The organism is Jiangella mangrovi (genome assembly GCF_014204975.1).
Classification (GTDB): domain Bacteria; phylum Actinomycetota; class Actinomycetes; order Jiangellales; family Jiangellaceae; genus Jiangella; species Jiangella mangrovi.
Genome location: NZ_JACHMM010000001.1, coordinates 5,236,407 through 5,692,641, shown reverse-complemented (window position 1 = coordinate 5,692,641; position 456,235 = coordinate 5,236,407). Strand labels below are relative to the sequence as shown.

The 456,235-nt window shown below is 71.6% G+C and carries 421 protein-coding genes, 2 tRNA genes, 12 pseudogenes and 1 riboswitch (2 of these 436 only partly in view); of the genes and pseudogenes, 241 read left to right on the top strand and 194 right to left on the bottom strand.

Annotation, left to right across the window (positions count from 1 at the left end; translation table 11 throughout):
* The 6 genes from HD601_RS26395 to HD601_RS26370 all read left to right on the top strand — a co-directional run.
* Window positions 1–167, top strand: partial view of a GTPase gene (locus HD601_RS26395; RefSeq protein ID WP_184827015.1) — the 3' portion only. 1,483 nt of this gene lie to the left of the window's left edge; the window shows 167 of its 1,650 coding nt (coding positions 1,484–1,650); the start codon falls outside the window, past its left edge; its stop codon occupies window positions 165–167.
* Between the two features lie 554 nt (window positions 168–721).
* On the top strand, window positions 722–1,570 hold the full coding sequence (locus HD601_RS26390) for a single-stranded DNA-binding protein (RefSeq protein WP_184827013.1): 849 nt from the start codon (window positions 722–724) through the stop codon (window positions 1,568–1,570).
* A 303-nt stretch (window positions 1,571–1,873) separates the two neighbouring features.
* Window positions 1,874–3,550, top strand: a complete 1,677-nt coding sequence (ettA, locus tag HD601_RS26385; RefSeq protein ID WP_184827011.1) for an energy-dependent translational throttle protein EttA — start codon at window positions 1,874–1,876, stop codon at window positions 3,548–3,550.
* Window positions 3,551–3,558: 8 nt separating this feature from the next.
* Window positions 3,559–4,011 carry an acyl-CoA thioesterase gene (locus tag HD601_RS34295; protein WP_184827009.1) on the top strand — a complete coding sequence of 151 codons (453 nt, stop codon included), beginning with the start codon at window positions 3,559–3,561 and terminating at the stop codon, window positions 4,009–4,011.
* Window positions 4,008–4,415, top strand: a complete 408-nt coding sequence (locus tag HD601_RS34290) for a thioesterase family protein (protein WP_184827007.1) — start codon at window positions 4,008–4,010, stop codon at window positions 4,413–4,415. Before HD601_RS34295 ends, HD601_RS34290 begins: the two co-directional genes overlap by 4 nt.
* Window positions 4,412–5,056, top strand: a complete 645-nt coding sequence (locus tag HD601_RS26370; protein ID WP_184827005.1) for a DUF8185 domain-containing protein — start codon at window positions 4,412–4,414, stop codon at window positions 5,054–5,056. Before HD601_RS34290 ends, HD601_RS26370 begins: the two co-directional genes overlap by 4 nt.
* 129 nt (window positions 5,057–5,185) lie before the next feature.
* On the opposite strand, the gene HD601_RS26365 is transcribed toward HD601_RS26370, so the two are convergent.
* Together HD601_RS26365 and HD601_RS26360 are read right to left on the bottom strand one after the other, a co-directional pair.
* Complete coding sequence (locus HD601_RS26365; RefSeq protein ID WP_184827003.1) at window positions 5,186–6,832, bottom strand: alpha-amylase family glycosyl hydrolase; 1,647 nt, start codon at window positions 6,830–6,832, stop codon at window positions 5,186–5,188.
* Window positions 6,833–6,843: 11 nt separating this feature from the next.
* Window positions 6,844–7,533 carry a hypothetical protein gene (locus tag HD601_RS26360; protein WP_184827001.1) on the bottom strand — a complete coding sequence of 230 codons (690 nt, stop codon included), beginning with the start codon at window positions 7,531–7,533 and terminating at the stop codon, window positions 6,844–6,846.
* A 35-nt stretch (window positions 7,534–7,568) separates the two neighbouring features.
* Here HD601_RS26360 and HD601_RS26355 point away from each other — a divergent pair, with 35 nt between their 5' ends.
* Window positions 7,569–8,078, top strand: coding sequence for a mycothiol transferase (locus HD601_RS26355; RefSeq protein WP_184826999.1), 510 nt, complete (start codon window positions 7,569–7,571; stop codon window positions 8,076–8,078).
* On the opposite strand, the gene HD601_RS26350 is transcribed toward HD601_RS26355, so the two are convergent.
* Entirely contained in the window at window positions 8,075–8,500 is a 426-nt protein-coding gene (locus HD601_RS26350; RefSeq protein ID WP_425503490.1) for a globin, read from the bottom strand. The two genes, HD601_RS26355 and HD601_RS26350, sit on opposite strands and share 4 nt — an antisense overlap.
* A gap of 80 nt (window positions 8,501–8,580) precedes the next feature.
* Between HD601_RS26350 and HD601_RS26345 the strand changes: the two genes are divergently transcribed.
* Complete coding sequence (locus tag HD601_RS26345) at window positions 8,581–9,012, top strand: OsmC family protein (protein WP_184826997.1); 432 nt, start codon at window positions 8,581–8,583, stop codon at window positions 9,010–9,012.
* 88 nt (window positions 9,013–9,100) lie between these two features.
* On the opposite strand, the gene HD601_RS34285 is transcribed toward HD601_RS26345, so the two are convergent.
* From HD601_RS34285 to HD601_RS26330, 3 genes are read right to left on the bottom strand one after another with little or no spacing between them, the layout of a single operon-like run.
* Window positions 9,101–10,174, bottom strand: a complete 1,074-nt coding sequence (locus HD601_RS34285) for a mechanosensitive ion channel domain-containing protein (RefSeq protein WP_184826995.1) — start codon at window positions 10,172–10,174, stop codon at window positions 9,101–9,103.
* A complete protein-coding gene (locus HD601_RS36045; RefSeq protein WP_184826993.1) occupies window positions 10,171–12,303 on the bottom strand; it encodes a prolyl oligopeptidase family serine peptidase in 2,133 nt (710 codons plus the stop codon). The genes HD601_RS34285 and HD601_RS36045 overlap by 4 nt, the downstream gene beginning before the upstream one ends.
* Before the next feature lie 10 nt (window positions 12,304–12,313).
* Complete coding sequence (locus tag HD601_RS26330) at window positions 12,314–12,922, bottom strand: GNAT family N-acetyltransferase (RefSeq protein WP_184826991.1); 609 nt, start codon at window positions 12,920–12,922, stop codon at window positions 12,314–12,316.
* Window positions 12,923–12,998: 76 nt separating this feature from the next.
* On the opposite strand from HD601_RS26330, the gene HD601_RS26325 reads away from it, so the two are divergent.
* Complete coding sequence (locus HD601_RS26325; RefSeq protein ID WP_184826989.1) at window positions 12,999–13,550, top strand: GNAT family N-acetyltransferase; 552 nt, start codon at window positions 12,999–13,001, stop codon at window positions 13,548–13,550.
* Window positions 13,551–13,968: 418 nt separating this feature from the next.
* Here HD601_RS26325 and HD601_RS26320 read toward each other — a convergent pair whose 3' ends face one another.
* A complete protein-coding gene (locus tag HD601_RS26320) occupies window positions 13,969–14,778 on the bottom strand; it encodes an MBL fold metallo-hydrolase (RefSeq protein ID WP_184826987.1) in 810 nt (269 codons plus the stop codon).
* 116 nt (window positions 14,779–14,894) lie between these two features.
* Between HD601_RS26320 and HD601_RS26315 the strand changes: the two genes are divergently transcribed.
* The 4 genes from HD601_RS26315 to HD601_RS26300 are packed head-to-tail and all read left to right on the top strand — an operon-like array spanning window position 14,895 to window position 22,241.
* The gene (locus tag HD601_RS26315; protein WP_221441320.1) at window positions 14,895–15,542 is read left to right on the top strand and encodes a hypothetical protein; all 648 of its coding nucleotides are present in this window, start codon (window positions 14,895–14,897) and stop codon (window positions 15,540–15,542) included.
* 53 nt (window positions 15,543–15,595) lie between these two features.
* Window positions 15,596–17,104, top strand: a complete 1,509-nt coding sequence (locus HD601_RS26310; protein WP_221441319.1) for a DNA polymerase Y family protein — start codon at window positions 15,596–15,598, stop codon at window positions 17,102–17,104.
* 20 nt (window positions 17,105–17,124) lie between these two features.
* Window positions 17,125–20,547 carry an error-prone DNA polymerase gene (locus tag HD601_RS26305; RefSeq protein ID WP_184826983.1) on the top strand — a complete coding sequence of 1,141 codons (3,423 nt, stop codon included), beginning with the start codon at window positions 17,125–17,127 and terminating at the stop codon, window positions 20,545–20,547.
* Between the two features lie 35 nt (window positions 20,548–20,582).
* Window positions 20,583–22,241: an alpha/beta fold hydrolase gene (locus HD601_RS26300; protein ID WP_221441317.1), complete on the top strand. Its 1,659-nt coding sequence runs from the start codon at window positions 20,583–20,585 to the stop codon at window positions 22,239–22,241.
* 20 nt (window positions 22,242–22,261) lie between these two features.
* On the opposite strand, the gene HD601_RS26295 is transcribed toward HD601_RS26300, so the two are convergent.
* Window positions 22,262–22,582, bottom strand: a complete 321-nt coding sequence (locus HD601_RS26295) for a hypothetical protein (protein WP_184826981.1) — start codon at window positions 22,580–22,582, stop codon at window positions 22,262–22,264.
* Window positions 22,583–22,767: 185 nt separating this feature from the next.
* Here HD601_RS26295 and nucS point away from each other — a divergent pair, with 185 nt between their 5' ends.
* Entirely contained in the window at window positions 22,768–23,472 is a 705-nt protein-coding gene (gene nucS, locus HD601_RS26290) for an endonuclease NucS (RefSeq protein WP_184826979.1), read from the top strand.
* Between the two features lie 6 nt (window positions 23,473–23,478).
* On the opposite strand, the gene HD601_RS26285 is transcribed toward nucS, so the two are convergent.
* Window positions 23,479–25,410, bottom strand: a complete 1,932-nt coding sequence (locus HD601_RS26285; protein WP_184826977.1) for a hypothetical protein — start codon at window positions 25,408–25,410, stop codon at window positions 23,479–23,481.
* Window positions 25,407–25,661 (bottom strand): hypothetical protein, encoded by a 255-nt coding sequence (locus HD601_RS26280; protein ID WP_184826975.1) that lies wholly within the window; start codon window positions 25,659–25,661, stop codon window positions 25,407–25,409. The genes HD601_RS26285 and HD601_RS26280 overlap by 4 nt, the downstream gene beginning before the upstream one ends.
* An 85-nt stretch (window positions 25,662–25,746) precedes the next feature.
* Here HD601_RS26280 and lpdA point away from each other — a divergent pair, with 85 nt between their 5' ends.
* Window positions 25,747–27,147, top strand: coding sequence for a dihydrolipoyl dehydrogenase (gene lpdA / locus HD601_RS26275; protein ID WP_184826973.1), 1,401 nt, complete (start codon window positions 25,747–25,749; stop codon window positions 27,145–27,147).
* A gap of 276 nt (window positions 27,148–27,423) precedes the next feature.
* Here lpdA and HD601_RS26270 read toward each other — a convergent pair whose 3' ends face one another.
* Both HD601_RS26270 and HD601_RS26265 read right to left on the bottom strand, forming a co-directional pair.
* On the bottom strand, window positions 27,424–27,873 hold the full coding sequence (locus HD601_RS26270; RefSeq protein WP_184826971.1) for an SRPBCC family protein: 450 nt from the start codon (window positions 27,871–27,873) through the stop codon (window positions 27,424–27,426).
* A 101-nt stretch (window positions 27,874–27,974) separates the two neighbouring features.
* Window positions 27,975–28,505, bottom strand: coding sequence for a hypothetical protein (locus HD601_RS26265; RefSeq protein WP_184826969.1), 531 nt, complete (start codon window positions 28,503–28,505; stop codon window positions 27,975–27,977).
* 238 nt (window positions 28,506–28,743) lie between these two features.
* Between HD601_RS26265 and HD601_RS26260 the strand changes: the two genes are divergently transcribed.
* Genes HD601_RS26260 through HD601_RS26240 form a run of 5 tightly spaced genes read left to right on the top strand, consistent with a single transcriptional unit; the run spans window position 28,744 to window position 34,925 of the window.
* Window positions 28,744–29,757 (top strand): hypothetical protein, encoded by a 1,014-nt coding sequence (locus HD601_RS26260; RefSeq protein WP_184826967.1) that lies wholly within the window; start codon window positions 28,744–28,746, stop codon window positions 29,755–29,757.
* Window positions 29,758–29,783: 26 nt separating this feature from the next.
* Window positions 29,784–31,847: an outer membrane protein assembly factor BamB family protein gene (locus tag HD601_RS26255; RefSeq protein WP_184826965.1), complete on the top strand. Its 2,064-nt coding sequence runs from the start codon at window positions 29,784–29,786 to the stop codon at window positions 31,845–31,847.
* Window positions 31,848–31,858: 11 nt separating this feature from the next.
* The gene (locus tag HD601_RS26250; RefSeq protein WP_184826963.1) at window positions 31,859–33,112 is read left to right on the top strand and encodes an ABC transporter substrate-binding protein; all 1,254 of its coding nucleotides are present in this window, start codon (window positions 31,859–31,861) and stop codon (window positions 33,110–33,112) included.
* On the top strand, window positions 33,109–34,029 hold the full coding sequence (locus HD601_RS26245) for a carbohydrate ABC transporter permease (protein WP_184826960.1): 921 nt from the start codon (window positions 33,109–33,111) through the stop codon (window positions 34,027–34,029). The genes HD601_RS26250 and HD601_RS26245 overlap by 4 nt, the downstream gene beginning before the upstream one ends.
* Entirely contained in the window at window positions 34,026–34,925 is a 900-nt protein-coding gene (locus HD601_RS26240; RefSeq protein ID WP_184826958.1) for a carbohydrate ABC transporter permease, read from the top strand. The genes HD601_RS26245 and HD601_RS26240 overlap by 4 nt, the downstream gene beginning before the upstream one ends.
* Window positions 34,926–34,932: 7 nt before the next feature.
* On the opposite strand, the gene HD601_RS26235 is transcribed toward HD601_RS26240, so the two are convergent.
* Entirely contained in the window at window positions 34,933–35,703 is a 771-nt protein-coding gene (locus HD601_RS26235; protein ID WP_184826956.1) for a GntR family transcriptional regulator, read from the bottom strand.
* Window positions 35,704–35,865: 162 nt separating this feature from the next.
* Between HD601_RS26235 and HD601_RS26230 the strand changes: the two genes are divergently transcribed.
* The 5 genes from HD601_RS26230 (at window position 35,866) to HD601_RS26210 (ending at window position 40,361) form a co-directional block, all read left to right on the top strand.
* Complete coding sequence (locus HD601_RS26230; RefSeq protein WP_184826953.1) at window positions 35,866–36,549, top strand: response regulator transcription factor; 684 nt, start codon at window positions 35,866–35,868, stop codon at window positions 36,547–36,549.
* 4 nt (window positions 36,550–36,553) lie between these two features.
* Window positions 36,554–37,861 (top strand): ATP-binding protein, encoded by a 1,308-nt coding sequence (locus tag HD601_RS36040; protein WP_184826951.1) that lies wholly within the window; start codon window positions 36,554–36,556, stop codon window positions 37,859–37,861.
* A gap of 73 nt (window positions 37,862–37,934) precedes the next feature.
* Window positions 37,935–38,558, top strand: a complete 624-nt coding sequence (locus HD601_RS26220) for a PepSY domain-containing protein (protein ID WP_184826949.1) — start codon at window positions 37,935–37,937, stop codon at window positions 38,556–38,558.
* 61 nt (window positions 38,559–38,619) lie between these two features.
* Window positions 38,620–39,144: a SigE family RNA polymerase sigma factor gene (locus HD601_RS26215; protein ID WP_184826947.1), complete on the top strand. Its 525-nt coding sequence runs from the start codon at window positions 38,620–38,622 to the stop codon at window positions 39,142–39,144.
* Window positions 39,141–40,361, top strand: coding sequence for a WD40 repeat domain-containing protein (locus HD601_RS26210; protein ID WP_184826945.1), 1,221 nt, complete (start codon window positions 39,141–39,143; stop codon window positions 40,359–40,361). The genes HD601_RS26215 and HD601_RS26210 overlap by 4 nt, the downstream gene beginning before the upstream one ends.
* Before the next feature lie 9 nt (window positions 40,362–40,370).
* On the opposite strand, the gene HD601_RS26205 is transcribed toward HD601_RS26210, so the two are convergent.
* The 5 genes from HD601_RS26205 to HD601_RS26185 are packed head-to-tail and all read right to left on the bottom strand — an operon-like array spanning window position 40,371 to window position 45,723.
* Entirely contained in the window at window positions 40,371–41,255 is an 885-nt protein-coding gene (locus HD601_RS26205; protein ID WP_184826943.1) for an SDR family oxidoreductase, read from the bottom strand.
* A 52-nt stretch (window positions 41,256–41,307) separates the two neighbouring features.
* Window positions 41,308–41,748, bottom strand: coding sequence for a nitroreductase family deazaflavin-dependent oxidoreductase (locus tag HD601_RS26200; protein WP_184826941.1), 441 nt, complete (start codon window positions 41,746–41,748; stop codon window positions 41,308–41,310).
* On the bottom strand, window positions 41,711–43,819 hold the full coding sequence (locus HD601_RS26195) for a Fe(3+)-hydroxamate ABC transporter permease FhuB (protein WP_221441316.1): 2,109 nt from the start codon (window positions 43,817–43,819) through the stop codon (window positions 41,711–41,713). Before HD601_RS26195 ends, HD601_RS26200 begins: the two co-directional genes overlap by 38 nt.
* 20 nt (window positions 43,820–43,839) lie before the next feature.
* Window positions 43,840–44,850, bottom strand: coding sequence for an ABC transporter substrate-binding protein (locus HD601_RS26190; RefSeq protein ID WP_184826939.1), 1,011 nt, complete (start codon window positions 44,848–44,850; stop codon window positions 43,840–43,842).
* A 54-nt stretch (window positions 44,851–44,904) separates the two neighbouring features.
* On the bottom strand, window positions 44,905–45,723 hold the full coding sequence (locus HD601_RS26185; protein WP_184830188.1) for an ABC transporter ATP-binding protein: 819 nt from the start codon (window positions 45,721–45,723) through the stop codon (window positions 44,905–44,907).
* A 492-nt stretch (window positions 45,724–46,215) separates the two neighbouring features.
* On the opposite strand from HD601_RS26185, the gene HD601_RS26180 reads away from it, so the two are divergent.
* From HD601_RS26180 to HD601_RS26160, 5 genes are all read left to right on the top strand, one after another.
* Window positions 46,216–47,772, top strand: coding sequence for a 3-hydroxyacyl-CoA dehydrogenase family protein (locus tag HD601_RS26180; RefSeq protein ID WP_184826937.1), 1,557 nt, complete (start codon window positions 46,216–46,218; stop codon window positions 47,770–47,772).
* Between the two features lie 82 nt (window positions 47,773–47,854).
* On the top strand, window positions 47,855–48,475 hold the full coding sequence (locus HD601_RS26175; RefSeq protein ID WP_184826935.1) for an HNH endonuclease family protein: 621 nt from the start codon (window positions 47,855–47,857) through the stop codon (window positions 48,473–48,475).
* A gap of 78 nt (window positions 48,476–48,553) precedes the next feature.
* A complete protein-coding gene (locus HD601_RS26170) occupies window positions 48,554–49,327 on the top strand; it encodes a hypothetical protein (protein ID WP_184830337.1) in 774 nt (257 codons plus the stop codon).
* Window positions 49,328–49,442: 115 nt separating this feature from the next.
* Window positions 49,443–50,108: a sortase domain-containing protein gene (locus tag HD601_RS26165; protein ID WP_184826933.1), complete on the top strand. Its 666-nt coding sequence runs from the start codon at window positions 49,443–49,445 to the stop codon at window positions 50,106–50,108.
* Window positions 50,109–50,133: 25 nt separating this feature from the next.
* Window positions 50,134–50,367 carry a hypothetical protein gene (locus HD601_RS26160; RefSeq protein ID WP_184826931.1) on the top strand — a complete coding sequence of 78 codons (234 nt, stop codon included), beginning with the start codon at window positions 50,134–50,136 and terminating at the stop codon, window positions 50,365–50,367.
* 16 nt (window positions 50,368–50,383) lie between these two features.
* Here HD601_RS26160 and HD601_RS26155 read toward each other — a convergent pair whose 3' ends face one another.
* The 4 genes from HD601_RS26155 to HD601_RS26140 all read right to left on the bottom strand — a co-directional run bounded on the left by HD601_RS26155 (window position 50,384) and on the right by HD601_RS26140 (window position 54,052).
* Window positions 50,384–51,607 carry an ABC transporter permease gene (locus HD601_RS26155; protein WP_184826929.1) on the bottom strand — a complete coding sequence of 408 codons (1,224 nt, stop codon included), beginning with the start codon at window positions 51,605–51,607 and terminating at the stop codon, window positions 50,384–50,386.
* A gap of 116 nt (window positions 51,608–51,723) precedes the next feature.
* The gene (locus tag HD601_RS26150) at window positions 51,724–52,407 is read right to left on the bottom strand and encodes an ABC transporter ATP-binding protein (protein WP_184826927.1); all 684 of its coding nucleotides are present in this window, start codon (window positions 52,405–52,407) and stop codon (window positions 51,724–51,726) included.
* Window positions 52,404–53,483, bottom strand: coding sequence for a peptidoglycan-binding protein (locus tag HD601_RS26145; protein ID WP_184826925.1), 1,080 nt, complete (start codon window positions 53,481–53,483; stop codon window positions 52,404–52,406). Before HD601_RS26145 ends, HD601_RS26150 begins: the two co-directional genes overlap by 4 nt.
* Window positions 53,480–54,052: a hypothetical protein gene (locus HD601_RS26140; protein WP_184826923.1), complete on the bottom strand. Its 573-nt coding sequence runs from the start codon at window positions 54,050–54,052 to the stop codon at window positions 53,480–53,482. The genes HD601_RS26145 and HD601_RS26140 overlap by 4 nt, the downstream gene beginning before the upstream one ends.
* A 114-nt stretch (window positions 54,053–54,166) precedes the next feature.
* Here HD601_RS26140 and HD601_RS26135 point away from each other — a divergent pair, with 114 nt between their 5' ends.
* From HD601_RS26135 to HD601_RS26125, 3 genes are read left to right on the top strand one after another with little or no spacing between them, the layout of a single operon-like run.
* On the top strand, window positions 54,167–54,832 hold the full coding sequence (locus HD601_RS26135; RefSeq protein WP_184826921.1) for a response regulator: 666 nt from the start codon (window positions 54,167–54,169) through the stop codon (window positions 54,830–54,832).
* Window positions 54,829–55,989 (top strand): sensor histidine kinase, encoded by a 1,161-nt coding sequence (locus HD601_RS26130; RefSeq protein WP_184826919.1) that lies wholly within the window; start codon window positions 54,829–54,831, stop codon window positions 55,987–55,989. Before HD601_RS26135 ends, HD601_RS26130 begins: the two co-directional genes overlap by 4 nt.
* Window positions 55,990–55,998: 9 nt before the next feature.
* Window positions 55,999–56,742, top strand: a complete 744-nt coding sequence (locus tag HD601_RS26125) for an alpha/beta fold hydrolase (protein ID WP_184826917.1) — start codon at window positions 55,999–56,001, stop codon at window positions 56,740–56,742.
* Here the strand turns inward: HD601_RS26125 and HD601_RS26120 are convergent.
* From HD601_RS26120 to HD601_RS34270, 7 genes are all read right to left on the bottom strand, one after another.
* On the bottom strand, window positions 56,732–57,673 hold the full coding sequence (locus HD601_RS26120) for a carbohydrate ABC transporter permease (RefSeq protein WP_184826915.1): 942 nt from the start codon (window positions 57,671–57,673) through the stop codon (window positions 56,732–56,734). The two genes, HD601_RS26125 and HD601_RS26120, sit on opposite strands and share 11 nt — an antisense overlap.
* The gene (locus HD601_RS26115; RefSeq protein WP_184826913.1) at window positions 57,657–58,535 is read right to left on the bottom strand and encodes a carbohydrate ABC transporter permease; all 879 of its coding nucleotides are present in this window, start codon (window positions 58,533–58,535) and stop codon (window positions 57,657–57,659) included. Before HD601_RS26115 ends, HD601_RS26120 begins: the two co-directional genes overlap by 17 nt.
* A gap of 35 nt (window positions 58,536–58,570) precedes the next feature.
* Window positions 58,571–59,914, bottom strand: a complete 1,344-nt coding sequence (locus HD601_RS26110; protein WP_184826911.1) for an ABC transporter substrate-binding protein — start codon at window positions 59,912–59,914, stop codon at window positions 58,571–58,573.
* Window positions 59,915–59,983: 69 nt separating this feature from the next.
* The gene (locus tag HD601_RS26105; protein ID WP_184826909.1) at window positions 59,984–60,955 is read right to left on the bottom strand and encodes a dihydrodipicolinate synthase family protein; all 972 of its coding nucleotides are present in this window, start codon (window positions 60,953–60,955) and stop codon (window positions 59,984–59,986) included.
* A gap of 262 nt (window positions 60,956–61,217) precedes the next feature.
* A complete protein-coding gene (locus tag HD601_RS26100; RefSeq protein ID WP_221441315.1) occupies window positions 61,218–61,949 on the bottom strand; it encodes an amidohydrolase family protein in 732 nt (243 codons plus the stop codon).
* A complete protein-coding gene (locus tag HD601_RS34275) occupies window positions 61,946–62,827 on the bottom strand; it encodes an amidohydrolase family protein (RefSeq protein WP_184826907.1) in 882 nt (293 codons plus the stop codon). The genes HD601_RS26100 and HD601_RS34275 overlap by 4 nt, the downstream gene beginning before the upstream one ends.
* A complete protein-coding gene (locus tag HD601_RS34270; protein WP_246401953.1) occupies window positions 62,824–63,423 on the bottom strand; it encodes a mandelate racemase/muconate lactonizing enzyme family protein in 600 nt (199 codons plus the stop codon). The genes HD601_RS34275 and HD601_RS34270 overlap by 4 nt, the downstream gene beginning before the upstream one ends.
* Here HD601_RS34270 and HD601_RS34265 point away from each other — a divergent pair.
* Window positions 63,388–63,624, top strand: coding sequence for a hypothetical protein (locus HD601_RS34265; protein ID WP_246400407.1), 237 nt, complete (start codon window positions 63,388–63,390; stop codon window positions 63,622–63,624). The two genes, HD601_RS34270 and HD601_RS34265, sit on opposite strands and share 36 nt — an antisense overlap.
* Window positions 63,625–63,667: 43 nt before the next feature.
* On the opposite strand, the pseudogene HD601_RS36035 reads toward HD601_RS34265, so the two are convergent.
* From HD601_RS36035 to HD601_RS26070, 5 genes and pseudogenes are all read right to left on the bottom strand, one after another.
* A pseudogene (locus tag HD601_RS36035) lies at window positions 63,668–63,928 on the bottom strand (mandelate racemase); the annotation flags it as partial.
* Window positions 63,925–64,683, bottom strand: coding sequence for an amidohydrolase family protein (locus HD601_RS26085; protein WP_184826905.1), 759 nt, complete (start codon window positions 64,681–64,683; stop codon window positions 63,925–63,927). The gene HD601_RS26085 and the pseudogene HD601_RS36035, both read right to left, overlap by 4 nt.
* A gap of 7 nt (window positions 64,684–64,690) precedes the next feature.
* A complete protein-coding gene (locus HD601_RS26080; protein WP_184826903.1) occupies window positions 64,691–65,431 on the bottom strand; it encodes a creatininase family protein in 741 nt (246 codons plus the stop codon).
* Window positions 65,428–66,423, bottom strand: a complete 996-nt coding sequence (locus HD601_RS26075) for a Gfo/Idh/MocA family protein (protein WP_184826901.1) — start codon at window positions 66,421–66,423, stop codon at window positions 65,428–65,430. Before HD601_RS26075 ends, HD601_RS26080 begins: the two co-directional genes overlap by 4 nt.
* Before the next feature lie 103 nt (window positions 66,424–66,526).
* Window positions 66,527–67,339, bottom strand: a complete 813-nt coding sequence (locus HD601_RS26070; protein ID WP_184826899.1) for an IclR family transcriptional regulator — start codon at window positions 67,337–67,339, stop codon at window positions 66,527–66,529.
* Between the two features lie 104 nt (window positions 67,340–67,443).
* Between HD601_RS26070 and HD601_RS26065 the strand changes: the two genes are divergently transcribed.
* The 4 genes from HD601_RS26065 to HD601_RS26050 all read left to right on the top strand — a co-directional run bounded on the left by HD601_RS26065 (window position 67,444) and on the right by HD601_RS26050 (window position 74,925).
* Window positions 67,444–67,908 carry a Rid family hydrolase gene (locus HD601_RS26065; RefSeq protein ID WP_184826897.1) on the top strand — a complete coding sequence of 155 codons (465 nt, stop codon included), beginning with the start codon at window positions 67,444–67,446 and terminating at the stop codon, window positions 67,906–67,908.
* A 146-nt stretch (window positions 67,909–68,054) separates the two neighbouring features.
* Complete coding sequence (locus tag HD601_RS26060; protein WP_184826894.1) at window positions 68,055–70,544, top strand: hypothetical protein; 2,490 nt, start codon at window positions 68,055–68,057, stop codon at window positions 70,542–70,544.
* 12 nt (window positions 70,545–70,556) lie between these two features.
* On the top strand, window positions 70,557–72,341 hold the full coding sequence (locus HD601_RS26055; protein ID WP_184826892.1) for an FG-GAP repeat domain-containing protein: 1,785 nt from the start codon (window positions 70,557–70,559) through the stop codon (window positions 72,339–72,341).
* Window positions 72,342–72,699: 358 nt separating this feature from the next.
* On the top strand, window positions 72,700–74,925 hold the full coding sequence (locus tag HD601_RS26050; RefSeq protein WP_184826890.1) for a hypothetical protein: 2,226 nt from the start codon (window positions 72,700–72,702) through the stop codon (window positions 74,923–74,925).
* A 250-nt stretch (window positions 74,926–75,175) separates the two neighbouring features.
* On the opposite strand, the gene HD601_RS26045 is transcribed toward HD601_RS26050, so the two are convergent.
* Window positions 75,176–76,447, bottom strand: a complete 1,272-nt coding sequence (locus HD601_RS26045; protein ID WP_184826888.1) for a coiled-coil domain-containing protein — start codon at window positions 76,445–76,447, stop codon at window positions 75,176–75,178.
* Between the two features lie 351 nt (window positions 76,448–76,798).
* Here HD601_RS26045 and mce point away from each other — a divergent pair, with 351 nt between their 5' ends.
* The 6 genes from mce (at window position 76,799) to HD601_RS26015 (ending at window position 80,872) form a co-directional block, all read left to right on the top strand.
* The gene (mce, locus tag HD601_RS26040; RefSeq protein WP_221441313.1) at window positions 76,799–77,236 is read left to right on the top strand and encodes a methylmalonyl-CoA epimerase; all 438 of its coding nucleotides are present in this window, start codon (window positions 76,799–76,801) and stop codon (window positions 77,234–77,236) included.
* Between the two features lie 49 nt (window positions 77,237–77,285).
* The gene (locus HD601_RS26035; protein ID WP_184826883.1) at window positions 77,286–78,455 is read left to right on the top strand and encodes an acetyl-CoA C-acetyltransferase; all 1,170 of its coding nucleotides are present in this window, start codon (window positions 77,286–77,288) and stop codon (window positions 78,453–78,455) included.
* Complete coding sequence (gene meaB / locus HD601_RS26030; protein WP_184826882.1) at window positions 78,452–79,390, top strand: methylmalonyl Co-A mutase-associated GTPase MeaB; 939 nt, start codon at window positions 78,452–78,454, stop codon at window positions 79,388–79,390. The genes HD601_RS26035 and meaB overlap by 4 nt, the downstream gene beginning before the upstream one ends.
* Window positions 79,391–79,495: 105 nt before the next feature.
* Window positions 79,496–79,648 carry a hypothetical protein gene (locus HD601_RS26025; protein ID WP_169790522.1) on the top strand — a complete coding sequence of 51 codons (153 nt, stop codon included), beginning with the start codon at window positions 79,496–79,498 and terminating at the stop codon, window positions 79,646–79,648.
* Window positions 79,649–79,655: 7 nt separating this feature from the next.
* Window positions 79,656–80,354, top strand: a complete 699-nt coding sequence (locus HD601_RS26020; protein ID WP_184826880.1) for a PH domain-containing protein — start codon at window positions 79,656–79,658, stop codon at window positions 80,352–80,354.
* 11 nt (window positions 80,355–80,365) lie between these two features.
* Window positions 80,366–80,872 (top strand): MarR family winged helix-turn-helix transcriptional regulator, encoded by a 507-nt coding sequence (locus tag HD601_RS26015; RefSeq protein ID WP_184826877.1) that lies wholly within the window; start codon window positions 80,366–80,368, stop codon window positions 80,870–80,872.
* A 6-nt stretch (window positions 80,873–80,878) separates the two neighbouring features.
* Here the strand turns inward: HD601_RS26015 and HD601_RS26010 are convergent, their stop codons facing one another.
* Entirely contained in the window at window positions 80,879–81,469 is a 591-nt protein-coding gene (locus tag HD601_RS26010) for a TetR/AcrR family transcriptional regulator (protein ID WP_184826875.1), read from the bottom strand.
* A 104-nt stretch (window positions 81,470–81,573) separates the two neighbouring features.
* On the opposite strand from HD601_RS26010, the gene HD601_RS26005 reads away from it, so the two are divergent.
* The gene (locus HD601_RS26005) at window positions 81,574–82,569 is read left to right on the top strand and encodes a hypothetical protein (RefSeq protein ID WP_184826873.1); all 996 of its coding nucleotides are present in this window, start codon (window positions 81,574–81,576) and stop codon (window positions 82,567–82,569) included.
* Window positions 82,570–83,004: 435 nt separating this feature from the next.
* Here the strand turns inward: HD601_RS26005 and HD601_RS26000 are convergent, their stop codons facing one another.
* Window positions 83,005–83,460 (bottom strand): Rrf2 family transcriptional regulator, encoded by a 456-nt coding sequence (locus tag HD601_RS26000; RefSeq protein WP_184826871.1) that lies wholly within the window; start codon window positions 83,458–83,460, stop codon window positions 83,005–83,007.
* 87 nt (window positions 83,461–83,547) lie between these two features.
* On the opposite strand from HD601_RS26000, the gene icmA reads away from it, so the two are divergent.
* Window positions 83,548–85,281 (top strand): coenzyme B12-dependent isobutyryl-CoA mutase large subunit, encoded by a 1,734-nt coding sequence (gene icmA / locus HD601_RS25995; protein WP_184830186.1) that lies wholly within the window; start codon window positions 83,548–83,550, stop codon window positions 85,279–85,281.
* A 202-nt stretch (window positions 85,282–85,483) separates the two neighbouring features.
* On the opposite strand, the gene HD601_RS25990 is transcribed toward icmA, so the two are convergent.
* A protein-coding gene (locus HD601_RS25990; RefSeq protein ID WP_425503369.1) for an IS5 family transposase occupies window positions 85,484–86,417 on the bottom strand; the annotation gives its coding sequence in 2 pieces (ribosomal slippage) (window positions 85,484–86,036 and window positions 86,035–86,417; 936 coding nt in all).
* A 301-nt stretch (window positions 86,418–86,718) separates the two neighbouring features.
* On the opposite strand from HD601_RS25990, the gene HD601_RS25985 reads away from it, so the two are divergent.
* Together HD601_RS25985 and HD601_RS25980 are read left to right on the top strand one after the other, a co-directional pair.
* Complete coding sequence (locus tag HD601_RS25985) at window positions 86,719–86,898, top strand: hypothetical protein (protein WP_184826869.1); 180 nt, start codon at window positions 86,719–86,721, stop codon at window positions 86,896–86,898.
* 46 nt (window positions 86,899–86,944) lie between these two features.
* Window positions 86,945–87,877 carry a tetratricopeptide repeat protein gene (locus tag HD601_RS25980; RefSeq protein WP_184826867.1) on the top strand — a complete coding sequence of 311 codons (933 nt, stop codon included), beginning with the start codon at window positions 86,945–86,947 and terminating at the stop codon, window positions 87,875–87,877.
* Window positions 87,878–87,884: 7 nt separating this feature from the next.
* Here the strand turns inward: HD601_RS25980 and HD601_RS25975 are convergent, their stop codons facing one another.
* Window positions 87,885–89,999 (bottom strand): alpha/beta hydrolase-fold protein, encoded by a 2,115-nt coding sequence (locus HD601_RS25975; RefSeq protein WP_184826865.1) that lies wholly within the window; start codon window positions 89,997–89,999, stop codon window positions 87,885–87,887.
* Between the two features lie 292 nt (window positions 90,000–90,291).
* Between HD601_RS25975 and HD601_RS25970 the strand changes: the two genes are divergently transcribed.
* From HD601_RS25970 to HD601_RS25905, 14 genes are all read left to right on the top strand, one after another.
* Window positions 90,292–91,296: a LacI family DNA-binding transcriptional regulator gene (locus HD601_RS25970; protein WP_184826863.1), complete on the top strand. Its 1,005-nt coding sequence runs from the start codon at window positions 90,292–90,294 to the stop codon at window positions 91,294–91,296.
* Window positions 91,293–92,255 carry a carbohydrate ABC transporter permease gene (locus HD601_RS25965; protein ID WP_184826861.1) on the top strand — a complete coding sequence of 321 codons (963 nt, stop codon included), beginning with the start codon at window positions 91,293–91,295 and terminating at the stop codon, window positions 92,253–92,255. The genes HD601_RS25970 and HD601_RS25965 overlap by 4 nt, the downstream gene beginning before the upstream one ends.
* Complete coding sequence (locus HD601_RS25960; protein ID WP_184826860.1) at window positions 92,252–93,088, top strand: carbohydrate ABC transporter permease; 837 nt, start codon at window positions 92,252–92,254, stop codon at window positions 93,086–93,088. The genes HD601_RS25965 and HD601_RS25960 overlap by 4 nt, the downstream gene beginning before the upstream one ends.
* Window positions 93,089–93,116: 28 nt before the next feature.
* Window positions 93,117–94,421, top strand: coding sequence for an ABC transporter substrate-binding protein (locus HD601_RS25955; protein ID WP_184826858.1), 1,305 nt, complete (start codon window positions 93,117–93,119; stop codon window positions 94,419–94,421).
* Window positions 94,421–95,377: an ADP-ribosylglycohydrolase family protein gene (locus tag HD601_RS25950; protein ID WP_184826856.1), complete on the top strand. Its 957-nt coding sequence runs from the start codon at window positions 94,421–94,423 to the stop codon at window positions 95,375–95,377. Before HD601_RS25955 ends, HD601_RS25950 begins: the two co-directional genes overlap by 1 nt.
* Window positions 95,374–95,625 carry a hypothetical protein gene (locus tag HD601_RS25945; protein ID WP_184826854.1) on the top strand — a complete coding sequence of 84 codons (252 nt, stop codon included), beginning with the start codon at window positions 95,374–95,376 and terminating at the stop codon, window positions 95,623–95,625. The genes HD601_RS25950 and HD601_RS25945 overlap by 4 nt, the downstream gene beginning before the upstream one ends.
* Entirely contained in the window at window positions 95,622–96,668 is a 1,047-nt protein-coding gene (locus HD601_RS25940; RefSeq protein ID WP_184826852.1) for an ADP-ribosylglycohydrolase family protein, read from the top strand. Before HD601_RS25945 ends, HD601_RS25940 begins: the two co-directional genes overlap by 4 nt.
* The gene (locus tag HD601_RS25935; RefSeq protein WP_184826850.1) at window positions 96,665–97,810 is read left to right on the top strand and encodes an ADP-ribosylglycohydrolase family protein; all 1,146 of its coding nucleotides are present in this window, start codon (window positions 96,665–96,667) and stop codon (window positions 97,808–97,810) included. The genes HD601_RS25940 and HD601_RS25935 overlap by 4 nt, the downstream gene beginning before the upstream one ends.
* Window positions 97,810–99,150 (top strand): ADP-ribosylglycohydrolase family protein, encoded by a 1,341-nt coding sequence (locus HD601_RS25930; protein WP_184826848.1) that lies wholly within the window; start codon window positions 97,810–97,812, stop codon window positions 99,148–99,150. Before HD601_RS25935 ends, HD601_RS25930 begins: the two co-directional genes overlap by 1 nt.
* 23 nt (window positions 99,151–99,173) lie before the next feature.
* Window positions 99,174–100,034 (top strand): PfkB family carbohydrate kinase, encoded by an 861-nt coding sequence (locus HD601_RS25925; RefSeq protein WP_221441685.1) that lies wholly within the window; start codon window positions 99,174–99,176, stop codon window positions 100,032–100,034.
* Entirely contained in the window at window positions 100,034–101,956 is a 1,923-nt protein-coding gene (locus HD601_RS25920; protein ID WP_184826844.1) for an SUMF1/EgtB/PvdO family nonheme iron enzyme, read from the top strand. Before HD601_RS25925 ends, HD601_RS25920 begins: the two co-directional genes overlap by 1 nt.
* Window positions 101,953–103,140: a CoA transferase gene (locus HD601_RS25915; RefSeq protein WP_184826842.1), complete on the top strand. Its 1,188-nt coding sequence runs from the start codon at window positions 101,953–101,955 to the stop codon at window positions 103,138–103,140. Before HD601_RS25920 ends, HD601_RS25915 begins: the two co-directional genes overlap by 4 nt.
* A complete protein-coding gene (locus tag HD601_RS25910) occupies window positions 103,137–104,015 on the top strand; it encodes an HpcH/HpaI aldolase/citrate lyase family protein (protein WP_184826840.1) in 879 nt (292 codons plus the stop codon). The genes HD601_RS25915 and HD601_RS25910 overlap by 4 nt, the downstream gene beginning before the upstream one ends.
* 93 nt (window positions 104,016–104,108) lie before the next feature.
* Window positions 104,109–104,870: a putative protein N(5)-glutamine methyltransferase gene (locus tag HD601_RS25905; protein WP_184830185.1), complete on the top strand. Its 762-nt coding sequence runs from the start codon at window positions 104,109–104,111 to the stop codon at window positions 104,868–104,870.
* A 63-nt stretch (window positions 104,871–104,933) separates the two neighbouring features.
* On the opposite strand, the gene HD601_RS25900 is transcribed toward HD601_RS25905, so the two are convergent.
* A complete protein-coding gene (locus HD601_RS25900) occupies window positions 104,934–107,465 on the bottom strand; it encodes a M14 family zinc carboxypeptidase (protein ID WP_184826838.1) in 2,532 nt (843 codons plus the stop codon).
* 262 nt (window positions 107,466–107,727) lie between these two features.
* Between HD601_RS25900 and HD601_RS35085 the strand changes: the two genes are divergently transcribed.
* Entirely contained in the window at window positions 107,728–110,481 is a 2,754-nt protein-coding gene (locus tag HD601_RS35085) for a S8 family serine peptidase (RefSeq protein WP_184826836.1), read from the top strand.
* A gap of 82 nt (window positions 110,482–110,563) precedes the next feature.
* On the opposite strand, the gene glgB is transcribed toward HD601_RS35085, so the two are convergent.
* Complete coding sequence (gene glgB / locus HD601_RS25890; RefSeq protein ID WP_184826834.1) at window positions 110,564–112,432, bottom strand: 1,4-alpha-glucan branching protein GlgB; 1,869 nt, start codon at window positions 112,430–112,432, stop codon at window positions 110,564–110,566.
* Window positions 112,433–112,495: 63 nt separating this feature from the next.
* Here glgB and HD601_RS25885 point away from each other — a divergent pair, with 63 nt between their 5' ends.
* Both HD601_RS25885 and HD601_RS25880 read left to right on the top strand, forming a co-directional pair.
* Window positions 112,496–113,524, top strand: coding sequence for a hypothetical protein (locus tag HD601_RS25885; RefSeq protein WP_184826832.1), 1,029 nt, complete (start codon window positions 112,496–112,498; stop codon window positions 113,522–113,524).
* An 83-nt stretch (window positions 113,525–113,607) separates the two neighbouring features.
* A complete protein-coding gene (locus HD601_RS25880; RefSeq protein WP_184826830.1) occupies window positions 113,608–114,012 on the top strand; it encodes a PIN domain-containing protein in 405 nt (134 codons plus the stop codon).
* A gap of 25 nt (window positions 114,013–114,037) precedes the next feature.
* Here HD601_RS25880 and HD601_RS25875 read toward each other — a convergent pair whose 3' ends face one another.
* The 5 genes from HD601_RS25875 to HD601_RS25855 form a co-directional block, all read right to left on the bottom strand.
* Window positions 114,038–114,310 carry a hypothetical protein gene (locus HD601_RS25875; RefSeq protein ID WP_184826828.1) on the bottom strand — a complete coding sequence of 91 codons (273 nt, stop codon included), beginning with the start codon at window positions 114,308–114,310 and terminating at the stop codon, window positions 114,038–114,040.
* Window positions 114,311–114,319: 9 nt separating this feature from the next.
* Window positions 114,320–116,359 carry a hypothetical protein gene (locus HD601_RS25870; protein WP_184826826.1) on the bottom strand — a complete coding sequence of 680 codons (2,040 nt, stop codon included), beginning with the start codon at window positions 116,357–116,359 and terminating at the stop codon, window positions 114,320–114,322.
* Window positions 116,360–116,405: 46 nt separating this feature from the next.
* Window positions 116,406–117,821, bottom strand: a complete 1,416-nt coding sequence (locus HD601_RS25865; RefSeq protein ID WP_184826824.1) for a maltokinase N-terminal cap-like domain-containing protein — start codon at window positions 117,819–117,821, stop codon at window positions 116,406–116,408.
* A complete protein-coding gene (gene treS, locus HD601_RS25860; RefSeq protein WP_184826822.1) occupies window positions 117,818–119,542 on the bottom strand; it encodes a maltose alpha-D-glucosyltransferase in 1,725 nt (574 codons plus the stop codon). Before treS ends, HD601_RS25865 begins: the two co-directional genes overlap by 4 nt.
* A 439-nt stretch (window positions 119,543–119,981) precedes the next feature.
* A complete protein-coding gene (locus HD601_RS25855) occupies window positions 119,982–120,650 on the bottom strand; it encodes a DUF305 domain-containing protein (RefSeq protein WP_184826820.1) in 669 nt (222 codons plus the stop codon).
* 194 nt (window positions 120,651–120,844) lie between these two features.
* On the opposite strand from HD601_RS25855, the gene HD601_RS25850 reads away from it, so the two are divergent.
* Complete coding sequence (locus HD601_RS25850; protein ID WP_184826818.1) at window positions 120,845–122,347, top strand: LVIVD repeat-containing protein; 1,503 nt, start codon at window positions 120,845–120,847, stop codon at window positions 122,345–122,347.
* 120 nt (window positions 122,348–122,467) lie between these two features.
* Window positions 122,468–125,017: an alpha-glucan family phosphorylase gene (gene glgP / locus HD601_RS25845; protein ID WP_184826816.1), complete on the top strand. Its 2,550-nt coding sequence runs from the start codon at window positions 122,468–122,470 to the stop codon at window positions 125,015–125,017.
* A gap of 47 nt (window positions 125,018–125,064) precedes the next feature.
* Here glgP and HD601_RS25840 read toward each other — a convergent pair whose 3' ends face one another.
* From HD601_RS25840 to glgX, 3 genes are all read right to left on the bottom strand, one after another.
* The gene (locus HD601_RS25840) at window positions 125,065–126,144 is read right to left on the bottom strand and encodes an endonuclease domain-containing protein (protein WP_184826814.1); all 1,080 of its coding nucleotides are present in this window, start codon (window positions 126,142–126,144) and stop codon (window positions 125,065–125,067) included.
* Between the two features lie 116 nt (window positions 126,145–126,260).
* A complete protein-coding gene (locus tag HD601_RS25835; protein WP_221441309.1) occupies window positions 126,261–126,746 on the bottom strand; it encodes a COG4315 family predicted lipoprotein in 486 nt (161 codons plus the stop codon).
* An 89-nt stretch (window positions 126,747–126,835) separates the two neighbouring features.
* Window positions 126,836–128,986, bottom strand: coding sequence for a glycogen debranching protein GlgX (gene glgX, locus HD601_RS25830; protein ID WP_184826810.1), 2,151 nt, complete (start codon window positions 128,984–128,986; stop codon window positions 126,836–126,838).
* A 66-nt stretch (window positions 128,987–129,052) separates the two neighbouring features.
* On the opposite strand from glgX, the gene HD601_RS25825 reads away from it, so the two are divergent.
* Together HD601_RS25825 and HD601_RS25820 are read left to right on the top strand one after the other, a co-directional pair.
* Window positions 129,053–129,847: an enoyl-CoA hydratase/isomerase family protein gene (locus HD601_RS25825; protein ID WP_184826808.1), complete on the top strand. Its 795-nt coding sequence runs from the start codon at window positions 129,053–129,055 to the stop codon at window positions 129,845–129,847.
* Window positions 129,847–130,809 carry a class I SAM-dependent methyltransferase gene (locus HD601_RS25820; RefSeq protein WP_184826806.1) on the top strand — a complete coding sequence of 321 codons (963 nt, stop codon included), beginning with the start codon at window positions 129,847–129,849 and terminating at the stop codon, window positions 130,807–130,809. The genes HD601_RS25825 and HD601_RS25820 overlap by 1 nt, the downstream gene beginning before the upstream one ends.
* Window positions 130,810–130,846: 37 nt before the next feature.
* Here the strand turns inward: HD601_RS25820 and HD601_RS25815 are convergent, their stop codons facing one another.
* The gene (locus HD601_RS25815) at window positions 130,847–131,404 is read right to left on the bottom strand and encodes a GNAT family N-acetyltransferase (protein ID WP_184826804.1); all 558 of its coding nucleotides are present in this window, start codon (window positions 131,402–131,404) and stop codon (window positions 130,847–130,849) included.
* A 44-nt stretch (window positions 131,405–131,448) separates the two neighbouring features.
* Between HD601_RS25815 and HD601_RS25810 the strand changes: the two genes are divergently transcribed.
* The 8 genes from HD601_RS25810 (at window position 131,449) to HD601_RS25775 (ending at window position 142,151) form a co-directional block, all read left to right on the top strand.
* Window positions 131,449–132,141, top strand: a complete 693-nt coding sequence (locus tag HD601_RS25810; RefSeq protein WP_184826802.1) for an acyltransferase — start codon at window positions 131,449–131,451, stop codon at window positions 132,139–132,141.
* A 286-nt stretch (window positions 132,142–132,427) separates the two neighbouring features.
* Window positions 132,428–135,055, top strand: a complete 2,628-nt coding sequence (locus tag HD601_RS25805; protein ID WP_184826800.1) for a choice-of-anchor G family protein — start codon at window positions 132,428–132,430, stop codon at window positions 135,053–135,055.
* A 613-nt stretch (window positions 135,056–135,668) separates the two neighbouring features.
* Complete coding sequence (locus HD601_RS25800) at window positions 135,669–137,174, top strand: choice-of-anchor G family protein (RefSeq protein ID WP_184826798.1); 1,506 nt, start codon at window positions 135,669–135,671, stop codon at window positions 137,172–137,174.
* 165 nt (window positions 137,175–137,339) lie between these two features.
* Window positions 137,340–138,104, top strand: coding sequence for a DUF5819 family protein (locus HD601_RS25795; protein ID WP_184826796.1), 765 nt, complete (start codon window positions 137,340–137,342; stop codon window positions 138,102–138,104).
* The gene (locus tag HD601_RS25790) at window positions 138,101–139,228 is read left to right on the top strand and encodes an HTTM domain-containing protein (protein ID WP_184826794.1); all 1,128 of its coding nucleotides are present in this window, start codon (window positions 138,101–138,103) and stop codon (window positions 139,226–139,228) included. Before HD601_RS25795 ends, HD601_RS25790 begins: the two co-directional genes overlap by 4 nt.
* Before the next feature lie 10 nt (window positions 139,229–139,238).
* Entirely contained in the window at window positions 139,239–140,069 is an 831-nt protein-coding gene (locus HD601_RS25785; RefSeq protein ID WP_184826792.1) for a DUF5819 family protein, read from the top strand.
* Window positions 140,066–141,109, top strand: a complete 1,044-nt coding sequence (locus HD601_RS25780) for an HTTM domain-containing protein (protein WP_184826790.1) — start codon at window positions 140,066–140,068, stop codon at window positions 141,107–141,109. Before HD601_RS25785 ends, HD601_RS25780 begins: the two co-directional genes overlap by 4 nt.
* Window positions 141,110–141,176: 67 nt before the next feature.
* Entirely contained in the window at window positions 141,177–142,151 is a 975-nt protein-coding gene (locus tag HD601_RS25775; RefSeq protein ID WP_221441307.1) for a type IV toxin-antitoxin system AbiEi family antitoxin domain-containing protein, read from the top strand.
* Between the two features lie 19 nt (window positions 142,152–142,170).
* Here HD601_RS25775 and HD601_RS25770 read toward each other — a convergent pair whose 3' ends face one another.
* Window positions 142,171–143,460, bottom strand: coding sequence for a glycosyltransferase family 4 protein (locus HD601_RS25770; protein WP_184826788.1), 1,290 nt, complete (start codon window positions 143,458–143,460; stop codon window positions 142,171–142,173).
* Window positions 143,461–143,697: 237 nt separating this feature from the next.
* Between HD601_RS25770 and HD601_RS25765 the strand changes: the two genes are divergently transcribed.
* The 5 genes from HD601_RS25765 to HD601_RS25745 all read left to right on the top strand — a co-directional run bounded on the left by HD601_RS25765 (window position 143,698) and on the right by HD601_RS25745 (window position 148,527).
* Window positions 143,698–144,483, top strand: a complete 786-nt coding sequence (locus HD601_RS25765) for an electron transfer flavoprotein subunit beta/FixA family protein (RefSeq protein WP_184826786.1) — start codon at window positions 143,698–143,700, stop codon at window positions 144,481–144,483.
* 11 nt (window positions 144,484–144,494) lie between these two features.
* Window positions 144,495–145,454, top strand: coding sequence for an electron transfer flavoprotein subunit alpha/FixB family protein (locus HD601_RS25760; RefSeq protein WP_184826784.1), 960 nt, complete (start codon window positions 144,495–144,497; stop codon window positions 145,452–145,454).
* A 75-nt stretch (window positions 145,455–145,529) separates the two neighbouring features.
* Window positions 145,530–146,741 carry a cysteine desulfurase family protein gene (locus HD601_RS25755; protein WP_184826782.1) on the top strand — a complete coding sequence of 404 codons (1,212 nt, stop codon included), beginning with the start codon at window positions 145,530–145,532 and terminating at the stop codon, window positions 146,739–146,741.
* Between the two features lie 2 nt (window positions 146,742–146,743).
* Window positions 146,744–147,835 (top strand): tRNA 2-thiouridine(34) synthase MnmA, encoded by a 1,092-nt coding sequence (gene mnmA / locus HD601_RS25750; protein ID WP_184826780.1) that lies wholly within the window; start codon window positions 146,744–146,746, stop codon window positions 147,833–147,835.
* Between the two features lie 50 nt (window positions 147,836–147,885).
* Entirely contained in the window at window positions 147,886–148,527 is a 642-nt protein-coding gene (locus HD601_RS25745) for an arsenate-mycothiol transferase ArsC (protein WP_184826778.1), read from the top strand.
* Here the strand turns inward: HD601_RS25745 and HD601_RS25740 are convergent.
* The 3 genes from HD601_RS25740 to HD601_RS25730 are packed head-to-tail and all read right to left on the bottom strand — an operon-like array spanning window position 148,517 to window position 150,816.
* The gene (locus HD601_RS25740) at window positions 148,517–149,410 is read right to left on the bottom strand and encodes an alpha/beta fold hydrolase (protein ID WP_184826776.1); all 894 of its coding nucleotides are present in this window, start codon (window positions 149,408–149,410) and stop codon (window positions 148,517–148,519) included. The genes HD601_RS25745 and HD601_RS25740 overlap by 11 nt on opposite strands.
* Before the next feature lie 33 nt (window positions 149,411–149,443).
* Window positions 149,444–150,049, bottom strand: a complete 606-nt coding sequence (locus HD601_RS25735) for a TetR family transcriptional regulator C-terminal domain-containing protein (RefSeq protein WP_184826775.1) — start codon at window positions 150,047–150,049, stop codon at window positions 149,444–149,446.
* Window positions 150,050–150,093: 44 nt separating this feature from the next.
* Window positions 150,094–150,816, bottom strand: a complete 723-nt coding sequence (locus HD601_RS25730; RefSeq protein ID WP_184826773.1) for a VIT1/CCC1 transporter family protein — start codon at window positions 150,814–150,816, stop codon at window positions 150,094–150,096.
* Window positions 150,817–151,021: 205 nt separating this feature from the next.
* Between HD601_RS25730 and HD601_RS25725 the strand changes: the two genes are divergently transcribed.
* The 3 genes from HD601_RS25725 to HD601_RS25715 all read left to right on the top strand — a co-directional run bounded on the left by HD601_RS25725 (window position 151,022) and on the right by HD601_RS25715 (window position 152,996).
* A complete protein-coding gene (locus tag HD601_RS25725) occupies window positions 151,022–151,744 on the top strand; it encodes a GAF domain-containing protein (RefSeq protein WP_184826771.1) in 723 nt (240 codons plus the stop codon).
* Window positions 151,741–152,469, top strand: a complete 729-nt coding sequence (locus HD601_RS25720) for a GAF and ANTAR domain-containing protein (RefSeq protein ID WP_184826769.1) — start codon at window positions 151,741–151,743, stop codon at window positions 152,467–152,469. Before HD601_RS25725 ends, HD601_RS25720 begins: the two co-directional genes overlap by 4 nt.
* 326 nt (window positions 152,470–152,795) lie before the next feature.
* Window positions 152,796–152,996 (top strand): hypothetical protein, encoded by a 201-nt coding sequence (locus HD601_RS25715; protein WP_184826767.1) that lies wholly within the window; start codon window positions 152,796–152,798, stop codon window positions 152,994–152,996.
* A 10-nt stretch (window positions 152,997–153,006) separates the two neighbouring features.
* Here HD601_RS25715 and HD601_RS25710 read toward each other — a convergent pair whose 3' ends face one another.
* From HD601_RS25710 to HD601_RS25695, 4 genes are read right to left on the bottom strand one after another with little or no spacing between them, the layout of a single operon-like run.
* Entirely contained in the window at window positions 153,007–153,843 is an 837-nt protein-coding gene (locus HD601_RS25710; protein WP_184826765.1) for a carbohydrate ABC transporter permease, read from the bottom strand.
* On the bottom strand, window positions 153,840–154,700 hold the full coding sequence (locus tag HD601_RS25705; RefSeq protein ID WP_184826763.1) for a carbohydrate ABC transporter permease: 861 nt from the start codon (window positions 154,698–154,700) through the stop codon (window positions 153,840–153,842). The genes HD601_RS25710 and HD601_RS25705 overlap by 4 nt, the downstream gene beginning before the upstream one ends.
* 19 nt (window positions 154,701–154,719) lie before the next feature.
* Window positions 154,720–156,048, bottom strand: coding sequence for an ABC transporter substrate-binding protein (locus tag HD601_RS25700; protein ID WP_184826761.1), 1,329 nt, complete (start codon window positions 156,046–156,048; stop codon window positions 154,720–154,722).
* A 1-nt stretch (window position 156,049) separates the two neighbouring features.
* Window positions 156,050–156,874, bottom strand: coding sequence for an MBL fold metallo-hydrolase (locus tag HD601_RS25695; RefSeq protein WP_184826759.1), 825 nt, complete (start codon window positions 156,872–156,874; stop codon window positions 156,050–156,052).
* 125 nt (window positions 156,875–156,999) lie between these two features.
* Here HD601_RS25695 and HD601_RS25690 point away from each other — a divergent pair, with 125 nt between their 5' ends.
* On the top strand, window positions 157,000–157,875 hold the full coding sequence (locus tag HD601_RS25690; RefSeq protein ID WP_184826757.1) for a LysR family transcriptional regulator: 876 nt from the start codon (window positions 157,000–157,002) through the stop codon (window positions 157,873–157,875).
* Window positions 157,876–157,887: 12 nt separating this feature from the next.
* The gene (locus HD601_RS25685; RefSeq protein WP_184826755.1) at window positions 157,888–158,916 is read left to right on the top strand and encodes a uroporphyrinogen decarboxylase/cobalamine-independent methonine synthase family protein; all 1,029 of its coding nucleotides are present in this window, start codon (window positions 157,888–157,890) and stop codon (window positions 158,914–158,916) included.
* A gap of 135 nt (window positions 158,917–159,051) precedes the next feature.
* On the opposite strand, the gene HD601_RS25680 is transcribed toward HD601_RS25685, so the two are convergent.
* Together HD601_RS25680 and HD601_RS25675 are read right to left on the bottom strand one after the other, a co-directional pair.
* Window positions 159,052–159,615 (bottom strand): hypothetical protein, encoded by a 564-nt coding sequence (locus tag HD601_RS25680; protein WP_184826753.1) that lies wholly within the window; start codon window positions 159,613–159,615, stop codon window positions 159,052–159,054.
* Window positions 159,612–160,637, bottom strand: coding sequence for a type IV toxin-antitoxin system AbiEi family antitoxin (locus tag HD601_RS25675; RefSeq protein ID WP_184826751.1), 1,026 nt, complete (start codon window positions 160,635–160,637; stop codon window positions 159,612–159,614). The genes HD601_RS25680 and HD601_RS25675 overlap by 4 nt, the downstream gene beginning before the upstream one ends.
* A gap of 68 nt (window positions 160,638–160,705) precedes the next feature.
* On the opposite strand from HD601_RS25675, the gene ligA reads away from it, so the two are divergent.
* The 5 genes from ligA (at window position 160,706) to HD601_RS25650 (ending at window position 170,420) form a co-directional block, all read left to right on the top strand.
* Window positions 160,706–163,000, top strand: a complete 2,295-nt coding sequence (gene ligA / locus HD601_RS25670; RefSeq protein ID WP_184826749.1) for an NAD-dependent DNA ligase LigA — start codon at window positions 160,706–160,708, stop codon at window positions 162,998–163,000.
* 683 nt (window positions 163,001–163,683) lie between these two features.
* On the top strand, window positions 163,684–164,682 hold the full coding sequence (locus tag HD601_RS25665; RefSeq protein ID WP_184826747.1) for a P-loop NTPase family protein: 999 nt from the start codon (window positions 163,684–163,686) through the stop codon (window positions 164,680–164,682).
* Between the two features lie 168 nt (window positions 164,683–164,850).
* On the top strand, window positions 164,851–167,385 hold the full coding sequence (locus tag HD601_RS25660; protein WP_184826745.1) for a ThuA domain-containing protein: 2,535 nt from the start codon (window positions 164,851–164,853) through the stop codon (window positions 167,383–167,385).
* 257 nt (window positions 167,386–167,642) lie between these two features.
* The gene (locus HD601_RS25655) at window positions 167,643–168,056 is read left to right on the top strand and encodes a hypothetical protein (protein ID WP_184826743.1); all 414 of its coding nucleotides are present in this window, start codon (window positions 167,643–167,645) and stop codon (window positions 168,054–168,056) included.
* Between the two features lie 240 nt (window positions 168,057–168,296).
* Entirely contained in the window at window positions 168,297–170,420 is a 2,124-nt protein-coding gene (locus tag HD601_RS25650) for a RecQ family ATP-dependent DNA helicase (protein ID WP_184826741.1), read from the top strand.
* Between the two features lie 429 nt (window positions 170,421–170,849).
* Here HD601_RS25650 and HD601_RS25645 read toward each other — a convergent pair whose 3' ends face one another.
* The 4 genes from HD601_RS25645 to HD601_RS25630 form a co-directional block, all read right to left on the bottom strand.
* Window positions 170,850–171,455, bottom strand: a complete 606-nt coding sequence (locus HD601_RS25645; protein ID WP_184826739.1) for an ACT domain-containing protein — start codon at window positions 171,453–171,455, stop codon at window positions 170,850–170,852.
* A gap of 106 nt (window positions 171,456–171,561) precedes the next feature.
* A complete protein-coding gene (locus HD601_RS36030; protein WP_184826737.1) occupies window positions 171,562–172,209 on the bottom strand; it encodes a response regulator in 648 nt (215 codons plus the stop codon).
* 31 nt (window positions 172,210–172,240) lie between these two features.
* The gene (locus HD601_RS25635) at window positions 172,241–173,965 is read right to left on the bottom strand and encodes an ABC transporter substrate-binding protein (RefSeq protein WP_184826736.1); all 1,725 of its coding nucleotides are present in this window, start codon (window positions 173,963–173,965) and stop codon (window positions 172,241–172,243) included.
* A 144-nt stretch (window positions 173,966–174,109) separates the two neighbouring features.
* Window positions 174,110–174,706, bottom strand: a complete 597-nt coding sequence (locus tag HD601_RS25630) for a helix-turn-helix transcriptional regulator (protein ID WP_184826734.1) — start codon at window positions 174,704–174,706, stop codon at window positions 174,110–174,112.
* Between the two features lie 370 nt (window positions 174,707–175,076).
* Between HD601_RS25630 and HD601_RS25625 the strand changes: the two genes are divergently transcribed.
* The 3 genes from HD601_RS25625 (at window position 175,077) to HD601_RS25615 (ending at window position 177,077) form a co-directional block, all read left to right on the top strand.
* Complete coding sequence (locus HD601_RS25625; protein ID WP_425503489.1) at window positions 175,077–175,736, top strand: ABC transporter ATP-binding protein; 660 nt, start codon at window positions 175,077–175,079, stop codon at window positions 175,734–175,736.
* 188 nt (window positions 175,737–175,924) lie between these two features.
* Complete coding sequence (locus HD601_RS25620) at window positions 175,925–176,110, top strand: hypothetical protein (protein WP_184826730.1); 186 nt, start codon at window positions 175,925–175,927, stop codon at window positions 176,108–176,110.
* A 19-nt stretch (window positions 176,111–176,129) separates the two neighbouring features.
* A complete protein-coding gene (locus HD601_RS25615; RefSeq protein WP_184826728.1) occupies window positions 176,130–177,077 on the top strand; it encodes a MauE/DoxX family redox-associated membrane protein in 948 nt (315 codons plus the stop codon).
* A 280-nt stretch (window positions 177,078–177,357) separates the two neighbouring features.
* Here HD601_RS25615 and HD601_RS25610 read toward each other — a convergent pair whose 3' ends face one another.
* The gene (locus HD601_RS25610; RefSeq protein WP_184826726.1) at window positions 177,358–177,693 is read right to left on the bottom strand and encodes a hypothetical protein; all 336 of its coding nucleotides are present in this window, start codon (window positions 177,691–177,693) and stop codon (window positions 177,358–177,360) included.
* On the opposite strand from HD601_RS25610, the pseudogene HD601_RS36290 reads away from it, so the two are divergent.
* The 16 genes and pseudogenes from HD601_RS36290 to HD601_RS25530 all read left to right on the top strand — a co-directional run bounded on the left by HD601_RS36290 (window position 177,578) and on the right by HD601_RS25530 (window position 202,253).
* Window positions 177,578–178,937, top strand: a pseudogene (locus HD601_RS36290) (ATP-binding cassette domain-containing protein). The gene HD601_RS25610 and the pseudogene HD601_RS36290 overlap by 116 nt on opposite strands.
* Window positions 178,921–181,692 carry an ABC transporter permease gene (locus HD601_RS25600; protein WP_184826722.1) on the top strand — a complete coding sequence of 924 codons (2,772 nt, stop codon included), beginning with the start codon at window positions 178,921–178,923 and terminating at the stop codon, window positions 181,690–181,692. The pseudogene HD601_RS36290 and the gene HD601_RS25600 overlap by 17 nt, the downstream one beginning before the upstream one ends.
* A gap of 109 nt (window positions 181,693–181,801) precedes the next feature.
* A complete protein-coding gene (locus HD601_RS25595; RefSeq protein ID WP_184826720.1) occupies window positions 181,802–183,685 on the top strand; it encodes a LamG-like jellyroll fold domain-containing protein in 1,884 nt (627 codons plus the stop codon).
* 195 nt (window positions 183,686–183,880) lie between these two features.
* Window positions 183,881–184,741, top strand: a complete 861-nt coding sequence (locus tag HD601_RS25590; RefSeq protein WP_184826718.1) for a glycerophosphodiester phosphodiesterase family protein — start codon at window positions 183,881–183,883, stop codon at window positions 184,739–184,741.
* Between the two features lie 216 nt (window positions 184,742–184,957).
* A complete protein-coding gene (gene pstC / locus HD601_RS25585) occupies window positions 184,958–185,983 on the top strand; it encodes a phosphate ABC transporter permease subunit PstC (protein ID WP_184826716.1) in 1,026 nt (341 codons plus the stop codon).
* Between the two features lie 10 nt (window positions 185,984–185,993).
* Window positions 185,994–187,247 carry a phosphate ABC transporter permease PstA gene (pstA, locus tag HD601_RS25580; protein ID WP_184826714.1) on the top strand — a complete coding sequence of 418 codons (1,254 nt, stop codon included), beginning with the start codon at window positions 185,994–185,996 and terminating at the stop codon, window positions 187,245–187,247.
* Window positions 187,244–189,061, top strand: a complete 1,818-nt coding sequence (locus tag HD601_RS25575; protein WP_184826713.1) for a phosphate ABC transporter substrate-binding protein PstS — start codon at window positions 187,244–187,246, stop codon at window positions 189,059–189,061. The genes pstA and HD601_RS25575 overlap by 4 nt, the downstream gene beginning before the upstream one ends.
* Window positions 189,058–191,727, top strand: coding sequence for a hypothetical protein (locus tag HD601_RS25570; RefSeq protein WP_184826711.1), 2,670 nt, complete (start codon window positions 189,058–189,060; stop codon window positions 191,725–191,727). The genes HD601_RS25575 and HD601_RS25570 overlap by 4 nt, the downstream gene beginning before the upstream one ends.
* Window positions 191,728–191,857: 130 nt before the next feature.
* Window positions 191,858–192,940, top strand: a complete 1,083-nt coding sequence (locus tag HD601_RS25565; RefSeq protein WP_184826709.1) for a substrate-binding domain-containing protein — start codon at window positions 191,858–191,860, stop codon at window positions 192,938–192,940.
* Window positions 192,941–193,106: 166 nt separating this feature from the next.
* A complete protein-coding gene (locus HD601_RS25560; RefSeq protein ID WP_184826707.1) occupies window positions 193,107–194,798 on the top strand; it encodes an Ig-like domain repeat protein in 1,692 nt (563 codons plus the stop codon).
* Between the two features lie 401 nt (window positions 194,799–195,199).
* A complete protein-coding gene (locus tag HD601_RS34245; protein ID WP_184826705.1) occupies window positions 195,200–196,111 on the top strand; it encodes a sortase domain-containing protein in 912 nt (303 codons plus the stop codon).
* Window positions 196,112–196,143: 32 nt separating this feature from the next.
* Window positions 196,144–197,007: a phosphate ABC transporter ATP-binding protein PstB gene (gene pstB, locus HD601_RS25550; RefSeq protein ID WP_184826703.1), complete on the top strand. Its 864-nt coding sequence runs from the start codon at window positions 196,144–196,146 to the stop codon at window positions 197,005–197,007.
* The gene (locus HD601_RS35070; protein WP_184826700.1) at window positions 197,004–197,795 is read left to right on the top strand and encodes a lytic murein transglycosylase; all 792 of its coding nucleotides are present in this window, start codon (window positions 197,004–197,006) and stop codon (window positions 197,793–197,795) included. The genes pstB and HD601_RS35070 overlap by 4 nt, the downstream gene beginning before the upstream one ends.
* Window positions 197,796–197,797: 2 nt before the next feature.
* Window positions 197,798–199,729 (top strand): Stk1 family PASTA domain-containing Ser/Thr kinase, encoded by a 1,932-nt coding sequence (pknB, locus tag HD601_RS25540; protein ID WP_184826698.1) that lies wholly within the window; start codon window positions 197,798–197,800, stop codon window positions 199,727–199,729.
* Window positions 199,726–200,979, top strand: a complete 1,254-nt coding sequence (locus HD601_RS25535; protein WP_184830336.1) for a hypothetical protein — start codon at window positions 199,726–199,728, stop codon at window positions 200,977–200,979. The genes pknB and HD601_RS25535 overlap by 4 nt, the downstream gene beginning before the upstream one ends.
* 101 nt (window positions 200,980–201,080) lie before the next feature.
* The gene (locus HD601_RS25530) at window positions 201,081–202,253 is read left to right on the top strand and encodes a lysylphosphatidylglycerol synthase domain-containing protein (protein ID WP_184826696.1); all 1,173 of its coding nucleotides are present in this window, start codon (window positions 201,081–201,083) and stop codon (window positions 202,251–202,253) included.
* A gap of 576 nt (window positions 202,254–202,829) precedes the next feature.
* Here the strand turns inward: HD601_RS25530 and HD601_RS25525 are convergent.
* The 3 genes from HD601_RS25525 to HD601_RS25515 are packed head-to-tail and all read right to left on the bottom strand — an operon-like array spanning window position 202,830 to window position 206,301.
* Window positions 202,830–204,035: a sensor histidine kinase gene (locus HD601_RS25525; protein WP_184826694.1), complete on the bottom strand. Its 1,206-nt coding sequence runs from the start codon at window positions 204,033–204,035 to the stop codon at window positions 202,830–202,832.
* Entirely contained in the window at window positions 204,032–205,333 is a 1,302-nt protein-coding gene (locus HD601_RS25520) for a sensor histidine kinase (RefSeq protein WP_184826692.1), read from the bottom strand. The genes HD601_RS25525 and HD601_RS25520 overlap by 4 nt, the downstream gene beginning before the upstream one ends.
* Entirely contained in the window at window positions 205,330–206,301 is a 972-nt protein-coding gene (locus tag HD601_RS25515; RefSeq protein WP_184826691.1) for a hypothetical protein, read from the bottom strand. The genes HD601_RS25520 and HD601_RS25515 overlap by 4 nt, the downstream gene beginning before the upstream one ends.
* Before the next feature lie 229 nt (window positions 206,302–206,530).
* Here HD601_RS25515 and HD601_RS35065 point away from each other — a divergent pair, with 229 nt between their 5' ends.
* The 12 genes from HD601_RS35065 to HD601_RS25460 all read left to right on the top strand — a co-directional run bounded on the left by HD601_RS35065 (window position 206,531) and on the right by HD601_RS25460 (window position 219,657).
* The gene (locus tag HD601_RS35065) at window positions 206,531–206,665 is read left to right on the top strand and encodes a hypothetical protein (protein WP_281386350.1); all 135 of its coding nucleotides are present in this window, start codon (window positions 206,531–206,533) and stop codon (window positions 206,663–206,665) included.
* Window positions 206,662–206,751, top strand: coding sequence for a K(+)-transporting ATPase subunit F (kdpF, locus tag HD601_RS34235; RefSeq protein WP_046768830.1), 90 nt, complete (start codon window positions 206,662–206,664; stop codon window positions 206,749–206,751). The genes HD601_RS35065 and kdpF overlap by 4 nt, the downstream gene beginning before the upstream one ends.
* Window positions 206,751–208,412, top strand: coding sequence for a potassium-transporting ATPase subunit KdpA (gene kdpA / locus HD601_RS25505; protein ID WP_184826689.1), 1,662 nt, complete (start codon window positions 206,751–206,753; stop codon window positions 208,410–208,412). The genes kdpF and kdpA overlap by 1 nt, the downstream gene beginning before the upstream one ends.
* The gene (gene kdpB / locus HD601_RS25500) at window positions 208,409–210,532 is read left to right on the top strand and encodes a potassium-transporting ATPase subunit KdpB (RefSeq protein ID WP_184826687.1); all 2,124 of its coding nucleotides are present in this window, start codon (window positions 208,409–208,411) and stop codon (window positions 210,530–210,532) included. Before kdpA ends, kdpB begins: the two co-directional genes overlap by 4 nt.
* A 23-nt stretch (window positions 210,533–210,555) precedes the next feature.
* Window positions 210,556–211,128, top strand: a complete 573-nt coding sequence (gene kdpC, locus HD601_RS25495; RefSeq protein ID WP_184826685.1) for a potassium-transporting ATPase subunit KdpC — start codon at window positions 210,556–210,558, stop codon at window positions 211,126–211,128.
* The gene (locus HD601_RS25490) at window positions 211,125–213,635 is read left to right on the top strand and encodes a sensor histidine kinase (RefSeq protein ID WP_184826683.1); all 2,511 of its coding nucleotides are present in this window, start codon (window positions 211,125–211,127) and stop codon (window positions 213,633–213,635) included. Before kdpC ends, HD601_RS25490 begins: the two co-directional genes overlap by 4 nt.
* On the top strand, window positions 213,632–214,324 hold the full coding sequence (locus tag HD601_RS36025) for a response regulator (protein WP_184826681.1): 693 nt from the start codon (window positions 213,632–213,634) through the stop codon (window positions 214,322–214,324). The genes HD601_RS25490 and HD601_RS36025 overlap by 4 nt, the downstream gene beginning before the upstream one ends.
* Window positions 214,325–214,887: 563 nt before the next feature.
* Window positions 214,888–215,187 carry an Asp-tRNA(Asn)/Glu-tRNA(Gln) amidotransferase subunit GatC gene (gene gatC, locus HD601_RS25480; protein ID WP_184826679.1) on the top strand — a complete coding sequence of 100 codons (300 nt, stop codon included), beginning with the start codon at window positions 214,888–214,890 and terminating at the stop codon, window positions 215,185–215,187.
* Window positions 215,184–216,710, top strand: coding sequence for an Asp-tRNA(Asn)/Glu-tRNA(Gln) amidotransferase subunit GatA (gatA, locus tag HD601_RS25475; protein WP_184826678.1), 1,527 nt, complete (start codon window positions 215,184–215,186; stop codon window positions 216,708–216,710). Before gatC ends, gatA begins: the two co-directional genes overlap by 4 nt.
* Window positions 216,710–216,931, top strand: coding sequence for a hypothetical protein (locus HD601_RS25470; protein ID WP_184826676.1), 222 nt, complete (start codon window positions 216,710–216,712; stop codon window positions 216,929–216,931). The genes gatA and HD601_RS25470 overlap by 1 nt, the downstream gene beginning before the upstream one ends.
* The gene (gene gatB / locus HD601_RS25465) at window positions 216,928–218,427 is read left to right on the top strand and encodes an Asp-tRNA(Asn)/Glu-tRNA(Gln) amidotransferase subunit GatB (protein WP_184826673.1); all 1,500 of its coding nucleotides are present in this window, start codon (window positions 216,928–216,930) and stop codon (window positions 218,425–218,427) included. The genes HD601_RS25470 and gatB overlap by 4 nt, the downstream gene beginning before the upstream one ends.
* Window positions 218,428–218,511: 84 nt before the next feature.
* Entirely contained in the window at window positions 218,512–219,657 is a 1,146-nt protein-coding gene (locus HD601_RS25460; protein WP_184826670.1) for a Fic family protein, read from the top strand.
* 10 nt (window positions 219,658–219,667) lie between these two features.
* Here HD601_RS25460 and HD601_RS25455 read toward each other — a convergent pair whose 3' ends face one another.
* Window positions 219,668–220,747, bottom strand: coding sequence for a hypothetical protein (locus tag HD601_RS25455; protein WP_184826668.1), 1,080 nt, complete (start codon window positions 220,745–220,747; stop codon window positions 219,668–219,670).
* A gap of 137 nt (window positions 220,748–220,884) precedes the next feature.
* On the opposite strand from HD601_RS25455, the gene HD601_RS25450 reads away from it, so the two are divergent.
* On the top strand, window positions 220,885–222,279 hold the full coding sequence (locus HD601_RS25450; protein ID WP_184826666.1) for a hypothetical protein: 1,395 nt from the start codon (window positions 220,885–220,887) through the stop codon (window positions 222,277–222,279).
* 12 nt (window positions 222,280–222,291) lie between these two features.
* Window positions 222,292–223,023: a M50 family metallopeptidase gene (locus tag HD601_RS25445; protein ID WP_184826664.1), complete on the top strand. Its 732-nt coding sequence runs from the start codon at window positions 222,292–222,294 to the stop codon at window positions 223,021–223,023.
* A gap of 10 nt (window positions 223,024–223,033) precedes the next feature.
* Here the strand turns inward: HD601_RS25445 and HD601_RS25440 are convergent, their stop codons facing one another.
* Window positions 223,034–224,173, bottom strand: coding sequence for a mandelate racemase/muconate lactonizing enzyme family protein (locus HD601_RS25440; protein ID WP_184826662.1), 1,140 nt, complete (start codon window positions 224,171–224,173; stop codon window positions 223,034–223,036).
* A 169-nt stretch (window positions 224,174–224,342) separates the two neighbouring features.
* Between HD601_RS25440 and HD601_RS25435 the strand changes: the two genes are divergently transcribed.
* The 10 genes from HD601_RS25435 (at window position 224,343) to HD601_RS25390 (ending at window position 238,529) form a co-directional block, all read left to right on the top strand.
* Entirely contained in the window at window positions 224,343–225,350 is a 1,008-nt protein-coding gene (locus HD601_RS25435; protein WP_184826660.1) for a LacI family DNA-binding transcriptional regulator, read from the top strand.
* Window positions 225,351–225,441: 91 nt separating this feature from the next.
* Complete coding sequence (locus HD601_RS25430; RefSeq protein WP_184826658.1) at window positions 225,442–226,842, top strand: ABC transporter substrate-binding protein; 1,401 nt, start codon at window positions 225,442–225,444, stop codon at window positions 226,840–226,842.
* 17 nt (window positions 226,843–226,859) lie between these two features.
* Entirely contained in the window at window positions 226,860–227,807 is a 948-nt protein-coding gene (locus HD601_RS25425; RefSeq protein ID WP_184826656.1) for an ABC transporter permease subunit, read from the top strand.
* Entirely contained in the window at window positions 227,804–228,673 is an 870-nt protein-coding gene (locus tag HD601_RS25420; protein ID WP_184826654.1) for a carbohydrate ABC transporter permease, read from the top strand. Before HD601_RS25425 ends, HD601_RS25420 begins: the two co-directional genes overlap by 4 nt.
* Before the next feature lie 40 nt (window positions 228,674–228,713).
* On the top strand, window positions 228,714–231,029 hold the full coding sequence (locus tag HD601_RS25415; protein ID WP_184826652.1) for a hypothetical protein: 2,316 nt from the start codon (window positions 228,714–228,716) through the stop codon (window positions 231,027–231,029).
* A gap of 14 nt (window positions 231,030–231,043) precedes the next feature.
* Window positions 231,044–233,368 carry a hypothetical protein gene (locus HD601_RS25410; RefSeq protein WP_184826650.1) on the top strand — a complete coding sequence of 775 codons (2,325 nt, stop codon included), beginning with the start codon at window positions 231,044–231,046 and terminating at the stop codon, window positions 233,366–233,368.
* A gap of 5 nt (window positions 233,369–233,373) precedes the next feature.
* Complete coding sequence (locus tag HD601_RS25405; RefSeq protein WP_184826648.1) at window positions 233,374–235,575, top strand: FAD-dependent oxidoreductase; 2,202 nt, start codon at window positions 233,374–233,376, stop codon at window positions 235,573–235,575.
* The gene (locus tag HD601_RS25400; RefSeq protein ID WP_221441304.1) at window positions 235,572–236,435 is read left to right on the top strand and encodes an NAD-dependent epimerase/dehydratase family protein; all 864 of its coding nucleotides are present in this window, start codon (window positions 235,572–235,574) and stop codon (window positions 236,433–236,435) included. The genes HD601_RS25405 and HD601_RS25400 overlap by 4 nt, the downstream gene beginning before the upstream one ends.
* Window positions 236,410–237,498, top strand: coding sequence for an NAD(P)-binding domain-containing protein (locus HD601_RS25395; protein ID WP_184826646.1), 1,089 nt, complete (start codon window positions 236,410–236,412; stop codon window positions 237,496–237,498). Before HD601_RS25400 ends, HD601_RS25395 begins: the two co-directional genes overlap by 26 nt.
* A 194-nt stretch (window positions 237,499–237,692) precedes the next feature.
* Window positions 237,693–238,529 carry a TIGR03560 family F420-dependent LLM class oxidoreductase gene (locus HD601_RS25390; RefSeq protein WP_184826644.1) on the top strand — a complete coding sequence of 279 codons (837 nt, stop codon included), beginning with the start codon at window positions 237,693–237,695 and terminating at the stop codon, window positions 238,527–238,529.
* 222 nt (window positions 238,530–238,751) lie between these two features.
* Here HD601_RS25390 and HD601_RS25385 read toward each other — a convergent pair whose 3' ends face one another.
* Entirely contained in the window at window positions 238,752–240,446 is a 1,695-nt protein-coding gene (locus tag HD601_RS25385; RefSeq protein WP_184826642.1) for a hypothetical protein, read from the bottom strand.
* Window positions 240,447–240,732: 286 nt separating this feature from the next.
* Between HD601_RS25385 and HD601_RS36020 the strand changes: the two genes are divergently transcribed.
* Window positions 240,733–241,639 (top strand): IS5 family transposase gene (locus HD601_RS36020; RefSeq protein ID WP_425503436.1). Its coding sequence is split into 2 segments (ribosomal slippage): window positions 240,733–241,095 and window positions 241,097–241,639, totalling 906 coding nucleotides; the frame shifts between segments, so codons are not numbered across the junction.
* 437 nt (window positions 241,640–242,076) lie between these two features.
* Here the strand turns inward: HD601_RS36020 and HD601_RS25375 are convergent.
* A complete protein-coding gene (locus HD601_RS25375) occupies window positions 242,077–242,682 on the bottom strand; it encodes a hypothetical protein (RefSeq protein ID WP_184826640.1) in 606 nt (201 codons plus the stop codon).
* A gap of 409 nt (window positions 242,683–243,091) precedes the next feature.
* On the opposite strand from HD601_RS25375, the gene HD601_RS25370 reads away from it, so the two are divergent.
* A complete protein-coding gene (locus HD601_RS25370; protein WP_184826638.1) occupies window positions 243,092–243,478 on the top strand; it encodes a hypothetical protein in 387 nt (128 codons plus the stop codon).
* Between the two features lie 104 nt (window positions 243,479–243,582).
* On the opposite strand, the gene HD601_RS25365 is transcribed toward HD601_RS25370, so the two are convergent.
* The 6 genes from HD601_RS25365 to HD601_RS25340 all read right to left on the bottom strand — a co-directional run bounded on the left by HD601_RS25365 (window position 243,583) and on the right by HD601_RS25340 (window position 249,420).
* On the bottom strand, window positions 243,583–245,490 hold the full coding sequence (locus HD601_RS25365; RefSeq protein ID WP_184826636.1) for an ABC transporter permease: 1,908 nt from the start codon (window positions 245,488–245,490) through the stop codon (window positions 243,583–243,585).
* A gap of 5 nt (window positions 245,491–245,495) precedes the next feature.
* A complete protein-coding gene (locus HD601_RS25360) occupies window positions 245,496–246,236 on the bottom strand; it encodes an ABC transporter ATP-binding protein (protein ID WP_343076448.1) in 741 nt (246 codons plus the stop codon).
* Window positions 246,233–246,769, bottom strand: a complete 537-nt coding sequence (locus tag HD601_RS25355) for a PadR family transcriptional regulator (RefSeq protein ID WP_184826633.1) — start codon at window positions 246,767–246,769, stop codon at window positions 246,233–246,235. The genes HD601_RS25360 and HD601_RS25355 overlap by 4 nt, the downstream gene beginning before the upstream one ends.
* Before the next feature lie 101 nt (window positions 246,770–246,870).
* The gene (locus HD601_RS25350) at window positions 246,871–248,448 is read right to left on the bottom strand and encodes a TROVE domain-containing protein (protein WP_184826631.1); all 1,578 of its coding nucleotides are present in this window, start codon (window positions 248,446–248,448) and stop codon (window positions 246,871–246,873) included.
* Window positions 248,449–248,893: 445 nt separating this feature from the next.
* Window positions 248,894–249,178: a hypothetical protein gene (locus tag HD601_RS25345; protein WP_184826629.1), complete on the bottom strand. Its 285-nt coding sequence runs from the start codon at window positions 249,176–249,178 to the stop codon at window positions 248,894–248,896.
* Window positions 249,175–249,420, bottom strand: a complete 246-nt coding sequence (locus tag HD601_RS25340; RefSeq protein ID WP_184826627.1) for a ribbon-helix-helix domain-containing protein — start codon at window positions 249,418–249,420, stop codon at window positions 249,175–249,177. Before HD601_RS25340 ends, HD601_RS25345 begins: the two co-directional genes overlap by 4 nt.
* A 143-nt stretch (window positions 249,421–249,563) precedes the next feature.
* On the opposite strand from HD601_RS25340, the gene HD601_RS25335 reads away from it, so the two are divergent.
* Together HD601_RS25335 and HD601_RS25330 are read left to right on the top strand one after the other, a co-directional pair.
* Window positions 249,564–250,202 carry a hypothetical protein gene (locus tag HD601_RS25335; protein ID WP_184826625.1) on the top strand — a complete coding sequence of 213 codons (639 nt, stop codon included), beginning with the start codon at window positions 249,564–249,566 and terminating at the stop codon, window positions 250,200–250,202.
* 26 nt (window positions 250,203–250,228) lie between these two features.
* Window positions 250,229–251,158 carry a hypothetical protein gene (locus HD601_RS25330; RefSeq protein WP_184826622.1) on the top strand — a complete coding sequence of 310 codons (930 nt, stop codon included), beginning with the start codon at window positions 250,229–250,231 and terminating at the stop codon, window positions 251,156–251,158.
* A gap of 121 nt (window positions 251,159–251,279) precedes the next feature.
* Here the strand turns inward: HD601_RS25330 and HD601_RS25325 are convergent, their stop codons facing one another.
* Both HD601_RS25325 and HD601_RS25320 read right to left on the bottom strand, forming a co-directional pair.
* Entirely contained in the window at window positions 251,280–252,086 is an 807-nt protein-coding gene (locus tag HD601_RS25325; RefSeq protein WP_184826620.1) for a DUF4097 family beta strand repeat-containing protein, read from the bottom strand.
* Window positions 252,087–252,212: 126 nt separating this feature from the next.
* On the bottom strand, window positions 252,213–253,412 hold the full coding sequence (locus tag HD601_RS25320) for a PQQ-dependent sugar dehydrogenase (RefSeq protein ID WP_221441301.1): 1,200 nt from the start codon (window positions 253,410–253,412) through the stop codon (window positions 252,213–252,215).
* Window positions 253,413–253,453: 41 nt separating this feature from the next.
* Between HD601_RS25320 and HD601_RS25315 the strand changes: the two genes are divergently transcribed.
* Window positions 253,454–254,413, top strand: a complete 960-nt coding sequence (locus tag HD601_RS25315; protein WP_184826618.1) for a 2-hydroxyacid dehydrogenase — start codon at window positions 253,454–253,456, stop codon at window positions 254,411–254,413.
* Between the two features lie 48 nt (window positions 254,414–254,461).
* Here the strand turns inward: HD601_RS25315 and HD601_RS25310 are convergent, their stop codons facing one another.
* Window positions 254,462–255,892: an MFS transporter gene (locus HD601_RS25310; protein ID WP_425503488.1), complete on the bottom strand. Its 1,431-nt coding sequence runs from the start codon at window positions 255,890–255,892 to the stop codon at window positions 254,462–254,464.
* Window positions 255,893–255,996: 104 nt separating this feature from the next.
* Complete coding sequence (locus HD601_RS25305; RefSeq protein ID WP_184826614.1) at window positions 255,997–256,524, bottom strand: alpha/beta hydrolase family protein; 528 nt, start codon at window positions 256,522–256,524, stop codon at window positions 255,997–255,999.
* A 108-nt stretch (window positions 256,525–256,632) separates the two neighbouring features.
* On the opposite strand from HD601_RS25305, the gene HD601_RS25300 reads away from it, so the two are divergent.
* Window positions 256,633–257,838 (top strand): alpha/beta hydrolase fold domain-containing protein, encoded by a 1,206-nt coding sequence (locus HD601_RS25300; protein WP_184826612.1) that lies wholly within the window; start codon window positions 256,633–256,635, stop codon window positions 257,836–257,838.
* Here the strand turns inward: HD601_RS25300 and HD601_RS25295 are convergent.
* The 8 genes from HD601_RS25295 to HD601_RS25260 are packed head-to-tail and all read right to left on the bottom strand — an operon-like array spanning window position 257,810 to window position 266,704.
* The gene (locus HD601_RS25295) at window positions 257,810–259,912 is read right to left on the bottom strand and encodes an MGH1-like glycoside hydrolase domain-containing protein (protein WP_184826610.1); all 2,103 of its coding nucleotides are present in this window, start codon (window positions 259,910–259,912) and stop codon (window positions 257,810–257,812) included. The genes HD601_RS25300 and HD601_RS25295 overlap by 29 nt on opposite strands.
* 4 nt (window positions 259,913–259,916) lie before the next feature.
* Window positions 259,917–260,687, bottom strand: coding sequence for an aldolase/citrate lyase family protein (locus tag HD601_RS25290; protein WP_221441300.1), 771 nt, complete (start codon window positions 260,685–260,687; stop codon window positions 259,917–259,919).
* Between the two features lie 19 nt (window positions 260,688–260,706).
* Window positions 260,707–261,624, bottom strand: a complete 918-nt coding sequence (locus HD601_RS25285; protein WP_184830179.1) for an aldo/keto reductase — start codon at window positions 261,622–261,624, stop codon at window positions 260,707–260,709.
* 26 nt (window positions 261,625–261,650) lie between these two features.
* Window positions 261,651–262,481: an ATP-binding cassette domain-containing protein gene (locus tag HD601_RS25280; protein ID WP_184826606.1), complete on the bottom strand. Its 831-nt coding sequence runs from the start codon at window positions 262,479–262,481 to the stop codon at window positions 261,651–261,653.
* Complete coding sequence (locus HD601_RS25275; protein ID WP_184826604.1) at window positions 262,478–263,284, bottom strand: ABC transporter ATP-binding protein; 807 nt, start codon at window positions 263,282–263,284, stop codon at window positions 262,478–262,480. Before HD601_RS25275 ends, HD601_RS25280 begins: the two co-directional genes overlap by 4 nt.
* Complete coding sequence (locus HD601_RS25270) at window positions 263,281–264,189, bottom strand: ABC transporter permease (RefSeq protein ID WP_184826602.1); 909 nt, start codon at window positions 264,187–264,189, stop codon at window positions 263,281–263,283. The genes HD601_RS25275 and HD601_RS25270 overlap by 4 nt, the downstream gene beginning before the upstream one ends.
* Complete coding sequence (locus tag HD601_RS25265) at window positions 264,186–265,121, bottom strand: ABC transporter permease (RefSeq protein WP_184826600.1); 936 nt, start codon at window positions 265,119–265,121, stop codon at window positions 264,186–264,188. The genes HD601_RS25270 and HD601_RS25265 overlap by 4 nt, the downstream gene beginning before the upstream one ends.
* Before the next feature lie 2 nt (window positions 265,122–265,123).
* Window positions 265,124–266,704, bottom strand: a complete 1,581-nt coding sequence (locus HD601_RS25260) for an ABC transporter substrate-binding protein (RefSeq protein ID WP_184826598.1) — start codon at window positions 266,702–266,704, stop codon at window positions 265,124–265,126.
* Between the two features lie 156 nt (window positions 266,705–266,860).
* On the opposite strand from HD601_RS25260, the gene HD601_RS25255 reads away from it, so the two are divergent.
* The 4 genes from HD601_RS25255 to HD601_RS25240 are packed head-to-tail and all read left to right on the top strand — an operon-like array spanning window position 266,861 to window position 270,466.
* Complete coding sequence (locus HD601_RS25255) at window positions 266,861–268,273, top strand: four-carbon acid sugar kinase family protein (RefSeq protein ID WP_184826596.1); 1,413 nt, start codon at window positions 266,861–266,863, stop codon at window positions 268,271–268,273.
* On the top strand, window positions 268,270–269,262 hold the full coding sequence (pdxA, locus tag HD601_RS25250; protein ID WP_184826594.1) for a 4-hydroxythreonine-4-phosphate dehydrogenase PdxA: 993 nt from the start codon (window positions 268,270–268,272) through the stop codon (window positions 269,260–269,262). The genes HD601_RS25255 and pdxA overlap by 4 nt, the downstream gene beginning before the upstream one ends.
* A gap of 15 nt (window positions 269,263–269,277) precedes the next feature.
* The gene (locus tag HD601_RS25245; protein WP_184826592.1) at window positions 269,278–270,072 is read left to right on the top strand and encodes a DeoR/GlpR family DNA-binding transcription regulator; all 795 of its coding nucleotides are present in this window, start codon (window positions 269,278–269,280) and stop codon (window positions 270,070–270,072) included.
* Window positions 270,073–270,088: 16 nt separating this feature from the next.
* Window positions 270,089–270,466 (top strand): cupin domain-containing protein, encoded by a 378-nt coding sequence (locus tag HD601_RS25240; RefSeq protein WP_221441298.1) that lies wholly within the window; start codon window positions 270,089–270,091, stop codon window positions 270,464–270,466.
* Window positions 270,467–270,475: 9 nt separating this feature from the next.
* On the opposite strand, the gene HD601_RS25235 is transcribed toward HD601_RS25240, so the two are convergent.
* From HD601_RS25235 to HD601_RS25210, 6 genes are all read right to left on the bottom strand, one after another.
* Window positions 270,476–270,961 carry a carboxymuconolactone decarboxylase family protein gene (locus tag HD601_RS25235; protein ID WP_184826590.1) on the bottom strand — a complete coding sequence of 162 codons (486 nt, stop codon included), beginning with the start codon at window positions 270,959–270,961 and terminating at the stop codon, window positions 270,476–270,478.
* Between the two features lie 147 nt (window positions 270,962–271,108).
* Complete coding sequence (locus HD601_RS25230; protein WP_221441297.1) at window positions 271,109–272,728, bottom strand: flavin monoamine oxidase family protein; 1,620 nt, start codon at window positions 272,726–272,728, stop codon at window positions 271,109–271,111.
* Between the two features lie 142 nt (window positions 272,729–272,870).
* The gene (locus tag HD601_RS25225) at window positions 272,871–273,911 is read right to left on the bottom strand and encodes a hypothetical protein (protein ID WP_184826586.1); all 1,041 of its coding nucleotides are present in this window, start codon (window positions 273,909–273,911) and stop codon (window positions 272,871–272,873) included.
* 167 nt (window positions 273,912–274,078) lie between these two features.
* On the bottom strand, window positions 274,079–274,774 hold the full coding sequence (locus HD601_RS25220) for an SDR family NAD(P)-dependent oxidoreductase (RefSeq protein WP_184826584.1): 696 nt from the start codon (window positions 274,772–274,774) through the stop codon (window positions 274,079–274,081).
* Window positions 274,771–275,220, bottom strand: coding sequence for a nuclear transport factor 2 family protein (locus HD601_RS25215; RefSeq protein ID WP_184826582.1), 450 nt, complete (start codon window positions 275,218–275,220; stop codon window positions 274,771–274,773). Before HD601_RS25215 ends, HD601_RS25220 begins: the two co-directional genes overlap by 4 nt.
* A complete protein-coding gene (locus HD601_RS25210; RefSeq protein ID WP_184826580.1) occupies window positions 275,217–276,083 on the bottom strand; it encodes a helix-turn-helix transcriptional regulator in 867 nt (288 codons plus the stop codon). Before HD601_RS25210 ends, HD601_RS25215 begins: the two co-directional genes overlap by 4 nt.
* A 73-nt stretch (window positions 276,084–276,156) precedes the next feature.
* Between HD601_RS25210 and ilvD the strand changes: the two genes are divergently transcribed.
* The 4 genes from ilvD to HD601_RS25190 all read left to right on the top strand — a co-directional run bounded on the left by ilvD (window position 276,157) and on the right by HD601_RS25190 (window position 280,775).
* The gene (gene ilvD, locus HD601_RS25205) at window positions 276,157–277,848 is read left to right on the top strand and encodes a dihydroxy-acid dehydratase (RefSeq protein ID WP_184826578.1); all 1,692 of its coding nucleotides are present in this window, start codon (window positions 276,157–276,159) and stop codon (window positions 277,846–277,848) included.
* 200 nt (window positions 277,849–278,048) lie between these two features.
* Window positions 278,049–279,944 carry a S16 family serine protease gene (locus tag HD601_RS25200; RefSeq protein ID WP_184826576.1) on the top strand — a complete coding sequence of 632 codons (1,896 nt, stop codon included), beginning with the start codon at window positions 278,049–278,051 and terminating at the stop codon, window positions 279,942–279,944.
* A gap of 151 nt (window positions 279,945–280,095) precedes the next feature.
* Complete coding sequence (locus HD601_RS25195; protein ID WP_184830177.1) at window positions 280,096–280,350, top strand: type II toxin-antitoxin system prevent-host-death family antitoxin; 255 nt, start codon at window positions 280,096–280,098, stop codon at window positions 280,348–280,350.
* Complete coding sequence (locus tag HD601_RS25190) at window positions 280,347–280,775, top strand: PIN domain-containing protein (protein ID WP_184826574.1); 429 nt, start codon at window positions 280,347–280,349, stop codon at window positions 280,773–280,775. The genes HD601_RS25195 and HD601_RS25190 overlap by 4 nt, the downstream gene beginning before the upstream one ends.
* Window positions 280,776–280,787: 12 nt before the next feature.
* On the opposite strand, the gene HD601_RS25185 is transcribed toward HD601_RS25190, so the two are convergent.
* From HD601_RS25185 to HD601_RS25155, 7 genes are read right to left on the bottom strand one after another with little or no spacing between them, the layout of a single operon-like run.
* Window positions 280,788–281,687, bottom strand: coding sequence for an NAD(P)-binding domain-containing protein (locus HD601_RS25185; protein ID WP_221441295.1), 900 nt, complete (start codon window positions 281,685–281,687; stop codon window positions 280,788–280,790).
* Window positions 281,684–282,379: an SDR family oxidoreductase gene (locus tag HD601_RS25180; protein ID WP_184826572.1), complete on the bottom strand. Its 696-nt coding sequence runs from the start codon at window positions 282,377–282,379 to the stop codon at window positions 281,684–281,686. The genes HD601_RS25185 and HD601_RS25180 overlap by 4 nt, the downstream gene beginning before the upstream one ends.
* Entirely contained in the window at window positions 282,376–283,278 is a 903-nt protein-coding gene (locus HD601_RS25175; RefSeq protein ID WP_184826570.1) for a cupin domain-containing protein, read from the bottom strand. The genes HD601_RS25180 and HD601_RS25175 overlap by 4 nt, the downstream gene beginning before the upstream one ends.
* The gene (locus HD601_RS25170; RefSeq protein WP_184826568.1) at window positions 283,275–284,642 is read right to left on the bottom strand and encodes an amidohydrolase family protein; all 1,368 of its coding nucleotides are present in this window, start codon (window positions 284,640–284,642) and stop codon (window positions 283,275–283,277) included. Before HD601_RS25170 ends, HD601_RS25175 begins: the two co-directional genes overlap by 4 nt.
* A 56-nt stretch (window positions 284,643–284,698) precedes the next feature.
* The gene (locus HD601_RS25165) at window positions 284,699–285,697 is read right to left on the bottom strand and encodes an alpha-ketoacid dehydrogenase subunit beta (protein WP_184826566.1); all 999 of its coding nucleotides are present in this window, start codon (window positions 285,695–285,697) and stop codon (window positions 284,699–284,701) included.
* A complete protein-coding gene (locus HD601_RS25160) occupies window positions 285,685–286,674 on the bottom strand; it encodes a thiamine pyrophosphate-dependent dehydrogenase E1 component subunit alpha (RefSeq protein WP_184826564.1) in 990 nt (329 codons plus the stop codon). The genes HD601_RS25165 and HD601_RS25160 overlap by 13 nt, the downstream gene beginning before the upstream one ends.
* On the bottom strand, window positions 286,671–287,996 hold the full coding sequence (locus tag HD601_RS25155; protein ID WP_184826562.1) for a M24 family metallopeptidase: 1,326 nt from the start codon (window positions 287,994–287,996) through the stop codon (window positions 286,671–286,673). The genes HD601_RS25160 and HD601_RS25155 overlap by 4 nt, the downstream gene beginning before the upstream one ends.
* Window positions 287,997–288,126: 130 nt before the next feature.
* Between HD601_RS25155 and HD601_RS25150 the strand changes: the two genes are divergently transcribed.
* From HD601_RS25150 to HD601_RS25110, 9 genes are all read left to right on the top strand, one after another.
* On the top strand, window positions 288,127–288,888 hold the full coding sequence (locus tag HD601_RS25150) for a cupin domain-containing protein (protein WP_184826560.1): 762 nt from the start codon (window positions 288,127–288,129) through the stop codon (window positions 288,886–288,888).
* Between the two features lie 652 nt (window positions 288,889–289,540).
* Window positions 289,541–291,004 (top strand): amidohydrolase family protein, encoded by a 1,464-nt coding sequence (locus tag HD601_RS25145; RefSeq protein WP_184826558.1) that lies wholly within the window; start codon window positions 289,541–289,543, stop codon window positions 291,002–291,004.
* The gene (locus HD601_RS25140) at window positions 291,001–292,716 is read left to right on the top strand and encodes an amidohydrolase (protein WP_184826556.1); all 1,716 of its coding nucleotides are present in this window, start codon (window positions 291,001–291,003) and stop codon (window positions 292,714–292,716) included. The genes HD601_RS25145 and HD601_RS25140 overlap by 4 nt, the downstream gene beginning before the upstream one ends.
* Before the next feature lie 18 nt (window positions 292,717–292,734).
* A complete protein-coding gene (locus HD601_RS25135; protein ID WP_184826554.1) occupies window positions 292,735–294,054 on the top strand; it encodes an amino acid ABC transporter substrate-binding protein in 1,320 nt (439 codons plus the stop codon).
* A gap of 40 nt (window positions 294,055–294,094) precedes the next feature.
* Window positions 294,095–294,970, top strand: a complete 876-nt coding sequence (locus HD601_RS25130; protein WP_184826552.1) for a branched-chain amino acid ABC transporter permease — start codon at window positions 294,095–294,097, stop codon at window positions 294,968–294,970.
* The gene (locus HD601_RS25125) at window positions 294,967–296,901 is read left to right on the top strand and encodes a branched-chain amino acid ABC transporter ATP-binding protein/permease (RefSeq protein WP_184826550.1); all 1,935 of its coding nucleotides are present in this window, start codon (window positions 294,967–294,969) and stop codon (window positions 296,899–296,901) included. Before HD601_RS25130 ends, HD601_RS25125 begins: the two co-directional genes overlap by 4 nt.
* Window positions 296,885–297,589 carry an ABC transporter ATP-binding protein gene (locus tag HD601_RS25120; RefSeq protein WP_184826548.1) on the top strand — a complete coding sequence of 235 codons (705 nt, stop codon included), beginning with the start codon at window positions 296,885–296,887 and terminating at the stop codon, window positions 297,587–297,589. Before HD601_RS25125 ends, HD601_RS25120 begins: the two co-directional genes overlap by 17 nt.
* Window positions 297,590–297,633: 44 nt before the next feature.
* The gene (locus HD601_RS25115) at window positions 297,634–298,191 is read left to right on the top strand and encodes a pyridoxamine 5'-phosphate oxidase family protein (RefSeq protein ID WP_184826546.1); all 558 of its coding nucleotides are present in this window, start codon (window positions 297,634–297,636) and stop codon (window positions 298,189–298,191) included.
* Between the two features lie 7 nt (window positions 298,192–298,198).
* Window positions 298,199–298,528 (top strand): hypothetical protein, encoded by a 330-nt coding sequence (locus HD601_RS25110; RefSeq protein WP_184826544.1) that lies wholly within the window; start codon window positions 298,199–298,201, stop codon window positions 298,526–298,528.
* A 364-nt stretch (window positions 298,529–298,892) separates the two neighbouring features.
* Here the strand turns inward: HD601_RS25110 and HD601_RS25105 are convergent, their stop codons facing one another.
* The 4 genes from HD601_RS25105 to HD601_RS25090 form a co-directional block, all read right to left on the bottom strand.
* Entirely contained in the window at window positions 298,893–299,078 is a 186-nt protein-coding gene (locus HD601_RS25105; protein WP_184826542.1) for a type II toxin-antitoxin system ParD family antitoxin, read from the bottom strand.
* Between the two features lie 15 nt (window positions 299,079–299,093).
* Window positions 299,094–300,179 (bottom strand): IS630 family transposase, encoded by a 1,086-nt coding sequence (locus HD601_RS25100; protein WP_184820886.1) that lies wholly within the window; start codon window positions 300,177–300,179, stop codon window positions 299,094–299,096.
* A gap of 65 nt (window positions 300,180–300,244) precedes the next feature.
* Window positions 300,245–300,682: a hypothetical protein gene (locus HD601_RS25095; RefSeq protein ID WP_184826533.1), complete on the bottom strand. Its 438-nt coding sequence runs from the start codon at window positions 300,680–300,682 to the stop codon at window positions 300,245–300,247.
* Window positions 300,673–301,236, bottom strand: a complete 564-nt coding sequence (locus HD601_RS25090; RefSeq protein WP_184826531.1) for a sigma-70 family RNA polymerase sigma factor — start codon at window positions 301,234–301,236, stop codon at window positions 300,673–300,675. Before HD601_RS25090 ends, HD601_RS25095 begins: the two co-directional genes overlap by 10 nt.
* 109 nt (window positions 301,237–301,345) lie before the next feature.
* Between HD601_RS25090 and HD601_RS25085 the strand changes: the two genes are divergently transcribed.
* The 11 genes from HD601_RS25085 to HD601_RS25035 all read left to right on the top strand — a co-directional run bounded on the left by HD601_RS25085 (window position 301,346) and on the right by HD601_RS25035 (window position 309,523).
* Window positions 301,346–301,885, top strand: coding sequence for an Asp23/Gls24 family envelope stress response protein (locus HD601_RS25085; protein WP_184826529.1), 540 nt, complete (start codon window positions 301,346–301,348; stop codon window positions 301,883–301,885).
* A 5-nt stretch (window positions 301,886–301,890) separates the two neighbouring features.
* Window positions 301,891–302,217: an Asp23/Gls24 family envelope stress response protein gene (locus HD601_RS25080; RefSeq protein ID WP_184826527.1), complete on the top strand. Its 327-nt coding sequence runs from the start codon at window positions 301,891–301,893 to the stop codon at window positions 302,215–302,217.
* Window positions 302,214–302,393, top strand: coding sequence for a hypothetical protein (locus HD601_RS25075; protein ID WP_184826525.1), 180 nt, complete (start codon window positions 302,214–302,216; stop codon window positions 302,391–302,393). Before HD601_RS25080 ends, HD601_RS25075 begins: the two co-directional genes overlap by 4 nt.
* Before the next feature lies 1 nt (window position 302,394).
* On the top strand, window positions 302,395–303,315 hold the full coding sequence (locus tag HD601_RS25070; protein ID WP_184826523.1) for a DUF6286 domain-containing protein: 921 nt from the start codon (window positions 302,395–302,397) through the stop codon (window positions 303,313–303,315).
* On the top strand, window positions 303,312–303,893 hold the full coding sequence (locus HD601_RS25065; RefSeq protein WP_184826522.1) for a hypothetical protein: 582 nt from the start codon (window positions 303,312–303,314) through the stop codon (window positions 303,891–303,893). Before HD601_RS25070 ends, HD601_RS25065 begins: the two co-directional genes overlap by 4 nt.
* Window positions 303,894–304,086: 193 nt before the next feature.
* Window positions 304,087–305,916: an acetolactate synthase large subunit gene (locus HD601_RS25060; RefSeq protein WP_425503434.1), complete on the top strand. Its 1,830-nt coding sequence runs from the start codon at window positions 304,087–304,089 to the stop codon at window positions 305,914–305,916.
* Entirely contained in the window at window positions 305,916–306,440 is a 525-nt protein-coding gene (gene ilvN, locus HD601_RS25055) for an acetolactate synthase small subunit (RefSeq protein ID WP_184826518.1), read from the top strand. The genes HD601_RS25060 and ilvN overlap by 1 nt, the downstream gene beginning before the upstream one ends.
* A 42-nt stretch (window positions 306,441–306,482) precedes the next feature.
* Window positions 306,483–307,511 (top strand): ketol-acid reductoisomerase, encoded by a 1,029-nt coding sequence (gene ilvC, locus HD601_RS25050; protein WP_343076447.1) that lies wholly within the window; start codon window positions 306,483–306,485, stop codon window positions 307,509–307,511.
* Between the two features lie 31 nt (window positions 307,512–307,542).
* Window positions 307,543–308,178, top strand: a complete 636-nt coding sequence (locus tag HD601_RS25045; RefSeq protein ID WP_184826516.1) for a LysE family translocator — start codon at window positions 307,543–307,545, stop codon at window positions 308,176–308,178.
* Between the two features lie 14 nt (window positions 308,179–308,192).
* Window positions 308,193–309,008 carry a helix-turn-helix domain-containing protein gene (locus HD601_RS25040; protein WP_184826514.1) on the top strand — a complete coding sequence of 272 codons (816 nt, stop codon included), beginning with the start codon at window positions 308,193–308,195 and terminating at the stop codon, window positions 309,006–309,008.
* Window positions 309,009–309,145: 137 nt separating this feature from the next.
* Window positions 309,146–309,523: a VOC family protein gene (locus HD601_RS25035; RefSeq protein WP_184826513.1), complete on the top strand. Its 378-nt coding sequence runs from the start codon at window positions 309,146–309,148 to the stop codon at window positions 309,521–309,523.
* On the opposite strand, the gene HD601_RS25030 is transcribed toward HD601_RS25035, so the two are convergent.
* Window positions 309,489–311,375, bottom strand: coding sequence for an anthranilate synthase family protein (locus HD601_RS25030; RefSeq protein WP_184826511.1), 1,887 nt, complete (start codon window positions 311,373–311,375; stop codon window positions 309,489–309,491). The two genes, HD601_RS25035 and HD601_RS25030, sit on opposite strands and share 35 nt — an antisense overlap.
* A 177-nt stretch (window positions 311,376–311,552) precedes the next feature.
* Window positions 311,553–312,518 (bottom strand): slipin family protein, encoded by a 966-nt coding sequence (locus HD601_RS25025; RefSeq protein WP_184826509.1) that lies wholly within the window; start codon window positions 312,516–312,518, stop codon window positions 311,553–311,555.
* A gap of 419 nt (window positions 312,519–312,937) precedes the next feature.
* Between HD601_RS25025 and HD601_RS25020 the strand changes: the two genes are divergently transcribed.
* The 4 genes from HD601_RS25020 to ppk2 all read left to right on the top strand — a co-directional run bounded on the left by HD601_RS25020 (window position 312,938) and on the right by ppk2 (window position 318,208).
* Window positions 312,938–313,552 (top strand): TetR family transcriptional regulator, encoded by a 615-nt coding sequence (locus HD601_RS25020; protein ID WP_184826507.1) that lies wholly within the window; start codon window positions 312,938–312,940, stop codon window positions 313,550–313,552.
* Between the two features lie 84 nt (window positions 313,553–313,636).
* Window positions 313,637–315,370 (top strand): ABC transporter ATP-binding protein, encoded by a 1,734-nt coding sequence (locus HD601_RS25015; RefSeq protein ID WP_184826505.1) that lies wholly within the window; start codon window positions 313,637–313,639, stop codon window positions 315,368–315,370.
* Complete coding sequence (locus HD601_RS25010) at window positions 315,367–317,364, top strand: ABC transporter ATP-binding protein (RefSeq protein WP_184826503.1); 1,998 nt, start codon at window positions 315,367–315,369, stop codon at window positions 317,362–317,364. Before HD601_RS25015 ends, HD601_RS25010 begins: the two co-directional genes overlap by 4 nt.
* Window positions 317,365–317,374: 10 nt before the next feature.
* The gene (gene ppk2, locus HD601_RS25005; RefSeq protein WP_343076446.1) at window positions 317,375–318,208 is read left to right on the top strand and encodes a polyphosphate kinase 2; all 834 of its coding nucleotides are present in this window, start codon (window positions 317,375–317,377) and stop codon (window positions 318,206–318,208) included.
* On the opposite strand, the gene HD601_RS25000 is transcribed toward ppk2, so the two are convergent.
* Window positions 318,201–319,454, bottom strand: coding sequence for an ankyrin repeat domain-containing protein (locus HD601_RS25000; RefSeq protein WP_184826499.1), 1,254 nt, complete (start codon window positions 319,452–319,454; stop codon window positions 318,201–318,203). The two genes, ppk2 and HD601_RS25000, sit on opposite strands and share 8 nt — an antisense overlap.
* Before the next feature lie 224 nt (window positions 319,455–319,678).
* Between HD601_RS25000 and HD601_RS24995 the strand changes: the two genes are divergently transcribed.
* Complete coding sequence (locus tag HD601_RS24995; RefSeq protein ID WP_184826497.1) at window positions 319,679–320,653, top strand: NAD(P)/FAD-dependent oxidoreductase; 975 nt, start codon at window positions 319,679–319,681, stop codon at window positions 320,651–320,653.
* Here the strand turns inward: HD601_RS24995 and HD601_RS24990 are convergent.
* From HD601_RS24990 to HD601_RS24980, 3 genes are all read right to left on the bottom strand, one after another.
* Window positions 320,605–321,657 carry an ABC transporter substrate-binding protein gene (locus HD601_RS24990; protein ID WP_221441292.1) on the bottom strand — a complete coding sequence of 351 codons (1,053 nt, stop codon included), beginning with the start codon at window positions 321,655–321,657 and terminating at the stop codon, window positions 320,605–320,607. The two genes, HD601_RS24995 and HD601_RS24990, sit on opposite strands and share 49 nt — an antisense overlap.
* 31 nt (window positions 321,658–321,688) lie before the next feature.
* Window positions 321,689–322,387, bottom strand: a complete 699-nt coding sequence (locus HD601_RS24985; RefSeq protein ID WP_221441291.1) for a hypothetical protein — start codon at window positions 322,385–322,387, stop codon at window positions 321,689–321,691.
* A 228-nt stretch (window positions 322,388–322,615) separates the two neighbouring features.
* Window positions 322,616–323,065 (bottom strand): TIGR03667 family PPOX class F420-dependent oxidoreductase, encoded by a 450-nt coding sequence (locus tag HD601_RS24980; protein ID WP_184826492.1) that lies wholly within the window; start codon window positions 323,063–323,065, stop codon window positions 322,616–322,618.
* Between the two features lie 34 nt (window positions 323,066–323,099).
* Here HD601_RS24980 and HD601_RS24975 point away from each other — a divergent pair, with 34 nt between their 5' ends.
* Window positions 323,100–323,549, top strand: coding sequence for a YdeI/OmpD-associated family protein (locus tag HD601_RS24975; protein WP_184826490.1), 450 nt, complete (start codon window positions 323,100–323,102; stop codon window positions 323,547–323,549).
* Window positions 323,550–324,230: 681 nt separating this feature from the next.
* Here the strand turns inward: HD601_RS24975 and HD601_RS24970 are convergent.
* On the bottom strand, window positions 324,231–324,887 hold the full coding sequence (locus tag HD601_RS24970) for a methyltransferase domain-containing protein (RefSeq protein ID WP_184826488.1): 657 nt from the start codon (window positions 324,885–324,887) through the stop codon (window positions 324,231–324,233).
* 85 nt (window positions 324,888–324,972) lie between these two features.
* Here HD601_RS24970 and HD601_RS24965 point away from each other — a divergent pair, with 85 nt between their 5' ends.
* Window positions 324,973–325,197: a hypothetical protein gene (locus HD601_RS24965; protein WP_184826486.1), complete on the top strand. Its 225-nt coding sequence runs from the start codon at window positions 324,973–324,975 to the stop codon at window positions 325,195–325,197.
* Window positions 325,198–325,199: 2 nt separating this feature from the next.
* Complete coding sequence (locus HD601_RS24960) at window positions 325,200–325,802, top strand: Clp protease N-terminal domain-containing protein (RefSeq protein ID WP_184826484.1); 603 nt, start codon at window positions 325,200–325,202, stop codon at window positions 325,800–325,802.
* A 28-nt stretch (window positions 325,803–325,830) separates the two neighbouring features.
* Here HD601_RS24960 and HD601_RS24955 read toward each other — a convergent pair whose 3' ends face one another.
* Window positions 325,831–326,259, bottom strand: a complete 429-nt coding sequence (locus HD601_RS24955; protein WP_184826482.1) for a nitroreductase family deazaflavin-dependent oxidoreductase — start codon at window positions 326,257–326,259, stop codon at window positions 325,831–325,833.
* A gap of 38 nt (window positions 326,260–326,297) precedes the next feature.
* On the opposite strand from HD601_RS24955, the gene HD601_RS24950 reads away from it, so the two are divergent.
* From HD601_RS24950 to HD601_RS24930, 5 genes are all read left to right on the top strand, one after another.
* Window positions 326,298–327,380 (top strand): alpha/beta fold hydrolase, encoded by a 1,083-nt coding sequence (locus HD601_RS24950; protein ID WP_221441290.1) that lies wholly within the window; start codon window positions 326,298–326,300, stop codon window positions 327,378–327,380.
* Window positions 327,381–327,392: 12 nt separating this feature from the next.
* Window positions 327,393–327,485, top strand: a riboswitch (TPP riboswitch).
* A gap of 34 nt (window positions 327,486–327,519) precedes the next feature.
* Window positions 327,520–328,338, top strand: coding sequence for a bifunctional hydroxymethylpyrimidine kinase/phosphomethylpyrimidine kinase (thiD, locus tag HD601_RS24945; protein WP_184826480.1), 819 nt, complete (start codon window positions 327,520–327,522; stop codon window positions 328,336–328,338).
* Window positions 328,335–329,021, top strand: coding sequence for a TenA family protein (locus tag HD601_RS24940; protein WP_184826478.1), 687 nt, complete (start codon window positions 328,335–328,337; stop codon window positions 329,019–329,021). The genes thiD and HD601_RS24940 overlap by 4 nt, the downstream gene beginning before the upstream one ends.
* Before the next feature lie 135 nt (window positions 329,022–329,156).
* Complete coding sequence (serA, locus tag HD601_RS24935) at window positions 329,157–330,746, top strand: phosphoglycerate dehydrogenase (protein ID WP_184826475.1); 1,590 nt, start codon at window positions 329,157–329,159, stop codon at window positions 330,744–330,746.
* Window positions 330,747–331,521: 775 nt separating this feature from the next.
* Window positions 331,522–332,565, top strand: coding sequence for a 3-isopropylmalate dehydrogenase (locus HD601_RS24930; RefSeq protein WP_184826473.1), 1,044 nt, complete (start codon window positions 331,522–331,524; stop codon window positions 332,563–332,565).
* A 41-nt stretch (window positions 332,566–332,606) separates the two neighbouring features.
* On the opposite strand, the gene HD601_RS24925 is transcribed toward HD601_RS24930, so the two are convergent.
* The 3 genes from HD601_RS24925 to HD601_RS24915 form a co-directional block, all read right to left on the bottom strand.
* Window positions 332,607–333,188, bottom strand: a complete 582-nt coding sequence (locus tag HD601_RS24925) for a hypothetical protein (RefSeq protein ID WP_184826471.1) — start codon at window positions 333,186–333,188, stop codon at window positions 332,607–332,609.
* 65 nt (window positions 333,189–333,253) lie between these two features.
* The gene (locus HD601_RS24920; RefSeq protein ID WP_184830172.1) at window positions 333,254–333,859 is read right to left on the bottom strand and encodes a response regulator; all 606 of its coding nucleotides are present in this window, start codon (window positions 333,857–333,859) and stop codon (window positions 333,254–333,256) included.
* 49 nt (window positions 333,860–333,908) lie between these two features.
* The gene (locus HD601_RS24915) at window positions 333,909–335,057 is read right to left on the bottom strand and encodes a sensor histidine kinase (RefSeq protein WP_184826469.1); all 1,149 of its coding nucleotides are present in this window, start codon (window positions 335,055–335,057) and stop codon (window positions 333,909–333,911) included.
* A gap of 246 nt (window positions 335,058–335,303) precedes the next feature.
* Here HD601_RS24915 and HD601_RS24910 point away from each other — a divergent pair, with 246 nt between their 5' ends.
* The 5 genes from HD601_RS24910 to cimA all read left to right on the top strand — a co-directional run bounded on the left by HD601_RS24910 (window position 335,304) and on the right by cimA (window position 343,126).
* On the top strand, window positions 335,304–337,190 hold the full coding sequence (locus HD601_RS24910; RefSeq protein ID WP_184826467.1) for a CocE/NonD family hydrolase: 1,887 nt from the start codon (window positions 335,304–335,306) through the stop codon (window positions 337,188–337,190).
* Between the two features lie 101 nt (window positions 337,191–337,291).
* Complete coding sequence (locus tag HD601_RS24905) at window positions 337,292–339,196, top strand: Xaa-Pro dipeptidyl-peptidase (RefSeq protein ID WP_221441288.1); 1,905 nt, start codon at window positions 337,292–337,294, stop codon at window positions 339,194–339,196.
* Window positions 339,197–339,359: 163 nt separating this feature from the next.
* Entirely contained in the window at window positions 339,360–340,154 is a 795-nt protein-coding gene (locus HD601_RS24900) for a glycerophosphodiester phosphodiesterase family protein (RefSeq protein ID WP_184826465.1), read from the top strand.
* A gap of 46 nt (window positions 340,155–340,200) precedes the next feature.
* Window positions 340,201–341,295, top strand: coding sequence for a branched-chain amino acid aminotransferase (locus tag HD601_RS24895; RefSeq protein WP_184826463.1), 1,095 nt, complete (start codon window positions 340,201–340,203; stop codon window positions 341,293–341,295).
* 238 nt (window positions 341,296–341,533) lie between these two features.
* Window positions 341,534–343,126 (top strand): citramalate synthase, encoded by a 1,593-nt coding sequence (gene cimA / locus HD601_RS24890; RefSeq protein WP_184826461.1) that lies wholly within the window; start codon window positions 341,534–341,536, stop codon window positions 343,124–343,126.
* Here cimA and HD601_RS24885 read toward each other — a convergent pair.
* From HD601_RS24885 to HD601_RS24875, 3 genes are all read right to left on the bottom strand, one after another.
* Window positions 343,119–343,331: a hypothetical protein gene (locus HD601_RS24885; protein WP_184826459.1), complete on the bottom strand. Its 213-nt coding sequence runs from the start codon at window positions 343,329–343,331 to the stop codon at window positions 343,119–343,121. The two genes, cimA and HD601_RS24885, sit on opposite strands and share 8 nt — an antisense overlap.
* A 123-nt stretch (window positions 343,332–343,454) precedes the next feature.
* Window positions 343,455–343,976 (bottom strand): SRPBCC domain-containing protein, encoded by a 522-nt coding sequence (locus tag HD601_RS24880; RefSeq protein ID WP_184826457.1) that lies wholly within the window; start codon window positions 343,974–343,976, stop codon window positions 343,455–343,457.
* Entirely contained in the window at window positions 343,973–344,290 is a 318-nt protein-coding gene (locus HD601_RS24875) for an ArsR/SmtB family transcription factor (protein ID WP_184826455.1), read from the bottom strand. The genes HD601_RS24880 and HD601_RS24875 overlap by 4 nt, the downstream gene beginning before the upstream one ends.
* Before the next feature lie 142 nt (window positions 344,291–344,432).
* Between HD601_RS24875 and HD601_RS24870 the strand changes: the two genes are divergently transcribed.
* From HD601_RS24870 to HD601_RS24860, 3 genes are all read left to right on the top strand, one after another.
* Window positions 344,433–344,753 (top strand): hypothetical protein, encoded by a 321-nt coding sequence (locus HD601_RS24870; protein ID WP_184826453.1) that lies wholly within the window; start codon window positions 344,433–344,435, stop codon window positions 344,751–344,753.
* A 50-nt stretch (window positions 344,754–344,803) separates the two neighbouring features.
* Window positions 344,804–345,880, top strand: a complete 1,077-nt coding sequence (locus HD601_RS24865) for an LGFP repeat-containing protein (RefSeq protein ID WP_184826451.1) — start codon at window positions 344,804–344,806, stop codon at window positions 345,878–345,880.
* A gap of 96 nt (window positions 345,881–345,976) precedes the next feature.
* Window positions 345,977–346,519: a hypothetical protein gene (locus HD601_RS24860; protein WP_184826449.1), complete on the top strand. Its 543-nt coding sequence runs from the start codon at window positions 345,977–345,979 to the stop codon at window positions 346,517–346,519.
* A 25-nt stretch (window positions 346,520–346,544) separates the two neighbouring features.
* Here the strand turns inward: HD601_RS24860 and HD601_RS24855 are convergent, their stop codons facing one another.
* The gene (locus HD601_RS24855) at window positions 346,545–349,061 is read right to left on the bottom strand and encodes a DEAD/DEAH box helicase (RefSeq protein ID WP_184830170.1); all 2,517 of its coding nucleotides are present in this window, start codon (window positions 349,059–349,061) and stop codon (window positions 346,545–346,547) included.
* A complete protein-coding gene (locus HD601_RS24850) occupies window positions 349,036–349,689 on the bottom strand; it encodes a Pr6Pr family membrane protein (RefSeq protein WP_184826447.1) in 654 nt (217 codons plus the stop codon). Before HD601_RS24850 ends, HD601_RS24855 begins: the two co-directional genes overlap by 26 nt.
* Window positions 349,690–349,787: 98 nt before the next feature.
* Here HD601_RS24850 and lplAB point away from each other — a divergent pair, with 98 nt between their 5' ends.
* Complete coding sequence (gene lplAB, locus HD601_RS36015; protein WP_184826445.1) at window positions 349,788–350,837, top strand: lipoate-protein ligase LplAB; 1,050 nt, start codon at window positions 349,788–349,790, stop codon at window positions 350,835–350,837.
* Here the strand turns inward: lplAB and HD601_RS24840 are convergent.
* Window positions 350,821–351,690: a 3-methyladenine DNA glycosylase gene (locus tag HD601_RS24840; protein WP_425503432.1), complete on the bottom strand. Its 870-nt coding sequence runs from the start codon at window positions 351,688–351,690 to the stop codon at window positions 350,821–350,823. The genes lplAB and HD601_RS24840 overlap by 17 nt on opposite strands.
* A gap of 67 nt (window positions 351,691–351,757) precedes the next feature.
* Here HD601_RS24840 and HD601_RS24835 point away from each other — a divergent pair, with 67 nt between their 5' ends.
* A complete protein-coding gene (locus tag HD601_RS24835) occupies window positions 351,758–352,285 on the top strand; it encodes a hypothetical protein (RefSeq protein ID WP_184826443.1) in 528 nt (175 codons plus the stop codon).
* Between the two features lie 121 nt (window positions 352,286–352,406).
* Here the strand turns inward: HD601_RS24835 and HD601_RS24830 are convergent, their stop codons facing one another.
* Entirely contained in the window at window positions 352,407–353,417 is a 1,011-nt protein-coding gene (locus tag HD601_RS24830) for a TAXI family TRAP transporter solute-binding subunit (protein WP_184826441.1), read from the bottom strand.
* Window positions 353,414–355,480: a TRAP transporter permease gene (locus HD601_RS24825; RefSeq protein ID WP_184826439.1), complete on the bottom strand. Its 2,067-nt coding sequence runs from the start codon at window positions 355,478–355,480 to the stop codon at window positions 353,414–353,416. Before HD601_RS24825 ends, HD601_RS24830 begins: the two co-directional genes overlap by 4 nt.
* 81 nt (window positions 355,481–355,561) lie before the next feature.
* Between HD601_RS24825 and HD601_RS24820 the strand changes: the two genes are divergently transcribed.
* From HD601_RS24820 to HD601_RS24805, 4 genes are all read left to right on the top strand, one after another.
* Window positions 355,562–356,344, top strand: coding sequence for a fumarylacetoacetate hydrolase family protein (locus HD601_RS24820; RefSeq protein WP_184826434.1), 783 nt, complete (start codon window positions 355,562–355,564; stop codon window positions 356,342–356,344).
* 67 nt (window positions 356,345–356,411) lie between these two features.
* The gene (gene gltX, locus HD601_RS24815; RefSeq protein WP_343076445.1) at window positions 356,412–357,941 is read left to right on the top strand and encodes a glutamate--tRNA ligase; all 1,530 of its coding nucleotides are present in this window, start codon (window positions 356,412–356,414) and stop codon (window positions 357,939–357,941) included.
* 120 nt (window positions 357,942–358,061) lie between these two features.
* A tRNA-Gln gene (locus tag HD601_RS24810) sits at window positions 358,062–358,133 on the top strand.
* 89 nt (window positions 358,134–358,222) lie between these two features.
* A tRNA-Glu gene (locus HD601_RS24805) sits at window positions 358,223–358,295 on the top strand.
* Window positions 358,296–358,320: 25 nt separating this feature from the next.
* Here the strand turns inward: HD601_RS24805 and HD601_RS24800 are convergent.
* The 4 genes from HD601_RS24800 to HD601_RS24785 form a co-directional block, all read right to left on the bottom strand.
* The gene (locus tag HD601_RS24800; RefSeq protein WP_184826432.1) at window positions 358,321–359,790 is read right to left on the bottom strand and encodes a tyrosine-type recombinase/integrase; all 1,470 of its coding nucleotides are present in this window, start codon (window positions 359,788–359,790) and stop codon (window positions 358,321–358,323) included.
* Entirely contained in the window at window positions 359,787–359,999 is a 213-nt protein-coding gene (locus HD601_RS24795; RefSeq protein WP_184826430.1) for a helix-turn-helix transcriptional regulator, read from the bottom strand. The genes HD601_RS24800 and HD601_RS24795 overlap by 4 nt, the downstream gene beginning before the upstream one ends.
* A gap of 324 nt (window positions 360,000–360,323) precedes the next feature.
* Entirely contained in the window at window positions 360,324–360,734 is a 411-nt protein-coding gene (locus tag HD601_RS24790) for an SgcJ/EcaC family oxidoreductase (protein WP_184826428.1), read from the bottom strand.
* A 196-nt stretch (window positions 360,735–360,930) separates the two neighbouring features.
* A complete protein-coding gene (locus tag HD601_RS24785) occupies window positions 360,931–361,935 on the bottom strand; it encodes a sigma-70 family RNA polymerase sigma factor (RefSeq protein WP_221441286.1) in 1,005 nt (334 codons plus the stop codon).
* A 75-nt stretch (window positions 361,936–362,010) separates the two neighbouring features.
* Between HD601_RS24785 and HD601_RS24780 the strand changes: the two are divergent.
* Window positions 362,011–362,340 (top strand): annotated as a pseudogene (locus tag HD601_RS24780) (transposase); the annotation flags it as partial.
* 255 nt (window positions 362,341–362,595) lie between these two features.
* Here HD601_RS24780 and HD601_RS24775 read toward each other — a convergent pair.
* Window positions 362,596–363,090, bottom strand: a complete 495-nt coding sequence (locus HD601_RS24775; RefSeq protein WP_184826426.1) for a hypothetical protein — start codon at window positions 363,088–363,090, stop codon at window positions 362,596–362,598.
* A gap of 109 nt (window positions 363,091–363,199) precedes the next feature.
* Here HD601_RS24775 and HD601_RS24770 point away from each other — a divergent pair.
* A protein-coding gene (locus HD601_RS24770; RefSeq protein WP_425503369.1) for an IS5 family transposase occupies window positions 363,200–364,133 on the top strand; the annotation gives its coding sequence in 2 pieces (ribosomal slippage) (window positions 363,200–363,582 and window positions 363,581–364,133; 936 coding nt in all).
* A 10-nt stretch (window positions 364,134–364,143) separates the two neighbouring features.
* Here the strand turns inward: HD601_RS24770 and HD601_RS24765 are convergent.
* On the bottom strand, window positions 364,144–365,079 hold the full coding sequence (locus HD601_RS24765) for a cupin domain-containing protein (protein ID WP_184830166.1): 936 nt from the start codon (window positions 365,077–365,079) through the stop codon (window positions 364,144–364,146).
* A 90-nt stretch (window positions 365,080–365,169) separates the two neighbouring features.
* Between HD601_RS24765 and HD601_RS24760 the strand changes: the two genes are divergently transcribed.
* From HD601_RS24760 to HD601_RS24735, 6 genes are all read left to right on the top strand, one after another.
* A complete protein-coding gene (locus tag HD601_RS24760) occupies window positions 365,170–366,171 on the top strand; it encodes an SDR family NAD(P)-dependent oxidoreductase (RefSeq protein ID WP_184826424.1) in 1,002 nt (333 codons plus the stop codon).
* Between the two features lie 74 nt (window positions 366,172–366,245).
* A complete protein-coding gene (locus tag HD601_RS24755; protein WP_221441283.1) occupies window positions 366,246–367,349 on the top strand; it encodes an alpha/beta hydrolase family protein in 1,104 nt (367 codons plus the stop codon).
* 439 nt (window positions 367,350–367,788) lie between these two features.
* Window positions 367,789–369,000, top strand: coding sequence for a betaine/proline/choline family ABC transporter ATP-binding protein (locus HD601_RS24750; RefSeq protein ID WP_184826422.1), 1,212 nt, complete (start codon window positions 367,789–367,791; stop codon window positions 368,998–369,000).
* Window positions 368,997–369,875 carry an ABC transporter permease gene (locus tag HD601_RS24745; protein ID WP_184826420.1) on the top strand — a complete coding sequence of 293 codons (879 nt, stop codon included), beginning with the start codon at window positions 368,997–368,999 and terminating at the stop codon, window positions 369,873–369,875. The genes HD601_RS24750 and HD601_RS24745 overlap by 4 nt, the downstream gene beginning before the upstream one ends.
* A gap of 62 nt (window positions 369,876–369,937) precedes the next feature.
* The gene (locus HD601_RS24740; protein WP_184826418.1) at window positions 369,938–370,948 is read left to right on the top strand and encodes a glycine betaine ABC transporter substrate-binding protein; all 1,011 of its coding nucleotides are present in this window, start codon (window positions 369,938–369,940) and stop codon (window positions 370,946–370,948) included.
* Window positions 370,949–371,070: 122 nt separating this feature from the next.
* Window positions 371,071–371,505 carry a PRC-barrel domain-containing protein gene (locus HD601_RS24735; RefSeq protein WP_184826417.1) on the top strand — a complete coding sequence of 145 codons (435 nt, stop codon included), beginning with the start codon at window positions 371,071–371,073 and terminating at the stop codon, window positions 371,503–371,505.
* Window positions 371,506–371,526: 21 nt separating this feature from the next.
* On the opposite strand, the gene HD601_RS24730 is transcribed toward HD601_RS24735, so the two are convergent.
* The 3 genes from HD601_RS24730 to HD601_RS24720 all read right to left on the bottom strand — a co-directional run bounded on the left by HD601_RS24730 (window position 371,527) and on the right by HD601_RS24720 (window position 373,647).
* Complete coding sequence (locus HD601_RS24730; protein WP_184826415.1) at window positions 371,527–372,849, bottom strand: hypothetical protein; 1,323 nt, start codon at window positions 372,847–372,849, stop codon at window positions 371,527–371,529.
* A 212-nt stretch (window positions 372,850–373,061) separates the two neighbouring features.
* A complete protein-coding gene (locus tag HD601_RS33175; protein WP_221441282.1) occupies window positions 373,062–373,331 on the bottom strand; it encodes a nitroreductase family deazaflavin-dependent oxidoreductase in 270 nt (89 codons plus the stop codon).
* Window positions 373,332–373,338: 7 nt separating this feature from the next.
* A complete protein-coding gene (locus HD601_RS24720; RefSeq protein WP_184830335.1) occupies window positions 373,339–373,647 on the bottom strand; it encodes a hypothetical protein in 309 nt (102 codons plus the stop codon).
* A 106-nt stretch (window positions 373,648–373,753) separates the two neighbouring features.
* On the opposite strand from HD601_RS24720, the gene HD601_RS24715 reads away from it, so the two are divergent.
* Both HD601_RS24715 and HD601_RS24710 read left to right on the top strand, forming a co-directional pair.
* A complete protein-coding gene (locus tag HD601_RS24715) occupies window positions 373,754–374,197 on the top strand; it encodes an ATP-binding protein (protein ID WP_184826413.1) in 444 nt (147 codons plus the stop codon).
* A pseudogene (locus HD601_RS24710) lies at window positions 374,194–374,616 on the top strand (response regulator); the annotation flags it as partial. The gene HD601_RS24715 and the pseudogene HD601_RS24710, both read left to right, overlap by 4 nt.
* Window positions 374,617–374,774: 158 nt before the next feature.
* On the opposite strand, the gene HD601_RS24705 reads toward HD601_RS24710, so the two are convergent.
* The 5 genes and pseudogenes from HD601_RS24705 to HD601_RS24685 all read right to left on the bottom strand — a co-directional run bounded on the left by HD601_RS24705 (window position 374,775) and on the right by HD601_RS24685 (window position 377,395).
* On the bottom strand, window positions 374,775–375,716 hold the full coding sequence (locus HD601_RS24705) for a phosphotransferase family protein (protein WP_221441281.1): 942 nt from the start codon (window positions 375,714–375,716) through the stop codon (window positions 374,775–374,777).
* A 143-nt stretch (window positions 375,717–375,859) separates the two neighbouring features.
* Window positions 375,860–375,997 carry a hypothetical protein gene (locus HD601_RS24700; protein ID WP_184826409.1) on the bottom strand — a complete coding sequence of 46 codons (138 nt, stop codon included), beginning with the start codon at window positions 375,995–375,997 and terminating at the stop codon, window positions 375,860–375,862.
* 35 nt (window positions 375,998–376,032) lie between these two features.
* Window positions 376,033–376,806: pseudogene (gene istB / locus HD601_RS24695) on the bottom strand (IS21-like element helper ATPase IstB).
* 53 nt (window positions 376,807–376,859) lie between these two features.
* On the bottom strand, window positions 376,860–377,183 hold the full coding sequence (locus HD601_RS24690) for a hypothetical protein (RefSeq protein WP_184826406.1): 324 nt from the start codon (window positions 377,181–377,183) through the stop codon (window positions 376,860–376,862).
* A complete protein-coding gene (locus HD601_RS24685; protein WP_184826404.1) occupies window positions 377,132–377,395 on the bottom strand; it encodes a hypothetical protein in 264 nt (87 codons plus the stop codon). Before HD601_RS24685 ends, HD601_RS24690 begins: the two co-directional genes overlap by 52 nt.
* A 421-nt stretch (window positions 377,396–377,816) precedes the next feature.
* On the opposite strand from HD601_RS24685, the pseudogene HD601_RS24675 reads away from it, so the two are divergent.
* The 3 genes and pseudogenes from HD601_RS24675 to HD601_RS24665 all read left to right on the top strand — a co-directional run.
* A pseudogene (locus HD601_RS24675) lies at window positions 377,817–378,041 on the top strand (response regulator transcription factor); the annotation flags it as partial.
* A gap of 40 nt (window positions 378,042–378,081) precedes the next feature.
* Entirely contained in the window at window positions 378,082–380,790 is a 2,709-nt protein-coding gene (locus tag HD601_RS24670) for an AAA family ATPase (protein WP_184826400.1), read from the top strand.
* A 247-nt stretch (window positions 380,791–381,037) separates the two neighbouring features.
* On the top strand, window positions 381,038–381,940 hold the full coding sequence (locus HD601_RS24665) for an SEL1-like repeat protein (RefSeq protein ID WP_184826398.1): 903 nt from the start codon (window positions 381,038–381,040) through the stop codon (window positions 381,938–381,940).
* Here HD601_RS24665 and nhaA read toward each other — a convergent pair.
* The 4 genes and pseudogenes from nhaA to HD601_RS36010 all read right to left on the bottom strand — a co-directional run.
* Window positions 381,910–383,286 (bottom strand): Na+/H+ antiporter NhaA, encoded by a 1,377-nt coding sequence (gene nhaA / locus HD601_RS24660; protein ID WP_184826396.1) that lies wholly within the window; start codon window positions 383,284–383,286, stop codon window positions 381,910–381,912. The genes HD601_RS24665 and nhaA overlap by 31 nt on opposite strands.
* Before the next feature lie 169 nt (window positions 383,287–383,455).
* On the bottom strand, window positions 383,456–384,271 hold the full coding sequence (locus HD601_RS24655; RefSeq protein ID WP_184826394.1) for a DUF4386 domain-containing protein: 816 nt from the start codon (window positions 384,269–384,271) through the stop codon (window positions 383,456–383,458).
* Window positions 384,268–385,236 (bottom strand): NAD(P)-dependent alcohol dehydrogenase, encoded by a 969-nt coding sequence (locus HD601_RS24650; RefSeq protein WP_184826392.1) that lies wholly within the window; start codon window positions 385,234–385,236, stop codon window positions 384,268–384,270. The genes HD601_RS24655 and HD601_RS24650 overlap by 4 nt, the downstream gene beginning before the upstream one ends.
* Before the next feature lie 628 nt (window positions 385,237–385,864).
* A pseudogene (locus HD601_RS36010) lies at window positions 385,865–385,969 on the bottom strand (ArsR family transcriptional regulator); the annotation flags it as partial.
* A 77-nt stretch (window positions 385,970–386,046) separates the two neighbouring features.
* Here HD601_RS36010 and HD601_RS24640 point away from each other — a divergent pair.
* Window positions 386,047–386,412, top strand: a pseudogene (locus tag HD601_RS24640) (CoA-disulfide reductase); the annotation flags it as partial.
* Window positions 386,413–386,461: 49 nt separating this feature from the next.
* On the opposite strand, the gene HD601_RS24635 reads toward HD601_RS24640, so the two are convergent.
* The 7 genes from HD601_RS24635 to HD601_RS24605 all read right to left on the bottom strand — a co-directional run bounded on the left by HD601_RS24635 (window position 386,462) and on the right by HD601_RS24605 (window position 392,508).
* A complete protein-coding gene (locus tag HD601_RS24635) occupies window positions 386,462–388,117 on the bottom strand; it encodes an ABC transporter permease (RefSeq protein ID WP_184826388.1) in 1,656 nt (551 codons plus the stop codon).
* On the bottom strand, window positions 388,114–389,022 hold the full coding sequence (locus HD601_RS24630) for an ABC transporter ATP-binding protein (protein ID WP_184826386.1): 909 nt from the start codon (window positions 389,020–389,022) through the stop codon (window positions 388,114–388,116). The genes HD601_RS24635 and HD601_RS24630 overlap by 4 nt, the downstream gene beginning before the upstream one ends.
* A gap of 93 nt (window positions 389,023–389,115) precedes the next feature.
* Window positions 389,116–389,805, bottom strand: a complete 690-nt coding sequence (locus tag HD601_RS24625) for a TetR/AcrR family transcriptional regulator (RefSeq protein WP_246400400.1) — start codon at window positions 389,803–389,805, stop codon at window positions 389,116–389,118.
* Window positions 389,806–389,883: 78 nt separating this feature from the next.
* Window positions 389,884–390,411, bottom strand: a complete 528-nt coding sequence (locus tag HD601_RS24620; protein ID WP_184826384.1) for a hypothetical protein — start codon at window positions 390,409–390,411, stop codon at window positions 389,884–389,886.
* 51 nt (window positions 390,412–390,462) lie between these two features.
* Window positions 390,463–391,221 (bottom strand): ABC transporter permease, encoded by a 759-nt coding sequence (locus HD601_RS24615; RefSeq protein ID WP_184826382.1) that lies wholly within the window; start codon window positions 391,219–391,221, stop codon window positions 390,463–390,465.
* Complete coding sequence (locus HD601_RS24610) at window positions 391,218–391,931, bottom strand: ABC transporter ATP-binding protein (protein WP_221441279.1); 714 nt, start codon at window positions 391,929–391,931, stop codon at window positions 391,218–391,220. Before HD601_RS24610 ends, HD601_RS24615 begins: the two co-directional genes overlap by 4 nt.
* Before the next feature lie 7 nt (window positions 391,932–391,938).
* Complete coding sequence (locus HD601_RS24605; protein ID WP_184826378.1) at window positions 391,939–392,508, bottom strand: TetR/AcrR family transcriptional regulator; 570 nt, start codon at window positions 392,506–392,508, stop codon at window positions 391,939–391,941.
* A gap of 156 nt (window positions 392,509–392,664) precedes the next feature.
* On the opposite strand from HD601_RS24605, the gene HD601_RS24600 reads away from it, so the two are divergent.
* On the top strand, window positions 392,665–393,123 hold the full coding sequence (locus tag HD601_RS24600) for a hypothetical protein (RefSeq protein WP_184826376.1): 459 nt from the start codon (window positions 392,665–392,667) through the stop codon (window positions 393,121–393,123).
* Window positions 393,124–393,163: 40 nt separating this feature from the next.
* On the opposite strand, the gene HD601_RS24595 is transcribed toward HD601_RS24600, so the two are convergent.
* From HD601_RS24595 to HD601_RS24585, 3 genes are read right to left on the bottom strand one after another with little or no spacing between them, the layout of a single operon-like run.
* On the bottom strand, window positions 393,164–393,631 hold the full coding sequence (locus tag HD601_RS24595; RefSeq protein WP_184826374.1) for an SRPBCC family protein: 468 nt from the start codon (window positions 393,629–393,631) through the stop codon (window positions 393,164–393,166).
* The gene (locus tag HD601_RS36005) at window positions 393,628–394,341 is read right to left on the bottom strand and encodes a class F sortase (RefSeq protein WP_221441278.1); all 714 of its coding nucleotides are present in this window, start codon (window positions 394,339–394,341) and stop codon (window positions 393,628–393,630) included. Before HD601_RS36005 ends, HD601_RS24595 begins: the two co-directional genes overlap by 4 nt.
* Window positions 394,338–395,180, bottom strand: a complete 843-nt coding sequence (locus tag HD601_RS24585) for a hypothetical protein (protein ID WP_184826372.1) — start codon at window positions 395,178–395,180, stop codon at window positions 394,338–394,340. Before HD601_RS24585 ends, HD601_RS36005 begins: the two co-directional genes overlap by 4 nt.
* Before the next feature lie 220 nt (window positions 395,181–395,400).
* Between HD601_RS24585 and HD601_RS24580 the strand changes: the two genes are divergently transcribed.
* Window positions 395,401–396,186 (top strand): class I SAM-dependent methyltransferase, encoded by a 786-nt coding sequence (locus tag HD601_RS24580; protein WP_184826370.1) that lies wholly within the window; start codon window positions 395,401–395,403, stop codon window positions 396,184–396,186.
* Window positions 396,187–396,232: 46 nt separating this feature from the next.
* On the opposite strand, the gene HD601_RS24575 is transcribed toward HD601_RS24580, so the two are convergent.
* The 6 genes from HD601_RS24575 to HD601_RS24550 form a co-directional block, all read right to left on the bottom strand.
* Window positions 396,233–398,968 carry an HAD-IC family P-type ATPase gene (locus HD601_RS24575; protein ID WP_184826369.1) on the bottom strand — a complete coding sequence of 912 codons (2,736 nt, stop codon included), beginning with the start codon at window positions 398,966–398,968 and terminating at the stop codon, window positions 396,233–396,235.
* Window positions 398,965–399,885 carry an NAD-dependent epimerase/dehydratase family protein gene (locus tag HD601_RS24570; protein ID WP_184826367.1) on the bottom strand — a complete coding sequence of 307 codons (921 nt, stop codon included), beginning with the start codon at window positions 399,883–399,885 and terminating at the stop codon, window positions 398,965–398,967. The genes HD601_RS24575 and HD601_RS24570 overlap by 4 nt, the downstream gene beginning before the upstream one ends.
* Window positions 399,882–400,604, bottom strand: coding sequence for an alpha/beta fold hydrolase (locus HD601_RS24565; RefSeq protein WP_184826365.1), 723 nt, complete (start codon window positions 400,602–400,604; stop codon window positions 399,882–399,884). The genes HD601_RS24570 and HD601_RS24565 overlap by 4 nt, the downstream gene beginning before the upstream one ends.
* A 66-nt stretch (window positions 400,605–400,670) precedes the next feature.
* Window positions 400,671–401,300 carry a sigma factor gene (locus tag HD601_RS24560; RefSeq protein WP_184826363.1) on the bottom strand — a complete coding sequence of 210 codons (630 nt, stop codon included), beginning with the start codon at window positions 401,298–401,300 and terminating at the stop codon, window positions 400,671–400,673.
* 84 nt (window positions 401,301–401,384) lie between these two features.
* Window positions 401,385–404,147: a helix-turn-helix transcriptional regulator gene (locus HD601_RS24555; protein ID WP_221441277.1), complete on the bottom strand. Its 2,763-nt coding sequence runs from the start codon at window positions 404,145–404,147 to the stop codon at window positions 401,385–401,387.
* Window positions 404,148–404,276: 129 nt separating this feature from the next.
* Window positions 404,277–405,041, bottom strand: a complete 765-nt coding sequence (locus tag HD601_RS24550) for an NAD(P)H-binding protein (protein WP_184830160.1) — start codon at window positions 405,039–405,041, stop codon at window positions 404,277–404,279.
* Between the two features lie 129 nt (window positions 405,042–405,170).
* On the opposite strand from HD601_RS24550, the gene HD601_RS24545 reads away from it, so the two are divergent.
* Together HD601_RS24545 and HD601_RS24540 are read left to right on the top strand one after the other, a co-directional pair.
* Window positions 405,171–405,938, top strand: coding sequence for an SDR family oxidoreductase (locus tag HD601_RS24545; RefSeq protein WP_184826359.1), 768 nt, complete (start codon window positions 405,171–405,173; stop codon window positions 405,936–405,938).
* On the top strand, window positions 405,935–406,396 hold the full coding sequence (locus HD601_RS24540) for a hypothetical protein (protein ID WP_184826357.1): 462 nt from the start codon (window positions 405,935–405,937) through the stop codon (window positions 406,394–406,396). The genes HD601_RS24545 and HD601_RS24540 overlap by 4 nt, the downstream gene beginning before the upstream one ends.
* Before the next feature lie 535 nt (window positions 406,397–406,931).
* Here the strand turns inward: HD601_RS24540 and HD601_RS24535 are convergent.
* The 3 genes from HD601_RS24535 to HD601_RS24525 form a co-directional block, all read right to left on the bottom strand.
* Window positions 406,932–407,579, bottom strand: coding sequence for a hypothetical protein (locus tag HD601_RS24535; RefSeq protein WP_184826355.1), 648 nt, complete (start codon window positions 407,577–407,579; stop codon window positions 406,932–406,934).
* Between the two features lie 278 nt (window positions 407,580–407,857).
* Window positions 407,858–408,298, bottom strand: coding sequence for a hypothetical protein (locus tag HD601_RS24530; protein WP_184826353.1), 441 nt, complete (start codon window positions 408,296–408,298; stop codon window positions 407,858–407,860).
* Window positions 408,295–408,597 carry an STAS domain-containing protein gene (locus HD601_RS24525; protein WP_184826351.1) on the bottom strand — a complete coding sequence of 101 codons (303 nt, stop codon included), beginning with the start codon at window positions 408,595–408,597 and terminating at the stop codon, window positions 408,295–408,297. Before HD601_RS24525 ends, HD601_RS24530 begins: the two co-directional genes overlap by 4 nt.
* 215 nt (window positions 408,598–408,812) lie before the next feature.
* Here HD601_RS24525 and HD601_RS24520 point away from each other — a divergent pair, with 215 nt between their 5' ends.
* From HD601_RS24520 to HD601_RS24505, 4 genes are all read left to right on the top strand, one after another.
* Window positions 408,813–409,508, top strand: a complete 696-nt coding sequence (locus tag HD601_RS24520) for a winged helix-turn-helix domain-containing protein (RefSeq protein WP_343076444.1) — start codon at window positions 408,813–408,815, stop codon at window positions 409,506–409,508.
* Window positions 409,505–410,908, top strand: a complete 1,404-nt coding sequence (locus tag HD601_RS34215; protein WP_184826347.1) for an ATP-binding protein — start codon at window positions 409,505–409,507, stop codon at window positions 410,906–410,908. Before HD601_RS24520 ends, HD601_RS34215 begins: the two co-directional genes overlap by 4 nt.
* Window positions 410,905–411,615, top strand: a complete 711-nt coding sequence (locus tag HD601_RS24510) for a GerMN domain-containing protein (RefSeq protein ID WP_184826345.1) — start codon at window positions 410,905–410,907, stop codon at window positions 411,613–411,615. The genes HD601_RS34215 and HD601_RS24510 overlap by 4 nt, the downstream gene beginning before the upstream one ends.
* A 134-nt stretch (window positions 411,616–411,749) precedes the next feature.
* Complete coding sequence (locus tag HD601_RS24505) at window positions 411,750–412,160, top strand: gluconokinase (RefSeq protein WP_221441274.1); 411 nt, start codon at window positions 411,750–411,752, stop codon at window positions 412,158–412,160.
* A gap of 891 nt (window positions 412,161–413,051) precedes the next feature.
* On the opposite strand, the gene HD601_RS24500 is transcribed toward HD601_RS24505, so the two are convergent.
* Window positions 413,052–413,738: a response regulator transcription factor gene (locus HD601_RS24500; RefSeq protein WP_184826343.1), complete on the bottom strand. Its 687-nt coding sequence runs from the start codon at window positions 413,736–413,738 to the stop codon at window positions 413,052–413,054.
* 21 nt (window positions 413,739–413,759) lie between these two features.
* On the bottom strand, window positions 413,760–414,395 hold the full coding sequence (locus HD601_RS24495) for a hypothetical protein (protein WP_184826341.1): 636 nt from the start codon (window positions 414,393–414,395) through the stop codon (window positions 413,760–413,762).
* A gap of 109 nt (window positions 414,396–414,504) precedes the next feature.
* On the opposite strand from HD601_RS24495, the gene HD601_RS24490 reads away from it, so the two are divergent.
* On the top strand, window positions 414,505–416,640 hold the full coding sequence (locus tag HD601_RS24490; RefSeq protein WP_184826339.1) for an ATP-binding protein: 2,136 nt from the start codon (window positions 414,505–414,507) through the stop codon (window positions 416,638–416,640).
* A 490-nt stretch (window positions 416,641–417,130) separates the two neighbouring features.
* Here the strand turns inward: HD601_RS24490 and HD601_RS24485 are convergent.
* Window positions 417,131–417,939: pseudogene (locus HD601_RS24485) on the bottom strand (helix-turn-helix domain-containing GNAT family N-acetyltransferase).
* Between HD601_RS24485 and HD601_RS36000 the strand changes: the two are divergent.
* The 3 genes and pseudogenes from HD601_RS36000 to HD601_RS24470 all read left to right on the top strand — a co-directional run.
* Window positions 417,889–418,378: pseudogene (locus HD601_RS36000) on the top strand (flavoprotein); the annotation flags it as partial. The pseudogenes HD601_RS24485 and HD601_RS36000 sit on opposite strands and share 51 nt — an antisense overlap.
* Before the next feature lie 196 nt (window positions 418,379–418,574).
* A complete protein-coding gene (locus tag HD601_RS24475; protein WP_184826337.1) occupies window positions 418,575–418,967 on the top strand; it encodes a DUF5677 domain-containing protein in 393 nt (130 codons plus the stop codon).
* Window positions 418,924–419,235: a hypothetical protein gene (locus HD601_RS24470; RefSeq protein WP_184826335.1), complete on the top strand. Its 312-nt coding sequence runs from the start codon at window positions 418,924–418,926 to the stop codon at window positions 419,233–419,235. The genes HD601_RS24475 and HD601_RS24470 overlap by 44 nt, the downstream gene beginning before the upstream one ends.
* Here the strand turns inward: HD601_RS24470 and HD601_RS24465 are convergent.
* Together HD601_RS24465 and HD601_RS24460 are read right to left on the bottom strand one after the other, a co-directional pair.
* The gene (locus HD601_RS24465; RefSeq protein ID WP_184826332.1) at window positions 419,226–419,897 is read right to left on the bottom strand and encodes an arsenate reductase ArsC; all 672 of its coding nucleotides are present in this window, start codon (window positions 419,895–419,897) and stop codon (window positions 419,226–419,228) included. The two genes, HD601_RS24470 and HD601_RS24465, sit on opposite strands and share 10 nt — an antisense overlap.
* Before the next feature lie 14 nt (window positions 419,898–419,911).
* Complete coding sequence (locus tag HD601_RS24460) at window positions 419,912–420,583, bottom strand: arsenate reductase/protein-tyrosine-phosphatase family protein (RefSeq protein WP_184826330.1); 672 nt, start codon at window positions 420,581–420,583, stop codon at window positions 419,912–419,914.
* A 45-nt stretch (window positions 420,584–420,628) separates the two neighbouring features.
* Between HD601_RS24460 and HD601_RS24455 the strand changes: the two genes are divergently transcribed.
* Both HD601_RS24455 and HD601_RS24450 read left to right on the top strand, forming a co-directional pair.
* Window positions 420,629–421,402 carry an aquaporin gene (locus HD601_RS24455; RefSeq protein WP_184826328.1) on the top strand — a complete coding sequence of 258 codons (774 nt, stop codon included), beginning with the start codon at window positions 420,629–420,631 and terminating at the stop codon, window positions 421,400–421,402.
* An 11-nt stretch (window positions 421,403–421,413) separates the two neighbouring features.
* Window positions 421,414–422,823 (top strand): FAD-dependent oxidoreductase, encoded by a 1,410-nt coding sequence (locus HD601_RS24450; protein ID WP_184826326.1) that lies wholly within the window; start codon window positions 421,414–421,416, stop codon window positions 422,821–422,823.
* A 540-nt stretch (window positions 422,824–423,363) separates the two neighbouring features.
* On the opposite strand, the gene HD601_RS24445 is transcribed toward HD601_RS24450, so the two are convergent.
* Window positions 423,364–424,620, bottom strand: a complete 1,257-nt coding sequence (locus HD601_RS24445) for an MFS transporter (protein WP_184826324.1) — start codon at window positions 424,618–424,620, stop codon at window positions 423,364–423,366.
* Window positions 424,617–425,696 carry a flavin-containing monooxygenase gene (locus tag HD601_RS24440; RefSeq protein WP_184826322.1) on the bottom strand — a complete coding sequence of 360 codons (1,080 nt, stop codon included), beginning with the start codon at window positions 425,694–425,696 and terminating at the stop codon, window positions 424,617–424,619. The genes HD601_RS24445 and HD601_RS24440 overlap by 4 nt, the downstream gene beginning before the upstream one ends.
* 64 nt (window positions 425,697–425,760) lie before the next feature.
* On the opposite strand from HD601_RS24440, the gene HD601_RS35040 reads away from it, so the two are divergent.
* The gene (locus HD601_RS35040; RefSeq protein WP_221441271.1) at window positions 425,761–426,105 is read left to right on the top strand and encodes an ArsR/SmtB family transcription factor; all 345 of its coding nucleotides are present in this window, start codon (window positions 425,761–425,763) and stop codon (window positions 426,103–426,105) included.
* Window positions 426,106–426,292: 187 nt separating this feature from the next.
* Here HD601_RS35040 and HD601_RS24430 read toward each other — a convergent pair whose 3' ends face one another.
* Together HD601_RS24430 and HD601_RS24425 are read right to left on the bottom strand one after the other, a co-directional pair.
* Window positions 426,293–426,457 (bottom strand): hypothetical protein, encoded by a 165-nt coding sequence (locus HD601_RS24430; RefSeq protein WP_184826318.1) that lies wholly within the window; start codon window positions 426,455–426,457, stop codon window positions 426,293–426,295.
* Between the two features lie 52 nt (window positions 426,458–426,509).
* Window positions 426,510–426,875 (bottom strand): ArsR/SmtB family transcription factor, encoded by a 366-nt coding sequence (locus tag HD601_RS24425; protein ID WP_184826316.1) that lies wholly within the window; start codon window positions 426,873–426,875, stop codon window positions 426,510–426,512.
* Between the two features lie 134 nt (window positions 426,876–427,009).
* On the opposite strand from HD601_RS24425, the gene HD601_RS24420 reads away from it, so the two are divergent.
* Together HD601_RS24420 and HD601_RS24415 are read left to right on the top strand one after the other, a co-directional pair.
* Window positions 427,010–427,204, top strand: coding sequence for a hypothetical protein (locus tag HD601_RS24420; protein WP_184826314.1), 195 nt, complete (start codon window positions 427,010–427,012; stop codon window positions 427,202–427,204).
* A 186-nt stretch (window positions 427,205–427,390) separates the two neighbouring features.
* Window positions 427,391–428,212, top strand: coding sequence for a hypothetical protein (locus HD601_RS24415; protein WP_184826312.1), 822 nt, complete (start codon window positions 427,391–427,393; stop codon window positions 428,210–428,212).
* Between the two features lie 592 nt (window positions 428,213–428,804).
* Here HD601_RS24415 and HD601_RS24410 read toward each other — a convergent pair.
* On the bottom strand, window positions 428,805–430,121 hold the full coding sequence (locus tag HD601_RS24410) for an FAD-dependent oxidoreductase (RefSeq protein WP_184826310.1): 1,317 nt from the start codon (window positions 430,119–430,121) through the stop codon (window positions 428,805–428,807).
* A gap of 25 nt (window positions 430,122–430,146) precedes the next feature.
* Window positions 430,147–430,512 (bottom strand): hypothetical protein, encoded by a 366-nt coding sequence (locus HD601_RS24405; protein WP_343076520.1) that lies wholly within the window; start codon window positions 430,510–430,512, stop codon window positions 430,147–430,149.
* 86 nt (window positions 430,513–430,598) lie between these two features.
* On the opposite strand from HD601_RS24405, the gene HD601_RS24400 reads away from it, so the two are divergent.
* The 4 genes from HD601_RS24400 to HD601_RS24385 are packed head-to-tail and all read left to right on the top strand — an operon-like array spanning window position 430,599 to window position 434,423.
* The gene (locus HD601_RS24400) at window positions 430,599–431,051 is read left to right on the top strand and encodes an MBL fold metallo-hydrolase (RefSeq protein ID WP_184826306.1); all 453 of its coding nucleotides are present in this window, start codon (window positions 430,599–430,601) and stop codon (window positions 431,049–431,051) included.
* Window positions 431,048–432,751 carry a gamma-glutamyltransferase gene (locus tag HD601_RS24395; RefSeq protein WP_184826304.1) on the top strand — a complete coding sequence of 568 codons (1,704 nt, stop codon included), beginning with the start codon at window positions 431,048–431,050 and terminating at the stop codon, window positions 432,749–432,751. The genes HD601_RS24400 and HD601_RS24395 overlap by 4 nt, the downstream gene beginning before the upstream one ends.
* A 23-nt stretch (window positions 432,752–432,774) precedes the next feature.
* Window positions 432,775–433,734: a pyridoxal-phosphate dependent enzyme gene (locus HD601_RS24390; protein ID WP_184826302.1), complete on the top strand. Its 960-nt coding sequence runs from the start codon at window positions 432,775–432,777 to the stop codon at window positions 433,732–433,734.
* Window positions 433,731–434,423, top strand: a complete 693-nt coding sequence (locus HD601_RS24385; RefSeq protein ID WP_184826300.1) for an MgtC/SapB family protein — start codon at window positions 433,731–433,733, stop codon at window positions 434,421–434,423. Before HD601_RS24390 ends, HD601_RS24385 begins: the two co-directional genes overlap by 4 nt.
* Here the strand turns inward: HD601_RS24385 and HD601_RS36285 are convergent.
* From HD601_RS36285 to HD601_RS24325, 12 genes and pseudogenes are all read right to left on the bottom strand, one after another.
* Window positions 434,404–434,931, bottom strand: coding sequence for a Fic family protein (locus HD601_RS36285; protein WP_184826298.1), 528 nt, complete (start codon window positions 434,929–434,931; stop codon window positions 434,404–434,406). The genes HD601_RS24385 and HD601_RS36285 overlap by 20 nt on opposite strands.
* 372 nt (window positions 434,932–435,303) lie before the next feature.
* Window positions 435,304–435,750 carry a PIN domain-containing protein gene (locus HD601_RS24375; RefSeq protein WP_184826296.1) on the bottom strand — a complete coding sequence of 149 codons (447 nt, stop codon included), beginning with the start codon at window positions 435,748–435,750 and terminating at the stop codon, window positions 435,304–435,306.
* Window positions 435,747–435,974 carry a FitA-like ribbon-helix-helix domain-containing protein gene (locus HD601_RS24370; protein ID WP_184826294.1) on the bottom strand — a complete coding sequence of 76 codons (228 nt, stop codon included), beginning with the start codon at window positions 435,972–435,974 and terminating at the stop codon, window positions 435,747–435,749. The genes HD601_RS24375 and HD601_RS24370 overlap by 4 nt, the downstream gene beginning before the upstream one ends.
* A gap of 397 nt (window positions 435,975–436,371) precedes the next feature.
* Entirely contained in the window at window positions 436,372–437,529 is a 1,158-nt protein-coding gene (locus HD601_RS24365; protein ID WP_221441269.1) for an MFS transporter, read from the bottom strand.
* 86 nt (window positions 437,530–437,615) lie between these two features.
* Window positions 437,616–438,002: a thioredoxin gene (trxA, locus tag HD601_RS24360; RefSeq protein WP_184830158.1), complete on the bottom strand. Its 387-nt coding sequence runs from the start codon at window positions 438,000–438,002 to the stop codon at window positions 437,616–437,618.
* Between the two features lie 37 nt (window positions 438,003–438,039).
* Window positions 438,040–438,462, bottom strand: coding sequence for a GNAT family N-acetyltransferase (locus tag HD601_RS24355; RefSeq protein ID WP_184826290.1), 423 nt, complete (start codon window positions 438,460–438,462; stop codon window positions 438,040–438,042).
* Between the two features lie 26 nt (window positions 438,463–438,488).
* Window positions 438,489–438,818 carry a hypothetical protein gene (locus tag HD601_RS24350; RefSeq protein WP_221441267.1) on the bottom strand — a complete coding sequence of 110 codons (330 nt, stop codon included), beginning with the start codon at window positions 438,816–438,818 and terminating at the stop codon, window positions 438,489–438,491.
* Between the two features lie 265 nt (window positions 438,819–439,083).
* Entirely contained in the window at window positions 439,084–439,995 is a 912-nt protein-coding gene (locus tag HD601_RS24345) for an NADP-dependent oxidoreductase (RefSeq protein WP_184826288.1), read from the bottom strand.
* A 25-nt stretch (window positions 439,996–440,020) separates the two neighbouring features.
* Complete coding sequence (locus HD601_RS24340; protein ID WP_184826286.1) at window positions 440,021–440,419, bottom strand: MmcQ/YjbR family DNA-binding protein; 399 nt, start codon at window positions 440,417–440,419, stop codon at window positions 440,021–440,023.
* Between the two features lie 46 nt (window positions 440,420–440,465).
* Complete coding sequence (locus tag HD601_RS24335) at window positions 440,466–441,113, bottom strand: nitroreductase family protein (protein WP_184826284.1); 648 nt, start codon at window positions 441,111–441,113, stop codon at window positions 440,466–440,468.
* A 60-nt stretch (window positions 441,114–441,173) separates the two neighbouring features.
* Window positions 441,174–441,995, bottom strand: coding sequence for an isocitrate lyase/phosphoenolpyruvate mutase family protein (locus HD601_RS24330; RefSeq protein WP_184826282.1), 822 nt, complete (start codon window positions 441,993–441,995; stop codon window positions 441,174–441,176).
* Window positions 441,996–442,076: 81 nt separating this feature from the next.
* Window positions 442,077–442,600: pseudogene (locus HD601_RS24325) on the bottom strand (carboxymuconolactone decarboxylase family protein).
* 143 nt (window positions 442,601–442,743) lie between these two features.
* Between HD601_RS24325 and HD601_RS24320 the strand changes: the two are divergent.
* A complete protein-coding gene (locus HD601_RS24320; protein ID WP_184826278.1) occupies window positions 442,744–443,379 on the top strand; it encodes a TetR/AcrR family transcriptional regulator in 636 nt (211 codons plus the stop codon).
* A gap of 39 nt (window positions 443,380–443,418) precedes the next feature.
* Here HD601_RS24320 and msrB read toward each other — a convergent pair whose 3' ends face one another.
* From msrB to HD601_RS24305, 3 genes and pseudogenes are all read right to left on the bottom strand, one after another.
* Window positions 443,419–443,886, bottom strand: a complete 468-nt coding sequence (msrB, locus tag HD601_RS24315) for a peptide-methionine (R)-S-oxide reductase MsrB (protein WP_184826276.1) — start codon at window positions 443,884–443,886, stop codon at window positions 443,419–443,421.
* 71 nt (window positions 443,887–443,957) lie between these two features.
* Window positions 443,958–445,366 (bottom strand): annotated as a pseudogene (locus tag HD601_RS24310) (NAD(P)/FAD-dependent oxidoreductase).
* Window positions 445,367–445,419: 53 nt separating this feature from the next.
* Window positions 445,420–446,193 (bottom strand): SDR family NAD(P)-dependent oxidoreductase, encoded by a 774-nt coding sequence (locus tag HD601_RS24305; RefSeq protein ID WP_184826274.1) that lies wholly within the window; start codon window positions 446,191–446,193, stop codon window positions 445,420–445,422.
* A gap of 444 nt (window positions 446,194–446,637) precedes the next feature.
* On the opposite strand from HD601_RS24305, the gene HD601_RS24300 reads away from it, so the two are divergent.
* Complete coding sequence (locus HD601_RS24300) at window positions 446,638–447,132, top strand: carboxymuconolactone decarboxylase family protein (protein WP_184826272.1); 495 nt, start codon at window positions 446,638–446,640, stop codon at window positions 447,130–447,132.
* Between the two features lie 27 nt (window positions 447,133–447,159).
* On the opposite strand, the gene HD601_RS24295 is transcribed toward HD601_RS24300, so the two are convergent.
* A complete protein-coding gene (locus tag HD601_RS24295) occupies window positions 447,160–448,083 on the bottom strand; it encodes a DUF5996 family protein (RefSeq protein WP_184830156.1) in 924 nt (307 codons plus the stop codon).
* 175 nt (window positions 448,084–448,258) lie between these two features.
* Here HD601_RS24295 and HD601_RS24290 point away from each other — a divergent pair, with 175 nt between their 5' ends.
* Window positions 448,259–448,891: a TetR family transcriptional regulator C-terminal domain-containing protein gene (locus tag HD601_RS24290; protein WP_184826269.1), complete on the top strand. Its 633-nt coding sequence runs from the start codon at window positions 448,259–448,261 to the stop codon at window positions 448,889–448,891.
* Window positions 448,892–448,900: 9 nt separating this feature from the next.
* Here the strand turns inward: HD601_RS24290 and HD601_RS24285 are convergent, their stop codons facing one another.
* Window positions 448,901–449,380 (bottom strand): hypothetical protein, encoded by a 480-nt coding sequence (locus HD601_RS24285; protein ID WP_184826267.1) that lies wholly within the window; start codon window positions 449,378–449,380, stop codon window positions 448,901–448,903.
* Between the two features lie 224 nt (window positions 449,381–449,604).
* On the opposite strand from HD601_RS24285, the gene ctaD reads away from it, so the two are divergent.
* Together ctaD and HD601_RS24275 are read left to right on the top strand one after the other, a co-directional pair.
* Window positions 449,605–451,278 carry an aa3-type cytochrome oxidase subunit I gene (gene ctaD, locus HD601_RS24280; RefSeq protein WP_184826265.1) on the top strand — a complete coding sequence of 558 codons (1,674 nt, stop codon included), beginning with the start codon at window positions 449,605–449,607 and terminating at the stop codon, window positions 451,276–451,278.
* A 76-nt stretch (window positions 451,279–451,354) separates the two neighbouring features.
* Window positions 451,355–451,996: a TetR/AcrR family transcriptional regulator gene (locus HD601_RS24275; protein ID WP_184826263.1), complete on the top strand. Its 642-nt coding sequence runs from the start codon at window positions 451,355–451,357 to the stop codon at window positions 451,994–451,996.
* A 33-nt stretch (window positions 451,997–452,029) separates the two neighbouring features.
* Here the strand turns inward: HD601_RS24275 and HD601_RS24270 are convergent, their stop codons facing one another.
* The 3 genes from HD601_RS24270 to HD601_RS24260 all read right to left on the bottom strand — a co-directional run bounded on the left by HD601_RS24270 (window position 452,030) and on the right by HD601_RS24260 (window position 453,917).
* A complete protein-coding gene (locus HD601_RS24270) occupies window positions 452,030–452,455 on the bottom strand; it encodes a DUF5709 domain-containing protein (RefSeq protein ID WP_184826261.1) in 426 nt (141 codons plus the stop codon).
* Between the two features lie 152 nt (window positions 452,456–452,607).
* On the bottom strand, window positions 452,608–452,970 hold the full coding sequence (locus tag HD601_RS24265; protein ID WP_184826259.1) for a DUF488 domain-containing protein: 363 nt from the start codon (window positions 452,968–452,970) through the stop codon (window positions 452,608–452,610).
* Window positions 452,971–453,539: 569 nt separating this feature from the next.
* On the bottom strand, window positions 453,540–453,917 hold the full coding sequence (locus HD601_RS24260) for a Rid family hydrolase (protein ID WP_184826257.1): 378 nt from the start codon (window positions 453,915–453,917) through the stop codon (window positions 453,540–453,542).
* Window positions 453,918–454,063: 146 nt separating this feature from the next.
* On the opposite strand from HD601_RS24260, the gene HD601_RS24255 reads away from it, so the two are divergent.
* The 5 genes from HD601_RS24255 to HD601_RS24235 form a co-directional block, all read left to right on the top strand.
* A complete protein-coding gene (locus HD601_RS24255) occupies window positions 454,064–454,480 on the top strand; it encodes a hypothetical protein (RefSeq protein WP_184826255.1) in 417 nt (138 codons plus the stop codon).
* The gene (locus HD601_RS24250) at window positions 454,477–454,680 is read left to right on the top strand and encodes a helix-turn-helix transcriptional regulator (protein WP_184826253.1); all 204 of its coding nucleotides are present in this window, start codon (window positions 454,477–454,479) and stop codon (window positions 454,678–454,680) included. The genes HD601_RS24255 and HD601_RS24250 overlap by 4 nt, the downstream gene beginning before the upstream one ends.
* 126 nt (window positions 454,681–454,806) lie before the next feature.
* Window positions 454,807–455,400 carry a molybdopterin-dependent oxidoreductase gene (locus tag HD601_RS24245; RefSeq protein WP_184826251.1) on the top strand — a complete coding sequence of 198 codons (594 nt, stop codon included), beginning with the start codon at window positions 454,807–454,809 and terminating at the stop codon, window positions 455,398–455,400.
* 26 nt (window positions 455,401–455,426) lie between these two features.
* Window positions 455,427–456,155 carry an FAD-binding oxidoreductase gene (locus HD601_RS24240; protein WP_184826248.1) on the top strand — a complete coding sequence of 243 codons (729 nt, stop codon included), beginning with the start codon at window positions 455,427–455,429 and terminating at the stop codon, window positions 456,153–456,155.
* Window positions 456,155–456,235, top strand: the 5' end (the start) of a protein-coding gene (locus tag HD601_RS24235; protein ID WP_184826246.1) for a DUF6510 family protein. 177 nt of this gene lie beyond the right edge of the window; only the first 81 of its 258 coding nucleotides appear in the window; its start codon is at window positions 456,155–456,157; its stop codon lies off the right edge, out of view. The genes HD601_RS24240 and HD601_RS24235 overlap by 1 nt, the downstream gene beginning before the upstream one ends.

Genomic DNA, 456,235 nt, shown 5'->3' with positions numbered 1-456,235 from the left:
GGCTGTGGGCGGCCAGACGGGGGAGCCGGCGGCAGGAGGAACGGGTCCGGCACCAGCTGCGCGACCTGATCGCCTCCGTCACCGACGAGGTCGTCGTCGAGCCGGTCGACGCCGAGCTGGGCAAGTACCGCGCCTTCAAGACCGCCCTGGACCGCGCCCGCTCCTGATCCTGTCGTCCACGATCAGCGGGGGCGCGGCGTCGGGGGTTCTGCCGGGGTTGAGGTTGGCTCCCCGTCCCCCTGCTGCCCAGTGTCTTAACCGCGTGCACACGTCTCAAGTCCGCGCCCGCTGTGGTTGCTTGCCGCTGTGGTTGGGGGCTTGGACTTGACCCGTGCGCCCGCGGCCAAGAACCTGGCAGCTATCAGGGGGACGGGGAGGCCCTGGGCACGCCTCGCGGCGTTCGTTGCGGTGTTCGCCGGGCTGTGGACAGCGATGATCATCAAGGATCCGCTACATCACGAGGCTTACCCGAGCCTCAACACGGTTGCAGGCGTAGTGAGGCTCGGGTAATCGTGGCGGGCGGCCCAGAAAACGCCCGAAATCCCACATCGTGGACGCCCCGTGGGCCCGGATGACCGTTCACCCGTCGCGGCGGTCGTCCACAAGCCCGACCAATTCGCGGAGTTGTCCACATTTCGCGATTTCCGGCTTTCGGGCGGCCTCGCCAGGCGGAAATCTCGTGTTCGTCAACCTCATCGGGAACGAGCACAGGAGACGCCACATGAGCGAGGTCAACATCACGGTCGTCGGGAACGTCGCGACCGAACCCAAGCTGGACAAGAACAAGAACGGCGACGCGTTCGCCCACTTCCGGCTTGCGTGCAACAACGCGCGTTACGACGCCCGATCACGGTCCTGGGTCGACGACGACACGTCGTTCTACACCGTGTACTGCTGGCGCTCGCCTCTGGCCGACAACATCGCGGCCTCGCTGCACAAGGGCGATCCGGTGGTGGTCTACGGCCGGCTGAAGAACCGCGAGTGGCGCGACAAGAACGAGGCCTCGCGCGTGTCGCCGGAGATCACGGCGCGCAGCCTCGGCCACGACCTCTACCGCGGCACCTCGATGTTCACCAAGGTGACCAGGCCCCCGCTCATCCCCGACGAGGACGACGCGGTCGAGAACGTCCGCGAGATGTACGCCTACGGCGCCGACGCCCTCGGCGGTGCCGCGAGCGGCGACACCTACAACGGCATCGGCAACGGGATGCCCGGCGGCAATGGCATCGGCAACGGGATGCCCGGCGGCAACGGGGTCGGGAACGGTCCGCCCGGTGGCGGGCGCCAGCTGCCGGGCGCGAACGGGTTGCCCGGCGGCGGGAATGGGCTGTCCGACGGGAACGGGCTGCCGGGTGGCGGGCTGCGCGTGGAGTCCGGTCCCGATTCCGGGGGCTCACCTGCTGCCGGGGGAGGCCCCAGCAGTGACGGCGGCATGCGCGCTGCCGGCGAGCCGCGCGACGCCGACGTGCCGCGCGACGCCGACGCGCCGGCCGGTCCGCTCGCCAACGTCACTTCGCGCACGCGACCCGCCAGCCGCAGCAGGCGCGAGAAGGCCGAGGCGCCCGCCTGACCCGGGCCCGCCCATGCTGTGTCGCCCTCGTCGCCGAGTCGGGAGGGACTTCTCCTCGCTCTAGCGGGGAGAACTCCCTCCCGGCGGCGACGAGCGGCTCGGATCCCTCGCCGCGGAGCTCGTGCCGCGCTCCGCGGCGAGGCCGGGCGGGCTGACCAGCGTGAACGGCCGTCCGCAACCGGCAGGCCACCAGCGGGGGAGCAGCACGCCCGTCGGCGGCGACCACGGGATCCGTCGCATCAGTCCCACAGAGGGGGACGCGGTCGTCCGCGGAGGGGCCGAGGCCGTACTCTTGGTCTCGTTATGGCGGACTTCATTTACTCCATGCGTAAGGCGCGCAAAGCGCACGGTGACAAGGTCATCCTCGACGATGTCACGTTGTACTTCCTTCCGGGTGCGAAGATCGGCGTGGTGGGCCCGAACGGCGCCGGTAAGTCGAGCATCCTGAAGATCATGGCGGGGCTCGACCAGCCGTCCAACGGTGACGCCCAGCTGGCGCCCGGCGCGACGGTCGGCTACCTCGCCCAGGAGCCGGCGCTCAACGAGGACAAGACCGTGCTCGGCAACGTTCAGGAGGGCGTGGCCGAGACTCTCGAGCTGCTCAACCGGTTCAACGAGATCACCGAGAAGATGGCCGTCGACTACTCCGACGAGCTGCTCGAAGAGATGGGCAAGCTGCAGGAGCAGCTCGACCATCGCAACGCGTGGGAGCTGGACTCCCAGGTCGAGCAGGCCATGGACGCGCTGCGCTGCCCGCCGCCCGACGCCGACGTGTCGGTGCTGTCCGGTGGTGAGCGCCGCCGCGTGGCGCTGTGCAAGCTGCTGCTGCAGCAGCCCGACCTGCTGCTGCTCGACGAGCCCACCAACCACCTCGACGCCGAGAGCGTGCTGTGGCTGGAGCAGCACCTCGAGAAGTACCCCGGCGCCGTCATCGCCGTCACGCACGACCGGTACTTCCTCGACCACGTCGCCCAGTGGATCGCCGAGGTCGACCGCGGCCGCGTCCACGGCTACGAGGGCAACTACACGACGTACCTCGAGACCAAAGAGGCTCGCCTCAAGATCGAGGGCGCGAAGGACGCGAAGCGCCAGCGCCGCCTGCGCGAAGAGCTCGACTGGGTCCGGTCCAACGCCAAGGGCCGCCAGACCAAGCAGCGTGCCCGCCTCGACCGGTACGAGGAGATGGCGGCCGAGGCCGAGAAGACCCGCAAGCTCGACTTCGAAGAGATCCAGATCCCGCCGGGCCCGCGCCTGGGCAGCCTGGTGGTCGAGGCGCAGGGCGTCACCAAGGGCTTCGGCGACCGCACCCTGATCCGCGACCTGTCGTTCTCGCTGCCGCGCAACGGCATCGTCGGTGTCATCGGCCCGAACGGCGTCGGCAAGACCACGCTGTTCAAGATGATCGTGGGCCAGGAGACGGCCGACGAGGGGCAGTTCCGCATCGGCGACACCGTCCGGCTGTCCTACGTCGACCAGTCGCGCGGCGGCATCGACCCGAAGAAGAACGTGTGGCAGGTCGTCTCCGACGAGCTCGACCACATCAAGGTCGGCCAGGTCGAGATGCCCAGCCGCGCCTACGTGTCGGCGTTCGGCTTCAAGGGCCCGGACCAGCAGAAGCCCGCGGGCGTCCTGTCCGGTGGCGAGCGCAACCGCCTGAACCTGGCGCTGACGCTCAAGCTCGGCGGCAACCTGATCCTGCTCGACGAGCCCACCAACGACCTCGACGTCGAGACGCTGCAGTCGCTCGAGAACGCGCTGCTCGAGTTCCCCGGCTGCGCCGTCATCACGTCGCACGACCGGTGGTTCCTCGACCGCGTCGCCACGCACATCCTGGCGTGGGAGGGCGACGACGAGGACCCGGCCAAGTGGTTCTGGTTCGAGGGCAACTTCGAGAGCTACGAGAAGAACAAGATCGAGCGCCTCGGAGCCGACGCCGCCCGCCCGCACCGGGTCACCTACCGCAAGCTCAGCCGCGACTAGGGCCCCGCGTGCCGCGCCACGTGACACACGTGCCCCTGCGCTGGGCCGACATGGACGCCTACGGCCATGTCAACAACGTCGTCTACCTGCGCTATCTGCAGGAGGCACGTGTCGACATGCTGTTCGTCCATGCGCCCAAGCAGGGGGCGGAGCAGCTGGCCGAGGGCGTCGTCGTGGCGCGGCACGAGATCAGCTACCACGCGCCGCTGCACTACCGGGCCGAGCCGGTCCGCGTCGAGACGTGGGTGCGGCGGGTCGGCAACTCGTCGTTCGACCTCGGCTACGAGGTGCTCGACGTCGCCGACGACGGGTCCCGGACGGTGTACGCCGTCGCCTCGTCGGTGCTGGTGCCGTACGACCTCGACGACGCACACCCGCGCCGCGTCGCCCACGAGGAGCGGCTCGTGCTCGAGTCGTTCCTCGAGCTCGACGGGCCCGAGCCGGGGAAGGCGGCGGCGTGAGGCACATCTACGAATGCTCGGTCCGCTTCGACGACCTCGACGCGTTCGGCCACGTCAACAATGTGACGTTCGCCGAGTACCTGCAGGAGGCGCGGGTCGACTTCGCGCACCGGCAGCTCGCCGGCACGGGCAGCTCGCCGCACGAGGGCTCCGTCGTCGTCCACCAGAGCATCGACTACCTCGCGCCGGTCCCGTTCCGCACCGAGCCGCTGCAGGTCGAGGTGTGGGTCACCCGCGTCGGCACGACGTCGTTCGAGGTCGCCTACGAGGTCAAGGACGACACGACGCTGTACGCGCGCGCCACCGGCGTGCTGGTCGCGTTCGACGTCCGCGCGAACACCCCGCGCCCGGTCAGCCCGCCCGAGCGCGAGATCCTCGAACGCTTCCTCGAGCCGCAGCCGTGACCTCGTTCGTCCCCGCCCACCCGGGCGCCGCCGGCGACCTCGCGACGTTCGCCCGCCGGGTCGCCAAGTACGAGCCGGACTCCGTCCTGCGCATCGTCGCCCACGGGACGGTCGCCGGCTGCTTCGCCGAGACCCCGTTCGACGCGCTGGCGCTGCGGGCTGTCGCCCTGGCCGAGCCCGCCGAGCTCGACGTCGTCGTGGAGGCCGGCAACCTCGCCGCCCGGGCGGTCGGCGCGGCCGGCGAGTTCGAGCTGCCGCCGGCACTGCCCGCGCTGCGCTGGGCCAGCAGCCTCCCGCCCCGCTCCGGCTGGACGGAACTCGCCCGCCTCCCGCTGACCGCCGTCGTCGCCGACGTCGACCACGGCGTCGAGGAGTTCCGCACCCGCGCGGTGGGCGTCGCCGACGGCAAGTCGCTGCGGGCCGGCCGCGCCGCGCTCGAGGGCCTGGCGGCGGAGATTTGGGACCGCGAGCTCGCCGCCGGCATGCCGCTGCGCCTCGCCCACGCGGCCTCCTCGTACGGCTTCCTCCACGGGCCCGACGGCGCCGAGGTCGCCTTGCGCACGGTCGGCGCCTGGTGGCGGCTGGACGCGCCGAACGGCTCGGTGCTCGCCCGCACCGGCCTCGCGCTCTTCGCCCTCTGACGAGATCCGCCCGCCGAACGCAGCGGGCGGCCGCTTCCGGCGCCTGTCGATCATGGAGAAGGTCGGCTCCCGAGCGATGCGGAAGCCGACCTACTCCATGATCAACGAGAGGCGCGGGCGGTCAGGTCCTCAGACGGCGAGCCAGACGGCGGTGTCGGCGGGCAGGCGGCCGTCGGCGTCGAGCGGGCCGCTGGACAGCAGCACCTCGCGGTGGGCCGGCAGCTCGACCGCAGCCGCGCCCAGGTTGACCACGCAGGCGAACCCCGGACCACGCTGGAACGCGAGCACGTCACCGTCGTCCGCAGAAGACGGCAGCCAGGACAGCGGCTCGTCGGCCGGGATCGAGCGCCGCAGCCGCAGCGCCGACCGGTACAGCGACAGCATGGACGCGGGGTCGCCGGACTCGGCCTCGACGGACCGCTCGCCCCAGCCCGACGGCTGCGGCAGCCACGCACTTCCGTCGCCGAACCCGTACGACGAGCCGTCGACGGCCCAGGGCAGCGGCACCCGGCAGCCGTCGCGGCCGCGCTCGGTGCGGCCGGAGCGCTCCCAGACCGGGTCCTGCAGCGACTCCTCGGGGAGGTCGAGCACCTCGGGCAGCCCGAGCTCCTGGCCCTGGTAGACGTAGGCCCCGCCGGGCAGCGCCAGCATGAGCAGCGCCGCCGCCCGGGCCCGGTGCGTCCCGAGCTCGACGTCGACCGGGCCGGACACCCGGCCCGCGTGACCCGCGCCTGCCGCCGTCACCCCACGGCCGTAGCGCGTGACCACCCGCTCGACGTCGTGGTTCTCGAGCACCCAGGTGGCCGGCGCGCCGACCGAGGCGAGCACCGTCACCGAGTCGTCGATGGAACGACGCAGGTCGGCGGCGGTCCACGAGGACTTGAGGTAGTCGAAGTTGAACGCGCTGTGCAGCTCGTCGTCGCGCAGGTAGCGGGCCAGCCGCGCGGCCGGCTCGACCCACGCCTCGGCGACGTACAGCTTGGGCGGGTCGTAGGAGTCGGCGACCTCGCGCCAGCCGCGGTAGATCTCGTGCACGCCGTCGCGGTCGAAGAACGGGTGGTCGGCGATGCTCGGGCGGTCGAGCAGGCCGGACTCGTCGTACGGGAGGTCGGGCCCGTTCATGTCCTTGACCATGCCGTGCGCGACGTCGATGCGGAAGCCGTCGACGCCGAGGTCGAACCAGAACCGCAGGATGTCGAGGAACTCGGCCTTGACCTCGGGGTTCTCCCAGTCGAAGTCGGGCTGCGACACATCGAAGATGTGGAAGTACCACTGGCCGGGGGTGCCGTCGGCCTCGGTGACCCGTTCCCAGGCCGGCCCGCCGAAGACGCTGCGCCAGTTGTTCGGCGGCTCGGCGCCATCGGAGCCGCGGCCGTCGCGGAAGACGTAACGCGCCCGCTCGGGCGACCCCGGACCGGCGGCCAGCGCCTCCTTGAACCACTGGTGGTCCCACGAGCTGTGGTTCGGCACGATGTCGAGCAGCACCTTCAGGCCCAGCCCGTGCGCCTCGTCGAGCAGCGCCTTCGCCTGCGCGAGGTCGCCGAACCGCGGGTCGATGTCGCGGAAGTCGGCGACGTCGTAGCCGCCGTCGTTCAGCGGCGACGGGTACCACGGGTTGATCCACAGCGCGTCGATGCCGAGGTCGCGGAGGTACGGGAGCCGGTCGCGGAGGCCGGCGACGTCGCCCTCGCCGTCACCGTTGCCGTCGGCGAAGGACCGGATGTACACCTGGTAGATGACGGCGTCTCTCCACCAGTCACGGGTTGCCTGAGTCACGGGACACCAGCCTAGAACAGCCCTCCGGCCGCTGCGACGGAGTCTCGCTCCGGCCGCAGCAGCACCTCGCTGCCGATCGGCATGAACCCGCAGGCCAGGAACGCGCGCAGCGAGCGGGCATTCCCCGGCGTGACGGCGGCGAACACCGGCTCGCCGGCCGGCACCAGCGCCAGCGCGTCGGCCAGCAGCGACCGGCCGCCCCCGCGCCCCTCCGACCCCGCCGGCACCTCGACCGACAGCTCACGCCGTCCGGCCGGCCCGCGCCCGAGCGTGACCAGCCCGCGCTCGTCGCCGAACACCTCGACCTCCCGGCGCAGCCCGCGCGCCCGGCGCACCCTGGCGTGCTCCTCCAGATCCGTGCGGCGGGGAACGACGGCGTCAGCCTCGGCGCCGCCGTGGTCACCCGCCCCCGACGCCACGAGCAGCAGGTCCAGCTCGCCGATCCAGCCGCCCGGCCCGGCCAGCCAGCGCAGGAAGTCCGGCGCCATCGCCCCGCCGAACCCGTCCGGCCCGCGCCCGAGCACGGAACCCGCCGGCAGCGCCGTCGACACCACCGCGTGCCCGGTGAACGCCGTCGCGCACTCCAGCCCGCCGCCCAGCCCGTCCTCCACCGGCGGCAGCACGTCGACCGCGCCGTCGACCGGCGGGAACCGGCCCGCGGCGGCGTCGAGCAACAGGGCCAGCAGTGGATGTGGTGTCATGGCGGTTGACGCTAACGCCAGAGGAGTGGTGCACCGTGCACGGACCCGACCTGCTGATCGACGCCTTCGGCCGCATCCGCGACCGCGTCAACGCGACGGTCGACGGGCTCACGCCGAGCCAGCTCGCCCACCGCGTCGACCCCGGCGCCAACTCGATCGCCTGGCTGGTCTGGCACCTCACCCGCATCCAGGACGACCACATCGCGCACGTCGCGGGGATCGACCAGGTGTGGACGTCAGGCAACTGGAACGACCGGTTCGGGCTGCCGTTCCCCGACGACGCCACCGGCTACGGGCACACCAGCGAGGACGTCGCCGCGGTGAAGATCGACGACCCCGCGCTGCTGATCGGCTACCACGCCGCCACGCACGAGATCACCGAGGGCTTCCTGCGCGAGCTCGACGACGAGACCCTCGGCCGCGTCGTCGACGAGCGCTACGACCCGCCGGTGACCATGGGCGTCCGGCTGGTCAGCGTCATCGGCGACAACTACCAGCACATCGGCCAGGCGGCCTTCGTGCGCGGCATCGTGCTGCGCGGCTAGTCCTCGAAGGTGTTGAGCATCGAGTGGGCCGCCCGCTCGAGGTAGTCCCACAGGGTGGTGCGGTAGACCGGCGGCAGGTCGAGCTCGTCGACGGCCACGCGCATGTGCGTCAGCCAGGCGTCGCGCGCCGCCGGGCCGACCTTGAACGGGGCGTGACGCATGCGCAGGCGGGGGTGTCCGCGCTGGTCGGAGTACGTGGTCGGGCCGCCCCAGTACTGCTCGAGGAACATCAGCAGCCGCTGCTCCGCCGGGCCGAGGTCCTCTTCGGGGTACATCGGCTTCAGCAGTGGGTCGGTGGCGACGCCCTCGTAGAAGCGGTGCACGAGCTTCACGAACGTCTCGTGCCCGCCGACGGCGTCGTAGAAGTTGTCCAGGCGCGTGGTCACCCCACCATCGTCGTCGTCGAGCGGGCCGAGATGCAAAGTGCCCCTGACCACACGGCGGCGGAGCGGACAGGGAAGGATGGTCGGCGGTCACACACGTCGCATGGGAGGACACGTTCATGGCAACCACCCGTACCGCCACCACGCGCTGGGAAGGCTCGCTGTTCGAGGGGGCCGGCCGCGTCTCGCTCGACTCGTCGGGCATCGGCACCTACGACGTCACGTGGGCCTCGCGCGCGGAGACGCCTGACGGCAAGACGTCGCCCGAGGAGCTCATCGCCGCGGCGCACTCGTCCTGCTTCTCCATGGCGTTCTCCAACGGCCTGGCGAAGGCGGGCACGCCGCCCACCTCGTTGGAGACCTCGGCGGACGTGACGTTCCAGCCCGGCGAGGGCATCACCGGCATCAAGATCACGGTGCGCGGTGTGGTGCCGGGCATCTCGAACGAGGACTTCGTCGCCGCGGCCGAGGACGCCAAGGCCAACTGCCCCGTCAGCAAGGCGCTGACCGGCACGACGATCACGCTCGACGCCGCGCTCGCGGACGCCTGACCGTCTTCTCATCGACGACGGCGGCAGCTTCCTGTTCCCCACGGGGTTCCGGAAGCTGCCGCCGTCGTCGCTGATCAGTAGTCGTCGCTCACAGCTCGTCGGTCGAGGTGGCCGGCGGCGGAGCGGCCGGTGGCGCGGCGGACGTGGCCGGCGGCGGGTTGGTGGGGTCGCTCGCGCCGGTGCCCGGACCTGCCGCGGGCGCCTCGGTGGCGACGGGGAGCGCCAGCCGTTCGGCGTCGAACCGGCTCTTGATGCGTTCGCGCAGCTCGCGCGCGACGCCCCACTGCTCGAGCGGCTTGGTCTTGACGACCACGCGGATGAGGACGCCGTCGGCCGTGAGGTCCTCGACGCCCCAGACCTCGGGCGGCTCGAGGATCAGCTCGCCCCACGTGTCGTCGGCGGCGAGGCCGTCGACCAGCTCCTGCAGCAGCCGGCGGGCCCGGGCGACGTCGACGTCGGCCGGGACGTGGACGTCGAGCAGCGCCCGCGACCAGCCGTAGGACGAGTTGCCGACCCGGACGACCTCGCCGTTGCGGACGTACCAGACGGTGCCGTCGACCGACCGCAGCCGCGTGATGCGCAGGCTGACGGCCTCGACCGTGCCGACGGCGTGACCCATGTCGATGACGTCGCCGACGCCGTACTGGTCCTCGAGCAGCATGGCAGCGCCGGCCAGGAAGTCCTTGACCAGGTTCTGCGCGCCGAAGCCGAGCGCCACGCCCAGGACACCGGCGGACGCCAGCACCGGGCCGACGGCGTAGCCGAGCATCTCGAGTGCCGTGACCGTGGCGATGGCGCTGATGGCGACCGTCGTGATGCTGCGCAGCACCGAGCCGATGGTCTCGGCCCGCAGCGCCCGCCGCTCGGAGTAGGCCCCGGCGCCGCCGAACACGATGCGGGCGGCCCGGGCGGATCCGAGGACGGCCTTGGGCGGCTCCTTCTCGACCGTGCGGCGGACCGTGCGGTTGATGACCTTGTGCGCGAGGTACCGGGCGACGATGGCGATGAGGACGAGCCCGGCCAGCCGCAGCGGCACGTCGAGCAGGACGTCGCGCCACCACTCCGACGAGTACTGCTCGGCTTCGGTGACGTCGGGCGCGGTGACGACCCCGGCCGCGCCGAGGACGCCCGCCGCGCCCAGCAGGCCGATGACAGGGATCACCGAGCCTCCAGACCCAACTGCGCGGCGAGGAACGCGAGCTGGTCGGCGCTGAGGTCGACGGTGCGCGAGACGGCCCGGGCGCCGTGCCCGACGTTGGCCTCGGCGCGCAGCAGGACCGGCCGCGTGGCGGGGTCGCCCGACGTGGCTGCCTGCAGCGCGGCGGCCATCTTGCGCGCGTGCAGCGTGTCGACGCGGCTGTCGCCGTCGAACACCGTGAACAGCACCGACGGGTACTCGACGCCGTCGTCGACGTGGTGGTACGGCGAGTAGCCGAGCAGCCAGCCCAGCTCGACGGGGTCGGCGGCCGTGCCGTACTCGTCATTCCAGGACTCGCCGAGGCCGAACTTCTCGTACCGGACCATGTCGAGCAGCGGGGCGGAGCAGACGACGGCGCGGTACAGCTCGGGTCGCTGCGTCAGCGCCGCGCCGACCAGCAGGCCGCCGTTGGAGCCGCCGAAGATCGCCAGCTGCTCACTGGTGGTCCAGCCCTCGGCAACCAGGTACTCGGCGGCCGCGTGGTAGTCGTCGAACACGTTCTGCTTGTGCTCGCGCATGCCGGCGCGGTGCCACTCCTCGCCCTCTTCGGAGCCACCGCGCAGGTTGGCGACCGCCCACACGCCGCCGGCCTCGACCCAGGCCAGGATGCTGGCGGAGTAGGCCGGGGTGAGCGCGATGTTGAAACCGCCGTAGCCGTAGAGGACGGTGGGCCGCGGGCCTTCAGCCGACCCCGTCGGCGACACGATGACCATGCGGACCTCGGTGCCGTCCTTGGAACGGTAGGTGACCTGCTGGGACCTGACGGCGGGGACGTCGACCATGCCGGGCGCGTCGGCCCAGGTGGACACCGTCCGCGACCGGGCGTCGTAGTGCAGGATGCGCACCGGGACCGTGTGGTCGGTGTAGGCGAACCAGGACTCGTGGCCGCCCTCGGGCCGCTCGGACAGCCCGCCGACGCTGCCGATGCCGGGCAGCTCGAGCGTGTGCAGGGCCTCGCCCGTGGCCAGGGAGTGCGCCGTCACCTCGCTGATGGCGTGCCGCGTGCGGGCCGCCAGCAGCACGGGGGCGTCGAGCTCGGTGCCGTCGAGCAGCGCGAAGTCCTCGAGCACGGCCTCGGGGTCCTCGGGCAGGAGGTCGCGCCAGTGCTCCGGCTGGGGCGTGGTGGGGTCGGTGACGGCGAGCCGGCCGCGCGGCGCGCCGAGGTCGGTCCACACGTACAGCCGGCCGTGGCGGCCCAGGTGCAGGCCGGTCTTGGCATCCTGGCCGACGACGACGGGGTCGAGCCGCGGGGCCGCGGGGTCGGCGCCGTCGAGGTCGGCGAGCCAGACGTCGTTACGCGGCGCCGTGCCCTGGGCGGCGCTGACCGTCAGCCAGCGGCCGTCGCGGCTGACCGAGACGCCGTAGTAGTTCGTCTTCTCCATGCCGTCGCCGAAGATCTCGACGTCGGTGGCGGGGTCGGAGCCGAGCCGGTGCAGGTAGACGCGCCGGTGGAACTGGTCCTCGCCCTCGGGGACGGCGTCCTTGGGCAGCCGGCGGACGTAGTAGAACGCCTCGCCGCCGGGCAGCCAGGCGACGGGGGAGTAGCGCGCGCGGTCGATGGGGCCGTCGACGACCTCGCCCGTGGCGACGTCGATGACCCGCAGCACGGACTCCTCGGTGCCGCCCTCGGAGAGCTGGTAGGCCAGCAGGTCGCCCTCTTTGGACGGCTGCCAGGCGTCGAGCGTGGTGGCGCCGGAGGGATCGACGGCGACGGGGTCGACGAGGACCCGCTCGGTGCCGCCGTCGCCGCCGGGGTCGGTGGTCAGCAGGGCGGCGTGCTCCTGGTCGGCCGTGCGCCGGGTGTGGAACACGCGGTCGCCGCGCCAGACCGGCGTGCCGACGGAGCCGGCCCGCAGCAGCTGGGTCAGCCGGTCGGCGAACGCCGGGCGCGTCGTCCAGCCGGCGCGGACCTCGTCGAACAGGGCGCGCTGCGCCTTGGACCACGTCTGCGTGACGGGGTCGTCCTCGGCCTCGAGCGCGCGGTACGGGTCGGGGACCGTGACGCCGTGCAGCACGTCGGCGTCGTCGCCGCGCGGGGCGGGGGGATATGCCGTCGGGTGCGGCTGCGGGGAGCCGGATGCGTCGAATGCCACGCCTCCGACCTTACTGACCCCCTCGGACCGGTTCTCGCCACATCGCCGTCAGCGAAGGGCCGCCCGGGAGCATGATCTCGCCGGTGGGGCGGAACCCGAACCGCTCGTAGATCTTCACGTTCTCCGGCGCCGACGACTCCAGGTACGCCGGCATCCCCTGCGCGTCGACCCGGGCCAGCCCGTCGCGCAGCAGCGCGCCACCCACACCCCGTCCGGGCACGGCCGCCCCGAGCGTCTGCAGGTACCAGTGCGGCGGCGCCGGCGGATGCGCGTCCTCGATGGCCCGGAACGCCCGCATCGCCTTCGGCAGCCCCCTCCCGAACGCGCGGAACAGGTACGGACTGTGGCGCAGCGTCGCCCAGAACCCGGGCTGGCCGGCGCCCGGCAGTCCCCACAGCGCGGCCCCCGCGATCTCGCCGTCGACGATGTCGACCCACGACCCGTGCGGGCTGAGCAGCGTCTCGAACGCGAACAGCGAGGTCAGCCTGTCCTTGTGGCGGTTACTGGGGACGATGGAGCGCATCATCGGGTCGCCGTCGAACGCCTCGGCCAGCACGCGCGCGACGACGCCGACGTCGGAGCGCAACGCCTGCCGCACGACGTGACGCGAAGCCTGCATCACTTGATCATGCGCCATGACGGGCCGGAGCGTCAGGGGTGGCCGAAGACATGATGGGTTGCGTAGGTTCGGACGCATGTCGGTGCCCGACGGCGGTGAGGTGACGGTGCGCGCGGCGTCGGCGGCCGATGCCGACGCGATCGCCGCGGTGCACGTGGCCGGCTGGCGGCGGGCGTTCGCCGGCGTCGTCGACGCCGGGTTCCTGGCCGAGCTGGACGTGGCGCGGCGGGCGGCCGGGTGGCGGCGCATGCTGTCCGAGCCGGCGCCACGGTCGACGGTGCTGGTCGCGGTCCGGTCGGGGGAGGTGGCCGGATTCTGCGCCGCGGGTGCGTCGCGGGATTCGGATTCGGTCGGGTCTTCGATCGGTTCGGTGGGCGAGGTCTACGCGATCTATGCCGATCCGTCGCAGCTGGGGACCGGCGTGGGGCGGGCGCTGATGACGACGGCGCTGGAGTTCCTCCGGGCCGAGGGGTTCACCCGGGCGACGCTGTGGACGCTGGAGGGGAACGCCCTGGGGCGGGCGTTCTACGACCGGTCCGGCTGGGTCCCGGACGGCGCGCGCCAGGAGGAGCAGGTCGGCCCCGACGTCCTGCCCGAGATCCGCTACGCCCGGACGTTGGTGGGGTGACCCCCCGTCCCCCTGCTGCCCATTCTCTTCGCCGGGGACGGGCGCCTCAAGCGGACTGACGGCGCTTCGCGCGGAGAGGACCGCTTGACCCGCCCGTCCCCGGCCTAAGAACGGGCAGCTATCAGGGGGACGGGGGGAGTCTGGCGACGGGTGGGGCGTCCTGGCGGGCCGGCTGTGGTTGGTCGTCTTCGAAGTCGGGCCGTGGTGCTGTCTGGAGGGACTTTTCCTCGCTATAGCGGGGAGAACTCCCTCCTGACGCGCGTCGTAGTCGCTGTTTCTGGGCCGCCCACCAGGCTTACCCGAGCCTCAACACGCCTGCAATCGTGTTGAGGCTCGGGTAAGCCTCATGATGTGGCCGATCCTTGATGATCATCGCTGTTCGCGATAGCTGCCGGGTTCTTGGCCGCGGGACCGCGGGTCAACCCTTCTGGGCGAGGCTCTGGAGTTGCCCGGTGTGGATCTCGCGCACCCATTCCCAGCCTTCCCTGACCGATGGGCCGATCCGCGGGTCGTCGCCACCGCCGCCGCCACGCAGGGCCTCCACGTAGGCGCGGTCGAGGTCGATCCGGGCGCGGAACTCCTCGGCTCCGCCGACGGACCCGTGACCCGGGACGACGGCGGCGACGCCATCCGCCACGCCCTCGAACAGGTCCAGTGTGGCGAGGTAGTCGCCGATCGGGTCGGCGGTGCTGACGTCGAGCATCGGGACGAAGACGTCGGAGAGCATGTCCCCGGCGGCGAGGACCCCGCTCTCCTCGACCAGCAGTGCCGCGTGGCCCGGGGCATGCGCGTCGTGCTCGATGATCCTGACCGCGGGGCCGTCCCAGGGAACCCGCGTGGTGCCGGCCGGCAGGGCGGTGATGATGCCGTACAGGTCGAGCGGTGTCTCGTCGGCGATCTCCTCCGGCAGCCCCTCGGTGACCCGGGCCCTCCAGTCCACACCCGACCGGACCTCGCGCATGAAGGCCGCGCAGCGCTCGGTGCCATAACGGGGCGCGTCGCCGAGGTCGGGGTGCCAGAGCACGTGGTCCCAGTCGGCGTGCGTCGAGAAGCCTGCCACGACGGGCTGGCCCAGCTCGCGAAGGTCGTTGGCCAGGCACGCCATCTCGGCGCCCGTGATGCCGGCGTCGATGAGCAACACGCCGGCCCGGCCCTGCACGACCACGGCATTGTTCTCGAGCAACTCGCTCTGGTGGTTCAGCACGCCTTCCGCGACCTGCGTCAACACGGCCGGCTCCCTTCTGCTTGTGATTTGCAACCGCTTGGCGGAGACCGTAGTGCCAGGCGGTGTGGATCGCAAGCATCGACTTGACACCTATCGAACACGTGTTCGACGATGAGTGGGTGACGGTTCTGAGGCGCGAGCAGGCCGAAGCGGTGCTGGCCAGAGCGGGCGTCGCCGTCCAGCCGGTCGAGCTGGTCACGGTACTGCCGGCCCTGCGCACGCTGCTCGGCGGACTGCGACGGGGGCAGGTGGTGGCGGTCGACGCCGCCGGTGTGCTGCCGCTGGCGCTCCTGGCCGGGGCGACGGCGGCAGGGTCGTGGTCCGCGGTGGTCGGACTGTCCCAGTTCGGGGTGCTGGCCGCCTCCGACCTCGGTGCCGACCTCGACCGCGTCGTGCTGGTCGAGGACCCCGGCGACCAGTGGGCCGAGGTGGTGGCGGTGCTGCTGACCTCGGTCGAGCTGGTCCTCGTGCAGCCGCCGGTGCAGGTCGGCGGCCAGTTGGCGCGGCGGCTCGTGGCGCTGGCGCGACGGCACGGATCGGCGCTGGTCTGCGTCGGCGACTGGGAGGGCGCCCAGACCCGGCTGCGCATCGCGTCGTCGCTGTGGGTGGGGGCCGGCCAGGGCGACGGTCACCTGCGCGGCCGGCGGGTCAAGGTCGAGGCGTCCGGGCGCGGGTCCGGGGCCCGGCCGCGGTCCGCCTGGTTGTGGTTGCCGGGCCCCGACGGCACGGTGAGTGGTGCGGACCTCGAAGCCTTGGAAGCAGGATGAGCGGGCGGCGGGTGCTGGTCGTGTGGTGTCCGGACTGGCCGGTGGTCGCGGCGATGAGTGACGAGACCGACCCCACCACACCGGTGACCAGCGCGCCCACTGCGGTGTTGGCGGCGAATGCCGTCGTCGCCTGTAATGAGGCGGCCCGGGCCGAGGGGGTCCGCCGGGGCATGCGCCGCCGCGACGCGCAGTCGCGCTGCCCCGAGCTCCGGCTCGTCGAGCACAATCCCGATCGCGATGCCCGGGCGTTCGAGCCGGTGGTGGTCGCGGTCGAGGAGCTGCGGCCGGGCGTCGCGCCGTTGCGGCCGGGGCTGCTGGCGGTGTACGCGCCGGGCCGGTTCTACGGCGGCGAGTCGTCGGCCGGGGCGCTGATCGCCGAACAGCTGGTCCGGGTCGGCGTGTGGGACTGCCGCATCGGCATCGCCGACGACCTCTTCACCGCCGAGCAGGCGGCCCGGCAGGCACACCCGCAGGACACCGTCGTCGTCGAGGCGGGCGGGTCGGCGGCGTTCCTGCGCGAGCTGCCGGTCAGCGTCATCGACGACGCCGAGGTGGCCGGCCTGCTGCGACGGCTGGGGCTGCGCACGCTCGGCGAGTTCGCGCAGCTCGACGGCAGCGACGTCCAGGCAAGGTTCGGCGGCTACGGCGCCAAGGTCCACCGGCTGGCCCGCGGCGAGGACGACGCCCTGCTGGGTGCTCGCCGGCCGCCGCCCGACCTCGAGTGCCAGATCCGGTTCGAGCCGCCGCTCGACACCGCCGAGGCCGTCGGCTTCAGCGTCCGCCAGACCGCCGAGCGGTTCGTCGCCCAGCTCGCCGCGCGTGGCCTGGTCTGCACCGAGGTGCTCATCGAGGCCGAGTGCGACCACGAGATCGCCTCGTCGCGGGTGTGGGCGCACTCGCGCTGGTTCGGCGCCTCCGACCTCGTCGACCGCGTCCACTGGCAGCTCCGGGGACAGCTGCGGAACACCATGGGGGTCGGCAAGCCGGTCGAGCTGGTCCGGTTCGTCCCCGACACCGTCGAGCCGACCGCCGCCCACGCCGCCGGGCTGTGGGGCGGCGGCACCGACGAGCGCGTCGAGCGGGCGGTCGCGCGGGTCCAGGGCATGCTCGGGCACCAGGCGGTCACCGTCCCGGCGGTGCAGGGCGGCCGCGCGCCGGCCGACCGGCAGGCGTTCGTCCCGTGGGGCGAGCGGCCGGTGGGGCTGCGCCCGGCCGAGCTGCCGTGGCCTGGCAGCCTTCCGCCGCCGGCGCCGGCCCGCATCTACACCGAGCCGCGCCCGGTCGCCGTCGTCGACCAGCGGGGGAAGCTCGTGTGGGTCAGCGAGCGCGGCGTCGTCAGCGCGCCTCCCACCCATTTCCGGACGAGCGACGACGGCGGCAACGGCGGCTCCCCCGGGTGGCAGCCCATCTCCGCGTGGGCCGGGCCGTGGCCGGTCGACGAGCTGTGGTGGGAGAACCCCGCCAGCTGGGTGGCCCGCTTCCAGATCGTCGGCGTCGACGGCCGCGCCTGGCTGATGACCTGCGCCGACGACGGCTGGTACATCGAGGCCGCCTATGACTGAGAACGAGGGGGCGTAGAGCAGTGGGCTGGAACAACCCGCCGATGTCCTGGGGCGAGCTGGAGCGCCGGCTCTCCGACCGCCCGACGGTGCCGCCCGAGGACGGCCCGGGGTCGCGCAAGCGCAAGCCGTACAAGCCGAAGGCCGAGGTGCGCCCTCCCGACGGTCCCGTCACGCCGTACGCCGAGCTGCACGCGCACAGCAACTTCAGCTTCCTCGACGGCGCCAGCGGCCCGGACCGCCTGGTCGAGGCCGCCATCGAGCTGGGGCTGCACGGGCTGGCGCTGACCGACCACGACGGCTTCTACGGCGCGCCGCTGTTCGCCGAGATCGCCCAGAAGTACACCGCCGCGAACCTCTCCACCGTCTACGGCGCCGAGCTGTCGCTGGGCCTCGACGCGCCGCAGAACGGCGTGCCCGACCCCCGCGGCAGCCACCTGCTGGTGCTGGCCAGGGGCGTCGAGGGCTACCACCGCTTGGCCGCCGCCATCACCGAGGCGCAGCTGCGCGGCGACGAGAAGGGCAAGCCCGAGTACGACCTCGACGAGCTGGTGGGGTTCGGGCGCGACCACTGGCTGGTGCTCACCGGCTGCCGCAAGGGCGCCGTCCGCGCCGCCCTGGCCGGCGGCGGGACCACGGGCGGACCGGCAGCTGCCGCCGTCGAGCTGGACCGCCTCACCGCGATGTTCGGCGCGGGCAACGTCGCCGTCGAGCTGTACGACCACGGCCATCCCAGCGACGACGACGTCAACCGGGTGCTGGCCGGGCTGGCCGCCGACCGCGGGCTGCCCGTCGTCGCCACCAACAACGTCCACTACGCCGACCCGTCCGACCACCGGCTGGCCGCGGCCATGGCGGCGGTGCGGGCGCGGCGCAGCCTGGCCGAGATGAACGGCTGGCTGCCCGCCTGGGGCGCGGCCGGCCTGCGCACCGGCGAGGAGATGGCCAGAAAGTTCGCCGCCTACCCCGGCGCCGTCGCACGCTCCGTCGAGCTCGCCGACGAGCTGGCGTTCGACCTGCACAAGGCCAGTCCGCGACTTCCGAAGGAGCACATCCCTGACGGCCACACGGCCATGAGCTGGCTGCGGATCCTGGTCGACCGCGGCTTCCAGCACTACTACCGCGACAAGCCGCACGAGCGCGAGGCGCGTGAGCGCGTGGAGTACGAGCTGAAGATCATCGACCAGAAGGACTTCGCCGGCTACTTCGTCATCGTCCACGACATCGTCGCGTTCGCCCACGACGAGGGCATCCTCTGCCAGGGCCGGGGTTCGGCGGCCAGCTCGGCGGTCTGTTACGCGCTCGGCGTCACCGCCATCGACCCCGTCTTCCACCATCTGCCGTTCGAGCGGTTCATCTCCGTCAACCGCGACGAAGAGCCCGACATCGACGTCGACTTCGACTCCGACCGGCGCGAAGAGGTCATCCAGTGGGTCTATCGCCGCTACGGCCGCCGCAACGCCGCCCAGGTCGCCAACGTCATCAGCTACCGCCCCAAGATGGCCGTCCGCGACGCCGCCAAGGCGCTGGGCTACTCACCCGGGCAGCAGGACGCCTGGTCCAAACAGACCGACAGCTGGAGCACCGTGGCCGAGGGCGGCGACGGCGGGCACGACATCCCCGGCCCGGTGGTCGACCTCGCCAACCAGCTCATGCGGGCGCCGCGGCACCTGGGCATCCACTCCGGCGGGATGGTCCTCACCGAGCGGCCCATCGCCGAGGTGTGTCCCATCGAACCGGCCCGCATGGACAAGCGCACCGTCCTGCAGTGGGACAAGGACGCCTGCGAGTCGATGGGCCTGGTCAAGTTCGACCTGCTCGGGCTGGGCATGCTGAGCGCCATCGACCACGCGTTCAGCATGGTGGCCGGGCACCTCGGCGAGGCGTGGCGGCTGCAGAGCGTTCCCGAAGAGGAGCCGGCCGTCTACGACATGCTCTGCCGGGCCGACTCCATCGGCGTCTTCCAGGTCGAGAGCCGGGCCCAGATCGGCACCCTGCCCCGGCTGCGGCCGCGCAAGTTCTACGACCTCGCCATCGAGATCGCGCTGATCCGCCCCGGCCCGATCCAGGGCGGCGCCGTCCACCCCTACATCCGTCGCGCCACCGGTCAGGAGGAGGTCAGCTACGTCCACGACGACCTCATCCCGGTGCTCGAGCGGACCCTGGGTGTCCCGCTGTTCCAGGAGCAGCTCATGCAGATGGCCATCGCCGTCGGCGACTGCACGGCCGACGACGCCGACCTGCTGCGCCGCGCCATGGGCTCCAAGCGCGGCATCGAGCGCATCGAGAGCATCAAGGAGAAGTTGTACGTGGGCATGGCCAAACGGGGCCTCACCGGCGCCGTCGCCGACCAGCTCTACACCAAGATCCTCTCGTTCGCGAACTTCGGGTTCGCCGAGAGCCACGCGCTCAGCTTCGCCAAGCTCGTCTACGTCAGCTCCTGGCTCAAGCTGCACTACCCGGCGGCGTTCCTGGCGGCGCTGCTGCGGGCGCAGCCCATGGGCTTCTACTCCGCGCAGTCGCTGGTCGGCGACTCCCGGCGGCACGGCGTCACCGTCCTGCGCCCCGACATCCAGCACTCGCGCGCCGTCGCCGACCTCGAGCTCGAGCCCGGCGGCGAGCCGCGCGCCACCGGCCGCGACGACTGCCTGCGCCCGCTGCACGCGATCACCGACTGGGTGCCCGGCACGCCCGACCCCACGCCGGAGCACCGCCGCGACACCGGCTACGCCGTCCGGCTCGGCCTCGACTACGTCCGCGGCATCGGCAAGCCCGTCGCCGAGCGCATCGTCGCCGCCCGCGAGGAGCGGCCGTTCACCAGCACCACCGACGTGTCACGGCGGGCCGGCCTCGACGCCCGCCAGATGGAGGCGCTGGCCACGGCGGGCGCGTTCGACGGGTTCGGGCTCACCCGCCGCGAGGCGCTCTGGAACGCCGGCTACACCGAGACCGAGCTGCAGCTCGAGGCCGTCACCGCCGCCCCGGCCCCACCGCCGCTGCCGGGCATGAACGACGTCGAGCTCACCCTGGCCGACCTGTGGGCCACGTCCATCTCGCCGTCGGACCACCCGCTCACCCACCTGCGAGCACTGCTGCGCCGCGAGGGGATCCTGTCCATCGAGGACCTCCAGACCGCGGAGTCCGGCCGCCGGCTCACCGTCGCCGGCCTGGTCACGCACCGGCAGCGGCCCGGCACCGCGGGCGGCGTCACGTTCCTCAACCTCGAGGACGAGACCGGCATGCTCAACGTCGTCTGCGCCGTGGGCCTCTGGCAGCGGCACCGGCGCATCGCCCGCAACGCCGCCTGCATGATCGTCCGCGGCATCCTCGAGCGCAACGACGGCGTCACCAACCTCATCGCCGACAAGCTCGCCTCCCTCGACGACGTCCACCCCGAGGCCGCCCGCGCCCTGCACACCCGGCACCGCTCCCGCGACTTCCATTGACGACGGCGTCAGCTGCGGCCGGGTAGCGTCGTGGGGTGCCGACCTACCGCGCCGACGACGACACGCCCCTGCACTACGAGGAACTGGCCGGACCGGACGCCGTCGGCCCACCGGTCGTCGTCCTGGCGGGAGGGGCGGCGCGGCACCCCGTCTACCTGGGCGATCTGGCCGGGCTGGCCGAGCGGCATCCCCTGGTGGTCCCGCACCTGCGCGGCATCGGCTCGTCACCGGCGCCGGTGGAGCCGGAAGCGGGCTCGTACTGGCGGCAGGCGGACGACCTCGAGGCGCTGCGACGGCACCTCGGGCAGGACCGCCTGATCGTCGCCGGGCACTCGGCCGGCACCCGGCTCGCCGTCGCGTACGCCGTGCGGCACCCGGACCGGGTGGCCGCGCTCGTGCTGGTCACACCGCCGTCCGTCCACCTCGTCGACGCCGCACCGGACGCGGAGCAGATCGCCGGGCGCCTCGGCACGACGGAGCCCGCGTTCGCCGAGGCGTGGGCGGCGCTGGCCGCCGGGCCCGACGTCCTCGACGACGAGGGCTTCAACGACTGGCAGCGCCGGGTCGCGCCGTCCAGCTACGCGCACTGGGGCCCGGCCGAGCGCGAGCACGCGAGCGTCGGCCGGTACGGCCTGCCCGCGAACCGCGCCTACTTCAGCGTCGACCCGCCCGCAGATCTCGCGGACCGCGTGCGTGCCGTGGCCGCGCCCGTCCTCGTGGTCGCCGGCGCCGACGACGCGATGACCGGCCTGGCGCCCGTCGTCGCGCTGGCCGGGCTGTTCCCGGCCGGCCGGGTCGCCGTCGTCGACGACTGCGGGCACTACCCGTGGGTCGAGCAGCCGGCCTCGTTCCGGGCTGCCGTCGACGCCTTCCTGGACGAGGTCGTCGAGGTCCCGCTGCTCGGCGGCGACGTCAGCGAGGGCGTCGTGCGGGTGGGCGCGACCGTCCGCCGCCACCCGGTCGAGGGAGCTGCCGCCGTCCACGCCTACCTACGGCATCTCGAGCGCGCCGGGTTCGAGCACGCGCCCCGCTTCCTCGGCCTCGACGACCGCGGCCGCGAGATCCTCACCTTCCTCGACGGCGAGATGGGCGGCCGGCCGCTCGCGCCGTGGGCGGTCACGGAGGACGCGCTGCGCGAGATCGCCGTCATCCAGCGCCGGCTGCACGACCGCTCCGCAGACGTCTCGCTGCCCGACGGCGTGAGCTGGCCGCCGCCGCTCGAGCTGCCCGGCGTGCCGTCCCTGTTCGGGCCCGGCGACGCCGACATCGTCGGGCACAACGACATCACCTTCGAGAACACGATCTTCGTCGACGGCCGGCCGGTCGGGATCATCGACTTCGACCTCGCCGGACCGACGACCCGGGTGCTCGACGTCGTCACGACGCTGCGGTACTGGGCGCCGCTCACCGCCCCCGCCGACCGCGACCCCGCCCTGCGCGACGCCGACGCGGGCCGGCGGATGCGGATCTTCGCCGACGCCTACGGGCTGGACTCGCGGCAGCGGGGGGAACTGCTCGACGTCGCCGACCGCCGGTTCACCCGTGCCTGGCACGCCATGAAGTACCGCGCCGAGACCGACGGCGGCGGCTGGGCGCGCATGTGGGCCGACGGCGCCGGCGACCTGATCCGGCGCAGCCAGGCCTGGTTCCGGACCGAACGGGCCTCACTGGAGGCGGCACTGACCGGCAGCTGACCCCGTCGCGGCGGGCAGCGTCAGCACAGGACCTCCGCACCGGTGCGGTGCAGGTAGCCGCAGATCAGGGCGAGGTCCCACTCGAGCTGCGTGATCCGCTCGGCGAAGTTCTCCGCCGGCCAGTCCGGGGCATCGAAGCCGAGCTGCGCCTCGATCTCCTCCAGCCGCGTCGCGTCGTCGACGTCGCGCCGGGCCGCGGCGGCCGCCGTCAGCGCCTGCAGCTCCCCGACGGTCGCCTCGAGCTCGTCGATCCGCTCGCCCTGCCGCTGCAGCGCCACCCCGCCCAGGCCGACGACGGCCAGCAGGACGAGCCCCAGCGCGATCAGCGCTATCCGATTCATGGTCGCCCCCCGCGCGTCGGGTGCGTGTGTTCCGCACGCTACGCCCGTTCCGTCGGCCGCCGAATGTTGACCATGGAGAAGGTCGCCTTCCGAGCGCCTGGAGACCAGACCTTCTCCATGATCAACAAGCATCGATCCCGAGTTCGGGATCGGACCACACGCCGTCGCCGTCTAGAGTTCGGGCGGTGAGGATCGTCATCGCCCGTTGCCAGGTCGACTACGCAGGCCGGCTGACCGCCCACCTCCCGCTCGCCACCCGCGTCATCATGGTGAAGGCCGACGGCAGTGTGCTCGTGCACTCCGACGGCGGCTCGTACAAGCCGCTGAACTGGATGAGCCCGCCGTGCACGCTGACGGTGGGCGACCCGGGAACGCCGGCCGACGGCGAGGTGGCCGACGGCGTCACCGCGGTCTGGACGGTCCAGAACGGCAAGACCGACGACCGCCTGGTCATCAGCCTGCACGAGGTCCTGCACGACTCCTCGCACGACCTCGGCGTCGACCCGGGGCTGGTCAAGGACGGCGTCGAGGCGCACCTGCAGGTGCTGCTGGCCGAGCAGGTCGAGACGTTCGGCGCGGGCTGGCGGCTGGTGCGCCGCGAGTACCCGACGCCCATCGGCCCTGTCGACCTGCTGTGCCGCGACGGCGAAGGGGCCGCCGTCGCCGTCGAGGTGAAGCGGCGGGGCGAGATCGACGGCGTCGAGCAGCTCACGCGCTACCTCGACCTGCTCAACCGCGACCCGCTGCTGGCGCCGGTGCGTGGCGTGTTCGCGGCGCAGGAGATCAAGCCGCAGGCCCGCACGCTCGCCGTCGACCGCGGCATCACCTGCGTCACCGTCGACTACGACGCCCTCCGCGGCGTCGACGACCCCACCACGCGCCTGTTCTGAGCGCCGTCAGGTGGCGCCCAAGAAGTTCTCGGCGCCCTGGTAGCCGCTGTTCCACGACTCGTTGCCGGCATCGGCGGGGCCGTTGAGCGCGGGCACCCCGTTGACCCACTCGTAGAAGTCCTTGCGGGTGGCGTCGTCGGCGAAGATGTCCTCGATGGGCCGGAGCCGCCCGTTCTCCAGCAGCGACGACGGCGCCTCCTTCACCTGCTCCGGTGTCAGCACCCCGTTGTCGACCAACTGCTGAACGCTGGCGTACCAGCGCAGGTCGTTGGCCTGCCGCTGCTCGGCCTGGATCTTGGCCTCCTCGCTGTCGGAGTCGGCCTGCCAGGCGCCGAGGCCGAGGTTGATCCCCTTCTGAACGGCCCACCACGTCAGGTGCGGCATGCCCGGGATCAGCCCGAGCCCGTCGGAGACGTAAGTGGACAAGGCCTGCTTCCGGGCCTGCTCCTGGGCGTCGAAGTCCTCGGCGAACTCGCGCCGGGCCTCGTAGTGCAGGGCGCCGAGCGAACCGAACAGCGACAGCAGCGACTGGTACCGCTCGCCGCCGCCGTTCGCCGGGTCGGCCCGGATCGCACCACCGAGCTGCTGGTCCATGTACACGCCCATGGCCTCGTCGAACGGCGCGGAGTACTCGAGCTGGTCCTGGAAGCCGCCGAGGAACCGGTAGACGGCGCGCGGGCTGAGGTAGAAGTCCGGGCTCAGCCCGGTGCCCTGCGGGAAGTCCTGTGGGACGTCGGTCATCGACGAGCCGCGGTCGCCCATCATCTCGCCGCCGTCGATGTAGGAACCGGCCAGCATCTCGTCGACGTAGGCGGCGGCGACCCGGGCTGTGGTGCCCTTGATCGTCGGCGGGATCTCCTCGTGGTCGGCCGAGCCGGTGATGAACTCGAACGCCAGCGCCGCCTGCTCCGGCGTGTGCTCGGTGTTCGGCGGGTCGCCCTGCGAGCCGGTGCCGGCCTCGATGGCCAGGCCGAACGTGTCGGCCAGGTCGGCGCGCTGGGCGGGGTCGCCGGCGGCCGCGTAGACCCGGTGCGTCATCTCCTTGGCGGAGATGTCCTGCTCGGTCAGCACCTTCGTGGCCAGCGTGGGGTAGCGGCTGAGCGTGCCGAAGGCGAGCGCCGCGATGTCGCCTGTCAGCCCGACGGCGGTGTCGCCGTCGCCGAGCGACTGGGCGGAGATGTTGCTGGGGTCGGCCCAGTCCTCGGCGGAGAAGGCGTCGAGTGCCGTCCCGTTCACCGTCTGCTCCACGAACGGCTGCGAGCCGGAGAAGTCGCCGTACTGCAGCAGCGCCAGCCGGCCCCATGCGACCTGCGGATCGTCGGTCGCCTGACCGAACCCGGCGGTCAGCTCGCTCAGGCCGTCGGGCGGCGTCTCGTCCATGAGCGCCGTGCCGAGGCCGACGCTGAGCAGCTCGAGATACTGCTGCGCGTTCTCGCCGACGCCGGCCTCCGGCATGCCCATGGCCGCGGCGAGCCGGGCCGCCATCTCCGGTCCGAGCTCGGCGTAGAAGCCGGCCATCGCGTCCGGGTCGTGCGCGATCTCCGCGAAGTCCTCCATCAGGCCGGAGATGTCGCCGTCGACCCCGCCCGCGTCCTTGAACTGGATCGCGAGGTCGCGGCCCTGCCGCTCGGCGAGCGCGGGGTCCAGCACCATCAGGTCCTCGTCGACCTGGACCATCGGCGCGCCGGGCTGCTGCTGGCTCTGCATCGCCCGGGCCAGGCCGAGGCGGCGCTGGCTCTCCTGCAGCGCGGTGCCGACCCACTCCTGGACGACCTCGAGGTCCTGGAAGCCGGTCGACGACAGGCCGAGCGTGCGCATGTCGGCGCGGACCGAGCGCTCCGCCGTCTGCCCGAGGAAGTCGTCGATCTCGCGGTGGGCGATCTGCAGCTTGGCCACGAGGTCCTCGAGGCCGGTCACCGAGACCGAGGAGAAGCTCATGCCGGCGGCTCCTCGGCCGGGGCGGCGGTCACCGCGGCGTCGATGTCGCCGTCGATGGTGTCGGCGCCGCGCTGCAGGATGCCCTTGTGGATCTCCATCGACGTGCCGAAGCCGTCGGCCCGGGTGCCGGTCCACGCCTCGCCGGACGCCATGATCGACAGCGGTGCGTCGAGGGCGGCCTTGAGGTCGTCGATGATCCTCCCGACCTGGATCTGCAGCCGCTCGAGGTCGGCGCGCGTGGTGTCGTTCACAACCAGGCACTGAACACCGAGGTGGATTCACATCGGCTTCATGACTGTGTCATCGCAGCCGAGCGGGCCATCTAGGCTGTCCATCATGAGTGCGCACTTCGATGTCGTCGTCCTGGGCGCCGGCCCCGGCGGGTACACCGCGGCCGTCCGCGCCGCCCAGCTGGGCAAGTCCGTCGCCGTCGTGGAGTCCAAGTACTGGGGCGGCGTCTGCCTCAACGTGGGCTGCATCCCCAGCAAGGCGCTGCTGCGCAACGCCGAGCTGGCCCACATCGTCAAGAACGAGGCCGACACGTTCGGGCTGGTCTTCGAGGGCGAGGTCAAGGCCGACTACTCGAAGGCGTACCAGCGCAGCCGCACCGTGGCCGACGGCCGCGTCAAGGGCGTGCACTACCTCATGAAGAAGAACAAGGTCACCGAGTTCGACGGTTGGGGCACCTTCACCGACGCGAACACCCTCGACGTCCGGCTGAACGACGGCGGCAGCGAGACGGTGACGTTCGAGCACTGCATCGTCGCCGCCGGCGCGACGACCCGCCTGCTGCCCGGCACCGAGCTGAGCGAGCGCGTCGTCACGTACGAGGAGCAGATCCTCGAGAGCGAGCTGCCGCGGAGCATCATCATCGCGGGCGCCGGCGCCATCGGCGTCGAGTTCGGCTACGTCATGGCCAACTACGGCGTCCAGGTCACCATGGTCGAGTACCTCGAGCGCATGCTCCCGCTCGAGGACCCCGAGGTCTCCAAGGAGCTCGCCCGCCAGTACAAGAAGCTGGGTGTCGACGTCCGCACCTCCACCCGGGTCGACGCCATCGACGACTCCGGCGACGTGGTCCGCGTCACCGTGACCTCCGGTGACAAGCAGGAGGTCCTCGAGGCCGACAAGGTCCTCCAGGCCATCGGCTTCGCCCCCCGCGTCGACGGATACGGCCTCGACAAGACCGGCGTCCGGCTGACCGCACGCGGCGCCATCGAGGTCGACGAGTACCTGCGCACGAACGTCCCCAGCATCTTCGCCATCGGCGACGTCACCGGCAAGCTCCTGCTGGCCCACGCGGCCGAGGCCATGGCCATCGTCGCCGCCGAGACCATCGCGGGCGCCGAGACCATGGCCATCGACTACGACATGATCCCGCGGGCCACCTACTGCCAGCCCCAGGTGGCCAGCTTCGGCTACACCGAGGAGCAGGCCCGCAAGCTCGGCCACGAGGTCAAGGTCTCGAAGTTCCCGTTCATGGCCAACGGCAAGGCCCACGGCCTCGGCGACCCCGTCGGCTTCGTCAAGATCGTCGCCGACGCCGAGCACAACGAGCTGTTGGGGGCCCACCTGATCGGGCCGGACGTGACGGAGATGCTGCCCGAGCTGACGCTCGCTCAGCTCTGGGACCTGACGGCCGACGAGGTCAGCCGCAACATCCACGCCCACCCGACGCTCTCCGAGGCGGTCAAGGAAGCGGTACACGGCATCTCCGGCCACATGATCAACATGTGAGTTCGCAGCTCGCTGATCAGCGCACATGGGTGGACATGCCCTCTCTGAGGGCACATCGGGGCACTCTCGGCCCGCCCTTGAAGAAGAGGCCCACCGCCCCGCGCCCCGTCGGCGGCGTCAGGCATCAGGCGGCTGCAGTCGCGGCTCGTTCGTGATCATCCAGGATCGGTGGGGTCATGACACCACCGATCCTGGATGATCATCAGTTCACGTACCCGCGGCGTGGCGCATCGCAGCGCCTGGGCGCGTAGGTGTTGCGGCGTCTGGGATGGGTCGTCAGTGCCAGTCGCTGATGAGGAGATCGTTCGGGTTGGGGGAGCCCTTGCCGGTCTCGAGCAGCTCCTTGAGGCTCACCAGGAACGTGGCCCACTTGGTGCTGCAGTGGTGCATGAACGGCACCGGCTCCTTCCAGCCCTCGTGCCGGAACATCACGATCGCCCAGTCGCCCTCCTGGGCGAGCTCGAATCGGATATGCGTGCCGAGCCACTCCTCGGGACCCTTGACGACCTCCCAGTGCACGAGCTTCCCCGGCTCGGTCTCGAGGACCTTCATGTCGAACCCGTCCTCGCCCTGGGGCAGGGTGAAGCGAAAGCGGATCACGTCGTCGGCGACGGCGGTGGTGTCCTCGGTCCACCAGCCGGCCAGTCCGTCGATCGTGGTCAGGGCCGCGTAGGCGTCGTCCACGGTGGCGGACTCGGCGCCGATGCGGTGCAGGATGTCGACCATTGTTCCTCCAGAGAACTACAAGCAACCTTTAGTTGCGTATCACTGTAGAACGACTCGGAGGATAAAAGCAACCGTAGGTTGCGCAGAGTGGAGCGGCCGGGTCAGTCGTCGGTCTTCTGCTCGATCTCGGGGGTGACGACGCCGTCGATGCAGCGGAGCCGGACCTCGACCTCGAGGTCGTCGCTCTCGAACTTGATCTGCGGATGGTCGTCGCGTTCGTCGTCGTCGCTGTCGACCTCGTAGCCCTGGGCGGGGGTGGCGGCCACGACGGTCACGGTGCCGTCGGCGTTGCACTGGGCGATGACGGTGCCGGCGCCGTCGGCGGCGATGCTCTGCGGCTGGGGTGCCGGGGGCTCGACCGGGGCCGGCGACGGTGTCGTCGACGGCGTCACCGGCGGTGAGTCCGACGGCGTCTCCGATGGCGTCTCCGACGGCGCTTCAGTCCGAGCGGCGGCGGACGGCGTCGACAGGCGCTGCTCGACCTCGGCGGCGGTGAGCGGGTCCTGGCTGGAGCCGAAGATGTCGCTGCCGATCATCCCGACCGCGGTGATGCCGACCGCCGTCGCGCCGGCGGCGGCCGCAAGCCACAGCAGCGCCACGGTGCCGATCCGCACGATCCTCGACTTCGCCATGCCCCCAGTCTGCCCGGCGCCCGGTTAACGGACTCCTAAGGCTGAGATAGCACCTGGTCAGGGCGTCGTGATCGGCCGTCGGGACAGCGTTCACCGCGGTCGCCGGGCGGCGACCCCGCGCGTCCGTGATCCGAGTCGGCGTCTCTGTCGGGCGGCCCTCCAAGTCCTTGCCAGGTCGGCCGGTCTGAGTCTAGCTTAGCGGTCTAGACCGGAATCCATACCCCCGTTGGAGGCCGTCATGAAGATCCGCACGTTGGCCGCGGCGGCCGTGCTCGCCCTCGCCGCCGGCCTGCCGCATCCCGTCGCCGCACAGTCGGCGACCTTCGTGTCCTTCGCGCCGCGCACGATCCTCGCCCCGGGGCTTCCCGTAGGCGGCGGGGTCGACCAGAACGTGACGCCGGTGGGCACCATCTCGCTGGACATGACGGCGTCGCAGACCGCCTACGTCGTCGCGAAGATGCGCGTGAACAATGCGACCATCCGCAGCCTGTTCGACAACGAGGTCGTCTGCTCCGGTCCGGGGGGCTGGAGCAAGAACATGGTCATCGGCCAGAACGTGTACGACCGGACCTCCGGCTCGAACCAGGACGTGACCCTCTACACCCGGTTCCTCGTCCACCCGGGGGTCGCCGGCACGGTCACCTGCACCGCCAACGTCCGCGGCAACTCGCTGAGCAACACCGACGCGACGTACGACCTCGTGAGCGGGTACCTGCAGTTCGCCGACACGTCGGTCGTCAACGACGCGCTCGACGGCGAGCCGGTGCAGGACAGCGTCAGCGCGGGCGTGCACGGCATCAACGCCGCCAACCCGGTGGTACGGCTGCCCGCGCTCGACTACTTCACCATGCCGTCCAGCGTCACGAACCTGAACGTCGTGGCCGATGCCGAGCTGATGGTCTGCTACCCGAGCACGCCGTGCGACAAGTACGACACCACGCTCGTGAAGTTCACGCTGTTCATCAACCAGTGGAAGTCGGACGGCACGCTGTGCAGGACCGACAGCAGTGTCCAGGTCACGCACGACGTGCCCTACTGGGTGCACCACAAGTACGTGCCGCTGAACAAGGCCGACTTCGCGGTCAGCGACGCGCCGGGCTGCATCCCGCGGTTCAACGCCTACGTCAAGGCCGAATGGCTGGGCGGCCAGACGGCGGGCATCCAGGGCACGGCGCTCGATCTCCCCGACACCCGTGGCTCGAGCAGCACGCACGACTCCGACATGAGCCACGCGTTCGTCCTGCCGTCGTGATCGCCGCAGAGGAAGGTTGCATGCACATGCCCCAACGCAGACGCATCTCATGGCTACTGGTCGTCTCGGCGATGATCGCCGCCCTCGCGCTGACACCAGCAGCAGCAGCGACCGCCGAGCCCACCTATCCGCAGTACACCGACCGCGGCGCCGTGCCGCTGACCGCGACCACCACGTCGGGCGGCGAGACGGCGCGCATGCCCGACGGTACGTACCGGACCTGGCTCGCCGTCACGGGCCTGCCCGCCGCCGGCGTGCCGGCCTACCTGGCCGAGATCGACCCGTTCACCCGCACGGTGGTGCGCAAGTTCCCCATGGAGAACGCATCGGGGGCGTGGGGGGTGTCCGTCGCCGACAACGGTGACGTGTACGTCGCCACCAGCGTCAACGGCGACCTGTTCCGGCTGCCGTGGGGCAGCGCCGACATCGAGAACCTGGGCCGTCCGCTCCCCGATGTGAGCTTCCTCTGGGAGGGCGACACCGACGAGAACGGGACGTACTACATCGGCACCTATCACGGGTACGCGACGGGTGGGCTGCCGCCCGCGCACCTCGTGAGCTGGGACCCCGATACCCGGCAATACCGCGACTACGGCACGTTCGGCGACCGCTACACCTACGTCCGCTCGGTCGAGTACGTCGACGGGCAGCTCTACGTGGGGGTCGGGCCGTTCACCGCGTTCTACCGCGTCGACCCGGTGTCGGGTGCCAAGACGGAGATCCCCCTGCCGCCGGGGGTGTCCGGCGACAAGTACACCTATCAGCTCGACGACGCGGGCGGTTACCTCTACGTGCTGTTCGCCGGCGGCGTCAAGCCGGCGGTCGGCTGGGTCTACGACGTCGGGCGCCAGCAGTGGAGCCGGCACGGCAGCCTGGGCGCGTACGCGGGCCAGTCGGTGACGAGCGCGGCCCGCAACGGCGAGGTGTACATGGTGCGTGGCGGCGAGCTGACGGCGTACCAGCCGCACGGCGGGCGGTTCCGGCCGACCGGGTTCGTGGGCAACGCCGACCTCGGCGGGCTCGGTGCGGCCAAGGGCATCGAGCGGGTGGTCGACCCCGCCACCGGCCACGAGATGATCGTCGGCGGACAGCCCACCGGCGTGATCTTCCAGTACGACGTCGTGACCGGCGAGGGTTCCATCGGCCCCGTCGACGGGCTGACCGGCACACCGACCGCGCCCCGCTCACTCGCCGTCGGCCCGGACGACCGGGTCTACGGTGGCGGCTACTTCTCCGGCGGCCTGGTGGCGTGGGACCCGGACACCGCCGAGTGGTCGGTGTACGAGTTCCACCACCAGATCGAGGGCATGGCCACGCACGACGGCATCCTCTACCTGGGTGTCTACCCGAACGCCGAGATCTACGCCTACGACCCGGCGCTGCCGTTCGGCGACACCAACCCGAAGCTGGTGTTCGACATCAAGGAGTACGGACAGGAACGGCCGTGGACGCTGGTGTCCGCGGGCGACTACCTGGCCATCGGCACGTCGCCGAAGAACAGCGAGACCGAGGGGGCGCTCACCCTCTACGACCCCGAGGACGGCACGCATCGCGTCTTCAAGGGGATCGCCGGACCGCAGGAGATCAGCGCGCTGACCTACCGCGACGGCGTGGTCTACGGCGGGTCGCTGGGCTGCTGCCCGTCGAAGCAGGACGGACGGGTGTTCGCGCTGGACGCGGCGACGGGCGAGAAGCTCTGGGACACCGTCCCGATGCCCGGTGAGCACGGCGTCAACGGGCTCGCGTTCGACGACCAGGGCCGGCTGTTCGGCCTGACCGCCGGCAAGGGCTTCGAGCTCGACCTGGCCACCCGCCAGGTGACCCGGTCGGCCGAGTACGTCGCGTACGACTGGCCGCCGACGGTCGGGTTCCAGCCACGCGCGGTCAACCTCGTCTTCGATCCGCACGACGGCTTCCTCTACGGCACCGTCGCGAGCCGGTTCGTGCGCATCGACCCCGACACGCTGGTCAACACGGCGCCGGGGGTGCGGGCACAGCCGAGCCTGTTCGCCACGTCGCCCACCGGCGTCGGTCCGAAGTACTTCCTCCAAGGCAACAACCGCCTGGTCGAGAGTCTCTGGTACCCATGAAAGGAAGCTCCATGAGAGGCCGAAAGATCGTCGCCGCGACCGCCATCGGGTTGTCCACGGCGCTGCTCGCCGCCTGCGGTGGCGACGACTCCGACGACGCCGCCGACGACGGCACGGTGTCGGGGTCGGTGTCGATGTGGATCTACCCCGTCATCGCCGACGACGCGACGCATCAGGCGTTCTGGGACGAGAAGGTCGCGGCGTTCGCCGAGGAGTTCCCGGACGTCGACGTGTCGGTCGAGATCTTCCCGTGGGCCGAGCGCGATCAGGCGCTGACCACGGCCATCGCCGGCAACAGCGCCCCCGACGTCGTCTACCTGATCCCGGACCAGCTGCCGGGCTATGCCCGCAACCTCGAGCCGGTCGACGACTACCTCAGTGACGAGGCCAAGGACGACTACCTGGACAACGCCGTCGAGTCGGTGAGCATCGACGGGCAGATGATGGGTGCCCCCATCCTGTCCTCGGTCATCCCGCTCGTCTGCAACAAGCAGGTGTTCGACGCCGTCGGCGTCACCGAGTACCCGTCGACGTGGGACGACATCCTCGAGCTCGGGCCCACGTTCAAGGACGCGGGCTACTACGTCACCACCTACGGCGGCGACGTAGCGGGCTCGCTCAACCTCTCCTTCTACCCGCTGCTCTGGCAGGCCGGCGGCGACGTCTACAACGACGACGGCACCGAGGTCGCCTTCAACAGCGACGAGGGCGTGCGGGCGCTGGAGTTCGTGCAGCAGCTGGTCGAGAACGGCTTCGTGCCCGAGGACCGGCTGATCACCGAGCCGCCGATCGAGCAGACGCAGTTCGCGCAGGGCCGCGTCGCGTGCACCATGCACGTCGAGCCGCAGCATCTCACCGCGTTCTGGGGCGAGGAGAACACGGTGGTCCTGCCGCCGCTCACTGAGAGCGAGCAGGTCGCCTACGGCACGGTCGGCTCGCTGTCGATGCTCTCGAGCGCCGAGGACAAGGACGCCGCCGGGGCCTGGATCGAGTTCGCGACGGGCGCCGAGAGCGCCGCCGAGTACGACACGGAGGGGAGCTTCTTCACCACCAAGGAGTCGGTCGGGGCGCTGTACGAGGGCGACCCGATCTTCGGCGAGTCGGAGAAGTACACCGGCCTCGCGACCGTCGGCCCACTCGTCGAGTCCGCGCGCGAGGTCATGGGTGTCCTGGCGCCGGAGATCCAGAGCGTCCTCATCGGCGAGAAGGAGCCGCAGCAGGCTCTGGACGACGCCGCCGAGGCGGCGCAGCCGCTGCTCGGATGACCGTGAGCGGAACCGCGTCGGCCTCCCGCACGGCGCCTCGTCCGGCCTCCCGCCGGGCGACGCGCCGGCGGGAGGCCTCCATCGGGCTGCTGTTCGTCCTGCCGGTCCTGCTGTTCTTCGTCGCCTTCCGGTTCGGGCCGGCGATCGCCGGCGCTCTGCTGGGGTTCACCGACTACCAGCCCGGGGCCGACACCAGCTGGACCGGGCTGGACAACTTCCGGCGGATGACCGAGGACCCGCTGTTCTGGCGGGCGCTGCGCACGACGCTGCTGTACTCGGTGCTCGCGGTGCCGCTGTCGATCCTGGCCGCCCTGGCGATGGCGCTGCTCGTGCGCCGGGCGTTCCGCGGGGTCAAGCTGTTCCGGTCGATCTTCTTCCTGCCGGTCGTGACCAGCCTGGTCCTCGCCGGCATCCTGTTCACCTGGATCTTCTCGGCCGGCGGACCCTGGTCGTCGGTGATGGGAGCGATCGGGCTGCCCGGCCAGGCGTGGCTGTCGGACACGACGCTGGTGATCCCCGCGCTCGTCGTCGTCGCCGTCTGGACGCGGTTCGGCTACGGCATGCTGATCCTGCTCGCGCGGCTGCAGGACATCCCGCGCGAGCTCGAGGAGGCGGCGCTGACCGACGGCGCCAACGCCTGGCAGCGGTTCCGCCACATCGTGCTGCCGGAGCTGCGTCCGGCGCTGTTCTTCCTGGCCGTCATCGAGACGACGGTGTCGTTCCAGGTCTTCGACACCGTCTACGTCATGACCGGAGGCGGCCCGGCCAACGCGAGCTACATGGTCGTCTTCCAGATCTACGACCAGGCGTTCCGGTACTTCGACTTCGGCTACGCCAGCGCGATCGGCGTCGCCCTCTTCGTCATGACGATGGTCGTCGCCGTCATCCAGCGCCTCACCGTGGGGAGGGACCGATGAGCACGACCGTTGCGGAGAAGGCCCGGGCCGCCGCCGGCGGAGACCCGTCGCGGAGCCGGCGCCGCGCCTACGGGACCTTCCGCCCCAGCCGCACCGGGCGGGTCCTGCGCGCCGCCCTGCTGCTGCTCGCCGCGATCGTCACGCTCTTCCCCTTCTACGTGATGGTCGTCCTGTCGCTGAAGCCGATCGGTCCCGTCACGTTCCCCGGGAGCCTCGCGCCCACCGGGCTCACCACCGAGGCCTTCGACCAGATCCTCGGGGCCCGCGACGTGCTGCGATGGGCGCTGAACACGCTCGTCTACGCGGTGGTGTCCGTGGTCGGGGTGCTCTTCCTCGCCTCGCTGGCCGGGTACGCGTTCGCGAAGAAGCGCTTCCCGGGCAAGGAGGTCATGTTCTGGTCGTTCGTCGCGATGCTGATGGTCCCGTACCAGGTGACGCTGATCCCGACGTTCGTCATCGTGTCCCAGGCGGGCGGCGTCGACACGTACTGGGGCCTGATCCTGCCGACGCTGGCCAACGCGCAGGCCGTCTTCCTCATCCGGCAGTTCGTCCGCTCGCTGCCCGACTCGCTGTTCGAGGCGGCGACCATCGACGGCTGCTCGGAGTGGCGCATCTACCGGTCGATCGTGCTGCCGCTCATCAAGCCGATCCTGGCGACGCTCGGCGTCTTCGTCTTCCTCTGGCATTGGAACGACTTCCTCTGGCCGCTGGTCGTCGGCCAGAGCCAGGAGATGCGGACGCTGACCACCGGGCTCGCCTCGCTCAACGCCGAGCAGGTGCCGCTCAGCGTCGTGCTGGCCGGTTCGGTGGTGGCCTTCGTGCCGATCTTCATGGCCTACCTCGTCGGCCAGCGCTACTTCACCGAGGGCGTCACCATGACCGGCCAGAAGGGGTGAGCCGCACTCAGGAGCTCGAGGGGCGGCTGACGTGCATCTGGATGGAGTACCGGTCGCCGCGGTACAGGGACCGGCCGAACTCCACGACGTTGCCCATGTTGTCGACGGCGCGGCGCTCGACGGCGAAGGCGGGTTCGTAGGCGGGGACGTCGAGCCGGCCGGCCTGGACCGGACTGAGCCGGGCGATCGAGACGGTCTGCTCGGCGGACTCGAACCGCACCTTGAAGACGCGGGTCAGGACCTCGTACAGCGACGCGTCCTTGGCCATGACGGCGAGCAGGTTCGGGAACCGCCGCGCGGACAGGTTGGTGCTCTCGAGCGCCATGGGGACGCCGTCGGCGGTGCGGACGCGCTCGATGGAGTGCACGGGGTCGCCCGGCTCGATGCCGAGCTGGGTGGCGACGTCGCGGGGTGCCGGCCGGGTGCGGGCCCGGTAGCGCTGCGAGCTCGGCGTCATGCCCCGGTTGCGCATGTCCTCGGTGAACGAGCGGAAGATCTCGGAGTGCGTGAGGGTCGGGTGCTGCACGAACGTCCCCCGGCCGCCGACCCGGCGCACGAGGCCCTGCGACTCGAGCTCGTTGATGACGCCGCGGACCGTCATGCGCGCGACGCCGAACCGCTCCGATAGCACCCGTTCGGACGGAAGGAGCGAGCCGTCCTTGGACTCACGCACCAGCGAGGTGAGCACGTCCTTGATGTGCTCACCCTTGGGGCGGGTGTCGTCGGCCACGAACACGCCGGCCGTGGCATCCGCGGGCTGATGGCGCCGCCTCGGCATTCGTCGACTCCCTCGGTGGTCGGGCCATGGCCATCCTAGTGAGGAACGGGCCGCGATCGGGGTCCGTGAGAACGCCGACATTCGGTATAGACCAGTATAGCCCGCGCGGCGAGGTGCGACGGTGGCCCGGCGTCCCGGCCCCCAACCCGTACCCTCGACCGCATGGCACAGGTACTCGTCGTCGAGGACGACGCGACCATCAGGTCCGCGCTGATCCGCGGGCTGACCGAGCGCGGGCACGCGGTCCGGTCGGCGCCGACGGCCATGGCGGGACTCGAGCAGGCGGTCGGCGAGCGCCCGGACGTCGTCGTGCTCGATCTGGGGCTGCCGGACCTCGACGGCACCGCCATGCTGCGCATGCTCCGCGGCGTCAGCGACGTGCCGGTCATCGTCGCCACCGCGCGCGACGACGAGACCGAGGTCGTCGCCGTCCTCGATGCCGGCGCCGACGACTACGTGACCAAGCCGTTCGGCGTCGCCCAGCTCGACGCGCGGATCCGCGCCGTGCTCAGGCGCGGCGGCGAGGATCAGCGCGACCAGGCGGTCACCGTCGGCGGCCTGCGCATCGACCCGCGCTCGCGCCAGGCCACGCTCGACGACGACGCGCTGGACCTCACGCCGCGCGAGTTCGACCTGCTGCACTACCTGGCCGCGCGGGCCGGCGAGGTCGTCGGCAAGCGCGAGCTGCTGACCGAGGTCTGGCAGCTGCCGTACGGCGGCGCCGACAAGACCGTCGACGTGCACCTGTCCTGGCTGCGCCGCAAGCTCGGCGAGACCGCGCAGCAGCCGCGCTACCTGCACGCAGTCCGCGGCGTCGGGGTGCGTCTGACCGCGCCGGAGGCGTGAGCGCGTGCGCCGCAGGCTGCTCGTCCTCGTCGCCGCCACGACGACGCTCGTCCTGGTCGCGTTCCTGCTGCCGCTCGCGCTGCTGGTCCGCGACGTCGCCGCCGACCGCGCGGTGCAGGCGGCCACCGTCGAGGCGCAGGCCCTGACGTCGCTGGTCGCGACGACGGACCAGGCGACGCTCGCGCTCGCGGTCGCCCAGCTCGACGCCAACTCCGCGTCGGAGGTGACGGTGTTCCTGCCCGGCGGCGAGCGACTCGGCGCTGACGCGGACCGGTCCCCGCTGGTCGAGCTGGGCGAGCGGGGATCCAGCGCGTCCGCCGAGGTCGACGGCGGTCGCGAGATCGTCTTCGCGGTCGGTGAGTCCGCGAACAGCGCCGGCGTCATCCGCACCTTCGTCCCGGACGAGCAGCTCGCCCGGGGCGTCGCCCGGGCCTGGCTGCTGCTGGCCGGGCTGGGTGTGGCGTTGCTGCTGGTCAGCCTCGTGGTGGCGGACCGGCTCGGCCGGCGCCTGGTGCGGGGGGCGACGGATCTGGCGGCGGTCTCGCATCGGCTCGGCCGCGGCGAGCTCGACGCCCGCGCGGACACGTCGGCGCCGGGCGAGCTGGGCGTCGTCGCGACGGCGCTCAACGGGCTGGCCGGGCGGATCACCGACCTGCTGCGCGAGGAGCGCGAGACCATCGCCGACCTCTCGCACCGGGTCCGCACGCCGCTGACGACGCTGCGCATGGACGCCGAGGCGCTGCCCGGCGGTGAGCAGTCCGAGCGGATCGTCGCCGGGGTCGACGCCGTCGACCGCGCCGTCACCGACGTCATCCAGCAGGCGCGACGGCGTGGCGCCGTCCCCGAGCGGGTGTCGGCCGACGCCGCCGACGCGGTCCGCGAGCGGGTCGCGTTCTGGGCGGTGCTCGCCGAGGACACCGACCGCGAGCTGACGGTCGACGTCGCGCCCGGCCCGCTGCCGGTCGCGCTCGCCCGTGGCGATCTGGAGGCGTGCGTCGACGCGCTGCTCGGCAACGTCTTCGCCCACACCCCGCACGGGACGGCGTTCACCGTCCGGCTGGAGCCGCGGCCCGGCGGGGGCGCCCGGCTGGTCGTCGCCGACCAGGGCCCGGGCCTGGCGGACGGCCAGCACACGGGGGCGCTGCGTCGTGGGGTCAGTGGCTCCGGGTCCAGCGGGCTGGGGCTCGACATCGTCCGTCGGACGGCCGAGCAGTCCGGCGGAGGCGTCGACCTGCAGACCCCGGCGGGCGGCGGGCTCACCGTCGTCGTCGACCTCGGCGGACCGGCCGGTTCGGCCTTAGCCGCGCCTTAACCGTCGCCCAGCGCGGCGCTAGGGCGGCCGGCGGGAACGTGGTGGCAACGCACCAGTCAGGAAGGAAGCCACCATGAACCGCAACCGTCTCGTCTCCGCCGCGGCCGCCGCGGCCGCACTGCTCGTCACCGGCGGCGTCGCGTACGCCGTCACGACCTCCGACGACGGCGGCCAGGCCCCGCAGTCCTCGATCACCTCGTCGCCCACGCCGGACGACAACCCGTCGCAGAGCGATCTGCTGCCCGACGACTCGCCGGACGACTCGCCGTCGCCGTCGGACGCACCGTCGCCCGACGACAGCCCGAGCGCGTCGCCGTCTCCGAGCGACTCGCCCAGCGCGGCGCCGATTCCGGACGAGGGCATGGGCAGCGGCGAGGCCGAGCAGATCGCCCTCGCCCACGTCGGCGGCGGCACCGTCACCGAGGTCGAGCGCGAGTGGGAGCACGGCCGGCTGGAGTGGAAGGTCGAGATCCACCTCGACGGCGTCGAGCACGACGTCCGCGTGGACGCGATGAGCGGCGAGATCACCCGCGTCGACGTCGACGACGACCGCGACCACGACCGCGACGACCGTGATGACCGCGACGACGACAAGCACGACGACGACCGGCACGACGACGACCGGCACGACGACGACCACGACGACCGCGACGACAACAGCGGTCACGGCTCGGACGATGACCACGACGACGACTGACATAGTGAGTCCGGCCTCGTGCGTCTGTGAGTGAGGAAGCAGCGCCGACGAGAGGGATCGGATGGACACCCGTGCAGAGAGCGAGTTCCGGGAGTTCGTCGAGTCCCGATCGCCGGCGCTGCGTCGTTCCGCCTACGCCCTGACCGGCGACCCGCACACGGCCGAGGACCTCGTCCAGGGCGCGCTGGTCAAGCTGGTGCGCCGCTGGCACAAGGTCGACAACCCAGAGGCCTACGTCCGCCGGACGATGTACCACGACTTCGCCGGCCGCTGGCGACGGCGCAAGGCCGTCCGCGAGGACTCCGTCGCCGTCCTGCCCGACCGCCCAGTCACCGATGCGGCCGACGACGTTCCGCATCGGCTGGACCTGCGCCAGGCACTGCTCCGGCTGACGCCGCGGCAGCGGGCCGTCCTGGTGCTGCGCTACTACGAGGACCTGCCCGAGCGCGAGGTCGCCGAGATCCTCGGCTGCTCCGTCGGCACGGTCCGCAGCCAGACCGCACGGTCGCTGGCCCGGGTGCGTGCCCTCGCCCCGGAGCTGGCCGCCGGTACCGTCCCGCCCACTCCCGAGGAGGCCTCGGCATGACACTCGAAGACCAGGTGCGCGACACACTCGACGATCTCGCCGCCCGCGTCCCACCCCGGACCGGCCTGGCCGACGTCGTCCTCCGCGAGGCGCGCCGACGGCGAACCAGGGTGCGGCTGGTCGCGTCGGGCGGCACCGCGGTCGCCGTCGCCGCCGGGACATTGTTCGTCGTCGCCGACCCGCTGGCGCTCGACCGGCCGAGCCTGGGGTCCGCGGACCCAGCGGCCGACGAGACGCCGCCCCCGGTCGCGCCGACGCCCGTCGGCACGGTCACCATCGACGTCGCCACCCTTCCGGAGGGCCCCGAACCGGACGTGGAGTGGTACGCGAACGGCGAACTGCGCGCCGGCGGAACCGCGGTGCCGTACGACGGTCCTCAGGGCGGTGTGTACTCCATCGAGGCGGTGGCCGGCGGCAGGATCGCCCTCCTCGCGGTCAACGCCGAACGCACCGCCGTGGAGCTGTCGCTCGTGGACGCGACCGGTGTCCGCACCGTCCTGAGTGCCGACGGCGTGGGCGGCATGGCCGCGTCGCCGGACGGTGCGTACCTGGCCTGGGCTCAGCCGGGCTCGGGCCCGACCACCCTGTACGTCACCGACGTGTCGAGCGGCGAGGTGGTACACGAGCTGGTGCGCTCCGGGGCGGACGCCGACGTCGGCATCGTGAAGGGCTTCCTCGGCGGGGACCGGGTCCTCCTGGACAGCGTGAGGTCGCAGTCCAGTGGGGTCTGGGACCTGGACGCGGGGACCGTCGGTCCCTGGGCCGGGCCGCCCGGGACCTCCGCCGTCTCGCCCGACGGGGCGCTCGCCGCCGCCGGTTGGGAGCCAGCCGTCTCACGAGGTTCCACCTCGGAAGGCTCGGTCGTCATCGACACAGCGACCGGTGAGCAGCTGTGGACCGCTGAGGGCGGCTACGTCGGCCCGCGGTCGTTCTCGCCCGACAGCCGCTTCGTGGCGTTCCGGTCCACGAGCGGCCGGGCGGGCGTGACTGTCGCCGACGCGCGCACCGGCGACGTGCAGGTGCGGTTCGAGGGAGTGGACGCGAGTCGCGTGGCCTGGGAGCCGGACGGCGGCCTCGTCCTCGAGGTGTGGCCCAGCCAGACGTCGATCGTGGTGCTGCGCTGCGGACTCGACGGGCAGTGCGAGGTGGCCGCCCCGCTCGTGCACATGGAGGCCATCGACGGGTCGATGCCGTACGTCCTCGGCGGCGTGCTCTAGCCGAAGCGGTCAGAACACCGGCTTGCCGCCGGTGACGCCGAGGACGGTGCCGGAGACGTAGCTCGCGTCCCGCGGGGAGGCGAGGAACACGAACGCCGGCGCCACCTCGGCGGGCTGGCCGGCCCGGCCGAGCGGGGTGTCCTGGCCGAACTTCTCCACCTTCTCGGGCGGCTGGGTGGCCGGCTGCAGTGGCGTCCAGATGGGTCCGGGCGCGACGGCGTTGACGCGGATGCCGCGCGGCCCCAGCTCGGCGGCGAGGTTGACGGTGGCGTTGTTGATCGCGGCCTTCGTGCTGGCGTAGTCGAGCAGCGACACCGACGGGTCGTAGGCCTGGATCGAGGAGTTGTTGATGATGCAGCCGCCGCGCTTCAGGTGCTTGACCGCCTCCTGTGTCATCCAGAACAGCGCGTAGAGGTTGGTCTTCATGACCCGGTCCAGCCGCTCGGGGTCGATGCTCTCGATGCCGCCGTCGCGGGCCATCTGGAAGCCGGCGTTATTGACCAGGACGTCCAGCCCGCCCAGCTCGGCGACGGCCCGGGTGACGACCTCGACGCAGACGTCGTGCGAGCGCAGGTCCGCGGCGTAGGCGAGGCCGCGGCGGCCGGCGTCGGCGACGTGCCCCATGGTGGCGTCGGCGTCGGCCTGCTCCTCGGGCAGGTACGTGATGGCGACGTCGGCGCCCTCGCGGGCGAACGCCAGGGCGACGGCGCGGCCGATGCCGGAGTCGCCGCCGGTGATGAGGGCGCGCAGCCCCGTCAGCTTCCCGGAGCCCTGGTACGTCGCCTCACCGTGGTCCGGCGCCGGGTCCATGGCCGTCGTGGTGCCGGGCGGCTCCTGCTGCTGGCGCGGGAAGGAGGTCGGGCGGGCGGCCTGATCGCTGGCGTGCGTCGTCATGCGCGGCCTCTACCCGCCCGACCGTCAGACAAACGCCGTCGTCGGCCGACCGTCAGTCGACCAGGCGGGTCAGCACGAAGACGGGGAGCACGCGGGTGGTCTTGGTCTGGTAGTTCGCGTAGTCGGGCCAGGCGTCGACGGCGCGCTTCCACCAGAGCTCGCGCTCCTCGCCGGTGACCTCGCGGGCGAGGTAGTCGTGCCTGGCGGTGGCGTCCTGCAGCTCGACGTGCGGGTTGGCCTTGAGGTTGTGGTACCAGACGGGGTGCTTCGGCGCGCCGCCGAGCGAGGCGACCACCGCGTACTCACCGTCGTGCTCGACGCGCATGAGGGCGGTCTTGCGCAGCTTGCCGGTCCTGGCGCCGACCGACGTCAGCACGATGACCGGCCGGCCTCGCAGGGTGAGGGCCGACGTGCCGCCGGACTCCTCGTACTTCTCCGCCTGCTTGCGGGCCCAGTCAGACGTGCTCGGTTCGTACTCTCCGGTGAGGGGCATGTCGACGGAAACTCAGCCGCCGCGGTGCCGTATTCCCCTGGACGCGCGTGCGGTAGAGCAGCCATACGAAGTACGGCGCGCCGATGATCGCGGTGACCAGACCGGCCGGCAGCTGGGCCGGGGCGATCACCGTCCGGCCCAGGGCGTCGGCGGCGCAGACCAGGGTCGCGCCGAGCAGCGCGGCCACCGGCAGCACTCGTGAGTGCCGGCGCCCGACCAGCGCCCGGGCGGCGTGCGGCGCGACCAGCCCGACGAACACGATGACCCCGACGCCGGCGACGGCGGCCCCCGTCAGCACGACGGCGCAGGCGAGCAGGATCAGGCGGGCGTGCGGCACGTGGACGCCGAGCACCCGCGGCGTGTGGTCGTCGACGGAGAGCAGGTCCAGCGTGTGCCGCATGCCGAAGAGCAGCGGGATCGCGATGAGGATCGCCAGCGACATCGGCACCAGGTGCTCGAACGAGCGCCCGTACGTCGACCCGGCCAGCCAGGTCAGCGCCTTGACCTCGTTCCACGGGTCGGTGAGCGTGATGAGCACGACGATGAGCGACTGCGCGGCCGCCGACACCGCGACGCCGATGAGTACCAGCCGCTCGCTGGCGAACCCGCCCTTGGCGGCCAGCGCGAACACGAGCCCGGCGGCCAGCCCCGCGCCGAGGCCGGCGACCCCGACGAGTGCCCAGAAGCCCGCCATGGGCACCAGCGTGATCATCGTGATGGCGCCGACGCCCGCGCCACCGGCGACGCCGATGATGCCGGGCTCGGCCAGCGGGTTGCGGGCGACGGCCTGGATGAGCGCGCCGGCCAGCGCCAGCGACGCCCCGGCCAGCAGCCCGGCGGCGACGCGGGGGAGCCGGGTGTCCATGACGGTGCTGACGATCGGCCCGGCCTGCCCGCCCAGCCAGTTGACAACGTCGCCGAGGAGCAGCACGGAGTCGCCGAGCAGCGTGGCGCCGGCGGTGACCGCCACCGTCACGACGATGAGGGTGCCGAGGACGACGCCGTAGCGCCGCCCGGTCACGCCGCCGCGCACCCCCGCGGCCGGCGGTTCGCCGACGGTGTCCGCGCCACGGATCCTGCGTGCCAGCGCCACGATGAAGACCGCGCCGACGATCGTCGTGATGACGCCGGTGGGCACCTCGAGTGCACCCTGCGACCCGATGGCGGCGCGCAGCCCGACGTCGGAGATCAGCAGCATGAACACGCCCATGGCCGCCGAGATCGGCAGCAGCGCGATGTGCTTGTGCAGGCCCGGCACGTACGGGGTGGCCAGCCGGACGACGGCGGGCGCGGCCAGGCCGACGAAGCCGATGGGTCCGGCCAGCGTGACGGCGCCCGCGGCCAGCAGGACGGCGAGCACGATGGCGCCGCCGCGGACCCGGCGCACGTTGACGCCGAGCATGCGGGCGTGGTCGTCGCCGAGGTAGACGAGGTCGAGCTTGCGGCCGAGCAGCAGCAGCGCGGCCAGCGTGACGGCGACCAGCGGCGCGAGGGTGCGGACGCCGTCGAGCCCGTTCTGGCCCAGCGACCCCTCGCCCCAGGCGAACAGGCCGCGGGTCTCCTCGGAGAACAGGATGATCATGGCGCTGGTCGTGCACTGGAACGCCAGCGCGATGGCAGTGCCGGCCAGCACCAGCCGGACCGCGCCGGTGCCGCCCATGCCGGACAGCGCCAGCACCAGCGCCGCCGCGCCCAGACCGCCGGCGAAGGCGATGCCGGCGGCGCCCAGCAGCGGTGCCGACACCCCCACCGTCGCCGCCGTCACCAGCGCCAGGTGCGCACCGGCGTTGACGGCGAGGGTGTCGGGCGCGGCCATGACGTTGCGCGACACCGACTGCATGGTCGCGCCGGCCGCGCCCAGCGCCACGCCGACCACGACCGCCGCCAGCAGCCGGGGAAGCCGTGAGGCCAGCACGACCGCGCCGGCCTCGTCGTCGCCCTGGCCGATGGCCCACCGCAGCACGTCGCCCGCGCCGACCTGGGCGGTGCCCTGGGTCAGGTGGACGACCGACACGCCCGCGATCAGGACCGCGAGCGTGACGGCGACGAGGGCCAGCCGGCCGGACTTCACGGGAGGTGGGTCCTTCCGCCTCAGCCGACGGCGTCGACGGCGGCGTCGACGTACTGCATCATCGACGTCGGGCCGCCGAACTGCCACAGCGAGTCGGGGAACCGGACCACGTTGCCCGACTGCACGAACGGCAGCGAGTCCCAGATGGCGTTGCCGGCCAGGATGTCCGCGAACGGGTCCCCGCCGTCGTTGGCGTTGGCCATGTACCAGAAGCGGGTGTCGGCCGGGAGCGCCGTCAGGCCCTCGACGTCGGCCTGGGCGAGACCGTAGGCGGGGTCGCCCTCCAGCCCCCACGGGTTCTCCAGGCCGAGCTCCGCGAACACGTCGGAGACCAGCGAGCCCTCGGCGAACGGCCGGATGCTGACGGTGCCGGCGTCGGCCCAGCCGTCGGCGAAGGCGACCGGGTCGCCGGTGGCGCCGGCCTCCTCGACGGCGGCCCTGCCCTCCTCGATCTTCTCGTCGAACTGGTCGCGCAGCCCTTGGGCGCGGTCTTCGGTGCCCGTGAGCTCGGCGATGAGGTCGAGGTTCGCGAACATCTGCGCGATGTTGTCCTCCACGTCGCCGCCCGGAATGACGACGACCGGCGTGGTCGCCTCGACCTGTTCGATCGCGCCTTCGATCAGGCTGTCGGTGACGATGACGAGATCGACGTCGAGGGTGGCGAGGGTGTCCATGCTCGGCTCGCCACGGGTGCCGATGTCGGTGACGGTGTCGTCGAGCGGCGCGCTGCTGACCCAGTTCTCGTAGCCCTGGATGTCGGACACGCCGACCGGCATGACCCCCAGCGAGACGAGGTTCTCGACGGCGTTCCACTCGGTCGCGGCGACGCGGACCGCGGGCTCGTCGAGCGTCACCTCGACGCCGCGGGAGTCGGTGACGGTGATGGGACCGGAGGCGGCGTCGTCAGTGGTGTCGCCGGTCTCGGCCGCCTCGGTGGGGTCGTCGCCGGACGCATCCTCCGTCGTGCCGCAGGCGGTCGCGAGCAGCACGAACGCGACGGACAGGCCCGCGAGGGCGCGCGCTCTTCTCATCGTGGAGTACCTCATGATCGTGATGGGACGGGTGGTGGAACGGGTCGGGTGGGGTCAGGCCGTCGCGCGCGGCCGGACGTCGTTGTGCCGGCCGACGGCGCGTGTGGCGATGCGCCCGTCGACGGGGTCGACGTGGACGTCGACGCGGATGCCGTAGGCGCGGCTCAGGTTCTCCGGGGTCAGGACGGCGTGCGCGGTGCCGTCGGCGGTGACCCGGCCGTCCTCGAGCAGCAGGATGCGGTCGGCGATGGCGGCCGCCTGGTCGAGGTCGTGCAGCACCACGCCAACGCCGATGCCGTGCTCGTCGGCCAGCTCGCGCACCACGTCGAGGATCTCGATCTGGTACCGCAGGTCGAGGAACGTCGTCGGCTCGTCGAGCAGCAGCAGGCCGGTGTCCTGCGCGAGGCAGCTGGCCAGCCACACCCGCTGCGACTGCCCGCCGGACAGCGCTTGCACCGGGCGGTCGGCCAGCGCCTCGATGCCGGTGAGCGCCATGGCCCGGCTGATCGCCTGCTCGGCGCCCGGGTCGCGACCACTCCAGCGCGCACGATGGGGGTGGCGGCCGTACTCGACGAGCTCCCTCACACTGAGTCCGCCCGGGGTGCTGCGGCTCTGGGCCAGCAGCGTGATGCGCCGGGCCAGCTCCTTCGGGTCGAGACTGAGCACGTCGGTGCCGTCGTCGAAACTGATGCCGCCGGCCGTCGGAAGATGGAGTCGGGCGAGCGCGCGCAGCAGCGTCGACTTGCCGCTCCCGTTGGGCCCGATGAGGGCCGTGACCGTGCCCGCCTTCAGCTCGATCGACGCCGCCCGCACCACCACCTCGCGCCCGTACGCGAGATCGAGCTCGCGCGCGGCGAGGCCGTCGAACGGCATGGTGGACGAAACGGTCACGGCGCCAACGTAAGGTACGCCTAAGCTAATTCGCAACCCGGCGGTGTGGTGGGTGGATCACACCCTGCGGGTGTGGGGTGTGTGGTTGCGCTGGGGTTCCCTCGTCCCCCTGCGGCCTAAGAACGGGCAGCTATCAGGGGGACGAGGGGAGTCTGACGACGGGCGCCGCGGGTCTTCGATCGCGCTGACCGACTTCAATAGAGCCAGCCGTCTTCTGAGCCATGGCGGGGCCGCCGAAGACGGTTCTCGCTATTGAAGACGGCTGACGCTAGTGAAGTCGAGTCGGCGTCCTGGTCCTGGGTCACGTGCTGGTCTGCTGTGACGCGAAACGGCCCTGATCGGCCTGCGGGCGTGACTGGAGACCAGGACGTGACGCCAGACCACGAGGGCGAGAGACTGGGCAGCAGGCGGGGCGGGGAGCCCACCTCGCCGCCCCGACCAACCTGAAACCACCGCGTGCCTAGACTGCGCGGCATGCAGATCACGAGCGTGGGCGTCGTCGGGTTGGGGACGATGGGGGCGGGCATCGCGGAGGTGTTCGCGCGCGCCGGCCTCGAGGTCGTCGGGGTCGAGCGGGACGAGCAGGCCCTCGACGCGGGCAGGGGCCACGTCGACACGTCCACGAGCCGCGCAGTGAAGCGCGGGAAGCTCTCCGAAGGGGACGCGGCCGCCCTCCGCGACCGCATCACCTTCACGACCGACCTCGCCGCCCTCGCAGACGCGCACCTCGTCATCGAGGCCGTGCCGGAGCGGTTGGAGATCAAGCGCGACCTCTTCGGCCGCGTCGACGGCATCGTCGCGCCGACGACCGTCATCGCGACCAACACGTCCTCTCTCTCGGTGACGGAGATCAGCGTCGCGGTCTCGCACCCGGAGCGCGTCGTCGGCATGCACTTCTTCAACCCGGCGCCGGTGCAGCAGCTCATCGAGGTCGTCCGCACCGTCGTCACCGCCCCAGAGGTCGTGCAGGACGTCACCGACCTCGCCCGCCGCCTCGGCAAGTCGCCGGTCGAGTGCGGCGACCGCGCGGGGTTCGTCACCAACGCGCTGCTGTTCGGGTACCTCAACCGCGCGGCCGCGATGGTCGAGAGCGGCCATGCGAGCCGCGAGGACATCGACGCCGCGATGACGGCCGGGCTCGGGTACCCGATGGGGCCGCTGGCGCTGCTCGACCTCATCGGCCTCGACACGGCGCACGAGATCCTCGGCACGATGTACCGGCAGGGCCGCAACCGCCTGCACGCGCCCGCGCCCATCCTGGGCCAGCTCGTCACGCTCGGGTTCCTCGGGCGCAAGAGCGGCCGCGGCTTCTACGACTACACACCGGGGAACGACGGCGTCAGCGCACCTCCCGCGGTGGTCACCCCGGACAAGCGCCGCGTCGCGGTCCTCGACCCGACGACGACCGGCCACCTCGCCGAGGCCCTCGCGAAGGCCGGCCACGACGTCGTCGGCGACCCCGAGGGCACGGACAGCGTCGACGTCGTCGTCGCGCCGGGCGACCCGGACACGTTCGCCCGCCTGGCCGCCGCCACCGCGCCCGGCACCGTCCTCGCCGCCACCGGCACCGGGCCGGTCGTCGCCAGCGCCGCCGCCTCGGGACGCCCCCAGGACGTCGTCGGGTTGCACGTCGCCGGCTCGACGAGCGCCGTCGCCGAGGTCGTCCGCACCGTCGTGTCGGGCCGGCCCGCCGTGGACGCCGTCGCCGCCCTCGCGGCGTCCGCCGGCCTCACGCCCGTCGTCTGCGCCGACCGCGCCGGGTTCGTCGTCGACGCGCTGCTGGTGCCGTACCTCAACGATGCCGTCGCGATGCTCGAGACGGGCTACGCGTCGGCCGCCGACGTCGACACCGCGATGCGGCTGGGCTGCCGGCTGCCGGCCGGGCCGTTCGAGCTGCTCGACACGCTCGGCCCGGCGGCCGCGCTGGCGACGCTGGAGCGGCTGCACGCCGAGGTCCGCGAACCGGGGTTGGCGCCGTCGCCGCTGCTGAGTCAGCTCGCGACGGCCGGGTTGCGGTTCGCCGACATCTGAGCGAAGAGATCGCCACACTCTGGCGCACTCCGGACAATCTTGACACTCTTGGTGACCACCGGCCAACCAGGAGGTCACCGTCATGCGCCGCGCCGTTCTCACCCTCCTCGCCACTCTCGCCTTCGTCTTCGCGCTGGTCAGCCCGGCCAACGCCTACCCGCCGGACCCGCCGTCGCCGGCCGAGTCCGCGGACCAGCTCGCCGATCTGACCGTCGCCGCGCCCGGCTCGAGCGCCGGCTACTCGCGTGAGAAGTTCCCGCACTGGAGCCCCGCCGAGGGCAGTTGCAACACTCGCGAGATGGTGCTGGTGCGCGACGGCTCCGGCGTCACGACGGGCGCCGACTGCTATCCGACCGGCGGGAGCTGGTACAGCGTCTACGACCAGGTCTGGATCGAGGAGCCGAGCGACGTCTCCGTCGACCACATGGTGCCGCTGGCCAACGCCTGGCGCTCCGGCGCCAGCGCGTGGACCGAGGACCGGCGCGAGGACTTCGCCAACGACCTCGCCCGCGGCCAGCTCATCGCCGTCACCGCCTCCAGCAACAGCTCCAAGGGCGACAGTGACCCGTCGGAGTGGAAGCCGGCCAACACGAACTGGTGGTGCTACTACGCACGCCACTGGACCGACGTGAAGTACGACTGGGGCCTCACGATCACGGCCGCGGAGAAGAATGCGTTGCAGGACATGCTGGGCACCTGCTGACAATTCAGACCCGTCGCGCTATAAAGCATGGGGCCGTAGTGCAGTGCCGCGGCCGGAGTCGACACGTCGGGGGGCGTCGTGCGAGGACTGGCAGTGCTGCCCGCGGTGGCGGTCGCCGCCGTGCTGCTGGCCGCTGCGCCCGCCGCGGCCGGCGACCGAGCCGACGACCGTGCCGGCGGCCGCGCCGAGCTCATCGACGCCGATGAGGCGGGGTGCGGTCGCTACGGCGGCAGCGACCTGCGCGGCAGCGACGCGATCGGCTGGGACGTCTCGGACCACGGCACACGGCTCAGCGTCTGGGTGCGCGACGACGACTACCGGCTCACCGCCGTCGGCGTGCGCGGCGGCGATCGGTACCTCGTCTACACCGACGGGCCCTACTTCGGCCTGCGCGCGCCCGAGCGGCCCAACGGCCGGCCGCGCGACATCGACGAGTGGTTCGCCTGCGGCCTGCGTGACGACGCCGCCGGGCCGCCGGTCGTCACCCCGATCCCGCGGCCGACGCCGTCGCACCGGCCGCCCGATCCGCCCGCCGAGACGCCGGCCGACGAGCCCACCTCGACTCCGACACCGACACCCACGCGCACGCCGTCGCCGACCCCCACTCCGACGCCGACGCCCACCCCGACCGAGACCCCGACACCGGAGCCGCGCGTCCCGGTGCCGACGGCGATCCCCGCGGGCGGGGGCGACGGCGGCAGCGGCGGCCCGAGCGGTCCAGCCGGGCCGGGCGGTCCGGCCGGCGACGGCGGCGACGGTGCGCCGTCGCTCGCGGGCATGCTCCTCGCGGGCGGCCTGGTCGGCGCGACCGGCTGGGCGGCCGCCGTCGTGAGGAGCCGGCGTGCCGGCTGACCCGCCGCCTCCACCGCCGCCCCCGCCGCCCCCGCCTCCTCCTCCGCCGCCGGGGCCGCCGGGGCCACCAGAGCCACCGGAGCCACACGAGCCGCTGTCGCCGCGGCGGGGCCCGGTGCGGGAAGTGCGGGTCGCGCCGCCGCGCCCGGATCCCCGGCACCGCCGGACCCGGCCGCGGGCGCTGCCGTGGCTGATTGCGCCGCTGCTGCTGGCGCTGGCCGCATGGTGGGGGATGAGCCAGTTCGAGGGCCCGGCGGCCCGGCCCGAGGCGGAGCCGACGCCGACGCCGTCGGGACCCTATGACCCGACGGAGCAGTCCGCGGTCCCCGGTGCTCCGGTCGGGACGGCCGAGGGCCTCTACACGCTGCTGCTGCCACTGCTGGGAACGCAGGCGCCGGTCATCGAGATCGCCAGCGACGCCGAGCGCGTCCTGCTGCCGCCGAAGGACCCGCTGCTCGGCGGCTGGTGGCGCGACGGTGCCGCGCCCGGCGCCGAGACCGGGTCGGCGGTCGTCGTCGGCCACGCGGTCGAGGGTGGTGAGGCGGCCTTCAACGACGTCGCGCGGCTGAACCGGGGCGACAACGTCCTGATCAGCGGGCCCGACGTCGAGCAGTGGTACCGCGTGGACACGGTCGAGACGATGACCCCGGCCGACCTCGCCGCCCGCGCCGACGAGATGTTCGCTCAGGACGGACCGGGCCGGCTCGTGCTCGTGACCTGCGCCGACTGGAACGGGACGGGGTTCCGCGCCAACGTGGTGGTCACCGCCGTGCCGACCTGAGGGGGGCGTGGGCGACCATGGAGGCGTGCACGAGAGCATCGAGTCCGGCCCCGACGGCGAGTGGGTCGTCCGCCGCATCACCGGCAGCGCGTCGACCAAGCCGTACCGGTGCCCGGGCTGTGACCAGCTGATCCGGCCGGCCACGCCGCACATCGTCGCGTGGCCGACCGTCAGCCGCTCGTTCACCGGCGAGGGCATCGACGAGCGCCGGCACTGGCACACCGGCTGCTGGCGGGCCCGCGGCCGCCGTCGTCGCTGATCGAGGCGGGCAGCGCTCAGCCCGTCGTCAGCGCGGCGGTCGGGGACATCCGGGCGGCACGGGCGGCGGGGTACGCCCCGGCCAGGGCGCCGACGACGATCGTCGCGCCGGCCGCGCCCACCAGCACCCACGACGGCAGCGCCGGCGGCCAGCCGCGCGACGCCGCGAACACCGCCGTCACGGCCCCGCCCAGCAAGGCTCCGCCGACCCCGCCCAGCGCCGCCAGCAGCACCGACTCGCCGAGGAACTGCCGGCGCACGTGCGCCCGCGTCGCCCCCAGCGCCCGCCGGAGCCCGATCTCCGAGCGCCGTTCCAGCACCGCGATGACCATGGTGTTCGCCACGCCGATCCCGCCGACCAGCAGCGCCACCCCGCCGAGCGCCAGCAGCAGCGTCGTCAGCGTCTCGTCGGTCGCCGCCTGGGCGGCCAGGGCGTCGGACGGCCGGCTCACCGTGACCTCCTCGGGGTTCTCCGGGTTGACGGTCGCCGGCAGCACCGACCGGACGGCGTCGACCTGCGCCTCTTCGGACCGCTCGTAGAGCATCGTCGGCGATCCGTCGAAGTCCAGCAGCGACGCCGCGACGGACCAGCCGACCAGCGCCGACGAGTCCAGCTCCGGTGCCAGCGGCACCGGGTCGAGAACGCCGACGACCGTGAACCACGAGCCGCCCAGCCACACCGCCACCGAGCCGTCGGTCCGGGTCACCCCGAGCCGCTCGGCCGCCGTCGACCCCAGCACGACGGCTGGGAACGAGCCGAGGGCGTCGTCGAGCCAGCGCCCGTCGGAGACGGTGCCGCCGACGGTCCCGAGCAGGTCCGGCCGCGCCGCCAGGACCGCCAGGCCGTTCGTCTGGGCGGGGTCGATCGCGTCCGTGCGGTACACCGCGGCGTCCGGCACCGCGCCGGTCGCGCTCACCGAGGTCACCGGGGCGATCCGGGCGACCATCTCCACGCTCGACGGCGGCAGCGTGGCGGTTTCGCCGCGCAGCGTCGTTCCGGGTGCCACCGTGAGCAGGTTGGTCCCCAACGCGTCGAGCTGCTGGTTCACCTGCTCGCGGCTGGACGCGGAGATGCCGACGACGGCGACCATCGCCGCGATCCCGACCGCGATGCCCAGCGCCGACAGCACCGCCCGCAGCGGCCGCGCCCGCAGCCCGGACCCGGCGACCCGCAGCACGTCCCGAGGCCGCAGCCGCGACGGCTCGACGCCGACGACGGGCCCGCCTCGTCGCCCGCTCATCACATCAGCCGGTCGGCCCATGCGGCGCCGCCTCTCTCGCATCACGTCGGAACCAGCCACGACCGACGACTCGGCGGGACCTCCGGCCCCGCGTCGCCGCCGGTGCCGCATGGCCCTCACTGGGCCCCGTCCCGTTCGATCCGGCCGTCGCGCAGGTGCACCTGACGGGGGAGGCTGCCGGCGACGTCGAGGTCGTGGGTGATGACGACGACCGTGGTGCCGGCCCGGTGCAGGTCGTGCAGCAGCTCGACGACGCCCCGCCCGGCGACGGTGTCGAGGTTGCCGGTCGGCTCGTCGGCCAGCAGCAGCGACGGCGACCCGGCCAGCGCCCGCGCCACCGCGACCCGCTGCCGCTCGCCGCCGGACAGCTGGTTCGGCTTGTGCGACTCGCGCTGCGTGAGCCCGACGGCGGCCAGCCCGTCGTGCGCACGGTCCCGGCGCTCGCGCAGCGACAGCCCGGTGTAGAGCAGCCCGTCGGCGACGTTGTCCAGCGCGCTCACCCCCGGCGCCAGGAAGAACTGCTGGAACACGAAGCCGATGCGCCAGGCCCGCAGTGCGGACAGCTGGGCGTCGGACAGCGCGCCGACGTCGTGCCCGTCGATCCGCACCGTCCCGGCGTCGGCCCGGTCCAGCGTCCCGAGCACGTGCAGCAGCGTCGACTTCCCCGACCCCGACGGCCCGACGATCGCGACCAGCTCACCCGCCCGGATCCGCAGGTCGACCCCGTCGAGCGCCCGCACCGGGGGAGACCCGGGGTACTCGCGCACCACGCCCGCCAACTCCACCACGGCGTCGCTCATCGGCCCGCCGTCCCGACCACGACGCCGTCGGCGATCCCGTCGCCGCTGACCTCGACCCGGCCGTCGGCGAACAACCCGGTCTGGACGGCGACGACGGAGGTCGTGCCGTCGTCGGCGACGACCTCCAGGCCGTAGCCGCCCTCCGCGAGCGCCAGCAGCGCGTTGACCGGGACCGTCAGCACATCGGCCCGCGAGTCGACCGCCAGCTCGACGTCGACGGTGGTGCCGGCCGGCTCGGCGGCGGCCAGGCCGTCGGGGTCGGTGAGTGCGATCTCCGCGACGGTGACGTCCTCGGCTTCGCCCGACGCGGCCGGGTCCGCCGCGCTGTCCGCCGCCGCCAGTTCCGTGGAGCCGACCGTCCCGGCCAGCTCCGTCCCGTCCGGCAGTACGACGGTGACGGCGGTCCCGGCGGCGACGAGGTCGGCGTCGGCCGGGTCCAGCTCGAGGTCCACGACCTGCGCGGTGCCCGTCAGCTCCACGACCGCCGTGCCGGGCTGCAACGTCGCGCCGACCGCGGCCGGCGCGTCCACCCGCCCACCCGCCGCCAGGAACACCACGTCCGACCGCCCGACCACGCCGTCTGGCGACTCCACGCCGAGGTCGTCCTGCCAGTCCTCGACGGCCTCGGCGGTGTTGGCCGTGTACTCGTCGTCGGCGGTGAAGCCGGTGTAGCCGAGCGCCGCCAGGTTGGCCTCCAGTTGTTCGACGTCGGCGCCCTCGGCCCCCACGTCGAGGTCGCGGTACATCGGGACCGCGCCGAGCAGCAGCACGACCGGCCGCTCGTCGACATGGAACAGCACGCTGCCCCGGGTGACGTCGGTGCCCGCGTCGGCGACCCGGGTGAGCACCCCGGCGGCCGCGGCGGACACCGTCGTCGGCTCCCCGTGCCCGAGCGTCGCGCTCCATGTCTCCGTCGCCGTCAGGGTGCCGAGCTCGACGGTGGCCGTGGCGGCCGGCTCGGCGCTCTCGGAGGCGGCGGCCTGGCCGGTGTCGTCGCGGCCGATCAGCCAGCCGCCAGCGCCGGCCGCGGCCAGCGTGACCAGGCCCACCGACGCCCATACGGGCCGGCGGCTCACGTGTCCGCCTCGGGCTGCCCGGACCGCTCGCTCGGCGGCTGCAGGTCCAGGATGTCCCGGCAGGCCTCGCGGGCGGCGTCGAGCGCGTCCCGGTCGATGTCGCCGAGCCCGCCGCCGCCTCCGCCGCCGCCTCCGCCGAAGCCGCCCGCCCCCGGGTCGGGCACGTCGATGCCCTGCTCGCGCAGGCACTCGGTCAGCTCCAGCAGCTGTTCCTGCTGCTCCGGGGTGAGGTCCTCGCCGCGGTCGAAGGTCGGCGCGAGGTCGCGGCAGGCGTCCATCGCGGCCTGGAACGTCTCTTCGTCGACGTCCTCGCCGAGCGCCCCGAGGCCGCCGAAGCCGCCGCGTTGCCCGGGCTCCGGGTCCGGCACGTCGAGGCCGTTCTCGCGCAGGCACTCGGCGAACGCCAGCGCCTGCTCGTCCTGGCTGAGCTCGCTCTCCTCGGTCGGGTCGGCGGCGGCCGCCGTCCCGCCGGCACTGGCCACCTCGGCCCCGCCGTCGTCGTCGCCGCAGCCGCTCAGCAGCAGCACGGCGGCCACGCCCAGCAGGGCGGTGGTACGCGAAATCGTCATGGCCCCAGGAGTACGCGCCCGCGCATAAGACCGGCGTGAGCCGACGGCGCGCTCTTACGCTGGCCTTATGTCGTCGCCACCAGGCTGGGACGACAACGAGGGGAGGGCCGCGACGTGCGCGTGCTGGTGGTCGAGGACGAGACGCTGCTGGCCGACGCCGTCGCCACCGGGCTGCGGCGCGAGGCGATCGCCGTCGACGTCGCGTACGACGGCGACGCCGCGCTGGACCGCCTCGGCGTGAACGACTACGACGTCGTCGTGCTCGATCGCGACCTGCCCGGCACCCACGGCGACGACGTATGCCGCTCGGTGGTCGCGGCCCGGCCGGCGACGCGGGTGCTCATGCTGACGGCGGCGGCGGACGTCACCGACCGGGTCGACGGGCTCGGCCTGGGCGCCGACGACTATCTCGGCAAGCCGTTCGCCTTCGCCGAGCTGGTGGCCCGGGTCCGGGCGCTGGGCCGGCGCAGCCGCGAGGCCGCGCCGCCGGTGCTGGCCCGCGACGGGCTGGTGCTCGACCCGGCCCGGCTCGAGGTCAGCCGCGACGGCCGCCCGATCCGCCTCGGCCGCAAGGAGTTCGGCGTGCTCGAGGAGCTGCTGCGGGCCGACGGCGCCGTCGTCAGCTCCGAGCGGCTGCTCGAGAAGGTGTGGGACGAGCACACCGACCCGTTCACCAACGTGGTGCGGGTGACGGTGATGACGCTGCGGCGCAAGCTCGGCGACCCGCCTGTCGTCCACACCGTCGTGTCGGCGGGCTACCGGCTCGGCGGCGCGGCATGAGCGGCCTGCGGGGCGCCGGGCTGAACCCGGCGCGCTGGCCGGTCCGGGTGCGGCTCACCGCGCTCTACTCCGGGGCGTTCGCGCTGGCCGGCGCCGTCCTGGTGACCGTGACGTACCTGCTGGTGTCGGAGTCGCTGGTGCGCCCGAACGCGCCCGGCGGCAGCACCCGCGAGACGGACCGGCTGGACCAGCCGCTGGACATCGACGCGATCCGCGCCGCCGTCGACGCCTACCGCAACGACGTCCTGGACCGGCTGCTGCTGTGGTCGCTGATCGCGCTGGCCGCGGGGCTGGTACTGGCGGTCTGCCTGGGCTGGCTGCTGGCCGGCCGGGCGCTGCGGCCGCTGCAGCGGGTCACCGAGACCGCGCGCCGGGTCGCCGACCGCAACCTGCACGAGCGCATCGACCTGCAGGGCCCGGACGACGAGCTGAAGGAGCTCGCCGACACCTTCGACGCCATGCTGGAACGGCTGGACCACTCGTTCGACGCCCAGCGCCGCTTCGTCGCCAACGCGTCGCACGAGCTGCGCACGCCGCTCGCCGTCAACCGGACGCTGCTCGAGGTGGCGCTGGGCGACCCGTCCGTCTCCGACGACCTCAAGCGGCTGGCCCCGACCATCCTCGCCACCAACGAGCGCAGCGAGCGGCTGGTCGAGGGGCTGCTCACGCTGGCCCGGTCCGAGCAGGCGGTCACGGCCCCGGAGCCCGTCGACCTGCGCGAGATCGCCGCGTACGTGCTGCAGCAGGAGCGCCGCGAGGCCTCGGCGCGGTCGGTGACGGTGACGTCGGCGCTCGAGCCCGCGGCGACGACGGGGAACGCCGTCCTGCTGGAGCGGCTGGTCGCCAACCTGGTCCGCAACGCCGTCGTGCACGGCGGCGACGGCGCGGAGGTCCGGGTCTGGACCGGCCCGGACCCGGCCGGCGGCGGCGTCGCACTGCAGGTCGAGAACACCGGCCCGGTCCTCGCCCCGTACGAGGTCGGCGGCCTGTTCGAGCCGTTCCGCCGGGGCAACGGCCGCACCGCCGGTGGCGACGGCGTCGGGCTCGGCCTGTCGATCGTCCGCTCCGTCGCCCACGCCCACGGCGGCACCGCCACCGCGCACGCCCGCGACGACGGCGGTCTCCTCGTCCGCGTCGCTCTCCCCGCCGGGGGCTAGGGTCGCTGCATGAGCCTGCCGGTGGTGCTGATCCATGCGTTCCCGCTGACGCCGGCGGTGTTCGACGGCGTCACGGAACGGCTGCCGGGCACGACGGTCATCGCGCCGGCCCTGCGCGGGTTCGGCGGGCCGGACGCGGCCGGCGAGCCGTCGCTCGACACCTATGCCGACGACGTCGCGGCGGAGCTGGACCGGCGCGGCGTCGAGCGGGCGGTCGTCGGCGGGCTGTCGCTGGGCGGCTACGTCACCATGGCCATGCTCCGTCGGCACCCGGACCGCGTCGCCGGGGTGATCCTCATGGACACCAAGGCGAGCGAGGACACCGACGAGGCGCGGGCCAACCGGCTGCGCATGGCCGACGCGGTCGAGAAGCACGGCACCCGGGCGCTGCGGCCCATGCTCGACACCCTGCTCGGTGCGACGACGCACCGGGACCGGCCCGGCCTCGTCACACAGGTGACGGCCTGGCTGGACGCCGCCCGGCCCGACGGCGTCGCCTGGGCGCAGCGCGCCATGGCCGCGCGGCCGCCGTCGTTCGACACCCTGCACGACGCCGCGGCGCGTGGACTCGAAGCTGCCACCGTCGTCGTCGGCGCCGAGGACACCATGACCGGCCCGGACGAGGCCGCCGCCATGGCCTCGGCTCTCGGCGGGGTGACGGTGCACGTCGTCGACGAGGCCGGGCACCTGTCGCCGCTGGAGCGGCCCGACGTCGTCGCCGCGATCCTGCGGGAGACGACGCTCAGCCCTTGAGCGCGCCCGCCGTCAGGCCCTTCGTCACCTGGTTCTGCAGCAGCGCGAACACCAGCAGCACCGGCACGACGGTGATCATCATGCCTGCGAACAGTGTGACCCAGTTGGTGCCGTAGTCGGCGGCCTGGCCAAGCTGGAACAGCCCCAGCGGCAGCGTCATCCGCTCCGGCGAGTGGATGAGCACCAGCGCATAGAAGAACTCGTTCCAATTCTGCAGGAAGCTGATGATCGACACCGACGCCAGCCCCGGTCCCATGAGCGGCAGGATGATCCGCAGGAACGTCCGCACCGGCCCGGCGCCGTCGACGGCCGCGGCCTCCTCGAGCTCGCCAGGCAGCGTGCGCATGAAGCCGACCAGCACGAACACGTTGAACGGCAGGTTGTACGTCGCGTACACCAGCGCCAGCCCGAGCCGGCTGTCGAGCAGCCCGAGGTCCTGCATGGTGACGTACAGCGGGATGAACGTGACCATCCACGGCACCATGAGGCCGAGCAGGAACACGCTGAGCACCAGGCCGCTGCCGCGGAACGGGATGCGCGCCAGCGGGTACGCGGCGAACGCCGCGAGCACCACGCCGAGCGCCGTCGCCGAGATGCTCACGATGACGCTGTTGCCGAAGAACGAGCCGACGTTGGCCGCGGACCACGCGTCGGTGTAGTTCTCCCAGCGCCAGCCCTCGGCGACGGTCCACGGGCGGGTCCCGATGAACTCGGTGTTGGTCTTCATCGACACGTTGAAGACCCAGGCGAACGCGCCCGCCGTCGAGAACGCGACGGCGCCGAGCAGCAGGTAGATGATCAGGTGGAAGCGGCGGAACGGCGCCCGGTCGCTGCCCTGACGGCGGCCGCCCCGGCCACGACGGCGACGCGACGGAGGCGGGGTGGGCCGGCCCGCGGCCGGCACCGGGCGGACGTCAGTACTGGAGCTCATCGCGCTTCATCACCTTGTTGACCAGCTGCGCCACGATCAGCATGATCACGACGAGGACGACGCCCATGGCCGCGGCGTAGCCGAACTCCGAGCGCTCGAACGCCACCCGGTACATGAGGGTCCCGACGATGTCGGTCGACCCGAACGGCCCGCCGCCGGTCATGATGAACACGAACGCGAACGCCTGCATGCTCTGCACGATCCAGAGCACCACCAGGATCCGGAACAGGTCGCGCAGCATCGGCAGCATGACGCTGCGGAACAGCCGCCACTCGCCGGCGCCGTCGATGCGCCCGGCCTCCAGCACGTCCGGTGGCAGCCGCTCGAACCCGGCCGACAGCAGCACCACCCAGATGCCGATGCCGTGCCAGACGGTGACGAACGCGACCGCCGGCAGCGCTGTGGCCGCGTCGCCGAGCCAGGTGCGGGCCAGCGCCCCGAGCCCGAGTCCCTCCAGCGCGGGATTGATCAGCCCGAGCGTCGGGTGGTAGACGAACTTCCACATCAGTGCGACGACGGCGGCGCTCAGCACCACCGGCGCGAACACCACGAACCGGAAGAACCGCTCGCCGTGGATGCGCTGGTTCAGCGCCCACGCGATCGCGATGGCCACCGGGAACAGCATGCAGCCACCGACCAGAGTGAACAGGAACGCGTTCTTGAGGGCGTTGAGGTAGCCGGGGTCGTCGACGACCCTGGTGTAGTTCTCGACGCCGACGTAGTGGTAGCTGCCGGTGCGGGTCCACTCGGTGAACGAGATGTCGACCGTGCGCACCAGGGGATAGAGGAAGAACACCCCCAGCAGCAGGAGCGCGGGCAGCAGGAACGGGATGATGATGCGGCGTTGCGCGGCTCGGTGCATCGTGACTCCTCTCGATTCCTGCTGCCCGCGTGACCCTAGTTGCCGTGAACCCGGCGCAGCCCCTCGTCGAGGCGCTCGAGCGTCTGCTGGGCATCCTGCTCGCCGAAGAGCAGCCGCGCGATCTCGGGGTAGATCACCTCGTTGGCCGGGCTCTGGACGATGCCGTAGTCGCGCGGCTCCAGCGACTCGGCGTCGGCGACGACCTGGTCGATGCCGGGGATGCCGGGCGGGCTGGGCACGTCGACGACGGCGGACACCTCACCGATCTCCTCGGCGCGCTGCGTCTGCGTCTCGACGCTGGTGAGCCGGCGGGCCCACTCGAGCGCCAGCGGGATGTTCTCGCTCTCGGCGGCGACGGAGATCTCCTGCAGCGCCGCCATGACCGCGCCCTGGTCGCCGGCGCCGCCCTCGACCGTCGGGAACGGGACGACGCCGAGCTGGAAGTCCGCGGGGATGACGTCGGACATCTCGCTGACCAGCCAGCTGCCCATGAGGATCATGCCGGCGTCGCCCTGGAAGAACTGGGCCTGGGCTGCGGTGAAGTCGGTGCCCTCGAAGCCGGTGAGGAAGGCGCCGTCGTCGCGCAGCTGCTGCAGCATCTCGAGACCCTCGAGGAAGCCGGGGTCGTCGGTGATGTGGCCCTCGCCGCCGGTGAGCACGGCCCGCGCGGCGTCGTAGCCGACGGTGCGCAGCCACAGGTGGTCGCTCCACATGCCCATGTACGGCTCGAACAGGCCGGTGACGGCGATCGGGTCGACCCCGGCGGCCTTCAGCGCGGTGTTCGCGGCCAGCAGGTCGTCCCAGGTACGCGGCGGCTCGATGCCCAGCTCGGTGAAGAGCCCGGCGTTGTAGAACAGCACGTGCAGCGAGAGCTCGGACGGCACGCCGTAGATGCCGCCGTCGGACGGGTTCTCCATGAACTCCAGGACCTGCGGGCTGAAGCGGTCCAGCCACGGCGTGCCGGTCTCGGGGTCGTTCGCCTCGAGGTACGGCCGCAGGTCGAGAAGGGCGCCGTCGTCGGCCCACACCGTCAACGCCGGGTTGGTGCCGTCGAACATGCCGTAGTCGACGTCGAGCGGGTCGCCGGAGCGCCAGCGCTGCTCGATGCCGGGACGCGCGTCGGTGTTGGCGAACGTCAGCGTGACGTCGGTGCCGTCGTAGTCGGCCTCGAGGCCGTCGGCCAGTTCCTGCAGGACCGCGAGGCCCGGCGTGCCTTCGGCCGACAGGACGCCGACCTCCAGCGGGGAACCCTCGATCTGTTCGTGCCAGCTCGCCGCGTCGGGTCCGGCGTCCGTGGTGTCGCCGTCGTCGCCGCCGCTGCACGCGGCGAGCGCGAGGCACCCGGCGGCGAGCGGGACGACGAATCGCATCGTCTTCATGTGCCTGCCTTCCGTGGGTAACTTCAATATTTCGAAGATAGTTACGCCAATCCGGAGAATATACTCCGGTCAGCCGAGGTGGGGAAGCATGCCGTCGAACTCGGCGAGGAACCGGTCGACCATGCGGATCTCCTCCGCGTCGAGACGGTGGCCGGGCTCGCGGCAGTAGGGGTCGGCGAACAACCCGCGGCGCACCGAGATCAGCTTCTCGGCCGCGATGATCAGCTCGGTGTCGAGCATCCAGTAGGAGATGTAGGGGAGCAGGCGGCGGTGCAGCTCGTCACCGCCGGCGTGGTCGCCGGACGCGAACCGGCGCCAAATCTCGACGTAGATCTCGGTGAACGAGCAGCCCGGCTGGGTGCCGACGGCGCCGCGGCGGATCGCGTCGGGCAACTGCACGCCGGCGTAGCCCTCGACCGCCGGCAGCGCGGGCTGCCCGGAGGCCAGCTCGGCGATGAGCCGCCCGGGCGGGCTCGACTCCGCCTTCACCAGGCGCAGGTTGGGGTGCTCGGCGGCCAGCTCGCGCAGGGTCGCCGCGTCGAGGCTGGTGCCGGTCTCCGACGGCGCGTACTGCAGCACCACCGCGGTCGGGGCGACGGCGGCCAGGACGGCGCCGACGTGCTCCTGGATCGCCCGCCGCGACGGCGACAGGTAGTGCGGCGGCAGCAGGTTGATGAGGTCGGCGCCCGCGTCGACGACGGCCCGGGCCCGGTGCGCCGCCAGCCGGGTGGCGTGGTCCTGGACGGCGACGATGGCCGCGACGTCGGCGCGGTCACGGGTGCGCGACAGCAGGACCTCGGTCAACTCGGCCCGCTCGGCCTCGGAGAGCTTGTGGTACTCCGAGGCGAACCCGGGGAACATCACGCTGCTGACGCCGGTGCCGAGCACGTAGTCGACGACCCGGCCGAAGCCCTCGACGTCGACCGCGCCGTCGGCGTGGAACGGCACCTCGAGCACCGGCGAGACGCCACGCACCAACTGCGCCGCGTCGCCGGCCACGGGGCCGCCCTCCGGTGTCGGCCGAGTGTCCAGTGCTGCCATGCCGCCCTCCGGATCTGTTCTAACTTCGACATTTCGAAATTATCTTCTGAATATAGAGACTAATGGACGTGCGGTCCGGCTGTCGAGGCCGGCGGCGACCCGATCGGGCTCGCTGTGGTCCACTTCCGTCGGCCGCCCACTGTCGATCATGGAGAAGAGTGGCTTCCAGATCGCTTTGGAGCCGACCTTCTCCATGATCATCAACGTTTTGGGTCGCTATATCGACGCAAAAGGTTGATGATCGCGGGCCTGGTGCCGCACCTCAGCCGAGGAGGCGGGCCAGGGTGCCGCCGAGCACGGCGGCGCGGTCGCCGTCGGGGATCGGCCAGTCGGTGATCCGGGCCAGCTCGGCCGACGGCACGGTGTAGGGCGCGTCGGTCGAGAACACCAAGCGGCCGGCACCGATCTCGGGGTCGCGGGCGAACTCCGAGAGCACGGTGTCCCACGGCGCGTAGCTGGTGTCGGCGTAGAGGTTCGGCGCGTGCCGCAGCGCCGGCGCGGCGTCGATCCAGAAGTCGGTCGCGCCGCTGCGGCCCATCACGAACGTCAGCGCCGGCCAGCGCCTCGCCAGTGAGGCCAGCGGCAGCGGGACTGCGTGCGGCGGCGTCCCGGTCCGCACGTAGACCAGCCAGCCGGACTCCTGCGCGAACGCCAGCAGCGGATCGACCAGCCCGTCGAGCAGGTCGAAGCCCTGCAGGGCGGGGTCGACGGCGAGAGCTCGGGCGCCGAGGTCGCGGGCCCGCGCCAGCTCGGCGACGGCGTCCGCTCGGGCCCACGGGTTGGCGACGGCGTAGGCCACCAGCCGGCCGTCGGAGGCCGCAGCTGCCGCCGTCACCTCATCGTTGCCGCCGCGGTTGTCCCAGGCCGTCGCGTACTCGCCCGCCGCGATCATCGCCCGGTCGATGCCGAGCCGGTCCATGGTCTCGGCCAGTTCGGCCACAGCGAGCTCGGCCGACCGGCCGGGCCCGAGGCGCACGTGGGCGTCGATGATCACGGGGTCTCCTTCACGGACAGGCCCAGCGCGCCCAGCGCGTCGGCGTGGATGATCTGCTCGACCACCTCGTCGGGGATCCGCGGCAGCGCGGTGCCCTCGGTGATCGCGTTGACCCGGCGCAGCCCGGCCATGGCCTCGCCGGTGTTGGCGATCGGGAAGTCCGAGCCGAGCAGCAGCTTGTGCGCCGCGCCCCACTCGACGGCGGCCAGCAGCGACTCGTAGCAGACCCACGGGCGCAGGTAGATGGACGAGACGTCGGCGTACACGTGCGGGTGCTTGCGGATGGTCACCACCGTCTCCTTGCCCCACGGGTGGCCCATGTGCGCCATGACGATGCGCAGCTCCGGGAAGGCGAGCGCGATCTCGTCGGTGACCAGTGGGTAGGTGTAGCGCAGCGGCGCGTGCCGGATGGGCGAGGCGCCCTGGTGGAACAGGATCGGCAGCCCCTCGCGCTCGCAGTAGCCGTAGAACGCGGTGGCCCGCGGCGACAGCGGGTCGAAGTCCTGGTAGTTCGGGCCGAGCTTGACGCCGACGAGGCCCAGCTCGCGGCAGCGCTCGGCCTCCTCGACGGCGTCGGCGCGGGTCGGGTCGACGGACATGAAGCCGATGCGCCCGGCCGGGTCGGCGGCGACGAACGCCGCCGTCGAGGTGTTGGTGTCCTCGGGCCGGTACGGCAGCCCGGTGGCGGCCTCGGGATCGTCGACGGCGATGTTGAAGACGATCGAGACGTCGGCGTCGGCCATCGCCTCGTCGTAGTCGGCCCACGAGTTGGTCGTCGTCACCGCGCGGTCGGTGCGCCAGCCGGTGTAGACCCGCCGTTCGTCGTCGGGGACGGCGTCGCGGTGCGTGGGGGTGTGCGCGTGCACGTCGACGATCATCGGAACTCCCGCAGCAGGTCGTCTCGGAGGGTGACGCCGAGGCCGGGCGACGTCCCGAGCCGCACGACGGCGCCGTCGCCGGCCAGCGGCTCGGCCAGGATGTCCTCGGCGTAGTAGTGCGCGCCGATGATGTCCGACGGAATGGCCGACAGCCGCGGCAGCGCGGCGGCGACGTGCAGCTGGGCGGCCGCGCCGAGACCCAGCTCGCCGTTGGACCCGATCAGCACGTCCAGCCCGAAGGCGCTCGCGAGGCCGGCCATCGCGACCGCCCGGCCCGGCCCGCCGCTCTTGCCGACGTAGAGGCTGACGACGTCGGCGGCGCCGGCCTCGACCACGCGGACGAGGTCGTCGGTGCCGAACACGGACTCGTCGGCGACGACCGGCAGCCCGAGGTCGCGCAGCGACCGCATCCCGGCCAGGTCGTCGGGGCGCACCGGCTGCTCGGCGAAAGCCGGGCCGTACGGCGTCAGCGCGCGGATCGCCCGCGCCGCCTCGGACCGCGACCAGCCGCCGTTGGCGTCCATGCCGAGGAACGTCTTCTCGCCCACCAGCTGCCGGGCGTGCGCGAACCGCTCGACGTCGCCGTCGACGCCCAGCCCGACCTTGACCTTGAACGCACCGAACCCGGCGGCGACGGCGGCAGCGTGCGCACGCTCGAGCTTCTCGCCGTCGCCGGACAGCGACAGCTTGACCGGGATCTCGGTGCGGTACGGCCCGCCCAGCGCGACCGCCAGCGGGACGCCGAGCGTGCGCGCCCACGCGTCCCACAGTGCGATCGAGGACGCCGGCCTTCGTGAACGGGTTGCGCGCCAACGCGGTGTCCATGAGGTCCTCGAGCCCGCCGACCGGGGCCAGCGGCCGGCCGACCAGCGCCGGCGCGAGGATCGTCTCGACGAAGTGGCGTGCGCTGACGCCGTCCTCGCCGCTCCAGATCGGCGTCGCGCTGACCTCGCCGAACCCCTCGACGCCGTCGCTGGTGACGACCTTGACCAGCAGGAAGTCGGAGCGGTCGTGCGCGCCGCGGGCGCCGTGGACCACGAGGTCCGGGTGCGCCTCCAGGCTGACGGCGGCCGTCTGGACGGCGGCGATCGTCGCCGTCATGCCGCCCCCAGCAGTCGCGCCGGGTTCTCGACCAGCATCGCGTGCCTCTGCTCCGCCGTGATGCCCCAGCCGTCGATCTCGCGGACCCGCGCGGCGGCGTAGTCCTGGCTGGCCTTGTCCGACAGCCCGGCGTCGGTGCCGAAGAGCACCTTCTCGCGCGGGGCCTCGGCCAGGATCGTGCGGGCGGCGTAGGGCGGCGTGCCGCAGATGCACAGGTAGAGGTTCGGGGTCTCCTGGGTCATCGCCAGCGCCTCGCGCCACAGGTCGTGCAGCCCGCCGTGGCCCAGCACCACGGGCAGCCGCGGGTGCCGCCGGGCCAGCGCGGCGATCTGCGACGGCGTCGAGTACGGCGGGGTGCCGTCGTGGCTGAGCAGGATGCCGCCGGCGCCCGTGACGACCTCGCAGATCGGGTCCAGCGCCGGCTCGTGCATGCTGAAGCCCTGCAGCCACGGGTGCAGCTTCATGCCCTTGAGGCCCAGCTCGCCGACCATCCGCTCGGTCTCGGCGACGGCGTCCGGGTCGCGCGGCGTGACGGTGCCGAACCCGGCCAGCCGGTCCGGGTAGGCGCGGACGAACGCCGCCAGCTCGTCGTTGGCCTCCGGCTTCGGGTTGAACAGGCCGTCGTGGCTCAGCACGACCGCGCGGTCGATGCCGCTGGCGTCCATGAAGCCGACGAACTCGTCGACCCCGAACGTCGCGCCGCCGAGCCAGCTGATGGTGTTCCAGGCCGGCGTGTGGGTGTGGAAGTCGATCACGCGGTCCTCACAGAGTCTCGGTCAGGCCGGCGAGGCAGTCGGCCAGGCCGGCGACGACGGTGTCGAGCCAGGCGCCGCCGTGCTCGGCACTCGCCCGCTCGGGGTGGTCGGTGTAGCCGTCGATGGCGGACCAGAGCTCGGCGGCGTGGACGGTGGCGCCGGTGGTGGCCTTGGCATGCGGCGGAGTCTCCCGGGGCTCGGCCGGGCCGGTCGCGGCCTCCGGGCGGACGGCGGCGACCAGCGACGTCTCGAACTCGCCGGCGTGCCCGGGGACGTTGACGCCGTCCGCGCCGCCGTTGCCCGCGAAGCGCCAGTAGTCGACGTGCGCGACGGCGAGCCGGTGCCGGGTCGAGGCGGCGGCCGCGGCGGCGTGGCAGACGCCGACGTTGCCGCCGTGCCCGTTGACCAGGACGACCCGGCGCCCGCCGGACTCCGCGACCGAGCGCAGCAGGTCGACCAGCACCGCGAGCAGCGTCTCGGGGGTCAGCGACAGCGTGCCGCCGAACGGCAGATGGTGGTCCGACGCGCCGAACCAGAGCGTGGGGGCGAGGACCAGCGAGCGGGCCGCCCGCTCGGCTGCGACGGCGGCGGCGCGCTCGGCCGCCGTCGCCGCCAGCAGCGCGTCGGTGCCGGTGGCCAGGTGCCGGCCGTGCTGTTCGGTGGCGCCGACCGGCAGCACCACGAGCGCCTCCGGCAGCGCCTCGTTCAGCGTCTCGCGGGACACGTCGGCCCAGCGCAGCAGCGTCATGCGGTGACTCCGTCCATGGCACGGGTGGCGACCCGTTCGGCGACGGCGAGCGCCGCCAGCCCGGCGTCGAGGTCGGGATCGGGGGCCACGGTGTCGCCGCGGACCAGCGCGGCGAACCGGGCCACCTGCAGGTCGAAGCAGCGTGGCCCGCGCTCGCCGGGGAACACGACGGTCTGCTCGCCGGCGGCCGTCTCGAGCCGCAGGTCGAACGTCGCGCCGTCCAGCGTCGCCAGCCCGCGCGGCCCGAGGAACGTCAGCTCGCAGCGGGGGAGCGCGTCGGTGAGCCAGCCGAACTCGGCGAGCACGCGGTGCCCGGCGGGGTGGCTCAGCCGAGCGCCGGTGAGGTTCGGCGCCGGGAGGTCGGCGTCGGTGCGCAGCGCCCAGGCGTCGTCGACGCTCAGCCCGCCCGGCCCGAGCAGGTGCGCCAGCCAGTCGAAGACGTGCGCACCCTCGTGCACGACCGGCATCCCGTGCGCGAGCGTGCCGCGGATGCGGTCCAGGTGCTCGCCGTCGGCGGGGTCGCGCCGCTCGTCGTAGATGTGCGCCCGCACCAGCAGCGGGCCGCCGAGGACACCGTCGCCGATCCAGCTCTCGAGCCGACGGATCGCGGGGTCGTGCCGGTAGGTGAGGCCGATCTGCAGCCGCGCCCGCTCGGCGGCGGTCAGCGCGTCGTAGACCGCCGCGGCCGCCACCGACGTCGCGACCGGCTTCTCGGCCAGCACGAACCTGCCGGCCCGCAGCGCGGCGATGGCGAGCTCAGGGGTGGCCCACGGCGGCGTGGCGAGGACGACGCCGTCGGGCCCGGTGGCGAGGGCGTCGTCGAGGCTCGAGCCGACGGCGACAACGCCGTCCACCAGCGCGGACGCCGCATCGCGGTGCGAGGCGACCGGGTCGGCGACGGCGACCAGCCGCACCTCGGCGGAGCGCAGCAGCGCCGGCAGGTGCGCACCGAGGCCGATGTCACCCAGGCCGACCAGCGCGACCGTGACCATCGACCCTCCCGAACAAGTTTCGCAATATCGAAATTAGAAACGCGAATACGAAGATAGAGTACCGGCGTCGCGGCCCGCAAGAGGTCGCGAGCGGCCCGTGACGTCAGCGCAGGTCGTCGAAGCCGAGCTTGCGCGAGACCGTCTTGCCGATCTCGACGACGCCGGCCAGGGCCTCCTTGCGGCGCTGGCCGGTGAGGTCGCGGGAGAACCCGGTGACGCCGACCGCGCCGGCCACCCGGCCGTCGGCGTCGAAGAACGGTGCGGCGACGCAGGCGATCTCGGCCTGCTCCTCCTCGTCCTCGAGGGCGTAGCCGCGCTTGCGGACGTCGGCGAGCTCGGCCAGGAACGCCTCGCGGGTCGGTTCGGCGGCGCGCGGGCCGCGGCCCGGCGTCAGGTGGCCGAGCAGCGGCTCGAGCTCGCGCTCGGGGAGGTGCGCGGAGATGGCCTTGCCCAGCGCAGTGAGGTTGAACGGCGCGACCTTGCCGGGGTAGGTGTCGAACTGGATGAACCCGGGCGTGGCGGCCTTGGCGACGTAGACGACGGAGTCGCCCGTCAGCACGCCGATGTGCACCGGCATGCCGACGAGGTCGGCCAGCTCGCGCAGCTCGCGCTGGGCCACCGACGACAGGTCGACCTTGCGGACCAGTTGCGTGGCCAGGCCGTAGAGTCGCAGCGTGGGCCGCCAGAAGTGGCTGCGGCCCACCACGCGGCGCTGGGCGTAGCCGCGCTGCTCGAGCGTGTAGACGATGGAGGCGCACGTGGCGAGCGGGATGTTGGTGCGCTTGGCCAGTGCGGTGAGGGTCATGCCCTCGTCGGAGTCGACCAGCGTCTCGAGCACCGTCAGCGCCCGTGCGACCGCCGGCGACGGCGCGCGGTCCTGACTCGCGCCGCCCTCGTTGACGTCATTGCCCGGCATACGTGCTCCCTGCGTCCGAGGCCCCGAGCCTACGGGATCTGCCCTGTGTCACTCTATCTTCTGTTTGCCGTAGGCAAGTTCGACAGTCTGAAGGAGACGTCCACGTGACCAGCGACGACCGCCACGCGTCCGCGCCCGCCACTCCGCCACCGGCCGGGCCGCAGCGCCCGTCCATCGCGGCCATCCGCCGGTACGGCGACCTGGTCGCCACGTCCGGCAAGACCGCCAACGGGCCCGACGGTGCACTGATCGCGTCCGGGCGCGTCGGCGACCAGGTCGACCTCGAGACCGGCCGGCAGTGCGCCTGGCAGTGCGCGGCCAACGTGCTCGAGACGCTGCGCACCGAACTCGGCAGCTTGGAGCAGGTGGCGGAGGTCGTCAAGCTCACCGTCTTCGTCGCCAGCGCGCCCGGCTTCATCGAGCAGCACCTGGTCGCCGACGCCGCGACGGCCTACGTCCAGCACGTCCTCGGCTCCGAGGTCGGTCTGCACGCGCGGTCGGCCATCGGCGTCGCCGAACTGCCCACCGGCAGCCCGGTCGAGGTGGAGGCGCTCGTCCGAGTCCGTTGATCCGCACCCGGCGGGCGGCCGCTGCGCCGTCCGCCGGGGTCTTGCCCTGCCGTTCGCTTCGCCGCTATTGTCTCGGTTATTCAGAAGATAACTTCGATATTCCGAAAGATCGATTCGACTTCTGAGGAGACACCGTGGCGCCACACGTGACCCGAAGAACGGCTCTGACCCTCGGCGGCGCGCTCGCCGGTGGGCTGATCGCGAATCCGGGGGTGGCCGCGGCCGCCCCCGGACCCGCCCTACGCACCGCCGCCGCCGGCGTGGGGCCGCACGGCTCCGGCGAGCCGACCGCTGAGCAGGCGAAGACCTGGTGGACGCCGCAGCGCCAGGTCTGGACCCCGGTCGGGTGGAAGGGACACCTGTTCCGGTTCGACGTGTTCTACAACGGGACGACGGTGTGCCAGCCGGCCGTCGCGCTGCCGCCGAGCAGCGCGCCGACGCTGAAGCCTTACCTCGCGCAGTACCGCGGCAAGGACTTCCAGCTGACGCCGGTGATGCCGCAGGGCGGTGGCATCCCGCCGCTGGCCGACGAGCCGTACTACCAGTACAAGGGCGACTACGGCGTCGGCATCCAGGGCTGGCGCGAGGACACCGAGACGCCCGTGCTGTGGACCGAGTGGCGCCGCCAGGAGGGCCTGGTGCTGCGGCAGTACTCGTTCGCGCACGTGCCCGGCGGGCAGCCGGTCGACGAGCCCGGCGGTCCGATCCATGCCTGGCAGCGCTACGCCGTCGAGTGGGTCGACGAGCACGACCGTCCCGACACCTTCACCTTCGCGCTGCGCCTCAGCCGCGTGTACCTGCAGCACTTCGTCGGCCCGCCGGAGCAGCAGGAGGCGTTCCTCACCATGCAGGTGACGCCGTCGGCCGCGCCGCTCGCCGGGTCGCTGCGCACGGATCGCATCTGGAACCCCGACGGCCGGCCGCTCACCGTCCGCGTGTTCGACGAGGCCGGCGCCGTCCGGATGATCGTCGGCACCCCGGCCGGCGCGACCATCGCGCTGGTCGAGGCCGAGGGCCACCCCGGCGTCTACGACCTGCGGCTGTCCGTGCCGGCCACGGAGGGCACGCACGTCGACGTGATGCTGCCCATGCTGGTGCAGCCGCGGGCCGACGCCGACGCCGCGTGGGCGCTCGGCTGGGACGGCGCGCTGGCCGAGTGCGAGGCGTTCTGGTCGCCGCAGCCGTCGTCGGCGTCGGCGATCTCGACGGGGGAGCGGCAGGTCGACCAGTTCTTCCGCCGCAGCGTCCAGCTGGCCGAGATCATCGCCGAGAAGAGCCCCGACACCGGGCAGTTCACGTTCCTCACCGGGTCGTTCGGCTACGACCTGCTGTGGAGCACACCCACGTCGATGATCAGCCACATGTTCCTCGACCTGCTCGGACGGCACGAGGTGGTCGACCGGCACACCGACCTGTTCCGCGCCGTGCAGGGCGTGCGGCAGCCACCGGGCGCGGCGTACCGGAACTTCAGCAACGCCGGGTTCTTCGCGACGCCGCTGTCGCTGCAGTCGTTCGACTGGCTCGGCGACCACGGGGCGATCCTCGAGGGCGCGGCCCGGCACGCGCTGTACAGCCACGACGAGGCGTTCCTGGACCGCTGGCTGGAGCCGATCGTCGCGGCCTGCGACTTCATCAAGCGTGCCTGCGACTACACCGAGCACGACGGCGTGCCCGGCCTGATGCCGGCGGCGGCGTCCAACGACACTGGCGTCGAGCAGCAGTCCATCTGGATCCAGGTGTGGAACTACAAGGGCCTGACCAGCTCCGTCCGGCTGCTGCGCCGGCTCGGGCACCCGCGGGCGGACGAGTTCGCCGCCGTCGCCGACCGGTTCCGCACGGCGTTCGCCGACGCGCTGCGGGCCGCCGCCGAGGACGCACCGACCTGGACCCACCCCGACGGCACCGAGCACCCCGTCCTGCCGACCAAGTTCATCGGGCCGGACAGCCCGTGGCCGTTCCTCGAGGCGTTCGACACCGGCGCGCTGACGGCGGTCTGGGCCGGCCTGCTCCCCGCCGACGACCCGCTGATGCGCGGGTACGTCGACTTCTTCCGCGTCGGCCCGAACACCCGCGTCTTCGACCCGCACCACCACACCGCGCTCGACCGCGTCATCCTCGACCACGAGCAGAGCAGCGGCGAGCCCTGCTACAGCTGGAACCTCTTCCACACCTGGCAGCTCGGCGACCGCGACCGCTTCCTCGAGGGGATGTACGGCCTGATCAGCGGCGCCGTCTCGCCGGACACCTTCATCTCCGGCGAGCACCGCAACGCGATGTACGGGACGCTGTTCGTCCAGCCGCTCATCACCTGGGCCGCACGGCACGCCGTCATCGACGACAGCCTCGTGGACGACGAGATCCACCTGCTGCGGCTGTGCCCGCTGGCCTGGATCCGCGACGACCACGAGACCCGGTTCGAGCGGATGCCGACGCTGCACGGCCCGGTGTCGCTGCGGTTCCGGCTGTCCGAGGACGGCCAGTCGCTCACCGTCGCCTATGAGGGCTCGTGGGCCGACGGCCACGGGCCGCGCCGGACCCTGCTGCACCCGCCGGCCATCCCCGGCCTGAAGTGGGTCCTGGTCAACCGGCAGCGCTACGCCGCCGATGACGTCATCGTCCTCAAGCCCGGCCGCTAAGGAGATCGCCTCATGAGACGCTCCCTTCCGCTCGTGCTCGCCGCGGTGCTGGTCGCCGGTGTCGGCGCCGCCGCCGTGCCGTCGTCCGCCGCTCCCCGTCCCAAGCCGCACCGGACCGTCGTCCTCGATGCCGCCTGGTCGGCGCCCGCCCCGTCGTCGTTGCGAGCCCGGTCGCTCGCCGTCCCGGTGCCGGGCGACGTCACCGGCGACGGCCTGGCCGACGCCGTCGTCCGCGATCCCGGCCCGGACTCCGGCGCCCTGCGCGTCTACGCCCACGACGGCAGCCCCGCCGGCGCCAACCCCTGGCCGTCGTTCACCGTGGCCGACGGCGACTGGGATTTCGCCGACGTGCTGCAGGTCGCCGACGTCACCGGCGACGGTCTGCCCGACGTCGTCGCCCGCGACCCCGAGGCCGGCAACGGCACGCTGTGGATCTACCCGAACTCCGGGTCCGAGGACGACCCGTGGCCGTCCCGGGTGTCCGCCGGGACGAACTGGAACACCTACGACCAGATCCTGCTCTCCGACGTCACCGGCGACGCCCGGCCGGACCTGATGACCCGCGAGCCCGGCGCGGCCGCCGGGACGCTCTGGATCCACCCGCACAGCGGCGCGACCTCGGGCAACCCGTGGACCCGGCCGCGGTACTGGGCCGGCACCGGCTGGAACCTCGCCACCGTCATGACCCCGGCCGACGTCACCGGCGACGGCAACGGCGACATCGTCGTGCGCGACGGGTCCGGCGCGCTCTGGATCTACCCGCACAACGGGACCACCACCGCCAACCCGTACACGTCGCGCTACGGCGCCGGCACCGGCTGGAACCTGGCGACGATCCTCATCACCGCCGACGCGACCGGCGACGGGCGGCCCGACGTCGTGATCCGCGACGAGTCCGGGGCGCTCTGGGTGTACCCGCACAGCGGCGCGCCCGGCGGGACCAACCCGTACACCGTCCCCCGGTACGCCGCCGGCACCGGCTGGGATGCGTCCGACGCGCTGCTGGCCGCCGACGTCACCGGCGACGGACGGTCCGACCTGCTGGGGCGCGCGCACGCCGGCGACCTGTGGGTGTACCCGACGGCGGCGAGCGGCGGCGCCGACGGCCCCTGGCCGGAGCGGTTCGCGGCCGGGTCGCGGTGGGCGTTCGAGAACGCGCTCCTGCTCGGCGACGTCACCGGCGACGGCCGGCCGGACCTGGTGGCGCGCGACCGAGCCGCGACCAACGGCACGCTCTGGGTCTACCCGAACACCGGCGCGACGGCGTCGGACCCGTGGACGGCGCCGCGGTTCTTCGCCGGCACCGGCTGGAACACCGTCACCGAGCTGGCGCTGGGCGACCTCACCGGCGACGGCAAGCCGGATCTGCTGGCCCGCGACCGCCGCGGCGAGCTCTGGATCTACCCGCACAACGGCTCGACCGGCGGCGGCTCGAACCCGTGGGCCGCGGGGCGGCGCTGGGCCGGCAGCGGCTGGTCGACGGCGGTGACGCTGAAGCTGGCCGACGTCGACGGCGACGGCCGCCCCGACCTCGTCGACCACGAGCAGGACGGCACGCTCTGGGTCTACCCGACCGACGGCGCGGCCCCGATGCAGGTCGGCGGCGACTGGTCGGACGCGGACGTGCTGGCCGCCGGCGACGTCACCGGCGACGGCCGGCCCGACCTCGTCAGCCGCGACGCCGGCGGCGATCTCTGGCTGCACCCGCACGACGGCTCGTCGGACGGCTCGGACCCGTGGACCGCCCGCGAGCCGGCCGGCTCCGGCTGGTCCTTCGCCTCGGCGTTCCTGCTCTGACCCCCGACGAACACTGACGACCCACCGACCCGAGGAGCCCCCATGACTCGATCGGCCTGTCTGACCGCCCTGCTCACCAGCATCGTGCTGGCGCTCGGCCTGCTGCCCGCGAGCGGAGCCGCAGCCGCCCCCGTCCCCTCCGCCGCCGAGCCGTTGCCACCGGACACCTTCCTGTCGGCGATGACCGGCGGGAACACCGTCGCGTCGCTGATCTGCGAGGAGGAGCCGCGCACCGACGGCTACCGCCACGTCGATACCCCGGCGATGATCCAGCGGCTGGAACAGCTCAACGTCACCATGTACACCTACGGCGTCTGGGACATGGCCACCGACTGGGAGGACCTGACCGAGGAGTTCGATGCCGGCCGCCCAGGCCGCCGGCATCGACATCATGGTCTACATCGTCCCGCCGTCGGAGTGCTTCCTGCGCCCGGAGCCACACCTCGACGGCCGCTGCTCCCGTCCGTTCGACATGGACTACGTGGCGTGGGCGCGCGCCATCGCCGAGCTGTCCGTCGAGTTCCCGAACGTGAAGTCGTGGGGCATCGACGACTTCCTGTCCGGCCCGGTGAACCAGGCCCTCTTCACCCCCGAGTACCTCGCCGAGGTGCGGGCCGCGCAGGACGCCGTCAACCCGGACCTGAAGTGGTACGTCACGCTGTACCACGGTGAGATCAACCCCGAGAGCATGGAGCGCATCGACGGCGCGCTCGACGGCGTCATCTACCCGTACAACTCCATCGCCAACACCATCGACCCGACGGAGCTGGAGTACCGGCTCGACACCGCGCTCGAGGTGACCCAGCCGGCCGGGCAGGAGCTCGTGCTGCTGGTCTACAACGGCCGGTTCCTCGACGGCATCATCCACCCCGACGAGCGCTACGCCGCGGAGGTCCTCGACCGCGCCGAGCCGTACGTGCGCGACGGCCGCATCACCGGCGTCATCGCCTACGCCGGGCCGATCGACCTGGACAAGCATGCGCCGAGCTGGGACCACTGGGGCCACACCGGGTACGGCAGCCTGAGTCTCAGCGTCAGCAACTTCGTCAGCACTGCCAACGGCGCCTTCGCGTCGGCGTCGCAGGTCGTCGCCGTCGACCCCGCCGCCGGGACCAAGACGCTGAGCTTCCGCCACCACGACCCCGACGAGGGCGGGCTGACCGGCTACCAGTTCAAGCAGGTGCTGGTGAACGGCGAGGTGGTGTGGAACCAGGACATCGTCGGCGATGCCCGCGACACCTGGATCGACGCCACCGTCGACCTCACCGACGCGCTGGCCGGGCTGACGGAGGCGACCGTCACGTTCCGGCTCTACCACCAGACCGGCATCGGGTGGTGGCCGCACGACCTGCGCATCGACGACGTCACCGGCTCCGGCCTGACGGTGGTGAACGGCGGGTTCGAGACTCCGTCGGACTGGACGATGAACCGGAGCGGGCCGAACATGCAGCCCTACATCGACGTCTACCACCCGGACCGCCCGACACGGGTCTTCAACGAGATCTCCGCCGGCTACGCCCGTTACCAGGGCCTCCCGTTCGCGCCGGTCCGCGGCGGCGACTGGCCGAGCCTGCGCACGTCGCCCGAGAACCGCGCGATGTACGGCAACGGCCGGCTGGAGTTCACGGTGCCGGCGAACACCCCGGTGCCGGCCGGGACGTGCGCGTCGGTCTGGCAGCAGGTCGACGTCGAACCCGGCCTGCCGCGCTACGAGATCGACTTCTGGCACGCCGACCCGTACCAGGTGAAGTACGACCAGTACTTCAAGCAGATCCTGATCGACGGCGACGTGCTGTGGGACCGCGACGCCGGCGACTGGTGGCCCTGGTTCTACATGCAGGGCTCGGAGCACCAGGGCGCCATCAACGCGACGGAGTTCGTGCAGGGCAAGGACTCGGTGAAGCTGGAGTTCCGGTTTTTGCACCAAGAACGCCGTCCCGGAGCTCGACATCGAGTACGGCGTCGACGCCGTCCGCACCATCGGCCTCGACCTGGTCAACGGCGGCTTCGAGAGCGACTACGGCTGGACGGTGGAGCCGTCCGGGCCCATCACGGCGGCGGTCGCGGTGCACGGCCCGTGCGAGGCCGCCGACGCGACGGTGCTGCGGGGGAGCGTGGCCGGCCCGGTCACCGTCGACGGCGTCACCTGCCTCGACGACGCGGTGGTGACCGGCCCGGTGAACGTGCGGCCGGGCGGATCGCTGTACGTGTCCGGCGGGACGGTGACCGGCCCGATCCGCTCGTCCGGCGCGGTGTCGGTGGTGATGATGGGCACGCGAGTCACGGGGCCTGTCGACGTCAGCGGCACGACGGGCGAGGTCGACCTCGACCACGCCACGATCACCGGCCCGGTGCGGCTCACCGGCAACGTCACGAACGGCGCCCCGAACCGGCTGGTCGCGTCGACCATCACCGGGCCGCTCACCTGCACCGGCAACGATCCCGCGGTGACCGGCGCCCGCAACGACACCCGCGGCCCCACGCGCGGCGAGTGCCAGGATTTCTAGCAGCAACCATCCCGTCCGCCCTCGGAATGATCACGTTCACCACGGAATCCCGTGCTCCACTAGGCCTGCAGGCCTAGTGGAGCACGGGTAATCCTGGTGGTGGCTCAGCCGTCAGCCCGGGAAGCGCTTGCCGCACACGTCACCACGATTGCCCGCCCCCCAACACGCTTACAGGCGTAGTACGGCACGGGATTTCGTGGTGAACGTGATCATTCCGGGGCGGGGCGGCGGCGGCCGGCCGGGCGCGCGACGCGGGTCTCAGATCACAACGGCCGGTCGCGCCCTGCCTCGAGGAGGGCGTGACCGGCCGTCGTTGCTTCGTGCTGCTTACTTGTCCGAGGTCGGGTCGTCGACCAGTTCGGCGTCGACGACGTCGTCGGACTTGCTGGAGCCGCCGACCGCGGGGGTCGGGTCGACCGGGGCCAGGCCGCCCAGCAGGCTGCGCAGCTGGCTGAGGTGCGCGGTGATGCTGTCGCGCTGCCGGTTGAGCTCGGCGACCTCGCGCTTGGCGGCGGTCAGCGTGGACGTCGCCTCGGACTTGGCCTCGCCGACGGTGTTCTCGGCGTGCGCCTTGGCCTCGGCGACGAGCTGCTCGGCGTTGCGCTTGGCGCCGGCGACCAGGGCCTTGGCCTGCTCGTCGGCCTCGCGGCGGACCTTCTCGGCGCGCTCGTGCGCGGCGGCCGCACGGGCCTCGGCGTCGGCGGCGCGGTTCTCGGCGTCGTGCACCAGCTTCTGCGTCTCGGCGACCGAAGCCTCGTAGCGCTCGTTGATCTCGCGCTCGAGCTCTTCGCGCTTGGAGACGAGGAGCAGCTCGTGCTCGGTGTTCTCCTTCTCGGCCTTCAGCTGCGCCTCGTCGAGGATCGCCTGGGCCTTGGCGCGCATGGACTCGGCCTCGCGCTTGGCGGTGGTGCGCTGGTCGTCGACCTCGCGCTTCGCCGTGGCGCGCATCTCGGTGACCTCGCGCTCGGCGACGGCACGGAGCCGGCTCAGCTCGCGCTCGGCCTGCGCCCGGCGCTCGCTGGTCTCGTGGTCGATGGCCGAGCGGACCTTGGCGGCCTCGCGCTTGGCGGTCTCGACGAGGTTGGACGCCTCGCGGTTGGCGGCCGAGCGGACCTCTTCGGCCTCGATGCGGGCCTCGTCGATGAGCTCGTCGGCGCCGCGCTTGGCGTTGGCCTGGAGCTCACTGACCTCGTTCTCCGCCGCCGTGCGCAGCTCGGTCGCCATGACCTGCGCCTCGGCCCGCGTCTCGCTGGCCTCGGCGTCGGCCTGGGCGATGAGCTCGCTGGCCTGCTCTTCGGCGAGGCGGAGAAGCTGCTCGATCCGGGCACCGAGCCCGGAGTAGGTCGGTCGTTCGACCTCGCGGAGCTCGGTGCTGGCCTCGGCCAGCTCCTGACGGAGCCGGACGACCTGCTTGTCGAGCTCGTTGGCGCGGCCGCGCGTCTGCGCGAGCGTCGCCTCCAGTTGCCGTACGTGCTGCTCGACCTGGATCCGGTCGAAGCCACGCATCGCGATGGTGAACCCGCCCGTCGGCGAGCCGTCGAAGATCGACAGGCCGTCCGCGCCCATCTCCCTGACCGCTACTTCCCTTACCTCGCTCATGTTCTCCCTCATCGGGGGTGCCACCCCGGTGGGGCAGGCACGCGTCACTTTGTCAGTCGAAATCCGTCGAGGTGCTTGCCCGGGTCTTCCCCGTCACGGACGCCGAGCCCCTCGAATAGCAACGCAGATTACTCCGAAACTGCGCTGTTGCCGATGGCGGTGGACGTCCGCACACCGCGGGCTGTGGCTCGAAGGGGTTCGGTCTGACGAGTCGGGTTTCGGCATCCCTCCGGAGGTCGACCTCTGGCCTCCAAGGTGCACACGTTAGTTGTCCAAATGCGAACTCACCACCGGTTGGGACAGATCCGCCGAATTCTCGTCCCGATGCCTCCGCAACGTAATGTTCCGGACATGGGTCTGTTCACCACGATCGACCACGTCGGGGTGGCGGTCGCCGACCTCGACACCGCCGTGGCCTGGTACGCCGAGCACTTCGGCATGCAGCTGGAACACCAGGAGACCAACGAGGAGCAGGGCGTCCGCGAGGCCATGCTCCGGGTGTCCGACGGCGACGACGGCCCCCGCCTGCAGCTGCTCGCGCCGCTGCGTCCGGACTCCGCCATCGCGGCGTTCCTCGACTCCCGCGGGCCCGGCATCCAGCAGCTGGCCTACCGCGTCGACGACGTCGAGGCGGCCGCCGCCACGCTGCGCGCCCAGGGACTGCGGGTGCTCTACGACACCGCCCGCCGCGGCACCGCGGGCTCGCTGGTGAACTTCGTCCACCCCAAGGACGCCGGCGGCGTGCTGGTCGAGCTGGTGCAGCCCGCCGATCAGGCCGCCGCCCATTGACCGCACGGCGTTACCGTTGGCTTGGAACCGTCAGAGAGGACGCACGCACATGGCCGTCATCGCCGGTGGGGCACGTACCCCGATCGGGAAGCTGCTCGGTTCGCTGGCCGGCTTCTCCGGCACCGACCTCGGCGGGTTCGCCATCAAGGCCGCGCTCGAGCGCTCCGGCGTCGCGCCCGGCCAGGTCGACTACGTCATCATGGGCCAGGTGCTGCAGGCCGGCGCCGGGCAGATCTCCGCGCGGCAGGCCGCCGTCAACGCCGGCATCCCCATGACGGTCCCCGCGCTCACCATCAACAAGGTGTGCCTGTCCGGCCTCGACGCCATCGCGCTCGCGGCCCAGCTCATCCGCGCGGGCGAGTTCGAGATCGTCGTCGCGGGCGGCATGGAGTCCATGACCAACGCGCCGCACCTGCTGCCCAAGTCGCGGCAGGGCTTCAAGTTCGGCGACGTCACCATGCTCGACCACATGTCCTACGACGGCCTGTACGACGTCTTCACCGACCAGGCCATGGGGGCGTTGACGGAGTCGGCCAACCGCGAGCTGACCCGCGAGGAGCAGGACGAGTTCTCCGCCGCCTCGCACCAGCGCGCGGCCGCCGCCTGGAAGAACGGCCTGTTCGCCGACGAGGTCGTTCCCGTCTCCGTGCCGCAGCGCAAGGGAGAAGCGGTCGTCGTGACTCGCGACGAGGGCATCCGCGCCGACACCACCGCCGAGTCGCTGGCCCGGCTGAAGCCGAGCTTCCGCCCCGACGGCACCATCACCGCCGGCTCGGCGTCGCAGCTGTCCGACGGCGCCGCCGCGGTCGTCGTCATGAGCGAGGCGAAGGCGGCCGAGCTCGGCGTCACGCCCATCGCCCGGATCGGTGCGCACGGCGTCGTCGCCGGCCCCGACTCCACGCTGCAGAGCCAGCCGGCCCGCGCCATCCAGGCCGCCTGCGCCAAGGAGGGCATCGACCCCGGCGACCTCGACCTCGTCGAGATCAACGAGGCGTTCGCCGCCGTCGGCATCGCCAGCACGCGCGAGCTCGGCCTCGACCCCGCGAAGGTCAACGTCAACGGCGGCGCCATCGCCCTGGGCCACCCCATCGGCATGTCCGGCGCGCGGCTCGTCCTGCACCTGGCGCTCGAGCTCGGCCGCCGCGGCGGCGGGGTCGGCGCGGCCGCGCTGTGCGGGGGCGGCGGCCAGGGCGACGCGCTGGTCCTGCGAGTGCCGTGACCGATCTCGTCGAGCGGGCGGTGGGCGGCGATCCGCGTGCCGTCGCCCGGCTGGTCTCGCTGGTCGAGAACGGCTCGCCGGAGCTGCGCGACATCACGGCGCGGCTGGTCACGCACGCCGGGTCGGCGGCCGTCGTCGGCATCACCGGCGCGCCCGGCGTCGGCAAGTCCACCGTCACGTCGGCGCTCGTCGGCGCCTACCGCGCGCAGGACCTGAAGGTCGGCGTGCTGGCCGTCGACCCGTCGTCGCCGTTCACCGGCGGCGCGCTGCTGGGCGACCGCGTGCGCATGCAGGACCACGCCACCGACCGCGGCGTGTTCATCCGGTCCATGGCCACCCGCGGGCACCTCGGCGGGCTCGCCTGGGCCACGCCGCAGGCGGTCCGCGTCCTCGACGCCGCCGGCTGCGACGTCGTCCTCGTCGAGACCGTCGGCGTCGGGCAGTCCGAGGTCGACGTCGCCGCGCTCGCCGACACCACCCTGGTGCTGCTGGCGCCGGGCATGGGCGACGGCGTCCAGGCCGCGAAGGCGGGCATCCTCGAGGTCGGCGACGTCTTCGTCGTCAACAAGGCCGACCGCGACGGCGCCGAGCAGGTGGTCCGCGACCTGCGCAGCACCGTCCGGCTGGCCGAGCGGGCGCCCGGCGACTGGCGCCAGCCCATCGTCAGCACCGTCGCGTCGCGGGGCGAGGGCATCGGCGAGCTGGCCGACGCCGTCGCCGCCCACCGCGCGTGGGCCGAGGAGAGCGGCGAGGCGCTGCGCCGCCGGACCCGCCGGGCCCGCGACGAGATCGAGGCGATCGCCGTCACCGACCTGCGCCGCCGGTTCGCCGCCCTGCACGGCGACGAGCGGCTCGACGACCTCGCGCAGAGCGTCCTCGCGGGCGAGCTCGATCCGTACGCCGCAGCGGAGAAGATCGTCGCCGCCGTGTCATGATCCGGCGTGGCGTTGGGGTCCTGGTGCGCGGGTGAGGTACAAAGTCAGGAAGCAGCGCGCGTGGCGGACCTCGTCAGCGCGCCCCGGGTGCGAAAGGATGATGCAGTGAGGAAAGCGCTCATCATCCTGGGAATCGCCTTTCTGGTGTACTTCGTCCTGACGGAGCCCGAAGGCCTGGCCGACCTGCTCAGTGAGCTCGGCGGCGGCATCGCCGACTTCTTCGACGGCGTCATGACGTTCTTCACCGAGTTGTTCTAGTCCCGCCATGTGGACGCCCAAGAGGACGGTCGACGGGCTCACCGACGGGTTCGTCCGCTGGCTCGACCGCGTCGCCGAGGACGGGCTGCTCCGGCTGTTCTGGCGCAACTTCACCTCGTGGTTCGGGCACCGGCTGGTCAAGCGCAAGCTCGTCGCCGGTGAAGAGATCGTCGCCGAGTGCAAGCACAGCGCCATCCTGTACGCGCTGCCCGCACTGGCCGCGCTGGGCGGCATCCTGCTGCTCATCGTCGCGCCGTTCATGGAGGCCCGGACGGCGTGGCTGCCGCTGGCCGCCGCCGCGGGCCTGCTGGGCTGGGCGCTGATCAAGTCGCTGTACGTGGCCCGCGACCGCTTCGTCGTCACCGACTCCCGGGTGTTCCGCGTGTGGGGGCTGTTCTCCCTCAACGAGGCCGAGATGGAGATCGTCCGGCTGCTCGACATCACCGTCGTGCGGCCGTGGTGGCTGCGGCCGTTCCGCTCGGGCCACCTCGTCCTCGAGAACGCCGCCCAGGAGCAGGGCGTGCGCGACATCCACTTCATCCCGCGGCCCAACGACGTCGCCCGGGTCATCCACGCCCTGCGCCGCGAGGCGACCGGCGCGTCCGCCCCCGCGGCCGAGGAGCCCAAGAAGAAGAACCCGCGGCGGCCCGACCATCCGCGCAACCCGGGACCGGTCTCCGCCAGGCGGCGGCAGGGCGTCTACTAGGGTCCATCCTTATGGCGGAGCCACTGGACCTGGACTTCGACCCGATCGACCGCGCCGCGTCGATCTGGCGGGAGCGGTTCGGCCCGTCCGACGCCATGGCCGCGGCCACGTCGATCATGCGGGTGCAGCAGTTGCTCATCGGCGAGTTCGACCGCATCTGCCGCCCGTACGGCCTCACCTTCGCCCGCTACGAGGCGCTCGTGCTGCTCAGCTTCAGCCGCACCGGCGCGCTGCCCATGGCGAAGATCGGCGAGCGGCTCATGGTGCACCCCACCAGCGTCACCAACACCATCCAGCGGCTCGAGGGCGCCGGCTTCGTCACCCGCGAGCCCAACCCGCGCGACGGCCGCGGCACGCTCGCGCGCATCACGCAGTCCGGGCGCGACGCCGTCGGCCGCGTCACCACCGAGCTCATGGAGGCGGAGTTCGGGCTGCGCGCGCTCGGCGGCGACGACCGCAAGCAGGTGTTCGACCTGCTGCGCGGGCTGCGGGTAGCGGCCGGCGACTTCACCGACTGACCGACTTCACCGACTGAGCGCGGTGAACCCGTCGACGTAGTCGTCGGTGGTGACGCCGAACAGGTGCCGTTGTATCACCAGGCCGACCATGACGCCGTACATCGTGCGCGCGACGTGATCCGGGTCGGCGCCAGGCGGGAGGTGGCCGGCCTCGAGCCAGCGTTCGGCGAGCTGGCGCCAGCGGCCGACCAGGCGGTCGGCGATGGTCGTGACGATGCCGCGGATCTCGGTGTCGCGGACCGCCTCGGCCCACACGTGCAGCGCGATCTTCGTCCTGTCGATCTCGTCGCCCGACGTCACCTCGGTGAGGTGGACCAGCGTGCGGCGCAGCGCCGCGGCCGGCGGCGGGACGGGGTCGGTGGCGAGCATCTCGAGGAACACGTCGTCGGCGATGCCCGCGATGCCCTCGGCCGTGGTGCGGACCAGATCGGCCTTGCTGGGGAAGTAGCGGTAGACCGCCCCGGCCGACAGCCCCGACTCCGCGAAGACGTCCTGCATGGACGTGGCGTGGAAGCCTTGCCGGGCGAAGCAGCGCCAGGCGGCCTCGAGGATCTGCTGCCGGCGGGCGGCGAGGTGTGCTTCGGAGACACGGGGCATGGATCACATCATAAAACGAACGATCGTTCTTGACACGACGGCGGGCCGGGTGGAGCATGGCGGTATTGAAGAACGATCGTCCGTTTTAGTTTCTGGAGGGAACCATGCGCAGGGTCATCGGCATCGCGCTGGGCCTGTCCGTCGTCCTCGGCGTCCTGGTCACGGCGTTCGTCTGGCCGAGCTCCGAGATTGCGCCCCGCGACGTGCCGATCGCCGTCGCGGGGCCGCCCGAGGCCGTCTCCGCGGTGTCGGAGCGGCTCGACCAGGCCGTGCCGGGCGGCTTCTCCGTGTCCGGCGTGGCCTCGGCCGACGAAGCGCGCTCGGCCATCGCCGACCGCGACGTCTACGGCGCGATCGTGCTGTCGCCGTCGGGTGCTCCGGAGGTGCTGACGGCGTCGGCGGCGGGACCCGTGGTGGCACAGTTGCTGGACGGTGTAGCGGTACAGCTGGCGTCGGGTTCGGGGGATGCCGCCGGCCCGGTCGTCGAGGACGTCGCGCCGCTGCCGTCCGGCGACCCGCGGGGGACGGGCTTCAGCGCCGGCGCGCTGCCGATGGTCATGGGCGGGCTGGCGGTGGGTGCCGCCATGGCGCTCACGGTGACCGGGGTGCGGCGCCGGGTCCTGGGCGCCGGGCTGGCCGCCGTGGGTGGCGCGGCGGTGGCCGTGCTGGTCGTGCAGACCTGGCTCGGGGTGCTGGCCGGGAGCTGGCTCGCCAACGCCGGCGCCTTCGCCCTGACGATCGCCGCCGTGTCGGTCACGGTCGTGGGGCTGCACGCGGTGCTCGGCGAGCGCGGGCTCGGCCTGGGAGCGTTGCTGTTCCTGCTGGTCGGCAACCCGCTGTCCGGGGTCACCTCGGCGCCGGAGCTGCTGCCGTCGGGCTGGGGCGCCTTCGGCCAGTACCTGCCGCCGGGCGCGGGCGGCTCGCTGCTGCGGTCGACCTCCTACTTCGACGGCGCCGCCGCCGGGCAGCCGCTGTTGGTGCTGGGGGCGTGGATCGTGGTGGGGCTGCTGCTGGCGGCCCTGGGGTCGCGCGGGGCCCCCGAGCCCGCGGAAGGTGACGCCGTCGCCGTCGAGCCGGCACCGCTGGCCCCTGCTCGCTGACGACCCCCATGATCATGTCCGCTCGCGGGCGCTGACGCGCCGCGAGCGGACATGATCAACCTCGCTCCGTCACGCCCATGGTCGCGATCGTCCTCGATGACGAAAGTCGTCCTCGCGGAGGGGGGAGCACGGTTTCCGCCATCGAGGACGGCTCGCGCCGTCGATGTGGCGTTGCTGTTGCCGGGGCGACAGCGGACTCACGTCGTTCGCGCAGCGATGCCGCCACGATTCCTGCGAGCGACCGCCGCGAGGACGTTCCCGTCATCGAGGTCGGCTTGGCTCGAGGAGTCTCGGTCGGGTCGCCGCGGCTGACGTTGTGAGGTTGATGCGAGATCGATGTGGCGTTGCTGTTGCCGGGGCGACAGCGGACTCACGTCGTTCGCGCAGCGATGCCGCATAGAGGCGCCGCGAGCGGACATGATCAACTGGTTCGGCCTAGCGGCGGACCCAGGAGTCGGGGCGTTTCTGCAGCTCGTCGACGTGCTGGGGGAGGTGGTCGGCGATGACGTCGGCGACCGTCGTGTGCTCGAGAACCTCGCGCAGGCTGGCCCGGACCGCGACCCAGACCCGGGTCAGCGGCTGCGCCGGCCCCGGGTAGATGGTGTCCTCGGGTGGCATGCCGCGCACGGCGGCCAGCGGGCCTTCCGTGGCGCGGACGATGTCGGCGAGGGTGATCTCGTTGGCGGGCTTGGTGAGGCGATAGCCGCCGGTGGCCCCGCGCTGGGCGTCGAGGATGCCGGCGCGGCGGAGGTCGCCGAGGATGGTCTCGAGGAACTTTCCGGGGATGTCCTGTGCGTCGGCCAGCTGCTGCCGGGTGGCCGACGCCGGCTGCAGCGAGGCGAGCTGGACCACCGCCCGGACGGCGTAGTCGGCGCGCGCTGTGATGTGCACGAGCCCGATCATCCCATTGCGAGTACGATGGAGCCAGTTAATAGGACGTCCAACTAATATGGAGACCCCATCATGGATGCCCGTTCTATGCGTGCCAGAGCATTGCGCAAGCCCGAGGTTGACGAAATTGCTGCCGGCCGCCGGCGCTGGCGGGAACGTCTCGACGCCGCGGTCGCCGCCGGCAAGGTGCGCGACGCCGACTTCACCACGCTGTCCGGCACCGAGGTCGACCCCGTCTACGGGCCGCCCGAGGGTGCCGACGACCCCAGGTTCGAGCGCATCGGCTGGCCGGGCGAGTACCCGTTCACCCGCGGGCTCTACTCCACCGGCTACCGCGGCCGGGCGTGGACCATCCGCCAGTTCGCCGGGTTCGGCAACGCGAAGCAGACCAACGAGCGCTACCAGATGATCCTGCGCTCCGGCGGCGGCGGGCTGTCGGTGGCGTTCGACATGCCGACGCTCATGGGCCGCGACTCCGACGACGCGCGCAGCCTCGGCGAGGTGGGCCACTGCGGCGTCGCCATCGACTCCGCGGCCGACATGGACGTGCTGTTCGACGGCATCCCGCTCGGCGACGTCACCACGTCCATGACCATCAGCGGCCCGGCCGTCCCGATCTTCTGCATGTACGTCGTCGCCGCGGAACGGCAGGGTGTCGCCGTCGGCGATCTCAACGGGACGCTGCAGACCGACATCTTCAAGGAGTACATCGCGCAGAAGGAGTGGCTGTTCGAGCCCGAGCCGCACCTGCGCCTCATCGGCGACGTCATGGAGTACTGCGCGTCGTCGGTGCCGGACTACAAGCCGCTGTCGGTGTCGGGCTACCACATCCGCGAGGCCGGCTCGACGGCGGCGCAGGAGCTCGCGTTCACGCTCGCCGACGGGTTCGGCTACGTCGAGCTCGGCCTGTCGCGGGGGTTGGATGTCGACGTGTTCGCGCCCGGGCTCTCGTTCTTCTTCGACGCCCATGTCGACTTCTTCGAAGAGATCGCCAAGTTCCGCGCCGCGCGCCGTATCTGGGCCCGCTGGATGCGCGACGTGTACGGGGCTCGTACCGAGAAGGCGCAGTGGCTGCGGTTCCACACCCAGACCGCCGGCGTCTCGCTCACCGGCCAGCAGCCCTACAACAACGTGGTCCGGACGGCGGTCGAGGCGCTCGCCGCCGTGCTGGGCGGGACGAACTCGCTGCACACCAACGCCTTGGACGAGGTCCTGGCGCTGCCGACGGAGTCCGCCGCCGAGATCGCGCTGCGCACCCAGCAGGTGCTCATGGAAGAGACCGGCGTCACCAACGTCGCCGACCCCCTCGGCGGCTCCTGGTACGTCGAGGCGCTCACCGACCGGCTCGAGGCCGAGGCAGAGGAGATCTTCTCCCGCATCCGCTCCATGGGCGCCGACGACGTGCGCTGGCAGCAGACCTACGGGCCGATGACCGCCGGCATCCTGCACGGCATCGACAACGGCTGGTTCACCGGTGAGATCGCAGAATCGGCGTTCCAGCACCAGCAGCGGGTCGAGAAGGGCGACAAGCGCGTCGTCGGCGTCAACGTCCACACCGGCAGCGTCACCGGCGAGCTCGACATCCTCCGGGTGTCGCACGAGGTCGAGGACGAGCAACGCTCGGTGCTGGCTCGTCGTCGTGCCGCACGTGACGACGCGGCTGTTCGTTCCGCGCTGGCTGCGATGGTCGCGGTGGCGCGGACGTCGGAGAACCTCGTCCCGTCCATGCTCGACGCCGTCCGCGCCGAGGCCACGCTCGGCGAGATCTGCGACGCCCTGCGGGCCGAGTGGGGCGTGTACTCCGAGCCCGCCCGCTTCTGAGGTTGCGCTGGGTCCCCCCGTCCCCCTGCTGGCCAAGAACCCGGCAGCTATCAGGGGGACGGGGGGAGTCTGGCGACGGGTGGGTGGCTCGTTGCTGGCTGCGGCTGGTCGTCTTCACTAGCGCCGGCCGACTTCACTACCGAAAACCGTCTTCTGAGCTCCGGCTGGGGCGCAGAAGACGGTTCTGGCTAGAGCGTGTCTCCTATATGCGCGCCCATGTGATGCAGGCGGACAGCACGACGGCGGCGCGGTAGGTGATCGCGAGCTTGTCGTAGCGGGTGGCCAGTCCTCGCCATTGCTTGATCAGAGCGAAGGAGCGTTCGACGACGTTGCGCTGCTTGTAGGTCTGCTCGTCCAGGGCCGGAGGTCGCCCGCCGGCCGAGCCCTTGCGTTTGCGGGCGGCGATCTCGTTCTTCTTCTGCGGGATCACGGCCTTGATGTGCCGGGCTGCGAGCATCTGGCGGTTGACGCCGGAGGTGTAGGCGCGGTCGGCGATCACCGCGTCCGGGGTGGTGCGGGCCCGGCCCGGCCCCAGGCGAGGGACGCGGATGTCGGCCAGCACCTCGGTAAGCATCACGCCATCGTTGCGCTGCCCGCCGGTGATGACCGCGGCCAGCGGGCGGCCGTGTCCATCCACCGCAAAGTGGATCTTGCTGGTCAGTCCGCCACGCGACTTGCCGATACCGTGACCTGCAGGTTCACGTTCCCCGCCGATCGGGCTAGGAACGAACCCGTCAGGCTGACTCGTGTGATTCGCCCGCGCCCCCCGTGTCCCGCTCCGGGCGCGTGGTGTTCGTGGCGTGCTGGTGGGCACGGTTGATCGTGGCGTCCACCGACACCGTCCAATCGATCTGACCAGCGGCGTCCGCCTGGGCAAGCAGCCCGGCCAGCACCTTGTCCCAGGTCCCATCCTCGGCGTATCGGCGGTGCCGCTTCCAGACCGTCTTCCACGGCCCGAATGGCTCTCGGGGCAGGTCCCGCCACGGGATCCCGGTCCGGTACCGGTAGACGATCCCCTCCACCACCCGCCGGTTATCCCAGAACGGGTGGCCCCGCCGCCCCGCGTTCGACGGCAGCAACGGCTCGATCTGCTCCCACTGAGCATCGGTCAACGACTCAAACCGAGACGAACTCACACTGCGATCATGCAGCGCGACTCATCACAGATATGGGAGACACACCCTAGTGAAGTCGGCTCTGCGTAGTGAAGTCGGGCCCTGGCCCGGCGGTAGTCCGCGATGTGGGATTTCCGGGCGTTTCCCGGGCCGCCCACCAGGATCACCCGAGCATCACGAGGTCTGCAGGCCTGGTGTGGCAGGGGTTTGGGTGGTGAACGTGATCATCTCGGACCCGGGCGGAACCGCGGGCACCGCTGGACTGCCCGCCACCGATCTGTCACCATGCGGGCACCAGCGCTCCGCCGTCCGGGGAGGCCGGATGCTCGTTCCGATGCTGCTCGCGGCCATGATCGCCGTCCTGCTCGCGCACGGGTTCCTGTTACGACGGCGGGCCCGCCGCGACGATCCCGCCCACCCGGCAACAGCCGCATCATCGGTCCAACCGGCCCGAGCGCACGCCGTCGACGCGCGGCATTGGAACAGTGCGTACTGGGACTGAGCGACCCGTGTGGCAGCGGCGCGCATGATCGGGGGAGGATAGGGCCATGAGCTCGCAGAGTTTCAGCCGCCCCGGCGCCGTCGACCTGTCCGCCCTGAACGGGGGCGCCCAGCCGCAGCGGTCCGCGCCGGGTTCCGCAGGCGGTGGCTTCGTCATCGACGTCACCGAGGAGACGTTCCAGTCCGAGGTGCTCACCCGGTCCATGTCGGTGCCCGTGGTCATCGACTTCTGGGCCACGTGGTGTGAACCCTGCAAGACACTGTCGCCCATTCTCGAGCGCCTGGCCGCCCAGTACGAGGGCCGGTTCCTGCTCGCGAAGATCGACGTCGACGCCAACCAGGCCATCGCGCAGGCCGCGCAGGTGCAGAGCATCCCGACGGTCGTCGCGGTGCTGCGCGGGCAGCTGGTGCCGCTGTTCCAGGGTGCCATTCCCGAGGCGCAGGCGCAGCAGGTCATCGAGCAGCTGCTGCAGATGGCGGTCGCCAACGGCGTCGCCGGCCGGGCCGACCCCGTCCCGGGGGCGGGCGGCGAGGTGGAGGCCGACGGCGAGGTCGAGGACGAGCCCATCGACCCGCGGTTCGAGGCCGCCTATGACGCCATCAACGCCGGCGACTTCGACAAGGCGGCCGAGGCCTACCGGACGGTGCTCGCCGAGTCGCCGGCCGACGCCGAGGCGAAGGCCGGGCTGGCCCAGGTCGAGCTGCTGCGCCGCACTGCGGGCGCCGACGCCGGTGCCGCCATCGCGGCCGCCGACGCCGACCCCGCCGACGTCGACGCGCAGCTGCTGGCGGCCGACATCGAGGTGGTGTCGGGCCGGGTCGACCAGGCGTTCGACCGGCTCATCGGCACCATCCGGCGCGTCTTCGGCGACGACCGCGAGCGGCTGCGGGCGCGCGTGGTCGAGCTGTTCGACATCGTCGGCGGCACCGACCCGCGGGTCGTGAAGGCGCGGTCGGCGCTCGCCAGCGCGCTGTTCTGAGCCGACGCTAGGACGACGGCGGCAGCTCGAGCGGGCCGGCGAACACGTCGCCGAGCCCGCGGCCGCCGCCGAAGGTCAGCCCCGTGACCAGCAGGCCGCTGCCGCCGTCGCCGCCGAGGTAGAGGTTCGACTCGTCCCACTCGTCGGCGCCGTCGCGTTCCGGCGTGCCGTACTGCGCGCGCGTGCGCACCTGGCCGCGGCTGCCGAGCGTGCTCACGACGACGTCCACGCCGCCGGCGGCCACGCCCACGCGGCCGTCGGTGTGCCCGGCGACGGTGATCGCCCCGGCCGCGTCGACGTGCACGGCGGCGGCCCGGTCGTCGCCGTCGGTGCCGTCCTGGGTGATCCAGCGGGCCCGGCCCGACGACGTCACCGCGACGGCCAGCTGGTCGTTGCCGCCCGCGCTCGCCGCGCCCAGCAGGCCGCCGGTGTGCCCGACGGCGACCACGCCCTGCGTCGGCAGCGGTGCCAGCGCGGTGAACTGGTCGGACTCCGTGGTGCCGAACTGGCTCAGCCAGTCCTGCTTCCCGTCGGCCGAGAACCGGGCCACCCACGCGTCCAGGCCGCCGTTCGCCGTCGCGCCCGGCATGGCCTGTGAGGTCACGCCGGCGACGTACACCCGCCGGTCCGCGCCGACGGTGACGGCGAGCGCCTTGTCCTCGCCCGGGCCGCCGAGCTGCCGGGTCCACAGCAGCGCGCCGTCGGCGGAGAACCGGGCCAGCAGCGCGTCCTTGTCGCCGGCGTTCGCAGTGCCGCCGACGCTGCCGCTGGTGTACCCGGCGACGTAGAGCCCGCCATCGGCCGCCGGGACGCTCGCGTAGGCGCGGTCGGCCGCTGCCGGGTCGCCGAACTGCGTCACCCACTCGACGGCGCCTGCGGCCGAGACCTCGGCGGCGAAAGCGTCGTCGCGGCTGTTGTCCGGGTGCCGTCCGTCCAGGTCACCTCGGGTGTACCCGGCGGTGAGCACGCCGCTGCCGGCCGCCGCGTGGACGCCGTAGACGCGGTCGGCCGCCGGCGTGGCGAGCCGCAGCGTCCACCCGCCGTCAGAGCTGAGCACCGCGTCGGCGCCCTCGTTGACGGCGGTGACCGTCTGCCCGTCCGGGGTGACGGCGATGCCGCCGGCGCGATCGTCAGCGGCCGTGCCCACGACCGATCCCGGCAGGGGCAGCGGGTCGGAGGTGCGCAGATGGCCGGCGAGGTCGGCCAGCCCTTCGCGGAAGCCGGCGCGCCAGACGTCCCAGTCGTGCCCGCCGTCCATGATCCGCAGCTCGGCCGTGACGCCGTCGACCCGCCGCGCGGCGTTGTAGAGCCGGGCCGACTCGAAGTCGATGTCGTGCTGGGCGTCCTCGGGGGCGGGGTTCGCCCACTCGTCGTCGCCGACCGCCACGAACAGGTGCGTCGGCAGTTCCGGGTCGGCGTCGGCCAGCAGCGCCGGATAGTTGAGCGACGTGTAGACGGCATCGTCGAACAGCGCGTCGCCGACGCCGAACGCGCCGAACTCGCGCGCCGACGAGTCCGACGGCGGCAGCGGCACGTAGACCGCCGGTGACAGCACCAGGCCGGCGGCGAACAGGTCCTGGCGGGCGAGCGCGTAGCGCAGTGCGCCGTAGCCGCCCATCGAGTAACCGCCGACGGCGCGCGCGTCGCGGTCGTCGACGGTGCGGTAGGTGGCGTCGACGTGCGCGACGAGGTCCTGCGTCAGCGCGGTCTCGACGGCGGCCCCGCCGGTGTGCCGGGAGTCGACGTACCAGTTGCCGCGCTCGCTCCACGGCGCGTCCGGCATGACCACGACGAGCGGCGGGACGGCGCCGTCGGCGATGAGCTCGTCGAGGTCCGTGCTCACCTGCTGCCAGGCGGCCATGGTGTCGCCGCGGCCGTGCAGCAGGTAGAGCGTCGCGTACTCGTCGTCGCCCGCGTCGTAGCCGGCCGGCAGGTAGGCGGCGTAGTCGACGGGGGCGCCGGCGGCTCCGGCCGGGGCGGTTCCGGTGACGACGGTGCCACGTGCGGGTTCCGCGGCGGTGGCAGACCGATCCGCCGCGGGCTCGTCGGAAATGGCGACGTGTGCCGCCGCGAGCAGCAACGATGCGGCCGCCAGCGCGGTCGCCCGGGTCCGTGCCGACATGCGTCGCTCCTTTGCGCCGTGCGAGTCATGGGGTTGGTGGAAACGTTTCCGAGTCGGCCCGCATGCTGCCGCCGTCGTCGAACAGGGAAGTCGGCGCAACTCCAGCACGCCCGTGACCGAACCGTCAAGACCCGGGTCGGACGGCGCCGGGTCACGGGTTCGTCACGCCGACTTGACGCGAACCCGTCGGGCGCGGTTCGATGGCTGACACATCCCGGAAACGTTTCCCGCCTCGCCGCGCAGGACAGGTCGGAAACGATTCCAGGTCAGCCGTCCAAGGAGGTGCGACACGATGACGCAGCGTCGCCGGCCGACGATCCACGAGGTCGCCAGGGTCGCCGGGGTCTCGATCTCCTCAGTGTCGCGCGCCCTCAACGGCAACACGTCCAACGCCGACATGCTCGCCCGGGTCAACGCGGCTGTGCAGCAGGTCGGCTACGTGCCGAGCGTCGTCGCGCAGTCGCTGAAGACGCAGCACACCGGGCAGGTCGCGTTCGCCATGGAGGACATCGGCAACGCCGCCTACCTCGAGATGGTGCGCCGCATCCAGCCGACGCTGCGCGACGAGGGCTATCGGCTGCTGCTGCACTCCACCGGCGCCGACGTCGAGGACGAGCTGGGCGTGCTGGCCAGCCTCAGCCAGAACTACGTCGACGGCCTCATCCTCTGCCCGCTGCGGGTCACCGACCGTCACGTCGAGGCGCTGCGGCGGGCCGCGGTCCCCGTCGTCGTCATCGGCCTGCTGCCCGACGACGTCCCCGTCGACAACGTCCGGGCCGACTCCCGGGTCGGCGCGCGGCTGGCGGTCGAGCACCTGGCCGAGGCCGGCGCCCGGCGCATCGCGTTCATCGACGGCCCGCTCGACACCGTCCCCGGCCGGGCCCGCTACGACGGCTTCCGGGCGGGCCTGGAAGCGGCCGGCCTTCACGGCGACGACGCGCTCGTCCGGTTCACCGACTTCCAGTTCGAGGCCGGCCGCCGGACGGCGCTCGAGCTGCTGACCGAGCACCCCGACGTCGACGCCGTGCTGGGCGCCAACGACCTCATCGCCATGGGCGTCCTGCACGCGCTGCGCGAGCTCGGCCGCGACGTCCCCGGCGACGTCCGCGTGGTCGGCATGGACGACACCCCGCTCGCCGCCACCAGCTTCCCGGCGCTGTCCAGCGTGTCGCTCGGCTCGGCCGACCGCGGCCGCCTCGCCGCCGAGCTGCTGCTGCGCCGGCTCGACGGCGACGACGCGCCGCCGGAGCGGGTCACCGTCCCGCCGTCGCTGACCGTCCGGGAGAGCAGCCGATGAGCGCCACCGCCACCGATCAGCGGCCCGACCCCGCGGACACCGCAGCGCAGCCCCGTCGCGCCAAGAACACCCGGCGGAGCTTCCTCGGCCTGGACCGCGACGGCCTGATCCTCGCCGTCCCGGCGCTGATCCCGGTCGTCGTCTTCAGCGTCTACCCGCTGCTGCGCGGCATCTACCTCGGCTTCACCGACGCCCAGGCCGGCGCGAACGCGCAGACCAGCTTCACCGGCCTGGAGAACTACCGGAACCTGCTCGACGACTCCTACTTCTGGGAGTCCTTCCGCATCGGGCTCATCTGGGCCTTCGCGGTGACGATCCTGCAGTTCTTCGCCAGCCTCGGGCTCGCGCTGCTGCTCAACCAGAAGCTGCGGCTGCGCTGGCTGGCCCGCACGCTGGCGCTGGTGCCGTGGGCGATGCCGCCCGTGGTCATCGGCATCATGTGGCGGCTGGTCTACCACCCGAACGCCGGCATCCTCAACGACGTCCTTCTGGACCTGCGCATCATCGACGAGAACGTCGACTGGCTGTCGTCGTTCTCGCTGGCGCTGCCGGCGGTCATCCTGGTCGGCGTCTGGGCCGGCATGCCGCAGACGACGGTGGTGCTGCTGGCCGGACTGCAGAGCGTGCCGAAGGAGCTGCACGAGGCCGCGGCCATGGACGGCGCGAGCGTCTGGCAGCGCTTCCGCAACGTCACCTGGCCGGCCATCAAGCCCGTCGTCGTCGCGATGACGACGCTCGACTTCATCTGGAACTTCAACTCCTTCAGCCTGGTCTACGTCCTGACCCAGGGCGGGCCGGGCGGCGAGACGCGGCTGCCGCTGCTGTTCGCCTACGAGGAGGCGTTCCGCTACGGCAACTACGGCTATGCGGCGGCGCTGGGCAACGCGATGGTCGTGGTGATCGCGGTGTTCGTCGTCTTCTATCTGCGCCAGCGGGTCAGGGAGGCGAACGCCCGATGAACCGCTCGACGCCCGTCGCGACGACGCTGAAGTACCTCGCCCTGGCCGGCTACCTGGTCTTCCTGGCGTTCCCGCTGTTCTGGCTGATCTCGACGGCGCTGAAGACGCCGCAGGAGATCGCGCTGATCGAGCCGACCTGGATCCCGAATAACATCACGTTCGACAACTTCCGGGCCGCGTTCGACGAGCAGCCGATCGTCCGGTCGATCCTCAACACCCTGCTGGTCGCCGGGGTGTCGTGCCTGGTGACGGTGGTGCTGTCGATCCCGGCCGCCTACGTCATGGCGCGCTACCGGTCGGTGCTGAGCCGGATGACGCTGGTGTGGGTGCTGCTCAGCCAGATCTTCCCGTTCATCCTGGTGATCATCCCGCTGTTCCTGCTGCTGCGCGACCTCGGCCTGTACGACACCTACATCGGGCTGATCGCCGTCTACGTCGTCTGGAGCATGCCGTTCGCGCTCTGGATGCTGCGCAGCTACGTCGAGACGATCCCGATCGAGCTCGAAGAGGCCGCGTCCATGGACGGCGCGTCGAAGGTGCGCACGCTGGCGAGCGTCATCGCGCCGCTGCTGGCGCCCGGCGTCGTCGCGGCCGGGCTCTTCGCCTTCGTCTCGGCCTGGAACGAGTTCCTGTTCGCACTCGTGCTGATCCGCGACCCCGAGCTGCAGACGCTCTCGCTGACGCTGGTGAAGTTCATCGGCGCCGAGGGCGTGGCCCGGCTCGGCCCGCTGGCGGCGGCGTCGCTCGTCGCCACCATTCCCAGCCTGATCTTCTTCGCCTTCATGCAGCGCCGGCTCACCGGCGGGCTGCTCGGCGGAGCCGTCAAGTCCTGACCCAGGACCTCGAAGAGGAGGACACCCCATGCGTTCGATTCGATTCGTCGCCCTCGCGGCCGTCACGGGCCTGGTGCTCGCGGCCTGCGGCGGAGGTGACGACGAGACCGGCTCCGGCGACGACGGCGGCAGCGGCGGCGAGCCCGTCGAGCTGAGCTTCCAGACGCTGGCCTGGCAGACCGCGAGCGTCGAGGCCAACGAGGCCATCGTCGCGGCCTGGAACGAGGCCAACCCGGACATCCAGGTCGAGCTGATCCAGGGCGACTGGAACAACGTGCACGACCAGCTGATGACGTCGTTCGAGGGCGGCACCGCGCCGGACGTGTTCCACTACGAGTCCACCGTGCTCCAGGACTTCGGCGACCGCGGCAACGTCCTCGACCTCGCGGAGTACCTGTCCGACGAGATCCGCGACGACATCCGCGCGGGCGCCTGGGACACCGCGACGTTCGACGAGGCGGTCTACGGTGTCCCGTTCCTGCAGGAGTCGCAGGTCGTGTTCGCCAACCGCAAGCTGCTCGAGGCGGCCGGCGTCACGCTGCCGACCGTCGACGACCCGTGGACCTGGGACGAGTTCGCCGACGTCTCCGCGCAGCTCACCACGGACGGCCAGTTCGGCGCCGTCGTCCCGCTGAACGCGCCGGCCAACCGCATCCTCAACCTGGCCCGCAACTTCGGCGGCGACTACTTCACCGACCTGACCGGCGAGGTGCAGGCGGTCTTCGACGAGGCCGACCAGGAGGTGCCGCGGCGCATCCACGAGATGCTCTACACCGACAACTCCGCCTCGCCCGACGGCATCGGCATGTCGTCGGCCGACGCGCTGCCCGGCTTCTTCGCCGGCCAGTACGCGATGCTGCCCGGCGCGATCTGGCTGCGGCAGCAGATCATCGAGCAGGCGCCCGACGGGTTCGACTGGGTGACGCTGCCGGCGCTCGAGGGCGAGAGCAGCGCGCAGGGCGCCGTCAGCCAGACCCTCTCCGTCTCGGCCGAGACCGAGCACCCGGAGGAGGCCGTGCAGTTCATCGAGTACTTCCTCAACGCCGAGAACCAGGTCCAGCTCGCCGCCGGCGACTGGCTGCTGCCGACCAGCCAGGAGGCCGCCCAGAGCCCGGAGCTCAACGACCCCGCCACCGGCTGGGACGTGGCGACCGCGACCGCCGAGAACCTGGAGATGGCGCCGTTCCAGCAGGTCAAGGGGTTCGAGGAATGGAAGTCGCGGATCGCCAACCCGGCGTTCCAGGAGTACTTCAGTGACCAGATCTCGCTGGAGGACCTCGGCGCCAAGCTGGTCGACGAGGGCAACGCGGTCCTCGAGCGCTACCAGCGCTGATGAGGGACCGCGCGAGGGGGTGCCTGGTCGGGCTCGCCATCGGCGACGCCATGGGCGCCCCCGCGGAGAACCTGACGGCCGAGGAGATCCACGCACGGTGGGGCCCGGTGACGGGGTTCCTCACCGACCGGCCGTCGGGTACGGACGACACCGAGTACGCGGCGTTCAGCGCGCTGCTGCTGCTCGAGCACGGGGCCGCGCTGACCAGCGAGGACGTCGCCGACGCGTGGGTCACGCACCTGGCCGGCCGTGACGGCGGGTTCCCTGGCGCGGGGTTCAGCGAGCTGGGCACCATCGAGAACCTGCGGGCGGGGCTGCGGCCACCGGCCAGCGGCCGGCACCTGCACTCGTGGAGCGACGGCCTGGCCATGCGGTCCGCGGTGCACGGGGTGTACGCGGCCGGCGACCCGGCGCTGGCCGGTCGACTGGCCGCCGTCGACGGCGCCGTCAGCCACTCCGGCGAGGGTGTGTACGCCGGGGTCGCGGTGGCTGCGGCTGTCGCCGTCGCGATGACCGGTCCCGCGTCGGCGGGCGAGGTGGCGGCGGCCGCGCTGGACGCCGTCCCCGAGGACTCGTGGACGGCGCGGTCGCTGCGTGCGGGGATGGATCATGCCGGGGACGTGCCCGCGCTGCTCGACGCCGTCGTGGTCCGGTCGTATCCGTGGACGGATCTCGCGCCCGAGGCGGTGGCGCTGGCGTTCGGCGCTTTCCTGGCCGCGTCCGGTGGGTTTGCCGCCGCGGTGACGGGCGCAGTTTCCATGGGCCGCGACGCCGACACGACGGCGGCCATTGCCGGCGCGCTGGCGGGGGCTTACGGCGGCCTGGACGCGGTGCCGGCGGAGTGGCGGTCGCAGATCGGGCCGGTGACCGGCCGCTGCCTGGGCGAGGTGGTGGCCGGGCTGCGCCCGCTCGACCTCGCCGACCGGCTGGCCGACCACCTGGAGGACGTGTCATGAGGGAACGGCAGGACTGGCCGGGAGCTGCCCGCCGCCGCGGCACCGGCACCGAGTTGATCATGGAGAAGGTCGGGTCGAACCGCGATCGGGGGCCGACTTTCTCCATGATCAATATGGGAGCGGTCGTCGTCGTGGTGGCGCCGCGACTCGGGGTGGGCACCGACAGCGCCGGAAAGGCGGGCCGGGCCCGCGCGGCGGTGCGGCTCGGAACGGAAGCCGCGGTAGTCCGGCGGAAGGCGGGCTCGTGAGCGACCGGAACGACCGCATCGCCGGAGCGCTGCTCGGGCTGGCCATCGGCGACGCCGCGGGCTGGCCCGCGGCGCGGCACCGCTCGCTGCTGCTGCCGCCGTGGACCCGCCGCCTGTACCGCGAGCTGGACGCGTTCGCCGAGACCGAGCAGGTGACGACGCTGCCGGTGCCGTTCGCGCTCAACCAGCCGACGGCGCCGCTGCGGCTGGGCCCCGGCGACGACGCCGAGTGGGCGGCCTGGACGCTGCGCCGGCTCGGCGACGGTGACGGCCCGCTGACCCGCACCGGCGTGCACGCCTGGTGGCGGTCCGCCGTCGTGGACGGGACGCTGCCGCGCGGGCGCATCAGCGTCGCCACCGCGGCCGACGCGCTGCGCCGCGACGTCGAGCCGCCGGTCACCGGGCACGACAACCCGCACCACTTCGACGACGCCGCGGCGGTCCGGGCGGTCGCGATCGGCCTCGTCGCGGCCGACCCCGCCCAGGCGGCCCGAGCGGCCGGCTGGGACGCCGAGGTCACGAACGACGGCGACGGGCTCGCGGCCGCGCGGGCGGTCGCCGGGACGATCGCCCGACTGGTCCGCGGTGAGCCGCTCGCCGACGCCTGGGCGGCGGCCGCTGCTGACGACGTGCCGGCGGACGGGCTACTCGCGACGACGGTGTCGCGGGCACTCGCACTGACCTTGGAGGCGGAGACCGCGGCCGACGCCGTCGCCGTCCTCGACGACATCGTCGACCACGTCTACAGCTACGGCGTCGCCGCGGCCCAGACGGTCGCCGTCGCCGTCGCGCTGGCGCACGCCGCCGAGCGGGGCGGGGAGCGGCCGATCGCCGCCGTCACCGCGGCCGCCTGCCTGCCCACCTTGGCCGACAGCGCACCCGCGCTGACCGGCGCACTGACCGGAGCGGTGCACGGGCTGAGCGCGCTCCCCACGACCTGGGTCGAGCGGTGCCGGCGACTCGCCGGCTGCTGCTCACCCGATCTGGCCGGCCTCGACCTGGTCGAGCTGGCAGGCTCCATCAAGGAAAGGACGATCCATTGAGTAGCGACGCACTCATCGATACCGCGGTCGGGTGCCTGACGGGAGCCGCCGTCGGCGACGCGCTCGGTGGTGCGACGGAGGGCTGGTCGCCGCGGCAGATCCGGGACCGCTGGGGCGGCTGGGTCGAGGGCATCGTCCCGCCGTACCACGAGGACTGGCGCACCGCGCGGCCCATCGCGCCGTACCACAAGGGCGACGGCCACGTCACCGACGACACCTTGATGACGCACCTCGTCGTCGACGTGTACGAGCAGGCCGAGGCGCACCTGACGGCGTACGACGTCGCCGAGCGGCTGGTCCCGCTGATGATCGGCCGCAAGGTCTGGATCCCCGAGCTCGAGGCCGAGGCGCTGCCGTTGCAGCGGGTGTTCCTGGCCGAGAAGTTCATGGCCCTGCGGCTGCACTGGGGGCACGCCGACCCGCGTGAGGCCGGCGTCGGCAACGCGGTGAACTGCGGCGCCGCCATGTACATCGCGCCGGTCGGCATCGTCAACGCCGCCGACCCGGACGCCGCGTACGCCGAGGCCGTCGACGTCGCTGGGGCGCACCAGGCGTCCTACGGCCGCGAGGCCGCCGGTGTCATGGCCGCCTGCGTGGCCGCCGCGGCGGCGCCCGGTGCGACGGTGGACGACGTGCTGGCCGCGGCCGTGCGGCTGGCGAAGGACGGGACGCGGGTCGGCATCGAGGCCGTGCTCGACACTGCGGCCTCCATCGGGCACTGGACCGAGGCGGTCGAGTCCGGGAAGCTGCGGGCCGCGATCGCGCCGTACGACACCGTCGGCGAGGACTACCGCGACCAGGGTCTGGGCGCCCGGCGGCCGAGCCGCGTGCACACCATCGAGGAGCTGCCGGTCGCGCTGGGGCTGCTGGCGATCGCGCGCGGCGACTGGCGCGACGCCGTCATCGGCGGCGTCAACTACGGCCGCGACTCCGACTCGATCGCGTCGATGGCCGGGGCGATCGCGGGCGCGCTCGGCGGCGCGGCCGCCGTCCCCGCCGAGCTGGTGACGGCGGTCGCTTCGGCCAGCCGGGTCGACCTCGTCGGTCCGGGGGAGCGGCTGGCCGCGGTGACGGCGCGGGTGCGCGCGGCCGACGCGGCCCGGCGCGAGGCCGTCGACCACGCGTTCGGCGGGCTGGCCTGATGCGGCTGACCTGGGTGCAGCCGGAGGACCTGGTCGGGCACGCGTTCGCGCAGGCCGTCGAGGACGGCGTCGACGTCGCCGACCTGCGCTCGCGCTGGGTCGCGGCCGGCGGCGACGACGCGCCGGTGCGGACGGGGGCGTCGGACGTCCCGGCGACGGAGGAACTGCGGGCGCTGGCGGCGGAGCTGCTGGACGAGGTCGACGCGCGGCCGTCGCCGTACGACGCGTCTGAGCCGACGGATCTCGCCTCGCTGCGAACGGCCTGGACGACGGGGAAGCCGTCGGTCCCCGCGGAGTTCGACCGCGTTCACGGCGCCTGGCTGGGCCGGGCCGCGGGCTGCCTGCTCGGCAAGCCGGTCGAGAAGGTGTCGCGGGCGGGGATCCGCGAGATCCTCGAGGCGACCGGCCGCTGGCCGCTGACCGACTGGTTCACGGCGCGGGGCCTGCCCGACGACGTCGCCGCCCGCTGGCCGTGGAACCGGCGTAGCGCGCTGACCAGCCTGGCCGAGAACATCGACGGCATGCCCGAGGACGACGACCTCAACTTCCCGATGCTCAACCTCGCGCTGCTGGAGACCCGGGGCGCGGCCTTCACCACAGCAGACGTCGCGGAGAGCTGGCTGGCGTCGCTGCCGGCCGGGCGGGTGTTCACCGCCGAGCGGGTCGCCTACCGCAACCTGCTGCTCGGCCACCTGCCGCCGGCGACGGCGACGGTGCGCAACCCGTTCCGCGACTGGATCGGCGCGCAGATCCGCGGCGACGTGTTCGGCTGGGCCCGGCCCGGCGACCCCGCCGGCGCGGCCGAGCTCGCCTGGCGCGACGCCGTCCTCAGCCACACCCGCAACGGCGTGTACGGCGAGCTGTTCGTGGCCGCGGCCTGCGCGTCGTCGCTGGTCGCTACCTCCGTCGACGAGGTGCTGGACGCAGGGCTGTCGGTCGTGCCGCCGTCGTCGCGCTACGCCGAGGCAGTGCGGTTCGCGCGCGCTCTTCCCGCTCAGCACGACGGTGACTGGGAGGCCGTCGTCGACGCGATCGAGGCGCGCTACGGGCACCTGCACTGGGTGCACGTGCTCAACAACGTCGCGCTCGTGGTGGCGGCGCTGGTGCACGGCGCCGGCGACTACGAACGCTCCATCACGGCCGTCGTCAGCGGCGGCTGGGACACCGACTCCAACGGCGCCACCGTCGGCTCGATCGCCGGTGCCCTGACCGGCGCCGACGCCCTGCCGCGGCGCTGGATCGCGCCGCTGCGCAACCGGATCACGACGACGCTGGCCGGGTTCGACGGCATCGGCTTCGACGAGCTGGCCCGCCGGACCGTGGCGGTGAGCGCGTCGTGATCGCGGTCCTGGGCAGCGCGAACATGGACCTCGTCGTGACCGTCGACCGCGCGCCCGGTCGCGGCGAGACCGTCACCGGCCGCACGTACGACACCGTGCCCGGCGGCAAGGGCGCGAACCAGGCCCTGGCGGCGGCCCGGGCGGGCGCCGACGTCGCGTTCCTCGGCGCCGTGGGCGACGACGACTTCGGCCTCCGCATCACCGCCCTGCTCTCCGCCGACGGCGTCGACGTGTCCGGCCTCGTGGTGAGCGACCGGCCGACGGGGACCGCGCACATCACCGTCGACGGCGACGGCGACAACTCGATCGTCGTCGTGCCGGGCGCCAACGGGACCGTGACGGAGCTGACAGACGCGCACCGGGCGGTGATCGACGCCGCGGACGCGGTGCTGCTGCAGCTGGAACTGCCGCTGGCCCTGGTGACGGAGGCGGCGCGCTACGCGCACGAGCGCGGCGTACGCGTCGTGCTGACCCCGGCGCCCGCCGTCCCCCTTCCGGAGGAGCTGCTGGCCGCGGTCGACGTCCTGGTGCCGAACGAGCACGAGGCGGCGCTGCTGACGGGCGACGGCGACCCCGTGACGGCGGCGCGCTCGCTGGCCGCGCGCGGCGGCGACGTCGTCGTGACGCTGGGGGCACGCGGCGCCGTGCGGGTGTCCGGTGAGTCGACGACGCAGGTCGCGGCGTTCGCCGTCGCCGCCGTCGACACCACCGCGGCCGGCGACACGTTCGCCGGGGTCCTCGCCGCCGGCCTGGCGTCGGGCCTGGAGTGGCCGGCGGCTCTGCGGCGGGCGTCGGCGGCGGCCGCGCTGTCCGTGCAGCGGCCGGGCGCGTCGTCGTCCATGCCGAGCCGGGCCGAGATCGACGCGTTCCTGTCGGAGGACTGATGCTGAACCCGTACGTGCCGCGACCGATCGACCGCGAGACGGCGGTGCCGCTGGACCCGGCCGCCGACCTGTCGGTGCTGGACGAGGCGAAGATCTTCGCCGCACCCGACGACCCCGCCGACTGGCCGGCCTGGCGGGCCGCGCTTCGGCGGTGGCGGACCGAGGCGCGGGAGCGGGTCGGGTACGACGGCGCGCGCTACGGCGTCGAGCGGACCGACGGGTTCGTCGTCGCGCTGGCCTGGCTCTGGGACGAGCTGCTCTACGACCACGCGACCGGCCGGTTCGACGTCGACGGCTACCTCGCGGCGGCCGAGCGCGACTTCGGCGGGTTCGACGGCGTCGTCCTCTGGCACGCCTACCCGAACGAGGGCATCGACGAGCGGGACCAGTTCGCCTTCTTCGACGTGCCCGAGCTGCCGGATGTCGTCGCGCGGTTCCAGGCCGCCGGCGTGCGGGTGTTCGTGTCGTACTACCCGTGGGAGGAGTCCTCACCTGCGGCGGTGGTCGAGCTGGTCGAGCGGCTGGGCGCCGACGGCGTCTTCCTCGACAGCTCCAAGGAGGGCTCGACGGCGATCCGGACGGCGCTGGACGTGCTGCGGCCGGGCCTGGCCATGGAGGGCGAGTCGCGGCTGCCGCTGGCCCGCGTGCACGACCACACGATGTCGTGGGCGCAGTGGTTCGCCGACTCGCCGGTGCCGGGCGTGCTGCGGGCCACCTGGTTCGAGCGGCGGCACGTGCTGCACCACACCCGCCGCTGGCATCACAGCCACCTCGAGGAGCTGCAGTCGGCCTGGCTGAACGGCTCCGGGATGCTGGTGTGGGAGACGGTGTTCGGCGTCTGGGTCGGCTGGAGCGCGCGCGACCGGTCGCTGCTGCGCTCGATGCGCCGGGTGCAGCGCGAGTACCGCGCCTGGCTGCAGAGCGAGGACTGGACGCCGCTGGCCGACCACCCGGGCGACGGCGCTCCCGTGTACGCGTCTCGCTGGGTGCACGACGGCGTCGCACTGTGGACCGTCGTGAACCGCGGCGACCAGGAGTGGTCCGGCCCCTGGTTGACGACGGACGTGGTCGCGCCCGGGATGGCGTTCACGGAGCTGACGACCGGTGTCGCACTGGACGTGTTCAAGGACGACGCCGGGCGGACGGTGATCGGCGGCCGGCTGCCCGCGGGCGGCGTGGCGGCGGTGCTGGCCGCGACGGTCGCCGCGGGTGACACCGTCGTCGACGAGGACCGGGAGTTTCCGCTGCGGCCGGCCACGCGTGTCCCCGCCCCCGCGGCCGCAGCTGACGCCGTCCCGCCGGGAATGGTGCGGGTCGACGGCGGCGGGTACGACCTGGTCGTGCGCTACCGGATCCGCGAGACCGGCCTCTACGACGAGGCTCCGTACGTCGACGAGTGGAAGCCGCTGCCGCCGCGACTGCACGCCGCCGGCACGGCGCACCGACGGGCGGAGCTGGCGCCGTTCGCCGTCGGCCGGACCGAGGTCACGAACGACGAGTTCGCCGCGTTCCTGTCCGCGACCGGCTACCGGCCCGTGCGGGCCGAGCGGTTCCTGGCGCACTGGGCCGAGCGGCGCGGGTCCGACCCCGTCACCCATGTCGACCTCGCCGACGCCCGCGCGTACGCCGCGTGGGCCGGGCTGCGGCTGCCGACCGAGGACGAGTGGCAGGTGGCGGGGGAGGCGGGGCTGCTCTCGCGCGGCGCGCCCGCCGTCTGGAACCTCACCGAGAGCGAGCACACCGACGGCCGCACCCGGTTCCTGATCCTCAAGGGCGGGTCGGCCTTCGTGCCGACGGGGTTGGACTGGTACTTCGACGGCGGCGAGCGGGCGCCGTCGTTCTCGGCCAAGTACCTGCTGATGGGCGCGGGGCTGGACCGGTCGCCGTCGGTCGGCTTCCGCTGCGCGGTGGGGTTGTCGTGACGGGGCCGCTGGCAGGGCTGCGGGTCGTCGACGCCGCGACGCTGTTCGCCGGGCCGCTCGCGGCCATGCACCTCGGCGACATGGGCGCCGACGTCGTCAAGGTCGAGCACCCGCGCCGGCCGGACCCGTCGCGGGGCCACGGGCCGGCGAAGGACGGGCAGAACCTGTGGTGGAAGACGCTCGGCAGGAACAAGCGGACGATGACGCTGGATCTCTCGCACGAGCGCGGGCAGGAGGTGTTCCGGCGGCTGGCGCGCGAGTCCGACGTCGTCATCGAGAACTTCCGGCCGGACACGCTGGAGCGGTGGAACCTGGGGTACTCCGACTTGTCGGCAGGGAATCCGGGGCTGGTGCTGGCCCGCGTGACCGGGTTCGGGCAGGTCGGGCCCTACCGGCGGCGGCCCGGGTTCGGCACGCTGGCCGAGGCGATGAGCGGGTTCGCCGCCATGACCGGTGAGCCCGACGGCCCGCCGACGCTGCCGCCGTTCGGGCTGGCCGACGGCATCACGGCGCTGGCGACGGCCTTCGCCGTGACGTCCGCGCTGCACGCGCGGGCGGCGAGCGGGCGGGGGCAGGTGGTCGACCTCGCGATCCTCGAGCCGATGCTGTCGGTGCTCGGGCCGCAGATCACCCGCTGGGACCAGCTCGGCACCGTCCAGCCGCGCACCGGCAACCGGTCGGCCAACAACGCGCCGCGCAACACCTACCGGTGCGCCGACGGCCAGTGGGTCGCGGTGTCGACCAGCTCGCAGAGCATCGCCGAGCGGGTCATGCGCCTGGTCGGGCGGCCCGACGTCATCGACGAGCCCTGGTTCGCGACGGGGTCCGGTCGCGCCGAGCACGTCGAGGAGCTGGACGCGGCGGTGGCGGCGTGGGTGTCGGTGCGTTCTCGTGACGAGGTGGTCGCGGAGTTCGAGCGGGTGGAGGCGGCGGTCGCCCCGATCTACGATGCGGCGGACATCGTCACCGACCCGCAGCTGGACGCGTTGGGGACGGTGGTGCGCGTCGATGATCCGGACTTCGGTGAGGTCGCGATGCAGAACGTGCTGTTCCGGCTGTCCGAGACGCCGGGGTCCGTGCGGTGGACCGGGCGTGCGCACGGCGCCGACACATCTGATTTACTGAGTGAACTCGGTTATTCATTGGATGAAATCGCCTCGCTCCGCTCCGAGGGAGTCGTATGAGCCTCGTCCTGACGCTCCTGTACGTGCCCGCCGATCGCCCCGACCGTGCCGTCAAGGCGCTGGCGTCGTCCGCCGACGTCGTGATCCTGGACCTCGAGGACGCGGTGGCGCCGTCGGCGAAGGACACCGCGCGGTCGGCGGTCGAGCCGGTGCTCGCTGGTGTGGACGGTCGTGACGTGCAGGTGCGCGTCAACGCGCCGTCGACGCCGTGGGGCGTTGCCGACCTGGAGCTCCTCGCCGGGCTGCCGCCGTCGGTGTCGGTGCGGGTGCCGAAGGTGTCGTCGCCGGACGACGTGGCGTCGGTGCGGTCGGTCGCGGGGGACCGGCCGGTGCACGTGCTGCTCGAGACCGCGGCCGGCGTCGAGGCGGCGTACGCGATCGCGTCGGCCCCGGGGGTGGCGTCGATCGGGCTGGGTGAGGCCGACCTCGCATCCGACCTGGGACTGTCCGGTCCGGGCGTCTCCGAGGGGCTCGACTGGTGCCGGCAGCGGCTCGTGGTCGCCGCCCGGGCCGCCGGTCTGCCCGCGCCGGCCATGGCGGTCTGGACCGACCTCGCCGACGGTGCCGGGCTGGCCGCCTCGTGCGTGCGCGGCCGCGGGCTGGGCTTCGTCGGGCGGGCCGCGATCCACCCCCGGCAGCTCCCCGTCATCGAGGCCGCCTTCCGTCCTTCGGCGGCCGAGATCGCCGCCGCCACCGAGGTCGTCGAGGCCATGGACGCGGCGACGGCGGCCGGCTCCGGCACCGCCGTCCTCCCCGGCGGCCGCTTCGTCGACGTCGCCATGGTCGAGCAGGCCCGCCGCGTCCTGGAGCTGGCTGCCCGCACCACCCCCGTCGCCGCTCCCACCCCGACCGCTCCCACCCCGACCCGAAGTTGATCTTGGAGTTCTTCGGCAATTCCGGTCCGGAATGTCCGATGGATGGCCGAACAGCTCCAAGATCAACTCGGTGGGTAGGGTGGCGGTGTGGTGGTGGACGACGGGGTCGTCGCGCGGTTGCGGGCGGCGGGGTGCGTGTTCGCCGAGGACGAGGCCCGGCTGATCCGCGAGACCGCGTCGACGCCGGCCGAGGTGGAGCGCATGGTCGAGCGCCGGGTCGCCGGCGAGCCGCTCGAGCACGTCCTCGGATGGGCCGAGTTCGCCGGCTTGCGCGTCGAGGTCGACCCGGGCGTGTTCGTGCCGCGGCACCGCAGCGAGCTCCTCGTCACCACGGCCCGGCAGCACGTGCGCCGAGGTTCGGTGCTCGTCGATCTGTGTTGCGGGACGGGGGCGCTCGGGCTCGCCGCCACCCGCGGTCTCGACGGCGTCGAGCTGCACGCCGCCGACCTCGACCCTGCCACCGTCGCGTGCGCGCGCCGCAACATCGGACCGGCCGGCCACGTCCACCAGGGCGACCTGTTCGACGCGCTGCCGCCGGACCTCGCGGGCACCGTCGATGTCCTGCTGGCCAGCCCGCCCTACGTGCCGACGGCGGCCATCGCGTTCATGCCGCCCGAGGCCCGCGACCACGAGCCGCGCATCGCCCTCGACGGCGGCGGCGACGGGCTCGACCTCGTCCGCCGCATCGCCGCCGGCGCCCCGCACTGGCTGCGCGACGACGGCGGCGTCCTCCTCCTGGAGCTGAGCGCCGCCCAGGCCACGGCCGCCGCCGACGCCGTCGAGCAGGCCGGGCTCACCGCAAGTACCACCCACGACGACGAGTGGGACGCCACCGTCGTCACCGGGCTCGCCTGACGCAGAGAAACGGGGAGTCGTCACCTCCGCAGCGAGTGACGACTCCCCGCACGGACCAGGTCGCTACTGCCAGAGGGCGTTCGCGACCTGCGGGAACAGGCCTTCCGGATGCGAGCGGTACAGCGGCTCGGTGGCGAACAGCGTGACGTCGGCGCCGCCGGCCACGCCGCTGACGACGACCGGCTGCCCGGCCGCGGCCTCCGACCCGATCCAGTGCCCGGCCAGGACGAAGCCCTCGCCGCCGAGGCGCTGGTCGACCCGGACCCCGGCGCCCAGGTCGGTGAAGTGCCGCGGCGAGCTGACGAACGACGACGGCGAAGCGTCACTGGTCACGGGCGAGGCCGGGTCGTTGACCACGGCGACGATGCCGTTGGCGTCGCTGCGCGCCGGGACCGCCGACACCGGCAGCAGTGCCGCCCGCGAGTTGAACGTGACGCCGCCGGCGCCGCGGCCGACGATGGCCCCGCCGGCCGCTCGCCAGGCTGTGAACTCCGCCTGCCGGGTGGCGTCGAGCTGCAGCGGGTTGAACCCGGTGGTGGACACGTAGAGCGCGTCGAAGTCGTCGAACGTGTAGGTGCCGCCGTTGAACCCGGCCGCGGTCACGTTCGTGGTCGCGAAGCCCATGCGGGCCAGCGCGTGCAGCTCGTCGGCCGAGGCACTCGTCCCGACCCGATCGACGCCGACGGGGACGGCTCCGCGGACCGCGCCGGCCGACAGCGCCGAGAACTCGATGCCGTAGACGGCGGCCGCCTGCTCGACCAGCGTGCGCGCCGACCCCGGCACCGTGAACAGCCCGGCCGTCGTCCGCCGCACCGTCACGTCGGCGTCGACGAACGCGTTGACCGCCTGGATGCCGGCCAGCGTGTCGGCGCTGAACCCGTAGTGCGCGGGCCGCCCGGGCGCCACGTACCCCGTCGGCGCCACCGCGTCGATCTCCGACAGTGCGCGGGTCTCGAGCGAGCCGCCCGCCGGCACCACCACCGTCGTCGCGCCCCAGAGCGAGCCCTGGCTCCACGCGGAGATGTCGTACATGGTCGGGAAGTTCGTGGTGACGTCGCGGCCGACGTCCAGGATCGTGTTGGCCAGGCCGCGCTTGGCCTGGAACATGTCGACCACGTACGAGCCGGCCGGGTAGACCGTGCCGCCCGCGGTGAACGGCCGCCGCGCCTGGTGCACCTCGACGTCGTTGTCGAGGAGGAACTGCGCCAGTCGCGCGGCGGCCGCGTCTCCGCGGCGCTCGGGCTGGATGACGTAGGCCCGCGGGTAGTCCTGCAGGAACGTCTCCTTGTTCGCGCCGAGCGCGAGCGACAGGGCGAGTCCGTCGTCGATGGGCCGCGACGACTCGCCCGCCTCGCCGCGCCGGAAGATCTCCAGCTGGTCGGCGAGCAGGCTCATCCGGTTCTCGTGCGCCCAGGCGAAGTTCCCCTCGATGGTGGCCCGGGCGACGGCGGTGTTGACGCGGGTGCGCTCGTGCCGCTGCTCCGGCGTCAGGGTGGCGCCCCGCGGGTTCAGCGGGATCTCGACGGTGTGCCCGACGGCGCCGTGGTACATCGCGTACATCGGCGTGAAGATCGGCGGCCAGTCGTCCCAGCCCGTGTCGTAGTCCCGCCACGGGATGTCGGCCGCGGTGACCTCCGGCTCGCCGAGGGCCAGGACGGCCTCCTCCATGGCCAGGGCGTTGCGGATGGCCTGGCGGATGTAGAGGTCGTACTCGTAGTTCTCGCCGTGCGGGCCGGTGGTCGGCTCGATCAGCGTCGGGTTGACGTAGCCGTGCTCGTCGAGCATGGTCAGCGGCTCGTAGCGGATCAGCTGGGCGCGGACGGCGCGCGACTCCGGCTGCGAAGCGGTGATGTAGTCGCGGTTGATGTCGAACCCGTTGCCGTTGGGGCGGACGCCGGCGATGCGGCCGTCCGGGTTGTTCGACACGACGACGGCGATGACGTGCTGGTCGAGCAGCTCCACGACCTCGGGGTCGTCGGAGAACGCCAGCCGGTCGAGCGCCTGCAGCGCGCCGTCGGTGCCCTCCCACTCGTTGCCGTGGATGTTGTTGTTGACGAACAGCGGCGACTTCCAGTCGTCGTACTCGCCGGCCTGCATGGCGGCGATCGCGGCGTCGGGGTCCTCGGTGCGCAGGTCCGAGAGCCGCTGCCACTCCGTCCAGTCCGCGTCGGTCATGGGCGACGTGACGACGACGAGGTGCAGGTCGCGCCCGCCCGCGGACTGGCCGATGATCTCGACGCTGACCCGGTCGCTCTCCTGCAGCGCGCGCAGCCTCGGCGCGAACTCGTGGTACGGCACGAGGTTCATCGGGATCGAGGCGTCGTTCGGGTTCACCGGCACGTCGACGATGACGTCGTTGCGTGGCTTGCCGGGCAGGTCCGCCGTCGCCGCGACGGAGGACGGCGAGCGCAGTGCGGCGCCGAGCGAGGGCAGGTCGACCGACGGCGTGATGGACGACGGCGCCGAGCGGTCCTCGGGCTCGCGCACCGTCGTCGGCGGCGCGAGCGTGTCCTCGGGAGCGGCCGGCGCGGAGAGCGCGACGGACAGCGTGAGCAGCCCGGCGAGGCCGGCTGCGGGCAGCGTGCGAGTCCACATGAGGCGGCCCCTGGAAGACGTGGGCGGGCGGAGGTGCTGGTCATCCTGTCGCCTCGGCCGCGCGGTGACAAGAGGTTGCGGCGAGCAAGATCCGTCCGGTATGGGCCGGACGCCCCGGTTGATTTCTCCTGATTCAGGGTGACAAGACGGGCCGACTTCCCGTCAAGCCTTCCAATCGAGGCGAAAACGCACATAGGTTACGGGGCAACCCCGTCCGACCGGCGGGGCCTTGTCATGCCGTACGACTGAACGAGGAGCGCCGATGACACGACCATCGAGAGCGCCGGGGAGGCGGGCCGCTACCGCGGCCGCTGCCGCATTGGCACTGGCCACGGGGACGCTCGGAACCGTGGCCGCCGGCTCCGCCGCGCCCGCGACCGGTGCCGGCGACGACGGCTACCTGGGCTCCCTCTCGGAGCTGGCCGGCCTGCCCGAGCCCACCGACGAGCTGATCCACGAGCCCACCGGCGCCTGGTTCGTCGAGCTGACCGCGAAGCCCGTGGCCGACGGCGGCAGCCGTGCGGCGGCCGAGCGGCAGCAGGACCGGTTCCTCGCGCAGGCCGACGCCATGGGCGCTGACGTGGACGTTCGCTACACCTACGACCGGCTGTGGAACGGCCTGTCGGTGTCGGCGTCCGAGACCGACATCAGCCGGCTGGCCGGCTCCGCCGAGGTCGCCGCGGTGTACCCCGTCGTCACCGTCGACGCGCCCGACCCCGCCGCGACGGAGCCCGCCATGGACTCCGCGCTGGGCATGACCGGCGCCGACGTCGCGCAGAGCGAGCTCGGCTTCACCGGCGACGGCCTCCGGGTCGCCGTCATCGACACCGGCATCGACATCGACCACCCGGACCTCGGCGGTGGCGGTACGCCCGGCGGGACGGCGTTCCCGACCGGCCGCGTCGTGGCCGGCTACGACTTCGTCGGCGACGACTACAACGCCGACGACACCTCGGCCGCCTATCAGCCGGTCGCCAGCCCCGACGACAACCCGGACGACTGCAATGGACACGGCAGTCACGTCGCCGGGATCGTCGGTGCGAGCGGCGACAGCGCGGCCGGCGGCGTGCTCGGCGTGGCCCCGGACGTCGAGTTCGGCGCCTACCGCGTGTTCGGCTGCGGCGGCTCGACGACGTCGGACATCATCCTCGCCGCGCTCGAGCGGGCGCACGCCGACGACATGGACGTCGTGAACATGAGCCTCGGCGCCGGGTTCGTCACCTGGCCGGAGTACCCGACGGCGACGGCGAGCGACGCGCTCGTCGACGAGGGCGTGGTCGTCGTCGCCTCCATCGGCAACAACGGCGCGGCCGGCACCTGGTCCGCGGGCGCCCCCGGTGTCGGCGAGAAGGTCATCGGCGTCGCGTCGTTCGACAACACCGAGTACGACGCGCGGATGTTCACCGTCACCCCCGACGGCCGCGAGTTCGGCTACGCCGAGGCGACCGGGTCGCCGTCGGCGCCGACGGAGGGGAGCCTTCCGCTGTCGCGCACCGGCACCCCGGACTCGACCGCGGACGCCTGCACGGCCACCGGCGCCCTGCCGGACCTCAGCGGCACCGTCGCGCTGGTCGAGCGCGGCACCTGCCCGTTCTACGAGAAGGCGCGCAACGCCCAGGAGGCCGGGGCCGCCGCCGTCATCCTCTACAACAACGTGCCCGGTGCGCTCTCGCCGACGGTGGCCCCGCCGTCGCCGGCCGACCCGCCGATCACCGTCCCCGTCGTCGCGCTGTCCCAGGACGACGGCATCGAGCTGGACGGCCGCATCGCCGCCGGCGACGCGGTGCTGACCTGGACCGACGAGACGACCACCATCGAGAACACGACCGCCGGGCTGATCTCGTCGTTCAGCTCCTACGGCATGGCGTCGGACCTGTCGCTGAAGCCGGACCTGGGCGCGCCGGGCGGGCTGATCCGCTCGACCTACCCGCTCGAGGGCGACGGGTACGCCGTCATCTCCGGCACCTCCATGGCGTCGCCGCACGTGGCCGGCGCGGTCGCCCTGCTGCTGCAGGCGCACCCGGGCTTGACGCCGGCGCAGGTCCGCGACGTGCTGCAGAACAGCGCCGACCCGGCCGACTGGTCGCTGGTCCCCGACGCCGGGTACCTCGAGCCGGCGCACCGGCAGGGTGCGGGCATGCTCGACATCGACGACGCGATCCTGTCGCCCGTCGCCGTGGCGCCGGGCAAGCTGTCGCTCGGCGAGAGCGAGGCGGGCGCCGCTGTTCGGACGCTGACCCTGACGAACGACGGCGACACCGCGGTCACGTACGAGCTGTCGCACGCCGACGGCATCACCACCGCGGGTGCGCCGAACAACCCGTCGTTCTTCGAGGGCGGCGCCACGGTGGCGTTCTCGGCGCCGTCGGTGACGGTGCCGGCCGGTTCGTCCGCGACGGTGGACGTGACGGTGACCGCGCCGGCCGAGCCCGTGCTGGGCCAGTACGGCGGCTGGGTCGTCCTGACCCCGGCCGACGGTCAGCCGCTGCGGGTGCCGTTCGCCGGGTTCACCGGCGACTACCAGCAGCTGCCGATTCTCACCGACGCCGGAGCCGGGCTGCCCGCGCTCGGCGACGTCACGGCCTGCCAGCGCTACGTTGGCGTCAACTGCACCATGGGCGGCCAGTTCGCGCTGCTGCCCGACGGCGCGACGTTCACCATGACCGAGGGCGACTACCCGGTCGTCCTGGCGCACCTCGAGCACGCCGCGCAGAACGTGTCGCTGCAGCTCTTCCACGCCAAGGCCGACGGCACGGCGGGGCGCCCGTACGCGGGTGGCCGGCTGAACACCGTCCTCTCCGAGGACTACGTCGGGCGCAGCGGCGCGGCGACCGCGTTCAACGCCTACACCTGGGACGGCACCCGGCCGCGCGGCACCGGCAGCGACCGGCGGGTCGAGGTGCCCGACGGCCGCTACGTGCTGCGGCTGACGGCGACCAAGCCGCTCGGCGACCCGTCGAACCCGGCCCACGTCGAGACCTGGGACACGCCGGTCATCACCGTCGACCGGGGCTGACCCCGGCGGCGTAGGACGAGGGCGCCGTCACCCCATTCCCCGGGGGTGACGGCGCCCTCTGCCGACGGCGGGGAGTGCGGGGTCAGGCGGGGCGGAGCCAGAGGGTGCCGAGCGGCGGGACCCGCAGCTCGGCCGACGCGGGCCGGCCGTGCCAGGGCTGCTCGACGGCGGTGACCTCGCCGAGGTTGCCGACCCCGGAACCCCCGTACAGCTCCGCGTCGGTGTTCAGGACCTCCTGCCACGGGCCGGCGTGCGGCAGTCCGACCCGGTAGCCCTCGTGCGGCAGCGCCGAGAAGTTCGCCACGCAGACCAGCAGCTCGCCGTCGGGGCCGTGGCGCAGGAACGAGAACACGTTGCCGGGGGCGTCGTTGGCGTCGATCCACTCGAAGCCGGCCGGGTCGTTGTCGAGTGCCCAGAGCTCCGGCGCGACCCGGTACATACCGTTCAAGTCGGTGACCAGCCGTTGCAGGCCCGCGTGCGCCGGTCGGTCGAGCAGCCACCACTCGATCTCGTGCGACTCGGCCCACTCGGACTCCTGGCCGAACTCGCAGCCCATGAAGAGCAGCTGCTTGCCCGGGTGCGCCCACATGAAGGCGTAGAACGCGCGCAGGGTGGCCAGTTGCTGCCAGCGGTCGCCGGGCATCTTGCCGAGCAGCGACCCCTTGCCGTGCACGACCTCGTCGTGGGAGAGGGGGAGGATGAAGTTCTCGCTGAACGCGTACATCATCGAGAACGTCATCTGATGGTGGTGGTACTGGCGGTGAATCGGGTCGCGCGACAGGTAGGCCAGCGAGTCGTGCATCCAGCCCATGTTCCACTTCAGCCCGAACCCGAGGCCGCCGAGGTGGGTGGGACGGGTGACGCCCGGCCAGGCGGTGGACTCTTCGGCGACGGTGACGATGCCCGGCACCGAGCGGTACGCCGTCGCGTTGGTCTCCTGCAGGAACGCGATGGCGTCGAGGTTCTCGCGGCCGCCGTGCGAGTTGGGCAGCCAGGCGCCCTCGGGCCGCGAGTAGTCGAGGTAGAGCAGGGAGGCGACGGCGTCGACCCGCAGACCGTCGATGTGGTACTCCGTCAGCCAGTACAGCGCGTTGGCCACCAGGAAGTTGCGCACCTCGGGCCGGCCGTAGTCGAAGACGTAGGTGCCCCAGTCGGGGTGCTCGCCGCGGCGCGGGTCGGCGTGCTCGTAGAGCGGCGTGCCGTCGAAGCGGGCCAGTGCCCAGTCGTCGCGCGGAAAGTGCGCCGGCACCCAGTCGAGCAGCACGCCGATGCCGGCCTGGTGCAAGGTGTCGACCAGGTACTTGAAGTCGTCGGGGTGGCCGAACCGCGACGTCGGCGCGTAGTAGGACGTCACCTGGTAGCCCCACGACCCGCCGAACGGGTGCTCGGCGACGGGGAGCAGCTCGACGTGCGTGAAGCCCAGCTCGGTGACGTACGCGGCCAGCTCGGCGGCGAGCTCGCGGTAGGACCGTCCGCGCCGCCACGACCCCAGGTGCACCTCGTACACCGACATCGGGTGCGCGTGCGCCGAGCTGGGACGTTGTGCCAGCCAGACCTCGTCGTTCCACTCGTAGCCCGAGCGGTGGACGATGGACGCCTGGGCGGGCGGGACCTCGGTGCGCAGCGCCATGGGGTCGGCCTTGTCGCGCCAGTGGCCGTCGGCGCCGTGGACCTTGTACTTGTACAGCGCGCCGTCGCCGATGCCCGGGACGAACAGCCCCCACACGCCGCCTCCCACCGGCGTCATGGCGTGCCGGCCGCCGTCCCAGCCGTTGAACTCGCCCGCCACCTGCACCAGCCGGGCGTTGGGCGCCCAGACGGTGAACGCGGTGCCCTCGACGTCGTCGATGGTCGTGACCCGCGCCCCCAGCACCTCCCAGAGCCGCTCGTGCCGGCCCTCGCCGATGAGGTGGAGGTCGACCTCACCCAGGAGTCGCTGCGCGTCGATCATCCGTCGAGCCTATCGGGCCGCGCTGCCCGGCTCGGTGCGGTCGCACGGGTACGGTTGGGTCTCGTGCGTCCTGTGCGAGTGACGGCGGTCCTGGCCGCGATCCTGTTGGCGGCGACGGCGGCCGGGTGCGACGGTGGTGGCGACGACCCCGGCGACGAACCGAGCCCGACGCCGTCCAGCCTGCCCGCCGCCGCCGAGGGCCGGCTGAGCCGCATCATGGGCGACGGCAGCGGCGAGTCGCTGACGCAGGCGCAGGCGGTGCCCGGCACCCCGCTCCGGTTGCCGGTGTTCCTCACCGAGGGCCGCGACGGCGACCTCGTCGGCAGCCAGTGGGGGCGCGGCCTGTTCGACCTCGCCCCGGACGGCCTCGCCCGGCCCCTGACCGACGACGACCAGGACCCGTGGCACGTGCCGGTCACCGTGCTGGCCGGCGACGAGCACCTGCTGGCGCTGGCCGACGACAACGCGGAGGCCAGGCTGGGCACGATCAGCCTCGACGACGGCGAGTTCACCGAGGTCGCCACGCTGACCGACCAGGTCGAGAACGTGCCCGTGTCGGCCCTGCTCGAGCTGCCCGACGGCATCCACGTCCAGTGGGCCGGCACCTGGTGGCGGGTCGACGGCGACGCCGACGACCCCACCGGCGTGGAGCAGCTGACGCCCCCGGTCGAGGGCATCATCGCCAGCGCCCGCACCGCCTCCGGGGTCGCCGTCCTCACCCCGGCCGAGCTGGTGCTGCTCGACGAGTCGCTGCAGGAAACCGCCCGCACCCCGTGGTCGATCCCCGCGGAGCTCTCCGGGCAGTCCGTCACGGCCGTCACCGGCGACGGCGGCGACGGGCTGTTCGTCGGCACCGGCATCCCCGGGTCGCGCGGCGGCGGCCTGCTGCACGTCACGGCCGACGGCGTCGACCTGCTCGCCGCCGGCGTGGCGCCCGACGGCGACGACCCCGACTGCGACAACGCCGACCAGCCCGCCCTCGAGGCGCACCTGGGCTTCGTGGCGGCGCTCGTCGTCTGGCAGGACCGGCTGATCGTGGCCGACGACAGCTGCAGCAGCCTGCTGCAGCTCCCGCTTCCCGCCGCCGGCTGAACGCACTCTGCGACCGAATGTCGCAAAGTGCCGGTGTCGCTGACCGATGATGAGATCGTGTCGGCGATCCACGAGGGCCGGCGGTGACGGCCGGCGTCGTCGTCGATGCGTCGGTCCTGATCAGGGCGCTGGCCGAAGACCCGGGCGATGAACTGCTCCGGCAGAGACTCGCCTCGGAGCGGAAGCTGCACGCTCCTGCCCATGTCGGAGTCGAGGTGCTCAACGGGATTCGGGGCCTGACCATCGGCGGCAAGCTCACCGAGACCCGTGCGCGCCGCGCACTCGAGGACTTCGTCGACCTGCCGATCACGCGGTACGCGGTGGAGACGATGGCCGCTCGGGTTTGGCAGTCGAGGCACAACTTCAATGCCTATGACGGCGCCTACGTGGCCCTCGCGCAGGCGCTCGATGTGCCGCTGTTGACCCGGGACCGCAAGATCGCCGACACGGCTCCTTCGGACGTCGAGGTACTGCTCCACCCGGCGTGATGCCAGGCGCCCGTCACCCGGCCCGTCAGTTCGGGCCGGGGCTCGCGCTCTCGGCCTGCCAGCGGGCGGCGTTGGAGCGGGCCGTCCGCATGGCCTCGTCGAGCGGGGTGCCGAGGCTGTTGGTCGCGTCGGTGGCGAACCCGTTGAAGTCGGTCTCCCAGTCGTCGGCCTTGGAGCCGGTCCACGTCTGGTCGCCGACGAGGTCGCGGATGGCCTGGATGGCCTCCTCGATGTCGGTGGCGGCACCGCTGACGATGCTCATCGCCTCGTTGCACTCTTGAACGTAGGGAATGGCCATGACCGGCTCCTACTTCGGCTCGGTGAAGCGGTCGTCATTGGGGGCGAAGACACCGGTGGCGTCGCGGAAGCCGTCGGGCGCCCCATTGGCGATCTGTGCCTGGTCGGCCGGCAGTTGGCTCCACCACCGGTCGAACGCGGCCTGCTCGGCGTCGTTGCGCGGCGAGATGACACCGTCGTGCACGAACGGCGCATCGGGCGGCAGCGGATAGGCGCCGGAGTTCACGTAGCCCTGGGCGACGTAGGTGCGCATGTCGGCGATGTCGGTGGTCATCTCGTACTGGACGTCGCTCTCGACCTGTTGGGCGGCGTCGGTGGGGAAGAGGTTCTCCTTCTGCGAGCCGCCCACCGCCGTGGCGAGGTCGCGGAGGAAACTGGCCGCCTCGAAGGCGGCATCGGCGCCCTCGCCGGCAATGGGGATGGCCTCGAGGATGTCCTTGGTGACATCGAAGTAGATCTGGTTCTGCTTGTTCGCCGCGTCGCGCGCCTCGGCCTCGGTGAACTCCTGGTCGGCGAAGACGATGGACGTCATGCCGTTGAGGAAGCCGTATTGGCGCAGCAGGTCGGGGTTGCTGTCGGGGTGGCGCGAGAGGATCTCGGCGGAGGCCTGCAGCTGCCCCTGGACGGCGCCGCGGAACGCGCCGGCGGCCTCCGGGTCGGTCATGAACGACTTGAGGAATCCGTTCATGACGACGGTGTTGGTAGAGACGTAGAAGCCGTTGCCGTCACGAACGACCTCGTTGATGTCGGCGTCGGGCTGGCCGGTCGAGGCGGCCATGTCGGGGGCGTAGGTGGAGCCGACCACTGCCATCGCTCGTGCCAGCGACGGCGGCATCTCGGGCCACTGCTCCTTCTGGTAGTCGTTGCGCTCGCGCTGGGTGAAGTCGTAGCCGGCCTGGAAGACGTTGGCCGCCGCCTGCGCGGACTGCTCGCCCTGCTCGGGCCCGCGGTCCTGGGTGCCGGCGATGAGCACGCTGGCCGCCGGGCCGCTGTCGTCGTGGCCGCCCGGCCCCGGGGTCTGCCAGTCGTAGTCGACCAGCCGCTGCGCGTTCTCGAGGCCGTCGGACCCCGTGAGCAGCAGCCGGCTGGCCTCGGGGTTCTGCCCGGTCCGGTTGAGGATGGAGTTGACCGGGTCGAACTGCTGCATGAGCTCGATGCCGCGGCTGGCCTCGTCGGCGTCGGCAGAGATGTAGCTGACGTTGATGCCGAGCTTCTCCCACCAGGCGTTGTCGGGCTGCACATAGCCGCCGGGGACGTAACTGGTGCCCGCCACCCCGCCTGGGCTGTAGCCGGGCCGGGGCGGGTCGTTGTCCTCGCGCCACTGCAGCGCGTTGTCGGCGACGGTGCGCAGGAAGGTGGAACCGTACTGGTCGCCGCCCGGCCCGTACATCATCATGATGCCGTTCTGCAGCGTGTTGTCGACCGAGCTCAGCGGGTCGAGCGCGCCGTCGACCAGGGCGACCTGACCGCCCTCGCTGAACCGGCTGACCGCCGCGACACCGGTGCTGAACAGGCGCAGGCGGTTCTGGTTCTGGTCCGACGGCGGCACGCCCTGCTCGACGATCTGCCGGTTCATGGTGGTGATGACCTGGGCGCCGCCGGCGTTGAAGAACGCCTGCAGGTAGGCGGGGTCGTCGGCGTGGGCCTCCATGGCCTCGGCGGCCTCGCGCTGGGCCTCGTCGCGCTGGGCGGGGTCGTCGCTGTTCATCATGGCGGTGAGGTCGGCGGCGTCGCGCGCGCCCTCGCGCGCCATGTCCTGGTCAGTGACCTCGAACGGCACGGCGAACATGGTCGAGTCACTGCCCGTCGGCCGGAACGCCGGCTGATTGGCGGCGGTGGCGGCGAGGTCTGCGCGGTCGAACATGGGGCCCCACTGGTCGTCGAGCCAGTCGGCCAGCGCGGTGAGCTTCGCGCCGCTGAACGTGGCGTCCCAGCCGTCGAGGCCGTTGACGATGGTGGGGGTCTTCTCGCGGACAGTGGTGGCCGCTGCCTGCAGCTTCCGGGCCAGGTCGCGCAGTCGTTCCGGGTTCACCGACACGTACTCGGTCATCCACGCTCCTCAGGTGTCAGGTGCCCGGGAAGAGCGTACCGGGTGGTCAGGAGGTCTGCGCGAGACGCTCCACGGCCGCGAGCGGGATGGGCAGCCAGCTGGGCCGGCGGCGCGCCTCGAAGACGACCTCGTAGACGGCGGTGTCGGTCTCATAGGCCGCCAGCAGCTCGAGGTCGCCGCGAGGGTCGAGCTGCGCCGCCGACGCGTAGCCGTTGCAGAACGCCTCGCTGTTGCGCTCGGTCCACTCCTGCGCGCGGTAGAGGACCTGCTCGTGCGCGGGGTCCTCGGGCGGGTGGTCGCTGACGACGAGGTGCAGCGCGGCGTAGTCGAACGAGCGCAGCATCTGGGCGATGTCGCGCAGCGGCGAGTGCATGGCCCGCCGCTCCGCGACCGGCGCCATCAGCTCGCCCTCGAAGTCGACCAGCTTCCAGCCCAGGACCGTGCGCAGCACCTGTCCGAGGTGGTAACTGCCGTGGATGCGCTGGACGGGGACCGGCTCGGTGCGCGTGCGCAGGACGTCGTAGTGCGCGCGCAGGCCGGCGGCGAACGGCTCGAGCTCGGGCACCAGCGAGACGGCGCGCTCGAGCCGGCCCGTCATGGCGTCGGCGAGGCCCTGGAGGTCCGACGGCGACATGGTGCCGGTAGGCAGCACCTCGGCCAGCGTCTCGTGCACGCGCGCCGTCGCCATGCCCAGGCGGTACGCCTCGGCCGCGAAGTCGCCGCCCACCTCGTCGGCGTGCAGGTCGCCCTCGGCGTAGAGGTCGCGCACGCTCGCCGTGGCCAGCGCCCAGCCGTCGGACGCCGTGGTGAGGTAGCCGCGCAGCATCGCCAGACTGCCGGTCGGGCTGCCCGCCGGGCTGGCGCCGTCGTCGTCGCCGGTCCAGTCGCCGTCGATCCAGCCGAGCAACGGGGCGACCAGGGTGCAGCCGGCGTCGCTGAGCGCCTCGTGCAGCTCGACGTCGGGGTTGAGGCCGGGGAAGACGCGGCGGAACACCTTGAGCAGCGCGGCGTCGCCGTAGGCGAGGCTGGTGTTGTGGTGGTCGCCGGGCAGCACCAGCGACTGGTCGCCGAACGGCACCTTGACGTCGGGCCGCACGTGGAAGCGCAGGCCGTCGAGCGCCGGGGCGTCGTCGGCGAAGTGCGCCAGCAGGGCGGCCGTCGCCTCCTTGTCGTGCAACGCGTCGTACACGTGGCCCTCGGCGGTGCGCCCCAGGTGCACGTGGTCGAGCCGGTCGGAGCGCTCGGCGTGGATCGACAGCGGCACCTGGTAGACATCGGCTCCGTCGTCGTGCGTGACCTCGGCCAGCAGGTGCCACACCCGTGGCTCGGCGTCGTGCAGCAGCGTCGCCGCCACCGGCCGGACGTCGAGCGTGCCGGTGCGCGCGCCGGTGAACCAGTGCTGGTGGCGCAGCCACTCGGGCAGCAGCGCCACCGCCTCGGACAACCCCTGGTCGCCGATCACGGCATCGACTCCTCCGGCAGCTTGGCCAGCCGGAACCAGTAGAACCCGTGCGAGCCCAGCGTGAGCAGGTACGGAAGCTCGCCGATGGTGGGGAAGCGCACGCTGCCGAGCAGTTCGACCGGCTGCATGCCCTCGTACCGGCGCAGGTCCAGCTCGACCGGCTGCGGGAAGCGGGACAGGTTGTTCACGCACAGCACGATGTCGTCGCCGAACGTGCGCACGTAGGCGAGCGCCGTCGGGTTCGACCCGCCGAGGTCGACGAAGTCGCCCAGCCCGAACGCCGGGTTCTGCTTGCGGACCTCGACCATGCGCTGGGTCCAGTGCAGCAGCGACGACTTGTTCGCCAGCTGCGACTCGACGTTGGTGACCTGGTAGCCGTAGACGGCGTCCATGACGACCGGGAGGTCGAGCCGGCCCGGGTCGGCGGTGGAGAACCCGGCGTTGCGGTCGGGCGTCCACTGCATGGGGGTGCGGACGGCGTCGCGGTCGCCCAGCCAGATGTTGTCGCCCATGCCGATCTCGTCGCCGTAGTAGAGGACCGGCGAGCCCGGCAGCGACAGCAGCAGCGCGTTGAACAGCTTGATCTGGTTCATGTCGTTCTCGAGCAGCGGCGCGAGACGCCGGCGGATGCCCAGGTTGGCCTTCATCCGCGGGTCCTTGGCGTACTCGGACCACATGTAGTCGCGCTCTTCGTCGGTGACCATCTCGAGCGTGAGCTCGTCGTGGTTGCGCAGGAACACACCCCACTGGCAGCCCGACGGGATCTGCGGCGTCTGGGCCATGATTTCGCTGATGGGGTAGCGCGACTCGCGCCGCACCGCCATGAAGATGCGCGGCATGACGGGGAAGTTGAACGCCATGTGGCACTCGTCGCCGCCGACGTCGGGGTCGCCGAAGTACTCGACGACCTCGCTGGGCCACTGGTTCGCCTCGCACAGCAGGACGGTGTCGGGGAACTCGTCGTCCATGACCTTGCGCACCTTCTTCAGGAAGGCGTGGGTCTCGGGCAGGCTCTCGCCGTTGGTCCCCTCCTTCTCGTAGAGGTACGTGACGGCGTCGAGCCGGAACCCGTCAACCCCGAGCCGCAGCCAGAACCGGACGACGTCGAGCATCGCCTCGTGGACGGCCGGGTTCTCGTAGTTGAGGTCGGGCTGGTGACTGAAGAAGCGGTGCCAGAAGTACTGCTTGCGCACCGGGTCGAACGTCCAGTTGGACGCCTCGGTGTCGCTGAAGATGATGCGCACGTCCGGGTAGCCGGTGTCGTCGTCGGCCCACACGTAGAAGTCGCCGAACGGGCCGTCGGGGTCCTCGCGCGAGGACTGGAACCACGCGTGCTGGTCGCTGGTGTGGTTCATGACGAGGTCGGTCATGACCCGCATGCCCCGGCTGTGCGCGGCGGCGACGAACTGCGAGAAGTCCTCGAGCGTGCCGAACTCGGGCGCCACGTCCATGTACGCGGCGACGTCGTAGCCGCCGTCACGCAGCGGCGACGGGAAGAACGGCGGGAGCCACAAGCAGTCGACGCCCAGCCACTGCAGGTAGTCGAGCTTCTGCGTCAGGCCCTTGAGGTCGCCCAGGCCGTCGCCCTGGGAGTCGTAGAACGACCGCACCAGGACCTCGTAGAAGACGGCACGCTTGAACCACTCGGGGTCGGTTCCGCGCGAGGGCAGCACCCAGCCGTGCCGCTCGGCCTGCGCGACCGGCGGCCGCGACTCGCTCATGGCCGACACCATTCGATGGTAAGGGCGGTGGGGACGGCGGCCCCAGTGCCCGCTTGCGCCGGACGGCGGGCCGGCGCGGTCGGTTCGCTACGCACGATGACCTCTCGTGACGTCGTGGTCGGAATGGGCGGAATGTGCTGGCGAGTGATCAGCTGAGTGAGCCGATGCGAGTAACGCGGAGGTGTCGCTGACGTTTCGTGGCGGGGTGTGCCCGGCGAATGTTATGCGGACGTGCGCGCTGTGGTCCAACCACTTCGCCGGACCCGCCGGGCGGGGGTGGTGGGAACCGGCGGCGCTGCCGGCTCCGGGGGTTCTGACCTGCGGTGATGCGGTCCGGCGACGCCGGCGGTTCGCTGTGGGCGAAGGCGCCCGGCGGGCACCCGATGGGCAGGTTCATCCCATTGTTCATACCTGCTCCGGCGCGATGCAAACGGCCCCGTCACAGACTGTCGAGGATCTCCCGCATCCGGCCGATCTCCGCGCCCTGGGTGACGCTGACGTCCGTGGCCATCTCGACCGCGAGCTGGTCCGTACCTTCCACGATCATCGGGTCGGCCATCTCGACCGCGCCGGCATGGTGCTGGCTCATGTAGGTGAGGAACAGCTCGTCGAACTCCGCGCCGGTGGTGTTCTCCAGTTGCTCCAGCTGGAGCGGGCTGATCATGCCGGGCAGAGCGTGGTCATGGGCGGCGTCGGCGGCCGGCACCGGCAATCCGCGCTGCTCGAGCCAGCTCTCGAGGGCGGTGATCTCCGGGCCCTGCCCGGCGACGATCCGGTCGGCCACCAGCACGACCCGGTCGTCCTGCGCGCGCTCCTGCGCCAGCTCGGCCATCTGCAGCGCCTGCCGGTGGTGCGGGATCATCTGCTCCACGAACCGGACGTCCAGCTCGCTGTAGCCGCCCTCGACGACCTCGAACTCCTCGCCCGGGGCGATGACGTCGGCGGTCTCGCCCGGCGCGCCAGGCGCGACGACGCGGGTGTCCGAGGTCGCCGTCGTCGTCGCCGCCGCGACGCCACGGTCGGTGGCGCCGTCGTCGCTGCAGCCGGCCAGCGCGAGCAGGGCGGCGGCCGCAGCTGTCGCCGTCAGGCCGATGGACACGCGCGGCATCGTTCCTCCTTGTGCCCGGGGACGGTCCGCCCCAGCGTACGGCCTGGTCCGGGCGGGTCCGATCTTGTCATCAACCGGACACGTCGATGTTTCGCAGGAATGTGACAGAAGTATGGCCAATCCCGTTGCTTGTCGTTATTGTCGCCCTTGACCTTGATCGGTCCCTGTCCTCTCTACCCCGGTGAGGTGTGCGCATGATCGGACATCGTTGGAGAAGGAGGGCCGCCGGCTTGGCCGTCGCCGCCCTGGTGAGTGGTGGTCTCGCCCTCACGTCGATCGGGACCTCCGCCGCCGACGACGGCGAGCTACTGCGCGAGTCGCAGAGCGAGGAGTGCGCCAACGCCGACGCCATCGCCGGCGCGGGCGACAACTTCGAGGAGAACTGCCTCACCGAGTCCGAGGTGGCGGAGATCGAAGAGTCGGTCGGCGCCGCGAGCATCCTGCCCGCTGGCGAGACGGCGGGCACCTCGAACCTCAGCCTGGTGTCGAACCTGCCCAAGACGGGCCCGTTCGCGACCACCAGCGCGCTCAACTCCGACCTGGCGTTCCAGGGCAAGTACGCGTTCGCGGGCAACTACAACGGGTTCACGGTCTACGACATCCGCAACCCGCGCAGCCCGCAGGCGGTGACCCAGGTGCTCTGCCCGGGCTCGCAGAACGACATCACCGTCTACGGTGACCTGCTCTTCCTGTCGACCGACTCGCCGCGCACGGACAACTCGTGCCAGAGCAGTGGCGGCTCGGTGGCCAACCCGGCCCACTGGGAAGGCATGAAGATCTTCGACATCAGCGACGTCCGCAACCCGCGGTACATCTCGGCGGTGCGGACCGACTGCGGCTCGCACACCCACACGCTGGTGCCGGGCGAGGACAGCGTCTACATCTACGTCTCGTCGTACGGCCCCAACGCCGCAGCGGCGTACTGCAAGCCGCCGCACGACAAGATCTCGATCATCGACGTGCCGCTGGACGCGCCCGAGGACGCCGCGATCGTGGCCACCCCGGTGCTGTTCCCGGACGCCGGCAACCAGGGCGGCAACACCGCCGGCTGCCACGACATCACCGCCTACCCGCACCTCGGCCTGGCCGCGGGTGCCTGCATGGGTGACGGTGTCGTGATCGACATCTCCGATCCGGTCGATCCGGTGGTGCTCGACCAGGTGCGAGACCCGAACTTCGCGTTCTGGCACTCGGCCACGTTCAACAACGACGGCACGTCGATCATCTTCACCGACGAGCTCGGCGGCGGCAGCGGCCCGACCTGCAACCCGACGGTCGGCCCGGTTCGCGGCGCCAACGCCATCTACACGTGGGACGGCGACTCGCTGGAGTTCGCCTCGTACTACAAGATCCCGCGTGAGCAGGCCAACACGGAGAACTGTGTGGCGCACAACGGCTCGCTGATCCCGGTGCCGGGCAAGGACATCTTCGTCCAGGCGTGGTACCAGGGCGGCATCTCGGTGTTCGACTTCACCGACCCGTACAACCCCACCGAGTTCGCCTGGTTCGACCGCGGCACGTTCGACGCCACCGGAACCATCGCCGGCGCGTGGTCGACGTACTACTACAACGGCTATATCTACTCCAACGAGATCCAGCGCGGCTTCGACGTCTTCAACCTCCGCGACCCGAGGGTCGCGCCGGCCAAGGGCGTGCGCTACGACGAGCTCAACACGCAGACTCAGCCCGAGTTCTGACGGGCGGCTGACGCCGTCGTACATCTGACGGACGACGAGCGGGCGGTGATCACCATGGTGGTCGCCGTCCGCTCGTCCGTCGGTAAGACCCCTGTAACGCTCAGCGGATAGCGTTGGCGCGTGCGCGCGATCCGACGACTCATGGTCCGAACCGTTCTTCCCGAGCCGCTCGCCGCGCTCGGCGACCTCGTCACGAACCTGCGATGGTCGTGGCACCAACCCACGCAGGATCTGTTCTCCGCCGTCGACCCGCGGCTGTGGGAGGAGGTCGGCCACGATCCCGTCCGGCTGCTCGGCGAGGTCACGCCCGAGCGGCTGGCCGAGTTGGCCGCCGACCCCGCGTTTCTCGGCCGGGTGCAGGCGACCCACGACGACCTGCAGCACTACCTGACCGAGGCGCGCTGGTACCAGGACCACGACGGCCGTGCGCCGCAGGGCGTGGCCTACTTCTCGCCGGAGTTCGGCATCACCCACGTGCTGCCGCAGTACTCCGGCGGCCTGGGCATCCTGGCCGGCGACCACCTCAAGGCCGCAAGCGACCTCGGCGTGCCGATCATCGGCGTCGGGCTGCTGTACCGGCACGGCTACTTCGTGCAGTCGCTGTCGCGCGAGGGCTGGCAGCAGGAGCGTTACCCCGTCGTCGATCCGGACAACCTGCCGCTGGTGCGGCTGCGCGAGGCCGACGGCACGCCCGCGCACATCACCGTCGGCATGCCCGGCGGCCGGGTGCTCACGGCGGCCGTGTGGGTGGCGCAGGTCGGCCGGGTGCCGCTGCTGCTGCTCGACTCCTACATCGACGACAACGGCCCGGCTGAGCGCGACGTCACCGACCGCCTCTACGGCGGCAGCCGCGAGCACCGTCTGCTGCAGGAGATGCTGCTGGGCGTCGGCGGCGTGCGGGCGGTCCGCGCGTACTGCCGCATCACCGGCACGGCCGCACCCGAGGTGTTCCACACCAACGAGGGGCACGCCGGCTTCCTCGGGCTCGAGCGCATCCGCGAGCTCGTCGAGGAGCGCGGCCTGACCTACGAGGCGGCGCTCGAGTTCACCCGGGCCGGCACCGTCTTCACCACGCATACGCCGGTGCCTGCCGGCATCGACCGGTTCCCCATGGACCTCGTGAAGCAGCACTTCGGCGGCGACAACGCCAGCCCGGGCCTCGCCGTCGAGCAGATCCTCGCGCTGGGTGCCGAGGACTACGAGGGCGGCGACCCGTCGGTGTTCAACATGGCGGTCATGGGGCTGCGGCTCTCGGCCCGCGCCAACGGCGTCAGCACCCTGCACGGCGAGGTCAGCCGCGGCATGTTCGCCGGGCTCTGGCCGTCGTTCGACGAGCGCGAGGTGCCCATCGGCTCCATCACCAACGGCGTGCACGCGCCCACGTGGGTGGCGCCGGAGATCCTGCGGCTCGAGGAGAAGGCCATCGCCGGCGGCGGCTGGAAGGACGCCACCGCAGCGGTCTCCGACGCCGACCTCTGGACCACGAAGCGGGCGCTGCGCCAGCGGCTGGTCGAGGCGGCGCGCACGCGGCTGCGCGACGCCTGGCGGGGGCGCGGCGCGTCCGAGGCCGAGCTCGGCTGGATCGACGACGTGCTCGACCCCGGCGTCCTGACCATCGGGTTCGCCCGCCGGGTGCCGTCGTACAAGCGGCTCACGCTGATGCTGCGCGACTCCGCCCGGCTCAAGGCGCTGCTGCTGCACGCTGAGCGGCCGGTGCAGTTCGTCATCGCGGGCAAGGCGCACCCGGCGGACGACGGCGGCAAGCGGATGATCCAAGAGATGGTGCGCTTCGCCGACGACCCCGAGATCCGGCACCGCATCGTCTTCCTGCCCGACTACGGCATCGCGATGGCGCAGGACCTCTACCCCGGCTGCGACGTGTGGCTGAACAACCCGCTGCGCCCGTACGAGGCCTGCGGCACGTCTGGCATGAAGGCCGCGCTGAACGCCGGGCTCAACCTGTCGATCCGCGACGGCTGGTGGGACGAGTGGTCCGACGGCGTCAACGGCTGGGACATCCCCTCCGCCGAGGGCGTCGACGACCCCGAGTACCGCGACTCCCTCGAGGCGACGGCGCTGTACGAGCTGCTCGAGAACGAGATCGGCCCGCGCTTCTACGACGTCGACGCCGACGACATCCCGCGCCGCTGGGTCGAGCAGCTGCGCCACACGCTGACGACTCTGGGGCCGAAGGTGCAGGCCACGCGCATGGTCCGCGATTACGTGGAGAACCTGTACCGGCCCGCGGCGGAGTCCAGCCGCTCCCTCAACTCCGACTTCGGCGGCGCGGTGTCCCTGGCCGACTGGAAGGAGCAGGTCCGCGCGGCCTGGCCCCAGGTCTCGATCGACCATGTCGAGACCACCGCCGTCGACACCTTCGAGCGCGGCCAGATCCTGCAGTTGCACGCCGTCGTCTCCCTGGGCTCGCTGACCCCGTCGGACGTGTCCGTGCAGGTGGTGCACGGTCCTGTCGACGACGGCGACAACCTGCGTGAGCCCGTGGTCACCCCCATGTCCATGAGCGAGCAGTCCGCCGACGGCTCCTACCGCTTCGACGGCGAGGTCCTGCTCGACCGGACGGGCGCCTTCGGCTACACCGTCCGCATCGTCCCCCAGCACCCACTGCTGGACGACGGCGCCGAACTCGGCCTGGCCGCCCTCCCTGCCTGAATGAGTGAGCGTCTACTGGGGCTATAGCGCCAGTAGACGCTCACCCATCACGACAGCCCGGCCAGGTAGGCGGCCTCGATCTCTCGCAGGACGGCGTCTGGCTCGCTTCGCAGCCGCGCGGGTGAGACTGGCAGCACTCGCCATCCGTAGGCGGCGTAGCGCGCGCGCCGCTCCTCGGTGCGCCGCGGTGCGTCACCGAAGCCGTGAAAGCTCCGGGAGTCGACCTCGACCACCAGCCGGGCCTCCGGCCAGCAGGCGTCCGGCACGATGCCCCGGTGGCCGGGCAACACCCGGTTCCAACGGGGTTCGGGTAGCAGCCGGCTGGTGAGCACGAGATCGCGCAGCTCGCATTCGGGCGCGGAGCGGCAGCCCGCCTCGATGTCCTGCATCGCGAGCCGGACCAGCGCGCCCCCGCGGCGCGGGGCGGCGGTGACCTCGGCGCCCAGGGCGGTGAGCGTGCACTGGCGCCGCTGCACGGTTTCGCACATGAGTGCGCGGACGTTGCGTAGCGCGAGGGCGCGGTGGTGTCCGGGCCGGTCCCAGCAGCGGGAGCAGCCGTTCTCACCGGGACAGACCGGACGCCAGTCCGGCGGCAGGTGCCTCCATCGGACCACTGTGTCGACGACCGCGCGAGCGGCGGGAGCGATGGGCACCACACCCGGAGACGCGGAGGGCGCGAGCGGATCGAGCTCCACGTCCAGCGGTGGCCCGCCGCGGCGCAGCGCAGTCATCCGGTCGTCGTCGATCCAGCGCTGGCTCTTCGGCAGCCGGCGGGTCCGGAGGGCACGGACGAAACCGTGGCTGCGCTGACCGCGGGTCCAGTCGACGAGCACGTCGATGTCGTCGGCGACGGGCGGGCCGTACTGCAGGCCGACCAGGTCGCAGGCCCAGGAGCCGGTGACCACGGCGTCCTCGCCGGCGAACAGGACCGCGGCCCGCAGACGGTGCAACGGCGTGAGTGGTCCGCTGAAGGTCGCGTACACGCCGGGCAGGACGCGCTGCCATGGCCCGCCGGGCCGGATCGCGTGCCGCAAGGCGTCCGCCGTCATGCCGGTGGCGAGCGCCTGCTGCCGGGTGATGAGACCGTCCTGGACCTGCGCGAGCGTCAGAGCGCGAATGTGGGACACGACGCGATCTTCCGCAACCAGAGCCGCGGAGGGAAGAGCGAATTCTGTACCTGTGGATAACCGATGGGTGAGCGTCCACTGGGGCTATGGCGCCAGTAGACGCTCACTCATAGCGGTCAGTAGGTGTAGCCGCCGCCGGTCTGGTCGCTGGACGGGGCGGAGCCGTCGGCGGTGACGGCGTGCCAGACGAAGTGGGTGCCCTGGAAGTCGTCCTCGAAGCCGTCGCCGGTGAAGGAGCCGGGGCCGGAGTCCTCCGCGAAGGTATAGAGCGGACTGCCGTCGAGTGTCAGCTGCTCGGTGCCGTCGGGGCGGTCGACCAGGCCGAACGTGCCGTCGACGCCGTCGACGGACGAGGGGAGGTCGGACTGCGTCGCGGCGACGGGCGGCCAGAAGTCGGTGCAGCCGTCGACGCAGGCGACGGTGCCGCTCGACTCGGCGTCGGTCATGTAGAGGGTGTTGCCGTCGGCGTCGGTGAGGACGGTCGCGAAGTCGGGGATCTCCCGGGTTCCGACGATCCCGTCGACGGTCTGCGTCTCCTCGCCACCCGACCCGGAGTCGGAGGACGTGGACGAGCCGCACGCGCTGAGTGCCAGCAGGGCCACGGCCGCGACGCCGATCAGGCGAGCGCGGCGGGACCCGGTGTGGAATGAAAGGTTCATACCAGTGGTACGAACTCACCACCCGGGGAGATTCAATCGATCACGCGCAACAGCAGTGAGCTGCGTTGCACCAGCGGCACCCGGGCGGCCGCCCGCAGACGCCGCCCGGCCGAACCAGCCCCCGCCGTGTCGACCACGACCTCGTACGACACCCCCCAGAACCGCCCCGGCAGCCGGACCTCCACATCCGAGGCCCCCGCGTGCACGTACAGCAGGAAGGAGTCGTCGAGGATCGGCTCGCCACGCACGCCGCGCGACCGGATGCCGGCGCCGTTGAGGTACATGCCCAGCGTGCGCAGGGATCCGTCGTGCCACTCGGTCTCGGTCATCTCGGTGCCCGACGGCGTGAACCAGGCGATGTCCTTGCGGCCGCCGGCGACGACCGGGACACCCTCGAAGAAGCGGCGCTGCCGGACGACGGGGTGGGCGCGGCGCAGGTCGAGCAGCGTGCGCACCAGCTCGCCCAGCTCGGGGTACTGCGCGGGCAGCGACCAGTCCATCCAGCTGATCTCGTTGTCCTGGCAGTACGCGTTGTTGTTGCCGCGCTGCGTCCGGCCCATCTCGTCGCCCGACAGCAGCATGGGCACGCCGGTGGACAGCAGCATGGTCGTCAGCATGTTCTTGACCTGACGGAGTCGCAGCGCGGCCAGCTCCGGGTCCGACGGCGTCGGGTCGCCTTCGACCCCGTGGTTCCACGACCGGTTGTCGTCGGTGCCGTCGCGGTTGTCCTCGCCGTTGGCCTCGTTGTGCTTGCGGTCGTAGGACACGAGGTCGCGCATGGTGAAGCCGTCGTGCGCGGTGACGTAGTTGATGGACGCGTACGGGCGGCGGCGGTCGTCGGCGTAGAGGTCGGAGGAGCCGGAGAGCCGGAAGGCGAGGTCGCGCACGCCGGCCGCCGCGCCGCGCCAGTGGTCGCGGACGGAGTTGCGGTAGCGGTCGTTCCACTCGGTCCACAGGTGCGGGAACTCGCCGACCTGGTAGCCGCCGGGCCCGACGTCCCACGGCTCGGCGATGAGCTTCACCTCGCGCAGCACCGGGTCCTGCCCGATGACCGTCATGAACGAGCCGAGCATGTCGACGTCGTGCATGGAGCGGGCCAGCGCCGACGCGAGGTCGAAGCGGAACCCGTCGACGTGCATCTCGCCGACCCAGTACCGCAGGGAGTCCATGACCAGGCCGAGCACCGCCGGGTGCGCGACCTTGAAGGTGTTGCCGGTGCCGGTGTAGTCGAGGTAGGCGGAGCGATCGGCGGGGTCGAGGTGGTAGTACGCCTCGTTGGCGATGCCGCGGTAGGCCAGCGTGGGCCCGCCGTCGCCCTGCTCGGCGGTGTGGTTGTAGACGACGTCGAGGATGACCTCGAGCCCGGCCTCGTGCAGCGCGCGGACCATGGCCTTGAACTCGTCGACCTGCTGGCCGCGGCTGCCCGCCGCCGAGTACGCGTTGTGCGGGGCGAAGAACGCCAGCGTGTTGTAGCCCCAGTAGTTCAGGGAGCCGCGGTGCAGGAAGTCGGGCTCGCTGACGTACTGGTGCACGGGGAGCAGCTCGACGGTGGTGATGCCGAGGCCGGTGAGGTACTCGAGTGCCGCCGGGTGGGCGAGGCCGGCGTAGGTGCCGCGCAGCTCGGCGGGGATGTCCGGGTGCGCCATGGTGAAGCCGCGCACGTGCGTCTCGTAGAGGACGGTCTCGGACCACGGCACGCGCGGGGGAGCGTCGCCGCGCCAGTCGAACGGGTGGACGTCGACCACTACCGACTTGGGGACGTACGGGGCGGAGTCGCGGTCGTCGCGGACGCGGTGGTCGCCGCCTTCGTCCATGGACGGGCGGACGTGGCCGTAGATGGCGGGGTGTGCCGTCAGGGCTCCGTCGACGGCGCGGGCGTACGGGTCGGTGAGCAGCTTGGCGGGGTTGAAACGGCGGCCGGTGGCGGGGTCCCACGGACCGTGCACCCGGAAGCCGTACCGCTGGCCCGCGCGCACGCCGGAGACCGCGCCGTGCCAGATGTCGAACGTGCGGTTGGGCAGCACCAAGCGGGTCTCGGTGTCGTCCTCGTCGAACAGGCAGACCTCGACCTGCTGCGCCTCGGGGGCCCAGAGGGCGAAATTCGTCGCCTCGGTGGCGTAGGTGGCACCCAGGGGGGTCCAGTGACCGGGCCAGGGCTCCCTCGCGACATCCACGCCGCGCATTCTTTCTCATTGAACCGACAAGCACCTCTTCCTCCAGGTGACGGTGGGGCCGGGTACCGTGCCGGGATGAGCGAACGTGAGCACCAGCCCGTGCGCCTGGAGGTCGACGGCGGCGTCGCGACCATCCGGCTGGAGCGGCCGCCGATGAACGCCCTGGACGCCGCCATGCAGGACGGCCTCCTGACGGCCGCGGCCGAGGCGACCGAGCGGCGCGACGTGCGCGCCGTCGTCGTCTACGGCGGCGAGAAGGTCTTCGCGGCCGGCGCCGACATCAAGGAGATGGCGGGCTGGTCCTACACCGACATGGTCGACCGGTCGGTGGCGCTGCAGGCCGCGTTCACCGCCGTCGCGCGCATCCCGAAGCCGACGGTCGCCGCCGTCACCGGGTACGCGCTGGGCGGCGGCTGCGAGCTCACCCTCGCCTGCGACCTGCGCTTCGCCGCCGCCGACGCCAGGCTGGGGCAGCCCGAGATCCTGCTCGGCCTGATCCCCGGCGCCGGCGGCACGCAGCGGCTCTCGCGGCTGGTCGGCCCGTCGCGCGCGAAGGACCTCATCTTCACCGGCCGCATGGTGGGCGCCGACGAGGCGCTGGCCATCGGGCTGGTCGACCGCGTCGTCCCGGCAGGCGAGGACGTGTACGCGGCGGCTGTCGAGTGGGCATCCCGGTTCACGACGGGCCCGGCGTACGCCCTGCGGGCGGCCAAGGAGGCGATCGACGGCGGCCTGTCCACGGACCTCGACACCGGGCTGCAGCTCGAACGGCAGCTGTTCGCCGGGCTGTTCGCCACCGAGGACCGCGGCATCGGGATGCGCTCGTTCATCGAGAACGGTCCCGGCAAGGCCGCCTTCGAGGGCCGCTGATGACGGGGGACGAGCGGCCGCCGACGCGCGAGCCCGCCTCGGCCGAGGACGTCGAGCGGGCCTGGAACGACACCAAGCTGGCTCAGGTGCTCTACCACGACTGGGAGGCGCAGACCTACGACGACAAGTGGTCGATCTCGTTCGACGAGCGCTGCATCTCCTACGCGCGCGACCGCTTCACCGCCGTCGCCGGCCAGCCGGACGCGCCATACGAGAAGGCCCTCGAGATCGGCGCCGGGACGGGGTTCTTCTCACTGAACCTGCGCCAGGCCGGTGTGCTCGACGACGTCACGGTCACCGACATCTCGCCGGGCATGGTCGAGGCGGCGCAGCGCAACGCCCGCGGGCTCGGGTTCGAGATCGCCGGCGAGGTGGCCGACGCCGAGGACCTGCCGTTCCCCGACGAGACGTTCGACGTCGTCGTCGGGCACGCCGTCATCCACCACCTGCCCGACGTCGAGCAGGCGTTCCGCGAGATGCTCCGCGTCCTCAAGCCGGGCGGGCGGGTCGTCATCTGCGGCGAGCCGACGAAGTACGGCGACCGGATCGCGCGGGCGCTGTCGCGGGCCACCTGGTGGGCGGCGACGCGCGCGACGCATCTGCCGCCGTTGAAGCAGAAGTGGGCCCGGCCGCAGGAGGAGCTGGACGAGTCGTCCCGCGCGGCCGCGCTCGAGTCCGTCGTCGACCTGCACACCTTCGACCCCGGCGCGCTGACGGTGCTGGTCACGCGGTCCGGGTTCACCCACGCGCACGCCGTCACCGAGGAGCTGACGGCGGCCTGGTTCGGCTGGCCGGTGCGCACGCTCGAGCACGCCGTCAACCCCGACCGGCTGGGCTGGGGCTGGGCGATGTTCGCGTACAAGAGCTGGCTGCGGCTCTCGGCGGCGGACCGCGTGCTGGCGCGCGTCGTGCCGCGCGAGCTGTTCTACAACGTGTCGGTGACGGCGGTCCGGCCGTCGTAGTGCCCGGGGTGACCTCCGGGGTGACGACGGCGGCGGCTCACGCTGCCGCCGTCGTCGCTCCCAGTTCTGCCGGGAGCCGCGCCAGTGGCTCGCACAGCGTCACCCGCATCGCGTCGTAGCCGTCAGACCGCTCCAGCCGGACCCGGCCGTGCCGGGCCAGCGTCGCGCAGTACCAGTGGTGGCCGGGCAGCCCGACGGTGTAGAGCTCTCGGTAGCCGACCAGCCGGGCCATGGTCACCAGGTGGTCCAGCAGCGTCGAGCCGAGGCCGGCGCGCTGCCAGCGGTCCTCGACGACGACGGCGAGCTCGCCGGTGGCGCCGTCGTCGCGGCCGAGGTTCGCCAGTGCGACGACCGTCCGGTTGGGCGCCTCGGCCACGAGCGCGATGTCGGTGCCGAGGAGCTGCGAGAGGAACCGGCCGGTCATGGCCGGGACGGAGTGGTAGCGGTGCCGGACGGTCTCGGTGGAGCACCGCACGTGCATCGCGCTGACGTCACCGGCATCGCGCGGCGTGGCGGCCCGGATGGTGACCGAGCGCCCGTCGCGGAGCCGGGTGGTGACGCCGGGGCCGGAGAACAGGTGTGCCGAGTTCTTCATCCGACCAGCCTGCGCCGCGGGTGTTTCCGGGTGGTCTCGCCGCCATGACATACCGTGTGGCGATGCCGTTCCGCCGTCCCCGCGACCCCCGGCAGGCGCGCTACCTGACGCCGTCGTCGCTGCGCTGGGTGGTCCGGAACCGGGCCTGGAGCTGGTGGTACCTGGTCCGGTACGCGCGGCTGGCCCGGCTGCGGCTTCGCCATCCCGAGGTGGTCACCGAGGGCATGGTGTTCCTCGGCCGGCGGGCGCGGGTCTCCGGGCGGCCCGGGTACGGACGGGTGGTGCTCGGGCGATGGGTGCACATCGGCGACGGGACCCGGCTCCTCGCGCACGAGGGGACGCTGCGCGTCGGCGACAAGGCGGTGTTCGGCTCGTCGTCGACCATCACCTGTTATCTGGACGTCGAGATCGGCGCCCGGACGCTGGTGGCCGACTGGGTCTACGTCACCGACTTCGACCACCGCTTCGACGACCTCGCGACGCCGATCAAGGACCAGGGGATCGTGAAGTCGCCGGTGCGGATCGGCCCGGACGGCTGGCTCGGGGTGAAGGTGACGGTGCTCCGCGGCGCCGTCGTGGGGCGCGGCTGCGTGCTGGCCGCTCACGCCGTCGTCCGCGGCACGGTCCCGGACCACGCCGTCGCCGGGGGAGTTCCGGCGAGAATTCTCAAGCACCGCGGAAATCCGGCGGTTTCAGCGGAAAGCGGGGAAGTCGATTGTCCGGATCGGCGGAATTAGCGCCGGTCTGAGCGTCGTATTCTGTCCGTATTCTCCGCTACGGAGCCTTCGCTCGCATTTGGTGTTCCACCGCGAGTAATTCCTCAATTCTCAAGGTCAACACGTCTGTCGGGCCAGTACGATCACACAGCAAAGGCCCGGTCCTCGACCTACGTCGCGCCCATCGTCCGCCATTCTCGGCGGCGGCGCGGAGGCATCGTCCCCGAACAGACCAAGGAGAGCAGGAATGGCTTCCTGGGAAAGACATCGCCGGCGCCGGGTAGCGGCAACGCTCCTGGCGGCTGGAGTGGCCCCGGTAGTCGCCGTCGGTGCATGGCTCGTTCCGGCATCGGCAGCCGAAGGTGACGAATCGCGTGCGGCGGCGCGATTCCTGAGCGGAGAGGTCCTCGGGACCGATCTCGACAGCCTGGTCGAACTGGCCGGCGTCGAGGTCGAGAACCTCGGGGAGGCCGAGCCGGTCACCGACGCGAACCCGCTCGACCTCACGGTCCTCGACACGCTGAACGTGTCGCTGCCGGGCGGGGTGCAGCTGCCGCTGAGCGACATCATCCAGCTCGGCGCCGTCAACCAGTGGGCGTCGGCCGAGGACGGCGGCACCTCGCACGCCGCCACCGGCGCGGTCGCCGACAACGGCGGCGTCGGGACCGGCGCCGAGGCCGGCTTCCCCGGCAACGCGACGTTCGACCTCACCGACCTGCTCGGTGACGCGCTGACCGACCTGATCGCCGACCTCGAGCTCGAGCTCGGCGCCGTCTCGTCCGAGGCGCACCTGGCGCCCGCGGGCGAGGAGTTCGAGGTCACCCGCGACTACGAGATCGCCGGCGGTCAGCTGACGCTGACACTTCCCCTGCTCGCCGATCTCCTCCCCGCGGTCCAGGACGCCGTCGGCACCGTCGACGAGGTCGTCAACGGCCTGGCCGGTCCCGAGGGCACCATCGCCCAGACCCTCTCGACCGTCGAGGGGCTGCTGAGCCTCCTGTCGGTCGCGGGCGTCGAGAACCCCGACATCACGGTCTCGCTCGAGACCGACCTGGCCGGCGCCGTCGAGGAGCTGCTCAACACCACCCTCGGCGAGGGCACGGGCGTCGAGCTGAACCTCGGCGCGGGCACGCTGGTCATCGACCTCGACACGCTCGCCGGCGGCCTGAACGACCAGGCGCCGAACACAGAGCTGCTGAGCAACGCCGTCATCGACCAGCTCGCCGAGACCATCGGCACCCTGCTCGACACGCTGGTCACCGACATTGTCGAGACGGTCGAGAACGCGCTGCGGGCGGCGACCCTCGACATCAAGATCTACGCCGAGGTGGGCGGGCTGCTGTCCGGCACGCTGGACCTGCAGCTCACCGGCACGCTGGCCGACGTCATCACCGGCGAGGCCGAGTTCGTCAACAACAGCAGCGGTGTCGTCATCGGCCTCATCTCGTCGCTGATCGCACCCGTGCTCGACACGCTGATCACCACGGTCGGCGGACTGGTCGAGGACCTCGTGTTCGCCGAGGGCGGGCCGCTCACCACGCTGGGCGAGACGGTCGCCGGCCTGGTCGGGTCGCTGACCGACCAGCTCACCCCGGTGGGCGAGCTGCTCGCGTCGATCCTGTCGATCAAGCTCAACGTGCAGGACGACCAGCCGGCGACGCCGGTGAGCGCGCTGGCCCGGGCCGCGGACGGTCCGTACAGCGTGGCGGCCCTCGAGGTGACGGCGCTGCCGTCGGCTCCGGTCGCGGTCGTGACGCTGGCCGAGTCCACGGTCGGCCCCAACACCGTCGCCGACGACGGTGGTGAGACCGAGGTCGAGGGCACGGAGACCGAGGTCGAGGGCACCGAGGTCGAGGGCACCGAGGTCGAGGGCACTGAGGTCGACGGTACGGAGACTGAGGTCGACGGGACCGAGGTGGACGGCACCGAGGTGGACGGGACCGAAGTGGACGGTACGGAGACTGAGGTCGACGGGACCGAGGTCGACGGCACTGAGGTGGACGGGACCGAGGTCGACGGCACTGAGGTCGACGGGACTGAGGTCGACGGGACTGAGGTCGACGGGACCGAGGTCGACGGCACTGAGGTGGACGGGACTGAGGTCGACGGCACTGAGGTCGACGGCACTGAGGTGGACGGCACTGAGGTCGACGGGACCGAAGTGGACGGCACCGAGGTGGACGGGACCGAGGTCGACGGGACCGAGGTCGACGGGACCGAAGTGGACGGCACCGAGGTCGACGGGACCGAGGTCGACGGGACCGAGGTCGACGGCACTGAGGTCGACGGCACTGAGGTGGACGGCACCGAGGTCGACGGGACCGAGGTCGACGGGACCGAGGTGGACGGCACCGAGGTCGACGGGACCGAGGTCGACGGGACCGAGGTGGACGGCACCGAGGTCGACGGGACCGAGGTCGACGGGACCGAGGTCGACGGCACTGAGGTCGACGGGACCGAGGTCGACGGGACCGAGGTCGACGGGACCGAGGTCGACGGGACCGAGGTCGACGGCACCGAGGTCGACGGCAGTGAAGTCGACGGCACTGAAGTCGACGGTTCCGAGACGGCGGGTACTGAGACCGAGGTCGAGGGCACCGAGGTCGACGGGACCGAGGTGGACGGCGTCGAAACAGCCGGCACCGAGACCGAGACCGCCGGCACCGAGACCGAGGTCGACGGCTCCGAGGTCGACGGCGCGGAGGTCGACGGCGTCGACACGGCCGGGGGTGACAACGACCCCGACCCGGCGGTCGAGGACAACGGCACCGACGACGACGGTCAGGAGGACCGCGGCGCGGACAACGACGACGAGCACCTGCCCGACACCGGTAACGGGTCGAGCCAGCTGCTGATCGTCGGCCTGGGCCTGATGCTCTCCGGTGGGCTCGCCGCCTACGCGGTCAGCCGCAGGCGGGGCATCGGCCAGGGCTGAGCCGAACGCACCGAAACGCACTGAGAACGGCGGCCGGTGGTCGTGGATCCGGAACTCCGGGTTCACACCATCGGCCGCCGTCATTCCCGGCCATACCGCCGCACTGCCGACTGACATATGCACAACGCATGGCGCCATCAGCCGAATGGCCCCATCGCACTCCGCTCAATGGTGCTCTGACCAGGACATAGGGCGGAAAAGTGGAGGGCCGGCAACGGGTCCGCGTGTCGGCCGTTGGTAACGATTGGGTCACGGCGGGCACTCTCTCGGTTTAGACCAGAGGTCCCGTTTTGCACACTGCGGCGAGGGCCGATTCGCCCCTTTCGCCCTAGTTCTGCGCGGCGTTAGCTCCCCGTTCGTCCGGATCGCCCCGTAAAAGGGTGTAAGAAACGAGTGTCCCTCTTTATGGCAAACACCGCGATAGGGCCTTTCGAGGCTTAGGGGACGACGCGAGGCGAATGGGCGGTCGGTGTCCCGGGATGCAAATTCACCAAGTACGAGACACGCCTCTGGAGCGGTTGTAGGTTCATGATCACGCTTCGCCGGCCAAGGCACATCTGATGGCCGCTGCGAAGGAGCCCGCCATGAAAATGCAAATGCCAGAGGAGAAGGCATGCCTGCAACACCTGTTATGCGCCGGCGTCGCGCAGCAGCAACGCTGCTCGCAGCTGGTATTGCCCCGGTTTTCGCTGTCGGCGCGTGGCTCACGCCCGCCGCAGCGGCCGAGGGTGACGAGTCGCGCGCCGGTGCGCGATTCCTGGACGGCACCGTCCTGGGTACCGACCTGGACGAGATCGCCGAGCTCGCCGGCGTCGAGGTCGAGAACCTCGGCCAGGCCGACCCGGTCACCGAGGCGAACCCGCTGGACGTCACGCTGCTCGACTCCATCAACATCACCATCGAGGACGGCATCCAGCTGCCTCTCGAGGACATCATCAAGATCGGTGCCGCGAACCAGTGGGCCACCGCTGAGGACGGCGCCATCTCGCACGCCGCCACCGGCGCGGTCGCCGACAACGGCGCCATCGGCACGGGCGTCGACGCCGGCTTCCCGGCCAACGCCACGTTCGACCTGACCGACCTGCTCGGCGAGGGCATCACCGACACGATCGCCGACGTCGAGCTCGAGCTCGGCGCCGTCTCGTCCGAGGCTCACCTCGAGCCGTCGGGCGACGACTTCGAGGTCTCGCGCGACTACGAGATCGCCGGTGGCGAGCTCCGTGTCACGGTTCCGCTGCTCGGTGGGCTCGACCTCGAGCTCGGCGACGACGCCGCCATCTGGATCGAGGACGGCACCATCGTCATCGACCTGAGCGCGATCTTCGAGAGCCTGAACGACCTCCCGCCGAACAGCGAGCTGATCGGTGACGGCCTGTTCAACATCCTCGACGACCTGCTGGGCGAGCTGCTCGGCGACCTCGGCGAGGGCCTGGGCGACCTGCTCGGCGACCTCGGCGTCGACGACCTCACCAACGGCCTGGCCGACGCCCTGACCGACATCCTGTCGATCAAGGTCAACGTCCAGCCGGACCAGGCGGAGGCCGGCATGGCCATGCCGACCTCGGCGCGCACCGCGGTCAACGTCGAGAAGGCTTCGACCTCCGAGACCTACAGCGTCGCGGCCGTGCAGGTCACCCTGCTCGGTGGCCTCGACAACGGCGGCGTCTCCGTGACGCTGGCCGAGTCGCACGTCGGCCCGAACACGCTGGCCGACGAGGCCGAGACCGAGGTCGACGGCACCGAGACCGAGGTCGACGGCACCGAGGTCGACGGCACCGAGGTGGATGGCACCGAGGTCGACGGGACCGAGGTCGACGGCACCGAGGTGGATGGCACCGAGGTCGACGGCACCGAGACCGAGGTCGACGGCACCGAGGTCGACGGCACCGAGACCGAGGTTGACGGCACCGAGACCGAGGTCGACGGCACCGAGGTCGACGGTGACGACGACGGCGACAACGACGCCAACGGCAACGAGGACGGCAACGACGACGGCGGCGAGCTGCCCGACACCGGTGCCGGCTCGAGCCAGCTCCTGATCCTCGGCCTGGGCCTGGTCCTGGCCGGTGGCATCGCGGCCTACGCCGTGAGCCGTCGCCGCGGTCTGACCGTCGAGTGACACAGCACCACCAGCACCACTGAGCACCATCAGCAACGCGGAGTAGCACCACGGCTCCGGTGATCGATCACGGTGGGTCCGCTCCCAAGCCATGGGTGTGGACCCACCGGATCGGCGTTTCCGGGGTCGGTCGAACCAGGCGGTCGACACACGAGGGCAGGCACGATGCAGGACCAGGAGACAACGGCAGCGGCGCACGAGCAGAAGCAGCAGCCGCGGCCGACATGGATCAAGGTGGTCGCCGGCGCGCTGGGCGCGGTGCTGGTCGCCCACCTGCTGGCGACGGCGGTGTTCGTCGGGCCGGCGAACGCCGCGAAGACGACGCTGGGCTCGTCGCTCACGAACTACATGCAGCCCTATTTCCAGCAGGAGTGGAGCCTCTTCGCCCCGACGCCCATCAGCGTCGAGTACTCCATGCTGGTGCGCGGCTGGTACGACGCCGACACCTCGACGGAGTGGGTGAACGTCACCGACCTCGAGATCGAGGGCAACATCCTGCACAGTCTGGCGCCGTCGCGGGCCGGCATCGTCACCCGCAGGCTGGCCGGCAACATGCGTAAGCAGTACCGGCTCGTCACGGCCGCCGAGCGTGAGACGCTGGCCGGCAACTACCACGAGAACGCGTGGGCCCGCATGGAGGAGCGCATGCTCGCCGAGGCCGACCGCAGCTCCGACGCGCGCATCTCCTACGTGCTGCGCCTGGACCGCGCCATGACGGCGTACGCCACCCAGTTCGTCTGGGCCTGGTGGGGCCGCGACTCCGGCATCCAGTTCGTCGAGGTGCAGCTGCAAGAAACCCGCGCGCCGCGCTTCGACGACCGCGGCGACGACCCTTCGATGACGGTGCGCGAGTTCGGCCGCCGTCCGCTCTATCAGTACGACGGCCAGGACAGCGACGCGTTCGCCGAGGCCATCGGGAGGTTCCGGTGATCGGGTCCGCCGTCGACCGGGCGCTGGACGGCATCGCCGCCACCGTCGGCAAGGGCGAGGAGTGGCTCCTCGGCGCCAAGCGCGCGACGTACGGTGTCGCCGTCGTCCGCGTCATCTTCGGCGGCGCGGCCGTCTGGTTCCTGCTCGCCAACTTCAGCAACCGGCACTACCTGTGGGGCGACGCCGCGCAGTGGATGTCGCCGCTGGAGCGCAACGGCGGCTTCGGCTTCCCGTTCACGCTCTTCGAGGGCGGCAGCGACCCCACGATGCTGACGGTGAAGGTGCTGATCGTCCTCGCACTGGCGATCCTCTTCACGCTCGGCTGGCGCACCCGGGTCGTCGCGCCGGCGCTGCTGATCTGCTGGGTCAGCCTCATCGAGTCGAACCCGCTCTACGGCGACCAGAGCGACAACATCTTCCGCATCCTGCTCATCTACCTGTGCTTCGCCGACCTGTCCGGACGGTGGTCGCTCGACGCCCGCCGCCGCGCGCGGCAGGAGCAGGGCCTCAGCCGGCGCCTGTGGCCGCGTCGGTTCACGCCCGAGGGGCTACGCCGCGGCTCGGCCCGGCTCGGCGTCCTGATCCACAACCTCGCCGTCGTCGCCGTCGCCGCGCAGATCTGCATCATCTACGTCGCCTCGGCGCTGTACAAGGTGCAGGGCGAGCCGTGGCAGGAGGGCACCGCCGTCTACTACCCGATGCAGGTGGGGCAGTACCGGCCGTGGCCGTGGCTCAACGACCTGCTGTCGGCGAACGCGTTCGGCGTGCTGGTCGTCTCGTACTTCTCCGTCTTCATCCAGCTGTTCTTCCCGCTGATGCTGCTGCGCCGCGGCACCCGCGTCGTCGCGCTGCTGGGCGTCCTCGGCATGCACGCAGGCATCGGGATCATCATGGGCCTGCCGTTCTTCTCGCTGTTCATCATGGCCGGCGACCAGGTGTTCATCCGCGACTCCACGTACCAGGCCATCGCGGCGCGGGTCCGGAGCGGCTGGGAGGAACGACGGCGACGGCGGCGGCCGGGTGCCGCGTCACCCGGCGGGGGAGTCCCGCCCCAGGGTGGCCGGCCGGCCGCAGCGCACGCCGTCGGCGAGGAGGCTCCGGCCGAGCCCGTGCCCACCAGGTAGCCTGGCCCGCGTGCCGAACGAGAGGCCGGACGAGCGGCCGGACGAGAGGCTGGCCGACAGCCGGAACGACGGCGTAGCCGACGGCCGGGGCGCCCAGGTGCCGCCCATCGCGAAGGGCGTCGCGTTCTTCCTGGTCGGCGTCGTCGCGCTGCACTTCGCGATGACGTTCCTCTGGAACGCGCCCGCCAACCCGATCAAGGACTCCATCGGCGGTCAGGTGTCCGGGTACATGCGCCCGTTCTTCCAGCAGAACTGGAGCCTGTTCGCGCCCAACCCCGTCAACGCCGAGGACGAGATCCTGGTGCGGGCGCAGGTCGAGGACCCGCAGACCGGCGCCCTGCGCACGACGGAGTGGGAGGAGCCGACCCGGCTCGAGTGGACGCTGATCCACCACGATCCCGCGCCGTCGCGGGCCAGCCGGCTGACGTCGAACCTGCACCGCCGCGTCAACACAGCGTGGAACGCGCTGAGCGACGAGCAGCAGGAGATCGTCGCGCGCGACTACACCGACATGCCCGACTGGGTGCCGCTGGCCGACGACCTCATCGCGGCGCAGGGCGGCGAGACGTCGTCGCGGGTGGCCAACATCGTCCGCGCCGACCGCGTCGCCACCGGCTACGCCACCCAGTTCGCCCGGGCGATGTGGGGTGAGGACGTCGTCGCCGTCCAGTTCCAGCTGGTCCGCACGCCGGTGCCGCGCTGGGACGTCCGCTTCGACCCCGTCCCCGAGAACCCGCAGCAGACCACGCGCGACTTCGGCTGGCGCCCGGCGCTCGTCGACCCGAACCAGGACGAGACCGCCTTCGCCGACGTCGTCGACGGGCTGGTGGAGAACCGATGATCGGCGATGCTCTCCGGGTCGTGACCGGCGCCGTCGGGCGGACCGTCGACGCCGGCGAACGCTGGCTGTTCGACGGCAAGAAGGCCACCCATGGGCTGGCCGCGATGCGCATCCTCATCGGCGTCGCGATCCTCGGCTCGCTCACCGTCAACTTCACCAACCGGCACTACGTGTGGGGCCCGGGCGCGCGCTGGCTGACCCCCTGGCTCACCGTCGACGAGTACGGCTTCCCGTTCACCGCCGTCTTCGCCTACGACGACAACACCACCGTCTTCACGCTGAAGTACCTGCTGCTGGCCGCGCTCGCCGTCGCGTTCACGCTGGGCTGGCGCACCCGCGTCGTGACGCCGCTGCTGATGATCGGCATCGCCAGCCTGATGCGTCTCAACCCGCTGGGCGACGACGCCGGCGACAACATCGTGCGCATCATGCTGCTGTTCCTGTGCTTCGCCGACGTGTCCATGCGCTGGTCGCTGGACGCCCGCCGCCGGGCCCGGCCCGACTACCGCCCGCTGATCGCGCTGCCGCCGTGGACCGGCACGCTCTTCCACAACGTCGCGCTCATGGCCGTGGCCGCGCAGGTCTTCATCATCTACATGACCTCCGGGCTGTCGAAGGTCCAGGGCAGCATGTGGCAGGAGGGCGTCGGCCTGTACTACCCGCTGCGCATCGGCCAGTACGCCCCCTGGCCCGGGTTGAACGAACTCGTCTACACCAACGGGTTCTTCGTCACGATCGGCAGCTACGTGACGGTGTTCGTGCAGGTCCTGTTCCCGCTGCTGTTGCTGCGGCGAGGGACCCGGGTGCTGGCGCTGCTGGCGATCTTCGCCATGCACGTCGGCATCGCCGTCACCATGGCGCTGCCCTGGTTCTCGCTGGCCATGATCGCCGCCGACATGGTCTTCATCCGCGACGACACCTACCGCGCCCTGACCCGCTGGCTCACGCGCGCCCGCCGCAGCCAAGCTCCCGACCCCGAGCCCTCACCGCCCGAACCCACCCATGATCATCGGCGATCGCTGGCGCCAGAGCACCAGTGATCGCCGATGATGTCGGTTGTCCACAGGCCGATTCGCGCGACTTCCGCGATTCGCGCAGGCTGGTGCCGTGGACATCGAGGACCTCATCGCCGGCCAGGACGGCGTGGTCAGCCGTGCGCAGGCGCTCGCGAGCGGGCTGACCGAGGACGCGCTGACCTGGCTGCTGCGGTCGGGCCGCTGGCGTCGGGTCCACGCCGGTGTGTACGCCACGTTCACGGGGCCGTTGCCCTTCGCGGCGCAGGTGTGGGCGGCGATCCTGCGTGCGGGCCGCGGCGCGGTGGCCAGTCACCGGACCGCGGCCTATCTGGACGGCCTGTGTGACGACCCGGGCCCGACGGTGCACGTCACCGCGCCCGCCGAACGACACGTGCGGGGCAAGGTCGACGGTGTTCGGGTCCACTACGCGCATCGACTCGCCCTGACCCGGCATCCGGCCAAGACCCCGCCCCGGACCCGGGTCGAGGACACCGTGCTGGACCTCGTCGACACCGCATCGCACCCGCGCGAGGCGGAAGGCTGGGTGACGGCGGCCTGTCAGCGCCGCGCGACCACGCCGGAACGACTCGCCGACGCCCTGGCACGGCGGAAGAAGATCCGCTGGCGGGCCATGGTCGAGGCGATGCTCACCGATGTCGCCGAGGGCGCGCAGTCACCACTCGAACTGCGCCACCTGCGCCGGGTCGAACGCGCCCACGGCCTGCCCACCGGCTGCCGCCAACGCCGCGTCGCCGGCCGGCGCGTCATCTGGATCGATGTCGACTACGAGCAGTACCGCGTGCGAGTCGAGCTCGACGGCCGCGTCGGGCACACCGGCGAAGGCCGGTTCCGCGACCACCAGCGCGACAACCGCGCCACCGTCGACGGCCACGCGACGCTGCGCTACGGCCACGCCGACGTGTTCACCGACCCATGCGGCGTCGCCGCCGAACAGGCCCGCGTCCTCACCGCCCGCGGCTGGACCGGCACACCACGCTCCTGCCGGCCCGGCTGCCCTGTGGACACTCGTGATCATCGGCGATTGCTGGCGTCGGAACACCAGTGATCGCCGATGATCATGGGAACTACACTTCGCCGCGGACGCGGCGCCAGGCCTGCTGCACCGAGGCGGGCCGGTCGGCGAGGATGTTGCCGTCGGCGGCGGGTGCGGGGCGCGGGCGGGGCGGACGGGGGTCGGCCACCGCGGCCGCGTAGACCTTCTCGGTCTCGCGGGCGACGGCGGTCCAGACGTACTCGGTGGCGATGCGCTGGTGGGCGGCCCGGACCAGGCGCTGCGACAGACCGGGCTCCTCGAGCAGCCGCATGGCCGCCGACGCGAGGTCGCTGGGGTCGCGCGGCGGGACCAGCAGGCCCGTCACGTCGTGCTCGATGACCTCGCGCAGGCCGCCGCTGTCGCCGGCGATGACGGGGGTGCCGGCCGCGCACGCCTCGAGCGCCACGATGCCGAACGGCTCGTACGACGACGGCACCAGGGCGACGTCGGCCGCGCCGAAGAGCGCCGCGAGCTCGGGCTGGCCCATGCGCCCGGCGAACTGCACGACGTGGTCGATCTGCAGGCGCTGCGCCAGCCGCCGCAGGTTGACCTCCTGCGACCCGGCGCCGGCCAGGACCAGCCGGGCGTCGTGGTGGCGCTGCCGAATGAGCGACAGTGCCTCGATGCAGACGTCGACGCCCTTCTCCCATTCGAGGCGTCCGCCGAACACCAGCAGCGGCGTCTTGGGCGGGATGCCGAACCGCTCGCGCGTCGCCCGCCGCGCCTCGGCCGTGGTGCGCCAGGCCGGGTGGTCGACGGCGTTGCGGATGACGGTGAGGTCCTCGGGTGGCACGTCGAACGCGGCCGCGGCCTCGACCCGCATGGCCTCGGAGCAGACGATGGAGCGCGTGGCCTCGGCGACCAGCCAGGCCTCGATGTCGTGCCGGGCCCGCGACAGCGGCGTCGACAGCCAGCCGTCCCAGAGGCCCGCCTCGGTGGCGTGGATGGTGGCGACGAGCGGCGCGTCGATGGCACGGGCGACGTTGATGCCGGCGTGGGCGTCGACCCAGTCGTGGGCGTGGACGACGTCGGGCATCCACTCGCGGGTCAGGCGATGGGCGGTGCGCATGAGGCTGGTGTTGAGTGCCAGCACCCACGGCACGAGGTCCTCACCGCGCTCCCCGGCCGGGGGATCGGGCGGCGCCCGGAAGACGCGCACGCCCTTGTCGTCCTCTTCCTCGGGCATGCCCGGGGCGGACTGGGTGACGACGGCGACGTCATGACCGTCGGCGACGAGACCCTCGGTGAGGCGGTGGACGTGACGCCCGAGACCGCCGTAGATCACTGGCGGGTACTCCCACGAAACGACAAGTATCCGCATCGCGCGATCATTTCACAGTGGGGCCGTGATCGGGACCGAGTGAGGACGGCGAAAACGGGTAGGGGCGGCCGTTCCGGACTGTGACGTGTTGCACGTCAACCGGGCTTGGACTGCTGGTTACCTGTCGGTAACATCGGGACTCTCGAAGGCCCTCCCACCTCGGTGTGGGCTAGCCTCGCGAGGGACGCCGCGACGGCGTCGCGCCACCCACCCGGCCTAGGAGGTCGCAACCCGGCCATGAAGATCGTGACCCTGGTCAAGCACGTTCCGGACGCCACCGCGGATCGGAGTTTCACCGCTGCCGACAACACCACTGATCGTGCCGGTGTCGACGGCCTGTTGTCCGAGCTCGACGAGTACGCCGTCGAAGAGGCCCTCAAGGTCGCCGATGCCGGCGAGGACGTCGAGATCGTCGCCCTGACGATGGGCCCCGACGGCGCCGACGCCGCTCTGAAGAAGGCGCTGCAGATGGGCGCGGACTCCGGCGTGCACGTCGTCGACGACTCCCTGCACGGGTCCGACGCGCTGGCCACCGCCCGGGTGCTGGCGGCCGCCGTCACCAAGATCGGCGACGTCGATCTGGTCCTGACCGGTATGGCGTCGACCGACGGCGCCATGAGTGTGGTCCCGGCGATGCTGGCCGAGCACCTCGGGCTGGCGCACGTGGGCTTCGTCGGCGAGCTGGCGGTCGACGGGGCCACGGTGACGGCGCGGCGCGACGGCGACACCGCGTCGGAGACCATCGAGGCCGCCCTGCCCGCGGTGGTGGCGGTGACCGACCAGATCAACGAGCCGCGGTATCCGTCGTTCAAGGGGATCATGGCGGCGAAGAAGAAGCCGGTCGAGTCGTGGTCGCTGGCCGACCTGGGGGTCGACGGCGGCAGTGTCGGCCTGGGTGGGGCCGCCACGGTCGTGCGTGAGGTCGTCAAGCGCCCGGAGCGCGCCGCGGGCACGGTGGTGACCGATGAGGGTGACGGCGGCGTGAAGCTGGCCGAGTTCCTCGCCGCGCAGAAGCTCATCTGAGAGGGATGGCGATGGCTGAGATTCTGGTTCTGGTCGACCACGTCGACGGTGAGGTCCGCAAGACCACGCTCGAGTTGCTGACGCTGGCCCGGCGTGCGGGTGAGCCGGCCGCCGTCTTCTTGGGGTCGGGCTACCACGAGGCGGCCCGCGAGGCGTTGGGGCAGTACGGCGCGGTGAAGGTGTATGTGGTCGAGGCGGGCGAGTTCGAGCAGTACCTCGTCGTGCCGAAGGCCGAGGCGCTGGCGCAGATCGCGTCCTCGTCCGGCGCGGCCGGCGTGTTGCTGACCTCGTCGCCGGAGGGGAAGGAGATCGCGGCCCGGCTCGCGGTGAAGCTCGGCTCCGGCGTCATCACCGACGCCACCGATGTCACTGGTGTCGCCCCCGATCTGATCACCACGCAGTCCGTGTTCGCCGGCGGCTACACAGTGACCGCGCAGGTCACCACCGGGACGCCGGTCATCACGGTGAAGCCCAACGCCGTCACCCCCGAACCCGCACCCGCGACCCCGGCGGAGGAGAAGGTGGCGGTCGCGTTCTCCGAGGCCGCCACGAAGGCACGCATCGTCGAGCGCAAGCCGCGCGCCGCGACCGGCCGGCCCGAACTGACCGAGGCATCGATCGTGGTCTCCGGCGGACGGGGCACCGGCGGCGACTTCGCCCCGGTCGAGGCGCTGGCCGACGCCCTGGGCGCGGCCGTGGGCGCGTCCCGCGCGGCGGTGGACTCGGGCTGGTACCCGCACGCCTACCAGGTCGGGCAGACCGGCAAGACCGTCTCCCCCCAGTTGTATCTGGCCGCGGGGATCTCCGGCGCGATCCAGCACCGGGCCGGCATGCAGACGTCGAAGACCATCGTCGTGGTCAACAAGGACCCCGAGGCGCCCATCTTCGCGATGGCCGACTTCGGCGTCGTCGGCGACCTCCACACCGTCCTCCCGCAGGCCACCGCGGAGATCCAGAAGCGCAAGAGCTGATCCATCGACGACGGCGGCCGGCTCCCCACACGTGCGGGGACCGGCCGCCGTCGCACGTCGTAAACTGGACGGAACATGTCTGACCGCCGCGTGTACCTCGACCATGCGGCGACGACCCCCGTCCTCCCCGCAGTGATCGACGTCGTCGCCGGGGCCATGGCTACCCTCGGCAACCCGTCGTCGCTGCACGCGTCCGGCCGCCGGGCCCGCAAGCTGGTCGAAGAGGCGCGCGAGTCCGTCGCCGCCGGCCTCGGCGCGCGGCCCAGCGAGGTGGTGTTCACCTCCGGTGGCACCGAGGCCGACAACCTCGCCGTCAAGGGCCTGTTCTGGGCCCGCCGCGCCGCCGACCCGCGCCGCGTCCGCATCCTCGCCTCCGCCGTCGAGCACCACGCTGTCCTCGACTCCGTCGACTGGCTGACCGCGGAGCAGGGGGCCAAGGTCGAGTGGCTGCCGGTCGACCACACGGGCCGGCTCGACGTCGAGGCCCTGCGGCGCGTGGTCGAGGCCGACCCCGACTCCGTCGCGCTGGTCACCGTCATGTGGGCGAACAACGAGGTCGGCACCGTCCAGCCGCTCGCCGAGGTCGTCGCCGTCGCGCACCGGTACGGCATCCCGGTGCACTCCGACGCCGTGCAGGCGGTCGGCGCGCTGCCGGTCCACTTCGGCGACTCCGGGCTCGACGCCATGACGGTGTCCGGGCACAAGGCCGGCGCTCCCGTGGGGGTGGGGGCGCTGCTGCTGCGGCGCGAAGCCGACGTCACGCCCGTCCTGCACGGCGGCGGCCAGGAGCGCGACGTCCGTTCCGGCACGCTCGACGCGCCCGCCGTGGCCGGGCTGGCGGCGGCGCTGCGGGCGACGCTGGCCGACGTCCCTGCGCGGGCGGCGGAGCTCGCCGCGTTGCGCGACCGGCTGGTCGACGGCGTCCGCGCGGCGGTGCCCGACGCGATCCTCAACGGCGACGCCGACGGCGACCCCGGCCGCCGGCTGCCCGGCATCGCGCACTTCTCCTTCCCCGGCTGCGAGGGCGACTCCCTGCTGCTCCTGCTCGACGCCGCCGGCATCGACTGCTCGACGGGCAGCGCCTGCACGGCCGGCGTGCCGGAGCCGTCGCACGTGCTGCTCGCCATGGGCGCTCCGCACGAGCAGGCCCGCGGGTCGCTGCGGTTCTCGCTCGGTCACACGTCGACGACGGACGACGTCGACGCGCTGGTCGCGGCCATCGGCCCGGCCGTCGAGCGGGCCCGGGCGGCCGGCATCGTGAACGTCGCAACCAGCAGGGGGAACTGACCATGCGCGTCCTCGCCGCGATGTCCGGCGGAGTCGACTCGGCGGTCGCCGCGGCCCGCCTGGTCGAGGCCGGCCACGACGTCACCGGGGTGCACCTCGCGCTGTCGGCCAACCCGCAGTCGTTCCGCACCGGCGCCCGCGGCTGCTGCACCATCGAGGACTCCCGCGACGCCCGCCGGGCCGCCGACGTGCTCGGCATCCCGTTCTACGTGTGGGACCTCGCCGAGCGGTTCCGCGCCGACGTCGTCGAGGACTTCGTCGCCGAGTACGCCGCCGGCCGCACGCCCAACCCGTGCTTGCGCTGCAACGAGAAGATCAAGTTCGCAGCCGTGCTCGACCGCGCGCTCGCGCTGGGCTTCGACGCCGTCGGCACCGGGCACTACGCCCGCGTCCTCGAGGGGCCGCACGGCCGCGAGCTGCACCGCGCCGCCGACCCCGAGAAGGACCAGTCCTACGTGCTCGGCGTGCTGACGGCCGCGCAACTGTCGCACGCGCTGTTCCCGCTCGGCGACACCGTCAAGTCCGAGGTCCGCGACGAGGCCGAGCGCCGCGGCCTGGCCGTCGCGCGCAAGCCCGACAGCCACGACATCTGCTTCATCGCCGACGGCGACACCGCCGGCTTCCTGCGTGGTCGTCTCGGTTCCGAGCCGGGCGAGGTGGTCGATACCGCCGGCGCCGTCGTCGGCACGCACGACGGGACCTACGGGTTCACCGTCGGCCAGCGCAAGGGGCTGCACATCGGCACGCCCGCGGCCGACGGCAAGCCGCGCTACGTCCTCGACATCTCCCCGGTCGACCGCCGGGTGACCGTCGGCCCGCGGGAAGCACTCGCCGTCGACGCCCTCACCGCCGTGGCGCCGCGCTGGTGCGGGACGGCGCCCGTCGCGGGGGAGTTGCGCTGCGAGGCGCAGTTCCGCGCCCATGGCGTTCCGGTCGAGGCCGTCGCGACGGTGTCGGTCGACGGCTCCGTGGGGGTCGAGTTCGCGGCGCCGCAGGAGGGCGTCGCGCCCGGCCAGGCCGTCGTGCTCTACGACGGCAGCCGTGTGGTCGGTTCGGCCACCATCGACGCGACCCGGTCCGCCGTCCGCGCCTGATTCGATCCCTCCGCACCGGGTACGGACCACTCGTGCCACGAGGAGGGACCATGAGCACACCGACCCCCGAAGCCCCCACCATCGACCGCGACCTCGCGTTGCGACTGGCCGGCGAACGCCTCGACACCGAGTTCCCCGGCATCGGCCGCGAGACCATCGACTCGTTCCTCGAGACCAGCTACGAGCAGTTCGCCGCCGGCGCCCGCATCCCGACGTTCCTGCCGCTCATGGCCGAGCGGTTCTCTCGGCAGCGGCTGCGCGCGCTGGCCCGGGTCGAGCGCGAGCAGGCCAAACCCACCGTCCTGTTCCTCGACCCGGACAACGCGGGCCGGTCGCTGCTGGCGCTCGGACTGTTCGAGACACTGTCCGGCGACGGCGCCTTCGGCTGGTCCGGCGGCGCGCGGCCCGCGCTGGACATCGATCCCGGCGTCGCCGACGCGATGAGCGAGCGCGGCATCGACCTCGGCGACGAGTTCCCGAAGCCGTGGACCGACGAGATCATCCAGGCCGCCGACGTCGTCGTCATCATGGGCGACGTCGCCGTCCCGGAACTGGCCGGCCAGCGGTACGAGCACTGGGACGTGCCCGAGACCGCCGGCCGCGACCTCGACGCCGTCCGCGCCGTCCGCGACGACCTGGAAGAGAATGTGCGCGACCTGCTGAACCGGCTGGACGTCGGCGTCAGGCCGTGACGTAGTCGACGACCAAGGCGATCACTGCGGGGTCGCGCAGGATCCGCTGATGCCCGAGCCCCTCGGTGGTCGCCAGCTCGGCCTCGGGCCAGGTGGCCGCGAGCTCCGCGCCGTCGTCGTACGGGATCTCCTTGTCGTTGCGGTCGTGCACGACGAGGGTGGGCGGCAGCTCGACCCGCCGGGACAGCCCGGTGATGTCGTAGTCGGACAGGTGCCGGCCGGCCAGTCGCTCCATCCGGGCCAGCATGCGGGTGCGGGTCCGCTCGCCGAACCCGAGGGTCCACTGGAGCATGGCCAGGCCCGAGCTGAGCTTCGTGCTCGGCGCGACGAACACCAGTTTCGCCGCGGGCAGGCCGTCGAGGACGGCGACCGCGGTGGCCGCGCCGCCGAGCGAGTGGCCGATGACGGCGGCCGGCTTGCCGTGCTTGCCCACGGCGGCCGCGAGCGCCTCGGTGAACTCGACGCCGGTCGCCTTGCCGCGGCCGAGCTGGCCCGGCCCGGAGTCGCCGTGGCTCGGGGCGTCGACGGCGACCACCCGCCGGCCTGCATCGACCAGCGGCTGGACGAACGCGCCGAGCTGCCCACGCCAGCCGCCCCAGCCGTGCATGAGGTACACCGGCGGGCCGAACCCCCAGCTCTCGACCGCGATGACCCGGCCGTCGGCGAGCGTCAGCGTGCTGCGCTCGCCCGGGCGGGGCCGCTCGTCGCGGCGCCGGCCACCGGTGTTCGGCAGCGTGCACCACACGCTCGTCGCCCAGCGAGCGCCGACGCCGGGCGCGACCCGCTCGAGCGTCCGGAACGCGATCCGGAGCGCGCGGAGCTTCGCTCCAGCACGAACGATCGTGCGATTCTGCGGCGAGACGGTGGCCGAGGCCGTGGTCATGGCAGGTCCCTTCGGGAGGGTGTGCAGGTGGGTCTAGGTGCCGGCCGGGACGGGCACGCGGGCGTCGGCGAGGAGCCGCTCGAACGCGTACCGGGCCCTGGCCTCGGCCTGCGCGTCCTCGAGCAGGCGGTGGGCGTGGTAGAAGCCGAGCATGATGCCGTCGAGGTCGGCGGCGAACTGCATGGGATCGGCGTCCTCGCGGAAGTGGCCCTCGGCGATGCCGGTGGCGAACATGCGCGCGCAGGAGTCGTAGAGGTCGGTGTGGTCGCGGACCAGCTGGTCGCGCACCGGGCCGTCCTGCTCGTCCAGCTCGGCGGAGGCCTTGACGAACAGGCAGCCACCCGGCATGCGGGTGCGGCCGCACACCACCCAGCGCTCGAACAGCTCGCGGACGCGGGGCTCGCCCCGGGGCGCCTGGATGGCCGGTCGCATGACGGCGTCGACGAACTCGGTCCGCGCCTCGCGCAGGACCTCGATCTGGAGCAGCTCCTTGGACCGGAAGTGGGCGAACAGGCCGCTCTTCGACATGTCGAGGTCGGCGGCGAGCGCCCCGATGGTCAGCCCGCCCAGCCCGACGCGATAGGCCGTCTCGACTCCCTTGCGGAGGATGGCCTGTCTCGTCTCGGCGCCCTTGGTCACGATGACAAAAATAGCACGACCGTTCGTGCCGTTGTCAACGCGACCTACGACACGCTCACGCCGACCGCGGAGCCGACGGCGTAGGTCACGGCCATGGTGAGCAGCCCGACGACGACCGCGCGGGCGGCCGCACGCGAACGCCGTCCGCCACCCAGCCGTGCCCCCACGTACCCCGTCAGGGCCAGCGCGACCACGACCGTCACCATGGTCACCGGCACTCGCGCCGTCGCCGGGGGCAGCACGATGGCCAGCAGTGGCAGCGCCGCGCCCAGGGCGAACGCCACGAACGACGAGATCGCCGCCTGCCAGGGGCTGGTCTGTTCGTCGGCGTCGATGCCGAGCTCGGCCTCGGCGTGTGCCGCCAGCGCGTCCTCAGCGGTCAGCTCGCGGGCGACCAAGGCGGCCAGCTCCGGCGAGAGGCCCTTCTGCTCGTAGATGCCGGCCAGCTCGGCCAGCTCCTCGCCGGGCAGGTGCTCGAGTTCCCAGCGTTCCTGGGCCAGCGCGGCGCGTTCGGTGTCGCGCTGGGCGCTGACGGAGGTGTACTCGCCGCCGGCCATGGAGAACGCGCCCGCGACCAGGCCCGCGAGGCCCGTGAGCAGCAGCCAGTCGCGCTCGGTGGTCGCGCCGGCGACACCGACCACGATGCCGGCGGTGGAGATGATGCCGTCGTTGGCGCCCAGGATGCCGGCCCGCAGCCAGTTGAGCCGCCCGGCCAGCCGTCCGTGCTGGTGCGGTTCGCCGTCGTGCGGCGCTGTCGCCTCGCCCATGCCGTCGACCCTAGCGACGCGATCGATACAGGGTCGGTAGGCACTGGCATCCGGGGGTACGGCCTGCCAGCATGGGCCGGTCGACGGGGAGGAGCGACGATGGGGTCGGACGAAAGCGCGGTGACGGTTGTCCGCTGACCGGCAGGCGGATCGCGTCTGGGGGGCGATCGTCGAGCGAGCACGGGCCGAGGGGGCCGAACCGTCCGTGCGCCACGTGCTGGAGGCCTGCGCGGAAGCCGTCGAGGCGACCGGCTGCGGGCTCTCCATGGTGGGGGCCTCGGGCACCCGCGAGCCCGTCCTGGCCACCGGCGGGCCGTGCGAGGAACTGGAGGAGCTCCAGTTCACCCTCGGCCAGGGCCCGGCCATCGACGCCGCCGCGGGGACGGGGCCGGTGCTCGTCGCGGACCTCGCCGACCGCGAGGCCGTGCACCGCTGGCCGGTGTTCGCCCCCGCCGCTGTGCGCCACGGCATCCGCGGGCTGTTCGCGCTGCCGGTCGCGGCGGGCGGCGCCCGCGTGGGAGTGCTCGACGTCTATCGCGACGCGCCCGGGGACCTCGGGACGAAACGTCTGACCACCGCGCTAGCCTACGCGGATGCCGTCCTGATCCTGGTGCTCGACGAACGCGGCGAGGTGGCCGGGGGCTCGGCCCGCGGCGGGCGCGACCTGCTGCCGGAGCGGCGGGCCGAGGTGCACCAGGCAGCTGGCATGGTCAGCGTCCAGCTCGGTGTGGGCGTCGGCGAGGCCCTGGTCAGGCTGCGTGCGTACGCCTACGTCCACGACCGGCGGCTGGCCGATGTCGCGGCGGACGTGGTCGCGCGGCGGCTGCGGTTCGTACCGGAGGTTTACGGCACGATTGACTGGGAAAAGGGGCCGGGAGTGACAGACCCGCCTCCGAACGGGCACCAGGAGACGGAGGGCGAGGAATGAACATCACCGACCGGCGGGTCCGTGAGACGTTCGTGGAGCTGGCCGACACCCTGGTCGACGACTACGACGTCATCGGCCTCCTGGACCTGCTCGCGCACCGGGTGGTGGAACTCCTCGACGTCACGGCCTGCGGAGTGGTCCTGGTCGACCACCATGGCACCCTGAACCTGGTCGCGGCGTCGACCGAGGAGGCCCGCATCCTCGAGCTGTCGGAGCTGCAGAACGACGAGGGCCCGTGCCTCGACAGCTACCGCACCGGCGCGCCGGTGTCCGAGGAGGACCTCGCGGCCGACGGCGACGCCCGCTGGCCGCGGTTCGCCCCGGCCGCGCGCAAGGCCGGCTTCACCTCGGTGCACGCCCTGCCCATGCGGCTGCGCGAGGTGGTCATCGGCGCGATGAACCTGTTCGGGACCGCCACCGGCCGGCTCGACGGCGAGTCGCTGGCGCTCGGCCAGGCCATGGCCGACGTCGCCACCATCGGCATCCTGCACGAGCGGGCCGTCCGCCAGTACGAGACCGTCGCCGGGCAGCTCCAGTCGGCCCTCGACAGCCGCATCTTCATCGAGCAGGCCAAGGGCGTGCTCGCCGAGCGGCTCTCGATCAGCGTCGACGACGCGTTCGCCGTCCTGCGCACCCACGCGCGGTCGACCAACAGCAAGCTGCGCGACGTCGCTGAGGGCGTGGTCGCGGGAGCGCTCACCGACCTCGGCCGGGTCGAGGGCTGATCCGGCTCGCCGGGCCGCCGCAGAGCGGCCCCTTGACCCTCGCCCACCTGCGGCGTAGCGTCCCGATCAGTGCTGATCGTGGTGTCGGTGAGTGAGGCACCGGCGCCCGTCGCGCTGATGAACGTCGCCCTGGACCCTGGCGGTGGCACTGGTCGTGGCTCCGGCCGCGACCGGGCTGAGAGGGGCGGGCCGGCCCTACTCCGGCCGCTCGCCGCCGGGCACAGGCCGGGTTCCACCCGGTCAACAGGGGGCGTGCCCGACGGCGAGCGTGCCGGTCGGGCACGGGGAGTGGCTCGCCGGATCGGGGGTGAACGGTGAACCCTGGCATGCATGTGCCGTCTGACGGACTGCTACAGAACATCTACGCGGCGGGGCTGGACCTGGACGCGGTGCTCGCTCGGATGGATGACGACGAGTCGTCGGCCATCTCCCTGCGCATCGCGCTCGGCGCGCTGGACGCGCTGGCCGACGACCTGCAGCAAGAGGCGCTGGCCCGGCACGCGCCGGCCGAGGTCATCTCGGACTGACGGGGGAGTCTCAGCCCAGCCCGGAGCGCAGGAACGCGTCGGTGACCCGGCGCTGGGCCAGCGCGTAGGCGACGACCAGCGGTGCGGCCACCAGGCTGGCCGCCGCCATTAGCGGACCCCAGGCGGTGCCCTGCTCGGTCTCGAAGATCCGCAACCCCACCTGCACCGTCGCCCGTGAGGTCCCGCTGGTCGCCAGCAGCGGCCACAGGTACTCGTTCCACGTCTGGATGAACACGACGATGCCGACGGCGACCAGCACCGGCCGCAGGTTCGGGACGACGATGCGCAGCAGGATCAGCCGGTCGGAGGCACCCGCCAGCTTCGCCGACTCGATCAGCTCGGCCGGGAACACCGCGAGCTGCTGGCGCAGCAGGAACACCGCCAGCGCCGACGACGCCAGCTGCGGCAGCACCAGCCCGGCGTAGGAGTCGAGCAGCCCCAGCCGCGACACCAGCAGGTAGTGCGGCACGACGAGCGCCTGCTGCGGCACCAGCGCGGTCCCGATGAGCAGCGCGAACGCCAGGCGCCTGGTGCGGAAGCGGTACTGCGTCAGCCCGTACGCCGCCAGCGTCGCGACGGTCAGCTGTCCCAGCGCCACAGCGGCCGACATGACCGCCGTGTTGAGGACCAGGCGCACGACGGGAAGGGCGTCCAGCGCGGAGCGGTAGTGGACGAGCGTCGGCGTGGCGGCGAACGGGTTCAGGTCGTAGAGGACGGCGGTCGGCTTCACCGATGTCGCGACCGCCCAGAGCACGGGGAACGCGATGGCGGCCGCGACCAGCAGCAGCGGGACGTGGGCCAGGCCGCGCAGCAGCGTCCGCCGTCGACGCCCGGTCGGCCGGCTCATCGGGTGGCTCGCAGCTGCAGAGCGACGATCGCGCCGAAACCGATCGTGATCAGCACCGACAGCGCCGCCGCGGGGCCGCCGTCGAAGAAGCCGAAACCGTACTGGTACAGCAGGTAGTACACATTGGAGGTCGCACCGGCCGGCCCGCCCTGGGTCAGCACGTCGATCACCCCGAACGTCCACGGCCCGGCGAACACCACGGTCGCGAAGACCACCACCGTCGTCACCGGGCGCAGCAACGGCAGCACGATGTGGCGCAGCAGCTGCCACTCGCCGGCCCGGTCGATGCGCGCCGCCGCCAGGACGTCGCCGTCGATCGTCGTCAGCCCGGCGGTGAACAGGATGAAGCTCAGCCCGAACACCTTCCAGCCGCTCACCACCGTCACGGCGGCGAACGCGCCGGCGCCGTCGGCCAGCCAGTTCCCCGGGCCGAGGCCGAGCAGCCGCAGCGGCTCGTCGGTGATGCCGAGGACCGGGTTGAGGATCCACTCCCACATGACGGCGCCGACGGCCGGCGGGATGAGCACCGGCAGGAAGAACACCGTCCGGTAGAACCCCACCAGAGGGCCGCCGAGTCGCCAGACCGCGATGGCGGCCAGTGCGGGCGCCACGACCGACAGCGGCAGGATCGCCACCAGGTAGCCCAGGGTGTTCCAGAGCGCGCGACCGGCCTCGGGACTGGCGAAGACCTCGGCGTAGTTCGCTGCGCCCACCCACGCCGGCGGCCGCGTGGTGAGGTTGAAGTCGAACAGGCTCAGCGCGGCAACCGCGAGGAGCGGGCCGTACACTGTCAGGACGACGGCGAGCAGGGCCGGGGCCAGGTGCGGCCCCGGCCGCGCCCGGGTGAGGGCGGTCATGATGCGGTTGCTGTCGCGGTCATCGTCCGAGCAGGTCCCGCATCTGGCCCGCGATGTCGCGCAGCGTGGACTCGGGGTCGGCGCCGGACACCATGATCGGGGCGATCGCGTTGTCCTGCATGAGCAGCAGCGCCTGCTGGCCGTTCTCGCCGGCCAGCACCTGGTACGGCACCACCGACTCCAGCTGCTCGACGGTGGGCAGCAGCCGGTCGTCCTCGGCGAAGAAGTCGCCCAGGTACTCCGGGTCGTCGATGATGTCCGGCCGCAGCGGCAGGTAGCCGATCGTCGACGCGAGGACGGTGTAGCCGCGCTCGCTGGTCGCGAACTTGACGAACTCCCACGCCGCCCGCCGCTTCTCCTCGTCCTGCGAGAAGACGAAGATGCCCGCGCCGGACACCGTCGGCGCGAGGTCCTTCCCGTCGTAGGCCGGCAGGCCGGCGGTCTCGAGCTCGAACACGCCCTCGGACGCCGTGGCCATGCCGGCGAGCAGCGCGCTGCTGGTGACCAGCATGCCGAGCTGGCCGGCCTGGAACATGGCGACCGCCTCGGCCTCGCCGACGCGCGGCTGCGCCCCACTGGCGCTGAGGTCGGCCAGCAGGCTCAGCGCCTCGACCGCCTCCGGAGAGTCCAGCTGCAGCGACCCGTCGTCGCCGAGCAGCCGGCCGCCGTTGGAGTCGATCAGCGACTGGGTGAGGAAGTCCGACTTCGCGTCGCCCGCCGCGTCGACGTAGATGCCCTGGGCGCCGGTGCCGACGATCGCCTCGGCGGCCTCCTTGGCCTGGGTCCAGGTCGTGGGCGGCTCCGCGGGGTCGAGGCCGGCGGCGCGGAACAGGTCGGCGTTGATGAACAGCGTCGGCGTCGAGACCGTGAACGGCAGGCCGGCCAGCTCGCCGTCGTGCCGGCCCAGCTCGACCGCCGCCGGGTACATGCCCTCGAGGTGCTGGTCCAGCTCGCCCTCGGGCGCGACCTCCTCCATGGGGACGTAGGGCAGGTTCTCGAGCAGGTAGCCGAACTTGCTCCAGCCGATCTGGGCGACGTCGGGCGGGTTGCCGGCGGCGGCCTGGGCGTGGACGCTGGTGTGGATCTCCGCCGTCGGCGTGCCCTTCGGATCGATCGTGATCTCCGGGTGTTCGGCCTCGAAGGCGTCGATGAGCTGCTGCATGCCCTCGCCGCCGACGCCCTCGGTCCCGTAGTTGTACGACTCGAACACGATGGTGACCGGGTCGCCACCACCGCCCGGGCTGCTGCCGGCGCCGTCGTCGCCGGGCTCGTTGGTCTCGGCACCGGAGCCGCAGGCCGCGGTGACCAGGCCGGCGGCGAGCGCCAGGCCGAGCAGAGTGGTGCGCATGTCAGGTCTCCTGGGTGTCGGTGTCGACGTGGAAGGTGTGGTCGGGGACCGCGACGTCGATGCGGCCGCGGTAGTGCTCGCCGGCGCGCGCGACCTGGGCGTCGATCCAGTCGCGGCCGGTGTGGGCCCAGTGCGTGAGCAGCAGGGCGCGGGCGCCGTGCCGGGCGGCGATCTGCCCGGCCTCCGCGGCGCACAGGTGGCCGTGCGCGGTGCGGTCCGGCTCGTCGAGCGTCGCCTCGGCGACCAGCAGGTCGACGTCGGTGACGAGCGGTGCGAAGTCCGAGCCCGCGCCGGTGTCGCCGGTGTACGCGAGCGATGCGCGCTCCGTCGTGACCCGGAAGCCGCAGCAGGGCTGCCGGTGCCGCATCGGGACGGGGAGGACGGTGGCGCCGGCGGCCCGGACCGGCCGGAGCGGCTCGTACTCGACGACGTCGAACACGTCGCGGAACACGTGGTCGGTGGGGTGGTCGCCGGGCCCGTCGGTGCCCAGCGGGAACAGCTCGTTGAACCGGTGCAGCGTCCGCGTGGCGCCCGGCGGGACGTACAGCGGCAGCTTGGTCGCGGGCAGCGGCCCCTGGGTCCGGGCCTTGCCGAGGATCAGCAGGTCGAGGCAGTGGTCGGTGTGCATGTGGCTGATGAAGACGGCGGACAGCTCGGCGGCGCGCATTGCCGCCTTCGCCGCGACCCCCGGGCCGCAGTCCAGCAGGATCTCGCCGCCGGGCGCGTGCACGAGGTAGCCGGAGCTGGGCCAGCCGGGTTCGGGCATGCCGGCCCGGCAGCCGAGGACGGTGAGGCGCAGGCCCGCGTCGTGGTCGGTGGTCGTCACGTTCAGGGACGCTAGGGAGCGCAGACGTGAACGATCTGTCCCGACGGCGACCGCTTCCTGAACGATCGTCCCGGGTTCGGCCCGGATCGTCCCGCGGCCGTTCACGGCGGCTAGATTGAGCGCCGATGGACCCCAGGCTCAGCTGGCTGACCTCGTTCGTCGCCGTCGCCGAGGAACTGCACTTCGGCCGGGCGGCCGACCGCCTGCACCTGAGCACGTCGGCCGTGAGCCGGCACGTGCGCCTGCTCGAGGACGAGTTCGGGGCTCCGCTGTTCGAACGGACCAGCCGGTCCGTGCGGCTGACGGAGTCCGGGCGCGGCCTGTTCGGCGAGATCGCGGTGCCGGTGGCGGCGCTGCGGTCGGCGTTCATGCGCGGTTCCGGGGCGGGTGCGGCGGGGCTGTGCGTGGCCTATGTGAGCGCGCCGGGGGAGCGGCTGGTCCCCGCGGCTGCGGCCCGGTTCGGCGCCGACCCGCTGGGGGTGCCGCTGCGGCTGCTGCCGGCCAGCTCGGTGGAGCAGCGGGCGGGGCTGCTGGACGGGCGGATCGACCTCGGCATCCAGTGGATGATGCCCGGGTCGCCGGTGCCGGCCGATCTCGAGATGACGCCCATCCGCAACGAGCCGCTGACCGTCGCGCTGCCGCCGTCGCACCCCTATGCGTCGAGCACGTCGCTGCGGCTCTCGGACCTCGCGGACGAGGACTGGCTGATGGCCGTCGACTCCTCCGACCTCGCGGTGCGGCAGGGGTTCGTCGCGGCCTGCCAGCGGGCCGGCTTTCTGCCCCGGATCCGCAGCGAGGCGAACGGGTTCCGGGCTCAGCTCAGCCTGGTCGCGGCGGCGCGCGGCGTCTGCTTCGCGCCGTCGGTGGCGCGCGACTCCGGCGCGTTCGGGGTGGTCTTCGTCCCGGTCCCGGACATCTCCGTCGACCTCGTCGCCGTCACCCGGCCGGCGCCGGACCGGCATCTGCGCCGCTTCGTCGAGCTGCTGCGGTCGATCGCCTAAGGTCTTGTTCTCGTGGAGTCTCGTGCTGAGGGTTTCGGGTGGGGGCCGGCGACGGCGACGGGAATCGGCTCGCTGCCGTTCGAGGACCGCGACGAGGCCGCGCGCATCGTCGTCGGCGAGCTGCCCGACTTCCCGCACCTGGCGGAGCTGCCTTCGCGCGGCGCCGGGGCGGACATGATCGGCCGCGCCGCGTCGCTGTTGGTCGACCTGCATGTCGACCTGCAGCCGGCCGGGTGGCGGCTGGTCTCGAGTGCGGGGGCCGACGAGCGGCGGGCGCTTTCGTTTCTGGGGGCCGACCTCAACGCTCTCGAGATCGCGGCCTACGGGTACGAAGGGCCGCTGAAGGTGCAGGTGGCGGGGCCGCTGACGCTCGCGGCGTCGGTCGAGCTGAACCGTGGCGGCGCGGCGGTGTCCGACGCGGGCGCGCGGCGCGACCTCGCGGAGTCGCTGGCCGAGGGGGTCGCGGGCTTCGTCGCGGATGTGGCCCGGCGGGTGCCGGGTGCTGGGGTGGTACTGCAGCTGGACGAGCCGTCGCTGCCCGCCGTCCTGGCCGGCTCGATCCCGACGGTGAGCGGGTTCGGGCGGCTGCGCGCGGTCGACACGCCCGAGGTGGTCGGGCTGCTGTCATCGGTGGTGGGCGCGGCCGGGGTGCCGGTGGTCGTGCACTGCTGCGCGCCGTCGGTCCCGGTCGGCGTCGTGCGCTCGGCCGGGGCGGCAGCGGTCTCGCTGGACGTGTCGTTGCTCTCGTCGGCCGCGGACCTGGACGGGTTGGCGGCGGCCGTGGACGCCGGGCTCGCGGTGTGGCCCGGCATCGTCCCCTCCCTGCGCCCGTCGACGCCGCCGTCGGACCGCGAGCTCGCCCAGCGGATCGTGGGCCTCTGGCGCCGGCTCGACCAGAACCCGGCGGCCATGGCCGCCCGCACCGTCGTCACGCCCGCCTGTGGCCTCGCCGGCGCCGATCCCGCCTGGGCACGGCGCGCCTACACCCTCGCCCGCACGACGGCGCGCGCCTTCGCCGACCTGACGGCCGAGGCCTCCTAGAGCGGCTGCACCCGGCGTCTGGTGTGCATCGCGCTATACTGATGACGAAGCCGGCTACTGCGCAGTAGTCGGAAGTGGGCCGAGGACCCCCGGGGTATACCGGGACCTCGGCTTCGCGCTTCTCCGGGCTCGGTCCTAGTCGAGTCGGATGCGATGCTCGGTGAGCATCGGCACCAGCAGCTCGCGAAACGTCGGATCGCCACCCTCAGCGGCGCCGAGCGCTCCAGCGACGATGTCGGCCAGCCAGAGCAGTGGATCGTCCAAAGGGCGAGCGTGGTCGATGCGGATCGCGTGGCCGATGACTCGCCGCGCGCGGAACCTGTCGACAGCGGCGATGTCGCGCCGATCGGCCGCCGCGTTGCGGGACTCGAGCCAGACCTGCTCGACGCCGGCGGCGTCGAGGTGGAACAGCAGCGTCTCCAGGCATTGACGGCGGGCGCGCTCCTGTCGGCGTGGATCGATCGGCGCGCCGACTGTCACGATGTGCAATGCGGAGAGCTGAGCTACCGCCTTGACCGCTTCGTGGCGGTCGGGCGGCTTCCGGTCGTGCCAATGCAGTCGGTGGCCGGCGCGTGGCTCCAACGCCCGCATGGTGTCGCGTGCGACGTCGGAGTCCTTCTCCTCGAACGCGCATGCCGCCAGCACGTAGACGCGGTCGTCGATACGGATGGATTCGTCGACCGTGGCGATCCACGTCATGCCTTCGCCGGTCCGCTGTGAGATCGGTCGAGGTAGTCCGCTCGGATCTGCCGGGCGGCCCTCGTGCTGCGCGCATCGTCGTCGGCGACCAGGTCGGCGTAGATCAAGGGCGCGGGAACGACGTCGGGACGTGGCGCGGGGAGCGGCCCGGCCCAGAATCGGCGACGGATCTCGATGCTGCCCTCGGGATCGCGGTGCAGGCCCGCCGCCCTGATGAGGTTCTCGGGCGGCGAGTCGGCATAGACGGTGGTGGCACGGGGCGTCAGGTCCTGGGTCAGGATCGAGGCGGCGGTTGCGCTGCCCCACGCGATGTCGTCATGACCGGGGGCGATGGATTCCCGCCACCTGGGGTCATCAGCTCGGAAGCGGCCCATGTGCAGCCTGGGGCGCAGGGTGTGTGCGTATCCCTCAGCCCACGTCGTGAGCAGCCGGTCCAGGCGTTGCATCGAGCGGTGCTCCTCGGGTCCGACGACATAGCCGAGGAGACGCAAGTCCTGGATCACCGGGGTGACAGCGCCGAGTGAGGTTGCGGCCCGGTGGGCGATGACCCGGTACGGCGCGCGGACGAGGTCGGGATCGGCCAGCAGCGTGAAAACCACCTGCAGTCCTGCACGCCGGAACGCTCGGACGGGACGTTCTCTGACAGTTCGTTCTCGCTGTCGCCGGCCGGCGACCCAGAGGACGACTCCGTCCTGCCGGACATACATGTTTCCGGCGGTGTCGAGGAACTGCACCTCTTCGTCGCGGAGTCGGTCGGCGACGCGAGGTGACACGTACTCCGTCACCAGGACGCCGTCACCCTGGGGCCGGATTCTTCGCAGCACGTCTGCGACGAGAGCAGCTGGACCGCTGACAAGCTTGATCCAGGCATGGAGGGTGAGCGACCGGCCGTCCATGGCGATGGTGATGAGGGCATCGGCGTCTCGGCCCTCACCGGGTCTCGAGTCTGCTGCAAGACCGAACTCCTCGATGCGCGCGATGACCTCATCCAAGATCTCGCGTTCGAGCAGTTCATCGGCCATGCGTTCATTCTAGGCATGTGTTCAGGAAAAATGAACGGCATCAAAAACCGAACACGCACGGTTCCCGGATGTCGTCGGTGGTGGGCGATACCGTCTGTGCTGTGACCGAGCCAGCCGACATCAACGACGTCCCCTCGGACGTTCGCGAACGCCACGCCACGCTCTCGCAGGAGATCGAGGACCACCGCCAGCGGTACTACTTCGCCACGCCCACCGTCAGCGACGCCGAGTTCGACCAGCTCATGCGCGAGCTCGAGGGCATCGAAGAGCAGTTCACGTCGTTGCGCACCCCCGACTCCCCGACGCAGAAGGTGGGGGCGCCGGTGGCCGAGCCGGGCGCCGGCGTCGAGGCATCCTGGCCGCCTGTTGAGCACCTCGAGCGCATGCTGAGCCTCGACAACGCGTTCTCGGCCGACGACATCGCCGAGTGGGCGCAGCGGGTCGAACGCGAGGTCGGCACCGGCGCGCGCTACCTGTGCGAGCCGAAGGTCGACGGGCTGGCGGTCGACATCACGTACCGAGACGGCAAGCTGGCCACGCTCGCCACCCGCGGCGACGGCCGCACCGGCGAGGACATCACGTACAACGCCCAGTTCGTCGACGCCATCCCGAACGAGCTCACCGGCACGAAGGACTACCCCGTCCCGTCGGTGGTCGAGATCCGCGGCGAGGCCGTGTTCCCCACCGCTGAGTTCGAGGCGGTCAACGCCGAGCGCGCCGACCTGGGCCTGCCGCTGTTCGCCAACGCGCGCAACTCCGGCGCCGGCGTGCTCCGCCAGCGCATGGACCGCCGCCGCGAGAAGCTCGACGCCGCGAAGGCGAAGGCCGACGCCGCGGGGAACGAGGGCCGGTCGCAGGTCGCGTACGAGCGGGTCCTCGAGGAGTACGAGCGCGCCCGGCGCAACCTCAACCGCATGATCCTGGTCTGCCACGGCATCGGCCGGCGCGACGGCTTCGACATCCGGTTCCAGTCCGAGGCCTACGACGCGCTCAAGGCCTGGGGCCTGCCCGCCAACGACCGCCCCAAGGTCGTCCCCGACCTCGAAGAGGTGCAGAAGTACGTCGACCACTACGGGCAGCACCGCCACGACATCGGGTTCGAGATCGACGGCGTCGTGGTCAAGGTCGACCAGGTCGACCTGCAGCGTCAGCTCGGGTCCACGTCGCGGGCGCCGCGCTGGGCCATCGCGTTCAAGTACCCGCCCGAAGAGGTGACGACGAAGCTCATCGACATCCGGGTCAACGTGGGGCGCACCGGCCGGGTCACCCCGTACGGCGTCATGGAGCCGGTGAAGGTGGCGGGCTCCACGGTCGAGAACGCCACCCTGCACAACGCCTCCGAGGTCAAGCGCAAGGGCGTCCTCATCGGCGACACCGTCGTGCTGCGCAAGGCCGGCGACGTCATCCCCGAGATCCTGGGCCCGGTGGCGGAACTGCGCGACGGCACCGAGCGCGAGTTCGTCATGCCCACCGAGTGCCCCGCCTGCGGCACCACACTGGCTCCGGCCAAAGAGGGCGACGTCGACATCCGCTGCCCCAACAGCCGCTCCTGCCCGTCACAGCTGCGCGAGCGGCTGTTCTACCTGGCCGGGCGCAGCGGCTTCGACATCGAGGCCATGGGCTGGGAGGCCGGCATCGCGCTGATCGGCGCCGGGGTCGTCGCTGACGAGGGCGACGTGTTCGCACTCGACGCCGACAAGCTCAAGCAGGTGCCGCTGTTCACCAACGCCGACGGCGAGCTGACGGTCAACGGCCGCCGGTTCCTCGACAACCTCGAGAAGGCCAAGCAGCAGCCGCTCTGGCGGGTCCTGGTCTCGCTCTCCATCCGCCACGTCGGCCCGACGGCGGCCCGCGCGCTCGCGGGGGCGCTGCTGTCCATGGACGCCATTCGCAACGCCACCGAGGAGGAGCTGGCCGGCACCGACGGCGTCGGCCCCACCATCGCCGCCTCGGTGAAGGAGTGGTTCGCCGTCGACTGGCACGAGGCCATCGTCGACAAGTGGGCCGCGGCCGGCGTCCGCATGGTCGACGAGGTCGACGACTCCACCCCGCGCACGCTCGAAGGGCTCACCGTCGTCGTCACCGGGTCGCTGCAGGAGTTCTCCCGCGACGACGCCAAGGAGGCCATCCTGGCCCGCGGCGGCAAGGCGTCCGGCTCGGTGTCGAAGAAGACGTCCTTCGTCGTGGCCGGCGAGAACGCCGGGTCCAAGCACGACAAGGCCATCGAGCTCAAGGTGCCGGTGCTCGACGAGGCCGGCTTCCGGGTGCTGCTCGAGTCCGGCCCCGACGAGGCGACGAAGGTCGCCCAGGTCGGCGGCGGGGACGACGGCGACAGCGATGGCGACGGCGAGGCCCAGGAGTAGCGGCAGCCGCAGACGCGCGAAGGGTCCGGCAGATGCCAGACCCTTCGTGTCCACCAAGGTTCGCCCAACGCCCGTGGGCGCCGCGCGAGCTGCTCCGTGGAACCGGAGACGGAGGGCGCCTCACGCCCGGGCCGAGAACCGGCCCGCGACCGCGGCGTACGCCTGCAGTCGCAGCTTGGCGAGGTACCGGCTGGACCGCAGCCGGCTGAGGTGTTTCCGTCCGTGCTGACGACTCATGGGGGTCCTCTCGCTACCTACGAGGTTCCGCAGAGCCGCCACACGACCGCTCGGGAACCAGACGATGTGCCGGTGCCCCGAGCGGGACTCCAGTGTTCAGTTGTCCCTCCATGATCGTTCCGTCCGGAAAGCGCGTCAAGCGCCTCGCCGCTATGCGCGGTATACCCCGTTTGAGCTGCGGTTTTACGTCCGCGAAAAATGTGACCTTCAGGGGGTGGCGCGGGAGGCGTCCGCTCATGCATTCTTGCGTCGTCAAGGCTGGTATCGCCGCAGAAACACCCGGTGGTCACACCATCGTCAGTGCGACCTCTGCGCCCGTCCCCCGAAGTGAGGTTCCCATGACCTCTTTCGCTGAGCATGTGGCTCCAGCGGCAGCGCTGTTCCCCGTGACGGCCCCCTGGCCGCGCCGGCTCGGAGCGGCGAAGACCTCGTACATCACCAGACACGTGATCGATCTCGTGCCCGCGGGCGACGAACTGGCGTTGACGGCGGGGACCATCCCGGCGGCGGGCGACGTCATCCTGGCGCGGGTCGACTCCATCGGCGCGCACGACTGGATCGAGCGGCCCGACGGCCGCAAGGCGCGGCTGTTCGCGGGCGACGAGATCGTCGTCGCCTACGGCGCCCGGTACGCCACCGACGCCTATGAGGCCGTCGTCCCCGACGACTTCGGGCCGTGCGACCTCGTGGCGGCCGGCGGCATGGCCGGCCGGGTCGTCGGCGCGTACTCCGGGTTCGCCGCACCCACCCGCATCACGCCCCTCGGCCGGCTGGCCGGGCACGACGGCCGTGGGCTGACGGTGCGCGACGGCGCGCCCATCGGACCCGCGCCGGTGCCGCCGGCCCTGCACCCGCCGGTGGTCGCCGTCGTCGGCACCTCCATGAACGCCGGCAAGACGACGTCGGCGGCGTCGCTGGTCAAGGGGATGACCCGGGCCGGCCGGCGGGTCGCCGCGGCCAAGGTCACCGGCACGGGCGCCGGCAACGACCGCTGGCACCTCATCGACGCCGGCGGCGCGCCGGTGCTCGACTTCACCGACGCCGGGTTCCCGTCGACGCACCTCGTGTCGCCCGAGGACCTGGTCGCGACGTACTTCGGGCTGCTGTCGGCGGTGTCGGCGGCAGAGCCGGACATGGTGGTCATCGAGATCGCCGACGGCGTCGCGCACGTCGAGACCGCCCGGCTGCTGGCCGAGCCCGCCGTCCGCGCCACCCTCAGCGGTGTGCTGTTCGCGGCCGGCGACGCGCTCGGAGCGCTGTCCGGGGTGAACCTGCTGCGGTCGTGGCACCTGCGGGTGACGGCCGTGACGGGCATGGTGACGGCGTCGCCGCTGGCCGCCCGCGAGGCGGCCGGGCTGGTCGACGTCCCGGTGGTGGCCACCAAGGACCTCATGGACCCCACCATCGCCGCGACCCTCGTGCCACTGAACTCCGAGGCCGCCTGACGAGCCGCAATCCCTGCGGCTGATTCGAACGTAACACCACGGGGCCGTCGATCCGCAGACGAGGAGGTAGTGAACCGCAGTCCACACAACTCCACACTGGGCCGAGATCCCGGGGCGAACGCCCCGGTCAGGAGCGCGTGTTGCATCCGATCACCGAAGGAGACCACGGTGAAACACGTCACCTGGCGCCTGCGAGACGCGCGTACGCGCGTGACCGCGATCATGGCGGCCGGAGCCCTGGCGCTCCCGCTCGTCGCGGCCACCACCTCGACGGCGCAAGAGGCACCTGAGACCCCTGCGGTCCAGCAGGAGGAGAACTACTCGATCCTCGTGGTGGGCCGGACCCTCGGCTTCCGGCACGGCAGCATCGTCCCGGGCACGACGGCGATCATCCAGCTCGGCGCCGAGAACGGCTTCGACGTCGACGTCTGGGACCCCGCTCAGCCGACCCGCACGCTGCCGAGCACCCCGTTCACGACGGTGGAGAACCTGGCGCAGTACGACGCCATCGTCTTCCTGTCGCCCGTCGACGGCACCAACAACCCCGCCAACCCGCCGCTGCTGAACGACACCGAGTTCGCGGCGTTCCAGGGCTACATCCGCAACGGCGGCGGCTTCGCGGGCATCCACGCCGCCACCGACACCATGCACAACCGGCCCTGGTACGGCCAGCTGGTCGGTGCGTACTTCCGCAACCACCCGGCGAACCAGGACGCCAAGCTCGTCGTCGCCGACAAGTCGCACCCGTCGACGGCACATCTGGAGACGGTCTGGAACCGCCACGACGAGTGGTACAACTTCACCGCCAACCCGCGTGGCAACGTGCACGTGCTGCTGACCATCGACGAGAAGTCGTACAGCCCCGGCAGCGGCACCATGGGCACCGACCACCCCATGGCCTGGTGTCACGCCTTCGAGGGCGGCCGGTCCTGGTACACCGCGTTGGGCCACACCAACCAGTCGTACACCGAGCCGGCGTTCCTGCAGCACATCCTCGGCGGCATCGAGTGGGCGGCCGGCGCGGCCGGCGGCGACTGCGGCGGCACCGACTGGGAGCACTTCGAGAAGACCACGATCGACGCCAACACGCGGTTCCCCAGCGAGCTGGCCGTCGCCGACGACGGGCGGGTCTTCTTCATCGAGATGGGTGAGCGGCGGCTGGCGTCGACCCCGGCGAACCTCAAGGTGATCGACCCCGGGACCCAGGCGACCACCGTCGTCGACACCCTGGACGTCTACACCGGGATCGCCACCGGCAACGCCCAGGAGGACGGGCTGCTGGGGCTGGCGCTGGACCCGTCGTTCGACGAGAACAACTGGCTGTACCTGTTCCGGTCGGTGCCGGGGCCGGTGGCCTGCCCGCTGAGCGACGTCACGGGCGGGAGCTGCGGAGTCAACCGGCTGTCGCGGTTCACGCTCACCGGTGAGGGGCTGACCGAGGAGAAGGTCGTGCTCGACGTCACCGTCCAGCGGGAGCAGTGCTGCCACGAGGCCGGCTCGCTGGCGTTCGACCCGGACGGCAACCTCTACATCTCCACCGGCGACGACACCAACCCGTTCGAGTCGCAGGGCTACGCCCCGATCGACGAGCGGCCGGGCCGGCAGCCGTTCGACGCGCAGAGATCGTCGGCCAACACCAACGACCTGCGCGGCAAGATCCTGAAGATCACGCCGACGGCGTCGGGCGGGTACACCATCCCGGCGGGGAACCTGTTCCCGCCGCGGACGCTGGGCGCCCGGCCGGAGATCTACGCCATGGGCTTCCGCAACCCGTACCGGATCGCTGTCGACCCCGAGACCGGCGACGTCTACGCGATCGACTACGGGCCGGACGCCGGCGGGCCCAACGCCGACCGCGGTCCCGAGGGCCGGGTCGAGTGGAACGTCATCCAGCCGGGCAACTACGGCTGGCCGTACTGCCACGGCGGCGCCGCCTACCAGGACTGGGCCTTCCCGAGCGGGCCGGCCAGCGGGACGTTCGACTGCGCCAACCCGGTCAACGAGTCGCCGAACAACACCGGCATGACCACGTTGCCGCCGGTGGTCGACCCGGAGGTCTTCTACGGGCGGCTGCCGTTCGCCAGCGGTGGTGCCAACCAGCCGGACATCGGCACCGGCGGCGCCCCGACGGTCGGGCCGGTCTACCGCTACGAGGCGGACGAGGCGCCGGTGCTGACCGGGAGCCGCAAGTGGCCGGAGTCGTACGACGGCCAGGCCTTCTTCGGCGAGTGGGGCCGGACCAACAACAACATGTACAACTTCATCCTCGACGGCGACCAGCAGGTCCAGGAGATCAGCCCGCTGTTCCACGGCGTCTTCAACCCCTGGACCCGGCCGCACGAGATCGAGTTCGGGCCCGACGGCGCGCTCTACGTCATCCAGTGGGGCCACACGTTCGGCACGACCGGCATCTCCACGATCCAGCGGATCGACTACACCGGCGGGCCGACGTGTTCCGCGCGGGACGTGGGGGCGAGCACCGTCGTCATCGGCGGGGTCGACTCCGGCGTGCCCAACCGGGTGGCCGGGGCGAGCTGCTCGATCAACCAGCTGATCGACGACGACCCGGACTCGTGGTCCAGCAGTGGTGACTTCGTCCGCCACGTCGGCGAGGTGGCCGACTACTACGTCGAACGCGGTTCGATCACCACACGGCAGAAGGGTTCGATCGTCCGCGCTGCGACGCAGTCGGGCGTCGGCTGATCTGTGGTTCTGTCTGGATAGCGAGCGGCCCGTCGTCCCTGGGTGGGGGCGGCGGGCCGATTCGTCGTCTCTCGTGATTTCCGTGGCCGGGCGAGGAGTCGAACCTCGCATGTGGGCGCGGGGAGCGAACCCTCGGACCGCCTCACCCTGGTGGGCAGTTGCCGTATGTCTACCGGCCTGAAGTGGTCAACGATGTATCGCCAGTATTCATTCCCTCGTGGTGGCCCCGGCCGCGGGCGACCGCTAGCGTCGCACCCGTGAATCCGGTGAAGCGGCTGCTCCTGGGGTCGGGGCGCATCTCCGACGCGCTGCGGGCCGAGCTCGCCGCCGAGGGCATCCTGTTCGCCGAAGAGGGCCTGACGGGGTCGGTCCGGTGCTGGGACTACCGCGACGAGCGGCGGCGGCGCAGCACCGAGATCGAGGGGACGGCGGGCGCGATCGTGCTGACGCGGGGCCGGCTGGTCGTCTGGACCAGCCGTGGGCCCGGGCGAGGCAAGCACATCGACGTATCGCTGCGTGCCGGGAAGCCGACGGGGATCGACGTGCGCGCCGAGCCGCGGCGGATCGTGTTCGGGTATCACCCGGGGGACTTCCATCCGGGACGGAGCGGGCGGTTCGAGGTGCACCTGAAGACGCCGTCGGCTCTGGAGCTGGCTGCGCGTCTCGGCTGAGGCGCTCGGCGGAGGTGCTCGGCGCCGTCGTCCACCGGGGTGACGAGTTCGCGGAGTTGTCCACAATCGGGGCGAGCGCGGTGGCGGGCTGTCGGACCGGGCGGTTAGCGTCCCTGTGGAGGGCCAGGCACACCGGCGGCGATTGGGGGCCGGAGGCTCCCACGAGTCGTCGGTCCGCGGAGGCCGGTGATTGAAAGCCGACACGGGTCATGCCTGGCCCGACACGTGAGGTGTGATCGCATGGTGGAATTGAAGGACGAGGCGGAAGCGCTGCTGCGGCGGCTGGTCGGTAACGACGCGGCCGAGTTCCGCGACGGCCAGTGGGACGCCGTGCGCGACCTGGTCGAACACCGGCGTCGCGTGCTGGTCGTGCAGCGCACGGGCTGGGGCAAGTCGGCGGTGTACTTCGTCGCCACCGGGCTGCAGCGGGCGCGCGGCGCCGGGCCGACGGTCATCGTGTCGCCGCTGCTGGCGCTCATGCGCGACCAGGTCGCCGCGGCGGCGCGGGCGGGCGTGCGGGCGGTCACCATCAACTCCGCCAACGCCGACGAGTGGGGCGACGTCTCGAAGCAGCTCGCCGACGACGCCGTCGATGTCCTGCTGGTCAGCCCTGAACGGCTGAACAACCCGCGGTTCCGCGACGAGCAGCTGCCCACGCTCGCGTCCAGCGCCGGGCTCATCGTGGTCGACGAGGCGCACTGCATCTCCGACTGGGGCCACGACTTCCGGCCCGACTACCGCCGCATCCGCGACCTGCTCGGCACCCTGCCGGCCGGCACCCCGGTGCTGGCGACGACGGCCACGGCGAACGCCCGCGTGGTGGCCGACGTCGCCGAGCAGCTGGGCGCCGGGGGAGCCGAGGTCACCACCATCCGCGGCTCGCTGGCGCGCCAGAGCCTGCGCCTGGGCGTGCTGTCCCTCGACGACGCCGAGCACCGGCTGGCCTGGCTCTCCGCGCACCTCGGCGACCTGCCCGGCAGCGGCATCGTCTACTCCCTCACGGTGTCGGCGGCCGAGGACACCGCGGCGCTGCTGCGCGAGGCCGGCCACCAGGTCATCGCCTACACCGGCCGCACCGACCCCGCCGACCGCGTCGAGGCCGAGCGGGCGCTGCTGCACAACGAGGTCAAGGCCCTGGTCGCCACCAGCGCGCTGGGCATGGGGTTCGACAAGCCCGACCTCGGCTTCGTGGTGCACCTCGGCGCGCCGTCCTCGCCCGTGGCCTACTACCAGCAGGTGGGCCGCGCCGGGCGCGCGACCGAGCGGGCCGACGTGCTGCTGCTCCCGGCGGCCGAGGACCAGGCCATCTGGCAGTACTTCGCCACGGTCTCCATGCCGCGGGAGGAGCAGGCGGCGGCGGTCATCCGCGCGCTGACGGCGTCGGGCGACGCCATGTCCACGGCGGCCATCGAGACCGTGGTCGACGTTCGGCGCACGCGGCTCGAGCTGCTGCTCAAGGTCCTCGACGTCGACGGCGCCGTGCAGCGGGTCCGCGGCGGCTGGCAGGCCACTGGACAGGACTGGGTCTACGACGCCGAGCGGTACGAGCGGGTCGCCGCCGCCCGCGACGCCGAGGCCCGGTCCATGCTCACCTACCAGCGCGGCGAGCAGTGCCGCATGGCGTTCCTGCAGGCGGCCCTCGACGATCCCAGCGCGGCGCCGTGCGGGCGCTGCGACGTCTGCACCGGACCCTGGTTCACCGACGAGGTCCCGGCGGGCGCCCGGGCCGCCGCGCGCACCACGCTCGCCCGGGCCGGCGTGCTGCTCGAGCCCCGGGTCCAGTGGCCGTCCGGCATGGCTCGCCTCGGGGTCGACGTCAAGGGCAAGATCGCGCCGGACGAGAAGCTCGAGCCCGGCCGCGTGGTCGCCCGGCTCACCGACCTCGGCTGGGGCCAGCGGCTGCGCTCCCTCCTCGACGCCGACGACGCACCGGCGCCGGACGGGCTGCTGGCGGCCTGCATCGACGTCCTGCGCGAGTGGCGCTGGGACCGCCGCCCCGACGCCGTCATCACCCTGCCGTCGCGCCGGCACCCCCAACTCGTCTCGTCGGTCGGCCGCTACCTCGCCTCCGTGGGCCGGCTGGCCGACCTCGGCGAGCTCGAGGCGGTGGGCGGCGACGGCGACGGCTCGGCGGGGCGCGGCGAGCCGGGTGGGAACAGTGCCTTCCGCCTGGCGTCGGTGTGGGAGGGATGGCGGGTGGGGGCGGCGGCGCAGGAGGCGCTGGCGGCGCTCGGGCCCGACCCCGTCGTGCTGCTGGTCGACGACCTCACCGACTCGCGCTGGACCCTGACCGTTGCTGGGCGCGAGGTGCGGCGGGCCGGGGCGGGGCAGGTGCTGCCGTTCGCGTTGGCGAGCGTGGGGTGAGGTTCGGCGGGTTCCCCCCGTCCCCCCTGCTGTCGATTCTCTTAGCCGCGGGGACCCGCCTCAAGTCCGCGCGCGTTGGGGTCGGGTCGCCGCTGTGGTGAGGGCGCTTGGACTTGACCCGGGTCCCCGCGGCCAAGAACTCTGGCAGCTATCAGGGGGACGGGGAGAGTCTGGCGACGGGTGGGTGGTTCTGGCCTGCTTGGTCTTGGGTCTGTGTGGCGTCTTGGGTTTGCGTCGCGTTTCTGAGCTCGATCCGGCCGGTTGGCGCGACGCAGACCCAACTGGGGTGTGGGTGCTGGTCTGGTGTCACGCGAAACGGCCGATTCGGGCTCGTGGGCGTGACGGGGGACCAGGACGTGACGGGAGACCAGGACCTGGGTGCGGCGAGGCGTGCCCAGAGTCTCCACCCCGGCAGAACCTGAACCCCGGCTAACTCTCCGGGGCGGTCCGGCGGATCGTCTGGGCCAGTGCCACCAGGTGGGCCAGCCGGGCCAGTTCGGAGTCGAGGATGCGCGGCCCGCCGTCGCGGCCGAAGACGATGGCCTGGCCGGTGTCGTCGACCGGGACACCGACGGCGACGACGTCCTGCCAGGGCTCGGGGGCCTCGGGGCCGATGGTGATGCGGGCGGGCTCGGTCAGCGGGAGCCAGGGCGCGTCGTAGCCGTCGTCCTCGGGGGCGCCACCACTGGCCCGCTGGACCTTCAGCGTCGAGCCCGAGGCGGGCAGCAGCAGGCCCCAGCCGGAGCGGAAGATGCCGGGGATGAGGTCGACCAGGATCTCCTCGGCGCGGTCGGGCTCGTCGGTCATGGCCTCGACGGCCTCGAGGTCGCGGTGCAGGCTGGCGCCGGGGGAGTAGTGGCCGATGAACTCGACCGTCACGTCGGCGACCGAGCGGCAGGCCGTCACCAAGGAGTCGGGCAGCCGTCCGCCGGGGAGGTCGACGAGGAAGTCGTCGACGACGAAACCGTCGCCGCGGTGCTCGACGACGTCGACGCCGACGATGTCACCGCCGGCGGCGCCGACCGCGGACGCCACGGCACCGAGCGAACCGGGACGGTCCGGTACGACCACACGCATGAGAAACGACACCCGCACAGAGTGACACAGAATCTGTCACGACCGTATTGCGCTCAGGCGTGCCTCAGTGTTCCGCGCGCAGCCACGCCAGCACCGCCAGCACCCGCCGATGGTCGTCGTCGGACGGCGGGAGGTCGAGCTTGGTGAGGATCGACGAGATGTGCTTCTCGACCGCGCCCTGGGTGACCACCAGCAGGCGGGCGATCGCGACGTTGGTGCGGCCCTCGGCCATGAGCGCCAGCACCTCGCGCTCGCGCGCCGTCAGCGTCTGCAGCGGGTCGCGGCGACGCCGGGCGAACAGCTGCGCCACCACCTCGGGGTCGAGCACCGTCCCGCCGGACGCCACCCGCTCGAGGGCGTCGGAGAGGTCGGCCAGGGCCGACACCCGGTCCTTCAGCAGGTAGCCCACGCCGCCCGCGCCGTCGGCCAGCAGGTCGCCGGCGTAGGACTCCTCGACGTACTGCGACAGCACCAGCACGCCGGTCCCGGGCACCGCCGAGCGGGCCGCCAGCGCCGCCCGCAGTCCCTCGTCGGTGAAGGTCGGCGGCATGCGGACGTCGACGATCGCGACATCGGGGCGGTGCTCCTGCACCGACAGCACCAGCGTGTCGCCGTCGCCGACGGCGTCGACCACGTCGGCTCCGGCCTCGCCCAGCAGACGCACCAGGCCTTCTCGCAGCAGCAGGGAATCCTCGGCAAGTACGACGCGCACCCGCACAGCATGCCAGGTGCACTCCACGCGGTTACTCCGGCGGTTCCAGCCAGAGCGCCCCGAACGCGAGCGACCCGTACGGCGCCCAGGCCATCGCGCCGCGCACCTGCGACCCCACCAGCCCCCGCTGCCGGTCGAACCGCAGCGGCACCACGACGGCGTCGGCGACGGCGCGGGCGTCCAGCTCCGACCAGGCCGCGGCCCGGGCGTCGTCGTCGATCTCGCCGGCGGCCGCCTCGGCGTCGGCGGTGAAGCCGGGGTCGTCGTAGCGGGACAGGTTGGCCGGCCCGCCCGCCGGGGTCAGCAGGTCGGCGACGGTGGAGCCGTCCATCCAGGGCGGCGCCCAGCTGCCGAGCATCAGCGCGTGCGGGCTGCCGGGGTCCTGGATCGCCGGGTAGTAGTCGGCCGGCCCCAGCGGCACCGTCGCCAGCGCGATCCCGGCCGCGTCCAGCGACTCCTGCAGGACGGCGGCCGCCGCGTGGTTCTCGGGGGTGTCGAGGTAGGCGAAGCTCAACGGTGGCATCGGCTCGCCCGCATCGTCCAGCAGCGCGCGGGCGGCCTCCGGGTCGCCCGCCGGCGGGTCCGCGGGCCCGGCCGACGCCACCTCGTCGGAGGCGATCCCGGGCGGCAGCAGCCCGGCGGCGGGTGCGCCGGCGTCGTCGCCGCCGAGCGCCTCGTGCAGACCGGCACGGTCGACGGCGGCCGCGATGGCCCGGCGGTGCTCGGCCAGCGGCACCCGGGTGGTGTTGACGGCCAGGTAGCGCACGCCCAGTCCCTGCCCGGCGATCAGGCGGTCCTCGTCGTCGGAGGAGAGCGGTGCCGGCGCGGCCTCCGGGTCCGAGGCGCGGGCCACGGCGGCCCGGTCGTCGCCCTCGTCGACGCGCATCCGCTCGTCGAGGTCAACGGGCTCGACGCCCAGTTCGACCTCGACCCGGTCGGGGTAGGCCGGGCGCAGCGGGTCGGTGTCGCGGTCCCACGCGTCGTTGCGGACCAGGGTGAGCCGCTCGGCCGACGCGGCGTCGATGCGGTACGGGCCGGACGACAGCGGCGCGCTGCCGTACCCGGCGCCGTCCGGGGTGTCCTCCGGGACCGGTCCGAACGCGAGCGCGGTGACGGCGTGCCCGAAGTCGCCCGCCGGCCGGGCGAGCCGGAAGGTGACCGTGCGGTCGTCGCCGGAGCAGCTGACGGCGCGGTCGAACGCGGCGACGTCGCCGGGGTCGGGCGCGTACGGTCCGGCGTAGGCGGGGTTGCCGTCGGGCCCCAGCGGGACGTCGAGCAGCCGGACCGCCCGCGGCAGGCCGTTGGCCAGGATGAACTCCGGGTTGAACGCCCTCGACACGCCGAACTTGACGTCGGCGCAGGTGAGCGCGGAGCCGTCCTCGAAGGTGAGACCGTCGCGCAGGGTGAAGGACCACTGCGTCGCGTCGCCGTTCGGGCTGCCGGTGTCGGTGGCGAGGTCGGACACCAGCTCGACGGCGGTGGGGTCGGCGTCGTAGGAGTAGGCCGTCAGGGTCCGCTGCAGGAACGCCGTCGTGAACGCGACGTCCTCGGCGAGGTACAGGCCCTGCTGGTCGAGCGGGAAGTTCAACCGGTCGCTCAGGTAGTACAGCGTGCCGCCGGCGGTGGGCTCGTCGCCCTCGGTGATGGCCGAACAGGCCGCCGCCACGCCCGTCAGCGCGACCAGGATCGTGCCGCCGGCCAGGGCTCGGCGACGGGGCCCGGGGCGCGACCGCTCGCGGGCACCGAAGATCAACACGTCACTTACCCCCTGCACGAACGGCCCGCGACCGGCTCAGACTGAGCGCCGATGGTGGCCGGGAGGTGGAACTCAGGCGAACGGGAGGTGTCGTCCACCGGACATGGAGCTACGACCCGGGCGAAGCGTGCCGCCCGGGACGGATCACGACGCGTGCCGGGCGCTGCCGTTCTGCTCGGCGGAGTCCTTGGCCTGGGCGCCCGGAGCCTGCGAGATGGGCATGGCCGGCTCGTCGGCGCGCGCCTCGACCGCCTCGATCAGCTTGATGTCGGCCTGGGTGTGCAGGATGGCCGCCTCGATGGTCAGCGCGGCGAGCGCGTCGTGCTGGTGCGTGCGCCTGCTGGTGCGCAGCGTCTGCAGCTCGGCCAGCCGGGAGTCGTGCTGGATGCGGCAGACCTCGCGGATGGCGTCGGGTCCGCGGCGGCCGGCGGCGAGCACCTTGAGGATGAAGTCGTCGCGATAGCCCGACGTGCGCGTGGTCGGCGTCGCCAGCCACTCGTCGAGGTCGCTGCGCCCGGCCGAGGTGATGAGATAGACCGTCCGGTCGGGCCGCGAGTCCTGTGGCACGGTATGCGAACTGACCATGCCGTCGCGATGCAGTCGATCGAGGATCTGGTAGACGTGGCCGATGTTCAGCCCGCCCCACTGGGGTCCGACGGCCTTCTCGAAATTCGCCTTGAGCTCATACCCGTAGCTGGGTCCGTCGGCCAGCAGGGCGAGAACGGCATGCTGAAGCGGCACTCTCACACTGTAAGGGTGAACCGGCCGTTCCATCGACATTCAGGGCCCGTGATCCATGGTCGTTCTCACTGTCATGGCGTTCTGACGCCGGGAATCCGCTTACCACCGCTCACGGCCGCCTCCAGAAGGTCGCCACATAGTCGCCATCGGGAACGGCGTTCGCCGGAGGCGGGGCTTGCGGAAGGGTGAGAGAATCGACCCCGGCCGTTAGTCGTGCCTAGTCGAAGGTCATGATGATCACATGAGACGGCAGGGTCCCAGCGAGGCTGCGGACGCCCGGTCGGGGGGTCACGACCGCTTCCCCGGTGCGCCCATCTCGCTGCGCAACGTGACGCGCCACTACCGCCAGGGCGGTACGCAGGTGCCGGCGCTGGTCGACGTCGATCTGGACGTCCGCGCGGGCGAGTCGGTCGCCGTCGTCGGGCCGTCGGGGTCGGGCAAGTCGACCCTGCTGCACGTCATCGGCGCCATGGACCGCCCCGACTCCGGCACCGTCCAGGTGGGCGGCACCAAGGTCGAGCAGCTGTCGCGGCGCGCCGCGGCGGCGTTCCGGCGCGGCGTCGGGTTCGTCTTCCAGCACTACCACCTGCTCCCGCAGCTCAGCGCGCTCGACAACGTCGTGGTGCCGCTCATGCCCATCCACGTCACGTTCGACCGGCACGAGCGGGCGCGCGAGCTGCTGGACGCCGTCGGCCTCGGCGCGAAGTCCGCGGCCCGGGTCGGCGACCTCTCCGGCGGCGAGCAGCAGCGTGTCGCCATCGCCCGCGCGCTGGTCGCGCGGCCCAAGCTGCTGCTGGCCGACGAGCCCACCGGCGCCCTCGACTCCCGCACCGGCGACGAGGTGCTCGACCTGCTCGCCCAGGTGCAGTCCGACTACGGCATGACCCTGATCCTCGCCACCCACGAGGCGGCGGTCGCGGCCCAGTGCTCGCGACTGGTCAGCCTGCGCGACGGCGCCGTCGTCGCCGACCACGCGCTCTGGGATCCGCAGCCCGAAGAGACGCTGCGCCGCGCCACCGGCCTCGGCTGACCTCGTCCACCCGATTCGAAACATGATCGTTGAGTGACCGTCGTGCGGCGCCCGGGGGTCGCAGGTGATCGCTGTGCCGCGCCCAGGCGAACAGTCTGTGACAGTCCGCGCCACGCCTGTCCGTCGTACCTAGGGGCAAGGTAGAAAAGAGGGACATAACACCAGAAGTACGACTCGGGGAGCACGTCATGTCCACCTTGATCATGTCCGCGGTTCGATCCGTGTTCGCGCCGGTCAACGCGTTGCGCGACTGCCCGCCCGACTGCCGGTACGAGGAATCGTGCGCGGGTGGGGTGCGGCTGCGCCGCGAGTGCTGCTTCCGGCCCGACTGTCAGTACCAGTGCGGCGCATGGACCCAGATCGGCTCCTGCTGACGGCCGGACGAGTGACGAGATGATCGGGTACGTCGCCGAGCTGGCGCGCTGGGCACTCGCCCTGGTGTTCGCCGCGGCGGTCATCGGCAAGCTGGTCTGGCCCGACGGCCTGGCCGGCCTGGGCACCACGCTGCGTGTGGGGCTGCACGTCCCGGCCCGGCTGGCCCGACCGGCCGCGGTCGCGCTGGTCTCGGCCGAAGGGGTCGTCGCGGTCCTCATCGCCGTGCCGGGCCTGACGACGGCGGGCCTGCTGGGCGCCGGGCTGCTCAGCACGGGGCTGACGGCGGGCGCCGTCGTGCTGGCCCGGCGCACCGAGGCGCTGCCGTGCCGGTGCTTCGGCGCGGGCTCGGCCACGGTGACGTGGTCGACGGTGCTGCGCAACGCCGGCCTGACGGCGCTCGCCGCGGCCGCGCTGGCGCTGGCCGGCCCGGCCGACGGCCGGGGCGCCGGCACGACGGTGAGCCTGGCCGCGCTCATGACGGCGGCGGCCGCGCTGCTCACCGGCCGGCGGATGGCGCTGCGGGCGCCGCGCCGCGGCCACGACGCCCACCACGACACCCACGGTCATGGGCACGACGGCGCCACCGTGACGCCGCCGCCGAGTGGACCGGAGGCCGGGACGCTCGCGCCGGCGGTGCCGGGGACGACCGGCGGCGTCCAGCTGGTCGCGTTCGCCTCGGCCACCTGCCAGGGCTGCCGCACCGGGCTGCCACGGCTGGTCGCGTACGCCCGGCTGCTCGGTGGCCGCGACCGCGTGGCCGTGGCGATCGTCGGCGACGCCGTCGCGGGCGCCGACATCGAGGCCGCCGTCGCCGGAGTGGCCCGCGTGGTCGGCGGCGAGCGCGCCGAGGCCCTGGCCACGGCGTACGGCGTCACGATGTTCCCGACGTACGTGCTGGTCGGCGCCGACGGGCTGGTCGAGGCCGCCGCCGTCTCCGTCGACGAGCTGCCGCGTCCGGTGCGGTGAGCGGCCCGGGGAACGGGCGGACCACCCCCGCGGCCGTTCTCCGCGTCCTCGGCCTGCTCTGGTCCGCCGCCCCCGGGTGGACCGCGGGCTTCGCGGCGTTGTCGCTGCTCGCGGGCGTCCTGGTGCCGGTCGACGCCTGGCTGCTGGCGCGCACGCTCGACACGGTCTCCGGCGGTGGACCCGGCGGCGGACCCGACGGCGGCACCGCGGCCGCCGTCGCCGCCGTCGTGCTGCTCGGGGGCGCGGCGGTGACGAGCGCCGTCGTCGCCGCGCTGACCCGCTACGCCGAGGGCGAGCTGTCGCGGCGCGTGGCACTGCGGGCCAAGGCGACGTTGATGCTGGCGGTCGCCCGGATCGCCGGTCTCGAGCTGCTCGAGCGGCCGGCCTTCCTCGACCGGCTGCGGCTGGCCGAGCAGGCCGGCACGGGCGCGCCGCCGGTGCTGGTCCAGGCGGTCTTCGGCACGGTGCGGACGACGGTGGCGGCGGCCGGCCTGGTGACGATGCTGGCCGCGGTCAACCCCTGGCTGGTCGTGCTGGTCGCCGCCTGCAGCCTGCCCGCCGTCGCGGCCACCGTCGCCGAGAGCCGCGAGCGGGCCCGCGTGCTCTGGCAGACCACGCCCGGGTTCCGGCGCGAGATGTTCTACGGCAGCCTGCTCACCGACGCCGGCGCGGCGAAGGAGATCCGCGTCTTCGGTCTCGGCGAGCTGCTCCACGACCGGATGACGACGGAGCTGCGGGCCATCGCCGCGGCACAGCGCGCGGTGGACCGGCGTTCGGCACTCGTCCAGGGCGGCCTGGCCGCGGCGGGCGCGGTGCTCGGGGCCGGCGCGCTGGTGTGGGGCGGCGTCCGGGCGGTCACAGGAGCAATCACCGTCGGCGACCTCAGTCTGCTGGTCACGGGCCTGGCCGGGCTGCGCGCGGCGGCCGCCGGACTGGTCCGGTCGGTCGGCGACGCTCACCACAGCGTGCTCGTGTTCGGTCACTTCGAGGAGGTGCTGGCGACGGCGGCAGCTGCCGGCACGGTGCCACCCGCCCCGCCGCTGCCGGGCCCGCGGTCCGTGCGCGCGGCGGGAGTGGAGCTGCGTGACATCTCCTTCGGCTACGCTCCCGACCATGCGCCGGTCCTGCGTGGCGTCACGTTCACCATCCCTCCGGGCGCCATGGTCGCGCTGGTCGGGGCCAACGGCGCCGGCAAGTCCACCGTCGTCAAGCTGCTGTGCCGGCTCTACGAGCCCACGTCCGGGCAGATCACGTGGGGCGGCCGCGACGTCGCCGGCCTCGACCCCCGCCGCCGTCCGCGGGCGCATCGGCGTGCTGTTCCAGGACTTCGTCCGCTACGACCTCACCGCCGCCGACAACATCGGCTTCGGCGACGTCCGGCGCCTCGGCGACGACGACGCGCTGCGCGCCGCCGCCCGCCTGGCCGGTGCCGACACCGTCGTCGACCGCCTTCCTCAGGGGTACGGCACCATGCTGAGCCGCGCGTTCGGTGGCAGCGACGACGCCGGCGGCGTGCAGCTGTCGGGCGGGCAGTGGCAGCGGGTCGCACTGGCGCGGTCGCTGCTGCGCGACGACGCCGACCTGATGATCCTCGACGAGCCCAGCTCCGGGCTCGACGCCGATGCGGAGGCGGAGCTGTACGAGCACCTGCGCACGCGCCGCGGCGGCCGGTCCTGCCTGCTGGTCACGCACCGGCTGAGCGCGGTCCGCGACGCCGACGCGATCGTCGTGCTGGCCGCCGGCCGGGTCGTCGAGCAGGGCACGCACGACCAGCTGCTGGCCGCGGGCGGCGAGTACGCCCGGCTCTACCGGCGGCAGACGCACGGGTTCGGGAGACCGGCCGATGCCGCCGCCGGCTGAGCCGCCCCAGGGCGAGCCGCGGCGGCGCGTGCGGCCGGGTGTCGCCCCTCTCGTCAAGGCCCAGCTGCGGGCGCACTGGGGCCGGGCGCTGGCGCTGGGCCTGGGCGTGGTGGCAGCGACCTCCGTGTTCACCGTCCTCACCGGCGCGACGGAGGTCGACCGCCTCGAGCTGCGCGGCCAGGTCGCGGCCGCGCCCGGCACCTACCACGTGCTGGTCCGCCCACCGGGGAGCCGCAGCGAGCTCGAGGCCGACCGCGGGCTGGTGCGGCCGTACCAGCTGTCCGGCCAGTTCGGCGGCATCTCCCTCGACGACTACGACGCCATCCGCGACGTCGCCGGCGTCGAGGTGGCCGCGCCGGTCGCCATGGTCGGGTACGTCATGTCCTGGACCCAGGTGGCCGTCGACGCCGGGCCGCGCACCGACGGCGGCCGCGAGCTGCTCGTGGCCGACATCGTCTACTCCACCGACCGCGGGCTCACCACCATCGACCAGCCGTCGGCGTCGTACTCCTACGTCACCCCCAACCCGATCTCGCTGGTCGGTGAGCTGTACGACAACAGCGCGCCGTACGGGCTGGCCGAGACCATGCCCGACGGGTCCACGGTGCTGGTCTGCCCGCGGCGCGAGAGCCGCGAGGACATCGCCGACTCCCCGGCCACCGCGGCCCGCGAGCGCGCGGCCAGCTGTCAGTCGACCCGGCCCGGCTCCGACCCCGCCGCCCTGGCGCATCAGGCGTCGGTGCGGCGCGGCGTCATGCTCGAGTGGTCCTTCCCGGTCCTGGTCGCGGCCGTCGACCCCGCCCAGGAGGCGGCGCTGGACGACGGCGAGACGTCGCCGTCGCTGCAGGCGCTGGCCGACTCCGCGCCCGCCACCGGCACCGGCAGCCGGCCGGTTCCCGTCCTGGTCGCGGCCGACCCGGACATCGACACCCAGGCCGAGGTGACGGTGCGCCGGCTGCCCGACGAGGCGGCCGACCGGTTCGCGGCCGGCCAGTCCCTGGACGAGGTCGGCGCGCTGCTGGCCACGCCGGGACCGGTCGTCGCCACGGACACCATCACGGCCCAGCGGGCCTACGCGTCGCTGATCGACGACGCCCGTGCGGGCCAGTCGGAGATCTTCGTCGACAGCCTCTGGACCACCGAGCCGACGACGTACGACGTCGGCGCCGGCGGCGTGCTGAAACCGCGCCCCGTCGACAACCCGCAGGACGTGTGGCGCTCGGCGGTGCGCCTCGAGGGGTTCGTCCCGACGCCCCCCGTCGCCGCCGACACCGGCTTCCGCACCGTCCGGCCGCACCCCGGCCCGGCCATCTCGTCCGGCGGCTCGCTGCCGCAGCTGCGCATCGTCGGCGCCTTCGACTCGGCGGACTTCGAGGCGGCCGAGTTCGACGGCGCCCACGGCCTGCCGCCGGCCGACGCGCGCAGCCGCGAGCTGCTCGGCGACCGCCCGCTCCTGCCGTCGGGCAGCCCGGCCTCCTACCACCTGGGGCCGCCGACGGCGTTCATCCGGCTCTCCGACCTCGACACCTTCACCGGATCCGGCATCGAGCTGGCCGACCCCGAGGCGCCGATCAGCGCCATCCGGGTCCGCGTCGAGGACGTCGACGGCGTCAGCCCGGTCGACCGCGAGCGGGTCCGGCTGGTGGCCGACCAGATCCGGGCGGCCACCGGGCTCGACGTCGACATCGTCCTCGGCAGCGCCGCCACCGAGCAGACCGTCGTCCTGCCGGCCGGCGCGTTCGGCCGGCCGGAGCTGGCGGTGGCCGAGACGTGGATGCGCCAGGGTGTGGTCGCCGCCGTCATGCAGGCCGTCGACCACAAGAGCCTCGCGCTGTTCGTGCTGGTCCTCGCCGTGAGCGCGCTGTTCGTCGCGAACGTCTCGGCGGCGTCGGCGCGGTCGCGGCGCAGCGAGCTGTCGGTGCTGAGCCGGGTCGGTTGGAGCCGCCGGCACCTGCTGCGGCTGCTGCTCGCCGAGGTCGTGCTGGTGGGCGTCGCCGCGGGACTCGCCGGCGCGCTGGTGTCCGTCGCCATCGGCTGGATCACCGGCCTGCAGGTCACGCTGGCGAGAGCCGTGATCGCCGTCCCGATGGCGGTGTTCGTCGCGCTCGTCGCGGCGGCCTGGCCGGCTTGGCGGGCCTCGAAACCGGCCGTCGCCGGCATGCTGCAGCCGCGGGTGCTGCCGGGCCAGCGCTCGCCGGTGGTGCGCGGGGTGCGCTCACTCGCGGTCGCCAACGTGGTGCGCTCGCCGGGACGGACGGTGCTCGGCGTGCTGGCCGTCGCCCTGGGGTGCGCCGCGCTCACCGCCCTGCTCGGCATCACGCTCGCGTTCAACGGCGCCGTCGTCGGCTCCGTGCTCGGCGACGCCGTCTCCGTCCGCGCGCGCGAGATCGACTACGTCGCCGTCCTGGTGACGATCCTGCTCTCCAGCGTCGCCGTCGCCGACGTGGTGTTCCTCAACATGCGCGACCGGCGGGCGGAGTTCGCCGTCCTCCAGGCGGTCGGCTGGGGCGACGGCCGGGTGCGCCGGGTCGTGCTCGCCGAGGCGGCGCTCATCGGACTGACCGGCGCCGTGGCCGGCACCCTGACGGGGCTGGCCATCGCTGCCGGGCTGGCCGGCGAGCTGCGGGCGGAGCTGCTCGTCGCGGCGGTCACGACCGTGGCCGGCGGCACCGCGGTGCCCGTCCTGGCCAGCCTCATCCCGGCCGCGGCGCTCCGCCGCATGACCGTGGCGTCGACCCTGACCCGGGACGCCTGAGGGGAGCGTTCGTCCGGCCGATCGCGCGCCGTCACGTGCGCGCTGCCGGTCGGCCATCTCGGATTGGTCCGATATGCGCGATCCAGTGCATCCATCGGAGGTTCCGCAGATGTCCGATTCCCGTTCCGGCGGCGTCGCCCGCCGCCGTCTCCTGCAGGGCGCCCTCGCCGCCCCCGCGGCGCTCGCCGTCCCCGGCCTGGTCGGCGGCGGCCTCACCCAGACCGCCGGGGCCGCTCCCGTCTTCCCGCCGACACCGGCCGGGTTCGACCCGGAGAGCCCGCGGTTCTCGCTCGCCGTGCTGCCGGACACGCAGTACCTGTTCGACGAGGACCGTTCCGACCCGCAGCCGCTGGCCACCACCTTCCGCTACCTCAGCGAGCAGCGCGGCCTCGCCAACGTCGCGTTCATGACCCACCTCGGCGACATCACCGAGCACGGCACGCAGGACGAGATCGACCTCGCCGACCAGACCTTCGAGGCCATCGACGGCGTCGTGCCGTTCAGCGTCCTGGCCGGCAACCACGACATCCCCGGCGGCAACGACCAGCGCGGCGAGACCCCGTACCTGCGCGCGTTCGGCCCGTCGCGCTTCACCGGCAGCCAGACCTACGGCGGCAGCTCGCCCGACGGCTACAACAGCTTCCACGTCATCCCGGCCGCCGGCCGCGAGTGGCTGGTGCTGGCCCTGGACTGGCGGGTCTCCGACGCCGGCCTCGCCTGGGCCCGCGGCGTCGTCGACGCGCACCCGAAGCTGCCGGCGATCGTCACCACGCACGACCTCGCCTTCGCCGACGACGACGGCGCCGCCTCGCTCTCCGGCAATGGGCAGCGGCTGTGGGACGGGCTGATCCGCGGCAGGGACCAGATCTTCCTGGCCCTCGGCGGGCACTACTGGCCGCCGGGGCGGACCGTGCTGCGCAACGACGCGGGGCACGACGTGCACGTGCACATCACCAACTACCAGGACCGCTACTTCGGCGGCGCCGGCATGATCCGGCTCTACCAGTTCGACCTGGTCCGCAACACCATCGACGTCGAGACGTTCGCGCCCTGGTTCCTCACCCGCGAGGCGGGGGAGCGGCCGCCGCTCGGCGCCGAGGTCATCGAGCTCACCGGCGACGTCGACCGGTTCAGCCTGCCCGTCGACTTCGACGAGCGGTTCGCCGGGTTCGCGCCGGTCCCCGTCCCGCCGCAGGTGCCGCCGACGCGCGTGGTCGGCAAGGACACCGTCGCCTACTGGCGCTTCGACACGCTCGGCCTGCGCGGCCGGGTCGAGGAGGGCGCCACCGTCGCCGACGGCGCCGTCGCCCAGGACCTCTCCCGCAAGGGCAACGACCTGGTCGTGCGCCGGCTGCACTCGACCGCGTCGGGTCTGCTCACCCGGTCGCTCGACCACCACGACGGCGCCCCGACCCACGCCAGCCTCCGCTTCGACGGCGGCCAGTCACCCGACCGCGGGGCCGTCCTCGAGGCCGTCGCGAACGCGCCGATCAACTCCGAGAAGTTCCTCGGCGGCTACACCATCGAGCTGTTCCTCAAGCTGCCCGAGCCGTTCGAGGGCAACCACGCGTGGATGGGCATCTTCAGCTGGCAGGGCCGCGCCGGCGACGCCGGCAAGACCGCCGGCTACTCGCCGCTCGAGCCGACCTGCAGCCTCAACCTGTCGCCCGAGCGGTTCCTCCAGTACGTCCTCTACCCGCACGTCGAGGACGCCTCGCCGACGCACTGGAGCCACGCCCTCCCCGTCGGCCGCTGGTTCCACGTCGCCGTCGTCAACGACGGGCAGCAGACGGTCGTGTGGGTCGAGGGCTCGCCCATCACCCGCAACCCGCGCCAGCCGGCGCACGGTATCGCGACCCTGGGCCGGCCGTTCACCATCGGCGCCACCGGCTGGGATCTCGGCTTCGGGCAGGGCTTCTATGGCCTGCTCGGCGACGTCCGCATCAGCAAGCGCGCACTGGCGCCGTCGGAGTTCCTGACGCCCTTCGAGTGAGGCTCGTTCCTTCTGCTCCGCGACGATGGGGTGACGCTCCTGTGAGCGTCACCCCGTTCCGCGTTCCCGGCCCCGCTCGCCACGTTAGATTGGGCCACTCTATTTTGTGACAATTCAGGACATAGACACCTGGTCGACACCGGCTGCCGAGAGGCTCTGATCTTGTCAGCCCCTACCAGCCCGAAAGGCAGTCACATGCCGAACTCCCTGCTCAAGCGCACCCTCGTGGTGTCCGCTCTCGTCGCCGTGGGTGCGACGGCCGCGGTCGCCCCGGCCCAGGCCACCGGCCGCTTCCATAACCCGGCCAACATCGCGCACCACGGCGCCTCCGCTGCGGCGCCGGAGAACACGCTCGTCGCGATCGACCTGGCCTACGACCAGGGTGCGGACTACGCCGAGGTCGAGATCCAGCGCACCTCGGACGGCGAGCTCGTCGCCATCCAGGACGCGGGCCTCGCCCGGACCACCAACGTCGAGGAGGTCTTCCCGGGGCGGTCGCCGTACCTGGTCCGCGACTTCACTCTCGCGGAGCTCCGTCAGCTCGACGCCGGCTCCTGGTTCGGTGCGCAGTTCGCCGGTGAGCGCATCCCGACCCTGAGTGAGGTCATCGCCGAGGCCGGTTACCGCGACGGCATCGTGATCGAGATCCGCAACGCCGCGCTCTACCCGGGGATCGAGGAAGACGTCAGGGACGAGCTGGCGGCGAACCCGTACTACCTGGTTCGTGCGCTGCTCCTGAACAAGCTCGTCGTCAAGTCCGCGAGCGTCGACTCGGCGAACGCCTTCCACGCGCTCGCGCCGTACGTGCCGGTGGGCGTGATCTACGACTTCCGGCCGGCGGACGCCGATCTGGTCGCCGTCAGCGAGTGGGCCCACGAGGTCGACATCGTCACGTCGGTCGCCGACGAGGCGCACATCGACCGGATCAAGGAGCTGGGCCTGAAGGTGTCGGTGCACACCGTCGACACCGAGACGCTCATGACCCGCTACATCGACCGCGACGTGAACGGGATCGTGACGAACGTCCCGGCGCTGCTCGCGGGCCTTCTCGACTAACGCTCGCAACACGCGGGCCGGCACCTCGGGACGGGGTGCCGGCCCGTTTCACTTCGGCGGCCCGATGGTTCACCCAGCGTTCATCCCCATCCCGTTGGCCGGGGAGCTACATCGTGGCAATGTTGACATGTTGCATCAACGCGATCTATTCAATGTCTATCTAAATCTTGGGGATGTAGTTGTGCAGGGGGAGCGAGTGACGGAGAGCTCTGGCTGATGTCGACGACGACCACGAGGCGTGTGGAGCCCACGGGTGAGGTGACCGAGGACGCGCCACGCGCCTTGAAGGCTGCCATCGGACCCAGCGACCGGATCTTCCGAGGCGTCTCCCGCAGCGGCGGCCTCGCCGTCCTGGCCATCATGTCCCTGATCGGCATCTTCCTCGGGTACCGCGCCATCCAGGCGTTGCGCGAGGCCGGCATCTCGTTCCTCACCACCGAGGCGTGGGAGCCCAACGGCGGCGACTTCGGCATCGCCGCGGTGCTCACCGGGACCGTCCTGATCGCCCTGGTGGCCATAGGCGTCGCAGTGCCCCTGGCCGTCGGCACGGCGCTCTACATCTCCGAGTACGCCCCCGCGCGGATCAAACAGACCCTGATCAGCATGGTCGACCTCATGGCGGCGGTGCCGAGCGTCGTGTACGGCCTCTGGGGTGCCTTCTTCCTGCAGTGGAACATCCTCGGCCTGTCGCGGTGGATCTCGACGTGGCTCGGCTGGATCCCGTTCCTGTCGGTCGACGGCGCGGATCCCCGCGACCCGCTCGCCACGGAGACCGTCTACACGGCCTCCACGCTCATCGCCGGCATCGTCGTCGCGATGATGGTGACGCCGATCGCGTGCTCGGTGATGCGCGAGGTGTTCGCCCAGGCGCCCGCCGGTGAGCGCGAGGGCGCCTACGCCCTGGGCGCTACCAAGTGGGGCATGATCCGCTCGGTCGTGCTGCCGTACGGCAAGGGCGGCATGATCGGCGGGACGATGCTCGGCCTCGGTCGCGCACTCGGCGAGACCATCGGCGTCTACATGGTCATCTCGCCGGTCTTCGAGATCCAGCCGCGCATCCTCGAGAGCGGCAGCAACTCCGTGTCGGCGCTGATCGCCCTGAGATACGGCGAGGCGAGCGACTTCGAGCTGTCGGCCCTGATGGCGGCCGGCCTCGCCCTGTTCCTGATGACGCTGGTGGTCAATTTCGCCGCCTCGTCGATCATCGCCCGGTCGCGCTCCGGCGCCGTGAGCGACGCATGAGAGGACGACGATGACCGCTGTCGACATCCGGCCCGCCGACGTCGGGGCCGACGACCCGTCGACGGGGGGCACCACGCTGCCGCCGCCCGTACCGCCGGGCAGTCCCGAGGAACCGCGACGCAGCCTGGTCCTGCTGCGCACGTCCGACATCTTCGCCCTGGTGGGTGCGTTCGCCGCCTCCGTCTCGATCACGTTCGTGCTCTTCACGCAGTTGCTGCCGTTCGAGGGAGCGATCGGGTTCGTCGTCCTGGCCTACGTGCTGTTCCTGATCGTCTACGCACTGCTCGTCTCTCTGGACGACGACGGCCCCGCCGTGCGCGACAAGGTGGCAGCGGTCGCCGTTCACGGGCTCGCGCTGCTGCTCGGCGTCGGCCTGGTGTTCGTCGTGCTCTACACCCTGGGCCGCGGCGCCGAGGCGCTGCCGAACCTGAACTTCTACACCGAGGACATGCGGGTCACCGGTCCGCTGGACCCACTGACCAGCGGCGGCATCCTGCACGGCATCGTCGGCACGCTGATCATGATCACCATGGCGCTGGCCATCACCATCCCGCTGGGCATCGTCTGCGCGGTGTTCCTCAACGAGATCCCCGGCCGGCTCAGCCGTCTGGTGCGCACCATCGCCGAGGCCATGACGGCGCTGCCGTCCATCGTCGCCGGTCTGTTCATCTACGCCACCTGGATCACGGCCTTCGGCCTGGGGCAGTCCGGCTCGGCCGCGGCGCTGGCCATCACGGTGATGATGCTGCCCATCGTGATCCGCGCCTCCGACGTCGTCCTGCGGCTGGTGCCCGGGACGCTGAAGGAGGCGGCCTACGCGGTCGGCGCCGGGCAGTGGCGGACGGTGTGGCACGTCACGCTGCCGACGGCGCGGTCGGGGTTGATGACCTCGATCATCCTCGGTACCGCACGCGGCATCGGCGAGACCTCCCCGGTGCTGCTGACCGCCGGGTTCACGGCCGCGGTCAACACCAACCCGCTCGAGGGGCCGATGGTGTCCCTGCCGCTGCTGACCTTCGAGCTGGTGAAGAACCCCCAGCCGGAGATGATCGCCCGCGGCTTCGGCACGGCGGCCACGCTGATGGTGCTCGTGCTGCTGCTGTTCGCGGTCGGCCGGGCGGTCGGCGGGCGCGGTCCGGGTCAGCTCACCCGGCGTCAGCAGCACCGCCGCGTCCTCGCGTCGCGCCGCGACGCCGAACGGTTCCGCCGCACCGACGCGGCCCGCCCCAGGTTCACCACACAGGAGGAAGGACAACGCCGATGACCCCGACATCTCCGCGCTGGATCGTGCTGCGCTGGGTCGGCGGCCTGCTGGCACTCGTGCTGATCGTCCAGGCCGTCGTCACCGGGGCCGCCCGTGAGGCGATGGCGGCGAGCTTCTTCCCGGTCAGCGGGTCCGGCTCCACCTGGAGCTCCAACGCCGTCGACGCCTGGCGCGCCAACGTCGAGCAGCAGGGCATGCGCATCAACTTCCAGGCCAACGGCTCGACCAACGGCCGCAACCAGTTCCGCGAGGGCGTGGTCGACTTCGCGGTGTCGGAGATCCCGTACGGCGTGCAGGACGGGAACAACACCGACGACCCGCCGCGTCGCGGGTACGCCTACATGCCCATCGTCGCCGGTGGCACCGCGTTCATGTACAACCTGACCATCGGCGGGCAGCGGGTCACCAACCTGCGTCTGTCCGGCGACGTGATCGCGAAGATCTTCACCGGCCAGATCACGCTGTGGAACGACGCCGCGATCAGGGCGGACAACCCGCTGCTCACCCTGCCCGCGATCCCGATCGTCCCGGTGTTCCGATCCGACGGTTCGGGTACGTCGGCGCAGTTCACCGCCTGGATGAACGATCAGCACCCCGACATCTGGGAGGCGTTCTGCGCCGAGACGGGGCGCAACCCGTGCACGCCGACGTCGAGCTACCCGAATCCCGGCTCTCCGTTCATCGGCGCCGCGACCTCCAACGGCGTCGCCGGTTATGTCGCGCGCGCTGCCGGCGCCATCACCTACGTCGAGTACTCCTACGCGTTGCAGTCCGGGTTCCCGGTGGCCAAGGTGCGCAACGCGTCGGACTACTACATCGAGCCGACGGCCGAGGCCGTCGCCGTGGGCCTGCTCGGCGCCGAGATCGAGAACAACCCGGCGTCGCCGGACTACCTGACCCAGAACCTCGACAACGTCTACCGCAACGCCGACCGGCGCGCGTATCCGCTGTCGTCGTACTCGTACATGATCCTGCCGACGAAGCTCGAGAACGGCTTCACCGAGGCCAAGGGTCTCACCCTGGGGTCCTTCGCCTACTACTTCCTGTGCGAGGGACAGCGCTCGGCAGGCCCACTGGGCTACTCGCCGCTGCCGATCAACCTGGTGCAGGCCGGTTTCGCCCAGGTGCGCAAGATCCCCGGCGTCGAGGTGCAGTCCATCGACCTCGCCGGCTGCAACAACCCCACCTTCTCGCCGGACGGGACGAACACGCTCGCCATCAACGCGCCCCAGCCTCCGGCCTGTGACGCCGTCGGAGCGACGCAGTGCACCACGGGCACCGGTGGCGACGACGACGAGACACCGCCGAACCCACCGGGCGGAAGCGCCGACGGTGGTGGAGGCGGTGACGGCGGCGGAGGCGGTGACGGCGGAGCGGCCGAGGGCGGTGGCGGTGCGGCCGACGGCGGAGGCGGTGCGGCCGACGGCGGAGGCGGTGCGGCCGACGGCGGCGGCGCGGCGACCGGCACCGAGCCCGGCGGCGCAGCGACCGGCACTGACACCGGAGCGGCCGGCGCCGACGCGGGCGCCGACACCGGAGCGGCCGGCGCCGACACGGGCACCGACACCGGAGCGCCGGTGTTCGACCCGGAGACGGGCGAGATCATCAGCGGCGGTGACGCCGGAACGGACGCCGGTGGGGGCGGGCAGAACGTGTCCGCGGTGCCGGTGTCGCTCCAGGCGTCGTCGGGCTGGAGCTTCCAGCACACGCTGATGGTGCTGGCCGGCGCCCTTCTTCTCGGCGTGGTCCTCGGCCCGCCGGTGATCTCCCGGGCACTCGGGAGTCGCAACGATCCTGCCGGGAGGACCTCGTGATCATCTCGTCTGGTCTGCGTATCCGGGCGGTATCGGCCGCCCTCGCGCTGGTGGCCGGGGTCGGCCTGCTCGCCTACGAGCCGGCGACGCCGACGGCCGGCGCGGCCGCCGGCGACCTCACCGACTCGGCCGTCACGTTGCGGTGGTCCGACGGAATCATCGGCGCCGACCACTCGACGGTGGTCGAGGAGCGCGACCCCGAGCACTTCATGTACGACGACTTCGACGGCCTCGAGGTGACGGTCTCGCAGACCGACGACATCCGTGCGCAGTCCCTGGACGTGCGGTGGAGCGGCTGGCAGCCGACGCCTGGAAGCGTGGGCAGCCTTCCCGGCAACTACATGCAGATCATGCAGTGCTGGGGCGACGAGGAGACCGGCCCGCTGCCCGAGAACTGCGTCTGGGGCGCCCCCGGCATGTCCGATCCGGGCCGGATCGAGCCGAGCGTCCGGGGTCGAGGCGTCGAGCCCACCGACCCGCTGGCTGAGAGCGTTCCCGATCACTACATCCCGCCGGGCGGGGGTGTCGCGGAGGTCCCGTTCCGTGCGGCCGACTCCGACGAGTTCGTGTGGTCCGCGGACATCGAGAACGTGTTCGGCCGGTGGACCACCAACGAGGTGCGCGGCGTGCGCACCGACGACGCGGGCGACGGAGAGGCGATCTTCACGGTTCAGGACGCCATCGACGCGCCGTACCTCGGTTGTGGCACACCGGTCGAGGGCGCCCAGGCCGACGGCCGCGACTGCTGGCTGGTCGTGGTCCCACATGGCGGGCATCGCCTCGACGGCTCGGCCATCGGCACCGGGACGAACGCGCTTCAGTACGCCGACGGCTCGCCGCTGACGCCGACGAACTGGGCGCAGCGGATCCAGGTCCGGCTGGACTTCGCGAGCGTCGACCTCACCTGCCCCACCGAGTCCGAGCAGCGCCCGACGGTGGGCTCGCAGCTGGCGGCACGCGCCGTCTTCTCCTGGTTGCCGGAGCTCTGCTCCGCTGACGGCGGCGCCTTCTCCTACCTGGCGCTGTCCGACGCCGAGGGCCGCCGCCAGGTCGCCTCCGACACTCCGGGTGCGGCCGGGCTGGCCTTCACCTATGCGCCCGTGGTCACCGGCGAGGAAGGGCCGGAGGTCCTGCACGCGCCCGTCGCGGTCTCGGGACTCGTGATCGCCCTGAACATCGAGGAACCCGACGGGACGATCGTCCGCGACCTCAGGCTGACCCCGCGCCTGGTGGCGAAGCTGCTCACGCAGAGCTATCGGCATGACGTGCCCGGCGGATACGAGGCGTTCACGGGTCTCGACGAGCCACCTGCCTGGGCGGTGGCCAACCCCACGGACATCAGCGCCGATCCGGAGTTCACCGAGCTCAACCCGGAGGCGCCGGTGCGCAATCTCGGCTTCGCCGCGGGCAACGCCCTGCGTATCTCAGGCCCGAACCCCGCCGATGCGTTCCGCGAGCTGTGGCGCTGGATCCAGGCCGACGCAGAGGCCAGCGCCTGGCTCGCCGGCGAGCCCGACGACCACGGCATGGTCGTCAACCCGGCCTACGAGGAACTCGGTCTGGCAGAGCCGCCCGCGCCCGACACCGTTCCGCGCGACGTCCAGGCCTGCTACCAGAACACGACCCAGCCGCAGATCCCCGCACCTGGGTACTGCACCCTCGACCTGCTCTTCTTCGCCACCAGTTTCGAGGACGCCGCCCTGCGCGCACGGCTCGGGCAGGCCGGCTCGAAGACGGACTGGGACACCCTGGCCGTCAGCCCGTCGGGCACCCCCGGATGGTGGACCGAGATCCCGCCGCAGGCGCCCGGCCGGCGCTGGCAACTCGCCGTCACCGACTCCGCGTCCGCGCAGCTGTACGGCCTGCCGGTCGCGAGCCTGCGCAACGCCGCCGGAGAGTTCGTCCAGCCGGGTTCGGCGAGCCTCGCCGCGGCCGTCGACTCGATGGTGCCGAGCGAGATCGACGACGTGCTGGCCATCGATCCCGAGGCGGCCGACCCCGACGCGTACCCGCTCGCCATGATCACCTACGCGGCGGTGCGCGCCGACCAGGAGGACGACGCGCTCGCCGACTACTCCGCCATGCTGAGCTACGCGGCCGGCGACGGACAGACGCCCGGGCTGGCCGCCGGCGATCTCCCGCCGGGGTACTCCCCGCTGAACGACGAGCTGCGCGCGCAGACGCTGGCCGTTGCCGAGGCGCTGGTCGCGACCGACGACCCGCGCGACCCGCCCGGCCTGGTGCCCGGCAGCGACGAGGACGGCGGCGACGAGGACGGTGCCGAGGGGAACGGCGACGGCGGCGACGAGGCCGGCGGCACGGAGGCCGGTGGTCCCGGCTCGACGGGCGCCGACGACGGCGCCCCGGGGGCGGGCGACGCCCCCGATCCCGCGGGGCTGGCGCCCACGGGCGGCGACGACCCCACCGACGACCCGTCGCTGCCGCCCGCACCGGACGGCGCGACGGGCGGTGCGGGGGACGACCAGCCGCCGGCGGTCGGCGACGACGTTCCCGTCGCGCAGACGACGCCGGGGGAACCGGTCGGTCCCATGCAGTACGTCCTGCTCGCGGTGCTGATCGCCGGCCTGCTCGGCGCCACGGCCGGTCCCGCGCTGCTCAAGCTCGGGCCGCGGTTCGGCGGCGCCGCGGCCGTCACCCCCCGTTAACCCGACGACGACAAGAAGACATCTTGATCTTTGCCGAACGTATATAGATTGCGACAATCTAAGCGGCAAGACTGAAGACACCTCCAAACAGGAGGTAGCAATCCTTCCCAAGTCCTGAAAGGGGACATCAATGAAGGTCAATGCCTTCGGGAAGACCGCAGTCTTCGGGCTGGGCGCCGCCCTCCTGGCGATCGGCGCCTTCGCCGGGCCGGCCCAGGCCGACCCGCCGCCCAGTGGCGCGCTGGCGATCGCCGGCTCCGACACGACCCAGGACGTCGTCAACGGCCTCGCCGGCATCTCCGGCGGGCTGCTGGAGTCGTGGCACGCCTCGGTCGGTGGCGTGACCCACGACCTGATCGCGCCCAAGTCGGGCACGTTCACGGTGACGCGGCCCAACGGCTCGAGTGAGGGCCGCGACGCGCTGCGTCGTTCCCTCGGCACGAACGTCGCCACGCCGTGGGCCGGTGCGAACTCGGTGCCGGTGGGGTCGGACGTGTTCGACGCCGCCCGTTCGTCCAGCGGCCCGGGCAGCAACCAGAACAACAACGGCCAGCTGGTGTACATCCCGTTCGCGCTGGACGCGGTGACGACCGCGACCGGCCCGACCAGCACGCTGCCGAGCTTCACGCTGGCTCAGCTGCAGACGATGTACTCCACGGGTGCGGGTGTCACCGTCGGTGGCACGACGTACACGCCGGACTCCAACATCACGCTGCTGATCCCGCAGGCCGGCTCGGGCACCCGCCAGTTCTGGGCCGACACGATGGGCATCAACGCGACCACCCCGCCGGCGTGGGTGCACGACACCCTGGGCGGCGTGTCCGTGCAGGAGCACGACGGCACGGTCCTGCAGACCAACCCGACCGCGATCGTGCCGTTCTCGATCGCGCAGTGGATCGCACAGACCAACGGCGTGGCGCCGGACCGGCTGCACGGCGCCGAGCTCGGCACCATCAACGGCGTTCAGCCCACGGTCGAGAACCCGGAGACCGAGCAGCAGGTGCTCAACCCGGCGTTCCCGGTCACCCGCGAGGTCTACAACATCGTCTCCCACGCCCAGGCCACCGGCGGCGACGCGCTGATCATGGCGACGTTCGTCGGCAGCAGCTCCACGGCCTGCAACGTCAGCACGATCGAGCTGTTCGGCTTCGCGTCGATCGGCAGCCGCTGCGGCTCGATCAACACCAACCTGCGGGCCTTCCCCAACGGCTGATCGACTCGCACCACGACAACTGAAGCCAGCTCCGAGTGGTCGGGTCCGCCTTTCGCGGATCCGGCCACCTCGGGGTGTCGGCCGTTTCTATCGACAATTCCGAAGGAGTACGACAATGAGAACGACGACCGTCGCGCCATCGCTCAGGCGATGGATGGTTGCTGCTGTGACAGCGCTGGGAATGGCCGTGGCGATGGTCGTCGCCGGCCAGTTCGGCGAGGCTTGGGCCCAAGAGGAGCCGTTGCCCACGCTGACCGCCACACCGTCGACCGGCCTCGTCGCCGACGTGACCGGGGCGAACTGGACCCGGCTCGCGGCGCCGACCGCCTGCCCGGCGGGCTTCAACGTCCCCGGAGTCCTCAAGGGTCAGCTGTTCCTGATCAGGGCCGGCGGAGACAGCACCACCAAGGACGGCAACCGGCAGGTGGCGTTCGCGACTCAGATCGGTACGGGGCCCCTCGCCGTCGACGTCGGTGGCAACGGGATCTTCACCGGTGTGGCTCCGGAGCCGCCGGGAACCTACGAGCTGGTCCTGTTCTGCACCCAGGAAGGAAACCCTTCCGGCTACACGGCGGCGTTCTCGGCGTGGCTGTCGTTCGACGCGACCAGGTGGACCATCACGGCGGAGGAGCCGCGGGCCGCGGGCACAACGATCACCATGGAGGCCACCGCCGACGGTGAGCCGGCAGACGAGGTCGAGCTCGGCACCGAGGTGGAGCTCACGGCTACGGTCGACCCCGCCGAGGCGGCCGGGACGGTCGAGTTCTTCAACAGCCACCCCGACCTCGAGGTGCGGGAATCGCTCGGCACGGATGAGCTGTCCGACGGGACCGCGTCGGTGACGCTCAGCGACCTCGCGGCCGGCGAATACGTCCTGACGGCCGACTTCACCTCTGCCAACGAAGAGGAGTTCACGTCGTCGCAGACGGTGGCCGAGGTGCCGCTGACCGTCGTGGCCCCAGAGGCCGAGTCGACCACGACGACACTGGCCGTCGCGCCGGAGAGCCCCGTCGACGTCGGCGCCGAGGTGACGATGACGGCGACCGTGGACCCGGAGGCGGCCACCGGGACGGTGCAGTTCCGCTCCGGCACCGAGGACCTCGGTGCGCCGGTGCCGGTGGAGTCCGGCGTCGCCGTGCTGACCACGTCCGAGCTGGCCGAGGCCGACCACACGCTGACGGCTTCGTTCACCTCGGCGGAGCCGGAGGCGTTCACGTCGTCGACGTCCACGCCGGTGGTCTACACCGTCGGCGCCCCCGGCCCGAAGGTCACCGCGGTGGACGCGGAGGGCAACGCGCTGGAGGACAACCCCGTGCTGGCCGACGGACAGGTAGTGACGCTGACGGCGCCGGGCTTCGGGGCCGAGGAGGACGTGACGGTCACCCTCGACGCCGAGAGCGAGACACCCGAACAGCTCGGCGAGGAGCCGATCCCGGCCGACGAGGACGGCACTGTGGTGACCGAGTTCACCGCGTCCGGGCTCGAGCCCGGCCAGCACCAGCTGGACTTCGCCGGCGCGCAGCAGACCCTGGTGTGGCAGTTCCAGATGGAGGACCCGGCCGGGACCGAGGACGGGACCGAAGACGGCACCGAGGACGGCACGGAGGACGGGACCGAGGACGGTGGCGGCGACGACGGCACCGAGGGTGGTGCCGCCGAAGACGGTGGCGCGGACGACGGCGCTGCTGGTGGCGCCGCGGGCGGCTCCGGCAACCCGGGGAGCCTGGCGCAGACCGGTGCCTTCCTCGTCGCTCCGCTGGTGCTGGTCGGCCTGGCGGCGCTGAGCGCCGGTTACGCCTTCATCCGGCGCAGCAAGCGCGACGAGTTCCTCACCTTCGACGACCCGACGGCGACCTGACGTCTGAGCTGAGGGCGGCCCCGAATGGATGAACAGGCGAACACGAGACGGCGAACGGCCATCGCGAGTGACCGTGATGTCCATGCGGCGTTCACGATGGCGAAGCCGACGGTTCGGTGCGTCCTCATGAGCAACACGCACGGTGACCGGGTGAGCGTCACCGAGCCCGTGTCGGGGGGAAAGGGCGTATGACGACGCTGCTGCCTCCTGGCACCACGGACAGGACCGAGCCGGCCGATCCCGGTTCGGTCCACGGTGGCGCGCCAGAGCCCGCGCGCGTGCCGCCGGTCGCCGCGCCCCCGCCCCCCTCCGTCCCCGGTGACCCGCCCGGGGACGGAAGCGGCGGTGGGCGCGGCGACACCCCGCGCGCGCCGAAGCCGAAGGGCGGGCAGCGCAGGCGCGTGACCGTGCCCTCGGCGAGCACGTACATTCCGGCGATCGCGCTGCAGATCGTGGCGGTGGTGGCGCTCGGGTTCATCGTGCAGGTGGTGCTGTTGTCGCAGCTCCAGCACGATCGCGACCAGCAGACCCTGTACGCCGACTTCAGGGCCGACCTGGCCCATGCCGTCGCCCCGGTCGGGCAGCTGGCGCCACCGGAGCCGCCGGGGGTGCCGCGGCCGGGTGAGGACGCCACCGAGGTGGAGGAGCCGGACCGCCTCATGGCGTTCGGCACGCCGGTGGCGATCCTGGAGATCCCGGCCCTCGGCCTCAGCGAGGTGGTGCTCGAGGGGACGACGTCCGACGTCATGCGGTCCGGTCCGGCTCACCGGCGCGACACGGTGCTGCCGGGGCAAGAGGGCACCAGCGTCATCATGGGGCGGCGGACCACGTACGGCGGTCCGTTCAACCGCATCCACACCCTGCGTCCGGGCGACCAGATCACCGCGGTCACCGGGCAGGGCGAGCATCTGTACGAGGTCATCGGCGTGCGGCGCGAGGGCGACCCGCTACCGGAGCCGGCCCGCGACGGCGAAGGGCGGCTCACGCTGGTGACCGCCGACGGCCGGCCGTTGCTGCCGTCGGGCGTGCTCCGTGTCGACGCCGAGCTCGTGTCGGACGCGCAGCCCGCCCCGGCGCGCTCGCTGACCACGGCCAGCCTGCCCGCCTCGGAGGACACCCTGGCCACCGACGACCAGGCGTGGTACCCGCTCGTGCTGCTCGGCCAGGCGCTGCTGCTCGCGGTGGCCGGCACCGTCTGGGTGCGGAATCGGCTCGGCCACTGGCAGGCCTGGGTGGTCGGCATCCCGGTCATCGCCGCCCTTGGGCTGACCGCCGCCGACCAGGTCGCCCGGCTGCTCCCGAACCTGCTCTAGATCCCGGCCAGACACAGCGAAAAGGACACCCGATGACCGCACCGACCGACCACACCACCGCCCTCCCCGCCGTGCAGGCGAGCCGGCCGTCGCCGAATGGGGCGCCGGCCAACGTCGCGTCGCTGGCCGGGCTGGACGCGCGGTCGATCTCGGCCTGGTTCGGCACCCACAAGGTGCTCGACCGGGTGTCGCTGTCCATGCGCGCCGGTGAGGTGACGGCGCTCATCGGCCCGTCGGGCTGCGGGAAGTCGACGTTCCTGCGGATCCTCAACCGCATGCACGAGCTGATCCCGTCGGCGTCGCTGGCGGGCGAGGTGATGCTGGACGGGCAGGACATCTACGCGCCGAACCGCCGCCTCACCGACGCGCGGCGGCAGATCGGCATGGTGTTCCAGAAGCCGAACCCGTTCCCGGCGATGTCCATCTACGACAACGTCGTGGCCGGGCTCAAGCTGACCGGGCTGCGGGCATCGAAGCGGTCCAAGGACGACCTCGTCGAGTCCTGCCTGACGAAGGCCGGCCTGTGGAAGGAGGTCCGCGACCGCCTCCGTCAGCCCGGCGGCGCGCTCTCCGGCGGCCAGCAGCAGCGTCTGTGCATCGCCCGGTCATTGGCCATCCAGCCGCGGGTGCTGCTGATGGACGAGCCCTGCTCCGCGCTCGACCCGACGTCGACCCGGCGCATCGAGGAGACCATCGCCGAGCTGGTCTCCGAGGTCACCATCGTCATCGTCACGCACAACATGCAGCAGGCGGCCCGCGTCTCGGACCGGTGCGCGTTCTTCCTCGCCTCGCACGGCACCCCCGGCGTCATCGTCGAGCACGGACCCACGTCGGTGATGTTCGAGAACCCGCAGGACGAGCGGACCAGCGACTACGTGCACGGACGGTTCGGGTGACCGGGCCGGGCCGCGGCGCGACCATCCTGTCGGCGTTCGCGATCCTCGCCGTCGTCGGGTTGCTGTTCGCCGTGGCCCGGACCTCGCCCGGCAGCAGCGACCAGCCGCTGTTCGTCGCCGCCCCGGTGACCGACGGCGTCGTCGGCGAGCCGCCGTCCGGTGCCGCGGCGGGACCGCAGGCGGACGCGGTCGCCGATGACGAGCTGGGGCCGGCGGCCTCGCTCGGCGTCTCGCCGGACTGGGCGCGCGAGGTCGGCGGCCGCATCGGGATCCCGCCGCGCGCGCTCGTCTCGTACGCCGCGGCCGCGATCCGGCTGGCGGACGAGCAGCCGTCCTGCGCGCTGGGCTGGCCGACGCTGGCCGGCATCGGCTTCGTCGAGTCACACCACGGGACGTTCGGCGGCACCCACGTCGAGCCCGACGGACGCACGGCCGAGCCGATCGTCGGCATCGCGCTGGACGGCGGCCCGGGTGTCGCGGCCATCGCCGACAGCGACGGCGGCGAGCTCGACGGCGACTCCGTCTGGGACCGCGCGGTCGGGCCCATGCAGTTCATCCCGTCGACGTGGCGGAAGTGGGGCGTCGACGGCAACGGCGACGGCGTCAGCGACGTGCACAACCTCGACGACGTCGCGCTGGCGGCCGGGCGCTACCTCTGCGCCGACGGCGGCGACCTCAGCGACGGCGCGGACTGGCAGCACGCCGTCCTCACCTACAACCGGTCCACGGAGTACGCCGCGAAGGTGCTCGAGACCGCCAACGGCTACGCGCGCGCCAGCTGGAGCTGACCATGACCACCCACGACCTCGCCATCCCGCCGCTGGTCCCGCCGGGCACCGTGCTCGGCGGCCGGTTCGAGGTGGGCGAGGTCCTGGGCAGCGGCGGGTCGGCGACGGTGTTCGCCGGCCGCGACACCCGCCTGGGCCGGCCGGTCGCCGTCAAGGTGCTGCGGCCCGACCTCGCGGCCGACGCCGGCGCGCAGGCGGCGTTCCAGGTCGAGGCGACGGCGGCGGCGATGCTGTCGCACCCCGGCATCGTGACGGTGCACGACGTCGGCGCCGATGACGTCGATGGCCGGACCATCGCATGGATCGCCATGGAGCGGGTCCGCGGCCGCACCGTCCGCTCGCTGCTGGCCAGCGGCGCGGTACCGCCGCTGGACCCCGCCGACGCGCTGGAGCTGACGGCGCACGTGCTGGCCGCGCTCGACCACGCCCACCAGCGCGGCGTCGTGCACCGCGACATCAGCCCCGGCAACGTCATGATCACCGACGACGGCGCCGTGAAGGTCCTCGACTTCGGCATCGCGGCCGTCGGTGAGCAGCGCACCGAGTCCGAGGTCGTGCATGGCAGCGTCGCCTACGTGTCGCCGGAGCAGGCGCAGGGCTTCCCCGTCGACCGCCGCAGCGACCTGTACTCCGTCGGCTGCCTGCTGTTCGCGCTGGTCACCGGCGCGCCTCCGTACGTCGCCGAAGAGGTGCGCGACGTCGCGCTGATGCACGTGACGGCGCTCGTGCCGCGGGCGTCGACGCGGCTGCCCGGTGTGTCGGCCGAGATCGACGCGCTGCTGGTGCGGCTGCTGGCCAAGCGCCCCGGCGACCGCCCGGCCACGGCGGGGGCGCTGCGCGACGAGGTGCTCCGGGTGGCCGCCGGCCTGCGCGCGGGCGCCGGGCCCGACCACAGCACGACGCAGGTCATCCCGCGGGTCTCGACGACGACGGCGTTCGCCCCGGTCCGGCGCCCGGCCGGTCCGGCGACGGTACCGGTCCCGGTGGCGCGCGAGCTGGCCGAGCGTCGGCGGCAGGAGCCGGCCCGCATCGTCCACGCCCAGCCGCTGGTCGCGCCCCGTCCGCCCGAGCCGGAGCCGCGGTCGGTGCTCTGGCCGGTGACGCTGCTGGTCATGACGGCGGCCGGGCTGGTCGCGCTGCTGCTGTGGCTGTTCGCGGGTCCGCCGCCCGAGGCGGACGCCTCGATCACCGTCCCCGACGTCGCCGGGCAGACCGCCGAAGCGGCCCGGCAGGCCCTCGACACCGCCGGCATGCGCGACGGCAGCGTCCGCACCGAGCCGCACGACACCGTGTCCGCCGGGCTGGTCGTGCGCACCGACCCGGCGGCGGGGTCGTCGGTCTCGGCCGACTCGCCGGTGCTGATCGTGGTGTCCGGCGGGCCACAGGCGCGTCCGTCGGTCACGGTGCCCCAGCTCGACGGCGCCACTCTCACCGAGGCGCGGGCGATGATCGAGCGCGCCGGCCTGGTCCTCGGCGAGCTGACGCGCGAGGACTCCGCCCGGCCCGCCGACACCGTCCTGGCCAGCGCCCCCGGCGTCGGCACCACGCTGGAGCCGGGCGCCGTCGTCGCCCTGACCCTGGCCAGCGGCAACCAGGTGGTCCCCGACGTGCTGGGCCTGGGCATCGGCGTCGCCCGGGCGCAGGTGCAGGACGCCGGGTTCACCGTCGTGGAGACGCCGGCCGAGTCCGGCGAGGCGCCGGGGACCGTGCTCGGGGTGCAGCCGGCCGCCGGGACCAGCCTCCGTCTGGGATCGACGGTGACGGTGGTGGTCGCCGTCGGGCCGTCGCCCACGGACGAGCCGCCGCCGGACGGCACGCCGTCGTCGACGTTCACGCCGGACCCGACCGACACGCCGTCGCCGACCCCGACCGGGCCCACGCTCGGCACCCCGACCGACCGGCCCACCGACCCGAGCGGAGGCGACGAGCAGTGAACCGGATCCTGGGTGGCATCCTCGCGGCCCTGACGCTGGCCGCGGCGGTCGGCTTCTACGTGTCGGCGACCGACCGGCCGGCCCTGCCCGACGTGCCCGCGGCGGCGAGCTCCGTGCTCGCGCACACCGCCGACGACGCCGTCGCGCCCGCACCGACGCCGCTGACGTCACCGCCGGGTACCCCCGTCGCGGACCCGGCGGCGCCCGACCCGGACCCGTCCGCCCCGCCGCCGGACGGTCCCGTGCCCGGCGAGCCGCAGCCCACGGCGTCGTCGCCCGGGACACCGCCGGCGCCGCCGCCCGCTTCGGACCCGGCCGCGCCCGCGCCGACCGAGCTGTACCTCACCGCGCCCGGCCTGACCGACCCCGGCGCGACCGAGGTGTTCACCGCGACCTGGATCGACAGCGCGGGCTACGGCGTCGACGGCGTCGTCCTGCTGCAGCGCGCTGAGGGCGACACCTGGGTCCCCGTCGCCGAGCTGACCACGTCCGTCGGCCGCGCGTCGACCAGTGTGACCGTCGCGGCTTCGGCGATCTACCGGCTCGTGTACCCGGGCAGCGACGCGCTCGCGCCCCAGGTGTCCGACGAGGTCGCCGTCATCGCCGAGACCCGCATGGAGTCGGCGCTCACGCTGACCGCCGCGCCGGCCCGGGTCGTGACCGGCGGCCCGGCGGTCCTGACGGTCGGCTGGCACAACACCGACGCCGTCCCGATCATCGGCGACATCGTCGTCGAGGCGCTGGCGGACGGGGCGTGGACGGCGGTCGCGACGGTGACGACCGGTTCCGACGGCGCCGCCGCCACCACCGTCACCCCGACGGTCAGCACCGCCTACCGCGCCGTGTACCCCGGCGGCACCCGCTACCTGCCGGTGACCAGCGCCGACGTGACGGTGTCGGCGGTGTCGGCGGCGACGATCCCGGTGCGGTCCTGCGCGAACCAGGCCGACGTCGACGCCCTCCCGCACGGCGTCGGCTGCCACTACACCTCCGTCGACGCCGGCGTGTTCGTCGTCGGGCACGACTTCCAGGGCAACGCCTGGTGGAACGAGCTGGCCATGGGGGCGTACGTGCAGCTCACCGGCGAGCAGGCCGGCCTCTACGAGGTGGTCGACCGCGTCATCGCCCCCGGCCGGGCGGCCGAGCTCGGCCCGGCGGAACAGTGGACCTGCGGCGACCGCTGCGACGTGATCCTGCAGACCTGCATCGACGCCAACACCGGATTCACGTGGCTCCGGCGGGTCGGCTGAGGAAATTTTTCGCGTCAACAGCCCAGGTGAGAGGGCGTTTCGACGCCAGTTGTACGCCTCTACTACAGACTCAGGTCGTTTCGGTCGGTCACCATAGGTGTGTGGCGATCGACGAGCAGACCACCACGAAGGCCCGGCGGAGTGCGTTTTTCGGCAGCACTCGCCGGGTCGTCGGTCTGCTGGCAGTCATCGCCGGCCTCGTCGCCGTCGGGCTGGTCGTCGTGCCCGCGGCGCTGCCGAACCTGGCGACGGCGATGCGCAGCAACCCCACCGTGCCGTTCATCGTGGCGCTGTTCTGGGTGCTCGCGACGATCGCGGCCATCACCGGCAAGCGGGCCATCTGCACCGGCTACCTCTCGTGGACCGAGACGGCGACCGCTCACGTCGGCGGCACCGTCGCCAACCGCATCGTGCCGGCGGGGGTCGGCGCGGCCGGCGTCTTCGCGGCGGCCCTGCACCGCGGCGGCGCCTCCAACACGGCTGCCGCCGGGGTCATCGCGCTGTGGGCCGTGGCCGGCGGACTCGCCCACGCGGGCGGACTGCTGCTGGGGGTCGCCTGGCTGCGCGAGGGCTGGAGCGGCCTGCTGACAGTGCTCGCGGTGGCCGCGGTGATCGTCGTCGCGGTGAAGCTGCTGGCCGGCTGGCTGTCCCGTCGTCGCGCGGCCCGTTCGGTTGGGGGACTGGCGCGGTTCGGTGCTCACCCGGCGGTCCGGACGGCTCCGGTTGCTTCGTCGCTGCCCGCCGTGGTGGCGCCGCCGTCGAAGTGGCGCCGGCTGGTGCTGACGTCGCGCGACGTACTCGCCTCGGTCCGCGCCCGGCCGGTCCTGGCGCTCGCCGCCTTGACCGCCCAGCTGGCTGCCGCCACCTGCCTCGCGACCGGCTTCGCCCTCGCCGCCGTCGGCTTCGGCGTCCCCATCAGCATCGGCGTGGCCATGGCGGCCTACCTCGCCGGCACCGCCCTGTCGGCCGCCACCCCCACCCCCGCCGGCATCGGCTCGGCCGAGACCGCCCTCATCGGGACCCTGATGCTGGCCGGCGCCAGCCTCGGCGAAGCCCTCCCGACGGTGTTCCTCTTCCGCGCCGTCATCCTCATCGCCCCGGTCGCCGCTGCGGCGCTGATGGCGGCGGCCTGGGTGTGCGTCCGGCTGCTGGCCGCGGCTCGGGCTCGTCGGCGTACGGCGCGTATGCCGCACCCGCATCTGCCGGCGCTGCCCGCCCTGCCCGTGGTGTTGGCCATCGAGCCGGCGGCCGCGCCGGACGCTGCCGCGCCCTGAGGTGGGGTTCCCCCCGTCCCCCTGCTGCCCAGTGTCTTAGCCGCGTGCACCCGCCTCAAGCGGACCGATGGCGCTTCGCGCGGGGGGACCGCTTGACCCGGGTCCCCGCGGCCAACAACCTGGCAGCTATCAGGGGGACGGGGGGAGTCTGGCGACGGGTGGGTGGTGGCTCGCTGGCTCGGTCGCCATTGAGGTCGGCCCTTTTGACGGCGTCGGGAGGGACTTTTCCTCGCTATAGCGGGGAGAACTCCCTCCTGACGGGCGTCGTGGGCGGGTTACTGCTGCTCTGGCGGTAGTAACCCGCCCTCGACGGCTCGTGGCCGTCCACGTGGTGGGATCTCGGGCGTTTTCTGGGCCGCCCACCAGGCTTGCCCGAGCCTCGACACGCCTGCAATCGTGTTGAGGCTCGGGTAAGCCCGGTGATGTAGCGGATCCTTGATGATCATCGGTGTCCACAGCCTCGCGCACCGCAAGATGACGGCGAGGCGTGCCCAGGGTCTCCCCGTCCCCCTGATAGCTGCCAAGAGACTGGGCAGCAGGGGGACGGGTCGCCCACCTCGAACCCCCGGCAGAACCTCAGTCCACCAGCGGCAACGAAGCGGACACCGTCGTCCCGGCTCCGGGGGGCGAGGCGACATCCAACCGGCCGTCGACACCGGCCAACCGGTCAGCCAGGCCGGCCAAGCCGTGGCCCTTGCCGAGGTGAGCCCCACCCCGGCCGTCGTCCGTCACCTGGACGTGCAGGACGTCCTCGACCCGCAGCACGGACACCGCGCACGACGATGCGTCGGAGTGCTTGGCCACGTTCGTCAGCGACTCCGTCACCACGAAGTATGCCGCGTTCTCGACCGCCGCCGGCAGCCGCTCGCCGTCGAGCAGGTCGACGTCCAGGGTCGTCGGGACGGGGCAGCGCGCCGTCGCCGCAGCCAACGCGGCCGGCAGCCCACGGTCCGTCAAGATGGGAGGTGCGATGCCGCGCGACACCGCGCGCAGCTCGGCCAGGGCCTCCTTGGTCTGCAGCACGGCCTCCTCGACCAGGGGCCGGGCGGCCTGCGGGTCGTCGTCGAAGCGGCGCTGGGCGGACTCGAGGTCCATCGTGAGCCGAACCAGACGCTGCTGCGGGCCGTCGTGGATGTCGCGCTCGACGCGGCGGAGCATCTCGGCCTCGGCGGCGACGACGGACTGGCGGCTGCGGCTCAGCTCCTCGGTGCGGGCGCGCAGGGCGGCGGTCTCGTTGGTCAGCAGCCCCCACGCCAGCGACGACTCCAGGGCGGCGACCCCGCGCAGGATGTGCGCCATGGCCAGCGGCAGTCCGCGGAACCCGCCGCCGCCGGCGATGGCCCAGGACAGCAGGATCAGCGGCGACAGCCCGATCGCGAAACCGAGCCAGATGATCGTCACCGACCAGGTGAACACCCGGACCGGGAGGATCAGCACGTTGTACAGCCAGTCGCGCCAGGTCTGCCGGTCGCGCAGGATCTCGAGCACGCGCGACAGTCCTCGCTCGCGGGGCGGCTGGTAGTACACCGGCCCCACGGAGCGCCGTTCCATGAGGCCGACCCGGCCCCGCTCGACCCGGGCGAACCAGCGGCCGGTGAGCAGCGTCGCGGCCAGGATGATCAGCCCGACGAACGCCAGCACGATCAGCCCGACGCCCAGGAAGAACCCGGTGATCATCAGCGCGAAGGAGAACACCGCAATGGGCATGCCCGGCACGAGATAGCCGAGGTCGCGGCCGATCTGGCGCCAGGTCACCCGCGGCCGGGTCGCCTCGTCGCTCATCGCGCGGTGCTCGCGGCCGGGATGGGCAGTTCGGCGGTGACGACGGTGCCACCGGCGGGCGGGCTGGCCACGTCGAGCCGCCCGTCGACACCGGCGAGCCGGTCGGCCAGGCCGGCCAGCCCGTGGCCCTTGCCCAGGTGCGCGCCGCCGCGGCCGTCGTCGGCGACCTGGACGTGCAGGACGTCGCCGACCCGCACCACGGACACCGCGCAGGACGACGCGTCGGAGTGCTTGGCCACGTTGGTCAGCGACTCGGTGACGACGAAGTAGGCGGCGTTCTCGATGGCCGACGGCAGCCGCTCGGCCAGGTCCGCACCCACGTCCAGCGTGGTCGGCACCGGGCAGCGGGCCGTCGCCGCCGCCAGCGCTGCCGGCAGCCCGCGGTCGGTGAGGATGGGCGGGGCGATGCCGCGGGAGACGGCGCGCAGCTCGGCCAGCGCCTCCTTGGTCTGCGTGACGGCGCCCTCGAGCAGCGGCCGGGCCGCGCTCGGGTCGTCGTCGAAGCGGCGCTGCGCCGACTCGAGGTCCATGCTGAGCCGGACGAGGCGCTGCTGCGGCCCGTCGTGGATGTCGCGCTCGACCCGGCGCAGGGTGTCGGCCTCGGCCTGCACGACGGCCTGCCGGCTGCGGCTGAGCTCGTCGGCCCGCGCCCGCAGAGCGGCGTTCTCGTTCGTCAGCATGCCCCAGACCAGCGACGACTCCGTCACCGCCATCGCCCGCAGCACGTAGGGGAGCGTGGCGAGGAGGACGACGCCGAAGGCGGTGTTGAGGAGGACGTCGGGGAGCCGGCCCTCGCCGAGGCCGATCAGCTCGGCCAGGGTCTGGTTCTCGGCTTCGTCGCCGCGCGGCAGGGCCCACTCCCACAGGGCGTACGTGACGCCGCCGAACGCGCCCGCCGTCCACGCGATGGTCATGGACCAGGTGAAGCAGCGGATCGGCAGGATGAGGATGCCGAAGCCCCACTCGCGCCAGGCGAGCGGGTCGCGCAGGTAGCTGAAGAGCCGGCCCAGGCCCTTGCCGGAGGCCGGACGGTGGTAGGCGGGACCGACGGGGCGGTCTTCCATGACGGCGACACGCGCACGCTCGGCGACGGCGAACCCGCGGGCGATGCCCAGCATGGCGATCCACACGACGAGGCCGAGGAACGCGAGGACGAACAGCCCGGCGCCGAGGGAGAACCCGGTCACCATGATCGTGAACGAGGCGATGGCGATGGGCAGTCCGGGCAGCAGGTACGCGAGGTCGCGGGGGACCTGCCGCCAGCCGGCGCTCGGCCGGTCGGTGATCTGCGTGTTCATGCCTCCAGCCTTCCGTGTGATTGCAGGGTAGACGAGCCGGTCAGCCCGTGAGTGCGAGGTAGGGCTGTCCCCACCCGGCCGATGAGGCGGACCGCCGCGACGAGCGCGACGGCCGCGCTGAGCAGCCACCACGGCAGGTCCGAACGCCACTGCGGCCCGAACCCGGCCGGGGGCGTGTACCCGGCCACTCTGACGGTGACGACGGCGACCAGCGCGACCGCGGGGAGGTGCCACAGGTAGACGGTGGCCAGCCGCGGCGCGAGCCAGGCCAGACCGCCGGCGACGGGGGCGCCGGCGGTCCAGCGGTCGATGAGCGGCCGGGCCGCCAGCGCCAGCCCGAGCTGCGCGGCGACGAACCCGAGCAGGACGGGGGCCGACGGCGTCGGCTGCGGTCCCGCGGGGCCGGGCCCCAGCGCCGCCAGCACGAGGCCGCAGGCTGCCACCGTCGCGCCGGCCGCCGCCACCGCCAGCCCGTGCACCGGCCGCAACCGGTCCACCGTGCCGGCCCGGACGAGCAGCCCGCTCTGGTACGCCGCGAGCCAGCAGGCCGCCACCGTCGCGACCCACCACCCGGCCGCGTCGAACAGGACCGCAGCTGCCGCCGTCGCCACCAGTTCCGCTCCGCGCCAGCGCAGGTGCAGCCGCAGCAGGGTGCCCCGGGCCAGCTCGCCCAGCAGCAGCGCGACCGGCAGCCACAGCAGCCGGGCCGCGCCGTCGATCAGCGGGACCGCGACGACGGCGAACGGCAGCGCCGGCCGGGCCAGCGCCGCCACCCCGCCCACCCCCGCGATGCCGGCCGCGAGCAGGGCGAGCGGCGCCGCGAGCACGACCGCCGCAGCCGGCGCCGTCGTCACCCGGCCGGTCCCCGGATCGGTCACCGGCAGCACCCAGTGCAGGGCGACGACGAGCGCCACCGCGGCCAGGCCGAGCACCGTGGCGAACCGGGCCGGTGGGGCGGTGGAGGGCACGCTCCCAGCCTGTCCGCCGCGGGCCGCCGGCACAGCCAGGCCCGCTCCACCATCGGGGGTGGGGCTGTCCCCACCCCCGGTCCGCGAGCCGGCCGCGCTAACGGGGTGTCAAGACGGCCGCCCGAAGCTGCTAAGAGGGCGTTAACCAGGCCATGACCAGGCCTTTCAGGTGGTTGTCTACCTACGCTGGCCCCGATAGGCGGGGCCTGGGCTTCCCTCAGGGGTGTTCATGCAAGACGTCGCCTACATCGCCCTCACGGTGGTCTTCTTCATCGCGATGGCGCTCCTCGCGGCGGGCGCGGACCGGCTCGGACGGCGCTACGGCTCTGACGCCGACGCCACTCACGCGGAGGCCGAACGGTGACCGCTGAGAACGTCGTCGGCCTGATCGTGGCCGTGCTGCTCGTCGGCTATCTGCTGGCCGCCCTGCTCTTCCCGGAGCGCTTCTGATGAGTGCCACCGCAGCGGGCCTGCTGCAGATCCTCCTTCTCCTCGTCCTGCTGGCTGTCGTGTGGAAGCCCCTGGGCGACTACATGGCGCGCGTGTTCACCTCGACGAGGCACCTCGCCGCCGAGCGCGCCTTCTACCGCGTCGCCCGGGTCGACCCGGAGGCCGACCAGCGCTGGAGCACCTACCTGCTCTCGGTGCTCGGCTTCTCCGCGGCGTCGGTCCTGTTCCTCTACGCGATGCTGCGGCTGCAGGACCGGCTGCCGATGTCGCTCGGCTTCACGGGCCTGACGCCGGACCTGGCGTTCAACACCGCGACCTCGTTCACCACGAACACGAACTGGCAGTCCTACGCCGGTGAGTCGACGCTGGGGCACACCGCGCAGATGGCCGGCCTCGCCGTCCAGAACTTCGTCTCCGCGGCCGTCGGCCTGACCATCGCCATCGCGCTGATCCGCGGCCTGACCCGTAGGGGCACCGACCGGCTGGGCAACTTCTGGGTCGACCTCACCCGAGCGGTCATCCGCATCCTGCTGCCGATCGCGTTCGTGTTCGCGCTCGTGCTGGTCGCGGGTGGCGTGATCCAGAACTTCTCCTCGCCCGAGGAGATCAGCACGCTGAGCGGCGCCACGCAGTCGATCGTCGGCGGCCCGGTGGCCTCGCAGGAGGTCATCAAGGAACTGGGCACCAACGGCGGCGGCTTCTTCAACGCCAACTCGTCGCACCCGTTCGAGAACCCGAACGCGTTCACCAACCTGATCGAGATCTTCCTGCTGCTGGTGATCCCGGTCTCGCTCACCCGCACCTACGGGGTCCTGGTGAAGGACAAGCGGCAGGGCTACGCGGTTCTCGCCGCCATGGCCGTGCTGTGGGGCGGCGCGCTGGTCGCCGTCACCGCCGCCGAAGTCAACCACCCCGGCACCGTGCCGCAGGCGGTCGGCGCATCCGTCGAGGGCAAGGAGGTCCGGTTCGACGTCTGGGCGTCCGCGCTGTTCGCGAACTCGACGACGGGGACGTCCACCGGCGCCGTCAACTCGATGCACGCCAGCTACACCGGCGCCGGCGGCGGCATGGTCATGCTCAACATGATGCTGGGCGAGGTCTCGCCCGGCGGCGTGGGCACCGGCCTCTACGGCATGGTCGTCCTGGCCATCCTCGCCGTCTTCCTGGCCGGCCTGATGGTCGGGCGCACGCCGGAGTACCTGGGCAAGAAGATCGGCCGGTACGAGATCACGCTCGTCGCGCTGAACATCCTCGCGATGCCGTTCGCGCTGCTCATCGGCGCGGCCATCGCGGCGTCGTTCGACTCCACCCGTGCCTCGCTGCTGAGCGACGGACCGCAGGGCCTGTCCGAGATCCTGTACGCGTTCGCGTCGGGCGCCAACAACAACGGCAGCGCCTTCGCGGGGCTGTCGGCCAACGTGCCGTACTACAACACCGCCCTCGGGCTGGCCATGCTCATCGGCCGGTTCGTCCCGATCGTGCTGGTGCTCGCGCTGGCCGGCTCGCTGGCCCGCCAGACGCCGACCCCGGTCACGGCCGGCACCCTGCCGACGCACCGGCCGCTGTTCGTCGGGCTGCACTCCGCGACGGTGGTCATCGTCGCCGGGCTGACGTTCTTCCCGGCGCTCGCGCTCGCTCCCATCGCGGTGGCGCTGACATGAGCGGGCTCAGATCCGAACCATCGGAAAGGAAAGAGACAGTGACGTTCGTCCAGGCCCCGGCCCCCGAGGCCGCCGCGCCCCGGGTCGGCGCCGGCCTGTTCGACCCCAGACTGCTGGTGTCGTCGCTGCCGGACGCGGTGCGCAAGCTCGACCCGCGGCGCATGGTGAAGTCGCCGGTCATGTTCGTGGTCGAGATCGGCGCGGCCTTCACGACCGTGCTGGCGATCACCGACCCGAGCACGTTCTCGTGGTGGATCACCGTCTGGCTGTGGATCACCGTGATCTTCGCCAACCTGGCCGAGGCCGTCGCCGAGGGGCGCGGCCGGGCCCAGGCCGCCACGCTGCGGGCGACGAAGCAGGAGACCCCGGCACGGCGCCTCACGGACGGCGTCGGCTCGCGCGAGGAGGTCGTCAGCAGTTCCGACCTTCGCCTCGGTGACTTCGTGGTCGTCGAGGCGGGCGAGGTCATCCCCGGCGATGGCGACGTCGTCGAGGGCGTGGCCAGCGTCGACGAGTCCGCCATCACGGGCGAGTCGGCGCCGGTCATCCGGGAGTCCGGCGGTGACCGCAGCGCCGTCACCGGCGGCACCAAGGTGCTGTCCGACCGCATCGTCGTGAAGATCACCGCGAAGCCGGGCGAGAGCTTCGTCGACCGGATGATCGCGATGGTCGAGGGGGCGGCGCGGCAGAAGACGCCGAACGAGATCGCGCTGAACATCCTGCTGGCGAGCCTGACGATCATCTTCCTGCTCGCCGTGGTGACGCTGCAGCCGTTCGCCGGGTACTCGGGCGAGCTGCAGTCGATGGTGGTGCTGGTGGCCCTGCTGGTCTGCCTCATCCCCACGACCATCGGCGCCCTGCTGTCGGCCATCGGCATCGCCGGCATGGACCGGCTGGTACAGCGCAACGTGCTGGCGATGTCCGGGCGCGCCGTCGAGGCCGCCGGCGACGTCAACGTGCTGCTGCTGGACAAAACCGGCACCATCACCTTCGGCAACCGGCAGGCCGTCGAGCTGCTGCCCGTCAGCGGTGTCGAGGAGCCGGCGCTCGCCGACGCCGCCCAGCTGGCCAGCCTGGCCGACCAGACGCCCGAGGGCCGCTCCGTCGTCGTCCTGGCCAAGCAGAAGTACGGGCTGCGCGAACGGCACACCGGCGAGCTGCCGGGCGCGACGTTCGTCGAGTTCACCGCGCAGACCCGGATGTCCGGCGTCGACCTCGCCGACGGTCACCAGGTGCGCAAGGGGGCGGCGGGCGCCGTCCTGGCCTGGGTTCGCGACCACGGCGGCCGGCCCGACATCGCGGTCGACGACGTGGTCGACGGCGTCGCCGCGGCCGGCGGGACCCCGCTGGTCGTCGCCGAGCTGCGCTCCGGTGAGGCCCGGATCCTGGGCGTCATCCACCTGGCCGACGTGGTCAAGACCGGCATGCGCGAGCGGTTCGACGAGCTGCGCGCCATGGGCATCCGCACCGTCATGGTCACCGGCGACAACCCCGTCACCGCGAAGGCCATCGCCGACCAGGCCGGCGTCGACGACTTCCTCGCCGAGGCCAAGCCCGAGGACAAGATGGCGCTGATCCGGCGCGAGCAGGCCGGCGGCCGGCTCGTCGCGATGACCGGCGACGGCACCAACGACGCGCCCGCGCTGGCCCAGGCCGACGTCGGCGTGGCGATGAACACGGGCACGTCGGCGGCCAAGGAAGCCGGCAACATGGTCGACCTCGACTCCGACCCGACGAAGCTCATCGAGATCGTCGAGATCGGCAAGCAACTGCTGATCACCCGGGGCGCGCTGACCACGTTCTCGATCGCCAACGACGTCGCGAAGTACTTCGCGATCATCCCGGCGATGTTCGCCGCGGTGTACCCGCAGTTGGATGCGTTGAACATCATGCGGCTGTCGACGCCGGAGTCGGCGATCCTGTCGGCCGTCATCTTCAACGCCCTGATCATCGTGGCGCTCATCCCCCTGGCGCTGCGCGGCGTGCGGTACCGGCCGCTGTCCGCGGCGTCCATGCTCGGGCGCAACGCGCTGATCTATGGGCTGGGCGGCATCATCGTGCCGTTCATCGGCATCAAACTCGTCGACCTGATCATTTCGGCGATTCCTGGAATCGGGTGAGTTCGTTGAATCTGGTTGGACTGATGCGGCAGAGCTGGGCGGGGCTGCGTGTCCTGCTGCTGTTCACCGTCATCCTGGGCATCGCCTATCCGCTGGCCGTCACCGGCGTCTCGCAGGTGGCGTTCGGCGATCAGGCCGACGGCTCGCTGGTGTCGCGCGACGGCGAGGTCGTCGGGTCGTCCCTGATCGGGCAGACCTTCGAGGGCGACGAGTGGTTCCACTCGCGGCCCTCGGCGGCCGGCGACGGGTACGACCCGCTCGCCAGCTCAGGGTCGAACCTCGGCCCGGAGAGCGCCGACCTGCTGGCGACGGTGGAGGAGCGGCGGGCCGCGGTGGCGTCCGAGAACGGGGTGGATCCGGCCGATGTGCCGCCGGACGCGATCACCGCGTCGGGCAGCGGCCTGGACCCGCACATCTCCCCGGCGTACGCCGAGATCCAGGTCGAGCGCGTGGCCGAGGCCCGCGGACTCTCGGCTGACGCCGTCGCCGAGCTGGTGTCGGAGCACACGCAGGGCCGGATCCTCGGGATCCTGGGCGGGGAGCGGGTCGACGTGCTCGAGCTCAACCTCGCGCTGGAGGACCTGGACGCGTCATGACGCGAGGACGTCTACGCGTCTACCTTGGTGCCGCGCCGGGTGTCGGCAAGACCTTCGACATGCTGTCCGAGGGCCACCGCCGGCGCTCGCGCGGCACCGACGTCGTGGCCGGGCTGGTCGAGACGCACGGCCGGCCGCACACCGAGGAGCTGCTCGAGGGCATCGAGGTCGTCCCGCGGCGTCCGGTCGTGTACCGCGGGACCGAGTTCCAGGAAATGGACCTCGAGGCGATCCTGCACCGGCGGCCCGAGGTGGCGCTGATCGACGAGCTGGCGCACACCAACGTGCCCGGCTCGCGCAACGCCAAGAGATGGCAGGACGTCGACGACCTGCTCGCCGCCGGCATCGACGTCATCACGACCGTCAACATCCAGCACCTGGAGTCGCTGAACGACGTCGTCGCCTCGATCACCGGCGTCACCCAGCGCGAGACCATCCCCGACGAGGTCGTCCGGCGGGCCGACCAGATCGAGCTGGTCGACATGTCGCCCGAGGCGCTGCGGCGGCGGCTCGCGCACGGCAACGTATACGCCGCGGAGAAGGTCGACGCCGCGCTGGCGCACTACTTCCGCGTCGGCAACCTGACGGCGCTGCGCGAGCTGGCGCTGCTCTGGCTGGCCGACCGGGTCGACGACGCGCTGGAGAAGTACCGCGTCGACGAGGGCATCGAGGCGCCCTGGCACACCCGCGAGCGGGTGGTCGTGGCGCTGACCGGCGGGCCCGAGGGCGAGACGCTGCTGCGCCGGGCCGCGCGGATCGTGGGGCGTGGGGCGGGGGGTGAGCTGCTTGCCGTCCACGTCTCCAGGAGCGACGGGCTGACGGGGGCGCCTCCGGGGGCGCTGGAGCGACAGCGGGCGCTGACCGAGACGCTCGGCGGCGAGTTCCACCAGGTCGTCGGCGAGGACGTCGCCGAGGCGATCCTCGAGTTCGCCCGGGGCGTCAACGCCGCGCTCATCGTCGTCGGTGTGAGCCGCCGTCCGCGCTGGCAGCTGTCGCTGCGCGAGGGCGTCGGCGCGCGCGTCGTCCGCGAGTCCGGGCCGATCGACGTCCACGTCGTCACCCACGAGCGGGCCGGTCAGGGCACGCTGCCGCAGCGGTCGGAGGTGCTGAGCCGGAACCGGCGCGTGCTGGCGTGGGTGTGCGCCGTGCTCGGGGCGGTCGTGCTGACCGGGGTGCTCGTGTGGCTGCGCGAGATCCACGAGCTGCCCATCGACATCATGATGTTCATGGCGCTGACGGTGGGCGTCGCGCTGCTCGGTGGGCTGTGGCCGGCCGTGACGGCGGCGGTCTTCGGCAGCCTGCTACTCAACTGGTTCCTCACGCCGCCGTACTACGAGTGGACCATCGCCGACCCGCAGAACGCGTTCGCGCTGGTGGTGTTCGTGCTGGTCGCGGTCGGGGTGGCGTCGGTGGTCGACCTGGCCGCGCGGCGGACGCTGCAGGCTTCCCGGGCCGGGGCTGAAGCCGAGACGCTGAGCGCGCTGGCCGGGTCGGTGCTGCGCGGCGAGAACACCGTCCTGGCGATCCTGGAGCGGCTGCGCGAGCGGTTCGGGATGGAGTCGGTGACGCTGCTGGAACGGCACGACACGCATGAGCTGTGGACGACGGTGGAGTGCGCGGGCGGGCGGCCGTGCGCCTCGCCGGAGGAGGGGTCGTCGGAGGTGATGATCTCGGAGCACCTGGCGCTGGCGCTGCGCGGGCCGGTGCTCGAGGCCGGTGACCGGCGGGTGCTCGAGGCGTTCGCCGCGCAGGCCACCGTCGTGCTGGAGCGGGAACGGCTGCGCTCGCAGGCGGCCGAGGCCAGGCGGCTGGAGGAGGGCGACGCGATCCGGACGGCGCTGCTGGCGGCGGTCTCGCACGACCTGCGCACCCCGCTGGCCACCATCAAGGCCGGGGTGACCAGCCTGCGCCAGGACGAGGTGTCCTTCGACGCGGCGGACCAGGCCGAACTGCTGGCGACGGTGGGGTCGGCGACCGACTCGCTGGAGCGGCTGATCGACAACCTGCTCGACCTGTCGCGGCTCGAGACCGACACCGTCCGGCCGGTGCTGCGGCCGGCGGCGTTGGACGAGGTGGTGCCGCGCGCTGTCGGTGGGGTGCCCGTCGGGTCCGTCGTGCTGGACGTGCCGGAGACGCTGCCGCTGCTCACGACCGACGCCGGCCTGCTGGAGCGGGCACTGGCCAACGTGGTCGAGAACGCCGTCCGCTACTCGCCCGACGGGGTGGCGGTGACGGTGTCCGCTGCGGTCGTGCGGTCCGACGTCGAGATCCGGGTGGTCGACCGTGGGCCCGGCGTGAAGGAGGCCGAGAAAGGGTCGATGTTCCGCCCGTTCCAGCGCCTGGGCGACGGCTCCTCCGGCGTGGGCGGGTCCGTCGGGCTGGGGCTGGCGGTGGCACGCGGCTTCGTGGAGGCGCTAGGTGGTTCCCTGACGGCGGACGACACTCCCGGCGGCGGACTGACGATGGTGCTGCGGCTGCCCTTGGGCTCGTCGGTCGGTGCGTCGTGAGCGGGCCGCGCGTCCTCGTCGTCGATGACGTCCCCGCACTGACCCGGGCGCTGGCGATCAACCTCCGTGCCCGCGGCTGGGACGTCGTCACCGCCGCCGACGGACGGGGCGCGCTGACGGCGGCGGCGGAACGCCACCCCGACGTCGTCGTCCTCGACCTCGGCCTGCCCGACATCAGCGGCCTCGAGGTGATCGCCGGGCTGCGCGGCTGGACCACCGTGCCGATCATCGTGCTGTCGGCGCGACAGGACTCGTCGGACAAGGTCCGCGCGCTCGACGCCGGCGCCGACGACTACGTCACCAAGCCGTTCGACATGGACGAGCTGCTCGCGCGGCTGCGGGCGGCCTGGCGGCGCTCGCTCCCTGGTGCCTCTGGCGAAGGCGAGCCGGTGGTGGTGGCCGGCGAGCTGCAGATCGACCTGGCGCGCAAGAAGGTGTCGCGGTCGGGCGCGGACGTGCGGCTGACACCGACGGAGTGGCACCTGCTCGAGGTGCTCGTCCGCAACGCCGGCCGCCTGGTGTCGCGCCAACAGCTGCTGCAGGAGGTCTGGGGGCCGGCCTACTCGCGCGAGACCGGATACCTGCGGGTGTACGCGGCGCAGCTGCGGCGCAAGCTCGAACCCGACCCCGCCCACCCCGTCCACCTCATCACCGAGCCGAGCATGGGCTACCGCTTCGAGGTCGGCTGATTCCTACGGTGCGTGGGGTTGGGACGGGGGGAGTCTGGCGACGGGTGCGGGGTGGCGACTTCAATTGCGTGGTTGTGGCCGGTGAACTCGCCCTCGAGGCCCGCGCCATCCCACGATGTGGGATTTCGGGGGCGTTTTCTGGGCCGCCCACCATGATTACCCGAGCCTCAATACGCCTGCAATCGTGTTGGGGCTCGGGTAATCGTGGTGATGTAGCGGATCGTTGATGATCATCGCTGTCCACGGCCCACCAAAGCGGGGCGAAACGGGCACGCGAAGGGGCGAGGCGTGCCCAGGGTCTCCCCGTCCCCCTGATAGCTGCCAGAGTTCTTGGTCGCGGGTGCACGGGTCAAGCCGAAGCCCCCCAACCACAGCAGCGACGTAACCACAGCGGGCGCCGGCTTGAGGCGTGCGCCCGCGGCTAAGACACTGGGCAGCAGGGGGACGGGGAGCCCACCTCATCACCCCGGCGAACCCGGCCGTGAAGATGATCGGCGGGTGGTGAGCGAGCACCGTCCTCGTCGCCATAGGATCGGACCCGTTCCCCGACCATGGAGTTCGCCATGCCCTCGATCAGTCGCGAGGAGGTCGCGCACCTGGCGCGCCTCGCTCGCCTCGACCTCGCCCCCGACGAGCTGGAGCACCTTGCCGGCCAGCTCGACCAGATTCTCGGTGCGGTCGCGCAGGTCACCGAGGTCGCGGCCGACGACATCCCGCCGACGTCGCATGCGCTGCCGCTGACCAACGTGTTCCGCGAGGACGAGCCGCGCGTCTGCCTGCCGGCCGAGGCGGTCCTGGCCGCCGCGCCCGCCGCCGAGGACGGCCGCTTCCGGGTGCCGCAGATCCTGGGGGAGGAGGCATGAGCGGCCTCACCCGCAAGACCGCCGCCGACCTCGCGTCCGCCATCGCACAAGGTGAGGTCAGCGCCGTCGAGGTCGCCCAGGCGCATCTCGACCGCATCGCCGCGGTCGACGGCACGGCCGAGGCGGGCGTGCATGCGTTCCTGCACGTCGACGCCGAGAGCGCGCTGGCCGCTGCCGCCGTCGTCGACCAGAAGCGTGCCAACGGCGAGGAGCTCGGCCCGCTCGCCGGCGTCCCGCTGGCGCTCAAGGACGTCATCACCACGGCCGACATGCCGACGACGGCCGGGTCGAAGATCCTCGAGGGCTGGCGGCCGCCGTACGACGCCACCATCACCACGCGGCTGCGCGAGGCCGGCATCGTCGTCCTCGGCAAGACGAACCTCGACGAGTTCGCCATGGGGTCGTCGACGGAGAACTCGGCGTTCGGCACCACGCGCAACCCGTGGAACCTCACCCGCATCCCGGGCGGCTCGGGCGGCGGCAGCGCCGCGGCGTTGGCCGCGTTCGAGGCGCCGCTGGCCATCGGCACCGACACCGGCGGCTCGATCCGCCAGCCGGCCGCCGTCACCGGCACCGTCGGCGTCAAGCCCACGTACGGCGGAGTGAGCCGCTACGGCCTCATCGCCTGCGCGTCCAGCCTCGACCAGGCCGGACCGTGCGCGCGGACGGTGCTCGACGCCGCCCTGCTGCACACCGTCATCGCCGGTCACGACCCGCTCGACTCCACCAGCATCGCCCAGCCGGTGCCCGACGTCGTCGGCGCGGCGAAGCGCGGGGCCGAGGGCGACCTCACCGGCCTGCGTGTCGGCGTGGTCAAGGAGCTCGGCGGCGAGGGCTACCAGGCCGGCGTCGAGGCCCGCTTCAACGACGCCGTCGCCCTGCTCTCGAAGCTGGGCGCCGAGGTCGTCGAGGTGTCCTGCCCGCACTTCCAGTACGGCCTCGCGGCCTACTACCTCATCCTGCCCAGCGAGGTGTCCTCGAACCTGGCCCGGTTCGACGCCATGCGCTACGGCCTGCGCGTCGGCGACGACGGCACCCGCAGCGCCGAAGAGGTCATGAGCCTGACCCGCGGCGCCGGCTTCGGGGCCGAGGCCAAGCGGCGCATCATGCTCGGCACGTACGCGCTGTCGTCGGGCTACTACGACGCCTACTACGGCCAGGCGCAGAAGGTCCGCACGCTCATCGCCCGCGACTTCGAGGCCGCGTTCGCGCAGGTCGACGTGCTGGTCTCGCCGACGACGCCCACCACGGCGTTCCCCATCGGCGAGAAGGTCGACGACCCGCTGGCCATGTACATGAACGACCTGTGCACCATTCCCAGCAACCTCGCCGGCAACGCGTCGGCGTCTTTCCCGGTCGGGCTGGCCGACGAGGACGGGCTCCCCGTGGGCCTGCACGTCATGGCGCCGGTGCTGGCCGACGACCGCCTGTACCTGGTGGGGGCGGCGGTCGAGAGCGCATACGCAGCGCAATGGGGGGGAACGTTGCTGGAACAGGCACCCGCGTTGGAGGGGATCGGCTGATGAACGTCAAGTACCTGGCCAAGTTCGGGGGATCGGCGATGGGCGCGGTGGGCGCCGCACGCAGCCTGACGAAGGCGCGCCGCGAGGGCGACAAGCTCCGCATGGTCGACGCGGTCCTCAGCATCCTGTCCGTGGCCATCACCATCGCGATCATCGTTCGCGAGATCCGCGAGGCCCAGGACGACAACAAGCCGCTGGTCGAGCTGAAGGACGACGAATGACGGTGACCACCGCGCTGCCCTCGTTCGACGAGGCCATCGCGACGTACGAGCCCGTCATGGGTATGGAGGTGCACGTCGAGCTCGGCACCGCCACGAAGATGTTCTGCGGCTGCTCGACGGCGTTCGGTGCGGAGCCGAACTCGCAGACCTGCCCGACCTGCCTCGGCCTGCCCGGTTCGCTGCCGGTGGTCAACAAGATCGCCGTCGAGTCGGCCATCCGCATCGGCCTGGCGCTGAACTGCAGCATCGCCGAGTGGTGCCGGTTCGCCCGGAAGAACTACTTCTACCCGGACATGCCGAAGAACTTCCAGACGTCGCAGTACGACGAGCCCATCGCGTACGACGGGTACATGGACGTCACCGTCGACGGTGTCGAGTACCGCATCGGCATCGAGCGGGCGCACATGGAAGAGGACACCGGCAAGTCGCTGCACGTCGGCGGCGCGACCGGCCGCATCCACGGCGCGTCGCACTCGCTGCTCGACTACAACCGCTCCGGCATCCCGCTGATCGAGATCGTCACCATGCCCATCGAGGTGCCGGCCGAGGTGGCGCCGGCCGTCGCGCGGGCCTACGTCACCGAGCTGCGCGAGCTGATCCGGGCGCTCGGCGTGTCCGAGGCGCGCATGGAGCTGGGCCAGATGCGCTGCGACGCCAACGTGTCGCTGCGGCTGCCCGGCGACCCGTTCGGCACGCGGACCGAGACGAAGAACGTCAACTCGCTGCGGTCGGTCGAGCGCGCGGTCACGTACGAGATCCGCCGTCAGGCCGCGGTCATCTCGTCGGGCGGCGCGATCATCCAAGAGACCCGGCACTGGCACGAGGACACCGGCGAGACCACCTCCGGGCGCGTCAAGGAAGAGGCCGAGGACTACCGGTACTTCCCGGAGCCCGACCTCGTCCCCGTCGCCCCGTCCCGCGAGTGGGTCGACGAACTGAGGGCCACGCTGCCCGAGCCGCCGTCGGTGCGACGGGCTCGGCTGCAGGAGGCGTGGGGCTTCACCGACCTCGAGATGCGCGACGTCGTCAACGCCGGCGCGCTGTCGCTGGTCTTCGACACCGTCGCCGAGGGCGCCTCGGCCGGCGGCGCGAAGAAGTGGTGGCTGGGCGAGGTCGCCCGGGTCGCCAACGAGCGCGGCGTTTCTCTCGAGGACGCCGGTATCAGTGCTGCTGAGGTGGCGCGGGTCGAGGAGCTGATCGCTGCCGGGTCGCTCAACGACAAGCTGGCCCGCCAGGTCGTCGAGGGCGTGCTGGCCGGCGAGGGTACGCCCGACGAGGTGGTCGAGGCGCGCGGGCTGGTGCTCGTGAACGACGACGCCGCCCTCGGTGCCGCCGTCGACGACGCCATCGCCGCCCAGCCCGACGTCGCCGAGAAGATCCGCGGCGGCAACCTCGGCGCGGTGGGCGCGCTCATCGGCGCGATCATGAAGGCGACCAAGGGCCAGGCCGACGCCAAGCGGGCGCGCGAGCTCATCCTCGAGCGGCTGCAGGGCTGACTCGGGGGCGATGTCCTGATGTCTCTATCATTGAGACACCGTGCTACGGTGGTGTCTCAATGATAAGGACATCGGGACATCGTCATGATCTTTCGCGCGCCGGAACTGAGCACTCAGGACCTCGCCGTCCTGGCGGCGATCCACGCGTCGCGTAGTCGACTCGCCGATGTGCTGCGGACGCCTCGGCGCTGGCAGGGCGGCCTGCGCCGGACCATGCTCGCCCGCGCCATCCGTGGTTCGAACAGCATCGAGGGCTACAACGTCGAGATCGACGACGCCGCGGCGGCTCTGGACGACGAAGAGCCGCTGAGCGCCAGCCAAGAGACGTTCGCAGAGATCCGGGGCTACCGGCGGGCCCTGGGCTACGTCCTGCAGATGGCCGCCGACCCGTACTTCGTCCTGGACCTGTCGGCGATCCGGAGCATGCACTTCATGATGCTGTCGCATGCGCTCTCGAAGAGCCCGGGCCAGTATCGTTCCGGCCCGATCTACGTCCACGACGATCACGACGACCGGATCGTCTACGAGGGCCCGGACGCGCGGCGCGTGCCCGACCTGGTGGACGAACTCGTCGACGGACTGCGTGAGAGCGACGGAACGGACCCGATCGTGCGGGCGGCAGTGGCCCACCTGAACCTGGTCATGATCCATCCCTTCCGGGACGGCAACGGACGGATGGCCCGAGCCCTGCAGACCTTGGTGCTGGCTCGCGAGCAGATCGTGGAGCCGCCGTTCTCCAGCGTCGAGGAGTGGCTCGGTGAGAACACCGAGGACTACTACCGGGCTCTGGCCTCGACCGGCCATGGCGCTTGGCACCCCGAACGGGACACCTCGATGTGGGTGCGATTCATGCTGCGCGCGCACCACATGCAGGCACAGACGGCCGAGCGACGGCTGCACGAAGCCGCCGCGATCTGGGAGATGCTCGACCAGATCGTCGAGATGGACGAGCTGCCCGAGCGGGTCACCGAGCCGCTGTACGAGGCGGTCCTGGGCTATCGACTCCGGCGCTCCACCTATCTCAAGCAGGCCGGCCTGGAAGAGCGCACCGCGACCCGTGACCTCAGCCGGCTCGTCGAGGTGGGACTGCTCGAGACGCGCGGGGCGACCCGAGGGCGCTACTACGTCGCGGCAGGACGGCTGCACGTGGTCCGGGCGGCCGCACGAGCGTCGCGCGAGCCGCTCGAGGATCCCTATCCGGAGCTCCGGGCCGAGTGGGCCGCGAGGTGACGGCGTCGTCCTACTCGCGGCCGCGTTTCACCAGGGCCGCGACGCTGTGGCCGACCGACGCGACCAGGAGTGAGCCGGCGGCGCCGGCCGCGACGCCGTAGAGCAGGAGCACCAGCTCCTTGCGCTGGGCGGCGTCGCGGTCCTCGAGGATCAGCACCGGCTGCTCGGTGAAGATCAGCTTGGTGCCGCTGCGCTGCCCCGTGAGGGTCGTCGACCAGCCGTCGTAGCCGACGGTGAAGGGCGGGTAGGACGTGAGGACGTCGAGTCCGGCCTGCCGGGTGACGGTGGTGCCCGCCGTCAGGCCGGTCTGGTGCACGAGGTCGTCGCCGGCCTGCGCGACGACGTTGACCTGCGGCATGAGGAAGGTCTTGCGCGCCGCCAGCTCGTAGAGCGAGTTCTTCGACTCGCGCCAGACGTACTCGGCGGGGATGGTGCACTCCTCGGCCCAGAGGATGCTCTGCGCCTCGTCGTACCAGCGGCTGGTCGTCGAGTGGTCCTCGGTGAGCAGCCCGAGCGTGCTGGTGAACACCTGGTACTCGGCCGAGTGCGGGTCGGGGAGGTCGTCGGCCGGGTTCTCGTCCGGCGCCTCCGGGGCGGAGGCGGAGGCGGAACCGGACGCGGGGGCGACGGTGTCGCCGTCGTCCGAGCGGTAGTTCAGCGCCGACCGCCGGGTGCTGGCGAGGTCGACCTTCACCGCCATCTGCGCGCCGGCCGACAGCTCGTCGAAGCCGGTGTCGGCCGCCGCGGCGCCGTCCGGGCCACAGGTGATCGGCGCGTCGAGCCCGCTGCTCGCGAACGTCACCTGGACGTCGACCGGGACGTAGTCCCACTGCTCCTTCAGGCTCGGGCTGCGGCCGTAGTAGACGAACGACAGGTCGCCGTCGTCGTCGACGCTGGTCTGGACCGTCAGGTCGAAGTCGCGGTCACCGCCGCCCGACGTGGCGAGCACGATCAGCAGCCGCGGCGCCTGGTCGACGGTGCCGGACCCGGCCCACACGTCGTGGACCTGCCAGGCCAGCGCGCCGCCGAGGACGAGCGCGCACGCGAACGCCCCGCCTGCGCGCAGCGCGTGCTCACGTGCGGTCAGCACCTGATGGACCTCCGTGCCCCCAGCGGAGACGTGCAACAGTCCCGGGTGCCTCCGGGACCGTATCGATCAAGGATATCGGGACCAGGGCGACCCGTAGGATCCTGGGGCACCACCCGCCCGAGCCCGAGGAGAACCGCATGCAGGACGCCCGCACGGTGCCGGTCGCCGGACCCGGCATCGCCGCGCGGACCGGCTGGCTGGTGCTCCTGGCGCTGGTCTTCCTGATGCTGGCCGTCCCGCTCGGGTGGCTGACCGGGTGGGACCGCGCGGAGCTGTGGGACTCCAGCACCCGGGCGCTGACGCTCACCACCGCGGCGGCGGGCCTGCTGCTGGTGGTCCTGACGGCGTGGACGGTGCACCGCCTGCCGGGCAGCACGGCCCGTCGCGAGATCGTCGTCGACGCCGGCGGGCTGCTCGTCACTGAGCACGCCAAGTGGTGGCACCGGGGCCGCTGGGCCCGCATCGGCTGGGACGGCGTGCAGGTCGTCAACGCGCCCGGCCCCGGCGAGCGGCTCGAGCTGTACCTCGCGCGCGAGGTGCCCGGCCTGCCGGCGTTCGCCGCGACCGACGTCGCCGTCGAGGCCGACACCGAGATCGACGGGATCCGGGTCCCCGCGCCGCGGCTGCGGCTCGGCGCGCCGGTCGCGCGGGAGGTCGCCGAGGCGGTGGCCGAGTGGCGGCCGGACCTCTTCTACGCCGGCAGCGGGGTCGACCAGTGGTTCACGCCGCCACAGGCCGCCGGCCCGGCAGCGGTCCTCTTGTACGACGGCGGCAGCGGCGGCTCCGTCGTGCCCGACACCGCGGCGCCGCCGGAGGTGCCCCGTCCGGCCGGGCCGGTCTGGCTGGATCACGGAGAGACCTGGCCGCGGCTGCTGCTCGCGATCGCCGCGCAGGTCGTGGTGCTGGCCGGCGGCGGGTACCTGATGAACGACCCGTTCGGCCTGCCGACGGTGGCGGCGGCGCTGGTCGCGCTGGTGCTCCTCGTCCCGTTCCTGTTCTGCTGCCTCACGCTGCCGGTCTCGCTGTGGCTGCTGCCGCGGCTGACCGCCGGGGTCGGCATCCTGGTGTCGGCCGACGGGCTGGAGATCGTCCGCAAGCGGCGGTGGCGGCCGCGGGCGCTCGAGCGGACCGCCGTCAGCTGGGAGTGGGTGCAAGTGGCCGTCACGCGGCGTGCGCTCGACATCGTCGCGAGCCAGGCCGGGAGGCGCCGCTTCGTGGACGTCTACCTGCACGAGAACGCGCCGGTTCCGGTCCCGGCCCCCGGGATGGGGGCCGACGTGACGGCGACGCGGCACGCGGGGCCGGACGCCCTCGGCACCGGGATGCTGGTGCGCTACCCGGCGATCCGGCTGCGCCTGGCCTACCGGCACGACCTGGAGCCGCGCGGCCGCACGCGCTGGACCGGGGTGCCGAGCGGGGGCGACGGCGGCTCGCTCCGGCTGCCGGCCCACCAGCTCCGCCCCGCGCTGCTGGCCTTCCGGCCGGACCTCTGCCTGCCACGGCTTCGACGACCTGTGGGAGGGGACGGGTAGGGTCGGGCGGTGATGACGGAGGCGAGCGACGGGGTGCGCGACTGGTTCGCGAACGTCCGGGTCGACGAGACGCTGGCGACCATGCCGTCCTCCGTGGTGCTGGGGTTCGCGCTGGCCGGCGTGGTGCTGGCGGTGTACGGGCCGGCCTGGCGGTTCGCCGGCTACCCGGTCACCATCGTGCACGAGCTCGGCCACGTCGTCGCGGCGCTGACGGCGGGGTTCCGGCTGCGCGGGGTGACGGTGCGCGGCGACCTGTCCGGCGCCACGAACTTCTGGTCGCACAGCACGCCGGGCACGCTGTGGACCATGTGGTGGGGCTACCCGGCGCCGGCCGTCGTCGGGTGGGCGCTGGTGTGGGCGGCCACGCACGGCTGGGCCCGGCTGGCGCTCGGCATCCTGGTGGTCTGCCTGGCGCTGGTGTTCCTGCTCTCGCGCAGTTGGCTGACCGTCGCCGTCGTGTTGACGACGGGGATCGCGTTCGGCCTGGTCGGCTGGTACGGGTCGGCCTGGCTGTGCACCGTCGTGGTGTACGGGTTCGCCTGGCTGCTGACGGTCGGCGCGGTCCGCGGGCTGTGGGCCGTCGTGCGCGCGCACACGAGCGGGCGCGGCGTCGAACAGTCCGACGCGCACCTCATGGGGCGGCGCTCGTTCGTGCCCGGCGGCGTGTGGCTGCTCACGTTCGCGATCGTCGTGGGGGCGGCCGTCTGGTTCAACGTCGCCTCCGTGCTCGACGCCCTGGCCTGACGAAACTCCCTCACCAGTTGGTGTAGGCGCCGTCGGGCGTGCGCAGGTGCGGCCGCTCGGCAGCGGTAGCCCGCAACTTCCGGGCCGCGTCGCGGTCGATGTCGACGCCGATGCCGGGCAGCTCGTTGCGCTCGACCCAGCCGGCCCGCACGGCCGGCCGCGCGGTGAACAGCGCTGCCGTCGCGGGTTCGGGGTCGACCTGGTGCTCCTGCACGCCGACGTTGGGACTGGCCAGGTTGAGCTGCAGCGACGCGGCGGCGGTGACCGGGCCCAGCGGGTTGTGCGTGGCCAGTTTGACGTAGTGCGTCTCGGCCGTGGCGGCGATCTTCCTCGCCTCGGTGAGGCCGGCCGCGACCGCGACGTCGACGCGCGCGTAGTCGATGAGGTCGCGCTCGATGAGGCGCTGGAACTCCCACTTCGAGCCGAACACCTCGCCGGTCGCGATCGGAACGCCCGTCCGCCGGCGCAGCATCTCGTAGCTGTCCAGCGACTCCGCCCGGAGTGGGTCCTCGACGAAGTAGGGGCGGGCCGACTCGATCTCGCGGCAGAGCGTCACCGCCTCGGGCGGGTCGAGGCGGGTGTGCACGTCGAGGATCAGCTCGACGCCGTCGCCGAGGGCGTCGCGCGCGGCGTGCACCAGCTCGATCGACTCGCGCATGCTGGCCCGGGCGTCGAGCACGCCGTCGTCGTGCGGGGTGGCGAAGCGCAGGTGCCGCCAGCCCTCGTCGACCAGCGACCGGCACCGGTCGAGGAACGCCTCGCGCCCGCGGTACTGGTCGCCGACGTGGACGTAGCAGGGGACGGCGTCGCGGACGTGGCCGCCGAAGAGCTGGTACACGGGCACGCCCAGCGCCTTGCCGCGGATGTCCCACAGCGCCACGTCGATGGCGGCGATGGCGGCGGAGAGGAACCGGTCGGACGGGAAGAACCCGCGCCGGAACATGACCTGCCAGAGATACTCGATCCGGGTGGGGTCCTCGCCGACGATGAGCTCGGCCAGGTGCTCGATGCCGCCGGCGACCGCACGCTGCCGGGTCCGGATGCCCACCTCGCCCAGGCCATGGATGCCCTCGTCGGTGTCGACCGCCACCAGCATCATGCTGTCGCCGTGGTCGGGAAGGGTGAGCACTTCGCACCCGGTGATCTTCATCGGCGTCCGCGTCCTCTCTGAAAACGATACCGCAAACAAGTCATCGCGGCGGAGTAGACGGTAGCCTATGACCGGGTTTACTGCATAGACACCTCTTGACATGAATCAGAAACGTTTGCAATGCTGCGGGCCGCGTCACCCGTTCACCGCAGAGTCGAGGAGGAACCGCATGGCCGTCACGATCGGCGAGGTCGCCAAGGCCGCCGGGGTGTCCGTCTCGACGGTGTCGCGGGCGCTCAACACCCCCGACCTCGTCAACGCCGTCACCCGGCAGCGGGTCAAGGACGCCGCGGACCGCCTCGGCTACGCGCCCAACCCGGCGGCGCGGTCGCTGCGCGAGGGCCGCACCGAGTCGCTCGGGCTGCTCATCCCCGACATCACCAACCCGTTCTTCCCGCCGATCTTCAAGGCAATGCAGGAGCGCGCGAAGCGGCAGGGCTACACCCTGCTGGTCGCCGACAGCGACGAGCGCGAGGCGGACGAGCTCGAGACCATCGCGGCGGTCTCGAAGAAGGTCGACGGCCTGGTCCTGTGGGCCTCGATGCTGCCTGAGGAACGGCTGGCCGAGCTCGCCGCCCGCATGCCGGTCGTGCTGGTCAACCGGCACGTCCCCGGCGTCGTCGAGGTGCACGTCTCGCTCACCGACGGCATCGCCCAGGCCGCGGAGCACCTCAAGGCGTACGGCCACCAGCAGTGCGTCTTCGTCGACGGCAACGGCAACCGGCCGGACCAGTCGCGGTCCAAGTCGATACGCGAGGCCTTCGACGCCCACGGCCTCGGCCTGATCGAGATCGGCCCGTACGAGCCCCGGTTCGAGACCGGCGTGCACGCCGCGCCGCTGGTGCTCGCGCACGGAGCGACCGCGGTCCTCGCCCACAACGACCTCGTGGCCATGGGCGTCCTGCACCAGCTGGCGGCGCTGGGCGCCTCCGTGCCGGCCGACGTCAGCGTGGTCGGCATCGACGACACCCTGCTGGCGTCGGTCTCGACCCCGTCGCTCACCACCATCAGGATCGCCCCCGACGAGGTGGCCACCAAGGCCATCGACCTGCTCATCGGGCTGGCCCACGGGCGTCAGCCCGCACAGCCCGTGACCGAGGTCGGGTCGCGGCTGATCCCGCGCGGCACGACCGGCCCGGCCAGCCGGGCCACCTTCGCCCGGCGCGACGACGCGTAAGCGCAACGCCGCACCCAGCGCACGCGCCGCAGCGCGAGGCGCCGAACGTCAGTCCCCATCTCCAGGTACGAGGAAGTCCTTGGGAGCGCACATGACCACCATGGCTACACCACGCCCGTTCCGCCTCGCCGCCGTGCTGGCGGGCGGCGTGCTCGCCGCCGGACTGCTCGCGGCCTGCGCCGACGACAGCGCCAGCGAGGGCGGCGGCGACGGCGACACCGTCACCATCCGCGTCCAGGGCCTGCCGCCGGGCACCGACCAGGCCGGCCAGGACCAGTTCAACGCCAAGATCGACGAGTTCGAGGAGCTCCACCCGGACATCCGGGTCGAGGCGTCGACCAACGAGTACGACCCGCAGACGTTCTCGGCCCTGCTGGCCGGCGGTGGCGTCGAGGACGTCATCCGCGTCCCGCTCACCGAGCCACAGGGGCTGATCCAGCGCGGCCAGGTGCAGCCGATCACGGGGTTCCTGGACGAGTGGGAGCACGCCGGCGAACTCAACCCGCAGGTGCTGGAGCCGATCTCCGACGCCGACGGCGAGGTCTACGGCATCCCGCGCTCGCCGTTCGCGCTGGGCCTGGTCTACAACCGGGCGCTGTTCGAGCAGGCCGGCCTCGACCCCGACGCCCCGCCGGCGACCTGGGACGACGTCCGGGCCGCGGCGCAGGCGATCAGCGACGCCACCGGCGTGGCCGGCTTCGTCCACGAGTCGAAGGACGGCCAGGGCGGCTGGCAGCTGACGATGCTGGCGTACGCGCACGGCGGCGAGCTGGAGAAGGCCGACGGCGACACCTACGTCGCGGACTTCCAGAACGACGCCGTCCGCGACTCGCTCGGTCTGCTGCGCGAGATGCGCTGGACCGACCAGTCGATGGGCGAGACGCAGCTGCTCAACCAGGACGACGTCATCCGCCAGTTCGCCGCAGGGCAGATCGGCATGTTCATGGGCACGCCCGGCACGTACCGGCTGGCCAAGCAGAACTTCGGCATGGAGGACACCGCGAACTACGGCGTCACCTCGATGCCGCAGGCCGGCGGCGGCGCCACGATGAGCGGCGGCGAGATCTTCATGGTGCCGGCGTCGGTGCCGGAGGACCGGGCCGCGGCGGCGGTGGAGTGGATGGTCTTCTACTACGCCGAGCCGCAGTACGACCCCGAGGTCGCGGCCGCCGAGGCCGAGGCGCTGGCGCAGGACCCGTCCGCCGCCGTCGGCGTCCCCACGCTGCCGATGTTCGACGACGCCCAGCAGCAGCTGATCAACGAGGCGATCGCCCCGCACGTCAACGTCGAGCTGGAGAACTTCCAGCCCTACCTGGCCGGGACCCCGGAGCTGGAGCTCCAGCCGGAGCCGCCGCTGAACGCCCAGGCCCTCTACCAGGTGCTCGACCCCGTGGTGCAGGCGGTGCTGACCGACCCCGATGCCGACGTCGACGCGCTGCTGGCGGCGGCGGAGGACGAGGCCAACCGGCAGCTCGCGGCCGCCGTCCAGTAGACCGGAGGAACGAACCAGTGACGACGGCGACGGTCACCCGTCCGGCCGAGGAGCAGGCGGCCCAGCAGGTCCGGGCCGCCCGCTCCCGCCGGTGGCGTGCCGGCGGGCGCAGGGAGCTCGTCGGGCTGTTCTTCCTGCTGCCCGCGATCCTGGTGTTCGGCCTGTTCGCGTGGTGGCCGATCGTCCGCGGCCTGATCATCAGCTTCCAGCGGACTGACCTGATGGGCACCAGCACGTGGGTCGGCCTGGACAACTTCCAGGCGCTGTTCGCCGACCCGCTGCTCGGCACCGCGGTGCAGAACACGCTGCTGTTCGTCGGGCTCGGCGTGCTGATCGGGTTCCCGGCGCCGCTGATCCTGGCGTCGGTGCTGTCGACGGTGCGCCGGCTCGGAGGCGTCTACCGGTTCCTCGTCTACCTGCCGGTGGTGATCCCGCCGGTGGTGTCGGTGCTGCTGTGGAAGTGGTTCTACGACCCCGGCGCCGGGCTGTTCAACGAGCTGCTCGGCACAGTCGGGCTGGGACCGTATCCCTGGCTGGAGTCGCCGGACACCGCGATGCTCAGCCTCGTCCTCGAGTCGACCTGGGCCGGCATGGGCGGCACCGTGCTGATCTACCTCGCCGCGATGGTCGGCATCCCGCAGGAGCTGTACGAGGCGGCCGAGATCGACGGCGCGAACCTCTGGCAGCGCATCTGGCACGTCATGCTGCCGCAGCTGCGCACGGTGATCGCGCTGCTGCTGCTCTGGCAGCTGATCAACACCGTGCAGGTGTTCACCGAGCCCTACGTGTTCACCGGCGGCGGGCCGCAGAACGCCACCACCACCGTCCTCCTGCTGATCTTCCGGTACGGGTTCCAGCAGGGCAACTACGGGCAGGCCGCGGCGCTGGCCTTCCTCCTCGCCCTCGCACTGGCGCTGCTGTCGGCGGTGTACCTGCGGGCCACCCGGAGCTGGAGCACGTCATGACCGGATTCGTCTCCGAGAGCAGCCGGCGCCGGCCGGGCACCCGCGGCGCGTTGTTCACCGTCCACGGCCTCACCCTGATCGCGCTGGTGCTGATCGGCCTCGGACCGCTGTACTGGGCGGTCAAGGGCGCGGTCTCGTCGCCGACGGAGCTGGTGACGAACCCGCTGGCGCTGTGGCCGGTCGAGGCGCGTCTGGACAACCTCTCCCTGGCCTGGGACGAGCTGCAGGTCGGCCGGTACGTGCTCAACAGCCTCTGGATCGTGCTCGGCTCGTGGGCGGTGCAGCTGTTCGTCGCCGCGACCGCCGGGTTCGCGCTGTCGGTGCTGCGCCCGCGCATCGGCCCGTACGTGTACGGCGCGATCCTGGCGACGATGTTCGTGCCGTACACGGTGTCGATGGTCAGCCTGTTCCTGACGATCATCGACCTGCCGTTCCTCGGCATCAACATCGCCAACACGTACTGGGCCATCTGGCTGCCGGCCGGGGCCAACGCGTTCAACGTGCTGCTGGCGAAGGGGTTCTTCGACGCGCTGCCGCGAGAGCTGTTCGACGCCGCGAAGGTCGACGGCGCAGGCACCTGGCGGCTGCTGTGGAGCATCGTGCTGCCGATGAGCCGGCCGATCCTCGCCGTCATCAGCCTGCTCGCCGTCATGCACGCGTGGAAGGACTTCATCTGGCCGCTGGTGGCCATCGCCGACCCGCAGAAGCAGCCGATCGCCGTCGCCCTGACGGTGCTGGCCGGCCAGGCGCCACAGGACCAGCTGATCGCCGCCATGGTGCTCGCGCTGGTCCCGCCGGTGATCGTCTTCCTGGTCTTCCAGCGCCACATCGTCGCCGGGCTCGGCTTCACGGGGGTGAAGGGCTAGCAGCTCCGTCCGCACTTCGACGAAGAAGAAGGGACGCACCATGCCCGAACTGTCCAGACGCACGTTCGTCCGGGGCTCGCTCGCGGCCGGCGGCGCGGGACTGCTGACCCCGTCGTTCCTCACCACCGCGCAGGCCGCGGAGGTCACCGTCGCCGATCCGGCCGGCACGGTCACGCTGGCCGCCGACGCGGCGAGCGGCGCGATCCGTGTCCTCGACGCCGGCGGCGCGCACCGGCTGACGCTCACCGAGTTCTGGTACGCGAAGGACATCCGGACGCGCGGCGCGACGTCGGTGACGAAGGTCAGCGACACCGAGCTGCACGTCGAGTACGTCACCCAGCACCCGGACGTCAGCGTGACCGCCGTCGTGGTCGCCGGGCTGCGCAAGGCGCGGGTCCGCTGGGTGGTCGAGGGTACGGCCGCCGTTCCGTCGCAGTTCCTGATCGGCCAGGCCGTGGTGAACGGGACGGTCCGGTACGACCCGCTGGCGCTGTGGAACCGCGACGCCGGCGGCGGGATCCCGTACGAGACCCGGCACGGCGCCTGCTACGCGATGACCTACGCCGACACCCGGCTGCTGCTGCGGCTGCGCGAGAGCACGCCGGCGTTCGGCGGCGGCGTCACCGCGGTCCACGCGCCGGGGGTAGCGGCGGCCGACGGCGAGGGCTGGGTCACCGAGGCGGTGCTGGTGCCCGGCCTCATGCGGGCGCACTCGGCCGGCGTCATCGCCCGCGACATCGTCACCCCGCTGGGCATCGACCTCTGGGCCGACCAGCCGTTCCACGTGTGGAACACCGGCGGTGCCAAGACGGTGAACGCGCAGGTGGTGAACCAGGAGACGGCGGCGCGGCAGGTGCTGGTCAGGTGGACGGCGCGGACCTGGGACGGCGCGGAGCAGTCCGGCACGAGGGGCCCGGCGACGGTCGGCCCGCGGTCGATCTGGAACACGTCGTTCCCGGTCACGATGGGCGGCCGCGACATCGCGTTCGTCGAGGCCGTGGTCGACGACGCCGACCCGGCCGCCCCCAGCGTGGCGGCGTTCGCGCGCACCAACCTGGCGGTGCTGTCGTCGTACGCCTACCAGGCCGGCGAGGACAGCATGTTCGGCCTGGCCAACTACCCGTGGCTGCTCAGCGGGCCGGGCCCGCACGACGTCGCGGCGCTGATGAGGCTGATCGGGATGGCGTGGGTCCGCACCGCCTACGACGGCGCGCCCGGCATCCCGCCCGGCGACCTCGACGGCCACGGACTGCTGCACAACGTCCAGCTCGGCGACCTCCCGATCGGGAAGCCGGCGGCGGAGCAGCAGACGTGGGCGGCCGAGCGGGTGGCGCTGTGCGCCGGGGCCGGCGCCCGCTACTACGAGTGCGACAACGAGCTCAACCTCGTCGAGCCGAACCTGGCCCCCGCGACGTACGTCAGCGACGCGCTGGTCCCGTTGCGCGCGGCGCTCGGCGACACCCCCGCGTTCAAGGTGATGACCTGCGGGCTGGCCGGCCTGGACTCGGTCTGGCTGGACGCGTTCGGCGCGGCGGGCGGGTGGGAGGAGGTCGACGCGCTCGCCTACCACCCCGGCCGGGGCAACTTCGTCGCCGACTACTCGCCGCCGGAGCCGTGGCTGGAGCCCAACGGCGACCGCAAGCCGGAGTACTGGAACTTCATCGGGTCGCTGCGCAAGGCCGACGCCGCACGCGCGAGCACACCGGACGGGCGCAAGGAGCTGTGGCTGACCGAGGCGTACGCGTCGACGCAGCCGAACCGCTGGGGAACCGACACCTACCGGCACGCCGCCGAGAACGTGCTGCTGCAGCTGATGTTCGCCCGTGCGCACGGGGTCCGCTGCGTCACCTGGTACTCGCTCGACGACGGCATCGAGCAGCAGCCGCGCGAGGCCGAGCCCGCCGACATCGAGTACCACTTCGGCCTGCTGGTTCGAGACCGCAGCCCGAAGCCGTCGCTGCTGGCCTTCGCCACGGCGGCCCGCTTCCTCGACCAGGCCGAGTACCTCGGGCGGGTCACGTTCTCCGACCCCGCGGTGAAGGGCCTGCTGTTCGACACGCCCACCGGGCGGTTCCAGGTGCTGTGGACCCGGCACGACGGCTACGTCCTCAACGCCGACCACGACGAGGGCACCACCTACTATCCGCACCCCGAGCCGTCGGTGGACCCGTGGCCGACGAAGACGCAGGTCACGCTGCCCACCCCGGCCGCCACGACCACCGTCCGCGAGCTGAACGCGATCGGCCAGGAGACCCTGCACACCGCCGCCGGGAGCCGGGTGACCGTCACCCTCGACGGCGCGCCGCGCATCTTCGTCGGCCTCGACCTCACCACCACCGACACGTATCCCGTTTAGTGGAGGAACCGACCATGTCCGAACACCACCTCTCCCGCCGGACGTTCGTCGGCGGCTCCCTCGCCGCGGCCGGTGCCGCCGCGGCCGCCGGGCTGCTGCCCGCCGGTGTCGCCCACGCCGCCGGCCCGTTCACGATCGGCGCGGACGGCATCAGCGTCACGGCCGGCACCGACGGCGCGATCGTCGTGTCCGACGGCGCCGGGGTGCAACGGCTGCGGCTGGCGCACTTCCTGGTCAAGGACACCGTGCTCGGGCAGCAGCGCACGTTCGGCGGCACGCCGTCGGCGATCACGCTGCCCGACGGCCGCCCGGCGATCCGGGTCGACTACCGCATGGGCAGCACCGGTGTGGGCATCGCCGTACGCGGCACGTTCGACGTCAGCGCGCGGCGGCTGCACGCCCGCTGGGAGGCCACCAGCGGCAACCCGATGTACCTGAACTCGCAGTTCCACCGGGTGGCGCTGGGCCAGGCCGGCCCGGAGACGACCCGGGCGCTGACCCGCTGGAACCGCGACAGCGGCGGCGGCGTGCCGTACGAGACCAACGACGGCGTCATCTACGCGCGCGGCTGGGCCGACACCGGCGGGTTCATCCGCATCGCCGACAGCAACCCGGCCTGGACCGTGGGCGACTGGGTGCACGTCGCCGGCACCTACCAGGGCGACGTGCTGGTGCACGACGTCGACGTGGTGATCGGCGACCTGCGCCCGGCCGCGGCGAACGCGCTGGCCCAGCAGCGCCCGCTCGGCGTCGACATCTGGACCGACCAGCCGTTCAACCTGTGGGACGGCGCCGGGCACGCGATGGCGGTGCACGCCCAGGCGGTCAACGGCGGCACCACCGCCCGCGACGTCGAGCTGAGCTGGTGGGGCCGCGACTTCGACGGCGTCGTCGTCGCCAGCGGTGCGGAGACCCTCGCCCTGGGCGCCGGAGGTGTCGCCCAGCGCACGGTCGAGTTCCCGTCGGCCGAGCAGGGCATCGTCTTCGTCGAGGTCAGGGTCGCGGCGGGCGGCGACGAGGCGTTCGCGCGGACCACGCTGGCGTCGCTGCGGCCGTACACGTACCAGCCGGGCGGGCGGTTCGGCATCGCCAACTACCCGTGGCTGCTGCAGCCGAGCAAGGCCGACGTCGCCGCCCTCATGCAGCGGATCGGCGTCGCGTCGGTGCGCATCGCCTACAACGGCGCGCCGGGCATCGCGCCGGCCGAACTCGAGCAGCTCGGCATCATGCCGAACATCCAGCACGGCGACGTCGTGTTCGGCGCGACGCCGGAGCAGGCGAAGGCCTGGGCGGCGGAGCTGGTGGACGTCGTCGTCGACGCCGGCGCGCACTACTTCGAGGTCGACAACGAGCGCAACCAGCCGTGGATGTCCGGCCAGTTCACCGAGGAGTACATCCGCGACGGGCTGCGGCCGGTGGTCGAGCGGCTCGCCGAGATCGGCCACGACGTCAAGGTGATGAACAACGGCCTGGGCGGCATGGACGTCAACTGGCTGGACAACTTCCACGCCAACGGCGGCTGGGACCTCATCGACGTGTTCGCGTTCCACCCCGGTCGCGGCAACTTCACCCCCGACTACGCGCCCAGGCCGGACGAGTGGGAGCAGGGCAGCAACGGCAGCTACTGGAACTTCCTGGGCGGACTGCGCGAGGCGCGGCGGCGCCTCGACGAGTACGGCGGCGACAAGGAGCTGTGGCTCACCGAGGCGTACTCGTGCACCCGGCCGAACCACTGGTGGAACGACACCATGCGCCAGTCGGCCGAGAACGTGCTGCTCACGCTGGCGCTCGCGCTCTCAGAGGGGGTCGACGGCGTCAACTGGTACCAGCTGCACGACAGCATCATCCACCAGCCGCAGAAGGCGAACCCGACCAACACCGAGTACCACTTCGGGCTGATGAACCGCGACACCAGCGCCAAGCCGTCGCTGCTCGCGTACGCCACCGCGACCCGGATCCTGGAGGGCGCCGAGTTCGTCCGCTGGCTCGAGTTCGATGATGGGGACGTGAAGGGGCTGCAGTTCGACACCCCGTCCGGGCCGATGTCGATCCTGTGGACGCGGACCGACGGCTACTTCCTGAACGCCTCGCACGACGAGGACGTGGCGTACTACCCGCACCCGGAGGCGTGGGAGGACGACTGGCCGACCAAGACCGACGTCGCGTTCCTCGGCGCCCGGCTGACCGAGGTCGACGTGCTCGGCCGCGAGCGGACCGTCACCGGGTCGCGCGGGGTGATCGGCGTCGTGCTCGACGGGACGCCGCGGGTCTACTACGGACTCGGCGACCAGCCCGAACGCCGGGTCTCGTCGATCACGCACCGTCCGGCGGAGGGCTGACGCACATGCGGGAGCAGCAGGTCCGGCACGACGTGACCGTGGTGGGCGGCGGGCTGGCGGGCGTGTGCGCCGCCATCGCCGCCGCCCGGCTCGGCCGCACGGTCGCCCTGGTCAACAACCGGCCGGTGCTGGGCGGCAACTCGTCCAGCGAGATCCGGGTGTGGGTGGTCGGCGCGACGGCGCACGGCCGCAACCACCACGCCCGCGAGACCGGGATCATGGGCGAGCTGTTCGTCGAGAACCAGTACCGCAACCCCGAGGGCAACCCGTACTACTGGGACGCGGTGGTGCTGGACGCCGTCCGGGCCGAGCCGAACATCTCGCTCTTCCTGAACACGGACGTGCGGACGGTGGCCGCCTCCGACGGAGTCATCGAGTCGGTGACCGGCTGGACCATGGGGTCGGAGCTGCTGACGACGTTCACGTCCCCGGTGTTCCTGGACTGCACCGGGGACGGGCTGGTCGGCGCGCTGGCCGGGGCCTCGTTCCGGGTGGGCCGGGAGGCGCGGTCGGAGTACGACGAGCCCTGGGCACCGCCGGTCGCGGATGAGGTGACGCTCGGCAGCACGCTGCTGTTCTACTCGAAGGACGCGGGGGAGCCGGTCCGGTTCGTGCCGCCGTCGTTCACGAAGGACATCACCGCCACGTCGATCCCGTCGCGGCGGATCATCCGCTCGTCGGACAACGGCTGCGCCTACTGGTGGATCGAGTTCGGCGGCGAGCTGGACACCGTCCACGACAACGAGGCGATCCGCGACGAGCTGTGGGCGGTCGTCTACGGGATCTGGGACCACATCAAGAACTCCGGCGAGTATCCGGACGCCGAGAACCTGACGCTGGAGTGGGTCGGCGCGGTGCCCGGGAAGCGGGAGTACCGGCGCTTCCTCGGCGACTACGTCCTCACCCAGCACGACGTGCTCGGGCAGACCGAGTTCGACGACCGTGTCGCGTTCGGCGGCTGGTCCATCGACCTGCACCCGCCCGGCGGCATGTACGCGCAAGAGGAGGGCGCGAAGCAGCGCTACGCCGACGGGATCTACCACATCCCCTACCGCATCCTGTACTCGACGAACGTGACGAACCTGCTGCTGGCCGGCCGGAACGTGTCCGCGTCGCACGTCGCGTTCGGGACCACCCGCGTGCAGGCGACGACCGCCGTCATGGGCGAGGCGGCGGGGACGGCGGCGGCGCTGAGTGTCGCCGCAGGGGTGCCGCCGCGGTCGGTCGACGTCGGCGAGCTGCAGCGGACGCTGCTGCGGCAGGACGCGTCGATCGTGGGACTGCCGTTGTCGGATCCGCTCGATCTCGCCTCGTCCGCCTCGGTGACCGCGTCGGGGTCCCTGTCGTCGCTGTCGGTCGCGGACGGGTCGTCGCTCTGGCCGCTCGAGGCCGACGCCGGGCTGGTGCTGCCGGTGGACCCGTCGCTGCCGGTGCTCGAGCTGCTGGTCGACGCGGCCGCCGACACCTCGCTGACCGTCGAGCTGTACGACCCCGGGCCGGGGCAGAACTACGTGCCGCGTCACCTGGTGACGACGGCGACCGTGCCGGTGCCGGCCGGGTCGAAGCAGTGGGTGCGGTTCGACCTCGACTGGTCCCCGTCGACCCCGCGGAACGCGTTCGTGCTGGTCCCGGCCGTTCCCGGGGTGGCGTTGTACGTCGCCGACCGGCCGACACCGGGCGTGCTGAGCTTCACCCGGCGGCCGCTGCGGCCGCAGGACGAGCGGCCGCAGCCGCTGCGCGAGTGGACCAACCGGGAGCTGCTGCGGCGGACGTTCTGCTTCCGCGCGGGTGCTTCTGCGGCGTTCGCGCCGGCTCGTGCGGTCGACGGATACCTGCGCCCGTTCGCCGGACCGCGCACCTGGGTGTCGTCGGGCCTGCCGGCCTGGCTGCGGCTGTCGTGGGAGTCGCCTGTGACGGTCGGGCGGGTCGAGCTGATCGGCGACGACGACGTCGACGAGGACCTCATCAACCTGCACCGCCACCGCACGCCGTTCCCGATGCCGCCGACGCTGGTCCGCGACTACGACGTCGAGGCGCTGGTCGACGGGGAGTGGGTGACGGTCGCGTCGGTGACGGCGAACCGCCGGCGACGGCAGGTGCACGAGCTCTCGTCGCCGGTGACCTGCACCGCGCTGCGGGTGGTCGTGACGGCGACCAACGGCGCGCCCGCCGCCCACGTCATCGCGCTGCGGGCGTACGCGCCGTGAGGCGGGTGCTCGTCACCGGCGCCGCCGGGCGGATCGGGCGGGCGGTGCTGGACCTGCTGGCGTCCCGCGGCATCGACGCGACCGCCATGGTGCTGGAGGACCCGGGCGACCTGGCGGCCTCGCGGGTGGTCGTCGGCTCGGCCGGCGACCCGCTCGTCGTGCGGTCGGCGGTGGCCGGAGCCGACGCCGTCGTGCACCTGGCCGCCCGGCCCGCGCCGACCAGCGGCACCCCGGTCGAGGTGTTCGCCGACAACACCCGCGCGACCTTCACCGTGCTCGAGTGCGCGGGCGAGGCGGGCGTGCGGCGGGCGGTGATCGCCAGCTCGTACGGCGCCAATGGCCTGCCGTGGTCGCGCGGCCTGATCCCGCCCGCGTACCTGCCGGTCGACGAGGCGCTGCCGAGCCCCGTCGAGGACCCGTACGGGCTGTCCAAGCAGACGGACGAGCTGACCGCGGCGATGATGGCGCGCCGGCACGGACTCACCGTCGTCGCCGTCCGCTACCCGTTCATCGGCGGGGTGGAGGAGCGGCTGGCCGCGCACGCCCGCACGCTGACGGACGACCCCGCGCGCGGGGTGCGGGAGCTGTGGTCGTACCTCGACGTGCGCGACGCCGCGCTGGTCGCGCTCGACGCCCTCTCCGTCGACGACGGCGCCGCTCACGTCGTGCTGGTGGCCGCGCCGGAGACGCTGGTGCCGTACCCGACCGAGGAGCTGCTGCGGCGGTACCTGCCGGACGTGCCGGTGCGGCGGCCGCTGCCCGGGCGCTCGGTGCCGGTCGACACGTCGGCGGCGACCCGGCTGTTCGGCTTCACGGCGCGATACCCGCTTCAGGATGGTTTCCGGGCCGCCGCTGGTTGACGTGTACGTGGATGTCGTCGTGATCGGTGCCGGCCAGGCCGGGCTGTCGACGGCGTACCACCTGCGGCGGCTCGGGGTGTCGTTCGTCGTGCTCGACGGCGCCGCCACGGCGGGCGGCGCGTGGGCCTCGCGGCCGCCGACCCTGACCATGGCCAAGGTGCACGGCGTGTTCGACCTGCCGGGCGCGCATCGGATAGCTGTGGACGGCGAGACCGGGCTGCCCGCGTCGGAGGTGGTCGGGCGGTACTACGCCGACTACGAGCGCCGGTTCTCGCTGCCGGTGCTGCGGCCCGTGCGGGTGACGTCCGTGTCGCCGCTGGACGACGGGCGGCTGCGGGTGGCAGCGTCGAACGGCGCGACCTGGACCGCGCGGGTGGTCGCGAACGCGACCGGCACCTGGACCCGTCCGCACTGGCCGTACTACCCCGGCGCCGCGTCGTTCCGCGGCCGCCAACTCCACTCGTCCGACTACCGCGGCCCATCGTCCTTCGCGGGCCTTCGCGTCGTGGTGGTGGGCGGCGGGCACTCGGCCGCGCACGTCCTGTCCGAGATCGGCGACGTGGCGGCCTCGGTCACGTGGGTGACCAGGCGGCCGCCGGAGTTCCGCTCGGGGGAGTTCGGCCCCGAGGTCGGCCGCTCGATCATCGCCGACGTCGAGGCCCGGGTCCGGGCCGGCCTGCCGCCCCTCAGCGTCGTCGCCGTCACCGGCCTCGGCTACACCGACGTCGTGCGGGAGGCCCTGGCGAAGGGCGTGCTCGAGCGGCAGCCGATGTTCACCCGGGTGGTGCCGGACGGGGTGGAATTCGCGGACGGGACCGTGGTGCCGGCCGATGTGATCATCTGGGCGACCGGCTTCCGGGCCGCCCTGGGTCACCTCGCCCCGCTCCGGCTGCGCGAGCCGGGCGGCGGGGTGCGGATGGACGGCACCCGCGTGGCTCGCGACCCACGGATCCATCTCGTCGGCTACGGCCCCTCCGCCAGCACCGTCGGCGCCAACCGGGCCGGCCGCGACGCCGCGGTGGAGATCAAGGACTTCCTGGCCCGGGTGCCCGCCGCCGCCTGACCGCCCGTGACTGTCGGTGGGCTCGGTAGGGGTTTCCGCTGGATTGCGGGCCCGTTGTTGATCATGGAGAAGGTCGGTTTCCACGTCGCCCGGAAGCCGACCTTCTCCATGATCAACCAGGAACCGAGAGGTGATGCCGCCGGCCCGGCTCGGCGTCGCTCTCCGTCCCGTCAGGGGCGTGGTTGACTGACGGCGTGCGCTACGGACTGAAGCTGAGCCAGCAGGCCCCCATCGACGAGTACCGCGCCGTCTGGCGCATCGCCGACGAGGCGGGCTTCGACCACGTGTGGAACATGGACCACTTCGCCACCATCGGCGGCGACCCCGACGGTGACATCTTCGACGCGTGGGCCCTGCTTGCCGCCATGGCCGAGTCGACCACCCGGGTGCGCATCGGCTGCATGGTGACGGGCAACACGTACCGTCACCCTGGCGTGCTCGCCAAGATCGCCACTACGGTTGATCACCTGTCCACCGGCCGGCTCGAGTTCGGCATCGGCGCAGCATGGGCCGAGTACGAGCACACGATGTTCGGCCTTCAGTTCGGGACGGCGGGGGAGCGGCTCGACCGGCTCGAGGAGGCCTGCCAGATCATCCGGTCGCTGTGGACGTCGCCGCGGACGACTTTCGCGGGTACGCACTATCAGGTGACCGACGCGGTTGCGGAGCCGAAGCCGGTGCAGTCGCCCTACCCGCCCATCTGGATCGGCGGCAGCGGCCGCAAGCGAACCCTCCGCATCACCGCCCTCTACGCCGACGCCTGGAACTCGACCGGCGTCGAGCCTTCGGAGTTCGCGGAGTTGTCGGGTGTCTTGGATGCTCACTGTGCTTCGGTGGGGCGGGATCCCGCGGCCATCCGGCGCACCATGCAGCTCCGGTTGAGCGACGATGTGGCCGACGTGCTTTCGCGGGTGGAGGCATTCGCCGCCGTGGGCGCCGACGACATCATCCTCATCACCCGCCCCGGCTCCGCCGAGGCGCAGGCGACGGCGGCGGCCGAGCTGCTCCCGCAGCTCCGCTCCATCGGCTGACCGAGCTGGGCTGCGGCTCGGGATCATCGCAGCTCAAGGGGAATGTAGGCACTCCACGACGTCTTTCCGCCCATAATGGGCTACGTCGATCCCGCAGCCGAGACGTCCGTCGAGTCGCGCCTCGGCGAGCGGAGTTCGGCAGGTCGGATCTCTGCGATGCGAGTGTGCGATCGTCCCTTCCACCGTCCGTTTCCCAAAGACTCATGTGCCCCACGCCTGGCTTCAAGTCCCAGTCGCCCCACCAGCACCGCCTTCGAGCTCGTCAAGCTCCGCTGGGTCGTCGAAGAGCATGGGAATGGCCGGCTCCTCCGACTCCAACTCCGACTCCGACGCCGACGTGCCCGCGATCGTCCGCGTCGGTTTGGGCGCGACCTGGAGCTTGGTTCTCCACTCGGGTCCGTATACCCACTCGGCCCGTCGCAACCGGTCGAAGTCGCTCGTCCGCTCCCAGAACGCGGGGATACCCTTTTGCAGCCGCTTGACCGTGAGTTGGCCAAGATCGACCATGTAGACGACACATTTGACTCCGCGCCAGTTCGGTGTGTTCGGCACGGTTTCGCGGATCCGATGGAGCAGTCGCAAGTTCTCAAGCTGGCGAATCTCGCTGCCCCATGAGCCTTCATCAAGATCCTTCTGGCGGATGAGGACGAAGGCAGTATCGCCTTGTTCGCGTACGAAGTCGCAGATGTCGCGCCACCGCTCCCGCAGCCGCGAAGCGTCGTCACCCGCATCGAGGTTCAGTTCCTCGTCTTCCTTCTTGTTCATGCGCCGACTTGCGGCGGAATTGACGTCCTCGGCCTGGATGTTGACCAAGGTCGACAGTGATGGAGCTTGCTTCTTGTTCAACCGCTCGACAGCGGCATCAAGTGCGCTCCCAGTGAGGGTGATGTAGTCGCGAGCTACTGCACCGCCGCAAGCAAGCACCATTCGGCTGCGGGCCGTCTCGGTGAAGAGTTGAGCGGTAGTCAAGCCAAGTGGCTGGATCACCCCGTCGAGCATCCGCTCGAGGAAGCGCTGAGCTGTTCCGAAGTCGTCAAGGGTGACATCGATCGGTAGGGGGTGGATGTCTTGATTGGGCTGCATGCCGATCGCTGGGTCCCCGTCTCTGAACGGTCGCATGCGCTCGCCCACGCCGCCGACCTTGAGCCAGATCCCGGTGCCCTTCGCGACGGTCTTGAGGTAGTCGAGAACCTCGGGCTGGTCCGCGAGCCTGACGTAGTAGAAGTCATCGATGAATACCGCAGCCCGGTCGCCAGCAGATTGTCGCACCAGGGTTGTGAGCTCGTCGGACAGTCGACTTGCCAGCTGTTGTAGGCGCTCGATCTTCGCCTCTTCAAAAGCAGCGGTTTCTGTCATCGAATCCGCAGCACGTGTTGTACGGGCGGCCTCGCCACCGGCCTCTGCGCCGGCCCCGTGGTGGCTTGCGCGGAAACTGCCCTTGCCGGAGACGTTCGACGACTTGCTCCGCTGTCTCGAGCGAGTCATCTGCTTGTTCCATGCCTGCGGGTCGTTGAGCATCTGGCTGAGTTCACGACGAGTCGCCTTGAACTGGCGGCGAAGTCGAAGGTCACCCATGAGAGACCTGCCGAGGTGCACGCTAGGTCGGATTTCGTCCAGGAGTTTGATGAGGATCTCGATCAGGACATCCGGGAACGGTCGGTTCTTGAACTTCTCCATGTCGATCACTGCGACCTGCGCGCCCGACTCACGGAGATGAACACGTACAACGTGGAGGAGCGTGGACTTTCCGGTTCCACGTCGCCCGGAGATCAGGTGGTGCTGGCGGGCTTTCAGCGTGTCCGCGTGTCCGGGTCGAAGTTCAACGAACCGCTCAACGGCACGCTCTGCGTTCGACTCGTCCGTCCGGGCGGCTTCAGTGAGGGCTTCCCTCAGCGGACCCAACTTCGAGTAGTCCACGCCTGCGGCTTTCAACCCAACCTCCAAGACCTGGCTATGTGCGCTCATGCTAGGCGGCGCACGACTCAGTCGGGGACCTTCGAGGACGGCGCGCTCGCCCATAGCGCGTTCGGGCACGGACGGGCAGGGGTCTGTTGCACGTTCAGGTGACCCCCTTGATCCGACTTGTGTCTTACCGCCGCGTACACGGCTGGCTCGGATGCGGACTCGAGCCCGTGGCGACTCTGTCCACCAAGAGCCGCGACAGCTAGAGCGTGTCTGACAAAGTTCCGGGATCGTGTCGGGGATGCTCGGGGTCGTGTCTCGGTTTCAGTTGCTCTCTGATGCGCAGTGGGCGTTGATCGCTGATCTTCTTCCGGCTCGTACGGGTCGGCGGGGGCGCCCGTTCTCCGACGCGCGGGCGATGGTGGAGGCGATCGTGTACCGGTATCGGTGTGGGATCGCCTGGCGGGACCTGCCGGGCGTGTTTGGGCCGTGGCAGACGGTGTGGACATGGCATCGGCGCCTGGCCGGCGACGGCACCTGGGACGCGGTGCTGGCCCGGTTGACCGCGGCAGCGGACCAGGCTGGGCAGCTGGGCTGGTCGGTGTCGGTGGATTCCACGATCGCTCGGGCTCATCAACACGCCACGAACATGAAACGCCTCGCGGGGGGCTGGGTCGAGTTACACGTTCTCGACCAGCGAGCCGCCTGACCACGGTCTGGGCCGCTCCCGCGGCGGGATGTCGACCAAGGTCCACCAGCTCGTCGACGGGCACGGACTGCCGTTGGTGATCGCGCTCAGCGCCGGCCAGGCCGGCGACTCGCCGGCATTGCTGCCGCTGCTGGGGCACCTGCAAGTGGCGCGCCCGGCCGGGCGGCCCAGGACCCGGCCCGACGCGCTGCGCGGGGACAAGGCGTACTCGTCTCGCGCGATCCGCGCCCACCTGCGCGCCCGCGGCATCAAGGCCGTGATCCCCGAACCCGCCGACCAGGCCGGGCACCGCAAACGACGCGGCTCACGCGGCGGACGCCCACCGGCGTTCGACCCGGACGACTACCGAGGCCGCAACGTCGTCGAACGCTCCTTCAACCAGCTCAAACAGTGGCGAGGACTGGCTACCCGGTTCGACAAGCTCGCCATCGTCTACCGCGCCGCCGTCGTCCTCAACGCCGTCATCTCCTGGACCCGACATTTATCAGACACGCTCTAGCTCGTGTGGCAGGCCGGGGCGCACCAACGACAGCTGTTCACCTGGCTGAAGTGGATCTTGGCGGCCTGCACGGCAGGGGAGCAGGTCTCGTGGTGCCCGAGGTCCACCCGGTTGGCGGATGTAGGCAGGCACCATTTGTTGGCCGAGACGTCGTGGACCTCGTGGTCGCCATTCGGCTGGGCGTTCCTGTTCACGCAGTATCTAGGCATGCGTCGACCCCTTTCAATGGGAACCCAGGGTGGCAGACACCCACGACACAACACCGGCGAACCGATTCACGGCACGAATGCACTGCCTCTTGGGTGAAGCCAGATTCAATTCACCCCGCCGCTTGCGTCCGCGTTCGCTGAACCACCATGTCCGCCCGTGTCATTTCGCCGCCTTGGCGGTGGACTCTTCCCAGGCGTGGTGAAGGTTGTCTGCACTGCAGCTCGAGGTCACTCGTGCTGCCATCTCAACTCCCACTGCTCTGCCATGTACATGCCCCACGCAGTGTCTTCGTCGCGCTGGTGCCCGCAGGCGATGCACAGCCCGACTGTCATCGTGCCGCCGCTGTTGTCGTAGCCGAGCGGAACGAAGGTGCGCCGGAAACACTCGTTGCACTCCTCCGGGTCCATCACATCGAGCAGATCCTTGACTCGGCGAACGTCCCGTTCCGCGTAAGCCCGTGCCTTCTCGTAGAACAGCGTCACCATCATGTCGTCCACCGTTCGGTGGGCTCCAACGTGGTGAAGCACTTCGAGGCCGTCGAACTCGTCAAGTTCACGCAGAGCTGTGAGGTGCTTCGATCCGAGTTGAATCCACTCGTCATCGGCTCGGCCATGTCGCAGCGGCTGGGTCAGATCGAGCCCCTCCGCTAACGTCGCCTGGTTGACGCTGAGGCCGAGCGCGACGGCCTTGGGCAGCAGGACGCTAGCCGGAAGGGTGAAGCCCCTCTTGTCGATCACGGCCGCGGGATCGATCGCCGCGACGATGGCGAGGAGTCCGTTTGTCAGAGCAACATCGAACGGGCCCTCGGGTGGGACCCGATTCTCGTCGAGCACTGAGACGTTCAGTGCGTATCGAGCCTGCCGCATGACCTGCCGACGAACGTGATCTGGGGTCCATTGATCTGGGGTCACGTCGCCGGCCTCCCGTCGCCTCGTGTCATGGGGTGACACTAGCGCCGGGGCAGGGCAGGGCCGCATCATCGGTGACGGGTCGGATTAACCTGCTTCGCGTCGCGTCGCGCCCCTGCAGATGCGTCATTTCGCCGCGAGTGACGCAGAGTGCGCCCCACCAAAGGGCCATCCGGCATGCCGTCATCAGCGCGTGCGCCGACACCCCGCAGGTAGATCTCGCTCTCCCCACATGGGAGCCGTCGTCGCATGGGTCAGCGGCTCGGTCGGGTCAGGCGCGGCTTACGGGAGTAGGTTGAGCAGCGAGGACTCCTGTTCCTAGGAGGTGAGCGCCATGGGCGCCTTCACCGTCGAGTTCGAGAACCAGCCGGGGCGGCTCGCCGAGTTGTGCGAGGTCATTGCGGCGCGCGGCATCAATCTCGTGATCTGCGGACTCGCGCACGGCGAGACCGGCACGGTCGCGTTCATCGCCGATGACGAGTCGGCGGCACGGACCGCGCTGCAGGACGCCGGGTTTGATGCCCAGGAGCGGGACGCGCTGACCGTCCGCCTGAAGAACGCTCCCGGAGCGGGGGCGGCCACGTTCCGCAAGCTCGCCGAGGCCGGGGTGAATGTCGAGGTGTTCCTGCCGGTGCGCGTCTCGGACGCCCAGTTCGTCGGTGTGCTGTGCGTCGACAATCGGGACGCCGCGCGGGCGGTGCTCGGCGACGTCGTCGGCTGAGGTCGCGTGTCGAGGGCGGGTCACTACCGCTCTGGCAGCAGCAACTCGCCCACGACGCGCATCAGGAGCGGCAGGCCCGGCCAGACCCGACCGGGCCCACCGCGTCAGGCGGTCTCCGCCTGCAGGATCGGGGCGACCGGACGGCGGGCGGCGAGGCGCGCCGGAACCAGCGTCAGTATCGCGACCACGATCACGAGGCCGGGGACCAGCGCGACCAGCCACCAGATCGGCGGCATGGGGACCTCGTCGGGATCGACCGCCGCGTAGAGGGCCAGCCCGCCGCCGACGCCCAGCAGGGCGCCCACGAATGCCGGCAGCACCTGCGCGAGCGACAGGCCCGCGCTGAGCTGCGCCGGCGTGGCACCGAGCGCCCGGGTGACCGCGGATGCGTGCCGTGAGTCGAGGACGGTCGCCCAGGTCGCGACGATGGCGTTGACGGCGGCCATCGCGATCAGCGTGATGGTGATGACCAGCAGCACGTCGCCCAGCCGCTCCATACGGGCGTCGGGGTCCTGGGCCAGGTTGGACCTGAGCTGCGCGTTCGCTCCCATCGCCGCGACGATGCCGCTGACGGTGACGGTGATGCTCGCGATGCTGAGCACGAACCGCCGCGGTCGCCGTCCGGCCACCCGCAGCGCGATGAGCAGCACCACCGGCAGCCGGGCCGAGAGCGCGACCAGCCAGCCGACCCGGCGGGGCGGCCGGGCGGACTCGTTCAGGGCGGCGACGGTGCTGGTGCGGGCCGCGCGGATCGCGGGGATGAAGGTCGCGAGCACGGCGACACCCAGCGCGATCGCCGTCACCGTCGCGATGGTGCCGACGGTGAGCGATGGGGTGCCCGCGCCGCCGATGAGGCCCAGTGTCCGGTCGGTGATCGCCGGCGCCACCAGACGCCCGGCGACCAGCCCGGTCGCGGCCGCGACGAGGGCGACGAGGAGGTACTCGGCGAGCAGGACGGCGGCGACCAGCCCGGGCGTGCCGCCGACCGCCTTCAGCAGTCCGACCCGCCGCGTCTGGTCCGCCATGCGCCCGCCGACCAGGACGGCAATGCCGGCCACGGCCAGAACGCCGAGCAGCCAGCCGCCGGTGAGCAGGACCCGCTGCGCGTTGCGCTCGATGTGCGTGACCTGCTCGACGATGTGCTGCCACGGCTCCAGCCAGGGCACGTCCTCGATGCTCGGGCCGTCGGGCATGCGGGCATCGGCGAACGCCTGGGCGCTGTCCGGGTCGGCCAGTTGGAGGTACACGACGTGGGAGACGGCGTCGGGCTCGGCGGCGAGGGCGGCGACGTCGGCCTCGGGAACCCAGATCAGACCGGGGTCGGTGACGGTGTTCTCCCACGCCGGCGGGCCGGTGACGCCCGCGCCCGCGGCCTCGGGATCGCCGCCGGGCTCGACTGCGGCCTGCTCGCCCTCGTCGCCGGAGGGGCCGGGAGCGCACGGGACGAGGCAGCTCGCCCACGGGTACGGCGTCATCGCGGCGGTGACGGCGATGCCTGCGACCTCGACGGACTCGCCGCCCAGCGTGACGGTGTCGCCGGCCTCGATGCCGAGTTCCTCCGCGAAGGCGGCCTCGACGACCACGCCGTCATCGCCGTCCGTGCCGAGCCACTCGCCGTCGACGACGGCCGGCTGGTCGACGGCGACAGGCTCGACCGGCCGCCCGACGGCCTGCACGTCGGCCGTGCGGCCGTCGACCTCGATGCTGGTCGCCGCGACCCGGAACGGGCCGCTGCTGGCCGTGACACCGTCGGCGGCGGTGAGCTCCTCGAGCTGGGCGGGGTCGGCACCCTCGCCGGTGAACGGGTTCTGCATCATGCTGGCGACGATGTCGGGCCCGGCCGTCGCCTCGCGGGTGCGCTGGTAGGGGTCGCCGGCGATGCCGTGCATCACCAGGCCGAGCGTCAGCGTCGTCGTCGCGGCGACGATGGCGAGCAGGAGCAGCGCGGCCTCAGCCGGACGCCGTCGTAGATCACGGGCGGCCAACCGGGCCACCAGCAGGAGCCGGCCCATCGCCGTCAGCCCTCGAACCCGGCGAGCGCGCCGAGGCGCCCGGTCGTCCCGCCGGTCAGGCGGGTCTCGTCGACGAAGGCGCCGTCGCGCATGGTGATGAGCCGGTCCGCCGTCGCGGCGATGCGCTCGTCGTGCGTGACGATGACCAGCGTCTGGCCGGACTCGTGCAGCTCCTCGAACAGCCGCAGCACGTCGAGAGTGGCGGCGCTGTCGAGGTTGCCGGTGGGCTCGTCGGCGAGGACGAGGACCGGCTCGTTGCTGAGCGCGCGGGCGACGGCGACGCGCTGGCGCTGGCCACCCGAGAGCGCGGCGGGCAGCCTGCCGGCCTTGTCGCCGATGCCGACGCGGTCCAGCAGCGCGATGGCGCGCGCCCTGGCCCGACGGGGGGAGTGCCCGGCGAGCAGGGCGGGGAGCTCGACGTTCTCGACGACGGTGAGCTCGTCCATGAGGTGGAAGGCCTGGAAGACGAAGCCGACGTCGGTGCGGCGGAGGCGGGCCAGCGCCCGCTCGTTCAGCCGGTCGATGCGTCGGCCGGCCAGGTCGATCTCGCCCCCGCTCGGCCGGTCGAGCCCGCCGACCAGGTGCAGCAGGGTCGACTTGCCGCAGCCGCTGGGTCCCATGACGGCGACCGTCTCGCCCCGCGCGACCTCGAGGTCGACGGCGTCGACGGCGCGGACGAGGCCTTCGCCGTCGCCGTAGGTCTTCGTCAGCCCCCGTGTGGCGAGGGCGAGGCCGGTGGTGGTCACGATGTGCTCCTTCGTGTGGTCCAGCTGCGTTCGCAGGCCTCGAGCCAGCGCAGATCCGCCTGGAGCCGGAGGACGATGCCCTCCAGGAGCAGGCCGGCGTCGGAGCCGTCGGGCTCGGCCATGGCCGCCCGCTGCGCCTCGCGCAGCCGGCGCAGCAGCTCGCGCCGCTGGGTGTCGACGATGCCGAGCGGGTCGGCGAGCCCCGCGGCCGCAGCGGCGACCAGCTTGAGGTGGAACTCGGCGAGGTCGGGCTTGGGCCAACTCACTTCGGTCAGCCACTCGGCGACGCGCTGCTGGCCCTGCGGGGTGAGGGCGTAGGTCTTGCGGTCTGCGGGCTCTCTCTTGGTGGTCGACGGCGACGGGGTCTCGGTGGTGACGAGGCCGGCCTTCTCGAGCCGGGTCAGGACGACGTAGACCTGGCCCGCGTTCATCGCCTCGCCGACCGGGCCGAGCGCCTGCCGCAGCCGGGCGCGCAGCTGGTAACCGTGCGACGGCTCCTTGGCCAGCAGTGCCAGGACCACTTCCTGCTGCATCGGACCTCCCGTATAACCGTTAGGTCCGACTATAACCGTTAGCCGTACGGCGTCAAGAGGGGCGCCACCGCGGGTTTCGCGGCGACGCCCCTCGTCGTGTCCTAGAACGGCCAGCCGGCGGAGCGGCCGTTCTCGAGCAGGCTGAGCAGGGTGAACGTGGCGTCGTTGAGACCGCCGAACTCGTGCCGGTTCGCCCGGCCGGCGGCCACCACCGTCGGGCGATACCCGCCGAGGTTGAACCCGTAGACCGGGACCTTTGCCGGTACGGCGGCGACCGGGTCGCCACCGCGCCCGGCGCCGTCCGGGAAGGTCTGCATGTCGGTCACGATCACCACGCGGTCGTGCCGGCGGTAGGTCGCGCGCACCGCCTCGGCGATGCGCGTGCCGTGACCGGCCTCGCCGACCCGCCCGACCAGCCGGTCCGCCTCCGTCAGCAGCGATGTCCTGCGCGCGATCCAGTGCGCGAACACGCCGTCGGCGAACCCGTACAGGTCGACGGCGTTGCCCCGCTTGGCCAGCGCGACCCCGAACACCGCGGCGGCCTCGACCGGCGACATCGACGACCGCTGCGAGAACGCCCGCTGCGTCATCGACGCCGACGTGTCGACGAGCACGAGCGTGCGCCCCGCGAAGGCCGGCACGTTCGCCGTCGCCGTCCCGATCGCCTTGTCCAGCGCGTACGCCCACCGCAACGACGGTGCGTTGCGGTACGCGGCGACGAACCGGAACGGGAACTGCCGCGAGCGGCGCACCTGCTCCGGGTCGGCCAACCTGGCGGCGACCGTCTCGGCGACGGCGTCGCTCACCCCGGCCTCGTCGAAGTTGCGCAGGTTGCGCAGCAGCGCCATGTAGCCCATGGACGGGATGACCGCCTCCCACGCCGTCCGGTCCATCGGCCCGCCGAGCCAGCCCGCGAGCGCCTCCCAGGTGAGTCCGGCGTCGGCGAGCGCCGTGGTGCGGAGGTGCTGCCTGCGCTCGTTCTGGGGGACGGCGTTGAGCTGCGTGTTCGCGTGGACGACGGGCAACCGGTCTGCCGGAACGACGGTGTCGGCGCGGCCGTGCCGGCGGTCGAGCAGCCAGCGGAACAACGCCGACTGCGCGTCGTCGCGTGGCCGCACGTGGCACAGCTCGAGGACGTCGGCCATACGCCAGGCGCGCGAGACGCCGTCGTACTTCAGCGCCGCCCGCTCGGTGTACAGCCGGCGCGCGGCGTCGGCGACGCCCCGCTTGATCGGCTGCGGCAACGCGCGTCCGTACCGCGACGTGTAGTAGGCGAGCACCTCGGCCGGCTCGTCCGCCCGCAGCAACGCGCCGTCGACCACCCGGCGTCCGTGCGGCCCGCCGGCGCGCACGTACTCCACCGCCGCGACAACCGGCGCCGAACGCAGGTTCGCGGTGGTCCGAAGCCAGGAAACGAGGCGCGCGACCCACTCGGGGTCCTCGGCGGTGGCCGCGTGGACGAGCGTGCGGAACCGCTCGTCGCGGGTGTCGCCGTCCTCATAGAAGGTGTCCTCGCCGGCCAGGTTGGTGACGGCCAGGAGGAACAGCTCACCCTTCGTGTCGCGGACGAGGGCGGGCGCGCCTTCGTGGGTGACGGTGCGGCTGCGGGCGTTGCGGAGCGCCCGGACCGGGCTCGTCAGCATGGCGGCGGCCTTGCTGGCGCGGTCGAACTTGCTCATGGGGATGCCCTCCTTCCGGGCGGGGTCGCTGATCGTCGGTCATGACGCTGCCGAGAACTCGAGTGAGCCAAGTCGCTGGCCTGGTCGGCCGCTTCTACCCGAAAGAAGTAACCCGGCTCTTCGCATCGGCGAGATGGGACCAGGGCGAGAACAAGAGGCGGCGAAGGAACAGTTCGTCGCTCTTCCGGATTGAGCTACGGTCCGCAGACCGCTGGGATTCGAACCCAGAACATACGAATCCGAAGTAGCCCTCGCCTACGCATCGCCCTGCTGCTCAGGGGCAGCCGCATCGCCAGGCGTTGACGGCCTGGTTTCCGCGTGGGATTCACGATGCGCTGCATGACGACAATGCTGCTCGGCTTGCGCGAAGGGCGCAACGGATTTATCGGCGCGAACCGGAGGCTGGCGCCATCGTCGATGAGTCGCCGGTTGCCGTCAGGCGTCGTCAGTCGTCGTGCAGGAGGAAGGTGAGGTGCCGGCGGGTGTCGGCGAGCTGGCGGACGCTGATGGTGGCAACGTGCTGGGTGAGCCAGTGCCGCGGATGCATGGCGACGCGGTCGGCGAAGATCGTGCCCGCATCGGTGGCGACGGCGAACGGCTCGAACTGCTCCGGCGGCGGGCCGACGACCGCGGTGATCACCTGGTTCAGTTGGCTGGTGTTGTAGATCGCGTTGCTCAGCACGATCCGTAGCGACCCGTCCTCGAGCCGCCAGATCTCACCCGGATTCACGACGGGTTGCGCTGCCAGGCGAGGAGGTCACGCAGCTGCTGGTCGCTCTGGTGGCTCTGGTCGTTCTGGCTGCTTGGGCTGTGCGGGGGGCGACCTGCCTGTGCGAGGAGGCGGCGGTAGTGCTCGCGCCGCAGCGCCCGCTCGACGAACTCCGAGCGGTTCAACCCCGCCTGCCGCGCGTCCGCGTCGATGTCGGCCAGGGTCGACGGATCGAGGGTGACGGTCATCTTCTCCTTGGCCATACCAGCATCTTATCCATCGTCATACGGTCTTGCCAGCGGTGGCTGTCACGTTTGGGGTCGGGAAAGCACCTATAGATGACAGGAGGGGTTGCGGTGAGTGCGTAAGATCATCGGCTCGGTTCAGGGTGTGGGAGGTTCTCGGGATGTTCGCAAGGCGTCGCGCGACGGCGATGGTGGCGGTGCTCGGTGTGGTCGCCGTGGCTGCCCTGGCTGCCTGCGGTGGGGACTCGGACCCCGAGCCGCCTCCTTCGCCGGCGACGACGGAGCCTGCGGTCACCGCGCCACCGGCCCTCACGCCGGAGGAAGAGGCCGAGGCCGAGATCAAGGCGACCTTCGAAGACCTGGTCGCTTCCTGGGACGCCTTCAAGATCAACGCCAGCGACTACCGAGACGCTGCGGAGAGCACCTGGAACGCGGACTTGGTGGGCACCTGGCCTGTCGAAGGGCAAGCGAATCTAGAGCTGACCAATTGGGTGGCCGCGTGGCGGAACTCCGCGATGGAGCAACGGGCCGCGACTGCGATTCGAACTCATGCGGTGGGCGATCTCTCATCGGACGCGGACGGCACTAGCCCTGCCAGCGCGACCTCTTCGGCGTGCCTTGATTTGACGGCGCTCAAATTCGTGACGTATGACGGCGGGGAGGCCGACCTCACATTCGAGCCAGACCTCTACCAGCAATGGGCGATGACTTGGCTCCATCACGAGTCGGAGACCGGTGGCACGCAACGTGCAGGCTGGAGGGTGCAATCGATCGAGTTGACGCGGAACGAGCCTTGCTAGCAGCAGCGTGGGCTCTCGCGTTGGGGATGGCGCTGGCCGCGCCAGCCGAGCCCTCCGAATCGTCGGACGCGCCGAGGGCGAACGGATGCCCTCCGGGCACCTACTTCAATGGTTCAGGTTGTGTTTACGAGGAACCTCCCACCGATGAGGACACCGACGACGATGCGTATCTGACTCATTGCAGTCAGGACGATCCGCAGGTGGTTCCAGCACCTTGCACAATCGCGGGCTACGAATTTAGCGATGCACTCGATCGATATCTGAAGCGGTTGTCGCCCGCCGAGAACGAGCTTCACCGGCCGCCGGATGGGACGTTGAGCCACCTCGGCTACTGGACCGGTGATCCGGCAGAGGGCTGGATGTTTGAGTGGCGCAAGCTGGCGGGTGTAGCAGGAGGCATCCACTGGGGCGACCACGGATACATGTGGCTCGCCGAGGCGCCGGGCGAAACACCGGTGATCGTGGTCGATCCGGAGGAGGTTGCTCAGCAGATCCTCGATGGCATGAGTTTCGAGCCGCTCGAGGTGGGGCTCGCGCCGCGCCCGCTCGAGACCGATCCACAGAGCATCGGACTCGTGGGCGCGCCCGTGTGGATGTGGGTGACGAACGCCGGCCCGACGACCTGGGGACCACGAGAGGAATCAGCTACGGTCGGCGGCGTCACGGTCACCGTCACGGCCGAGGTCGACCACGTCGCGTGGGACATGGGCGACGGCACTACCGTCACGTGCGAAGAACCCGGCACACCCTACGAGCCGAGCCTCGGCGTCCGTCCATCACCGAGCTGCGGCCACGCCTACACGCAGACCAGCAGCGCCTACACCGTCACCGCGACCGCGAACTGGGCCGCCACGTGGACCGCGTCCACCGGGGCCGAAGGAACGCTCGACCCACCGGACCCCGCCACCACCGCGACCGTGCGCATCGGGGAGCGTCAGGTCATCGAAACGAGCTGACGCGCAGGAATGGTTGAGGGAAAAGTGTCGCCCAGGCGACACGGATCCCTCAACCATCCGGGGCGCATGGCGACATGGGTGAGCGTCTACTGGCGCCAGGGCACCAGCAAACGCTCACCCATCAGCGCGCGGACACCACCGACACTGAGCCCGCGCTCGAGAAGGCACGGATCTCGTGCCGCGCCCCGTTGACCGAGTCGACCGAGACGGTTTCGCGGCCCACGGCCGAGTCGGTCTCGACGTCGTACGCCACATCATCGGGCACCGACACCCAGACGGAACCCGCGCTCGACTCGGCGTCCAGAGACATGGGCGCGGACACAGCGGACACCGAGACCTCACCCGCGCTCGACGTCACCTTCGCGACCTCCGCGTCCAAGCCTGACACCGTCACCGAGCCCGCATCGGAGTGCGCCGTCAGAGAACCCCGCTGGTCGGTCACCGTGATCGACCCCGCATCGGACTCCAACACCGTCGAGCCGGCCAGGCCCGACACCACCAGCGTGCCCGCCGACGCGTCCGCCGTCACCACAGCCGATGCTGGGACGGTGATCGTCACGTCGGACTCGCACCAGATGCCGAGGATCATCCCGGAGTCGCACCCGCCCGTCACCTGCAGCGTTCGCCCCACGATCGCATGGTCGATGCCGCCGTCGCGGCTCCAGCCCGACTTCACCGAGAAGTCCAGTCTGGTCTCGTCCGACGGTGAGCCGACGATCTCGACCCGGCCCGACGAGACGTCGATCTCGACGCGGTCGACGGGGTCGTCGATCGTGACCGACTCGCGGGAGTGGGTGATCCACGACAGCGCGGTCAGGCCTGCGAACGCCATGGCGCCGATCGCGGCGAACGACAATCCTCGCCGCACCGGCAACCGCCGGCCGGCCGGCGGAGCGGACGGCGCCACAGGACGAGTCTCGTTGGCCATGCCTCCACGCTAGAACCGTATCGATCTCCGGCGGCTCCGACTCGACGACGATCGTTCCCTGATTCCCACCCCCGGGACCACCCTGACCACGAACGTCCCAAACGTCCGCTCACCAGGGGAAAGAGCCTAGGGCGCCAGCGTCAGCCGCAGGACCCGGTCGTCGCCCTCGCGGGCGTCGCCGCGGCCGTCGGTGTTGTTCGTCAGCACCCACAGCGTCCCGTCCGGGGCGACGACGGCGTCACGCAACCGCCCGTAGTCGGTGACGAATTCGGCCGGCGAACCCGCCGACACCGAACCCGAGCCGTCGGACGACAGCGGCACCTGCCACAGCCGCTCCCCACGCAACGCTGCCACGAACAGCGTGTCGCGCACGTACGCGAGCCCGCTCGGCGACGCCTCGGAGGTGGGGCGCCATTCGACGACGGGGTCGGTGTAGTCGGGTGCGCCGCCGATGCCCTCGACGAACGGCCACCCGTAGTTCTGACCGGCCTCGATGAGGTTGACCTCGTCGGCCGAGCGGTCACCGAACTCCGACGCCCACAGCCGCCCGTCGTCGTCGAAGGCGAGGCCCTCGACGTTGCGGTGACCGTAGGTCCAGACAGGCGACCCGTCGAATGGGTTGTCGGCGGGCACGTCCCCCGAAGGCTCGATCCGCAGGATCTTCCCGCCGAGATTTCCCAAGTCCTGCGCGTCGTCGGGGTTCCCGCTCTCGCCGGTCGAGACGTACAGCATGCCGTCGGGCCCGAACGCGAGCCGGCCGCCGTCGTGCCGGGTCCCGGCCGGGATCCCATCCAGGACCACCGAGAACTCACCGAGAACGCCACCGGACGAGTACGTCGTCCTCTGCACCACGTTCTGCGACCCCATGGTCGCGTAGACGTAGAGGTCCGACGGCGACGCGGGGTCGAACGCCAGCCCCAGTAGCCCGCCCTCGCCGGTCCCGTCGACGCCCGGCACCGCGCCGACCGGGGTCACGGTTCCGGCCGCGTCGACCAGCACGATCGTGCCCTCGTCGCGCTGCGTCACCAGCGCCTGCCCGTCCTCACCGGGCACGAACGCGATGCTCCACGGCGCGGCCAGCCCGGTCACGATCTCTTCCACCGCCGACGGCGTCACCGGCCCGGGCTGCGCGACGGGGGAGGACGGCGCGGGCGGGGTCCCCGGCCGCAACGACGGCGTCGACGGCGACCCCGTCGGCGCCCCGGGCGACGACGGCGCGGAAGCGGACCCCGTCGGCGATCCTCCGTCAGACGACGAGGAGGACGAGCACGATCCACCCACCACGGCCAGCGCCGCGACGAGGATGATCATCCGCCGGATGGACACCCGGCCATCGTGTCACGCACGGAGGGGTAGGTTCGAGGACCATGGTGGACGTCCTCATCCCGTTCGCGGCGGACTCGCTGGTGGTGCCGGCCGGACTCGACGTGCACGTCTGGGCCGGCGAGCCGACGGTGCGCACCGGACCGGACATGCTGACCAGCAACGACACGTCGGACATCCCGGCGCAGGACGTGCTGGACCGCGTCGAGTACTACGTCATCCCGTACGGCTTCTCCGCTCCGGCGACGGAGCTGATCGAGCAGATGCCGAAGCTGCGCGCCGTCCAGACGCTGACCGCCGGCTACGAGCACGTCCTGCCGCACCTGCGCGACGGCCTCACGCTCTGCAACGCGCGCGGCGTGCACGACGCCAGCACGGCCGAGCTCGCGGTCACGCTGACGCTGGCCTCGCTGCGCGGCATCCCGGCGTTCGTCCGGGCCGCGCCGACCGGCGAGTGGCTGCAGGGCTGGTACGACTCCCTCGCCGACCGGACGGTGCTCATCGTCGGCTACGGCGCCATCGGCCGGGCCATCGAGACCCGGCTGCAGGCCTTCGAGTGCGACGTCCTCAAGGTCGCCCGCACCGCACGCGAGGGCGTCGCCGGGTTCGACTCGCTGCAGGAGCTGCTCGGCCGGGCCGACGTCGTCATCCTCATCCTGCCGCTGACGGACGAGACCCGCGGCATGGTCGACGCGGACTTCCTGGCGAAGATGCGCGACGGCGCCGTGCTGGTCAACGTCGCGCGCGGACCCATCGTCGACACCGACGCGCTGGTCACCGAGGTGTCGGCGGGTCGCATCCGCGCCGCCATGGACGTCACCGATCCCGAGCCGCTCCCGCCCGGCCACCCGCTCTGGACGCTACCCGGCGCCCTGATCTCGCCGCACGTCGGCGGCCTGTCGTCGGCGTTCCACCCGCGCGCCCGTCGGCTGGTGCAGGCGCAGCTCACCCGGCTGGCGAACGGCGAGCCGCTGGCGAACGTCGTCGTCGGCCCCGGAGCCTGACACCCCGGGACCGACGACGGGACCGATCGGATCGACGACGGCGTCGGCTCACTTCTCGCGCAGGGCCAGCCGGGCGACGACGGCGACCAGCAGCAGCACCGCGCCGCCGATGCCGCCGACGACGTTGAACCCGCTGGTGAACGCGGTCCTCGCGGCCTCGAGGACCGCTGCGCCCGCGCCGTCGGCCGACGTCACCGCCGCCAGGCTCTCCTGCGCGGCCGCCGTCAGCGACGACGGCGTCCCGGCCGGGAGCAGCTCGCCGACGCGTCCGCTGTAGACGGCGATCGTGACGCTCCCGAGCGAGGCGATGCCCAGGGCGATGCCGAACTCGCCGGCGGTCTCCGACAGCGAGGCCGCCGACCCGGCCCGCTCCGGCGGCGCCGCGGCGAGGATCAGGTTCGTCACGACCGCCATCGGCACACCGATGCCGGCCGCCGCCACCGTCATCGCCGTGACCTGCAGGCCCAGTGAGTCCGTGCCGGCCAGTGTGAGCAGCAGCAGGCCGGCGCCGGACACGGCCAGCCCGCCGGCGAGCAGGTCGGCCGCCTGGTGCCGCTGCAGCAGCCGCGGCGCGATCAGCGTCGCCGCCACCATGGCCACGTTCGACGGGATCAGCCAGAGCCCGGCCTCCAGCGGCGACAACCCGAGCACGAGCTGCATGTACTGCGCGGCGGCGAAGGAGACGCCGGCCATGACGACGCCGGTGAGCAGGAACGCCGTCAGCGACACCGTGAATCTGCGGTTCGCGAACAGCCGCAGGTCGAGCAGCGGGTCGGCGAGGCGCCGCTGACGCCGGACGAAGGCGACCCCCAGCGCCAGCCCCGCGGCCATCGCCACGACGGCGCCGATGCTGACGCCGTCGCGCGCGATCTCCTTGAGGCCGTAGATGACCGGCAGGATCGCCGCGACGCAGAGCCCCGCGCTCGCCAGGTCCAACCGGCCCGGCGCGGTGTCCTCGCGGTGCTCCGGCAGCAGCACCGGCCCGAGGACCAGCAGCAGGACCATGACCGGCACGCCCAGCAGGAACGCCGAGCCCCACCAGAAGTGCTCCAGCAGCACGCCGCCGACCAGCGGCCCGATGGTCATGCCGCCCATGAAGCACGAGAACCAGATGCTCAGCGCGACCGCCATCTGCGCCGGGTCGGGGAACAGCGTCCGGATCAGGGCCATGGTCGACGGCATCAGCGTGGCGCCCGCGATGCCCAGCAGCGCCCGGCTGACGATCAGCATCTCCGGGCTGGACGCGTACGCCGCCAGCGCCGAGCAGGCCGCGAACGCCGCGCCGCCGGCCAGCAGCAGCTTGCGCCGTCCGACCCGGTCGCCGAGCGAGCCCATGACCACCAGGAATCCGGCGATCATGAACGAGTAGATGTCGCTGATCCACAACTGCTGCGTCGACGTGACGCCGAGGTCGGCGCTGAGCGCCGGGAGCGCGAGGTACAGCACGCTGATGTCCAGCGACAGCAGCAGCGTCGGCATCGCGAGAACGGCCAGCCCGAGCCACGCGCGACGGCCGGCCTTCGGCGGCGCCTCGGTCGGTGTCTGAGTCGGTGCCGCCGGGGTCACAGGGTCGAGGTCGGTGCTCATGATGACTCTCTCCGTTCGGATCGGGGTACGAGGTAGGTGACGGGCGCGGGCCGTGGCGGGTCCGGGCCCGCGCGCAGCAGCAGGAGCTGGCCGATGGTGGGCCCGCCGTTCTCGTCGGCCGTGGCGGCGACGTCGGCGACCAGCCCGGTGACGCCGGCCTGACCGACGAGCGTCAGCCGGCGCGGGTCGCCGTCCAGCTCGTGGGCGTGCTCGGCGATCCACTCGACCGCGGTGCGGACGGCGCCGGCCGCGGCCGCGTCGTCCGCGTCACCCGGCACCGTCAGCGAGAGCACGAGCGAGCCGCCGGCGGCGAACGAGCGCGCCAGGGCGTCCGCCGGCACCGGCGCGCCGGACCGCGGCGAGACGACGACGGCGACGGGGTGCGGGCGCTCCGGCGCGTCGGCCGGGTCGAGGACGGGCGGCCGCGGCCAGAGGATGATGCCGTGCACCGGCCCGTCGGGGCCGCGCAGCACGAGCGTCGCCCGGCCCGCGGAGACCGACGTCAGAGTGTGGAACGTGCTCATGCCGACACCCTGGCACCGGCTCTGACCTGCAGGGAAAGACCGTTCATGCATAGAGGTCATGCACCGTCGGCATGAGCCGGCGGGCCGGATCTGGGCCATACTCGGGACATGGAGAACGAGCCCCGCGGCCGGCTGATCGAGCTGCCGCGCGCCCCTGAGGCGATCGAGCTGCGGCACCTGCGCGCGTTCGTCGCCGTCGCCCAGGAGCTGAACTTCAGCCGGGCGGCGGAGCGGCTGTACCTGTCGCAGCCGGCGCTGAGCCGGCAGATCAGCTCGCTCGAGAAGCTGCTCCGCGTCGACCTGCTCCGGCGCACGACCCAGCGGGTCGAGCTCACGCTGGCCGGCGAGGCGCTGCTCTACCGCGCCAAGAGCATGCTCGCCGATCTCGACGACGCCGTGCAGGTCACGCGGTCGGTCGGCGGCGAGACCGACGAGCAGGTCCGGCGGCTGCTGCGCCCGGTGGCCGAGGCGGTCGCCGACCTCGACGCGTTCCGGGCGGCCAACGAGCAGCTCAGCGCCCAGTTCCCGACGCCGGCCGGCATCGAGATGCGCCCGGTCACGGCCGGGGGAGTGCCCTCACTGGCGTTCGGCCGCGACGTCGGCGAGGTGCCGTCGATCCTGCACGTGCACGGCGGCGGCTACGTGGTGGGCTCGGCGTACGGGTACCGGCCGCTCGCGGGCGCGCTGGCCGCCGCGGCCGACGCGACCGTGCTGGTGCCCGACTACCGGCTGGCGCCCGAGCACCCGTTCCCGGCCGCCGTCGACGACGTCGTGGCGGCGTTCCGATGGCTGGCCGAACGGCATGGCGACCCGGCGGCGGTGACGCTGTGCGGCGACTCGACGGGCGGCGGGCTGGCGATGTCGGCACTGCTGCGGCTGCGGGCCGACGGAGCGGCGCTGCCCGGCCGGGTGGTGCTGCTCAGTCCTGGCGTCGACCTCACCTGCCGGGTGGTCCGCGAGCACACGGAGCCGCAGCCCAACGGGATCGTCGAGCTCACCGAGCGCTACGCCGGCCTCTATCTGGACGGTCACCCGGCCGACGATCCGCTGGTCAACCCGCTCTACGCCGACCTCGCCGGACTGCCGCCGCTGCTCGTCCAGGTGGCGACCGGCGAGCCCGGCCTGCCTGAGTGCCGGGCCCTGGTCGACCGCGCGACGGCGGCCGGCGTCGACGCGCGGCTCGAGCTGTTCCCGGTGTCGACGCACGTGTTCCATCTGTTCTGGTCGTTCCTGCCCGAGGCGGCCGAGGCGCTGGAGCGGGCGGCGGAGTTCATCGGCCCGCGGATCACGCCAGCGGCACGGTCAGTGGGCTGAGCCCCGGCGCGGCGGTGGCCGGGGCGCCGTCGACCGACACCCGCAGCCCGCGCTCGTGGTCGTAGGCGACGTCGACGGTGTGCCCGGCGACCCGCACCCCGGTGAGCGCGAACCAGTCGAGCCCGACGTCGAGTGGGTCGACGACGACGGAGTCGGCCTCGGCCTCGATGCCGGCGACGTACCGGACGACGAGGTCGATGAGGTAGGAGTGCAGGTAGTCGGCCTCGTCGCTGATGGGCTCGCCGGTCTCGCTGTCGTAGTGCTCGACGAGGTACGGGGTGCGGCCGTCGCGCTGCTGGAAGTGCAGCAGGGCGTACGAGCGCAGCAGCCGGCCGAACTCGGCGTCGTAGCGGTGGCCGAACCGCCGGCTGGTGGCGCCGACGCCGTCGATGACCACGCTGTTGGTGTAGGGCCACGTCGGGCCGTTCCACGAGCAGCCGTTGCGGCCCTTGACGTACACGCCGCGCCAGTGGCCGGTGGGGCTGTAGACGGGGCAGTCGGGGGCGGTGGACGGCAGCGGTGCGCCGGTGTCGAACAGCCGAAGCGCCGCGTCGAGGCCGGGCAGGTGCTCCTCGCCCGTGAGGCCGGCCCAGTACGGGTAGAAGCCGACGACGTTGTGGACCGGGGACCGCTGGTCGGTGGCGTGGTGCAGGTCGTGGAAGAACCCGGTGCCGGGGTCCCACTGCTTGGTCAGCACCTGCGCGGCCACGGCGTCGGCCAGTGCGTCGAACTCGGCGGCGAGGCCGGCTCCGTCGCCGGCGGCGTCGCCCAGCAGCCGGGCGAGGCCGGCGACACCGCGGGCGTTGCGGTAGTGGTAGACGGCGCGGTCGACCCGCTTCAGCGGGGTGTAGCCGGACCGGTCGCGCGGGTCGGCGGGGTAGTCGTGGAAGGACCAGTAGCTGGGCTGGTACTCCTTGCCGGTGAGGATGTGCTCGGTCTCGATGGGGAGCTCGTCGTTGCCGGTGGCGAGCTTCGCGCGCTCGCCGCGCACCTGGGCCGCCAGCGAGGCCAGCATGGCCGCCGCGCCGTCGGCGTCGCGGTGCACCAGGGCGTACTGGTAGCTCGCCCAGCCGAGGAAGTTGGCGTAGGCGTGGAACTCCTGGCCGACCGTGCGACTGCGGAACAGCCCGTCGTCGCCCTGGGCGGCCCGCAGCGTGCGCCAGAGCCCGGCGCCCCACGACGGGTCGGGATGCCAGCGGGCCTCGAGCAGGTGCATGGGACTGGACAGCGGGATGAGCTTGCTGAACTCCCAGCCGGCGGGATCCCACGGCGTCTTGCTCATCTTGTGCGCGCGGCCCTCGTAGAACAGCGGGTCGCGCAGCCCGCCGACCCCGGGCACGGCGAGGTTGTGCCGCAGCAGGAACCACCGGTACGCCCAGGTGCGGGTCAGCACCGGGTCGCTGCAGCTGAAGGACGGCACCTCGTCGAACCAGCGCTGGTACTCGCGCTGCTGCCGGTCGACGACGGCGTACGGAGGTTCCGCGGACAGGGCGGTATCGAGGCGACGTTCGAGGTCGGGTCGGGTCTCGGTGCCGGCCAGACCGAGCGCCGCCGCGACGACGAACTCGGCCCGTTCGCCGGGGCGGAGGACGAGCCCGTCCCAGAGCGCTGGGTCGGACGGCCGGACGACGGCGAGCACGGTGAACCCGTGCCGCTCGACCGGCCGCGAGCCGAACCCGTCGCCGCCGACCCAGGACCGGTCGACCTCGAGCCGCAGCGTCACCGGCGCGGGACCGTCGTTGCTCCACACCTGCCGCGACACCGCGCAGTCGTCCCAGGTGACGAACTTGTCCTCGGTGAACTCGACCCCGGAACCCGGCCGGCCCGCCGCGGACACCGTCAGCCGGCTCGGCCGCCAGCGGGCCTCCCACGGCTCGGGCAGGTCGACGCCGGTGACGGTGAACAGCAGCGGGATGTTGAGCTTGTGCACGAGGTCGATGGCACCGGCGAAGCCCGGCCGTTGCTCGAGGTAGTCGGCCCAGAGCCGGGCGCCCGTGGGGCCGAGCAGCAGCGTGCCCGGGCGGGTGCGCAGGCCGCGTCGCCCGGTGACCAGGGCCTCGTCGATCGACTCCACGGCGTCAGTCCCGGGCCGCCGCCAGGTGCGCCGCGGCCGCCTGCTCGAGGTGGACGAGGTCGGAGCTGACCGTGGCGAACGTGAACCCCTGCGCCAGCCGCCGGCTCGCCGTCGCGCCGTCGGGACAGTGGATGCCGGCCGCGATGCCCCGCTGGGCGGCCGCCGCGCAGACCCGGCCGCACGCCTCGTCGAGTGCCTCGGCGAACGCGGGGTCGGTGGACGACGCGCCGCCGAGCGCCAGCGTGAGGTCGGACGGCCCGACATAGATGCCGTCGAGCCCGGGCGTCGCCGCGATGGCCTCGACGTTGTCGAGCGCGGTCAGCGTCTCGATCATGACGGCGCACAGCACGTGCGCGTTGGCCTCGGCCGGCGCCGGGCCGATGCGCAGGCCCGCTCGCATGGGGCCGTAGCTGCGCCCGCCCTCGGGTGGGTAGCGGCAGGCGCGCACCGCCGCGGCCGCCTGGTCGGCGGTGTCGACCAGCGGGACGATGACGCCGTGAGCGCCCGCGTCGAGCGCTTGGCCGATAGAGGTGAGGTCGTTGGCCGGCACCCGCACCAGGCCCGCGCTGCGTCCGCCGGCCTCGATGGCGAGCAGTGCGGCCAGCCAGCCCTTGTAGTCGATGAGGCCGTGCTGGGCGTCGATGCCGACGTAGTCGTAGCCGACGCGGGCGATGCGCTCGGTGCCGACGGGGTTGTCGGTGGCGATCCAGTACCCGACGGAGCGCTCGCGGCGGCGGATGCGTTCGACGGCCTCGAAGGCGGGGGTGGTGGTCACAGGCAGGACTCCAGACGTCTCAGCGGTTGTAGGCGGGCATGGGGCCGCGCAACTGCCGGCCGACATCGTCGCAGCGCTCGACCGCGTCGGCGGGGAGCGGCCCACGCGCGAGCGCCTCGAGGTTCGCCATGAGGTGCGCCGGCTTCGAGGCCCCGAGCAGCACCGAGCCGACGACCGGACGCGAGGCCAGCCAGCGCAGCGCCAGCTCGGGCAGCGACACCCCGGCGTCGGCCGCGACCGCCGACAGCGCGCCGACCGCCTCGAACAGGCGCGGGTCCCAGTAGCGCTCGCGGTACATCGGCGAGAGCCGCGAGGTGGCGAACCGGCCCTCGTCGGGTGCGGCCTCGAAGGTGTAGCGGCCGGACAGCAGCCCGCCGCCGAGCGGGTTGTAGACCATGGTCTCGATGCCGCTGGCCAGGGCGAACGCGACGTACTCGTCGTCGATGCGGCGCGCCACCAGGCTGTAGAGCTGCTGCGCCACGACCGGACCGGGCAGCCCGGCGGCGGCGAACAGCCGGCGCAGCTCGGCGATCTGCCAGGCGGCGAAGTTGGAGACGCCGACCCGGCCGACGAGCCCCTTGGCGGCCAGCGTGGCGACCTCGGCCACGGTGTCGTCCAGCGGCGTGGCGGGGTCGGGCTGGTGCAGGTAGAAGAGGTCGACGTGGTCGAGCCGGAGCCGGCGCAGGCTGCCCTCGAGGCACGCGCGGAGCGCCTGGGGCGACAACGGTGGGGCGCCGCCGGCGTCGGGGTGCGCGATGCCGGCCTTCGTCGCGACCGTGAACCGGCCCGGCCGCCGCGCCAGCAGCTCGCCGAGCATCTCCTCGGTGGCGCCGCCGGCGTACGCGTTGGCGGTGTCGATCTCGGTGACGCCGGCGTCGTGGACGAGGTCGAGCATGCTCGCCGCGGTGTCGTGGTCGACGGTGTCGCCGAACGTCATGGTGCCGAGGACGGGACGAGGGCCGGTCACGAGGCGACTCCCGCGCTCGTCGTGGGGGCGAACAGCCGTGGCTTGCGGCCGGTGATGAGCGCGGGGTCGAGCGCGGCCCGGCGCAGCGTGCGGGTGTAGTCGTGCCGCGGCCGGCTCAGCACCTCTTCGGTGGGACCGTGCTCGACGAACCGGCCCCGCGACATGACGGCGACCTCCTGGCTGATCTCGCGGACCACGCCGAGGTTGTGCGAGATGAACAGGTAGGCGATGCCCTCGTGCTGCTGCAGTTCGCGCAGCAGGTCGAGGACCTGCGCCTGCACCGAGACGTCGAGCGCGCTGGTGGCTTCGTCGCAGATGAGGACTTTGGGGCGGCTGGCCAGCGCCCGGGCGATGCCGATGCGCTGGCGCTGTCCGCCGGAGAACTCCGGGGGCCGGCGGTCGGCGTGCTCGCGCCGGAGCCCGACCCGATCGAGCAGCTCGACCGCCTGGCGGCGGCGCTCGGCGCGGTCGCTCACACCGCGCAGGCGCAGCGGCTCGGCGACGATGCCGGCCGCCGTGAGGTGCGGGTCGAGCGAGCCGTAAGGATCTTGGAAGATCATCTGGAGGTCGCCGCGGACCGGCCGTAGCTCCTTCTCGCCGAGGGTCGCGAGGTCGCGGCCGGCGTAGCGGATGGAGCCGGCGGCAGGGGTCTCGAGCCGGACCAGCGTGCGGGCCAGCGTGGACTTGCCGCAGCCGGACTCGCCGACGACCGCCAGCGTGCGGCCCGCCTCGAGATCGAAGCCGACGCCGTCGACGACCCGGTTGCGCTGCCCATGGGTGGTGAACTCCACGGCCAGGTCGCGCACCGACAACAGGGGTTCGGTCATGCCACCTCTCCTTCCCAGGCGCCCAGCTTCGGCACCGCGTCGAGCAGCCGGCGGGTGTAGTCCTGCCGCGGCGCGCCGACGACGGCCTCGACCTCGCCGCTCTCGACGAACCGGCCGTCGCGCATGACGTGCACGCGGTCGCTGACCAGCCGGGCCACGCCGATGTCGTGGGTGATCATGAGGATGCCGGCCGAGGTGCGGTCCTGCAGGTCCATGAGGAGGTCGAGGATGCCGGCCTGCACCGTGACGTCGAGGGCACTGGTGGGCTCGTCGGCCACCAGCAGGTGCGGGTCGATGGCCAGCGCCATGGCGATGAGGACCCGTTGCACCATGCCGCCGGACAGCTGGTGCGGATAGGCGTCGAGCCGGCGCTCGGGATCGGTGATGCGCACCGAGCCCAGGAGGTCGGCGGCCTGCCGGCGGCGGGCGGACCGGGACAGCGAGGAGTCCTTGTGGGCCAGCACCTCGCCGAGCTGCCGGCCGATGGTCGACACGGGGCTCAGCGCCGTCATGGGGTCCTGCGGGATCATGGCGACGGTCCGCCCCCGCAGCTTCGCGGCCTCGGCCGGGCGCGCCACGACGTCGACGCCGTCGATGAGGCAGCGCCCGGACACCACGGCCAGGTTGCGCGGCAGCAGCGCCTGCACCGCCATGGCCGTGGTGGACTTGCCGCTGCCGGACTCGCCGATGAGGGTGACGGTCTCGGACCGGCCGACGGTGAACGAGACGCCGTCGACCGCGCGGATCACCCCGCCGGCCGTCATGAGCTCGACCTGCAGGTCCTGGACGTCGAGCAGTGTCATTGCGACTCTCCCTTCGCCGGCCGGGACCGGCCCACGCGGTCGCGCAGACCGTCGCCGAGGAGGTTGACCCCGACCACCAGCAGCACGATGACCAGACCCGTCAGGGTGACCAGCCACCACGACGTGGTGATGTAGCCCTGACCGTCGGCGATGATGCGCCCCCACGTCGGGTGAGGCCGCTCGACCCCGGCGCCGAGGAAGCTCAGCGCGCTCTCGAGCAGCACCGCCTGGGCCAGGAGCAGCAGCATGACCACGACGATCTGGTTGATGATGTTCGGCACGACGTGCCGCACCAGCACCGCGGCCCGCCGCAGGCCGAGCACCCGGGCCGCGGCGACATACGGTTTCTCGCGTTCGACCAGCACCATGGCGCGGGTGAGCCGGGCCGGCTCGGGCCACTGCGCGAACGCGATGACCAGCGTGATGACGGCGATGGACGGGCCGAACAGCGCCACCACGAGCAGCAGCAGGAGCAGCAGCGGCACCGACATCTGGGCTTCCAGCAGCCGCGAGACGACGGAGTCGACCCAGCGTCCGTAGTAGCCCGCGGCCGCGCCGGCGATGACGCCGACCACGCCGGACACCAGGACCGCCAGCACGCCGATGGTCAGTGACACCTGGCCGCCGTGCAGGATGCGCGACAGCAGGTCGCGGCCCAGCTGGTCGGTCCCGAACAGGTGCCCGTCGGTCAGCGGCGGCAGCCGGCGCTGGGAGAGGTCCTGCTCGAGTGGGTCGGGCAACGGCAACACGTTGGCCAGCAGGATCGGGACGATCACGACGCCGGCCAGGACCGCGCCCAGCACGATCTTGAGCCGGCTGGCCCGCCGGCGCAGCGCCGCGGCCGAGGATCGGAGCCGGTCGGCCGTCACGGCGCTGGGCCGGGCGGCCTGTGTCTGCGTCGTCATCGTGACACCGCCTTTCCGACGCGCACCCGCGGATCGAACAGCGGGTACAGGAGGTCGATGAGGAGCTGCACGCCGATGGCCAGGAGGCTGGTCACCAGCACGGTCGCCTGGATGAGCGGGTAGTCGCGGGTCTCGAGCGCCCGGACCACGAGCGAACCGATGCCGGGCCAGGCGAACACCACCTCGACCACCACGACGCCGTTGAGCATGGCCGCGAACCGGGTGCCGAGCGCCGTTACGACCGGGATGGACGAGTTGGCGAAGGCGTAGCGCCAGGTCAGCCTGCGCTCGGCGACGCCGCGCGAGCGGGCCACCGTGACGTAGGGCGCCGCCAGGTTGCCGGCCATCTCGCGGTGCACCAGCCGGGAGATCAGGGCGATCTGCAGTAGCGCGATGGTGACCGCGGGCAGCACGAGCCCGGACCACGAGGTGAACCCGGACGCGGGGAAGACGGGCACCACGACCGCCAGCAGGGTGAGCAGCATGATGCCGGTCCAGAACTCCGGCATGGACTGACCGGCGATGGTGCCGACGTTGGCGCCGACGTCCCAGGCGCTGTTGGCCCGGCGGGCGGTGAAGATGCCGAGCGGGATGGCGATGAGCGCCGTGAGCACGATGGCGGCGCCGGCCAGCGTGATGGTGTAGGGCAGCCGCTCGAGCACGACGTCGAGCGCGGGTTGGCGGAAGGAGTAGGAGAGGCCGAGGTCGCCCTGCAGCAGGCCGGTGATGAAGTGCCAGTACTGCTGTGGGATGGAGCCGACCAGCCCGAGCTCCTCGCGGATGGCCTGCAGGTCCTCAGTGGTCGCGGTGGGGCCGCCGATGGCCGCGGCGGGGTCGCCGGGCGCGAGCCGGACCAGCACGAACACCGTCGAGACGATGAGGAACACGGTGAGCAAGCTCTGTGCGACCCGCAACGCCAGATAGCGCGCCATGGTCACCCCTCCTCGAGCCGCAGGGCGGCGAGGTCGTAGGAGTTGATGGGCAGCAGGTCGAGGCCGCTCACGGTGTCGCGGTGGGCGAGCAGGACGTCCTGCGTGAACGCCCACATGGACGGCCAGAGGTCCCAGATGGACTGCTGGACGTCCTGCAGCAGCGTGGAGCGCCGCTGGTCGTCGGTCTCGGCCGCGGCCGCGGTGATGCCGGAGGCGATGTCGTCGTAGACGAAGCCCATGAACGCGTCGCCGGTCTGCTCCATCTCGGGCGTGCCCGCGAACAGGCCCTGCAGGCTGGTGAGCGCCAGGCCGGTCTGGTTGCCGTAGCCGTTGCCGATGATGTCGAAGTCGCCCCCGCGACCCTGCCGCCAGGTGGGGAGGTCGCCGCCGGGCTCGAACTGGTGCAGGTGCACCTGCACCCCGATGTCGCCGAGCATCTGCGCCACGGCCTCCATGACATAGGCGTCGCCGGCGAACTCGCCGGACTCCCAGATGATGGTCAGCTCGAGGTCGTCGACCCCTTCGGCGTCGAGCAGCTGCCGGGCCTTGCGGGGGTCGAAGGCGAACCGTCCGACCTCGACGGCGCCGTCGAGACTGAGCGGCACCACGCCGTGGGTGGGGGTGACGCTGTCGAGCAGGACGTCGCGGACGATGCTCTGGCCGTCGATGGCCAGGCTCAGCGCCTGCCGGACCGAGGCCTTGGAGAGCGGGTGCTCGGGCGGCTTGCGGAAGTTGTAGAAGAGCTGCACCAGGCGGGTGCCCTCGGCCTGCAGCAGGCTGATGCCGGGCAGGCCGTCGAGCTGCTCCGCGGAGTCGGGCGAGATGGAGTCGATGACGTCGACCTCGCCGCTGCGCAGGGCGAGCACGCGGCTGGTCTCCTCGGGCAGGAACCGGATGCGCACCTGTTCCACACCGGGCGCCGGGCCCCAGTAGGCGGGGTTGGCGGTGAGCGTGTAGTCGCCGGTGCCGCGGTTGGCCTGGCTGACCACGTACGGGCCGCTGCCGACGCCGTCGGACAGCTCCTCGGGGAGGTTGGCCGCCGCCGGCGTGACGAGGATGTTGCTCATGAGGGCGTCGAGGCCGACCAGCGGCCGCTGCGTGACGAGGTCGAACGTGTGCTCGTCGAGCTGCTGCACCACCGGCCACTCGGGGAACTGGTTGCCGACGAACGAGGCGTCGACCTGCTGGTACATCTCGAGAGCGGTGACGACGTCGGCCACCGCGACCGGTGTGCCGTCGGAGTACGCGGCCTCGGGGCGCAGCCGTACCCGCCAGGCCGTGGGCGAGACGAGCTCGAAGCTCTGGGCCAGCACCGGCTCGGCCCGCAGGCCGTCGCCGATGCGGGTGAGCGCCTGCCGCACCGCGCGTTGCACGGTGACGTGCGCGTCGAACTGGTTGAGCTTGTTGTCCAGGCTGACCAGCGACCGGTTCAGCGCCAGCGTGAGGGTGCCGGCGCCGGACGTGCCGGTGGGGCCGGCACAGGCCGCCAGCACCGGGCCGAGCGCGAGCCCGGCGCCCGCCGCGACACCGGCCCGCAGCAGGTCGCGTCGGCTCAGGCCGCGGCGCGGAGCGCTGCCGTTCATCGTCACCTCCGGGGGTTCGCGGGAGTTGTGCGGATCACACTCGCATCTTTGCGCGAAACGCGCAAGTAACGTAGCGTTCACTCTTGCCGGGAAGAGCCGTCCCGCACCGCCCCGCCAGGCGGACGTCGTCGCATCTGTGCAGGAAGGAGCCGTATCGTGGTGATTCCTGTGCTCCTGCTGGCCGACGATCTGACCGGTGCGGCCGAGGCTGCCGCCGCGTTCGTGGCGCGCACACCGCGCATTCTCGACCTCCGCACGGCGCGCGTGGCGCGCACATCGCGCGGGGCGCGCGATCTCTTCGACGGTGGCGATGTGGTCGCCGTCGACACCGATTCACGCTACGCCACGCCCACGACAGCCGCCGAGCGGACCACGACGGCGCTCGCTCTGCTGCCGCCCGGCGGCGTCGTGGTCAAGAAGCTCGACTCCACGCTGCGCGGTCCGATCGCCGCGGAACTGGCCGCGTTGCGCGAACCGGGCGGCGCGCTCGTGGTGGCACCGGCGCTGCCCGCACTGGGGCGCACCGTCGTCGGGGGAGCGGTCCTGGTCGGCGGCGTGCCGCTCGAGCGGTCCGGCGCCTGGGCCGCCGAGTCGCGACCCGCGCCTTCATCGCTGGCCGAGGCGCTCGCGCCGCTGCCCGTGACGGTGGTCGAGCTGCCGGTGGTGCGCGGGGGTATGGCCGAGTTGGCCGACGCGCTGCGGTCGGCGGCCGATGCCGGCCGCGTCGCCGTGTGCGACGCGGAGACCGAGGCCGACCTCGACCGCATCGTCGCTGCGGGCGAGTCGGTGCGGCGCTCCGGCCAGCCGGTCCGGTGGGCGGGGTCCGCCGGGCTCGCGCACGCCATCGCTCGCGCGCACGCGGCCGACGCTCGCGCGACCCGCGCGCCCGCGCCCGCGCCCGCGCACGGAGGGCCTGCGCACGGAGAGCCCGCGCGCGGAGGGCCTGACGAGGCCGTTCCGCCCGGAGCCGCCGTGACCGAGGTGCGGATCAGAACCGTCCCGCCCGCGCGTGGGAGCCTTCCCGTTCCTCCGCCGCTGGGCCCCATCCTGTTCGTCGTCGGCACGGCGGCGCCCGCGGCGCGAGAGCAGCTCGGCTGGCTGAAGCGCCATATCGGCACCGTGGTCGAGCTCGATCCCGAGCAGCTCGCCGAGCCCGCTGTCGCAGCCGCGCACATCGCCGAGCGCACGGCCGGCCGCACCGCCGCCGTCCATCTGGCCGACGCCCGCGGCGCGGCGCGCTCGCCCGACGTCGCCGCGGCCCTGGCCAGAGCGGTCGCCCCGGCCGCCCTCGACCACCCGGCACTCGTCCTCACCGGCGGCGAGACCGCCCGTGCCGTCCTCGCCGCCCTCGAGGTGGGCGAGCTGCACGTCCGCGAGGCCTGGGCCGACGGTGTCGTCGTCAGCACCGAGCCGGGTGGCCGCGTCATCGTCACGAAGCCCGGCGCGTTCGGCGAACCCCGCACGCTCGTGCACATCGTCCAGAGACTCCCCGGCACCCGATGGCACCTGCGCGCGACGTCGCCCGCGGCCGCCACCCACCAGCACAGCCCGCATCAGGAGGACACATGAAGACACCACTGGTCGCCGTCACCATGGGCGACGGCGCCGGCGTCGGCCCCGAGGTCGTCGTGCGGGCGCTCGCCGATCCCGAGGTGCGGTCGCTGTGCCGGCCGGTGGTCGTCGGCGATCTCGGCCGGCTGCGCGACGCCGCCCGCATCACCGGCGTCGAGGTCGAGCTGCGCGCGGTGGCGGGGCCCGAGGATGCGACCTTCGAACCGGGCACCATCGAGGTCATCGACCTCGGGCTACTGCCGGCCGGCCTCCCGTACGGTGCGCTGTCGGCCGTCGCGGGCGACGCCGCCTACCAGTACGTCAAGGCGGCCAGCGAGCTCGCCGTCGCCGGACGGGTGCAGGCCATCTGCACGGCCCCGCTCAACAAGGAGGCGCTGCACGCCGGCGGCCACCCGTACCCCGGGCACACCGAGCTGCTGGCCGAGCTGTGCGGGGTCGACGAGGTGTCGATGATGCTGTCGACGCCGACGGTGAAGGTCATCCACGTCACCACCCACATCGGGCTGGTCGACGCCATCGAGCGCATCGACGACGCCCTGGTCGAGCGGACCATCCGCCGCGGTGACGCCACCCTGCGCGACTCGGGGCTGGCCCGCCCGCGCCTCGGCGTCTGCGGCATCAACCCCCACGCCGGCGAGAACGGCCTGTTCGGCCGCGGCGAGGAGGCCGAGAAGATCGTTCCCGCGGTCGAGCGCTGCCGGGCCGACGGCATCGACGTGCAGGGGCCGCTGCCCGCCGACACCGCGTTCTTCCTGGCCGGTCGGGGCGACTACGACCTCATCGTCGCCATGTACCACGACCAGGGGCACGGACCGGTCAAGGTGCTCGGACTCGAGTCGGGCGTGAACATCAGCGTCGGGCTGCCGGTCATCCGCACGTCCGTCGACCACGGCACGGCGTTCGACATCGCGGGCCAGGGCATCGCCGACGCCGGTAGCATGATCGAGGCTCTGCGCCAGGCGGCCGCGCTCGCGCCGAGCCCCTGACGAGCGAGGTGGGGGATGACCGATCGGCTGAACGCCCGCGAACGGCGCCGGGCCATCGTCGACCTCGCCTGGACCGACGGGCGGGCCGGGGTCGGCCAGCTGGCGCTGCACTTCGGCGTCACCGAGTCGACCATCCGCCGCGACCTCGCCCTGCTCACGACCGAGGGCCAGCTGGCCCGCACGTACGGCGGCGCCATGGCGCACGGCCACGCCCCCGAGACCTCGCTGGGCCAGCGCTCGCGCGAGGGGTTCCGGCAGAAGCAGGCCATCGCGGCGTGGGCGGCCGGGCAGATCGGTCCCGACGAGACCGTCCTGCTCGATGCCGGCACCACCACCGGGGCCCTCGCCCGTGAACTGCGCGACCGCGACCGCCTCACCGTCGTCACCATCGGCCTCACCGTGCTCAACGAGCTGGCCGAGGCCGACGGCGTCGACGTGCTGTGCCTGGGCGGGCGCCTCCGGCACATCAGCCAGGGACTGGTCGGGCCGTTCGCCGAGGCCGCGCTCGAGCGCATCACCGCCGACCGCGCCTTCCTCGGCGCCGACGCGGTCACCGTCGAGCACGGGATCTGCGAGGCCAACCTCGACCAGACCCGGCTCAAAGAGATGATGATGGCCCGCGCCGAGCGGGTGTACGTGCTGGCCGACGCCAGCAAGCTCGGCCGGCGTCCCTTCCACGCGTGGGCGCGCATGCCCGCGACGTGGACCCTGGTCACCGACGACGGCGCGCCGCCCGACGAGGTCGAGCGGTTCCGGGACGCCGGCGTCGACGTGATCATCACGAGCACCGAGGTCGCCGCAGCCACCTGACCACGGGGAGGCCCACATGAGCGGGACACCCACCCACCGGCGTCGTTACCGCGACGCGGCTCTGGGTACGCCGACCACCATGACGCTGCAGAGCATGGGCACGGACCAGCTCGAGGAAGCGCGGATCTCGACCTCCGGCCGCGCGTCGCGCACCTTGCACAGCGGCGCGAGACTCCGGCAGACCCTCATCGCGCTCATCGCCGGCACGCGCATGAACGAGCACCAGAGCCCCGGCGACGCGACGGTGCACTGCCTGCGCGGGCACGTCACCCTGCACACGCGCGAGCGCACCGTCACCGTCGCCGAGGGCGTCCTGGCCGACGTCCCGCCGGAGCGTCACGACCTCGTCGCCGACCAGGACTCCGTCCTCATCCTCACGGTCGCCGTCGTCTAGGAGATCTCCCTAGCCGGTCACGGCGGCCAGCATGCCGGGCTCGTAGGAGCCGCCCGGGTTGCGCACGATCACGTTCATCCGGGTGGCGGCGTTGATCATGGCGACCACGCAGACGAGCGTGCCGAGCTGGTCGTCGTCGTAGTGCCGGCGGACCTCGGCCCAGGTCTCGTCGGACACGCCGGTGTGGGTGTCGGCGAGGCGGGTGCCCTCCTCGGCGAACGCCAGCGCCGCCCGCTCGGCCTCGGTGAACACCGTCGTCTCGCGCCAGGCGGCGACCAGGTGCAGGCGCAGCGGGTCCTCACCGGCGGCCAGGGCATCCTTGACGTGCATGTCGGTGCAGAGCCCGCAGCCGTTGATCTGGCTGACCCGCAGCTGCACCAGCTCGCGGACGGTCTTCGGCAGCGTCGACTCCTCGAGGGGGAGCGACGCGTTGTAGATGCGCTCGAGGATCTTCGTGGCGGTCGGGCTGTCGAACAGGTTCAGACGGGGCGACATGGCGTCCTCTCGTGGCGTCGGTGTCCTGACGACATGGAGATGCCGCCCGCCCGCTCCCCGTGACACCGCGCCACTGTGAGACGGGTCGCGCTCGACCCGGGCGGCTGCGGACCGCCCGAGCCGAGCCGACGCCGTCAGGCGAACCCGTCAGGCCGCCGTCGCCGCGACCCGCGCGTGCAGGTCGCTCACCACCTTGCGGGCCGACAGGAACGCGCCGGTCTGCCAGGCCGTGTAGTAGCTCAGGTGGTCGCCGGCGAAGTACGTGTTGCCGTCGGCCTGGAGCAGGTGCTGGTAGGCCGCGCCCCGCCCACCAGGCCAGCTCACCCAGGCACCCAGGCTGTACGGCTCCTTCGGCCACGCGACGGAGAACGAGTTGTCGAACTCCTGGTGGTAGACGTCGCCGTGGATCTTCGCCCCCTGCGCCAGTGCACGCGTCTCCCGCTCGGCCACAGAGAGGTTCGTGTACGAGCCGGAGTAGTAGCCGACGAGGACGCCCTTCTTCTGGAAGTAGCCGTACGACGGGTAGTAGATCCCCGACACGTCCATGTTGGTGTGCGTGACGCCGCCGTAGATGTCGAGGTCCTCCTCCCAGAAGCGCCGCTTGAACTGGATGCCCATGCGGCCGCTATTGGCGCCGGTGGGCACCGTGAGGGCGTTCTTCGTCTCGGCCGAGAAGTTCGTCGTCAGATTCCGCAGCACCATCGGCGGGATCGTCACGACGCAGTAGTCGGCGTCGAGCGTGCGGATCCGGCCGTTCGAGCGGTAGCTGACCCGCACGCCGGTGGACGTGTTGTCGATCTGCGTGACGGGGGCGTCGTACGTGATGCGGCGGCGCCCGCCGACGGCCGACGCGAGCGCGGCGCTGATCTGGTCCATGCCGCCGACCGGCTGCCACATCATCATGGCCTGGTCGAACCCGAACTCGGTCGCGAACCGGGTGCCGAACTGGCTCTGCAGGATGTCCGAGAGTCCGGGCGGCGGGCCGGCGACGGTGCCCGGCTCGTTGCCGGCGCCCGGCGTGACGCTGTAGCCGCGCCGGTTGTTGCCGGTATAGCGGCCGCCGGTCAGCCCGCCGAGGCTGTTGACCAGCTCGATCAGCCGCTGGCCGTCGGTGCCGGTGAGCCGGTCGTCGAGCGCGCCCTGGTCGACGGCGGACGCGAGCAGTTCGGAGATGTAGCCGTAGACGTCGGCCTTGGCCTGCCGGTGCGTGACGGCGGTGCTGGCCAGCGGGCCGTAGTTCACCGTCGGGGTGTTCTCGTGGAAGTAGTAGCCCTGCGCGTTGGCGTTGACCATCGGCTCGATCGCGACGCCCAGCTCGCGGCAGTAGTCGATGGTCAGGTGGTGGCTCGGGATCCGCGACGGGCCGGCGTTGTAGTAGTGGCCCTCGTCGAACTTGCACACCTGGGTGACGCCGTCGGTGTCGGTGAGCTTGTCGCCGCGGCGGATGGTGAGCGCCCGGCCGCCGGGCTTGGAGCGCGCCTCGATGACGTGGCAGTCGTAGCCCGCCTTGCCCAGCTCGTACGCGACCGCGAGCCCGGCCGTCCCCGCGCCCAGGATCGCGACCTTCGTGCCGTTCGCCGCGGCCGGGAGGTCGTTCGGGCGCAGCTCCTGGAAGTCGCCCGCCTCCTCCGCCGCGTGCGCCGGCGAGGCGATGAGGCCGAGCGCCTCCATCGTCCCGTAGAGCGCCGTCGCTCCGCCAACCGCTCCGACCCGGGTGAGGAACCCGCGCCGGCTCACGCCCTCGGGCGTCCCTGCTGTCGTCTCCACGCCTGCCTCCATCGATGGTGGGGTACTGACCCTCGATCGAGCTGTACGGGGCGACGTCCGTAAAGGATTGCAATGTGAGGTTGCAATCCTTTTGAACGCCAGGCGAACGTCGGGGGACGACGGCGTCAGCTGCGGCTGGGTGTCAGCCCCGGCTCGGGCGGGCGGCGCGGCCCCAGGCGTCGAGCAGCCGGGCGGCCGATCCGCCGATCGGGCCCACGACGTCCTCGAGGTCGGCCGGCAGGGTCGCGGTCTCGACGGCGTTCAGTGCCTCTGCCGGGTCGTCGATCAGCGACGAGCAGACGGCGAGCAGGTAGTCCGGGACCACGAGCCGGGGGTCGACGCAGCCGACGACGGGCACGCCGGCGGCCGCGATCAGCGGGAACACCGTGCCCGGGATGCCGATGGCGGCCTCGGCCCGCGCCGACGCCTGCAACGACGGGACCGGGCTGATCTCGTAGTCGCTCCACAGCGCCGGGTTCTCGCGTGGGTGCAGGCCGACCAGGACGTGCTTGCCGGCCGCCTCGAGCGCCGCCGCGGCGTCGAGCAGCAGTTGCGTGCCGGGCGCGGCGCCGCCGGTCTGGTCGGGGTAGGTGACGCTGGTGAGCACGAGGACGACGCCCGGTTCCGGCGCCGGCGTGGGCAGCGTGTCGGTCTGCGGCGAGCCGACGACGCGGACCCGGCGGCGGGTGCCGAGGTGCCCGGCGAACGCGCGGCCCTCCGCGGCCGACGACGACGTCACCAGCCGCAGCCGCCGCTCGAACTCGTGCGCCCGCGGCGCCTCGGTGGCGTTGAGATAGGCCAGGGAGGTCGCGGCCAGCGGCGTGTGCCGGCCGAACGCGGCGGCGCAGTCGGCCGGCCAGTTGGTCGCCCCGGTGACGACGAGCAGGTCCGCCGTGGGATCGTCGGCAGGGGTGACGACGGGGACGGTCTCGCCGGGCGCGATCTGGCTCAGGTCGGGGACCAGCTGGCGCACGTCCCAGCCGCGCCGGGCGATCTCCGGCAGCAGCGGCCGCACGTGGTAGGTGCCCCACGGCTCATTGGTGGCGACGAGGATCCGCGGCGGCCGTGCGGCGCGCGGGGCCGCAGCGGACGCCGTCGTCGCACCGGTGAGAGCGGCGAGGCCGAGCCCGGCGAGCGAGCCGGCGACGAAGGAACGACGGGACGGACGGGACGCATCGGTCATGCGGCGCACCGTACCCACACCGCCCGGCGCGGTCGTGAACGCCCGGTGAAGTCGGCGGCGGCCGCCGCTACGCCCGCGATTCCCGTTGATCATGGAGAAGGTCGGGTCTGGAGGCGTCCGAGAGCCGACCTTCTCCATGATCAACGGGGCCCAGGGGGAGGCCGGGCTCACCAGGGGACCGGGCGGGCGTCGCGGAAGAATCCGCCGGTGGGGCCGTCGTCGGGGAGGGTCGCCGCCCAGACGATGCCGGCCGCGCCGTCGGCGACCGGCCGGCCGCCCGGGCCGCCCATGTCGGTGGCGACCCAGCCGGGGCAGATCGAGTTGACCAGGATCCGGTCGCGGCGCAGCTCGGCGGCGAGCATGCGGGTGACCGCGTTGAGCGCGGCCTTCGTCAGGCTGTACGCGGGCGTGCCGCCGCCCATGCTCGCAAGCGACCCGCCCTCGCTCGACACGTTGACGATCCGCGGGTGCGCGCTCGCCCGCAGCAGCGGCAGCAGGGTCATGGCCAGCCGCCACGGCCCGTAGACGTTGGTCTCGGCGGCCTCGCGGACGACGTCGAGGTCGGCGCTCGCGGCGCGCTGCCAGGTGTCGTAGTGGATCGCGGCGTTGTTGACCAGCACGTCGAGCCGCCCGTACTCGGCGCGCACGAAATCAGCCAGGGCGGAGGCGTCGTCGGCGCTGGTGACGTCGAGCCGGAACGGGACGACGGCGCCGGGCCCGGCCATGCCGCCCGCTGCGGACGACGCCGCCGCGAGATCGCGGGCCGTCAGGACGACGGTGTGCCCGCGGGCCGCGAGCTGGCGGCCGACCTCGCGCCCGATCCCGCGGTTGCCCCCGGTGACGACGGCGACAGGCTCGGTCACGCGCCCACCCGGCCGCCGGACCCGGCCGCACACCGCGCCGCCGCGACCGCCGTCAGCGCGCGGTCCCCGTCCTCGTAGGCCGCGTGCAGGGTGATCGCGGTGATCCGGCCGCCGTCGCCGACCCGGATGTCGTACCGGCCGGCGACCATCCACGTGCCGCGGGTGTCGCCGTCGACCAGGTGGTGGTAGGCCCGCACCGTCGTCGCGTACCGCCCGCCCACGCCGTCGTCGTGTTCCAGCACCGGCCCGGTGAGGTGCTGCGTCGCGTCGAAGCCCGGCAGGAGCCCGCGCCAGCGCGTGACCACCTCCGGCGCCGCGACGTACTCGGGCGAGCCTCCCCACAGCGACGTGTAGTCCAGCCGTACCTCAGGGGCGAGGACGGCCAGCACGCCGTCCCAGTCCAGCGTGTCGACGGCGTGCAGCAGTGCGGTGACCGGATCGCTCATGCCGCCGATCCTGCCGCGCCGACGCCGTCGCCGGGAGGGTCGGATCCTGCGGTGCTCGCGGGGCGCAGGTCCGACGGCAGCAGCCCGGTGTGGCGGCGGAACTGCCGCCGGAAGTGGCTGAGGTTGGACAGCCCGACGGCGTACGCGACCTCCGGGACGCTCATGCGGCCCTTCACCAGCAGCGCCGCGGCACGGTTCATGCGCCGCGCCGTCACGTACTCGTGCGGTGCGAGGCCCGTGGTCGCCTTGAACACGCGGGCGAAGTGGAACGGGCTGAGCGTGGCGGCCGCGGCGAGGTCGTCGACGGTGAGCGGGTCGCCCAGCCGCTCCTCGACCACGGCGGCGACCCGGTCCAGCAGCACCCGGTCCAGCCGTCCGGCCGGCGCCCGGCGACCCGGTGACCCCAGACCGGCGTAGTACCCGACGACGTGCTCGGCCAGCCGATGGGCGAGGGCGCTGGCCCGGACGGTGTCGACGTAAGCGGCGCCGACGTGGGCCTTTTTGAGGATCGACGCCGTCCCCAGCACGACGGCGTCGCGCGCGCCCCGCAACGGCTCGATCTCCGGCGTCCGCGACGACCCGGCCGCGGCTCGCAGCAGGTCGTCGCCGGGATACATCTCGACCAGCTCGTCGGGGCGCACGACCTCGCTCCAGTAGACCGGCGCGTGCCCGTTCGCGAACACGTCGCCGGGCCGGATGTCGAACCGGTCGCGGCGCCCGCCGGACTCGGTGACCACGTCGCGGTGCTCCGCGAACGAGACCCCGATCTGCTGTCTGCCGCTGACAGTGACGCCGCCGGCCGGCGGATGCCGGCAGTACACCGACCGCAGCCCCGGCCGGTGCAGCTCCGAACGGCGTCGCATGGGACCAGTATCGCCGTGTCCGGATTTCGGACCTCGTGCGTTTCCTGCCGGAGGACGGGACTAGCGTGTCCGCATGACCGTGACACCCTCGAAGCCGGACCTGAAGCCACACTCCCGGGCGGTCACCGACGGTCTCGAACGCACGGCGGCCCGCGGGATGCTCCGCGCCGTCGGCATGACCGACGACGACTGGGAGAAGCCGCAGATCGGGGTCGCCTCGTCCTGGAACGAGATCACCCCGTGCAACCTGTCCCTCGACCGCCTCGCGAAGGCGTCGAAGGAAGGGGTACACGCCGGCGGCGGCTTCCCCATGGAGTTCGGCACCATCTCGGTGTCCGACGGCATCTCCATGGGCCATGAGGGCATGCACTACTCGCTGGTGTCGCGCGAGGTCATCGCCGACTCCGTCGAGACGGTCTTCGGCGCCGAGCGGCTCGACGGCGCCGTCCTGCTGGCCGGCTGCGACAAGTCGGCCCCGGCCATGCTCATGGCGGCCGCGCGCCTCGACGTCGCCGCGACCTTCCTGTACGCCGGGTCGATCCTGCCCGGCCGGGTCGGCGACCGCGACGTGACGATCATCGACGCGTTCGAGGCGGTCGGCGCCTGCGCCCGCGGGCTCATCACCCGCGAAGAGGTCGACGAGATCGAGCGGGCCATCTGTCCCGGCGAGGGCGCCTGCGGCGGCATGTACACCGCCAACACCATGGCCAGCGCGGCCGAGGCGCTCGGCATGTCGCTGCCCGGCAGCGCCGCGCCGCCCGCCGTCGACCGCCGCCGCGACGGCTACGCCCGCAAGTCCGGCGAGGCCGTCGTCAACCTGCTCCGCCTGGGCATCACCACCCGCGACATCATGACGAAGGAGGCGTTCGAGAACGCCATCGCCGTCGTCATGGCGGTCGGCGGCTCCACCAACGCCGTCCTGCACCTCATGGCCATCGCCCACGAGGCGGGCGTGAAGCTCGAGCTCGACGACTTCAACCGCATCGGCGACAAGGTCCCGCACCTCGCCGACGTCAAGCCGTTCGGCCAGTACGTCATGACCGACGTCGACCGCGTCGGCGGCGTGCCGGTCATCATGAAGGCGCTGCTCGACGCCGGCCTCATGCACGGCGACGCGCTCACCGTCACCGGCAGGACGCTGGCCGAGAACCTCGCCGACATCGCGCCGCCCGACGTCGACGGCAAGATCATCCACGCGATGACCAACCCGATCCACCAGACCGGCGGCCTGACGATCCTGCGCGGGTCGCTGGCCCCCGAGGGCGCCGTCGTCAAGTCCGCGGGCTTCGACACCGCCGTCTTCGAGGGCACCGCCAAGGTGTTCGACGGCGAGCGCGGCGCCATGGACGCCGTCGAGAACAACACCCTCGAGAAGGGTGACGTCATCGTCATCCGCTACGAGGGCCCCAAGGGCGGCCCGGGCATGCGCGAGATGCTCGCCGTCACCGGCGCCATCAAGGGTGCGGGCCTGGGCAAGGACGTGCTGCTGGTCACCGACGGCCGGTTCTCCGGCGGCACGACGGGGCCGTGCATCGGCCACGTGGCGCCCGAGGCCGTCGACGGCGGGCCCATCGCGTTCATCGAGAACGGCGACCGCATCCGCCTCGACCTCGCGGCCCGCACGCTCGAGCTGCTTATCGACGACGACGAGCTCGCCCGCCGTCGGGCCGGGTGGACGCCGCCGGCGCCCAAGCACCAGCGCGGCGTGCTGGCGAAGTACGCGAAGCTGGTCGGCTCGGCCGCCAACGGGGCGGTCTGCGACTGACGTCACAGTGTCGGCCACGCCTCGGTGAACGATGCGTGAAAGGCCCGTAGCGACCCACCCGGAACTGGTTGCTCTGTCCTACTTTCTCCCCGGAGATATCGAATTCGGGGGGTCTCGGGGTGAGGGTTCGTTCCATCGTCGCTGCCGCATTGTGCCTGGCAGTCGTCGCTTCGTGTAGTTCGTCCGATCCGAACGATCCGGTGGGTGGCGAGTCCGGCGGGCCGACCCCGTCGGACAGCGCCCCCGCCGAGCCGGCGAAGCCGGAGAGCCTGACCATCACCTGGCTGGCCTTCAACGAGGGCACCGGCGAGGGCACCACCGGCGAGACCACGCTGAGCCACACCGAGGCCGACGGCGACTTCCGGGTCGAGTTCTCGGCCAACGAGGTCGACGGCATCGGCGCGGCCTCGCAGGCCGGCGCCTGGAACGCCTCGATCATCTCGACGCTGCTGCTCGGCCAGCCGCTCGAGGGCGAGTTCCGGTTCGAGACCAGCGGCCGGGTCGACGGCCCGAGCGCCGGGGCGCTGACGACGGCCGGGCTGATCGCGCTGGCCCGCGGCGACGAGTTCCTCGACGGCGTCACCATGACCGGCACGATCAACGCGACCGGCACCATCGGCCCCGTCGGCGGCATCCCGGAGAAGCTCACCGGCGCCTCGGACGCCGGGTTCGACACCATCCTCATCCCGCTCGGGCAGCGCAACGCCCCGGACCACGAGGGCACCACCGTCGACGTGGTCCGCGAGGGCGAGCGGCTGGGCGTCGAGGTCATCGAGGTCGGCGACATCTACGAGGCCTACCAGCACCTCACCGGCCAGCGGCTGGACGCGCCGAGCCTCGACACCGACCCGCGCCTGGACAACGCGTCCTACGACAAGGTCGCCGCGCAGGTGAACGCGACGCTCGGCCGGTACGACAGCGCGCTGAGCCAGTTCAACGGGCTGGCCCCGGAGATGACCTCGGTCCTCACCAGCTTCACCGACGTCGCCGCGACGGCCGCCGCCCGGGCGCGCGACCTGCAGCAGCAGGGCCTGCAGGCGGGCGCGTTCAACTCGGCCACGCAGGCCGCCGCGCTGATGGAGATGCTCTACGCCGGCGGCAACCTGATGACGCCGCTGCTGACGCAGGGGCTGCCCGGCATCGAGACCATCGTGACGCAGGCGCTGGACATCGCGCCGGCCGAGACGAAGGTGTTCGCGCTGCTGGACCAGCTGTCGACCTACACGCCCCAGACGCTGGCCGACGTCGAGGGCCTGGTCAACGCCTACGCCCTGACGTTCGACGCGTACTCGCTGCTGATCTTCGCCCAGCAGCGGCTGACGGTGATCCAGGAGACGTACGAGGCCGGCGGCTACACCGACCTCGAGCTGATGTTCACCGACCTCGTCATGCCGATGCTCTACGCCGAGCTGGCCGAGGCGCAGGTGACCAGCACACAGGCGCTGTTCGAGCTGGGCCGCGACAACCCGGGCGGCCCGATCGACGGCGACGTCGAGCTGGCGCAGGTGGGCGACTTCTTCCGCCGCGGCGCCGACGCCAACTTCGCCGCGTTCACCGAGGCGTTCGTGACGCCGCAGGCCGAGGCGCAGGGCATGTCCAACGATGCGCTGCTGAACGCGCTGGCCAACGTCGACCTGAACGTCGCGGCGGCGGTCACCCAGGCGAACATCCAGCCGGCGATCGCCGACTACATCGGCGAGGGTGAGCCGAACGCCGACTACGCCACGCTTGGCTACGGCCTGAACAACTTCGTCCGTAACCAGCTGCTGGTCGACAAGTACTACAACAACGCCGTCCTCGACGAGGCCTTCAACGTCGTCGACTTCACCTGGGACGCCGTCATCGCCCGCGCCACCGACCTCGGCCGCCAGCACCTGGCCACCGAGGTGGAGCTGCTGCGCGAGCACGAGACCGAGCCGGTCATCTCGATCGGCAACTACGAGGCCGCCAGCCTGCTCCGCTCCGGCACGCCGGCCGAGCAGTTCGACGCGCTCGGGTTCTACAACGGCGGTTTCGTCACCTCGCGGGTGCTCGCCTACCTGGGCGGCTTCCAGCGGGTCGACCTCGGCGGCGAAGGGGCCGAGTCGGCGCCATGATCAGGTGCCGCCACGCAGGAACCGTGCGACCGCGCTCATGTCCTCGTCGCCCAGCCCGGCGGCGACGGCGTCCGCGACAGCTCTGCGGTTGGTGACGGGCCCATTGTGGCTATAATGGACTAGGTGAATGTGGACGCAAGGAGGTCGTGTGGTGGACGTCGGGGTGCGCGAGTTGCGTGACGGCCTGAGCCGCCATCTTGCTGAGGTCCGTTCGGGCCGGGTGGTGACCGTCACGGATCATGGTCGTCCGATCGCGCGGATCGTTCCCGTGGACCGGTTGACGAGACTGGAGCAACTGCGCGCCGAGGGCCGGGTGCAACCGGCGCGCAGGCGTAAGCGGCCGGCGCCCGAACCAGTGGCGGCGACGGGCACGGTGAGCGACCTGCTCGGTGATCAACGTCGGTGATCGGTTACCTGGATACGTCTGCGTTCGTGCCGTTGCTGGTCCGTGAGCCCACGAGTGAGTCGTGTCAGCGGTTCTGGGACGATGCTGATGCCGTGGTGTCGAGTCGGCTGCTCTACGTCGAGACGGCTGCGGCGTTGGCTCAGGCATGCCGGATGGGTCGGCTGACGGAGAGCGCGCTCGACGCGTGCATGCGGCTGTTGGACGAGCTATGGCTCGATATCGACGTCGTGGAGGTCGACCAGATCGTCGTGGAGCGAGCCGCGGTGCTGGCTCGCCGACTGGAGTTGCGCGGGTACGACTCGGTGCATTGCGCCTCAGCGGAGCAGCTCAATGAGGATGACCTCGTAGCCGCCGCCGGTGACCAGAAGCTGATCGGTGCTTGGGGAAAGCTCGGGGTGGCAACGTTCGACACCGGTGGCCCCTGACGGTCCGCCTGGTCAGCTGTGGCCACGCAGGTACCGTGCGACCGCGCTCATGTCCTCGTCGCCCAGCCCGGCGGCGACGGCGTCCGCGACGGCTCTGCGGTTGGTGACGGCCTGCGGCATCGGGGCGCCGGCCCGCGCGGCGAGGTCGAGGATGAGGTCGAGGTCCTTGGCGACGAGGCCGAGCCGGAACGCGACCGGCGTCTCCTCGGGCCGCTCGAAGGCCGCCCGCTTGTACTGCACGAACGGGCCGCCGGCGACGCTGCCGGCGAAGACCTCGTAGGCGGCCGCGCGGTCGACGCCGGAGCGCTCGGCCAGCACCAGCGCCTCGGCGACGGCCTGGTTGAGCGCGTGCACGAGCGCGTTGACGGCCAGCTTCATGGTCGCGCCGGCGCCGTGGTCGCCGACGTGGAAGATCTGCTTGGCCAGCAGTTCGAGCACCGGCCGGGCGCGGTCGAGGTCGGCGGCGTCGCCCCCGGCCATGATGGTCAGCTCGCCGCGCTCGACCACAGGCACGCTGCCGGAGACCGGGGTGTCGAGCATGGCGCCGCCCTCGCCCTCGCGGACCAGCGCGGCGAGGTCGATCGAGGTCTGCGGCGCGACGGTGCTGGTGTCGGCGACGACGGTGTCGGGTCCGGCACCCGCGGCAACGCCGTCAGGCCCCGCATAGGCGGCGCGGCAGGCGGCGTCGTCGGCCAGCGAGACCAGCACGACGGGGCCGGCCTCGGCCGCCTCGCGCGCGGTACCGGCGACCCGAGCCCCGGTGGCGGCGGCCACCGCCTGCGCGCGGTCGACGGACCGGTTCCACAGCACCACGTCGACGCCGGCCGACCGCAGCCGCCCGGCCATGGCCGCGCCCATGCGCCCGGCGCCGACGACACCGACCGGGCCGGTCACCTCGAGGGAGTCGCTCACGTCAGCAGCCAGCCCCCGTCGACGTTGAGGTTGACGCCGTTCATCGCCCGGTTGCGGAGCAGGAAGTCGACCGCGTCGGCGACGTCGGCCATGGTGGCCAGGCGCCCGATGGGCGTGCGCGAGATGTAGCCGTCGAGCACGCCCGGCGGCTTGGCCTGCCAGAACGGGCTGTCGCCGACGATGCCCGGGTGGACGGCGTTGACCCGCAGCGGCGCGAGCTCGACGGCCAGCGTGTGCACCAGGCCCATGACGCCGCCGTTGATGGTCGAGACGGTGGTCGACCCCGGGTAGGGCCGGTCCTTGGCGAGCCCGCCGAACAGGACGACGGCGCCGTCGGACGCCATGCGCGGCAGCAGCGCGTGCACCACCTCGGTGTAGCCGACCAGCTTCAGCGTCACCAGCCGGACCGCGCGGCCGACGTCGTAGTCGGCGGCGGTGTTCTGGTCGCGGTCGATGGCGGCGACGACGAGGTGGTCGACCTTCTCGACGCCGTCGAGCGCGACGGCGATGGCGGCGGGGTCGGACAGCTCGACGGCGAGGCCGCGACAGCGCGCCCCGATGTCGGCGGCCACGGAGTCGCAGCGGTCGCCGTCGCGCCCGGTGATGACGACGTCGTCGCCGGCCGCCACCCGCCGCCGGGCCAGCTCCAGCCCGATGCCGGACGTGCCGCCGACGATCACGATGGTTGTCACTGCTGACCTCCCAGGACGTCGCGCAGGTGGTTCCAGTCGCGGGCGAAACGATACGAGTAGCGCGGCGGCGGCGCCGGCGCCTGCGTCTCGAGCCAGCGCAGCGTGCCGCCGCCGGCGTTGCGGAACGCGTGCGGGCAGCCGACCCCGGCCCAGGCGACGTCGCCGGCCTCGAGCAGGTACGTCTTCCCGTCGAAGGACGCCTCGACCGTGCCCTCGAGGATCAGGTACGTCTCCTCGAACGGGTGGTCGTGCGGGGTGGTCGCGCCGTCGGGGTCGTACTGCACCATGAACATCGTGGTCAGGATGGCCCCGAGGTCGCTGTCGACCATCTGCTTGACGTTGATGCCGCCGTAGACGAGCAGCGCGGTGCGCATGCTGGCCGACACGGCGAGCAGGTCCTGCGACTGCTTCGCGGGGTCCATGTGACCGGGCCGGATGGTGCCGAACCGGTAGGTGCGCGGGTCTCGGACGTCGACGTCGGCGACCGGGCGAGGGTCGTCGAGCGGCGGCACCAGGAAGGTGTCGCCGTCGAAGTCGGCGCGCGGCTGCGGCCCCTGCATCTCCGCCCAGCGGGCCGGTCCGTCGCCGGAGCCCCGCCAGGTGTGCGGGACCGCGACCGGCAGCACGCCGTAGTCGCCCTGAGACACCCGGAACGAGCCCTCGGGCGTGGTGAGGACGGCCGAGCCCGAGAGCATGTGGAAGCTCTCTTCGAACGAGTGGACGTGCGCCGGCACCGAGCCGCCGGGATCGAGCTCGCAGACGCCGAAGCCGGTGTGGACGGCGCCGGCGGACTCGCCGACGACCGTCCACCGCCGGAAGCCTTCGGCGCCGGCGGCCCAGCCCGCCGGCGCCTCGAAGGCGGCCTGCGCCCCCCGCTGGACCAGGTGCCGCTCCGTCATCCCGCGGCCGCCTTGTTCTTCTCGGCCGCGGCGACCAGGCGGTCGCGGGCCGCCTCGACCAGGCCGCGGGCGCGGTCGACGTCGGCGAGTAGCTTCCCGCCCTGCTTGCGGATGACGCCGTCGACGATGACGGTCTCGACGTTGGAGACGTCGGCGGCCAGCACGACTGCGGCGACCGGGTCCATGACCGGGGCGACGTTGAGCGCCGTCGCGTCGATCAGCACGACGTCGCCACGCTTGCCCGGCGTGAGCGACCCGGTGCGGTCGGCCAGCCCGGCCACCTGCGCGCCATTGATGGTCGCCATCTCGAGCATGTGCCGCGCCGTGGGCGTGGTGTCGGGGTTGAGGGTGTCGGCCTGCCAGCTGGTCGCGTTGATGCGCGCCCGCTCGCCGCCGAAAGCCGCGCGCATCTGCGTGAACATGTCGCCCGGGACCGTCGTGACGACGTCGATGGACAGGCTCGGGGCGAGGCCGAACTGGTAGCTCTTGGCGACCGGCGGCCAGCCGTGGCCCATCTGCAGCTCGACCTGCGCGGCGATGGAGATGGTGCCGCCGGTGTCGGCGACCCGGCGCCACTCGTGGTCGCTGAAGTAGCAGCAGTGCACGTAGGTGGTGTCGGGCCCCAGCAGGCCGAGGCGATCGAGCTGCTCGACCATGGCGAACCGGCCGGCCAGGCGCCCCATGGCGACGTGCACCGTCAGCGGGATGCCGACCTCGCGGGCCAGCGCCCACTCGGCCGTGACGACGTCGTCCTGGCAGAACCCCGGCCCGCGCGTGGCCAGGCCCATGGTGAGCAGGCCGTCGTCGCCGGCGAAGTAGGTGCTGCGGATGCGCCGGACGTCGTCGCCCGGGATGACCTCGGCGCTGTTGAACCAGTACTTCGCCAGCGACGTGTTGGCCGAGCCGTAGGCGTACTGGGCGCGCAGCCCGGCCTCCCGCAGGCCGTTGATGGCGGCGTCGGGATGCTCGGGCGTGTTGTTGATGTGCGACCAGTCGACCAGCGTGGTGATGCCCGCGTTGAGGCACTCGAGCGAGCCCGCGAGGTTGCTCGCGTAGACGTCGTCGGGCCCGTACAGCGGGGCGAAGGTGTCGAGGATCTCGACGAAGTAGTCGTCCAGCGTGGCGTTCGGCGCGGACGTGCGAATGGCCGTCTCCCAGGTGTGCCGGTGGGTGTCGACGAAGCCCGGGATGACGATGCGCCCGGTGGCGTCGACGACCTCGGCATCGGTGACCTCGGCGGAGAGGCCCGGCCGGACGGCGACGATGGCGCCGTCCTCGATGAGGACGTCGGCACCGGCGACATCGCCGATGTCGGGATCCATGCTGATGACGTGGCCGTTGCTGAGCAGGAGTCGGGTGCTCATGAACCATCCCTCCATCGCGATGGCAGCTCTGAGGTGGGGGTGGAACGCTCGAAGGGTCAGTAGGTCGCGAGGCTCCGCACGGCGTCGACCACCTTGTCCACGGTGGGGATCACCTGGTCCTCCAGCGCGTCGGCGAACGGCAGGGGCACGTTGGCCCCCGCCACCCGCTTCACCGGCGCGTCCAGCAGCTCGAACCCCTCGTCGGCGACGACGGAGACGACGGTGCCGCCCCAGCCGCCCTGGAAGGGGTTCTCTTCGACGACGACCAGCCGCGACGTGCGCTCGACGGAGCGCAGCACGGCCGAGACGTCCAGCGGGATGAGGCAGCGCAGGTCGACGACCTCGGCCTCGACGCCCTCGGCGGCCAGCCGGTCGGCCGCCGTCAGCGCCAGCGGCACCGTGGACGCCAGCGCCACCAGCGTGACGTCGGTGCCCTCGCGCAGCACGGCCGCCTGGCCGAACGGCACCACGTGGCCGTCGGGCGCGGGCGCGCCCTTGCTGGCGAACAGCCCCTTGTGCTCGAAGAACACCACGGGGTCGTCGCTGCGGATGGCGCTGGCCATGAGCCCGACGACGTCGGCGGGCGTGGACGGCGCGGCGATCTTGAGGCCGGGGACGGTGAGCGCCCAGTTCTCGACCGACTGCGAGTGCTGCGCGCCGAACCCCAGCCCGCCGCCGTTGGCCGTGCGGATGACCAGCGGGACGGTGACCTGCCCGCCGGTCATGTAGCGCACCTTCGGGATCTCGTTGGCGAGGTAGTCCCAGCAGCAGGCCAGGAAGTCGCTGAACATGATCTCGGCGACCGGGCGCATGCCCGTCATGGCAGCGCCCATGGCCGCACCCACGATGGCCTGCTCGGAGATCGGGGTGTCCCAGACGCGGTCGGGGCCGAACTCGTCGAACAGGCCGACGGTGGTCTTGAAGACGCCGCCGGCCGCCCCGATGTCCTCGCCCAGGCACACGACCGAGGGATCGCGGCGCATCTCGCGCGCGATGCCCTCGGCCACGGAGTCGCGGTAGGTGACGACGTCCTGCGCTGTGGTCACGTCCGCCATGCGGCACCTCCGTCGGCCCATACGTCGGTGAACGCCTCGCCGAGGTCGGCCTGCGGGGCGGCCTTGGCAGCGGCGACGGCCTGCTCGACGACGGCGGCCGCGCGGTCCTCGGCCGCCTTGATGTCGTCGTCGCTGGTGCCGGACTCGCGCAACCGGCCGGCCGACACCGTCAGTGGATCGCGTTCCATCCAGCGCTCGAGCTCGCCGTCGGGGCGGTACTTCGCCGGGTCGGTGCGGCTGTGGCCGTAGTGCCGGTAGGTCTGCGCCTCGAGCACCGTGGGTCCGTCGCCCGCGCGGGCCCGACCCGCCGCGCGGGCGACGGCGTCGCGCACCGCCACCACGTCGTTGCCGTCGACGACCTCGGCCGGGATGCCGTAGGACGGGGCCCGGTCGGCCGCCGGGTTGCCGACGCCGGTGACGGAGCCGATGGGGGTGTACTCCATGTAGAAGTTGTTCTCGCAGACGAACAGCACCGGCAGCTTCCACACCGACGCGAGGTTCAGCGCCTCGTGGAACGCGCCGATGTTGGTGGCGCCGTCGCCGAAGAAGGCCACCGCCACCTGGTCGGTCTTGCGCAACCGGGCCGACCAGGCGGCGCCCACCGCCATGGGGAGGTGCGCCCCGACGATCGCATAGGAGCCGAGCATGCCCGCCTCGGCCTTCGTGAGATGCATCGAGCCGCCCTTGGCCTTGTTGAGGCCCGTCGAGCGCTGCATGAGCTCGGCCAGGCACTCCTCGGGCGTGGCGCCCCAGGCGATGGCGTGGTGGTGACCGCGGTAGGTGGCGAACGCGTAGTCGCCGTCCTTCAACGCCGCGCGGGTGCCGACGGCGACCGCCTCGTGTCCCGCCGCGAGGTGCGTCGTGCCCTTGACCAGCCCGGACAGGAAGAGGTCGTGCGCCGCCTTCTCGGTGCGGCGGATGACCGCCATGGTCTCGTGCAGCGCCAGCAGGTCGGTCGCCGTCGTCGTCTCGGTCATGGGGTGGCTCCGTTGCCGCTCGCGTTTCCGGTGTTCAGGTGGGACTGCGAGTCGCGCAGGGAATTCAGCTCGCCGCCGACGGTCCAGTACTTGCGACCGGCGACCAGCAGCTCCTCGGCCGGGAACTTCGTGATGACCTCGCAGCCGTCGGCCGTGACCACGATCTCTTCCTCGATGCGGGCCGCGGACCACCCGTCGGAGGCCGGCCAGTAGGTCTCGAGCGCGAAGACCATGCCCTCTTCGAGCACCTCGGGGTGGTCGAGCGAGACCAGCCGCGAGAAGATCGGCTTCTCCCAGATGGACAGACCGACGCCGTGGCCGTACTGCAGCGCGAACGCCGCCTCCTCGTCGGGGAAGCCGAACTCGTCGGCCCGCGGCCACAGCGACACGATGTCGGCCGTCGTCGCACCAGGTTTGACCTCGGCGATGGCGTGGTCGATGAACTCGCGGCAGCGGGTGTATGCGTCGCGCTGGGCCACGGACGCGCTGCCGACCGCGAACGTGCGGTAGTAGCAGGTGCGGTAGCCGTTGTAGCTGTGCAGGATGTCGAAGAACGCGGGGTCGCCGGGGCGGACGATGCGGTCGCTGTAGACGTGCGGGTGCGGCGAGCAGCGTTCGCCGGAGATGGCGTTGACGCCCTCGACGTACTCGCTGCCGAGGTCGTAGAGGACCTTGCTGACGACGCCGACGCACTCGTTCTCTCGCACCCCCGGGCGCAGGAAGCCGTACAGCTCGTCATAGGCGGCGTCGACCATGGACGCGGCGTGCGCGAGCAGCGCGATCTCGTCCGGCGTCTTGATGCGGCGGGCCTCGAGGAACACCTGCTGGCCGTCGATGACGGTGAGGCCCTGCTCCTGCAGCGCCATGAGCACCGGCATCTCGGCGACGTCGATGCCGACGGGCTCGTTCTGCAGGCCGTGCTCGGCGAGCACCCGGGCGATCTTGCCCGCGACGTCGTCGGCGATGCCGGCGCCGGGGTGGAACGCACCGCGCAGCGTCGAGATGCCCGCCCGGGCGCGGTTGGTGCCGTCGAGCCACGGGTTGTACAGCTGGTGGTGGCGCGCGGCGGACCCGAAGTCCCAGACGATGGGCTCGCCGCCGCGGGGTAGCAGCGCGAACCGGATGAGCTTGTCGACCGCCCACGTCCCGATGTGCGTGGACGTCATGTACCGGATGTTGGCGAAGTCGAAGGCCAGCAGGGCGCCCAGCTCGGACTGGTTCAGCGCGGCGCGCAGCCGCTCGAGCCGCTCGCGGCGCAGGCGGTCGAGGTCGATGCGCTCTTCCCAGTCGACCGCGTTGGGTCCGTAGGTGCGTATCGGCATTGCGCAGGCACCTCCTCGGCGTGTTCAACTACACTTACCATCTGAGTGAAGCGGAGCCGGGCTTCGGCGTCAACCGGTAAACTCCGCTCAGTCATGGTCAACAGCATGGTCAACAGTGAACGGAGACCGCGTGAGCCCGTCGGCAGTGCCCGCGATCGGTGAGCGCATCCGTCAGGAGCGGATGCGCAAGGGCGTCAGTGCCCGCGGGCTGGCGCGCGAGATCGGAGTGTCGGCGAGCCTGATCTCCCAGATCGAGACCGACAAGAGCCAGCCGTCGGTCAGCACGCTGTACGCCATCACCACCGCGCTGGGCATCTCCGTCGAGGACATCTTCGCCCCGGGTTCCGACGACGGCGTTCCCGCCGGTCCGCGGGCCGACGTCGTGGTGCCGCCGGTGGGTGTGGCGGTGCAGGTGTCCGACGTGCCGGCCGCGGACTCGGCGGTCTCGCCGGACTCGGCGGTCTCTCCGGGCGAGGCGGCGCCGTCGGCCACCTCGGTGCCCGAGACCATCAGCGCTCTGCGGGTCCTCGGCTCCGACCGCCGCCGCGTCGGCCCCGTCGTCCGGGCGGCCGAGCGCGAGGTGCTGACCCTGGACTCCGGCGTCACCTGGGAGCTGCTCGGCCAGGTCCCCGACGCCCACACCGACTTCCTGCGCATCACCTACCAGCCCGGCGGCTCGTCCTCGTCGGGGGCCGGGCTGCTCATGCGCCACTCCGGCACCGAGTACGGGCACGTGCTGAGCGGCGAGCTGGTGCTGACGCTCGGCTTCGAGGAGCACCACCTGCGGGCCGGCGACTCCGTCTCGTTCGACTCCACCATGCCGCACGCCTACCGCAACGACGGCACCGAGCCCGCCGTCGGCATCTGGTTCGTCCTCGAGCGCTCCGCCTGAGTTCCTTGCTGGGTGCGTGGGCTCGGGTGGGGTGGGGGGAGTCTGGCGACGGGTGCGTGGCCGGCGTCCTGGTCTGGCGTCACGTGAAACGTCCGGAATCGATCCGCGAACGTGACGTGAGACCAGGACGCCCTTTACTCGTGGCGACGTGGGCGGTCCACCACGATTGCCCGAGCGTCAACACGGTTGCAGGCGTAGTGCGACACGGGAGATCGTGCTGAACGTGATCGTTTCAGTGCAGGCTGACCTGCCTCTACGGCAGTAACGGTCAGCGGAGCTGTGCACATTGCCGACTCATGACGGCCGATGAACAATGGTATTGCACACTCTGTTCAGTTCTCCTACACTCCTGGCCCAGAGCTGCGTCCCACCCACTGCCCTGATCCGGGCAGATCGGAACGACCCCGTGGGAAGGCGGTGTCGGCTGATGAGTGAGGATGAACACCGAACCGAGCAGGGTTCGGGCCCGTCCCGGCGTGAAGTGCTCCGGACGGGCGCGGCTGCGGGAGTAGCGGCAGCCATGGCGGGTGTGGGGGCAGGAGCCGCCCACGCCGCGGAAACCGAGTCCACCACGACGAGCACCGCGCCGACGTCCATTCCGGGCGTCCGCGGCGACACGGATCTGGCCCTGGTCAATGGGCGGATCCACACCATGGACGCGAACGACACCGTCGTCTCGCACGTGCTGATCCGCAACGGCCGCTTCATCGGGGTCGGCAACGGGCCGGTGCGGGCGCAGGGCCGGCCGTTCGACGTCGTGAACCTGCGCGGCCGGACGGTGATCCCGGGCATCGTCGACGCCCACAACCACATCGTGCTGGTCGGCAACCGGCCCGGGTGGAGCACGGGCGCCGAGGACGTCTTCACCATCCCCGACCTCGTCGCGCGCTACCAGGAGCGCAGCGCCGACGTCCCGCCGGGGGAGTTCATCACGACCATCGGGCCCATCTCGGCCATGCAGTTCGCCGAACGCCGGCTGCCGCTCCTGGCCGAGCTCGACGCCGTCGACCGGCCCGTCTACATCCAGGCGGCACAGGGCGGCACCCGCACCAACAGCCTGGGCAAGGCCTGGCTCGAGGCGCGTGGGGTGGTCGTGGCGGCCGACGGCGTCATCGGCGGCGGGGCGACGGGGTCCAGCCGGGCCCTGCAGGTCATGCGCGAGCAGCTGCTGACACCGGAGACCCGGGTCCGCAGCGCGAACGACGCCCTGCAGTACTTCGCCACGCTGGGCATCACGACCCACCGCGACGGCGGCGCGTTCCACTCCGAGCTGCCGTCGGGCGGCATCGCCAACGAGAACACGTACACCATGCACCGGCCGTTCCTCACGCTCGACCGCGAGGAGCGCATGGCCGCCCGGCTGCGCATCGACTTCCTGCACCAGGACCCGGCGAACGACCCGAACCTGCCGACCCTGGCGCCGCGGCTGCGCAACAACTTCCCGTTCTTCGGCAACGACTGGCTGCGCACCGGCGGCATCGGCGAGTTCACCGGCGGCGGCATCGAGGGGCTGCGGGCCATCGCCCGGACCGGGTGGCGGGGCGAGGACCACTCGCTGAACCTCGCGTCGGCGCAGTCGCTGATCGCGCTGCGCGAGCAGGTGCACGCCGAGATCCCCATCGACCAGCTGCGCTGGATCATCTCGCACATCCCCGGCTTCAACGAGGACCTCGCCAACCGGTTCCACGCCATCGGCGGCGGCGTCCTGGTGGGCTGGGGCCCGACGCGGACGGGGACGAACGTCGGCCCGCCGTACCGCATGCTCTACGACCACCCGATCCAGGTCGGGTACCACTCCGACGGCGGCGACATCACCGTCATCAGCCCGTGGCTCAACCTCTACACGATGATCACCGGCCGCAACCTCGCCGGCGCGCACATCCTCGGCGACCAGAACCTCACCCGGCAGCAGGCTCTGCGCCTGGCCACGGCCGACACCAGGTGGTTCATCTGGGAGGACGACCTCGGGTCCATCGAGGTGGGCCACCACGCCGACCTCGCCGTCCTCGACCGCGACTTCTTCACCGTCCCGGACGAGGAGATCTACCAGATCCGCTCGCTGTTCACCGTGGTCGGCGGGAAGGTCGTCCACGACCCGGGGAGGTGGGTGCGATGACCGGCATCAGCCGCCGCGACGTCATCCGCGGCGCGGGCGCCGCCGCTGGAGCGGCCGCCGTCTCCTCCGGGGTGACGGCGACAGCTTCCGGTTCGCCCGGGCGCACGAACCCGGACACCGGCGCCCACGCCGACCTCGTCCTGACCAACGGCCGCATCCACACCATGGACGACAACGCCACGGTGGTCCGCGCGGTCGCCATCCGCGACGGCCGCATCGTCGCCGTCGGCAACTCCGTCCCGAACCCGGGCAGCAACGGCCGCTCGATCAACCTGCGCGGCGCCACCGTCGTGCCGGGCCTGATCGAGAGCCACACGCACTTCGTCAGCCTGGCCAACCGGCCCGGTCACCACGTGGCGCAGCTCGAGCTGGCCCGCACCATCGCCGAGGTCCAGGGCTTCCTCGCCGCACGGCGTCCGGACGTCCCGGAAGGCCAGTTCATCACCGCACTCGGCGGCTGGCACCCGCGGCAGTGGACGGAGCAGCGGCTCCCCACACTCGCCGAGCTCGACGCCGCCGTCCCCGACCGCCCGGTGTTCCTGCTGCAGACGTTCAGCGGGCCGTCGGTCACCAACACGCTGGGCAAGCAGTTCTTCGAGACCGTCACGTCGCCGCTGGCCGGGCCTGTCACCGTCAGTCCCACCGGCGCCATCACGTCCGGCGCGCAGACGAACGCGGCGCTCTACCACCTGCGGGTCCGGCAGACGTTCGAGGACAAGCGGCGCAGCGCGCTGGACGCCATGGCGTTCTCCGCGCAGGTCGGCATCACCACCGTGCTCGACCAGGTGCTGCCGCCGTCGCCGGGACCGCTCACGCCGAACCAGGCGCTGTCCGGCCTCGACCACTACCGCATGTACGACGCCTGGCTGTCGCTGCACCGCGAGAAGAAGGCGTTCATTCGCCTGCAGACCAACTTCCTGCACAACCAGGGCAACATCCCGGCGCTCGGGGACCTGGCGAACCAGCTGCCGGAACTGCGCGAGCGGCTGCGGCACCAGTTCCCGTTCTTCGGCGACGACATGCTGCGCACCGGCGCCATCGGCGAGTGGGGCGCGCCCATCGGAGCCGGCGCCGTCTGGCAGGAGGCGCAGCGGCTGATCGCCCAGGCCCGCTGGCGCAACGAGAACAGCCCCGGCAACCTCGCCGCGCTGACCCAGGTGGTCACCGCGTACGAGGCGGTGAACGCCGAGTTCGGCATCACCGACCTGCGCTGGGGCGTCCAGCACATCAACGAGGCCACGCCCGAGCTGCTGGCCCGGCTCAAGGCGCTGAACTGCGGCGTCTCGATGTCCGGGTTCCGCTGGCTGCAGGGCAACCCGGGAGCCAACCCCGTCGGGCCGCCGTTCCGCATGATCGTCGACAGCGGCATCCCGGCCGGCATGCACGAGGACGGCGTGCACATCGCGCCGCACAACCCGTGGTACGCGCTGCACTACGCGACCACCGGGCTCAACGCGCTGGGCCAGCAGATCAACCCTGGTCAGCAGCTCACGCGGCAGGAAGCGCTCCATTCCTACACCCGGGCCAACGCCTGGTACCTGAACCGCGAGGACCGCCTGGGCTCCATCGAGCCGGGCAAGCTGGCCGACCTGCTGGTCCTCGACCGCGACTACTTCACCGTCTCCGATGCCGACATGCGGCGCACGCTCCCCGTGCTCACCGTCGTCGGCGGCGAGATCGTCCACGACACCGGCGCCTTGCCGGTGCGGTGACGAGGAGGGAGCACCGACATGAGGACCCGTTCGCTGACCGCCCTGTCCGCGACGGCGGCGTTGACGCTGTTCATCACCGCCGCCTGCTCGGACGACGAACCGGCGGCCGATTCCGGCACGGACCCGGCCGACACCGCGGAGCCGGCCGATCCGTCCGACGAGGGCGGCGCGCCGAGCGGGGACCCGATCGTCGTCGGCTCCACCCTCTCGCTGACCGGCGCCTTCGGACCGACGGGCATCATCCACCAGATCGCCGGCGAGCAGTTCGTCGAGCAGCTGAACGAGAACGGCGGGCTGCTCGGCCGGCCGGTCGAGTGGATGGTGCTGGACGACGAGTCCGACCAGGCGCAGGTCACCGCGCTGTACGAGCGGCTGATCGGCCAGGAGGGCGTCGACCTCATCATCGGGCCGTACGCCACCCCGAACATCATCTCCGCCATGGCCGTCGCCGAGCGGCACGGCTTCACGATGCCGCAGCACACGGCCGTGCTCGCGCCCCTCATGACGTACGAGTGCCAGTTCCCGGCCTGGTCCATCGGCCCGGAGCCCAACGCGTACGTCCCCGAGCAGGTCTTCGACGCCCTCGACAGCCTGCCGACGCCGCCCGAGCGGGTCGCGTTCGTCATCAACCAGGGCGGGTCGACGGACTTCATCGCCCAGGGCTCGCCCGACGACGACAGCGACGCGGGCGCCGTCCCCATCGCCGAGGAGCGCGGGTACGAGGTCGTCGCCGAGATCCGGTACCCGCCGGACACCACGGACTGGGCGCCCATCGCCGCGCAGATCCGCGACGCCGACCCCGACTTCGTGTTCAACAGCGGGCTGGCCGTCGACCCCGTCAACCTGTTGCAGGCCATGGAGCAGCTCGACTACCGGCCGCCCCTGATGTTCAGCCTGTTCCCGGCGCCCGGCCCGCTGCTGGGCCTGGGCGACGTGGCCGACGGGCTGCTGTCGGTGTCGATCTTCGAGCCGAACGACGCGCTCATCCAGGCGGCCGGTCCCGAGGCGCAGGCGATCGTCGACGAGTTCGAGACGCGCGCCGCCGCCGAGGGCCTGCCGTACACCGCGTTCGAGACGCAGGCCACCGCGTCGTGGAACGCCTGGGAGATCCTCGTCGCCGCCGTCGAGGGCGCCGGCGACACCGACCAGCAGGCCATGTGCGACTACCTGCACGAGAACGGCGCCGACACCACGTTCAGCGGCCACCTCGAGTTCAACCCGGACGACAACAACTTCTGGCCCAGCACCCAGGGCCTGAAGCAGATCCAGGACGGCGACTGGGTCATGGTCTGGCCAGCCGACCGCGCGGCTGCGCAGCTCCAGCCGCCGGTCGGCTGAGCCTTCCGGGCTCTGACGGTTCTGACGGGACGGGAGTCGCATGACGACACTGCAAGCCGCGCTCAGCGGGGCCCTCGTCGGGGGCATGTTCGCGGTCATGGCCGCGGGCCTGTCCCTGACGTGGGGCATGCTGAGGGTCATCAACCTGGCGCACTTCGGGCTGATCCTCGTCGGCGCCTACCTGACCTTCCAGCTGGCGACGTCGTGGGGCATCGACCCGATCCTCACCATCGTCCTGACGGTGCCGCTGATGTTCCTCGTGGGCGCGGGCCTGCAGTGGGCCTTCGACCGGCTCGGCGTCGAGGAGTTCGCGTCGCTGCTGGTCAGCTTCGGCCTGCTGATCATCGTCATGCAGACGGTGAGCAACGTGTGGAGCGCCGACTTCCAGCGCATGGACGGCGACATCAACCCGTACGCGACGGAGTCGGTGTCGATCGGGCGGTTCGTGTTCCCGGCGCCGACGCTGATCGCGTTCGTGTTCGCGGTGGTCATCGTGGTGGCGGCCGACCAGGTGCTGCGGCGCACGTTCGCCGGCCGGGCGCTTCGGGCGTTCGCCGAGGACCGCGCCGTCGCGTCGGCGTTCGGCATCGACCACCGCCGGCTCGGCATGGTGCTGGCGGGCCTGTCGGCGGCATCCGCAGCGGTCGCCGGCATGCTCTTCGCGCTCGGCAACGCCGTGACGCCGTCGACGCCGTTCGAGTGGATCGGAGTGGTGTTCGCGGTGGTCATCCTCGGCGGCATCGGCCAGGTGGGCGGCGTCCTGCTGGCCGGCGTGCTGGTCGGGACGCTGTCGGCGGTGGTGTCGGCGACGTGGTCGCCGGCGCTGTCGCCGCTGGTGCTGTTCTCGGCGATCATCCTGGCGCTGCTGTTCCGGCCGTACGGACTGCTGACCCCCGCCGCCCGGGGTGCGCGATGAAGGGCCAGGTGATGGCCCGCGGGCTCGGCGGCTTCGTGCTGGTGTTCGCCGTGCTGGCGGCGCTGGCACTGTGGCGCGAGGACCTCGGCCTGCCGATCTTCTACCTCGTGCTGGCGTCGACGGCGCTGTTCTGGATCGCGCAGGCGACCAGCTGGAACGTCCTGTCCGGCTACAGCGGCTACTTCAGCTTCGGGCAGGGCGCGTTCGTCGGCGTCGGCGCGTACACGACGGCGGTGCTGGGCGGGCGGCACGGCGTCGACTTCTACCTGACGGTGCCGGTGGCGGCGGTGTTCTCGGCGCTCCTGGCGCTGCTGGTCGGCGGGCTGGCGTTCCGGCTGCGCTCGTTCCGCGGCGAGATCTTCGCGCTGCTCACGCTGGCGGTGCCGTTCATCCTGGCCGCGCTGGCCCGGGTCAACAGCGAGATCGACGGCGGCCAGGGCGTCGTTGTGCCGGTCGCGGAGTATCCCGAGTGGCTGGCGCAGTTCCAGGACTTCCTCTACCTGCTGAACCTCATCGTCGCGGTGGCCGCGGTCGCGGCGGCGTTCGCGATCCAGCACACCCGGTTCGGCTGGGCGCTGGCGTCCATCCGCGACGCCGAGGACGTCGCCGAGGGCCTGGGCGTCGCGACGTTCCGCTACAAGATGCAGGCCATCGCCGTGACGGGGCTCATCGGCGGTGCGGCGGGCAGCTTGTTCGCCCTGCAGATCGGCTTCGTCACCGTCGAGAGCGTGTTCGGGCTGACGATCCCGCTGTTCGTCATCGTCATGAGCGTGCTGGGCGGACGGACGCACTGGGTCGGGCCGGTGCTCGGCGCCGTGGTCATCGTCCTCATCCAGGACCGGCTGTCGGCGTCCGGGTTCGAGGGCTGGAACCTCATCGTGCTCGGCGCCATTCTGGCCGTCCTGGTCGTCGTCGCGCCCGACGGGTTGCAGGCGCGGCTCTGGCGCCGGCCGTGGCAGGCCGCGCTGGCGCTGGTGGTGGTGACGGGGGTGCTGGCGGTCGTCGACTCCTGGGGCGGGCCGCTGGACTGGTTCGTCAGCGGCGTGCTGGCCGCGGTCGCCGTCGTGCTCTGGCCGGGCCGCGCGCCCACGCCGGTCGAACGCCGTCCGCCCACGGCGGCCGCAGCCGACCCCGTCGAGACCGAGGCTGACGCCGTCGTTCCCGGGCCTGTTCCTGCCCAGGCCGAGCCGGGGGAGGTACTGGTCGAGTGCCGCGAGGTCGCCAAGTCCTTCGGCGGCGTCCGCGCGCTCGACGGCGTCAGCCTGCGGATCCGCGCGGGCGAGCTGGTCGGGCTGGTCGGGCCGAACGGGTCCGGCAAGACGACGCTGGTCAACCTGCTCTCCGGGGCGTTGCGGCCAACCAGCGGGTCGATCGAGGTCGCTGGGCGCGACATCGTCGGGCTGGCGCCGCACCGCATCGCGCACGTCGGGGTCAGCCGCACGCACCAGATCCCGAAGCCGTTCGAGTCGATGACGGTCCGCGACAACGTGGCGATGGCGATCATGTTCGGGCGCTCGCCGCGGCCGCTCGGCCCGGCCCGCGAGGAGGCTGAGGCCTGCCTCGACGTCGTCCACCTGCGGCACCTGGCCGACGCCAGACCCGCGGAGATCAACCTGCACGAACGGCAGCTGCTCGAGATGGCCCGGGCCATCGCCACCAAGCCGAAGGTGCTGCTGCTCGACGAGGCGCTGGCCGGCCTCAACCCGGCCGAGATCGACGCCGCGGTCGCCGTGGTCCGGCGCATCCACGCGACCGGCATCACGATCGTCATCGTCGAGCACCTGCTGCGGGTCGTGAACCAGCTGGCCACACGGGTCGTCGTGCTGAACCAGGGCGCGCTGCTGGCCGACGGCGACCCGCGGACGGTCATGAACGACCCCGACGTCATCCGCGCCTACCTGGGGAGGCACGCCCATGCTCGAGGTACGTGAGCTCGAGGCCTGGTACGGCCAGGCGCAGGCGCTCTGGGGCATCGACGTCGACGTGGCGGACGGTGAGGTGGTCGCCCTGGTCGGGCCCAACGGCGCCGGCAAGTCGACGCTCGTGCAGGCGGTCGCCGGGCTGCACCGCTCGACCCGGGGCACCATCGCCGTCGACGGCGTCGACGTCGCCCGCGTGCCGGCCCACCGCGTCGGCGACCACGGGGTCGCGCTGGTGCCCGAGGGGCGTCGCGTGTTCGCCCGGATGACGGTGCACGACAACCTGGTGCTGGGGGCGTACCGGCGCGGGGCCCGTCCTGGGTTGGCTGCCGGGTTGGAGCGGGTGCATGGGTTGTTCCCCCGCCTCGCCGAGCGGTCGTCGCAGCTGGCCGGGAGTCTGAGCGGCGGCGAGCAGCAGATGCTGGCCATCGGGCGGGCACTGCTGGCCCAGCCGCGGCTGCTGCTCATGGACGAGCCGTCGCTGGGCCTCGCCCCCGTCGTCGTCGACGAGGTGTTCGACGCCATCCGCACCATCAACGCCGACGGCGTCAGCGTCCTGCTGGTCGAACAGGACGTCGAGCGGGCGCTGGAGGTGTCGGCGCGCGGGTACGTGCTCGCCGAGGGGCGCATCGTCGCGTCCGGCAGTGCCGCCGAGCTGACCGGGAGCGCGTTGGTGCGGAAGAGCGTTCTCGGCCTGTGATCGGCGTCGCTGCGGTCTGCCTGGCGGCTAGGTAGGGTGCGGATGTGGGCAAGGTGCACGAATCGATCGACGGCCGGCTCCGCGCGTTCATCGAGGCGCAGCAGATGTTCTTCGTCGCGACCGCGCCGAGCGGGCCGGACGGCCACGTCAACGTCTCGCCGAAGGGCATCGGCGGCTCCTTCGCGGTGCTCGACGAGCACACCGTCGCCTATCTCGACTACACCGCCAGCGGCGCCGAGACCATCGCCCACCTGCGCGAGAACGGTCGCATCACGCTGATGTTCTGCGCCTTCACCGGCCCGCCGAACATCGTCCGGCTGCACGGGTCCGGCCGGTTCGTGACGCTGTACGACGACGAGTTCGAGGAGCTGGCGGAGCTCTTCCCCGAGCGGCGCGGCGCCCGCGCCGTCATCGTCGTCGACGTCCACCGGGTGTCGGACTCCTGCGGCTACGGCGTCCCACTCATGGACTATGCCGGCGAGCGCGACCTGCTGCCGCCGTACATGGAACGCAAGGGTGCGGACGGGCAGGCCGAGTACCGGCAGCGGAAGAACAGCGTCAGCGTCGACGGGCTGCCGGCGTTCGACTACGACCCCGTGTGAGGTGAGCATGGACGCCGTCGTGGACTACGAGGGCCTCGACCTCCACGAGGGCGCAGCCGCGGCCGCCGGCTCGTTCCTCGCCATGGCGCTGTTCGTGCTGACGCTGACGTTCGCGGGTGGCGGCCCCGACGCGCTGGGCCTCGCGCTCGCGGTCCTGTTCTACGCGACGCCGATCTGGCTGGCCGGCTTCCTGCTCGTCGGCCTGCCTGTGGCGGTGTGGATCGAGAACCGGACGCCCGTGGCGGCGCCGCGGCGGGGGCGGTGGATGCGCTACGCCAAGGCCGGCGCGGTCGTGGGGCGCTGCTGTTCCTGCTGCATCCGATCTTCCTGCCGGTGACGGTCGCCGCCGCACTGGGCGGCAAGATCGGCGTCGACCTCCGGCGCCGCCGGCACCCCCGCCACGAGCCGGTGGAGAGCTAGCTCCCGCCCCGCCCGGCCGGCGTGGGACCCGTCAACCCGAGTTGATCTTGGAGTTCTGGCGGAATCGCAGGGCGGAATGTCCGATTGACACCCCCGAACCTCCAAGATCAATTTCTGGGGCGAGCAAGTCAAGGGTGTGGTCGTCGATGTGGGCGGCTAGCTCTCGCGCCTTGGCACGCCGGAGCGCTCCACAAAAGCCGCATTCCACGCGCGATCGCTCACTTCCAGCGTGCCAAGGGGGACGCCCAGGCGTGCCAAGGGTGACGGATGCGCCGTACCCGTCATTCGTCGAGCGCCTGCTCGACCCGGGTGCGGAGCCCGTCGAAGTATGTGGCGTCGGCGGTGCCGACTGGCGCCGAAGTGGCGCCGTCGAGCACGAGGGTCCGCAGGTCCCGCCAGTCGTTGCTGCGTCGGATCGGCTCTCGCGCGTGCGGGTCGGGCGAGCTGGCGCTCGAGTTGCTCGTCATGCCCACACCGGCAGGCTAGTGTCCTGAGTCGTTAATTCGCGTGCAGTATCTGGCGATGGATTCGAGGATCTGGTCGGCGGTCTTGGTCCACACGTAGGGCCTGGGGTTGTCGTTCCAGGTGTCGATCCAGGCGCGGATGTCGGTGTTGAGTTCGCGGACTGACCGGTGGGTGCCGCGTTGGAGTTTCTTCGTGGTCAGCTCGCCGAACCAGCGTTCGACCAGGTTGAGCCATGAGGAGCTGGTCGGGGTGAAGTGGAGCGTGAAGCGGGGGTGTTCGATCAGCCATCGCTTCACGGCCGGTGTCTTGTGGGTCGAGGCGTTGTCGAGCACGACGTGCACGTCGAGTTCCGCGGGCACCTCGGCGTCGATCTTGGCCAGGAACTTCTTGAACTCGATCGCTCGGTGGCGGGCGTGCAGCGAGCCGATGACCTGGCCGGTGGCGAGGTCGAGGGCGGCGTAGAGGCTGGACGTGCCGTAGCGCTTGTAGTCATGGGTGGCGCGCTGCGGGGTGCCCGGGAGCATGGGCAGGATCGGGGCCGTGCGGTCCAGGGCCTGGATCTGGGACTTCTCGTCCACGCACAGCACCACGGCCCGCTCGGGCGGGTCGAGGTAGAGACCCACGACGTCTTTGACCTTGTCGACGAACAGCGGGTCCTTGGACAGCTTCCACGACTCCTGCCGGTGCGGCTGCAGGCCGAAGGCCCGCCAGATCCGCGAGACCGCGGACTGCGACAGGCCCAGCTCGGCCGCCAGCGACCGAGTCGACCAGTGCGTCGCATCCTTCGGCGTCGTCTCCAGCGTCCGGGTGATCACCGCCTCGACCTGCTCGTCACCAACCGTGCGGGGCCGGCCAGGGCGCGGTTCATCAAGCAGGCCATCGAGTCGGTCGGCGACGAACCGCGAGCGCCACTTACGCGCACTCGACACCGCGATCCCGAGCTTCTGCGCGATCGCGGTGTTCCCCAGCCCGTCACCAGCGGCCAGCACGATCCGCGACCGCACCGCCAACGCATTCGCGCTCGTCGGCCGCCGCGACCACGTCAACAGCTGCGACCGCTCCTCATCAGTCAACGTCACAACAGGGGCAACCGGACTCGGCACCCGCAAAGCCTACCCACTAAATACGAACTATTGACTCACGACACTAGCTCTCCTCGTCGAGGCGCTCAGTCATCGACGTCGCCGATGTGGATGGCGACGCGGGCGAGGGGGAAGGGCTCGCCCAGGACGGCCTCGATCGTCGAGCCCGCCGCCTGGCGGACGGTGTCGGCGAGGGGGTGGACGGGTTGGAGGTAGCGGACGGCGACCGTGAGCCGCAGCGCGACGAGCTCGTCGCCGTCGAGGTCGAGCCTGATGTGGGTGACCTGCACGCCGTCCACGGCGTCGGCGGCGGACTGGAGGTAGCTGGTGACGACCTGGTCGCTGACGTGGAAGACGCCGGCGTCGTCGCGGGCGCGGACCGGGCGGGACCGGCGGGCCGCGGCGAGCACCGACTGCAGGATCCGCTGCGACGCCGCCGTCCAGCCGTGGTCGGTGTAGGCGCGCAGGGCCGACGCGGCACGGTCGACCACGGCGGTGCCGTCGGGATCGGGGATCAGCGCCATGCCGCCAGCCTCTCCGCGAGCCGCCGCCGGGCGCGGTGCAGCAGGCCGCGCACGACGTCGCGGGAGGTGTGCATGATCTCGGCGATCTCCTCGTAGCTGAGCTCGTCGACCTCGCGCAGCAGCCAGGCCACCCGCTGCGGCTCGGGGAGCGACGCCAGCGCCGCGTCGAGCGCGGCCACCAGTTCGTTCTCGATGATTCCACGGACCGGGTCTCCGACGCCGTCGACCATCGTGTCGTGGTCGCCGGCCTCCAGCGGCAGCGGACGCCGTTTGCGCCGGACGTTGTGGGCCTTGTTGATCGTGAGCCGCAGCAGCCAGCTGCGCAGCGCCGCCGCCCCGCGGAACTCGGCCAGGTGCCGCCAGGCCGCGAGCAGCGCGTCCTGCACGGCCTCCTCCGCGTCGCCGTCGTCGAGCAGGACGCGGCGGGCGAGCCGGTACATGACCGGGCCGTGCCGCCGCGCGATGACGCCGAACGCCACCCGGTCGCCCAGCCCCGCGCGCCGGGCGAGGACGAGGTCGTCCAGCTGCTCCGGTGTCCCGGGCCCATCGCTCACACCGGATTCGTGACCGGAATGTCCGGAATCATGCGTGACATCCGGCCAGGTGGACGTGTCCTAGCACTGTCAGCCGCACGAGCGGCCAGTGATCAGGGGGAGGCCGGCGATGACCACCGACGGACCGAACGTGTCGGCGACGGGGAGCACGACGGGGAGTACGACCGGAGGCGGAGCGACGACGGGGAGCGCTTCCGGCAGTGGGGGGACGACGGCGCCTGCGCGGGAGTCGAGGCGCGAACCCGCGCAGGGGCCGCTCGTCACGGAGATGGGCCGCACCACCATCGCCGACGGCGTCGTGTCGAAGATTGCCGGCATCGCCGCGCGCGAGGTGTCCGGCGTGCACGACCTCGGGGGCGGCGCCGCCCGCATGGTCGGGGCGATCCGCGAGCGGATCCCGGGCTCGCGCACCAACCTCCAGCAGGGCGTCTCGGTCGAGGTCGGGGAGCGGCAGGCGGCCATCGACATCGACATCGTGGCCGACTACGGCGTCTCCGTCGTCGACCTCTCGACGGGGATCCGCCGCAACGTGGTCGCCGCGGTGGAGCGGATGACCGGGCTCGAGGTCACCGAGGTGAACGTCCTGGTCAACGACGTGTACGTCGAGGGCGAGGACGAGGGCGAGCAACGCGAGAGCCGGGTCGAGTGATCTCGATGGAGCTGCCGGGGACCACCGCGGACCCGGAGCGGCAGCCGGACCGCGCCGAGATCGTCGCGGCCGCGGTGCTGGCGGTCCCGGGTGTGGCCGGGCTCTACGGCGGGCTGTTCGGCGAGGTCGCGACCCACCTGGCCGGCCGGCGGGTGGCGGGGGTCCGGATCGACGACGGCGGCAACGCCGAGGTGCACGTCGTCCTGCAGTGGGGTCATCCGGTGCCGGCGACGGCGTACGCGGTCCGCCGCGCGGTGGCGCGGCTGGTGCCCGGCGGGGTACACGTCGTGGTCGACGACGTCGCCGCCCCGGAGAACGGAGGCGAATCGTGAACACGCTGACGATCGGCCTGTTCACCGGCCTGCTGCTCGGCGTGGCCGCGGCGGCGGGCGGGTTCTGGGGGTTCGTCGTGACGGCGCTGCTCGGGCTGGTGGGCGCCGCCGTCGCCGGGCAGGTGTCCGGCGAGATCGACGTGACCGCCGTCCTGCGCGGCCGGGACCGGGAGTGACGTGAGCGCCGGAGCCGGCGCGGCCGAAGCGGCCGACGCGACGGCGCAGCAGGACGTCGACACCCGCGGCCGGCTGGAGATCCACGAGCGCGTGGTCCGGAAGATCGCCGAGCGGGCGGCCGCCGGCGTCGCCGGGCGCACCGAGCAGTCGACCGTCTGGGAGCGCCTCGGCGGCCGGTCGCTGCCGCACGCGAACGCGCGGGTGATCGGCCGGCACGTGCGGCTCGAGGTCGAGGTCGGCGCGCCGGGCGGCGCCAGCCTGCCCGACCTCGCGGCCGCCGTCCGGGACGCCGTCGCCCGCGAGGTCGCCGACCTCACCGGGTTCGCCGTCGACCGCGTGGATGTCCGTGTCGCGGCCGTCGCCCCCTTCCGCGCATCGCCGGAGGCCGAGCCGCTGCCCGCGGCGGGCCGGCCGGCCGCGCCGGGGATCGCCCGCAAGGCCGGCTTGCTGGTCGCGCTGCTCCTCGTCGCGCTCGGGATCGCGGGCATCTACGACGCGCTGGTGCAGGGCGGCGTGGTCGACGGGCGGAAGCTGGTCGAGCCGCTGCTGGAGTGGCTGGACGGGCTGGAGCCGCAGGACTGGATGCTCCCCGCGGGCATCGCCGTCGCCGCCGTGGGCCTGCTGCTGGTCCTGGCCGCGCTCTGGCCGCGGCCGCGCCGGTCGCTCCCGGTCGCGGCCCGCACCGGCGTGTTCGCCACGCGCGGCGCCGTCGAGGAGCTGACGGTGGACAGCGCGGCCGGCCACGGCGGGGTGCTCGGCGCCAGCGCGAAGGCCAGGCCCCGCGCCGTCGTCGTCCGCGTGGTCACCGACGGCGAGCCGGGGACCGCCGCCGAGGTGCGGCAGGGCGTGGCCGACCGGCTGACCCGGCTGGCCAGGGCGCCGAAGGTGCGCGTCGGCGCGCGACGCAAGGAGGAGCGGTGAACCGCGCGGCGGCGGGGGCCGAGCGGATCGCCGTCCTCGTCGTCGGGCTGGCGCTGCTGGTCCTCGGGGCGGGCGCGGCCGCCTGGGAGCGGGACTGTATCCCTGACGCCGTCGACGCCGTCGACCAGCTCGACGTCTCGGCCCTGCTCGACCGGACCGACGAGAGCTGGTGGTCGTGGGCGGTCGGGCTGCTGGGGCTGCTCCTCGTGGTGATCGGGCTGCTGTGGCTGCGGGCACACGCGCGGCGCCGGAGCCTTGGCCGGCTGAAGCTGCCCGGCACCGGCCGCGGTGGAGCACTCGAGGCCGACTCCGGTGCGCTGCTCGACGCGGCGTCGGCGGCGCTGGACGAGACGCCGGGCGTGACGGCGCGCGGCGGCCGGGTCTGGCGCGACCAGCGCGAGGTGGTCGCCGAGCTGCGGGCCGCCCTCGATCCCGGGGCCGACCTGGACGAGGTCGCCGACGCCGCCGACCGCGCCGCGGCGGTCCTCAGCACCAGCCTCGGGCCGCAGGCGCCGGCCCGCTGCCGGGTGCTCCTGGTGCGCGGCCGGCGCTGGTCGCGCCGCACGCGGGTACGGTGACGCCCACGGGCGGCGCCCAGCATCTGAACGCCGATTCCGGATGGTGAGACATCTGGTCATCCGCCTTGACGGGCGCCCTCCGGGTGAGGGACGGTGCATTCGTGCGTTTCGGCATTCTCGTACTTCATTAGCGCGTAGGCGGTACCTCGCCGACGCGCTACCCCTCGTCAGCCCACCAGGGCCGGGGGGTTTTTTGTTGCACGGGACAGCTCCAGACGCACACACGACCACACAGCAGAAGGGTCCGGCCATGCCGCAGGGACAGCCAGCCAGGGACAACGGGACGACGATGACGGGCGCCGCGAGCCTCATCCGCTCGCTCGAGGCGGTTGGCGTCGACACCGTATTCGGCATTCCCGGCGGCGCCATTCTCCCTGCGTATGACCCGATGTTCGACTCCCAGCAGATCCGGCACATCCTGGTCCGCCACGAGCAGGGCGCCGGCCACGCGGCCGAGGGCTACGCGCTGGCGACGGGGAAGCCGGGCGTCTGCATGGCCACCTCGGGGCCGGGCGCCACCAACCTCGTCACGCCCATCGCCGACGCCCACATGGACTCCGTCCCGATCGTCGCCGTCACCGGGCAGGTCGCGTCGGCGGCCATCGGCACCGACGCGTTCCAAGAGGCCGACATCCGCGGCATCACGATGCCGATCACGAAGCACAACTACCTGGTGACCGACCCCGCCGAGATCCCGCGAACCATCGCCGAGGCGTTCCACATCGCGACGACGGGGCGGCCCGGGCCGGTCCTCGTCGACGTCGCCAAGGACGCCATGCAGGCGATGACGACGTTCCGCTGGCCGGTCGAGCTCGACCTCCCCGGCTACCGCCCGGTCACCCGTCCGCACGCCAAGCAGGTCCGAGAGGCGGCCCGGCTCATGGCGGCGGCGAAGCGCCCCGTCCTCTACGTCGGCGGCGGCGTGCTGCGGGCGCGGGCGTGGCAGGAGCTGGCGCGGCTGGCGCAGCTCACGGGCTTCCCCGTCGTCACCACGCTGACGGCGCGCGGCGCCTTCCCCGACAGTCACCCGCAGCACCTGGGCATGCCTGGCATGCACGGCGGTGTCGCGGCGGTGACGGCGCTGCAGAAGGCCGACCTGCTGATCGCGCTGGGCGCCCGGTTCGACGACCGCGTCACCGGCAAGCTGTCGTCGTTCGCGCCGAACGCCGCGGTCATCCACGCCGACATCGACCCCGCCGAGATCTCGAAGAACCGCGTCGCCGACGTCCCGATCGTGGGCGACTGCAAGGAGGTCATCGGCGAGCTGATCCCGGCCATCGAGGCCGAGTTCGCGGCGGACCACCGGGCCGACCTCACCGGCTGGTGGCGCCAGCTGGACCAGTGGCGCGAGAACTTCCCGCTGGGCTACACGCCGGCCGAGAACGGCGAGCTCATGCCGCAGTACGTCATCGAGCGGCTGGGCAAGCTGGTCGGCAGCGACGCCATCTACGTCGCCGGCGTCGGGCAGCACCAGATGTGGGCCTCGCAGTACATCTCCTACGAGAACCCGAACACCTGGCTGAACTCCGGTGGCGCCGGCACCATGGGCTACGCCGTCCCGGCCGCCATGGGCGCCAAGGCGGGCATGCCCGACACGACGGTGTGGGCCATCGACGGCGACGGCTGCTTCCAGATGACCAACCAAGAGCTGGCCACCTGCGCCATCGAGGGCATCCCGATCAAGGTCGCCGTCATCAACAACGAGAGCCTCGGCATGGTCCGGCAGTGGCAGACGCTGTTCTACGACGGCCGCTACTCCAACACCGACCTCGGCAGCCGCCGCATCCCCGACTTCGCCAAGCTGGCCGAGGCCTACGGCTGCGTCGGGCTGCGCTGCGACACCGCCGAGGACGTCGACGCCACCATCGAGAAGGCCATGGCCGTCGACGACCGCCCGGTCGTCGTCGACTTCGGCGTGCACCGCGACGCCATGGTCTGGCCGATGGTCGCCGCCGGCACCAGCAACGACGAGATCCAGATCGCCCGGGGCATGGCTCCGGAGTGGGACAGGAGTGACGACTGATGAGCAAGCACACGCTGTCGGTGCTGGTCGAGAACAAGCCCGGTGTGCTCGCGCGCATCGCCGCGCTGTTCTCGCGCCGCGGCTTCAACATCGACTCCCTCGCGGTCGGGCCGACGGAGCACCCGTCGGTCTCCCGCATGACGGTCGTCGTCGACGTCGAGGACTCGCCGCTCGAGCAGGTCACGAAGCAGCTGAACAAGCTGGTCAACGTCCTGAAGATCGTCGAGCTCGACACGAGCCAGTCGGTCCAGCGCGAGCTGGTGCTGGTCAAGGTGCGCACGGACAACGAGACCCGGCCGCACGTGCTGCAGACGGTCGAGCTGTTCCGCGCCAAGGTCGTCGACGTGGCGACCGACGCGGTGACCATCGAGGCGACCGGCTCGTCGGACAAGCTGAGCGCGCTGCTCAAGGTGCTGGAACCGTACGGCATCCGCGAGCTCGTGCAGTCCGGTGTGGTGGCGGTGGGCCGCGGATCGCGGTCCATCACCGACCGCGCGCTGCGGCCCGTCGACCGCGTCGCATAATCCGTTCAGGTTTCTGAAGGCAACACAGAAGGAGAAGCCCTCGTGGCAGAGATGTACTACGACGACGACGCCGACCTCTCGGTCATCCAGGGGCGGGTCGTCGCCGTCATCGGCTATGGAAGCCAGGGCCACGCGCACGCGCTGAGCCTGCGCGACTCCGGCGTGGACGTCCGCGTCGGCCTGCAGGAGGGCTCGAAGAGCCGCGCCAAGGCCGAGGCCGAGGGGCTGCGCGTCGTGACGCCGGCCGAGGCGGCCGCCGAGGCCGACCTCATCATGATCCTGGCGCCGGACCACGTGCAGCGGCACATCTACGCCAACGACATCGAGCCGAACCTGCAGGAGGGCGACGCGCTCTTCTTCGGCCACGGCTTCAACATCCGGTTCGGCTACATCAAGCCGCCGGCCACCGTCGACGTCGCCATGGTCGCGCCGAAGGGCCCGGGTCACCTGGTCCGGCGCGAGTTCGCCGACGGCCGCGGCGTGCCGGTGCTGGTCGCCGTCGAGCAGGACGCGTCGGGCTCGGCGTGGGCGCTCGCGCTCGCGTACGCCAAGGGCATCGGCGGCCTGCGCGCGGGCGGCATCAGGACGACGTTCGCCGAAGAGACCGAGACCGACCTGTTCGGTGAGCAGACGGTGCTCTGCGGCGGCGTGTCGCGGCTGGTCCAGAGCGGCTTCGAGGTCATGACCGAGGCCGGCTACCAGCCCGAGGTCGCCTACTTCGAGGTGCTGCACGAGCTCAAGCTCATCGTCGACCTCATGTACGAGGGCGGCATCGCCAAGCAGCGCTGGTCGGTGTCGGACACGGCGGAGTACGGCGACTACACCACCGGCCCGAAGGTCATCGACGCCTCGGTCAAGGAGCGCATGAAGGACGCCCTGACGGCGATCCAGGACGGCTCGTGGGCGGCCGGCTTCATCGCCGACCAGGACGCCGGCGCGCCGGACTTCAAGCGGCTGCGCGCCGAGGGCGAGGCGCACCCCATCGAGGCCACCGGCCGCGAGCTGCGCAAGCTGATGAGCTGGGTCAAGACCAGCGACGACGACTACACCGAGGGCACGGCGGCGCGCTGACGCCGTCGACGATTCGGGGGAGGGGATCGCGATGATCTCGACGACTCATCTGCTGGCGTTCGTCATCAGCTCGTTCGTCCTCATCGCGATCCCCGGCCCGAGCGTCCTCTTCACGGTCGGGCGGGCGCTGGTCCTGGGCCGGCGCGGCGGCGTCGCGTCGGCCGCCGGCAACTCCGTCGGCGCCCTCACCCAGGCGATGGCCGTGGCGTTCGGGCTCGGCGCGCTGGTCGAGCGGTCCATCGTCGTCTTCACGATCATCAAGTTCGCCGGCGCCGCCTACCTGGTGTGGCTCGGTATCCAGGCGATCCGGCATCGTCGCTCGTTCTCGGGCACGACGGCGTCGGCGCCGGCCGGCAGCCCGCGCCGCGCCGCGCGCGAGGCCTTCGTCGTCGGGCTCACCAACCCGAAGGTCATCATCTTCTTCGCGGCCGTCCTCCCGCAGTTCGTCGATCCCGCGGGCGCGCACCCGAGCCTGCAGATGCTGCTGCTCGGGGCCGTGTTCACCGTCATGGCGTTCCTCATGGACAGCTGCTGGGCGCTCGGCGCCGGCACCGCCCGCGACTGGTTCGCCCGCTCGCCCGGCCGGCTCGGCACCTTCAGCGCCGTCGGCGGCGTCGCGATGATCGGGCTGGGCGCCCGGCTGGCGATCACCGGCCGCTCGGACTGACATACGGTCGGAGCATGCTGGTTCGCCGGCCGCGCCCCGAGCTCGCCCCGTTCGTCGAGCACCTCTGGTATCTCGACGAGCCGCTGCCGCCCGGCCGCGACCGCACCATACCCACCGGCGCGCCACAGCTCGTCGTCAACCTCGCTCGTGACCGGCTTCGGTGGTACGACGGCGACGACCTGTCGGTGTGCCGGGGGGTCGACGGTGCCGGCATGTGCGGGCCGGTGGCCCGGCCCATCGGCGTCGACACCGCCGACCAGGCGTCGACCGCGGGGGTGGTGTTCCGCCCGGGCGGCCTGGTCGCGTTCGGCGACGTCCCGGCGTCCGCGCTCACCGATCCGGTCACGTCCCTGGGTGACCTCTGGGGCGCCGACGGCGTCAGCGTGCGCGACCGCGTGCTCACCACGCGGACGCCTTCCGAGCGGCTCGACGTGCTGGAATCGGTGCTGGTGTCCCGACTGCGGGGCGCGCGCGTTCCGGCGCCGGACGGTGCTGTGTTCTACGCGGCCGGCGAGCTGTCCCGCGGCGCGGCCGTCGCCTGGGTGACCGAGCGGACCGGCCTGTCCGCGTCGACCCTGCAGCGCCGCTTCCGCGCCGCCGTCGGCCTGTCGCCCAAGCAGTTCGGCCGGGTCCGCCGGCTGCAGCGGGTCCTGCGGACGGTGACGGTCCCGGCCGGCGACGGCGGTGTCGACTGGGCGCAGGTCGCGGCGGGGCACGGCTACTTCGACCAGGCGCACCTCATCCACGACTTCCGTGCGCTCACCGGCCTCACCCCCGGCCGCTACCGCCCCCGCTCCGCCGCCGAGCACAACCACGTCCCGCTCGCCTGACCTCCCGTACTGGCTGGATGGCGGGCGGTTTGGTGGTGCCAGGGCACCACCAAACCGCCCGCCATCACACCGCTCCCGCACTCGTCCTGACCGATTTCTCCAAGCGCCCACCGTCGGGGCGGGGACACGATGGACCCATGACCGACATGACCGTGACCCCGAAACTCGTCGTCGAGGGGGCCGACGCGGCCCTCGACCTCTACAAGAGCGCGCTCGGCGCCGAACCCGGTGAGCGCCACGACGGGCCAGGCGGCAGCGTCGTGTACGCCGAGTTCCGCATCGGCGGCACCGTGCTGTCGATCAAGGATGCCGACCAGTACGACGCCGCCACCACCGCCATTCTCACCCTCGACGTCCCCGACGCGGACGCCGTCTGGGCCGCGCTCGAGCAGGCCGGCGCGACCGTCGTCTTCCCGCTCGACGACCAGTCGTACGGGCTGCGCCAGGGCCGGCTGCGCGACCCGTTCGGCATCCAGTGGATCATCTCGCAGCAGCCGGACTCCGCGACCCGCTGAGCACGTCCGTCACCAGCCCGGCCAGCAGGTCGACCCCGTCCGTCGACAGGATCGACTCGAGGTGGAACTGCACCGACGCGAACCCGGCGCCGCGCAGCGCGAACACCTCGCCCGACGACGGGTGGGCCGCGACCTCGAGCCCGGCCGGCACCTCGGCCCCGGCCGGAAGCGACGCGGCGAAGGTGTTGTAGAAGCCGACCCGGGTCTCGCGGCCGAACAGCGACACTGGCCGCTGCGTGCCCTGGTACGGCTGCGGCAGCGGGCCGACCGGCAGGCCCAGCGCACCGGCCAGCACCTGGTGGCTCAGGCACACGGCGAGCAGCGGCCGCCCCGCCGCCAGCCGCCCGGTGACGACGTCGTGCAGCCGCGCGATCCGCGGGTCGGCGAGGTCGCGCGGGTCCCCGGGCCCGGGACCGGAGACGACCAGATCGAACCCGTCGCCGGCCCCCGTCTCGTCCCAGCGGCGGACGTCCGCGCGCATGCCGAGCCGCCGCAGCAGGTGCGCCAGCATCGCCGTCCACCGGTCCTCGGCGTCGACGATCAGCGCCGTCCGCCCGGCCAGCGCCGGCCGCGCGTCCGGTCCCTGCGGCCGCAGCCAGAACGGCGCGAGCGTGCGATTGCGGGCGGTCAGGGCGGCGGCGATCGCGGGGTCCTCGGCGAACGACGGCCGATCGGCGGACGACGGCGACGGCGTCCGGCTCGCTCGTGGCGCCGCCTCCCGCAGGCCGAGCGCCGTCAGCACCCCGGCGGCCTTGGCGTGCGTCTCGGCGACCTCGTGCCCGGCGACGGAGTGCCGCACCAGCGTCGCGCCGACGGGGACCCGCACCGTCCCGTCCGGGTCGAGGTAGGCGGTCCGGATGAGGATCGGCGCGTCGACGGTGAGCCGCTCGCCGTCGTGCTCGATGAGGGCCGCGACCCCGGCGTAGTAGCCTCGCCCGCCCGCCTCGTACCGCGTGATGACCCGCGCCGCGTTCTCCAGCGGCGACCCCGTCACCGTCGGGGCGAACATCGTCTCGCGCAGCACGTCGCGCACGTCCAGCCGCGTCGTCCCCTCGAGCAGGTACTCGGTGTGGACGAGGTGGCTCATCTCCTTGAGGTACGGCCCGAGCACGCGCCCGCCGTCCTCGCAGACGGCGCTCATCATCTTGAGCTCCTCGTCGACCACCATGAACAGCTCCTCGGTCTCCTTCGGGTCGGCGAGGAAGCGCAGCAGGTCGTCGGCGGTCGCGCCGCCGGCGGGGACCCGGTAGGTGCCGCTGATCGGGTTCATGACGACGGTGCCGGCGTCGACACTGACGTGCCGCTCCGGGGTCGCGCCGACCATCGTCACGTCGCCGGCGTGCACGGCGAAGGTCCAGTAGGCGCCCGGTTCGCCGGTGAGCAGCCGGGCGAACAGCCGCAGCGCCGTGTGCGCGACGTTGCCGCTGAGACGGGCGAGGTAGTCGCGGCGGATGACGAAGTTCGCCCCGGCGCCGCGGCCGATCTCGTCGCGGATGACCCGCCCGACGATGTCGGCGTACTCCTCGTCGGCGACGTCGAACCCGCCAGGGGTGACGTCGACACCGTCGCCCCCCAGCGCGGCGAGGACGGCGGCGCGGGACAGCTGAACCCGTCGTCGCACCCGCAGGCACCGCAGCGGGACGCCGTCGTCGTGACACTCGAAGCCGCGCTCGGCCAGCTGCCGGTACGGGACCAGGGCGAGCGTCGCGCCGTCGCCCTCCGGCAGCGGGATCTCCGCCAGCCGGTCGACGTCGACCACGTCGCCCAGCAGCAGCTCCACCTCCGGCCGGCCCGCGCGGGCGAGCAGCGCGAACGGCGGGGGAGCGGGATCGTCGAGCAGGTCGGTGAGCATGTCGGTCCTTCCGGTCGAGCCTCGACCGGGCGGAAGAACGCCGGACACGACGACGACCGCCTCGGAGGAGGCGGTCGCTTGCGTGGGGTACGCGAGGGGGTGAGCCGCCTAGGAGGCGGGCCACCAGCTACCGAGAACGGTCGCGTACATGCGCCAGACCCTAGCATCACCCTCCGTTCACCGGAGGCCGCCGCCTCCGGGTTCGCCGCCCGAGCCTGGGACCAGGCGCGGAGCACCCTCAACCGCTGACGCACCCAGGCCGTTGGGCTGCTGTGGCGGCGGTGGAACGGCCGGCATCTCGGCCCGCTTCTCGACCGCGGCCGGCTCTTCCGGTGCGGGGACCGGCTGGTCGGCCGGTTTGTCCGCCGGCTTCTCGGCCGACGGCTTCTCAGTCGCGTGCTCGAGGAAGCGCAGCAGCTCGACGGGGAACGGCAGCACGACGGTGGAGTTCTTCTCCGCGGCGACCTCGACGATCGTCTGCAGCAACCGCAGCTGCAGCGCGGCGGGGGTGGCGGACATGGCGGACGCGGCCGAGGCGAGCTTGTGCGACGCCTGGAGCTCACCGTCGGCGGTGATGATCCGCGAGCGACGCTCCCGCTCCGCCTCGGCCTGTCGTGACATCGAGCGCTTCATCGATTCCGGCAGCGCGACATCCTTGATCTCGACCCGGTCGATCTCGATGCCCCAGCCCACGGCCGGGCTGTCGATCATGAGGGCCAGGCCCTGGTTCAACGCCTCACGGTTGGACAGCAGGTCGTCGAGCTCGCTCTTGCCGATGATCGAGCGCAACGACGTCTGTGCGACCTGCGACACGGCGAACTCGTAGTCCTGCACCTCGACGACGGCCTCGACCGGGTCGTGCACCCGGAAGTACACGACGGCGTCGACCCGCACCGTGACGTTGTCGCGGGTGATGCCGTCCTGCGCCGGAATCGGCAGCGTGACGATCTGCATGTTCACCTTGTGCATCTGGTCGACGAACGGTGCGATCCACGCGAACCCCGCCTCGCGCGGTGGCCCGTGCACCTTGCCGAACCGGAACACGACGCCCCGCTCGAACTGTCGGACGATCCGGGCGCTCGCTCCGTACACGACGACGGCGACGATCGCGAGGATGATGAGGATCGCGAGTAGCGCACCCATGCTGACCTCCTCGTCAGCGGCCCTTCACTTTCGAGCGTACGCCCGGTGCCGTGGATCGCGCTCAGCCCGGCCGCCCGGCGGGGATGGGTGAGCGTTTGCTGGTGTTCTGGGCCCATCGGGTGCTCACTCATCGAGTGGGCCGCTGGGATGGTTGAGGGATTGGTGCTGCCAGGGCGACACCGATCCCTCAACCATCGGGAGGTGCGCGGGGGTGTTCGCGGGTGGATGGGTGAGCGTTTGCTGGTGTTCTGGGCCCATCGGGTGCTCACTCATCGAGTGGGCCGCTGGGATGGTTGAGGGATTGGTGCTGCCAGGGCGACACGGATCCCTCAACCATCGCGGTTCCGCGGGGAGCGAACGGCGAGTGAACCTCCGGAAATCCACTTGTGAGTGAGTCCTCACTCACTTACTCTGCTGTCGTGGCCACCGAGACCCGCCGCACCCGCGCAACGCCCATGTCGCCCGAGCAGCGACGCGAGGCGATCATCGCGGCCACCCTGCCGCTGGTGCGCCAGCACGGGTTCGCGGTCAGCACGCGGCAGATCGCCGAGGCGGCGGGCATCGCCGAGGGCACCATCTTCCGGGTCTTCGAGGACAAGGACTCCCTGCTGAAGCAGGTGCTCGACGCGGCCGTCGACCCCACCGACACCGAGCGGCGGCTGCGGGCCATCGGCACCGACCTGCCGCTCGAGCACCGGCTGCTCGTCGCCGCGCAGATCCTGCACGAGCGGCTGACCAGCGTCTTCCAGCTCATGGTCGCCATCGGGTTCAGCCGGCCGCCGGGCGACGACGGGCGGACGCAGCCGCCGCGGCACGCGGGCATCATGGCCGTCATCACCGCGCTGGTCGAGCCCGACCGACACCGGCTGCGCGTCTCGCCGGCCGAAGTGGCGCGGCGGCTGCGCATCCTGGCGTTCGCCGGCTTCCACCCGCTCATCAACGACCACGAGCCCATGCCGCCCGAAGAGGTCGTCGACCTCCTGCTGTACGGCGTCGTCCTCCCGCCGGCGACCGCCAACGATCCGTCACCCTGACGCCGTCGCCCCGCGACTTCGGGGCCCCACCAGCTCGGGCACGCGCAACCCACTTCACACATCTCTCCAGTTCGGAGCCGCTCCATGCTCATCACCCTGCTGCGGACCTACCTGCGTCCGTACCGCCGGTGGCTCGGCGCCGTGGTCGCGCTGCAGTTCGTCGGCACCCTGGCCTCGCTCTACCTGCCCAGCCTGAACGCGGACATCATCGACAACGGCATCGCCCGCGGCGACACCGGCTACATCATGCGCACCGGCGGCTGGATGCTCGCGGCGACGGTGTTGCAGATCACCTGTACCGTCGGCGCCGTCTATTTCGGCGCGAAGACGGCCATGGCGTTCGGCCGCGACGTCCGCGCCGGCGTCTTCCACCGGGTCGGCGAGTTCTCCGCGCGCGAGGTCGGCCGGTTCGGGGCGCCGTCGCTGATCACCCGCAACACCAACGACGTCCAGCAGGTCCAGATGCTGGTGCTGATGTCGTGCACGCTGCTGGTCATGGCGCCGATCATGGCGGTCGGCGGCGTCATCATGGCGTTGCGCGAGGACGTCGAGCTGGCCTGGCTGCTGCTGGTCTGCGTGCCGGCGCTCGTCGTCGGCATCGCGTTGATCGCCCGCCGCATGGTGCCGGGCTTCCGGCTCATGCAGGAGCGCATCGACGGCGTCAACCGGGTCATGCGCGAGCAGATCACCGGCATCCGGGTGGTCCGGGCGTTCGTCCGCGAGCGGTTCGAGCAGGGCCGGTTCGCCGTCGCCAACACCGCGCTCACCGAGACCGCGCTGCACGTCGGCCGGCTGCAGGCGCTGGTGTTCCCGTGGGTGATGCTGGTGATGAACGTGTCCAGCGTGGCCGTGCTCTGGTTCGGCGCGGACCGCATCGACCAGGGGCACATGGAGATCGGCGCGCTGACGGCGTTCCTCACCTACCTCATCCAGATCCTCATGGCGGTCATGATGGCCACGTTCATGCTGGTCATGATCCCGCGGGCGGCGGTGTGCGCGGAGCGGATCGGCGAGGTCCTCGACACCGACTCCTCCGTCGTCCCGCCCGAAGCGCCGGTGACGACGCTGCCGCGGCGGATGTCGCTGGAGCTGCGCGGCGCGGGGTTCGCCTATCCGGGCGCCGACGAGCCGGTGCTGCGCGACGTGAGCTTCACCGTCGAGCCGGGCACCACGACCGCTGTCGTCGGCAGCACCGGGTCCGGCAAGACCACGCTGGTCAACCTCGTGCCGCGGCTCATCGACGCGACGGCGGGCCAGGTGCGCGTCGCCGGGGTCGACGTCCGCGACCTCGATCCCGACGTGCTGCGATCACGCATCGGCCTGGTGCCGCAGAAGGCGTACCTGTTCTCGGGCACCGTCGCCAGCAACCTGCGCTACGGCAATCCCGAGGCCACCGACGAGGAGCTGTGGGAGGCGCTCGAGATCGCGCAGGCCGACGACTTCGTCCGCGAGATGCCCGAGGGCCTCGACGCGCCCATCGCGCAGGGCGGCACCAACGTGTCCGGAGGGCAGCGCCAGCGGCTGGCCATCGCCCGCGCACTGGTCCGCAAGCCCGACCTGTACCTGTTCGACGACTCGTTCTCCGCGCTCGACCTCGCCACCGACGCCCGGCTGAGGGCGGCGCTGCGCCCGCACACCACGGACGCCGCAGTGGTGATCGTCGCCCAGCGGATCTCCACCGTCATCGACGCCGACCAGATCGTGGTGCTCGACGACGGCGCCGTCGTCGGCCTGGGATCGCACGCCGAACTGATCGAGAGCTGCCCGACGTACACCGAGATCGTCGAGTCGCAGCTGACCGCGGAGGAGGCGGCATGAGCGCGTCCAGGCCAGGGGCGACGGCGACGGCTGCGGCTCCCGCTCGCCCCGGCGGCGGAGGCATGCGCCCGGGTGGCGGCGGGCCGTTCGGCGGCATGGCCGGGCCGACGCAGAAGGCGATGAACTTCGGCCCGTCGGCGAAGCGGCTGGTCGGCCGGCTGGCGCCGGAGCGGTTCGGGGTGATCCTGGTGATCGTGCTGACCGTGGTCAGCGTGGCGCTGAACGCCGTCGGGCCGCGGCTGCTCGGCCACGGCACCGACCTGATCTTCCAGGGCATCATCGGCCGGCAGCTCTCTCCCGACGTCACGAAGGACCAGGCGGTCGAGAACCTGCGGGCCGACGGCCAGAACACTTTCGCCGACATGCTCGCCGGCATGAGCGGTGTCGTCCCGGGCCAGGGCATCGACTTCGGCGCGCTGCAGTCGGTGCTGCTGGGCGTGCTGGCGCTGTACGTGGGCGCCTCGCTGTTCATGTGGCTGCAGGCGTACCTGCTCAACACCATCGTGCAGCGGACGGTGTTCCGGCTGCGCTCCGACGTCGAGGACAAGATCCACCGGCTGCCGCTGAAGTACTTCGACGTCAACGCGCGCGGCGACGTGCTGAGCCGGGTCACCAACGACATCGACAACGTCTCACAGAGCCTGCAGCAGACCATGAGCCAGCTGCTGAACTCGCTGCTCACCGTCGTCGGCGTGCTAGCGATGATGCTGTGGATCTCGCCGCTGCTGGCGCTGATCGCGCTGGCCACGATTCCGTTGTCGCTGGTCATCACCACGCTGGTGGCGAAGCGGTCGCAGCAGCAGTTCGTCGCGCAGTGGGCGCACACCGGCGCGCTGAACGGGCAGATCGAGGAGGCCTACACCGGTCACGCGCTGGTGAAGGTGTTCGGCCGGCAGCGCGAGGTCGAGCAGTCGTTCGGCGCGAAGAACGACGAGCTGTTCCAGGCGAGCTTCGGCGCCCAGTTCGTGTCCGGGCTGATCATGCCGGCGATGTTCTTCCTCGGGAACCTCAACTACGTCGCCATCGCCGTCGTCGGCGGGCTGCGGGTCGCGTCGGGCTCGATGAGCCTCGGCGAGGTGCAGGCGTTCGTGCAGTACACCCGCCAGTTCACCCAGCCGCTGACCCAGCTGGCGTCCATGGCGAACCTGCTGCAGTCCGGCGTCGCGTCGGCGGAGCGGGTGTTCGAGCTGCTCGACGAGCCGGAGCAGGTGCCCGACGCCGCCGACCCCGCGACGCTGGACCGTCAGCCCCGCGGCCGGGTCGAGTTCGAGCACGTCTCGTTCAGCTACGACCCCGACCAGCCGCTCATCGAGGACCTCTCGCTGGTGGCGGAACCGGGCCGGACGGTGGCGATCGTAGGCCCGACGGGGGCCGGCAAGACCACGCTGGTCAACCTGATCATGCGGTTCTACGAGCTGCAGGGCGGACGCATCACCATCGACGGCCGCGACATCGCCGAGCTGCGCCGCGACGAGCTGCGCTCGAACATCGGCATGGTGCTGCAGGACACCTGGCTGTTCGGCGGGACGATCCGCGAGAACCTCCATTACGGGGACCCGACGGCGTCGGAGGAGCAGCTCCGCGCGGCGGCCGAGGCGACCTACGTCGACCGGTTCGTCCACTCGCTGCCCGACGGCTACGACACCGTCATCGACGAAGAGGGCGACAACATCAGCGCCGGTGAGAAGCAACTGCTCACCATCGCGCGGGCGTTCCTCGCCGATCCGGCCATCCTCATCCTCGACGAGGCGACGTCGTCGGTCGACACCCGCACCGAGGTGCTGGTGCAGCACGCCATGGCGGCGCTGCGCAGCGACCGGACCAGCTTCGTCATCGCGCACCGGCTCGCGACCATCCGCGACGCCGACCTGATCCTCGTCATGCGCGACGGCTCGATCGTCGAACAGGGCTCGCATGCCGAGCTGCTGGAGCGGCGCGGAGCATACTTCGATCTGTACAACAGCCAGTTCGCGCTGCCCGCCGTCGAGGAATGAGGGGGTCACCGTGGCGAAGAAGAAGGACGCCGCACCGGCAGACGACGACCGGCCGGCCCGCGTGCCCAAGAAGATCTACGAGAAGGAGCTGTTCCGGCTGCAGGCGCAGCTGGTCACGCTCCAGGAGTGGGTCCGGCAGGAGGGCGCCCGCGTCGTCGTGGTCTTCGAGGGGCGCGACGCGGCCGGCAAGGGCAGCACGATCAAGCGGGTGACGCAGTACCTCAACCCCCGCATCGCGCGCATCGCGGCCCTGCCGGCGCCGACGGAACGCCAGCGCGGCCAGTGGTACTTCCAGCGCTACGTCGAGCACCTGCCGGCCGCCGGCGAGATCGTGCTGTTCGACCGGAGCTGGTACAACCGCGCCGGCGTCGAGCGGGTCATGGGGTTCTGCACGAAGGAGGAGTACCAGCGCTTCCTCAGTCAGGCCCCGACCTTCGAGCGGATGCTGGTCGAGGACGGCATCCTGCTGCGCAAGTACTGGTTCTCGGTCAGCGACTCCGAGCAGGAACGACGGTTCCAGTCGCGGCTCGAGGACCCGATGCGCCGCTGGAAGCTCTCGCCCATGGACCTCGAGTCGATCAGCCGCTGGGAGGACTACTCGCGCGCCAAGGACGACATGTTCGTGCACACGGACATTCCCGAGGCGCCGTGGCACGTGGTCGAGAGCGAGGACAAGCGGGCCGCGCGGATCAACATGATCGCGCACCTGCTCTCGACCATCCCGTACCACGAGGTGCAGCGCCGGCCGCTGGAACTGCCGCCGCGGCCGGCCGCCAAGGGCTACCAGCGTCCGCCCCGCGACCTGCAGAGCTACGTGCCCGACCACGCGGGCGCGCTCACCTGAGCGCGCTCACGTCCTCGCTGAACTCGTAGTCCTCGGGCAGCACCACGCCGTGGTCGAGCAGCGCCCGCGCGCAGCCGGGCCAGTCGGCGGCGATGCCGCGCTCCTCGTTGTGCTGTGACGCCCACGACAGGGTGCCGACGACGGTGTCGCCGAAGCCGTGCCGCACGGCGGGGTCGGCGCCGTGCTCGAGGAGGAACCGGGTCAGCCCGGCGTCGCCGCGGAAGACGGCGTGGTTGAGGGCGGTCGCGTGCCAGTCGCCGCCAAGGGTGTCGACGGGCCAGCCCGCCTCGACCATCAGCCGGACGGCCGCGACGGCGCCGGCCGCGGCGAGGTCGGGCAGCAGCCGCCGCTGACCCGCGTCGAGCGACGCGACGACGCCGGGGTTGTCGGCGAGCAGCCGCCGGGCGGTGGCGCCGTCGCCGCTCGTGCAGGCGGCGATCAGCCGCTCGCGGGGATCGTCGCCCGACTCGGTCGCGGGGAGCAGCGCGGCGACCTCGGGCAGGCCGAACCGCAGCGCCACGCGGTGCGTACCGATGCCGTCCGGCCCGACGGCGTCCGGGTCGGCTCCGGCGTCGAGCAGCAGCCGCACGAACGCCGTCGAGCACCGTCGGCGCAGTGCGAACAGCAGCGGCGACCCCCAGGTCGGCGACGGCTCGTTCGGGTCGCCGCCGTGCTCGAGCAGCAGCCGCAGCACGTCGGCGTCGTCGTGGTCGGCGACGGCGTACATGGCATTCGTGCCGGTGACGGTCGCGCCGGCGGCCAGCAGCAGCCGCACGCAGCCGAGGTCGCCGAGTGAGTGGTAGAGCGACTCGTGGTCGTCGAGGTTCGCGTCGGCGTCGATCAGCAGCGCCGTCATGGGGGCGTCGTGCGTGAGGCCGGCGGCGCCGTAGAGCGCGCTCAGCGGATGCCCGTCGGGCGAGGCGACCGTCTGGTCCGGGTCGGCGCCGGCCTCGAGCAGCACCCGGGCGCACTCGCGCAGGCCACGGGCGAAGTCCGGCAGCCGGACCAGCGACGAGTGCGTGACGGCGACCAGCGGCGGCAGGGCGAGCGGCCCGCCGGGGCGGTGCACCCAGCCGGGGTCGGCGGCGACCGCACCGCTGACGCCGTCGACGTCGCCGATCGCGCATGCGACGACGGGGTCGGAGCGGTCGACGCGGTCGAGAGCCGCGGCGGCGCGCGCGGGTTTCGCGGAGTGCGTCCCGCCGATGGTGCCGCCGGCGTAGACCAGACGCAGCCACTCGAGCACGGCTCGACTCTAGCGTCTTCACCGTGTCGACCTCCCCTGACCGCCGATCCCGCCTGGGAATGATCACGTTCAGCACGTAATCCCGTGCTCCACTAGGCCTGCAATCGTGGTGCGGCGCGGGATTTGGTGCTGAACGTGATCATTCCGGGGCTGGCGAGAATTCCGGTCTTGCGGTAATGGCAACGAGCCTTGCGTGGGCGGCGGGGTGAGCGCAGGCTGGGGATATGGCTGATGAGAATCGTTATGACGTAGTGGTGATCGGCGGCGGTGCGGCCGGGCTGAGCGGCGCGCTGACGCTGTCGCGGGCCCGGCGCTCCGTGCTGCTGATCGACGGCGGCGAGCCGCGCAACGCGCCCGCCGAGGGCGTGCACAACTACCTCGGCCGCGAGGGCGCCGCCCCGGCCGAGCTCTACAGGACCGGCCGGGCCGAGATCGAGGGCTACGGCGGCGAGGTGCGCACCGGCGCGGTCGAGACCGTGACCGGCGCGGCCGGGGACTTCACCGTCGCCCTGGCCGGCGGTGACACCGTCGGCGCCCGGCGGATCCTGCTGGCCACCGGCGCCGTCGACGAGCTGCCCGGCGTGCCGGGCGTGCGTGAGCGGTGGGGCCGCGACGTCCTGCACTGCCCGTACTGCCACGGCTGGGAGGTGCGCGACCGCGCGATCGGCGTCCTCGCGACCTCGCCCGGCGGCGTGCACCACGCGCAGCTGCTGCGCCAGTGGTCCGCCGACGTCACGCTGTTCGCGCACACCGCGCCGGCGCTCGGCGACGACCAGCTGGCCGACCTCGCGGCCCGCGGCATCCGCGTCGTCGAGGGTCCGGTCGCGGCGCTGCGGATCGAGGACGACGCCATCACCGGGGTCGAGCTGGAGGACGGCGTCGTGGTCCCCGCCGGCGCCGTCGTCGTGCAGCCGCTCCCGCGTGCCCGGACCGCCATGGTCGAAGGCCTCGGGCTCGAGGCGGTCGAGCAGGAGCGCGGCGGCATGGTCGTCGGCACCGCCCTGACGGTCGACCCCATGGGCGGGACGGCGGTGCCCGGCGTCTGGGCGGCCGGCAACGTCGCCGACGTGTTCGCGACGGTGATCAAGTCGGCCGCCGCAGGGGTCGACGCGGCCGCGATGATCAACATGGACCTGATCGTCGCGGGTGTCTACTCGGTGGCACCCGCGCCGGAGGCGGCCGCTGCCTCGGCCAGCTGAGGCAGGTAGTCGTCCAGCATCCACGGGATCGACAGCACCGACGGCGCGGAGCTGGCGGCGACGTACGACTCGCCGACCACAGGGGCGAACGCGCCGGCCGCGACCGCCGGGATCCGCGCGTACGCCGGGTTCGCGGCGAACGCCTCGGCCGCCGCGTCGTCGTTGAACCAGGCCACGAACACGTCGGACTCGATGTCGCCGACCAGCTCGGGGGAGACGTCGTAGTAGACGGCGTCGCCGGGCGCGTTCTCGTCGACGTACGGCGTGACCGTCATGCCGAGGTCGGCGAGCAGCCGCACCCGCACGTCGTCGGAGGTGTAGAGGGCGAGCTGGCCGGCGTTCTCGGCGCCGTAGGCGAAGCTCGTGCCGGCCAGCTCCGGGTACTCGTCGGACCGGGTGGCGAGGTACTCCTCGGTGTCGGCGACCAGCCCCTCGGCCTCGGCGGAGCGGCCCAGCGCCTCGCCGATGATCGTGGTCTGCTCCTGCCACGGCGTGCTCCACGGCGCGTCCGGGTAGGCGACGGTGGGCGCGATGGCGCTGAGGGTGTCGTACTCCTCCTGCGTGATGCCGGAGTAGACGGCCAGGATGACGTCGGGCTGGGTGTCGGCGATCGCCTCGTACGGGATCTCCTCGCCCGCGACGTTCGGCACGAGCGCCGGCAGGTCCTCCTCGCCGAGGGCCTCGCGCACCCACGGCAGCACGCCCTCGTCGTCGCCGCCGTAGTCGATCACCGGCATCGCGACCGGCGTGACGCCGAGCGCGACGGCGACGTCCTGGCCGGACGGGCCCCAAGTGGCGACACGCTCGGGTGCGGCCTCGATGGTGGTGCTGCCGAGGGCGTGCTCGATGGTGACGGGGAACGCGTCGGCGCCGCCGTCGTCACCGGAGGCGGGAGCCGCGCTGCCGCCGTCGTCGGAACCGCCGTCGCCGGAGCCGCAGCCGGTGAGGGCCGCGGCTCCGAGCAGCAGCGCGAGCAGGAACGTGGGCAGGCGTCGATGAGTCACCCGCACCAAGTTAGCTCAGGCTCACCTAACTTCAAACACTGACCGTCCCCGTCAGCCGGCAGGCGTCGGCCCACCGTGCGGGGTCGGGGTGGCCGCGCGGCTCGACCAGGTCGGAGCAGTCGGCGATGGTGAGTTCGAGCAGCTGGTGCAGCAGGGCGTCGGGGTCGGAGACGCACGCGTTGGCGACGCCCTCGACCGCGCAGCGGACCGCCGTGGGTGCCGCATAGCGCTGGAAGCCCTTGAGCGTGGTCTGCTCGCCCTCGGCGAAGTCGCGCGCCCACTGCGCCGCCACCGGCACGCGGTCGAGAGCCTCGCGGCTGCGGTCGGTGAGCGTGCCGGCCGGCCGGTGGTCGAGGTCGTCGAGGATGCGCTCGGCGGACAGGATGGCGACGGCCAGCACCCGCTGGCGCTCGGCCGACGCCACGGGGAGCGCCGTGGCGGCGACGCGCAGCGTGATGGCGACGTCCATGCGGGGGTCGTCGGAGTCGACGCCGATGACCATGGGAACCAGTGGCGCCAGGCGCGGCCGGTGCTCGTCGGAGATGGCGTCGTTCACCAGCCGGGCGACCGCGGCCAGCAGCGGGTGCGTGCAGGACGGGTGGTCGCTCCAGCGCTCACCGGCGAGGTACGACGCGAATTCCATGAAGCACGCGCCCTTGCGTGCGTTGCGGTGTTTGCCCTTCGAGAGCACCGGCAACATGCCAGGTGCGTCGTTGTGGAGACCGGACATGGATGCACCCCGAGAGTCTCTTCGGCGGTTGTGTGCTCTCCATCTTGCTCCTGTCATCGCCCGGATTCCACTGGTTTGCGGCTGCCTTTCCGATCGTGTTCCAGCCGCGTTCGTATCGCGTTCGGACACCGTCAGGGCAGTTCGGGGGCTCGCCGGGCGATCGGGGCGGCGGCCGCGGTGAGCTGCTCGAGACCGATCAGGTTCGTCCGCGACGGATGAGGTCGTCGATCACGCGGGCTCGGGCGCGGCGCCGCGGACGTGGTCGACGTGGATGACCGCGGCGACGGAGTACTGCTGCGCGAACGCCCCGGGGCTGCCCATGATGCGGGTCATCTCGTCGCCGTACTTGGCCAGGTAGCCGGGCGACTCGTCCGGCCCCGGGACGTCCTCGCGGATCTCGGCCCGGCCCGTGAGGACCACGAAGTCGCCGCCGTCGCCGTCGCTGTTGAGGTGCAGCGCGACCCTGGGGTTCTTCTCCATCCAGTCCAGCCGTTTGGCGTGCCGATCGTTGTAGACGACGATGTCGTCGCCGCTGCGCACGAACCAGACCGGCGTCGGCTGCGGCGTCCCGCTGGGCGCCACGACCGTCAGCCACAGCACGCGGTCGTCGCGGAGCCGTTCGTCGATGCGTCGTCCGAGGTCGGTGCCGCTGTCCGGGAAGAGGGCGTCGTCGCTCATGCCTTCGACCCTATGAGGGGCGCAGAATGGCGGCATGGCGACGGCGGAGTTCGACGCGGTGCTCATCGGCGACGACGGCCCCGGCTGCGGATTCGAGCTGCCCTACGACCCGAAGGCCGAGTACGGCAGGGCGCGGGCGCCCGTGCGGGTATCGGTCAACGGCGCGCCGGCGTTCCGCACGACGGTGGCCGTCTACGGCGGCGCCGGCTGGATCGGCCTGCGCAAGGCCCAGCGCGCCGAGTGGGGCGTCGACGTCGGTGACACCGTCCACGTGGTCGTGGCCTTGGACGACGAGCCGCGGGTGGTCGACGTGCCGCGCGAGCTGAGCGCGGCGCTCGCGCGTGACGCCGCCGCGCTGCGCGCCTACGACGCGATGCCGTTCTCGCACCGCAAGCGCTACGCCGACTGGGTCGCCGAGGGCAAGCGTCAGCAGACCCGCGACGACCGCGCCGCCAAAGCCATCGAGATGATCACCGAGGCGTGATCTTTCGCTGGGGCGCGTGGGGTTGAGTTGGGTTCCCCCGTCCCCCTGCTGCCCATTCTCTTAAGCCGCGCGGGTGCCCTCAAGTCCGCGCGCCCTGGGGTTGGGTCGCTGCTGTGGTGGGGGCGCTTGGACTTGACCGCACCCGCGCGGCCTAAGAACGGGCAGCTATCAGGGGGACGGGGGGAGTCTGGCGACGGGTGGGTGGTGGCTGACTTCACTAGCGCCGGCCGACTTCACTAGCGGAAACCGTCTTCTGACCTGGCGCGGGGGCGCAGAAGACGGCTCTGCGTAGTGAAGACGGCTCTGCATAGTGAAGTCGGCGCGTTGGCCCCGGCGGCGGTCCACGATGTGGGATTCCCGGCGTTTCCCGGGCTGCCCACCACGTTTACCCGTGCATCACGAGGCCTGTAATCGTGTCGAGGCTCGGGTAATCCTGGTGATGTACGCGATCCTTGATGATCATCGCTGTCCACAGCCCGAGCGGACTGATACGGACCGGCGAGGCGTGCCCAGGGTCTCCCCGTCCCCCTGATAGGTGCCAGGTTCTTGGCCGCGGGACCGCGGGTCAAGTCCGCCCTCCGGCGCGAAGCGCCTCCATCGTCGGACTTGAGGCGCGGTTGCGCGGCTAAGAGACTGGGCAGCAGGGGGACGGGGAGCCCACCTCACCACCCCGGCAGAACGTCAGGCAACCGTCGCGATCAGATAGGCCTGGGGCGTCTTCTCCGGCGGCACCGACGCCACCGGCTCCCGCACCAACGTCGCCTCGACGGCGAACCCGGCATCGGCCAGCAACCCCGAGATCAGCTCGGGCGCCAACCGGTACGCGTCGACGGCGAGACCGGAGTGACCGTAGGCCTGTTCCACCCGGACGACCTCGTCGCCGACCTGGAATGCCAGCAGCAGCCGGCCCCCGGGTCGCAGCACCCGGCGGAACTCGGCGAACACCTCGGGCAACACCGACGGTGGCATGTGGATGATCGAGTACCACGCGACCACTCCGGCCAGCACCCCATCCGAAACCGAGAGCGCCGTCATCGACCCCACCGAGAACGACACCCCGGGACATGCACGCCGCGCGACGTCGATCATCGCCGGCGACAGGTCGACACCCGAGACGTCCAGGCCCAGCGAGTGCAGATATCCGGTGATGCGCCCCGGCCCGCACCCGACCTCGACCACGGGACCGCCGCCGTCGCCGTCGACCGACCCGGCGAACGCGTCGAGCATCGCGCGGTCGAACACCGCCCCCGCGAGATGGTCGCGAAGGGTCGACGCATAGGACTCGGCGACGGTGTCGTAGGCGGCACGGGTGGCGGTCAGGTACGCGGGCTCGGTCACGTCCGCGACCGTATCGCCCGCCACCGACAGTCCCCGTCGTCAACGCGAGTTGACAACCCACCATCTGTCAGCTTAGGTTGACAGCATGACCGGATCGGAGGCACGAGAGGCGGTCGACGCGGCGACCGGAGCCGTCGACGCCGACCCCAGGGTCGGGTTGCGGGCGGTCGCGGCGCTGCGCCGGCTGGTGGACCGGCTGGAGATCCTGCAGGTCGACAGCGCCCGCCAACAGGGCTGGTCGTGGGAGGAGATCGGAGCCGCCCTCGGCGTCAGCAGACAGGCCGTGCACAAGAAACACGCAAGGAGGTAGGAATGTTCGAGCGGTTCACCCACGAGGCCCGCGAGGTCGTCATCGGGGCACAGCGCGAGGCGCGCGGGCTGCATCACCGCTGGATCGGCACAGAGCACGTGCTGTTGTCGCTGGTCGGCACGCCCGAGGCGCCCGGGGTCACGACCCTCACCCGTCTCGGCGTCACGGCCGCCCAGGCCCGCGACGCGGTGCTCGCCGTCGCCGGCGACGGAGCCGACGGCCTGGGCGACGAGGACACCGAGGCGCTCAAGGCGTTCGGCATCGACCTCGACGAGGTGCGCAAGCGCGCCGAGGAGACGTTCGGCGAGGGCGCCCTCGACGCGCCGCTCGAGTCCGGCCGAGGCAAGCGGTTCGGCCTGTTCGGACGGCGCAAGGCCGAGCGCGGGCCGGGGCACATCCCGTTCGCGCCGCGGGCGAAGAAGGCCCTGGAGCTCTCGCTGCGCGAGGCCCTGGCGCTGAAGGACGGCTTCATCGGGACGCAGCACATCGTGCTCGGCCTGCTGCGCAGCGACGACCAGCAGACGCTGGCGGTGTTCGAGCGGCTCGGCATCGACCCGCGCGAGACCCGCCGCGAGGTGCTCGCCGACCTCCGCAAGGCCGCCTGACGCCCGCGCGCCCTGGTCGGAGCCCTGCTCAGACCAGCCGGAAGACCGGGTGGCGCGCGGCCTCGGCGGCGAACGCCTCGGGCGGCTCCGACGGCGCGGCGTCGAAGTACGGACGGGTGATCGGCTCGGCCTTCGCGTAGGCGCGCAGGACCGGGCCGGCCTCGTCGGGCGCACATTCGACGACGGCGTGCGTGTGGCTGCGGGGGCCGCGGCGCAGCGACACCTCGCCGGCCGCCCGGGCGTTCAGGGCCCACTCGACCTCGCCGTACGGCGCGACGAGGTACCGCTGACCGTCGTGCTCCATGACCCGCACCGGCGTGGACCGCGGCTGTCCCGATACCCGGCCACGGACCGTGAGCAGGGCGTACGGCCCCGGCACCGGGACCGTCCTCAGCGCCGCGGTGAAGACGGTGTTGCCGATCCGCCGGGCCAGCGTCGTGCGATACGTCCGCGCCATGGACCCATCATGGTGGTCGCGGCGGGGAGAATGGAGCCGTGACGGCGTTCCGGGCGACGGCGGCAGCTGCGGTCCTGCTTCTCGCGGCCTGCAGCCGCGGCGACGGCGACGGCGGCAGCGGCGAGCCGGGCGCCGCGCCCAGCCGCACGCTCACCCCGTCGCCGACCGCCACTCTCACGCCGTCGCCGGCAGAGACCCCGACGCCGACGCCCACACCCACGCCGACCCCCGCGCCGCACCCGGTCTCGCTGCCGGCCCTCATGCAGCAGGGGTACGACGGCGGCGACCTGCGGCTGGGCGAGGTGCTCGAGACCGCGGACACCTACACGCGCTACGCCGTCACCTACCGCAGCGCCGGCCTGACCATCAGCGGCATCCTCAACCTGCCCGACGGCGCCGGGCCGTTCCCGGTGCTGGTCCTGGCGCACGGGTACATCGACCCCGACGTCTACACGACGGGGCGCGGGCTGCGGCGCGAGCAGGACTACCTCGCCCGCCAGGGGTACGCCGTCCTGCACACCGACTACCGCAACCACGCCGGTTCCAGCGACGACCCCGAGAACGAGGTGCGGCTGCGGCTGGGCTACACGGAGGACGTCGTCAACGCGGTCCTCGCCGTGCGCGCGGCCACAGACACGATCCCGCAGCTCGACGGCGAGCGGGTCGGCCTGCTCGGCCGGTCCATGGGCGGCGGCGTCGCGCTGAACACGCTGGTCGTGCAGCCGGGGCTGGTCGACGCCGCGGTCGTCTACGCGTCGGTGAGCTCGAACGCCGTCCAGAACTTCGACCAGTGGACCCGGGGCCAGCCGGGCTCGGAAGCCCTCACCGACCAGATCATCGGCGCGTACGGCGCGCCGGAGGCGAACCCGGAGTTCTGGCAGGGCGTCTCGCCGGTGACGTTCTTCGACCGGGTCACCGAGCCCGTCCTCATCCACCACGGCACCGCCGACGAGACCTGCCCGCCGCAGTGGGCCCTCGACACCGACGCCGCCCTGCGCGTCGCGGGCAAGGACGTCACGCTGCAGCTCTACGAGGGCGAGCCGCACGCCTTCGAGGGCGACTGGCAGCTCTCGATCGAGCGGAGCGCGGCCTTCTTCGCGCAGCATCTGAGCGCGGGATAGGCTGGCGGCAGAACCGATCGGCCGGGGTGCCCGCAAGGGCTGAGATCACACCCGCCGAACCTGATCCGGGTCATGCCGGCGCAGGGAGCCCGACGGTGTGTGCGTGTCGGCGCTCCCTTCCCGGTGGAAGGAGTGCGCGTTGACGCCCACGATCATCACGGTGGCGGGGTCGGACCCGTCCGGCGGAGCCGGCATCCAGGCCGACCTCAAGACGTTCTCGGCGCTCGGCGCCTACGGCGGGGCGGTCCTCACGGCGCTGACAGCGCAGAACACCCGCGGCGTCACCGGCGTCATGCCGATCCCGGGCGCCTTCGTCGCAGACCAGCTCTCCGCGCTCTTCGAGGACCTCGACATCCGGGCGGTGAAGACCGGCATGCTCGGCAGCCCGGACGTCGTCGAGGCGGTCGCCGACGCCGCCCGCCGGTACGGCGTGCGGAACCTCGTCGTCGACCCCGTCATGGTCGCGACCTCGGGGGACCGGCTGGTCGACGACGCCACGGTCGAGGCGATCCGCGACCGGCTGCTCCCGCTGGCCGCCGTCGTCACGCCGAACCTGCCCGAGACCGCGGCACTGCTCGGGGTCGGCGCCGTCGCCCCCGGCGAGGCCGCGGCTGCCGCCGTCGAGCTGCATGCCAAGGGTCCGGCGGCGTTGGTCAAGGGCGGACACGCGGGCGGGCCCGACGCCGTCGACGTCCTGGCCGACGACGACGGCATGCTCGAGCTGCGGGTGCCGCGCGTCCCCACGGCGAACACGCACGGCACCGGCTGCACGCTGTCGTCGGCGATCGCCGTCGGCCTCGGGCACGGGCGGCCGCTGCGCGAGGCCGTCAGGGACGCCAAGACGTACCTCACCGATGCGTTGCTCGCCGCCGACCAGCTGCACATCGGTACTGGTCACGGCCCCGTTCACCACTTCCACGCCTGGTGGACACCCGCCTCCGAAGGGACCCCCGCATGACGTTCTCCGCCGACGCCTGGACCGCCGCCGCCCCCTGGTACGACGCCATCCGCGCGCACCCGTTCCTCACCGGCCTGGCCGACGGGACGCTGGAACGGAAGGTGTTCCTGCGCTACATCGCCGACGACGCGCACTACCTGTCCCGGTACGCGCGGGCGCTGGCGACGACGGCGGCGCGCTGGCCGGATCCGGCCCAGGCGGCCGTGCTGGCGCGGTTCGCCGCCGGGGCCGTCGACGCGGAACGGATGCTGCACGAGGCGCTGCTGGCCGAGGCGGGCGGGTCGCTCGCCGACACCGTCGCCGCCGTCGAACCCACCCCGACCTGCCTCGCCTACGTCAGCACCCTGCAGGCCGACGCGGCGCACGCGCCCGCCGCGGTCGCGCTGGCCGGGCTGCTGCCGTGCTTCCGCATCTACACGGAAGTGGGGCAGGAGCTGGTCACCGTCCTGTCCTCGGAGGGCGACGACGGCGTCAGCCACCCGTACGCGACGTGGTTGCGCACCTACGGCGACCCCGTCTTCGCCGCGGACACCCGCCGGGCCGAGAGCTTCGCCGACGAGCAGGCCGACCTGCATCCGGGCGCCGTCGCCGGCATGCACGAGGCCTATGCGCGGGCGACCCGGTTCGAGTGGATGTTCTGGGACGCCGCGTGGCGAGGCGAGACGTGGCCGGAGCCTGCGTAATGCGGATGTAACGAACCGACCACCGTACGTGTGGTGGATGCGCTTCAGGTTTACGTGGCGTTACACTCGATCGAACCCGGGCCCAGTGTCGCGCTCGTCACACCTTGCCCGACACACCCGGAGGTCTAGTCCACCGTGACCAAGCCCGTCGTACTCATCGCCGAAGAGCTCTCGCCCGCCACCGTCGACGCGCTCGGGCCGGACTTCGAGATCCGCAACGTCGACGGCGCCGACCGCGCGGCCCTGCTGCCGGCCATCGTCGACGTCGACGCGATCCTGGTCCGCTCGGCCACCAAGGTCGACGCCGAGGCCATCGCCGCCGCCAAGAAGCTCAAGGTCATCGCCCGCGCAGGCGTCGGCCTCGACAACGTCGACGTCAAGGCCGCCACCCAGGCCGGTGTCATGGTCGTCAACGCGCCGACCTCCAACATCACCAGCGCCGCGGAGCTCGCCATCGGCCTGCTGCTGTCCACCGCCCGCAACATCGCCCCCGCCGACAAGGCGCTCAAGGGCGGCGAGTGGAAGCGCAGCAAGTACTCGGGCGTCGAGCTGTACGAGAAGACGGTCGGCATCGTCGGCCTCGGCCGCATCGGCGTGCTCGTCGCGCAGCGGCTCTCGTCGTTCGGCATGAACGTCATCGCCTACGACCCCTATGTGCCGGCCGCCCGCGCCGCGCAGATGGGCGTGCGCAGCGTGTCGCTGGACCAGCTCCTCGAAGAGAGCGACTTCATCACCGTCCACCTGCCCAAGACGCCCGAGACCGTCGGCCTCATCGGCGAGCAGGCGCTGCGCAAGGTGAAGCCGTCGGTGCGCATCATCAACGCCGCCCGCGGTGGCATCGTCGACGAGCACGCGCTCGCCCTGGCGCTCAAGGAGGGCCGGGTCGCCGGCGCCGGCATCGACGTGTTCGCGTCGGAGCCGACCACCGAGTCGCCGCTGTTCGACTTCGAGACCGTCGTCGTCACGCCGCACCTCGGCGCGTCGACCGACGAGGCGCAGGAGAAGGCCGGCGTCTCGGTCGCCAAGTCGGTGCGGCTGGCCCTGGCCGGCGAACTGGTGCCCGACGCCGTCAACGTCAAGGGCGGCGCCATCGCCGAGGACGTCCGGCCCGGCATCCCGCTGGCCGAGAAGCTCGGCCGCATCTTCACCGCCCTGGCCGGCGGCGTCGCCACCCAGCTCGACGTCGAGGTCCGCGGCGAGATCACCGCGCACGACGTGAAGATCCTCGAGCTGGCCGCGCTGAAGGGGGTCTTCGCCGACGTCGTCGAGGACCCGGTCTCCTACGTCAACGCGCCGCTCATCGCCGCCGACCGCGGCGTCGAGGTCCGCCTCGTCACCGACGAGGAGTCGGCCGACTACCGCAACCTGGTCACTCTGCGCGGCGTCCTCGCCGACGGGCGCTCGGTGTCGGTGTCGGGCACGCTGTCCGGCCCGAAGCACGTCGAGAAGATCGTCGAGGTGCTGGGCTACGACATCGAGGTCGTCCCGGCCGAGCACATGGCCTTCTTCCAGTACACCGACCGCCCCGGCATCGTCGGCACCGTCGGCCGCGTGCTGGGTGAGGCCGACGTCAACATCGCCGGCATGCAGGTCAGCCGGTCGAGCAAGGGCGGCCACGCCCTCGTCGCCATGACCGTCGACCAGGCCGTCCCGGTCCAGGTCCTCGAGGACATCGTCGCCGCCATCGGCGCCGAGTGGGGCCGCACCGTCGACCTCGACGGCTGATCGTTTCTTCTGCTTCGTTCGCGACTCCCGTCGTGCCCTGGTGTGGGGCGCGGCGGGAGTTTCGCGTTGCGCTGGGGTGCCGCGTGGTTGGGTTGGGTTCCCCCGTCCCCCTGCTGCCCATTCTCTTTAGCCGCGCGGGTGCCCTCAAGTCCGCGCCCCCTGTGGTTGCTTGACCGTGTGGTTGGGGGGGGCTTGGACTTGACCGCACCCGCGCGGCCTAAGAACGGGCAGCTATCAGGGGGATGGGGGAGTCTGGCGACGGGTGGGTGGTCGGCGGGCCCGCACCTTTCGGGGTGTTTGCTGGGCCGCCCACCACGATTGCCCGAGCCTCAACACGCCTGCAATCGTGTTGGGGCTCGGGTAATCGTGGTGATGTAGCGGATCGTTGATGATCATCGCTGTCCACAGTCGACCACAGCGGGACGAAACGGACACGGAGGGGCGAGGCGTGCCCGGGGCCTCTCCGGCGATACCTCAACTCTCCGGCACGTCTCACATCCCGAGATCATCCGCCAAACCGCGAGACGGAGATCACGAAGCTCCATATGCTAGGACGACCGAGTACATCAGTGGAGTGCATGATGACCGACGAACAGCAGCAGGCTCAGGAGGCCCGGCACGCGTTGCAGGAGGCCATCGACCGCCGCGACAACGGCGGCGAGTACGGCCGGCAGGACCTTTCCGTAGCCTCGCGCTGACCTGGGTAAACGCGACCCGCGTCCGAATCGCGGGACGCAGGTGCCATCATGTGGACGACGGTCGTACGGTGTGGGCCATGTCGCGCAGTCTCAATCTGGCAGTCATCCCGGGCGACGGGATCGGTACCGAGGTCGTCGCCGAGGGGCTGAAGGTGCTCGACGCCGTCCTCGCCGGCGCCGACGTGAAGGTCGGCACCACCACCTACGATCTCGGCGCCAAGCGCTGGCACGCGACCGGCGAGACGCTGCCGGACTCCGTGCTCGAGGAACTGCGCGGCCACGACGCCATTCTGCTCGGCGCCGTCGGCGACCCGGGTGTGCCGAGCGGCGTGCTCGAGCGCGGGCTGCTGCTGAAGCTGCGGTTCGAGCTCGACCACTACGTGAACCTGCGTCCGTCGCGCCTCTTCCCGGGCGTCGCCACGCCGCTCGCGAACCCCGGCGAGGTCGACTTCGTCGTCGTCCGTGAGGGGACCGAGGGGCCGTACGTCGGCAACGGCGGCGCGCTGCGGGTCGGCACGCCGCACGAGATCGCCAACGAGGTCAGCGTCAACACCGCGTTCGGGGTCGAGCGCGTGGTGCGCGACGCGTTCGCCCGCGCGCAGGCCCGGCCGCGCCGCAAGCTCACCTACGTCCACAAGCACAACGTGCTGGTGCACGCGGGCCACCTGTGGCGGCGCACGGTCGAGCGCGTCGGCCAGGAGTTCCCCGACGTCGCCGTCGACTACCTGCACGTCGACGCCGCGACGATCTTCTTCGTCACCGACCCGGCCCGGTTCGACGTCATCGTCACCGACAACCTGTTCGGCGACATCCTCACCGACCTCGCGGCCGCGATAACCGGCGGAATCGGCCTCGCGGCCAGCGGCAACGTCAATCCCGACCGCACCGCGCCGTCGATGTTCGAGCCCGTGCACGGCTCCGCGCCGGACATCGCCGGCCAGGGGATCGCCGACCCGACGGCGGCGGTGCTGTCGGTGAGCATGCTGCTCGAGCACCTCGGACTGACGGCGGAGGCCGCGCGCATCGTCGACGCGGTCGCGGCCGACCTGGGGGAGCGGGGGACGGCCAAGCGCGGCACGGCCGAGGTGGGCGACGCCCTCGCCGCCCGCGTCACCGCGTGACGTCACCGCCTGAGGTCACCGCCTGACGTCACCCCCTGACGTCACAGCAGCAGCACGAGCTGCACGGCCAGCAGGACGTCGATGACGGCGCACCACTCGGCGAACGAGCGCGCCACCACCTCGTCGCGCCTGAGGTACACGAGGTCCCAGATGCCGTGCAGGAACCAGCCGGCCGCGACGAGCACGACGCCCAGGTCCGGGCTGACCGCGAGGAACGTCAGCCCGGCGACCGTGAGGACGGCGAAGCCGGCCAGGCCGAGCGCCTGGACCCGGAGGGTGCGGTCGCGCCGCAGCTGGCCGTCGACGACACTCCAGGCCAGCACGGCCAGTGCGATGGCGGCCAGCACGACGGCGGGCGAGACGACGTCGAGGGCGCGGGTGACCACGACGACCGCCATGGCGGCCACCACCACCGGCCAGGTCACCCAGCGCCGGCGCAGTTTGGCGACGACCAGGTAGCCCAGCGGCAGCATCAGCAGCGCGCCCCCGAGGCTGGTGGCGAGGCCGTCGGCCTCGGGCGGCGGGCTCAGGAAGCCCGGTAGCGAGACGGCGACGGCGAGCGCGGCCGGCCAGCGCGCCAGCACCCGCCCGAGCAGGGGCCGGGAGGTCGTGTCCGTGTCCATGCCGCCACCCTGGCCGGAGCGGGGCGCAGGAAGTACGTGCGGATTGTCACCACTGACACGTGCGCTCAGATCCAGCCGGACTCCTGCGCCAGCTCGTACGCCTCGGCCCGCGTTGCGACGCCGAGCTTCTGGGTCACCCGGGAGAGCTGGTTGCGCACGGTTCCGGGCGAGAGGAACAGCTCGCGGGCGACGTCGCGGACCGGCCGCTCGGCGCGGGCGCACCGCAGGACGTCCGCCTCGCGGGTGGTCAGCGGCGACGGCGGCGCAGTGAGCGCGTCGGCCGCGAGCAGCGGGTCGACGTAGCGATGGCCCTCGTGGACGCGCCGGACGACGTCGGCCAGTGCGGTGCCCGGTGCGCCCTTGGCGAGGAACCCGCGGGCGCCGGAGGCCAGCGCGCGCCGCAGCACCACCGGCCGGCCGTGCCCGGTGAGTATCACCGCCGCACACTCCGGCAGCGCCCGGCCCAGTTCCGTCACGACCTCGAGCCCGTCGAGCCCCGGCATCTGCAGGTCGACGACGGCGACGTCGGGCCGGTGCCGCCTCGCGAGGTCGACCGCGGCCCGGCCGTCGGCGGCGGTCGCGACCACGTCGATGTCGGGCTCGCGGTCGAGCAGTCCGGCGAGCGCGACCCGGATCAGCTCCTCGTCCTCGGCCAGCAGCACCCTGATCACCACGTCGCGCACAGGGACAGTGTCCGGACCGGACGGCCTTGACGCAATGTCACGCGGGCAGGTCCACCCGCAGCTCGAAGTCGCCGTCGGTCGGCCCGGCCGTCAGCGTCGCGCCGAGATCGGCGCAGCGGATCGCCAGCCCGGCCAGCCCGGTCCCGGCCGGCCCGGTCCCCGCCGGCCCGGTCCCGGAAGCCGCGCCGCCGGCGTCGTCGTTGACGAACCCGAAGGTGCGCCCTCCCCGCGTGGCCTCCAGCCGGATCCGCACCTCGGTGGCGCGGGCATGGCGCAGGACGTTGGTGACGCCCTCCCGGACGACGGCGGCGAGCAGCGCGGACTCCGCCGCGGTCAGCGGCAGCGGTTCCAGCGCGACGTCCATCCGGACGCCGGCCGACGACAGCACCAGGCGCGCCGACTCGAGCTGATGTCGCAGGTCGCTCACCGTCTCGCCCTGCACGGCCCGGCGCACCTCGCCGAGCGTGGCCGCGGCGACCTGCCGGATCTCGTCGGTCTCGGCGCGGGCCTGCTCGGGATCGGCGCCGGTCAGGCCGGCGGCCAGCTCCGCCTTCAGTGCGATCACCGTCAGCCGGTGCCCGAGCAGGTCGTGCAGTTCCCGGCTCATCCGCAGCCGCTCCTCGGCCACGGCCAGTGCGGCCTCGGACTCCCGGGCCCGTTCCGAGTCGTGCAGCAGCCCGAGCAGCCAGACCAGCGCGTGCAGCATCACCACGACGGCTGCCGCGGCGCCCCAGACGGTGAGCACCTGCGTCAGGACGGATGTGCCGAAGGCGAGCGCGCCCGCCGTCGCCGCGCCCGTGTGCGCCAGCACGACGCCCGCCGTGACGGTCCAGGGCAGGGCGAGGGCGACCGCGCCCGCCACCATTCCGGCCAGCCACGCCCACGGAGCGTCGCCCGGAACCGCCCACTGGTAGGCCGGCCACCACAACCCCAGCGTCACCAGGACCGCGGCTCCGCCCGGCGTACGGCGGACGCGGGCGCGGCCGCGGGCGCCGTCTCGCGCCGTGGCTGCAGAACGCAGCATCATGCCGGTGACGATCGCCACCGCCAGCAGTCCTGCCGCGAAGGCCGCATCGAGCACCGGCGTGGGCGGCCGGACCATCCGCCACGGGATCACGACCACCCAGGCCGCGTTGCCCAGCAGGATCGCCAGGACGACGCGACGCGCGGTCGTGGATTCGGACATGCGCCCACCCTCTCGCGGTTCAGCCATGCGGGTGGTCATGTGCCGAGCGTGGCGGCCGCGCCCCACCGCGAGGGCATGACCAGCGTCACCCTTTCGCCGTGATACGGGCATCACCAGCGCATTTCGTCGTTCCATGTCACCAAAAGTCCGATCTTGACACCCCTTGTCACACCCACTTGTATGTGACATAGCACTAAATCCGGACTCCTCCAGACATGGGAGACAGACGTGGTCAGAGCCCGCAGGTTGCTCGCAGTACCCATCGCCCTGGCGCTGACGGCGACCGCAGCGGTCGCCACCAGCGCCGGCGCGGGCGCCGCCGACGACGAGCCGAGCATCGTGGTCGAGGACGGCGTGACGCAGCCGGTCTTCGGCTACGGCGACGCGATCCGCGAACGCGTCTTCATCACGTCGCCGTACGACTCCGACTCGAACGGCGTGCTCGACATCGTGACCGTCGACATCATGCGGCCGGCCGCCAGTGACCAGGGGCTGAAGGTCCCGGTCATCATGGACCCGAGCCCGTACTACTCGACGCTGGGCCGCGGCAACGAGTCGGAGCTGAAGCTGGATCAGGACGGCGACGGCCTGCTGGACCGCTGGCCGCTGTTCTACGACAACTACTTCGTGCCCCGCGGCTACGCCGTGATCCTCATGGACATGATCGGGACGAACAACTCCACCGGCTGCCCGACGGTGCACGACGCGTCGGACAACCTGTCGCCGAAGGTCGTCATCGACTGGCTGAACGGCCGCATCCCGGGCGTCGACAAGAACGGCGCCGAGGTGGTCGTCGACTGGCACAACGGCAAGACCGGGCTCATCGGCAAGTCCTACGACGGCACGCTGGCCAACGGCACGGCGGTGTCCGGCGTCGAGGGGCTGACCACGATCGTCCCGATCAGCGCGATCGCCAGCTACTACGACTACACCCGCAGCAACGGCGTCATCCAGCGCGGCAACAACTACCTCGCGAGCCTCGCGAACACCGTCACGAACCCGGACCGCCGCGACTACTGCCGCCCGGTGCGCGACACCCTGTCGGCGAACGACGGCGACGAGACCGGCGACTACACGCCGTTCTGGCACGTCCGCGACTACACCCGCGACATGGACAAGATCAAGGCGAGCGTCTTCGTGGTCCACGGCCTGAACGACGAGAACGTCCGCCCCGACCACTTCAGCAAGCTCTGGTACGGCCTGACGGAGAACGACGTGCCGCGCAAGCTGTGGCTGACCCAGACCGGCCACATCGACCCGTTCGACTTCCGCCGCGAGGCGTGGGTCGACGAGATCCACAAGTGGTTCGACTTCTGGCTGTACGACGTCGACAACGGGATCATGGACGAGCCGATCGTCGACGTCGAGCGGGCGCCGGACGTGTGGGAGACGGCGAACGACTGGCCGATCCCGGGCTCGCGGCCGACGCGGCTCTGGCTGGAGCCGAACGCCGGCGCCTCCGGTGACCTCTCCCTCACGCCGAACCGCGGGTCCGACCCGGTCCTGAGCTTCGTCGACGACCCCAACCAGCGTGAGACCGCCATGGTGTCGAACGAGGAGTCCGTCACGGCGAACCGCCTGGTGTACCTGTCCGACCCGCTGGAGGCGCCGCTGCACATCTCCGGCACGCCGGAGCTGAAGATCGGCGCGACGGTCAGCACCACGGACACCAACTTCGGCGTCATCGTGGTCGACTACGGGCCGGCTGAGCGGGTCCAGCGGCAGGGCGACGGCGTCATCACCGGCACCGTCGAGGACTGCTGGGGTGCGACGGCGACGTGGGGCGGCTACGCCGAGGACGCCTGCTACCGCGAGGTGGACAAGCGGGTCGCGCTCACCCAGCGCGAGGTCGTCACCAAGGGCATCATCGACGGCGTCAACCTGTACGACTACAGCACCCCGACGCCGCTGATCCCGGGCAAGCCGTACGACGTGCAGTTCCCGCTGCTGCCCGAGGACTACGTGTTCCCCGAGGGCCACCGCATCGGCGTGATCATCGTCGGCAGCTACCGCGACTACGGCAGCCAGGCCGACCCGAACCGCGCCACCATCTCGGTCCTGCCGCAGCGCAGCGTCATCGAGCTGCCGATCGTCGGCGGCCGGATGGCGGCCGTGGCGGCCGGCCTCGAGTAGCGCCTGACGGATGCGCCGGTGCCGCGGCCGCGGTTGGACGGCCGCGTCACCGGCGCATTCCCCCATCACATCACCGCCCCACCGGACATGGGAGAACTCTCGTGGTCAGAGCCCGCAGGTTGCTCGCCCTCCCCGCCGCCCTCGCGCTGACCGCCACCGCGGCGGTCACGACGAACGCGGGCGCGGGAGCGGCGGACGAAGAGGTCGGCATCGTCGTCGAGGACGGCGTGACGCAGCCGGTCTTCGGCTACGACGATGCCATCCGGGAGCGCGTCTTCATCACGTCGCCGTACGACTCCGACTCGAACGGCGTGGTCGACGTCATCGCCGTCGACATCATGCGGCCGGCGGCCAGCGAGCAGGGCCTCGATGTCCCGGTCATCATGGACCCGAGCCCGTACTACTCGACCCTCGGGCGGGGCAACGAGTCGGAGCTGAAGCTGGACCAGGACGGCGACGGCCTGCTCGACCGCTGGCCGCTCTACTACGACAACTACTTCGTGCCGCGCGGGTACGCGATCGTCCTCATGGACATGATCGGCACGAACAACTCCACCGGCTGCCCGACCACCGGTGGCGTCTCGGACAACCTGTCGCCCAAGGTCGTCATCGACTGGCTGAACGGGCGCATCCCCGGCGTCGACAAGGACGGCGTCCCGGTCGTCGCCGACTGGCACAACGGCAGGACCGGCCTCATCGGCAAGTCCTACGACGGCACGCTCGCCAACGCGACCGCCGCCTCCGGTGTCGAGGGCCTGTCGACCATCGTCCCGATCAGCGCGATCTCCAGCTGGTACGACTACACCCGCAGCAACGGCGTCGTCACCCGCGGGAACAGCTACCCGTCGTCGCTGTCCAACACCGTCACCAACCCCGATCGCCGCGCGCACTGCCAGCCCGTGCGCGATGAACTGGCCGCCACCGACGGCGACGAGACCGGCGACTACACGCCGTTCTGGGCGCTGCGTGACTACAACCCCGACGCCGGCAACGTGAAGGCCAGCGTCTTCGTGGTCCACGGCATCAACGACGAGAACGTCCGCCCCGACCACTTCAGCAAGTGGTGGTACGCGCTCGCCGAGAACGACGTGCCGCGCAAGCTGTGGCTGACCCAGACCGGGCACATCGACCCCTTCGACTTCCGCCGCGCCGAATGGGTCGTCGAGCTGCACCGGTGGTTCGACTACTGGCTGCAGGGCGTCGACAACGGGATCATGGACGAGCCGATCGCCGACATCGAGCGCGCGCCGGACGTCTGGGCCGAGTACAGCGACTGGCCCATCAAGGGTGCGCGCGAGACGCGGGTCTGGCTGCAGCCGCACGCCGACGGCGCCGGCGGCCTGTCGGTCGTCCCGAACCGCCCGCTCGACCCGACGCTGAGCTTCGTCGACGACCCGAACCAGCGCGAGACCGCGATGATCACCAACGAGCTCGCGGTCCAGCCGAACCGGCTCGCGTACGTGTCCGAGCCGCTGACGGCGCCGCTGCACATCTCCGGCACACCGACGGTCCAGCTGCAGGCGACGTCCAGCACCGCGGACACGAACTTCGCCGCGATCCTGGTCGACTACGGCCCGGCCGTGCGTGTGCAGCGGGCCGGCGACGGCGTCATCACCGGCACCGTCGAGGACTGCTGGGGCGAGTCCGCCGTGTGGGGCGGGTTCGCCGAGGACGCCTGTTACCGCACGGTCGGCAAACGGGTCGCCGAGACGCCGCGCGAGGTCGTCACCAAGGGGATCGTCGACGGCGTCAACATCGACGACTACACGACGCCCACCCCGCTGGTCCCGGGGCAGGTCTACGACGTCAGCTTCCCGCTGCTGCCGGAGGACTACGTGTTCCCGGAGGGGCACCGGATCGGCGTCATCATCGTCGGCAGCTACCGCGACTACGGCAGCCAGGCCGACCAGAACCGGGCCACCATCTCGATCGCCCCGCAGCGCTCGCTGATCGAACTGCCGATCGTCGGCGGCCGGGCGGCGGCCCAGGCCGCGGGCCTGAAGTGACCCGCCGGTAGGACCGGATCGGCGGGGGCCCGCGCTCGCACGCGGACCCCCGCCGACCGTGGGGCCACCCGTGGTTGCCGCGCCGATGAACCTTCTGTGAACCCTGCTGCGAACAGGCACTTTGCCATCGACCGCCGCGTTGAAGGCTGTCAGCGTAAGGGTCGTGAGCCTGACTCGTTACGGAGTGGAGCCCCACGTGCTGGCCATCGCCCACCGGGGCGGGGCGGGGCTGGCTGCCGAGAACACCCTGGCCGCCTTCGAGCGGTCCTACGCCCTCGGGCTGCGGTATCTCGAGACCGACGTCCGCATCACCTCCGACGGCGTCCCCCTCGCCTTCCACGACGCCAAGCTGAACCGCGTCACCGAGGGGCGGGGCCTGGTCAAGCGCCGCTCCTGGGACGAGGTGCGCCGCCTGACGGTGTTCGGCTCGGAGCCCGTGGCCCGGCTCGACGACCTCCTCATGGCGTTCCCCGACGCGAAGTTCGTCATCGACGTCAAGGACGAGGAGTCGCTGGAGCCGCTGGCCCGCGTGCTGCGCGCCACGAACGCCGTCGAGCGGGTCTGCCTGGCCGGCGCCTGGGACGGCTGGCTGGCGTCGCTGCGGGCCGACCTCGGGCCCGGGCTGTCGTGTGCCCTGGGCTGGCGCTCGCTGGTGTCGTGGCTGGCCTGCTCGCACGGGCGGGTCGCGCCGCCGCGCCGGGTGGCCAACGGGGGCTTCGTGCACGTGCCGTTGCGCTGGGGTAGACTCCCGATATTCATCGACCGTCTGGTCGAAGGCGCCCATGACCTGGGGTTGCGCCTCATCGTATGGACGGTTGACGACCCAGTCGTCATGCACCGGCTGATCAACGCGGGTGTCGACGGCATCATCACCGACCGGCCCGATGTGCTGCGCGAGGTGATGATCGCCGAGGGTCGTTGGCCACGCACCGTTTACGCAGAACGCGATGATCGGTAGCGTTGGTTGGACGTCCAACTAATTCCGATCGTCTAGGAGCACCGCCATGACACCGACCGCACCGGCTCTGGAGTTCTCGACGACCCTCACGTCGAACCCGGTAGCCCCTGAGCGCCGGTCGGAGATCCTGGCGAACCCCGGGTTCGGCACCAACTTCACCGATCACATGGTCACCGCCACGTGGACGCCCGACGGCTGGCACGACGCCGGCCTGCGCCCGTACGCGCCGCTCGCCCTCGACCCCGCCACGGCGGTCTTCCACTACGCCCAGGCGATCTTCGAGGGCCTCAAGGCCTACCGGCACGCCGACGGCTCCGTGTGGACCTTCCGCCCCGACGCCAACGCCGCGCGCATGGACCGCAGCGCGCACCGCATGGCGCTGCCGGAGCTGCCCGCGGGGGCGTTCGTCGAGGCCGTCGACCTCCTGGTCCGCGCCGACGCCGACTGGGTGCCGTCGGGCGGAGAGACCAGCCTCTACCTGCGCCCGTTCATGTTCGCCTCCGAGGCGTTCCTGGGCGTGCGGCCGGCCAACCAGGTGACGTTCTGCGTCATCGCGTCGCCGGCCGGGGCCTATTTCGCGTCGGGCGTGAAGCCGGTCGACATCTGGCTGTCGTCGGAGTACACGCGCGCCGCTCCCGGCGGCACCGGCGCGGCCAAGTGCGCGGGCAACTACGCCGCCAGCCTCATCGCCCAGCAAGAGGCCATCGAGCACGGCTGCTCGCAGGTCTGCTTCCTCGACGCCGTCGAGGGCAAGTGGGTCGAGGAGCTCGGCGGCATGAACCTCTACTTCGTGCACGCCGACGGCTCCATCGTCACCCCGGAGCTCACCGGCACCATCCTCGAGGGCATCACCCGCGACTCCATCATCGCGCTGGCCGCCGACCGCGGCTACAAGGTCGACGAGCGCCGGCTGTCCATCGACGACTGGCGCGACGGCGTGGCCTCCGGCGACATCACCGAGGTCTTCGCCTGCGGCACCGCCGCCGCCATCACCCCGCTCGGCCGGCTGGCCTGGGAGGGCGGCGAGCTGTCGCACGGCACCGAGCCCGGCCCCGTGACGACGGAGATCCGCTCGGCCCTGCTCGACGTCCAGTACGGCCGCGCCGACGACCCCCACGGCTGGATGCACCGCGTCGCCTGACCTGCTCGGCCGGCGCCCGGTCCCTCCACAGTGTGGAGGCGGCCGGGCGTCGTCGCGTGAACTGTGCCATACTGCTGCACGATGAGCTTCTGTCTGATTATTACGTAGGCGCGCCGGCACCCAGCACCAATGCCAGGCGCGCAGACCTCTCGCATCCGCGAGGGGTCTTTTTCTTTGCAATGACATCGTGTTTGTCCAACCGCCCGACCCGCGCTCACCGACCCGTGAGGACAGAGCAGTGACCGACCTCGAACAGTTCCACGTCTACGACACCTCGCTCCGCGACGGCGCCCAGCAGGAGGGGCTCTCGCTCTCGGTGCAGGACAAGCTCGCCATCGCGGGCCACCTGGACGAGCTGGGCGTCGGGTTCATCGAGGGCGGCTGGCCGGGCGCGGTCCCCAAGGACACCGAGTTCTTCCGCCGCGCCCGCACCGAGCTGAACCTGAAGACGGCGACGCTCGCGGCGTTCGGCGCCACCCGCAAGGCCGGCACGACGGCGGCCGAGGACCCGCAGGTGCGGGCGCTCCTCGACGCCGAGACGCCGGTCGTCACGCTGGTCGCGAAGAGCCACGTCGGCCACGTCGAGCGGGCGCTGCGCACCACGCAGGACGAGAACCTGGCGATGATCGCCGACACCGTCGGCTTCCTCACGGGCGAGGGCCGGCGGGTGTTCGTCGACGCCGAGCACTTCTTCGACGGGTTCCGCACCGACCCCGCGTACGCGCTGCGTGTGGTCCGCACGGCCACCGAGGCCGGCGCCGACGTCGTCGTCCTCTGCGACACCAACGGCGGCATGCTGCCCGACGACGTCCGCGCGACCGTCGCCGCGGTGCTCGAGCAGACCGGCGCCCGGCTGGGCATGCACGCGCACAACGACACCGGGTGCGCCGTCGCCAACTCCGTCGCCGCGGTCGACGCCGGGGCCACCCACGTGCAGGGGACCGTCAACGGAACGGGGGAGCGCACCGGCAACGCCGACATCATGACCGTGGTCGCGAACCTCGAGCTCAAGCGGGGGATGACGGTGCTGCCGGCCGGCGCGCTGCACGAGGCGACGCGCATCGCCCACGCCGTCTCCGAGCTGACGAACATCGTGCCCTACTCGCGCCAGCCCTACGTCGGCGCCAGCGCGTTCGCGCACAAGGCCGGCCTGCACGCCAGCGCCATCAAGGTCGACCCCGACCTGTACCAGCACACCGACCCCGCCCTCGTCGGCAACGACATGCGGCTGCTGGTGTCGGACATGGCCGGCCGGGCCAGCATCGAGCTGAAGAGCCGCGAGCTGGGCTACGACGTCTCGGGCGACCGCGAGCTGGTCACCCGCGTCACCCAGCGGGTGAAGGACCTCGAGGCCGCCGGCTACACGTTCGAGGCGGCCGACGCCTCGTTCGAGCTGCTGCTGCGCGAAGAGGCCGAGGGCCGGCGGGTCAGCTACTTCGACGTCGAGTCGTGGCGGGTCATCACCGAGTCGCGCCCCGGCGGCGACGCCGTCAGCGAGGGGACGGTGAAGCTGCGGGCAGGGGGCGAGCGCGTCGTCGTGACCGGTGAGGGGAACGGTCCGGTCAACGCGCTCGACCACGCCCTGCGCACCGCGATCGGCGCGCTCTATCCGGAGATCGACAAGCTCGAGCTCATCGACTTCCGGGTGCGGATCCTGGACGCGGCCCACGGCACGGACGCGGTGACGCGCGTGCTCGTGGAGATGACGGACGGGAAGACGTCCTGGGAGACCGTGGGGGTCGGGGCCAACATCATCGAGGCCTCGTGGGAGGCGCTGGTCGACGCCGTCACCTACGGTCTGCTGCGCCAGGGGGGAACGGCGATCAGCTGACGAGCCTGAAGGCGCTGCTCATGACGGCCGAGGCGTCGGCCCACGTGGGCAGCGCGTCGATCTCGATGATGGTGCGGCGGAGAGGTTCGGTGTCGTACAGTTCGACCCGCCAGCCGTTGCTGCCGTGGTCGAGGATCCCCCGGATCACCTTGGTTCCCTTCTCGTAGCGATGTTTCTGCGGTATGGCCGAAGTGAAGTCTGTCACTTTCCGCACGCCATGTCGCATTGAAATACGGCGCGTCGACCAAGATCAGCCGTTCGGCCGACGGGGACTCCGCGTGTCGGCCGACCGGCTGGCCTCGGGGTCTCAGCCCACGAGCGGGTCGTCTCAGCCGGCGAGCGGGGTGCCGGTCTCGAGCAGGCTCTTGAGGTCGCTGAGCACCCAGGCGTGCCCGCCGCCGGCGCCCTCGGCCTCGTTGTCGCCGCGGGACAGCGCGGCCAGCAGCGGCATCCCCTCCAGCTCGTGCGTCACCGTCAGCGAGCAGGACGTGCCGTCGGGCGTCGGGCGGATCTCGTGCGTGATCCGGCTGAAGCCCTCGGCGGCCATGCCCGGGTCCATGAGCATCCGGAACGTCGTGACCAGGCGCGACGGCGGCTCGGCCTCGAGGACCTCGCCGTCGACGACGACGTCGGGGCACGGGAAGCCCTGGGCCTCGGCCGCGGCCTTGAACTCCGGCGTCGGTGCGACGGTGTAGGCGCCGCCCGGGCGCAGGTCGTAGCTGGCCAGGCCGGTGTAGCCGTAGCGCGCCGTCCACTCCGGCTTCGTGATGGCGTCCCAGATGGCCTGCGGGGTGGCCTTGATGTAGATGCGGTAGACCTGCGTGCTGGTCTGCGTCGCGGTGGTGGTCATGATTCGTCCTCCAGTTCGGCCCTGAGCTCCAGGAGCGCCGTGGTGTGGCGCTCGGTGTACTTGTCGATCCACCGGTCGTGGATCTCGCGGATCGGCACCGGGTTGAGGAAGTGCAACTTCTCTCGCCCCGACCTGCGGGTGACCACGAGGTTCGCCTCCTCCAGCACGCGCAGGTGCTTCATGACGCCGAAGCGGCTCATCTCCAGCTCGGACTCCAGCTCGGTCAGCGTGCGGCCGTCACGCGCGAAGAGCAGGTCGAGCAGGAACCGCCGCGTGGGATCGGCGAGCGCCTTGAAGACCCGGTCGTCGGTCATGGCAGCGACGATAGGTGACCAAATAGTCACATGTCAATCTCCCTTCACACCGGCTACCGGCGGTGCCATGCTGCGAGGAGGGGAAACGTCAGGCGGCCCGGTGCCGCACGGCCCGGGCCAGGCATCTCAGGGGGCGATGGCCATGCCGGACGACGAGGACGGGACGGGTGCCCAGCTCATCGAGCGGCCGTTCGGGAATCCGCACGCGAACGATCCGGTCCTGGGACCGGCCTACGCCGACGGCTACAAGGAGGGCGCGTTCGGCGACCACACACTGGACAACAACCCGGCGGGCGAGCCGGGTCCCGCCACGGACGCGTTCACCGAGGGCTTCGACGACGGCATGGCCCGGTTCGAGGCCTACGAGAAGGGGTTCAAGCGGGGCATCACAAGGGGCTGCGCGGCATCACCGTCGACGACTTCGTCCCGCCGCCGCTCGGCACCGAGCACGTCGAGGACCTGAACGCGGCCTGGCTGGAGGGCCGGGCAGACGGCCTGGGGGTCGCCCGGATCGTGCGCGACGGTATCGAGGCGAAGGCCCTGGAGGTGCCGGGCTTCGACACTCCCACGGGGCCGATCCACTCGACGCCGGTGAGCGGAGGGCGCCTCTACTCGCAGGAGTTCAACGGTGCCCGGGCGATCTACTTCCTCCATCCGTCCGGCCAGTCGTTCGCGATCGACGCGCCCATCTTCGCCGAGTACGAGGAGCTCGGCGCGCTCGGCAGCTTCCTGGGCCGGCCGACCACCGACACGAAGCGGCTGCCCGACGGCCGCGGCAAGATCACCGAGTTCGAGCAGGGCACCATGTACTCGACGGCGACCACCGGCGCGCACGAGGTGCACGGGCCGATCGGCGCCAAGTGGAAGGAGCTCGGCGGACCGACGGGTGACCTCGGCTACCCGACGAGCAACGAGCAGTTCGAGCGGTCCGACCGCGGCAAGGTCTCGACCTTCGAGCACGGCGACATCTACAAGTGGGACGACCTCGGCGTCCAGGTGATCCGCAGCGTCCAGGTGCGCTTCCGCGGGCAGAACTGCTTCGCGGAGTCCGACGAGCTGTCCGGCCAGGACGAGACCTATGTCGTCGCCACCGTGGTCGGCCCGAACCGCGACGCCACCGTCTCGGTGCGGCGCCGGATCTTCGACGTCGATGCCGGCGGTTCCTTCCCGGACACGCTGGTGGTCTACGAGGGACCACCGGCCGGGATCGGCGCGCTCGCCGTGACGATGGCCGAGCACGACACCGGGAACCCGGACGAGTACTGCGGCCAGATCGAGGCCGGGGTGCGCCTGGCGATGAACGGCCTGGCCGCCGCGGTCGCCGCGACCGGTGTCGGGCTCACCGTCAGCGGCATCGCGCTCGCACTGGCCAACGCCGGCGCCGGGCCGATCGCCAACGCCATCAACGACGCCATCGACAGCGGCGACGACACGATCGGCACGGCCGTCTTCCCGCTGGCGCCGAAGTCGCTGATCGGCCTCGCCCGCTCGCCGTTGCAGCGCGAGCGCGACGTCGAGTTCCACCTGGCGACCCCGCTGCTCACGGGGGAGGGGGCATACAAGGCCTACTTCGACGTGACGTTCGGCTGACACCGTCGCGCACGGCAGAGGCACGAAGCTCGATCCTTTCGCCGGTCCGATCCGTACAAGAAACGGACCTTCACCGACCTGCGAAAGGGACGTCAGATGAAGCGCATACCCGCAGCCGTGCTCGCGTTGCTGGCCACATCCGCCCTGGTGGTCCTGCCCGCCTCGGGCGCCCAGGCGCACGGCGGCCACGGACACTCCGGCAAGGGGCACAGGAGCCTGACGGTGCTCGAGGCCGAGACGATGTTCGCGGTCGACGGGCCGTTCGTGGGCGCCGCCAACCCGATCCGCGGCATCAACGGCGGCGGCCTGCCGTGGCAGATCGACGAGTCAGAGGTCGAACTGACCAGCAAGGGCCGCATCGAGGTCGAGGTCGACGACCTCGTCCTGCTCGAGGCCGCCCCGGTGCCGCCGGACCGTCAGGGCATCAACCCGGCGCCGAACTTCGTCGCCGTCGTCAGCTGCCTCACCACTGTCGACGGCGCCGTGACCACCGTCAACGTGGCCACCGACCCGTTCCCCGCGAGCACCGGGGGCGACTCGAGGATCAAGGACACGATCGACCTGCCGCAGCCGTGCATCGCCCCGATCGTCTTCGTCGGGCCGAACGCAGCGACCTGGTTCTCGGCGACCGGACTCTGACGCCGTCGAACCCTGGGGCCGGACCCTAGAGCCGGCCGGCCTCGCTGACGGCCACGACGGGGTAGCCGGCGGCGTTCGACTCGGCGAGGTCGACGACGGCGGTGAAGCCCCAGTCGTGGTCGCCGGCGGGGTCGTCGAGGATCTGCCGGACCTCCCAGCGGTCCGGGTGCTCGGTGACGATGAGCATCTTGGCGCTGCGGGCGTCCGGCCCGATCCCGATGTCGGCGTGCTCGTCGAAGTACGGCTCCAGCTCGTCCTGCCAGTCCTCGGCCGACCAGTCGTCCGCGGAGTCGAGCTCGGCCAGCCCGTACCAGTCGCGCCGGGCGGCCAGCTCGACCCTGCGGAACAGCGCGTTGCGGACGCTGACCAGGAACGCGCGCCGGTTCTCGGTGATCGGGCGGGGCGCGTTCTCGACCGGGACCGCACCGCTGTCGCCGTCGTCGCCCTCGAGCAGCGCCGGGTTGCGCAGGGCCTCCCACTCGTCCAGCAGCGACGAGTCGACCTGGCGGACCAGTTCGCCGAGCCACTCGACGAGGTCGGCGACCTCCTCGGTGCGCGACTCCTCGGGCACCGTCTGGCGCATGGCGCGGTAGGCGTCGGCGAGGTAGCGCAGCACCAGGCCCTCGGAGCGGGCCAGGCTGTAGAACGCGACGTACTCGCCGAAGCTCATGGCGCGCTCGTAGAGGTCGCGGGCGACGGACTTGGGCGAGAGCTCGTAGTCGCCGACCCACGGGTGGCTCTGCCGGTAGATGGTGAACGCCGCGTCGAGCAGCTCCTCGAGCGGCTTCGGGTGGGTGACGTCCTCGAGCAGCTCCATGCGCTCGTCGTACTCGATGCCCTCGGCCTTCATGGCCGCGACGGCCTCGCCGCGGGCCTTGAACTGCTGCGCCGACAGCACCTGCCGCGGGTCGTCGAGCGTGGACTCGACGACGGAGAGCAGGTCCAGCGCGTGGGTGGGCGACTCGCGGTCGAGCAGGTCGAACGCCGCCAGCGCGAACGGCGACAGCGGCTGGTTGAGCGCGAAGTCCGGCTGCAGGTCGACGGTGAGCCGCACCGTCCGGCCTTCGGCGTCGGGCGGGTCGAGCCGCTCGACGACATCGGCGGCCAGCAGCGCCCGGTAGATGGCGACGGCGTCGTGCACGTGCTTGCGGGTGCGCGACGGCGGCTCGTGGTTGTCGGTGAGCAGCTTGCGCGCGTGCGCGAACGCGTCGCCCGGCCGGCTGATGATGCCCAGCACCATGGCGTTGCTGATCTCGAAGCTCGAGGTCAGCGGCTCGGGCTCGGCCGCGATGAGCCGCTCCATGCTGGCCTGGCCCCACGAGACGAACCCCTCGGGCGCCTTCTTGCGCACCACGCGCTTGAGCTTCTTGGGGTCGTCGCCGGCCTTGGCGATCAGCCGCTGGTTCTCGATCTCGTGCTCCGGCGCCTGGACGATGACCTCGCCGAGCGTGTCGTAACCGGCGCGACCGGCCCGCCCGGCGATCTGGTGGAACTCTCGCGCGGAGAGCTGTCGCATGCGGACGCCGTCGTACTTCGTCAGGCCCGAGAAGACGACCGTGCGGATGGGCACGTTGATGCCGACGCCCAGGGTGTCGGTGCCGCAGACGACCTTGAGCAGGCCGGCCTGGGTGAGCCGTTCGACCAGCCGGCGGTACTTCGGCAGCATGCCGGCGTGGTGGACGCCGATGCCGGCCCGGACCAGCCGCGACAGCACCTTGCCGAATCCGGAGCTGAACCGGAACCCGCCGATCTCCGCGGCGATGCGGTCGCGCTGCTCGCGGCTGGCGACGTTGACGCTGACCAGCGCCTGGGCCCGCTCGACGGCGGCCGCCTGGGTGAAGTGGACGACGTAGACCGGGGCGCGCTGGGTCGACAGCAGCTCCGTCAGCAGGTCGTGGATCGGCTCGCGTGAGTACTGGTAGGTCAGCGGCACCGGGCGCTGGGCGGAGGTGACCACGGCGACGTCGCGACCCGTACGCCGTCGTAGATCCTTCTCGAAGAACGCGACGTCGCCGAGGGTGGCCGACATCAGCAGGAACTGCGCGTTCGTCAGCTCCAGCAGCGGCACCTGCCAGGCCCAGCCGCGCTGCGGGTCGGAGTAGAAGTGGAACTCGTCCATGACGACCTGGCCGACGTCGGCGTCGTTGCCGCTGCGCAGCGCGATGTTGGCGAGGATCTCCGCGGTGCAGCAGATGATCGGCGCCGACGGGTTCACGCTGGAGTCGCCGGTCATCATGCCGACGTTGGCCGCGCCGAAGATCTCGATGAGCGCGAAGAACTTCTCCGACACCAGCGCCTTGAGCGGCGCGGTGTAGAACGTCCGCCGTCCGTCGGCCATGGCCGCGAAGTGCGCGGCGACCGCCACGAGACTCTTGCCGGACCCCGTCGGCGTGCTGAGGATGACGTGCGAGCCGGAGACCAGCTCGATCAGCGCGTCCTGCTGCGCGGGGTAGAGGTCGAAGCCGCGCTCGCCCGCCCACGTGGTGAAGGCGTCGTAGAGGGAGTCCGGATCGTGCTCAGCGCGCTCGAGGTAGGTCGTCAGCGGGGTGGGATCCGGCACGGTCACCGAGCCTACGGTCGCCGAAGAGGAACAGCCAGCCGAGGGCCAGGAAGATGAGCGTGATGCCGGCCGAGTTGAGCAGCACCCGGCCGTAGCCGTGCTCCGTCACGTCGATGAACGGGTAGGGGTACCAGTCGATGACCTCGCCGCGGATCAGCGTGTACACCAGCCAGGCGACCGGCCAGATCAGGCTGAGCACGACGGTGCGCAGGTCGAGCCGGCGCCACGGGCCGAACAGCAGCCAGCCGAAGAAGCCGAGCACCGGTGCCAGGTAGTGGAAGCCGACGTTGGTGACGGCGCGGATGCCCTCGAGGTCGACGAGGTCGCGCAGCAGCGTCACGTAGACGATCCCCGTGACGGTGATGCCGATCAGGCCGGCGATCCGCAGGACGCGGAAGGCTCGCCCGTCCGCCTGCGGGTTGCGGACGAGGATCGCCGCGCCGATGCCGAGCAGGATGTTGCTCTGCACGGTGAAGAAGCTGAAGAAGTTCACCACGCGGCGCGCCGTGCCCGGGGCCTCGTCGCCTTCGTCGATCAGCAGCACGTCGTTGCCCTGGATCGAGATGACCAGCTGGATGATCACGCACGCGGCGATGATCAGGAAGGTCACGAGATGCCACGTTCGAGCCGCGGTCGGATTGGTGCGCCACCCTCGCATGAACGGAGATTAGCGGGAACAGGGGTGTGTTCGCGGAGGTTGATGGGATTGTGCATGGTGAGTTCAAGGTCCCGGGCGGCAAGCTGGTGGTGGCCGACCTCGAGGTGGCCGACGGTGTCCTGCAGCACGTCCGCATCAGCGGCGACTTCTTCCTCGAACCCGACCTCGCGCTCGAGCGCATCGACGGGGCGCTGACGGGTCTGGCGGCCGACTCGCCGGCGGCGGTGCTGGCCGCGCGGGTCTCCGGGGCGCTGGGCGACGGTGTCGTCATGCTCGGGTTCTCCGCCGAGGCCGTGGCGGTGGCCGTCCGTCGCGCCCTGGCCGGCGCGACCTCCTGGACCGACCACGACTGGCACTTGCTGCACGAGGGACCGCAGGAGCCGGCGCTGCAGATGGCGCTGGAGCAGGTCCTGGCCGAGCAGGTGGGCGCGGGGGAGCGGCCTCCGACGCTGCGCGTCTGGGAGTGGGCGTCGAACGCGGTGATCATCGGCAGCTTCCAGTCGCTGCGCAACGAAGTGGACATGGACGGGGCTCGTCGGCATGACGTGAACGTGGTGCGGCGCATCTCGGGCGGCGGCGCGATGTTCGTCGAGCCCGGCAACACCATCACGTACTCGCTGTACGTGCCGGAGTCGCTGGTCTCCGGCCTGTCGTTCGTCGACTCCTACGCGTTCCTGGACGAGTGGGTGGTGGTGGCGCTGCGCGACCTCGGCATCGAGGCGACCTACCAGCCGATCAACGACATCACCTCGCCGGTGGGGAAGATCGCCGGCGCGGCGCAGAAGCGGCTGGCGGGCGGGGTCGTGCTGCACCACGTGACCATGGCCTACGACATCGACGCCGCGAAGATGCTCGAGGTGCTGCGCATCGGCCGCGAGAAACTGTCGGACAAGGGCACCAAGAGCGCCAACAAGCGGGTCGATCCGCTGCGGTCGCAGACCGGGCTGGCGCGGGCCGACGTCATCGACCGCATGGTGTCGACGTTCCGGTCGCGGTACGGGCTGGTGGACGACTCGCTGGACGAGAAGACGCTGCGGCTGGCCGCTGATCTGGTGGACTCGAAGTTCGGCACCGAGGAGTGGCTCACCCGCGTCCCGTGACGGCGGGCTCCTGACAGTCGATCTCGGCGAGGAGGCGTTCGCGGATGACGGCGCCGCGCTCGGCGAAGGCGCGTTGCTGCTCGACGTACTGGCGCTTGCCCTCGGTCGTCTCGATGCGCACGGGCTCGAAACCGAGGTCGGCCAGGTCGTACGGCGAGGCGCGCATGTCGAGCTCGCGGATCTCGGCCGCCAACTCGAACGCGTCGGCCACCAGCTCCGACGGCACCAGAGGCGTCAGCTTGTAGGCCCACTTGTAGAGGTCCATGCCCGCGTGCAGGCACCCGGGCTGCTCCAATGACGGCTGCAGCTCCCGTGTCGGGGTGACGGCGTTCAGCGGTCGCGCCGAGTCGGTGAAGAAGCGGAACGCGTCGAAGTGCGAGCACTTGATCTGGTGCGCCTCGACCACCTCGTCGGTGCCGGAATGGCCGAGTCGCAGCGGATAGGACTCGTGCCGGACGTCGCCGGGCGTGGTCCGGTAGACCATGGCCCACTCGTGCAGCCCGAAGCAGCCCGTGTGCGCCGGCCGTGACGCCGTCGCCGCCAGCAGACCCCGCACCCACTCGACGGTGGCCGCGCGCTTCTCGACCACGGCGGGGCCGACGGTGACGCCGTCGGCCCCCGTGACGTACCCCGCCCAGTCCGCGTGCGGCGGAGACCCGCCCAGCACCACGCCAAAGCCGGGATGCCACCGTCGCAGCTGGGACGGCTTGAAGCTGTAGTAGGTGAACAGGAAGTCGTGGACGGGGTGCGCCCGGCCGGCCCGGCGCCGCTCGAGATGGTCACCCACCAGCGCGTCGACGCGCGCTTCGTGGGCGAGCGTCCGCGCTCGCCACTCCTCCTCGGCCAGGATCACGCCCTCCAGCGTAGGCTCCGCATTCGACGCGCGGCGAGTTGTCGGTGCCTCGCCGTACTCTGCGGCAATGCCCCTCCTTGCCTTCGCCGACGAGTCGAGCCGACAGGGGTACTTGCTGTGCGTAGTGACCGTCCGCCAGGCGGAAGCGGGTGACGTTCGCAAGGCGATGAGGGCGCTAGTCGCCAAGGGCGCGGGCCGGCTCCACATGAACGACGAGTCCGATCAGCGGCGCCGTCGAATCCTGGGTGTCGTCCGTGCTCAACCCATCGAGGCGGTCCTCTACGTCACTCGGCGCAAGCCGATCCGTGACGGCAGGGCCGAGATCATCCGTACTGTCGTGCCGGACCTGCTCACTGCGGGTGCTGATCGACTGGTCCTCGAGGCGCAGGTCGGTCAGGACGTCCACGATCGGCGCGTGCTGTTCGACAGCTTGCAGAAGGCGGGGCGACCGGGCGCCTTCGAGTATGTGCACGAGAGCCCGCACGCCGAGCCGCTGCTGTGGGTCCCGGACGCGGTGGCTTGGGCGTACGGCCGACAGGGCGAGTGGCGGCCCAAGGTCGCCACGGTCGTGAGGCGAGTCGTCGAGGTGCTGTGAACAGCGCGAAGCCCCGGCGCCTGGTCGTCCGGCCAAGTCCGGGGCTCACTTCTTCGGGCTAATGCCCTCAGCTTTGAAGAGTCTATCGCTCAGCACCCGTGAACGACAACGCCGTACTCACTCACTCCAGCTCGTCGAGGGCCTGTTGAGCGCCGGGGTGCAGCGGGATCGGGTCGATCTCCGTCGCCACCGACGCGTCGATGTCGGCGGCAGCCGCGTGCACGTCCGTCAGCGCCTCGACGTTCTCGTACACCAATTTCGTCAGTGCGCACGCCGTCCCCTCGTCGAGGTCATCGCGGACCAGCAGGACGTTCGGCACCACGACGGTCGGCGTCGCCGCGTCCGTTCCGTACGTCGAGGCCGGGATCGAGCCCTCCGTGTAGACGGGGTTGATCTCCTGCAGCGCCGGCAGCAGCGGCGTGATGTCGACGAAGGCGATGTCGTCGCCCATGGACGTGAACAGGTCGGTCATCGCCGCGGTGGGGAGGCCGCCGGACCAGACGAGGCCGTCGATCGAGCCGTCCTTCATGCCGTCGACGGTCTTGGTGAGGTCGAGGCGCTGCGCCTGCACGTCGCTCGACGGGTCCAGGCCGGCGGCCTCGAGCAGGCGGTTGGCGATGACCTCGGTGCCGGAGTTCGGCGAGCCGGTCGAGATGGTCTTGCCGGCCATGTCCTCGATCGAGGTGATGCCGGAGTCGGCGCGGACGACGACCTGCGTGTAGTTGGGGTAGATGCGCCCCAGCGCCTGCACCGGCTGCGGCGAGTCGAACGAGCCGGTGCCCTCGGTGGCGTCGGCGGCGGTGTCGGCCAGCGAGAACGCGAGGTCGTAGTCGCCGGCGACGAGCTGCTGGACGTTCTGCACCGACGCGCCGGTCTCGGCGGCCGTGGCGGTGATGTCGGTCTCGTTGCTGATCAGCTGCGCGAGGCCGCCGCCGAGCACGTAGTAGACGCCGGTGGAGTTGCCGGTCGCGATGGTCATGCGGCCCGACCCGGCCTCGCACGCCCCGGCGTCAGCGCCACCACCGCCGCCGTCCTCGTCGGGCGAGGTGGTCTGACGGCCGCCGCAGGCGGACACGGCCAGGCCGGTCGCGAGCAGTCCCACTATCAAACGGGTGGCGACGCGTGCTCTCATGTCGGGACTTCCTCTCGATCGGCGGATGGCGACGGGGACGACGAGACGAGGTTGACGGCGACAGCTGCGGCCAGGACCACGGCGCCGACGGCGATCGACACCGGCTGCAGGTAGAGCAGGAGGCAGGCGGCGACGAAGCAGAGCGCGCGTTCGGCGGCACCCGCACGCCGGACGACCCAGCCGCCCGCGGCCACAGCCAGTGCCGCGACCGCGACCGCCGACACGGTCACCGTCCACAGGACGTCGCCGGCCGGGCGTTCCAGCAGCAGCGCCGAGCCGTTGTCCGTCAGCACGAACGCCAGCGGCACCAGGAACGCCGGCAGGGCGTACTTGCAGGCCTGCCACATCGTCGCGATGACCCGGCCGCCCGTGATGGCCGCCGACGCGACCGCAGCGAGCGCCGTCGGCGGCGACACCTCGGACAGCACGGAGAAGTAGAAGATGAACATCGCGACGGCGGGCGCGGGGACGTCGAGGTCGAAGAGCGCCGGGCCGATGACGACCCAGCTGATGATGAACGACGCCGTCACCGGCACGGCCAGCCCGAGGATCAGGATCGCCACGGCGGCCAGGACGGCGCTCAGGATCAGCACGACGGTGGGATCGTCCGTGACCGCCGTCGCGGCGTCGACGAGCAGGTCCGACAGCACCTGGCCGAGCCCGGTCTTCGTGATGGTCGAGACGATGATCCCGGCGGCCGCGCACACGGCGGCCACGGGCAGGACCGAGCGGACGCCGTCGGACAGGGAGAAGTAGACAACGCGTCCGGTGTCGGCCAGGACTCCCGGCCAGTCGCGCCCGCCCCGCCGCACCACCGCGTCGATCACGCCGAACCCGACGGCGACGGCGGTCGCGTAGACGACGGCGCGGAACGGCGTCATGCCGACGGCCAGGAAGAGCACGATGACGCCGAGCGACAGGAAGTGGTAGCCGGACCGTGCGAGCAGCCGCCACGGGTTCTTCCGCTCGACGTCGACGGCGTCGACCCCGGCCTTGCGGGCGTCGATCTCGATCGCCAGGAAGATCCCGAGGTAGTACAGCAGCGTCGGCACCAGCGCCCAGACCAGCACCTCGAGGTAGGACCGGCCCAGGTACTCGGCGATGATGAACGCCGCCGCGCCCAGCGTGGGCGGCGACAGGATCGCGCCGATGCCCGACGCCGCGAGCATGCCGCCGGCGTTCTCGCGCGGGTAGCCGGCCTTCTTCAGCACCGGCCACGTCACCGCGCCCAGACCGACGGCTGTCGCCGTCCCCGACCCCGACACCGTCCCCAGCAGGAAGCCGGACAGCGCCACCGTCCGCCCCGGAGCCGTCCGCGAGCGGCGGAAGATCGCGAAGCTGAGGTCGATGAAGAACTGCCCGGCGCCGGTGCGGTCCAGGACCGCGCCGTAGATCGTGAACAGCACGATGTACGTCGCGCAGACGTCGAGCGGGACGCCGTAGAAGCCGCTCGGGTCGTTGTAGAGCGCGTTGACGATCTGGTCGAAGTCGATGCCGGCGTGGCTCCCCGGCATCGACGCCGGCAGGAAGCCGCCGTAGTACGCGTACAGCAGGAACGCCACGCAGACGATCGGCAGCACCCACCCCGTCGTGCGCCGGGTCGCCTCGATGACCAGCACCAGCACGATCGCGCCCATGAGCACGTCGAGCCCCGTCAGCGACCCCTGCCGGTCGAGGAACGCGTCGAACCCGCCGCTCAGCACCGGCAGCACCGGATAGAGGCAGGCGACGAGCGCGACGGCGGCCAGCACCCAGTCGAGCGGGTTCGGGTCGTCCGTCCGCTCGCGCCTCGGCAGTGCGCGGTAGCAGAGGAAGATCAGCGGCAGCACGAACGCCAGGAACAGCATGAGGTAGTACTGGTTGCCCTGGCTGAGCGGCCAGAACACCTGGCGCAGCACGAACAGCGCGACGGCGAAGCAGGCGATCCCGACGCCCAGCCCGACCCGGCCGGACAGCCTGCGCGCGGGCAGTTCCTCGTCGTAGCGGGCCATGAGCTCGCCGACGTCCGTCGTCGTCGCCGGCGCTTCACCGCCGGTGTGCCGCGTCGTCGAGGCGTCGGTCATGCATCATGACCCTAGGTGTGACGCCCGGTTCATGGCTAGTGTCTCGGATGGGTGGTCCGCTGGCGGGATACGCTCACCAGCGTGCGTATCGCGAGGTTCACGACGGGGGACGACCCACGCTTCGGAGCGGTGGGACAGGACGACAGTGGCGAGACCGTCATCGCGGTTCTCGAGGGCGACCCGCTCTACCGGTCGCCGCAGCTGACGGGGGAGAAGCTGGCGCTCGCCGACGTGCGGCTGCTGGCGCCCGTCATCCCGCGCAGCAAGGTCATCGGCGTCGGCCGCAACTACGCCGACCACGCGGCCGAGCTCGACAACCCGCTGCCCGAGGAGCCGCTGCTCTTCCTCAAGCCGAACACGTCGGTCATCGGGCCCGACGAGCCCATCGTCGTTCCGCCGCAGACCAGCGAGGTGCACTACGAGGCCGAGCTCGCCGTCGTCATCGGGCGCATCGCCAAGTCGGTGCCGCGCGACCGCGTGTCCGAGGTGATCTTCGGCTACACCTGCGGCAACGACGTCACCGCCCGCGACCTGCAGAAGAAGGACAACCAGTGGGCGCGGGCCAAGGGCTTCGACACGTTCTGCCCGCTGGGGCCGTGGATCGAGACCGACCTCGACCCGGCCGACCTGGCGGTGCGCTGCCGGGTGGGCGGCGAGGAACGGCAGCACGGCCGCACGTCGCAGATGATCTTCGACGTGGCGACGCTGATCGAGTACATCAGCGCGGCTTTCACGCTGCTGCCCGGTGACGTCATCCTCACCGGCACGCCGTCGGGCGTCGGGCCCATCACGCCGGGCGACCACGTGACCGTCACGGTCGAGGGGATCGGCGTCCTGTCCAACCCGGTCGTCGCCGCGGAGTGACGGTAGCCTGCGGTGCATCCGCGTCCTCTGTCCGCTCTTCTGATTCGAGAACACAAGGTGATCTGCTGTGACTGACGGCGCCGGCTCGTCGGACGCTCTCGTGCTCGGTGAGGTCGGCCCCGCCGACGTCCGCGTGCGCTATTCCCCGTCGCCGACGGGCAACCCGCACGTGGGGGTGATCCGCACCGCCCTCTACAACTCCGCGTTCGCGCGCCACTTCGGCGGCACGTTCGTGTTCCGCATCGAGGACACCGACGCCGCGCGTGACAGCGAGGAGTCCTACGAGGCGATGCTCGAGGCGCTGCGCTGGCTCGGCCTGACGTGGGACGAGGGCCCGGACATCGGCGGCCCGTACGCGCCGTACCGGCAGTCGCTGCGGCACGACACCTACACCTCCGTCGCCGCCAAGCTGCTCGAGACCGGGCACGCCTACTACTGCTACTGCACGCCCGAAGAGCTCGACGAGCGGCGCGAGGCCGCCCGGGCCGCCGGAAAGCCCAGCGGCTACGACGGCAAGTGCCGCACGCTGACGGACGAGCAGATCGCCGCGTACCAGGAGGAGGGCCGCCAGCCCGTCCTGCGGCTGCGGATGCCCGACCAGGACATCACCTTCGTCGACCTCATCCGCGGCGAGATCACCGTCGACCGCTTCAACCTGGGCGACTACGTCATCGTCCGGGCCAACGGCCAGCCGCTCTACCCGCTGGTCAACCCCGTCGACGACGCCCTCATGGGGATCACCCACGTGCTGCGCGGCGAGGACCTGCTGTCGTCGACGCCCCGCCAGCTCGTGCTGCACCAGATCCTGCGCGAGATCGGCGTCGCATCCGGCCCGCTGCCGCGGTTCGGGCACCTGCCGCTCGTCACCGGCGAGGGCAACCGCAAGCTGTCCAAGCGCGACCCGCAGTCGTCACTGCAGCTCTACCGCGACCGCGGCTTCCTGCCCGAGGGGCTGCTCAACTACCTCGCGCTGCTCGGCTGGTCCATCGGCGACGACGTCGAGGTGTTCTCGATGGACGAGATGGCCGCCGCGTTCGACGTGACACGGGTCAACTCCGCGTCGGCGCGGTTCGACCTCAAGAAGGCCGAGGCCATCAACGGCGTGTGGCTGCGGCGGTTGTCCCCGGACGACCTCGCCATGCGCATGGTGCCCTACCTGCAGGCCGCCGGCGTCCTGCCCGCCGTCGTGCCGACGGAGTCGCTGGACCTGCTGCGCGCGGCGACCCCCCTCGTCCAGGAGCGCATGACGGTGCTCGACGAGGCGGTCGACATGCTCGGCTTCCTCTTCGCCCCGGGTCCGGTCGCGTTCGACGAGGACGCGGCCGCCAAGGTCCTGACGGCCGACGCCCGGCCCGTGCTCGTGGCCGCCCGCGCGCGGCTCGCCGAGGACGAGAAGTGGACGACGGAGACCATCGAGGCAGGGCTGCGGGCCGCGCTGGTCGAGGAGCTCGGCCTGAAGCCCAAGCACGCGTTCGGCCCGGTCCGGGTGGCCGTGACGGGCCGGCGGGTGTCGCCGCCGCTGTTCGAGTCGCTGGAGCTCCTGGGCCGCGAGCGGACGCTGGCGCGCCTCGACGCGGCGCTCGCCCGAGTGGGCTGACGGTGAGCTGACGGGTGGGCTGCGCAGCAGGTCGCCGGCAGCCGTCCTGCCGGTTTGGATCGGACCCCTTCGGACCGCTATCCTTGCGAGGCGGTCGAGCGGGAAATCCGCCCGATCCAGTGGGGTATGGTGTAATTGGCAGCACGACTGATTCTGGTTCAGTTAGTCTAGGTTCGAGTCCTGGTACCCCAGCGCCCGGCACGGCCCGGCGACGATCTCCAGCCAGTTTGGAGTCGGAGCGAGGCTCGGGTACAGTTTCACCTCGCGACCTCGGTCGCAAAGGCCCCGTTGTGTAGCGGCCTAGCACGCCGCCCTCTCAAGGCGGTAGCGCGGGTTCGAATCCCGTCGGGGCTACCCTGAGGAAACGGCCCCTCACCTGCTAGAACGTAGGTGAGGGGCCGTTTCTGTCTGACCGGCCGTCACCGGCTGTGGGCGGCTCTCTACGGCCGTTCTCGCCAAATGCGCGCCCAAGTTCTGGCGGCTGGTGGCCGCGGTCCAGGGCGGCATCGATCCTGGCTCGGTAGAGTTCGTCGTCGCCGTCGATGCACTTGGCGTAGATCTTGAGCAGGACGTCGACAGAGTGCCCGGCCCAGGCCGCGACCTTCGTCGGTGGGACGCCGGAGTTGAGCCAGGTCGAGACGCAGGCGTGACGCAGATCGTAGGGGCGCAGCGCCACCAGCATGCGTTTCGCACCGGCTCCGAACACCGCCTCGCGCGCACGGCTCCACACCCGGAACACGGTGAACGCCGGAAGGTGTTCCGCGCTGCGTTCGCCGACGAACAGACGTCCGTCCGGGGTGGTTCCAAAGGTGCCGAGGTGCTGATGCAGCAGTGCCGTGAGTTCCGGAGGCGACGGGACCTTCCGGATCTCGCCGATCTCACGCTGCTTGAGCGGCCGGTCGTCCCTCGCGTTGCCGGTGTCGGTCCACTCGCCGCCGGCGTGGGGCTTGGCTGCATCCAGGTAGATCCAGCCCCAGCCCCTCTCTGGGAGATCCAGGTTGTCACGCCGCAGTTCGGCCGTTTCTTCGGGTCGCATGCCTGCGTAGTAGAGGCAGCCGAAATAGCCCTCGAGCCGTTGCCCGGTGTTGCTCTGGGCGGCGACCGCGGCGAGGAGATCACGAGCCTGGGTCGGGTTGGCGACGCTGCGCCGGTCGACCTGAGCGACACGTTGCGACGGCTGTTTGACCGTGGGTAACGGGTTGGCGATGAGGACCTTTCGCTGAACGGCGTACTCGGCCAGGTTGTAGAGGATCTTGCGCCACCGCGACGTGACGCTGGTCGCCCTGACCCCGCCGTCGAGGCGGATCGCGAGTCCGTCGATGACCTGGCGAAGCACATCGGTGTCCGCCAAGGCGGAGGCCGGTCGGCTGTGATTGGATGCCCAGCGGAGAGCGTCGTTCACCCAGGCCGGCTGGTTCGCCTCCGCGCGACGATTGGTGTTGAAGGCCCATCGCTTCAGCGCCGCACGCAGCTCGACAGCGTCGGGCATGCCGCGCTCATTGGTGAACATCAGGCAGGTGGCCGCGGTGAGCGCCTCTGCGACCGTGCGGCGGGTAGTCGCGGCCGAGCGCGGCCACTTGGCGTCCACATAGTCGCAGGCGAGCTGGTACCAGGACATGGTCGTCTCGGCGCGCTTCATCGAGACGGGGAGTCCGGAATCGACGTAGAACGCTTCACCTTTGCGTGCGGCCGCGACCAGCTCGGAGCGGAAGCTCTCCGCCTGTGCGGCGAGGCCGAACGGCTCTTTGAACGCCTCGCCAGCGACCGTCCAGCGCACATAGTGGGTCGTCTTGCGAGCGCCTCGGTAGACCTGCGTCTTCCAGAAATTGACCTTGAACGATGTGTTCACCGGTCGCGTTCCGAGCGTGAGTCCAGCCAGGTCTCGAAGTCGATGCGACGGACCCGGAGCTCGCCGTTGGGAAGCTTGATGCACCGTGGGGCAGTCTTCTTCGCCCGCCAGTCGTAGAAGGTCGACCGCGCGATGCCCAGCTCCATGCAGATGTCGGCGATCTTCAGATGTTGTCGCCTGGGCTTCTCTCCGTCGCGATCCGTTGTCATCGGGCCGCCTCCTCGCAGTGATCCATGCGTGCGGGAGGTAGGTGCGTTCCACGGACCGCGGTGTGCCTGGGGGATCAGACAGGAGCTAGAGCGTGTCTGGCAAATGTCGTGTCCAGGCGATGACGGCGTTGAGGACAGCGGCGTCGAGCATGGCGGTGCATGTCACGATGGTGTCCGCGTGAAGCCCCTGTGAAGTTGAATTCTAGTCGAGACCTGCTTTTACCAGGGGCTTCACGCGGTTCGACGGCAGGGTCGAACATCGGGGCCAGCGAAATCAGGCCGCTGCGCCACTACATACGGTCACTGCCGGTTACAGGGAAGGGTTCACTGCCCAGACTCCAGCACCGGGCTGTTGTGATACGCGGCGATCAGCCACTGGCCGTCCCGCTTCTCGAATACCCAGGTCGCGTTCACCTTACCCGTGTCCGGAACCTCGGTCTGGCCGGCGAACAGGATGCCGGATTCGCTGACGACGATCGCGGCGTCCCTGCCGACGAAACGGAGGCTGAGCGTCTTGTTGTAGGTCGAGCTGCCCTTGAGGGGCCCCTCGAAGGCCAGGGCCATGTTCTCGCGGATCACGTCACGGCTGTCGCGGAGCGAGCCGGTCATGATGGCGGTCGCGTCCGCCGTGTAGTTGGCGACCATGCCGTCGGCGTCGCCAGCCTCCCACGCCTTGTAGGAGTCAATCAATACGCCCTGGATGGCGGCCTCGTCTACTGCACGACTGTCTGACATCGGATGCTCCCTTGTGACCGGTTCGCCGGGGTACTCCGGCGAACTCGTCAATACATACCGGCGGTGGGGTCAGAACTCATCGCGCCAGCGGTAAGAGGTGTTGAGGCGTGCCCCGACAGAGAGAGGTTGCCGATCAGGAACCCGGCGAACAACCGCGGCCGCGATCGCCGACGAGGAGGGACGGCGGGCTGCTCTGTCAGGCTTCGAGTTTGGCGGGAAGCTTGAAGGAGGCGAACACCTCGGCGTCCCGGAAGACGGAGTTGCGGCTGATGCCATTCTTCGTGACCGTGAAGACCTGCAGCGTGTGCAGCTCGAACGCGCCGCTCGGGCCGCGGTTGTAGGCGGCGAACGCCGGCTGGGAGTTGGCGCCGACCGGCAGGAAGCGCCACTGGCTGCCGTTCTTGGCGAAGACCCAGTCCATGAACACACCGTAGTTTTCGCGCCCGACGAACCAGTTGACCATCGGAGGCATCTCCATGAGCACGTCTTCGGTGAGCAGTCGTTTAAGCCCTTCGACGTCAGCCTTCTCAAAGGCCCTCATGTACTTGTCCACCCAGGCGCGCTGCTCGGCTTCGGACGGTTCGGCGACCTGCTCCTCCAGAATCCCCGCCTCCCTAAGCCTGGCCCTGGCTCGTTGCAGGGAACTGTTGACCGAGGCGGTTGTGGTGCTCAGGATGCCCGCTGCCTCGGCCGCGGAGTAGTCGAGCACGTCACGCAGGATCAACACCGCGCGCTGCCGCGCGGAAAGGTGCTGCACGGCGGCGACGAAGGCGAGCCGGAGACCGCCGCGGTCGATCGTGGCAGTCTCCGGCTCGCCCAGGCTCAGCAGAGAGTCGGGAAGCGGTTGGAGCCAGGTGATCTCCCCGCCGTGGACCAACGGTCCGCGCGGGTCGCTCTCGGCGACCATCCCGGAGGGCAGCGGACGGCGGCTACGGCTCTCAAGCGCGGTGAGGCAGGCGTTGGTCGCGATGCGATATAGCCAGGTCCGCAGGGAGCTGCGGCTCTCGTCATACTGGTCCTTCGCGCGCCACGCTCTCAGATAGGTCTCCTGGACCAGGTCCTCCGCGTCGTGGACCGAGCCGAGCATCTGGTAGCAGTGGGCCAGCAGCTCCGACCGGTACGGATCGATCCTGCGATCGAACTCTTCCACCATCGCCGTCGCCACGTTCATGCCCTTCTCGTGGTGTGCCAGGGCGACCATAATCGCACCCGATCGGCGGCGCAGTGCAGCCGTGTCTGACAAATCCTCGGGTGTGGGTCGTGGATGCTCGGGGTCGTGTCTCGGTTTCAGTTGCTCTCTGATGCGCAATGGGCGTTGATCGCTGATCTATTACCGGTTCGTCGGCGCGGGCGTCCGTTCTCCGACGCGCGGATGATGGTGGAGGCGATTGTGTATCGGTATCGGTGCGGGATCGCATGGCGGGATCTGCCGGTGGTGTTCGGGTCGTGGCAGACGGTGTGGACGTGGCATCGGCGCCTGGCTGGGAACGGCACGTGGGACGTGGTGCTGGCGCGCCTGGCCGCGGCCGCGGACCGGGCCGTGGAACTGGGCTGGTCGGTGTCGGTGGATTCCACGTTCGCTCGTGCACACCAGCACGCGGCGAACATCTGAACCGACTCGTCGGCATCCTGCACGGCTGCCTACGCCACCACACCCACTACAACGAACACACCGCCTGGGCCCACCGGGGCCAAGATCAACCAGAGGCCGCTTGACAAGTTACGCCCCTGGGATGTCTAGCCCGGCGCCGTCGAATCGACGGCACCGGCCAGCTGCTGAGGGTCGACAACGTTCTGGACACTAGGTGCGCACGCCGGACCGCGAAGCACCGCTAGGTCGAGCAATCCGGCAACGTAGACGTCATCGTGCATTGCAGGGCAGGCGCGACCATGCATCTGTATGACGTCGCACCGCCGGATCGTCAGTGCCCTCCGGATCAGCGATTCTCGACGTCATCTGACCCGGTACGAAGATTGCGCTGTAGGCGGCACACGTCTTGCACTTGTCCGACGCGGCCTCCGGCCGGGCCCGCCCCGGCGGGCGGGGCGGGCCTCGTCGCACCGTCGTCGCGTCGGCGTCGCACGGCGCGACAGCCAGCGATGCGGGCCGTTGCGCTGTGCGCGTCGTAGCCTCTGCTGTGGACGTGGCTGCTCTTGCGGTGCGCCGGATGCCGATCGCGACGACGACGATCGACGTCGCGAGGCCGGCGGCGTTGAGGGGGCGGGTGAAGAACGACCAGGAGCCCTCGAAGAGGTCGGGGCCGACACGGACGTTCGGCTCCAGCCTGTCGGCGAGGACGACAGGGTTGAGTCGCTGCGCGACACCGGGATGCCGGCCGGAACGGATGCTGGCCATCGTGCTCGCGTCAACGCGCGCGGTCCGGTTGTACTCGCGGCGTCGCGCCGAGGTGTTGGCTAGGGTGTGTCTCCCATATCTGTGATGAGTCGCGCTGCATGATCGCAGTGTGAGTTCGTCTCGGTTTGAGTCGTTGACCGATGCTCAGTGGGAGCAGATCGAGCCGTTGCTGCCGTCGAACGCGGGGCGGCGGGGCCACCCGTTCTGGGATAACCGGCGGGTGGTGGAGGGGATCGTCTACCGGTACCGGACCGGGATCCCGTGGCGGGACCTGCCCCGAGAGCCATTCGGGCCGTGGAAGACGGTCTGGAAGCGGCACCGCCGATACGCCGAGGATGGGACCTGGGACAAGGTGCTGGCCGGGCTGCTTGCCCAGGCGGACGCCGCTGGTCAGATCGATTGGACGGTGTCGGTGGACGCCACGATCAACCGTGCCCACCAGCACGCCACGAACACCACGCGCCCGGAGCGGGACACGGGGGGCGCGGGCGAATCACACGAGTCAGCCTGACGGGTTCGTTCCTAGCCCGATCGGCGGGGAACGTGAACCTGCAGGTCACGGTATCGGCAAGTCGCGTGGCGGACTGACCAGCAAGATCCACTTTGCGGTGGATGGACACGGCCGCCCGCTGGCCGCGGTCATCACCGGCGGGCAGCGCAACGATGGCGTGATGCTTACCGAGGTGCTGGCCGACATCCGCGTCCCTCGCCTGGGGCCGGGCCGGGCCCGCACCACCCCGGACGCGGTGATCGCCGACCGCGCCTACACCTCCGGCGTCAACCGCCAGATGCTCGCAGCCCGGCACATCAAGGCCGTGATCCCGCAGAAGAAGAACGAGATCGCCGCCCGCAAACGCAAGGGCTCGGCCGGCGGGCGACCTCCGGCCCTGGACGAGCAGACCTACAAGCAGCGCAACGTCGTCGAACGCTCCTTCGCTCTGATCAAGCAATGGCGAGGACTGGCCACCCGCTACGACAAGCTCGCGATCACCTACCGCGCCGCCGTCGTGCTGTCCGCCTGCATCACATGGGCGCGCATATAGGAGACACGCTCTAGACGGACGCACCGTCGAGGACGGGATGATCGTGGCGTGCGCGGTGCCGGTAGCGCAGGGGCGATTCTCCGATCTCTCGCTTGAACGCGGTGCTGAACGCGGCATCGGAGGCGTAGCCCAGGTCGATGGCCAGGGAGCCGATGCGCACGTCGGGACCGCGTAGGGCGCGCTGGGCCAGCAGCATTCGGTAGCGGGTGAGGTATGTCAGCGGCGGGACGCCGGCCACGGTCCGGAAATGCCGCGCGAACGAGGAGCGCGACATCGCTGCGGCGGACGCCAGGTCCTGCAGGCCCCATGGCTTGCCGGGCTCGCCGTGCATGAGTTCGAGGGCGGGGTGCAGCCGCTCGTCGGTCAGTACACGGAGCCATCCGGGCGGCACCTCGGTCTGGTCGAGGTAGGCGCGGAGGACCGAGAGCACGAGGAGCTGACTGTACTGGCGGATCGCGAACGCGGAACCGCTGCAGTTGCCGGCGATCTCGTCGAACAGTTGGTCCAGGAGTGCGCGCAGGCTGGTTGCGGCCGACGCCTTGACGTGTCCTACCGGCGGCATGGTCTGCAGCAGCAGTTCGCGGCCCGCGGCGTTGATGTCGACGGCGGTGCCGATGACGATGTCGTCGGTGCTGCGGTCGGCGCCGGTGAGGCCGGTGAAGTTCTCCTCGGGTCCGATCGACTGGGGTGCTCCGGGGCCGGTTCCGCCCTCGTGCTGCAGCCATGACCGGTTGGTGAGGATGGCGACGTCGCCCGGCGCGAGTTCGATCGGCTCTTTGATGCCGTCGGTGAGCAGCCGGCCGTGGCCGGAGACCATGGCGATGAGCTTCAGTGCGTCCCTGCAAGGGTTCCGCGCCACCCAAGGTCCGCGCGCCGCGAACCCGCCGGCCACGACACCTCGGATCTCGACGAGTTCGAACACTTCGGACAGCTGGTCTCCCATCAGTGGGACTCTCGCACAAGAAGAACGGACTGACAAGTATTCGAAGTCTCAGTCTCACTTGTCAGGCTGGAGGTCGTCGCGACGGTCGTCGTCGTGGCGACGACCGAGGAAGGCGTCAGCATGGCAATTCGAGGCGAGGACGAGGCCGGCACGATCATCCTGACCGGCGGCACCAGCGGCATCGGACTCGCCGCGGCCACCGCACTGCTCCGCGACGTGCAGGGGCCGTGGCACCTGGTGCTGTCCGTCCGCGACGCCGCCCGCGGACGGGAGGTGGTGGAGTCATTGGACGGCGCCGCCACGAACGGCACGACGGTCGAGGCGATGACGATGGATCTCGCCTCACTCGAATCCGTCCGGAGCTTCGCCGCGGAGCTGACCGGCCGCGTGACGTCGGGCGCGATCCCGCGGGTGTTCGCCCTGGTGTGCAACGCGGGCGTCCAGATGGGCGCGAACGTCACCTACACGGTCGACGGGTTCGAGGCCACCTTCGGGGTCAACCACCTGGGCCACTTCGTGCTGGTCAACGCGCTGCTGCCGGTGCTCGAGGCGCCCGCGCGCGTCATCGTGACCGCCAGCGGCGTGCACGACCCTGCACTCGGCCTGCCCGGGGCGCCCGCTTGGAGCGACGCGCGTGCGCTGGCCCGCGGCGAGCTCGGTCCGGCCGCCGGGTCGGACAACGCGTTCATCGCCGGCCAGCGCCGCTACAGCACCTCCAAGCTCGCCAACATCTACTTCACCTACGCCCTGGCCCGCAGGCTGCCTGACGGCGTCACCGCCAACGCCTTCGATCCCGGCATGGTCCTGGGTACGGGTCTGGGGCGCTCGCTGCCCGCCCCGGTGAAGTTCATCTCCACCCACGTTCTCCCACACATCACCTGGCTGCTGCGCCGGGCGGTCACCCCCGACATCCGGACGGCCGAGGAGTCGGGTGGCGCGCTCGCCTGGCTCGCGACCGCGCCGGAGCTGGCCACGACCACGGGTCAGTACTTCGACGGCCGCATGCAGATCCGCTCGTCCGAGGAGTCGTACGACACCGTGCGCGCGAACGACCTGTGGAACGACAGCCTGTCGCTGACCAGCGTTCCGGCCTGACCGACTCTCGGTATCGCCCTCCACGAATGTCGGCCGTTGGGCCCGGCAACGAAACCCATGGAAAGGAACCCATCATGAAGGAATCGAGTCTCCCGGCCGACTACGTCGACGGATCGGCCGGGATGTCGCGGCGTCATGTGCTGTCGGCCGGGATGGGGCTGGCCGCGGTCGGTGCCGTGGCCGCGGTGGGAGCCAGTGTGGCCGAGGCGGCGGTAGGCGCCGACCGGGTCGATGCCGGTCGTTTCGACGATCCCTCCCGGATCATCTCGGCGGGCCCGATCACGCTGTCCGCGCGCGGCCGGCCCGCGCCTCTTGAGGTGCGGGTCACCGCGCCCGCGACCGGACGCAGACTGCCGGTCATTCTCTTCGCGCACGGCCACGGTCAGGTGAACTTCCTCAACTCGTACCTCGGCTACGGCCCGATCGTCGACTTCCTGTCGTCGCACGGTTTCGTGGTCATTCAGCCCACCTTCCTGGACGCGACGGCGCTCGGTCTGCGCGATGCCGATGACCCAGATGCGCCCCTGTACGCGCGGGCGCGGGCCGAGGACATGTCGCGGGTCCTGGACCAGCTCGACGTGATCGAGAGGGCGGTGCCGCACCTTGCCGGGCGCCTGGCCCGGGACAAGATCGCTGCGGTGGGACACTCGCTGGGCGGGCACACGGCCGCCCTGCTGCTGGGCATGCAGTACGACGATCCGTCCCAGGGCGGCCGGAAGGTGAGCCTCGCCGACCGCCGGATCAGAGCGGGTGTGGTGATCGCCGGGCCCGGCCGGGGTGGCGATGCGCTGCGTGACGGGGTGGCCGAGCTCTACCCCGCGCTGAACGCTCCGGACTTCTCCACGATGCGGACACCGGCCCTTGTCGTCGCCGGCGACAGAGACCTCTCCACCGCGTTCACCGACCTGGGCGCGAGCTGGCGAATGGACGCGTACTTCCTCGCCCCGGCTCCCAAGTCGCTGCTCACCGTGTTCGACGGAGAGCATCAGCTCGGCGGGATCTGCGGCTACGACTCCGTCCTGACAACCGACGAGAACCCGCAGCGGGTCGCCGCGGTCGGACGACTCACCTCGGCCTACCTGCGCACCGCGTTCAACCGGACGGACCCCGCCTGGCAGCAGGCGCGGGACGCGCTGACCACCGGAGCCAACGCGATCGGGCAGGTCGACTCCAAGTGATCGCGGTGATCCGGTTGGCTCGGACTCCGGCGGGGTCGACGACGACGTCGAGATCGATGAGGATGTCGTCCAGGGCGACCGGCAGGGTTCCTCATATCACGCTCTGTACTCGGCCGGCTGGTATCTGCGTCACGTCCGGGCGTTTTCCGGGCGTGGGGCATATCACTAGATAACCATTTGGCATTGCACACATCACGATTCCGCAGCCGCGGCTGTTTCGGTTTGGAACTGCCGCGAACGCGTCCGCTAGCGTCGCGGTCAACCGAACCAGACCCGGCGCGGGTTGAGGTTTCTGGCCGATCATGCGGGCTCACGCCTGCGGTGCCACGTTCGTCTTCCTCGCGCCATTCGTCGCGTGGCTCACTGGCTGCCTTGTCGAGGCGCCGATGCCCGCCCGGTGATCCGGTGCGTCGCGTGGCCGACGAACGAAAGGTGAGGCGTGAGTGCCGTATGCGCGGAAGGACTGTTCAAGGTCTTCGGCCGCCGGGCCGATGAGGCTGTTCGACGGCTTCGTGAGGGCGCGAGCCCTGCCGACGTGGTGGCCGGCGGTGCCACCCCAGCGGTGATCGATGCAGGCTTCGAGGTACGGCCGGGCGAGATCTTCGTCGTGATGGGCCTGTCCGGTTCCGGGAAGTCCACGTTGATCAGGATGCTCAACGGGCTGCTCGAGCCGACCGCGGGGAGCGTCCGCGTCGATGGCATCGACCTGTTCGGCATCGGCGCCGCCGAGCTGCGCCGGGTCCGGCAACAGAAGATCAGCATGGTCTTCCAGCACTTCGCCCTGCTCCCGCACCGAACCGTCGCCGAGAACGCCGGCTACGCCCTCGACGTTCAGGGCGTGGGCAGGATGGAGCGGCGGGCACGAGCGGCCGAGGCACTCGAACTCGTGGGGCTGAAGGGCTGGGAGGACAAGTACCCCGCCCAGCTGTCCGGCGGCATGCGGCAGCGGGTCGGTCTGGCGCGGGCCCTCGCGGCGGGCAGCGACATCATGCTGATGGACGAGGCGTTCTCCGCCCTCGACCCACTGATCCGTCGTGAGATGCAGGACCAGTTGCTGGACCTGCAGTCCGAGCTCGGCAAGACCGTCGTGTTCATCACCCACGACCTCAACGAGGCCATGCGCGTCGGCGATCGCATCGCGGTCATGCGCGACGGACGCATCGTGCAGGTCGGCACGGCGGAGGAGGTGCTGCGTGACCCGGCCAACGACTACGTCGCGCAGTTCGTCGCCGACGTCGACCGCACCCGCGTGCTCACGGCGTCCAGTGTCATGGTGCCGGCCCAGCTGGAGGTCAACGCCTCGGCCGGACCGCGCGTCGCGTTGCACGGGATGCGAGAGAAGCAGCTCAGTGCTGCGTTCGTCGTCGCCCGCGACCGCACGCTGAGGGGGATCGTGCGCGACGAGGACGTCGTGGCCGCGGTCAACCGCGGCGACGACAGCACGCTGGAGTCCATCGTCACCGAGCACATCGCGGCCGTCCGGCCCGATACGGTGCTGGCGGAGCTCTTCGCGCCGTCGGCCGAGTCGATCCTGCCGCTCGCTGTGGTCGACGACGCTGGGCGGCTCGCGGGTGTGGTGCCGCGGGTGACCCTCCTCACGGCCATGGCGAGCGTCGCGGAGACGCAAGCCGAAGTCGAGGCGGTCCGATGAGCAGCGAGACCTTCGATCCTCTGGAGCCACGTCTCGACGTCGGCGACTGGATCTCCGGCGCATTCGACTGGTTCACCGACACGTTCCAGCCGGTCCTCGATGTGGTCGATACGGTGCTCGACGGAGCGTACGACGGTGTGTACCGGGTGCTCAGCGGGCCGCCGTTCCTGTCCATGATCGTCCTGTTCGCCGCCCTGGGCTGGCTGGCGAGGTCGTGGCGGTTCGCCGTGTTCGCCGCCGCCGGCTTCTATCTGATCGCGGCGATGGACCGCTGGGACGGGGCGATGCAGACACTGTCGCTCGTGCTGGTGTCCGCGTTCATCGCGACCGCCATCGCTGTCCCGCTCGGGATCTGGTCGGCGAGGTCGGCCGCCGTGAGCAACGTCCTGCGACCGGTGCTCGACTTCATGCAGACGATGCCCGCGATGGTCTACCTGATCCCGACGCTGTTCGCCTTCGGCATCGGCGTCGTCCCGGGGATGATCTCGACGGTCGTCTTCGCCATGCCGCCCGGCGTGCGGCTCACGGAGCTGGCGATCCGGCAGGTCGACGCGGAAGTCGTCGAGGCCGGGCACGCCTTCGGATCCTCGCCCGCCCGGATCCTGCGGCAGATCCAACTGCCGCTCGCCCTGCCCACGATCATGGCCGGGATCAACCAGGTGATCATGCTGTCGCTCTCGATGGTCGTGCTCGCCGCGATGGTCGGAGCTGCCGGACTCGGCCTGGACGTGGTGTCCGCGCTGCAGCAGCTGAACGTCGGGCGGGGCGTGGAGGCCGGCCTGGCCGTCGTCGTGCTCGCCATCTACCTCGACCGCATCGTCGCGGCCCTGGCCGACCGCGCCCCCGTCGTGCGCGCGACCAAGGTCCGCTCCTGAGTCCTTCCTGCTCGTAGGTCCTCGAATCGAAATCGCAGTGGTAGTCAACGCAGAGGAGAATCATGCGCAAGTCCACGTCCGTCCTCCTGGCCGGCCTGGCCGCGAGCGGTCTGGTCCTCGCCGGATGCGGCGATGACAGCGGTGACGACAACACCGGTGCCGGATCCGGCGACGACGGCGCCGACGTCCAGACGATCGGTGACGTCGAGACCGGTCAGTGCGACCCGGCCGAGGGTGACGCCGAGATCGCCGACCTGGAGGGCACCGGCGACGACGACACCGCCATCACCATCGGCGTCTTCAGCGGCTGGGACGAGAACTACGTCGTGGCCGAGTTGGCCAAGGTGGCGTTGGAAGAACAGGGATACACCGTCGAGTTCGAGGAGCTCGAGGCCGGGCCCGCCTACACCGGCGCGGCCCAGGGCGACATCGACGTCCTCATGGACGCCTGGTTGCCCAATACCCACGCGTCCTACGTCGAGCAGTTCGGCGACGACCTCGAAGACGTCGGCTGCTGGTTCGACGAAGGCTTTCTGACGATCGCGGTCAACAGCGACTCACCCGCTCAGTCCCTGGACGAGCTCGCAGACCAAGCGGAAGCCTACGGCAGCCGGCTGGTCGGCATCGAGCCCGGCGCCGGACTGACCGCGACCACCCAGGACGAGGTCATCCCCACCTACGGCCTCGAGGACTGGGACTTCCCGACGTCGTCGTCCCCGGCGATGCTGGCCGAGCTCGACGCCGCGACGACGGCGGGGGAGAACATCGCCGTCACGCTCTGGCATCCGCATTGGGCCTACGCCGCCTACGACATCCGGGACCTGGAAGACCCCGAGGGTGCTCTTGGCGAGGCCGAGCGCCTCTACAACCTGGGCCGGCCGGGCTTCCACGAGGACTTCCCGAACGCCGCACAGCTGATCCAGAACCTCTACCTCTCCAACGACCAGCTGCTCGAGATCGAGGACATCCTGGTCGTCCAGAACAACCGGGAGGACAACGCCGGCGCCGTGGCGCAGTGGCTCGACGCCAACCCGGACTTCCTCGAGGACTGGCGGGCCGGAGCGCTGGCGTGACCCGGCCCGCCCGCCGCCGGCCGCAGTCACGGCGCGGCCGGTAGCACCGTCGTGCCGGGGTCGCGAACGTGCCGCGACCCCGGCACGACGGCCCGATCCGAGAGTGCGCGAAAGGAGATCACATGACGACGGATCCGCACCCCGTCTTCGTCTGCCTGCGTGATGCGGACCTGACTCTCGCCGATCCGGGCGAGGACATCCGCGGACGTAGGGTCGTGGACGAGGACGGCAACGCGATCGGCACCGTCGACGACCTCGGCGTCAACACCGAGGAACGACGAGTGAGATTCCTTCTCGTCGACACCGGCGGCCTGTCCGCGCTCGGTGCGCGGACGTTACTCCTTCCTATCGGTGCCGTGAACAGCGTCGGCATCGAGATCGGTGTCGGCCGGCTCCTAGGCGACGGCACTGGAACGCCTGCCTACGATCCGGAGCTGATCGGGCAGCGCAGCCATGGCGAGACCGTGCGCACCTTCAACCGGGTTCCACCGATTACCGGGCCCGGCCACATGCATCCCGGACCGGTTCGACGCCGTCGGGGCAGCGACTCCGAGTGACGGGCACGTGCGCGAAGGAGATCAGCCGTCGAAGACGGCGATGTGGCGCGCGAAGGCCTTGTCCTCCTTCGCCGGCCGGCCCCTGAGCCACTGGAGCATCTTCGTGGCGAAGAATCCGCCCGCCGCGAGCCCGGCTCCGAACAGAGGGCTGGCGAGCAGCGCGCCGGCCGCACCGAGCCCTGAGACCACGGTGAGCTCCGTGCTGTCGAGCATGGTGGTCCTGAGCCACTTCGAGTTCCGGACCTCGCGACGCGCCCGGTCCTCGGCCGCGCGGAGCTCGTCCTGGATCTCCGTCAGCGCCTGGGCCCGAGGGTCGAAGAACTCGCTGTAGTCGCGCTGTGCGACCTGGGCGATGCTGCGGCGCAACGCGGTGCGGAACGCCTCGAACTGACCGTGGCTGCGGATCGCGACGATGTCGGCCGGAGCCAGCGTGCCGATCGGCAGCGAGAGTGTCGAGAGGTCCTTGAGGATCAGGCCCTGCTGTGCGCGTTGGGCCTTCGTGACCCTGTCCGGGGAGAGAGCCGACCGGCGCAGCATCGCGCGCAGCAGGGCCAGGTCGCCCGCGTCGGTGTGCAGATCGAAGACCTGGCCGTAGTGGTCGAGCTGGGTCAGTGCGGAGACGAGGGGCTCTGCCGTGGCCTGGAAGCGCTGGTCACGGAGGTCGGAGGAGAACCATTCGGCGGGCATGGCGGTATAGGGATGGGAGAGCGGTCCGAGCGGATCGTCTGCGGCGGACTCTGTGTACAGTGCCCGGAACTCGTCCCAGCCGGTTCGCTCGGCATCTGCCAGCGCCTCGGGACGGGTCCGGTTGTTCGGTACCAGAACGACGATGTCGTCGCGCAGCAGAGGTTCCAGCGCATGGCACAGCCGGAGCAGGCGTGCGAGCTGGGTCGTGCTGGTCAGTCTGCTTCCGGGCTCCGGGAACTCGAAGGCGATCGCATCCGAGTAGAGCAAGTAGTGCTTGACCTGGTCCAGGAACGCCGACAGCGGGACACGATGTCCGCTGGTGTCGCCACGGCCGGGATCGTTGAAGTACCAGTGCAGCGAGCGCGTGGGAGCGGTGGCCTCGTCCCACTCGTCGTCGTACGGCGAGTAGGGCCGCGGGCTCGCGACGTGGTGCACACCGTGCTGGCCCGTCACCAGCGGGCGCAGCCGACCAGCACCCATCAGCGCTGGCGGCTCGAAGGCTCCCTCCCACTCCTCGAACGCTGCAGTGAGGCGCGACGTGAGCGCTCCGTTCGATGACCATGGACTGGTCGTCAGGTGTTTCGCTGCGGTGGCCAGGTCCAGGTCGCCGACGGCGTGGCAGAGGCTGTCGTACAGCGACGGCGTGACTCGGCCCATCCGGTGATTCTAGGTCGCGCCATGTGTCGATAAGGTGCAATCGGGCGTTCGCGGACTTGCTGGGCGCGAACGTTGCCCGGCGTCCTGAGGCCGGTGGGCGGCGCCTCCCCCGTGGCGCCGCTCACCATTCAGGGCTCGTTCAGTCTGGCGTCGGCGGGACGGGGACGAATCGGACGATCGGCCGGTTGGCGACCAGCCGGAGGCGGGCGGACTCACTGCCGTCGTAGCGCCACCCGACCAGAGCTCAGGACCCGACGCACGATCGGCGCGATGAGCCGGTGCCATCGCTCATAGCTGGCCAGGACCGCCGCAGCCTCGTCCGCCCCGAGATCGCGTGGGACCGCCTGGAACCGGCGCCGGCCCGTCTCGATGGTGGCGTGACCGGCGGCATGGACGTTGCGGTACCAGTCTGCTGCCCGCCCGAAGCCGCTCACGACGACGACCCCACCGGAGGCCCGGTCGGCTGTGAGTACCTCCAGCACGGTCCGCTCACCGAGCCTCCCAGCGGAAGCGGCGTACGGCGACGAGAGCGCCGAGCACTCGCCAGGCGGTGAGGACGCCGAGATGGCCCCAAGGAACACGGTCGTCGCCGGCGAGCGCGTCGATCAGTGCGTGGTTGAACGGCTGGATCGAAAAGCCGGCGGCCGAGCCGCGGGGAGGCCTGGAGTTCATCTCGTGTCGTTTCCATGACACCCATGAGATCGCCGGTGCCGCCGCTCCGGCAGGGTGCATGGTGGCGTCCAGGACCGACGGACGGAGGGTACGGCGCGTCGGCATGCGACCTTCGTCGGTATCCATCCCGCCGTAGGTACGACGGGCGCCGCGGCTCGAGCGGCCGTCGCATTGCGTGGACCGGCTGAGCGATCGACCGCGGTGGCGTTGGCGGCACCCGCGGGCCTTCGACGTGGCCCTCGCGGTGCTCTTCGTGGTGCTCGACACCGTGACCACGCTGGCCGGGTGGACGTGGTGGTCGGCCGACCCCGGCGCACTGGCGTGGACGATGCTGGGTCTGCAGGCCGTGGCGTGTTCGTCGTTGGTCGTGCGGCGCCGGGCGCCGCTCACCGTCCTGGCGGTGCTGGGCACGTTCACCCTGGTGGTGACGTTGCTGATCGCACCGGCAGGCCTGCTCGTCCCGGCCACCACGGACACCGCGGTGCACAACACCGCGCCCACCGGCACCGCCGACCCCGCGCTGGCGGCCTCCGGCTCCGGTCTCGGCATCGTCAATCTCCGCCGGAGCGTCGACCTCGTGAACAGCAGCCTCCGCGCCGGCCCCGCATCCGACGGAGGGTTCGAGCTCGTGGCAACATTGCCGGCCTACATCCCGACCTCGGGACGGCTCGCATGACGGAGGTCCAGGTGGTGATCGTCGACGACGAACCCATGGTGTGCGGGTTCCTTCGCACCATCTTGAGCACCGCCGACGGCATCGATATCGCGGCCGAGGCCCATGACGGCGCCGCCGGTGTTGACGCAGTCGTACGGGAGCGGCCGGATCTGGTCCTGATGGATCTGCGCATGCCCGGCATGGACGGGCTCACCGCCATCGAACGCATCACCGACCTGCGCGATCCGCCCGTCATCGTCGTTCTGACCACCTTCGACGCCGACGAGTACGTGCTCCGGGCGCTGCGTGCGGGGGCGACCGGCTTCCTGGTGAAGTCCACTCCGCCCGAGGACCTCATCGGCCTGGTGCGCGCCGCGGCCGAGGGCCACACCGTCCTCTCCGCCGTCGCCACCCGTCGCCTTCTCGCCGCCTCCGGCGAACGTGTCACAGCAAGACTGATTTCTCGGGTGAGTTCTGGCCCCATTTTCGGATGGGTTTGGCCCCACCTGGGGCGCGTCGACGCGTGTTGTTGGAACGAGTTTTAGCCCCACTTGTTGATCTTGTCGGGTCAGTGGACGTGGACCGGGTAGCGGCCTGTCTATGACCTCAGCGATCCGGTCCCACTGCGACGGAGGCGCTCACGGGCCTCACTCTCGGACAGTGAGGTGATGGGCTGCCCGACCACGTGCTGATACTTTGCGTCGTAGGCCCGGGTCCAGACGCCGGCCGCCCACGACCGTTCGAGCTCGTCGGCGCTGAACTCCCGGCCACGGGCATGGCAGTACGCGGCGAGGAACCGCTCGGTGTCCTCCACGGTCGCCAGCTCGTCCACGTTGACGGTCGAATACAGCGCAGCAGCGAAGCCGACGAGGACGGCTTCGCTATCAGCGGTCATGCTGTCCCAGTCGTGCACCACCAGCAACCCGTCTCCGTTCCAGCGCAGATTGCCGGCCAGCCAGTCGCAGTGGCCGATCACGGCTTCGGACTCGCTAGCTCGCAGCCGGTCACGGGCACGGCGCCCGGCATCGTCGATCCACTCCGGACCGGCCACCTCGTTGAGGTTGACGTCAGAGCCCTCGGGACACGGCCACAGTCCGTCCTCGGCGTGGTTCCAGGCCGCCCACGACGGTGCCGGGTCGAGCGTGGACACCTCCGCCGGCCCTGGAGCGAGGCTGATCAGCCGCGCGAACGCGTCAGCGAAGGCCCGAGGCGCGTGGTCCGCGCTGGGGAGCGTGGCGCCGCCGGGGACGTAGGCCTCCGCGGTCGCGACGTCCTCGCCGAACGGCTCGGCGCCGGTGAGCGGCTGAGGGCACGGATAACCGGCCTGGAACATGCGCCATTGGACATCGACGCAGGCCGCTATGCGCGCCGAGTCCGGACGCACCTTGACCACGACCTCGCGGCCGTCAACCAGCCGCAGCCCAACAACTACGGACAGGTACCCGGATCTGAAGATCTCATCCGCTGGCGGGCTGCCCAGATGCTCCACGCACCACTGAGCAAGATGAGTCGGATCGACGGCATGCCCGCTGGACGACATCTGAACATCCTCGCATGCGCTAGTGGCGTCCCGGAGCCGCGTCATGGTTGCGGTGCGCGGCGGCGGTGAACTGCAGGGTGTCGAGGAATGCTTCGATGCCGGTGGTGTGGTGGTGGCCGCGGATGGTGAGGAAGGCACGCAGCTTATCGCGGACGCCGGCGGCTGGCCTGGTGGAGGAAGCACCAGGTCAGCTCCAGGAGCTCGGCGGTGATCTCATCGCGGGTCGGCCCGAAGACGGCGTCGTCGTCGGGCAGTTCCAAGGGTGGCTGGTCGGCGGGCATGGGGCGCAGCGCCCGCCTCAGATGCTCGCGGCCTGCTAGGCGCGGGTGTGGGCGAGCCGGTAGGAGCCGGTGCCGGTCTCGATGATGTTGCCGCCGAAGGTGAGCCGGTCGACGATGGCGGCTAAGAGGCGGGGGTCGGTGAAGGTGGAGTCCAGCCGGAGAACGACTCGTTGAGGGCGATCGCGACGCTGTTCTTCTCCTCTCGTTCGGTGAGGACCTGGAAGAGCAGTTCGGCGCCGCGGCGGTCCAGTTCCATGTAGCCCAGCTCGTCGATGCAGAGCAGGTCGACCCGGCCGTTGCGGGCGATGGTCTTGGTGAGTTGCTTGTCGTCGGCGGCATCGACGAGCTCGTTGACCAGCTTGGCCGCGAGCACGTAGCGGACCCGGTGCCCGGCCAGGGCGGCCTCGGTGCCCAGTGCGATGAGCAGGTGCGACTTGCCGGTGCCGGAGTCCCCGATCAGGGAGAGCGGGAGGCCTTTGCGGACCCAGTAGCAGGTGGCCAGGGTGTGGATGACGGCGGGTTCGACATTCGGGTTGGCGTCGAAGGCGAAGTCCTTGAGCAGCTTCTGGCGGGGGAATCCGGCGCCCTTGATCCGGCGTTCGGAGCGGCGCCCGTCGCGGTCCTCGCACTCGGCCATCATCAGCTCGGCCAGGAACCCGCGGTAGGTCAGCTGTTCGCGTTCGGCGGCGTCGGCGGCCGCGGTGAACTGAGCCCGGATGGTGGGCAGGCGCAGCGACCGGCAGGCGGTGTCGATGGGCGGCGTCGGCGGCCTGCTCGGTCAGGCCTCGGTGTCGTGCGGCGGTGGCCATGGCTCATTCATCCCTCACTGATCGATGGAGGTTCCCCGCGGTCGGGTATGGCGCTACAGCTGGTAGTAGGCGGCCACCGACGGCGGCGGCCGGGTATCGGCAGGCAGTGGTGTGGTCAGGCGCCGCTGGGTCAGCGATGTGACCGGAGCCGGGGACGAGCCGGCGTCCGCCGCGGCGCCGTGATCGTCGGTTATGGCGTCTTGCTCGGCGGCCTTGCGGGCCTCGACCGCGACCGCGTCCGGGGTGAGTGCCCCGGCCCGCAGCGCGGTGGCGATCCCGGCGACGGCGTGCTCGTGGGTCATGCCGCGGTGCAGCAGCACCCCGATCAGCGCGCGGGTGCCGGCGGCCTCACCGCGTGCCCGCCGGCGGCGGCCCACCAGGCCTCGTGCACCTGGGTGAACTTCCCGGCGGCGCGGGCCTGATCCAGCGTGGTGGCGCCGGGCAGCGCGTCGGGCTTGCGGACCAGCGCCTCCAGGTAGTGGTCCAGCTCCAGGCGGGCCTGGCCGCGGCCGGTGAGCCGCCCGTGGCGGGCGGCCTCGACCCGGCCGTCGATGATGACCAGCTCCGACGCGTGCAGCAGCACCCGCACCGGCCGGCCGATCAGCCGGACCGGGACCGAGTACTGTGCCGCTGCTTACGAGGCGTCCAGATCCGCCAACAGGATCGCGTCGATAGCCGGCTTGAACGGGTCCAGCCGCGACCGACGCGGCGGCGGACGCTTCCGTGGTGCCGGCCACGCCGACGACAACGCCTCCCGAACCGTGCGGCGATGCACCCCGTACTTGCGCGCCAATGAGCGAACCGACAGGCCCTCGATCCTCGAGTCCCGCCGGATCGCCGCGAACAACTCGACCTTGCTTCGGTGCATACGCCCCCCGACGTGAGCAGCCCACATCATGCTCCAACGATCTTGATGGGGCCAGAACTCGCTGGAACCAAGTTCGTGATCGACCGGGTGGGGCCGACGCTCGTCCGAAGATGGGGCCAGGTCACACGCTAGAAGTCAACAGACCCGAGCCCGCGAACTCATCGGCACCCTGAGCGAGCGTGAGGTGGAGATCCTCGCCTGCCTGGGGGAGGGCCTGTCGAACGCCGGCATCGGCGCACGTCTCTATCTCGCCGAGGCCACCGTCAAGGGGTACGTGTCCCGGGTGCTCGAGAAGCTCGGCTGCAGCAACCGCACCCAGGCCGGTCTCATCGCGCATGACGCCGGTCTCGCTGCTGGAGGCGGCTGACCAGTACAGTCACACCATGGGCCACCCGGTGATGCCTTTCGTGGGCGGTACCCGGGAGCGTCTCGTCGCTGATCTGCTGGCCCACGTCGACGAGGTCAGGGCGACCGGACGCCCACGACTCGTGACGCTGGAGGCCGGCACCGGGTGGGGCAAGACGCGCCTGGTGCAGGAGCTCTACGCCAGGATGGCCGCTGAACGGCAGCAGGCGCCCGCGTACTGGCCGGAGTCACTGTTCGCCGGGGCCGACGACGCGCTGCCACTCGAAGGCCGGCGCAAGCGCCTCTACCCCACGGGGTTCACGCCGGCGGAGGGCGCCGTCCCGCACTGGTTCTGGTGGGGCATCACGGCGACGGCGCACCGCCACGGCACCGCCGTCCAGGCGCTGGCTCAGGACCTGATGCAGGTCGAGGCGCACAGCGCCGCGCTGGAACGGCGATGGCGGGAGCTCGCCGGGGTGCGGGACAAGGCGGTGCGGGTCCTTCGCGGTGAGGACGCGGCGGAGTTCGGCACTGTGCTGCGCGACGAGGGCGTCACACGCGCGGCCGAGGCAATCGTGGGGTCGGCTATTCCCGGCCTCGGGTTCCTCATGTGGGCCGGCGGAGTGGTGTGGCGGCAGCGACAGCGCTGGTCCGCCGATCCCGGTCCGCAGCCGGTCGACGCCCAGGGACAGAACCGGACCGATCTGGTGACCGAGCTGGCCACCAGTCTCGGCTCCTTCGCCCGGGTCGGTCTGCCCGTGATCATCGTGGTCGAGGACCTGCACGACGCCGACGCCTCGCTGGCCGACTTCTTGACGCGGGTGCTGACGGCGCCGTCGGGACCGGTCCTGGTGTTCGCCACCGCCTGGCCGGGCCTGCTGGACGGCGAGGAGGTCGCCGCGCACCGTGTGCTGGACGAAGTGCCGGCCGACCGGGTGCGCAGGATGCGGCAGCCGGCCGAACTGCCCGATCTCGAGCCTCGCGCGCTGGACGAACTGGCGGTGCATCTGCTGCCGGACGCGAGTGCCGCGGAGCGGCGGCTGCTGACCTCTCGGTTCACCGTGCCGCTCACGCTCGAAGTGGCGTGTTCGGTGCGCAGCATCCGCGAGGCCGTGGCCGTGCACGACCTGCGGGCCGAGGACGTCGACGAGTTGCCGCGCGACGTCGAGGGTCTGTACCGGGTGGTCTGGAGCCAGCTGCCCGCCGCGACGCGCGAGGCCCTGATGGTGGCGGCGCTCGCGACGCCACGAACCGCCGGACAGTTGTTCCGCGACGGCAGCTGGGACGCGGACGTGGTCGCGACGGCGCTCGCCGCCCTGCCATGGCTGGACGACCAGGTGCGGGAGATCCTGGCCGGAGCCGGGACGGACAGCACCGCCTACGCCTGGGTGCGCCGCGTCGACGATTGGTTGCGCCGCTTCCACGAGCCCGCCCAGCTCGACGTCGCCGTCGACGCGTCCGATGAGGAACTCGGGCGGCGGCGTCGCCGGGCGATCCACGAGGCACTGGCCGCGCACCTGGATCCTCGGGAGTCCGGACTGGCAGCGCCCCGGCGGCGCTGGCAGGCCCAGATGCTCGTGTCGTTGGCCGCCGAGGGCTTCGTCGGCTGGACCGAGCCGGTGTACGAATCGCTGGACCTCCTCGTGGACGAGGCACGCGAGCAGCCCGACACCGACAGCCTGCGCACCGTGGTGGCCCTGGCCCGCAGCGCACCGACGGGTGACTCCTCACCGGCGGGTCTGCGCCGCCGTCGTCATCTCGGTGAGGCCTTGCGTCAGCTCGGACGGACCGATGACGCCGTCGCCGAGCTGAGCGAGGTCGTCCGGCTCCGAGAGGCGTCCGGGGAACTCGGCGACGACTACGCGCTGGACCTCAACCAACTGGCGTTGGCGGAGTCCGGCGCCGGGCGCCAGGAACGTGCACTCGAACTCCATCGTCGCGTCGTCGACGTGCTCTCGGCGACCTATGCCTCGGACGCGCCGGAGCTGTGGGCGGCTCGCAACAACCTGGCCATCGCGGTGAACTCCGTCGGCCGGACCGCAGAGGCGATCGATCTGCTCGAGAAGCTCGTGGCCGATTCCGGGACCGGACTGGAGAACCTCGAGCTGTACCACATGGCGCGCACCAACCTGGCCGGGTGCTACCTGGCGGCGGGCGAGCTGATGCACGGCATCTTCTTCAGCCAGACGTCGGTGCACATGGCAGAGGCCACGTTCGGGTCGCACCACCCCATCACGCTGCATGCTCTCGACATGCTCGCCCAGGCGGCGTGGGCCGCCGGCGCCGCTGATCTCGCCCGCCAGGTCGCCGATCGGCACGCCAGGATTGCGGCCGACGTCCTGGGCGAGGACCACCCGAGCGCCGTCTCGGCCGCGCAGGCGGCCGCACACATCGCGGAGCACGAGCCACCGGAGCCGCCGATCACCCTGCCGCCGTGGACGCCGGCGGACCAGACGCTGCTGATCTTGGGACGGAACACCCACGGCAAGGAGATCTACACGTATCTCCGGATTCACCCGGACCGCGTAGACGCCCTTCGCGCGACTTTCGCGGGTGGCGGACTGTTCCGCCCCGGCGATTGGGGCGCCGTCGTCGCGAGCGGCTACGGCAAGCCGACGCCGCGGGACACCGCCCTCACCGGGATACCCGAGTACATGATCTACTTCACGCCGAATGACGGTGGCGAGAACGGTGCTGAGAACCACGGTCCGCGCGACACAGTCGAGGACCTGCCGCCCGATGCGTCGCCTGGTGGATCGAATTGTCGCTAGGTCACCATTCGGCATTGCGATCGTCACGATTGCGTCGCTAGGGCACTTTCGGCTTGGTGATTCCGCGAACGCCTCCGATAGCGTCGTGGACACCGAACCAGCCCGGCGCGGGTTGAGGTTGCTGGCCGATCGTGCAGGGCATACGCCTGCTGTGCCGGGGCTCGTCTCCCTCGCGCCATTCGTCGCGTGGCTCACTGGCTGCCTGTGTCGAGGGCGCCGCCGCCTGCCCGGGGATCCGGTGCGTCGCGTGGCCGACGAACGAAAGGCGAGGTCACAGGGTGGTACATGCGCACGGAACGTCCCACGGCGCCGGACACTGGGCGATGAATCGGAGAGATGCCCGAGGAACGAGCTCTCCGAACCGGGCCGGCATTCCGGTGTCGTCGAGCTCCGCGTTCCCTCGCTGACGATGTGCGACGAGTGTTTCGGGCCGTTCGACTTCCGTGCCTACGGCCACACGGAGGCCGAGTGCCGGCGCGAGATCGCGACCTGCGCCGAGTTGCTGATGCAATCGTCCGCCTCGGACCGGGCCGTGCGAGTCGGCGAAGGGGACGTGGTCGCTGCCGAGGGGGAGGCCTTCCTGCAGAAGTGGCTCGGTACGTCGAGGCAGAGCTGGGACAGGGTCGTCGTAGGGTCGCCGGGCTACACCCGCTATGTCCTGGCCATGACGGCGGCCGCAGAGCTCGGCTCGGCCGACGCCATGATCGACCTGGCTCGCAACGGGTTCGCCGAGCTGCGGCGGGTCTGGATGGCGAAGGCGGCCGCGGCAGGCAAGCCGCAGGCGCGGATGTGGTTTTCAGCGTCGGCTGCGGAGTCGGGTGATCCCCATACGGCCCTGACGTGGGTCCGGTCCGCTGCCGAGTCCGGCTGTGAGAAGGCCATGGTGATGTTCGGCCTGCTCGTCCTCGATGCGATCCGGCATCACCGCGTGGGCGAGGCCGAGGCCGAGGTGCTCTGCGCCATCGCCCAGACGCATCTGGTCGCGGCCATGCAGCACGCAGATCCCATCGCTGGCTTCGCTCTCTTCGACCTGCTCACCGAGTGTGACAAGGAGGTGCCTGACGACCTCGCCACGTGGGCGATCCGGCCGTGGCCGGCCGATCCACGGTTCGAGCGCCGTCACTTCTCCTGGTTCGACCTCCTCGCTTGAGCGCCGTCGAGTCCGGCGCCCGCGGCGGGATCGATCACGCCGTCCTGTTCGTAGACATCGGGGATGCCGTCCTGGTCGGTGTCGGCTTGCTCGGCGAGCAGGATGATCCGGTGCGCGCGGTTGCGCATCCGCAGAACGACGGCAGCCAACCCGGCCGAGATCAGCGAACCGGTGAGGACGGCGATCTTCACGTGATCGTCGCGTTCGGAGCCGGGACCGAAGGCGAGGTCGCCGATGAGCAGCGACACGGTGAACCCGATCCCGCCCAGCAGTGCCAGACCCAGGACATCCATCCACCGGAGCTCGGGGTCGAGGCGGGCTCGGGTGAACCGGCTGACCAGCCAGGTGGCACCCACGATCCCGACCGGTTTGCCGATCACGAGCCCGGCCACGATCCCGATGGCGACCGGATCGCCCCATGATGCGGTCAGGCCACCGCCTTGCCCGGTGATCGCGACGCCGGCGGACATGAAGGCGAAGATCGGCACTGCGACGCCTGCGGACAACGGGCGGAAGCGGTGCTCGAAGTGCTCTGCCAGGCCCGGGCCGGCGTCGGGCCCGCCCGCCTGCTGGCTCCGGATCACCGGAACCGCAAAGCCGAGCAGGACCCCGGCGACGGTGGCGTGCACACCGGATTCGTGCACCAGGGTCCAGGTCGCTGCCGCCAACGGGAGGAGCAACCACCAGGACCGGACCCGGCGTTGGACGAGCCAGGTGAACGCGGCCAGCGGAACCAGGGCACCGAGCAACGGAGCGACGGACAGACTCGTGGTGTAGAAGGCGGCGATGATCACGATCGCGATCAGGTCGTCGACGACCGCGAGGGTGAGCAGGAACGTCCGCAAGGCGGTCGGCAGGCACCGTCCCACCACAGCGAGCACCGCAAGGGCGAAGGCGATGTCGGTCGCGGTCGGGATCGCCCACCCGTCCAGGGCACCGCCGTCACGGAGATTGATGACGGTGAACAGGATGGCGGGCACAGCGACGCCGCCGAGCGCGGCGGCGATCGGGACGGCTGCCCGTCGCGGGGATCGCAAGTCGCCTGCCACGAACTCGCGTTTGAGCTCCAGCCCGGCGACGAAGAAGAAGATGGCGAGCAGACCGTCCGACGCCCAGGTGGCCACCGTGAGATCGAGGTGGAGGGCTGCGGGACCAACTTCATAGTCGCGCAGTGACTCGTACGTGTCCGACCACGGAGAGTTGGCCCAGACCAAGGCGATTACCGCGCCGCCCAGGAGCAGCGCGCCGCCGATGGTCTCCTTGCGCAGGATGTCGGCGATGCGGCGTGCCTCGACCCAGGAACGCCTGCCGAACAGGATGTGCGGGCTGCGGGGCTGACCGGCCATGGTGACCTCCCGGGAGGGTCGGATCGTCGACTGCCGACCAGACTTCCCGGCGCACCGAGTTCATCCTACGAGATCGGGCGAGTCCATCGGTCAGCGATGAGCTGCAAGCGCTGTCTCAGGCAGACTCTGCGCAGAACGGCGAGACCTGCATCTCTGCGCGCTCGACCACCTAGATCGACCTCTGCGGGTCGGAGCGCGCTGACGCCACCTGCTGCCATCGCGTGCCGTCAACGCCCTTGATGATGAGCCAGAGGGCGAATGCCAGCTCCCCGGGCACCGCGAGCACCACCACCGTCGCCGCGAGTACGTCCGCGGTTCCCGGCCACAGGAGGTTTCCGAAGCCCTCTGCAAGGTAGCCTATCGAGGCCGCTGCTAACAGAATTCCCAGGACTCTCGGCAAGAAGCCGGACTTGTACACCAGGTAACCGAGGAGAATGAGGTGCAGGCCGAAGAACAGGCCCCAGATCAGTGTCACGAACTCGTTCGCGTCGAAGAAGAGTGAGACCAGAGCATCGACCTGGTCCGGCTCGAAGGCTGCGAGATAACCGGCGCCGCTCACCGTGAGAAGCACGAGTGAGCTGGTGAGTAGATTGACCGCTTGGACGACTGCCTCGGCGACGCGGGAGAACGCTGCGGCCATGGCAACGGTGGCGTTGACGGGCCTGAAAAGAGTGTAGAGCAGGGCTGCCAGGACTATTTCAATCAGGAACACCACAGATTCGGCGGCCATGCCGATTCGGAACAGCGTCTCATCAGCGAGAAGATTCTCCGCCGTGGCTGTGGGGTCATCCTCCACGAGGATTCGCGACCTGCCGACAAAGAACGCGAACGGAGCGACTATGAAGATGGCGACATAGAGTGCACCCGCGGCCCGTGCGATTCGCTTGACAGGTATGTCTGGTTGAATTCCGTTGATCTTCTGCACGGTCCTTCTCCGTCCTAGGAGTCCGCTAGATGGTCGATTCACCACCACCTCGACGATCATGTGGTGACGATCGTCTTGCCCCGCGTATGCCGATCACCGACATGACGTAAGGCGTCCACCGCGTCACTCAATGGATACGTCCGGTCGATGACAGGGGTGAGCTCGCCGCTTTCGATGAGCTCTTTCAGGGCCAAGAGGTCATCCCGGCGTTGCTGAGAGAAGAAGGGACGGAGTTGCTGGCTGACGAGTGGGGAAAGGACAGCGGCTCGGATGGTGCGGCCGAACCCCATGAACCACGATCCGCCGGATCCGCCGACGATCACCAACGTTCCCTTGGGCGCCAAGACTGCCCTCAGTGTCGACAAAGGCCGGTTGCCGGCGAGGTCGAGGATGAGGTCGTAGCGATGTTCACCAGCGGCAATGTCGTCCAGGACATAGTCGATGACGTGGTCGGCTCCGATAGAGCGGACCAGTTCGACGTTCCGCGTGCTGCACACGCCCGTGACCGTCGCGCCAAGAGCCTTGGCGATCTGTACGGCGAAAGTGCCCACAGCACCGGATGCACCCACGATCAAGACGTCTTGGCCACGCTGAAGACGGCCGGCGTCGCGCAAGGCTTGGAGTGCCGTGCAGCCGGATATCGGTACTGCTGCAGCCTGCTCCGGCGTCAGGTTCGCCGGCTTCGGCGCCAACGAATGGGGCGAGACCACCACGTACTCTGCCAGTGTCCCGTTGCACCATCCGAACAGGTCGTCGCCCGAATGGAGTTGGGCGACGCCGCTACCGACCCGTTCGACCTGGCCCGCTGCTTCTTGCCCGGCGACGGTGTTCTTCGGTCGGCGTAGGCCGTATGCCGGGCGAGCGATGTAGGGCTGACCTCGAACCGTCAGCCAATCGCCGATCGCGACGCCTGCGGCGCCGGTGCGCAGCAAAACCTGGCCAGCGCCGGCAACGGGAATGGCGACGTCTTGAAGCCGCAGCACGTCTTGGGGCAGGCCGTAACCGTGCTGAACGATCGCCTTCATCTCGATCCGGCCTCCTTGGTTGTCATGGAGTAGCCATTCGGTGGCCGCCGGAAGACACTCTCATCAATCGTCGAGATTTCCAAGATCCCCGGGATGTCGAGACATGAGTGGGCGGTCCGGCCGGCGGCGGATCAGGCATTAGCGCTGGGGAGATCAGGGCTGGAGCTGGTGCATCCTGTAGAGATGTCGGCCGCCTGTGCGAATCCATCGAGGTGTACCGCACCGCGATGTTGCGCTATCCCGGATTCTCGATCTCAACCATGTCGGAGACGCCGCCGCGGTCTCGCTCGTTCTCGAGCATGACCAGCGAGACCGCTATCAAGAGTACGGCGACGAGTAGCGCGACAGCGATCCTTTGAGGCGTGGCGGTGTCGATCAACCACCTGCGCAGAGGTGAGAGGACATGGCGCTCGTACATCTTGGGAGTTCCCTTGTCGGATGCGAGGTTCTCACCACCGTAAGGCGATCTGGTGTCGATGACCAGCCCAGGTGTACGCCTATCTGGTTCAGTGCTCCCTCGCGGAGCAGGCGTCTGTACAACAGTCCGCATGGTCTTCGTTCGTCGCGCTCGCATGGAGGTGGCCGTCTGTGCGCACCAAGAGCGGGCTACCGACCATACGCCTCCTCATCAGGTGCGACGGCGCTCGAGGAGGACGGTGTCGTGCCAAGCGCCGTTGCGCTGGACGATCCTCTCGCGGATGCCGACGGTGCGGTAGCCGGCCTGGTGGTGCAGCGTGCGGCCGGACACCGATCTGCTGGTCGCCGCCGGGGCAGACCGGGCCGCGCGGCGTCGTCGTCGACGAGACCATGGCCGCCGGGTTGCGCGAGTACGAGGCGACGGCGGCCGGGTTCGCCCCGCTCAGCATGACGAGCGCCCCGGACGACCACGAGGCTTACTACCCGGGCGCGCAGACCATCACCATCCGCATCACCGGCGACGCCGGCACCGGCCTGCTCCTAGGCGCTCAACTCGTCGGGCCACGCGGCACCGAGACCGCCAAACGGGTAGACACTCATGCCACCGCGCTGTTCCACGGCATGACCGTCGACGCCTTCAGCGAGCTCGACCTGTCGTACACCCCGCCGCTCGGCTCACCCTGGGACTCCACCCAGATGGCCACCCGGGCTTGGGTCCGCGAACACGTGCTGCCGGCGCGGGTCCGCAGTTCGCAATGAGGTCGAAGCGGTGGCGCCCGTCTCGCAGTGGACCGGGACGAGAACGGTGTCAGCTGCTCGGGACGTCCCGATGTCGGAGCCCGGCCAACCCCGCCCAGGTGAATCCTGCGGCGACGAGCAGCAACACGAGCACGGGACCCGGTTCGAAGCCGGCAGCCGGGAGCTCGGGCACATGGCCGAACGGGGAGAGATCCCTGGTCCAGCCGGGGAACTGCAGGATCTGTCCCATGTAGACCACCGCGATCGCGTAGGCCGGAACCAGCCACGCCAGCGGGCTCAGCCGGGGCGCCAGGCCGATCACCGCCATGGCGAAGCCGGCGGCGACCCAGATCGCCGGTAGTTGTACGAGTCCGGCCGCGAGCATGTCGCCGAGCCAGGCTGCGTCGTCGGTGGCGACCGCGGTGGAGACGCCGAACCCGAGCCCGACCAGCACCATGATGACGGCGCTGCCGCCGAAGGCCATGGTGAGATGGCTCGCGGCCCAGCGGTTGCGGGAGACGGCGGTCGCGATGATCGGTTCGGCCCGCCCGGACGTCTCCTCGGACCGCATCCGGAGCACGGCGAGGACGGCCTGGATGGAGGCGATCATTCCAGTGAGGCTGAGCACGGTGACGAGCCAGGACTCGATGAGGGTGGCCCCGGAGATGTCGCGGACGAGGTCCTCGAAGGAGGAGATCTGGTCGAACATGTCCTGGATGCTGTCGACCAGTGAGCCGTACGTGACCGCGAGGACGAGCAGCCCGGCGGACCAGGCGATGAGGCCGGCACGTTGTAGCCGGAATGCGAGGCCGAGCGGGCTGCTCAGCGCGGCGGACGCGGTAGGCGATCCCAGACGGGCCGGTCGGAGCCCGGCGCCGACATCGCGGCGCACGCTGAGCGCGTACGCGGCGATCGCGAGCGCCACGGCCAGGACGACCATGAGCAGCAGCGGCCACCAGCGCTGATCTGCGGCGAAGGAGTGAGTGGCCTGTCCCCAATAGAGCGGCGACACCCATGACAGGCCGCTCTCGGCGACATCGCCGACCGCGCGGATGGCGTAGGCGATGCCCAGAACCGCCAGCGCCAGCCCGGACGCGCCGCGTGCGTACTCGGTGATCTGGCTGGTGACTGCCGCCACCGCGGTGAACACCAGCCCTGCGGCCACCAGCCCGGCGCTGAACAACAACGATCCACCGGCTGTGACGCCGTCGGCGCCGGATCCGGCCAGGCCGCCGGCGATGAGCAGCCCGGTCGCGACGTTGGCGCCACCGACCAGGACGAGCGCGGCGGTCAGCTGAGCATGCCGGCCCAGCACGTTCGCCCGGAGCAGCTCGGCTCGGCCGGACTCCTCCTCGGCGCGGGTGTGCCGCACCAACGACAGGATGCTCATCAGGCCGAGGAGCAACGCCATGAAGACGTACATCTGGTGGCCGGTCATCACGCCGTAGGTGTAGTCGTCTCGGCTGTAGATGCGGCCCACCATGGCGGTGACGGCCGGCAGGCTGGACAGGTCCGCGGCCGTCGCGCGGTCGGCCGCGGTCGGGTAGGTCTGCTCGAAGCTGCCCACGGTCCCGACTCCGAACAGCGTCAGAGCGCCGATCCACACCGGCAGGCGTACGCGGTCGCGGCGCAGCATGAACCTGACCATGGTCCCGGTGCCGGTCAGGGTGCTCCGGCCCCGCACGGGGGCCGTGGCTGTCGCGCGGGTCGTCGTGGCGGTGCTCATCGTGCCCTCCCGGTTCCCGCGAGCTCGTCGCCGTAGTGACGGAGCATGAGTTCCTCGAGGGTGGGCGGGTGGCTGGTGATGCTGCGAACGCCGAGGTCGCCGAGCGTGCGTATCACGGTGTCGAGGTGTTCGCCGTCGACATCGAACCTGACCCGGCCGTCTTCCTCGTGGAGGTCGTGCACACCGGCCAGTTCAGTCAGCGGGCTCGCCGGTCGCAGGGTCTCGGCCTCGATGGTGGTGCGGGTCAGGTGCCGCATCTGGGTCAGCGTGCCGGTCTGGACGACCTCGCCGCGGCGGATGATGCTGATGGTGTCGCAGAGCTTCTCCACCTGGGCGAGGATGTGGCTGGACAGCAGCACGGTTCGACCATCGGCCTTCACCTCGGCGATGAACTGCTGGAACACCGTCTCCATCAGTGGGTCGAGGCCGGCGGTCGGCTCGTCGAGGACAAAGAGTTCCACGTTGGACGCTAGGGCGGCGACGATGGCGACTTTCTGCCGGTTGCCCTTGGAGTACGTGCGGGCCTTCTTCGACGGGTCCAGATCGAATCGTTCGATCAGGTCGCGGCGGCGACCGGTGTCCAGGCCGCCGCGGAGCCGGGCCAGCAGATCGATGGCCTCGCCGCCGGTGAGGTTGGGCCACAGTTCGACGTCGCCGGGGACATAGGCGAGCCGGTGGTGCAGGTCGACGGCGTCGACCCACGGGTCGCCGCCGAGAACGACGGCGCGACCGGCGTCGGCGCGCAGCAGGCCGAGCAGGATTCGGATGGTGGTGGACTTGCCGGCGCCGTTCGGGCCGAGGAAGCCATGGACCTCGCCGGTCTCGACGGTCAGGTCGAGTCCGTCGAGCGCTGTCACGGAGCCGAAGGACTTGCGCAGTTGCTGGATCTGGATGGCAGGGGTCATCGTGCACCTCGATGCGTGAGCCCGGGCCGGTGGCCCGGGAGATGTCGTGACGGATGAAGTCGGCCCCGAGACGACGAGGCCGTGCGTCGGTGGCTAGCTCGCAGTGGAGTCTGCGTCGCCCGCCGTTGGCGGATCCGGCACGTACATGAGGTAGTCGTCCAGCATGGAACGGTCGACGAACAGGCCCTGGCTGAACAGTTCCAGCGCGGGCAGGGTGATCTCTTGCGAATAGCGGCGGAACGCCGCCGCGAAATCGTCGGGGTGGTCGTCGAGGTGCATCGTGGCCCAGAGCAACAGGCCGCCGATGTTCTGGTAGGCGAGATAGCGGGTCCGCGCCGCCGGGTCGCGGCTGGGGAGGATCACGCCCGCTGCCTCGCCCGCTGCCAGATACTCCTGGGCGTCGGCCATCATGTGCTCGACCAACTCGGCCGCGAGTGTGCCGCCGGCCTGCAGGCTGCGCAGCAGGTACCGGGCCATCGGCGCGAACTGCTCGACCTCGGCCAACTGCGCGAACAGCATCGCGGCCGTGCCCGTGGTCACGGCCTTGGTCTTCTCGGCCCGGATGACGGCAAGGACATGCTCGTCGCACGCGTGCCTGAGGCCGTCTTTGGACCCGAAGTGGTGGACGATCAGCCCCGCGGTCACACCGGCCTCCGTCGCCAGCGCCCGAAGCCCCACAGCGAACCCGTCGCGGCCGAAACGTGCGATCGCAGCGTCGCGAATCCGGTCGGCAGTCTCCATGCCGGCGGGCCGAGCCTCACGTTTCGTGCTCGTGTCGCGCATGATCCTGATTAAACAGTCGTTCAATCGGCGGCGCAAGAGATAAGGCAGAGGTGGCTACAGGCCGAGGAACTCACGACGTCAGCTGTCTTCTCGACGGGTGAGCTTCGCCGCCAGTAGTCCGCTCACTGCGCCGATGCCTGCGCCGAGTCCGATCGCGAGCCCTGCGCCGGACGCGTCGTGTGCGTCGTCCACCCCGGTCTGCATGACGATCGCGATGTAGGTTCCGCTGCCGACCGCCGTGACGACGCCGACCAGGATGCCCGTGAGGTGATGAGCGCCGAGCGGCGCGGCCCTGGTCAGCAGCACGCTGAAGAGAGCGCCGAGTCCGGCGACCAGGCCCGCCGTGAGCCACAAGGTGGTCGTCAACGACTCGAAACCCTCGGCACCGTCCGGTCCCCAGCGGGTAGCGATGGGGTCGGGTAGCCGCGGCCGGACCGCCAACACGGTCGTAGTGCCGACGAGAAGCGTTGCGGTTGTCGCGGCCATCATGGCGCTGCTGGGCCGAATGCGGGGCGAAGCATCACGGGACCGGTGGATCACGGCGTCATCTCCCTGAGTCGAGCAGGACAGAACGACGCCGACCAGGCTTCCCGGCACACCGGTCACCGAGCTTAGGGCACCGAGGTCGAGCTCGAGTCGCGGGTGGCGTTCCGGCCGCTAAGTGAGCTGGAGCCGTCGCCACGCGTCGAGCGTCGCCAGGGCGAAGGCCAGTGGGATGACAAGTGCGAGTGCGAGCTGGGCGAGAGAGACGCTCTCCGGCTCGAGCGCCCAGAGGGCCGGCGCGGCGAGCGGCAGCCACGCGCCGGTTCCGGCGACGACGGTGACCTGTGCGACGACGATGATTCCGATGGTCGTCGCGACGCCCGGGAGGAGTCCGCGGCCGAGCGTTGCGGCCCAGGCTGCGGGCATGGCGAGACCAGCCGACAGGATCGTGAGCGTCAGTTGGCGCCCGAGAGCCGCCACGGTGGCGGAGTCCACGGGTCCGAGGCGCAACAGCGCGCCGACCGTGGCGAGGAGGGCGACGAGGACTGTGGCGACTGCAGCGGCCCACAAGAGATGGATCGCCAGCTTGGCCACCGCGATGGCGGCTCGGCTCACCGGTAGTGCGAACAGGCCGGCGACGGTGCCGTCGGCGAACTCGCGGCCGATCATCCAGCTGAGCGTCACACCGAAGCCCAGGGTCGCGCCGGCCGCCGTGACCTGTGCGGCTACGCCCAGGTAGCGATCCCACCCGCTGGTGCCGGCGAGGGTTCCGAGCTGTGCCAGCACCTGCTCGTTGCCGCTCTGGGCGGCCGCGGTGAGCGAACCGGCGAGGACGCCGATGCCGGCGACGAGGAGGATCGTCGCGGACCCGATGACTCTGGACGACGAAGCCTTCACCAGCTCGACGGCGAGCGCTGCCTTCGCGCCCGTCATGACGCGTACTGCTCGTCATCGGCGTGGATCAGTGCGAAGAACTCTCGCTCGATATCGACGCCATGCGGGTCGAGAGCGCCGACGATGCGACCACGATTGACCACTGTGATGCGGCTGGCGACTCGCGCCACCTCGTCGAGGTGATGACTGGAGACGAGAACTCCGGCGCCGTCAGCACACCGTCGCAGCAGCGACTCTCGGAGGAGGACGACGCCGGCCGGGTCGAGTCCGTTCGTCGGTTCATCGAGCACCAGGACGCCAGGATCGTGGACGAGCGCTGCCGCGAGACCCAGCCGCTGCCGGTTGCCCTGAGACAGGGTGCGTGCGCGACCATCGGAGTAGCGGTCGAGGCCGAGCTCGACGATGACTCCGGTGACGGCGTCATCGATCCGCCGGCGGGGCACTCCGTGCAGTCTGGCGGCGACCGCGACATTCTCGCGTGTGGTCAGCTCGGCGTACGCCAGGGGGTGATCGACCAGGTGCCCGACGCGTGCCCACACTGTCGCGGGCGCGGACGCGACGTCATGGCCGTCGATCAATGCGATGCCCGCGGACGGGCGCAGCATTCCGAGCAGGAGCCGCATGAGTGTGGTCTTCCCGGCGCCGTTGAGGCCGACGATGGCATGGATCTCGCCCGTACCCACGTCGAGGTCTACTCCGGAGACACCGGTTCCCGGCGCGAACTCACGCACTAAGCCGCGAGCGGTCATTGGGGCGTCACCCATGACTGCCCTCCAGCGTGCTCAGCGCGACCATGACCGCGTCGGCGAGTGATCGGTCCTGCTGACCGGCCCACTCGTAGAGGGCTGCCATAAGTGCGGCCAGAATGGCGCCGGATGCCACGCGGGCTCGAAGCGGTTCTGCGCCGTCCTGGATGAGCTGCGCGCTGATGAGACGCTCGGTTGTTGCGTTGGTGCGCCAGGCTGCGGCCCGCAGGATGTCGTGCTCGGCGACGACTCGGACTCTGCGTCGAACGGTCTCGCCTTCAGGCTCGGGGAGCTGTTCCCAGGCGCTGCGGAGGCCTCCGATCGCCCGCGCGATCGGAGGCCAGTCCAGGGGCTGGGCGCCGACCGCCGCGGCGATGACGGGGTCGTAGGGATCGTCGAGAAGCAACTGTTCCTTGCTCGAGAAGTGCCGGAAGACCGTCATCTCGGTGACCCCTGCTGCCGCGGCGATCTGCGTGATGGTCGTGGCTTCGAAGCCCTGCCGTTCGAAGAGGTCGAGTGCGTGCTCGGCGATCCTCGCCCGCGTGCGGAGCCTCTTCTGGGCTGGGCGCACCGTCGTCATGACAGAAATGTTAGCGACTCACATAACGCTTCGCCATCCGCACTCAGGCATCTCCGGGTTGCGCGGATCTACGTTGTTCGGCACGGTGGAGAGACGCAGTTTGTATCAATGATGCGGATTTGGCACGGGTCGACTCGAGCCGAGGAGTGGTCAACCTTGCGAGTGGCTGTCTGCGGTCATCGTCGGCTGGACGGCTCGGTCGCGGACGACGTCGACGAGGCCCTTCGCCAGCACCTCTCCACCGTGGACCGACTCGTGGGGATCTCCAGTCTGTCCGAGGGCGCCGAGCAGATCTTCGCTCATGCGGTCCTCGACACCGGAGGACGGCTCCTCGTCGTGGTGCCGGCCGAAGGTCACCGGGATGCGCTGCCGCCCTCCTGCAGGGCCGGTTACGACTCGCTCGTCAGGCGCGCTCTCGACGTGGTGAGTCTTCGGTTCGATGCGCCGACAGCGCAGGCGCGTCTCGCCGCTGCCCGGCACATGCTCGAACGGGCTGATCAACTCGTCGCGATCTGGGACAGGCAGGCAGCCGACGTCGACGGCGGCCCGGTCGACGTCATCCGCGAGGCGATCTGGCGCCGAATCCCCGTGAAGGTCATCTGGCCGACTGGGTAGCCTCGTCCGGCCGACCGAGCGGAGCGGGGATTCGGCTCGCTCAGGGCGTGTGGTGGTCGGTCTCGGCTGCGTCGCGGAGGCGGGGGAGGGACGCCTCGATGCCATGGCGGTTGCGGGTGGGGAACCTCAGCACCCGAAGGACGGTGGCCGTCAGCGGGCCGACTCGGGTGTAGTCGAAGGTCTCGGTGACGCGGGTGGTTGCTGGGTCGAGTGGTTCGAGTTGGTAGCGCCAGCGGTGGCCGGCGAAGTGTCGCCAGGCGATCAGCCGCTCAGGCTCGTATTCGACGATGCGGTTGGTGATGCGGTAGCCGACGCCGAACAGTCGCATCCGGACGCCGAAGGTGCTGCCCCGGGTGAGCGTGGGCGGCCCTTCGATGAGGCCGCGCACGGAGCCGGATCCGTCGATGCGCGGGTGCTGTCGCGGGTCGGTGAGGATCGCGAACACGACCGATGCCGGCGCCTGGACGGCGATCGAGGCACTGACGAGCCGCCCGGTCCGCGTCGTCACGCGATCAGCTCGGCGTAGGCGACGACATTGTCGCTGTAGTCGCCGGAGCCGGTGTCGAGGTCGCCGGCGCAGGTGATGAGGCGCAGCTCCGGTCCGGCGGTGTTGGCGTAGACGGTGGCGGTCGGGAAGGCGTCCTTGGCGTACTGCTCGACCCTGGTGACCGCGAACACCGCGACGGTGCCGTCGTCCCTGGTGACGCGGATCTCGTCGCCGGTTTCGAGGTCGGCGAGGTGGCGGAAGACGCCGTCGGCGCCGTTCCAGGTGAGTTGCCCGGCCAGTACGGCGGGGCCGGACTCGCCCGGGGTGGGGCCGAGTTCGTACCAGCCGACCGGGTCGGGGCCGTCGGGTACTTCCATGGTGCCGTCGTCGGCGAGTCCGAGGTTGATGACGTCCTGGCTGATGCCCAGGGCGTCGATCTCGACGAGTGCGGGCGCGCTGGCCGGCAGCGGCTCCGCAACCGCCGGCGCTTCCGTCGCCGGCGGCGCCTCGGTGGCCGTTGGCGCCGATTCCGGCGTGGGAGACGGGCTCGCGGTCGTCGACGGCGTGGCCTTCGGGGCCGTGGCGGGCTCGTCCGGGGTTCCGCAGCCGGCGAGGACGGCGATCGTCAGCGCGGTGACCGCGGGGGCCGCAGAGAGCAGTCGCCATGGTGTCCAGTCCGCGCCGGCGGGCTCACCGCCGGCGCGGACCGGTGTCCGGGGTGTGCGTGTCACCGCGTGGCAGCCCGGCGGCGACGCAGGCCATGACCGGTCAGGCCGGCCAGGGCGGCGAGGACCACACCGGAGAAGGCCAGCACGGCGGTGCCGTTGCCGCCGTGCCCGGCGGACGAGGCGAGCGGGCCGGAGCCGGTGTCGACGCCGCCGTCAGGAATGTCGCTGATGTTCGAGCCCTCGATCATGCCGCACGACGCGGGAGCGGTGGCCTCCTGCGGAAGCGCCGGGTCGAGCTCGCTGGGGCCGGCCTCGGCGTCGTACTCGCCGTTGCCGTTGACGTCGATGCCGTGCTGGACCACGTGCAGGTTACGGACGGCTGCCGCGGTCCCGTCGGGCAGTTCGTCGGCGGTGAAGGTCCGCGTGTAGGCGACGTTGCCGTCGGCGTCGGCGACCGGCATGCGGTCGACGGCGAGGCCGGAGTCGGGCGAGGAGTCGCCCTCGGTGGTCAGCGAGATGAAGATGTCGCCGTAGGACGGCAGGCCCTCGGCGGTGCTGACGATGCCGTCGCCGTCGGCGTCCGCGTCGCCTGTCGGGCAGACGAAGTCCTGCTGGCGGTCGCTGGCGCCGTGGATGTGCTGGGCGTGTGGCTGGTTCGGAACCAGCCCGGTGGCTTCGATGTTCACCGTCAGGTCGCCGTTCTCGGCCAGCGTGATGACCGCCGACCCGCCGGCGCCGCTGTCGTTGAGGGCGCCGAGGGTGATGCTGTAGTCGCCGGGCTCGCCTTCGCTGGTGTCGCCTGCCGCGGCCACGTGCTCGCCGTGGGCGAGCGCGGGTGCTGCCGCGCCGAGCGATAGCGCCAGGGCTGCAGGTGCCGCCAGCCAGATATGGACACGTCGCATGACGTTGCCTCCATGGTTGTCCGTCCCTATCGACGGGGCTAAGAGGCATTCGGTGCCAGGACGGGTGCGGATTGGCTCTATGGCGGGACTTCTTGCTGCCGGGGGCGAGGCCGGTCCTTCATCGACAGCGACTCCCCTGGTCCCCCGGCGGCTCCGGATCCAGACCGGTTAGCGTGGAGGACGATTTCGTGGGCGACCGATAGGGAAGGTGGGGTCCGAGATGCGGGCGGCGGACGGGTCGGCGAGTGATGCCGATTACGGCGAGTTCGGTCCCGGCTACCGCACCCACCGGAGGCCCGAGCCCGAGTTCGCCTCCGCCATCTCCGCAGCTCTCGGCGACGCCCAGACGGTCGTGAACGTGGGCGCCGGCGCGGGGTCGTACGAGCCACCCGATCGTGATGTCACCGCCGTCGAGCCGTCGGCCGCGTTGCGTGCGGAGCGCCCCGCAGCGCTGGCCGAGGCGATCGATGCGACCGCGGAGGAGTTGCCGTTCGCAGACGACACCTTCGGTGCGGCCATGGCGACGTTCGCGGTGCACCAGTGGCGCCACCTCGAGCTCGGCCTGGCCCAGCTGCGTCGGGTGACCCGTGGCCCCGTCGTGATCCTCACCTGCGATCCGGCGATGCTGCACCGGTTCTGGCTGACCGAGTACGCGCCCGAGGTCGTCGATGCCGAGGCGCGCCGGTACCCGGCCATCGACCGGATCCGGGCAGCGCTGGGCGGGACTACCGAGGTCCACGGGCTGCCGATCCCGCTGCGCTGCGTCGACGGGTTCAACGAGGCCTACTACGGGCGGCCGGAGATGCTTCTCGACCCCGATGCCCGCCGGGCCAACTCGGCCTGGGGCCTCGTCGGTGCTGACGTCCACATGCGGTTCGTGGTGTCCCTGACCCGCGATCTGGCCGACGGCACCTGGGACGACGCACACCGGGCGCTGCGGAAAGCATCACACTTCGACGGCTCCCTGGTGCTCGTCGTCTCACGCCCGCATGGCCTCGAGCAGTAGTCGGCCGAGCTCGTCGCCGGGTTCACCGATCCGGCCCGGGCCTTCTTCATCTGAAGGTGCTGGTGCGGCGCCGCGCGACCGAGCGCGATCCGGTCCACTTGTGCAGCCCTACCACGGCCGCGGCGAGTGTGGCGATGAGGAGAATCCGCATCCAGGTGTCCGCGCCGATCGGCTCGGTGCCGAACACGGCGTTCATGGCGGGCAGGTAGGTCAGGGCCAGCTGGGCCAGCGCCTGGACGGCCACCCCGACGATGATCCACGGGTTCGTGAATAGCCCGATCCGCCACGCCGACCGGACCGGGGAGCGGCAGCTGAACAGGTAGAACGCAGCGACGACGACGAAGAGGTTCAGCGCCGCGGTGCGGGCCTCGGCGAGTCCCGCGCCCGCGGAGACCTCCCACTCGAACAGCCACCACGACCCTCCGACCAGCAGGGTCGAGACGAGGAGGATCCGCGTGGCCAGGCTGGTGGTGAGCAGCGGCTGATCCGGGTCGCGAGGCGGACGGGTCATGATGCCCGCCTCCTTCGGCTCGAAGGCGAGGGTGAGGCCCAGGGCGACCGCCGTCGTCATGTTGATCCAAAGGATCTGCGTGGGCAGGATCGGCAGCGCGGTGCCGAACGCGATCGCGGCGAGGATGACGAGCCCTTCGCCGATGTTGGTCGGCAGCGTCCAGACGATGAACTTGGTGAGGTTGTCGAAGACGCCGCGGCCCTCCTCGACGGCGGCCTCGATGGTGGCGAAGTCGTCGTCGGTGAGCACCATGTCGGAGGCGTCCTTGGCCACCTCGGTGCCGCCGGCGCCCATGGCGACGCCGATGTCGGCCTGCTGCAGGGCGGGCGCGTCGTTGACGCCGTCGCCGGTCATGGCGACGACGTGGCGGCGGCTCTGCAGTGCCTCGACCAGGCGAAGCTTCTGCTCCGGCGACACCCGCGCGAACACGCGGGCCCCGTCGACGGCATCGCCGAACCGCTCGGGCGGGAGGGCGTCGAGGTCGGCGCCGGTGACCACCGTCCCGGCCGGTGCGTCGTCGTCGAGCAACCCGGTCCGGTGGGCGATCGCCGCCGCCGTGGCGGCGTGGTCCCCGGTGATCATCTTCACCGAGATGCCCGCGGTCCGGCAGGCCCGGACGGCGTCCGCCGCAGCCTCGCGGGGCGGGTCGTGCATCGCCTGCAGCCCCGTGAACACCAGCCGGCCGGCCAGCCCGCCCGGACTGAGCTCGTCATTCCCGCCGACGACGCTCATGGCGGTCGCGAGCACGCGCAGGCCGCGATCGGCTAGACCGGCTGCGGCAGCGTGGGCGCGGCCGGAGTCAAGGGGGACAGGGTCGCCGGCCGCGTCGAGCTGGGCGTGGCAGAGGTCGAGCAGCCGCTCGACCGAGCCCTTCGCGAGGACGATGCGACGGCCGGTCGCGGCCTCGTCGTGCAGGGTGGCCATGTACTGCAGTTCGGAGCTGAACGGCAGGGTGGCCCGACGGGGATAGCCGGCGGCTACCGACGAGGCGTCGAACCCGGCCTTGGCCGCGGCGACGACCATGGCCGCCTCGGTCGGGTCGCCGACCACGACCCACCGCTCGCCGTCGCGGTGGATGGAGGCGTCGGTGCACGCGGCGCCGGCGAGCAGCGACCACCGCAGGGCCGCACCGCTGACACCGTCGTCGATGGTCACCGGCCGGTCGGCCGCGTCGACGAGCGAGCCGGACGGCTGGTACCCGGACCCGGTGACCTCGTACTCGCCGCCCGGGGTCCAGATAGCGCGGACGGTCATCTCGTTGCGGGTCAGCGTGCCGGTCTTGTCCGTGCAGATGACCGTCGTGCTGCCGAGGGTCTCGACGGCGGGCAGCCGGCGGATCACCGCGCGCCGGCGGGCCATCCGCGACACGCCGATCGCCAGCGTGATCGTCACCGCGGCCGGCAGTCCCTCGGGGATGGCGCCGACGGCGAGGGCGATGGCGGCTGTGAAGGTCTCGGCGGCCCCCTGGCCGCGGAGCAGCCCGACACCGAACGTCACCACCGCGAGGGCCAGGATCGCCACTGTCAGCACCCGGCTGAACGAGGTCAGCTTCGCCGTCAGCGGCGTCGCCAGCGTCTCGGCCGCCTCGACCAGTCGGTGGATGGCGCCGAGCTCCGTCGCCGCCCCGGTGGCCACGACCACGCCGGCGCCGCTACCGGCGGTGACCAGGGTGCCCGAGTAGGCCAGGTTGCGCCGGTCCGCCACCGGTGTCGCGGCGGTCAGGACCGCGGCCTCGTCCTTGTCCACGGGCACGGATTCGCCGGTCAGGGCGGACTCGTCGACGCTCAGCCGGCTCGACCGGACGAGGCGCAGGTCGGCGGGGACCTTGTCGCCGGCCTCGAGCACGACGAGGTCGCCGGGCACGACCTCCTCGGACGGGACCACCTGCGCCCTGCCGTCGCGGACCAATCGCGCCCGGGTGCGCACCATGGCCTGCAGGCCTTCGAGGGCGCCCTCCGCCCGGGACTCCTGGACGAAGCCCACTACCGCGTTCAGCGTGACGACGCCGACGATGACGCCGCAGTCGACGTACTCGCCCAGCAGGCCCGTGACCAGCGCGGCGGCCAGCAGGACGTAGACGAGTGGATGGTGCAGCTGGCGCAGCAGCCGGACCATGGCACCGATCCGCCGCGCGGGCGGCAGCGCGTTGGGGCCGTAGTGTTCCAGCCGCCGCCGGGCCTCGGCCGTGGTGAGCCCGGCGTCGGTGTTCGTACCCAGCCCGAGGGCGACCTCGCCGGCGGGCTGCCCGTGGCCGTCGCGGACCAGGCTCACCGGTCCGCGCCCGTCCGCCGCTTCCCATGCACAACGGCGTCGCGGAGGTCGTGCAGCACCGCGCCGTACCACTGGGCCTCGGCCGGGTCGAACCGCCAGTTCGCGACGGGCTCGCGCATGGCGTCGTCGAGGTGACTGGACTTGACCAGCGCGACCTCGGCGGCCAGCGTCGTCCGCCGGTGCCGCAGCCAGTCCGCGAACCGCGTGCTGCCGAGCCACGCGCCGTCGTGCGGGACGAGGGACAGCTCGCTGAGCAGGGCGCCGAAGTGGCGGGCCCGCTCATCGGTGACGACCGAGCGGGGGTCGTCGCGGGCGGAGAGGTCGTCCCAGACCAGCTCGTCGAAGCGGAAGCGTTCGGGACCCGCGATCTCGACGACGCCGTTGGCCGGCGGTTCCACCGCGACGCGCCCGAGCATCGCGGCGACGTCGTCGGCGGCGACGGGCTGCACGAGCACCGGCGCGAGCCGCACCGCGTCGCCGTCGGTGGCGGCGTCGGCGATGCGCATGAGGAACTCGAAGAACTGGGTCGCCCGCGTGACGGTGAAAGGGATCGGCGAGCTCATGACCAGGTTCTCCTGCACCAGCTTGGCGCGGAAGTAGCCGATGTCGGGGAGCCGCTCGGCGCCGACGACCGACAGCGCGACGTGGTGGCGCACCCCCGCCTCGGACTCCGCCGTGAGCAGGTTCCGCGTGGACGTCTCGAAGAAGTGCAGCGCGGCCTCGTGCTCCAGCGACGGCGAGTCGGCGACGTCGACCACGACCGTCGCGCCGGTCAGCGCGTCGGCCAGGCCGGCGCCCGTGACGGCGTCGACCCCGGTCCGCCGCGACGCCGCCACGGCCTCGTGGCCGTGCTGCCGCAGCAGGGCGACGACGGAGGAGCCGACCAGCCCGGTGCCGCCGATCACGACGATCTTCACGTCGTCACCGCGTCCAAGGCCTCGAGGATCGTCGCCGCCACGGCCTCGGGTTCGGAGACGCTGAGCGCGTGCGACGCCCCGCGCAGCTCGCGGATCACCTTGGCACCGGCCCGCTCGGCCATGAACCGGTGCAGGTCGACGGGGATGTTGAGGTCCTGGTCGCTGAAGACGAACCACGACGGGATCGTCTGCCAGGCCGGCGTGTCCGTCGGCAGTCCCTCGGTGAGCGCCGTGTCGGTGACCGGGCGCTGGGTGGCGGCCATGACGGCGGCCTGGGCGGGGGAGACGTCGGCGGCGAACTGGTGGTGGAAGACGTCCGGCCGGATGGCGAGGTCGTTGCCGCCGGTCGACACGGGATGGGCGGCGAGCGCGTCGCCCAGCGTGCTGCCGGGGAACTTCGTCGACAGCCCGAAGGCGGTCTCGCCGTGGTCGGGCGCGAACGCGCAGACGTAGACGAGGGCGGCGACGGCGGCGCTGCCGGCGGCGGCCTCGGTGATCACCATGCCGCCGTAGGAGTGGGCCGCGAGCACCACGGGGCCGTCGATCGCGGCGATGACGTCGCGGACGTAGGCGGCGTCGCCGGACAGGCTCCGCAACGGGTTGGCTGCCGCGACGACGTCGAGGTCGCGCTCGCGTAACCTCTCGACGACGCCGGACCAGCTCGCGGACTCGGCGAACGCGCCGTGGACGAGAACGACGGTCGGTCTCTGCTCGGACATCGGACTTCCCCTTCTCTGGTGACGATCACCCGGTATGACCGGTTGGGCGCGCCGGTTGTGACAGCCCTATGTCCCTCGCAGCGCCGACCGGGCGAGCAGGGTCTCGAGGACGGCGAGGTCGCCGGTCCGGGCCGCCGCGAGAAACGCCTCGACCAGGCGCCGCCGGGCCGCCGCGTCGACCGGTTCCCGGCGATCCGAAGCGAGGCCCAGACGTGCCCGTCGCGCGAGCTGGCGGGTGTGGGCGACCTGTAGCCGGAGTAGCTCGGCGATCCGTCGGTACGGGTAGTCGAACCCCTCGCGCAGCAGGTACGTGGCACGCTCGACCGGCGTGAGCCGCTCCATGAGCAGGGTGATGACGGCCTCGACGGCGTCGCGGCGCTCGGCCTCGACCTGGGGGCCGGCGCCGCCCTCGACCGCCTCCACGAACCGGCCGGCCACCGGGGCCTCATGGCGCCGGCGGGCGCAGCGCGCGGCGTTCAGCGCGAGCCGCGTGGTCGTCGTGGCGAGGAAAGCGGCCGGGTCGAGGACGACCGACCGGTCGGTGCGCTGCCACCGCAGCCAGGCGTCCTGCACGATGTCCTCGGCGTCGCCGGGGTCCTGGAGAATCCGGAAGGCGATCGCGAGGAGCCGGGGCCGGGCGCCGGCGAAGACCGACGTGGCGTGGTCGAGCGGCGGGTCCGACAGTCGCGTGCTCATGCCGGCAGCCTCGCGTCAGGGGGAGCGGCGTCGCGCCCTTGAGAGTGCGTGGCCGTTGCCGTGGCCACGCGGCCACGTGCATTGTCAGGCGACGGGGCGTTCCAGCGCGCTCCGCAGCTGCCGGCGGCTGGTCACGTCCAGCTTCGCGAACACCTTGCGCAGGTGCCACTCGACGGTGTGCCGGCTGAGGTAGAGCTCGGCGCCGATCTCGGGGTTGGTGCGTCCGTCCGCGGCGAGGCGGGCGATGTGCAGCTCTTGGGCGGTGAGCTCCTTGCGGGTGTCGGCCCGCCGTCGGCGCACCGTCTCGCCGGTGGCGGCCAGCTCGCGGCGGGCCCGCTCGGCGAACGCGTCGACGCCCATCGCCGTCAGCGCGTCGTGGGCGTCGCGCAACTGGGTCCGCGCGTCGGAGCGGCGGCCGGCGCGACGCAGCCACTCGCCGTAGAGCAGCCGGGTCCGCGCCTGCTCGACGCCGACCCCGGCTTGGCCCAGACGGTCGATCGCCTCGCGGAAGAGGTCGTCGGCCGGGCCGGCGTCGTGGAGCTGAGCGGCGGAGCGTGCGGCGATGCCCAGCGCCCAGTCGGTGCCGCTGGCCGCGGCGATCTCGGCGAGCAGCCCGGCCGCGGCGGCCGCGGTGGAGTGCTCGCCGCACCGCGTGGCCGCCTCGACCAGTTCGGCCAGCGTCCAGCCACCGGGCTGGCTCCCGACCGGGAGGAACACCGGGCGCCCGTCATCGTTGCCGGGAGGGAAGAGGAACTCCCGGCAGTGCGCGAGCGCGGCCGGGTAGTCGCCATTGCCGTTGCGGATCACCGCGTTCGCCCACGACGTCAGCACGACGACCAAGCCCTCGCCGCGTGCGGTGGCGTCCGTCTTCGCGGCGGTGATCAGCTCCTCCGCCCCGGTGTCCCCGCGGTACGCCGCCAGGCCGATGGCGCCGTACGGGTGCAGCGTCGTCCCGGCCACTTCGGCCAGCGCGTTCGCCTCGTCGAGTAGCGCGCCCGCGGTGGCGAGGTCGCCACGGAACAAGCGCGGATAGACCACGCTGTTCAGGGCGAACTGGAGCGCGTTCAGGGCACCGGCCTCGCGGGTGTACTCGAGGTGCCGCTCCGCGATCGCGGTCCAGCCGGGCAGGTCCCATCGGTCGCACGCCATCGAGCCGGCGAGCACCAGGAAGCGGAGTCCCTCCTCGAGGGGGAGGTGCTCTTCCAGGTACGCCTCGGTGACGTCGCGCATCAGCCTCGTGGAGGCGGCGTAGCCGTCGACCTGGAGCACCGCCATGCACTGCAGCAGCTGGTCGCTGCGGCGTGGGCGGAGCGGGACGGGAGCGCTCAGTGCCGCGTGGGCGACCTCCACCGCCCCCGCCTCGCCGATGCGCCGCGCGGCGAACAGGGTGGCCTCGAGCGCGGTCACGTACGTGTCGAGTGCGAGCTCGAGATCGAGCGGCTCCAGCCGGCGGGCGGCGGCCAGCAACAGCGGCAGCGCCTCGTCGCCGCGGTTCGAGGCGAACGCGATCTGCGCCCGGAGCACCTCGGCGCGGGCGCGTTGCAGCTCGGTCAGCGATCGGTGGTCGAGCAGGCCGAGCAGCTGCAGAGCGTCGTCGAACGCCCCCGCGTGCAGCATGGTCTGGGCCGCCTTGAGCTCGCGTTCGACTCGGCTGACGCCGTCGGGGGTCAGCCTGGCCGCCCGCGCGAGGAAGGCAGCCCCGGCCGCGAGGCCGCCGTGTGCGAGCGCGCGGTCGGCGGAGCGCTCCAGCTCCGCGGCCACGGCCTCGTCCGGTCCGGAGGCGGCGTGCGCGCGGTGCCAGGCCCGCCGGTCCGGGTCGCGGTCCGGGTCGGTGGCCTCGGCGAGCGCACGGTGGGCCGCCTGCCGGTCCCGTAGCGCGGCGGAGCGGTAGACGGCGGAACGCACGAGCGGGTGCCGGAATCGCACGGTGTCCCACACGTCGATCAGGTCCGCGGCCTCGGCCGGGGTGGCCGCGTCCTCCCCGAGTCCCAGCCGCTCGGCCGCGCGCCAGAGCAGGCCGACGTCGCCCAGTGGCTCGGCCGCCGCGATCAGCAGGAGACGCCGGGTCTCCGCGGGCAGCGGCTCGAGCCGGCGGCGGAACCGCTCCTCCAAGCGACCCGCGACGGTTCCGGCCGCCGTCTGGTCGGGCCCGAACGTCAGCTCCGCCGATGACAGCCAACGCGGCAGCTCCAGCAGCGCCAGCGGGTTGCCCCGCGTCTCGGCGAGGATCCGGTCGCGCACCCGGACGTCCAACGGTGTCGTGACCACCGACTCCAGCACGGCGACGGCGTCGGCCTGCTTCAGCCCGTGCACCATGAGCCGCGGCAGGCCCGCCCAGGCCTGCTCGTCCTCACGCGCGCGGGCCGCGAACACCATGACGACGGACTCCGCGGCCAGCCGGCGCGCGACGAACGTGAGGATCTGGGCAGACGCCTGGTCGAGCCACTGCGCGTCGTCGATCACACAGATCAGGGGCTGGTCACCCGCATGCTCGGAGAGCAGGGTCAGCACTCCGAGCCCGATGACGAACCGGTCGGGCGGCTTGCCGGCCCGCATGCCGAACGCCGTCCCCAGCGCCTCGGCCTGCGGCGCCGGCAGCCCGTCCAGCCCGTCGAGCAGCGGGTTGCACAGCTGGTGCAGGCCCGCGAAGGCGAGCTCCATCTCCGACTCGACGCCGGCGGCACGGAGCACGCGGCAGCCGGTCGCAGCGTCGACGAGGTAGTCGAGCAGCGCCGTCTTGCCGATGCCCGCCTCGCCCTGCACCGCGAGCACGGCGCTCTGACCCGATCGAGCCGCCCGGATCAGCTCGAGCAGGACGTCGCACTCCGTGTCCCGCCCGCGGAGCAACCGTGGAGGGCGTGCCCCGAGTTGCACGACGGCCTCCCAGCGGTCGGATGGTGCCGCCGAACGCGTCCGGGCGTCCGGCCGGCGCCGATCACCCAGCCTGGCACTCGTGGTTCCCTCCGGACAAGACCCCTAGCCAGCTCCGGCAGCGGCCGCCGTCCGGCTCAGCCAGTCCGCGTACCGGGTCTCGCCGAGGACCGCGCCGTCGCCGGGCACGATCGACCGCTCGTCGAGCTCGGTGCCGAAGTAGCGGGCGTGCGGATCGGCGACCACCCTGCGCGGATCGTGCCGGGCGGCCAGGCCGTCGCGGACGAAGTCGTCGAACCGGAATCGCTCGGGCCCGCCGATCTCGACGATCCCGTTCAGCGGTGCCCCGGCCGCCGTCCGGCCCACCATCGAGGCGGTGTCGGCGGCGGCGATCGGCTGGAAGAGCACGTGCGGCAGCCGGACCGTGTCGCCGTCGGTGGCGGTGTCGACGATGGCCTTCACGAACTCGAAGAACTGGGTGGAGCGGACGATCGAGTAGGGGATCGGGCCGGCCTGGATCAGCTTCTCCTGGGCGACCTTCGCCCGCAGGTAGCCGCCGTCGGGCAGCCGGTCGGCCCCGACGATCGAGAGCGCGACGTGGTGGCCCACCTGCGCGGTCGCCTCGGCGGCGAGCAGGTTCCGAGTGGACGTCTCGAAGAACCGCAGCACCGCCTCGTCCTCGAACGACGGGGAGTTGGACACATCGACGACGACGTCCGCGCCGGCCATCACCTCGGCCAGGCCCTCACCGGTGAGGATGTCGACGCCGGTGTCCAGCGACGCCGGGACGGCCTCGTGCCCGTGTTCGCGGAGCCGGTTGACGACGGTGGACCCGATCAGCCCGCTGCCGCCGATGACGACGATCTTCATCATGCACCTCCGAGTGCTGCCGGCGGCGCCGATCGCCGTCCGGTCACCACCTCGGACCGGACGGCGCGCTCCGATTGTGACAGCGCTGAGCTGCTGTCACGTTTCGTGCCGCTGCCCGGTCTAGGGAGCATGACAACCACATTTCTCGTGACCGGCGGCACCGGGCGGCTGGGCTCTCTCGTGGTCGACCGGCTCCGGCAGGCCGGGCACGACGTTCGGGTCACCAGCCGGCGGTCCGGGCCGGGCCTGCGCACCGTGGACTGGAAGACCGGCGTCGGGCTCGTGGCCGCGCTCGACGGCGTGGAGGTGGTGGTCCACACAGCAACCTCGCACCGCAACGTCGATATGGAGCGCGCGCTCGCCGAGGCCGCCGCCGACGCGGACGTGTCGCACCTGCTGTTCATCTCGGTCGTCGGCATCGACCGGATACCGATCAAGTACTACCGGCTCCAGGTGGCCGCCGAGCGGATCATCGAGCAGTCGGGCGTCCCGTACACGATCCAGCGGGCCACACAATTCCACGACTACGTCCGCTCGGTCTTCGACTCGCTCGCGCGGCTCCCGGTGATGCTCGTACCAGACGTGAGCTTCCAGTCGGTGGACCACGCCGACGTGGCCGAGCGGCTCGCCGCCCTCGCGCTGGCACCGCCCGCCGGCCGGGTGGCCGACATGGGCGGGCCGGAGATCATGAAGGCCACCGACATGGCCCGGATGTACTTGCGCTCGACGGGGCGCCATCGCGCCGTCGTGCCATTCCGGGCGCCCGGACGGGCCTTCGGCGGCCTGCGCGCCGGCTACCACCTGGCACCCGAGCACGCCGACGGCCGGATCACCTTCGCCGACTACCTCGCCGCGCGCTCGGACGACCAGGGCGCCCCGGACCGGAGCCGATCATGAGGGCGTGGACCCGCGCGCTGGTCATCGTGCTCGGCCTGCTCACCGCCACGCTCGGCGTCTGGGCAGGTTTCGCGCCCCGGTCCTTCTACGACGACGGGCCCATCCCGCTGATCGACACCGGCTGGGTGGCGGCGCTGCCGCCGTACAACGAGCACCTGGTGCGCGACTACGGCTTCATGAACCTCGGGATGACGGTGATCTTCGTGGTCGCCGCGACCCGGCTGACACCGGTGCTGGTGCGCACCGCCACGGCAGCGCTGTTCGTGTTCGGCCTGCCGCACACAGTGTTCCACAGCCGGCACCTGGACCACATGAGCGGCGCCGACGCCGTGACCCTGATCGTCACCACCTCGGCACTGACGGTGGTCCTGCCCGCTGTCGTGTTCGCGATGGCGGGCGCGCTCGACCGGGCGGAGTCCGACCGGCCGGCTCGCCGGTTGTCGTCAGGGCGCAGGTGACGGCGTAGCAGGGTTCTCGCGGTCGCGGAGGTGGCGTTCGAGTTCGCCGAGGATCCTGAACGAGACCTCATGTGGCAGCAGTGGCGCTACTTCGAGGCCGGCCTGGCCCAGTTGCGCCGGGTGACCCGCAGCCCCGTCGTGATCCCCACCTGCGACCAGGCGCTGTTTCACCGGTTCTGGCTCGCTGAGTACGCACCCGAGGTCCCGCTGCGCTTCGATGGTTCAACGAGGCCTACTGAGGTTGGCCGGAGATGCTCCTCGACCCCGGTGCCCGCCGGGCCAACTCGGCCTGGGGCTCGTCGGTGGCGACGTCCATATGCGGCTCGTGGTGTCCCCGACCCTCGATCTTGCTGACGGCACCTGGGACGACGCACACCGGACGCTGGGGGAGGCGTCACACTTCGACGGCTCCGTGATCCTCGCTCCCGAGGTCAGCGAGGCAGTGGCATGCACGCGAGCTCTGGCGGCATCGGGATCAACTGCCACGATCGGGTTCCCCTCCTCGCGAGTGTGACCCACATTATGCCGATCCGGCTCACACGATCTTCGGGAACGCGATGAGGAAGCCCACACCCACGAGGAGCAAGGCCATCGCGCCACCGATGACCACCCAGGTCAGGCTCGCTGAGCGCAGTCGCTGCGATACCGCGGTGAAGAACAGCACCAGCGCGAACAGCACCGTCAGCAGCGTGTAGTTGTCGCCGCGTTGGTTGTTCTCCAGGGCTTCGGCGAAGAGCGCGTCGGCGCGTGCATCTGCCGCCGCTGCTTCGGCCGCTCCCGGTGGTTGGTATTCGGGGAGCGCGAAGGGGCTCTTGGGCGCGTCGGGGTTCGCGAGGGGCGACATCGCCGTCCAGGCGTCGAACGCGACTGCGAAGTGATCGGTGAAGCGGGTCTGCACGAACTGGCGTAACGCCTCGTCGCCGGCGGCGACCGCCTGGACGTACACGCTGAACACGTCGAGGTCGAAGCCACGCGCGGCATCGGCCTCGGCAGCGTCACGGGAGGCCTCGATCCGTGCGGTCGACGCCCGGGAGAAGGCGATCGACATCTCGCCGCCCCATTTGCTGGCCTCGAATCCGCTCCACGCGGTGAGCACCGCCGTCACGGAGAGGACGACGACGGCGACCAGTTCGCGAAGCTCCGTGCGGCCAGCCTGGTGAACCCGGTCATCGTCGTCCGGCATCGTCGACCTCCAGGGTCTCGCCCGCGGCTGAGCACGCGGGCCCACCCTGCGTCATCCGCGCCCCGGGCAGATCACCCCGCAGGGGTGACTCGCCCGCACGCGAGACCCCAGTCCCCAGCCCCGGGGGTAACCCCCCTGACCACCGGGACCGGGGACGTTCGTGTTCGCAGTGGCTGCGAAATCGGACGGAGGCGGGCGCGTGGAGGCGCCACGGCTCCGTGCTCGAGGAGAGGCGAGTGCGGCGGATCAGCGCCCGAGGTTCGTCCGGGCCTCCGAGGTCATGCCGTCTGTGGTGCCATCCGGCGGCGGCCGTCGGTGAGTGCAGCCCGAGCCGCCTCGGCCTGATCGCTACGGTCGTCGCTTCCGGTGTCCTCGACGATGCACACCAGTTCCGCCGCGTGGCGGGTGTCGTGAAGGGTCCATTCCTTGGTGAGCACGGTGAGGGCGTCGGCCACGTAGGGCTCGGGGTCGTCAGCAGCTCCATCGCGCGACGGCGACCAGGCGATGGTCAGTTCCACGCAGCTGGGGTCGCGCCAGCCGAGGTCCACGGTGATCTCCCTCGATGAGGCCGACAACCCCAGGTGCACGCCGAAGGCGGCGAGAATCTCGAGGCGAGTGGCGGCACGCTCACCGACGACTCGGGAGTCCGTCCAGGCCTGAACCTTCGCCATTGCGTCCTCGGGGTGGACCACAAAGTCGGGTCGCGGGTGGTTCGTCATCGAGTTGCCTTTCCAAGGGCCGAATCGCGAGCAGGGTGGATTTCCAGGACGTCGTCGAGCCCGGCTCGGTGCAGGAGACCCACCATGGCCTGGTCCGGCTGCGTGAGTGTTAGCCGGACCCCGCGGGCCGTGCAGCGCCGCTTGGCCCACAGGAGCGCGGCGATGGTCGGGGAGGAGAGCCTGGTCAGTCCGGACACGTCGACCACCAGCGCGGATGGGCCGTCTGCCAGCATCTCCTCCAGGCGCCAGCGCAGGTCGTGGATGCCTTCACGCAAGGTCTGATCCGACAGGAGCACCACGGCTGAGGCATCGCGCGTGTAGAACAGTGGTCGCCGGGCACGCCTTCGGCGCGGACGTGGCGTGTGAGCACTCTGGTGCATGGGCCCAGGTTGCACGGGCCAGGTGGAGGTGCCCCGACGGTCACTTTGCAGTTCCATGACAATGCGGACCGTGGATGTCGACGCGGGCGTGCGGTCGGGGGGTCGGTGAGACGATGCCGGGTGTGTCGAGGCGGGTGCTGGTGCTGGAGGACGACTACGGCCTGCGCACCTCGCTGCGGCTGGTGCTGGAGCAGGACGGGTACACCGTCGTCGAGGCCGCCGAGGCGGTGACCGCGTTGGCCCTCGTCCGCTCCGAGCGGGTGGATGTGATGCTGGTCGACCTGATGTTGGGCGGTCTGGACGGGTTCACCTTCATCCGCGGTGCCCGGCCGGAGACGACCGCCCCGATCATCGTGATCAGTGCCCGGGACGGTGCCCGGGATGTGGTGATGGCCCTGGAGGCCGGCGCCGACGACTACGTGCGCAAGCCGTTCGACGTCGCCGAGGTCCAGGCGCGGCTGCGGGCCGCGCTGCGGCGCCCCGATATCGCCGCTGATGGGTCGCCCGACGTGGGCGCCGCGGTAGTGCTGGACTCTGGGCACGGTCCGCTGGTGTTCGACCCGGCCGCGGCCACCCTCAGGCGCGGCGACGAGGACGTGCACCTGACCCATACCGAGTTCAAGCTCTTACACGCGTTGACCGAGAACTCCGGAAGGATGATGAGTCGCGGCAGCCTGCTCGCACGGGTGTGGACCGACGGTCACTTCGGTGACGAGCGGATCGTGGACGTGCACATTCGGCGGCTGCGGACCAAGATCGAGCAGGACCCCGGCGCCCCGGCGATCGTTCTCACGATCCGCGGCCTGGGCTACCGGCTGGATCCGCAGTGAGGGCTCGGCTGGCCGCGCGCGGACTGCGGTCATCGGTGGTGGCCGCCTTTGCCGCTTGGGCGTTGTCGATCAGCGTGATCCTTGCCCTGGGGACCTATTTGTCGGCCCGGCACTACCTGATCGAGCAGCGTGAGCGCACGGCATTGCAACAGGCCTACACCGACGCTGCCCTGGCCAAGGATGGGCTGCGCACTTCCGGTGCCAGCGTGGCCGACGTGCTCGATGCGATCGCGCTTCCGAACCGCACCGTCGCCTACGTACGTACCGGCGGGCAGTGGTACTCCTCCGGCCTCGTGGAGGAGAGCCACGCGGCCACCGAGCACGTCGAGCGGGCGGTCGCCGACGGGTCAGTCGGCCTGAGTTGGACCCGGGCGACCGATCCGCCCGCCATCGTGGTCGGCCTCCCACTGCCCGCGGTGGATGCGGAGTATTACGAGGTCACTGTTGCCGAGGAGCTCGACAGGACACTGTTCACCCTGCGCACCGCACTCATCGTCTGCGCGGTGATCACCACGATTGCCGGTGCGCTGCTGGGCCGTTATGCCGCGCGCGCCGTGTTGCGCCCGCTCAACCAGGTCACGGTCGCGGCCGCCCGGATCTCCGGCGGCGACCTCGCCACCCGCCTGGACCCGGTCGACGACCCCGACCTAGCCACACTGGTGGGGTCGTTCAACAACATGGTCGACACCGTCACCGAACAGTTCGATCGTGATGCCCGGTTCGCCGCGGACGTCGCCCACGAGCTGCGTACGCCGTTGGCCACCCTCACCACAGCCCTCGGGGTGCTGCAGGGTGCACCCGGGCTGTCGGGGTCGTCCACGCTTGCGGTCCGGCTGATGGGGACCGAGCTCGAACGGTTCCGCCAGGCGTTGGAGGACCTGATCGCCCTCGGGCGTCTCGACTCGGGCGTCCGCGAGTCGGAGTGGGAGACCGTCCCGGTGATCGACCTCGTTCGCCTGGCCGTTGCCGACACTCGCATCGCGAATGTTGCAGGTCCGGCGGAGCTCGGGGCGACCGATCTGGTGACGGCCGAGCCGGCGGCGGCCGGCCTGTGGGTGCGGGTCGACTCGCTCCAGGCCCGCCGTGCACTGTCGAACCTGATCCGCAACGCCGACACCCACGGCGGCGGGCTGACTGGTATCCGGATCGCCACTCGGGGCCGGTTCATCGACATTCACGTCGAGGACGCGGGCCCGGGGGTGCCTTCGGAGGAGCGGGAGCGCATCTTCGAGCGATTCGCCCGGATCGGCGCCCGCGGCGCCACCGGCGGCAGCGGGCTCGGGCTGAGCATCGTCGAACGGACCGTTGCCGTCCACGGCGGCTCGGTATGGTGCCGTGAGAGCGTTGCCGGAGGCGCCGACTTCGTCCTTTCCCTTCCCGTATCCGGAGGTCAGCCGTGACCCCGCGCGCCGGAAGACGCACCGCCAAGGGCACCACGACGCTGACGACGAGCACAGCGGTACTGCTGGCCGTGCTGATGGGCGCGCTGGCCGGGTGCGGTGTACCGTCCGACGATTCCGTCCGAGTCATCGACGACGCCGCGGTGCCCTACCAACTCCTCGAAGCTCCGGAACAGGCACCGGCCCCGTCGCCGGCCCCCGAGCAGTCCCTGTCGCCGCACCTGTACTGGGTCGACACCACCGAGCACCTCGTGGCCAGAACCGCGGCCCGCTACTGCGTGGCCACACGCGCCGAAGTCGTCGAGAAGATCCTCGAGCAGCTGGTGGCCGGCCCTCCCGAAGAGGACCGGATCGCCGGCATCGGCACCGCGCTCCCACCCGAGGAATGGGTCACCCTCCGCGACCTCGACGGCGACACAGCGCGACTCCAAGTCGCACCCAACGACGCGATCGGCACCGGCCGGGTCACCCTCGCCGCCGCCCAGGTCGTGCTCTCGGTCACCTCGATCGCCGGCATCAACCGGGTCGAGCTGCTCCGCGATGACGAGGAGCTCCAGGTGCCGCTGCCAGGCGGCGAACTGGCCACCGGGCCACTCGGTGCCTCCGAGTACGCCACCCTGCTCGCGGTGCCCCAGGACCCATTGCCCACCGGAACGGCCCTGGAAAGCGAGATCAGCTGTCCCCGACCTGCTACTCCTGACCAGTAGCACAGGGGTCGTCAGGGCTACTTCATCCTCACGACCCTGATGGTCGTCGCCGGCGTCGGGCCGGTCATCCGCGCCGCCTGCCCGGCGAGTCGAGGCGCTCCGATGGGCGGCATGCGAGACCGGCGGTTCGTGTGATGCTGTACGGCGCGAGCATCCCGCCGCACCTCGTCGTCATGGGCGTGTCCGGCTCCGGCAAGACGACGGTCGCGACCCGCCTCGCCGAGCTGCTGGACCGGCCGTTCGCCGAGGCCGACGACATGCATCCGCCGGCCAACGTCGCCAAGATGTCGGCCGGCGCGCCGCTGACCGACGCCGACCGCGAGCCGTGGCTGCGCACCGTCCGCGACTGGCTGAGCGCCCAGGCCGAGCAGTGCCGAAGCGCCGTCGTCACCTGTTCCGCGCTGCGCCGGGTCTACCGCGACGTGCTGCGCGAGGCGGCCTGCGGCGACCCGGTCGTCGGCATCGTCGTCGAGTTCGATGCCTCCGCTTGGTGCGATCTCGTCCGGCGACCCAGGACACGACGCGGTGGCGGATCGGCTCGATGAGAACGCGCGGGGATCTGATGGCTGGGACTACGACCACACGAAGGCCCATCGGCGGCGCGGGTGCTCGATGGTGATGTGCGGCAACCGCCCCAAGGCACGCGGTGACCGGGAGTGCGTGGCTGCCGCGTGCTCTCATGCCCGCGATCGCGCTGACGCATCGTGGGCGTCGTCGAGTCGGGCGATGAATACGGCCGTGAACTGGTCGGATGACCGGTCGTCGAGTGTGGGCAACGTTGGACGGCAGCACGGCTCGCATTTCGCGTACACACCGTCAGGCCGGAGGGATACATCCCTTCCCTGGTTCTGCGACAGATCGGCCACACGCACAGACTCTGACCGGCCACCTTGTCGGACGGGCAAGGATCGTGAGCTGACCAACTGGCGATGGGGTCTTACCGGTTGCGAGCGGACTAGATCTGTATCACCCGCGCCAGCCGGGGGCCGGTTGGGGTCTACTCACCGGGACTCAGCAGCATCGGGGATCGACGCCGAGCTTCTCGGGCATGGCGCTGCACTGACTTGAGGGTGATTTTGCGCTCACCGCACTCGAGGCCGCCCATTTAGGTGCGGTGCACGCCGTCGACCTCCGCGAAGTCCTCCTGGGAAAGGCCGCGGAACAGCTCGACCGGGACTGGCTCGGCATCGAACTGAAAGCCGAGTTCGTCGCCCGTCTGGCAGGCGATCTGTCCCCCGTGCCGGGCGCCGCAACGGGGGACAGCCCGGCACGAGGATTTGATCGACTCACAGTGGGGGTGAGACGACCCAAGGCATCTGCCTACCCGTGCAGCCAGAGACCGTCCACGGTCGAAGGGTCGTAGTGTGGCCGACCCGCCCGTCCGAGGGACGAGTCGTGGGCGGGCGCAGCAGACGGTACTGGAGACGACCGGCTGACTAATCCGAACTCGAGTCGGCGAGGTAGAGCAGGACGGCGCGTACGCGTCTGTGGGCGTCGGCGTCGTCCGGACCGAGGTCGAGTTTGGCCAGGACAGTGGTGATGCGCTTCTCGACCGCGCGTTCGGACAGCTGCAGCCTTGCGGCAATACCGGCGTTGGACAGTCCGCGTGCCATGAGCTCGAGGACGTTGGTCTCGGCCGGGGTGAGCAGGGCCAGTGGCGACCGGGTCCGTGCGGTGCGGGCCCGGACCAGGGCTTCGACGACTCGCGGGTCGAGCATGGATCCGCCGGTCCTGACGGATTCGATGGCCTGCCGGAGCTGGGCGACGTCGCCGACACGCTCCTTGAGTAGGTACGCACGGCCGGCGGCTGAGGGCTCGAACAAGCGCAGGGCCCAGTCCGGTTCGACGTACTGCGACAGCACGATGACGCCCAGGTCGGGCTGGGAGACGCGGAACTGCTCAGCCGCGCGGATGCCTTCGTCACCCTGGCCCGGCGGCATCCGCACGTCCGTGAGCAGGACGTCGGGCCGGTGTTCGCCGACGACGGCGACGAGTTCCGGGAGGGACGCCGCCGTGCCCACCAGGTCGATGTCGTCCTGGGTGGCCAGGAGCAGCCGGAGTCCCTCCCGGATCAGGTAGCTGTCCTCGGCCGCGACGAGCCTGATCGCGGGCGCTTCGTTCATGACGGCACCGTAGCGATCCGGTCAGAGCGCCGCGACCTGCGATGCGCGCGACACGGCTCGGTCGTGGCCGGCCCGGGAGAGCATCGCGAGCCCGATCGGCACGACGCCGAGGACCAGGACCACATCGGCGGCGATGGTCAGCGGTTCGATGCCGGCGGGGCGACCCGAGAAGAAGAGGACGCCGCCGAGCGTCGTCAACGCTGCTGCCCAGGTGGGTGCGATGCGTGTGCGCCACACCAGGATGCCGGTGAGGACGAAGGACGCCGGGGCGAACCATCCCCACGGAAGGAAGGCCAGCAGCCCCACGGTTGCCGAGCCGTCGTCGAAGGCCGCCTCGACGAAGTCCCTGCCGAAGTGGTCCCAGTGCAGCGCGTTCACGTTGAACGCCGCACCCGCGCAGGCCGCCGGGATGGCGAGGATGAGGAGCGCGAGCGCACCGCGTGGAGCATGCGGCTCCAGAGTGCGGGAGACGCCGACGAACGCCCAGCCGAGGAGGAAACAGGACCAGACACCGATCGTGCCGCCGAGGACACCGTTGTTGATGCCATTGCCGGCAACGAGGTAGGCGATGTCGCTGAGCAGGAACACGACTGGTGCCGCGATGACGGCGAAGGCCAGGAAACGTAGCCCTGGCCGGAGATCGGGCGGTGCGGTCATGATGACCTCCAGGTAGACACGGGACCGGATGAGTCGAGCCTGGACCGGACGGGCGTCCGCGCCCAGGGCGCTGGCCGCCGATCGCACGGGCGGTCAGCCACACCCTCGGGTGCGGCTGACCGCCTCCCATGCCGGTACTCAGGGGTCGATACTCGGGTGCGTGGAGGCGCCGACGATGCAGCGACGGACGGCGACGGTCGCGGCGGCGGTCATCACCGCGGTGACGGTCGTTGCTGTCGCCTCGCTCTGGGTGCGTGGACGATCGGCCGACGTGGTGTATGGGCTCTACGTGTTCCACAACGCCCCGGCAGCGTTGACGCTGTCATGGGTCGGGCGTCTGGTCGTGCTCCGCCGGGCCGACAACGCGATCGGACCGGTCCTCCTGGTGATCTCGGGACTGGGCGCCGCGCACGTCGCTGTCGCGGCGATGGCCGATGTGGCCATGGTCTCGTGGGGCTACGACGCGCCCATCACCGAGGACCATCCACTGATCCCGGCGGAGATGCCGCTGACGGCTTCGGTGCCGCTGTGGATCATGAACTGGTTGTGGCTGCCACAGGTCGTGCTCCTGCTCACCGTGCTTCCGGTGCTCTTCCCTGACGGGCGGTTGCCGGGTCCACGCTGGCGTGCCGTGCTGTGGCTGGCCGCCATCGGCGGGGCTGTCTTCCTGATCGGCCTGATCATCGACGGCTGGCCGACGAGCACCTGGTCGGTGAGCGAGACGCCGGCGGTCGTCGAGGTCCTCCTCGCGGCGGGCCTGCTGGTTCTGCTTGCCGCGACGGCAGGGTCGCTGGCCGGCCTGGCCGTGCACTGGAGACGGGCGGGCACCGGCGATCGGCGACCGTTCCAGGTGGTCGGCACCACGGTCGCCGTGCTCGCCGTTCTGTGGATTGCGACCTACCCGTGGCCGTGGTTGTGGATCCCGACGGTGCTGATCGCGCTCCAGGTGCTGCTGATCGCCTACGCTCTCGCCGCCGCGCGCTTCCGGGTCCATGACCTCGAGCCCGTGCTCGCCCGCAGCACGGTCGCGGCCGGCCTCTCGGTGGTGATGACGATCGGCTTCGCCGCGGTGACGATCACGGCCGGGCTGCTGGCGGCGCGGCTGACCGACAACGACGTGCTGCCGCTGGTCGCGGTCGGCGTCGTGGCGCTGAGTGTGGAGCCGGTGCGTCGTGCCGCGCGGCGGCTGATCGATCGGATCGTGTTCCGCCTGGCGGCTGATCGCATGGAGGTGGTGTCTCAGGTCGCGGCCCACGCCGGCAGCGGTGCCTACGACGACCTGCTCGCCGGGGTGGTCGACGCGCTGCGCCGGGGCACCGGGGCACGCCGCGTCGAGGCATGGCTGCACGGTGATCGCGGGTTCGAACCGGCCGCCGCGACCGGACCCGACGGCGCCCATACCACCGCGCTGACCGAACAGGTCACGAGTCACGGCGAACACTTCGGCGAGCTGCGGCTCCTGGTCGATGTTCCCGGCGACCTCGCCCCGGACGCACGGGAGCTGCTGGCCGATGTCGCGCACGTCGCAGGCGCCGCACTGCACAACGCCCGGCTCACCGCCACGCTCGAAGCGCAGCTCGACGAGCTGCGGTCCTCGCGCCGGCGGCTGGTCGAGGCCCAGGACTCGGCCCGGCGCAGCGTCGAGCGCGACCTCCACGACGGGGCCCAAGCGCAACTCGTCGCCCTGCGATTGCGGCTCGCCCTCATCCAGTCCCGGGTCGCCGATCAGGCAGGCTCGGCATCGGCCGATACCCCGGATGCTCTGGCCGCCGACCTGGCCGAGGTCGCCGAAGGGATCGACGCTGCCGTCGGCACACTGCGCGACCTCGCCCGCGGCCTGCAACCTCCGATCCTCGACCAGGACGGGGTCGCGGCCGCGCTACGGGCGTACGTGCGCAACCTGCCGATCCCCGTCGCCGTGTCCGCCGATGGCACCGGCCGCTACGACGCCGCGATCGAGTCCGCGGTCTACTTCGCCTGCCTCGAGGCGATCCAGAACGCGTTCGCACACAGCGGCGCGTCCAGGATCGAGGTCCGGCTCGTCGACGAGGAGGATGCTCTGACCTTCTCTGTGGTCGACGACGGCAAGGGATTCCGCCCCGACCGCGTCGACGCACGCCGGTCGAGTTCCGGACTCGTCAACATCGCCGATCGACTCGACGCGGTCGGCGGCAGCCTCACCATCGACAGCACCCAGGGAATCGGCACTCGGGTGTCAGGAACGGTTGACATCACGACGACATGACGATCACCGATACCGATCGAATCGCCGTCCTCTCGAGTGAGCGCGCAGGGCTACTGCTTCCCGTCAAGGCAGCACAAGGGCCATCCGTGAGCAGACCTGTGCACCTCTTCGCCGCCGGGCTCAGGACGTATCCGAAAGCGACCGCCGACGCTTGGACTCGAGCCTGTTCGGCCGGTCCCTCGACGGCAATACGACGCTCGCGTCGGGGGGTCGGATCGCTACCTCCTCGTGTCGCTCCCGGCGCAGTTCGTCGAGTATCACCACGGGCGAGCGGGGGTTTGGTCGCCGGGCGTGCGTCGAGTGGGTTCAGGCTCGTGTCGGTCCGCGCGTCGACGAGTTCCTGGCATATGGGCCGGCGTCACGTGTGAGTAGAGCCTGGCCGATCCTCCTGCTCGCAGGGCTACCACTGGCCTGGATCGCCGTCGTCAGCGCGCCGCGTCGCGGTCGGACTTCGTTGTCGGTGGGTGCGGGTGCCGGGCCTGCCGGAGGATCAGGAACTCCGGCGGCGCTCGAGCAGGACGGTGTCGTGCCAGGGTGCCGTCGCGCTGGGCGATGCGCTCGCGGATGCCGACGGTGCGGTAGCCGGCCTGGTGGTGCAGGGTGAGGTTGGCGCGGGTTCTCGGTGAAGATCGAGGTCTGCAGCGTCCAGATCTCGTCGTTGTCGGCGGCGGTGACCTGTCGGCGTAGCAGCGCCTTCCCGACCCCGCGGCCGCGGAACTCGGAGTCGACGTAGACCGAGGTCTCGCCGACGCCGCGGTCGGACACCGGGGAGATCGAGGTCCAGCCGACGAGGGCGCCGTCGATCTCGGCGACCCACCGGTGCCCGGGCAGCCAGGCCGCGGCCAGCCGAGTGCTCGGCGGCACGGACGTCTCGAAGGTGGCGATGCCGGTGTCGATGCCATGGCGGTAGATGCGCCGCACGTCGGCCCAGTCGTCGTCACGCAGCTCGCGCACGGAGACGTCGGCGGGGATGTCGTCGGGGCAGCAGGGACGATTGGCGGCGGTCATGCCCATGACGACCTCGGCCATGTGCGGCAGGCCGGTGCAGCAGGCCTCGTTGACGGTGACGCGGGTGCTGGTGCCGACCTTGGCCACGTGGACGAAGCGGGCGTCGGCGAGCTTGCGCACATGGTGTGAGGCCGTCGACTGGCTGATGCCGGGCAGCTCGGTCAGCTCGCCGACCGTCATGCCGCCGTGGGAGGTGGCGACGGCGTGCAGCAACCGCACCCGGGTGGGATCGGACAGCACGGCCGGGTGAGCCTGGTCCCGGATGCGGGGAGCCGCATCGATGGCGTCGATCACGTGATCGCGCTGACCGGCCTGCGCCCCGACCTCGCCTGGCTGTCCGAGCTGCGGCTGGAGCTGGACGCCACGCTGCAGGCGCCGGTGAAGCTCGCGCCGATGATCGACCCGAACGTCCACTCCTGCGGCAGCGTCGCCGCACGGCGTGCTCGAGCTGGCCCACCCCGAGCCGGGCGTGTACCTCGCGGGGATGAAGAGCTACGGCCGGGGGCCCACCTTCCTCGCCATGACCGGCTACGAGCAGGTCCGCAGCATCGCCGCCGACTTCGCCGGCGACCGGGCGAGCGCCGAGCGCGTCGAGCTCGTCTTGCCGGAGTCCGGCGTCTGCGGCGGATCCGGCGGCTACGACGGTGACGACGCCAGCGGCGGCTGCTGTGGGGTCTCGGCGGGTCCGGAGCTGATCACGCTGATTGCGCCGGTTCGCACGCTGGGCTGATCGACAGGGCGTCGGCTGCCGGGCACGGCAGCCGACACGCTCGGTGCGTCCTCGCGCCGCCCGAAGGCCGCGGCGCTCGACAATGAGCGCAGGCAGGAGGACGCCCAGGGGTGACCAGCGGTCGGTCGAGGTCCTCACCGGCTTGGTGAACGAGTGCCGGTCTGCCTGGCTCAGTGTCGCAGGATCGTGGGCTGCGGTGGACGGGGACGCCGGCGACGTGTTGCCCGCGATCGCGTCGTGGGCGCAGCACATCTGCTACGTCGCCGAAGCGGTGAGCGTGCTGTTCACCAACGGATACTGCCAGGCCGCCCACCCGCTCCTGCGGCAGATCTTCGAGCACTCCGTGGCGGTCGCCGTCGTGGCGAATAGCCCCGCTCGGTATGAGGAGTACTTCAAGGACACCTGGTCGGGACTACGCCGCGTCGGTGAGGAACGTGACGCCGTGGGCCTCGACCATTACCCGGACGCCGCGGCGTTCCTCGCCGCGGCCGAGGAGCCGACCTCGAAGCACACCAGCACTAAGGCCCGGTTCCAGTCCCTCGGCGATGACGGTCAGCGGCTCGATCTGTCGTGGCTCGCTGACCGATGAGCCTCAGTGGCCCGCGAGCGCCGTCCGCGCCCTGGCGTTGATCCTGGACTGCCTGACGATGGCCATGGACAGCATCGGTTCGATCGTGCGTGACGATCCGCTCGGCGACTTCATCATGACGGTGAACGTCCGCAAGTTGGTCGCGTTCGAGTCCCTGTCGATCGAACGGCCCTCACGCCCGTTGCTGGAGCTGATGGGCGAGGCCGGCGGCTTCGTCCCGATCTGCACCTGGTGGGAGGGTGCGCGGCTGGTCCGGCCCTACGAGTGACCTGCTGATGGAGCCTGCGACACGCCGAGCTGGTCGAGCAGGGTCAGGACCCGGTGTTCGATCTCGTCGCGGATGGGGCGGACGGCGTCGAGGTCCTGGCCGGCGGGGTCGTCGAGGGTCCAGTCCTCGTAGCGCTTGCCGGGGAAGACGGGGCAGGCGTCGCCGCAGCCCATGGTGACGACGACGTCGGCGGCGCGGACGATCTCGTCGGTCCAGGGCTTGGGGTACTCGGCGGAGATGTCGATGCCGCGTTCGGCCATGGCGGCGATGGCCATGGGGTTGACGTGCTCGCCTGGTTCGGAGCCGCCGGACCAGGCGATGGCGTCGTCGCCGGCGTGGTGCTGGAAGAAGCCGAGGGCCATCTGCGAGCGGCCGGCGTTGTGGACGCACAGGAACAGGACGGTGGGACGGCCGTCGTTGCTGCGGCCTTCGACGCGGGCGAGGGCGGTGAGGCGCTGGCGGGCGAACCGCTCGGCGAGCAGCGGCAGGAAGTTCGCGACGACGGCACGCCCGGCGAACTGGTCGTAGGAGGTGTGTAGGAATCGTTCGATCGTCTCCTGGCCGAAGGTGCCCTCGAAATCACTCGCAAGCCGGGTGGCCGCGGTCGTGAGTGCGACCTGCTGGTCCAGCGTGAGCGGTGCGCGATCGTAGGTCTGGGACATGGTGATGGCTCCTCTCAGGAGGCCGAGAGTCGTGCGGCGAGGCCCTCGACACGGCTCGCGAGCGCGTCGACCGCGGTGTCGAAGGCCTCATCGGTGCCCACCCGGACGGGGTCGGGGATGGACCAGTGCAATCCGCCGAGTTCGCCGAGCTCTTCATGAGCGTGGTCGCAGACGGTGACGACGTAGTCGCCGCGGGCGGCGATGTCGGCGAGCCTGCGCGGCCTGGTCGGTTGCAACGGGATGCGATGGCGGCGTGCCGCGGCGACGGCGCCGGGGTCGACGCGGTCGGCGGGGTGGGTGCCGGCGGAGGCGACGGGGATGCCGCTGGTCCGTCGCCAGAGTGCGGCGGCGAGCTGGGAGCGGGCGGAGTTGGCGGTGCAGACGAACACCACCCGGTGCGCGCGGTCGGCGGCGCCGGGAGTCAGGCCGTCGAGCGCGCCGGGCAGGAGCCGGACGTAGCTGCGCCGCCTGTCGGCCTCGGAGCGGCCGCGGACCAGGAACTCCGCCGCCTCGAGCGTCTTGAGGTGGTGGGCCAGCAGGTTGGATGGCATCCCGAGACGAGCCTGCAGCTCGCTGGGGGAGAGATCGCCGAGGCTGAGCAGGTCGACGATGTGCAGCCGCGCGGGGTCGGACAGCGCCGCGTGCTTGGCGGCCCGCCGCTCCAGATCCGTTCGCTCACTGTTCATTGCCTCAATCTTGACTGAGCTATAGCCGTGGGTCAAGATGGCGCCGTGACTCGATCCGTACCGCTCGCAGACGTCCCATCCACCGCGACGCCCTGGCGGCGGCTGCTGGCCGAGTTCCTCGGCACAGGCCTCCTGGTGGCGGTCGTCGTGGGGTCCGGGGTCGCCGCGCAGCGGTTGTCGCCCGGCGACGTGGGGCTGCAGTTGCTGCAGAACAGCACCGCGACCGTGCTGGGTCTGACGGTGTTGATCCTGCTGTTCGGGCCGGTGTCCGGTGCGCACTTCAACCCGGTGGTGTCGATCGCGGACTGGTGGCTGGGCCGCCGATCCGGCGCGGGCTTGTCCGGTGGCGAGGTCGGCGCCTACGTGGTTGCGCAGGGTGCCGGCGGGATCGGCGGGGCACTGCTGGCGAACGCGATGTTCGAGGTCGACGCCGGCCTGGCGACGACGGAGCGCACCGGCGCCGGGCTGCTGGTCGGCGAGGTGGTCGCGACCGCCGGCCTGGTGTTGCTGATCTTCGCCCTGGCGCGCACCGGCCGCGGCGCCCTGGCTGCGCCGGCTGTCGGCGCGTACATCGGGGCGGCGTACTGGTTCACCAGCTCCACGTCGTTCGCGAACCCGGCCGTGACGGTCGGGCGGATGTTCACCGACACGTTCGCCGGGATCGCGCCGTCGTCGGTGCCCGCGTTCGTCGGCGCCCAGCTGGTCGGCGCCGCCGTCGGCGTCCTCTTGGTTCTCGCTCTGTACCCCAGCGTCGGCCGCGCCGCTGACGCCGTCGTCGTCCCGCATCCAGAACCGCACGAAGTCGAAGCCCGAGCCTGAGAGGCAGTCCTGTGCACATCGTCGCCATCGGCGGCAGCGACGCCGGCATCTCCGCCGCGCTGCGCGCCCGCGAGCTGGACCCGTCGGCCGAGGTGACCGTGGTGGTCGCCGACGCCTACCCGAACTTCTCCATCTGCGGGATCCCGTACTACATCTCCGGCGAGGTAGGGCACTGGTCGAACCTGGCGCACCGCACCCACGCGGACCTCGAGGCCACCGGGATGCGGCTGCGGCTGGACACGCTCGCCACCGCGATCGACGTCGACGGGCAGCGACTCGCCCTGCGCGAGAGCGACGGCAGCGAGACGTTCCTGAGCTATGACGAGCTGGTCGTCGGCACCGGCGCGCTGCCCGTGCGGCCGCCGATCGCGGGCCTCGACTCGTTGGGTGCGGCCGACGGCGTGCACGTGCTGCACTCGATGGGCGACACGTTCGCGCTCGAGCAGAGCCTGGACCGGATCCAGCCGTCGACCGCGCTCATCGTCGGCGCCGGCTACGTCGGGCTGGAGATGGCCGAGGGCCTGACCGCGCGCGGGATCGCCGTCACCCAGGTCGAGATGCTGCCCGAGGTGCTGCCGACCGTCGACCCCGAGCTGGGCGCGCTGGTGCACGCCGAGCTGGACCGCTACGGGGTCACCGTCCACACGGAGTCGACGGTCACCGCGATCTCCCGCGATGAATCGGGGCCGGGCGGCCTGCACGTCGACGGCGCCGGCCCGGACGGCGAGCCGCTCGGCTGGGATGTCGACCTGGTGCTGGTCGTGGTCGGAGTCCGGCCGGACACCGATCTGCTGGTCGCGGCCGGGGCGCGGACCGGGCCGCGGGGCGCCGTCGTCGTCGACGAGTCCATGGCCACCGGGCTGCCGCACGTCTGGGCCGCCGGCGACTGCGTCGTCACCCACCACCGTCAGCTCGGCGTCACCTACCTGCCGCTCGGGACGACGGCGCACAAGCAGGGCCGGGTGGCCGGCGAGAACGCCCTCGGCGGTGCGGCCGCGTTCGCCGGCAGCCTCGGCACCCAGGTGGTGAAGGTGTTCGACCTGGTCGCGGCCCGGACCGGACTGCGCGAGCACGAGGCGACGGCGGCCGGGTTCGCCCCGGTCAGCACGACCGCCACGCCGGACGACCACAAGGCCTACTACCCGGGCGCGCAGCCGATCACCATCCGCATCACCGGCGACGCCGGCAGCGGCCTGCTGCTCGGGGCGCAGCTGGTCGGACCCCGCGGCACCGAGACCGCCAAGCGCGTCGACACCTACGCCACCGCCCTGTTCCACGGCATGACCGTCGACGCCTTCAGCGAGCTCGACCTGTCGTACACCCCGCCCCTCGGCTCACCCTGGGACGCCACCCAGATGGCGACACAGGCCTGGGTGCGCGAACACGTGCTGCCGGCGCGGCTGCGGCAGCCAACGAGCTGAGATCTGGTCCGTAGACGCAGGTGAGTCGGTAGAACTAGCGTCGGCGCCGTCCAAGCGACGGGAGGTCACCCGAGACGATGGAGACCCAACGTCGGCGCTTAGTCCGACTGGTCTGCATCGAGGCTCGGCCTCCCCTTGCACGGCGAGGTGCCTGGGGCGGTGGTGCGGCTTGCTGCGCGGCCTGGGCTGCGGCATCGATCGCGGCGTTGCGGTTGGCCTTGGCCCTCTCAGCCTTCCTGCAGCGTTCGCAGTCGATCATCGCGGCGACTGCGTCGCGAATCGATTGAGTCCAGGTGTGACCGACGAGGCATCGCCAGGTGGCCTCCGCACCGGAGTCCCAGTCGGCGGCGGGCGGAGGCTCGCCCGGGTCAGCCCAGCGGTCGCTCATCTTGCGGGCGACGAACTCTTCGCGCGTCGAGACCATGGTTCCCCCCGGAACTACGTGCTCGCACGCTACTTCGCCGGGATCGGATTGAGAAGATGGACTCAGCGCTCCAGTCGGTGTTGGTGGGTCGGTCGCGAGCGGACGCTCGGCTTCGTTCATGCGCCGGATGACGGGGCGGCCCGCCCGACGTCTCGATGGACTCCTGGTGTGGCGGTGCCGATTGCGACGAGGGCGGCTGCGGCGGCGATCGCGGTGAGCACGGCGAACATGGCCGGGTAGGAGCCGACGGCGGCGGCGATGGCGCTGCCGGCCCAGGGCGCGACGGCCATGGCGATGGTGGTGGGGGCGTTGAGGATGCCGTAGAGGGTGCCGAAGCTGGTGATGCCCCACCGGTCGCTGACGGCGGTGGACTGCAGCAGGGTGAAGGCACCGCGGGCGATGCCCAGGATGATGCTCGCTGCCACGAGGACAGCGGCCGGTCCGGGGAGCAGGCCGACGGCGGCGATGGTGGCGGCGCCGCCGGCGAGGATGGCGACGGACCGGAAGCGTGGGGTGGTGCGGCGCGCCAGTGGTGCGTAGCCGATGCGGCCGAGCAGCTGTCCGGCGCCGGAGAGCCCGAGCGCCCAGGCCGCGAGTGACATGGACAGTCCGCGGTCGGTGAGCAGCGGGATGAGGTGGATGGTGGCGGCGAACATCGCGAACGCGGTGAGCGCCGAGGCGATGGTGAGGCAGACGAATGCCCGGCTGGTGGCGACCGTGCGGACGTGGCCGTGGCGCAGTCGCGGATGGGCCGCGTGGTCGTGTGCGAGCCAGGGCGCGGCGAGGCCCAAGGCGTGGCCGGGGATGGTGGTGACCGCCAGGAGGGCGGCGAGCACGATGTAGGTCTGCCGCCAGCCGAGATGGTCGAGGAGGGCCGCGGTGGCCGGCGCGAAGATGGTGCTCGAAAGGCCCGCGACCAGGGTCAGGACGGTCAACGCGTTCGTGCGGCGCGGGCCGTACCAGCGGGTCAGCGCGGTGAACGCGGCCGCATACAGGGTGGCGGCCTGGGCGAGCCCGGCGACCACCCAGGCGGCGGCGAACCAGCCGATGGCCGGTGCGGCCGCGATGCCGAGCGTCGCGGCGACGCCGACGACCGAGCCGAGGGTCATGATGAGCCGCGGACCACGCCGGTCGATGGCCCGCCCGGCCGGGATGCCGGCGAGGGCGGCGACCACGAGCGCGAGTGAGAAGGCCGCTGTCGTCGATGGGTCTGACCAGCCGGTGTCCGCGGTGATGGTCGGCAGCGCGACCGGGAACGAGTAGTAGAGGACGCCCCAGCCGACGATCTGCGTGAGGCACAGGGCGGCCAGCGCGCGCCGAGGAGCGGCCGGCTGTGCGTTCCGGCGGTCACCGGCGCGGCGGGTGCGGTTCACAGGCCGATGATGGCGGGCGCCTGCTGCACGTGTGCGGCGAGCGGCCCGACGACGTAGTCGGCGTCGCGGCTGACACCGCGGATGGTGTTGGAGGAGAACGAGCGCTGGAACTCCAGGCCCAGGTAGACGAGGCCGGGGTGGGTGGTGGAGATGCCGTCGACGTGCAGCGGCCGGCCGTTCTCGTCCAGGGCGCCGAGTGGGCGCAGGTAGTCGACGCCGGGCCGGTATCCGGTGGCGAAGATGACGGCGTCGACGTGCTCGCGCTCGCCGTCGGGCCAGATGACGCCGTCGCTGTGGAAGGCGGTGAACATGGCCCGCCGTTCGACCCGGCCGGACGCGATGGCGTCGCGGTAGTGGCCGGTGTCGAGCACCAGCGGCTTGCGGACGACGTGCCGCAGCCAGGCCGCGGGCAGGTGGTCGAAGCCGGTGACCTCGAGCCAGTGGTGCAGGTCGCGGCCGCGGATGATCTGGGGGAGGAAGTGCACTGGCGCGGGCGTGGCGAGCGTCAGGTCGGCGACCGCGGCGAGCTCGTCGGCGATCTGCACGCCCGAGTTGCCGCCGCCGACGACGATGACGCGTGTGCCGGCGTACGGGGCGGGGTTGCGGTAGGTGGCGGCGTGCAGCAGCTCGCCAGTGAACGATTCCTGGCCGGGCAGGTTCGGGAGGATCGGGTTGCCGAACGAGCCCGATGCCGCGACCACGCCCGCGGCCGGCAGGGCGTCGCCGTCGGCGGTGTGCACGACGAATCCGGTGCCGTCGGACGCCACCGCGGTCACCCGGGTGCGGGTGCGGATGTCGACGTCGAGGTGCTGGGCGTAGCGGTCGAGGTAGTCGGCGACCTCGTCGCGGGTCGGGTAGCGATCGGGGTGGCCGTCCATCGGGAAGCCCGGCATGGCGCTGTAGCGGGCGGGGGAGAAGACCCGCAGGCTGTCGTAGTAGTGCGGCCAGGAGCCGGCCGGACGGTCGCTGGCCTCGAGCACGACGGGGTGCAGGCCGGCGTCGCGGACGGCGCGGGCGGCGGCGAGGCCCGACTGGCCGGCGCCGACGACGATCACGGGATGGGCTGTGGCGGTCATGCAGTCAACATATCGACGAATCGCGATATGTCAAAATGACGATACGTTGCGTATGCTCGGTGGTGTGAACGATGTCGCGACGGCGGGGGAGCGCAGGTCGTTGCCGCTGGTGGCGGACGACCTGTTCGAGCTCAGCGACGCCACGCTCGACTTCCTCAAGGCGCTGGCCAGCCCGGCTCGGCAGAAGATCATGCTGTTGTTCGCCCGCGGTGCCGAGCTGTCGGTGGGGGAGATCGCCGACCTCGCCGATATCGGCCAGTCCACGGCGTCGCAGCAACTGCAGCTCCTGCGCCGGGGCGGCGTCGTCACGTCGCGCCGCGACGGCAAGACCGTCTACTACCGCGCCGACAAGGACGGGATGGCGCGCGCGCTCGAGGACCTGCAGAACTATCTCAAGGTCTGCTGCTGAGCCCGTCGTGGACCTCGAGCTGATCGAACGGTGGCCGCGGAGGGTCGACACTGCGGACACCCGGCGTTTGTGTCCGCGACCTGTTTGAGATCCGCCACGACGGCGCCGAGGTTGCTCGGGTCGAACTCGGCGGCGACGTAGTTGACTTCAGCGAATACGCGGGCGTCCCGGTGTTGGCCCAGCTGCGCTAAGGCTCCAGCTCATCGAGGTCGACAGGCTGCACCGCCGCCGTGGGATCGGAGCGGCGGTCGTCGCGCGCCTCATCGCCGATCATCCAGGCCGGCGCATGGTCGCCTTCAGTCGCGATGCTGACGAATTCTGGTCCTCGCTGGGCTGGAGTCGCTTCCAGCATGCAGAGCACCCCGAGCGCTACTTGCCGCTCTACGTCCAGCCGGCCTAGCGCGTCACTGACCCAGTGTGAGGGCGTCGCGGATGGCGGCGAGGCGCTCGGGGATGACGCGGTAGTAGATCCAGGTGCCGCGCCGGTCGCCGGTGATCAGGCCGGCGTCGCGCAGCAGCTTCAAGTGGTGGCTGGTGGTGGCGGCGGTCTTGCCGATGCTCGCCGAGAAGTCGCAGGCGCAGACCTCGTCGGCGTTGAGCAGCATCGACAGGATCTTCACTCGCGCCGGGTCGGCCAGCGCCTTGAACATGCCAGCCAGCAGCGAGGCGTCGTCGTCGCTCATGGCCGAAGTCGGCGTGCAGCAGTCGTTCAGCACCGGCAACGGTCGTACGGTCGCGGGCGCCTCGGGTCCGATCGTCGCGGTGCTCATGGTGACTCCAGGCTACCTGTCGGAGTGGTCTGTTTCGAAGATCTTCGTAGGATTGCTTTGACAATATTCGAATCAGTGATTTGATAAACGTCGAAACAGGGTCGGTCTGTTCCGGCTCGCTGTGAGGAGGCGTCATGGACCCGTACCTGCCCGAGACGATGGCCGCCGAGCGTCGTCGCGACCTGATCGCCGAGGCCACCCGCAACCGTCTCGCCGCGCTGGCTACCTGCTGCCGCAGGAGCGCCCTGGGTCGCGCGGTGTCGCCACTACGCGAGGCCTGGGCCGCGCGTGCCGTCGGCCGCGGCAGCACCTGCTGTGCGACGGCCTGACCACCCAACCGATTTCGAGCGTGCCGGGGGAGGTGACCACGATGGACTGCTGCGACGACCAGACCATGGACTGCTGCGACAGCGGTTGCTGCTGACTACGCGAAGGGGCGGCGCCGCTTGGGTGGCGGCGCCGTCTGGAGCGCGCTGCGGGCTCTGGCCTCGTCGCGGGGCCGAGATACGCGGGCCGTGCCGGCTGCGGAGGGGCACAAGGCTGGGGCGGGGCTAGACGGGATCATGAACGCTGTGAATGATGAGCCCGTCTGGGACGAGCGGGCGCAGCGGGTCTACCTGACACACCTCGCGCGCGATGTGCGAATCGCACTCGTCGCCCTTGAGGAGTCGAAACTGTTAGCGAACACAGTCCCGCCGGACCCTCGGTTGTGGGCCTCGGTCGACACCTTCCTCACCTACGCCGCGCGCCTATCCAAGATGGTCAAGCCCATCGACGGTGCCCGGCCGAAGAAGGACCTTCAGAAGCAGGCGGCGTACGATCGGCGCAAGCTCCGGGGGGAGAAGCTGCGGGAACTGCTCGGCGTGGAAGAGACCTCAGCGGTGCTAAGTCGAAGCGTGCGGGATTCGAGCGAGCACTTCGACGAACGCCTCGACGCATGGGTCTTCGAGCAGGAACGATTTACCGCGGATGAGCTCGAGGCTGGCGCGCGTCCTGCCATGGAATCGCCACCGATGAGGATCGTCGACAACGAAGCATGGACCATCGAGGTGGCGGGAGACGTCCTTGAGATCGGCGCCGTCGGGCGCGAACTCGAACGCATCCTCGCCAGCGTCCTCCGGCTGGAGCCGCTCGCCCGCTTCTCGCATGCGGATGCTGCGGTTCTGCTGAGCCTTATGCAGACCGCACCTCCGGAGCTCAGGCTGAGCGCGCCATCACGACGACCAGATGAGCCGGTGACGGCGGGACTGGATCCGGAGGAGTTGCTCTCGTTGGAGCAGAGGTGGGCAGCCGACTTTGCCAAGCTCGACGAGCGCGGTCGCCAGGAGCCTGTCTGAGCTTCGGGCGCCGATCCTGCTTCGCCGGCGTGTGCCCCGCTGAACTGGCGGCGAAGTACATCCGGAGGTTGGTTCGGCTCATTGCAAGCCAGTTGCAGCTGTCGACGATCGTCGTCGGCCCTCCTGTGGCGAATACGTGTCCAAGTCGCCAAAGGTGATCAAGGGACGGCTGTGATGGTGCAGGTCAACGCTCAGGGCGCCCTAATGAGTCCGCAGCCCTCTCAAAGCAGTAGCGCGGGTTCGAGTCCCATCGGGGGCTACAGAGAAGCGCCCCTCACCTGCGGAAACGCAAGGGTGGGGGCGCTTCGTCTGTCCAGCCGTCCCCGCCGCGGGTGACATCGATCCTGGCGCGGAAGAGAGATCGTCATCGCCGTCGACGCATGTGGCGTGGATCTTGCGCTGGTGTTGCAGCGACTCCGTGAGCTCCGGCGGCGTTGGGGCGGAGGTGGACCGCCGGGGCTGCCAGCCCGGCGGTAGAGCCGAGCGGTCCGTGGGCGTTGCCAGCGCGCCGTCCCGCCGCCGCCTGGCAGGCCGAACCTCGCGAAGGTGGTCATCACCTGGTGGTCGACGACGGTCATGGGTGGCGTGGTGATCAGGGTTCGATGTAGGGGTCTGTGCGGTGCAGGTTGTCGTTCAGCCGCTGTTGCAGCGCGGTCAGGTCGATGTCGTGGACGCTGCCGGCGTCCGCGAGGTCGAGTGCGTGGGCGGCCGCGGATCCGGTGGCGATGCACGGCCCCATCACCCGCACGCTCGAGAGGGCGGCGACGTCGCCGTCGATGCACCGACCCGCGGCGACGAGGTTGTCGACGTCGGGTGGGGTGAGGCTGCCGAAGGGGATGTAGTGCACGTGTCCTTCGGGCAGGGGTTCCCAAATCGACGTCTCGAGCTGGTCGTGCAACTCGATGCCCCACCCAGTGCGGGCGATCGCGTCGGGGAAGCGGCGCGCCGACAGCAGGTCGTCGGTGGTCAGTTGGGTCCGCCCGACGATCCAGCGGGTCTGCCGGATGCCGAGCAACCCGAACGAGCGCACCCGGGCCGCCCCGAACGCCTCGGGGAACTCCGACTGCAGGAACTGGACGGCACGCCGGGCCGCGACCTTGCCCTCGAACGCCTTCTGAGCGGCCTGGACGGTCTCGAGCGGCGTCTCGGTGTGCGTCATGTTGAGCACGGCCCGGCCGCGGCCGCGGAAGAGGTTGGCCAGGCCGTCCTTGCGGGCCACGCCATACTGGTCGCCCTTCTCGGCCAGTCGGGCGAGCAGCTCGTCGGTGGCCGGATAGCGCGCCTCGTCGATCCCTTCCAGCACGACCTTCTGCGATCCGTAGACCTGGCCCTCGGCGGGCTGGCGGCAGGGGAGGTCGGCGTTGCAGGCGATGACCGCGTCACCGCTGGCGTCGACGAACCCGTCGGCCAGCACGCGGACGTCGCCGTACCGCGACGCGAGGTCGACCGCGCGGACGCGGCGGCCGTCGCGCTCGACACCGCGCAGTACGGAGCCCAGCAGCACGGTGATGCCGGCGGCGTGCACGCGCTCGTCGATCCAGCGGGCCAGGGCGGCCTCGTCGTACATGACGGTGTTGAACCTCGGCCGCAGCCGCAGGTCGCCGGAGGCACCCAGGTCGCGGAGGATGTCGGAGGCGATGCCGTAGGTGAACTGGTACGGCGACGGCCCGTTGGACAGCAGCCCGGCGAACGTCCCGATGACGGAGTTCACCGCCTGGCCGCCGAGCCGCGAGAGCCCGTCGACGAGCGCCACCCGGCGCCCGAGCCGGGCGGCCTCGAGCGCGGCCGACACGCCGGAGATGCCAGCGCCGATCACGCAGAGGTCCGCCTCGACGGTCTGCTCCGCGCGGCCGGCGCCTCGGCGCACGACGGTCGTCGCGGCCCTGCTGTTCGTGACTGCTGTCTGCACGGTGCGCTCCTTCTCGGACGGACGGTCACCGGTCCGGCGTGACGTGCCGCATCAGCTCGCCGGCATCGGCGAGGGTGTCAAGGGCGAACGCCGCCTCGACGGCCCGCTCGACACGGTCCGCGGGCAGCACCCGCGCCGCGTTGTGGGTGAACTTCTCGCTCAGCGCGGCGTCGGTGAGCCGGAAGCCGTCGACAGAGGAGCCGTGCGCGTACTCGGCATCGTCGCGGAGGACGCCGCGCCGGGTGACCACCTCGACGGCGCCCGGGCTGGCGTGCGCGTCCCTGGACGACGGTCGCCGGTACGCCGGGTGGACCTGGTAGCTCACCCTGCTCATGAACGCGCGGACGGCGGGATCGGCCATGGTCACCTCGTCCTGCCACTCCGGGCCGATGCGGACGCCGTGCGCGGGGGCCGCAGGTCATCTCCGAGCTCGCCGCCGTCATCTCCAACGATCGCGACGACGACGGAGCCCTGCGGTTGCGTCCCGCGGCGGAGACGAGGTTCGGCCGCGTCTTCGACATCGAGGAGTACGACGACGCCACGACCGTCCACGTCGGCGACCTGGAGCTGTCCTTCGCCGAGACCCAGCATTCCGAGCTCTGCTTCGCCGCGCGCGTGACCGACGGCCGCGCGAGCCTCGTATACAGCGGCGACGCCGGACTCACCGGCGGGCTGGTCGAGCACTGCAAGGACGCCGACCTCGTCCTGCTGGAGGCGACCTACACGCGCGACCTGCCGGCGCACGAGGCGCCACGGCACCTGTCCGCGCGCGACGCCGGTGAGCTCGCCCAGCGCGCCGGCGCCGACCGGCTGGTCCTGTGCCACCTGGGGTCCGACGACGCCGACAACGTCGAACGCCTCCGCATCGCCGCCGCCCGGTTCGGCGGCGTGACCGACATCGCGACCGAGAACGCGACCTTCGTGCTGTGACCGCGACCAGGAGTTCCGAGGCGGCCGGGGGTGACGGCACGGACCCGAGGCGGGCCTCGACCGCCGGCGACGGCAGCCAGCACCGCGGCGTCGCGGCCGGCCGGCTCGGCGCCGTGGCGTCCGCCCACCCGGCCGCCTCGCTGGCCGGGCTCGACATGCTCCGGGCCGGAGGCAACGCCGTCGACGCCGCCGTCGCCGTGGCCGCCGCGCTCGCCGTGGTGGAGCCGAACAGCTCAGGGCTCGGGGGAGTCGGCTACCTGCTCGTCGCGTCACCCGGCGCGACCGAACCCGAGGTGCTGGACTTCGTGGGCCGCGCCCCGGCGGCCGCGACCCCTGACGCCTTCATCGAGCCCGGCTCGAAGGACCACGGGATACGGTCCGCACTCGTGCCGGGCGCGGTCGGCGGCTGGCTGGCCGCGCTGGAGCGGCACGGACGGCTGGACCGTTCCGTCGTCCTGGCGCCGGCGATCAGGCTGGCCGAGGACGGCTTCCCGGTGTCGGACTACCTCAGCGGCGTCATCGCCGGGCTGTCGGCGAGCCTCGCGCCGTACTCGTCGACGACCGAGGTGTTCCTGCCCGGCGGCCGGCCGCCCCGGCCCGGAGAGCTGCTGCGCCAGCCCGACCTGGCCCGGGCCCTGCGGATCGTCGCCGACGGCGGCGCCGACGCCTTCTACCGAGGGCCGATCGCAGAGGCACTGGCTGAGTTCTCGGCCGCGCACGGAGGACTGCTCTCGTACGTCGACCTCGCGGCCTTCGAGCCGAACTGGGAGCGGCCGGTCTCGGTGTCGTTCCGCGGCCACCGGGTCTACTGCCCCCGTCCGCCCGGCAGCGGGCTGCAGTACCTGCAGTCGCTGGCGATGCTGGAGTCGGCCGGCCTCTCGGGCCTGCAGCGGGGATCAGCGGAGTACGTGCACCTGCTCGCCGAGACGTTCAAGCTGGCGCGCGCGGACCGGATCGCTCACACCGTCGCGCCGGGGGAGGCCTGGCAGGGCCTGCTCACACCGGCCTACGCCCGGTACCGTGCGGCCGCCATCGACCCGGCCCGAGCGGCGACGACCGACGGCGTCCGGTTCGTGGGCGCGGGAGACCCGACGGCGGTGCGGGCCGGGAGCTTCGCGGACGCGATGCGCGAGTCCACGACCCACTTCGCCGCCGTCGACGCCGAGGGGTATCTGGTGTCCTGCACCCAGACCATCGGCGGCGGCCCGGTCAAGGGCTTCGGGTCAGGCGTGGTCTACGGGTCCACCGGCATCGTCATGAACAACTTCGCCCACTGGTTCGACCTCGACCCGGCCAGCCCGAACGTTATCGCCCCGGGGAAGCGGGTCGAGATGTGCCTCGCTCCGCCCCAGGTGTGGCGGGATGGCCGGCCGTTCGCCGCCCTCGGCACCCCCGGCTCCTGGGGCATCCTCGAGACCACCCCGCAGCTGCTGCTCAACCTCATCGAGCACGGCGACAACGTCCAGGCGGCCGTCGAGCGGCCGCGGTTCCGGCTCTTCGACGGGACCCGGCTGGTCATCGAGGACCGGCTCCCGTCGCAGGTCTATGCCGACCTGAGTCGGCTCGGTCACGCGGTCGAGCGGATCGGGCCGTGGAACCCGGCCGTCGGCGGCGCCCACGGTGTCGTCGTCGATCCGTCGACGGGGACGCTGTTGGGCGGCGCCGACCCGCGGCGTGACGGCATCGCCCTCGCCTACTAGCCGCACTCTTCGAGAGGAGAACCGTGCCCATCGCCCTGGGCGACGTCCAGCAGGCCGCCCGGCGGCTGGCCGGCGTCGCGCACCGGACGCCGATCCTGACATCCACCGCGATCAACCACCTCGTCGGCGCCGAGGTGTACCTGAAGTGCGAGAACGTCCAGCGCGCCGGCTCGTTCAAGATCCGCGGCGCCTACAACGCGATCGCCGGCCTCGACGAGGCCCCGCGGCGCCGCGGCGTCGTCACCTACTCGTCGGGCAACCACGCCCAGGCGGTCGCGCTCGCGGCCCGACTGGTCGGCACCTCGGCAGTGGTCGTCATGCCCAGCGACGCGCCCACGATCAAGCGTGCGGCCACCGAGGCGTACGGCGCGAAGGTGGTCGAGTACGACCGCTACACCGGCGACCGCGCCGCCGTCGCCGACGAGATCGCGGCCGCCGAGGGCCGCACCCTGATCCCGCCGTACGAACACCGCGACGTCATGGCCGGCCAGGGCACCGTCGCGCTCGAGCTCCTCGAGGACACCGGACCGCTCGACGCCCTGCTGGCTCCCATCGGCGGCGGCGGACTGATGGCCGGCTCCGCCGTCGCCGCGGCGGCCATGTGTCCCGGCATCCGGCTGATCGCCGTCGAGCCGGAGACCGGCGACGACACCCGGCGATCACTGGCGGCGGGCACGCGCGTCCGGATCCCGGTGCCGCGGACCATCGCCGATGGCATCGCGACCGACACCCCCGGCGAGCTGACCTTCCCTGTCGTTCAGCGGCTGGTCTACGACATCGTGCTCGTCACCGACGACGAGATCCGCGACGCCATGCGGCTCGCCTTCGAACGACTCAAGATCGTGGTCGAGCCGGCCGGCGCCGCCACCCTGGCCGCGCTCCTCGCCGGCCGGGTCCGGCCCTTGCCGCACCGGGTGGGTGTGATCGTCTCCGGCGGCAACGTCGACGCCGCGACCTTCGCCCGGCTGTTCGGCGGTGCATGATGGACCTGAGCGAACTGGCCTTGCGTCTCGTCGTCGCCGCTGTCTCCGGGGCCGCCCTCGGCCTCGAGCGAGAGTTCGGTGGCGGGCACAGCGCCGGCTTCCGCACCCACACCCTGGTCGCGCTCGGATCGTGCCTGTTCACCATCGCCGGCGCCTACGGCTTCGCCGACGCCAACCCCGGCCCGAACACCGACCCCGCCCGCGTCGCCGCACAGGTCGTGTCGGGCATCGGCTTCCTCGGCGCCGGCGCCATCCTCCGCGACGGCGCCTCCGTCCGCGGCATGACGACGGCGGCCACCCTCTGGATCTCCGCGGCCCTCGGCCTGGCGGCTGCGGCCGGCTCCTACGCCGTCACCGCGATTGCGGCGGCTCTGGTGGTGGGATTGTTGTGCACCCTGCGGGTGGTCCGACGGCTTGCGGCCCGCCTTCGCCGCCCCGGCGACGTGGTGGCGATCGAGTACCGGCGCGGCCACGGCACCTTGGGGCCGCTCATCCGCGCCCTCGACGACCTCGACCTGCGGCTGCGCTCCATCCAGATCGTCGACGACGACACCGACCTGTCCACGCCTGACGGTCTGCGCCGGGTGGAGATCCGCCTCCGCGCGCCGCACCAGCAGGCCATCGGCGAATTGCTGGCTCAGCTCCGCGGCCGCCCCGAGGTCCGCTCCGTCACCTGCAACCAGGACTGACCTTGTGATGGTGGTCGAGGCAGGAGTTCGGATGCCGCTGGGTCAGGACGGAGGGCGCAAAGCGGGATCCACCTCGGTCGGAATCGGTTGCCATTCGCATAGTCCATAGATGTGATTGGCCAGCCTGTCCGCTACTGCGGCCGCCCCCCGTGCGGTGACGAGTGGGGCTGCGATTGCGTGCGCTGCCGCCGGTCGACGTCCCAGTCTTGCTCAAGAAGGTCATCACCCTCCTGGGTGGCCGCAACGCCAGGTCGGCCAGCAGCCTGGTCGTGCGGCCGTTGCCGTCGAAGAACGGATGAATGTGCACCACGATCGCGTGGAAGGTGATGCCCAGTACGCGAGGAGTCAGGTCCGTCGTGTGTAGCCATCGCCAACGCAGGTCGTCGACATCGGTACGCGACCGGAGCGATCTGCTCAGGTGCAACCCCGACGTTGGTCTCCAGGCGTCGATGACGACCGGCCCACGTCCAGATCCGGTCGTACACGTCGGCTTTGCGGACAGGGTCACCGACCACCGCACCGCCCTGCTCCGTCAGGACTCGAGGTCATCCTAGGCGACGAGCGTCTCGCCGTACTCAGGGTCGAAGGACATCAGGCCCTTGGTGCTGTTGGCTGGGTCGATTCGAGGAACTTCTCGACCTCACGGGAGCGGACGTGACCTTCGGGCACTTCGCGATGCTCGAGACGTGCAGAGGCAGCAGCGGCCCTGAGGGCCCACCGCTCGATCGCATTCGCGTCGACCGTACGCGTTGCCATCGTCCCTCCCGTGATCGACCAGCACGATCCAGTCTAGGGCAGGTGGGCGCCACGCCGGTCGCGTCCTGACAGCGTCCAGTCGCGGAATGACGCACCACATGTGGATCGAGCCCACGGTCGGCGTCTAGCGCGCTGTCGTCGAGGTCGGGTCCGATGTGGGCGCGTCCCATGGGTTGAGGCATTGGACGCCGAGGGGTTCGAAGTGCTTGGTGTTGCGTGTCGCGACGGTCATCTCGGAAGCCTGTGCGATGGCGGCGATGAGGGCGTCGTCGAACGGCGCGTGCTCGGGAACCCGGTAGGCGGCAAGGATCCGCGCGGCCGCCAGGTCGAAGGGCAGCACGCGGCCTGCGAATGTGGGCAGGACATGCTCGTCGAACCACCGGCGCAGGATCGCTCCTTGAGCTGGATCGGACCGCTCCTTGGCGACGACTCCGCGCTCGATCTCAGCGATGGTCGTGGCTGTCACGAACTGGTCGGCCACGGGGATCGACGCCGCCCATGCCTCCACCGACCGATTGCGTCCTCGGACTCGCAGCGCGGACACCACGTTCGTGTCCAAGACGAACCTCATAGCTCAGGCGTTCGTGCGGCGAGGCCCAGGCGGTCGGGCTCGAACTCGATGTCGGCGCCCTCGTCCGTGCTGAGCAGGTCGACGATCGTGACGGGCTCACGCTCAAGACCGTGGGCGAGAATCTCGCGGGCCTCCGCCTCGACCGATCGGTGATGCTGTGCGGCGCGCGCGCGAAGCGCGGCCTTGGTGCCGGCCGGAAGGTTGCGGATCAGGATCTGCTCCATGGTGACCACCTTCTGAGATATCACGATGATGATATCGCTTTGCGGCCAGTGGCGGCAACCACGCAGCTCCTCGGTCTTGCTCGTGAGGCGGGGCCAGTCGGGTTCAGTCCAACGTCCTTGGACTCCTGACCTGCAGCGACTCGACCCCGGCCCGGGTGGGCGAGATTCGGATTGGTCGTTACGCCGAGGAGGCGCTGGTGACTGGGGGTCGACCAGTTCCAGGCTTCACTTAGCGGCCAGCTGCGACGGTCGACGATCGTCGTCGGGCATCCCATGGCGAATGCGTGTCCAAGTCTTTCAAAGCGATCATGGGCCTGCCGCGTTGACGCAGGTCAGCGCCCATGGCGTCTGAAAAGGCGCGCCGCCCTCTCAAAGCGGTAGCGCGGGCGCGAGTGCTTCAGGTGCCCAGACGGCCCGGGCGGGGCATATCGGTCGTCGGGTTACGTGCAGCGATGGCCGTGACCAGGGTGGTGATCAGGGCAAGGACGCCGTATCCGGCTGCGATCTGCGGGAGTGAGAACGTGTGGGAAAGCTGGCCGGAGATGAGGCTGGGGAAGGTGGCGCCGCTGTAACTGAGGAGATAGACCACGGCGAAGATCGGTGCGCGGTCGGCCAGAGAGCTGCCGAGCAGCAGGCCGCGGGTGGCGGCGCTGATGGCGATGCCCTGAGCGGCTCCCGCAACGAGAGTAGCGGCGATGAACAACGGCAATGTGCCAGAGGCGATCGCCGTGACGATGCCGATCCATCCTGTCAGGAAGGCGATCATGCCGATACGCTGCGCCACTGCTGGTGAGAACCGGCCGCCAAGGGGAGCGCCCAGAGCGCTGGCACCCATGTAGGTGGCGAACACCAATCCAAGGACGAACGAGCTGCTGGTGTGAAGTTGATCCTGAACCAGCGCCGGAACGAAAGCCTGATAGAAGGCCCCGGTCGCCCAGGTGCCCAGAAGCACTGCGGCCGCGACGGGAAGCAGCTGCCTGACTCGGACCGGTACGCGAACGTCGGGGCGCAGTGCTTGCCATCCGCCCGGCACCGGAGTCACGGTCTCCGAGCTGATGGCGACGAGTGCGGCGGACAGCAGGAGCAGACCGACGACGACCAGGTAGACGAGGTCACGTGGCCAGGGGCCGAACTGGACCAAGGCACCGGAGCCGATGGCGCCTACGGCAAGACCGAGCATGACTGTCTGACTGGAAGCGACGGAGGCCAGCCAGGTCGGCCTGGCCGGCGCGGCGTCGACGATGTAGGCGGTGAGGCTGCTGCTGGCCAGCCCGGCGCCGAGACCCATCAGCAGCCGACCTGCGATCAGGATGCCGATGTCGTGAACGTCCAAGAGCAGCAGGCAACCCAGGACGAGCAGTCCGAGGCTGGCGATCGCGGTGGGCCGTCGGCCCACATGATTGGACAGTCGTCCCAGCACCAGCAGTGAGCTGAGCGTAGCGGCGGAGTAGGCGACGACGGTCAAGGAGATGCCGGAGTTGGTGAACCCGTCCTCGGCTCGGTAGATGTTGAAAAGAGGGATCGTCGAGCCCACTGCGGCGAACACGGCCACCATCGAGACCACCGCTGACACGAACGTCAGCCGGAGCGTTCTGTCCCCGCGGCCCAGGGTGGTCGCCGGAGTCACGTGTGGCATCGAGCCTACGGCGTGGTCTCGTCGCCGCGTTCGTTGCTCTGCGCGGCCATCTCCTTGCGGACCTCATCCATGTCGAGGCCCTTGACACCATCGACGACCTGCGCCAGAGCCGCGGCGGGCAGGGCTCCCGCCTGGTTGAAGACCAGGACACCCTCACGGAACACCATCAGGGTCGGAATCGCCGTGATCCCCACGGCGGCGGGGATACGCCGCTGGGCCTCGGTGTCGAGCTTGGCGTGAACGATCTCGGGATTGGCCTCCGAAGACCGTTCGAAGACCGGGGCGAACTGCAGGCAGGGACCGCACCAGGAGGCCCAGAAGTCGACCATGACGATGTCGTTGCCGCTGATGGTGCTCTCGAAGGTGTCGTCGGTGAGTTCGATCGTGCTCATGGCGTTCCTTTCGTTGATCCGGCGCGGGCGGGCCTGCTCAATGCCCACGCCCCTGTCCGGGCGTGGTCGTGTGGGAGCCGGGGAGCTCGGGGTCGAGGACGTCGGCATATTCCGGGTGAGCGTTGACGAACGCCGCTGTGAACGGGCACGAGACGGTGGCGGTCTTTCCTTGCCGGCGCAGCTCGTCCAGGACGCCACCGATGAGCTTGCTGGCCACTCCCTGCCCCCGGAACTCGGGAAGCACCGAGGCCGCCAACAGGACGACCCGATGCCCGACCTGGTTGTAGACGAGCCCTGCGGCTGTCCGGCCTCCGACCGTGGCTTCGTAGACGCCGCCCTCTCGGTTGTCGGTGATGACGATGTCTTCGGTGTCGGACGTGGTGGCTCCGGACTGGTCCGGGCCGTCTGAGTCTTGATCAGTGCTGGTCAGGGTGACCATGTCGTCGGCGTTGTCCGCCATAGTGGGCTCCTGAGATCTCGTATGACCTACTGGTATCGGCCGTTGTAGCGGGTTCCGCTGCGGGTGTCGGTGAAGCTGACGCCCACTCGCACTCCGTCCTCGACGATCCACCGGACCGTGTAGGTCGCCCGGTAGGTCGGCGGCCAGAACGACGCGAAGGTCCCGTCACCGGTGACGGACCACTCGCCGGCCGACGGCGCACCGCGCTCGACGTAGGTCGTCCGGCCGTCCGCCGTGAACGACTGCGTCGCACCGTCCTCGAACACGAACTGTGCGGCGGTGAGGGCGGCGATCATGTCCGCCGCGTCGATGGGCTGGCCATCGGCAACGTCCCCACCGGAGGGCAATTGGTCCATCGGACTCTCCAGACATCGGACAGAGCATGGGCCGCCGCTGTCACGTCACACTGGCGACCAACTCGGAACACTCTGTGAGCTCTACTCTAAGGACGATATGGTCCGCTGTGAAATGTACCCGGCCGATCCGAGACGATCTGCTCGGCACCTAAGCGGGCTGGATGCCGTCCATCACGGCTGACCAGTCGGCCGCATCATGGACTATCAAGTCCATTCCAGGCACTGTCGCGGGCGTCGTCGCACGCCCGCCGTCGATGATCCGGCGTCAGAACTGGAGGACGTGCTTGATCCCGCCGGAGCGGCCGCTGGCGACCTGGTTGGCGATCGTGACGCCGTCCTTCACCGGGGTCGTCTTGATGTCGAGTCTCAGTTCGCCGGCGGCGGCGCGTGCGGCGAGTTCACCAAGTGCGGTTCCGTCGGGCTGTACATAGAGGTCCGACGTGGTGATTCCGCGAACCGGGTCGGGAGCGTCCGACGTGATGGAGCACAGTCGCCCCCCGTCGGTGAGGAGCCCCATCGCGTCCTCGGCGGTCCCTGTTGCGGCGATGAGGACGGCATCGAATCGTCGACCGGTCTTCTGCGCCCAGCCTTCGACATGCGTGTCGATGACCTCGCTGACCCCAAGGGCTCGGAGCTGATCGGCGTGGACGGGTCCTGCGCCGGCGACGACGTCAGCACCCCGGAGGCGAGCGAGCTGAACGGCGAGTGACGCTGTGGGGCCGGAGGCTCCGACGACGAGCAGGCGCGTGCCGGCATCGACCTGGAGCTCGTCCAAGGCCTGCTGAGCTGTGAGCCCGGCAACCGGCAGTGCCGCGGCCATGGCCGGAGCCAGGTTCTCGGGCAGCCGTGCGGCGTGGCCGGAACGGACCAGAACGTGCTCTGCCCAGGTGCCGCTACCGCCGGGGAGGGGAGCCTCGTGGACCAGCACGAGGTCGCCGTGGCGGAACTGCGTCTCGTCCGGGCCGGTCGCGGTGACGCGGCCGATGGCCTCGACGCCCAGGGCCGCGGGCGGTGCGAGGCCGACGTCCCATCCGCCCGTGTGGAGCAGGGCATCCCACGGTCCGATGCCGGCGGCGAGCACCTCCAGGACGAGTTCGCCGGCGCCAGGCTGGCGGGGATCCGGAAGTTCGAGGAGTTCGAGCTCGCCGTCGGGGGCGCGAACACCGAGTCCGATCATGACTTCTCCTTCTGCATCGACCATGTCAGTCCGTGTTTCGCGTTTCAGGCGACGGGCCATGTGCCGGGATGACTGGCTTCAAGGATCGAGGGAGTCTGGCGACCACGAGCCGGTAGGAGTCGGTGACGAGCTGCCTCACCAGGTCCTCGTCGAGGCTCGTGCCGCCTTCTGCCGTGATCCAGTGCTTCTTGTCCATGTGGTAGCCGGCCGTGATCTCTGCGTACTGCTCTCGTAGTGACACCGCTTCGTTCGGGTCGGCCTTGAGGATCACGACGGGGTGTCCCGGCATGTCGGTCATGAGCATGAAGACCTTGCCGTGCACCTTGTAGACCTCCCAGTTCGGGCCGACACGGTGTTCGAACGTGACGTCGGGCAGTTCTAGCGCGGACGCGTTCGCAACCTTCTGCAGCTCTTGCCCGTCCATGACTGATCACCTCCTCGATCGAACGGTATGTCCCGGCCGGTGAGGGTCACGCGAAGGTGAACAGCCGGTCGGGCTCGAATCGCGAGACCGGGGTCTTGTACTGCTTCTCCAGGTCGGGGTAGCCGAGCGCCAGCAGCACGGTGGTGGTGTGTCCGGACTCGCGGATCTTGAAGGCCTTGTCGACGGTGACGGGGTCGAAGCCCTCGAGTGGCATGGCTTCGACGCCGAGCTCGGCGGCGGCCATCATCGTCAGCCCCATCACCATGTAGGTCTGCTTCTCCATCCAGTGGTAGGTGTCCTTGTAGGTGTAGTTGCGCAGGTTCACGAAGTCGCGAGTCATCGATTCCCACCGCTCCTGCTTCGTCTGATCTGGGAACCGGCCGTCAGCCCGCTCCTTGGCGAACACCGCTTCGAGGTGGTGCTCGGGCACATCGGCACGGGTGGTGAAAATGATCGTGTGCGAGGCGTTGAGGATCTTCTCGGCGTTGTCCTGGAACCGTTCGCCGAGGTTGGCGGCGAGCCGCTCCTTGCCCTCTCGAGTGGCGAGAACGTAGAAGTGGTTGGGCTGGATGTTCGTCGACGTGGGGGCGGAGCGCAGGAACCTCAGCAGCTGCTGGAAGGTCTCCTCGGGGATCGATTTGCTGCCGTCGAAGTACCGGCTCAGGTGCTTGCTCATGAGCTCGTCGAGATTCATCTCATTCTGCTTTCTCGTGTGCCAACGGGTTGGCGGGCTGCAGGATGATGTCGGTCGGAACTAGGGCTCGCGGGCGAGGAGCTCGCTCAATCGGTCGAAGCTGATGCCTGTCGTTGCGGTCGCGGTATCGCCGGCCAGCAGCGCCTTGGCTGCTTGTTCGAGAGCGCCCATCGCGTGTGTGTAGAGCGCTGGGCCCAGGCTGATGCGTTTGACCCCTGCCTTCTGCAGTTCGGTGACGGTCAGCACCTGGTCGGCCGGTGAGATCAGGACGTTGATCGGCGTCGGAGCGACGGCGGCGACGATCGCGACCAGGGACTCGAGGTCGGGCGGGAACGGTGCGTAGAGCACGTCGGCACCGACCTCGGCGAATGCCGTCAGCCTTCGGATGGTGTCGTCGAGATCGGGCCGTCCCTGGATGAAGTTGTCGGTGCGAGCGGTGATCACGATGCGTCGCTTCGCCGCGGTGACGGCGCTGCGGACGCGGCTGACCGCGTCGTCGAAGTCGCGGATCGGGCCATCGGGGTTCCCGGTGGTGTCCTCGATCCCGATGCCGGCAAGTCCTCGCGTGACGGCGCTGTCCACGGTCGCGGCGACGTCTCCCGGGGTCTCGCCGTAGCCGTCCTCGAAGTCGCCGTTGACGGGCAGTCCGGTGAGCCGGCCGAGCAGGTGTGCGTGATCGAGATGCTCTTCGCCGGTGACGCTGTGACGTCCGTCGATGCGGCCGAGCGTGGCCGCCAGGGCCGCCGACGACGTTCCGATCGCCTCGAAGCCCGCATCGGCCAGTATCAACGCCGACACGCCGTCCCAGGCGTTCGGCATGACGAGGCCACCCTCGCGGGCGTGCAGCGCCATGAACCTCTCATAGAGCTCGGAGCCGGACATCTCGTTCCTTTCCCGGGTGATCGATCAGGGTGGCGAGGGCTGGGCCGGCCGGGCTGGTGTCTTCGCGGGAGCGGCGGGCACTCATGCCCGCACCGGAGCGGGGATGTCGACGTCGGTCTGGTTGACGTTGTTGAGGTAGTTCGTCAGCAAGGCGCGGACCGCCAACGCCACGATCGCCAGGACCTGTGGATCGGTGTACCCGGCACCCCTGACGGCCGCGAGGTCGGCGTCACTGACGTGTCCACGCGTCTCGATCACCCGCTGGCTGAAACGCGCGACGGCCGCCCGGCGGGGATCGATCGAGCTTCCCGCCCGCGCCAGGTCGATGTCCTCCACTGACATTCCCCCCTGCCGCGAACCGGCGGTGTGCAACGCCAGGCAGTAGTCGCAGCCGTTGGCTTCGGACACGGCCAGCGCGATGGTGTGGCGCGTCTTCGCGTCCAGGAGCCTGTTCGCCTTCGCCTGCAGCGTCATGACGATGTCGAGGACGACCGGGTTCGCCGCGAGGGTGGTGAACATGTTCGGCACGAAGCCGACTGCGTGCCGATCTGGTCGAGCGTGCCGCGCACGTCGTCGGAAGGCCCATCAGCAGGGAAAACGCTCAGGCGCGACAAGGAAATCAGCTCCAGTCCATGTGGGAGTGGGGTCAGGTATCCAACCGGGGGGTTTTGGGCTTCGTAGCCCACTTCCGAAAGGCAACACCATGCGGGACTGGGTTGTCAAGCCCATTCTTGATATGGTCGGGAACATGAAGTCCACGACGGCAGCGCCCGAGCCTCGCCAGCTCACGGGGAAGGGGCAGGCCACCCGCGCCCGAATCCTCGAGCACACCGCTGCGCTGATCTACCGCAACGGCGTTCACGCGACGAACAACGAGCAGGTTCGCCGCGCCGCCGGCGTCAGTGGATCACAGCTCAACCACTACTTCCCGACCAAGGAGAGCCTCGTGCTGGCGGTGATCGCCTGGCAGGCCGAGAATGTCCTCTCGCTCCATCGCGGCGACGAGTTCGACTCCTTCGAGGACGTCGAGGGGTTTCGGAAGTGGGCAGCCTTCTACGTCGGGTACGAGCGCGCCTTCCATGAAGGTTGCAGCCTCGGGTCGCTCGCCAGCGAGATCATCAAGACCGACCTCGACGTTCACGATGAGCTCTCTGAGGCGTTCACGCAGTGGCGACTGATCTTTCGCGACTCGCTCGCCCGTTTGCAGAGGCTCGGCCGGCTGAGCAACGATGCCGACCCCGAGCAGCTCGCGAACCTGCTCCTGGCGGCGTTCCAGGGAGGCATGCTCCTCGCCCAGATCGCCCGGGAGATATCTCCTCTCAGGGACGCCCTGCGGGCGGCTATCGACCACGTTGAGAGCTTCGCGATCACACCCGACTCCTAGGCAGCGGCACGTACCCAGCGAGCCGGCCCTGAGTCTCACTCATGATGATGTCTCTTTCGCATCAGGGTCGAACAGAACGCGATACCCGCCGTAGCCCTCGGCCTCGAGGTCGGCGACCGGGACGAAGCGCAGCGCGGCCGAGTTCATGCAGTATCGCTGGCCCCCGGCATCGGCGGGACCGTCGTCGAAGACGTGCCCGAGGTGACTGTCGGCGCCCGCGGAGCGCACCTCCGTGCGGGTCATCCCCAGCGACCGGTCGGTCTTCATGCGAACGGCGGCGGGAACGATGGGCTTCGTGAAGCTCGGCCATCCCGTGCCGCTGTCGTACTTGTCGGTCGACGAGAACAGCGGCTGGCCGGACACCACGTCCACGTAGAGGCCGGGCTCGTGGTGGTCCCAGTACTCGTTACGGAACGGAGGCTCGGTCCTGTCCTGCTGGGTGACGCGGTACTGGTCCTCTGTGAGGCGGCTCAGCGCCTCCGGCTTCTTGCTGTAGTCGTGGGACACGATGGTCACCTCTCAGGCGTCGTACTGCTTGATGGCCGAGATCTCGAACTCGATGTGTGGTCGATGGACGCTCACGACGGTCGTTCTCGCGATGCCGTCGCGACCGTCCCATCCGGTGCGGCCGCGTCCGCAGCCATCGGCCCGCCGGCGTCGCGCCGCTGACGGGCGCCGAGGCTGGCGGCGACGAACTCGGCCCGAGGGTGCTGCACGGACAGCAGCGACACGATGTCGCGTCCATAGAACAGCGCCGAGAACCAGACCAGGGCCACCCGGACCTTGCGTTCCCACGTCGGGACGGCCAGCACGTGGTAGCCGCGGTGCATGAGCCAGGCCAGCAGGCCCTTGATGACGATGAGGCGGTACTGGAAGATCCCCTTGCCCAGGCCCAGCGTGGCGACAGTGCCGAGGCTGTGATGCTTGTACGGCTTCACCGTGCCGCCGCGCAGATCGGCGACGATGTTCCTGGCCAGCCGCTTGCCCTGCCGGACCGCGTTCTGGGCGTTCGGCACCGTGAACGAGCCACCGGGGATGTCCGAGGCGAGATCGGGCACAGCGGCGTTGTCGCCGGCCGCCCAGGCATCCGGGATGGCGGCGTACGGCGTGCCGATGCGCAGATCGGCCCGAACCGGGAAATGGCCGGCCCGGTCCACCGGCAGGTCGGTGTGCCGCGCGACGACCGAGTTGCTCTGGTTGCCGGCGGCCCAGACGAGCAGGTGGTTGTCGTACTCGGTGCCGTCGGACAGCACGATGTGGTCGTTCACGGCCGACACCAGGCTCGTGTCGAGGTGGACGCGGGCGCCGCGCTTCTCCAGGTGCTCGACCACCCATCGCGCCGGCTTGTCGCTGACCTCGGGCAGGATCCGGTCGCGCACCTCGACCAGGTGGAAGCCGAGCTCGTCGGCGCTCAGCTCGGGGTAGTGCTCGAACAGGGCCGTGGCCAGCGAGAGCAGTTCGCCGAAGGCCTCGACGCCGCTGAACCCGCCGCCCACGACGGTCACCGTCAACAGCTTGCGCCGCTCCGGGCCGGCCGGCAACGTGGCCGCCTGCTCGAACGCCGTCAGCAGCCGGTCGCGGATCGCCACGGCCTCCTCGACGTACTTGAGCCCGACGGCCTCGTCCTCGATACCCGGTATGGGGAAGGTCCGGGTCACCGCGCCGGCGGTGATGACGACGGTGTCGTACTGCAGGTCCTGCTCCGTGCCGCCGACAGGCCGCACTGTGGCCCTACGGTGCGCGTGATCGATATGGACGACGCTGCCGACGATCAGGTGGGTGTGCGGAAGGTGCCGACGCAGTGACACCGCGACGTGCCTGGCCTCGATCGAGCCGGCCGCCACCTCGGGCAGGAACGGCTGGTAGGTCATGTAGGGCCGCGGGTCGACGAGCGGACCGACGCCTCGTCGGTCCGCAGCTTCTTCTCCAGCTTCCAAGCGGTGTAGAAGCCGGCGTAGCCGCCGCCGATGATCAGGATCCTCCGCAGCGCCACCTCCTCGAGCGCGAGCATGTGCGGGTCGGCCGGGCCAGGGACCGTGGTCAGTTGCGCCCGGCCATGATGCCGCCGTCGACGTCGACGATGGCGCCGGTCATCCAGCTCGCCTTGTCCGACAGCAGGAACGACACCGCGTTCGCGATGTCCTCCGGGCTGCCGACCCGGCCCAGCGGGTGGAAGCCGGCAAAGCCGTCGACGGTGGCATCGAGCTCGTCCTCGGGGACGAAGCCCAGGTAGAGGGGTGTCTTCACGACGGCGGGCGCGACCGCGTTGACCCGGATGTGGTGCGGGGCCAGTTCGATCGCGAGCGCCTTGGTGAACGAGTGCAGGCCGCCCTTCTGCACGGAGTAGCCCGTGTGCGGCGTCACCGCGATGCCCTGGTGCGCCCACATCGAGCCGACGTTGACGATGGCGCCGCCCCGGCCTCCGGCCACCATGCCCGCGACGACGGTCTGGGTGATGAAGAACAGCGCGCGGTTCAGCTCGTTGTAGGAGTCGTAGAACGCTTCGTCGTACTCGCTGAACGCCTTCGGGATGAAGAAGCCCGCGGCGTTGACCAGCAGGGTCGCGTCGGCGTGGTCGGCGGCGAGCTGCTTGCGGAGCTCGGGCACCTGGTCGCGGTCGGTCAGCTCGGCCGCGATGCCCCATGCCTTTCCGTGCTGCGACAACTCGCCCACCGTCGCCTCGACCTTGCCATGGTCTCGGCCCGTGACGACGGCGCTGCCGCCGCCGGCGACGACCTGGTGGGCCGTGGCCAGCCCCATGCCGCTGGTGCCGCCGATGACCACGACCTTGCGGCCCTCGAAGTCTTCACTCATGACAGTCGTCCCTTCACTGCTAGCCCCGGCACGCCCGGCCGGACGACCCGAACGTAGACGCGACAGAACTGGTCGGTCAAGTCCACTCCGAACCACTCCAGCGTGTGATCCAGGCGGGCCTGGGAGCCTGCGTCGACCCCTGTGTCCGAAGTGCCCCTCCGTGGTCCGGCGGTGTGCCTCGACGATGGGAGCGGCACGATCCTATGGTCATATGTGCTGGCCGCAGGCTGTTTGTCCGTGCGGTTCGGTCGCCTTTCGACTGGACCCGCTCCGACCTCGGAGCCGATGATGCCCGGAGTGCCCTCGTCCGGCCTCGGTTCGCGGTGCGTGCAGCAACAGGGACTATCGGGTCCACATTCTGGGGTATATCTGGGCTGGACCCAGACGCTGGCGTGACCGCCGTCCTTCGCTGCAGATCGCCGACCCCCTGACAGGAGCAACGAGATGACCGATGTCACCTTCACCCACCGCCGGGCCGACAGCTCGGCCAACGAAGACCTGACCAAGCTCGCCCGCCACGGCGCCGACGCCTTCGGCTACCAAGCCCACCTGCGCATCGACCGTCAGCTCGCCCAGCTCCTACGCCTGCGGGTGTCGCAGATCAACAACTGCGTCTACTGCCTCGACCTCCACCACGAGGCAGCCCGCGCAGCCGGCATTCCCCGAGCGGTGATCGACACTTTGACCGCCTGGTGGGAGACGGACCTGCACGACGACGCGGCCCGCGCCGCGCTCGCCTACACCGAGGCGATCACTCGTGTCGCAGATGCGACTGTGGCCGGCGATTTCGGTGCCCGGCACGATGCGCTCGCCCAGCACTTCTCCCGAGAGGAGATCCTCGAGATCATCGGGATCGTCATCAACATGAACGTCTGGACCCGGCTCAAGATGGCCGAAGGCGCCGCCCCCAGCCTCGCCGGACAGCCGACGTTCGGGTGACGCCTGCGCCATTCCGGCTGACACGCCTCAGGCGTTCCACGAGTGCTCGAGCGTCGCCCGGTCCCACCCGCCGAGGTCAGCCGCGGCGTTGTAGGTGGTCTCGAGGAACTCGTTGAGGGCGCGGTCCGGATCGGGTGCGGTGGCGACGGCCTCGTACGGCAGCAGGTACTCGCCGTTGGCGTAGGACGCGTCCGACGGGCGGATCGGGTGGTCGGCGTATCCGTCGGGTTCGGGGTACGCGTAGGCGTAGAACGCGCCTTCCTCGCCGCCGCCGGGCCAGAACCCGAAGCTGGCCAGCTCGTGCGAGTAGCCCTCGCGCATGACCCAGTCCGGGCAGTTGGGCGCACCGCCCGGGTGCGGCGGCGCCGACCGGCCGGAGAACCGGGTGCACGCCAGGTCCATGGCACCCCAGAAGAAGTGCACGGGGCTGACCTTGCCGACGAATCCCGACCGGAACTCCGTGAGGGCACGGTCGGCTCGGAGGAGCTGGCGCCAGAACAGCTCCACGGCGCGCGAGTCGTAAGAGCTGTGCTCGTGGTCCTGAGCGAATGGGATCGCCGGGTCGACCTCGTTCGGCACGGCGTGGATCCGGGTCGGGATCCCGAGCTCGCTCAACGCGTCCATCGTCTCGGCGTAGAAGGCGGCGACCGGCTTGGGTGCGAGCGGCACGCCTCGACGCCTACCGTCGCTGGTGCGGATGTGCAGCTGGTGGTCGACGAAGTCGAACTCGATGTCGAAGGTGCCGCCTCGGTACGGGATGGCCGAGGTGGTCAGGCCGCGAGCGCTGACGTACAGGGTGACGTGCCACCAGTGGTTGGCCATCGGCGCGTGGGCCATGCGGATCTTCCCGACGATCTGGGTCCACAGGTGCAGCGTATCTCTGGTGTCTGCCCAGTCCGCGAGCTTCAGCCGAGGCCACGTCGCGCCCAGATCGGTGCTCTGCTCCGCCATCATGTCGTCAGTCTGCGTCCGTGCACATGTGCGATGTCAAGCCGTCGAGCGAACACCAAGTGGTCCCTGAGGTCCAATCTGTCGCGACCGAGGTCTCCGTCATCGAGTCTTGCGTCTGGTCAGATGGAGGATCGGTGCACCGGCGCCGCTCCTCCAGGCCGGTAGCCTTACCCCTGTGACCAGGTCAGGGAGTGTCGAAGGGGAGCCGAGGCTGACGCCGCGCGGGGCGGCGACGAGGCAGCGCATCATCGCGGCCGCGGCCGAGCTCATGTACGTGAAAGGGGTCAGCTCGACCACTCTGGACGAGGTCCGCGCGGCGAGTGGCACGAGCAAGTCCCAGCTCTACCACCACTTCGCCGACAAGGAGCAGCTCGTGCGCGCCGTGGTCGCACTGCGCGCGGAGCAGATCATCGAGCGCGAGCAGGCCGCGCTGCTACGCCTCAGATCGTTCAACGGGCTGCTGCGGTGGAGGGACGCTCTCGTCCAGCGCAACGCTCTGCAGAAGGGCGCGCACGGCTGCATGCTCGGCTCGCTCGCCGTCGAGGTGTCCGACCAGGACGACGTCGCCCGATCGGCCCTGGCAGAGACCTTCGGCGAGTGGGAAGGGCTCATCGAAGCCGGCCTGCGCCGCATGCAGGAGGCGCGGACACTGGCCGCCGACGCCGACCCTCGGAAGCTCGCGACCGGGCTGATGGCAGCGCTGCAGGGCGGCTACCTCCTCGCCCAGGCTGCTCATGACATCGCACCCATGGAGACTGCGCTCGACCTGGCGCTCGATCACGTCAGGACTTTCGTCTCGGACTCCTGATCGCCGCGGTTACCCGGCAGAACGCGATCGAACACAACTCAGCGCCAGGTCGAGCGCTGCCTCCAGCTGGGTGATGTCCCGGCTGGCTCTCGCCAGCAGCGATCCGCCCTGCAACGCCGCCGCCAAGCTCGTCGCCAGTCTGGCCGGATCCGTGTCGGCGGCCAGTTCGCCGTTCTCCCGCATCCGGTCGAAGCCGGCCGTCAACAACGTCACGAGTGCGGAGAGCGCGACCGGACGCGCCGCCGACGACCCGTCGCCGTCGCACCCGCGGTGGGTCGCGTCGTGTACCGCTGATGCGTTGAGGATCATGCGTCGGTGCACGCCGACGACCTCATCGCGCCAACGCACCAGATCCTCTATCGAGGCCAGGCCGCGCAGTGTTGATCCTCCCCAGGTCAGGGCATCGCCGGGCGAGTCGGCAGCCTCGACGTCGGCGCAGCCATCTCGGCCCATCGATGAACCCTCACCACGGTCGTCTTCAGAGCCCATGATCGATCTTCCCTGTGTCGAGGTTCCTGACTGGGATGGACGTTACAGTCCACCAGGGTGACACCCATAGCCGACCGGCGAAATGGGGCGATGGTGCGCCAGGGGCGGTCTTGTTATGGACTATCTAGTCCAGGTACGTTGGTGCCTGGAACAGTGGGCAGCAACCGGACGCGAGGCCTGAGGGTGGAGTCCGGGCGCCCCGTGAGTGCCGTGGAGGCGAACGAATGAGCTCGATCGCGAACCGGCAGTCGCTGCCCGGGTCTCAGCCGGCCGTGCAGCCCCTGGACAAGGGCAGCGTGGTCGTCCGGTGGATGACGTCCACCGACCACAAGATCATCGGCTACATGTACCTGATCGCGTCGTTCGGGTTCTTCCTGTTCGGCGGCGTGCTGGCGCTGTTCATCCGGGCCGAGCTGTTCTCGCCGGGGCGTCAGGTCGTCAGCGACGAGATGTACAACCAGCTGTTCACCATGCACGGCACGATCATGCTGCTGTTGTTCGCGACGCCGTTGTTCATCGGTTTCGGCAACATCATCGTGCCGCTGCAGATCGGCGCGCCCGACGTCGCGTTCCCGCGGCTGAACATGTTCAGCTTCTATCTGTTCCTGTTCGGCGGGCTCATCGTGTGCGCGGGGTTCATCACCCCGGGTGGTGCGGCCGACTTCGGCTGGTTCGCCTATGCGCCGTTGCACAACACCGTCTACAGTCCGAACGTCGGTGGTGACCTGTGGGTAGCGGGCCTGGCGATGGGCGGTTTCGGCACCATCTTCGGCGCCGTCAACTTCATCACGACCATCGTGTGCATGCGCGCACCCGGCGTCACGATGTTCCGGATGCCGATCTTCACCTGGAACATCCTGGTGACGTCGATCCTGGTGCTGATCGCGTTCCCGCTGTTCGCGGCCGCGCTGTTCGCGCTGTTCGCGGACCGGAACCTCAACACGCTGATCTTCGACCCGTCGTCCGGCGGTGCGGTGTTGTGGCAACACTTGTTCTGGTTCTTCGGCCATCCCGAGGTCTACATCATCGCGTTGCCGTTCTTCGGCATCATCACCGAGGTCATCCCGGTCTTCAGCCGCAAACCGATCTTCGGCTACAGGGAGATGGTGTTCGCGACCTTGGCCATCGCAGCCCTCTCGGTGGCGGTGTGGGCGCACCACATGTTCGTCACCGGAGCGGTGAACCTGCCGTTCTTCGCGGCCATGACCATGCTCATCGCCGTCCCCACCGGCATCAAGTTCTTCACCTGGATCGGCACGATGTGGCGGGGGTCGCTGACGTTCGAGACACCGATGCTGTTCTCCATCGGTTTCCTGGTGACGTTCCTGTTCGGCGGCTTGACGGGCATCATCCTGGCGTCGCCGCCGCTGGACTTCCACGTGTCCGACACCTACTTCGTCGTGGCACATCTGCACTACGTCGTGTTCGGCACGGTCGTGTTCGCGATGTTCGCCGGGTTCTACTTCTGGTGGCCCAAGTTCACCGGGCGCATGCTCGACGAGCGCCTGGGCAAGGTGCACTTCTGGCTGTTGTTCATCGGTTTCCACGGGACGTTCATGGTCCAGCACTGGCTGGGGGTGGAGGGCTTCCCGCGCCGGTACTCCGACTACGAGCCCGGCGACGGCTTCACCTTCCTGAACCAGTTCTCGTCGGTGTTCGCCTTCGTGCTGGCCGCGTCGACGCTGCCGTTCCTGTGGAACGTGTGGCAGACCCGGCTCGCGCCGAAGGTCGAGGTCGACGACCCGTGGGGCTTCGGCAACTCCCTCGAGTGGGCCACGTCCTGCCCGCCGCCGCGGCACAACTTCACGTCGCTGCCGCGGATCCGCAGCGAGCGGCCCGCGTTCGACCTCGAGCACCCCGAGACCGCGGAACGTGGCCTGAGCATGCCACCGTCCTGACCGCCGCCATCAGAGACTCGTGGCAGTGCTCGACGCTGCGTGATGAGCCTCGTCGACGGGAGGGAAGGGCCTGAGCATGAGCCGCTTGGAGGAGAGCTCGAGCCGGTCCGCGGCCTCGCGGTTGACGGCGCGTGGCGCGAGGACGAGATCTCGCATCATCGCCACGGCCGCGGAGCTGATGCGCGTGCAAGGTGTGGGCGGCACGACCCTCGACGATGTCGTCGTCGCCGGCAACGTGAGCAAGTCACAGCTCTACCGGCACTTCGACGACAAACGAGCTCTGGTGCGGGCGGTCATCGAGCACGTGGGGGACCGCACCATCGCGGTCGAACGACGACGGCTCAGCACGGTGACGACGCTCGCGGAACTGACGCGGTGGCGAGACGCCCTCGTCGAGAACGGGGTGCTGCGAAAAGGCAGGTATGGGTGCCCGTTGGGTTCGCTGGTCGTCGAGGTCGCCGATCACGACGCGATCGCGCGGAAGAAGCTCGACGAGCTGTTCTCGGTGTGGCGAGGACTCTTCGAAGGTCTCCTGCGGCGGTTCCAGAAGGCCGGTGTCATCCCGCAAGAATCTGACGTCTCGCGACTGGCGATGGGTCTCCTGGCGGCTGTGCAGGGTGGCTACCTGCTGGCGCAGGCGTCCCGTGACGTCGCGCCCATGGCGGCCGCGATCGACATGGCACTGGCGCAGCTTCGACTGCCCGAGGGCACGCCCTGAGGATCGGCCCGACCGAGGCGATCCACCCCTGCTCTACGGGTCGAACGGGTCGTCGGGGATGATGTGAATCGCGGCCTCCTCTGCGGAGGCTGCGCCGCCGTCGATGCCGACGTCCTCGGCCCGATAGTCCGACGACGGGTCGCCAGGATCCTGGTCTGCCCAGACGAGCCGGCCCGCTCTCGTGTATCCGACCTGGTCGTCGATCAGTTCGCCTGCGGTGTCCGATGCGTCACCGATCCCGTCGCCGAACTCTTCGGCTCCGACGTCGGGAACCTCGTGGGCGAGCCTGAGGCTGAGGGGCTCGTGCATGCTGGCCTCATAGGCGGTCACTCCCCACGCGAGGCTTCCAATGGGGCGATCGGGCGGCGAGTAGCCCGGCCCGTCGACGTCGTCGCCCAGCTCCTCGTCATCGAGACTCTCCTCCGGCGGCAGTAGGCCCGGAACGTATTCGTCCATCATCTCTCCTCCGGTCCGGCCCTCCGGCCAGGTGGTCAGGCGCGCCGCGCCCCGTGGCTGGACTCAATGAACTGCGGCGTCGAGGTTCGAGAGGTGCAGTCCGGGGCGCAACCTGTTCCGTGCAGCGTACCGTCTGCTGGTCAATAACTGGACCATTAGGGCCAGTTCGCTGAGATGCCGCGAAGGTAGTCGGCCAGGACCACCGCCTGGTTGAGGTGAGTATCGCGTGCGCCGAACAGCAGCGTCACCACCGTGTGCGGGCGCATCTGGGTGATGAGCTCGTCGACAGCGGGGTTCTCTTCGAGCTCGGCGCGGTAGCGCACTGTGAACTCCGCGAACCGATCCTCACGATGAGCGAACCAGGTCCGCAGCATCGAGCTGGGCGCCACCTCCTTGGCCCATACGTCGACGGCGGCAGCATCCTTCGAGAGGCCGCGCGGCCACAACCTGTCAACCAGGACCCGCAACCCGTCGGCAGGCCCCTGCCCCTCGTAAACACGTCTCGTCCTGATCTCCATCGGCTCTCCCCACGTACCGCGACGGCGCCGTCCAGAACAGCCGGGCGCTTCTTCACCTGGTGTTCGGGCTCGGAAGCATTGTTGCGGCACCTGTCCCGCCTCTACCCGCCAGGGCTGTCACATGCTCATCCGGCCGTTGGGTGGTGTCTGGGCCCTCGAGGGTGCGTACCAACTCGAGCTCGACGTGCTCGGGAGCCATGTCGTCGAAGAGCCGGCGGCCCTGCCCGAGCAGCACGGGGATGATCTGCAGGGACTCTCGTCGAGCTCCCCGGCGTGCAGGAGCGCTCGCGCCGCCACCGCGCCGTGCGGGAGGACGTCCCCGGTCTGACGGATCAATGGGTCCGCGACCCCGGATCCCGGTTGATCATGGAGAAGAGCGGGTTTCCAGGGCTCTGGAAGCTGATCTTCTCCATGATCGACAACAGCTGGCCACGATCCATCAAGACGATTCCGGGCCGCCGGGGTTGCGTCGCCGTTCCGATCATCAGGGTTTCTCACGCCGCCACAGCGACCGCGAGGGAACCTGATCACGAACGTGTAGGAGAACGCGTCGATCCGTCAGGCGCGCCCTAGCCGACGACCGCCGTCATGCGGATCGAGACGAGGATGCCAGGGATCTCGGCCCCGAGCTTCGCGGCGTAGCGCGCCGGCGCCGGGTCGGAGAACCAGTTGGCGTACTCCTCGTTCATCCCCGGGAAGTCCGCCGGATCGCTCAGCAGGATTCCGACCTCGACGACGTCGTCGAGGGTGGCGCCCGCCGCGCGGAGGACCGCCTCGCAGTTGGCGATCGCCTGCCGCGTCTGCTCCTGAATGGTCGGGCCGGCGGGCTTTCCGGTCGCTACGTCGACGCCCACCAGCCCTGACACGTAGATGTGCTGGCCGGCCTTGATCGCCTGACTGAAGAGCGGCGATGCCGGGGCGTCCGAGGTAGAGATCGCTTCGCGCACGCGTCGCAAAGTACTGCGCCCCCTCCGGCGCTGTCCACTGTCAGTCCGGCAGGTGCGCTGCCGGGGCATGCCGGCTGGTGTCAAGTGTGCTTGACAGCAATGGGCGGGTCAAGCACACTTGACACGAGGAACGAGGGGAGCGGTCCATGCAGGCACACAGTGAGGCCACGAGCTACCGGCAGTCGAACCGGGCCGCCGCTCAGCTCGCGCTCTGGACACTGGCCTGGGCGGCGTCGCTTGCCGCGGCGAGGTTCGGACCCGAGCTGTGGGGCGAGCAGCGATCAGTGGCGAGCTGGGCCGCGGTCGGAGCCAACGCTCTCGTCGGCATCGCCTGGATCGTCGCCTTCGCGCGCTTTCTCCGGGCGCTCGACGACCTGCAGCGCAAGATCATGCAGGACGCCCTGGCGGTCACGCTCGGCGTGGGCTGGGTCGTCGGCTTCAGCTACTTCGTCGCCGATGCCGGTGGCCTGGTTGCCTACGACGTCAACGCCGCGGCCTTTCCGGCGCTTCTGGGCGTCGTCTACGTGATCGCCTTCGTCGTCGGCTCGATCAGGTACCGATGAGGAACCGCATCGCGGAGCTCCGAACCGAACACTCCTGGACGCAGGCCGACCTGGCTCAGCGTGTCGGGATATCGCGACAGTCGATCAATGCGATCGAGACGGGGAAGTTCGACCCGAGCCTGCCCGTCGCGTTCCGCATCGCCAGGCTGTTCGACCTGACGATCGAGGACATCTTCACCGACGATCAACCCCCCACGTAGCTGCCTTGGTGGACTGGATCGTCCACTGCATGCACTTGCCCAGGGTCTGGCCGCCGTGGTCGCGGGACGAGACGGACTGTATAGTCCACACGGATAGCGGCGCGGCACGGATGATGGGAGTGAGCGTTGTCTCTGACGACTCGTGGTTTCTCCGGACGACGGCGTGAACCGGACGACCGGCTCCCGCCCGGGCAGACGCTGGTCCAGAGGTGGCCGGTCCTCTCGGCGGGCCCCACGCCCAACGTGCACACGGACACCTGGGACTTCGTCATCCGCGACGAAGGCGGCACCGAGCACCACTGGAGCTGGGACCAGCTCCTCGCGCTCGGGGTCGAGGACATCACGGTCGACATCCACTGCGTCACCCACTGGTCGAAGCTCGACATGTCGTGGCGTGGCGTCAGCCTCGACAAGCTCTTCGAGAACGTCGAGACCGAGGACGCGTACGTCATGGCGCGGTCCTACGGTGGCTACACCACGAACCTTCCGCTCGAGGACCTCCTCGACGGCCAGGCATGGATCGCGATCGAGGCCGAAGGAGAGCCCCTCGACCCCGAGCATGGCGGCCCGGCGCGCCTGCTCGTCCCGCACCTCTACTTCTGGAAGAGCGCGAAGTGGATCCGCGGCCTGACGATGATGCCGACGAACGACTCGGGCTTCTGGGAGCAGTACGGCTACCACCTCTACGGTGATCCGTGGAAGGAAGAGCGCTACTCGTGAGTGCTCGGACGGCGCCGCTCCCGCGTATGCGTCATCGACGCCCGGCCTGGCACGTCGCCACCGTCGTCGAGACCCGGCCGGAGACTCCGAACGCCGTGCGCCTGGTCCTCGACGTCCCCACCTGGCCCGGCAGCGAGGCGGGCACTCATCTGGACGTGCGCCTCACCGCACCGGACGGCTATCAGGCGACCCGCTCCTACTCGGTCGCCACGTCCGAACCGGGACGGGTCGTCCTCGGGATCGACGAGCTGCCCGACGGCGAGGTCTCCCCGTTCCTCGTTCGCGAGGTACTGGCCGGCGACGAGCTCGAGATCCACGGGCCGCTGGGCTCGTACTTCGTCTGGCGTCCGGGCCAGAGCGGCCGCCCGGTCCAGCTCATCGCCGGCGGATCGGGTGTGGTCCCGCTCTACGCCATGGCGGCTGCCCACGCGGCCGCGTCGGACCCGTCGCCGTTCCGTCTCCTCTACTCCGTGCGAACTCCGGCATACGTCTACTTCCGCGACGAGCTCGCCGCGCTCGCGGGGCCGTCGTTCGCCGTCGACCACGTCTACACGCGCCAGGCGCCACCGGGATGGGACGAGCCGGCCGGGCGTCTCACCAGGGACTCGCTGGCGTCCACGACGTTCGCGCCGCATGAGCGTCCACGCATCTTCGTGTGCGGATCCACGGGCTTCGTGGAGACGGTGGTGGCCTGGTTGCTGGAGCTCGGGCACGCGGCACACGACATCCTCACCGAACGATTCGGAGGCCTCTGATGACGACCCGGCTCGACGGCAATGTCCTCGCGGGCGCACTCGCCCACCTGTTCGTGCCCGACGCCACCGACCTGCGGGCC

What these genes read in the sequence shown, in the direction of transcription:
- HD601_RS26390 (WP_184827013.1), top strand. Translation starts at nt 722, where the DNA reads ATGAGCGAGGTCAACATCACGGTCGTCGGGAACGTCGCGACCGAACCC.
- ettA (WP_184827011.1), top strand. Translation starts at nt 1,874, where the DNA reads ATGGCGGACTTCATTTACTCCATGCGTAAGGCGCGCAAAGCGCACGGT.
- HD601_RS26360 (WP_184827001.1), bottom strand. Translation starts at nt 7,533, where the DNA reads ATGACACCACATCCACTGCTGGCCCTGTTGCTCGACGCCGCCGCGGGC.
- HD601_RS26345 (WP_184826997.1), top strand. Translation starts at nt 8,581, where the DNA reads ATGGCAACCACCCGTACCGCCACCACGCGCTGGGAAGGCTCGCTGTTC.
- HD601_RS26330 (WP_184826991.1), bottom strand. Translation starts at nt 12,922, where the DNA reads ATGCAGGCTTCGCGTCACGTCGTGCGGCAGGCGTTGCGCTCCGACGTC.
- HD601_RS26325 (WP_184826989.1), top strand. Translation starts at nt 12,999, where the DNA reads ATGTCGGTGCCCGACGGCGGTGAGGTGACGGTGCGCGCGGCGTCGGCG.
- HD601_RS26310 (WP_221441319.1), top strand. Translation starts at nt 15,596, where the DNA reads ATGAGTGACGAGACCGACCCCACCACACCGGTGACCAGCGCGCCCACT.
- HD601_RS26295 (WP_184826981.1), bottom strand. Translation starts at nt 22,582, where the DNA reads ATGAATCGGATAGCGCTGATCGCGCTGGGGCTCGTCCTGCTGGCCGTC.
- HD601_RS26285 (WP_184826977.1), bottom strand. Translation starts at nt 25,410, where the DNA reads ATGAGCTTCTCCTCGGTCTCGGTGACCGGCCTCGAGGACCTCGTGGCC.
- lpdA (WP_184826973.1), top strand. Translation starts at nt 25,747, where the DNA reads ATGAGTGCGCACTTCGATGTCGTCGTCCTGGGCGCCGGCCCCGGCGGG.
- HD601_RS26270 (WP_184826971.1), bottom strand. Translation starts at nt 27,873, where the DNA reads ATGGTCGACATCCTGCACCGCATCGGCGCCGAGTCCGCCACCGTGGAC.
- HD601_RS26265 (WP_184826969.1), bottom strand. Translation starts at nt 28,505, where the DNA reads ATGGCGAAGTCGAGGATCGTGCGGATCGGCACCGTGGCGCTGCTGTGG.
- HD601_RS26260 (WP_184826967.1), top strand. Translation starts at nt 28,744, where the DNA reads ATGAAGATCCGCACGTTGGCCGCGGCGGCCGTGCTCGCCCTCGCCGCC.
- HD601_RS26255 (WP_184826965.1), top strand. Translation starts at nt 29,784, where the DNA reads ATGCCCCAACGCAGACGCATCTCATGGCTACTGGTCGTCTCGGCGATG.
- HD601_RS26250 (WP_184826963.1), top strand. Translation starts at nt 31,859, where the DNA reads ATGAGAGGCCGAAAGATCGTCGCCGCGACCGCCATCGGGTTGTCCACG.
- HD601_RS26245 (WP_184826960.1), top strand. Translation starts at nt 33,109, where the DNA reads ATGACCGTGAGCGGAACCGCGTCGGCCTCCCGCACGGCGCCTCGTCCG.
- HD601_RS26240 (WP_184826958.1), top strand. Translation starts at nt 34,026, where the DNA reads ATGAGCACGACCGTTGCGGAGAAGGCCCGGGCCGCCGCCGGCGGAGAC.
- HD601_RS26235 (WP_184826956.1), bottom strand. Translation starts at nt 35,703, where the DNA reads ATGCCGAGGCGGCGCCATCAGCCCGCGGATGCCACGGCCGGCGTGTTC.
- HD601_RS26230 (WP_184826953.1), top strand. Translation starts at nt 35,866, where the DNA reads ATGGCACAGGTACTCGTCGTCGAGGACGACGCGACCATCAGGTCCGCG.
- HD601_RS26220 (WP_184826949.1), top strand. Translation starts at nt 37,935, where the DNA reads ATGAACCGCAACCGTCTCGTCTCCGCCGCGGCCGCCGCGGCCGCACTG.
- HD601_RS26215 (WP_184826947.1), top strand. Translation starts at nt 38,620, where the DNA reads ATGGACACCCGTGCAGAGAGCGAGTTCCGGGAGTTCGTCGAGTCCCGA.
- HD601_RS26210 (WP_184826945.1), top strand. Translation starts at nt 39,141, where the DNA reads ATGACACTCGAAGACCAGGTGCGCGACACACTCGACGATCTCGCCGCC.
- HD601_RS26205 (WP_184826943.1), bottom strand. Translation starts at nt 41,255, where the DNA reads ATGACGACGCACGCCAGCGATCAGGCCGCCCGCCCGACCTCCTTCCCG.
- HD601_RS26200 (WP_184826941.1), bottom strand. Translation starts at nt 41,748, where the DNA reads ATGCCCCTCACCGGAGAGTACGAACCGAGCACGTCTGACTGGGCCCGC.
- HD601_RS26190 (WP_184826939.1), bottom strand. Translation starts at nt 44,850, where the DNA reads ATGAGAAGAGCGCGCGCCCTCGCGGGCCTGTCCGTCGCGTTCGTGCTG.
- HD601_RS26185 (WP_184830188.1), bottom strand. Translation starts at nt 45,723, where the DNA reads ATGCCGTTCGACGGCCTCGCCGCGCGCGAGCTCGATCTCGCGTACGGG.
- HD601_RS26180 (WP_184826937.1), top strand. Translation starts at nt 46,216, where the DNA reads ATGCAGATCACGAGCGTGGGCGTCGTCGGGTTGGGGACGATGGGGGCG.
- HD601_RS26175 (WP_184826935.1), top strand. Translation starts at nt 47,855, where the DNA reads ATGCGCCGCGCCGTTCTCACCCTCCTCGCCACTCTCGCCTTCGTCTTC.
- HD601_RS26155 (WP_184826929.1), bottom strand. Translation starts at nt 51,607, where the DNA reads ATGAGCGGGCGACGAGGCGGGCCCGTCGTCGGCGTCGAGCCGTCGCGG.
- HD601_RS26150 (WP_184826927.1), bottom strand. Translation starts at nt 52,407, where the DNA reads ATGAGCGACGCCGTGGTGGAGTTGGCGGGCGTGGTGCGCGAGTACCCC.
- HD601_RS26140 (WP_184826923.1), bottom strand. Translation starts at nt 54,052, where the DNA reads ATGACGATTTCGCGTACCACCGCCCTGCTGGGCGTGGCCGCCGTGCTG.
- HD601_RS26130 (WP_184826919.1), top strand. Translation starts at nt 54,829, where the DNA reads ATGAGCGGCCTGCGGGGCGCCGGGCTGAACCCGGCGCGCTGGCCGGTC.
- HD601_RS26125 (WP_184826917.1), top strand. Translation starts at nt 55,999, where the DNA reads ATGAGCCTGCCGGTGGTGCTGATCCATGCGTTCCCGCTGACGCCGGCG.
- HD601_RS26120 (WP_184826915.1), bottom strand. Translation starts at nt 57,673, where the DNA reads ATGAGCTCCAGTACTGACGTCCGCCCGGTGCCGGCCGCGGGCCGGCCC.
- HD601_RS26115 (WP_184826913.1), bottom strand. Translation starts at nt 58,535, where the DNA reads ATGCACCGAGCCGCGCAACGCCGCATCATCATCCCGTTCCTGCTGCCC.
- HD601_RS26110 (WP_184826911.1), bottom strand. Translation starts at nt 59,914, where the DNA reads ATGAAGACGATGCGATTCGTCGTCCCGCTCGCCGCCGGGTGCCTCGCG.
- HD601_RS26105 (WP_184826909.1), bottom strand. Translation starts at nt 60,955, where the DNA reads ATGGCAGCACTGGACACTCGGCCGACACCGGAGGGCGGCCCCGTGGCC.
- HD601_RS34275 (WP_184826907.1), bottom strand. Translation starts at nt 62,827, where the DNA reads ATGATCGTCGACGTGCACGCGCACACCCCCACGCACCGCGACGCCGTC.
- HD601_RS26080 (WP_184826903.1), bottom strand. Translation starts at nt 65,431, where the DNA reads ATGACGCTGCTGCGCTGGGCCGACGTGTCCCGCGAGACGCTGAACGAG.
- HD601_RS26075 (WP_184826901.1), bottom strand. Translation starts at nt 66,423, where the DNA reads ATGGTCACGGTCGCGCTGGTCGGCCTGGGTGACATCGGCCTCGGTGCG.
- HD601_RS26070 (WP_184826899.1), bottom strand. Translation starts at nt 67,339, where the DNA reads ATGCCGGGCAATGACGTCAACGAGGGCGGCGCGAGTCAGGACCGCGCG.
- HD601_RS26055 (WP_184826892.1), top strand. Translation starts at nt 70,557, where the DNA reads ATGAGACGCTCCCTTCCGCTCGTGCTCGCCGCGGTGCTGGTCGCCGGT.
- HD601_RS26050 (WP_184826890.1), top strand. Translation starts at nt 72,700, where the DNA reads ATGCCGGCCGCCCAGGCCGCCGGCATCGACATCATGGTCTACATCGTC.
- HD601_RS26045 (WP_184826888.1), bottom strand. Translation starts at nt 76,447, where the DNA reads ATGAGCGAGGTAAGGGAAGTAGCGGTCAGGGAGATGGGCGCGGACGGC.
- mce (WP_221441313.1), top strand. Translation starts at nt 76,799, where the DNA reads ATGGGTCTGTTCACCACGATCGACCACGTCGGGGTGGCGGTCGCCGAC.
- HD601_RS26035 (WP_184826883.1), top strand. Translation starts at nt 77,286, where the DNA reads ATGGCCGTCATCGCCGGTGGGGCACGTACCCCGATCGGGAAGCTGCTC.
- HD601_RS26020 (WP_184826880.1), top strand. Translation starts at nt 79,656, where the DNA reads ATGTGGACGCCCAAGAGGACGGTCGACGGGCTCACCGACGGGTTCGTC.
- HD601_RS26015 (WP_184826877.1), top strand. Translation starts at nt 80,366, where the DNA reads ATGGCGGAGCCACTGGACCTGGACTTCGACCCGATCGACCGCGCCGCG.
- HD601_RS26010 (WP_184826875.1), bottom strand. Translation starts at nt 81,469, where the DNA reads ATGCCCCGTGTCTCCGAAGCACACCTCGCCGCCCGCCGGCAGCAGATC.
- HD601_RS26005 (WP_184826873.1), top strand. Translation starts at nt 81,574, where the DNA reads ATGCGCAGGGTCATCGGCATCGCGCTGGGCCTGTCCGTCGTCCTCGGC.
- icmA (WP_184830186.1), top strand. Translation starts at nt 83,548, where the DNA reads ATGCGTGCCAGAGCATTGCGCAAGCCCGAGGTTGACGAAATTGCTGCC.
- HD601_RS25985 (WP_184826869.1), top strand. Translation starts at nt 86,719, where the DNA reads ATGCTCGTTCCGATGCTGCTCGCGGCCATGATCGCCGTCCTGCTCGCG.
- HD601_RS25980 (WP_184826867.1), top strand. Translation starts at nt 86,945, where the DNA reads ATGAGCTCGCAGAGTTTCAGCCGCCCCGGCGCCGTCGACCTGTCCGCC.
- HD601_RS25975 (WP_184826865.1), bottom strand. Translation starts at nt 89,999, where the DNA reads ATGTCGGCACGGACCCGGGCGACCGCGCTGGCGGCCGCATCGTTGCTG.
- HD601_RS25970 (WP_184826863.1), top strand. Translation starts at nt 90,292, where the DNA reads ATGACGCAGCGTCGCCGGCCGACGATCCACGAGGTCGCCAGGGTCGCC.
- HD601_RS25965 (WP_184826861.1), top strand. Translation starts at nt 91,293, where the DNA reads ATGAGCGCCACCGCCACCGATCAGCGGCCCGACCCCGCGGACACCGCA.
- HD601_RS25960 (WP_184826860.1), top strand. Translation starts at nt 92,252, where the DNA reads ATGAACCGCTCGACGCCCGTCGCGACGACGCTGAAGTACCTCGCCCTG.
- HD601_RS25955 (WP_184826858.1), top strand. Translation starts at nt 93,117, where the DNA reads ATGCGTTCGATTCGATTCGTCGCCCTCGCGGCCGTCACGGGCCTGGTG.
- HD601_RS25950 (WP_184826856.1), top strand. Translation starts at nt 94,421, where the DNA reads ATGAGGGACCGCGCGAGGGGGTGCCTGGTCGGGCTCGCCATCGGCGAC.
- HD601_RS25945 (WP_184826854.1), top strand. Translation starts at nt 95,374, where the DNA reads ATGAGGGAACGGCAGGACTGGCCGGGAGCTGCCCGCCGCCGCGGCACC.
- HD601_RS25930 (WP_184826848.1), top strand. Translation starts at nt 97,810, where the DNA reads ATGCGGCTGACCTGGGTGCAGCCGGAGGACCTGGTCGGGCACGCGTTC.
- HD601_RS25925 (WP_221441685.1), top strand. Translation starts at nt 99,174, where the DNA reads ATGGACCTCGTCGTGACCGTCGACCGCGCGCCCGGTCGCGGCGAGACC.
- HD601_RS25920 (WP_184826844.1), top strand. Translation starts at nt 100,034, where the DNA reads ATGCTGAACCCGTACGTGCCGCGACCGATCGACCGCGAGACGGCGGTG.
- HD601_RS25910 (WP_184826840.1), top strand. Translation starts at nt 103,137, where the DNA reads ATGAGCCTCGTCCTGACGCTCCTGTACGTGCCCGCCGATCGCCCCGAC.
- HD601_RS25900 (WP_184826838.1), bottom strand. Translation starts at nt 107,465, where the DNA reads ATGTGGACTCGCACGCTGCCCGCAGCCGGCCTCGCCGGGCTGCTCACG.
- HD601_RS35085 (WP_184826836.1), top strand. Translation starts at nt 107,728, where the DNA reads ATGACACGACCATCGAGAGCGCCGGGGAGGCGGGCCGCTACCGCGGCC.
- glgB (WP_184826834.1), bottom strand. Translation starts at nt 112,432, where the DNA reads ATGATCGACGCGCAGCGACTCCTGGGTGAGGTCGACCTCCACCTCATC.
- HD601_RS25875 (WP_184826828.1), bottom strand. Translation starts at nt 114,310, where the DNA reads ATGGCCATTCCCTACGTTCAAGAGTGCAACGAGGCGATGAGCATCGTC.
- HD601_RS25870 (WP_184826826.1), bottom strand. Translation starts at nt 116,359, where the DNA reads ATGACCGAGTACGTGTCGGTGAACCCGGAACGACTGCGCGACCTGGCC.
- treS (WP_184826822.1), bottom strand. Translation starts at nt 119,542, where the DNA reads ATGAGCGAGTCGCGGCCGCCGGTCGCGCAGGCCGAGCGGCACGGCTGG.
- HD601_RS25855 (WP_184826820.1), bottom strand. Translation starts at nt 120,650, where the DNA reads ATGCCGCGCGTGTCCATCGGCCTGACGGCGACAGCTGCGGCCGCCGCC.
- HD601_RS25850 (WP_184826818.1), top strand. Translation starts at nt 120,845, where the DNA reads ATGATCGGACATCGTTGGAGAAGGAGGGCCGCCGGCTTGGCCGTCGCC.
- glgX (WP_184826810.1), bottom strand. Translation starts at nt 128,986, where the DNA reads ATGCGCGGCGTGGATGTCGCGAGGGAGCCCTGGCCCGGTCACTGGACC.
- HD601_RS25825 (WP_184826808.1), top strand. Translation starts at nt 129,053, where the DNA reads ATGAGCGAACGTGAGCACCAGCCCGTGCGCCTGGAGGTCGACGGCGGC.
- HD601_RS25820 (WP_184826806.1), top strand. Translation starts at nt 129,847, where the DNA reads ATGACGGGGGACGAGCGGCCGCCGACGCGCGAGCCCGCCTCGGCCGAG.
- HD601_RS25815 (WP_184826804.1), bottom strand. Translation starts at nt 131,404, where the DNA reads ATGAAGAACTCGGCACACCTGTTCTCCGGCCCCGGCGTCACCACCCGG.
- HD601_RS25810 (WP_184826802.1), top strand. Translation starts at nt 131,449, where the DNA reads ATGACATACCGTGTGGCGATGCCGTTCCGCCGTCCCCGCGACCCCCGG.
- HD601_RS25800 (WP_184826798.1), top strand. Translation starts at nt 135,669, where the DNA reads ATGCCTGCAACACCTGTTATGCGCCGGCGTCGCGCAGCAGCAACGCTG.
- HD601_RS25795 (WP_184826796.1), top strand. Translation starts at nt 137,340, where the DNA reads ATGCAGGACCAGGAGACAACGGCAGCGGCGCACGAGCAGAAGCAGCAG.
- HD601_RS25780 (WP_184826790.1), top strand. Translation starts at nt 140,066, where the DNA reads ATGATCGGCGATGCTCTCCGGGTCGTGACCGGCGCCGTCGGGCGGACC.
- HD601_RS25770 (WP_184826788.1), bottom strand. Translation starts at nt 143,460, where the DNA reads ATGCGGATACTTGTCGTTTCGTGGGAGTACCCGCCAGTGATCTACGGC.
- HD601_RS25765 (WP_184826786.1), top strand. Translation starts at nt 143,698, where the DNA reads ATGAAGATCGTGACCCTGGTCAAGCACGTTCCGGACGCCACCGCGGAT.
- HD601_RS25760 (WP_184826784.1), top strand. Translation starts at nt 144,495, where the DNA reads ATGGCTGAGATTCTGGTTCTGGTCGACCACGTCGACGGTGAGGTCCGC.
- HD601_RS25755 (WP_184826782.1), top strand. Translation starts at nt 145,530, where the DNA reads ATGTCTGACCGCCGCGTGTACCTCGACCATGCGGCGACGACCCCCGTC.
- mnmA (WP_184826780.1), top strand. Translation starts at nt 146,744, where the DNA reads ATGCGCGTCCTCGCCGCGATGTCCGGCGGAGTCGACTCGGCGGTCGCC.
- HD601_RS25745 (WP_184826778.1), top strand. Translation starts at nt 147,886, where the DNA reads ATGAGCACACCGACCCCCGAAGCCCCCACCATCGACCGCGACCTCGCG.
- HD601_RS25740 (WP_184826776.1), bottom strand. Translation starts at nt 149,410, where the DNA reads ATGACCACGGCCTCGGCCACCGTCTCGCCGCAGAATCGCACGATCGTT.
- HD601_RS25730 (WP_184826773.1), bottom strand. Translation starts at nt 150,816, where the DNA reads ATGGGCGAGGCGACAGCGCCGCACGACGGCGAACCGCACCAGCACGGA.
- HD601_RS25720 (WP_184826769.1), top strand. Translation starts at nt 151,741, where the DNA reads ATGAACATCACCGACCGGCGGGTCCGTGAGACGTTCGTGGAGCTGGCC.
- HD601_RS25715 (WP_184826767.1), top strand. Translation starts at nt 152,796, where the DNA reads ATGCATGTGCCGTCTGACGGACTGCTACAGAACATCTACGCGGCGGGG.
- HD601_RS25710 (WP_184826765.1), bottom strand. Translation starts at nt 153,843, where the DNA reads ATGAGCCGGCCGACCGGGCGTCGACGGCGGACGCTGCTGCGCGGCCTG.
- HD601_RS25705 (WP_184826763.1), bottom strand. Translation starts at nt 154,700, where the DNA reads ATGACCGCCCTCACCCGGGCGCGGCCGGGGCCGCACCTGGCCCCGGCC.
- HD601_RS25700 (WP_184826761.1), bottom strand. Translation starts at nt 156,048, where the DNA reads ATGCGCACCACTCTGCTCGGCCTGGCGCTCGCCGCCGGCCTGGTCACC.
- HD601_RS25690 (WP_184826757.1), top strand. Translation starts at nt 157,000, where the DNA reads ATGGACCCCAGGCTCAGCTGGCTGACCTCGTTCGTCGCCGTCGCCGAG.
- HD601_RS25680 (WP_184826753.1), bottom strand. Translation starts at nt 159,615, where the DNA reads ATGACGTGGATCGCCACGGTCGACGAATCCATCCGTATCGACGACCGC.
- HD601_RS25675 (WP_184826751.1), bottom strand. Translation starts at nt 160,637, where the DNA reads ATGGCCGATGAACTGCTCGAACGCGAGATCTTGGATGAGGTCATCGCG.
- ligA (WP_184826749.1), top strand. Translation starts at nt 160,706, where the DNA reads ATGTCGTCGGTGGTGGGCGATACCGTCTGTGCTGTGACCGAGCCAGCC.
- HD601_RS25650 (WP_184826741.1), top strand. Translation starts at nt 168,297, where the DNA reads ATGGTGGAATTGAAGGACGAGGCGGAAGCGCTGCTGCGGCGGCTGGTC.
- HD601_RS25620 (WP_184826730.1), top strand. Translation starts at nt 175,925, where the DNA reads ATGTCCACCTTGATCATGTCCGCGGTTCGATCCGTGTTCGCGCCGGTC.
- HD601_RS25615 (WP_184826728.1), top strand. Translation starts at nt 176,130, where the DNA reads ATGATCGGGTACGTCGCCGAGCTGGCGCGCTGGGCACTCGCCCTGGTG.
- HD601_RS25600 (WP_184826722.1), top strand. Translation starts at nt 178,921, where the DNA reads ATGCCGCCGCCGGCTGAGCCGCCCCAGGGCGAGCCGCGGCGGCGCGTG.
- HD601_RS25595 (WP_184826720.1), top strand. Translation starts at nt 181,802, where the DNA reads ATGTCCGATTCCCGTTCCGGCGGCGTCGCCCGCCGCCGTCTCCTGCAG.
- HD601_RS25590 (WP_184826718.1), top strand. Translation starts at nt 183,881, where the DNA reads ATGCCGAACTCCCTGCTCAAGCGCACCCTCGTGGTGTCCGCTCTCGTC.
- pstC (WP_184826716.1), top strand. Translation starts at nt 184,958, where the DNA reads ATGTCGACGACGACCACGAGGCGTGTGGAGCCCACGGGTGAGGTGACC.
- pstA (WP_184826714.1), top strand. Translation starts at nt 185,994, where the DNA reads ATGACCGCTGTCGACATCCGGCCCGCCGACGTCGGGGCCGACGACCCG.
- HD601_RS25575 (WP_184826713.1), top strand. Translation starts at nt 187,244, where the DNA reads ATGACCCCGACATCTCCGCGCTGGATCGTGCTGCGCTGGGTCGGCGGC.
- HD601_RS25565 (WP_184826709.1), top strand. Translation starts at nt 191,858, where the DNA reads ATGAAGGTCAATGCCTTCGGGAAGACCGCAGTCTTCGGGCTGGGCGCC.
- pstB (WP_184826703.1), top strand. Translation starts at nt 196,144, where the DNA reads ATGACCGCACCGACCGACCACACCACCGCCCTCCCCGCCGTGCAGGCG.
- pknB (WP_184826698.1), top strand. Translation starts at nt 197,798, where the DNA reads ATGACCACCCACGACCTCGCCATCCCGCCGCTGGTCCCGCCGGGCACC.
- HD601_RS25525 (WP_184826694.1), bottom strand. Translation starts at nt 204,035, where the DNA reads ATGAGCGACGAGGCGACCCGGCCGCGGGTGACCTGGCGCCAGATCGGC.
- HD601_RS25520 (WP_184826692.1), bottom strand. Translation starts at nt 205,333, where the DNA reads ATGAACACGCAGATCACCGACCGGCCGAGCGCCGGCTGGCGGCAGGTC.
- HD601_RS35065 (WP_281386350.1), top strand. Translation starts at nt 206,531, where the DNA reads ATGCAAGACGTCGCCTACATCGCCCTCACGGTGGTCTTCTTCATCGCG.
- kdpA (WP_184826689.1), top strand. Translation starts at nt 206,751, where the DNA reads ATGAGTGCCACCGCAGCGGGCCTGCTGCAGATCCTCCTTCTCCTCGTC.
- kdpB (WP_184826687.1), top strand. Translation starts at nt 208,409, where the DNA reads ATGAGCGGGCTCAGATCCGAACCATCGGAAAGGAAAGAGACAGTGACG.
- kdpC (WP_184826685.1), top strand. Translation starts at nt 210,556, where the DNA reads ATGCGGCAGAGCTGGGCGGGGCTGCGTGTCCTGCTGCTGTTCACCGTC.
- HD601_RS25490 (WP_184826683.1), top strand. Translation starts at nt 211,125, where the DNA reads ATGACGCGAGGACGTCTACGCGTCTACCTTGGTGCCGCGCCGGGTGTC.
- gatC (WP_184826679.1), top strand. Translation starts at nt 214,888, where the DNA reads ATGCCCTCGATCAGTCGCGAGGAGGTCGCGCACCTGGCGCGCCTCGCT.
- gatA (WP_184826678.1), top strand. Translation starts at nt 215,184, where the DNA reads ATGAGCGGCCTCACCCGCAAGACCGCCGCCGACCTCGCGTCCGCCATC.
- HD601_RS25470 (WP_184826676.1), top strand. Translation starts at nt 216,710, where the DNA reads ATGAACGTCAAGTACCTGGCCAAGTTCGGGGGATCGGCGATGGGCGCG.
- gatB (WP_184826673.1), top strand. Translation starts at nt 216,928, where the DNA reads ATGACGGTGACCACCGCGCTGCCCTCGTTCGACGAGGCCATCGCGACG.
- HD601_RS25460 (WP_184826670.1), top strand. Translation starts at nt 218,512, where the DNA reads ATGATCTTTCGCGCGCCGGAACTGAGCACTCAGGACCTCGCCGTCCTG.
- HD601_RS25450 (WP_184826666.1), top strand. Translation starts at nt 220,885, where the DNA reads ATGCAGGACGCCCGCACGGTGCCGGTCGCCGGACCCGGCATCGCCGCG.
- HD601_RS25445 (WP_184826664.1), top strand. Translation starts at nt 222,292, where the DNA reads ATGACGGAGGCGAGCGACGGGGTGCGCGACTGGTTCGCGAACGTCCGG.
- HD601_RS25440 (WP_184826662.1), bottom strand. Translation starts at nt 224,173, where the DNA reads ATGAAGATCACCGGGTGCGAAGTGCTCACCCTTCCCGACCACGGCGAC.
- HD601_RS25435 (WP_184826660.1), top strand. Translation starts at nt 224,343, where the DNA reads ATGGCCGTCACGATCGGCGAGGTCGCCAAGGCCGCCGGGGTGTCCGTC.
- HD601_RS25430 (WP_184826658.1), top strand. Translation starts at nt 225,442, where the DNA reads ATGACCACCATGGCTACACCACGCCCGTTCCGCCTCGCCGCCGTGCTG.
- HD601_RS25420 (WP_184826654.1), top strand. Translation starts at nt 227,804, where the DNA reads ATGACCGGATTCGTCTCCGAGAGCAGCCGGCGCCGGCCGGGCACCCGC.
- HD601_RS25415 (WP_184826652.1), top strand. Translation starts at nt 228,714, where the DNA reads ATGCCCGAACTGTCCAGACGCACGTTCGTCCGGGGCTCGCTCGCGGCC.
- HD601_RS25410 (WP_184826650.1), top strand. Translation starts at nt 231,044, where the DNA reads ATGTCCGAACACCACCTCTCCCGCCGGACGTTCGTCGGCGGCTCCCTC.
- HD601_RS25405 (WP_184826648.1), top strand. Translation starts at nt 233,374, where the DNA reads ATGCGGGAGCAGCAGGTCCGGCACGACGTGACCGTGGTGGGCGGCGGG.
- HD601_RS25395 (WP_184826646.1), top strand. Translation starts at nt 236,410, where the DNA reads ATGGTTTCCGGGCCGCCGCTGGTTGACGTGTACGTGGATGTCGTCGTG.
- HD601_RS25370 (WP_184826638.1), top strand. Translation starts at nt 243,092, where the DNA reads ATGGGCGCCTTCACCGTCGAGTTCGAGAACCAGCCGGGGCGGCTCGCC.
- HD601_RS25365 (WP_184826636.1), bottom strand. Translation starts at nt 245,490, where the DNA reads ATGGGCCGGCTCCTGCTGGTGGCCCGGTTGGCCGCCCGTGATCTACGA.
- HD601_RS25355 (WP_184826633.1), bottom strand. Translation starts at nt 246,769, where the DNA reads ATGCAGCAGGAAGTGGTCCTGGCACTGCTGGCCAAGGAGCCGTCGCAC.
- HD601_RS25350 (WP_184826631.1), bottom strand. Translation starts at nt 248,448, where the DNA reads ATGAGCAAGTTCGACCGCGCCAGCAAGGCCGCCGCCATGCTGACGAGC.
- HD601_RS25340 (WP_184826627.1), bottom strand. Translation starts at nt 249,420, where the DNA reads ATGGCCAAGGAGAAGATGACCGTCACCCTCGATCCGTCGACCCTGGCC.
- HD601_RS25335 (WP_184826625.1), top strand. Translation starts at nt 249,564, where the DNA reads ATGTTCGCAAGGCGTCGCGCGACGGCGATGGTGGCGGTGCTCGGTGTG.
- HD601_RS25330 (WP_184826622.1), top strand. Translation starts at nt 250,229, where the DNA reads ATGGCGCTGGCCGCGCCAGCCGAGCCCTCCGAATCGTCGGACGCGCCG.
- HD601_RS25325 (WP_184826620.1), bottom strand. Translation starts at nt 252,086, where the DNA reads ATGGCCAACGAGACTCGTCCTGTGGCGCCGTCCGCTCCGCCGGCCGGC.
- HD601_RS25315 (WP_184826618.1), top strand. Translation starts at nt 253,454, where the DNA reads ATGGTGGACGTCCTCATCCCGTTCGCGGCGGACTCGCTGGTGGTGCCG.
- HD601_RS25310 (WP_425503488.1), bottom strand. Translation starts at nt 255,892, where the DNA reads ATGCCGACGCTGCTGCTGTCGCTGGACATCAGCGTGCTGTACCTCGCG.
- HD601_RS25305 (WP_184826614.1), bottom strand. Translation starts at nt 256,524, where the DNA reads ATGAGCACGTTCCACACTCTGACGTCGGTCTCCGCGGGCCGGGCGACG.
- HD601_RS25300 (WP_184826612.1), top strand. Translation starts at nt 256,633, where the DNA reads ATGGAGAACGAGCCCCGCGGCCGGCTGATCGAGCTGCCGCGCGCCCCT.
- HD601_RS25285 (WP_184830179.1), bottom strand. Translation starts at nt 261,624, where the DNA reads ATGACGTTCGGCGACACCGTCGACCACGACACCGCGGCGAGCATGCTC.
- HD601_RS25280 (WP_184826606.1), bottom strand. Translation starts at nt 262,481, where the DNA reads ATGACCGAACCCCTGTTGTCGGTGCGCGACCTGGCCGTGGAGTTCACC.
- HD601_RS25275 (WP_184826604.1), bottom strand. Translation starts at nt 263,284, where the DNA reads ATGACACTGCTCGACGTCCAGGACCTGCAGGTCGAGCTCATGACGGCC.
- HD601_RS25270 (WP_184826602.1), bottom strand. Translation starts at nt 264,189, where the DNA reads ATGACGACGCAGACACAGGCCGCCCGGCCCAGCGCCGTGACGGCCGAC.
- HD601_RS25265 (WP_184826600.1), bottom strand. Translation starts at nt 265,121, where the DNA reads ATGGCGCGCTATCTGGCGTTGCGGGTCGCACAGAGCTTGCTCACCGTG.
- HD601_RS25260 (WP_184826598.1), bottom strand. Translation starts at nt 266,704, where the DNA reads ATGAACGGCAGCGCTCCGCGCCGCGGCCTGAGCCGACGCGACCTGCTG.
- pdxA (WP_184826594.1), top strand. Translation starts at nt 268,270, where the DNA reads ATGAAGACACCACTGGTCGCCGTCACCATGGGCGACGGCGCCGGCGTC.
- HD601_RS25245 (WP_184826592.1), top strand. Translation starts at nt 269,278, where the DNA reads ATGACCGATCGGCTGAACGCCCGCGAACGGCGCCGGGCCATCGTCGAC.
- HD601_RS25240 (WP_221441298.1), top strand. Translation starts at nt 270,089, where the DNA reads ATGAGCGGGACACCCACCCACCGGCGTCGTTACCGCGACGCGGCTCTG.
- HD601_RS25235 (WP_184826590.1), bottom strand. Translation starts at nt 270,961, where the DNA reads ATGTCGCCCCGTCTGAACCTGTTCGACAGCCCGACCGCCACGAAGATC.
- HD601_RS25225 (WP_184826586.1), bottom strand. Translation starts at nt 273,911, where the DNA reads ATGACCGATGCGTCCCGTCCGTCCCGTCGTTCCTTCGTCGCCGGCTCG.
- HD601_RS25215 (WP_184826582.1), bottom strand. Translation starts at nt 275,220, where the DNA reads ATGAGCGATCCGGTCACCGCACTGCTGCACGCCGTCGACACGCTGGAC.
- HD601_RS25210 (WP_184826580.1), bottom strand. Translation starts at nt 276,083, where the DNA reads ATGCGACGCCGTTCGGAGCTGCACCGGCCGGGGCTGCGGTCGGTGTAC.
- ilvD (WP_184826578.1), top strand. Translation starts at nt 276,157, where the DNA reads ATGACCGTGACACCCTCGAAGCCGGACCTGAAGCCACACTCCCGGGCG.
- HD601_RS25175 (WP_184826570.1), bottom strand. Translation starts at nt 283,278, where the DNA reads ATGACGGAGCGGCACCTGGTCCAGCGGGGGGCGCAGGCCGCCTTCGAG.
- HD601_RS25170 (WP_184826568.1), bottom strand. Translation starts at nt 284,642, where the DNA reads ATGAGCACCCGACTCCTGCTCAGCAACGGCCACGTCATCAGCATGGAT.
- HD601_RS25165 (WP_184826566.1), bottom strand. Translation starts at nt 285,697, where the DNA reads ATGGCGGACGTGACCACAGCGCAGGACGTCGTCACCTACCGCGACTCC.
- HD601_RS25160 (WP_184826564.1), bottom strand. Translation starts at nt 286,674, where the DNA reads ATGACCGAGACGACGACGGCGACCGACCTGCTGGCGCTGCACGAGACC.
- HD601_RS25155 (WP_184826562.1), bottom strand. Translation starts at nt 287,996, where the DNA reads ATGCCGATACGCACCTACGGACCCAACGCGGTCGACTGGGAAGAGCGC.
- HD601_RS25145 (WP_184826558.1), top strand. Translation starts at nt 289,541, where the DNA reads ATGGACGCGAACGACACCGTCGTCTCGCACGTGCTGATCCGCAACGGC.
- HD601_RS25140 (WP_184826556.1), top strand. Translation starts at nt 291,001, where the DNA reads ATGACCGGCATCAGCCGCCGCGACGTCATCCGCGGCGCGGGCGCCGCC.
- HD601_RS25135 (WP_184826554.1), top strand. Translation starts at nt 292,735, where the DNA reads ATGAGGACCCGTTCGCTGACCGCCCTGTCCGCGACGGCGGCGTTGACG.
- HD601_RS25130 (WP_184826552.1), top strand. Translation starts at nt 294,095, where the DNA reads ATGACGACACTGCAAGCCGCGCTCAGCGGGGCCCTCGTCGGGGGCATG.
- HD601_RS25125 (WP_184826550.1), top strand. Translation starts at nt 294,967, where the DNA reads ATGAAGGGCCAGGTGATGGCCCGCGGGCTCGGCGGCTTCGTGCTGGTG.
- HD601_RS25120 (WP_184826548.1), top strand. Translation starts at nt 296,885, where the DNA reads ATGCTCGAGGTACGTGAGCTCGAGGCCTGGTACGGCCAGGCGCAGGCG.
- HD601_RS25110 (WP_184826544.1), top strand. Translation starts at nt 298,199, where the DNA reads ATGGACGCCGTCGTGGACTACGAGGGCCTCGACCTCCACGAGGGCGCA.
- HD601_RS25105 (WP_184826542.1), bottom strand. Translation starts at nt 299,078, where the DNA reads ATGACGAGCAACTCGAGCGCCAGCTCGCCCGACCCGCACGCGCGAGAG.
- HD601_RS25095 (WP_184826533.1), bottom strand. Translation starts at nt 300,682, where the DNA reads ATGGCGCTGATCCCCGATCCCGACGGCACCGCCGTGGTCGACCGTGCC.
- HD601_RS25085 (WP_184826529.1), top strand. Translation starts at nt 301,346, where the DNA reads ATGACCACCGACGGACCGAACGTGTCGGCGACGGGGAGCACGACGGGG.
- HD601_RS25080 (WP_184826527.1), top strand. Translation starts at nt 301,891, where the DNA reads ATGGAGCTGCCGGGGACCACCGCGGACCCGGAGCGGCAGCCGGACCGC.
- ilvN (WP_184826518.1), top strand. Translation starts at nt 305,916, where the DNA reads ATGAGCAAGCACACGCTGTCGGTGCTGGTCGAGAACAAGCCCGGTGTG.
- HD601_RS25045 (WP_184826516.1), top strand. Translation starts at nt 307,543, where the DNA reads ATGATCTCGACGACTCATCTGCTGGCGTTCGTCATCAGCTCGTTCGTC.
- HD601_RS25040 (WP_184826514.1), top strand. Translation starts at nt 308,193, where the DNA reads ATGCTGGTTCGCCGGCCGCGCCCCGAGCTCGCCCCGTTCGTCGAGCAC.
- HD601_RS25035 (WP_184826513.1), top strand. Translation starts at nt 309,146, where the DNA reads ATGACCGACATGACCGTGACCCCGAAACTCGTCGTCGAGGGGGCCGAC.
- HD601_RS25030 (WP_184826511.1), bottom strand. Translation starts at nt 311,375, where the DNA reads ATGCTCACCGACCTGCTCGACGATCCCGCTCCCCCGCCGTTCGCGCTG.
- HD601_RS25025 (WP_184826509.1), bottom strand. Translation starts at nt 312,518, where the DNA reads ATGGGTGCGCTACTCGCGATCCTCATCATCCTCGCGATCGTCGCCGTC.
- HD601_RS25015 (WP_184826505.1), top strand. Translation starts at nt 313,637, where the DNA reads ATGCTCATCACCCTGCTGCGGACCTACCTGCGTCCGTACCGCCGGTGG.
- HD601_RS25010 (WP_184826503.1), top strand. Translation starts at nt 315,367, where the DNA reads ATGAGCGCGTCCAGGCCAGGGGCGACGGCGACGGCTGCGGCTCCCGCT.
- HD601_RS24995 (WP_184826497.1), top strand. Translation starts at nt 319,679, where the DNA reads ATGGCTGATGAGAATCGTTATGACGTAGTGGTGATCGGCGGCGGTGCG.
- HD601_RS24985 (WP_221441291.1), bottom strand. Translation starts at nt 322,387, where the DNA reads ATGTCCGGTCTCCACAACGACGCACCTGGCATGTTGCCGGTGCTCTCG.
- HD601_RS24980 (WP_184826492.1), bottom strand. Translation starts at nt 323,065, where the DNA reads ATGAGCGACGACGCCCTCTTCCCGGACAGCGGCACCGACCTCGGACGA.
- HD601_RS24975 (WP_184826490.1), top strand. Translation starts at nt 323,100, where the DNA reads ATGGCGACGGCGGAGTTCGACGCGGTGCTCATCGGCGACGACGGCCCC.
- HD601_RS24965 (WP_184826486.1), top strand. Translation starts at nt 324,973, where the DNA reads ATGACCGGATCGGAGGCACGAGAGGCGGTCGACGCGGCGACCGGAGCC.
- HD601_RS24960 (WP_184826484.1), top strand. Translation starts at nt 325,200, where the DNA reads ATGTTCGAGCGGTTCACCCACGAGGCCCGCGAGGTCGTCATCGGGGCA.
- HD601_RS24955 (WP_184826482.1), bottom strand. Translation starts at nt 326,259, where the DNA reads ATGGCGCGGACGTATCGCACGACGCTGGCCCGGCGGATCGGCAACACC.
- HD601_RS24940 (WP_184826478.1), top strand. Translation starts at nt 328,335, where the DNA reads ATGACGTTCTCCGCCGACGCCTGGACCGCCGCCGCCCCCTGGTACGAC.
- HD601_RS24930 (WP_184826473.1), top strand. Translation starts at nt 331,522, where the DNA reads ATGTCGCGCAGTCTCAATCTGGCAGTCATCCCGGGCGACGGGATCGGT.
- HD601_RS24925 (WP_184826471.1), bottom strand. Translation starts at nt 333,188, where the DNA reads ATGGACACGGACACGACCTCCCGGCCCCTGCTCGGGCGGGTGCTGGCG.
- HD601_RS24915 (WP_184826469.1), bottom strand. Translation starts at nt 335,057, where the DNA reads ATGTCCGAATCCACGACCGCGCGTCGCGTCGTCCTGGCGATCCTGCTG.
- HD601_RS24895 (WP_184826463.1), top strand. Translation starts at nt 340,201, where the DNA reads ATGACACCGACCGCACCGGCTCTGGAGTTCTCGACGACCCTCACGTCG.
- HD601_RS24880 (WP_184826457.1), bottom strand. Translation starts at nt 343,976, where the DNA reads ATGACCACCACCGCGACGCAGACCAGCACGCAGGTCTACCGCATCTAC.
- HD601_RS24875 (WP_184826455.1), bottom strand. Translation starts at nt 344,290, where the DNA reads ATGACCGACGACCGGGTCTTCAAGGCGCTCGCCGATCCCACGCGGCGG.
- HD601_RS24870 (WP_184826453.1), top strand. Translation starts at nt 344,433, where the DNA reads ATGCCGGACGACGAGGACGGGACGGGTGCCCAGCTCATCGAGCGGCCG.
- HD601_RS24860 (WP_184826449.1), top strand. Translation starts at nt 345,977, where the DNA reads ATGAAGCGCATACCCGCAGCCGTGCTCGCGTTGCTGGCCACATCCGCC.
- HD601_RS24835 (WP_184826443.1), top strand. Translation starts at nt 351,758, where the DNA reads ATGCCCCTCCTTGCCTTCGCCGACGAGTCGAGCCGACAGGGGTACTTG.
- HD601_RS24830 (WP_184826441.1), bottom strand. Translation starts at nt 353,417, where the DNA reads ATGAGAGCACGCGTCGCCACCCGTTTGATAGTGGGACTGCTCGCGACC.
- HD601_RS24825 (WP_184826439.1), bottom strand. Translation starts at nt 355,480, where the DNA reads ATGACCGACGCCTCGACGACGCGGCACACCGGCGGTGAAGCGCCGGCG.
- HD601_RS24795 (WP_184826430.1), bottom strand. Translation starts at nt 359,999, where the DNA reads ATGACAACGGATCGCGACGGAGAGAAGCCCAGGCGACAACATCTGAAG.
- HD601_RS24790 (WP_184826428.1), bottom strand. Translation starts at nt 360,734, where the DNA reads ATGTCAGACAGTCGTGCAGTAGACGAGGCCGCCATCCAGGGCGTATTG.
- HD601_RS24785 (WP_221441286.1), bottom strand. Translation starts at nt 361,935, where the DNA reads ATGGTCGCCCTGGCACACCACGAGAAGGGCATGAACGTGGCGACGGCG.
- HD601_RS24775 (WP_184826426.1), bottom strand. Translation starts at nt 363,090, where the DNA reads ATGGCCAGCATCCGTTCCGGCCGGCATCCCGGTGTCGCGCAGCGACTC.
- HD601_RS24755 (WP_221441283.1), top strand. Translation starts at nt 366,246, where the DNA reads ATGAAGGAATCGAGTCTCCCGGCCGACTACGTCGACGGATCGGCCGGG.
- HD601_RS24745 (WP_184826420.1), top strand. Translation starts at nt 368,997, where the DNA reads ATGAGCAGCGAGACCTTCGATCCTCTGGAGCCACGTCTCGACGTCGGC.
- HD601_RS24740 (WP_184826418.1), top strand. Translation starts at nt 369,938, where the DNA reads ATGCGCAAGTCCACGTCCGTCCTCCTGGCCGGCCTGGCCGCGAGCGGT.
- HD601_RS24735 (WP_184826417.1), top strand. Translation starts at nt 371,071, where the DNA reads ATGACGACGGATCCGCACCCCGTCTTCGTCTGCCTGCGTGATGCGGAC.
- HD601_RS24730 (WP_184826415.1), bottom strand. Translation starts at nt 372,849, where the DNA reads ATGGGCCGAGTCACGCCGTCGCTGTACGACAGCCTCTGCCACGCCGTC.
- HD601_RS24720 (WP_184830335.1), bottom strand. Translation starts at nt 373,647, where the DNA reads ATGGATACCGACGAAGGTCGCATGCCGACGCGCCGTACCCTCCGTCCG.
- HD601_RS24705 (WP_221441281.1), bottom strand. Translation starts at nt 375,716, where the DNA reads ATGTCGTCCAGCGGGCATGCCGTCGATCCGACTCATCTTGCTCAGTGG.
- HD601_RS24700 (WP_184826409.1), bottom strand. Translation starts at nt 375,997, where the DNA reads ATGCCCGCCGACCAGCCACCCTTGGAACTGCCCGACGACGACGCCGTC.
- nhaA (WP_184826396.1), bottom strand. Translation starts at nt 383,286, where the DNA reads ATGGCCGGTCAGCCCCGCAGCCCGCACATCCTGTTCGGCAGGCGTTCC.
- HD601_RS24655 (WP_184826394.1), bottom strand. Translation starts at nt 384,271, where the DNA reads ATGATCGTCGAGGTGGTGGTGAATCGACCATCTAGCGGACTCCTAGGA.
- HD601_RS24650 (WP_184826392.1), bottom strand. Translation starts at nt 385,236, where the DNA reads ATGAAGGCGATCGTTCAGCACGGTTACGGCCTGCCCCAAGACGTGCTG.
- HD601_RS24635 (WP_184826388.1), bottom strand. Translation starts at nt 388,117, where the DNA reads ATGAGCACCGCCACGACGACCCGCGCGACAGCCACGGCCCCCGTGCGG.
- HD601_RS24630 (WP_184826386.1), bottom strand. Translation starts at nt 389,022, where the DNA reads ATGACCCCTGCCATCCAGATCCAGCAACTGCGCAAGTCCTTCGGCTCC.
- HD601_RS24625 (WP_246400400.1), bottom strand. Translation starts at nt 389,805, where the DNA reads ATGCGCGACACGAGCACGAAACGTGAGGCTCGGCCCGCCGGCATGGAG.
- HD601_RS24615 (WP_184826382.1), bottom strand. Translation starts at nt 391,221, where the DNA reads ATGACGGGCGCGAAGGCAGCGCTCGCCGTCGAGCTGGTGAAGGCTTCG.
- HD601_RS24610 (WP_221441279.1), bottom strand. Translation starts at nt 391,931, where the DNA reads ATGACCGCTCGCGGCTTAGTGCGTGAGTTCGCGCCGGGAACCGGTGTC.
- HD601_RS24605 (WP_184826378.1), bottom strand. Translation starts at nt 392,508, where the DNA reads ATGACGACGGTGCGCCCAGCCCAGAAGAGGCTCCGCACGCGGGCGAGG.
- HD601_RS24585 (WP_184826372.1), bottom strand. Translation starts at nt 395,180, where the DNA reads ATGCGACGTGTCCATATCTGGCTGGCGGCACCTGCAGCCCTGGCGCTA.
- HD601_RS24580 (WP_184826370.1), top strand. Translation starts at nt 395,401, where the DNA reads ATGCGGGCGGCGGACGGGTCGGCGAGTGATGCCGATTACGGCGAGTTC.
- HD601_RS24565 (WP_184826365.1), bottom strand. Translation starts at nt 400,604, where the DNA reads ATGTCCGAGCAGAGACCGACCGTCGTTCTCGTCCACGGCGCGTTCGCC.
- HD601_RS24560 (WP_184826363.1), bottom strand. Translation starts at nt 401,300, where the DNA reads ATGAGCACGCGACTGTCGGACCCGCCGCTCGACCACGCCACGTCGGTC.
- HD601_RS24550 (WP_184830160.1), bottom strand. Translation starts at nt 405,041, where the DNA reads ATGAAGATCGTCGTCATCGGCGGCAGCGGGCTGATCGGGTCCACCGTC.
- HD601_RS24545 (WP_184826359.1), top strand. Translation starts at nt 405,171, where the DNA reads ATGACAACCACATTTCTCGTGACCGGCGGCACCGGGCGGCTGGGCTCT.
- HD601_RS24540 (WP_184826357.1), top strand. Translation starts at nt 405,935, where the DNA reads ATGAGGGCGTGGACCCGCGCGCTGGTCATCGTGCTCGGCCTGCTCACC.
- HD601_RS24535 (WP_184826355.1), bottom strand. Translation starts at nt 407,579, where the DNA reads ATGCCGGACGACGATGACCGGGTTCACCAGGCTGGCCGCACGGAGCTT.
- HD601_RS24530 (WP_184826353.1), bottom strand. Translation starts at nt 408,298, where the DNA reads ATGACGAACCACCCGCGACCCGACTTTGTGGTCCACCCCGAGGACGCA.
- HD601_RS24505 (WP_221441274.1), top strand. Translation starts at nt 411,750, where the DNA reads ATGCTGTACGGCGCGAGCATCCCGCCGCACCTCGTCGTCATGGGCGTG.
- HD601_RS24500 (WP_184826343.1), bottom strand. Translation starts at nt 413,738, where the DNA reads ATGAACGAAGCGCCCGCGATCAGGCTCGTCGCGGCCGAGGACAGCTAC.
- HD601_RS24495 (WP_184826341.1), bottom strand. Translation starts at nt 414,395, where the DNA reads ATGACCGCACCGCCCGATCTCCGGCCAGGGCTACGTTTCCTGGCCTTC.
- HD601_RS24470 (WP_184826335.1), top strand. Translation starts at nt 418,924, where the DNA reads ATGACGGTCAGCGGCTCGATCTGTCGTGGCTCGCTGACCGATGAGCCT.
- HD601_RS24465 (WP_184826332.1), bottom strand. Translation starts at nt 419,897, where the DNA reads ATGTCCCAGACCTACGATCGCGCACCGCTCACGCTGGACCAGCAGGTC.
- HD601_RS24460 (WP_184826330.1), bottom strand. Translation starts at nt 420,583, where the DNA reads ATGAACAGTGAGCGAACGGATCTGGAGCGGCGGGCCGCCAAGCACGCG.
- HD601_RS24440 (WP_184826322.1), bottom strand. Translation starts at nt 425,696, where the DNA reads ATGACCGCCACAGCCCATCCCGTGATCGTCGTCGGCGCCGGCCAGTCG.
- HD601_RS24430 (WP_184826318.1), bottom strand. Translation starts at nt 426,457, where the DNA reads ATGCTGGAAGCGACTCCAGCCCAGCGAGGACCAGAATTCGTCAGCATC.
- HD601_RS24425 (WP_184826316.1), bottom strand. Translation starts at nt 426,875, where the DNA reads ATGAGCACCGCGACGATCGGACCCGAGGCGCCCGCGACCGTACGACCG.
- HD601_RS24420 (WP_184826314.1), top strand. Translation starts at nt 427,010, where the DNA reads ATGGACCCGTACCTGCCCGAGACGATGGCCGCCGAGCGTCGTCGCGAC.
- HD601_RS24385 (WP_184826300.1), top strand. Translation starts at nt 433,731, where the DNA reads ATGATGGACCTGAGCGAACTGGCCTTGCGTCTCGTCGTCGCCGCTGTC.
- HD601_RS24375 (WP_184826296.1), bottom strand. Translation starts at nt 435,750, where the DNA reads ATGAGGTTCGTCTTGGACACGAACGTGGTGTCCGCGCTGCGAGTCCGA.
- HD601_RS24370 (WP_184826294.1), bottom strand. Translation starts at nt 435,974, where the DNA reads ATGGAGCAGATCCTGATCCGCAACCTTCCGGCCGGCACCAAGGCCGCG.
- HD601_RS24365 (WP_221441269.1), bottom strand. Translation starts at nt 437,529, where the DNA reads ATGGTGGCCGTGTTCGCCGCAGTGGGCTCGACGATCCCTCTTTTCAAC.
- trxA (WP_184830158.1), bottom strand. Translation starts at nt 438,002, where the DNA reads ATGAGCACGATCGAACTCACCGACGACACCTTCGAGAGCACCATCAGC.
- HD601_RS24355 (WP_184826290.1), bottom strand. Translation starts at nt 438,462, where the DNA reads ATGGCGGACAACGCCGACGACATGGTCACCCTGACCAGCACTGATCAA.
- HD601_RS24350 (WP_221441267.1), bottom strand. Translation starts at nt 438,818, where the DNA reads ATGGACCAATTGCCCTCCGGTGGGGACGTTGCCGATGGCCAGCCCATC.
- HD601_RS24345 (WP_184826288.1), bottom strand. Translation starts at nt 439,995, where the DNA reads ATGATCGGACTCGGTGTTCGCGCCCCCGACGGCGAGCTCGAACTCCTC.
- HD601_RS24340 (WP_184826286.1), bottom strand. Translation starts at nt 440,419, where the DNA reads ATGGACGGGCAAGAGCTGCAGAAGGTTGCGAACGCGTCCGCGCTAGAA.
- HD601_RS24335 (WP_184826284.1), bottom strand. Translation starts at nt 441,113, where the DNA reads ATGAATCTCGACGAGCTCATGAGCAAGCACCTGAGCCGGTACTTCGAC.
- HD601_RS24330 (WP_184826282.1), bottom strand. Translation starts at nt 441,995, where the DNA reads ATGTCCGGCTCCGAGCTCTATGAGAGGTTCATGGCGCTGCACGCCCGC.
- HD601_RS24320 (WP_184826278.1), top strand. Translation starts at nt 442,744, where the DNA reads ATGAAGTCCACGACGGCAGCGCCCGAGCCTCGCCAGCTCACGGGGAAG.
- HD601_RS24305 (WP_184826274.1), bottom strand. Translation starts at nt 446,193, where the DNA reads ATGAGTGAAGACTTCGAGGGCCGCAAGGTCGTGGTCATCGGCGGCACC.
- HD601_RS24300 (WP_184826272.1), top strand. Translation starts at nt 446,638, where the DNA reads ATGACCGATGTCACCTTCACCCACCGCCGGGCCGACAGCTCGGCCAAC.
- HD601_RS24295 (WP_184830156.1), bottom strand. Translation starts at nt 448,083, where the DNA reads ATGGCGGAGCAGAGCACCGATCTGGGCGCGACGTGGCCTCGGCTGAAG.
- HD601_RS24285 (WP_184826267.1), bottom strand. Translation starts at nt 449,380, where the DNA reads ATGGGCTCTGAAGACGACCGTGGTGAGGGTTCATCGATGGGCCGAGAT.
- ctaD (WP_184826265.1), top strand. Translation starts at nt 449,605, where the DNA reads ATGAGCTCGATCGCGAACCGGCAGTCGCTGCCCGGGTCTCAGCCGGCC.
- HD601_RS24275 (WP_184826263.1), top strand. Translation starts at nt 451,355, where the DNA reads ATGAGCCGCTTGGAGGAGAGCTCGAGCCGGTCCGCGGCCTCGCGGTTG.
- HD601_RS24270 (WP_184826261.1), bottom strand. Translation starts at nt 452,455, where the DNA reads ATGATGGACGAATACGTTCCGGGCCTACTGCCGCCGGAGGAGAGTCTC.
- HD601_RS24265 (WP_184826259.1), bottom strand. Translation starts at nt 452,970, where the DNA reads ATGGAGATCAGGACGAGACGTGTTTACGAGGGGCAGGGGCCTGCCGAC.
- HD601_RS24255 (WP_184826255.1), top strand. Translation starts at nt 454,064, where the DNA reads ATGCAGGCACACAGTGAGGCCACGAGCTACCGGCAGTCGAACCGGGCC.
- HD601_RS24250 (WP_184826253.1), top strand. Translation starts at nt 454,477, where the DNA reads ATGAGGAACCGCATCGCGGAGCTCCGAACCGAACACTCCTGGACGCAG.
- HD601_RS24240 (WP_184826248.1), top strand. Translation starts at nt 455,427, where the DNA reads ATGCGTCATCGACGCCCGGCCTGGCACGTCGCCACCGTCGTCGAGACC.